This window comes from Qipengyuania sp. SM2507 (assembly GCF_053714505.1).
Window position 1 is genome coordinate 803112 of sequence record NZ_CM132307.1, and the last position, 448464, is coordinate 1251575.

At 65.3% G+C, this 448464-nt stretch carries 445 protein-coding genes, 12 tRNA genes, 1 other RNA gene and 1 other annotated feature (2 of these 459 running past the window's edge); of the genes, 254 read left to right on the plus strand and 204 right to left on the minus strand.

From position 1 onward, the window contains the following. Together rpsP and rimM are read left to right on the plus strand one after the other, a co-directional pair. Positions 1-528, plus strand: the 3' portion of a protein-coding gene (gene rpsP, locus ACWIKC_RS03820) for a 30S ribosomal protein S16 (protein ID WP_454598801.1). It extends 15 nt beyond the left edge of the window; the window shows 528 of its 543 coding nt (coding positions 16-543); its start codon lies beyond the left edge, outside the window; it ends in the stop codon at positions 526-528. Between the two features lie 32 nt (positions 529-560). Continuing rightward, entirely contained in the window at positions 561-1049 is a 489-nt protein-coding gene (gene rimM / locus ACWIKC_RS03825) for a ribosome maturation factor RimM (RefSeq protein WP_454598802.1), read from the plus strand. Positions 1050-1054: 5 nt separating this feature from the next. Here rimM and ACWIKC_RS03830 read toward each other — a convergent pair whose 3' ends face one another. Then, on the minus strand, positions 1055-1975 hold the full coding sequence (locus ACWIKC_RS03830; RefSeq protein WP_454598803.1) for an NAD(P)/FAD-dependent oxidoreductase: 921 nt from the start codon (positions 1973-1975) through the stop codon (positions 1055-1057). 209 nt (positions 1976-2184) lie between these two features. On the opposite strand from ACWIKC_RS03830, the gene trmD reads away from it, so the two are divergent. From trmD to ACWIKC_RS03890, 12 genes are all read left to right on the plus strand, one after another. Then, complete coding sequence (gene trmD, locus ACWIKC_RS03835) at positions 2185-2919, plus strand: tRNA (guanosine(37)-N1)-methyltransferase TrmD (RefSeq protein WP_454598804.1); 735 nt, start codon at positions 2185-2187, stop codon at positions 2917-2919. Between the two features lie 12 nt (positions 2920-2931). Then, a complete protein-coding gene (gene rplS, locus ACWIKC_RS03840) occupies positions 2932-3300 on the plus strand; it encodes a 50S ribosomal protein L19 (protein ID WP_454598805.1) in 369 nt (122 codons plus the stop codon). A 179-nt stretch (positions 3301-3479) separates the two neighbouring features. Beyond that, positions 3480-5711 (plus strand): DPP IV N-terminal domain-containing protein, encoded by a 2232-nt coding sequence (locus ACWIKC_RS03845; RefSeq protein ID WP_454598806.1) that lies wholly within the window; start codon positions 3480-3482, stop codon positions 5709-5711. A 70-nt stretch (positions 5712-5781) separates the two neighbouring features. After that, positions 5782-6807, plus strand: coding sequence for an aspartate-semialdehyde dehydrogenase (locus ACWIKC_RS03850; RefSeq protein ID WP_454598807.1), 1026 nt, complete (start codon positions 5782-5784; stop codon positions 6805-6807). A gap of 7 nt (positions 6808-6814) precedes the next feature. Beyond that, on the plus strand, positions 6815-7405 hold the full coding sequence (locus ACWIKC_RS03855) for an aspartate-semialdehyde dehydrogenase (protein ID WP_454598808.1): 591 nt from the start codon (positions 6815-6817) through the stop codon (positions 7403-7405). A 19-nt stretch (positions 7406-7424) separates the two neighbouring features. Continuing rightward, on the plus strand, positions 7425-8072 hold the full coding sequence (locus ACWIKC_RS03860; RefSeq protein WP_454598809.1) for a DsbA family protein: 648 nt from the start codon (positions 7425-7427) through the stop codon (positions 8070-8072). Then, a complete protein-coding gene (locus ACWIKC_RS03865; protein WP_454598810.1) occupies positions 8069-8842 on the plus strand; it encodes an alpha/beta fold hydrolase in 774 nt (257 codons plus the stop codon). The genes ACWIKC_RS03860 and ACWIKC_RS03865 overlap by 4 nt, the downstream gene beginning before the upstream one ends. Positions 8843-8933: 91 nt before the next feature. Continuing rightward, positions 8934-9950, plus strand: coding sequence for a YncE family protein (locus ACWIKC_RS03870; protein WP_454598811.1), 1017 nt, complete (start codon positions 8934-8936; stop codon positions 9948-9950). Beyond that, positions 9947-10411 (plus strand): ATP-dependent zinc protease family protein, encoded by a 465-nt coding sequence (locus tag ACWIKC_RS03875; RefSeq protein ID WP_454598812.1) that lies wholly within the window; start codon positions 9947-9949, stop codon positions 10409-10411. The genes ACWIKC_RS03870 and ACWIKC_RS03875 overlap by 4 nt, the downstream gene beginning before the upstream one ends. Positions 10412-10421: 10 nt before the next feature. Continuing rightward, positions 10422-11327, plus strand: a complete 906-nt coding sequence (gene rimK / locus ACWIKC_RS03880) for a 30S ribosomal protein S6--L-glutamate ligase (protein WP_454598813.1) — start codon at positions 10422-10424, stop codon at positions 11325-11327. Between the two features lie 24 nt (positions 11328-11351). Beyond that, the gene (locus tag ACWIKC_RS03885) at positions 11352-11855 is read left to right on the plus strand and encodes a YbjN domain-containing protein (protein ID WP_454598814.1); all 504 of its coding nucleotides are present in this window, start codon (positions 11352-11354) and stop codon (positions 11853-11855) included. A gap of 113 nt (positions 11856-11968) precedes the next feature. After that, positions 11969-12190: a hypothetical protein gene (locus ACWIKC_RS03890; protein ID WP_454598815.1), complete on the plus strand. Its 222-nt coding sequence runs from the start codon at positions 11969-11971 to the stop codon at positions 12188-12190. A 28-nt stretch (positions 12191-12218) separates the two neighbouring features. Here the strand turns inward: ACWIKC_RS03890 and ACWIKC_RS03895 are convergent, their stop codons facing one another. From ACWIKC_RS03895 to rpsF, 4 genes are all read right to left on the minus strand, one after another. Further along, complete coding sequence (locus ACWIKC_RS03895) at positions 12219-13658, minus strand: AMP nucleosidase (RefSeq protein WP_454598816.1); 1440 nt, start codon at positions 13656-13658, stop codon at positions 12219-12221. Positions 13659-13777: 119 nt separating this feature from the next. Beyond that, positions 13778-14446: a 50S ribosomal protein L9 gene (gene rplI / locus ACWIKC_RS03900; RefSeq protein WP_454598817.1), complete on the minus strand. Its 669-nt coding sequence runs from the start codon at positions 14444-14446 to the stop codon at positions 13778-13780. A gap of 11 nt (positions 14447-14457) precedes the next feature. Then, positions 14458-14682 (minus strand): 30S ribosomal protein S18, encoded by a 225-nt coding sequence (rpsR, locus tag ACWIKC_RS03905; protein ID WP_305929720.1) that lies wholly within the window; start codon positions 14680-14682, stop codon positions 14458-14460. Next, entirely contained in the window at positions 14682-15047 is a 366-nt protein-coding gene (rpsF, locus tag ACWIKC_RS03910) for a 30S ribosomal protein S6 (RefSeq protein WP_454598818.1), read from the minus strand. Before rpsF ends, rpsR begins: the two co-directional genes overlap by 1 nt. A gap of 192 nt (positions 15048-15239) precedes the next feature. Here rpsF and ACWIKC_RS03915 point away from each other — a divergent pair, with 192 nt between their 5' ends. Together ACWIKC_RS03915 and ACWIKC_RS03920 are read left to right on the plus strand one after the other, a co-directional pair. Continuing rightward, positions 15240-16190, plus strand: a complete 951-nt coding sequence (locus tag ACWIKC_RS03915; RefSeq protein ID WP_454598819.1) for a DUF808 domain-containing protein — start codon at positions 15240-15242, stop codon at positions 16188-16190. A gap of 136 nt (positions 16191-16326) precedes the next feature. Then, positions 16327-18051, plus strand: a complete 1725-nt coding sequence (locus tag ACWIKC_RS03920; protein ID WP_454598820.1) for a diguanylate cyclase — start codon at positions 16327-16329, stop codon at positions 18049-18051. 10 nt (positions 18052-18061) lie between these two features. Here ACWIKC_RS03920 and ACWIKC_RS03925 read toward each other — a convergent pair whose 3' ends face one another. Beyond that, complete coding sequence (locus ACWIKC_RS03925; protein WP_454598821.1) at positions 18062-19489, minus strand: glutamate ligase domain-containing protein; 1428 nt, start codon at positions 19487-19489, stop codon at positions 18062-18064. A 67-nt stretch (positions 19490-19556) separates the two neighbouring features. Here ACWIKC_RS03925 and ACWIKC_RS03930 point away from each other — a divergent pair, with 67 nt between their 5' ends. The 5 genes from ACWIKC_RS03930 to ACWIKC_RS03950 all read left to right on the plus strand — a co-directional run bounded on the left by ACWIKC_RS03930 (position 19557) and on the right by ACWIKC_RS03950 (position 24334). Next, complete coding sequence (locus ACWIKC_RS03930; RefSeq protein WP_454598822.1) at positions 19557-20384, plus strand: LD-carboxypeptidase; 828 nt, start codon at positions 19557-19559, stop codon at positions 20382-20384. A gap of 27 nt (positions 20385-20411) precedes the next feature. Then, positions 20412-21362 carry an ACP S-malonyltransferase gene (fabD, locus tag ACWIKC_RS03935; protein ID WP_454598823.1) on the plus strand — a complete coding sequence of 317 codons (951 nt, stop codon included), beginning with the start codon at positions 20412-20414 and terminating at the stop codon, positions 21360-21362. Then, positions 21362-22114, plus strand: coding sequence for a 3-oxoacyl-ACP reductase FabG (gene fabG / locus ACWIKC_RS03940; RefSeq protein WP_454598824.1), 753 nt, complete (start codon positions 21362-21364; stop codon positions 22112-22114). Before fabD ends, fabG begins: the two co-directional genes overlap by 1 nt. A gap of 207 nt (positions 22115-22321) precedes the next feature. Further along, positions 22322-23449, plus strand: a complete 1128-nt coding sequence (gene dnaN / locus ACWIKC_RS03945) for a DNA polymerase III subunit beta (protein WP_454598825.1) — start codon at positions 22322-22324, stop codon at positions 23447-23449. A 3-nt stretch (positions 23450-23452) separates the two neighbouring features. Then, entirely contained in the window at positions 23453-24334 is an 882-nt protein-coding gene (locus tag ACWIKC_RS03950; RefSeq protein ID WP_454598826.1) for a DUF5677 domain-containing protein, read from the plus strand. Positions 24335-24371: 37 nt separating this feature from the next. Here the strand turns inward: ACWIKC_RS03950 and ACWIKC_RS03955 are convergent, their stop codons facing one another. The 7 genes from ACWIKC_RS03955 to ACWIKC_RS03985 form a co-directional block, all read right to left on the minus strand. Beyond that, positions 24372-25349, minus strand: coding sequence for an acyltransferase family protein (locus tag ACWIKC_RS03955; RefSeq protein ID WP_454598827.1), 978 nt, complete (start codon positions 25347-25349; stop codon positions 24372-24374). A gap of 112 nt (positions 25350-25461) precedes the next feature. Then, positions 25462-26475: a zinc-dependent alcohol dehydrogenase family protein gene (locus tag ACWIKC_RS03960; RefSeq protein ID WP_454598828.1), complete on the minus strand. Its 1014-nt coding sequence runs from the start codon at positions 26473-26475 to the stop codon at positions 25462-25464. Beyond that, a complete protein-coding gene (locus ACWIKC_RS03965) occupies positions 26472-28223 on the minus strand; it encodes an N-acyl-D-amino-acid deacylase family protein (protein WP_454598829.1) in 1752 nt (583 codons plus the stop codon). Before ACWIKC_RS03965 ends, ACWIKC_RS03960 begins: the two co-directional genes overlap by 4 nt. 74 nt (positions 28224-28297) lie before the next feature. Then, positions 28298-29239 carry an MFS transporter gene (locus tag ACWIKC_RS03970; RefSeq protein ID WP_454598830.1) on the minus strand — a complete coding sequence of 314 codons (942 nt, stop codon included), beginning with the start codon at positions 29237-29239 and terminating at the stop codon, positions 28298-28300. Further along, complete coding sequence (locus ACWIKC_RS03975) at positions 29218-29817, minus strand: hypothetical protein (protein WP_454598831.1); 600 nt, start codon at positions 29815-29817, stop codon at positions 29218-29220. Before ACWIKC_RS03975 ends, ACWIKC_RS03970 begins: the two co-directional genes overlap by 22 nt. 46 nt (positions 29818-29863) lie before the next feature. Further along, positions 29864-30724, minus strand: a complete 861-nt coding sequence (locus ACWIKC_RS03980; protein WP_454598832.1) for an alpha/beta fold hydrolase — start codon at positions 30722-30724, stop codon at positions 29864-29866. 43 nt (positions 30725-30767) lie between these two features. Then, positions 30768-32075 carry an FAD-dependent oxidoreductase gene (locus ACWIKC_RS03985; RefSeq protein WP_454598833.1) on the minus strand — a complete coding sequence of 436 codons (1308 nt, stop codon included), beginning with the start codon at positions 32073-32075 and terminating at the stop codon, positions 30768-30770. 227 nt (positions 32076-32302) lie between these two features. On the opposite strand from ACWIKC_RS03985, the gene ACWIKC_RS03990 reads away from it, so the two are divergent. The 3 genes from ACWIKC_RS03990 to lepA all read left to right on the plus strand — a co-directional run bounded on the left by ACWIKC_RS03990 (position 32303) and on the right by lepA (position 38712). After that, a complete protein-coding gene (locus tag ACWIKC_RS03990; protein WP_454598834.1) occupies positions 32303-34477 on the plus strand; it encodes an EAL domain-containing protein in 2175 nt (724 codons plus the stop codon). A gap of 143 nt (positions 34478-34620) precedes the next feature. Next, entirely contained in the window at positions 34621-36837 is a 2217-nt protein-coding gene (locus tag ACWIKC_RS03995) for a putative bifunctional diguanylate cyclase/phosphodiesterase (RefSeq protein WP_454598835.1), read from the plus strand. A 57-nt stretch (positions 36838-36894) separates the two neighbouring features. Next, entirely contained in the window at positions 36895-38712 is a 1818-nt protein-coding gene (gene lepA / locus ACWIKC_RS04000) for a translation elongation factor 4 (RefSeq protein WP_454598836.1), read from the plus strand. Between the two features lie 82 nt (positions 38713-38794). Here lepA and ACWIKC_RS04005 read toward each other — a convergent pair whose 3' ends face one another. Then, positions 38795-39025 (minus strand): hypothetical protein, encoded by a 231-nt coding sequence (locus ACWIKC_RS04005; RefSeq protein ID WP_454598837.1) that lies wholly within the window; start codon positions 39023-39025, stop codon positions 38795-38797. 111 nt (positions 39026-39136) lie between these two features. Between ACWIKC_RS04005 and ACWIKC_RS04010 the strand changes: the two genes are divergently transcribed. Both ACWIKC_RS04010 and ACWIKC_RS04015 read left to right on the plus strand, forming a co-directional pair. Next, the gene (locus ACWIKC_RS04010; RefSeq protein ID WP_454598838.1) at positions 39137-40897 is read left to right on the plus strand and encodes a helix-turn-helix domain-containing protein; all 1761 of its coding nucleotides are present in this window, start codon (positions 39137-39139) and stop codon (positions 40895-40897) included. Beyond that, a complete protein-coding gene (locus tag ACWIKC_RS04015; RefSeq protein WP_454598839.1) occupies positions 40894-41763 on the plus strand; it encodes an HNH endonuclease in 870 nt (289 codons plus the stop codon). Before ACWIKC_RS04010 ends, ACWIKC_RS04015 begins: the two co-directional genes overlap by 4 nt. A gap of 150 nt (positions 41764-41913) precedes the next feature. Here ACWIKC_RS04015 and ACWIKC_RS04020 read toward each other — a convergent pair whose 3' ends face one another. The 3 genes from ACWIKC_RS04020 to ACWIKC_RS04030 form a co-directional block, all read right to left on the minus strand. Further along, complete coding sequence (locus tag ACWIKC_RS04020) at positions 41914-42795, minus strand: hypothetical protein (protein ID WP_454598840.1); 882 nt, start codon at positions 42793-42795, stop codon at positions 41914-41916. A gap of 270 nt (positions 42796-43065) precedes the next feature. Beyond that, positions 43066-44331 (minus strand): glutamate-5-semialdehyde dehydrogenase, encoded by a 1266-nt coding sequence (locus ACWIKC_RS04025; RefSeq protein WP_454598841.1) that lies wholly within the window; start codon positions 44329-44331, stop codon positions 43066-43068. A 46-nt stretch (positions 44332-44377) separates the two neighbouring features. After that, on the minus strand, positions 44378-45145 hold the full coding sequence (locus tag ACWIKC_RS04030) for a pyrroline-5-carboxylate reductase family protein (protein WP_454598842.1): 768 nt from the start codon (positions 45143-45145) through the stop codon (positions 44378-44380). 233 nt (positions 45146-45378) lie between these two features. On the opposite strand from ACWIKC_RS04030, the gene proB reads away from it, so the two are divergent. Next, positions 45379-46521: a glutamate 5-kinase gene (gene proB, locus ACWIKC_RS04035; RefSeq protein ID WP_454598843.1), complete on the plus strand. Its 1143-nt coding sequence runs from the start codon at positions 45379-45381 to the stop codon at positions 46519-46521. Between the two features lie 99 nt (positions 46522-46620). Continuing rightward, positions 46621-47406, plus strand: a complete 786-nt coding sequence (locus ACWIKC_RS04040) for an outer membrane protein assembly factor BamD (protein ID WP_454598844.1) — start codon at positions 46621-46623, stop codon at positions 47404-47406. Positions 47407-48003: 597 nt separating this feature from the next. Here the strand turns inward: ACWIKC_RS04040 and ACWIKC_RS04045 are convergent. Both ACWIKC_RS04045 and ACWIKC_RS04050 read right to left on the minus strand, forming a co-directional pair. Beyond that, positions 48004-49194: an NAD(P)/FAD-dependent oxidoreductase gene (locus tag ACWIKC_RS04045; protein WP_454598845.1), complete on the minus strand. Its 1191-nt coding sequence runs from the start codon at positions 49192-49194 to the stop codon at positions 48004-48006. Between the two features lie 7 nt (positions 49195-49201). Continuing rightward, positions 49202-50497: an APC family permease gene (locus ACWIKC_RS04050; RefSeq protein ID WP_454598846.1), complete on the minus strand. Its 1296-nt coding sequence runs from the start codon at positions 50495-50497 to the stop codon at positions 49202-49204. Between the two features lie 180 nt (positions 50498-50677). Here ACWIKC_RS04050 and uvrC point away from each other — a divergent pair, with 180 nt between their 5' ends. From uvrC to ACWIKC_RS04065, 3 genes are all read left to right on the plus strand, one after another. Beyond that, complete coding sequence (gene uvrC, locus ACWIKC_RS04055) at positions 50678-52687, plus strand: excinuclease ABC subunit UvrC (protein WP_454598847.1); 2010 nt, start codon at positions 50678-50680, stop codon at positions 52685-52687. 286 nt (positions 52688-52973) lie between these two features. Continuing rightward, complete coding sequence (locus tag ACWIKC_RS04060; RefSeq protein ID WP_454598848.1) at positions 52974-53606, plus strand: hypothetical protein; 633 nt, start codon at positions 52974-52976, stop codon at positions 53604-53606. Positions 53607-53805: 199 nt separating this feature from the next. Then, the gene (locus ACWIKC_RS04065; RefSeq protein ID WP_454598849.1) at positions 53806-54069 is read left to right on the plus strand and encodes a hypothetical protein; all 264 of its coding nucleotides are present in this window, start codon (positions 53806-53808) and stop codon (positions 54067-54069) included. 211 nt (positions 54070-54280) lie between these two features. Here ACWIKC_RS04065 and ACWIKC_RS04070 read toward each other — a convergent pair whose 3' ends face one another. From ACWIKC_RS04070 to hisG, 9 genes are all read right to left on the minus strand, one after another. Then, positions 54281-55015 carry an EcsC family protein gene (locus ACWIKC_RS04070; RefSeq protein WP_454598850.1) on the minus strand — a complete coding sequence of 245 codons (735 nt, stop codon included), beginning with the start codon at positions 55013-55015 and terminating at the stop codon, positions 54281-54283. Between the two features lie 98 nt (positions 55016-55113). Further along, positions 55114-56043, minus strand: a complete 930-nt coding sequence (locus tag ACWIKC_RS04075; RefSeq protein WP_454598851.1) for an acyl-CoA thioesterase — start codon at positions 56041-56043, stop codon at positions 55114-55116. Between the two features lie 32 nt (positions 56044-56075). Next, positions 56076-56975 (minus strand): transcriptional regulator, encoded by a 900-nt coding sequence (locus ACWIKC_RS04080; protein WP_454598852.1) that lies wholly within the window; start codon positions 56973-56975, stop codon positions 56076-56078. Then, the gene (locus tag ACWIKC_RS04085) at positions 56968-58140 is read right to left on the minus strand and encodes a GNAT family N-acetyltransferase (protein ID WP_454598853.1); all 1173 of its coding nucleotides are present in this window, start codon (positions 58138-58140) and stop codon (positions 56968-56970) included. Before ACWIKC_RS04085 ends, ACWIKC_RS04080 begins: the two co-directional genes overlap by 8 nt. Before the next feature lie 156 nt (positions 58141-58296). Further along, complete coding sequence (locus ACWIKC_RS04090; RefSeq protein WP_454598854.1) at positions 58297-60453, minus strand: sodium-translocating pyrophosphatase; 2157 nt, start codon at positions 60451-60453, stop codon at positions 58297-58299. Between the two features lie 123 nt (positions 60454-60576). Beyond that, positions 60577-61419, minus strand: coding sequence for a thiamine-phosphate kinase (gene thiL / locus ACWIKC_RS04095; protein ID WP_454599435.1), 843 nt, complete (start codon positions 61417-61419; stop codon positions 60577-60579). Positions 61420-61442: 23 nt separating this feature from the next. Next, complete coding sequence (gene nusB / locus ACWIKC_RS04100; protein WP_454598855.1) at positions 61443-61895, minus strand: transcription antitermination factor NusB; 453 nt, start codon at positions 61893-61895, stop codon at positions 61443-61445. Next, positions 61892-63181, minus strand: a complete 1290-nt coding sequence (gene hisD / locus ACWIKC_RS04105) for a histidinol dehydrogenase (RefSeq protein WP_454598856.1) — start codon at positions 63179-63181, stop codon at positions 61892-61894. Before hisD ends, nusB begins: the two co-directional genes overlap by 4 nt. Further along, positions 63181-63837, minus strand: coding sequence for an ATP phosphoribosyltransferase (gene hisG / locus ACWIKC_RS04110; RefSeq protein ID WP_454598857.1), 657 nt, complete (start codon positions 63835-63837; stop codon positions 63181-63183). Before hisG ends, hisD begins: the two co-directional genes overlap by 1 nt. Positions 63838-63872: 35 nt before the next feature. On the opposite strand from hisG, the gene ACWIKC_RS04115 reads away from it, so the two are divergent. Further along, positions 63873-64964, plus strand: a complete 1092-nt coding sequence (locus ACWIKC_RS04115; RefSeq protein ID WP_454598858.1) for a DUF2332 domain-containing protein — start codon at positions 63873-63875, stop codon at positions 64962-64964. Here the strand turns inward: ACWIKC_RS04115 and ACWIKC_RS04120 are convergent. The 5 genes from ACWIKC_RS04120 to ACWIKC_RS04140 form a co-directional block, all read right to left on the minus strand. Further along, the gene (locus ACWIKC_RS04120; RefSeq protein ID WP_454598859.1) at positions 64961-65857 is read right to left on the minus strand and encodes an alpha/beta fold hydrolase; all 897 of its coding nucleotides are present in this window, start codon (positions 65855-65857) and stop codon (positions 64961-64963) included. The genes ACWIKC_RS04115 and ACWIKC_RS04120 overlap by 4 nt on opposite strands. Continuing rightward, positions 65857-66672 (minus strand): SDR family NAD(P)-dependent oxidoreductase, encoded by an 816-nt coding sequence (locus ACWIKC_RS04125; RefSeq protein ID WP_454598860.1) that lies wholly within the window; start codon positions 66670-66672, stop codon positions 65857-65859. The genes ACWIKC_RS04120 and ACWIKC_RS04125 overlap by 1 nt, the downstream gene beginning before the upstream one ends. 69 nt (positions 66673-66741) lie before the next feature. Next, complete coding sequence (locus ACWIKC_RS04130) at positions 66742-67626, minus strand: pirin family protein (RefSeq protein WP_454598861.1); 885 nt, start codon at positions 67624-67626, stop codon at positions 66742-66744. After that, complete coding sequence (locus ACWIKC_RS04135) at positions 67623-68351, minus strand: glutathione S-transferase (protein WP_454598862.1); 729 nt, start codon at positions 68349-68351, stop codon at positions 67623-67625. Before ACWIKC_RS04135 ends, ACWIKC_RS04130 begins: the two co-directional genes overlap by 4 nt. After that, positions 68348-68620 (minus strand): BolA family protein, encoded by a 273-nt coding sequence (locus ACWIKC_RS04140; RefSeq protein ID WP_454598863.1) that lies wholly within the window; start codon positions 68618-68620, stop codon positions 68348-68350. The genes ACWIKC_RS04135 and ACWIKC_RS04140 overlap by 4 nt, the downstream gene beginning before the upstream one ends. Positions 68621-68677: 57 nt before the next feature. Here ACWIKC_RS04140 and ACWIKC_RS04145 point away from each other — a divergent pair, with 57 nt between their 5' ends. After that, a complete protein-coding gene (locus tag ACWIKC_RS04145) occupies positions 68678-69271 on the plus strand; it encodes a J domain-containing protein (protein ID WP_454598864.1) in 594 nt (197 codons plus the stop codon). A gap of 79 nt (positions 69272-69350) precedes the next feature. On the opposite strand, the gene ACWIKC_RS04150 is transcribed toward ACWIKC_RS04145, so the two are convergent. Next, entirely contained in the window at positions 69351-70199 is an 849-nt protein-coding gene (locus ACWIKC_RS04150; protein ID WP_454598865.1) for an oxygenase MpaB family protein, read from the minus strand. A 51-nt stretch (positions 70200-70250) separates the two neighbouring features. Here ACWIKC_RS04150 and cobS point away from each other — a divergent pair, with 51 nt between their 5' ends. After that, positions 70251-71243: a cobaltochelatase subunit CobS gene (gene cobS, locus ACWIKC_RS04155; protein ID WP_454598866.1), complete on the plus strand. Its 993-nt coding sequence runs from the start codon at positions 70251-70253 to the stop codon at positions 71241-71243. Positions 71244-71293: 50 nt separating this feature from the next. Beyond that, positions 71294-73522: a transglycosylase domain-containing protein gene (locus ACWIKC_RS04160; RefSeq protein ID WP_454598867.1), complete on the plus strand. Its 2229-nt coding sequence runs from the start codon at positions 71294-71296 to the stop codon at positions 73520-73522. On the opposite strand, the gene ACWIKC_RS04165 is transcribed toward ACWIKC_RS04160, so the two are convergent. From ACWIKC_RS04165 to pyrE, 9 genes are read right to left on the minus strand one after another with little or no spacing between them, the layout of a single operon-like run. Continuing rightward, positions 73523-73942 carry a PaaI family thioesterase gene (locus ACWIKC_RS04165; protein ID WP_454598868.1) on the minus strand — a complete coding sequence of 140 codons (420 nt, stop codon included), beginning with the start codon at positions 73940-73942 and terminating at the stop codon, positions 73523-73525. Further along, positions 73935-74393 (minus strand): PaaI family thioesterase, encoded by a 459-nt coding sequence (locus ACWIKC_RS04170; protein WP_454598869.1) that lies wholly within the window; start codon positions 74391-74393, stop codon positions 73935-73937. Before ACWIKC_RS04170 ends, ACWIKC_RS04165 begins: the two co-directional genes overlap by 8 nt. Before the next feature lie 47 nt (positions 74394-74440). Beyond that, positions 74441-74917, minus strand: a complete 477-nt coding sequence (gene ruvX / locus ACWIKC_RS04175) for a Holliday junction resolvase RuvX (protein WP_454598870.1) — start codon at positions 74915-74917, stop codon at positions 74441-74443. Then, positions 74896-76134 carry a DUF3089 domain-containing protein gene (locus ACWIKC_RS04180; protein ID WP_454598871.1) on the minus strand — a complete coding sequence of 413 codons (1239 nt, stop codon included), beginning with the start codon at positions 76132-76134 and terminating at the stop codon, positions 74896-74898. Before ACWIKC_RS04180 ends, ruvX begins: the two co-directional genes overlap by 22 nt. Then, positions 76124-77299 carry an AI-2E family transporter gene (locus ACWIKC_RS04185; RefSeq protein ID WP_454598872.1) on the minus strand — a complete coding sequence of 392 codons (1176 nt, stop codon included), beginning with the start codon at positions 77297-77299 and terminating at the stop codon, positions 76124-76126. The genes ACWIKC_RS04180 and ACWIKC_RS04185 overlap by 11 nt, the downstream gene beginning before the upstream one ends. Positions 77300-77303: 4 nt before the next feature. Then, the gene (gene lepB / locus ACWIKC_RS04190; protein ID WP_454598873.1) at positions 77304-78200 is read right to left on the minus strand and encodes a signal peptidase I; all 897 of its coding nucleotides are present in this window, start codon (positions 78198-78200) and stop codon (positions 77304-77306) included. Continuing rightward, positions 78197-78598, minus strand: a complete 402-nt coding sequence (acpS, locus tag ACWIKC_RS04195; RefSeq protein WP_454598874.1) for a holo-ACP synthase — start codon at positions 78596-78598, stop codon at positions 78197-78199. The genes lepB and acpS overlap by 4 nt, the downstream gene beginning before the upstream one ends. Beyond that, on the minus strand, positions 78595-79353 hold the full coding sequence (locus ACWIKC_RS04200) for a pyridoxine 5'-phosphate synthase (protein WP_454598875.1): 759 nt from the start codon (positions 79351-79353) through the stop codon (positions 78595-78597). The genes acpS and ACWIKC_RS04200 overlap by 4 nt, the downstream gene beginning before the upstream one ends. Beyond that, complete coding sequence (gene pyrE / locus ACWIKC_RS04205; protein WP_454598876.1) at positions 79350-79931, minus strand: orotate phosphoribosyltransferase; 582 nt, start codon at positions 79929-79931, stop codon at positions 79350-79352. Before pyrE ends, ACWIKC_RS04200 begins: the two co-directional genes overlap by 4 nt. A gap of 198 nt (positions 79932-80129) precedes the next feature. Here pyrE and coxB point away from each other — a divergent pair, with 198 nt between their 5' ends. From coxB to ACWIKC_RS04285, 16 genes are all read left to right on the plus strand, one after another. Next, a complete protein-coding gene (coxB, locus tag ACWIKC_RS04210; RefSeq protein ID WP_454598877.1) occupies positions 80130-81245 on the plus strand; it encodes a cytochrome c oxidase subunit II in 1116 nt (371 codons plus the stop codon). Between the two features lie 33 nt (positions 81246-81278). After that, complete coding sequence (ctaD, locus tag ACWIKC_RS04215; RefSeq protein WP_454598878.1) at positions 81279-83000, plus strand: cytochrome c oxidase subunit I; 1722 nt, start codon at positions 81279-81281, stop codon at positions 82998-83000. Between the two features lie 106 nt (positions 83001-83106). After that, positions 83107-84078, plus strand: coding sequence for an alpha/beta fold hydrolase (locus ACWIKC_RS04220; RefSeq protein ID WP_454598879.1), 972 nt, complete (start codon positions 83107-83109; stop codon positions 84076-84078). Between the two features lie 45 nt (positions 84079-84123). Continuing rightward, entirely contained in the window at positions 84124-85041 is a 918-nt protein-coding gene (locus tag ACWIKC_RS04225) for a heme o synthase (protein WP_454598880.1), read from the plus strand. After that, positions 85038-85163, plus strand: a complete 126-nt coding sequence (locus tag ACWIKC_RS04230; RefSeq protein ID WP_454598881.1) for a hypothetical protein — start codon at positions 85038-85040, stop codon at positions 85161-85163. The genes ACWIKC_RS04225 and ACWIKC_RS04230 overlap by 4 nt, the downstream gene beginning before the upstream one ends. A 1-nt stretch (position 85164) precedes the next feature. Further along, positions 85165-85737 (plus strand): cytochrome c oxidase assembly protein, encoded by a 573-nt coding sequence (locus tag ACWIKC_RS04235; protein ID WP_454598882.1) that lies wholly within the window; start codon positions 85165-85167, stop codon positions 85735-85737. A gap of 67 nt (positions 85738-85804) precedes the next feature. Next, on the plus strand, positions 85805-86626 hold the full coding sequence (locus ACWIKC_RS04240; RefSeq protein ID WP_454598883.1) for a cytochrome c oxidase subunit 3: 822 nt from the start codon (positions 85805-85807) through the stop codon (positions 86624-86626). Next, the gene (locus ACWIKC_RS04245) at positions 86626-87012 is read left to right on the plus strand and encodes a DUF983 domain-containing protein (RefSeq protein ID WP_454598884.1); all 387 of its coding nucleotides are present in this window, start codon (positions 86626-86628) and stop codon (positions 87010-87012) included. Before ACWIKC_RS04240 ends, ACWIKC_RS04245 begins: the two co-directional genes overlap by 1 nt. Further along, on the plus strand, positions 87009-87638 hold the full coding sequence (locus tag ACWIKC_RS04250; protein ID WP_454598885.1) for an SURF1 family protein: 630 nt from the start codon (positions 87009-87011) through the stop codon (positions 87636-87638). The genes ACWIKC_RS04245 and ACWIKC_RS04250 overlap by 4 nt, the downstream gene beginning before the upstream one ends. 49 nt (positions 87639-87687) lie before the next feature. Continuing rightward, positions 87688-89088 carry a threonine synthase gene (gene thrC / locus ACWIKC_RS04255; RefSeq protein WP_454598886.1) on the plus strand — a complete coding sequence of 467 codons (1401 nt, stop codon included), beginning with the start codon at positions 87688-87690 and terminating at the stop codon, positions 89086-89088. Beyond that, a complete protein-coding gene (locus tag ACWIKC_RS04260) occupies positions 89088-89978 on the plus strand; it encodes a class I SAM-dependent methyltransferase (protein WP_454598887.1) in 891 nt (296 codons plus the stop codon). Before thrC ends, ACWIKC_RS04260 begins: the two co-directional genes overlap by 1 nt. Positions 89979-89986: 8 nt before the next feature. Further along, positions 89987-90361 (plus strand): dihydroneopterin aldolase, encoded by a 375-nt coding sequence (locus ACWIKC_RS04265; RefSeq protein WP_454598888.1) that lies wholly within the window; start codon positions 89987-89989, stop codon positions 90359-90361. Further along, a complete protein-coding gene (locus tag ACWIKC_RS04270) occupies positions 90358-90696 on the plus strand; it encodes a Rossmann fold domain-containing protein (RefSeq protein ID WP_454598889.1) in 339 nt (112 codons plus the stop codon). The genes ACWIKC_RS04265 and ACWIKC_RS04270 overlap by 4 nt, the downstream gene beginning before the upstream one ends. After that, positions 90693-91694, plus strand: a complete 1002-nt coding sequence (gene moaA, locus ACWIKC_RS04275; RefSeq protein ID WP_454598890.1) for a GTP 3',8-cyclase MoaA — start codon at positions 90693-90695, stop codon at positions 91692-91694. The genes ACWIKC_RS04270 and moaA overlap by 4 nt, the downstream gene beginning before the upstream one ends. Further along, positions 91694-91936 carry a MoaD/ThiS family protein gene (locus tag ACWIKC_RS04280; RefSeq protein WP_454598891.1) on the plus strand — a complete coding sequence of 81 codons (243 nt, stop codon included), beginning with the start codon at positions 91694-91696 and terminating at the stop codon, positions 91934-91936. Before moaA ends, ACWIKC_RS04280 begins: the two co-directional genes overlap by 1 nt. Next, a complete protein-coding gene (locus ACWIKC_RS04285; protein WP_454598892.1) occupies positions 91929-92405 on the plus strand; it encodes a molybdenum cofactor biosynthesis protein MoaE in 477 nt (158 codons plus the stop codon). The genes ACWIKC_RS04280 and ACWIKC_RS04285 overlap by 8 nt, the downstream gene beginning before the upstream one ends. A 74-nt stretch (positions 92406-92479) precedes the next feature. On the opposite strand, the gene ACWIKC_RS04290 is transcribed toward ACWIKC_RS04285, so the two are convergent. Further along, on the minus strand, positions 92480-92980 hold the full coding sequence (locus tag ACWIKC_RS04290; protein WP_454598893.1) for a hypothetical protein: 501 nt from the start codon (positions 92978-92980) through the stop codon (positions 92480-92482). Positions 92981-93203: 223 nt separating this feature from the next. Here ACWIKC_RS04290 and rplU point away from each other — a divergent pair, with 223 nt between their 5' ends. The 3 genes from rplU to ACWIKC_RS04305 all read left to right on the plus strand — a co-directional run bounded on the left by rplU (position 93204) and on the right by ACWIKC_RS04305 (position 94792). Continuing rightward, the gene (gene rplU / locus ACWIKC_RS04295) at positions 93204-93737 is read left to right on the plus strand and encodes a 50S ribosomal protein L21 (RefSeq protein ID WP_454598894.1); all 534 of its coding nucleotides are present in this window, start codon (positions 93204-93206) and stop codon (positions 93735-93737) included. 12 nt (positions 93738-93749) lie between these two features. Next, positions 93750-94019, plus strand: a complete 270-nt coding sequence (rpmA, locus tag ACWIKC_RS04300) for a 50S ribosomal protein L27 (RefSeq protein ID WP_067613000.1) — start codon at positions 93750-93752, stop codon at positions 94017-94019. Positions 94020-94237: 218 nt separating this feature from the next. Next, the gene (locus ACWIKC_RS04305) at positions 94238-94792 is read left to right on the plus strand and encodes a GNAT family N-acetyltransferase (protein WP_454598895.1); all 555 of its coding nucleotides are present in this window, start codon (positions 94238-94240) and stop codon (positions 94790-94792) included. 13 nt (positions 94793-94805) lie between these two features. On the opposite strand, the gene ACWIKC_RS04310 is transcribed toward ACWIKC_RS04305, so the two are convergent. Beyond that, complete coding sequence (locus tag ACWIKC_RS04310) at positions 94806-95699, minus strand: metal-dependent hydrolase (RefSeq protein ID WP_454598896.1); 894 nt, start codon at positions 95697-95699, stop codon at positions 94806-94808. An 88-nt stretch (positions 95700-95787) separates the two neighbouring features. After that, positions 95788-96753 carry a metal-dependent hydrolase gene (locus ACWIKC_RS04315; RefSeq protein ID WP_454598897.1) on the minus strand — a complete coding sequence of 322 codons (966 nt, stop codon included), beginning with the start codon at positions 96751-96753 and terminating at the stop codon, positions 95788-95790. 32 nt (positions 96754-96785) lie between these two features. On the opposite strand from ACWIKC_RS04315, the gene ACWIKC_RS04320 reads away from it, so the two are divergent. After that, positions 96786-97385, plus strand: a complete 600-nt coding sequence (locus ACWIKC_RS04320; RefSeq protein ID WP_454598898.1) for a TetR/AcrR family transcriptional regulator — start codon at positions 96786-96788, stop codon at positions 97383-97385. Here ACWIKC_RS04320 and ygfZ read toward each other — a convergent pair. Continuing rightward, complete coding sequence (gene ygfZ, locus ACWIKC_RS04325) at positions 97369-98109, minus strand: CAF17-like 4Fe-4S cluster assembly/insertion protein YgfZ (protein WP_454598899.1); 741 nt, start codon at positions 98107-98109, stop codon at positions 97369-97371. The genes ACWIKC_RS04320 and ygfZ overlap by 17 nt on opposite strands. A gap of 39 nt (positions 98110-98148) precedes the next feature. Here ygfZ and pyrC point away from each other — a divergent pair, with 39 nt between their 5' ends. Beyond that, the gene (gene pyrC, locus ACWIKC_RS04330) at positions 98149-99219 is read left to right on the plus strand and encodes a dihydroorotase (RefSeq protein ID WP_454598900.1); all 1071 of its coding nucleotides are present in this window, start codon (positions 98149-98151) and stop codon (positions 99217-99219) included. Here the strand turns inward: pyrC and rarD are convergent. Continuing rightward, entirely contained in the window at positions 99216-100124 is a 909-nt protein-coding gene (gene rarD, locus ACWIKC_RS04335) for an EamA family transporter RarD (protein ID WP_454598901.1), read from the minus strand. The two genes, pyrC and rarD, sit on opposite strands and share 4 nt — an antisense overlap. 181 nt (positions 100125-100305) lie before the next feature. On the opposite strand from rarD, the gene ACWIKC_RS04340 reads away from it, so the two are divergent. Further along, positions 100306-100842 (plus strand): glycine zipper 2TM domain-containing protein, encoded by a 537-nt coding sequence (locus tag ACWIKC_RS04340; protein WP_454598902.1) that lies wholly within the window; start codon positions 100306-100308, stop codon positions 100840-100842. Positions 100843-101052: 210 nt separating this feature from the next. Then, positions 101053-101766: a hypothetical protein gene (locus tag ACWIKC_RS04345; RefSeq protein WP_454598903.1), complete on the plus strand. Its 714-nt coding sequence runs from the start codon at positions 101053-101055 to the stop codon at positions 101764-101766. A 13-nt stretch (positions 101767-101779) separates the two neighbouring features. Here ACWIKC_RS04345 and astD read toward each other — a convergent pair whose 3' ends face one another. After that, complete coding sequence (astD, locus tag ACWIKC_RS04350; protein ID WP_454598904.1) at positions 101780-103192, minus strand: succinylglutamate-semialdehyde dehydrogenase; 1413 nt, start codon at positions 103190-103192, stop codon at positions 101780-101782. A 126-nt stretch (positions 103193-103318) separates the two neighbouring features. Further along, on the minus strand, positions 103319-104725 hold the full coding sequence (locus ACWIKC_RS04355; protein WP_454598905.1) for a protein adenylyltransferase SelO family protein: 1407 nt from the start codon (positions 104723-104725) through the stop codon (positions 103319-103321). An 89-nt stretch (positions 104726-104814) separates the two neighbouring features. On the opposite strand from ACWIKC_RS04355, the gene ACWIKC_RS04360 reads away from it, so the two are divergent. The 5 genes from ACWIKC_RS04360 (at position 104815) to ACWIKC_RS04380 (ending at position 110622) form a co-directional block, all read left to right on the plus strand. Continuing rightward, a complete protein-coding gene (locus tag ACWIKC_RS04360; protein ID WP_454598906.1) occupies positions 104815-105699 on the plus strand; it encodes an alpha/beta fold hydrolase in 885 nt (294 codons plus the stop codon). Continuing rightward, positions 105696-106856, plus strand: a complete 1161-nt coding sequence (locus tag ACWIKC_RS04365; RefSeq protein ID WP_454598907.1) for a glycosyltransferase family 4 protein — start codon at positions 105696-105698, stop codon at positions 106854-106856. The genes ACWIKC_RS04360 and ACWIKC_RS04365 overlap by 4 nt, the downstream gene beginning before the upstream one ends. Positions 106857-107012: 156 nt before the next feature. Beyond that, positions 107013-107831, plus strand: coding sequence for a tetratricopeptide repeat protein (locus ACWIKC_RS04370; protein ID WP_454598908.1), 819 nt, complete (start codon positions 107013-107015; stop codon positions 107829-107831). 34 nt (positions 107832-107865) lie between these two features. Continuing rightward, positions 107866-109203 (plus strand): outer membrane protein assembly factor BamB family protein, encoded by a 1338-nt coding sequence (locus tag ACWIKC_RS04375; RefSeq protein WP_454598909.1) that lies wholly within the window; start codon positions 107866-107868, stop codon positions 109201-109203. A 54-nt stretch (positions 109204-109257) separates the two neighbouring features. Next, on the plus strand, positions 109258-110622 hold the full coding sequence (locus tag ACWIKC_RS04380) for a methyltransferase family protein (RefSeq protein WP_454598910.1): 1365 nt from the start codon (positions 109258-109260) through the stop codon (positions 110620-110622). Here the strand turns inward: ACWIKC_RS04380 and ACWIKC_RS04385 are convergent, their stop codons facing one another. From ACWIKC_RS04385 to ACWIKC_RS04395, 3 genes are read right to left on the minus strand one after another with little or no spacing between them, the layout of a single operon-like run. Then, positions 110623-110925, minus strand: coding sequence for a putative quinol monooxygenase (locus ACWIKC_RS04385; protein ID WP_454598911.1), 303 nt, complete (start codon positions 110923-110925; stop codon positions 110623-110625). An 18-nt stretch (positions 110926-110943) separates the two neighbouring features. Continuing rightward, the gene (locus tag ACWIKC_RS04390; RefSeq protein WP_454598912.1) at positions 110944-112314 is read right to left on the minus strand and encodes a glutamate--cysteine ligase; all 1371 of its coding nucleotides are present in this window, start codon (positions 112312-112314) and stop codon (positions 110944-110946) included. 41 nt (positions 112315-112355) lie between these two features. Beyond that, positions 112356-113135 (minus strand): 16S rRNA (uracil(1498)-N(3))-methyltransferase, encoded by a 780-nt coding sequence (locus ACWIKC_RS04395; protein ID WP_454598913.1) that lies wholly within the window; start codon positions 113133-113135, stop codon positions 112356-112358. Positions 113136-113256: 121 nt separating this feature from the next. Here ACWIKC_RS04395 and ubiA point away from each other — a divergent pair, with 121 nt between their 5' ends. The 3 genes from ubiA to ACWIKC_RS04410 are packed head-to-tail and all read left to right on the plus strand — an operon-like array spanning position 113257 to position 115165. Beyond that, complete coding sequence (ubiA, locus tag ACWIKC_RS04400) at positions 113257-114159, plus strand: 4-hydroxybenzoate octaprenyltransferase (protein ID WP_454598914.1); 903 nt, start codon at positions 113257-113259, stop codon at positions 114157-114159. Positions 114160-114168: 9 nt separating this feature from the next. Further along, a complete protein-coding gene (locus tag ACWIKC_RS04405; protein ID WP_454598915.1) occupies positions 114169-114789 on the plus strand; it encodes an SOS response-associated peptidase in 621 nt (206 codons plus the stop codon). A gap of 46 nt (positions 114790-114835) precedes the next feature. Beyond that, positions 114836-115165, plus strand: coding sequence for an ArsR/SmtB family transcription factor (locus ACWIKC_RS04410; protein WP_454598916.1), 330 nt, complete (start codon positions 114836-114838; stop codon positions 115163-115165). Here the strand turns inward: ACWIKC_RS04410 and ACWIKC_RS04415 are convergent. Next, complete coding sequence (locus ACWIKC_RS04415; RefSeq protein ID WP_454598917.1) at positions 115120-115527, minus strand: VOC family protein; 408 nt, start codon at positions 115525-115527, stop codon at positions 115120-115122. The two genes, ACWIKC_RS04410 and ACWIKC_RS04415, sit on opposite strands and share 46 nt — an antisense overlap. 116 nt (positions 115528-115643) lie before the next feature. Here ACWIKC_RS04415 and soxR point away from each other — a divergent pair, with 116 nt between their 5' ends. Next, complete coding sequence (gene soxR / locus ACWIKC_RS04420) at positions 115644-116081, plus strand: redox-sensitive transcriptional activator SoxR (protein ID WP_454598918.1); 438 nt, start codon at positions 115644-115646, stop codon at positions 116079-116081. Positions 116082-116088: 7 nt separating this feature from the next. On the opposite strand, the gene ACWIKC_RS04425 is transcribed toward soxR, so the two are convergent. Genes ACWIKC_RS04425 through ACWIKC_RS04435 form a run of 3 tightly spaced genes read right to left on the minus strand, consistent with a single transcriptional unit; the run spans position 116089 to position 121256 of the window. Further along, entirely contained in the window at positions 116089-116628 is a 540-nt protein-coding gene (locus ACWIKC_RS04425; RefSeq protein ID WP_454598919.1) for a SixA phosphatase family protein, read from the minus strand. Beyond that, positions 116625-119387, minus strand: coding sequence for an ATP-dependent DNA helicase (locus ACWIKC_RS04430; RefSeq protein WP_454598920.1), 2763 nt, complete (start codon positions 119385-119387; stop codon positions 116625-116627). Before ACWIKC_RS04430 ends, ACWIKC_RS04425 begins: the two co-directional genes overlap by 4 nt. Positions 119388-119447: 60 nt before the next feature. Next, positions 119448-121256 carry an SLC13 family permease gene (locus ACWIKC_RS04435; protein ID WP_454598921.1) on the minus strand — a complete coding sequence of 603 codons (1809 nt, stop codon included), beginning with the start codon at positions 121254-121256 and terminating at the stop codon, positions 119448-119450. A gap of 103 nt (positions 121257-121359) precedes the next feature. On the opposite strand from ACWIKC_RS04435, the gene ACWIKC_RS04440 reads away from it, so the two are divergent. Then, positions 121360-123009, plus strand: coding sequence for a lysine--tRNA ligase (locus ACWIKC_RS04440; RefSeq protein ID WP_454598922.1), 1650 nt, complete (start codon positions 121360-121362; stop codon positions 123007-123009). A gap of 4 nt (positions 123010-123013) precedes the next feature. Here the strand turns inward: ACWIKC_RS04440 and ACWIKC_RS04445 are convergent, their stop codons facing one another. Next, positions 123014-123682 carry a 2OG-Fe(II) oxygenase gene (locus ACWIKC_RS04445; RefSeq protein WP_454598923.1) on the minus strand — a complete coding sequence of 223 codons (669 nt, stop codon included), beginning with the start codon at positions 123680-123682 and terminating at the stop codon, positions 123014-123016. A 98-nt stretch (positions 123683-123780) separates the two neighbouring features. Between ACWIKC_RS04445 and ACWIKC_RS04450 the strand changes: the two genes are divergently transcribed. Continuing rightward, positions 123781-124356: a cytochrome b gene (locus tag ACWIKC_RS04450; protein WP_454598924.1), complete on the plus strand. Its 576-nt coding sequence runs from the start codon at positions 123781-123783 to the stop codon at positions 124354-124356. A gap of 91 nt (positions 124357-124447) precedes the next feature. Here ACWIKC_RS04450 and ACWIKC_RS04455 read toward each other — a convergent pair whose 3' ends face one another. Beyond that, positions 124448-125497: an RcnB family protein gene (locus tag ACWIKC_RS04455; RefSeq protein WP_454598925.1), complete on the minus strand. Its 1050-nt coding sequence runs from the start codon at positions 125495-125497 to the stop codon at positions 124448-124450. A 173-nt stretch (positions 125498-125670) separates the two neighbouring features. Then, positions 125671-127344 (minus strand): energy-dependent translational throttle protein EttA, encoded by a 1674-nt coding sequence (ettA, locus tag ACWIKC_RS04460; protein WP_454598926.1) that lies wholly within the window; start codon positions 127342-127344, stop codon positions 125671-125673. A gap of 151 nt (positions 127345-127495) precedes the next feature. On the opposite strand from ettA, the gene ACWIKC_RS04465 reads away from it, so the two are divergent. Then, positions 127496-128881 carry a M20/M25/M40 family metallo-hydrolase gene (locus ACWIKC_RS04465; RefSeq protein ID WP_454598927.1) on the plus strand — a complete coding sequence of 462 codons (1386 nt, stop codon included), beginning with the start codon at positions 127496-127498 and terminating at the stop codon, positions 128879-128881. A gap of 9 nt (positions 128882-128890) precedes the next feature. Here ACWIKC_RS04465 and ACWIKC_RS04470 read toward each other — a convergent pair whose 3' ends face one another. The 9 genes from ACWIKC_RS04470 to ACWIKC_RS04510 form a co-directional block, all read right to left on the minus strand. Next, a complete protein-coding gene (locus ACWIKC_RS04470; RefSeq protein WP_454598928.1) occupies positions 128891-130228 on the minus strand; it encodes an MATE family efflux transporter in 1338 nt (445 codons plus the stop codon). 69 nt (positions 130229-130297) lie between these two features. Next, positions 130298-131623 (minus strand): ABC1 kinase family protein, encoded by a 1326-nt coding sequence (locus ACWIKC_RS04475; RefSeq protein ID WP_454598929.1) that lies wholly within the window; start codon positions 131621-131623, stop codon positions 130298-130300. Positions 131624-131627: 4 nt separating this feature from the next. Next, on the minus strand, positions 131628-132122 hold the full coding sequence (locus ACWIKC_RS04480; protein WP_454598930.1) for a DUF427 domain-containing protein: 495 nt from the start codon (positions 132120-132122) through the stop codon (positions 131628-131630). A 25-nt stretch (positions 132123-132147) separates the two neighbouring features. Further along, positions 132148-132603: a c-type cytochrome gene (locus ACWIKC_RS04485; protein ID WP_454598931.1), complete on the minus strand. Its 456-nt coding sequence runs from the start codon at positions 132601-132603 to the stop codon at positions 132148-132150. Positions 132604-132803: 200 nt separating this feature from the next. After that, positions 132804-134138, minus strand: coding sequence for an acetyl-CoA hydrolase/transferase family protein (locus tag ACWIKC_RS04490; RefSeq protein WP_454598932.1), 1335 nt, complete (start codon positions 134136-134138; stop codon positions 132804-132806). 64 nt (positions 134139-134202) lie between these two features. After that, positions 134203-134279 (minus strand) — tRNA-Pro (locus ACWIKC_RS04495). Between the two features lie 44 nt (positions 134280-134323). Beyond that, positions 134324-134396 (minus strand) — tRNA-Ile (locus tag ACWIKC_RS04500). An 80-nt stretch (positions 134397-134476) separates the two neighbouring features. Next, positions 134477-135475, minus strand: a complete 999-nt coding sequence (locus ACWIKC_RS04505; protein ID WP_454598933.1) for a polysaccharide deacetylase family protein — start codon at positions 135473-135475, stop codon at positions 134477-134479. A 56-nt stretch (positions 135476-135531) separates the two neighbouring features. Further along, on the minus strand, positions 135532-137238 hold the full coding sequence (locus ACWIKC_RS04510) for a histidine kinase dimerization/phospho-acceptor domain-containing protein (RefSeq protein ID WP_454598934.1): 1707 nt from the start codon (positions 137236-137238) through the stop codon (positions 135532-135534). A gap of 257 nt (positions 137239-137495) precedes the next feature. Between ACWIKC_RS04510 and ACWIKC_RS04515 the strand changes: the two genes are divergently transcribed. Further along, on the plus strand, positions 137496-137960 hold the full coding sequence (locus ACWIKC_RS04515; RefSeq protein ID WP_454598935.1) for an Lrp/AsnC family transcriptional regulator: 465 nt from the start codon (positions 137496-137498) through the stop codon (positions 137958-137960). A gap of 64 nt (positions 137961-138024) precedes the next feature. Here the strand turns inward: ACWIKC_RS04515 and accC are convergent, their stop codons facing one another. From accC to ACWIKC_RS04570, 11 genes are all read right to left on the minus strand, one after another. After that, complete coding sequence (accC, locus tag ACWIKC_RS04520; RefSeq protein ID WP_454598936.1) at positions 138025-139374, minus strand: acetyl-CoA carboxylase biotin carboxylase subunit; 1350 nt, start codon at positions 139372-139374, stop codon at positions 138025-138027. A gap of 8 nt (positions 139375-139382) precedes the next feature. Then, on the minus strand, positions 139383-139835 hold the full coding sequence (accB, locus tag ACWIKC_RS04525) for an acetyl-CoA carboxylase biotin carboxyl carrier protein (protein ID WP_454598937.1): 453 nt from the start codon (positions 139833-139835) through the stop codon (positions 139383-139385). Positions 139836-139969: 134 nt separating this feature from the next. Further along, on the minus strand, positions 139970-140440 hold the full coding sequence (gene aroQ / locus ACWIKC_RS04530; protein WP_454598938.1) for a type II 3-dehydroquinate dehydratase: 471 nt from the start codon (positions 140438-140440) through the stop codon (positions 139970-139972). A 683-nt stretch (positions 140441-141123) separates the two neighbouring features. Then, positions 141124-141537, minus strand: a complete 414-nt coding sequence (locus ACWIKC_RS04535) for a holin family protein (protein WP_454598939.1) — start codon at positions 141535-141537, stop codon at positions 141124-141126. Positions 141538-141617: 80 nt separating this feature from the next. Then, entirely contained in the window at positions 141618-142685 is a 1068-nt protein-coding gene (gene arsB / locus ACWIKC_RS04540; protein ID WP_454598940.1) for an ACR3 family arsenite efflux transporter, read from the minus strand. After that, positions 142682-143056, minus strand: a complete 375-nt coding sequence (locus ACWIKC_RS04545; protein WP_454598941.1) for an ArsR/SmtB family transcription factor — start codon at positions 143054-143056, stop codon at positions 142682-142684. The genes arsB and ACWIKC_RS04545 overlap by 4 nt, the downstream gene beginning before the upstream one ends. Before the next feature lie 100 nt (positions 143057-143156). Further along, on the minus strand, positions 143157-143999 hold the full coding sequence (locus ACWIKC_RS04550) for a universal stress protein (protein WP_454599436.1): 843 nt from the start codon (positions 143997-143999) through the stop codon (positions 143157-143159). 24 nt (positions 144000-144023) lie between these two features. Continuing rightward, entirely contained in the window at positions 144024-145508 is a 1485-nt protein-coding gene (locus tag ACWIKC_RS04555; protein WP_454598942.1) for a SulP family inorganic anion transporter, read from the minus strand. Between the two features lie 93 nt (positions 145509-145601). Beyond that, positions 145602-145655 (minus strand) — a sequence feature (sul1 is cis-regulatory element that is thought to sense ions involved in sulfur or methionine metabolism; They are found in Alphaproteobacteria). Positions 145656-145740: 85 nt separating this feature from the next. Beyond that, on the minus strand, positions 145741-147939 hold the full coding sequence (locus ACWIKC_RS04560; protein ID WP_454598943.1) for a spermidine synthase: 2199 nt from the start codon (positions 147937-147939) through the stop codon (positions 145741-145743). Between the two features lie 172 nt (positions 147940-148111). Continuing rightward, positions 148112-148345 carry a universal stress protein gene (locus tag ACWIKC_RS04565; RefSeq protein ID WP_454599437.1) on the minus strand — a complete coding sequence of 78 codons (234 nt, stop codon included), beginning with the start codon at positions 148343-148345 and terminating at the stop codon, positions 148112-148114. Then, positions 148255-148680, minus strand: a complete 426-nt coding sequence (locus ACWIKC_RS04570) for a YidH family protein (RefSeq protein ID WP_454598944.1) — start codon at positions 148678-148680, stop codon at positions 148255-148257. The genes ACWIKC_RS04565 and ACWIKC_RS04570 overlap by 91 nt, the downstream gene beginning before the upstream one ends. 132 nt (positions 148681-148812) lie before the next feature. On the opposite strand from ACWIKC_RS04570, the gene ACWIKC_RS04575 reads away from it, so the two are divergent. Next, positions 148813-149031: a helix-turn-helix domain-containing protein gene (locus ACWIKC_RS04575; protein WP_454598945.1), complete on the plus strand. Its 219-nt coding sequence runs from the start codon at positions 148813-148815 to the stop codon at positions 149029-149031. A gap of 152 nt (positions 149032-149183) precedes the next feature. Next, complete coding sequence (gene asd / locus ACWIKC_RS04580) at positions 149184-150047, plus strand: archaetidylserine decarboxylase (RefSeq protein ID WP_454598946.1); 864 nt, start codon at positions 149184-149186, stop codon at positions 150045-150047. A 132-nt stretch (positions 150048-150179) separates the two neighbouring features. On the opposite strand, the gene ACWIKC_RS04585 is transcribed toward asd, so the two are convergent. From ACWIKC_RS04585 to ACWIKC_RS04595, 3 genes are all read right to left on the minus strand, one after another. After that, the gene (locus ACWIKC_RS04585; protein ID WP_454598947.1) at positions 150180-150689 is read right to left on the minus strand and encodes a phosphoglycerate mutase family protein; all 510 of its coding nucleotides are present in this window, start codon (positions 150687-150689) and stop codon (positions 150180-150182) included. A gap of 39 nt (positions 150690-150728) precedes the next feature. Continuing rightward, positions 150729-152519, minus strand: a complete 1791-nt coding sequence (locus tag ACWIKC_RS04590; RefSeq protein ID WP_454598948.1) for a bifunctional metallophosphatase/5'-nucleotidase — start codon at positions 152517-152519, stop codon at positions 150729-150731. A gap of 335 nt (positions 152520-152854) precedes the next feature. Then, on the minus strand, positions 152855-154957 hold the full coding sequence (locus ACWIKC_RS04595) for a TonB-dependent receptor (protein ID WP_454598949.1): 2103 nt from the start codon (positions 154955-154957) through the stop codon (positions 152855-152857). A 258-nt stretch (positions 154958-155215) separates the two neighbouring features. Here ACWIKC_RS04595 and ACWIKC_RS04600 point away from each other — a divergent pair, with 258 nt between their 5' ends. The 5 genes from ACWIKC_RS04600 to ACWIKC_RS04620 all read left to right on the plus strand — a co-directional run bounded on the left by ACWIKC_RS04600 (position 155216) and on the right by ACWIKC_RS04620 (position 161155). Continuing rightward, positions 155216-156244: an extracellular solute-binding protein gene (locus ACWIKC_RS04600; RefSeq protein ID WP_454598950.1), complete on the plus strand. Its 1029-nt coding sequence runs from the start codon at positions 155216-155218 to the stop codon at positions 156242-156244. Positions 156245-156348: 104 nt separating this feature from the next. Then, on the plus strand, positions 156349-157830 hold the full coding sequence (locus tag ACWIKC_RS04605; RefSeq protein WP_454598951.1) for an ABC transporter permease: 1482 nt from the start codon (positions 156349-156351) through the stop codon (positions 157828-157830). 11 nt (positions 157831-157841) lie between these two features. After that, on the plus strand, positions 157842-158882 hold the full coding sequence (locus ACWIKC_RS04610) for an ABC transporter ATP-binding protein (protein WP_454598952.1): 1041 nt from the start codon (positions 157842-157844) through the stop codon (positions 158880-158882). A gap of 527 nt (positions 158883-159409) precedes the next feature. After that, positions 159410-160027: a flavin reductase family protein gene (locus ACWIKC_RS04615; protein ID WP_454598953.1), complete on the plus strand. Its 618-nt coding sequence runs from the start codon at positions 159410-159412 to the stop codon at positions 160025-160027. 135 nt (positions 160028-160162) lie between these two features. Further along, positions 160163-161155 carry an aldo/keto reductase gene (locus tag ACWIKC_RS04620; protein WP_454598954.1) on the plus strand — a complete coding sequence of 331 codons (993 nt, stop codon included), beginning with the start codon at positions 160163-160165 and terminating at the stop codon, positions 161153-161155. 412 nt (positions 161156-161567) lie between these two features. On the opposite strand, the gene ACWIKC_RS04625 is transcribed toward ACWIKC_RS04620, so the two are convergent. The 4 genes from ACWIKC_RS04625 to ACWIKC_RS04640 form a co-directional block, all read right to left on the minus strand. Then, positions 161568-162428, minus strand: a complete 861-nt coding sequence (locus tag ACWIKC_RS04625; RefSeq protein ID WP_454598955.1) for an alpha/beta fold hydrolase — start codon at positions 162426-162428, stop codon at positions 161568-161570. Between the two features lie 21 nt (positions 162429-162449). Next, entirely contained in the window at positions 162450-164135 is a 1686-nt protein-coding gene (locus tag ACWIKC_RS04630) for a PHA/PHB synthase family protein (protein WP_454598956.1), read from the minus strand. A 289-nt stretch (positions 164136-164424) separates the two neighbouring features. Next, positions 164425-166416, minus strand: coding sequence for a prolyl oligopeptidase family serine peptidase (locus ACWIKC_RS04635; RefSeq protein WP_454598957.1), 1992 nt, complete (start codon positions 166414-166416; stop codon positions 164425-164427). Between the two features lie 695 nt (positions 166417-167111). Beyond that, positions 167112-167188 (minus strand) — tRNA-Pro (locus tag ACWIKC_RS04640). Positions 167189-167390: 202 nt separating this feature from the next. Between ACWIKC_RS04640 and yajC the strand changes: the two genes are divergently transcribed. The 3 genes from yajC to secF are packed head-to-tail and all read left to right on the plus strand — an operon-like array spanning position 167391 to position 170329. After that, a complete protein-coding gene (yajC, locus tag ACWIKC_RS04645) occupies positions 167391-167717 on the plus strand; it encodes a preprotein translocase subunit YajC (RefSeq protein ID WP_454598958.1) in 327 nt (108 codons plus the stop codon). Between the two features lie 19 nt (positions 167718-167736). Continuing rightward, a complete protein-coding gene (gene secD, locus ACWIKC_RS04650; protein ID WP_454598959.1) occupies positions 167737-169335 on the plus strand; it encodes a protein translocase subunit SecD in 1599 nt (532 codons plus the stop codon). 13 nt (positions 169336-169348) lie between these two features. Continuing rightward, the gene (gene secF / locus ACWIKC_RS04655) at positions 169349-170329 is read left to right on the plus strand and encodes a protein translocase subunit SecF (RefSeq protein WP_454598960.1); all 981 of its coding nucleotides are present in this window, start codon (positions 169349-169351) and stop codon (positions 170327-170329) included. 29 nt (positions 170330-170358) lie between these two features. On the opposite strand, the gene ACWIKC_RS04660 is transcribed toward secF, so the two are convergent. Beyond that, a complete protein-coding gene (locus tag ACWIKC_RS04660) occupies positions 170359-171546 on the minus strand; it encodes a glycosyltransferase (RefSeq protein WP_454598961.1) in 1188 nt (395 codons plus the stop codon). Continuing rightward, a complete protein-coding gene (locus ACWIKC_RS04665) occupies positions 171546-172118 on the minus strand; it encodes a helix-turn-helix transcriptional regulator (RefSeq protein ID WP_454598962.1) in 573 nt (190 codons plus the stop codon). Before ACWIKC_RS04665 ends, ACWIKC_RS04660 begins: the two co-directional genes overlap by 1 nt. A 92-nt stretch (positions 172119-172210) precedes the next feature. Between ACWIKC_RS04665 and ACWIKC_RS04670 the strand changes: the two genes are divergently transcribed. After that, positions 172211-172687, plus strand: a complete 477-nt coding sequence (locus ACWIKC_RS04670; RefSeq protein ID WP_454598963.1) for a DUF6456 domain-containing protein — start codon at positions 172211-172213, stop codon at positions 172685-172687. A gap of 20 nt (positions 172688-172707) precedes the next feature. Here ACWIKC_RS04670 and ACWIKC_RS04675 read toward each other — a convergent pair whose 3' ends face one another. Together ACWIKC_RS04675 and ACWIKC_RS04680 are read right to left on the minus strand one after the other, a co-directional pair. Then, entirely contained in the window at positions 172708-173298 is a 591-nt protein-coding gene (locus tag ACWIKC_RS04675) for a uracil-DNA glycosylase family protein (RefSeq protein ID WP_454598964.1), read from the minus strand. Further along, positions 173295-175100 carry an ABC-F family ATP-binding cassette domain-containing protein gene (locus tag ACWIKC_RS04680; RefSeq protein WP_454598965.1) on the minus strand — a complete coding sequence of 602 codons (1806 nt, stop codon included), beginning with the start codon at positions 175098-175100 and terminating at the stop codon, positions 173295-173297. Before ACWIKC_RS04680 ends, ACWIKC_RS04675 begins: the two co-directional genes overlap by 4 nt. 183 nt (positions 175101-175283) lie before the next feature. On the opposite strand from ACWIKC_RS04680, the gene ACWIKC_RS04685 reads away from it, so the two are divergent. The 4 genes from ACWIKC_RS04685 (at position 175284) to ACWIKC_RS04700 (ending at position 178602) form a co-directional block, all read left to right on the plus strand. Further along, on the plus strand, positions 175284-176015 hold the full coding sequence (locus ACWIKC_RS04685; RefSeq protein ID WP_454598966.1) for an SIMPL domain-containing protein: 732 nt from the start codon (positions 175284-175286) through the stop codon (positions 176013-176015). A gap of 70 nt (positions 176016-176085) precedes the next feature. Next, the gene (locus tag ACWIKC_RS04690; RefSeq protein ID WP_454598967.1) at positions 176086-176385 is read left to right on the plus strand and encodes a PepSY domain-containing protein; all 300 of its coding nucleotides are present in this window, start codon (positions 176086-176088) and stop codon (positions 176383-176385) included. A 107-nt stretch (positions 176386-176492) separates the two neighbouring features. Next, a complete protein-coding gene (locus ACWIKC_RS04695) occupies positions 176493-177170 on the plus strand; it encodes a response regulator transcription factor (protein ID WP_067613224.1) in 678 nt (225 codons plus the stop codon). Then, positions 177121-178602, plus strand: a complete 1482-nt coding sequence (locus ACWIKC_RS04700; RefSeq protein ID WP_454598968.1) for a sensor histidine kinase — start codon at positions 177121-177123, stop codon at positions 178600-178602. Before ACWIKC_RS04695 ends, ACWIKC_RS04700 begins: the two co-directional genes overlap by 50 nt. 153 nt (positions 178603-178755) lie before the next feature. Here ACWIKC_RS04700 and ACWIKC_RS04705 read toward each other — a convergent pair whose 3' ends face one another. Both ACWIKC_RS04705 and ACWIKC_RS04710 read right to left on the minus strand, forming a co-directional pair. Continuing rightward, positions 178756-178887, minus strand: coding sequence for a hypothetical protein (locus tag ACWIKC_RS04705; RefSeq protein WP_454598969.1), 132 nt, complete (start codon positions 178885-178887; stop codon positions 178756-178758). A 227-nt stretch (positions 178888-179114) separates the two neighbouring features. Then, the gene (locus ACWIKC_RS04710) at positions 179115-179450 is read right to left on the minus strand and encodes a chorismate mutase (protein ID WP_454598970.1); all 336 of its coding nucleotides are present in this window, start codon (positions 179448-179450) and stop codon (positions 179115-179117) included. Between the two features lie 67 nt (positions 179451-179517). Here ACWIKC_RS04710 and ACWIKC_RS04715 point away from each other — a divergent pair, with 67 nt between their 5' ends. The 7 genes from ACWIKC_RS04715 to ACWIKC_RS04745 all read left to right on the plus strand — a co-directional run bounded on the left by ACWIKC_RS04715 (position 179518) and on the right by ACWIKC_RS04745 (position 186714). Further along, the gene (locus tag ACWIKC_RS04715; RefSeq protein ID WP_454599438.1) at positions 179518-180537 is read left to right on the plus strand and encodes a polyprenyl synthetase family protein; all 1020 of its coding nucleotides are present in this window, start codon (positions 179518-179520) and stop codon (positions 180535-180537) included. Positions 180538-180670: 133 nt separating this feature from the next. Then, a complete protein-coding gene (hrpB, locus tag ACWIKC_RS04720) occupies positions 180671-183163 on the plus strand; it encodes an ATP-dependent helicase HrpB (RefSeq protein WP_454598971.1) in 2493 nt (830 codons plus the stop codon). A gap of 15 nt (positions 183164-183178) precedes the next feature. After that, on the plus strand, positions 183179-183457 hold the full coding sequence (locus ACWIKC_RS04725) for an ETC complex I subunit (protein ID WP_454598972.1): 279 nt from the start codon (positions 183179-183181) through the stop codon (positions 183455-183457). A 69-nt stretch (positions 183458-183526) separates the two neighbouring features. Next, an RNA gene (ffs, locus tag ACWIKC_RS04730) (signal recognition particle sRNA small type) lies at positions 183527-183621 on the plus strand. A 61-nt stretch (positions 183622-183682) separates the two neighbouring features. Continuing rightward, positions 183683-185518, plus strand: coding sequence for a DNA polymerase III subunit gamma/tau (locus ACWIKC_RS04735; protein ID WP_454598973.1), 1836 nt, complete (start codon positions 183683-183685; stop codon positions 185516-185518). Further along, on the plus strand, positions 185515-185856 hold the full coding sequence (locus tag ACWIKC_RS04740; protein ID WP_454598974.1) for a YbaB/EbfC family nucleoid-associated protein: 342 nt from the start codon (positions 185515-185517) through the stop codon (positions 185854-185856). The genes ACWIKC_RS04735 and ACWIKC_RS04740 overlap by 4 nt, the downstream gene beginning before the upstream one ends. Before the next feature lie 63 nt (positions 185857-185919). Continuing rightward, complete coding sequence (locus ACWIKC_RS04745; RefSeq protein WP_454598975.1) at positions 185920-186714, plus strand: class II aldolase/adducin family protein; 795 nt, start codon at positions 185920-185922, stop codon at positions 186712-186714. Positions 186715-186857: 143 nt separating this feature from the next. Here the strand turns inward: ACWIKC_RS04745 and ACWIKC_RS04750 are convergent, their stop codons facing one another. The 3 genes from ACWIKC_RS04750 to ACWIKC_RS04760 form a co-directional block, all read right to left on the minus strand. After that, positions 186858-187097, minus strand: coding sequence for a hypothetical protein (locus ACWIKC_RS04750; protein ID WP_454598976.1), 240 nt, complete (start codon positions 187095-187097; stop codon positions 186858-186860). A 149-nt stretch (positions 187098-187246) separates the two neighbouring features. Next, positions 187247-187582: a hypothetical protein gene (locus ACWIKC_RS04755; RefSeq protein WP_454598977.1), complete on the minus strand. Its 336-nt coding sequence runs from the start codon at positions 187580-187582 to the stop codon at positions 187247-187249. Positions 187583-187771: 189 nt separating this feature from the next. Then, entirely contained in the window at positions 187772-189523 is a 1752-nt protein-coding gene (locus ACWIKC_RS04760) for a hypothetical protein (RefSeq protein WP_454598978.1), read from the minus strand. Between the two features lie 618 nt (positions 189524-190141). Here ACWIKC_RS04760 and lon point away from each other — a divergent pair. Together lon and ACWIKC_RS04770 are read left to right on the plus strand one after the other, a co-directional pair. Continuing rightward, positions 190142-192535, plus strand: coding sequence for an endopeptidase La (lon, locus tag ACWIKC_RS04765; RefSeq protein WP_454598979.1), 2394 nt, complete (start codon positions 190142-190144; stop codon positions 192533-192535). A gap of 250 nt (positions 192536-192785) precedes the next feature. After that, positions 192786-193058, plus strand: a complete 273-nt coding sequence (locus ACWIKC_RS04770; RefSeq protein ID WP_454598980.1) for an HU family DNA-binding protein — start codon at positions 192786-192788, stop codon at positions 193056-193058. Positions 193059-193155: 97 nt separating this feature from the next. Here ACWIKC_RS04770 and ACWIKC_RS04775 read toward each other — a convergent pair whose 3' ends face one another. Both ACWIKC_RS04775 and rlmB read right to left on the minus strand, forming a co-directional pair. Beyond that, complete coding sequence (locus ACWIKC_RS04775) at positions 193156-193899, minus strand: hypothetical protein (RefSeq protein WP_454598981.1); 744 nt, start codon at positions 193897-193899, stop codon at positions 193156-193158. Positions 193900-194009: 110 nt separating this feature from the next. Beyond that, the gene (rlmB, locus tag ACWIKC_RS04780; RefSeq protein ID WP_454598982.1) at positions 194010-194816 is read right to left on the minus strand and encodes a 23S rRNA (guanosine(2251)-2'-O)-methyltransferase RlmB; all 807 of its coding nucleotides are present in this window, start codon (positions 194814-194816) and stop codon (positions 194010-194012) included. Positions 194817-194961: 145 nt separating this feature from the next. On the opposite strand from rlmB, the gene ACWIKC_RS04785 reads away from it, so the two are divergent. From ACWIKC_RS04785 to ACWIKC_RS04800, 4 genes are all read left to right on the plus strand, one after another. Then, positions 194962-195047 (plus strand) — tRNA-Tyr (locus ACWIKC_RS04785). Positions 195048-195129: 82 nt separating this feature from the next. Further along, positions 195130-196272 (plus strand): beta-ketoacyl-ACP synthase III, encoded by a 1143-nt coding sequence (locus tag ACWIKC_RS04790; RefSeq protein WP_454598983.1) that lies wholly within the window; start codon positions 195130-195132, stop codon positions 196270-196272. Positions 196273-196320: 48 nt separating this feature from the next. Next, positions 196321-197073, plus strand: a complete 753-nt coding sequence (locus tag ACWIKC_RS04795) for a phosphatidylserine decarboxylase (protein ID WP_454598984.1) — start codon at positions 196321-196323, stop codon at positions 197071-197073. Further along, on the plus strand, positions 197070-197900 hold the full coding sequence (locus ACWIKC_RS04800) for a CDP-alcohol phosphatidyltransferase family protein (RefSeq protein ID WP_454598985.1): 831 nt from the start codon (positions 197070-197072) through the stop codon (positions 197898-197900). The genes ACWIKC_RS04795 and ACWIKC_RS04800 overlap by 4 nt, the downstream gene beginning before the upstream one ends. On the opposite strand, the gene ACWIKC_RS04805 is transcribed toward ACWIKC_RS04800, so the two are convergent. Then, positions 197866-198105 carry a hypothetical protein gene (locus ACWIKC_RS04805; RefSeq protein WP_454598986.1) on the minus strand — a complete coding sequence of 80 codons (240 nt, stop codon included), beginning with the start codon at positions 198103-198105 and terminating at the stop codon, positions 197866-197868. The genes ACWIKC_RS04800 and ACWIKC_RS04805 overlap by 35 nt on opposite strands. 356 nt (positions 198106-198461) lie before the next feature. Between ACWIKC_RS04805 and rpsB the strand changes: the two genes are divergently transcribed. The 12 genes from rpsB (at position 198462) to rpmE (ending at position 210157) form a co-directional block, all read left to right on the plus strand. Beyond that, positions 198462-199211 carry a 30S ribosomal protein S2 gene (gene rpsB, locus ACWIKC_RS04810; RefSeq protein ID WP_454598987.1) on the plus strand — a complete coding sequence of 250 codons (750 nt, stop codon included), beginning with the start codon at positions 198462-198464 and terminating at the stop codon, positions 199209-199211. A gap of 103 nt (positions 199212-199314) precedes the next feature. After that, the gene (gene tsf, locus ACWIKC_RS04815; protein WP_454598988.1) at positions 199315-200241 is read left to right on the plus strand and encodes a translation elongation factor Ts; all 927 of its coding nucleotides are present in this window, start codon (positions 199315-199317) and stop codon (positions 200239-200241) included. Between the two features lie 287 nt (positions 200242-200528). Further along, positions 200529-201248, plus strand: coding sequence for a UMP kinase (gene pyrH, locus ACWIKC_RS04820; RefSeq protein ID WP_454598989.1), 720 nt, complete (start codon positions 200529-200531; stop codon positions 201246-201248). Positions 201249-201333: 85 nt separating this feature from the next. Beyond that, positions 201334-201891: a ribosome recycling factor gene (frr, locus tag ACWIKC_RS04825; RefSeq protein ID WP_454598990.1), complete on the plus strand. Its 558-nt coding sequence runs from the start codon at positions 201334-201336 to the stop codon at positions 201889-201891. Positions 201892-201928: 37 nt separating this feature from the next. Further along, positions 201929-202660, plus strand: a complete 732-nt coding sequence (gene uppS, locus ACWIKC_RS04830) for a polyprenyl diphosphate synthase (RefSeq protein WP_454598991.1) — start codon at positions 201929-201931, stop codon at positions 202658-202660. Then, a complete protein-coding gene (locus ACWIKC_RS04835; RefSeq protein ID WP_454598992.1) occupies positions 202626-203441 on the plus strand; it encodes a phosphatidate cytidylyltransferase in 816 nt (271 codons plus the stop codon). The genes uppS and ACWIKC_RS04835 overlap by 35 nt, the downstream gene beginning before the upstream one ends. After that, positions 203438-204595: a 1-deoxy-D-xylulose-5-phosphate reductoisomerase gene (locus ACWIKC_RS04840; RefSeq protein WP_454598993.1), complete on the plus strand. Its 1158-nt coding sequence runs from the start codon at positions 203438-203440 to the stop codon at positions 204593-204595. The genes ACWIKC_RS04835 and ACWIKC_RS04840 overlap by 4 nt, the downstream gene beginning before the upstream one ends. Positions 204596-204620: 25 nt before the next feature. After that, the gene (rseP, locus tag ACWIKC_RS04845; RefSeq protein ID WP_454599439.1) at positions 204621-205724 is read left to right on the plus strand and encodes an RIP metalloprotease RseP; all 1104 of its coding nucleotides are present in this window, start codon (positions 204621-204623) and stop codon (positions 205722-205724) included. Between the two features lie 226 nt (positions 205725-205950). Next, positions 205951-208620, plus strand: a complete 2670-nt coding sequence (gene bamA / locus ACWIKC_RS04850; RefSeq protein WP_454599440.1) for an outer membrane protein assembly factor BamA — start codon at positions 205951-205953, stop codon at positions 208618-208620. After that, a complete protein-coding gene (locus ACWIKC_RS04855; RefSeq protein ID WP_454598994.1) occupies positions 208620-209297 on the plus strand; it encodes an OmpH family outer membrane protein in 678 nt (225 codons plus the stop codon). Before bamA ends, ACWIKC_RS04855 begins: the two co-directional genes overlap by 1 nt. A 31-nt stretch (positions 209298-209328) precedes the next feature. Further along, positions 209329-209838 carry a 3-hydroxyacyl-ACP dehydratase FabZ gene (gene fabZ, locus ACWIKC_RS04860; protein ID WP_454598995.1) on the plus strand — a complete coding sequence of 170 codons (510 nt, stop codon included), beginning with the start codon at positions 209329-209331 and terminating at the stop codon, positions 209836-209838. 94 nt (positions 209839-209932) lie between these two features. Beyond that, entirely contained in the window at positions 209933-210157 is a 225-nt protein-coding gene (gene rpmE, locus ACWIKC_RS04865; protein ID WP_454598996.1) for a 50S ribosomal protein L31, read from the plus strand. 137 nt (positions 210158-210294) lie between these two features. Here the strand turns inward: rpmE and ACWIKC_RS04870 are convergent, their stop codons facing one another. Next, positions 210295-210927 carry a prolyl hydroxylase family protein gene (locus tag ACWIKC_RS04870; RefSeq protein WP_454598997.1) on the minus strand — a complete coding sequence of 211 codons (633 nt, stop codon included), beginning with the start codon at positions 210925-210927 and terminating at the stop codon, positions 210295-210297. Positions 210928-211150: 223 nt separating this feature from the next. On the opposite strand from ACWIKC_RS04870, the gene ACWIKC_RS04875 reads away from it, so the two are divergent. The 10 genes from ACWIKC_RS04875 (at position 211151) to ACWIKC_RS04920 (ending at position 219412) form a co-directional block, all read left to right on the plus strand. After that, positions 211151-211227, plus strand: a tRNA-His gene (locus ACWIKC_RS04875). Between the two features lie 90 nt (positions 211228-211317). Then, positions 211318-212382, plus strand: coding sequence for a Leu/Phe/Val dehydrogenase (locus ACWIKC_RS04880; RefSeq protein WP_454598998.1), 1065 nt, complete (start codon positions 211318-211320; stop codon positions 212380-212382). A 49-nt stretch (positions 212383-212431) separates the two neighbouring features. Further along, complete coding sequence (gene ccmC / locus ACWIKC_RS04885) at positions 212432-213151, plus strand: heme ABC transporter permease CcmC (protein ID WP_454598999.1); 720 nt, start codon at positions 212432-212434, stop codon at positions 213149-213151. A 1-nt stretch (position 213152) separates the two neighbouring features. Then, a complete protein-coding gene (locus ACWIKC_RS04890; RefSeq protein ID WP_454599000.1) occupies positions 213153-213308 on the plus strand; it encodes a hypothetical protein in 156 nt (51 codons plus the stop codon). After that, positions 213305-213775 (plus strand): cytochrome c maturation protein CcmE, encoded by a 471-nt coding sequence (gene ccmE, locus ACWIKC_RS04895; protein WP_454599001.1) that lies wholly within the window; start codon positions 213305-213307, stop codon positions 213773-213775. Before ACWIKC_RS04890 ends, ccmE begins: the two co-directional genes overlap by 4 nt. Next, positions 213772-215736, plus strand: coding sequence for a heme lyase CcmF/NrfE family subunit (locus tag ACWIKC_RS04900; RefSeq protein WP_454599002.1), 1965 nt, complete (start codon positions 213772-213774; stop codon positions 215734-215736). The genes ccmE and ACWIKC_RS04900 overlap by 4 nt, the downstream gene beginning before the upstream one ends. Next, on the plus strand, positions 215733-216263 hold the full coding sequence (locus tag ACWIKC_RS04905) for a DsbE family thiol:disulfide interchange protein (RefSeq protein WP_454599003.1): 531 nt from the start codon (positions 215733-215735) through the stop codon (positions 216261-216263). Before ACWIKC_RS04900 ends, ACWIKC_RS04905 begins: the two co-directional genes overlap by 4 nt. Then, on the plus strand, positions 216260-216700 hold the full coding sequence (locus ACWIKC_RS04910) for a cytochrome c-type biogenesis protein (protein ID WP_454599004.1): 441 nt from the start codon (positions 216260-216262) through the stop codon (positions 216698-216700). The genes ACWIKC_RS04905 and ACWIKC_RS04910 overlap by 4 nt, the downstream gene beginning before the upstream one ends. Continuing rightward, positions 216697-217341 carry a tetratricopeptide repeat protein gene (locus tag ACWIKC_RS04915; protein ID WP_454599005.1) on the plus strand — a complete coding sequence of 215 codons (645 nt, stop codon included), beginning with the start codon at positions 216697-216699 and terminating at the stop codon, positions 217339-217341. The genes ACWIKC_RS04910 and ACWIKC_RS04915 overlap by 4 nt, the downstream gene beginning before the upstream one ends. A gap of 121 nt (positions 217342-217462) precedes the next feature. After that, complete coding sequence (locus ACWIKC_RS04920) at positions 217463-219412, plus strand: potassium transporter Kup (RefSeq protein WP_454599006.1); 1950 nt, start codon at positions 217463-217465, stop codon at positions 219410-219412. 15 nt (positions 219413-219427) lie between these two features. On the opposite strand, the gene ACWIKC_RS04925 is transcribed toward ACWIKC_RS04920, so the two are convergent. Genes ACWIKC_RS04925 through ACWIKC_RS04945 form a run of 5 tightly spaced genes read right to left on the minus strand, consistent with a single transcriptional unit; the run spans position 219428 to position 224715 of the window. After that, positions 219428-220087, minus strand: a complete 660-nt coding sequence (locus ACWIKC_RS04925) for an inner membrane-spanning protein YciB (RefSeq protein ID WP_454599007.1) — start codon at positions 220085-220087, stop codon at positions 219428-219430. After that, positions 220087-221010 (minus strand): signal recognition particle-docking protein FtsY, encoded by a 924-nt coding sequence (gene ftsY / locus ACWIKC_RS04930; protein ID WP_454599008.1) that lies wholly within the window; start codon positions 221008-221010, stop codon positions 220087-220089. The genes ACWIKC_RS04925 and ftsY overlap by 1 nt, the downstream gene beginning before the upstream one ends. After that, positions 221007-222179 carry a MiaB/RimO family radical SAM methylthiotransferase gene (locus tag ACWIKC_RS04935; protein ID WP_454599009.1) on the minus strand — a complete coding sequence of 391 codons (1173 nt, stop codon included), beginning with the start codon at positions 222177-222179 and terminating at the stop codon, positions 221007-221009. The genes ftsY and ACWIKC_RS04935 overlap by 4 nt, the downstream gene beginning before the upstream one ends. Beyond that, positions 222176-223000, minus strand: a complete 825-nt coding sequence (gene dapF / locus ACWIKC_RS04940) for a diaminopimelate epimerase (protein WP_454599441.1) — start codon at positions 222998-223000, stop codon at positions 222176-222178. The genes ACWIKC_RS04935 and dapF overlap by 4 nt, the downstream gene beginning before the upstream one ends. Before the next feature lie 50 nt (positions 223001-223050). Continuing rightward, entirely contained in the window at positions 223051-224715 is a 1665-nt protein-coding gene (locus ACWIKC_RS04945) for a putative bifunctional diguanylate cyclase/phosphodiesterase (RefSeq protein WP_454599010.1), read from the minus strand. Between the two features lie 195 nt (positions 224716-224910). On the opposite strand from ACWIKC_RS04945, the gene ACWIKC_RS04950 reads away from it, so the two are divergent. Then, complete coding sequence (locus ACWIKC_RS04950; protein WP_454599011.1) at positions 224911-225321, plus strand: EVE domain-containing protein; 411 nt, start codon at positions 224911-224913, stop codon at positions 225319-225321. Here ACWIKC_RS04950 and ACWIKC_RS04955 read toward each other — a convergent pair. After that, a complete protein-coding gene (locus ACWIKC_RS04955; RefSeq protein ID WP_454599012.1) occupies positions 225301-227004 on the minus strand; it encodes a thiamine pyrophosphate-binding protein in 1704 nt (567 codons plus the stop codon). The two genes, ACWIKC_RS04950 and ACWIKC_RS04955, sit on opposite strands and share 21 nt — an antisense overlap. Before the next feature lie 146 nt (positions 227005-227150). Here ACWIKC_RS04955 and ACWIKC_RS04960 point away from each other — a divergent pair, with 146 nt between their 5' ends. Beyond that, on the plus strand, positions 227151-227342 hold the full coding sequence (locus tag ACWIKC_RS04960) for a hypothetical protein (protein ID WP_454599013.1): 192 nt from the start codon (positions 227151-227153) through the stop codon (positions 227340-227342). Here ACWIKC_RS04960 and ACWIKC_RS04965 read toward each other — a convergent pair. Next, positions 227339-228652: an MFS transporter gene (locus tag ACWIKC_RS04965; protein WP_454599014.1), complete on the minus strand. Its 1314-nt coding sequence runs from the start codon at positions 228650-228652 to the stop codon at positions 227339-227341. The genes ACWIKC_RS04960 and ACWIKC_RS04965 overlap by 4 nt on opposite strands. Before the next feature lie 116 nt (positions 228653-228768). Here ACWIKC_RS04965 and pgsA point away from each other — a divergent pair, with 116 nt between their 5' ends. Continuing rightward, positions 228769-229362 carry a CDP-diacylglycerol--glycerol-3-phosphate 3-phosphatidyltransferase gene (gene pgsA / locus ACWIKC_RS04970; RefSeq protein ID WP_454599015.1) on the plus strand — a complete coding sequence of 198 codons (594 nt, stop codon included), beginning with the start codon at positions 228769-228771 and terminating at the stop codon, positions 229360-229362. Between the two features lie 18 nt (positions 229363-229380). On the opposite strand, the gene ACWIKC_RS04975 is transcribed toward pgsA, so the two are convergent. Both ACWIKC_RS04975 and rnd read right to left on the minus strand, forming a co-directional pair. Further along, on the minus strand, positions 229381-230277 hold the full coding sequence (locus ACWIKC_RS04975) for a LysR substrate-binding domain-containing protein (protein WP_454599016.1): 897 nt from the start codon (positions 230275-230277) through the stop codon (positions 229381-229383). Beyond that, positions 230274-231572, minus strand: coding sequence for a ribonuclease D (gene rnd, locus ACWIKC_RS04980; protein ID WP_454599017.1), 1299 nt, complete (start codon positions 231570-231572; stop codon positions 230274-230276). The genes ACWIKC_RS04975 and rnd overlap by 4 nt, the downstream gene beginning before the upstream one ends. A 166-nt stretch (positions 231573-231738) precedes the next feature. On the opposite strand from rnd, the gene aspS reads away from it, so the two are divergent. From aspS to ACWIKC_RS05015, 7 genes are all read left to right on the plus strand, one after another. Then, a complete protein-coding gene (gene aspS, locus ACWIKC_RS04985; protein WP_454599442.1) occupies positions 231739-233556 on the plus strand; it encodes an aspartate--tRNA ligase in 1818 nt (605 codons plus the stop codon). Positions 233557-233713: 157 nt separating this feature from the next. Further along, positions 233714-233950 (plus strand): acyl carrier protein, encoded by a 237-nt coding sequence (locus tag ACWIKC_RS04990; protein WP_057883643.1) that lies wholly within the window; start codon positions 233714-233716, stop codon positions 233948-233950. A gap of 98 nt (positions 233951-234048) precedes the next feature. Continuing rightward, positions 234049-235308, plus strand: a complete 1260-nt coding sequence (gene fabF / locus ACWIKC_RS04995) for a beta-ketoacyl-ACP synthase II (protein WP_454599018.1) — start codon at positions 234049-234051, stop codon at positions 235306-235308. A 1-nt stretch (position 235309) separates the two neighbouring features. Then, a complete protein-coding gene (mltG, locus tag ACWIKC_RS05000; protein ID WP_454599019.1) occupies positions 235310-236281 on the plus strand; it encodes an endolytic transglycosylase MltG in 972 nt (323 codons plus the stop codon). A 9-nt stretch (positions 236282-236290) separates the two neighbouring features. Continuing rightward, positions 236291-236800 (plus strand): 2'-5' RNA ligase family protein, encoded by a 510-nt coding sequence (locus tag ACWIKC_RS05005; RefSeq protein ID WP_454599020.1) that lies wholly within the window; start codon positions 236291-236293, stop codon positions 236798-236800. 91 nt (positions 236801-236891) lie between these two features. After that, positions 236892-236968, plus strand: a tRNA-Met gene (locus ACWIKC_RS05010). Between the two features lie 282 nt (positions 236969-237250). Then, positions 237251-237664: a hypothetical protein gene (locus tag ACWIKC_RS05015; RefSeq protein WP_454599021.1), complete on the plus strand. Its 414-nt coding sequence runs from the start codon at positions 237251-237253 to the stop codon at positions 237662-237664. A 218-nt stretch (positions 237665-237882) separates the two neighbouring features. On the opposite strand, the gene ACWIKC_RS05020 is transcribed toward ACWIKC_RS05015, so the two are convergent. Further along, positions 237883-238209 (minus strand): PilZ domain-containing protein, encoded by a 327-nt coding sequence (locus ACWIKC_RS05020; RefSeq protein ID WP_454599443.1) that lies wholly within the window; start codon positions 238207-238209, stop codon positions 237883-237885. 206 nt (positions 238210-238415) lie between these two features. Next, a complete protein-coding gene (locus ACWIKC_RS05025; RefSeq protein ID WP_454599022.1) occupies positions 238416-239681 on the minus strand; it encodes an HD-GYP domain-containing protein in 1266 nt (421 codons plus the stop codon). Between the two features lie 290 nt (positions 239682-239971). On the opposite strand from ACWIKC_RS05025, the gene otsB reads away from it, so the two are divergent. From otsB to ACWIKC_RS05040, 3 genes are read left to right on the plus strand one after another with little or no spacing between them, the layout of a single operon-like run. Next, positions 239972-240715 (plus strand): trehalose-phosphatase, encoded by a 744-nt coding sequence (otsB, locus tag ACWIKC_RS05030; RefSeq protein ID WP_454599023.1) that lies wholly within the window; start codon positions 239972-239974, stop codon positions 240713-240715. 5 nt (positions 240716-240720) lie between these two features. Beyond that, positions 240721-242517, plus strand: coding sequence for a glycoside hydrolase family 15 protein (locus tag ACWIKC_RS05035; RefSeq protein ID WP_454599024.1), 1797 nt, complete (start codon positions 240721-240723; stop codon positions 242515-242517). Then, positions 242514-243902 (plus strand): alpha,alpha-trehalose-phosphate synthase (UDP-forming), encoded by a 1389-nt coding sequence (locus ACWIKC_RS05040; protein WP_454599444.1) that lies wholly within the window; start codon positions 242514-242516, stop codon positions 243900-243902. Before ACWIKC_RS05035 ends, ACWIKC_RS05040 begins: the two co-directional genes overlap by 4 nt. 59 nt (positions 243903-243961) lie before the next feature. Here ACWIKC_RS05040 and ACWIKC_RS05045 read toward each other — a convergent pair whose 3' ends face one another. Next, positions 243962-247024, minus strand: coding sequence for a TonB-dependent receptor domain-containing protein (locus ACWIKC_RS05045; protein ID WP_454599025.1), 3063 nt, complete (start codon positions 247022-247024; stop codon positions 243962-243964). Positions 247025-247596: 572 nt separating this feature from the next. Between ACWIKC_RS05045 and ACWIKC_RS05050 the strand changes: the two genes are divergently transcribed. The 5 genes from ACWIKC_RS05050 (at position 247597) to ACWIKC_RS05070 (ending at position 254200) form a co-directional block, all read left to right on the plus strand. Beyond that, entirely contained in the window at positions 247597-248943 is a 1347-nt protein-coding gene (locus tag ACWIKC_RS05050; protein ID WP_454599026.1) for an acyl-CoA dehydrogenase family protein, read from the plus strand. Beyond that, positions 248940-250442 (plus strand): MFS transporter, encoded by a 1503-nt coding sequence (locus tag ACWIKC_RS05055; protein ID WP_454599027.1) that lies wholly within the window; start codon positions 248940-248942, stop codon positions 250440-250442. Before ACWIKC_RS05050 ends, ACWIKC_RS05055 begins: the two co-directional genes overlap by 4 nt. 145 nt (positions 250443-250587) lie before the next feature. Then, on the plus strand, positions 250588-251796 hold the full coding sequence (locus ACWIKC_RS05060; protein ID WP_454599028.1) for an acyl-CoA dehydrogenase family protein: 1209 nt from the start codon (positions 250588-250590) through the stop codon (positions 251794-251796). A gap of 18 nt (positions 251797-251814) precedes the next feature. Then, positions 251815-252885 (plus strand): acyl-CoA dehydrogenase family protein, encoded by a 1071-nt coding sequence (locus tag ACWIKC_RS05065; RefSeq protein WP_454599029.1) that lies wholly within the window; start codon positions 251815-251817, stop codon positions 252883-252885. A 4-nt stretch (positions 252886-252889) separates the two neighbouring features. After that, on the plus strand, positions 252890-254200 hold the full coding sequence (locus ACWIKC_RS05070; RefSeq protein WP_454599030.1) for an MFS transporter: 1311 nt from the start codon (positions 252890-252892) through the stop codon (positions 254198-254200). Here the strand turns inward: ACWIKC_RS05070 and ACWIKC_RS05075 are convergent, their stop codons facing one another. Further along, a complete protein-coding gene (locus tag ACWIKC_RS05075) occupies positions 254201-255442 on the minus strand; it encodes a TetR/AcrR family transcriptional regulator (RefSeq protein ID WP_454599031.1) in 1242 nt (413 codons plus the stop codon). Positions 255443-255510: 68 nt separating this feature from the next. Further along, positions 255511-257256 (minus strand): class I adenylate-forming enzyme family protein, encoded by a 1746-nt coding sequence (locus ACWIKC_RS05080; RefSeq protein WP_454599032.1) that lies wholly within the window; start codon positions 257254-257256, stop codon positions 255511-255513. A 244-nt stretch (positions 257257-257500) separates the two neighbouring features. On the opposite strand from ACWIKC_RS05080, the gene ACWIKC_RS05085 reads away from it, so the two are divergent. From ACWIKC_RS05085 to ACWIKC_RS05110, 6 genes are all read left to right on the plus strand, one after another. Further along, positions 257501-258733: a serine hydrolase domain-containing protein gene (locus tag ACWIKC_RS05085; protein WP_454599033.1), complete on the plus strand. Its 1233-nt coding sequence runs from the start codon at positions 257501-257503 to the stop codon at positions 258731-258733. A gap of 12 nt (positions 258734-258745) precedes the next feature. Next, a complete protein-coding gene (locus ACWIKC_RS05090; protein ID WP_454599034.1) occupies positions 258746-260782 on the plus strand; it encodes a 3-hydroxyacyl-CoA dehydrogenase NAD-binding domain-containing protein in 2037 nt (678 codons plus the stop codon). Positions 260783-260909: 127 nt separating this feature from the next. Continuing rightward, on the plus strand, positions 260910-261761 hold the full coding sequence (locus ACWIKC_RS05095; RefSeq protein WP_454599035.1) for an acyl-CoA thioesterase: 852 nt from the start codon (positions 260910-260912) through the stop codon (positions 261759-261761). Between the two features lie 14 nt (positions 261762-261775). After that, positions 261776-262540: an SDR family NAD(P)-dependent oxidoreductase gene (locus tag ACWIKC_RS05100; protein ID WP_454599036.1), complete on the plus strand. Its 765-nt coding sequence runs from the start codon at positions 261776-261778 to the stop codon at positions 262538-262540. After that, on the plus strand, positions 262537-263361 hold the full coding sequence (locus ACWIKC_RS05105) for an SDR family NAD(P)-dependent oxidoreductase (protein ID WP_454599037.1): 825 nt from the start codon (positions 262537-262539) through the stop codon (positions 263359-263361). Before ACWIKC_RS05100 ends, ACWIKC_RS05105 begins: the two co-directional genes overlap by 4 nt. A gap of 13 nt (positions 263362-263374) precedes the next feature. After that, entirely contained in the window at positions 263375-263752 is a 378-nt protein-coding gene (locus ACWIKC_RS05110; RefSeq protein ID WP_454599038.1) for a VOC family protein, read from the plus strand. On the opposite strand, the gene ACWIKC_RS05115 is transcribed toward ACWIKC_RS05110, so the two are convergent. From ACWIKC_RS05115 to yghU, 3 genes are all read right to left on the minus strand, one after another. Then, on the minus strand, positions 263749-263871 hold the full coding sequence (locus tag ACWIKC_RS05115) for a hypothetical protein (protein ID WP_454599039.1): 123 nt from the start codon (positions 263869-263871) through the stop codon (positions 263749-263751). The two genes, ACWIKC_RS05110 and ACWIKC_RS05115, sit on opposite strands and share 4 nt — an antisense overlap. A 284-nt stretch (positions 263872-264155) precedes the next feature. Beyond that, positions 264156-264230, minus strand: a tRNA-Gln gene (locus ACWIKC_RS05120). Positions 264231-264346: 116 nt separating this feature from the next. Continuing rightward, positions 264347-265198 carry a glutathione-dependent disulfide-bond oxidoreductase gene (gene yghU / locus ACWIKC_RS05125; protein ID WP_454599040.1) on the minus strand — a complete coding sequence of 284 codons (852 nt, stop codon included), beginning with the start codon at positions 265196-265198 and terminating at the stop codon, positions 264347-264349. Between the two features lie 95 nt (positions 265199-265293). Here yghU and ACWIKC_RS05130 point away from each other — a divergent pair, with 95 nt between their 5' ends. From ACWIKC_RS05130 to ACWIKC_RS05150, 5 genes are read left to right on the plus strand one after another with little or no spacing between them, the layout of a single operon-like run. Then, entirely contained in the window at positions 265294-266295 is a 1002-nt protein-coding gene (locus ACWIKC_RS05130; protein WP_454599041.1) for a DNA topoisomerase IB, read from the plus strand. Positions 266296-266347: 52 nt separating this feature from the next. After that, entirely contained in the window at positions 266348-268402 is a 2055-nt protein-coding gene (locus ACWIKC_RS05135) for an NAD(+) synthase (protein WP_454599042.1), read from the plus strand. Positions 268403-268456: 54 nt separating this feature from the next. Further along, positions 268457-269494, plus strand: coding sequence for a type III polyketide synthase (locus tag ACWIKC_RS05140; RefSeq protein ID WP_454599043.1), 1038 nt, complete (start codon positions 268457-268459; stop codon positions 269492-269494). Between the two features lie 35 nt (positions 269495-269529). After that, positions 269530-270186 (plus strand): methyltransferase domain-containing protein, encoded by a 657-nt coding sequence (locus ACWIKC_RS05145; RefSeq protein WP_454599445.1) that lies wholly within the window; start codon positions 269530-269532, stop codon positions 270184-270186. After that, a complete protein-coding gene (locus tag ACWIKC_RS05150) occupies positions 270186-271274 on the plus strand; it encodes an NAD(P)/FAD-dependent oxidoreductase (protein ID WP_454599044.1) in 1089 nt (362 codons plus the stop codon). Before ACWIKC_RS05145 ends, ACWIKC_RS05150 begins: the two co-directional genes overlap by 1 nt. A gap of 8 nt (positions 271275-271282) precedes the next feature. On the opposite strand, the gene ACWIKC_RS05155 is transcribed toward ACWIKC_RS05150, so the two are convergent. Together ACWIKC_RS05155 and ACWIKC_RS05160 are read right to left on the minus strand one after the other, a co-directional pair. Beyond that, positions 271283-272362 carry a branched-chain amino acid aminotransferase gene (locus ACWIKC_RS05155; RefSeq protein ID WP_454599045.1) on the minus strand — a complete coding sequence of 360 codons (1080 nt, stop codon included), beginning with the start codon at positions 272360-272362 and terminating at the stop codon, positions 271283-271285. A gap of 483 nt (positions 272363-272845) precedes the next feature. Beyond that, the gene (locus ACWIKC_RS05160; RefSeq protein ID WP_454599046.1) at positions 272846-273394 is read right to left on the minus strand and encodes a hypothetical protein; all 549 of its coding nucleotides are present in this window, start codon (positions 273392-273394) and stop codon (positions 272846-272848) included. 51 nt (positions 273395-273445) lie between these two features. Between ACWIKC_RS05160 and ACWIKC_RS05165 the strand changes: the two genes are divergently transcribed. The 11 genes from ACWIKC_RS05165 (at position 273446) to ACWIKC_RS05215 (ending at position 284441) form a co-directional block, all read left to right on the plus strand. Continuing rightward, complete coding sequence (locus ACWIKC_RS05165; RefSeq protein WP_454599047.1) at positions 273446-274186, plus strand: TlyA family RNA methyltransferase; 741 nt, start codon at positions 273446-273448, stop codon at positions 274184-274186. A gap of 87 nt (positions 274187-274273) precedes the next feature. Beyond that, complete coding sequence (locus ACWIKC_RS05170; protein ID WP_454599048.1) at positions 274274-275806, plus strand: acyl-CoA carboxylase subunit beta; 1533 nt, start codon at positions 274274-274276, stop codon at positions 275804-275806. Between the two features lie 267 nt (positions 275807-276073). Beyond that, positions 276074-276523: a methylmalonyl-CoA epimerase gene (mce, locus tag ACWIKC_RS05175; RefSeq protein ID WP_454599049.1), complete on the plus strand. Its 450-nt coding sequence runs from the start codon at positions 276074-276076 to the stop codon at positions 276521-276523. Positions 276524-276546: 23 nt separating this feature from the next. After that, the gene (locus ACWIKC_RS05180) at positions 276547-277158 is read left to right on the plus strand and encodes a glutathione S-transferase family protein (protein ID WP_454599050.1); all 612 of its coding nucleotides are present in this window, start codon (positions 276547-276549) and stop codon (positions 277156-277158) included. Between the two features lie 35 nt (positions 277159-277193). Continuing rightward, positions 277194-279362 carry a methylmalonyl-CoA mutase gene (gene scpA / locus ACWIKC_RS05185; protein WP_454599051.1) on the plus strand — a complete coding sequence of 723 codons (2169 nt, stop codon included), beginning with the start codon at positions 277194-277196 and terminating at the stop codon, positions 279360-279362. A 132-nt stretch (positions 279363-279494) separates the two neighbouring features. Continuing rightward, positions 279495-279719: a hypothetical protein gene (locus ACWIKC_RS05190; protein WP_454599052.1), complete on the plus strand. Its 225-nt coding sequence runs from the start codon at positions 279495-279497 to the stop codon at positions 279717-279719. Further along, positions 279716-280732: a biotin synthase BioB gene (bioB, locus tag ACWIKC_RS05195; protein WP_454599053.1), complete on the plus strand. Its 1017-nt coding sequence runs from the start codon at positions 279716-279718 to the stop codon at positions 280730-280732. Before ACWIKC_RS05190 ends, bioB begins: the two co-directional genes overlap by 4 nt. Positions 280733-280751: 19 nt before the next feature. Continuing rightward, the gene (locus ACWIKC_RS05200; RefSeq protein ID WP_454599054.1) at positions 280752-281552 is read left to right on the plus strand and encodes a heme-dependent oxidative N-demethylase family protein; all 801 of its coding nucleotides are present in this window, start codon (positions 280752-280754) and stop codon (positions 281550-281552) included. A gap of 40 nt (positions 281553-281592) precedes the next feature. Beyond that, positions 281593-282030: a lysozyme inhibitor LprI family protein gene (locus ACWIKC_RS05205; protein ID WP_454599055.1), complete on the plus strand. Its 438-nt coding sequence runs from the start codon at positions 281593-281595 to the stop codon at positions 282028-282030. Between the two features lie 2 nt (positions 282031-282032). After that, positions 282033-284054, plus strand: a complete 2022-nt coding sequence (locus tag ACWIKC_RS05210) for an ATP-binding protein (RefSeq protein ID WP_454599056.1) — start codon at positions 282033-282035, stop codon at positions 284052-284054. A gap of 15 nt (positions 284055-284069) precedes the next feature. Continuing rightward, the gene (locus ACWIKC_RS05215) at positions 284070-284441 is read left to right on the plus strand and encodes a tRNA-binding protein (protein WP_454599057.1); all 372 of its coding nucleotides are present in this window, start codon (positions 284070-284072) and stop codon (positions 284439-284441) included. Positions 284442-284444: 3 nt separating this feature from the next. Here the strand turns inward: ACWIKC_RS05215 and aroB are convergent, their stop codons facing one another. Together aroB and ACWIKC_RS05225 are read right to left on the minus strand one after the other, a co-directional pair. Beyond that, positions 284445-285554 (minus strand): 3-dehydroquinate synthase, encoded by a 1110-nt coding sequence (gene aroB, locus ACWIKC_RS05220; RefSeq protein ID WP_454599058.1) that lies wholly within the window; start codon positions 285552-285554, stop codon positions 284445-284447. Further along, positions 285545-286114, minus strand: a complete 570-nt coding sequence (locus ACWIKC_RS05225; RefSeq protein ID WP_454599059.1) for a shikimate kinase — start codon at positions 286112-286114, stop codon at positions 285545-285547. The genes aroB and ACWIKC_RS05225 overlap by 10 nt, the downstream gene beginning before the upstream one ends. A 72-nt stretch (positions 286115-286186) precedes the next feature. On the opposite strand from ACWIKC_RS05225, the gene ACWIKC_RS05230 reads away from it, so the two are divergent. The 5 genes from ACWIKC_RS05230 to ACWIKC_RS05250 all read left to right on the plus strand — a co-directional run bounded on the left by ACWIKC_RS05230 (position 286187) and on the right by ACWIKC_RS05250 (position 291627). Continuing rightward, a complete protein-coding gene (locus ACWIKC_RS05230) occupies positions 286187-286321 on the plus strand; it encodes a hypothetical protein (RefSeq protein ID WP_454599060.1) in 135 nt (44 codons plus the stop codon). Beyond that, positions 286318-288177 carry a hypothetical protein gene (locus ACWIKC_RS05235; protein WP_454599061.1) on the plus strand — a complete coding sequence of 620 codons (1860 nt, stop codon included), beginning with the start codon at positions 286318-286320 and terminating at the stop codon, positions 288175-288177. Before ACWIKC_RS05230 ends, ACWIKC_RS05235 begins: the two co-directional genes overlap by 4 nt. Positions 288178-288196: 19 nt before the next feature. After that, entirely contained in the window at positions 288197-289084 is an 888-nt protein-coding gene (locus tag ACWIKC_RS05240; RefSeq protein ID WP_454599062.1) for a tyrosine recombinase, read from the plus strand. A 10-nt stretch (positions 289085-289094) separates the two neighbouring features. Continuing rightward, complete coding sequence (locus tag ACWIKC_RS05245) at positions 289095-290039, plus strand: acetyl-CoA carboxylase carboxyltransferase subunit alpha (RefSeq protein WP_454599063.1); 945 nt, start codon at positions 289095-289097, stop codon at positions 290037-290039. Between the two features lie 118 nt (positions 290040-290157). After that, complete coding sequence (locus ACWIKC_RS05250) at positions 290158-291627, plus strand: M48 family metalloprotease (protein WP_454599064.1); 1470 nt, start codon at positions 290158-290160, stop codon at positions 291625-291627. A gap of 91 nt (positions 291628-291718) precedes the next feature. Here the strand turns inward: ACWIKC_RS05250 and ACWIKC_RS05255 are convergent, their stop codons facing one another. Both ACWIKC_RS05255 and ACWIKC_RS05260 read right to left on the minus strand, forming a co-directional pair. Beyond that, positions 291719-291910, minus strand: a complete 192-nt coding sequence (locus tag ACWIKC_RS05255; protein WP_454599065.1) for a Flp family type IVb pilin — start codon at positions 291908-291910, stop codon at positions 291719-291721. 123 nt (positions 291911-292033) lie between these two features. Further along, positions 292034-292213 carry a Flp family type IVb pilin gene (locus ACWIKC_RS05260; RefSeq protein WP_454599066.1) on the minus strand — a complete coding sequence of 60 codons (180 nt, stop codon included), beginning with the start codon at positions 292211-292213 and terminating at the stop codon, positions 292034-292036. A gap of 110 nt (positions 292214-292323) precedes the next feature. Between ACWIKC_RS05260 and ACWIKC_RS05265 the strand changes: the two genes are divergently transcribed. Beyond that, positions 292324-292740, plus strand: coding sequence for a (deoxy)nucleoside triphosphate pyrophosphohydrolase (locus ACWIKC_RS05265; RefSeq protein ID WP_454599446.1), 417 nt, complete (start codon positions 292324-292326; stop codon positions 292738-292740). Between the two features lie 95 nt (positions 292741-292835). Further along, a tRNA-Arg gene (locus ACWIKC_RS05270) sits at positions 292836-292912 on the plus strand. Between the two features lie 98 nt (positions 292913-293010). Here the strand turns inward: ACWIKC_RS05270 and ACWIKC_RS05275 are convergent. Then, positions 293011-293403, minus strand: a complete 393-nt coding sequence (locus tag ACWIKC_RS05275; RefSeq protein WP_454599067.1) for a metallopeptidase family protein — start codon at positions 293401-293403, stop codon at positions 293011-293013. 106 nt (positions 293404-293509) lie between these two features. On the opposite strand from ACWIKC_RS05275, the gene ACWIKC_RS05280 reads away from it, so the two are divergent. From ACWIKC_RS05280 to ACWIKC_RS05295, 4 genes are all read left to right on the plus strand, one after another. Continuing rightward, positions 293510-294001: a hemerythrin domain-containing protein gene (locus ACWIKC_RS05280; RefSeq protein ID WP_454599068.1), complete on the plus strand. Its 492-nt coding sequence runs from the start codon at positions 293510-293512 to the stop codon at positions 293999-294001. Positions 294002-294023: 22 nt separating this feature from the next. Next, positions 294024-295559: a phospholipase D-like domain-containing protein gene (locus tag ACWIKC_RS05285; protein ID WP_454599069.1), complete on the plus strand. Its 1536-nt coding sequence runs from the start codon at positions 294024-294026 to the stop codon at positions 295557-295559. After that, on the plus strand, positions 295556-296164 hold the full coding sequence (folE, locus tag ACWIKC_RS05290; RefSeq protein WP_454599070.1) for a GTP cyclohydrolase I FolE: 609 nt from the start codon (positions 295556-295558) through the stop codon (positions 296162-296164). Before ACWIKC_RS05285 ends, folE begins: the two co-directional genes overlap by 4 nt. Before the next feature lie 104 nt (positions 296165-296268). Beyond that, entirely contained in the window at positions 296269-296718 is a 450-nt protein-coding gene (locus ACWIKC_RS05295) for a PA2169 family four-helix-bundle protein (protein ID WP_454599071.1), read from the plus strand. A 66-nt stretch (positions 296719-296784) separates the two neighbouring features. On the opposite strand, the gene ACWIKC_RS05300 is transcribed toward ACWIKC_RS05295, so the two are convergent. Beyond that, complete coding sequence (locus tag ACWIKC_RS05300; protein WP_454599072.1) at positions 296785-297264, minus strand: redoxin family protein; 480 nt, start codon at positions 297262-297264, stop codon at positions 296785-296787. Positions 297265-297484: 220 nt separating this feature from the next. Between ACWIKC_RS05300 and ahcY the strand changes: the two genes are divergently transcribed. The 8 genes from ahcY to trxA all read left to right on the plus strand — a co-directional run bounded on the left by ahcY (position 297485) and on the right by trxA (position 310378). Next, entirely contained in the window at positions 297485-298894 is a 1410-nt protein-coding gene (ahcY, locus tag ACWIKC_RS05305; RefSeq protein WP_454599073.1) for an adenosylhomocysteinase, read from the plus strand. A 141-nt stretch (positions 298895-299035) separates the two neighbouring features. Beyond that, positions 299036-301378: a PAS-domain containing protein gene (locus ACWIKC_RS05310; RefSeq protein ID WP_454599074.1), complete on the plus strand. Its 2343-nt coding sequence runs from the start codon at positions 299036-299038 to the stop codon at positions 301376-301378. Beyond that, complete coding sequence (gene tsaE, locus ACWIKC_RS05315; RefSeq protein ID WP_454599075.1) at positions 301375-301812, plus strand: tRNA (adenosine(37)-N6)-threonylcarbamoyltransferase complex ATPase subunit type 1 TsaE; 438 nt, start codon at positions 301375-301377, stop codon at positions 301810-301812. Before ACWIKC_RS05310 ends, tsaE begins: the two co-directional genes overlap by 4 nt. After that, a complete protein-coding gene (locus ACWIKC_RS05320; RefSeq protein WP_454599076.1) occupies positions 301809-302783 on the plus strand; it encodes an aminoglycoside phosphotransferase family protein in 975 nt (324 codons plus the stop codon). The genes tsaE and ACWIKC_RS05320 overlap by 4 nt, the downstream gene beginning before the upstream one ends. Next, a complete protein-coding gene (locus tag ACWIKC_RS05325; protein WP_454599077.1) occupies positions 302780-303502 on the plus strand; it encodes a nucleotidyltransferase family protein in 723 nt (240 codons plus the stop codon). Before ACWIKC_RS05320 ends, ACWIKC_RS05325 begins: the two co-directional genes overlap by 4 nt. After that, entirely contained in the window at positions 303495-306515 is a 3021-nt protein-coding gene (gene addB / locus ACWIKC_RS05330; protein WP_454599078.1) for a double-strand break repair protein AddB, read from the plus strand. The genes ACWIKC_RS05325 and addB overlap by 8 nt, the downstream gene beginning before the upstream one ends. Further along, entirely contained in the window at positions 306512-310000 is a 3489-nt protein-coding gene (addA, locus tag ACWIKC_RS05335) for a double-strand break repair helicase AddA (RefSeq protein WP_454599079.1), read from the plus strand. Before addB ends, addA begins: the two co-directional genes overlap by 4 nt. Before the next feature lie 57 nt (positions 310001-310057). Then, entirely contained in the window at positions 310058-310378 is a 321-nt protein-coding gene (gene trxA / locus ACWIKC_RS05340; protein ID WP_454599080.1) for a thioredoxin, read from the plus strand. Here the strand turns inward: trxA and ACWIKC_RS05345 are convergent. Further along, the gene (locus tag ACWIKC_RS05345; RefSeq protein WP_454599081.1) at positions 310375-311175 is read right to left on the minus strand and encodes an inositol monophosphatase family protein; all 801 of its coding nucleotides are present in this window, start codon (positions 311173-311175) and stop codon (positions 310375-310377) included. The two genes, trxA and ACWIKC_RS05345, sit on opposite strands and share 4 nt — an antisense overlap. Beyond that, on the minus strand, positions 311172-312398 hold the full coding sequence (gene argJ, locus ACWIKC_RS05350) for a bifunctional glutamate N-acetyltransferase/amino-acid acetyltransferase ArgJ (RefSeq protein WP_454599082.1): 1227 nt from the start codon (positions 312396-312398) through the stop codon (positions 311172-311174). Before argJ ends, ACWIKC_RS05345 begins: the two co-directional genes overlap by 4 nt. 86 nt (positions 312399-312484) lie before the next feature. On the opposite strand from argJ, the gene ACWIKC_RS05355 reads away from it, so the two are divergent. The 3 genes from ACWIKC_RS05355 (at position 312485) to ACWIKC_RS05365 (ending at position 316394) form a co-directional block, all read left to right on the plus strand. Then, positions 312485-312757: a hypothetical protein gene (locus ACWIKC_RS05355; RefSeq protein WP_454599083.1), complete on the plus strand. Its 273-nt coding sequence runs from the start codon at positions 312485-312487 to the stop codon at positions 312755-312757. A gap of 104 nt (positions 312758-312861) precedes the next feature. Then, entirely contained in the window at positions 312862-315621 is a 2760-nt protein-coding gene (secA, locus tag ACWIKC_RS05360) for a preprotein translocase subunit SecA (RefSeq protein WP_454599084.1), read from the plus strand. 32 nt (positions 315622-315653) lie between these two features. Further along, on the plus strand, positions 315654-316394 hold the full coding sequence (locus ACWIKC_RS05365) for a TSUP family transporter (RefSeq protein ID WP_454599085.1): 741 nt from the start codon (positions 315654-315656) through the stop codon (positions 316392-316394). A 247-nt stretch (positions 316395-316641) separates the two neighbouring features. Here ACWIKC_RS05365 and ACWIKC_RS05370 read toward each other — a convergent pair whose 3' ends face one another. From ACWIKC_RS05370 to ACWIKC_RS05440, 15 genes are all read right to left on the minus strand, one after another. Next, positions 316642-316854: a hypothetical protein gene (locus ACWIKC_RS05370; protein WP_454599086.1), complete on the minus strand. Its 213-nt coding sequence runs from the start codon at positions 316852-316854 to the stop codon at positions 316642-316644. A 964-nt stretch (positions 316855-317818) separates the two neighbouring features. Next, on the minus strand, positions 317819-318004 hold the full coding sequence (locus ACWIKC_RS05375) for a helix-turn-helix transcriptional regulator (RefSeq protein WP_454599087.1): 186 nt from the start codon (positions 318002-318004) through the stop codon (positions 317819-317821). A gap of 172 nt (positions 318005-318176) precedes the next feature. Beyond that, positions 318177-318785: a J domain-containing protein gene (locus tag ACWIKC_RS05380; protein WP_454599088.1), complete on the minus strand. Its 609-nt coding sequence runs from the start codon at positions 318783-318785 to the stop codon at positions 318177-318179. Between the two features lie 297 nt (positions 318786-319082). Next, complete coding sequence (locus tag ACWIKC_RS05385; protein ID WP_454599089.1) at positions 319083-320285, minus strand: hypothetical protein; 1203 nt, start codon at positions 320283-320285, stop codon at positions 319083-319085. Beyond that, positions 320285-320689 carry a hypothetical protein gene (locus ACWIKC_RS05390; protein WP_454599090.1) on the minus strand — a complete coding sequence of 135 codons (405 nt, stop codon included), beginning with the start codon at positions 320687-320689 and terminating at the stop codon, positions 320285-320287. Before ACWIKC_RS05390 ends, ACWIKC_RS05385 begins: the two co-directional genes overlap by 1 nt. Further along, entirely contained in the window at positions 320689-320925 is a 237-nt protein-coding gene (locus ACWIKC_RS05395; protein ID WP_454599091.1) for a DUF2312 domain-containing protein, read from the minus strand. Before ACWIKC_RS05395 ends, ACWIKC_RS05390 begins: the two co-directional genes overlap by 1 nt. 209 nt (positions 320926-321134) lie before the next feature. Then, on the minus strand, positions 321135-322559 hold the full coding sequence (locus tag ACWIKC_RS05400) for a ParB/RepB/Spo0J family partition protein (protein WP_454599092.1): 1425 nt from the start codon (positions 322557-322559) through the stop codon (positions 321135-321137). Beyond that, positions 322556-322786: a hypothetical protein gene (locus tag ACWIKC_RS05405; RefSeq protein ID WP_454599093.1), complete on the minus strand. Its 231-nt coding sequence runs from the start codon at positions 322784-322786 to the stop codon at positions 322556-322558. The genes ACWIKC_RS05400 and ACWIKC_RS05405 overlap by 4 nt, the downstream gene beginning before the upstream one ends. After that, on the minus strand, positions 322787-322987 hold the full coding sequence (locus ACWIKC_RS05410; RefSeq protein WP_454599094.1) for a hypothetical protein: 201 nt from the start codon (positions 322985-322987) through the stop codon (positions 322787-322789). It lies immediately after the preceding gene. Continuing rightward, entirely contained in the window at positions 322987-323319 is a 333-nt protein-coding gene (locus ACWIKC_RS05415) for a hypothetical protein (RefSeq protein ID WP_454599095.1), read from the minus strand. Before ACWIKC_RS05415 ends, ACWIKC_RS05410 begins: the two co-directional genes overlap by 1 nt. Then, on the minus strand, positions 323319-323444 hold the full coding sequence (locus ACWIKC_RS05420) for a hypothetical protein (RefSeq protein ID WP_454599096.1): 126 nt from the start codon (positions 323442-323444) through the stop codon (positions 323319-323321). The genes ACWIKC_RS05415 and ACWIKC_RS05420 overlap by 1 nt, the downstream gene beginning before the upstream one ends. Next, positions 323441-323803, minus strand: coding sequence for a hypothetical protein (locus tag ACWIKC_RS05425; RefSeq protein WP_454599097.1), 363 nt, complete (start codon positions 323801-323803; stop codon positions 323441-323443). Before ACWIKC_RS05425 ends, ACWIKC_RS05420 begins: the two co-directional genes overlap by 4 nt. Positions 323804-323967: 164 nt before the next feature. Continuing rightward, complete coding sequence (locus ACWIKC_RS05430) at positions 323968-324483, minus strand: hypothetical protein (protein WP_454599098.1); 516 nt, start codon at positions 324481-324483, stop codon at positions 323968-323970. Next, positions 324480-324701, minus strand: a complete 222-nt coding sequence (locus ACWIKC_RS05435; protein WP_454599099.1) for a hypothetical protein — start codon at positions 324699-324701, stop codon at positions 324480-324482. The genes ACWIKC_RS05430 and ACWIKC_RS05435 overlap by 4 nt, the downstream gene beginning before the upstream one ends. After that, positions 324698-325009: a YdaS family helix-turn-helix protein gene (locus tag ACWIKC_RS05440; RefSeq protein WP_454599100.1), complete on the minus strand. Its 312-nt coding sequence runs from the start codon at positions 325007-325009 to the stop codon at positions 324698-324700. Before ACWIKC_RS05440 ends, ACWIKC_RS05435 begins: the two co-directional genes overlap by 4 nt. 83 nt (positions 325010-325092) lie before the next feature. Here ACWIKC_RS05440 and ACWIKC_RS05445 point away from each other — a divergent pair, with 83 nt between their 5' ends. Genes ACWIKC_RS05445 through ACWIKC_RS05455 form a run of 3 tightly spaced genes read left to right on the plus strand, consistent with a single transcriptional unit; the run spans position 325093 to position 326653 of the window. Beyond that, positions 325093-325734, plus strand: a complete 642-nt coding sequence (locus ACWIKC_RS05445; protein WP_454599101.1) for an XRE family transcriptional regulator — start codon at positions 325093-325095, stop codon at positions 325732-325734. Positions 325735-325756: 22 nt separating this feature from the next. Further along, the gene (locus tag ACWIKC_RS05450; protein WP_454599102.1) at positions 325757-326164 is read left to right on the plus strand and encodes a hypothetical protein; all 408 of its coding nucleotides are present in this window, start codon (positions 325757-325759) and stop codon (positions 326162-326164) included. Positions 326165-326212: 48 nt separating this feature from the next. Then, positions 326213-326653, plus strand: a complete 441-nt coding sequence (locus ACWIKC_RS05455) for an HIRAN domain-containing protein (protein WP_454599103.1) — start codon at positions 326213-326215, stop codon at positions 326651-326653. A 30-nt stretch (positions 326654-326683) separates the two neighbouring features. Here the strand turns inward: ACWIKC_RS05455 and ACWIKC_RS05460 are convergent, their stop codons facing one another. After that, positions 326684-326869 carry a hypothetical protein gene (locus ACWIKC_RS05460; protein WP_454599104.1) on the minus strand — a complete coding sequence of 62 codons (186 nt, stop codon included), beginning with the start codon at positions 326867-326869 and terminating at the stop codon, positions 326684-326686. Between the two features lie 367 nt (positions 326870-327236). On the opposite strand from ACWIKC_RS05460, the gene ACWIKC_RS05465 reads away from it, so the two are divergent. From ACWIKC_RS05465 to ACWIKC_RS05605, 29 genes are all read left to right on the plus strand, one after another. Continuing rightward, on the plus strand, positions 327237-327632 hold the full coding sequence (locus ACWIKC_RS05465; RefSeq protein ID WP_454599105.1) for a hypothetical protein: 396 nt from the start codon (positions 327237-327239) through the stop codon (positions 327630-327632). Positions 327633-327699: 67 nt separating this feature from the next. After that, positions 327700-328239: a hypothetical protein gene (locus tag ACWIKC_RS05470; RefSeq protein WP_454599106.1), complete on the plus strand. Its 540-nt coding sequence runs from the start codon at positions 327700-327702 to the stop codon at positions 328237-328239. Positions 328240-328601: 362 nt separating this feature from the next. Next, on the plus strand, positions 328602-328781 hold the full coding sequence (locus tag ACWIKC_RS05475; protein ID WP_454599107.1) for a hypothetical protein: 180 nt from the start codon (positions 328602-328604) through the stop codon (positions 328779-328781). Then, entirely contained in the window at positions 328778-328969 is a 192-nt protein-coding gene (locus ACWIKC_RS05480; protein WP_454599108.1) for a hypothetical protein, read from the plus strand. The genes ACWIKC_RS05475 and ACWIKC_RS05480 overlap by 4 nt, the downstream gene beginning before the upstream one ends. Then, positions 328966-329322 carry a hypothetical protein gene (locus tag ACWIKC_RS05485; protein WP_454599109.1) on the plus strand — a complete coding sequence of 119 codons (357 nt, stop codon included), beginning with the start codon at positions 328966-328968 and terminating at the stop codon, positions 329320-329322. The genes ACWIKC_RS05480 and ACWIKC_RS05485 overlap by 4 nt, the downstream gene beginning before the upstream one ends. A 1-nt stretch (position 329323) precedes the next feature. After that, complete coding sequence (locus ACWIKC_RS05490) at positions 329324-329842, plus strand: host-nuclease inhibitor Gam family protein (protein ID WP_454599110.1); 519 nt, start codon at positions 329324-329326, stop codon at positions 329840-329842. 131 nt (positions 329843-329973) lie between these two features. Next, positions 329974-330216 (plus strand): HNH endonuclease signature motif containing protein, encoded by a 243-nt coding sequence (locus ACWIKC_RS05495; RefSeq protein WP_454599111.1) that lies wholly within the window; start codon positions 329974-329976, stop codon positions 330214-330216. Between the two features lie 116 nt (positions 330217-330332). Continuing rightward, positions 330333-330824: a P27 family phage terminase small subunit gene (locus ACWIKC_RS05500; protein ID WP_454599112.1), complete on the plus strand. Its 492-nt coding sequence runs from the start codon at positions 330333-330335 to the stop codon at positions 330822-330824. 52 nt (positions 330825-330876) lie between these two features. Then, positions 330877-332649, plus strand: coding sequence for a terminase large subunit (locus tag ACWIKC_RS05505; RefSeq protein ID WP_454599113.1), 1773 nt, complete (start codon positions 330877-330879; stop codon positions 332647-332649). A gap of 20 nt (positions 332650-332669) precedes the next feature. Further along, a complete protein-coding gene (locus ACWIKC_RS05510) occupies positions 332670-333932 on the plus strand; it encodes a phage portal protein (protein ID WP_454599114.1) in 1263 nt (420 codons plus the stop codon). Beyond that, positions 333907-334527 (plus strand): HK97 family phage prohead protease, encoded by a 621-nt coding sequence (locus ACWIKC_RS05515; RefSeq protein WP_454599115.1) that lies wholly within the window; start codon positions 333907-333909, stop codon positions 334525-334527. The genes ACWIKC_RS05510 and ACWIKC_RS05515 overlap by 26 nt, the downstream gene beginning before the upstream one ends. 79 nt (positions 334528-334606) lie before the next feature. Next, on the plus strand, positions 334607-335866 hold the full coding sequence (locus ACWIKC_RS05520; protein ID WP_454599116.1) for a phage major capsid protein: 1260 nt from the start codon (positions 334607-334609) through the stop codon (positions 335864-335866). A gap of 101 nt (positions 335867-335967) precedes the next feature. Beyond that, positions 335968-336327, plus strand: coding sequence for a hypothetical protein (locus tag ACWIKC_RS05525; RefSeq protein ID WP_454599117.1), 360 nt, complete (start codon positions 335968-335970; stop codon positions 336325-336327). A 3-nt stretch (positions 336328-336330) separates the two neighbouring features. Further along, positions 336331-336909 carry a head-tail connector protein gene (locus ACWIKC_RS05530; protein ID WP_454599118.1) on the plus strand — a complete coding sequence of 193 codons (579 nt, stop codon included), beginning with the start codon at positions 336331-336333 and terminating at the stop codon, positions 336907-336909. A 2-nt stretch (positions 336910-336911) separates the two neighbouring features. Beyond that, positions 336912-337262, plus strand: coding sequence for a phage head completion protein (locus ACWIKC_RS05535; RefSeq protein ID WP_454599119.1), 351 nt, complete (start codon positions 336912-336914; stop codon positions 337260-337262). 2 nt (positions 337263-337264) lie between these two features. After that, positions 337265-337750: an HK97-gp10 family putative phage morphogenesis protein gene (locus tag ACWIKC_RS05540; RefSeq protein ID WP_454599120.1), complete on the plus strand. Its 486-nt coding sequence runs from the start codon at positions 337265-337267 to the stop codon at positions 337748-337750. Next, a complete protein-coding gene (locus ACWIKC_RS05545; protein WP_454599121.1) occupies positions 337747-338160 on the plus strand; it encodes a hypothetical protein in 414 nt (137 codons plus the stop codon). Before ACWIKC_RS05540 ends, ACWIKC_RS05545 begins: the two co-directional genes overlap by 4 nt. Positions 338161-338169: 9 nt before the next feature. Then, on the plus strand, positions 338170-338616 hold the full coding sequence (locus tag ACWIKC_RS05550; protein WP_454599122.1) for a hypothetical protein: 447 nt from the start codon (positions 338170-338172) through the stop codon (positions 338614-338616). Beyond that, a complete protein-coding gene (locus ACWIKC_RS05555) occupies positions 338613-339080 on the plus strand; it encodes a hypothetical protein (protein WP_454599123.1) in 468 nt (155 codons plus the stop codon). The genes ACWIKC_RS05550 and ACWIKC_RS05555 overlap by 4 nt, the downstream gene beginning before the upstream one ends. 80 nt (positions 339081-339160) lie before the next feature. Continuing rightward, positions 339161-339445 carry a hypothetical protein gene (locus tag ACWIKC_RS05560; protein ID WP_454599124.1) on the plus strand — a complete coding sequence of 95 codons (285 nt, stop codon included), beginning with the start codon at positions 339161-339163 and terminating at the stop codon, positions 339443-339445. After that, positions 339399-342242, plus strand: coding sequence for a phage tail tape measure protein (locus tag ACWIKC_RS05565; protein WP_454599125.1), 2844 nt, complete (start codon positions 339399-339401; stop codon positions 342240-342242). The genes ACWIKC_RS05560 and ACWIKC_RS05565 overlap by 47 nt, the downstream gene beginning before the upstream one ends. Beyond that, complete coding sequence (locus ACWIKC_RS05570) at positions 342242-342829, plus strand: hypothetical protein (RefSeq protein ID WP_454599126.1); 588 nt, start codon at positions 342242-342244, stop codon at positions 342827-342829. Before ACWIKC_RS05565 ends, ACWIKC_RS05570 begins: the two co-directional genes overlap by 1 nt. Then, positions 342826-343503 (plus strand): hypothetical protein, encoded by a 678-nt coding sequence (locus ACWIKC_RS05575; RefSeq protein ID WP_454599127.1) that lies wholly within the window; start codon positions 342826-342828, stop codon positions 343501-343503. Before ACWIKC_RS05570 ends, ACWIKC_RS05575 begins: the two co-directional genes overlap by 4 nt. Continuing rightward, positions 343503-343901 carry a DUF6950 family protein gene (locus ACWIKC_RS05580; protein ID WP_454599128.1) on the plus strand — a complete coding sequence of 133 codons (399 nt, stop codon included), beginning with the start codon at positions 343503-343505 and terminating at the stop codon, positions 343899-343901. Before ACWIKC_RS05575 ends, ACWIKC_RS05580 begins: the two co-directional genes overlap by 1 nt. Then, positions 343894-348237: a hypothetical protein gene (locus ACWIKC_RS05585; RefSeq protein ID WP_454599129.1), complete on the plus strand. Its 4344-nt coding sequence runs from the start codon at positions 343894-343896 to the stop codon at positions 348235-348237. The genes ACWIKC_RS05580 and ACWIKC_RS05585 overlap by 8 nt, the downstream gene beginning before the upstream one ends. 9 nt (positions 348238-348246) lie before the next feature. Further along, entirely contained in the window at positions 348247-349893 is a 1647-nt protein-coding gene (locus ACWIKC_RS05590; protein WP_454599130.1) for a hypothetical protein, read from the plus strand. Positions 349894-350001: 108 nt separating this feature from the next. Next, positions 350002-350235 carry a hypothetical protein gene (locus ACWIKC_RS05595; RefSeq protein ID WP_454599131.1) on the plus strand — a complete coding sequence of 78 codons (234 nt, stop codon included), beginning with the start codon at positions 350002-350004 and terminating at the stop codon, positions 350233-350235. Beyond that, on the plus strand, positions 350228-350704 hold the full coding sequence (locus tag ACWIKC_RS05600) for a lysozyme (protein ID WP_454599132.1): 477 nt from the start codon (positions 350228-350230) through the stop codon (positions 350702-350704). Before ACWIKC_RS05595 ends, ACWIKC_RS05600 begins: the two co-directional genes overlap by 8 nt. Next, positions 350701-351324 carry a hypothetical protein gene (locus ACWIKC_RS05605; protein ID WP_454599133.1) on the plus strand — a complete coding sequence of 208 codons (624 nt, stop codon included), beginning with the start codon at positions 350701-350703 and terminating at the stop codon, positions 351322-351324. Before ACWIKC_RS05600 ends, ACWIKC_RS05605 begins: the two co-directional genes overlap by 4 nt. Positions 351325-351429: 105 nt before the next feature. On the opposite strand, the gene ACWIKC_RS05610 is transcribed toward ACWIKC_RS05605, so the two are convergent. Then, positions 351430-351690, minus strand: coding sequence for a hypothetical protein (locus ACWIKC_RS05610; protein WP_454599134.1), 261 nt, complete (start codon positions 351688-351690; stop codon positions 351430-351432). Between the two features lie 125 nt (positions 351691-351815). Next, positions 351816-352157 (minus strand): hypothetical protein, encoded by a 342-nt coding sequence (locus ACWIKC_RS05615; RefSeq protein WP_454599135.1) that lies wholly within the window; start codon positions 352155-352157, stop codon positions 351816-351818. A 50-nt stretch (positions 352158-352207) separates the two neighbouring features. On the opposite strand from ACWIKC_RS05615, the gene ACWIKC_RS05620 reads away from it, so the two are divergent. Further along, positions 352208-353389, plus strand: a complete 1182-nt coding sequence (locus tag ACWIKC_RS05620; RefSeq protein WP_454599136.1) for a tyrosine-type recombinase/integrase — start codon at positions 352208-352210, stop codon at positions 353387-353389. Positions 353390-353580: 191 nt separating this feature from the next. On the opposite strand, the gene ACWIKC_RS05625 is transcribed toward ACWIKC_RS05620, so the two are convergent. The 4 genes from ACWIKC_RS05625 to ACWIKC_RS05640 all read right to left on the minus strand — a co-directional run bounded on the left by ACWIKC_RS05625 (position 353581) and on the right by ACWIKC_RS05640 (position 356728). Beyond that, entirely contained in the window at positions 353581-354348 is a 768-nt protein-coding gene (locus ACWIKC_RS05625; RefSeq protein ID WP_454599137.1) for a hypothetical protein, read from the minus strand. A 28-nt stretch (positions 354349-354376) separates the two neighbouring features. Continuing rightward, a complete protein-coding gene (locus ACWIKC_RS05630; protein WP_454599138.1) occupies positions 354377-355630 on the minus strand; it encodes a tyrosine-type recombinase/integrase in 1254 nt (417 codons plus the stop codon). A gap of 158 nt (positions 355631-355788) precedes the next feature. After that, positions 355789-355863: transfer RNA gene (locus ACWIKC_RS05635), tRNA-Asn, on the minus strand. Positions 355864-355948: 85 nt separating this feature from the next. Beyond that, positions 355949-356728 (minus strand): NAD kinase, encoded by a 780-nt coding sequence (locus ACWIKC_RS05640; RefSeq protein ID WP_454599139.1) that lies wholly within the window; start codon positions 356726-356728, stop codon positions 355949-355951. A gap of 162 nt (positions 356729-356890) precedes the next feature. Between ACWIKC_RS05640 and ACWIKC_RS05645 the strand changes: the two genes are divergently transcribed. Next, on the plus strand, positions 356891-358210 hold the full coding sequence (locus ACWIKC_RS05645) for an EAL domain-containing protein (RefSeq protein ID WP_454599140.1): 1320 nt from the start codon (positions 356891-356893) through the stop codon (positions 358208-358210). Here ACWIKC_RS05645 and mfd read toward each other — a convergent pair. After that, positions 358207-361695 carry a transcription-repair coupling factor gene (gene mfd, locus ACWIKC_RS05650; RefSeq protein WP_454599447.1) on the minus strand — a complete coding sequence of 1163 codons (3489 nt, stop codon included), beginning with the start codon at positions 361693-361695 and terminating at the stop codon, positions 358207-358209. The two genes, ACWIKC_RS05645 and mfd, sit on opposite strands and share 4 nt — an antisense overlap. Positions 361696-361732: 37 nt before the next feature. Next, the gene (locus tag ACWIKC_RS05655) at positions 361733-362011 is read right to left on the minus strand and encodes an FAD assembly factor SdhE (RefSeq protein WP_454599141.1); all 279 of its coding nucleotides are present in this window, start codon (positions 362009-362011) and stop codon (positions 361733-361735) included. Positions 362012-362130: 119 nt separating this feature from the next. Here ACWIKC_RS05655 and recG point away from each other — a divergent pair, with 119 nt between their 5' ends. Next, the gene (gene recG / locus ACWIKC_RS05660) at positions 362131-364191 is read left to right on the plus strand and encodes an ATP-dependent DNA helicase RecG (protein ID WP_454599448.1); all 2061 of its coding nucleotides are present in this window, start codon (positions 362131-362133) and stop codon (positions 364189-364191) included. Here recG and ACWIKC_RS05665 read toward each other — a convergent pair. Further along, the gene (locus ACWIKC_RS05665) at positions 364188-364664 is read right to left on the minus strand and encodes a low molecular weight protein-tyrosine-phosphatase (protein ID WP_454599142.1); all 477 of its coding nucleotides are present in this window, start codon (positions 364662-364664) and stop codon (positions 364188-364190) included. The two genes, recG and ACWIKC_RS05665, sit on opposite strands and share 4 nt — an antisense overlap. A 66-nt stretch (positions 364665-364730) precedes the next feature. Between ACWIKC_RS05665 and ACWIKC_RS05670 the strand changes: the two genes are divergently transcribed. Next, complete coding sequence (locus ACWIKC_RS05670) at positions 364731-366488, plus strand: DUF885 domain-containing protein (RefSeq protein WP_454599143.1); 1758 nt, start codon at positions 364731-364733, stop codon at positions 366486-366488. A gap of 268 nt (positions 366489-366756) precedes the next feature. Further along, the gene (locus ACWIKC_RS05675) at positions 366757-367275 is read left to right on the plus strand and encodes a c-type cytochrome (RefSeq protein ID WP_454599144.1); all 519 of its coding nucleotides are present in this window, start codon (positions 366757-366759) and stop codon (positions 367273-367275) included. Positions 367276-367371: 96 nt separating this feature from the next. Here ACWIKC_RS05675 and hemA read toward each other — a convergent pair whose 3' ends face one another. Genes hemA through bchF form a run of 14 tightly spaced genes read right to left on the minus strand, consistent with a single transcriptional unit; the run spans position 367372 to position 382687 of the window. Then, on the minus strand, positions 367372-368592 hold the full coding sequence (hemA, locus tag ACWIKC_RS05680) for a 5-aminolevulinate synthase (RefSeq protein ID WP_454599145.1): 1221 nt from the start codon (positions 368590-368592) through the stop codon (positions 367372-367374). Positions 368593-368633: 41 nt separating this feature from the next. Next, the gene (puhE, locus tag ACWIKC_RS05685) at positions 368634-369419 is read right to left on the minus strand and encodes a putative photosynthetic complex assembly protein PuhE (RefSeq protein WP_454599146.1); all 786 of its coding nucleotides are present in this window, start codon (positions 369417-369419) and stop codon (positions 368634-368636) included. Further along, on the minus strand, positions 369413-370504 hold the full coding sequence (gene acsF / locus ACWIKC_RS05690) for a magnesium-protoporphyrin IX monomethyl ester (oxidative) cyclase (RefSeq protein ID WP_454599147.1): 1092 nt from the start codon (positions 370502-370504) through the stop codon (positions 369413-369415). The genes puhE and acsF overlap by 7 nt, the downstream gene beginning before the upstream one ends. Next, positions 370501-370788, minus strand: coding sequence for a hypothetical protein (locus ACWIKC_RS05695; RefSeq protein ID WP_454599148.1), 288 nt, complete (start codon positions 370786-370788; stop codon positions 370501-370503). The genes acsF and ACWIKC_RS05695 overlap by 4 nt, the downstream gene beginning before the upstream one ends. Beyond that, the gene (puhC, locus tag ACWIKC_RS05700) at positions 370785-371270 is read right to left on the minus strand and encodes a photosynthetic complex assembly protein PuhC (protein WP_454599149.1); all 486 of its coding nucleotides are present in this window, start codon (positions 371268-371270) and stop codon (positions 370785-370787) included. The genes ACWIKC_RS05695 and puhC overlap by 4 nt, the downstream gene beginning before the upstream one ends. Then, positions 371267-371908: a photosynthetic complex putative assembly protein PuhB gene (puhB, locus tag ACWIKC_RS05705; RefSeq protein WP_454599150.1), complete on the minus strand. Its 642-nt coding sequence runs from the start codon at positions 371906-371908 to the stop codon at positions 371267-371269. Before puhB ends, puhC begins: the two co-directional genes overlap by 4 nt. Beyond that, the gene (gene puhA / locus ACWIKC_RS05710; RefSeq protein ID WP_454599151.1) at positions 371899-372660 is read right to left on the minus strand and encodes a photosynthetic reaction center subunit H; all 762 of its coding nucleotides are present in this window, start codon (positions 372658-372660) and stop codon (positions 371899-371901) included. Before puhA ends, puhB begins: the two co-directional genes overlap by 10 nt. A 22-nt stretch (positions 372661-372682) precedes the next feature. Continuing rightward, positions 372683-374098 (minus strand): BCD family MFS transporter, encoded by a 1416-nt coding sequence (locus ACWIKC_RS05715; RefSeq protein ID WP_454599152.1) that lies wholly within the window; start codon positions 374096-374098, stop codon positions 372683-372685. Next, entirely contained in the window at positions 374098-374829 is a 732-nt protein-coding gene (gene bchM, locus ACWIKC_RS05720; protein WP_454599153.1) for a magnesium protoporphyrin IX methyltransferase, read from the minus strand. The genes ACWIKC_RS05715 and bchM overlap by 1 nt, the downstream gene beginning before the upstream one ends. After that, positions 374826-375722, minus strand: a complete 897-nt coding sequence (bchL, locus tag ACWIKC_RS05725; protein WP_454599154.1) for a ferredoxin:protochlorophyllide reductase (ATP-dependent) iron-sulfur ATP-binding protein — start codon at positions 375720-375722, stop codon at positions 374826-374828. Before bchL ends, bchM begins: the two co-directional genes overlap by 4 nt. A gap of 10 nt (positions 375723-375732) precedes the next feature. Then, positions 375733-379317: a magnesium chelatase subunit H gene (locus tag ACWIKC_RS05730; protein WP_454599155.1), complete on the minus strand. Its 3585-nt coding sequence runs from the start codon at positions 379315-379317 to the stop codon at positions 375733-375735. Next, entirely contained in the window at positions 379307-380857 is a 1551-nt protein-coding gene (gene bchB, locus ACWIKC_RS05735; RefSeq protein ID WP_454599156.1) for a ferredoxin:protochlorophyllide reductase (ATP-dependent) subunit B, read from the minus strand. Before bchB ends, ACWIKC_RS05730 begins: the two co-directional genes overlap by 11 nt. A 4-nt stretch (positions 380858-380861) precedes the next feature. Next, the gene (locus ACWIKC_RS05740; protein WP_454599157.1) at positions 380862-382142 is read right to left on the minus strand and encodes a ferredoxin:protochlorophyllide reductase (ATP-dependent) subunit N; all 1281 of its coding nucleotides are present in this window, start codon (positions 382140-382142) and stop codon (positions 380862-380864) included. Then, entirely contained in the window at positions 382139-382687 is a 549-nt protein-coding gene (gene bchF, locus ACWIKC_RS05745) for a 2-vinyl bacteriochlorophyllide hydratase (RefSeq protein ID WP_454599158.1), read from the minus strand. Before bchF ends, ACWIKC_RS05740 begins: the two co-directional genes overlap by 4 nt. A gap of 407 nt (positions 382688-383094) precedes the next feature. Between bchF and ACWIKC_RS05750 the strand changes: the two genes are divergently transcribed. The 7 genes from ACWIKC_RS05750 (at position 383095) to ACWIKC_RS05780 (ending at position 389512) form a co-directional block, all read left to right on the plus strand. Continuing rightward, positions 383095-383853, plus strand: a complete 759-nt coding sequence (locus ACWIKC_RS05750) for a cobalamin B12-binding domain-containing protein (protein ID WP_454599159.1) — start codon at positions 383095-383097, stop codon at positions 383851-383853. Positions 383854-383868: 15 nt separating this feature from the next. After that, a complete protein-coding gene (gene ppsR / locus ACWIKC_RS05755; protein WP_454599160.1) occupies positions 383869-385290 on the plus strand; it encodes a transcriptional regulator PpsR in 1422 nt (473 codons plus the stop codon). 69 nt (positions 385291-385359) lie between these two features. Then, on the plus strand, positions 385360-386265 hold the full coding sequence (gene chlG, locus ACWIKC_RS05760) for a chlorophyll synthase ChlG (RefSeq protein ID WP_454599161.1): 906 nt from the start codon (positions 385360-385362) through the stop codon (positions 386263-386265). Next, on the plus strand, positions 386262-387575 hold the full coding sequence (locus ACWIKC_RS05765; protein WP_454599162.1) for a BCD family MFS transporter: 1314 nt from the start codon (positions 386262-386264) through the stop codon (positions 387573-387575). The genes chlG and ACWIKC_RS05765 overlap by 4 nt, the downstream gene beginning before the upstream one ends. Further along, positions 387572-388768: a geranylgeranyl diphosphate reductase gene (locus ACWIKC_RS05770; RefSeq protein ID WP_454599163.1), complete on the plus strand. Its 1197-nt coding sequence runs from the start codon at positions 387572-387574 to the stop codon at positions 388766-388768. Before ACWIKC_RS05765 ends, ACWIKC_RS05770 begins: the two co-directional genes overlap by 4 nt. Then, positions 388765-389247: a TspO/MBR family protein gene (locus ACWIKC_RS05775; RefSeq protein ID WP_454599164.1), complete on the plus strand. Its 483-nt coding sequence runs from the start codon at positions 388765-388767 to the stop codon at positions 389245-389247. Before ACWIKC_RS05770 ends, ACWIKC_RS05775 begins: the two co-directional genes overlap by 4 nt. Beyond that, on the plus strand, positions 389231-389512 hold the full coding sequence (locus ACWIKC_RS05780) for a hypothetical protein (protein WP_454599165.1): 282 nt from the start codon (positions 389231-389233) through the stop codon (positions 389510-389512). The genes ACWIKC_RS05775 and ACWIKC_RS05780 overlap by 17 nt, the downstream gene beginning before the upstream one ends. Before the next feature lie 33 nt (positions 389513-389545). Here the strand turns inward: ACWIKC_RS05780 and pufC are convergent, their stop codons facing one another. The 10 genes from pufC to ACWIKC_RS05830 form a co-directional block, all read right to left on the minus strand. After that, positions 389546-390613 (minus strand): photosynthetic reaction center cytochrome PufC, encoded by a 1068-nt coding sequence (pufC, locus tag ACWIKC_RS05785; RefSeq protein WP_454599166.1) that lies wholly within the window; start codon positions 390611-390613, stop codon positions 389546-389548. Continuing rightward, entirely contained in the window at positions 390610-391584 is a 975-nt protein-coding gene (gene pufM, locus ACWIKC_RS05790) for a photosynthetic reaction center subunit M (protein WP_454599167.1), read from the minus strand. The genes pufC and pufM overlap by 4 nt, the downstream gene beginning before the upstream one ends. A 14-nt stretch (positions 391585-391598) precedes the next feature. Continuing rightward, the gene (gene pufL, locus ACWIKC_RS05795; RefSeq protein ID WP_454599168.1) at positions 391599-392423 is read right to left on the minus strand and encodes a photosynthetic reaction center subunit L; all 825 of its coding nucleotides are present in this window, start codon (positions 392421-392423) and stop codon (positions 391599-391601) included. A 127-nt stretch (positions 392424-392550) separates the two neighbouring features. Continuing rightward, a complete protein-coding gene (gene pufA / locus ACWIKC_RS05800) occupies positions 392551-392733 on the minus strand; it encodes a light-harvesting antenna LH1, alpha subunit (protein ID WP_454599169.1) in 183 nt (60 codons plus the stop codon). A 67-nt stretch (positions 392734-392800) separates the two neighbouring features. Next, entirely contained in the window at positions 392801-392956 is a 156-nt protein-coding gene (gene pufB / locus ACWIKC_RS05805) for a light-harvesting antenna LH1, beta subunit (RefSeq protein WP_454599170.1), read from the minus strand. A gap of 114 nt (positions 392957-393070) precedes the next feature. Further along, positions 393071-394516 (minus strand): chlorophyllide a reductase subunit Z, encoded by a 1446-nt coding sequence (bchZ, locus tag ACWIKC_RS05810; RefSeq protein WP_454599171.1) that lies wholly within the window; start codon positions 394514-394516, stop codon positions 393071-393073. Continuing rightward, complete coding sequence (bchY, locus tag ACWIKC_RS05815; RefSeq protein WP_454599172.1) at positions 394513-396072, minus strand: chlorophyllide a reductase subunit Y; 1560 nt, start codon at positions 396070-396072, stop codon at positions 394513-394515. The genes bchZ and bchY overlap by 4 nt, the downstream gene beginning before the upstream one ends. A gap of 3 nt (positions 396073-396075) precedes the next feature. After that, positions 396076-397062: a chlorophyllide a reductase iron protein subunit X gene (locus ACWIKC_RS05820; RefSeq protein WP_454599173.1), complete on the minus strand. Its 987-nt coding sequence runs from the start codon at positions 397060-397062 to the stop codon at positions 396076-396078. Then, complete coding sequence (bchC, locus tag ACWIKC_RS05825; RefSeq protein ID WP_454599174.1) at positions 397059-397994, minus strand: chlorophyll synthesis pathway protein BchC; 936 nt, start codon at positions 397992-397994, stop codon at positions 397059-397061. Before bchC ends, ACWIKC_RS05820 begins: the two co-directional genes overlap by 4 nt. Positions 397995-398112: 118 nt before the next feature. Continuing rightward, entirely contained in the window at positions 398113-399261 is a 1149-nt protein-coding gene (locus ACWIKC_RS05830; protein WP_454599175.1) for a methyltransferase, read from the minus strand. Positions 399262-399322: 61 nt separating this feature from the next. Here ACWIKC_RS05830 and crtD point away from each other — a divergent pair, with 61 nt between their 5' ends. Both crtD and ACWIKC_RS05840 read left to right on the plus strand, forming a co-directional pair. Continuing rightward, positions 399323-400882 carry a 1-hydroxycarotenoid 3,4-desaturase CrtD gene (gene crtD, locus ACWIKC_RS05835; RefSeq protein WP_454599176.1) on the plus strand — a complete coding sequence of 520 codons (1560 nt, stop codon included), beginning with the start codon at positions 399323-399325 and terminating at the stop codon, positions 400880-400882. A 14-nt stretch (positions 400883-400896) separates the two neighbouring features. Then, the gene (locus ACWIKC_RS05840) at positions 400897-401718 is read left to right on the plus strand and encodes a hydroxyneurosporene dehydrogenase (RefSeq protein WP_454599177.1); all 822 of its coding nucleotides are present in this window, start codon (positions 400897-400899) and stop codon (positions 401716-401718) included. On the opposite strand, the gene ACWIKC_RS05845 is transcribed toward ACWIKC_RS05840, so the two are convergent. The 13 genes from ACWIKC_RS05845 to ACWIKC_RS05905 all read right to left on the minus strand — a co-directional run bounded on the left by ACWIKC_RS05845 (position 401668) and on the right by ACWIKC_RS05905 (position 414608). Further along, positions 401668-401859, minus strand: coding sequence for a hypothetical protein (locus ACWIKC_RS05845; protein WP_454599178.1), 192 nt, complete (start codon positions 401857-401859; stop codon positions 401668-401670). The two genes, ACWIKC_RS05840 and ACWIKC_RS05845, sit on opposite strands and share 51 nt — an antisense overlap. Positions 401860-401861: 2 nt before the next feature. After that, positions 401862-402755: an alpha/beta fold hydrolase BchO gene (gene bchO, locus ACWIKC_RS05850; RefSeq protein ID WP_454599179.1), complete on the minus strand. Its 894-nt coding sequence runs from the start codon at positions 402753-402755 to the stop codon at positions 401862-401864. Next, positions 402752-404491: a magnesium chelatase subunit D gene (locus ACWIKC_RS05855; RefSeq protein WP_454599180.1), complete on the minus strand. Its 1740-nt coding sequence runs from the start codon at positions 404489-404491 to the stop codon at positions 402752-402754. The genes bchO and ACWIKC_RS05855 overlap by 4 nt, the downstream gene beginning before the upstream one ends. Further along, entirely contained in the window at positions 404488-405489 is a 1002-nt protein-coding gene (gene bchI / locus ACWIKC_RS05860; protein ID WP_454599181.1) for a magnesium chelatase ATPase subunit I, read from the minus strand. Before bchI ends, ACWIKC_RS05855 begins: the two co-directional genes overlap by 4 nt. 50 nt (positions 405490-405539) lie before the next feature. After that, the gene (locus tag ACWIKC_RS05865; protein WP_454599182.1) at positions 405540-406811 is read right to left on the minus strand and encodes a DUF3422 domain-containing protein; all 1272 of its coding nucleotides are present in this window, start codon (positions 406809-406811) and stop codon (positions 405540-405542) included. Positions 406812-407182: 371 nt separating this feature from the next. Beyond that, positions 407183-407803: an SAM-dependent methyltransferase gene (locus tag ACWIKC_RS05870; RefSeq protein ID WP_454599183.1), complete on the minus strand. Its 621-nt coding sequence runs from the start codon at positions 407801-407803 to the stop codon at positions 407183-407185. Next, a complete protein-coding gene (locus tag ACWIKC_RS05875) occupies positions 407796-409148 on the minus strand; it encodes an MBL fold metallo-hydrolase (protein ID WP_454599184.1) in 1353 nt (450 codons plus the stop codon). Before ACWIKC_RS05875 ends, ACWIKC_RS05870 begins: the two co-directional genes overlap by 8 nt. Before the next feature lie 176 nt (positions 409149-409324). Next, positions 409325-411148: a SulP family inorganic anion transporter gene (locus ACWIKC_RS05880; RefSeq protein WP_454599185.1), complete on the minus strand. Its 1824-nt coding sequence runs from the start codon at positions 411146-411148 to the stop codon at positions 409325-409327. After that, positions 411148-412308: an NAD(P)/FAD-dependent oxidoreductase gene (locus ACWIKC_RS05885; protein ID WP_454599186.1), complete on the minus strand. Its 1161-nt coding sequence runs from the start codon at positions 412306-412308 to the stop codon at positions 411148-411150. Before ACWIKC_RS05885 ends, ACWIKC_RS05880 begins: the two co-directional genes overlap by 1 nt. A gap of 95 nt (positions 412309-412403) precedes the next feature. Then, on the minus strand, positions 412404-412817 hold the full coding sequence (locus tag ACWIKC_RS05890) for a TIGR01244 family sulfur transferase (RefSeq protein ID WP_454599449.1): 414 nt from the start codon (positions 412815-412817) through the stop codon (positions 412404-412406). Further along, entirely contained in the window at positions 412817-413224 is a 408-nt protein-coding gene (locus ACWIKC_RS05895; RefSeq protein WP_454599187.1) for a DUF6691 family protein, read from the minus strand. The genes ACWIKC_RS05890 and ACWIKC_RS05895 overlap by 1 nt, the downstream gene beginning before the upstream one ends. 8 nt (positions 413225-413232) lie before the next feature. Beyond that, positions 413233-413682, minus strand: coding sequence for a YeeE/YedE family protein (locus ACWIKC_RS05900; RefSeq protein ID WP_454599188.1), 450 nt, complete (start codon positions 413680-413682; stop codon positions 413233-413235). After that, the gene (locus tag ACWIKC_RS05905; protein ID WP_454599450.1) at positions 413679-414608 is read right to left on the minus strand and encodes an MBL fold metallo-hydrolase; all 930 of its coding nucleotides are present in this window, start codon (positions 414606-414608) and stop codon (positions 413679-413681) included. Before ACWIKC_RS05905 ends, ACWIKC_RS05900 begins: the two co-directional genes overlap by 4 nt. A 76-nt stretch (positions 414609-414684) precedes the next feature. On the opposite strand from ACWIKC_RS05905, the gene ACWIKC_RS05910 reads away from it, so the two are divergent. The 4 genes from ACWIKC_RS05910 (at position 414685) to ACWIKC_RS05925 (ending at position 416752) form a co-directional block, all read left to right on the plus strand. Beyond that, positions 414685-415356 carry a peroxiredoxin gene (locus ACWIKC_RS05910; protein ID WP_454599189.1) on the plus strand — a complete coding sequence of 224 codons (672 nt, stop codon included), beginning with the start codon at positions 414685-414687 and terminating at the stop codon, positions 415354-415356. Continuing rightward, positions 415353-415691, plus strand: a complete 339-nt coding sequence (locus tag ACWIKC_RS05915; protein ID WP_454599190.1) for an ArsR/SmtB family transcription factor — start codon at positions 415353-415355, stop codon at positions 415689-415691. Before ACWIKC_RS05910 ends, ACWIKC_RS05915 begins: the two co-directional genes overlap by 4 nt. Positions 415692-415964: 273 nt before the next feature. Beyond that, a complete protein-coding gene (locus tag ACWIKC_RS05920) occupies positions 415965-416501 on the plus strand; it encodes a DsrE family protein (RefSeq protein ID WP_454599191.1) in 537 nt (178 codons plus the stop codon). A gap of 86 nt (positions 416502-416587) precedes the next feature. Next, complete coding sequence (locus ACWIKC_RS05925) at positions 416588-416752, plus strand: hypothetical protein (protein ID WP_454599192.1); 165 nt, start codon at positions 416588-416590, stop codon at positions 416750-416752. Positions 416753-416842: 90 nt separating this feature from the next. Here ACWIKC_RS05925 and ACWIKC_RS05930 read toward each other — a convergent pair whose 3' ends face one another. Beyond that, complete coding sequence (locus ACWIKC_RS05930; RefSeq protein ID WP_454599193.1) at positions 416843-417544, minus strand: VIT1/CCC1 transporter family protein; 702 nt, start codon at positions 417542-417544, stop codon at positions 416843-416845. A gap of 34 nt (positions 417545-417578) precedes the next feature. After that, positions 417579-418130: a cytochrome b gene (locus tag ACWIKC_RS05935; protein ID WP_454599194.1), complete on the minus strand. Its 552-nt coding sequence runs from the start codon at positions 418128-418130 to the stop codon at positions 417579-417581. A 346-nt stretch (positions 418131-418476) separates the two neighbouring features. Here ACWIKC_RS05935 and ACWIKC_RS05940 point away from each other — a divergent pair, with 346 nt between their 5' ends. Continuing rightward, positions 418477-418899: a universal stress protein gene (locus ACWIKC_RS05940; protein WP_454599195.1), complete on the plus strand. Its 423-nt coding sequence runs from the start codon at positions 418477-418479 to the stop codon at positions 418897-418899. Between the two features lie 5 nt (positions 418900-418904). Continuing rightward, the gene (locus ACWIKC_RS05945; RefSeq protein ID WP_454599196.1) at positions 418905-419660 is read left to right on the plus strand and encodes a VIT1/CCC1 transporter family protein; all 756 of its coding nucleotides are present in this window, start codon (positions 418905-418907) and stop codon (positions 419658-419660) included. A gap of 43 nt (positions 419661-419703) precedes the next feature. On the opposite strand, the gene ACWIKC_RS05950 is transcribed toward ACWIKC_RS05945, so the two are convergent. Both ACWIKC_RS05950 and ACWIKC_RS05955 read right to left on the minus strand, forming a co-directional pair. Next, entirely contained in the window at positions 419704-420954 is a 1251-nt protein-coding gene (locus tag ACWIKC_RS05950) for a class I SAM-dependent methyltransferase (RefSeq protein ID WP_454599197.1), read from the minus strand. Positions 420955-421624: 670 nt separating this feature from the next. Next, positions 421625-421701, minus strand: a tRNA-Pro gene (locus ACWIKC_RS05955). Between the two features lie 150 nt (positions 421702-421851). On the opposite strand from ACWIKC_RS05955, the gene thyA reads away from it, so the two are divergent. The 4 genes from thyA to ACWIKC_RS05975 all read left to right on the plus strand — a co-directional run bounded on the left by thyA (position 421852) and on the right by ACWIKC_RS05975 (position 426571). Then, complete coding sequence (gene thyA / locus ACWIKC_RS05960; protein ID WP_454599198.1) at positions 421852-422769, plus strand: thymidylate synthase; 918 nt, start codon at positions 421852-421854, stop codon at positions 422767-422769. Positions 422770-422864: 95 nt separating this feature from the next. Beyond that, positions 422865-424166, plus strand: coding sequence for a thiamine pyrophosphate-dependent enzyme (locus ACWIKC_RS05965; protein ID WP_454599199.1), 1302 nt, complete (start codon positions 422865-422867; stop codon positions 424164-424166). After that, entirely contained in the window at positions 424163-425230 is a 1068-nt protein-coding gene (locus tag ACWIKC_RS05970) for an alpha-ketoacid dehydrogenase subunit beta (RefSeq protein ID WP_454599200.1), read from the plus strand. The genes ACWIKC_RS05965 and ACWIKC_RS05970 overlap by 4 nt, the downstream gene beginning before the upstream one ends. A 6-nt stretch (positions 425231-425236) precedes the next feature. Next, positions 425237-426571, plus strand: coding sequence for a dihydrolipoamide acetyltransferase family protein (locus ACWIKC_RS05975; protein WP_454599201.1), 1335 nt, complete (start codon positions 425237-425239; stop codon positions 426569-426571). Positions 426572-426588: 17 nt separating this feature from the next. Here ACWIKC_RS05975 and ACWIKC_RS05980 read toward each other — a convergent pair whose 3' ends face one another. After that, on the minus strand, positions 426589-427011 hold the full coding sequence (locus tag ACWIKC_RS05980; RefSeq protein WP_454599202.1) for a hypothetical protein: 423 nt from the start codon (positions 427009-427011) through the stop codon (positions 426589-426591). A gap of 226 nt (positions 427012-427237) precedes the next feature. Between ACWIKC_RS05980 and ACWIKC_RS05985 the strand changes: the two genes are divergently transcribed. Beyond that, positions 427238-427314, plus strand: a tRNA-Asp gene (locus tag ACWIKC_RS05985). Between the two features lie 17 nt (positions 427315-427331). Here ACWIKC_RS05985 and ACWIKC_RS05990 read toward each other — a convergent pair. The 5 genes from ACWIKC_RS05990 to ACWIKC_RS06010 all read right to left on the minus strand — a co-directional run bounded on the left by ACWIKC_RS05990 (position 427332) and on the right by ACWIKC_RS06010 (position 429871). After that, entirely contained in the window at positions 427332-428120 is a 789-nt protein-coding gene (locus ACWIKC_RS05990) for an Fpg/Nei family DNA glycosylase (RefSeq protein WP_454599203.1), read from the minus strand. Between the two features lie 46 nt (positions 428121-428166). After that, positions 428167-428382 (minus strand): DUF2842 domain-containing protein, encoded by a 216-nt coding sequence (locus ACWIKC_RS05995; RefSeq protein ID WP_454599204.1) that lies wholly within the window; start codon positions 428380-428382, stop codon positions 428167-428169. Next, positions 428382-428900, minus strand: a complete 519-nt coding sequence (locus ACWIKC_RS06000) for a 5-formyltetrahydrofolate cyclo-ligase (protein WP_454599205.1) — start codon at positions 428898-428900, stop codon at positions 428382-428384. Before ACWIKC_RS06000 ends, ACWIKC_RS05995 begins: the two co-directional genes overlap by 1 nt. 282 nt (positions 428901-429182) lie before the next feature. After that, positions 429183-429491: a cell division protein ZapA gene (locus tag ACWIKC_RS06005; protein WP_454599206.1), complete on the minus strand. Its 309-nt coding sequence runs from the start codon at positions 429489-429491 to the stop codon at positions 429183-429185. Next, entirely contained in the window at positions 429488-429871 is a 384-nt protein-coding gene (locus ACWIKC_RS06010) for a hypothetical protein (RefSeq protein WP_454599207.1), read from the minus strand. The genes ACWIKC_RS06005 and ACWIKC_RS06010 overlap by 4 nt, the downstream gene beginning before the upstream one ends. Here ACWIKC_RS06010 and tkt point away from each other — a divergent pair. Genes tkt through ACWIKC_RS06025 form a run of 3 tightly spaced genes read left to right on the plus strand, consistent with a single transcriptional unit; the run spans position 429870 to position 434132 of the window. Next, positions 429870-431849: a transketolase gene (gene tkt / locus ACWIKC_RS06015; RefSeq protein ID WP_454599208.1), complete on the plus strand. Its 1980-nt coding sequence runs from the start codon at positions 429870-429872 to the stop codon at positions 431847-431849. The two genes, ACWIKC_RS06010 and tkt, sit on opposite strands and share 2 nt — an antisense overlap. Positions 431850-431864: 15 nt before the next feature. Then, the gene (gap, locus tag ACWIKC_RS06020) at positions 431865-432872 is read left to right on the plus strand and encodes a type I glyceraldehyde-3-phosphate dehydrogenase (protein WP_454599209.1); all 1008 of its coding nucleotides are present in this window, start codon (positions 431865-431867) and stop codon (positions 432870-432872) included. 60 nt (positions 432873-432932) lie between these two features. Continuing rightward, a complete protein-coding gene (locus ACWIKC_RS06025) occupies positions 432933-434132 on the plus strand; it encodes a phosphoglycerate kinase (protein ID WP_454599210.1) in 1200 nt (399 codons plus the stop codon). Positions 434133-434159: 27 nt separating this feature from the next. Here ACWIKC_RS06025 and ACWIKC_RS06030 read toward each other — a convergent pair whose 3' ends face one another. Further along, positions 434160-434918 carry a flavodoxin family protein gene (locus tag ACWIKC_RS06030; RefSeq protein WP_454599211.1) on the minus strand — a complete coding sequence of 253 codons (759 nt, stop codon included), beginning with the start codon at positions 434916-434918 and terminating at the stop codon, positions 434160-434162. Between the two features lie 128 nt (positions 434919-435046). On the opposite strand from ACWIKC_RS06030, the gene ACWIKC_RS06035 reads away from it, so the two are divergent. Next, complete coding sequence (locus ACWIKC_RS06035) at positions 435047-435949, plus strand: fructose bisphosphate aldolase (RefSeq protein WP_454599212.1); 903 nt, start codon at positions 435047-435049, stop codon at positions 435947-435949. 18 nt (positions 435950-435967) lie between these two features. On the opposite strand, the gene ACWIKC_RS06040 is transcribed toward ACWIKC_RS06035, so the two are convergent. Continuing rightward, complete coding sequence (locus ACWIKC_RS06040) at positions 435968-436375, minus strand: hypothetical protein (RefSeq protein WP_454599213.1); 408 nt, start codon at positions 436373-436375, stop codon at positions 435968-435970. Positions 436376-436473: 98 nt separating this feature from the next. On the opposite strand from ACWIKC_RS06040, the gene thiE reads away from it, so the two are divergent. Further along, complete coding sequence (gene thiE, locus ACWIKC_RS06045) at positions 436474-437121, plus strand: thiamine phosphate synthase (RefSeq protein WP_454599214.1); 648 nt, start codon at positions 436474-436476, stop codon at positions 437119-437121. Between the two features lie 63 nt (positions 437122-437184). After that, on the plus strand, positions 437185-437859 hold the full coding sequence (locus ACWIKC_RS06050; RefSeq protein ID WP_454599215.1) for a M23 family metallopeptidase: 675 nt from the start codon (positions 437185-437187) through the stop codon (positions 437857-437859). Positions 437860-437871: 12 nt separating this feature from the next. On the opposite strand, the gene ACWIKC_RS06055 is transcribed toward ACWIKC_RS06050, so the two are convergent. After that, positions 437872-438249, minus strand: a complete 378-nt coding sequence (locus ACWIKC_RS06055; RefSeq protein ID WP_454599216.1) for an elongation factor P — start codon at positions 438247-438249, stop codon at positions 437872-437874. A 138-nt stretch (positions 438250-438387) separates the two neighbouring features. Between ACWIKC_RS06055 and efp the strand changes: the two genes are divergently transcribed. The 5 genes from efp to ACWIKC_RS06080 all read left to right on the plus strand — a co-directional run bounded on the left by efp (position 438388) and on the right by ACWIKC_RS06080 (position 443388). Next, the gene (gene efp, locus ACWIKC_RS06060) at positions 438388-438951 is read left to right on the plus strand and encodes an elongation factor P (protein WP_454599217.1); all 564 of its coding nucleotides are present in this window, start codon (positions 438388-438390) and stop codon (positions 438949-438951) included. 67 nt (positions 438952-439018) lie between these two features. Then, a complete protein-coding gene (locus ACWIKC_RS06065) occupies positions 439019-439837 on the plus strand; it encodes an inositol monophosphatase family protein (RefSeq protein WP_454599218.1) in 819 nt (272 codons plus the stop codon). Positions 439838-439907: 70 nt separating this feature from the next. Further along, a tRNA-Leu gene (locus tag ACWIKC_RS06070) sits at positions 439908-439992 on the plus strand. Positions 439993-440110: 118 nt separating this feature from the next. Continuing rightward, positions 440111-441913 carry an SLC13 family permease gene (locus ACWIKC_RS06075; RefSeq protein WP_454599219.1) on the plus strand — a complete coding sequence of 601 codons (1803 nt, stop codon included), beginning with the start codon at positions 440111-440113 and terminating at the stop codon, positions 441911-441913. A gap of 137 nt (positions 441914-442050) precedes the next feature. After that, the gene (locus ACWIKC_RS06080) at positions 442051-443388 is read left to right on the plus strand and encodes an amidohydrolase (protein WP_454599220.1); all 1338 of its coding nucleotides are present in this window, start codon (positions 442051-442053) and stop codon (positions 443386-443388) included. 84 nt (positions 443389-443472) lie between these two features. Here the strand turns inward: ACWIKC_RS06080 and ACWIKC_RS06085 are convergent, their stop codons facing one another. Together ACWIKC_RS06085 and ACWIKC_RS06090 are read right to left on the minus strand one after the other, a co-directional pair. After that, positions 443473-443664 carry a hypothetical protein gene (locus ACWIKC_RS06085; protein ID WP_454599221.1) on the minus strand — a complete coding sequence of 64 codons (192 nt, stop codon included), beginning with the start codon at positions 443662-443664 and terminating at the stop codon, positions 443473-443475. Positions 443665-443689: 25 nt separating this feature from the next. Continuing rightward, positions 443690-445288: an isocitrate lyase gene (locus tag ACWIKC_RS06090; protein ID WP_454599222.1), complete on the minus strand. Its 1599-nt coding sequence runs from the start codon at positions 445286-445288 to the stop codon at positions 443690-443692. 137 nt (positions 445289-445425) lie between these two features. Here ACWIKC_RS06090 and ACWIKC_RS06095 point away from each other — a divergent pair, with 137 nt between their 5' ends. From ACWIKC_RS06095 to ACWIKC_RS06105, 3 genes are all read left to right on the plus strand, one after another. After that, the gene (locus ACWIKC_RS06095) at positions 445426-446820 is read left to right on the plus strand and encodes a helix-turn-helix domain-containing protein (protein ID WP_454599223.1); all 1395 of its coding nucleotides are present in this window, start codon (positions 445426-445428) and stop codon (positions 446818-446820) included. A gap of 67 nt (positions 446821-446887) precedes the next feature. Continuing rightward, positions 446888-447181: a hypothetical protein gene (locus ACWIKC_RS06100; RefSeq protein ID WP_454599224.1), complete on the plus strand. Its 294-nt coding sequence runs from the start codon at positions 446888-446890 to the stop codon at positions 447179-447181. Positions 447182-447372: 191 nt separating this feature from the next. Continuing rightward, positions 447373-448464, plus strand: the 5' portion of a protein-coding gene (locus ACWIKC_RS06105) for a TIGR03013 family XrtA/PEP-CTERM system glycosyltransferase (protein WP_454599225.1). It continues 294 nt past the right edge of the window; only the first 1092 of its 1386 coding nucleotides appear in the window; its start codon is at positions 447373-447375; the stop codon falls past the right edge of the window.

Here is a 448464-nt window from a genome sequence, read left to right on the forward strand (position 1 = left end):
CGTCTCAGCCGTGGCGGCGCCAAGAAGCGCCCCTATTATCGCATCGTCGCAGCCGACAACCGTTCGCCGCGCGACGGCAAATATCTCGAGCAGATCGGCGTCTATAACCCGCTGCTCGCCAAGGACGATCCCGCCCGCGTAAAGATCGACGAAGACCGTGCGCGTCACTGGCTCGAAGTCGGTGCGCAGCCGTCCGACCGTGTCGCCCGCTTCCTCGACGCCGCCGGCGTCCGCGAGCGTGCGGCGCGCAACAACCCGAACAAGGCCAAGCCGGGCGAGAAGGCGACCGAGCGCGCCGAAGAGCGTGCGACCAAGGAAACCGAGCGCAAGGAAGCCGAAGAGGCAGCCAAGGCCGAAGCCGCAGCGGCTCCCGCCGAGGAACCCAAGGCTGAAGAGGCTCCCGCCGAGGAAGCCAAGGCTGACGAAGCACCTGCCGAGGAGGCCAAGGCCGAGGAAGCTCCCGCCGAGGAAGCCAAGGCCGACGACGCCGCTACCGAAGACAAGAGCGAGGACAAGGCGGAGGGCTGAGCCCCCCGTCTGTCTTCTCCTCTGACCGCGTCATGACCGACAAGCCCGTCACCCTTGCAGCCGTTACCGGCGCGCATGGCGTGGCGGGCGAAGTCCGTCTGAAACTGTTCGGCGATGGCTGGGAAAGCCTCAAGCCGCACAAGGCCTTCAACGGTGGCGTGCTGACGCTCGGCAAGGTCCGCAGCGACGGCAAGGGCGGGGCGGTCGCCCGCTTCGCCGAGGTCGCCGACCGCAACGCCGCCGAGGCGCTGCGCGGCACCACGCTCACCGTCCCGCGCGCGAGCCTGCCCGCGCTCGAGGACGGCGAGTTCTACTTCTCCGACTTGCTCGATCTGGCGGTGGTCACCGATGCCGGTGAAGACGTCGGACGGGTCAAGGCGGTCGAGAATTTCGGCGCCACCGATGTCATCGAGATCGAGAAGCCCGATGGTAAGACTGTCATGGTCCCGCTGACCCTCGAGGCGGTGCCCGAGTGGGATTCCGAGCGACTGATCGTCGCCGCGGGCTTCGTCGAGGAGTAAGCCGGTCAGCGGCGCAAGGGACGCTGCTCGGCGAGGAAATTGCGGATCGCGGTGGCGGCGACGCCTGCCTGGCCCATCGCGTGGCTGATCTGGTCGAGCCCGACCACCACATCGCCCGCGGCGAACAGGCCGGGCACGCTGGTCTCGAGATGGTCGTCGACCTGGATGCACCCCTCTTCGGTGACATCCGCGCCGCACGCGACCGCCAGCCCCGACCGGATATCCGTCCCCAGCGCCGGGTAGATGCTGTCGAAGCGCATCCAGCCATCGCCGGTCTCGACGCCGATCCCGCCCTGGTCGAGCGCGAATTTGCTGCAGGGGCCGGCGACGCGGGCGATCCCCGCTTCGTCGAGCTTGGCGCTGCATTCGTCGGACAGGTCGTGGTCGCCATGCGGGGAGATCAGAGTCAGATCGGCGGTGTAACCGCGCAGGAACTGCGCCTCGGCGGTGCCGTGACTGCCGGTGCCCAGCACCGCGACGCGGCTGTCGGTGACCTCGTAGCCGTCGCATACCGGACAGTAGCGGATCAGCCCGCCCGCCAGTGCCTCGTCGTGGAAATCGTCGGCCATCCCCTCGGGGCGGCGGTTGACCACGCCGGTGGCGAGGAGGACCGAACGCGCCTCGAAGGTTTCATCGTCGCAGCGCACGGTGAAATGGCCCTCGGACTGCGACAGTTCGGTCACCCGCCTGGGCTCCCGCATGGCGCCATACTTTGCTGCCTGTTCGTACATCCGGTCGAGCAAGGCCTGTCCGCTGATGCCGTCGGGAAAGCCTGCATGATTGTGTGTGGTCGGGATCCAGCCGGCGCGGCTTGTGCCGCAATCGAACAGCCGGATCGAAAGGTGATAGCGCGCCAGATAGATCGCCGCGGTCAGCCCCGCCGGGCCCGCGCCTACGATGATGCAATCGTCGATTTCGTTGCTCATTATGCGGTGAATCCGCGGCATGGCAACGCGGCGCCCGTCGAAGAGGACTGGTCGCCGCTAAAGGCACGGGAAGGGACATCCAACGAGAATTCGAGCGACCGTACCTCGACTCCGGCGCCCGCTTCTTTCGCTGTTGCGGTGGTCGGTTTACCCATGATGCCCTACATGACCTGAAAATTTTGGAATGACGAAGTAACAGATAGGATCAAATGAGTTTTGCCGCCACCATCCTGACGCTCTACCCCGAGATGTTTCCCGGGCCGCTCGGAGTATCCCTCGCCGGGCGCGCGCTCGAGCGGGGGGACTGGTCGTGCGAGGCGCTCCAGATCCGCGATTTCGCCACCGACAAGCACCGTACCGTGGACGATACCCCGGCGGGCGGCGGCGCGGGGATGGTGCTCAAATGCGATGTGCTCGCGGCTGCGGTCGATCATGCGGTCGAGCAGCGCCCCGCAGTCCCCATTCTTGCGATGACGCCTCGTGGTGCGCCGATCAGCCAGGCGCGGATTCGTACCATTGCGGAAGGGCCCGGCGTCACGTTGCTGTGCGGGCGGTTCGAGGGCTTCGACGAGCGTCTGTTCGAGGCCCGACCGGCAATCGAGCAGGTCAGCCTGGGAGATCTGGTGCTCTCGGGCGGAGAGCCTGCCGCGCTGGCCATACTCGATGCTTGCATTCGGCTGCTTCCCGGCGTAATGGGCGCGCCTTCCAGCGGGGCCGAAGAGTCGTTCGAGAACGGCCTGCTCGAGTACCCGCAATACACCCGACCTCAGCAATGGGAAGGGCGCACGATCCCCGAAGTGCTGCGATCGGGGGATCATGCGAAGATCGCGGCGTGGCGCCAGTCACGCAGCGAACACGATACACGGTTACGCAGGCCGGACCTTTGGGAATGCCGCAGTGGCGTTCGGGACCAGCCTGCCTCTGGCGCGCGGCATAAAGACTAAGGACTTAGGTCGATGAACCTGATTCAGACGCTCGAGGCGGAAGCCATCGAGAACCTCGGCAAGGAAATCCCCGAATTTCGCGCGGGCGACACCGTTCGCGTCGGCGTGAAGGTCGTCGAAGGCACGCGCGAGCGTGTGCAGAACTTCGAAGGCGTCGTGATCGCGCGCTCGAACCGCGGCATGGGATCGAACTTCACCGTGCGCAAGATGAGCTTCGGCGAAGGCGTGGAACGCGTCTTCCCGCTCTATTCGCCTATCGTCGATTCGATCACCGTGGTTCGCCGCGGCATCGTGCGTCGCGCCAAGCTCTATTACCTGCGCGGCCGCACCGGCAAGCGCGCCCGTATCGCCGAACGCCGCGACAACGCGCCCAAGGCATAAGGCTTACGCCACCGCAATACGAAAGGCGCTCCGGTCTCGGCCGGGGCGCCTTTTTGCGTTGCACACGGTTTTGCGCCATTGCGGGGGCGATTGAAGCCCTTCATGGATAGGCTCTCGATTTATCGCGCGGTCCCCTGTGGATCGCTCGCCGCAACGAAGTTTGGGGGTTGATCCTTGCAATGCGCCTTTCGCTGTTTTCCGCCGCCGCCCTGTGCCTCGCCGCTCCCGCATTCGCGGATGATCACGCGATGACCGAGGCGCCCGAGCTGACATTCGAACGCGTTTTCGCAAGCCCCGGCCTCGACGGTCCCAGCCCGCGGCAGGCTAAGCTCTCGCCCGACGGGCGTTTCCTGACGCTGCTGCGCAACCGCGAGAGCGATCGCGAGCGCTACGATCTGTGGGGCTACGACCGCACCAGCGGCGAATGGCGGATGCTGGTCGACAGCGAGGCGCTGGGGACGGGGCGCGAATTGTCCGAGGACGAGAAGATGCAGCGCGAGCGCGCCCGCGTCGGCAGCCTCAAGGGCATCATCGACTATCAATGGGCGAGCGACGGTTCGGGCGTGCTGGTCCCGCTCGATGGCGATCTCTACCTCGCGCGGCTTGACGGCACCACGGTCCGCCTGACCGATACCGAGGAAAGCGAGCTCAACCCGGCGCTGAGCCAGACCGGGGCCTATGTCTCCTTCGTGCGCGACCGGCGCCTGTGGGTCGGCGCGGTCGGCGGCGAGGCCGCACCGGTTACTCCGCAGGAGGACAACGAGAACGTGCGCTGGGGCGAGGCCGAATTCGTCGCGCAGGAAGAAATGGGGCGGCTCACCGGCTATTGGTGGAGCCCGCAGGACAAGCGCATCGCGGTCGAGCGCTTCGACGAGAGCGCGGTCGGCGTGGTCACCCGCGCGGCGATCGGCGCCACGGGCACGCGGGTCTACGACCAGCGCTATCCGGTCGCGGGCAGCGCCAACGCCTTGGTCGAACTCTTCGTCATGGACCCCGATGGCGGCAACCGTGTGAAGGTCGATCTCGGCGCCGAGACCGACATCTATATCCCGCGCGTCGACTGGGCTCCCGACGGCAGCGCGCTCTACGTCCAGCGCCAGAACCGCGAACAGACCGTGCTCGACATGCTGCGCGTCGATGCGGCGACCGGCGCGAGCGAGGTGGTGTTCACCGAGCGGGCAGCGGTCGCGGACTATTGGATCAACCTCTCCGACGATTACAAATGGCTCGACGACGGCTCGCTGATCTGGTGGTCCGAACGCGACGGGTTCGGTCATCTCTACCGCTATATCGATGGAGCGTGGACCCAGCTTACCCAAGGCGACTGGATGGTCACCAGGCTCGTCGGGGTCGATCAGGCTTCGGGCCGGGTCTATTTCCAGGGCACGATGGACGATGTGCTGGCGCAGCAGGTCTACAGCTTTGATCTCGACAATCCTTCTGCGATCACCCGGCTGACCGATCCCGGCTTCGTCAATTCGGCGAGCATGGATGGCAAGGCACAGACACTGCTGGTCAGCCGCTCGAAACCCGACCAGCCGACCCAGAGCTATATCGCCGACACCAGCGGCCAGCGGCTGACCTGGATCGAGGAGAACGCGCTCGGAACCGAGCATCCCTACGCGCCGCACCTCGCCAGCCATCGCGCGCCCGAATTCGGCACGATTCTGGCCGAGGACGGGACCGAGCTGCACTGGAAGATGATCCGCCCGGAAATGGATCCGGGCAAGCGCTATCCGGTCTATTACTACCACTACAGCGGCCCCGGCCCGCAAGTGGTCCAGCGCAACTGGAGCGCGCCGCTCGAGCAGGCGATCGTCGACAAGGGCTATATCTGGTTCGCGCTCGACAATCGCGGTTCGGCCAATCGCGGGGTCGCCTTCGAACAGCCGATCTATCGCGGCATGGGCGGGGTCGAGGTGCGCGACCAGAAGGCGGGGGCCGAGTTCCTCAAGACGCTCGATTTCGTCGATCCCGACAAGATCGCGATCGATGGCTGGTCCTATGGCGGATATATGACGCTCAAACAGCTGCAGGCCGATCCGGGGCTTTACGCTGCGGGCATAGCGGGCGCGCCGGTGACCCGCTGGGAACTCTACGACACCCATTACACCGAGCGCTACATGGGCACGCCGCAGGCGGATGGGGAAGCCTATACCGCCGCTTCGGGCATCCCCGACGCGGTGAAGATCGTCGATCCGCTGCTTGTGATCCACGGCATGGCCGACGACAATGTGGTGTTCGAGAACGCGACCGAGGTCATCGCCGCGATGCAGGAGGCCAATGTGCCGTTCCAGATGATGCTCTACCCCGGCTATACCCACCGGGTCTCGGGCGAGCAGATCTCGCCGCATCGCTACAACACGGTGTTCCGCTTCCTCGAGCACCACGGAGTGACGCCGCCCGAGTAAGCTCCGGCTTATGGTTGTGAATGGCGCGGGCATCGCTATGTCCGCGCTGCAGAGCTTCAGGAGACAGCATTTGGGTTATCGTGTGGCAGTCGTCGGAGCGACCGGGAGCGTCGGACGCGAGATGATGCAGGTGCTTTCCGAGCGCGAATTCCCCGTCGACGAGATCGCGGCGGTTGCCTCGAGCCGCAGCCACAACCTCGAGGTCGAATACGGCGACACCGGCAAGATGCTGAAATGCCGCAATATCGAGCATTTCGACTGGGCCGGCTGGGACATCGCTTTGTTCGCCGCGGGCAGCGGGCCAGCCAAGGAATACGCCCCGAAGGCGGCGGCCGCGGGCTGCGTGGTGATCGACAATTCCTCGCTCTACCGGATGGACCCCGACGTCCCCCTGATCGTGCCAGAGGTGAACCCGCAAGCGATCCACGGCTATTCCAAGCGCAACATCATCGCCAACCCCAATTGCTCGACCGCGCAGCTGGTGGTGGCCTTGAAGCCGCTCCACGATGTCGCGCGGATCAAGCGCGTGGTGGTGGCGACCTACCAGTCGGTTTCGGGCGCGGGCAAGGCGGGGATGGACGAACTGTTCCAGCAGAGCCGCGCGATCTTCGTCGGCGACCCGGTAGAGAACGTGGCCTTTACCAAGCAGATTGCCTTCAACGTCATCCCGCATATCGACAGCTTCCTCGACGACGGTTCGACCAAGGAAGAATGGAAGATGGTGGTCGAGACCAAGAAGATCCTCGATCCCAAGATCAAGCTCACCGCGACCTGCGTGCGGGTGCCGGTGTTCGTCGGCCATTCGGAATCGGTCAACATCGAGTTCGAAGAGGAAATGACCGCTGAGCAGGCGCAGGATATCCTGCGCGAGGCGCCCGGCATCATGCTGATCGACAAGCGCGAGGACGGCGGATACGTCACCCCGGTCGAGGCCGCGGGCGACAGCGCGACCTATATCAGCCGTGTGCGCGAGGACCCGACGGTCGAATTCGGGATCAATCTGTGGTGCGTGTCGGACAATCTGCGCAAGGGCGCCGCATTGAACGCGGTGCAGATCGCCGAACTGCTCGGTCGCGAGTGTCTCAAGAAGGGGTAACAGGGCGATGACCATGCGTTGGACGATGATCGGAATGGCGGCGCTGGCGCTCGCCGCTTGCAGCGAGAGCGATCCCGAGCCGACGGGCGAGAGTGCGGAATTCACGCTGCAGGAAACCCCCAACCTCCCCGCCGACCCGGATGGGGTCGTGCGCCTGCGCGGCGATGGCCTCGAGGTCACCGGCCCGCTGGGCACCATGCTGACCTTCGGCAGCCCGCGCGCGACGGTCGAAGCGGAACTGGCGAAGGCGCTGGGCGAAGCGCGCGACGCCGGAACCAACACCGAATGCGGCGCCGGGCCCATCGCCTTCACCGAATACCCCGGAAGGCTGGCGCTCAACTTCCAGCAAGGAAAGCTGGTCGGCTGGTCGCTGCGCGATGGCGAGGGCGATAGCGCGGATATCGCCACCGCCGAGGGGATCGCGCTCGACAGCAGCGAAGCCGAGCTCGCCGCCGCCTATGAGGTCGAAATGATCGAAGACAGCACTTTGGGCGAGGAGTTCACCACGCCCGCGGGCATCTTCGGTTTTCTCACCGGCGAGGGCGCGCAAAAGGAAGTGGAATCGCTCCACGCGGGCACGAATTGCTTCTTCCGCTGAGTTGCGCGAGAACGGCGCGATGACCCTGACCGCCGATCTCTATTTCAGCTTCCGCTCGCCCTACAGCTACCTTTCGGTGGGCCGCTACCGCGCCATGACCGAGGCTTACGATCTCGAGATCGCGCTGCGCCCGGTCTGGCCGCTCGCTATCCGCCAGCCTGACTTCTTCGAGCGCAACCATGCCAATTGGCTGGGCTACACGATGCGCGACATGATGCGCGTGGCGCAATTCCATTCCATTCCTTTCGGACCCCCACGCCCCGATCCGATCGTCCAGGACAAGACCACCCGGCGGATCGCCGAGGACCAGCCGCATATCCGCCGGATCACGAGGCTCGGTCAGGCGGCGGCGCGGCGCGGGAAGGGCCTTGAATTCGCGCATGAGGCCGGACGGCTGATCTGGGGCGGCGCGGTCGGCTGGAACGAGGATGACCATCTCGCCGGCGCCGCGACCCGCGCCGGGCTCGACCTCTCCGAACTCGACGCCGAGGCGGAACGCGATGCGCAGGCGCTCGATGCCGAGATCGCCGCCAATCAGGACGCGCTCGAGTCAGCCGGCCACTGGGGCGTGCCGACGCTGGTGTTCGAGGGCGAACCCTTCTTCGGCCAGGACCGCATCGCCATGGCGCGCTGGCGGATGGAACAGCGGGGGCTGGCTCAGCGATGACCACCGAACACTTTAACAGTTTCGATGGCACCGAACTTGCCCTGCACCGGGTGGGCGAGGGGCGGCCGCTGGTGCTGCTCCACGGCCTGTTCTCCAGCGCGCAGATGAACTGGATCAAATGGGGCCACGACCGCAGAATCGCGGAGCTTGGCTACGAAGTGCTGATGCTCGACTTTCGCGTCCATGGCGAAAGCGCGGCGCCGCGCGAGCCCGAGGCCTATCCGGCCAATGTTCTGGTGCGCGATGTCGCGGCGCTGGTCGCGCATCTCGGGCTGGAGCAATACGATCTGGGCGGCTTCTCGCTTGGCGCGCGGACCTCGCTGCACGGCGTGGCGAGCGGGGCACTCGCGCCGCAGCGGCTGATCGTTGGCGGGATGGGGACCGCGGGGCTGGGCGAGTGGCAGAAGCGCGCGGCGCATTTCAGGCGCGTGATCGACGAGTTCGACAGCATCGGGCGCGACGATCCGGCTTATTTCTCGGTGCAGTTCCTGAAATCGCAAGGGGTCGACCGGGTGGCCGCGCGGCTGCTGCTCGACACCATGCCCGATCTCGATCTGGCGAAACTCGCCAATGTCTCGATGCGGACGCTGGTGGTGTGTGGCGACGAGGATCGCGACAATGGCTCGGCGGAGGAACTTGCTGCGCTGCTTCCCGACGCGGAATATGTCGAGGTGCCCGGCACGCATATGGGCAGCGTGACCAAGCCCGATCTCGGCCGTGCGATGGCCGAATGGCTTGGCCCGGCGGAGGACGCCGCGCGCCGCTTGTGAGCGACGCGCCCTGCAGTTAGACAGAGCGCCTATCGCAGTCAGACGCGGCAGTATTGCCGAATCAGGGCCAAATCAGGGGAGCATCTCGACCGTGCGTATCATCTCGACCCTTGCCGTCGCGCTGGGCCTCGCTGCCTGCGCGCCTGCGACCCAGCCGCTTGCGGGTGGCTCTCAGGCTGCCGAATCGGCACCTCGCGGCGGCACGCTGTTCGTCGCAAACAAGTTCGGCAACACGCTCTCCAAGATCGATCTCGGCAGTGGCGAGCGGGTGCTGGATGTCCCGAGCTGCGCCAATCCGCACGAGCTGGCGACCTCGCCCGATGGCGCGCATGTCGCGCTCGCCTGCTATGGCGGCACCAGCGTCGATATCTTCCGCACCGATGACCTGGCGCGGGTGAAGCGCGTCGAGCTGGGCGAGAACGCTCGCCCGCACGGGATCGTGTGGCATGCCAACGGCGCGCTCTACGCCACCGCCGAAGGGCGCAAATCGGTGTTCTGGATCCGCGACCCGCTGGGCCGGGCCGAGACCTTCGAATACGGCACCGGCAAGGAGGGCAGCCACATGCTCGCCATCTCCCCCGATGCGCGCCACGCCTGGACGGTGGATATGGGCTCGAAGACCGTCACGCTGGTCGATCTGCTCACCCGCCGCGCTCCGCAATCGGTCGAGGTCGGGGTCGAACCCGAAGGGATCGCGCTCGCCCCCGATGGCGAGACGCTGTGGGTAAGCGCGCGCGGCTCGGACAAGGCATTCGCGCTCGATCCGATGAACCTGGAAATCCGCAGCGCGCTCGACACCGGCGCCTTCCCGCTGCGGCTGGCGATCCGGCCGCAGGGCGATGTCGCGGTCACCTCCGACCTCGCCGATGGCGGGCTGACGGTGATCGATCTGGAACGCGCGCAGCCGATCCGCTCTATCGTTGTGAGCGGACGCGAAGGCGCGCAGGAGCGGATGCAGGTCACGGTGATCTGGTCGCAGGACGGCGAGCGGATCTATGTCGCCGAGACCGGCGACGACACCATCGCCGAGGTCGATTACGCGAGCGGGCGCGTGCTGCGGCGGCTGAGCGCCGGCGACGGGGGCGACGGGCTCGCGGTCCTGCCGTGACGCAAAAGCGCAAGCCTCTCCCGGTGATCGGCTGGCGCGAGCTGGTGGCGCTGCCCGAGCTCGGCCTGACGGCGATCCCCGCCAAGATCGACACCGGCGCGCGCACCTCTTCGCTCCACGGCACGATCCTCGAACGCTTCGAGCGCGACGGCGAGGCCTATGTTCGTTTTGCCGTGGATTATGCGCAGCAGCATGTCCGGCAGATATGCGAAGCGGTGCATGTCGACTGGCGCGGGATCACCAGTTCGAATGGCGAGACCCAGCGGCGGATGATCATCAAGACCCCGATCCGGATCGGCGATGTCGAATTTCGCGCCGAGATCAGCCTCGCCGATCGGTCGGACATGAAATTCCCTATGCTGATCGGACGCTCCGCACTACGGCGCCATTTCCTCGTCGATTCAGGTTATTCCTGGCTGCAGACCCATGGTCGCGATGTCGTCGTAGGCCACAAACCGTGAGGTTTTCCCGATGAAGATTGCCATGCTCGCACGCAATGCGAACCTCTATTCGCACAGGCGGCTCAAGGAAGCGGCGGAGGAGCGCGGGCACCAGCTCGACATTCTCAACACGTTGCGCTGCACGGTGCATATCGCCAGCCACCGCCCCGAAGTGTTCTACAATGGCGAGCCCGCCGAAAGCTACGACGCGGTGATTCCGCGCATCGGCGCCTCGATCACCCAATACGGGCTGTCGATCCTGCGTCAGTTCGAGATGCGCGGCACCTGGTCGCTCAACGAGAGCGTCGCGATCGGTCGCAGTCGCGACAAGCTGCGCAGCATGCAGATCCTCGCCAAGTACGGACTGGGCCTGCCGCTAACCGCCTATGCCAATGATCCCAAACAGGCCGAGGAGATCATCAAGGCGGTCAAGGGTCCCCCGGTGGTGATCAAGCTGCTCGAAGGGACGCAAGGCATCGGCGTGGTGCTCGCCGAGACCATGTCCTCCGCCAAATCGGTTATCGAGGCCTTCCGCGGCGCCAATGTGAACATTCTGGTGCAGGAATTCATCAAGGAAGCCGGGGGCACCGACATTCGCGCTCTGGTGGTCGGCGGCAAGGTGGTCGCCTCGATGAAGCGCACCGGCGCGCCCGACGATTTCCGCAGCAATCTCCACCGCGGCGGCAGCGCGCAGCTGATCAAGATCACCCCCGCCGAACGCTCGACCGCGGTCAGCGCAGCGCGCCGCATGGGCCTCAACGTCTGCGGCGTGGACATGCTGCGCTCCAACCACGGCCCGGTGATCATGGAGGTGAACTCCTCGCCCGGGCTCGAAGGCATCGAAAAGGCGACCGAAAAGGATATCGCCGGGCAGATCATCGATTTCATGGTTTCGCATGCCCAGGCGGGAAAGACGAAGACCAAGGGGGCGGGGTAAAAGTCCGAAAGGGAGGACGGGGGAATGATGGGAAGAATTGCCCGGGCGGCGCTGCCGCTCGCTTTGGCAGGCACCGCGGCGGGGGCGCTGGCACAGGACACCGTACCGGCGCAGGACCTCATGGTCTCTGCCAAGGACCCGCAAGGTCTCGTGGACCTGCTCGAGATCGCGGGATACGGTCCCGAACTCTCGAGCGACGGTTACGGCGATCCGCTGATCACCGTCACGCTCGACGACTGGGGCGCGGATCTGGTGTTCTACGGATGCGACGCGGAAGAGCACAATGAATGCGAATCGCTCCAGCTATCGGCGGGCTTCGAGACCGAGACCCCTCTAACACCTGAAAAGCTGCTGGATATTTCGAAGCGCTTCCGCTTCGCGAGTGTCTCGCTGGCCGAGGACAAGACGATCCATATCCGGTGGGATATAATGACCGGTGAAGGGATCCCCGCCAAGGTGCTGCTGCGCGGGTTGCGGCTCTACACCGACACGCTCGACAGCGCGGCGCAGATCATTTTCCCCGATTGAGCGGGAATACTGCGGACGCAGCGTCGCGCCGCTGATCCTCCGAAACGAAGCCAGTTCGCCTTGCTGCCTTATGAGGAAGTGGCAGGTCTCGCTCTTTGTGGAAGGAGGCGACGATGGGCGATTTCTCGGTCGGGTTCAAAAAACAGGTTTCTGCAACCATGCTTGCCGACCTAGCGGGCTCGGTGCCGCTGTCGGTGACGGGGCACAAGGGCCGGACCTATGCGGTCGAGGCACCTTTCGACACCGACAAGGCCTCGCTCAAGAGCCTCCACCAGGCGATCGAGCGGGTCACCGGCAAGGACAGCATCGAGACGCTCGAAGCGCAGGACGAATAGGACCCTGCGCGAGGGCTTCGCCCAGCGCCTAGCGGAACGGCGGCTCGTTGAAGGCGCGCAGCTTGCGGCTGTGCAGCCGCGGCCCTTCCTCGCGCAGGCGGCGGCAGGCGGTCACCCCGATCTGGAGATGCGCTGCGATCGCCTGTTCGTAGAACTTGTTCGCCTGGCCGGGCAGCTTGATCTCGCCATGCAGCGGCTTGTCGCTGACGCACAGCAGCGTGCCGTAGGGCACCCGGAAGCGATAGCCCTGCGCGGCGATGGTGGCGCTTTCCATGTCGATCCCGACCGCGCGGCTGAGCGACAGTCGCCGCGCCGAGCTGGTGTAGCGCAGTTCCCAGTTACGATCGTCGGTGGTGACCACGGTGCCGGTGCGCATGCGTCGCTTGAGATCCGAGCCGTGCTCGCCCGAAACCTCCTCCGCGGCGCCGGCCAGCGCCTGCTGGACCTCGGCGATGGCGGGGAGGGGGATTTCGGGCGGCAGCACCGGATCGAGCACGTGGTCGTCGCGCAGATAGGCGTGGGCGAGCACGTAGTCGCCGATCTTCTGGCTTGGGCGCAGGCCACCGCAATGGCCGATCATCAGCCAGGCTTCGGGACGCAGCACCGCGAGGTGGTCGCAGATCGTCTTGGCGTTGGAGGGGCCCACCCCGATGTTGACCAGCGTGACCCCGCCGCGGCCTTCGCCGACCAGGTGATAGGCGGGCATCTGGTGGCGCCGCCAGGCGGTGTCGGACAATTGCGCGCTGGCATTGGCGGTCTGCTCGGACAGCCGCAGCCCGCCGGCACCCGCAAGCTCGGTGTAGCCGCCCATGCCCAGCTGTGCGCCCGCCCAGTCGACGAATTCGTCGACATAGCGGTGGTAATTGGTGAAGAGGATGAAGCGCTGGAAATCCTCCGGCCGGGTGCCGGTGTAATGCGCCAGCCGCGCCAGGCTGAAATCGGTGCGCAGCCCGTCGAACAGCGACAGCGGGATGGGATCGTCCGGGCTCTCAAGCTCGATCCCGTCGGCCAGTTCGTCGCCGATATCGGCGAGATCGGTCGAGGGGAAATACCGCGCGACCTCGTTGGGATCGACCCCGGCCAGCTCGGCTCCGGCCTGGCCATCGAGGACATAGGGGAAGGGCATTTCCTGCTGCGATGAACCTACCTCGACCTCGATCTCGTAATTGGACGAGATCAGCTGGAGCTGCTCGGTCAGATAGTCGCGGAACAGCGCGGGCCGGGTGATGGTGGTGGTGTAGAGCCCGGGCGCGTTGAGCCGTCCGAATGCACGGCTGCGATCTGCCGGCTGGTCGCCGCCGCGAAATCGCAGCCGCAGCTCCGGGTAGGTATAGGATCCGTCCTTGCGCCGCTCGGGCGCGGGCAGTGTGCGGTCGCGCCCGAATGCCATGACATCGCTGCGCAGCCGCTCCACCGCCGCATCGTAGACGGACTGCAGCTTGTCGAGGATCTGGTCGATCGATTCCATATTCGGCCCCTTTGCCCGGCTCTTGTTCTGTTGGCGTGACTGCTAGCCGATCGCGCGTCTTACAAAAAGGGCGCGGAGACCGAAGCCGCCGCGCCCATTTGGTGTCGATGAGAGTGCGATCAGCTGTCGTCGGCGTCCGGGTCGGTCGCTTCGATCAGGGCTTCGCGCTCGCTCATGTCGTCATCCGTGCTGACGCCGTCTTCGAGCATGTCGGACGGAATTTCGCCCGGCTCGAGGTTGGGATCGGTGCGGTTGGCGTCGGCCATCTTCTCGATCTCGGCCTGGTCGTCTTCAAATGCCTGAGCGAGGACGTCGACGCCCTGGCTCTGCAATTCGGCCTCGTCGTCCGAACGGGCGACATTGGCCTTGACCGTGATGTGGACCTCGGGGTGGAGGGCCACGGTCACTTCGTGCATGCCGAGCATCTTGATCGGGCTGCCCAGAATGACCTGCTTCTTGTCGACTTCGTGGCCCTGGGCCTCGAGCCCGGCGACGATGTCGCGGACGTTGACCGAACCATAAAGCTGACCGGCGTTAGACGAAGCGCGGATCAGGACGACCTCGGCACCAGCGATCTTCTCGCCAGCGGCCTGGGCTTCGGTCCGACGGTCGGCATTCTCGGTTTCGAGACGCTCGCGGTTGGCTTCGAAGACCTTCTTGTTCGCGCCATTGGCGCGCAGGGCCTTCTTCTGCGGGAGCAGGAAGTTACGCGCAAAGCCGTCCTTGACGGTGACGACATCGCCAATCCCGCCGAGGCTGCCGATACGTTCGAGGAGTATGATATCCATGTCTGTTCTCCTCAGCGCACGATGTAGGGCAGAAGGCCGATCTGGCGGGCGCGCTTGATCGCCTTGGCCAGCTCGCGCTGCTTTTTGCCGCTGACGGCGGTGATACGGCTGGGGACGATCTTGCCGCGCTCGGACATGAAGCCCTGCAGCAGACGCACGTCCTTATAGTCGATTACGGGCGCGCCCTTTCCCGAGAACGGGCAGGACTTGCGGCGGCGGAAAAACGGACGGGCCATCAGTTGCGCTCCTCGCGGTCGCTGCGACGCTTCTTGTCGCGCTCGTTCTTGCGCATCATCACGCTGGGGCCTTCCTCGTGCTCGTCGACGCGGATGGTCAGATAGCGGATGATATCTTCGTTGATGCGCGTCTGGCGCTCGAGCTCGTGCACGACGGCGCCGGGGCCCTCGATGTTGAGCATGACGAAATGCGCCTTGCGATTGCGGTCGATCTTGTAGGCGAGGTTCTTGAGGCCCCAGGTCTCCGTCTTGGTGACCCGGCCTTCATTCTTCTCGACGATTTCGGTTGCTGTGGCGGCCAGCTGGTCGACCTGACTCTGGGAGAGGTCCTGACGCGCCAAGAATACATGCTCGTACAGAGCCATGCCTTGGTCCTTTCACTAATGCCGATCGCTGGCTTGTCCGCAGCGGTTCTGCGGGGCCCCTCCGGCTTTCTTCGAATCCCTGCACACGCGGGGAAGCGAGGCACATAACGCGGCGGCGGCAGAAAGCAAGGCTTGTCGGGGCGCGGCGGGCAGGGCAGGGGTCCAGCGTTAGCACACGACAAAGGATTTTCGATGCCCGCTGGACTGGTCGCCCTGCTCGACGACGTTTCGATAATCGCCCGCGCGGCGGCCGCGTCGATCGACGATATCGGTGTCGCGGCGAGCAAGGCCGGAACCAAGACCGCGGGCGTGGTGATCGACGACGCGGCGGTCACGCCCTCCTATGTAACCGGGTTCAAGCCGGCGCGCGAATTGCCGATCATCTGGAAGATCACGAAGGGCAGCCTCAAGAACAAGCTGCTGATCCTGCTGCCGGGCGCGCTCCTCCTCAGCTTCTTCCTACCATCGGCGATCATATTCATCCTGCTCGCCGGCGGCGCCTATCTTTCCTACGAGGGCGCGGAAAAGGTGATGGAGAAGCTGGGCGGTGCCAAACATGGCAAGACGATCGAGGACCCGATCGAGGACCCGGCCAAGTTCGAGAAGCAGCGCGTCGCGGGTGCCATCCGCACCGATCTGATCCTCTCGGCGGAAATCATGGCGATCACGCTCAACGAGGTCGCCGCCGAGGATTTCGTCACCCGCGCCGGGGTGCTCGCGGTGGTCGGGGTCGCGGTGACCGTTTTCGTCTATGGCGCGGTCGCGCTGCTGGTGAAGGTGGACGACCTCGGCCTGCAACTGACCGAGAAACCATCGCAAGCGGCGCGGCGCTTCGGTCGGTTCCTGCTGAAAGCGATGCCGGTGCTGCTCACCGGACTGTCCCTCATCGGGACCGTCGCGATGCTCTGGGTCGGCGGCGGGATCATCCTTCACGGCATGCACGAGCTTGGCCTGCACGCCCTTTCCGACTGGGCACATGACGCGCAAGTGGCAGTCGAGGCGGCTACGGGTAATCTGGCGGGACTCTTTGGCTGGGCGACCTACGCCGCGCTGTCCGCGCTGGTCGGGCTGGTGCTGGGCGTGATTATCGCACTCGTGCTGCATAAGGTGCTCAAGGTCGGAAACGAAGCGGGCGCTCACTAGTTCGACCGCGCAGGAGCCAAGGAATCGCGGAAACCTCTGGTCATTCGGTTTCCCGATTTGGTACACTTACGACAGGAGGGGAGACGTTTGGCAGCAGCGCTGCCGGGCACGGCTCTCGAAGAGGATGGGAGAGCCGGTGGGGCTTTATCGAGTTCTGGCAATGGTGGTGTGCGCGTTCGGCCTGCTCTGGGCCGGGCCGCTGGCTGCGCAGGCGCTTCCGCTCAAATCGCTGACCTGCACCGCCGGGGCTGAATCCGCGCGCGCCGCTCTCGACCTCCCGCGCGGACAATTGCAATGCAGCGGCAGCCGCTTCGGCCATCGTGATCGCTTCGTCAGAACATCCGTGGAGTTGCCGGATCGCGTCCTGCCCGGAGGCAGCAACGGCATGGTGTGGCAGACCGAGGCCTCGGATTTCACCTCCATGCTGGTCCGCTTCACCTATGCCGATGGGACCCAGCGGCTGATCGATGTCGATCGCCAGATGGCCGCGCGCAACTGGTTCGCGGGCAACCGCTTCAACGTGCCGGTCCCCGACGAAGCAGCGCGGCTGGTCGCGGTGGATACGGTGGTGGAGCGGCCCTATTCGGCGGCCACCAGCGCCAAGGCGCGGATCCTCACGCAGGCCCGCAGCGCCGAAATGCATTATCTGCGCTCGCTTGCCTATGTGCTGGTCATCGGCCTGCTGGTCCTGCCGCTAATCTATGATCTTCTGTTCTACCGCATCCTGCGCCAGCGCTTCGTGCTCTGGCATCTGGGCATGGTGGGGGCGATGACCTGCTACACGCTGCTCCAGTCGGGTCTCATTTTCGAACTCGTCCCCGATCTCGAGCTGGGACTGCGGTGGCGGGCGACCGCGCTGGCCTTCGTGCTCGCGCTTTCGAGCGCGGTGATGGTGGTGCGCGGGCTGATCGAGGACCGGTTGCTGAGCCGGGGTATGAACGCGGCGCTGATCGTCGCGGCGCTGATACCCATCCTGGTCAAGATCGTCGCGTTGCTGGGCGGAGAGGCGCTGCGAATCACGGTCAACGCCTGGCTGATGGCCAGCCTGATACCCAGCGCGGCGATCGTCGCGATAGCGGTGGCGGTGGCGCTCGCGCGCGGCAGTCGCGGCGCACGCTGGGCGGCGATGGGCCTGTCGGTGCTGATGGCGGTCGGATCGCTGCGGCTGCTGGTGGGGCTGGGGCTGCTGGAGTTCGGTTTCGCGCTCGAGGATTCCGTCTTCGTGGCGATGGTCGTGCTCGCCATCTTCACCTCGCTCGGCGTGGGCGACCGCTTTCTGGCGCTGCGCGACGATCGCGACCAGGCGCGCACTCAGGCGATCCGGCTGGGGCAGATGGCCAACACCGACGGGCTCACCGGCCTCGCCAACCGCCGCGCTTTCGACATGGTCGCGCGTCTGAAGGCCGGGCAGGGGCTGCTGCTCGCCGATATCGACCGTTTCAAGGCGGTAAACGACGAGCACGGGCATCAGGTCGGCGACGCGGTTCTGTGCCGGGTCGCCGCGATCCTGCGCGACGAGCTCAACGAGCAGCCCGGGGCGCGGGTCTATCGGCTGGGCGGGGAGGAATTCGCGGTCGTGGCCGACACGGCGGACGGCCAACAGCTGATGCAGCTCGCCGAAAAGCTGAGGTTGACCCTGATCAGGGTCGATGGTCCGGAATTTCCGGTCGATCTGCCCGCGGTAACGGTCAGCATCGGCGCCGTGCTGGGGCATGGGCAGTTGATGCACCAGGCCTTCGCCGATGCGGATGCCGCGCTCTACCGCGCGAAGGACAGCGGCCGCGATTGCAGCGTCCTGTACAACGCCGGGACGGCCAAGAGCGACAGCGGACGGTTCTACGACACGATGGACCCGGCCTAGCGGGCCGCGCTCACGCCAGCCTCTGGTAAAGCTCCCGCGCGAAACCCGAGAGCGTATCGTCGCGGGCGCCCATCACCACGATCCGGTCGCCCGGGCGCGCCATCGCCGCCAGTCGCTCGCCGACATCGGCGCGCTGCGGGATATGTTCCGCAGCGCCGCCAGCCTGCTCGATCAGCCGGACGATCCGCTCGCTGCCCTGGCTGCGATCCACCGTGCCGCCGAAATAGACCGGGTCGCTCAGGATCACGCAGTCGTCCGCGTCGAGCAACTGCGCAAAGGTCTCGGCCAACTCGTCGCCCATTTGCCGCAAGGGCCCGTAGCCATGCGGCTGGAAGAATGCGAGCACGCGGCCCGTGTGCGCCTTGAGCGTGCGCAGCGTCGCCGCGCATTTTTCCGGATTGTGGCCGAAATCGTCGATTACGGTTATGCCGCTGGAGGACATGCCGATCAGCTCGAAGCGGCGCGACAGCCCGTCGAAGCCCGCCAAGGCCTCGACCGCGGCGGCGACCGGAACCCCCGCTGCCGCCGCCCCTGCGATCGCGGCAAGCGCGTTGGAGAGATTGTGCCGCCCCGGCAGAGCCAGCCGCAGCGGATGTTCGCCGCCATCGTGGCGGTCCACCACCAGCGCTGCCTGGCGCATCGGTCCTTCGGCGATCGAGCCGGGCACAACGCCGATCTGCGCCTTATCCTGATCGATCCCGAAGGTGATCGCCTCGCGGGCATGGGGCAGCAGCGCGAGTGCCTCGGCGTCGTCGGCGTTGACCACCGCGATCCGGCTGCGCGCCAGATAGTCACCGAACAGCTGCCGCAGTTCGTCCATGCTCTTGTGGTCGAGGCTGACGTTGAGCAGCACGCCGACGGCGGGGCGGTAGAGTGCGATCGAGCCGTCGCTCTCGTCGACCTCGCTGACATAGAGGCTCTGCCCGCCCACCACCGCGCTGGCGAAGGGACGCTCGGGGGAGACGAAATTGGTCATCACCGCGCCGTTCATGATGGTCGGTTCGCGCCCCGTGGCGTGGAGTATCCAGCCGAGCATCCCCGTGACGGTCGACTTGCCGCTGGTACCCGCGACCGCCAGCCCGGCGCCGCTGGTGTTGAACAGGATCGAATTGAGCTCGGCGCGGGTGAGGCGCAGGCAATCGAGGTCCTTCGCGCGGGCGATCTCGGGCACGCTGTCCTCCACCGCCGCCGAGGCCACCACGATCTGGTCGCGCGAGACCACGCCGCTGCCGTCCTGAGGGTGGAGCACAAAGCCCTGCCGCTCGAGCGCAGCGAATTTCTCGGGCGAATGACCCTGGTCGAAACTGCGGTCCGAGCCGGCCACCACGGCGCCGCGACCGCGAAGGATCTGCGCCAGCGGCAGCATCCCCGATCCGCCGATTCCGACGAAGAAAAAGGGGCGGGCCAGCAGTTCGTCGGGGGTGGGAAAATCGCTCATCCTGCGATCCGCTATTGAGTTGTGCCGGCAATGACAAGCAGTGACAAGCGCGCTAGAGCGGTGCGCGATGAGACGCATCGCCATCTGCGCCCCCGCCACCCCGATCAAGCGCAAGCTCGCCACGCGGGTCGCGACGCTGGCGGCTGCGGACTATCCCGGGCTCGAGCTCAGCTTCCATGAGCAATGCTTCGCCAGCGAGGGGCATTTCGCCGGGTCAGACGCGGTGCGGCTCGCCGCATTGCTCGAATGCGCCAATGATCCTGGCTTCGACGCGGTCTGGTTCGCCAAGGGCGGCTACGGTTCGAACCGGATCGCCCGCGATGCGCTCGGGGGGATGAACGAGCACGCGGCACACAAGAGCTATCTTGGCTATTCGGATTGCGGGACGCTGCTGGGCGCGCTTTATCGCGCCGGCATCGGCCAGCCGGTCCATGCGCCCATGCCCGTCGATCTCAAGCGCGAGGGAGGAGATGCCGCCGTGCGCCGCACGCTCGGCTGGCTGGCGGGCGATTCTTCGGGGCAGGAAGGTAGCATCGGCAGCGAGCCAGCGGTCGCCTTCAACCTGATGACCCTGGCCATGCTGGTCGGGACCGAGTTCATGCCCCCGCTCGCGGGCCATGTGGTTATGATCGAGGAAGTCGCGGAGCATCTCTATGCCATCGACCGGATGATGTTCCATGTGACCCAGCACCTTCACGGGATCGCGGGGATCAGGCTGGGCGAGGTCTCCAAGGTGCCTGAAAACGATCGCGCCTTCGGTGCCGATGCGGTGGCCATCGTGCAGGATTGGTGCCACCGCTCGGGCATTCCATATCTGGGCCGTGCGCGGATCGGGCACAGCGCGGAGAACCGCATCGTCCCCTTCGGCCTTGTCGAACCGGTGCTCGCCGCATAGGGGCCTTGCCCCCAGAGGAGAACCGGCATGAAAGCATTCATTTTTCCCGGCCAGGGGAGCCAGAAGGTCGGCATGGGAGTCGATCTCGCCGAAGCCAGCGCCCACGCGCGCGAAGTCTTCGAAGAGGTCGACGACGCGCTGGCCCAGAAGCTCTCCGCCATCATGCGCGAGGGCCCCGAAGACCAGCTGGTGCTAACCGCCAACGCCCAGCCCGCGATCATGGCCAACGCCATCGCGACGCTGCGTGTGCTCGAGCGAGAATTCGGCGTCGCGCTGGCCGAGACCGCAGCTTGCGTCGCGGGGCATTCGCTGGGCGAATACACCGCGCTCTGCGCGATCAACTCCTTCACGCTGGGGGATACCGCTCGCCTGCTCAAGCTGCGCGGCCAGGCGATGCAGGAGGCGGTGCCTGTCGGTATCGGCGCGATGGCCGCGCTGCTCGGCGCCGATATCGACAAGGCCACCGCGCTCGCCGAGGCCGCCGCCGCCTTCAATGACTTGGGCGAGGTCTGCGAGATCGCCAATGACAACGATCCAACGCAGGTCGTCATCTCCGGCCATGTCGATGCGATCGATCGCGCGATTGCGCTTGCGAAGGAGCACGGCATCAAGCGCGGGATCAAGCTGCCGGTTTCGGCGCCGTTCCACTGCTCGCTGATGCAGCCCGCCGCCGAGCGGATGGCGCAGGCGCTCGAACGCACCCCGCCGCAGGGCTTCGCCGTGCCGCTCTATGCCAATGTCACCGCCGCGCGTGTCACCGACCCGCAGGAGGAACGCGATCTGCTGGTCCGCCAGGTCACCGGGCGGGTCCGCTGGCGCGAAAGCGTGCTTGCCATGCGCGCCGACGGGGTAGAACATTTCGTCGAAGTGGGTGGGAAGGTGCTGGGCCCGATGGTCGGGCGGATCGACGGCGATGCGCAGGTCACCAGCCTGGTGACGATGGCCGACCTCGAAGCTTTTGCAAAGGAGTGCTCGTGATGTTCTCGCTCGAAGGAAAAACCGCCCTCGTCACCGGTGCCAGCGGCGGGATCGGCTCGTCGATCGCCTATGCGCTGGCGCGACAGGGCGCACGGCTGGCGCTGTCGGGTTCGAACGGCGGCAAGCTGCGCAGTTTTCGCGAGCAATTGATGGATGAGGTCGGCGGCGATCACGTCGAGATCACCTGCAACCTTTCCGACACCAAGCAGGTCGAGGAGCTGGTCCCCGCTACGATCGACACGCTCGGCAAGATCGACATCCTCGTCAACAACGCCGGCATCACTCGCGACAATCTGGCGATGCGGATGAAGGACGAGGAGTGGGACGATGTCATCCGGATCAATCTCGAGGCCGCCTTCCGGCTGATGCGCGCCGCCGCGCGGCCGATGATGAAGGCCCGCCATGGCCGGATCGTCTCGATCACCAGCGTGGTCGGCACTACCGGCAATCCCGGGCAGATGAACTACGCCGCCGCCAAAGCCGGGCTCACGGGCATGTCCAAGAGCCTGGCGCAGGAGCTCGCCAGTCGGGGGGTGACCGTCAATTGCGTCGCTCCGGGCTTCATCCGCACCGCGATGACCGGCGAACTGCCCGAAGCGCAGAAGGACGCGCTCAATGCGCGCATCCCGATGGGCCGGATGGGCGAGGGCGAGGATATCGGCGCGGCGGTGGCTTATCTTGCCAGCGACGAGGCGAGCTATGTTACCGGGCAGACCCTCCATGTGAACGGCGGGATGGCGATGCTGGGGTGAGGCTGCGAGCGATTGCGGCCGTCCGGCGATGACGCGAATGCGTCGCGCGGGCCGGTTTCGCTCGCTTTATCCCCAAGGAATCCCGCGCACTACAGGTTGAACCTTGCCCGGTGTGGCAGCCCCGCTAAGGTCTCGCTGACATATTCCGGCGCTGGTGGGGCGATTCCGGCCTGTCCTGCGCCCTTCAGAGGGACGATAGTCGATACCATGAAGGCCACCATCGAACGCGCGACGCTGCTGCGCTGCCTCTCCCACGTCCAATCGGTCGTGGAGCGGCGCAACACTATCCCGATCCTCTCCAACGTGCTCATCGAAGCGGGCACCGACAGTTCGCTCAAGGTGATGGCGACCGATCTGGACCTGCAGGTGGTCGAGCATATGGCCGCCGCAAGTGTCGACGAGCCCGGCGCGATCACGGTTTCGGCGCATCTGCTGTTCGACATCGCGCGCAAGCTTCCCGAAGGCAGCCAGGTCAGCCTGGAAACCGCGGAAAACCGCATGGACGTCAAGGCCGGGCGCAGCCGATTCAAGCTGCCGACGCTGCCGCGGGACGATTTCCCGATGATCGTCGAAGGCGATCTGCCGACAAGTTTTGCGCTGCCCGCCAAGACGCTGGCCGAGCTGATCGACCGCACCCGCTTCGCGATCTCGACCGAGGAGACGCGCTACTATCTGAACGGCATCTTCCTCCACGTCTCGGACGAAGACCAGCCGGTGCTCAAAGCCGCCGCCACCGACGGCCACCGCCTCGCGCGCTTCACCCTGCCGCGTCCCGAGGGCGCCGAGGGCATGCCCGACGTGATCGTGCCGCGCAAAGCCGTCGCCGAACTGCGCAAGCTGCTCGAGGAGGCGATGGATGGCGAAGTCCAGATCGATCTTTCGGCAAGCAAGATCCGCTTCACCTTCGGCGGGACCGGCGGAGTGGTGCTGACCAGCAAGCTCATCGACGGCACCTTCCCCGATTACAGCCGGGTGATCCCGACCGGCAACGACAAGCTGCTCAGGGTCGATCCGCGCAGCTTCTTCCAGGGCGTCGACCGCGTCGCGACCATCGCCACCGAGAAGACCCGCGCGGTCAAGATGGGGCTGGAGAAAGACAAGGTGACGCTCACCGTCACCAGCCCCGACAACGGCACCGCCGCCGAGGAACTGTCGGCGGAATATTCCTCCGAGCCCTTCGAAATCGGGTTCAACGCCGGTTATCTGAAAGACATCCTCAGCCAGATCGACAGCGATACGGTGGAACTCCACCTCGCCGATGCCGGTGCGCCGACGCTGATCCGCAAGAGCGAGGACGCGCCTGCGCTGTACGTGCTGATGCCGATGCGGGTGTGATCTTTGTTTCCCGAAATCGAGAAAGTCGAGGTCGATGAAGGGCTGCTTCGGGAAACAGTATCGGAAGGGGAGTTTGTTGGGGTGGGCGTCGGCCTCCTTGTCGAAGCGGCATCCTATCTGACAATTGCATGCAGCATCTATCACGACGAGAGAGGATGGAACCTCGAGCAAGCAATAGTTGGCGGAAATGGAGTAAGACTGGTTAAGCTGGTTCAAGGATATCTTGATCAAACTTGTCAGCATCGGCGTGAGCTTTCAGAAATAATCGCACGCCTAATATTCGAAACGGCTACCAATGTTGTCTTTCTAGTCCGGCATGGGGACGAGGGCACGTTTCGCTCGTATATCGATTATTCGCTAAGATACGAACGACGGCTGAAACAAAAGATCGACGCGAATATCTCCAAGCGCGGCGATGCGCCCCTTCCGATTGAGCGTAGGATGCTTGAGTCCATCGAGCGTCTTGCTCACGCGTCAAACGTCGACCTGTCTCAACCTCCCCTGAACAAACGAAACTGGGCTGATCGAGACCTATTCCAGAAAGCCGATGCGATTGGCTGGGGTGAGGCATACCTCGGCATTTTCGCTGGTATGTCGACGGCTGTTCATGGGAATTGGGGCGACATTGCTTCGCACCATCTCGAGCGGTTCGATGGATCAGGTTTCTACAAGCCTTGTATGGACTGGTCTACTCCACGACCTCAAGGGCTCCTTTCCCTGTCAAGAATTGTGATCGTAGTGTCAGAAGAACTGTTCGCTTATTTTGGTGATGTGGCGCTACGAACCCATTTCGCACCGATGCTTGAAAACATCCTGGATCGCATAGGTATAGTGACGGGGCTACACGAGCAATTCCTTGGGAACACCAACGTCACACCTAACTAGATTTCCACGGAGATCTTGCCGAGGTGCTTGTTGGCGATCAGGTGGCGGAAGGCGTCGGCGAGGTCGCGGGCCTCCGCAGCAGCAATCGCTTGAGCGCCCCGCGCGCCGGCACGTCGACACTGCGGTCGAGCCACAGCGCCACGAAGGGCAGCGCCACCAGCATGGCGGTCGCGAAGCCCATCCCCGACGCCCAGGCCAGCAGCGGCAGGTGGATGCAATAGAGCGGGTAGGACAGATCGCCGAGGAAGCCGGCGGCGCGGGTATGCGGAACTTCCCAGCATGTCGCCAGCCAGGTCAGCGCGGGCATCACGAACAGGATCGCCAGCAGACCCGGCCAATTGGCCTGCGTAACCAGCGCGCAGATCGCGACGAAGACCACCGGCAGCGCCCAGGCGAGCGCAGTCGTTCGACGCGGCGGTCTCGCTTTGCGCCAATGGTACACCGCCACGCCGATCCCGAAGGCGAAGCCCAGTCGCGCAAAGCCGGGCAGGATCACGCCCCACTCGGCGCCGAAACTCAGCAGCTTGTCGGGTCCCGCCGCGTAGAACACCAGAATGGCCGCGCTGGCGAGGATCATGGCAGCAAGTCCCCGTGCGCCCATTCGTCCCCATACCAGCGCGAAGACCGCATAGGCCGCCATCTCGAGCAGCAGCGACCAGTAGGGCGGGTTGGCCGGATAGAGCATGGCAGGGGAGAGCGGATTGGGCAGCAGGAACAGCATCCCCGCATGTCCGCCGTGGAGCGCGATCCCCAGCGCACCACCCAACGCCAGCATCGGCCACAGCCGCGCGATACGCAGCCGCATGAATGTCCCGAAGCCCATCCCGTCGGTCAGTCGCCCGGCGTAGGAATGCGCGATGACGAAGCCGCTCAGTGCGAAAAACAGATCCACCGCGAGATAGCCGCCGGGCATCGCCAGCCGAGCGTCGGTGTCGAGATGGAACAGCATCACCGCGATCGCCGCCACGCCGCGTAGCGCGTCGATTGTGGCAAAGCGGCCAGCGTTTGCCGCCAAGCCTCCGACAGGGCGCTGGGCAGAGGCGGGGGACTCGGTGGATAGGGCCGGGCGCTCGAACATCGCGTCCGTGTTAGCGCAGGATCCTTAAAACCGGCTTAGAGTGTCGTTGCTAGCCGATATCCACCGCGATCTTGCCGAAATGGCGGTTCGCTTCCTGGTGGCGGAAGGCCTCGGCGAGGTTCTCCAAGGCGAAGGTATCGCTGATCACCGGACGGATGCCATTGGCCTCGATCGCGGCGATCATGTCCTGCTGCATCGCGCGGCTGCCCACCGTCAGGCCCTGAACCTTGAGGTTCTTGGAAAACAGCAATGCGGTCTGGACCGGCCCGGCGAACCCCGCCAGTACACCGATCAGCGCGACATGCCCGCCGATCTTCGAGGCCAGCATCGACTGGTCGAGCGTGCCTGCGCCGCCGATCTCTACGACGCAATCGACCCCGCGCCCGCCGGTCAGCTCCAGCGCCTTGGGCCCCCATGCCTCGACCTCCTTGTAATTGATCAGATGGTCCGCCCCAAGTTCCTTCACCCGCTCGAGCTTTGCGTCGGATGAACTGGTGGCGATCACCTTCGCGCCTGCTGCCTTGGCGAATTGCAGGGCAAAGATCGACACGCCTCCGGTGCCCTGGACGAGCACCGTGTCGCCCGGTTTGAGCGCATAATCGACGAACAGCGCGCGCCAGGCGGTCAGGCCGGCGCAGGTCAGCGTCGCCGCTTCGGCATGCGAAAAGCCCGCGGGGGCGCGGGTGAACCACGCAGTTGGCGCGGTCACGTGTTCGCGCGCATAGCCATCGACCCCGTCGCCAGGCACGCGGGTAAAGGCAGTCTTGGGCGGCGCGCCATCGAGCCAGTCGGGGAAGAAGGTGCTGACCACTTTGTCACCCACCGAAAATTCGGTCACGCCATCACCGATTGCGGCCACCTCGCCCGCCCCGTCGGACATCGGGATGCGGCCTTGCGTGGCGGGGATCATGCCCTTGACCACGGCGTAATCGTGGTAGTTCAGCGAGCTGGCCTTGAGCGCCACGGTGATTTCGCCGGGGCCGGGGACCGGGGCGTCATCGACATCGACATATTCGAGCGCCTCGAGCGTGGAGGGCGTCGCGCCGGTGCGGATGGCCTTCATTCCGCGGCCTCCGCCAGTTCGACCCGCTGCGGGCCGCGGATCAGCCCGCCGGGCGCGGCACCGGTCCATTCGCCTTCGCGGAAGGTGACTGCACCATTCTTGATGGTGGCCACATAGCCTTCGGCCTTCTGCAGCAAGCGCTTGCCACCCGCGGGCAGGTCGAAGGCAAGCCACGGCTTGCCCAGCTTCAGTCGCTCGAAATCGATGATGTTGAGATCGGCGAGATAGCCCGGCGCGATTACGCCGCGATCTTCGAGTCCGTAGAGCCGAGCGGTGTCGGCGCATTGGCGCTTGATCGCGTTCTCGAGCCCGATAGTGCCGCGCGCGCGATCGCGCACCCAATGCTGGAGCATGAAGGTGGGGGAGGCGGCGTCGCAGATCGTGCCGCAATGCGCGCCGCCGTCGGAGAGCGAATTGACCGTGTCGTCATCCTGCTGGAGCGTCTCGAGGAAATCGAGATTGCCATCGGCGTAGTTGAGGATCGGCAGGTAGATGAAGCCCTTGCCCTCGTCGCTGCACAGCAGGTCGTAGGCGTATTCCTCGCCCGCTTTACCTGCCGCTACCGCGCGCGCGGCAATGCTCTCGTCGGACTGGGGCTCGTAGTCGAAATCCGGGTCCATCTGGTATTGCATCGCCCATCCGCCGCAGACCACCATGACCAGCGGCAGGATGTCCTGATTGACCTGCGACAGGTCGTTTTCCTCCGCCAGCAGCCGCGCCTTGAATTCCGGGTCGAGCAGCTTCGCGCGCTGTTCCTCCCAGGGCAGTTCCTCGATCGCCTGGAAGCTGGGGCGGAAGCGGAAGGGGTGGACCGTGCCCTGCCAGGCCATCACGATGCCATTGCCGCGCAAGGCGATCTGCGCGACGATGTTCGCGCCATTGTCGTTCTCCGCGCGCATCGCGGCGATCTGCTCGTCGAGCGGCATTTCCTTGGCGATCGATTGCAGCGCGGCGAAGGTGACGGGGAGGCCGGTCTCGCGGCTCATCTTGCCCATCCAGCCGAATTCGTCCCATTCGCGCTTCATGTCGCTGGCCATTTCGAACACACCGTGTCCGGCGCGGCCCATCGCGCGGCCGATTGCGATCAGCTCCTCCGCGGTGGCGGTGGTACCGGGGACGACCTCGCCGTCGATATCGCGGTGGATCACCGTGCGGCTGGTCGAAAAGCCCAGCGCTCCGGCGCGCACGCCTTCCTCGACGATCTGCGCCATCTTCGCGATGTCATCGGCGGTGGGGACCGCGCCGGGCCGCTCGCGCTCGCCCAGGACATAGGCGCGGACCGCGCCATGCGGGACATGGGTGGCAACATCGACGGTGCGGGGCAGTTCCTCGAGCGCGTCGAGATACTCGGGGAAGGTCTCCCACTTCCAGGTCATGCCTTCGGCCAGAGCGGTGCCGGGGATGTCCTCGACCCCTTCCATCAGCCCGATCAGCCATTCGTGCTGGTCGGGTCGCGCGGGGGCGAAGCCGACGCCGCAATTGCCCATCACCACGGTGGTGACACCGTGCCAGCTCGAGGGCGCCATTTCCTGGTCCCAGGTCGCCTGGCCGTCGTAATGCGTGTGGATGTCGACGAAGCCGGGGGTGACCAGATGCCCCTGCGCATCGATTTCCTCGGCAGCGTCGCCAGTGACCGTGCCGACCTGCGCGATCAGGCCGTCCCTGATGGCGATGTCTCCGGTAAAGCGGCTGTCTCCGGTGCCATCGACGATGGTGCCGTTGCGAATGATCAGGTCGAATGCGGGCATATTGTGCTCCTCTCTCCGCCGAGGAAGGTTCCACATTGCAACCGATGAGTCCAGAAATTGTCGTTTGGGCCGTGCTAGGCCGTGCGACCACTGCGCTCGGGCATGTGCACGAACAGCAGTGTGGTCAGCCCGATCAGGAACAGGATCACGATCGAGGCCATGCCGATGCGCTGGTCGGTGAACCAGAGCGTGAAATACTGGACCAGCAGCGGCCCCATCCACACCGTGATCGTCCCGGCGATGGCGTAGAGCCCGAAGAACTCGCCGCTGCGCCCGGGCGGGGCCAGCGTGACCAGCATCGACCGGCTCGAGGAGAGGCTCGCGGTGGCGGCGATTGCCACCACGCTGATGAGCGAGAGATAGACGATGTCGGACAAGGTCTGGAACGCCAGCCCGTCCCAGACGGTGTAGTTCTCGACCAGGCCGAACGCGAGGCTGTCGCGGGTGATGCTCAACTGCACCGTCATCGCCAGCATCATCGCGACGATCTCGACCACCAGTGCGCGCTTTACCCCGATCCTGGTGTCTAACCAGCCCCCGAACAGCCCTCCGCAGAAGGCGCAGGCCGAGGCGAATATCGCGTAGCAGAGCATCTCGAGGAAGCCCCAGCCCAGGAACAGCGCGACATAGACCGCACCCAGCGCGAGCAGCGCCGCCATCGCATCGGCATAGAACATCCGTGCGACCAGGAATTTCATCAGTTCGCGGTATTGGGCCGCCTCGCGCAACGTCCGCAGTACGCTCAGGGCGCCGTCAACCAGCGCCTTGCGCCAGCTGGCACCGGGCACGCCGGGATCTCTGGCGTGGCGGAAGAAATAAATCGAGAACACCGCCAGCCACACGCCGCAGATCGGCCCGGCGAGGCGCATGTGTTCGAATTCGGCGAGGTCGATCCCGAACAGCGGCGCGGCGAAGGGCCAGGCCGTCAAGGCGGGGAGGACGAACAGCACCACCAGCGCAACGAAGATCAACGTCGCCGCGAGATTGCCTAGCCCTAGGCCAAGCCCCGAAACCATCGACAACCGGTCCGGTCGCCCCGAAACGCTGAGCATCGCGTTGTCGTCACCTCGGAATAGGTGAAAGCGACATAGGCGATCACAAGCAGCGCCATGATCGCCGGGATCGGAAGGCCCTGACCGCCGGGCATGGCGAACCACAACAGGCTCGAGCTTACAGCGATCGTCGTAAGTGCGACCGCGAGCACCGGTTTGAGCCGTCCGCCGCGATCCAGCGCGGCGCCAAGGAAGGGCGCGGTCAGCGCGGCGATCATGCCGGCCCATTTGGTGACCGAGGCGATCGTCGCCTGTCCCTGGGCATTGGCGGTCGCCAGCGCGGTCTCGGGGTCGAGATCGTCCAGCGCACCGCTAGCCAGCAGGTCCGCGCCGATGATGTCGCGCGCGAAATAGGGCGCGAAGACATAGATGACGATGAGGATGTAATAGGGATTGCGCGCCCATTCGAACACTGCCCAGGCGAAGCCGGTCCGGTCCAGCGCGCCGCCTTCGCCATGGGCGGGGCGGGAGCCTGATGTAGTGGTGGGAGGGAACTGACTCGATATCGGCCTGACAAGCGGATCGGGTTGCGCTGACTCCATCGAACTCCCTACATTTGTTGCCGGCGTTGAACCGCCGGATCTCGCGTCATGCCGCGCGTTTCCGCTCCGCTTCGGTGTCCGGAGCGTCGAGGAAGTCGCGCAGGCAGGCTACGCTTTCATCGGCATGCGTCAACAGGAACAGGTGCCCACCGCCCGCGAACATTTCCAGCCGCAAATTGCGGATCGCGGCGGCCAGGATCGTGCCGTTGATCGGCGGGACGATGTTGTCGTCCTCCCCCATCATGATCAGCACTTCCTTGTTCAGGAAGGGCAGCGCCGGGAGGCTGGTCCAGCCCAGCATCGCGAGCAGTTGGAAGAAATAGCCGCGCGGGGAAGGCGGCTTGAGCCTGCCGATATGATCGGCCTTGCTGCCCTCGCGCTTCGCCATTCCGCCGTAGAGCGCCATGAAATGCTCATTCATGAATTCGGGATCGGTGTAGCGGCGCGGATCGACCATCTTGCCCAATGCGGTGGGCTTGCCGGGAACCATCAACATGCCCGCCGTGGTCGCGACCAGAACGACGCGGCGGGTGCGCTTGGGATGCTGGAGCGCAAATTGCTGCGCGATCGCGCCGCCCCAGCTGATCCCCATCACATCGACCGCGTCGAGCCCGAGGTGGTCGAGAATCCGCGTCGCGGTCCAGCTGATGGTGAAGGGGTTGTAAGGCACCGAAGGGTCGGGGCTTTCGCCCGTTCCCGGCATGTCGAACATCACGAAGCCGCGATCGGTCAGCCGCTCGGCGAGCGGCGAGACCGCCTCGATATTCGCGCCAATGCCGTTGAAGAACAGGATCGGGGGGTGATCGGACGGCTCGTCGAGCCGCCAATGCGCAACGCGCAATGTGCGACCGCCCGCCTCGACCATCTCGATGGTGGCGGTCATGGCCTTGTGCTGGGATCGGCTCACGCGGGGTTCCTGTGCTGCGGGTTCATGCGGCCTCATCGGCCAATCAGTCCCGCGCGGCAATCATGCTGGCGATATCGACGAATTTTTCGCGCGGGGCGCCCTCGCGCGCGGCGGCGATCTCGGCCTCCTCGATCTTCTTCCAGTCGCTGAAGGAGACCACGTCCAGCCCGCGCGCCTCGGCCAGCTCGTCGAAGCCCTTGCGGCCGCGCTTGTCGCTGCCGTCACCGATATCCTCGGCGACCAGATCGATCACCGCATAGCCATCGGGGCGGTTGGTCCCGATCGTGCCCGATGGGCCGCGCTTTGCCCAGCCGACGCAATAGAGGCCGGGAGCGATGCGGCCATCCTCGTTGGAGAAGTGGCCGCCGCGCTCGTCGAAGGGCACATCGGGGATGGGGGTGGTGCGATAGCCGATGCAGCTCACCACCAGACCGGCGGGCAGCTCGTATGTCTCTCCGGTGTCGATCGGGCGCCCGCCCATAACCGCGGTGCGCTCGACCCGGACCATACTGACCCTGCCGTCCTCGCCGAGCAGAGCCTTGGGGCTGGCGTAGAAATCGAAGTGGATGCCGACCGGCTTGCCCGCGCGCTCGCTGTCCGGGATCGCCGCGAAGCTGCGAAGATGCGCGACCGATTTGCGCAGGCCCGGGTCGAGCAAGGCGTCTTCGTCGATCGGCGGCAGATCGACGGGGTCGACGCGGGGGCTGGCGCGATCGAGCTGGCCCAGCTCGCCCAGTTCCTTGGGGGTCATCATGATGTTGTGCGGTCCGCGGCGACCCAGAATGGTGATGGTCTCGATCCCGCTCGCCATCAGCATATCGAGCGCATGCGCGACCAGGTCGGAAGCGGCGAATTCGCGCTCGGTCTTGGCGAGGATGCGTGCCACGTCGAGCGCGACATTGCCCATTCCGATGACCACCGCATGCTTGCCGGAGAGATCGGGATCGAGGCCTGCGAATTGCGGATGGCCATTGTACCAGCCCACGAAGCTTGCGCTGCCGAAGACATTGGCAAGGTCTTCGCCCTCCAGCCCGAGCGCGCGATCCTCGGGTGCGCCCGTCGCGAGGATCACACCATCGTAAAGCGCCTGCAACTCGGCCACGCTTACGTGTTCGCCGATGGTGACATTGCCGACGAAGCGCACGTGATCGCTCAGCGCGGTTTTCTCGTAGCGGCGCGCCACACCCTTGATCGACTGGTGGTCGGGCGCTACGCCGGTGCGGATCAGGCCGAAGGGCACCGGCAACCGGTCGAAGATATCGACCCTGACCGCGTCTCCCCAGCGTTTCTGGGCCGCTTCCGCCGTGTAATAGCCAGCGGGTCCGGAACCGATGATCGCAATATGGCGCATGTTCGACCCTCCGCTCGCGAACATGGCCCGAGGGCTCGCCGCTGGCAAGCGCAACGGCTCACTGCGGATGGTTATGCATTCGTCAAGAATTTGCGCTTAGGGCGGAACCTCAAGAACAACGGTTCGCGACCGGCAGCATGCAAATCAGGAGGCCTTGGCAGATGGCCATGGGCGGTTTTTTCTCGCGTGTTTCACGCAATGCAGGAGCGAACGACGGGGCGGGCCCGATGCAGCAGGTCGTTCCCATCGCGAGCGATGATGCCGTGCGCCGGCTCGAACTGCTCGACACTTTCGAAAAGGCCGGGCTCGGCTGGTTCTGGGCGACCGATGCCAATGGCCGGCTGACCTATCTGACCCGCTCGGCCTGCGAAGCGCATGACTGGGCACCCGATGATATCATCGGCACGCCGTTGACCGAGCTTTTCACCACCGATTCCGATGGCGCCGACCAGCGCGAGGGGCGGCCCCTTGCCTTCCTGCTGAGCGCGCGCAATTCGATTTCCGAACTGCCGGTATCGGTCAAGAAAGCAACCGAGACCACCTTCTGGGAGATCGCCGGCAAGCCGCAGTACGACGATGCGGGCGAATTCACCGGTTACCGCGGTAGTGCGAAGAACATCACCTCCAGCCGCGAGAAGCAGCGCGATGCCGAGCGGATGGCGCAATTCGATTCGTTGACCGGCCTGTCCAATCGCCGCCGGATGGAGACGCGGCTGGACAAGACGCTCAAATCCTATCGCAATTCCAAGCAGTGCTGCGCGCTGATGATGCTCGACCTCGACCGCTTCAAGCAGGTCAACGACACGCTGGGTCATCCGGCGGGCGACGAATTGCTCAAGCAGTTCGCGGCACGGCTGCAGCAGATGGTCGGCCACATGGGCGATATCGGCCGGGTCGGGGGCGACGAGTTCCAGATCATGCTTCCCGATATCGACGATCGCGGGGTGCTAGGCGATCTCAGCGGCCAGCTCATCCAGATGCTGTCGCAGCCCTATTCGATCAACGGGTTGCGCGCGATTATCGGCGTTTCGATCGGCGTGGCGATTGCACCCTATGATGGCCTCGATTCCGAGGAAATCGTCAAGGCAGCCGATCTGGCGCTCTACAGCGCCAAAGGCAGCGGGCGCGGCAAATACCGTTTCTATTCGAGCGATCTGAAGGACGGCGCCAATCACCGGCGCCAGGTCGAGGAGGATTTGCGCGACGCGCTCGTCAAGGACGAGATGGCGATGCATTATCAGCCGATCATCGACGTCCGGACCAACAAGGTGTCGTGCTTTGAGGCGCTGATGCGCTGGGACCACCCCGACAAGGGGAATATCCCGCCAGCCGAGTTCATCCCGGTTGCCGAGGAGATCAACGAGATCAAGGCTCTGGGCGACTGGGCGCTGGAGCGGGTGTGCCGCGATGCCGCAGCCTGGCCGGTGCCGCTGCGCGTCGCGGTCAACGTCTCGGCGATCCAGTTCGTCCATGACGATTTTTCTGCCATCGTCGCCCGGGTGCTCAAATCGACCGGTCTCGATCCCAACCGGCTCGAGCTGGAAATCACCGAGTCGGTCTTTTTGGGCGATACGGGCCGAACCCAGCGGATGTTCGAGGAGCTCAAGGCGATCGGCGTCAGGCTGGCGCTCGACGATTTCGGCACCGGCTATTCCTCACTCAGCTACCTGCGCACCGCCCCTTTCGACAAGATCAAGATCGACCAGAGCTTCGTGCGCGGGGCGACCGAAAGCGGCAACAACAACCGTGCGATCATGAGCGCGATCGTCGGCCTTGCCGAGGCGCTCGACATGCAGACCGTGGCCGAGGGGGTCGAGACCAAGGACGAACTCGAGCTGGTCAAGGAGCGCGGGGCGAGCCACGTCCAGGGCTATATCTTCTCCGCCGCGATGCCCAATGACGAGGTCGTCGCGCGGCTCGAAAACAATTCGCTCGAATACGAGGCGCGCGGGCCGGAGAAATACCGCGCCGATCGCCGCACCGTCTTCCGCCGCATCGGGGTTGTCATCGAGGATTACCGCTACCGCGCGGTGATGCGCAATCTGTCCAAGACCGGCGCCATGATCGAGGGTCTGGCGGAGGTCCCGCTCGGTACCCAATGCGTGATTGATCTGGGTGGCGGGCAATTGGCGGTCGCGGTCGTGCGCCGCTCGCGCGGCTCGGTCCAGGGGGTCGAGTTCGAGACCCCGCTCATCAGCGATGGTGCGGACGGCTGGTGCACCCGCCACCGCGTTTCACCTTACGAGATCGAGGCAGCAGGCCGACCGCTTACCGCTCTGCCGCAGGATGCCTACACCATGCTGTTCGGCGAACAGCAGGCGGACAATCCGCGTGCGCGCAAATTCGTCGAGGTCGAGGTCGGTCCGCCGCGGGCGATAACCGGCACGCGTCACGCAGCCTGATCGAGCGGCTTGAACAAGGGGGAGCCCTTATCGAAAAGCTAACCATTGACGCTTACTTTCGGGAAGGTTCGCTAAAGGCCTGAAGGCCGGATCGTAGAAACCCCGCGAGCGTCCGAGTTACACCGCAGGAAGGCTGACGGACCATGGGGTCGATGCCCTTTTCCGAATTGTTCAAAGCACGGAAGAGCGCCGCCCCGTCGCCCGTCGAGACGGCGGTCGAAAGCGTGGTCGATCCCGTGGCAAGCGATCTTGTCGATCACGAGAAGCTTGCGCTCGTCGAGCAGCTCGAAGCCAGCGGGGCCAGCCTGTTCTGGTCCACCGATGCGCAAGGCCGCATCGCTTATCTCAGCCCATCGATACCGGCGCTGTTCGGGATCGCTGTCGAAGAGTTGGTGGGCGATCCCCTGCAGGCGCATTTCGTGCCCGCGGATGGCGAAGCCGACGGGCGCTCGCTCGGGCTCAAGCTCGCCACGCGCAAATCCTTTTCCAACCTCACCGTGGGATCGGTCCGGGAGTCGGTCGATGTGGTGCTGCGCCTGTCGGGCAGGCCGCATTACGACGCCGAGGGCGAATTCCTCGGCTTCCGCGGAACCGGCTTCGACATCACCGAGGAATTCCGCAGCGAGGAAGAGGCGGCGCGGCTGGCCAAGTTCGACTCGCTGACCGGGCTGGCGAACCGCCACCGCATGGAACAGCGGATCGACTCCACCCTGGCCGCCTTCCGCGTCGCCAAGCGTCAGGCGGCGATCCTGATGCTCGACCTCGATCGCTTCAAGCAGGTCAACGACACGCTCGGTCATGCGGCGGGCGACCAGCTGCTCCAGCAGGTTGCCGAGCGGCTCCACGCGGTGATCGCCGGGCGCGGCGAGATCGGCCGGCTGGGGGGTGACGAATTCCAGCTGCTGATCCCCGACATGGACGATCGCGGCGAGCTGGGCGAACTGGCCAAGAAAATCATCGCGATGATCTCGCAACCCTATTCGGTCGAGGAAGGGCGCTGCACCATCGGCTGTTCGGTTGGGATCGCGATCGCCCCCTATGACGGGGTCGAGCGCGATGAACTGACCCGCGCCGCGGATCTGGCGCTCTACGCCTCGAAGAACGGCGGGCGGGGGCAGTTCCGCTTCTACGCCGCCGATCTCGAACACGAAGCCAATCTGCGCAAGCGGATGGAAGAGGATCTGGCGCAGGCGCTGGAGAGCGGGCGTTTCTCGCTCGAATACCAGCCGCAGGTCGCACTGGCGGACAACCGCGTCACTGGTCTCGAAGCGCAATATTGCTGGCAGGACGAGGAACGCGGGCGGGTAGCTCCCGAAACTTTCCTCCCTGTCGCCGAGGGCAGCCGGTTGATCGTCCCGATCGGCGAATGGGCGTTGCGCAAGGCCTGCGAGGATGCGCTCGGCTGGCCCGCCAGCCTGCAGGTGGCGGTCAATATCTCGCCGGTCCAGTTCTTCGCCAACGGTTTCGCGGCAATGGTCGCCGAAGTGCTCGAGCAGACCGGGCTCGATCCGGCGCGGCTCGAACTGGAACTGCGCGAATCGATCCTGCAGGGCGATGCCTGCGCAGTCGACACCGCGCTGTCGGCGTTGTTCAAGCTCGGGGTGCGGCTGACGCTCGACGAGTTCGGCACCGGTTTCACCTCGCTCGGCTATCTGCGCCGCGCGCCCTTCACGGCGGTCAAGATCGGTTCCGGCTTCTTCGAGACCTCGGTGCGGCATGAGCGTGGCGATATGGGCATGGTCCGCGCGATCGTCGCGCTGGCCGAGGCGCTGGGGATGGAGACCCATGCAGCCGGGGTCCATGCGCTCGGCCTGCTCGACGAACTGAAGACGCTCGGAATTGCCGGGGCGCAGGGCTTCGTGTTCTCCGAAGCGCTTGCCGCGCCGCAGGTGCTGGAGGAAATCGCCCGCGGCGAATGGCGCCTCGCACCCACCGACAGCGGCAGCCAGCGCGCCAGCAGGCGGACCGTGTTCCGAAAGGTCGGGGTGATCCACGAGGATCATTACTACGATGTCACGCTGCGCAATCTGTCGCGCACCGGTGCGATGATCCAGGGACTGTGCGATGTCCCGGCAGGGACGCTGTTCGTGCTCGACTTCGGGCAGGGCCAGCTTGCGGTCTGCACTGTGACCCGGACGATGGACGACACCCAGGGTGTGGAGTTCGAGCAGGAACTGGTCGACGATGGCGCGGGCGGGCTGTGCACGCGGGCGCGGGTCAGCCCCTACGAACTGGCCGCTGCGGGTGCGCCCCTGCAGGCGCTGCCCCCGGGCAAGTCGAGCATCGGCGAAGCACCGCGCAGCTACCCCCGGTTCAAGCTGGCGAGCGAAGCCCCGGCACAACCTCTCCGCAAGGACTGACCGCCCCGCCAATCTGCCGCTTGGCGCGGGGTGCCAGCGCGGCTATGCGCGGGGGCGATGACCGACCTTTCCAAGATCCGCAATTTTTCCATCATCGCGCATATCGATCATGGCAAGTCCACGCTGGCGGACCGCCTGATCCAGCATTGCGGCGGGCTCACCCTGCGCGAGATGAGCGAGCAAGTCCTTGATAACATGGACATCGAGCGCGAGCGCGGGATCACCATCAAGGCCCAGACGGTCAACCTTCGCTACACCGCCGAGGATGGCGAGACCTACCACCTCAACCTCATGGACACGCCGGGCCATGTCGACTTCGCCTACGAGGTCAGCCGCTCCCTCGCCGCGTGCGAGGGCGCGCTGCTGGTGGTCGACGCCGCGCAAGGGGTCGAGGCGCAGACGCTCGCCAACGTCTACCAGTCGATCGAGCACGACCACGAGATCGTCCCCGTCATCAACAAGATCGATCTGCCCGCCGCCGATCCCGACAAGGTCAAGGCCGAGATCGAGGACATCATCGGCCTCCCCGCGGACGAGGCGGTGCTCACCAGCGCCAAGTCCGGCATCGGCATCGCCGAGGTGCTCGAGGCGGTGGTCAAGCGCATCCCGCCCCCCATCGGCGACCGCGAGGCACCGCTGAAAGCCATGCTGGTCGACAGCTGGTACGACCCCTATCTGGGCGTGGTCATCCTCGTCCGGGTGATCGACGGCGTGCTGAAAAAGGGCCTCAACGTCCGCTTCATGCAGGGCGGCACGCAGCACCTGATCGACCGCGTCGGCGCCTTCACCCCCAAGCGCGTCGAACTGCCCGAGCTGGGCCCCGGCGAGATCGGCTTCATCACCGCGCAGATCAAGGAGGTCGAGCAGGCCCGCGTCGGCGACACCATCACCACGGTCAAGGGCGGCGCGACCAAGGCGCTGACGGGCTACAAGGAAGTCCAGCCGGTGGTGTTCTGCGGGCTGTTCCCGGTCGACGCCGCCGAGTTCGAGAAGCTGCGCGAGAGCATCGGCAAGCTCAGGCTCAACGACGCCAGCTTCTCCTACGAGATGGAAAGCTCCGCCGCGCTGGGCTTCGGCTTCCGCTGCGGGTTCCTGGGCCTCCTGCACCTCGAGATCATCCAGGAGCGGCTGACCCGCGAATACGATCTCGACCTCATCACCACCGCGCCAAGCGTGGTCTATCGCATCCAGCTCGGCCACACCAAGAACGAGGACGCCAAGGTCATCGAGCTGCACAACCCGGCCGATTACCCCGACCCCAGCCGGATCGAGATGATCGAGGAGCCGTGGATCAAGGCGGTGATCTACGCGCCCGACGACTATCTCGGCTCGATCCTCAAACTGTGCCAGGACCGCCGCGGGATCCAGACCGATCTCACCTATGTGGCCGGGCGCGCGCAGGTGACCTACGAGCTACCGCTCAACGAAGTGGTGTTCGACTTCTACGACCGCCTCAAAAGCATCAGCCGCGGCTATGCCAGCTTCGACTACGAGCAGATCGACCTGCGCGAAGGCGATCTCGTCAAGATGAGCATCCTCGTGAACAACGAGCCGGTCGATGCGCTCAGCCTGATCGTCCACCGCGCGGTCGCCGAGGAGCGCGGCCGCGGGATGTGCGAGCGCCTCAAGGACCTGATCCCGCGGCACCTGTTCAAGATCCCGATCCAGGCCGCGATCGGCGGCAAGGTGATCGCCCGCGAAACCATCGCCGCGCTGCGCAAGGACGTGACCGCCAAATGCTACGGCGGCGACATCAGCCGCAAGAAGAAGCTGCTCGACAAGCAGAAGAAGGGCAAGGCCCGGATGCGCGAGTATGGGAATGTGAGCATACCGCAGGAGGCGTTTATCGCGGCGCTGCGGATGGGCGAAGAGTGACCTCATTCTGAGGATGCGGGAGCGCCGCAGGCGGCCTGTCCTCGCGTAGGCGGGAGGAAGGTGAGGATTCCGCAGGAGGCGTTTATCGCGGCGTTGCGGATGGGTAGGAGTAGGACAGCGCATCTTTGCTGGTTGCGCATTTTTCCCGTTTCGATTTGATATTACGGACGAAGGTCAAAATCGAGACCCAGAGGCGAAAAACCTGGATGCTAAGCACAACTCCGTCAGCCATTTCAGGCACGTAAAGTGCAATAAGCGAACCAGCAAGTCTCGCCGCTATAAAGACCATCTGCAATTTGAGATCGAAAGACATTTACCCTATCCTCTAGCTTGTCACGCCAATCCGTGACCCGCTGATAGTCTCAAATCTCGCGATGCAGGTTCGGCGGAATCAATGCGGAAAAAATGCGGAAGGTATGTGGTTTTGGCGGAAACGAGCTTTGGACAGTCGCTTGGAGACCTTATCCGAAGAAAGCGGAAGGCGGCTGGCCTTACGCAACTTCAACTGTCCGAAGATGCCTACGAGACCCCAAGTAAAGTCAGGCGAATAAGCGAACTAGAGACCGGTAAGGTACCGAACCCCCATTCTGCGACTGTCGATCCCATTATCCTAACCCTGAAAATTTCGGACGAGGAACTGGAGAGATGCGCAGGCTCATTCGATCAATCGCGCCCGAGTGACCTCAATGACGCATTCCATAACGCAAGAAATCTGATTGAAGCGCTTGCTCGGCAGTTTGAACACGATAATCCTGATGCTGAACTTGGCGAACTCGATTCCTTTCTTCGAACAAAATCGAAGGAGTGGCGCGAACTCAAATCCAAGATCAAATCACTTGAAAGCGACGATGCTAAGGTAGATGCTGCCAAGCAAAAGGCCGAAGAAGCTCTTAGCAATGGGGAATTTGACGATGTTGATCGTTACCTCCAAGAAGCGGAAGAATTTCATCAACAATCTAAAACGATTGATGCAATTCGAAAGCAGTCGGAGATACGGATCGCTCGAGGCGATGCATTATTACTCAAGGGTGATGCAGATTCCGCGCTCGCGGCCTTCGAGAAGGCAGCTGATTTCTTCGCTCCGTTTGACGCAAACCTTCAAGCTTTGTCGCTGGGAACCACGGCCTGGCGGATCTACGAGGTTTCGCTTAGAAGTGTACCCGGAAGATTTGACGTTTCTGCAAGCCTCCTGCGCAGATTGTTGAAGCTTGAAATTGTAGCTTCGGATCCTTTGGAGAAGTCAAAGACTGCTTATCGTCTCGGACTTGTTTTAAGAAATCTTGCCGATCGGACGGAGACTGGGCGTTCGAAAGAAATCATTTATGAAGCTACTTCTTTTGCTCGTGACGCACTGGCTGGGGCTAAAGCGGTCGGAGATCCTTTCCAGCAAGTGAGTAGCGCCGTAAATTTGGCGAACTGCTTAATGGCTGTCGGTCGAAATAATAAGGATGTAGAGCCTATAGAAGAGGCAATTAGAGTTCTTCAAGAATTTAAAAAAATCTGTGCTGAAGATGATAATGCTTCGCAACTTTTGCAACACGTGGCGAATAGTCTAGGTAGCTCTCTGCTTTATAAGGCTGGATTGGTAAATGCTGAGGATATTTACGATCAAGCGATGCATAATTTCATGTTGGCAGTGTCGGCAAGCGAAGAAAATTTAGACATCGAGGTTTGGGGTGGTGCAAAAGCGAATGTTGCGCGGCTTTTGAGGCGGAAAGCTCAGATGCGCTCCGAAGACGCATACGAGAGCTCATTCCTCCGTATCCGTGCTATTTCTGAATATCAGGCTGCGTTGGAAACTTACCCGGAGACTATTTTCTCAGATAGATTTGCGGACATTCAGTTTGAGATTGCAGGATTGTTCTTTCACCATGCTCAGAGTTGCGACGATCGATTGACTGAGTTGTATTTTATGAGAAGTCTCAACGCCTATGCGGCTGCAGGATATATTCACACTCGCGATGTTAATCCGCGGCGGTGGGCAGAGATCAATTTATATACGGCATCAGTTTTCGCGGTTCATGCGGAAAAATTCGACCATGCTCGTGAGCCTGATATTGAAGAGGCATTAGTGCGATATCGCGAAGCAGGCGAAGTATTCAAAATGATCGGCGCATCAGAATTTTTGCAGGTTTGTGAAGAGGCGATTGCTCGACTGCACGAGTTACGCGAAGGTAAGTTATGACCTTCGGCGTTTTTATGCACAAGGATGGGTCGATCTACGACGACATCCCCGAAGTGCATTACCAGTTTCCCAAGAGCTATCTCAGCCGCGCCAAGCAGATGGTCGGCGACTGGATCGTCTATCGCGAGCCGGTGAAGCTGCCGCAGTCCAAGGGCTTCTTCGCAGTGGCGAAGGTTGAGCGGATCATTCCCGATCCCGACATATCGGACCGCTACCGCGCGCTGATCGAAGAGGGCAGTTATCTGCCGTTCTCGCCGACCGTTCCGCACAAAGTCGATGGCCAGCCGGTCGAGCGCGATCTGGCCAATGCACAGGCTGCGGTGCGCCCGCTCTCCAACTCCGATTTCGCGCGGATCATCGCTCTGGGCCTGCCCAAGGACGACACGCTGCCGCGCACGGGCGATCCCGCACCACTGAACCTTGTGCAGGACAATCCGCAAATGCCGTTCGAGGTCGAGCGGCCCATGGTGCAGACGCTGCTCAACCGTCCGTTCCGCGACCGGGCCTTCCGGCGCGCGGTGCTGCAGGCCTATGACGGGCGCTGCGCGGTGACGGGGTGGAAGCTTGTCAACGGCGGTGGTCGGCTGGAGGCCGAGGCGGCGCATATCCGCCCGGTCGAGCGCGGCGGGCCCGACAGCATCCGCAACGGGCTCGCGCTGTCGGGCACCGCGCATTGGATGTTCGACCGGGGGTTGATCGGGCTGACGGACGATCTCGACATCATGGTGTCGCGGCAGGTCAATGATCCGGCGAGCATCGAGGCGATCATCAACCCGACGCGCAAGGCCGTGGCGCCAAGCCGCGCAGCGGAGCGCCCGCATCCGGCGTTCCTCGCGTGGCATCGGGAGCATTGCTTCAAGCTCTAGCGCTTGTGGCTTGAGTTTTTGTTTGCGCCCTCAGGCGCCGGGCGCGGGCCATCCGGCCCGCTTGGCTTTCCTCGCATAGGCTCGGGCGGCCGTCGGCCTTGCGGTCCGCTGCGCGGCCCGGACTTGCGCTCGCCAGTTCGGCAGCGCGCCTTACTCCCACCCATCATCCTTGAGCCCATGCCGGCGCGCTCCGGCATCCTGCTCGGGCTCCGCCTCCTGCTCGCCCCAGCCGGGCGGGGGGAGGCGGATCGCTTCGGTCCCGTCTGCCGCCGCGCGCGCGGCGCCGCCGCCGTAGTCGGGGTGTTCGGGGTCGGTCCACGGGTCGTAGCCCGCCGCGCTGTCTTCCGCCATGATCCGGTTGTGCTCGTCGAGCGCGGCGCGGGCGCGCGGGCTCATGCGGCGCATCCGATTGGTGTGCATGGTGTCGATCCAGGCGTCGATCCGCTCGTAGCTCTCCTTCTCCTCCTCGGCGGCGCGCGTGGCGCTCTCGGCCTCCCAGGCCTTGCGCCACTCCCGGTGCCACTGCTTCTTGAGCCGCGCGAGTTCCATCGCGTCGAGCCCGCTCAGCCCCTTCGCGCGGCCCTCGCTGAAACGTTCAGGCGCGCGGTTGCGCAGGAGGAACATCAGCAACCGGTCGTTGTGGACCACGCGCGTGCCGACCAGCTTGCCATAGGAATAGACCGGGACCTCGACCCCGTTGAGCGCGCGCTCCATCGCCACGTCCTCGATCCGCTGGACCCCGAGATCGAGCGCGGCTTGCCAGGCGGCGCGGAACTCGCGCGCCTCCGGGTGGCGGCGCAGCAGGTAGGCGCCGTGATCGGCGCGTGCCACCGCGCGGCAGGCGCTCGCCACGCTGCCGGTGTCGGCCAGCGCCTCGATAAAGGCGCACTGCACCGCGGGCGTCCAGCCGTTTGAGCGCTGCTTGAGCCGCGGGACCGGCGCGAAAGCGGGCAGCGTGCCGCGGGGCGAGTGCGGGGTTTGCGGGGCGGGGGCGGGTGGCGCGGCGGGCGCGGGCGAGTCGGGGTCGGTCATCCACGAGGATGAAGCAGATTTGCGGCGTGTAGGAAAATGCGGGGTTTTTTGTTTTAGCCTCAAGCGCCGACGCCGACATCCGTCGGCTTGGCTATCCTCGCATAAGCTCGGGCGGGCGGTCGCCCTTGCGACGCCAGCGGCGTCGTCCCTGCGCTAGTCGGTTGGCTTGGTGGCGGAGCACGGGCCCTCGGGCCCGCAAGCGCGACCGCGCGCCCGCAGGCCCGTCAGGGCCGAGGATATCGCGAGCGCGGATGCGCTTGCGGAAGCAAACTACGCTCTCGTTTGCCCGTCCCCGTGCACCAGGTATTTGAAGCTCGTCAGCTGTTCCAGCCCGACCGGGCCGCGGGCGTGCATCTTGCCGGTGGCGATGCCGATCTCGGCGCCCATGCCGAACTCGCCGCCGTCAGAGAACTGGGTCGAGGCGTTGTGCATCACCACCGCGCTGTCGATCGCGGTCATGAAGCGGCGCGCGGCGTCGGCATCCTCGGTGAGGATGGCGTCGGTGTGGTGCGAGCTGTGCGTATCGACCCAGGCGATGCCCTCCTCGAGGCCATCGACCACCTTCACGGATGCGATCGGGCCGAGATATTCGGTGTCCCAATCCTCCTCGCTTGCCAGGTTCAGCCGGTCATCGAGCGCGACCGCTTCGGCATCGCCGCGCAATTCGCATTCGCCTGCCATCGCCTCGGCGAGCTTGGGGACGACCTCGCCCGCCACCGCGCGGTCGACCACGACGCTCTCGGTCGCGCCGCAGACGCCGGTGCGGCGCAGCTTGGCGTTGCGGATGATCGCCACCGCCTTGTCGATGTCGGCCGCGGCGTGGACATAGCTGTGGCAATTGCCGTCGAGGTGCAGCAGCGTGGGCACGCTGGCCTGGTCGCGGACCAGCTCGACCAGCCCGCGCCCGCCGCGCGGGATCACCAGGTCGACGAATTCATCGGCCTGGAGCAGCGCGGCGACCGCGGCGCGGTCGGTGGTCTGGACGGTCTGGACCGCATCCGCGGGGAGCCCGGCGGCCTTGAGCCCGGCCTGCATGCAGGCGACGATCTCGCGCGTCGAATACCGGCTCTCGCTGCCGCCGCGCAGGATCACCGCATTGCCCGATTTCAGGCACAGCGCGCTGGCATCGGCGCCGACATTGGGGCGCGATTCGTAGATCATCCCGATCACCCCGATCGGCACCGCGACGCGCTCGATCTTGAGCCCGTTGGGGCGATCGAACTGCGCCAGCAGGCGGCCCACCGGGTCGGGCAGCTCGGCGATTTCCTCGAGCGCGCTCGCCATGCCCTCGACGCGGTCCTCGGTAAGCTTGAGCCGGTCGATGAAGCTGGCGTCCTTCTTGCCTTCGACGCTGGCGACATCCTTGGCGTTGGCCGCGAGCAGCGCGGGCATCGCCGCGCGCAGGGCCTTGGCGGCTTCGGTCAAAGCTGTGTTCTTGGCCTCGGTGCTGGCGGTCAGCAGCTGGCGTGCGGCGGCGCGGGCGCGGCTTCCGAGCTCGTGGATGTGGAGTTGCGGGTCGAGTGTCTGGTCGTTCATCTTGGGTTTCCTTGCAGGAGGAGGGAAGGGAGCGGGAGCGGCCTGGTCAGCGCAGCTCGACCGCCCGGTTGTAGGCCGCGGCGAGCGTGTCGCGCATCCGGGCCGAAATGAGATCGTCGCCATTGAGCGCGTCGAGCCCGGCGGCGGTGGTGCCGGCCTTGCTGGTGACCGAATTGCGCAGGGTCTCGAGGTCGGGCGCGCCATGCGCCTCGGCCATGGCGACCGCGCCGCCCATCGTGCCCAGCACCATGGCGCGCGCTTCGCCTTCCGAAAAGCCCATCTCCATCGCCGCGGCGACATAGGCGCGGGCGATCTCGAAGACATAGCCCGGGCCCGAGCCCGCGACCGCGGTGACCCTGTCGAGCTTGTCTTCGCTGTCGACGGTGACGGTGGCGCCCGCGCGGCGCATCATCGCCTCGGCATGGGTCAGCGGATCGGTTTCGGCGGCGCGATCGGCGTAGAGCCCGCTGACCCCGCGACCGACCGCGGCGGGAAGGTTGGGCATGACCCGCACCACCGGCGCGCCGCCCATGGCCTGCGCGATCCGTTCGGCGGCTGTGCCCGCGGCGATCGAGAGGACGTAGCCGCCCGGCTCGAGATGCTCGCGATAGGGCGGGATCAGGTCGTCGATCATCTGCGGCTTGATCGCGACGACGATGACATCGAAGCGCTCGTCGCCCAGCGCGGCGCGATCGGCAAGCAGGCGCGCGCCATCTGGCGCACTCGTCAGGCCGGGATCGACGATGGTGAAGTTTTCGCCGCCGGTCATCCAATGGTCGAGCAAGGCGCCGCCCATCTTGCCACAACCGATCATGAGTATTTTCGAGAAAGTAATAAGTCGCTCCTTGCGATAATTGCGCGATATTTGTCGATCTTCAAATCTATTTGATCGAGCGAAGGGCCCAATAGGGAAAGAATGTTTTCCGGCGAATTCAAACAATTGATACGGTGCGATAGTCGAAGAGTTTTCAACCTTGCGGGTTGTGCGCTGCACCATCGCTATCTATGTGGAAATCCCATTGCTTTCAACCCGGCGGAATTTCTACTGTGACGACCAAACGCAGCGTAGTCGTAAAAATCGGTTCGGCCCTGCTGGCCAACCAGGACCTGCTCACCCCGCGGTTCGGCTTCCTCCAGCGGCTGCTCGAGGATGTGGCCCGGCTGCGCTCGGAGGGCATCAACGTCATCATCTGCTCCTCCGGTTCGGTGGCGCTGGGCTTGCGCGTTGTAGGGGAAACGCCCGAGAGCGCCGGTTTATCCGACAAACAGGCGGCGGCCGCCTGCGGGATGCCGGTTCTGCTCAACGCCTACCGTACGGTGGGCCATGAATACGCGATGGAAATTGCGCAGGTGCTGCTGACGCTGGGCGATTTCGAGGACCATCGCCGCTTCCTCAACACCCGCAACACGGTCCACCGGCTGCTGAAAGCCGGGGTGATGCCGATCGTCAACGAGAACGATTCGATCACCACCGAGCAGATCCGGGTGGGCGACAACGACCGGCTGGCGGCCAAGGTCGCGCAGATGATCGGCGCCCGGGATCTGATCATCCTCACCGGGGTCGACGGGCTCTACGACCGCAATCCCGACGATCCCGAGGCGCAATTCGTGCCCGAGGTCGCGGATGTCTCGAAATACATGGCTGCGACCAAGGGCAAGAGCACGCTGGGCACCGGCGGCATGGAGACCAAGCTGCTGGCCGCCAATATGGCGCAGGAAGCGGGCTGCACCACCTGGATCGCGCAGGGCGATGCCGACCGCCCGCTCAGCACCGTGCTTTCGGGCGAGCGCCGCGCCACCAAGGTCCTGCCGCATCCCAATCCGATGTCGGGCTGGGACAGCTGGATCGCCAACCGGCTGCAGATGGCCGGCAGCCTGTCGGTCAGCAAGGCGGTAGCCAAGGCGCTCACCAGCGGCGATCGCCCGATCTGCCGCTCGGACGTGGTCTCGATGGATGGCGATTTCGCGCGCGGCGACGTGCTGCATATCTACGACGGCACCGGGATCGAGCGCGCGCGCGGCCTGAGCGATTATTCCTCCGAGGAATTGCGCGTGCTGATCAACAATCCCGATACCGATGAAGAGCAATTGCTCGGCTATCGCACCAAGGGCGAGATCATCCGCAGCAACAATCTGGTGCTGCTGGAAAACCGCCACCTGCTGTGGGATGCGCCCGAAGGCGTGAACTGAGGCCCGGACGCCGGGCCGGCATGGCAGGCGGGCATTAAGCGCTGCCGACCCCATACCTTCACTTGGCGTTCAGCGCGGCGCTGGCTATAGGCCTGTCCCATGACCACAAAGCCGATCCTCGCCGCCGCGCTCGCCGGTGCCACCCTGCTCACCGGCGCCTGCGCCTCCACCGGGGGCGCCGAAGCGGATACCGCCTATGTGGCGCGCGATGTCGAATCGCTCTATTCGGTGGCCAAGCAGCGGCTCGACCGCAACCAGCCGACGCTGGCCGCGGCGCTGTTCGACGAGGTCGAACGCCAGCATCCCTATTCGCCCTGGGCCCGCCGCGCGCAGCTGATGAGTGCGTTCAGCTATTACGTCGCCGCCGATTACAACAAGGCGATCCAGTCGGCGCAACGTTTCCTGACGATCCATCCGGGCAACAAGGACGCGCCCTATGCCTATTACCTGATCGCGCTCAGCTATTACGAGCAGATCAGCGACGTCCAGCGCGACCAGAAGATCACCGAGCAGGCGCGCACCGCGCTGACCGAGATCAACCGCCGTTTCCCGCAGAGCGAATACGCCGCCGATGCGCGGTTGAAGCTCGACCTGGTCGAAGACCACCTCGCGGGCAAGGAAATGGAGATCGGCCGCTACTACCAGCGCAGCGGCCGCTGGATCGCGGCGCAGATGCGCTTCCAGAACGTGGTCGACACCTACCAGACCACCAGCCACGCACCCGAAGCGCTCTACCGCCTGACCGAGAGCAGCCTCGCGCTGGGGATCCCGGAAGAAGCGGTAAAATACGCCGCGGTGCTGGGCTCCAACTACCCCGGCAACGAATGGTACGAGCGCGCCTACGAACTGGTGCAGGACCATGCCGCGGGCGTGACCCCGAGCTGATTTTGCGGGGGCGTTCGCGCCGTTCCCCCCCACACAGGCTTCTTCGCCCCGCGCTCGACCTCCCTTCGTCATTGCGAGCCGCCGCAGGCGGCGCGGCAATCCATTGACCGACGGTTTCGGCTTGGCGCTACCGGAGTTACCACCCGCGACGCCACGCCATGGATTGCCGCGTCGCTACGCTCCTCGCAATGACGAGAGCGGGATCTTGGGGCCATATTCGTCGTTCGGCAAAAGCTGGGAACTTACGCGGCGGGCACATCAGATGGTATCGTCAGCTTATCCGGTACCGCTGCCCGAAGCTGCCTTTCGGCTTACGACCCATTTGCAGACATTCAGGACATATGCCAAAGCCGCGTTATGAAGGCTTGGCAATCTTGGTCCTTATTCGGGTTAGCGTGTGGTGTAATCGCATATTTTGTAACCGACGAGTGGGGCGCGAGAGCGGTTACCTATATCTTTCTTTTCTCTGTCCCAGTTGTTTGGGTTGCGAGGAAGATGCGCAGGCTAGATTGACCGCTTCCCACCCCAGTCCCGGACGTTCCGGTCCGACTTGCGCCGCCCTGAAAGCGGACCGTGGAATCTTCTTCCCCTTTCCCGCTATCCCCCCACCGCATCCCCCGCGGCGACGCCGCTCGCCCAGGCCCATTGGAAATTGTAGCCGCCCAGCCAGCCGGTGACATCGACCGCCTCGCCGATCGCGTAGAGCCCGGGGTGTTTCTTCACCGCCATCGTTTGCGAGGAGAGTTCGCCAGTGGCGATGCCGCCGCTGGTCACCTCGGCCTTGGCGAAGCCTTCGCTGCCGTTGGGGTGGAAGCTCCAGCGCCCCAGGCTTGCCTCCGCCTCGCGCAGGGCGGCGTCGGGGGCGTTGCCCAATTCGCTGGCGATTCCGATCCGCTCGGCGAGGATATCGGCGAGGCGGTGCGGCAGCGCGTCGCGCAGGAGGGCGCGTAAGCCGAGGCGCGGGGTCACGCGCTTGGCGGCGAGCAGCCAGCCGGGCTCGTGCTCGGGGAGGAAATCCACCGTCACCGGATCGCCGGGCTTCCAGTAGGACGAGACCTGCAGGATCACCGGGCCCGAGAGCCCGCGATGGGTGAACAGCGCCGCTTCGCTGAAGGCCTGCTTGCCGGCGGTCGCGGTCACCGGCGCGGCGACGCCCGAGATCTCGCGGAACAGCACGTCGTCGCCGCCCAGCGTCAGCGGGACCAGCGCGGGGCGCGGCTCGATGAGCTTGAGCCCGAACTGGCGCGCGAGCTCGTAGGCGAAGCCGGTCGCACCCATCTTGGGGATCGATGGCCCGCCGGTGGCGATGACGAGGTTTTGTGCGCGATAGGTGCCGCCTTCCGTGCGGACGGTGTAGCCGTCCTGCGCGGCGACCTCGACTACCTCCTCGCCGCAGCGCAGCGTGACCCCGCCGCCGCTCTCGCGCGCGCGGTCGCACTCCGCCAGCAGCATCGCGACGATCTGCTTGGCCGAACCGTCGCAGAACAATTGCCCGAGCGTCTTCTCGTGCCAGGCGATGCCATGGCTCTCGACCAGGTCGAGGAAATCGCGCGCAGTGTAGCGCGCCAGCGCGGATTTGGCGAAATGGGGATTGGCCGAGATGTAGTTCGCCGGTCCCGCACCCAGATTGGTGAAATTGCAGCGCCCGCCGCCCGAGATCAGGATCTTCTTGCCCGGCGCCTCGGCGCGTTCGAGCAGCAGCACCTTGAGGCCGCGCTGCCCGGAGCGCGCGGCGCACATCAGCCCGGCGGCCCCGGCCCCGAGGATGATGGCGTCGTAATCGGTCATCTGGCGCTCAGAGCGGCGCCGCTTGCGGCGGACGCTCCTGCCGGGCGAGGAAATAGAGCAGCGTTCCTGCCACCACCAGCGCGCCGAACACCGCCCAGCTCTGCGCATCGGCATGGGTCGCAACCCACAGCGTGCTCACCACGGTAAGCGCGCAAACGACTGTCCGGACCGGACGGATCCGCCCCTCGCGATGCTCGAGCACCGGCAGCGCGAAGGCGGCGATCAGATAGGTCAGCAGCCGCGTCAGCGTGCCCGCCAGCGCCAGCACCATGAAGCCCTCCCACAGCCCGAAGGCGATGCTCGCCGCGCCGTAGAACAGGATCGAATTGACGGGCGTGCCCAGCCTGGGCGAGACCGCCATGAACCAGCGCGGCAGCATTCCCCTTTCGGCCATGCCATAGGTCATCCGCGGCAGGCTGATCCCGCCGGCAAAATTGTTGGCGCCGATGCTGAAGGCCGCGGCGATGACGATGGCAATCGCGCCCACCGGCCCCATCGCGTCGAGTGCGGCGACCGCCAGCGGGTTGTCCGCGCCTTCGCCGACCACCGGGGCGATCGCGATATAGGCCCAGATCACCAGCATGTAGAGCAGCGTCACCGCCCCCAGCATCGCGACCAGCGCCAGCGGCACGTCGCGTTTGGGGTTCTTCATCTCGCCCGCGGGGAGGACGACATATTCGAAACCGATGAAGGCGTAATAGGTCAGCAGGACGATACTTTCGGCGGCGGAGAATTCGGGCAGCACCAGCCCCATGCTCGGCTCGCCCGCAAACAGGCCTGCGCCGATCAGCGCGAACAGCGGCAGCAGCTTGACCGCGGTCAGCGCGCCCAGCGTCGCCACCGAGCTCTTGAGGCTGAACAGGTTCACCACGGTGATGAAGCCGATGAAACCCGCCACCACCAGCGGGCGCAGCAGCGGGCCGTCGAGCGCGGGGAACAGCGTGGCGAGATAGGAGACCATCACATGCGTGTTGGCCGCCACGGTGACGATGGCGCTGGCATAGCGCGCCCAGCCGGCCTGGAAGCCGACGAAGCGCCCGAAGGCGGCCTCGCCATAGAGGATCGGCCCGCCGCTGTGATCGAACCGGGCCGAAAGCCAGGCGAACACCAGCACCAGCGGCAGGAACAGCAGCCCGCCCAGCAGCATCATCCACGGCGCGAAATCGCCGACCGCGAGGAACAGCGTCGCGGGCAGCGCAAAGATGCCGGCGCCGATCATCCCGTTGACGGGCAGCAGCGCGGTGCCGAACAGGCCCATGGTTCGGGGTGGCGCGGTTCTGGTGTCCATCGCTTCGGATTGCATCGCTTCGATCCCCTTGCGGCCCCGGGGCGGCCCCGGGCAGCGGCGCGCCTATGCCGTGAGCCCGTCCGCGTCATCAAAGCAGAAACCGGACGCTGCCAACAAGCAGAAGTTTGCTTGCGGGTTTCGCCCCACATCGCGCCAGAGGTTCACATTCGCGGCCCTTGCGCATAATTGGAGGCCATGGCTCGCACTCCCGCCGGAACCCCGCACGATCCGAGAGGCCAGGAGCGCTTCCACGAGGGGCGCGCTACGAGCACGCTCGCGGGCGCGCAGCCCGATCTCGCGGCAGGCGTCGCCGCGATCCGCGAGACGGTGCAGACGCTCAAGCCCAAGCCCGGGGTATACCGGATGCTCGATGCCCGCGGCGAGGTGCTCTATGTCGGCAAGGCGCGCAGCCTCAAGGCGCGGGTCGCCAATTACACGCAGGTCAAGAACCTCACCAACAGGCTCCAGCGGATGGTCGGCCAGACCCGTGCGATGGAGATCGTCACCACCAATTCCGAAGCCGAGGCGCTGCTGCTCGAGGCGCAGTTCATCAAGCGCTTCCGCCCGCCGTTCAACGTGCTGCTGCGCGACGACAAGAGCTTCCCCTTCATCCTGCTGCGCGCCGATCACGCCTTTCCGCGGATCAGCAAGCACCGCGGCGCGCGCCGCGCCAAGGGCAATTACTACGGTCCTTTCGCCAGCGCCGGCAGCGTCAACAAGACGATCAACGCGCTGCAGAAGCTGTTCCTGCTCAGGAGCTGCACCGACAGCTTCTTCGCCAATCGCGACCGGCCCTGCCTGCTCTACCAGATCAAGCGCTGCTCGGCGCCGTGCACCGGGCGGATCGACGAGGCAGGCTATGCCGAGCTGGTGGGCGAGGCCAAGGATTTCCTCGCGGGCAAATCCAGCGCGGTGCAGGGCAAGATCGAGCAGCAGATGGCAAAGGCCGCCGAGGCGCTCGATTTCGAGACCGCCGCAATCCTGCGCGACCGCTTGCGCGCCGCCACGTTCATCCAGGGCAGCCAGGCGGTCAACGCCGCCGGGGTGGGGGATGCCGATGTCTTCGCGCTGGCCGCGAAGGGCGGGCAGATCGGGGTCCAGGCCTTCTTCATCCGTGGTGGGCAGAACTGGGGGCACAAGGCCTTCTTCCCCAAGAACACCGGCGATATCGACAATGACGACGTGCTCGCCGACGTGCTGCTGCAATTCTACGAGGAAGTGCCTCCGCCGCGCATGATCCTGATCGATCGCGTGCTCCCCGAACAGGAACTGATCGCCGAGGCGCTGGCGGCCAAGGCGGGGCACGCGGTGGCGATCTCAATCCCGCAGCGCGGCGACCGGCGGCGGCTGATGGAACAGGCCAGCCGCAACGCCACCGAAGCGCTCGACCGGCGGCTGGCCGAAACCGGCACCAAGGCGACGCTCAACCGCGCGCTGGCCGAATTCCTCGAGCTGGAGGAACCGCCCGCCCGCATCGAGGTCTACGACAACAGCCATATCCAGGGCACCAAGGCGGTGGGCGCGATGGTGGTCGCGGGGCCCGATGGCTTCGAGAACAGCCAGTACCGCAAGTTCAACATCAGGAACGCGGCGGGGAACGACGATTTCGCGATGATGCGCGAGGTGATGCAGCGCCGCTTCCGCCGGCTGGCGGAGGGCGAGGAAGCGGCGGAGTCAGAAAACGGGGAGGACGTTGAAGCCGCGCCAGCGCGCAAGCCCGCGCCCAAGCCCTCCCGGGGTCACGAGGCGGTCTGGCCCGATCTGGTGCTGATCGACGGCGGCAAGGGACAGATGAGCGCGGTGCGCGACACGCTGGCCGAGATGGGGATCGAGGACGTCCCGCTGGTGGCGATCGCGAAAGGCCCCGACCATGGCCGCGAGGGGCGCGAGGTGTTTCACTTCCCCGATGGCCGCGAGAAGACGCTGCCGGTCAATTCGCCGCTGCTGTTCCACCTCCAGCGGCTGCGCGACGAAGTCCACCGCTACGCCATCGGCGCGCACCGCGCCAAGCGCAGCCGCGCGATCACCGCCAGCCCGCTCGACGAGATCCCCGGCATCGGCCCGGCCCGCAAACGCGCGCTGCTGCTGCACTTCGGCACTGCGGGGAAGGTGAGGGCGGCCGCGCTGACCGACCTCACCCGCGTGCCGGGCATCAGCGCCGCAGTGGCGCGGCAAGTGTACGACTTCTACCACGCGGGGGGGTGAGGGGGCACCATAGTCCCTTCCCTTCGGCGGAGGGATAAGGTGGTCAGTGCGCCGGGGCGATGGTTTGACCACACTCACAGCGTTTGGGTAATTTCCAGACTGGGTGCCTGGCTGAACGTCGGCTTTGGGGAGGGAGCTGATCAGGCGATATTGTCGGCTTATGGGGTGGGAAGCAGTCATTGTTCGGTCTCAATTCGCGTTGCGCACTAACTCATATTTTGGGGTGGCTCTGGACCTACCGGCGCGTATTACAAATAGCTCTGGCGATTGAATATGGCCGTGTTCCTTGAGAGAAGGGTTTGAACAGTTGTTATTCGACCGCCAAATCAGTTTAACGTTGTCCGCTATAATGGGTATGACGGCGCTTGCTCTAAGCAGCTGCAGTCCACCGACTGCCGACGATCGATCTGCAGAGCATGGCAATGACATCGGCGTTTGCTTGACCCGGATATTGGTAGATGAAGGCTCAAGCAACGCAGCGGTATCATATGTATCGAACTCCGGAGCTTACATCCTCAGGATTTTCTCAGGAGAATATTACCCCACCAATGAAGCGGTCCAGATCAGGAAAGAGATCAGGGTCATTGCTGCTCAGCTATCGGTTGAATTCCTCGATGACTTGGTGGAGCGCCCTCCGCAGGGGCCCGACGATTACGATCGAATATATGAACTTTTTGGCAACCCAGAGTATTCTCGCTTGAAGTCGCTCACGCGCGGAAGTGCAATCCGTTTCGAGACGGATTCACTCGGCATGGTCGAGAGCGTTTATCCCGACACAACGAACTCCTTAGTCCGCTCGGGAAACTGGCTTTTTGTCGCGTCGATTTACCAAGGCTCGGAAAGCGAGATTCCGATGGCACAGATCAATGAGGCTTTACGAATAATAGCGGAGGCGACGACTGAGGCAAAATGTCCCTGATGTCTGCAATTGGGTCGTTTGCCGACAGTCAGCTTTTTGCGCAGAATCGTAGAAAGCAGCCAGTCCGCATCTGGGCGCTTCCCTTCGAGCCGCGAACGTCTGAAATCGGGGTGGAAAGCGGACATTGTGTAGACTAGCATGCCCCGTCGCTATGCGGGGTAGATAGGATATGAGGCGCGACCGTCGGCTTCTCATTGCAATGCTGCTTTTCTTGGTCGCACTTGTCGCGGGCATAATCCAAGCTTGGATCGTTAACCTCTACATCTTCGCGGCGGTTATGGGGCAGCAATATTGGAATCAGTTCACCGATTTTTTCGGAGTCGAGCCAGTGGTCGGGCAAAACCAGGCCTGCTTCGACTACTGCGCGCCCTCATTACCCTTCGCCGCAGGTTGGGTTGGAATCGCGGCATTTGTCGCGGGCTGGATCATGATCGCGCATGCATGGTGGAAGCCGACGCGCTAAGAGCATACCCGCAACATCCGCAAGTGGGTCGTTTTCAGACTGGCAGCTATAAGGGTCCGCTCTCATCGAGCAAACTAGCCACTGCACGCGCAAGTTGTGGTGCCAATCGGCACACGCCATCCCGCCTGATAATAGGATCGGCTGCACTCATTGGGTGCTGACCTTTGCCCCGCAATCCGCGCATTTCCGCCATCGCGGCGTGTCGCAAGTGTCAGCCGACGCTCTGCCCGGCTTCCTTCAGCCGCCGCGCCAGGAAGGCGAAGCGGGCGGCCTTGCCGACGTCGTTCTGGAACGAGGAATTGACGATCCCGCCCACCACCGAGCCCGCGATCGGCACCAGCATCCCGGCGCGGCTGCGCATCGTCGCAAAAGCAAGCGCGCGCGAGATGCGCTCGACCGCCTGGTCGACCACCGGGGTGATGTGTTCCTGCCCGGCGTGGATCAGATCGCCATCGCCACCGATGCCCGCCTCGAGCGCGGCGATCCGCTCGGCGCGCACTTCGGGATCGTCGAGCGCGGCGAGTTCGAGGATCTGCAGCCGGAACAGCTTCTCCGACGGGCCCTCGCCGGCAAAGCCATAGGCGCGGCCGGTGTCGCGGATGGTGCGCAAGGCGATGGCGATGGTGGCGGGGATGTCGGCGCTCATCGAAATCGCGCCGCCGAGCCCGGCGGCGGCCCCGGTCGAGGCACTGATGGCGCGCGCGGTGCGGACCAGACCCTTCGCGGCGTCATGCGCGGCCTGGAGGTCGTGCGGGTCGTGGGTGAACTTTGCCAGCTCCTTCATGCCAACCGCGCGGTCGAGCCCCTTGAGCACCGCCTCGACCAGCGCTTTGGGCACCACGCTGGCGAGCGCCTTGCCGAAGGGGTGCGTCAGCCGCTCGATCCCGCGCCCCAGCATGGAGGGTTTGCTTTGTTTGTACTTCAGCTGGTTGCGCTGCCAATCCATGCTCGGGTCCTTGTCTGTGCGGGCGAAAATGCTGCGTCGGTAGGATAGCGGCATAAGCGCCAAGCCGTTCCCGGGCAATTGGCTGCGCGGGCGGCGGCTCAGGCGGGGCAGGGCGAACGCTTGCGGCGGCGAACCACGCCCTCCTGCGCGACGCTGGCGACCAGCCGGCCCTCGCGGTCGAAGATCCGTCCGCGGTTGAAGCCGCGACCCGCGCCGCTCCACGGGCTGTCGGTGGCGTAGAGCAGCCATTCGTCGGCGCGCGCGGGGCGGTGGAACCAGATCGCGTGGTCGAGGCTGGCGCCGTTCAATTCGCCGCGCGCCCAGCTGAGGCCATGGGGCAGCGCGGAGGTACCGAGCAGCGTGTAGTCGCTGGCATAGGCGATGACCGCGCGGTGGATCGCCGGGTCGTCGCCGAGCGCGGGGAGCGGCGCGACGGTGCGGAACCAGCTGTGCGCCTGCGGTGCGCGCGGTTCGCTGTTCATCCAGTGCAGGCTGTCGCTGGTGCGCATCTCGATCGGTCGCGGGCGCAGCATCAGCGCGCGCTGCAGTTCGGAGACATGGTCGAGCTTGGCGATGAACTCGCGCCGCAGCTCGGTGTCGGGTGTCAGCTCCTCGGGCGGGGTGACCTGCGGCATCGCGTATTCGTCGTGGCTCAGCCCGTCCTCGGGCTGCTGGAAACTGGCGGTGAGGTTGAGGATCGGGCGGCCCTGCTGGCGCGCTACCACGCGGCGGTTGGCAAAGCTGCGCCCGTCGAAATCGCGCGCGGTCTCGTAATCGATGTCGACGCCTTCCTCGCCGCCGCGGAGGAAATAGGCGTGGAGCGAGTGGGCGCCCATGCCCTCGGGCGCGGTCGCCTGCGCGGCCTGCAGCGCCTGGCCGATGACCTGCCCGCCGAACACGCGGCCGACCCCGCCGGGCTGCGGCTGGCCGAGGAAGTGGTCTTCGCCCTCGCGCGCCACGGTGAGCAGCTTGACGAGCCCCGCTACGAGCTTGGCGGGGGTGGAATCATCGGGGATCGGTTCGGTCATGGCGGGCGCTTTGCGGATCGCCCGCCGCAGCGTCAATCCACCGCACCGAGTTTCCGCAGCACCCGATAGGCGTTGGCCTTGCTGCGATTGGTGCGCGGCCAGCGCCCGGGAGCGGCGGGACGCAGCCCCAGCCCGCGCAGCACGCGGTTGAGCCCGCGCGCATCGGCCTCGGCGAAGCTCCAGTCGCTGCGCCAGGTGATCGACAGCGAGATCGAGCTGTCGGGCCCGTTGCGAACGAAATGCGGCGCCATCACCGGTACGAACACCGCCTCGCCCGGACCGATGGCGAAGGCTCGACCGCCTTCGGCCAGATCCTCCTGCCAGCGCAATTCGCGCGCGCCGCCCGAATGATAGGTCTCGTGCACCTCGTCGGGCGCGAAGCGGGCATCGCCGGCGGGGAATTGGGTCATCACCTTCGAACCCTTCACCTGCAGCAGGATGTTGTGCTCGGGGTCGAAATGATAGGGCGTGACGGCGTTGGGCGAGGAGATGAAGACGAACCCCTGCGGGCGGAGCATGGCGCCGGTCCTGGCCTCGATCTGGCTGCGCAATTCGCCCAGCAGCCCCAGCAGCAGCGCCTCGTAGGCCGGGTCCTGCTCGATATTCTTGAGCACCGCCCAGCTGTTGGCCGAGGCGATGCTGCGGATGGTGTCCTCGATCGACAGTCCGGTGGCAGCGGGCTTGCCATCGACGCCGATCGGCAGGTCGCCGCGATTGTACTCGATCGCAGTCTCGGGAAGGCGACCCGCCAGCCGGGCGAGGCTATCGAGCTCGAGCAGTGGATGCACGCCCAGCGCGTGGGACAGGACATGCGGCTGCTCGGGATAGAGCTCACCGAACCGCTCGCGCGTCGCGGCGTCGAAGATGGGCGCGGTGTCGTCGGCCACCGCTGGCGCGGGCGCGGCAGTGGTGGCTGTGGCGATGCTATCCATGATGGTCCCTTTCGCAAGGTTCGGCGCTGCGCTCGAGCTGGCTCATCAGCCGGAAGGCAGTGCGCTTGAGCGGTCCGCCGAGCGCGATATTGAGCGTCAGGATGGTGCGCTTCTCGTGCCAGATCCGCTCGATCATCGGATGGTTCGCCGCCGCGCAACTGTCGCACCAGGCGATGTCGGCGCGGTCGAGCAGCGCGAGGTTCTCCTGCTGGAGCAGCACCCCGGGCGAGAATTTGGCGTAACGCTCGTCGAACGCGGTCTTGAAGGAGAAGCTTCCGGGCGCGGCGATAAAGGTCGCGAGCATCGCGATGGGTGCCCCGTCGAGGTTGAGCGCCAGCCGCTCGAGCCGGCCCGCCGCCGCACCGCCCTGCAGCGCCGCGCGGAAATAGTCCGCGACCGGCGCATGGCTGGCGAGCGATGATCCTTCCTCGCCCTTCCACCCGGCGTTTTCGAGCGCGAGGAACCGGTCGATCCAGCGATCGAGACCTTCGGCGCTCGAGAGACGCTCGAATTGCACCTCCCCCAGTTCGCCCAGCCGTTTGGCCTGACGGCGCAATTCCTTGCGTTTCTTGGCGCTCATCGCGGCTTCGAAATAGGCGCTCGAGCCAAGCGGGGAAAAGAGCAGCGCGCGCTCCTCGCGCCCGACGACCGTCGAGGAGCGGCGGGCCTTGCCAAGAATGCGGAGCAGTGCCTGCGTCACCGGGCTGTCCTCGGGCAGGCAGTTCAGGTGGAGAAAGAGTTCGAAACCGGCGCGATCGTCCATGGCCTCGAGCGCGGCGCGCCAGAACGCGTCCTCGCACCCGCGCCGGACCAGCGGGATTCCGCAAAAGGCGTTGTCGTGCAACCAGCCGGTCAGGTGGCGGATCGGGCGGTCGTAATAGCTTCTGGCCCGCGCGACCGGCAGCAGGCCGACCAGTGTGCCGCCCTCGCGATAGGTGAGCAGCGCGACATCGCCGCGCCGCGCGAGATGCGCGAGAGCGGGGCGCAGGTTCCATTCCTCGTAGAAGGGATTGGGCGCGGCGGCATCGGCGGCCAGCGCCTGCCATTCCGCGACGAATGCGGTGGTGAGCGCGGCGGGGTCGTCGAGCCACGCGATGGTCGTGTCGGCCCCGGTCGCGTCCTGGCGATCAAGAGCGATAGCCGCTCCGGGCTCGTCGGATGCCATGCTGGCCACGCCTCAACCCTCGCTAAAAACGCGACAATACGTGTCGCGGGCGGTGTCTTAGCAATGGTGCGCTTAAAAAGCCCTAAAGCCCCGTAAAAAGCGAACCCCGCCCGGATCGCTCCGGACGGGGTCCTGATTTCGCAAAGATCGCCTCGGTCAGACCGTGCCACCGGCCAGTGCCGCAAGCAGCAGCAGCGCGACGATATTGGTGATCTTGATCATCGGGTTCACCGCCGGGCCGGCGGTATCCTTGTAGGGATCGCCGACCGTATCGCCGGTCACTGCGGCCTTGTGGGCTTCGGAGCCCTTGCCGCCGTGATTGCCGTCCTCGATGTATTTCTTGGCGTTGTCCCAGGCGCCGCCACCCGCGGTCATCGACAGCGCGACGAACAGCCCGCTGACGATCACGCCGAGCAGCAGAGCACCGAGCGCGGCGAAGCCGTTCTCCTGCCCCGCGATCGCGGTGATGACGAAATAGACCACGATCGGGGCCAGCACCGGCAGCAGCGAGGGGATGATCATCTCCTTGATCGCCGCCTTGGTGACCAGATCGACCGTGCGGGCATAGTCGGGCTTGGAAGTGCCCGCCATGATGCCCGGGTTCTCGCGGAACTGGTCGCGGACATCCTTGACCACATCGCCCGCCGCGCGGCCCACCGCAGTCATGCCCATCGCCCCGAACAGGTAGGGCAGCAGCGCGCCGAGCAGCAGCCCGACGATGACATAGGGGTTCTCGAGGCTGAAATCGACGTCCGCCGCCGGGAAGAACTCGGCGAGGTCGGCGGTGTAGGCGGCGAACAGCACCAGCGCGGCGAGGCCGGCCGATCCGATCGCATAACCTTTGGTCACCGCCTTGGTGGTGTTGCCCACCGCGTCGAGCGCATCGGTCTTCTCGCGCACGCTGTCGTCGAGGCCCGCCATTTCGGCGATGCCGCCGGCGTTGTCGGTGACGGGGCCATAGGCGTCGAGTGCGACCACCATGCCCGCGAGCGCCAGCATCGAGGTGGCGGCATAGGCGATCCCCATCAGTCCCGCGAACTGGTAGGCGCCGATGATCCCGGCGACGATCGCCAGCGTCGGCAGCGCGGTCGATTCAAGGCTGATCGCCAGACCCTGGATCACATTGGTGCCGTGGCCCGTCTCCGAAGCCTTGGCGATCGAGCGCACCGGGCGGAAATTGGTCCCGGTGTAATACTCGGTAATCCAGATGATCACCCCGGTCAGCAGCAGACCGATCATCGCCGACCAGAACAGGTCCCAGCCGGTGAAGGGAGCGATCGACGATGTGCCTTCTTCGGCAAGCGGCGCGCCCGGATCGATCGCAGCGAGGTTTTCGCCGCCGATGACCATGTTGAGATCGCCCAGCGCGAATTGCATCGCCAGCCAGATCGCCGGGATCGACAGCACCGCGGTGACGAGGAAGCCCTTGTACATGGCGCCCATGATGTTGGTGCCGCCACCGAGGCGGACGAAATAGGTGCCGATGATGCTGGTGACGATGCAGACCCCGCCGATCAGCAGTGGCAGCGCCATCATCGGGACCAGCATGTCGCCCAGATTGCTGAGCAGCAGCGCGGTGAGCACCATGGTGGCGCCAACGGTGACGACATAGGTCTCGAACAGATCGGCGGCCATGCCGGCGCAATCGCCGACGTTGTCGCCGACGTTGTCGGCGATGACCGCGGGGTTGCGCGGATCGTCCTCGGGGATGCCCGCCTCGACCTTGCCGACCAGATCGGCGCCGACATCGGCGGCCTTGGTGAAGATGCCACCGCCAAGGCGCGCGAAGATCGAGATCAGCGAAGCGCCGAAGGCGAGACCGACGAGTCCGTCGATCACTTCGCGGCTGTCGGCGGCATGGCCGGCAATTTCGACGAGGTAATAGAAAAACACCGCGATCGCGAGCAGCGCCAGCCCGGCGACCAGCATGCCGGTGATGGCACCGGCGCGGAAGGCGAGGGTGAGACCCTGCTGCAACCCGCTCTGCGCCGCGGCTGCGGTGCGGACGTTGGAGCGCACCGAGATGTTCATCCCGATGAAGCCCGCCACGCCTGAAAGGATTGCGCCGATGATAAAGCCGACTACCGGAATGATGCCGAGGAACACGCCGACGAGAATGGCAACGACGATTCCGACGATGGCGATGGTGGTGTACTGGCGCTTGAGATAGGCCTGCGCGCCTTCCTGGATGGCGCCGGCGATTTCCTGCATTCGCTCATTGCCCGCGCCCGCGCGCAGCACCTGGCGGCTGGTGACGAAGCCATAAATAATGGCCAGCAGTCCCAACCCGATCGATATAAGAACAAGGTTCACTAAAATTTCCCTCCCCGCTTATGTTTATGCGCTCCCTCGCGAGTGTGTGGGCGCATGATGGGGCAGGGTATATAGCGGCATGTGAGCGTGACAAGCCCGAAGCCTGAGTATGCCCGGTCGGGCTCAGCCGTGGGTGTAGCCGAGCCCGTCTTCGGGGGAGAGGGGGCGGCCGTCGAGCCGCAACGGGCCGTGATCCAGCGGCGCGACGGTGCCGATCCGGCTGGCCGCGACGGGCAGGGTGGCATTGGCGGGCGCGGTGAAGAGCAGCTGGTAGTCGTCGCCCCAGCGCAGGCACTCGTTGCGGCGAGTCTCGTCCACTACGGGGACCGCCGCGCTGTCGAGTTCCAGCGTGACCCCGCTGGCGGTTCCGAGCCGCCAGGCGTCGAGCAGCAGGCCGTCGGAGACATCCATCATCGCGCTGACCAGCGGGGCGAGCGCGCGGCCCTCGGCGAGCAGCGGGGTGGGGCGCAGATAGACTGCGGTGTCGGCCTCGCCGCCGCCGGTGAGTGCATCGTGTCCGAGCATCGCCGCGCCGAGTGTGCCGGTCACGAACACGCCGTCGCCCACCTGCGCGCCGCTGCGCGATGGGACCGGCACATGCGTCGCACGCCCCAACGCGGTGACGCCCCAGCTGCGCTGCGGACCGCCCTTGACCGTGTCGCCGCCGAGCAGCGGGACGTCATAGGCGTCCAGCACTTCGCGCAGACCCTCGATGAAACGCGCATCGCCCTCGCCGAGCATATGGCCGAGCAGGATCCCGACCGGCTCCGCACCCTTGGCGGCGAGGTCGGAGAGGTTCACCGCGACCAGCTTCCAGGCGATATCCGCGGCGTCCTGACCGGGCAGGACATGCACCCCCTCGACCAGCACGTCATGCGTCAGCACCAGCGTTTCCCCGCCGAACGCGAGCACCGCGGCATCATCCGCCAGCCCGCGCGCCGCCGGATTGGCGGCCAGCGCGCGCAGGGCGGCGATGAAATCGGTTTCGGTCAGCTGCGGACTTCCTTGGCCACGGCGTCGAGGATGCCGTTTACGAATTTCGCCTCGCGGTCGTCGAAGAACGCCTTGGCGACATCGACATATTCGCTGATCGCGCTGCCTACGGGCACATCGGGGCGGGCGATAAGCTCGTAGGTGCCGCAGCGCAGCACCTGGAGCATGGTCTTGTCGAGCCGCGCCAGCGTCCAGCCCGACGCCAGCTTGGCGATCAGCGCCTCGTCGATTTCCGCACGGCGGGCATCGACCCCGGCGACCAGATCGTCGAAGAAATCGACCTCGGCGTCGGCGTATTCCTCGCCTTCGACCTCGTGGCCGAGGCGGTGCATGTGAAATTCGTGGAGCAGCCGCGCGAGCGGGGTCTTTTCCATCTGCATCTGGTAGAGCGCCTGGACGGCGGCGAGACGCGCGGCCGAACGGGCCTGACTGCGGGCGGGTTTGTTCATTTCAATCTCAATTCGATGGAGCGCGCATGCGCGGGCAGGCCCTCGGCTTCGGCCAGCGCGACCGCGGCGGGGCCGATCGCCGCCAGCGCGGAAGCTCCGGCGTCGATGAAGCTGGTGCGCTTCATGAAGTCGAGCACCGACAGCCCGCTGGCAAAACGCGCGCGGCGTCCGGTGGGGAGGACATGATTGGGGCCGGCGATATAGTCGCCGACCGCCTCGGGGGTGGTCCGCCCGAAGAAGACGCTGCCCGCGTGGCGCAGTCCGTCGAACAGCACCTGCGGATCGGCGACCGCGAGTTCGACATGCTCGGCGGCAAGCCGGTCGGCGAGCGGCAAGGCCTGTTCGATTTCATCGACCACGATGATCACGCCATGCGTGTCCCAGCTCGCGCGCGCCACCTTGGCGGTGGGCAGGTTCATCAGCTGGAGATCGACCGCATCCTCGACCATCCGCGCGAAACCCAGATCGTCGGTGATCAGGATCGACTGGCTGGTCGGGTCGTGCTCCGCCTGGCTGAGCAGATCGGCGGCGATCCATTCGGGATCATTGTCGGCATCGGCGATGACGAGGATTTCGCTGGGCCCGGCGACCATGTCGATCCCGACCACGCCAAAAAGCTGGCGCTTGGCTTCGGCGACCCAGGCGTTGCCCGGGCCGGTGACGACATCGACCTTGGCGATCCTTTTGGTGCCATAGGCGAGCGCGGCGACGGCCTGCGCCCCGCCGACGCGCCATATCTCGTCGATCCCGGCGATATGTGCGGCTGCCAGCACCAGCGCATTGGTCTCGCCCTTGGGGGTGGGGGTGGTAACCGCGAGCCGTTTGACCCCGGCCACCTTGGCGGGGATCGCGTTCATCAGCAGCGAGGAAGGGTAGGAGGCGCGCCCGCCGGGGACGTAGAGCCCCGCCGCATCGACCGGCAACCAGCGCGCGCCCAGTCGCATCCCGATGTCATCGGTGCGGTCGCTGTCCTGGGGCAGCTGGTGCTCGTGATAGGCACGGATGCGGTCGGCGGCGAGCTGGAGCGCGTCGCGCAGCACCGGGTCCAGCGCGTCATAGGCGGCGCGGCATTGCTCGGGCGAAATCCGCCAGTCGTCGTCATTGGTGAGGCGGTGGTTGTCGAAGCGCGCGGTGTATTCGACCAGCGCATCGTCGCCGCGCTCGCGCACTTCGTTGAGCATGTTGGTGACATCGCGACCGACATCGGCATCGCTGTCGCGGCGGTTGCGGACGATCTTTGTGAAGGCCTGCTCGAAATCATCGGCATTGGCATCGAGGAATCGCATTACGCGGCCTTTCGGGCGGAAGCATCGGCACGGAAGGCCTCGACCAGCGCGCCGACGCGCGGATCGGTCTTGAGCGCGGCGCGGTTGACGATCAGCCGGGCGGAGATGTCCATGATGCGACTGGTCTCGACCAGTCCGTTCTGCTTGAGCGTGCGCCCGGTGGAAACCAGGTCGACGATCCGCCCCGCCAGGCCCAGCACCGGGGCGATCTCCATCGCGCCGTTGAGCTTGACGCATTCGGCCTGGATCCCCTGGCGCTCGAAATGCCGCCGGGTGATGTTGGGATATTTGGTCGCCACCCGCAGATGGCTGGCGCTGCAGATATTGTCCGCAGCCCGCTCGGGCTCGGCGACCGCGAGGTGGCAATGGCCGATGTCGAGATCGACCGGCGCGTAAAGGTCGTCGTAATCGAACTCCTCGATCACGTCCGAGCCGACGATCCCGGCCTGTGCCGCGCCATGCGCGACGAAGGTGGCGACATCGAAGGCGCGCACCCGGATCAGCCGCATGTCCTCGCGCGTGGTGCCGAAGGTCAGCGAGCGGTTGGCCTTGTCGTGGAAAGCATCCTCGGGCACCACGCCGGCGCGCGCCATCACGGGCAGCGCCTCGTCGAGAATGCGCCCCTTGGGCACGGCGAAGGTCAGCAGGTCGGGCATGGTCGCGCAGATAGGCAGCGGCAAGGGAAAGGGCAATGGCGATGAAAGAGGCCGATTACGTGGTGATCGATCCGCAGGCGCGGGGTCCGGACGCGGTCGCGCGCGCCTTCGCCAACCAGGTCGCCTATTGCCGCGACAACCAGGCACCGATCACCGCCAGCGCGTGCGAGGGCTTGCGTGCGCTGCTCGGCGACGAGCGGGGCGGGGCGGTGATGCGGCGGGTGCGCAAATGGGCGGGGCCGCCGCTGGCGGATGCGCTGCCGCTGCGCATCGCGGGCGGGCTGCATGCGCTGCAGCTTGCAGGAGCCGAGCCCGCTCTGCGACCGATTTACGAGGGGCTGGGGCCAACCGATGCCGCCGAGCGGATTGCCGATACGCTGGAGCGGCACGAGGCCTTCCTGCTGCCGTGGCTAGACGGCCCGCCGCAGACCAATGAGGCGGGGCGTTCCTGGGGCTTTGCCGCGGCGATGCTGTGGCTCGCGAGCAAGGGCCTGCCGCCGCGTTTCGCGCTCTACGAACTGGGATCGAGCGCGGGGATCAATCTGATGATGGATCGCTACCGCTTCGATCTGGGTGGCGTGACGGCTGGGCCGGAGAATGCCGAGTTGCAACTCGTGCCCGAATGGCGCGGCGCGCCGCCGCCGCCGGGAAGCTTCGAAATCGTCGGAGCGAGGGGCTGCGATGTCGCGCCGGTGGATTTGACCGACCCCGATCAGGCCTTGCGGCTGAAGGCCTATATCTGGCCCGATTTCACCACCCGCTTCGCGCGGATGGATGCCGCGGTCGCGCTGGCTGCCGCAGCGCCGCCGCAGATCGCCAGATGCGGCGCGGCGGATTTCCTCGAGGAGGCCTTGGCGGAGCCGGAGCTGGGAGGGACCACGCGCATCGTGATGCATTCGGTGGTCTGGCAATATGTCCAGCCCGAGGAGCGCGAGCGGATCGAGGCGATGATGACCGAGGCCGGCGCGCGCGCCAAGCAGGAGGCACCGCTCGCCTGGGTCTCGCTCGAGGCCGACCGCGATACCCACCGCCACGAGCTCTCCGTCCGCTACTGGCCGGGCGGAGAGGATTGGCGCATGCTCGGCACCGCGCATCCGCACGGCAACTGGGTCGAGTGGACCGGCTAGGCCGTCCGGCCCAGGAACTCGTCCATCGCCGCATTGACCGGCCCGGGCGCTTCCCAGGGGACGAAATGGCCGCAATCGGGCACTTCGACGACGGTGAGGTCCTTCACCACCTCGTCCAGTCCCTCGAGATTTTCCGGCGGCAGCGCGAGATCGTCCAGCGCCCAGATCACCAGCGTCGGGATGGTTAGCGGCGGCAGCGGTGGCGGGGTCCAGCCCTCGGGCAGCGTGTAGGGCGCATCGGGAGCGGGGATGTCGATCGGGCTGGCGCGATACCAGTTGAGCATCGCGAAGGCGGCATCGCGGTCCTGCCAGTCCTCGAGCAATCGCGCGCGTTCGGCGGGTTCCATCTTGTCGGGCGCATCCCAGCGGATTTCCTGCAGCAGCAGGCCGCCAAGGCCATGCTCGCGGACCAGCGCGTCGTTGGCGGTGTCGCGAAACCCGCGCATATACTGGCTCGCGGCGCGCTGGACCGGGTTGGTGTAGAGCAGCCGCTGGAAGATCGCCGGATGCGGCGCATTGGCGATCACGGCGCGGGTCACCCGCCCGTTCATCTGCCCCATCAGCGCCACGCCCCATGCGATTGCGCCGCCCCAGTCGTGACCGATCACGGTGAAGCGCTCGACCCCCAGCGCATCGGCGAGCAGGAAGATGTCGCCCACCAGTTTGTCGGGGGTGTAGTCCGAAACCTCCGCAGGCTTGGACGAGCCGCGATAGCCGCGCTGGTCGGGCGCGATGCAGCGGAATTTCTTCGAGAAATGCGCGACCTGGTGGCGCCAGGTGCGGTGGCTTTCGGGGAAGCCGTGGAGGAAGATCAGGACCGGCGCATCGCGCGGGCCTTCGTCGACCACATCGAGCTCGATCCCGTTGGCGAGGGTAACGCGTTTCTGGTCCATCACGATTCCTCCTTCTGGAGTTTGTGCATGTAGCCCTTGGCGACCATCTGCGCGATCTGGTCGAACAGCTGGTCGGGGGTGCGGCGCAGCTCGCCCATCGCCTCCTCCATCCCTTGCGCGACGATGATCTCGCGCTGGTTCAGCTCCACCGCATCGACGATCCGCTTGGCCGCATCGGCGGGCGCGATGCCCTCGTCGATCGCCTTGTCGCTGTGGCCGCGCTTGCTGCCGTCGCCGGTCAGCGCGTTGCGGCTGACATCGGTGGCGACCGATCCGGGGCAGACCACATGGACCTCGATCCCGCTCTGCGACAGTTCGGCGCGCAGCGCGTCGGCATAGCCGACCAGCCCGAATTTGGCGGCGCAATAGGCGGTCCTCAGCGGCACCCCGACCTTGCCCGCGACCGAGGAGATGAACAGCAGCTTCCCGCTGCCGCGCTGCACCAGATGCGGCAGCAGCGCCTGCGTCGCGGCGATCTGCGCGGTGAGGTCGATATCGATGATGTCGCGATAGACCTGCATCGCGGTGTCGACCGCCGGGCTGCGCTGCGAAATCCCGGCGTTGGCGACGAAGATGTCGACCCCTGCGCCTTCAGTGGCGCGCGCGGTCGCCTCGTGCATCGCGTCCTCGTCGCGAACATCGAAGGGTAGCACGAGCGCCTCGGTCTCGAGCGAGGCAGCGACCTCGTCCAGCCGCGCCTCGTCGCGCCCCGACAGAATCACCCGTGCGCCCCGGCTTGCCCACTCGCGCGCCAGCGCCGCGCCGATGCCCGATGAAGCGCCGGTGATCCAGACGGTCTTGCCTTCGAAACCCATGATACTCTCCTGATAATTGTGTTGTGGCCGTGTTGCCCGGTCGCCTTTGGGCGTTTTTGGAGCCGGTGCCTACGGGTAGGTGACGGTCTTGGGCGGACCATCGGGCAGCGGAATGCGCTCGTCCAGATCGCCCGGAACCGCGGGAAAGCGCCGTTCGCGCCAGTCGTCCTTGGCCTGTTCGATGCGGTCGCGGCTCGAGCTGACGAAGTTCCACCAGACATGACGCTTGGTCGCAAAAGCCTCGCCCCCGAGCAGGATTACGCGCCCGCCCCGGTCCGAGCTCAGGGTCATGCTGCGCCCGGGTTCGAGCACGGTGAGCGTGTAAAGATCGAGCGCCGTGCCATCGATGCTCGCCGCGCCACCGACCAGCATCAGCGCGCGCTCGTCGGCGCTCACCTCGATCGGGATAGAGCTCTGCGATTCCAGCATAATCTCGGCATAGATGGTCTGCGCATAGGTGGTGACCGGCGCGCGCTCACCCCACAATTCGCCCATCACCACGGTGGCTTTCGCGCCGCCATCCGCGATCATCGGCAGGTCGAGCACCGCCTCGAAGGCAGGCTCGATCTCCTCGCGCCCGTCGGGCAATGCCAGCCAGGTCTGCATTCCGTAAAGCCGCGGCCCCGCTTCGCGGTCCGCCTCCGGAGAACGCTCCGAATGGACGATCCCGCGCCCCGCGGTCATCAGATTGACCTGGCCGGGACGGATGGTCGAGTGGCTGCCGAGGCTGTCGCGATGGTCGATCGCGCCCTCGAACAGCCAGGTCACGGTGGCCAGATTGATATGCGGGTGCGGCCGCACATCCATCCCGCTGCCGATGTCGAGCTGCGCCGGGCCGAACTGATCGACGAAGATGAAGGGCCCGACCATGCTGCGCTCCCTCGCGGGCAGCGCCCGGCGGACCTTGAACTGGCCGAGATCGTGGGTGGTGGGGACGATGGTCTGGGTAATCATGCGGAGTCCAGTTCGGGATAGTGGCGGAAGATGCCGTCCTCGTTGAAGGGGATGCGGCGCTCCGATTTCACATAGGCAACGATGCCGGGCAGTTCGGCGACGGCATCGCGGCAAGCGCGTATCCCCGGGTAGTCGCCCTCGATCTGCGCCATCCGGTTAGGGAAGGCGTAGCGGAGCCCTTCGACCAGCTGGAACAGCGATGTGTCCACATGGCCGAAGCGGTCGGCGCGGAAGAACGGGCCGGAGTTCACGCCGAGCGCGGATTCGAAATGGTCGAAATATTTCGGAATCCGCTCTTCGCGAAAGCCTTTTGCCGCGGTGGCGGCGGCTTCCTTCTGATCCTCGTAATACAACCCGCCGCCCGTCGGATGATGGGTGTCATGCGCCTCGGCGACCACATCGGTAATCGTCAGCTGGAGCTGGATCAGATGGAGGTCGGTCTGCGGGTCACCGCTTCCCAGATCATGGCGATCGGTCAGCCAGGCGAGGACATGCGCCACCTGCGCGATGGCGAATTCATCGTCTCCATCTTTGTCGACCAGATAGGGCGGCGCATAGGGCGCGAAACTGCCGCTCTTTTCGCGGGCTTCCATATCCTCGACCAGCGCCTGCGCATCGGCCTGCCGCGCCCGGTCGCGATAGGGAATGTCCGCGGCTTCCATGAACAAGCGGACGAATTCGCCTCGCCCCTGAATGCCGGGCCAGTACCACAGGTCGTAGCTCACGGCGTCGGCGCCGAAGCCTGGATCGCCAGCGCGTGGACCCGCTCGCCGGGGATGTCGCCAAGCGCGCGATTGACCATCCGCTGGCGCTCGAGCCGGCTCTTGTCGGCGAAGGCCGGCGCCTCGATGACCACGGTGAAATGCGATTCGCCGCTGCCGTCGTCGCCCGAATGGCCACTGTGCTTGGCGCTGTCGTTGATCACCTCGAGCCGCGTCGGGGTGAATGCCTCGGTGAGGAGGCGTTCCATTTCCTGCTGAACGGTTCCGGCCATGGGTTTTCTCCTTTTCGGGGGTTTCCTAACGCGAATGGCGTCCCCATCCTAATGCGAATGCGCCAGACAAGATTTCATGGCCGCTATGAAGCGGAGGGGCGGATGTGCGACCATCCCGCCTGCGACGCGTCGGGCGAATTTCGTGCTCCGGCGCGCGACGGGCACGGGCTCGACGGGCCCGGGCACTGGCGCTGGATGTGCCTCGATCACGTCCGCGAATTCAACGCCGGCTACGACTGGTTCGAAGGCATGAGCGTGGAGGAAATCCTCGATGCGCAGGGCGTGGCCGCGGGCTGGCGCACCGAAAGCGCGACCTTTCGGCCGACCGCCGGTGTCGACGGGATGCCGCGCTGGGCCGATTTCGACGATCCGCTCGACGCGATCGGCGCGCGTGCAGGCGGGATCCGCAGCCGCGTGCGGCGCGAGGCCGAGATGGCGATGGATGGCCGCTTCAGCCGCGAAGAGGCGGAGGCGCTGGAAGAAATGGGGCTTGGCCTCGACGCCGACCGTACCCGCCTGCGGCGGCGGTATTCCGAGCTGGTGCGGCGCTACCACCCTGACCGCAATGGCGGCGACCGCAAGTTCGAGGCGCGGCTGGGGCGGGTGGTGGAGGCTTATCAGCTGCTGCGAAAAAGCTCGGCGATGGGGTGATGCGAACCGATTGGCGCGCGATTATTTAAAGCTCGACTGAGCTTGAGGTTTGATTGGGCGCCTGCCAGTTTACTACGCCTCAATTCTGGCGGAACGCCCAGCGCAGCGTCTTCCCCATCCCCCAGGTCGCGGCGCGGGCGGGGAGTGCGATCAGGCCCGGTCGGTCGAGGCCGAGCATCGAGCGACCGAAGGGTGGCAGCAGCGCGACCGCCTCGGACCCCAGAATGCTTTGCACCGCGGGCGGCGCACCCTCGGGTCGCTGGTTGAGCACCAGTTCGGCGATCTCGCGCGCCTGCGGCGAAGCGGCGAGATCGTGCCGCAACTCGCGAAAGATCGCGTCCGCCTCGTTGCGGTCGAGCGGCACCGGATCGGCCCCCAGCGCTTTGGCGATCACCGCGAACTGGCGGTAATATTCGTCCTTGGCGTGATTGGGCATGTCGGGCCGGACATGGCGGACATAGGCAGCGAGGAAGCTGGTCGCCTCGGCGACATGGACCCATGCCAGAGTGCGCGGGTCGCGCGCCGAATAGGGCGTCCCATCGGGCAACGTGCCACCGACTTGGGCGTGGATGCGGTTGACCCGCTCGATCGCGCGCATGGCATCGTCGCGGTGGCCGAAGGTGGTGGTGGCGATGAAGCGCGCGGTCCGGCGCAGCCGCCCGTGCATGTCGCTGCGAAAGTTGGAATGGTCGAGCACGCCCTGCAGCGCATGCGGGTGGAGCATCTGCAGCAACAGGCTGCGAATGCCGCCCACCATCATGCCCACCACATCGGCGTGGACCAGCCGGATCGGCGAATCGCGCTCGAACAGCGCCTCGTCGCTGGGCGGGACCGATTGCTCGCCGCCCTCGACATCGTTGAACACCGCACGCACGCTGCCGATCAGGCGTTGGCGGAGTTTCTCGGATAGGTCGGCTTGCGGCATCATCAGCCAATATAGGGTTGGCTCGGCGAGGATAAATGCCTAACCCGCCAGCCGATGAACGACATGACCGAAAAGAGCTTCGACGCCTCCTCCAAAACCGTGCTGGCCGCGCCCGACACCGAGGTCGACGTGCGCGAGGTCTTCGGGATCGATATCGACTGGAAGGTGCCGGCCTTTTCCAAGCCTGACGAGCGGACGCCCGATCTCGACGAGGCCTACGTCTTCGACGCCGACACCACGCTGGCGATCCTCGCGGGCTTTGCGCATGATCGCAGAGTGATGGTGCAGGGCTATCACGGCACCGGCAAGTCGACCCATATCGAACAGGTCGCGGCGCGGCTCAACTGGCCGTGCATCCGCATCAATCTCGATGCCCATATCAGCCGTATCGACCTGATCGGTCGCGACGCCATCGTGCTGCGCGACGGTCTGCAGGTCACCGAATTCCGCGAAGGCCTGCTGCCTTGGGCGCTCCAGCACCCGGTGGCGCTGGTGTTCGACGAATACGATGCCGGCCGCCCCGATGTGATGTTCGTGATCCAGCGCGTTCTGGAGCAGCAGGGCAAGCTGACGCTGCTCGACCAGAACCGGGTGATCCGCCCTGATCCGCATTTCCGTCTCTTCGCCACCGCCAACACGGTCGGGCTGGGCGACACCAGCGGGCTCTATCACGGCACGCAGGCGATCAACCAGGGTCAGATGGACCGCTGGAACATCGTCATCGGGCTCAACTATCTGCCCGCCGAGACCGAGCAGGCGATCGTCGCCGCCAAGAACCCCGATGCCGATCCCAAGCTGATCGCCGACATGGTCAAGGTCGCCGATCTGACGCGGCAGGGCTTCATCAACGGCGATATCTCGACGGTGATGAGCCCGCGCACGGTCATCACCTGGGCGCAGAACAATGCGATCTTCAAGAATGTCGGCTTTTCCTTCCGGCTCTCCTTCCTCAACAAATGCGACGAGGAAGAGCGGATGCTGGTCGCCGAATATTACCAGCGCGTCTTCGGCGAGGATTTGCCCGAGAGCGTGGTCGGCAAAAACTGAGGCCGGCGGGTCTGGTCCCGCCTGTGTTGTTCTGTTAACACAGCAATTGCATGGGCTTGTTCGACCCCTTCCGGCGCAAGCCACCTGAGCCCGAACCGGCTCCGCATCGCGGCTATTATTCGCTGCACGACGGGCTGGGCGAGGAACCCGATTACGACGAATGGGATGCGCGGCTTGATGCGGTCGACCGGCAGCTTGTCGGGGAGCATCGCCTGCCACGCGACCCCGACACCCGGTTCTGGCAGCGCGATTACTGGCTTGGCCGACGCAAACGCTGGTGGGCGGGACGGATCATCGCGGCGCTGTTGGCGCTGTTCGTCCTCCTGGTCGCCTGGCTGGCGATCACCGCACCGCTCAACAAGTCGCTCCAGCCGATTGCCCCGCCAATGGTCACGCTGCTGGCCGCCGACGGCACGCCGATCGCCCGCAATGGCGCGGTCACCGACGAGCCGGTGGTGGTCGCCGAGTTGCCGCCGCATGTGGTCGAGGCGTTCATGGCCATCGAGGACCGGCGCTTCTACGACCATTGGGGCGTCGATCCGCGCGGGGTGGCACGCGCGGTGTTTATGGGGGTCGGCGGCGGCTCGACCATCACCCAGCAGCTGGCGAAATTCACCTTTCTGACCCCCGAGCAGACGCTGACGCGCAAGGCGCGCGAAATGCTGATCGCTTTCTGGCTGGAAAGCTGGCTGACCAAGGACGAAATCCTCGCGCGCTATCTGTCGAACGCCTATTTTGGCGACAATGTTTACGGCCTTCGCGCCGCAAGCCTGCATTTCTTCTACCGGCGTCCCGAGAACCTGACTGTCAGTCAGGCGGCCATGCTGGCGGGGCTGGTCCAGGCGCCCTCGCGCTTCAACCCGGTCAAGCATTACGACCGCGCGGAACGGCGCCGGCAGATGGTGGTCGAGGCGATGGTCGCGGCTGGGTATCTGAGCGAGGCCGAGGCGCGCAGCCTGCGCCCGCCCGCGCTCGACGTGCGTATGAAGAGCGACCTGCCCACGGGGACCTACTTTGCCGACTGGGCGCTGCCCGAGGCGCGCGAGCGGACCAGTGCCGGCTACGCCCGCCAGACGCTCACCACCACGCTCGACAGCCGGTTGCAGTCGATCGCGCGGGTGGTCACCGGGCGTCCGGAGCTGGGCGGGGCGCAGGTCGCGCTGGTCGCCATGCGCCCCAATGGCGAGGTCGTGGCGATGATCGGCGGCACGGATTACGGCAAATCGACCTTCAACCGCGTGACCCAGGCCAAGCGCCAGCCCGGATCGACCTTCAAGCTGTTCGTCTATCTCGCCGCGCTCCGCGCCGGCTGGGACCCCGACGATCGGATCGCCAACACCGCGATCGAGCAGGGGAGCTATCGCCCGAAGAATTCGCGCGAACGCTATTCGGACAGCCTGACGCTGCGCGAAGCTTTCGCCCAGTCGAGCAATGTCGCCGCGGTGCGCCTGTTCGGCGAAGTGGGGGATGAGGCGGTGATCGAAACCGCGCGCGATCTCGGCGTGTCGTCGGCACTGGCCGAGGGTGATCCCAGCCTCGCGCTCGGAACCTCGACCATGAGCCTGATCGAACTCACCGCCGCCTATGCCGGGGTCGCGGCCAATCGCTATCCGGTCGAACCCCACGCCTTCGCCCGCGCCGAGCCAAGCTGGTGGGAGCGGTTGTGGGATGGCAGCGACACGCTCTCGGGCCGGGTTCTCAGCGACATGGAGGACATGCTGCGCCACGCGATCAACCAGGGCACGGGCCGCGCGGCGATGCTGCCGGGGCCCAATTTCGGCAAGACAGGCACCACGCAGGACAACCGCGATGCGCTGTTCGTGGGTTATGCCAACGATCTGGTGGTCGGGGTGTGGATCGGCAATGACGACAATTCGCCGCTCGATGGGATCAGCGGCGGCGGCCTGCCCGCGCAGATATGGAAGGATTTCATGCGCCAGGCAGGTGGTGCGGCCGCACCGCGGGCCAACCCGACCCAGCGCGCCGATCCCGGCGGCCCCGTCGAGCCGCAGGACGTGCCCAATCTGGATGATATCCCGCTGGAAGACGGATCGCGCCTCCGGTTCGAGGATGGCGAGATGATCTATTCGACCGATGTCGAAGGCGTCGATCTCGACCTGCGGATGGGCCAGGACGGGGTGCGCGTCGATTCGCAGCGGTTCGAGGAGGTGCGCCGCCGCGCCGAGGAGGCGACGCGCCAGCGGATCGAGCAGGAGGAGGCGCGCATGCGCGAACGCTATGAAGCCGAGCGTCAGCGGCTGGAAGAACAGAACCGTTAGCTAGGCTGGCGGGTTCGCATCCACCATCAGGATGTTCATCACCGCGCTGGCGATCGGCCGCGCTTCGTCGTCCTGCCATGCCTCGACGCTGATATTGGCGGTACGGCGGCCGAGCTTGACGATCCGGGCCCTGGCGAAGCTGGGCCGGGTCTTGCCGCTGCGCAGGAACTGGACGGTGATGTTGATCGGCTTCATCTGCGCCTCGCGCTCGCCCCGCGCCAGCTCGGTCCGCAGCGCGCCATAGCCGGCGGTTTCGAGCAGGCCGCTGATCGCCCCTCCGTGGAGCGCGCCGGGGCGACCCTGTACCGCGTCGGAGAATTCGACCCGCAGTACAGGTGTATCGCCGTCCCACCGGTCGAGCGCGATGCCGAGCGAGCGGGCGTAGGGCGTGACGACCTCGATATCGCGATGATCAGCCACCTGGCAGCTCCACGTTGCGTGCATCGATCGACATGAAGACCGCCTGCATATGCGCCACCGGATCATCGGCGTCGCCATCATGCGCGATCCCGCGCACGAAGGCGGCCGAGCGGGTCAGGCGATAGCATTGCGCGCGGCCGAAGACGCTGGATCGCCCCCGGGCGGGGCGGGTGTAGTCGACGCGCAGGTCGAGCGTGGCGATGGCGCGGAACTGGCCCATTCGAGTCCAGATCGCCAGCCCGCTCGCCATGTCCATCAGGCTGATGATCGGGCCCGAAGCGAGCACCTCGCGCCCGTCCTCGCCCAACAAATCCTCGCGCCAGGGCAATTCGAGCTCGGCCCAGTCCTCGCCGTGGTCGCGATAGGCGAGACCCAGCCAGCCATTGTGCGACCGGGCCGTCAGGAACGGCGTCGCCTGCGCGGGATCGAAACGGGTTTGCTGATCGGCCATTGCCGCTCGCCCTGCCGCGCGGGCGGACCGATTACAATGGCAAAACCTTAATTGGTGAGCGTGTCGATCGCGCCCTGGAGGATGATCGCGGCGGCATGGCTGTCGATCCGCTCGGCGCGCTTGGCACGGCTCATGTCCTGGCCGATCATCGCCGCCTCGGCGCTGGCGGTGGACCAGCGCTCGTCCCACAGCAGTACCGGGAGCGCCAGCGCGGCGGAGAGATTGCGGGCATAGGCGCGGCTGGCCTGCGCGCGCGGACCCTCGCCCCCGTCCATATTGCGCGGCAGGCCGATCACCAGCCCCTTGATGGAGCGCTGCTGGACGAGCTCGCGCAGCTTGCCGCAATCTGCGGTGAACTTGCCGCGGGGCAGGGTTTTCCCTGCGGTGGCAAAGCGCCAGCCCGCATCGCAGGTCGCCAGCCCGATCGTACGGGTGCCAAGGTCCAGTCCGAGCAACACGCCGCCATCGGGCAGCTGCTCGTCGAACGCGGCTGCGCTGTCGGTTACGAGCCCGCCGCTGTCCATGCCCGTACGCGCTCCAGCACGTCCTTCTGCACATTCGCCCAGAACAGCGGGATGTCGTAGACGTGGTAATTGTTACCCGGCAGGACGCCTTCGCCCAGCTCGGGCGGATCGCCGATCAACAGCAGGCCCGAGGCATCGCAGCGCGCCGGAATCGCTCCGGGAACGAGCTCGCCGCGGGAAAGACCCTCGTCGGGAACCAGCGTGCCCAGATTGCTGCTGGCCGGCGCGCTGCCATTGGTGCCGCCGGTGAGCGGATTGACGCACAGAATCGGCCCGTCGCCGCGCGGCTCGCCATCCAAACCGGGGGTGGACCCGTAACGGCGCATCAGGAAATCGGGATCGTTGTCATCGGCAAAGCTCGACCAGCTCAGAATGCAGCCGACCTGTCCCGGCGCGGCGCAGGCGGGGAAGGGCAGCGCGGGCAGATCGTGCTCGACCGAGATCGGCCAGCCCGGGGCGTAGACGGCAGCGATGCGGCTCTCCAGATCGGTCCCGGCGACCTCTTCCATCAGCAGCCGCAGGATATGCAGCGCCCCCTGGCTGTGGCCAGCCAGAACGATCGGCTTTGCCGGATCGACGCTCTCGACGAAATAGCGGAAGGCGTCGCGGACATCGCGATAGGCCGCGTCGATCGCCAGTTTCGCGGCGGGCTTGTCGGTCAGGAAAGCGCCGACCGAAGCCTGGCGGTATTTCGGCGCCCAGATCTCGTCGGCGGCGTTGAAGGGGCTCGCAAGCCCGCGCAGGAAAATGCGCGCGCGCTGGTTGGTGGGAGCATCGGTGAGGCTGGCGTTCCAGTCGCCGCCGGCCTGGATATAGCTGGTCGGGGGAACGAAGAAGACTGCGAAATCGGGTGTTGCGGCTGCTTCGACCGGAGCGGCGCGGCGACTGCTTTCCGGTGCGAGCGCGACGGGACCTTCGCCCAGCGTACGCTCGGCGGCAGGGGCTTCGGGGGAAGGCTCCCGGGTCGCCGGATCCTCGGGAGGGTCTGCGATTGCGGGCTGATAGCGCGCCGGATCGTCGGTGCCGATGCCGGGGCGCGAATACCACATCCCCGGGTCCTGATAGGCGTTTGCGGCAAGCGCTTCCTGTTCGACGAATTCGCCGCGCGGGACAAAGGCGATTTCGGTCGCCTCGCGTGACCAGATCGACAGCGCAATCCCGCCCAGGATCACGGCAACAATAACAAATGCGACGAAATAGAGAAACTTACGCGCCATTCGTTTCCGCCTTTCGAGCGTGGTTTTGGTCGCTGTCTTCCGCGTCGGCAGTTTCGGCGCGACGTTCCAGCGCGACCTTGATCATCGCCAGCAAGGGATCGGCAAGGAACAGACCGATGATCCCGAACAGGATCCCCATCACCAGCTGCGCCGCCAGCACCAGCGCAGGTGCCAGGTCGACCGTCTTGCGGGCGATCATCGGCACGACGACATAGCCGTCGAAATTCTGGACGAAGAGATAAACGAAGATTGTGTAAACCCCCATCTCGACGCCTCCGGAGAAGCCCACCATCACCATCAGCAGGCCCGAGAGAAGCGCGCCCAGATTGGGAACGAAGGCAAGCAGTCCGGTCAGTATAGCCAGCAGCGCCGCCATCGGCACCACGCCGATCCCGAACAGCGGTCCGACGAAGGCCAGCATGACATAGGTGAACACCCCTTCGACGACCATTCCGAGCAGCCGACCGGCCATCAGCCGCCGCAGGGTCTGGGCCATGCGCTTGGCGGTGACGTAGAAGGACGCGCGATGGGCGCGCGGCAGGGTCCAGGCGACGCCGCGCTCGTAAAGCTGCGGCTCGAGCGCAACATAGACCCCGATGATGGCGATCAGCACCACGGTCGTCAGTCCGCCCAGCAATCCACCCAGTGCGCGGGTGAGCGTGCCGATCCCGCTGGTGATGCTGCCGGCGTAATTCTGTAGCTGGCTCTGGCTTACCTGGAACCCCTGCGCCCGCGCCCAGTCGATGACCTCGCTGACCTGGCGTTCGACGATCTCGGGGAACAGCGCCGCCTCGCGCGAGATCGTCGATCCGGCGAAATAGCCGAGCCAGGCCAGGAAGGCGATGCTCAGCACGAGCACCATCGCCACGCGCAAATAGCGCGGGATCGGCAGGATCCGCCCCAGCAGACGCGCGCCGCCGTCGATCATCGCTGCAAACACGAGCGCGCCAAAAATCACCAGAAGCGAGCGGGAGATGTAGATCGCCAAAATGAACCCGCCGACGACCAGCGTCCATATGATGGCTCGCCTGACTTCGAACTGCAGTCGCGGATCGGACACGCGCGACGGGCTGTTTCCCAGATCCTCCCGCGCCAGTTCGGTAGGCGAGGCGAGGCGGCTGTCGTGTTCGCCCTGTCCGCTTGCGGTGTCGGAGGGGCCGCTCATCGCGCTACTTGGCCCGTTCGGCGAGCGGCGGACGCAGTGTCGACCAGGCGCGATCGCCGCGCATCGAGCTGAACCAACTGACGGGGTTGAGCCCGGTAGTCCCGTCGAGCGAGAAAGTGATGAACTCCGCGCGGCCGCCGATGTTTTCCAGCGGTACCGGTCCGCCCAGGCCCTGCGCGAAAATCTCGGCGCGGCTGTCGGCCGAATGGTCGCGGTTGTCGCCCATCACGAAGACATGGCCCTCGGGAATGGTGATCTCGGCGTAATTGTCGAGATACTGATCCTGATGATCGATGATCAGATAGCTCGCGCCATTGGGCAAGGTCTCGCGCCGCACTGGGATTTCGTAGACCGATTCCCCATTGGCCTCGCGCATCAGATAGGGCGCGAAATCGGCCATGCAGGGATCGCCATTGCAAAGGTGCTGGTCGTATTCGGCGGGAATGCGCAGCGCCGGCTCGACTTCCTGCCGCACCGCTTCGCCGTTGAGGATGATCCGTCCGTCGCGCACCGCGATCCGGTCGCCCGGCAGCGCGACCACGCGCTTGATGTAATCCTCGTCGCGGGTCGGATGCACCGGGATGACGACATCGCCATATTCGGGCGTGTCGCCAAGCAGGCGCCAGTCGCCGCGCGGAGCGAGGTGGAAGCTGATCGAGGACCAGTTCCAGCCATAGGGGTACTTGCTCACCACCAGCCGGTCGCCCACGAACAGGTTGGGCAGCATCGAGGTGCTGGGGATGTAGAAGGGCTTGGCGACGAAGCTGTGGAAGGCGAACACCGCCAGCAGCATCAGCGCCAGCCCGCGCAGTTCGGCGAGCCAGTTGACGCCCTCACCGTTGGCATCGGCGGATGCTTTTTTCGCAGAAGGTTCGGTCGCGGCGATGGTGTCGGAACTCATTTACGCAGGGCCTCGATGACAACCAGGGCCTGCGCCCATGGGTGATCGTCGGTGAGGGTGAGATGAATATGCGCCTCATGGCCGGGCGGGACCATTTCCGCAAGCCGCTTCGCCGCCCCGCCGGTCAGCGCGAGCGTGGGCGCGCCCGAGGGGGCGTTGACCACCCCGATGTCCTTCATGAACACGCCGCGCCGGAAGCCCGTGCCGACCGCCTTGGAGAAGGCCTCCTTGGCGGCGAATCGCTTGGCGTAGGTGCCGGCGATCGAGAACGGGCGACGGCGGGCCTTGGCGCGCTCGGTCTCGGTGAAGACGCGATTCTCGAACCGCTCGCCAAAACGATCGAGAGACGACTGGATTCGCTCGATATTGCAGAGGTCCGAACCCAGTCCGATGATCACCGCGCTTCGTCCATCAACTCGCGCATCTGGCGGACCGCCTGCTCGAGCCCGACGAACACCGCCTCGCCGATGAGGTAATGTCCGATGTTGAGTTCGGCGATCTGCGGGATGGCGGCGATCGGCTGGACGTTGTCGTAGGTAAGGCCGTGGCCCGCGTGCGGCTCGATCCCGTTATTTGCGGCCAGCGCGGCCATGTCGGCGATGCGGCGCAACTCGCGCGCGCGGTCCTCGCCGGTGGCGTGGGCGTATTCGCCGGTGTGGAACTCCACCACGGGCACCCCGAGCCTCAGCGCCGCTTCGAGCTGGCGCTCCTCAGCCTCGATGAACAGGCTGACGCGGATGCCATGGTCGAGCAGCCGTGCCACGATCGGCGCGAGACGGTTGTCCAGTCCCGCCGCATCGAGTCCGCCCTCGGTGGTGCGTTCCTCGCGCTTCTCGGGCACGATGCAGGCGGCGTGCGGCATATGCGAGAGCGCGATGGCGAGCATCTCCTCGGTCGCCGCCATCTCGAGATTCAGCGGCAGACCGGTCGCCTCCTGGATCCGCCTGAGGTCGCCGTCGCGGATATGGCGACGGTCTTCGCGCAGATGCGCGGTGATCCCGTCACCGCCGACCGCGGCGACGATCTGCGCCGCGCGCACCGGGTCGGGATGATCGCCGCCGCGCGCATTGCGGATGGTGGCGACGTGATCGATGTTGACGCCGAGGCGCAGCGGAACCGATCGCGACAGTTCGGTGCGAAGTGGCTCGCTCATACCTTGCGGCTTCCGGGCTTGGTGATCTGGATCGCTGCCAGTTCCTCGGGCAGTTCGTTTTCGGCATAGGTGGGAAAGGCGATGTCGAGCAGTGCGAAAAAGGGCACTCCCAGATCGACTTCGCCGTTCGAGCGATCGACCAGCGCGACTTCGGCGATCACCTCACCGCCTTCTTCTCCCACAGCCGCGATCGCTTCGCGGCTCGACAGGCCGGTGGTGACCACATCCTCGACCATCAGCACCCTCTGTCCCGGCTCTATCCGGAATCCCCGGCGCAGGTGGAACTTGCCCTCGGGTCGTTCGAGAAAAATCGCATCCTTCTCGAGACAGCGTCCGACTTCATGACCGATGATCAGCCCGCCCATCGCCGGGCTGACCACCAGATCGACCTGCGAGCGGATGTCGCGGGGCAGTTTCTGGCACAGTCCCCGCGCCAAACGCGCGGCGCGATCGGGGTTCATCAACACCCGTGCGCATTGCAGGTAATGCCCCGAATGACGCCCCGAGGAGAGCAGGAAATGCCCTTCGAGGAGGGCTTCGCTGCTGCGGAAATCGGCGATGATGTGTTCGTCGTTCATGTCAGCGCGAGCACAAAGCGATTTGGCGGCGGTTGCGCAAGAGGCAAACGACCTTGCGCATTTTTTGCCCCCTTGTGCTTGAGGCGCAGGGAAAGCCTGCCTATAGGCCACTCAACTCGGCCCCCAAGGTGACGTGTGTCATACCCCGGGCCGGTATCAGCGGCGGTCAGTCCGCCCGTGCCAGTGAAACGGGACATTATGTCGAGCATTCAATCTCTTGCCGCCCATCGCGGGACCTTCCGGATCTTCGCAGCCCTGCTTGCTGCGCTTGTGCTGACCTTCGGCTGGCAGGCCGCGAGCGCGCAATCGACCCTCGAACGCGGTGATCTCGTCGCCCCGGCGCCGGCGGTAACGCCGCCCGCCGCGCTGGAACAGGTCGATCCGGCGGTTGCTGCCGATGTTGCCGATCCCGAAGCGGTCGCGGCCGGTGCCGATGCCTACACGCCGATGGCGCCGGTCGAGGGCAAGGGCATGCCGGTCGATGGCCTGATCGATATCCAGCCGCAATTTTCCGAGAATGGTCGGACGGCCTATGGACTGCACGTCGGCCTCGTTTGGATGATGGGGCTGATCAGCCTCTTCGTGCTGGGCCTGCTTCTCTATGTGGTGGTGCGCTTCAACCGCAAGGCCAACCCGGTCCCGTCGAAGACCACGCACAACACGCTCATCGAAGTCGTCTGGACCGTGGTGCCGGTGCTCATCCTGGTCGCCATCGCGATCCCTTCGATCGGCCTGCTTGCCAAGCAGTACGAAGTGCCCGGGGAAGACGCGATCACCATCAAGGCGACCGGCTACCAGTGGTACTGGGGCTACACCTATCCCGACAATGGCGAGTTCGAGATTATCTCGAACATGCTCGACGAGGAAGAGGCCGTCGCACGTGGCGAGCCCGCGCAGCTGGCGGTCGACAACCGCATGGTCGTGCCTGCCGGCGTCCCGATCCGCCTGCAGGTCACCGGCGCCGATGTCATCCACAGCTTCGCCATCCCCTCGCTGTGGTTCAAGATCGATGCCGTTCCCGGTCGCCTGAACGAGCGTCTGCTCGAGATCGAAGAGCCCGGCGTCTATTATGGCCAATGTTCGGAACTGTGCGGTGCACGCCACGGCTATATGCCGATCGCGATCGAAGCGCTGCCCATGGACCAGTGGCGCGCATGGGTCCGCGCGCAGGGCGGCACCTTTGCCGAGGACGAGGCGGCTGCTGCAGTTGCCGGCGAAGCCTCGGCCGCACCGCTGCAGGCGCCTGAAAGCGCCGCACCGGGTGCTCCTGGTGCCGGTGCTCCGCCGACCCAAGACACGTCGCCGACCACGTAAACCGAATTCCAGCGAACGAAGAGACCACCCATCATGGCCACCACAGCCGACGCATTCCAGGCCCATGCCGACGATCACGCGCATGACCATGCCGATCACAAGCCGGGCTTCTTCGCCCGCTGGTTCATGTCGACCAATCACAAGGACATCGGCACGCTCTACCTGATTTTCGCGATCTTCGCAGGTATCATCGGTGGCGCGATCTCGGGCATCATGCGGATGGAGCTGGCCGAGCCCGGCATCCAGTATCTGACCTGGTGGGCCGAGTTCATGGGCGGCACCGCGGATTTCGACACCGCGCTGCATATGTGGAACGTCTTCATTACCGCGCACGGTCTGATCATGGTGTTCTTCATGGTCATGCCGGCGATGATCGGCGGCTTCGGCAACTGGTTCGTCCCGCTGATGATCGGCGCGCCCGACATGGCCTTCCCGCGGATGAACAACGTCTCGTTCTGGCTGACCGTTGCCGGCTTCTGCAGCCTGATCTTCTCTTTGTTCGTTCCGGGCGGTACCGGTCCGGGCGCGGGCACGGGCTGGACATTCTACGCTCCGCTTTCGAGCACGGGTAGCCAGGGGCCGGCGGTCGATTTCGCGATCTTCTCGCTCCACCTGGCGGGTGCAGGCTCGATCCTGGGTGCGACCAATTTCATCACCACCATCTTCAACATGCGTGCCCCGGGCATGACCCTGCACAAGATGCCGCTGTTCGTGTGGTCGGTGCTGGTAACCGCCTTCCTGCTGCTGCTGGCGCTGCCGGTGCTCGCCGCGGCGATCACCATGCTGCTCACCGACCGTAATTTCGGCACCACTTTCTTCGATCCCGCCGGCGGCGGCGATCCGGTGCTCTACCAGCATCTGTTCTGGTTCTTCGGCCACCCCGAGGTCTACATCATGATCCTGCCGGGCTTCGGCATGGTCAGCCAGGTCATCGCGACCTTCAGCCGCAAGCCGGTGTTCGGCTATCTCGGCATGGCCTACGCAATGGTCGCGATCGGCGTGGTCGGCTTCGTGGTCTGGGCGCACCACATGTACACCGTGGGCCTCGACGTGAACACGAAGATGTATTTCACCGCTGCCACCATGGTCATCGCAGTGCCGACGGGCGTGAAGATCTTCAGCTGGATCGCGACGATGTGGGGTGGCTCGATCGAGTTCAAGAGCCCGCTGGTCTGGGCTCTTGGCTTCATCTTCCTGTTCACCGTCGGCGGTGTGACCGGGGTGTACCTCGCCAATGGCGGCATCGACGACGTGGTCCACGACACCTATTTCGTGGTCGCGCACTTCCACTATGTGTTGTCGATGGGCGCGGTGTTCTCGATCTTCGCCGGTTTCTACTACTGGTTCCCGAAGATGAGCGGCCGGATGCACTCCGAACTGCTCGCGCATCTCCACTTCTGGGGCTTCTTCATCGGCGTGAACGTGATCTTCTTCCCGCAGCATTTCCTGGGTCTGCAGGGCATGCCGCGCCGCTATCCGGACTACACCCCGGCATACCAGTTCTGGAACGAGATCAGCTCCTACGGCTATCACATCATGGCTGCCTCGATGCTGCTGTTCTTCGCCAACATGATCTACGCCTTCACCGCGGGCAAAAAGGCTCCGGCCAACCCCTGGGGCGAAGGCGCGACGACGCTGGAATGGACGCTGTCCAGCCCGCCGCCGTTCCACCAGTTCGAGACGCTGCCGGTGATCGAGGATCACCACGATTACCACGATCACCGTCAGGTCGATCCAAAGGAGACGACCGCCTAGGGGATCGGACAACCGAACACGCGAGCGGCCGGTCCCCCAGGGGCCGGCCGTTTGGGTTTGTGATAGGGGTTCGAAGCTAATCGAACCTGCCCGAGGAGAGAAGCCCATGTCCGCGACCAGCCCCGAAATGCGAATGATCGATGTTGGGGAGCTATCGCTGCGCTGCGCGATCGCGGGCGAGGGACCGCTGGTCGTCTTCGTCCATGGCTTTCCCGAGAGCTGGTACAGCTGGCGCCACCAGATTGCCCCTGTCGCTGAAGCGGGTTTCACCGCCTGCGCCATCGACGTGCGCGGCTATGGCGGCTCGGACAAGCCCGAAGCGGTGGATGCCTATGCGATGGAGCGGATCGTCGGCGATCTGGTCGGGCTGCGGCGGGCGCTTTCGCCCGAGGCCCCTGCGGTGCTGGTGGGGCACGATTGGGGCGCGCCGATCGTGTGGAACTCGGCGCTGACGCAGCCGGAGCATTTCCGCGCTGTCGCCGGCCTGTCGGTGCCCTTCGGCGGTGTCCCTAAGCGACCCTTCACCGAGGTCTTCCACGAGCATTTCACCGCAAAGGGACGGTTCTTCTATCAGGAATATTTCCAGCAGCCGGGCGTCGCGGAAGCCGAGGCCGAGGCGGACCCGCGCGATTTCGTCCAGCGGATGATGTATTCGATTTCGGGCGATGTGCCGCCGGGCAATTATTGGGACAAGCCGCTCGGAGCCAGTTTCCTCGAAGGCCTGCCCGATCCCCAGCCGGTCGACTGGCTGAGCGAGGCCGATCTGGATTTCTACGAGGCAGAGTTCCGCGCCTCGGGATTTCGCGGCCCGCTCAACCGCTATCGAAACCACGAGCGCGACTACGAATGGCTCAGGCAATTCGCCGGGCGGCTGATCGAACAGCCCGCGCTGTTCGTCGGTGGCAGCCGCGATCCGGCCAGCTTCCTGTTCGGCGCGATCGAGGATCCGGTGGCGTTCACCCGCATGTTCGCGCCCAATGCCGAAGGCACGGTGCTTGAGGGTTGCGGCCACTGGACCCAGCAGGAAAAGCCGGGCGAAGTGAACCGCCTCTTGCTCGACTGGCTCCGTCACCTCTAACGCTCTTTCGCGCATGGCCTTGCGCGTCTATAGGTCCCTCTCACCATGACCCAGACTGTACCCCTTGTCCTGCCCGCCGATTGGCGCGACTTCTTCGCTTTGACCAAACCGCGGGTTATGAGCCTGGTGATCTTCACCGGGCTGTGCGGGCTGCTGGCCGCGCCCGGGTCGATCCACCCGGTGCTCGGCTTCACCGCGATTCTGTGCATTGCGCTGGGCGCCGGCGGGGCGGCGGCGCTCAACCAGTGGTGGGAAGCCGATCTCGACGCCGGGATGAAGCGCACCGCCAAACGCCCGCTGCCCTCAGGCCGCTTGCGCCACGACGATGCGCGCGACTTCGGCATCGCGCTCTCGGTCGCTTCGGTGCTGGTGATGGGGCTGGCGATCGGCTGGCTCGCGGCGGCGATCCTCGCCTTCTCGATCCTCTACTACGCGGTGATCTACACCATCTGGCTCAAACCCCGCACCCCGCAGAACATCGTTATCGGCGGTGGCGCGGGCGCATTTCCCCCGCTGATCGGCTGGGTCGCGGTGACCGGCGAGATTACGATGATGCCGGTGCTGCTGTTCGCGATCATCTTCTTCTGGACCCCGCCGCATTTCTGGGCGCTCGCGTTGTTCGTGAAGTCGGACTACGCCAAGGTCGGCATCCCGATGATGCCCGTCGCCCGCGGCGAGACCAGCACGCGGCGCCAGATCCTGGCCTACTCGGTGTTGCTCGTGCCGATCGCCGCCGCGCCGTGGTTCATCGGCGGGACCGGGATGGTCTACGGACTTGCGGCGCTCGCATTGTCGCTTGCCTTCCTTGCGCTTTCGCTCCCCGTCGCTTTCCGGCAAACCGGCAGCGACGATGCAATGAAGCCCGAGAAACGGCTGTTCGCCTTCAGCATCCTCTACCTCTTCGCGCTGTTCGCGGTGCTGGTTGTGGACCGGGTGCTGGTCGTCAATGGAGTGACCGCATGACGCCCGAAGAAGAAACCGAATTCAAGCGCCGGCAGCGCAGCCGCAATCTCGTGATGGGCGGGTTCCTGCTGTTTTTCGTGGTGCTGTTCTACGCGATCACGATCGTGCGGATGGGCGACTGACATGACCACGGCGAGCCTAGATAATCGCAACGCGCGGACCGCTTTCTTCGCATTTCTGGGCGCGGCGGCGATGCTCGGCATGGGGTATGCCGCGGTCCCGCTCTACGACCTGTTCTGCCGCGTCACCGGCTTTGGCGGGACGACGCAACGCGCAACCGAATCCGACGCCGCGCTGGCCGCGCAGATGGCGCAGAGCGCGGGCGGACGCGAGATGTCGATCCGCTTCGACGCCAGCACCGCCAGCGATATGCCGTGGACTTTCCGCCCCGAGCAGCCGACCGACCGGGTCCAGATTGGCCAGCGCGACCTGGCTTTCTATACTGCGCGCAACAACAGCGACGTGCCCATCACCGGCACCGCGACTTTCAATGTCGAACCCGAGCAGACCGGGCGCTATTTCAACAAGATCCAGTGTTTCTGTTTCACCGAACAGGTGCTCCAGCCGGGTGAGGAAATCCGCATGCCGGTGCTCTATTATGTCGACCCCGCCATCCTCACCGACGAGAACGCCAAGGATGTCGAGCAGATCACGCTGAGCTACACTTTCCACCGCGCCGATACCCGAGCAGAGTAAGACACTGGACCCGAGGCGCGACGCGCTTTAAGGGCACCGGCATCCGATCCACAGGACCGAAAGACCCATGGCTGGCACCGTAAACCACGACTATCACATCCTCGAACCCGATATCTGGCCGCTGATCGGCTCGCTGTCGGCTTTGACCTTCACCACCGGCATGGTGCTTTTCATGCACGAGATGGGGGCCGCGCATCTGGTGCTCGGTCTCGGCATTGCCGGTCTGATCGCGACTTTCTTCAGCTGGTTCTCGAACATCGTGAAGGAAGCCGAGCGCGGAGATCACACCCCGGTGGTCCAGCTGCACATGCGCTACGGCATGATCCTGTTCATCGCCTCGGAAGTGATGTTCTTCGTGGGCTGGTTCTGGAGCTGGTTCGATTTCGCGCTGTTCCCCAGCGAACTTTCCGATGTGATCGGCGGCGTCTGGCCACCCGAAGCGATCGAGGCGGTGATCGATCCCTTCTCGCTGCCGCTGCTCAACACGCTGATCCTGCTGTGTTCGGGCACCACGGTGACCTGGGCCCACCATTCTCTGATCCACGGTGACCGTGAGGGCCTCAAGAAGGGGCTTTGGGCGACGATCATCCTTGGCGCTGTGTTCTCCGCGATTCAGGCCTATGAATATGCTGTCGCGCCGTTCGAGTTCGGCGGCAACACCTACAGCTCGGCCTTCTACATGGCGACGGGCTTCCACGGCTTCCACGTTCTGATCGGGACGATCTTCCTGATCGTCTGCCTGCGCCGCACCTATCTGGGGCACTTCACCCCGCGCCAGCATTTCGGCTTCGAGGCCGCTGCCTGGTACTGGCACTTCGTCGACGTGGTGTGGTTGTTCCTCTTCATCACCGTCTACGTCTGGGGCGGCTGGGGCGCCGCAGTCCACTGATGCAGCCCGGTTCGCCGGAATCAGAGACAGGGCGGCCTTCCCTTGCGGAGGTCGCCCTTTTCGGTTGCTGTCCGCGCTGCGGCGAGCGCACCCTGTTCGACGGCGTGGTCAAGTTCGCGCCGCGCTGCAGCGCCTGCCAACTCGATTACGACCGCTTCAACGTCGGCGACGGTCCGGCCGCTTTTCTCACGCTGGTGATTGGCGCGCTCATCACCGGTCTGGCAATCTGGCTCGATGCGTCGGTCCGGCCGCCGTTCTGGGTCCATATCCTGCTGTGGGTGCCGATCACGATCGGCGCCGTACTGGCGGGTCTGCGGGTATCTAAGGCGCTGCTGATGATCGCCGAGTATCGCAACAAGGCCGGTGAGGCCGGGCGGAGCGAATGACCGACCGGACTGTCACGCGATTCCCCATTTTTTCCACCGTGATCGTGCTGGCTGCGGTCGTGACGATGATCGCGCTCGGTTTCTGGCAATTGGGCCGGATGGACGAGAAGGAAGCGCTGATCGCGCGCTACGCTTCTGCGGGCGAGCAACCTGAAGTGGCCTGGCCGACTTCGGCGCAATACGAGGCGGCGCTGTTTCGCCGCAGCACGGTGACCTGCTCGCAGGTCACCGGCTTCGACAGCATCGCGGGCACTTCGAGCCGCGGCGAGAAGGGCTGGGCGCAAATCGCGCGCTGCACGCTCGACGACGGAGCCAGCGCGGATGTCGCCATGGGCTGGTCGCGCATTCCCGAACCGCCCGCCTGGGATGGCGGCACGGTTACCGGCCTCGTCGCACCCTATGGCGAATCGGTCCGGCTGGTTACGATCAAGCCGGTCGCCGGCCTGCAGCCTCTGGCCGCGCCCGATCCGGGCGATCTCCCCAACAACCACCTTGCCTATGCCGGCCAGTGGTTCCTGTTCGCGCTCACCGCGCTGGTCATCTACGGTCTCGTCCTGCGCCAAAAGCTGGGCCTGAAGGCGGGCCGAAAGACCGGGCGCGGGAACGTCGGGACTTCGCCGCGCTAAAGCGCCACTTGCTTGCCCGCCGCCGGGTCGCAAGCTAGGCGCAGCTGCGATGGACTACATCTCGACCAGAGGCTGCGCCCCGACGCTCGATTTCGCAGGCGTGACGCTGGCCGGGCTAGCAAGCGACGGTGGGCTTTACCTGCCCGCCAGCTGGCCGCGCTTTTCGCATGACGAGATCGCGGCGATGCGCGGGCTGCCCTATGCGCAGCTTGCAGCGAATGTGATGCAGCCTTTCGTCGGCGACAGCCTCGCGCCGGAGCGGCTGCGCGAATTGTGCGAGCAGGCCTATGCTCGTTTCGCGCATGCTGCGGTGACCCCGCTTGTCCAGCTCGACGAGCGCAATTGGCTGCTCGAACTGTTCCACGGCCCGACGCTGGCGTTCAAGGATGTCGCGCTCCAGCTGCTCGGCCTGCTGTTCGAGGAATTCCTCGCGCGCGAGCAGGGCACGCTGACCATCGTCGGCGCGACCAGCGGCGACACCGGCAGCGCCGCGATCGATGCGGTCGCCGGGCGCGACAAGGTCGAGATCTTCATGCTCCACCCCAAGGGGCGGGTGAGCGATGTCCAGCGGCGGCAGATGACTACGGTGCGCGCGCCCAATGTGCACAACATCGCCATCGACGGCAGTTTCGACGATGCTCAGGCTATGGTGAAGCGGCTGTTCGCCGACGAGGCGATGACGGCGAAGCACCGTTTGGGTGCGGTCAATTCGATCAACTGGGCGCGGCTGATGGCGCAGGTGGTCTATTATTTCGCCGCGGCGCTGCAATTGGGCGCGCCCGAGCGGCAGGTTGCCTTCAGCGTGCCCACGGGCAATTTCGGCGATGTCTTCGCCGGCCATGTCGCGGCGCGGATGGGGCTGCCGATCGCCCGGCTGGCGGTGGCGACCAATGTCAACGACATCCTCCACCGCGCACTGACCAGCGGCGACTATTCGGCGGGCGAGGTCACCGCCACCGCCGCGCCGAGTATGGATATCCAGGTCAGCTCCAATTTCGAGCGGTTGCTGTTCGATATCGGCGGGCGCGATGGAGTGGCGCTGGCCGAGCAGATGCTCGGGTTCGAGAGCTCGCGCGCGATGCGGCTTACCAATGCCCAACGCGAAGGCGCCGTTTCGCTCTTCACCAGCGCGCGCGCCGACCAGAGCGATATGGCGCGGGCGATGCGCTGGGCCTGGGATGAGGCCGGCCAGGTGGTCGATCCGCACACCGCCATCGGCCTCCACGCGGCCCGCGCCCTCGACCTGCCGGGCGAGGTGCCCGTGGTGACGCTGGCGACCGCGCATCCGGCGAAATTCCGCGATGCGGTCGAACGGGTTGTGGGGCAGCGCCCGACACTACCGCTGCGGGTGGGCGATCTGTTCGCGCGTGAGGAGAGGCTCACCGATCTCCCTGGCGAATATGACGCGGTGCGTGATTTCATCCTCGCGCATGCGAGCCCGCGCGGCTGATGGCCGAACTTCACAGAAATCCGGTGCTGATGGTGGGCGAGGGCTGGGACGCCTATCGCCTGCTCGACAGCGGCGAGGGTCGCAAGTTCGAGGCCTACGGCCCCTGGCGCTTCATCCGCCCCGAACCCCAGGCGATGTGGTCGCCCCGGTTAGAGAAATGGGACGCGCATGGCGAATTCGTCCCCGGTTCGGACGAGGATGGCGGCGGGCGCTGGCAGTTTTCCGCGCCCGTGCCCGAGGAAGGCTGGCCGCTGGAATATGGCGAGGCGCGCTTCACCGCGCAGTGCACGCCGTTCCGGCATCTCGGCTTCTTCCCCGACATGGCGCCGGTGTGGGACTGGATGGGCGCGCAACTGGGCGCCTGCGAGGACGCCGAGACGCTCAACCTGTTCGGCTACACCGGGGTCGGGTCGCTGGCGCTAAGCCGCTACGGGCGTGTCACCCATGTCGATGCGAGCAAGAAATCGGTGGCGCAGGCGCGCGAGAACGCCGCGCTCTCCGGGATGGAGGATCGCCCGATCCGCTGGCTGGTCGATGACGCCGAGAAATTCACCGCGCGCGAGGTGCGGCGCGAGCGGCGCTACGACGGCATCATTCTCGATCCGCCAAAGTTCGGGCGCGGCCCCGGCAACGAGACCTGGCGGCTCGAGCAGGGGTTGCCCGGCCTGGTCGGCGACTGCCGCAAGCTGCTTGATGCCGAGAGCCGCTTCCTATTCCTCACCGTCTATGCGGTGCGGATGAGCAGCCTCGCGCTCGCCGGTCTGCTCGACGAAGCCTTCGCCGGGCTTCCCGGCGTGATCGAGCATGGTGATCTCGCGGTCAGCGAACAAGGCGAGGGCGCGCGCCTCCTCCCCACCGCGATCTTCGCGCGCTGGTCCAATCCGGGCTAGGAGGGCGCATGAACGATTCGCTGCATCTGGAAGTCGCCGATTTCGAGCACGATGTCCTCACCGGCATCTATTCGGAGGAAACCGGCAAGCCGCAGCCACTGCGCTTCGCGATCACCGCGCGGCTGAAGCCGCTGGCACGCTACGAGCCCGACACCTCGCTCGATGCTTCGAAGAACTACATGGACCTCAAATTCGCCGCGTCGCAGGCGCTGCCCGAAGGCGTGCATTTCAAGCTTATCGAGGCGGTTGCAGACCATATCTGCGAAACGCTCTTCCTTCAGGATGCGCGGGTCGAGGCGGTTACCGTCAAGATCGTCAAGCTCGCCATCGCCGAAGCCGGCGAGCGGATCGGCATCACGCTTCACCGCGAGCGCCGCGGATGAAGCGGATCGCGGTGGACGATCTGCCGCCCGAGCCGCTGGCCGCTGCCGGGCTGTTCCACCAGCACTGGCTCCCGCATGTCGCAGGCGCGCTCGAGAGCGGCGCGGATGTCATGGTCACGCTTGCCCCCGCCGGTCACAGCCATCGCGAATGGCGGCTGGCGATCGCTGCAGGTCTGGCGCGCGCGCATGCGCCGCAGCGGATCAATCTGGTAGCAGGCGAAGGCGCGGCGCTCGATGGCTTTGAAACCTATCTCGCCGATGCGCCGGGGATCACAGGGCAATATTTCGAGAGCGACGGGACCGGTGCGGGCGATCCGTTCGTAGAGGCATCATGAGTTCCAGACCACTTGTCGACGCCTTTCAGCGTCGTATCACCTACCTGCGCCTGTCGGTGACCGATCGTTGCGATCTGCGTTGCACCTATTGCATGCCCGAAATGATGCGCTTTCTTCCGAAAAAAGAGGTGCTCAGCCTCGAAGAATTGCACCGGCTCGCACTCGGCTTCATGGCCCGCGGTGTGCGCAAGATCCGCCTGACTGGGGGAGAACCGCTGGTCCGCCGCGACATGATCGATCTCGTGCGCGCGCTAGGCCGCCACGTCGGCGAAGGGCTCGACGAGATCACGCTGACCACCAACGGCACCCAGCTGGCGCGCCATGCCGAAGACCTTGCCCGCGCCGGGGTTCGGCGGGTCAATGTCTCGCTCGATACGATCGATCGGGCGCGCTTTGCGCAGCTGACCCGCCGCGATACGCTGGCGCAGGTGCTCGAAGGGATCGCTGCGGCGAAGGCTGCGGGCCTCGCGGTCAAGCTCAACACCGTGGCGCTCAAGGGTGTGAACGAGGCCGAACTGCCCGATCTGATCGCCTGGGCGCATGGCGCGGGGCACGCCATCACGCTGATCGAGACCATGCCGCTGGGCGAAGTGGATGGCGAGCGAATCGACAGCTATCTTCCGCTGGACTCGGTCCGTGCGCAGCTCGAGGCACGCTGGACCCTGACGTCCTCCGATCACCGCACCGGCGGACCGGCGCGCTATTTCGACATCGCAGAGACCGGCGGGCGGCTGGGGCTGATCACTCCGCTGACGCAGAACTTCTGCGCCGGCTGCAACCGGATGCGGGTTACCGCGACGGGCCAGCTCTATCCCTGCCTCGGCGGCGGGGAGGCGGTCGATCTCCGCGCCGCTCTGCGTTCCGACCCCGGACCGCACGCGCTCGATGCCGCGCTCGACCGGGCGCTGGCGGTGAAACCCGAGCGCCATGATTTCGCGATCCGCACCCGCGGCGAGGCACCGGCTCTGGCACGCCACATGTCGGTAACCGGCGGCTGATGGCGGTCCGGATCGTCTTTCTCGGCCCCTTGCGCGATCTGGCGGGGATGGCCCAGCGCGAGGCTCCGGCGCCGCTCGACTGGTCCGCGCTGCTCGCGGTGGTCGGACCGCAAGTGGCCGACCAATTGCGCGAGGAGCGGGTTCATCTGGCCTGCGCAGGCAAGGTGCTCACCGACAAGACCGCGCTGCTGGCTCGGGATGGCGAGGAAGTGGCTTTGCTTCCCCCGGTCAGCGGTGGCTAGGCTCATCCTGTCCGGCCCGGTCGATGCCCGTCTGCTCGAGCGCGGACTGTCCGTCGGCGAAGCGCTGGCGGCATTCAACGCCGCGCATCCGCAGGCTGGCGGTGTCGCAAGCTTTCTGGGCAAGGTCCGTCCCGGGTCTGACGAATCGCCCGTGAAGGCGCTCGAACTCACCCATTACGAACCGCTCACCCTTCCGGGTATTTCGCGATTGGCCGAGCAGGCGCGGGCGCGATTCGCGCTCGACGGGGTGCTGGTCTGGCACCGGGTCGGGGTGCTGGTGCCGGGCGAGGGGATCGTGCTGGTCGCGGCGGCGGCACCGCACCGGCGCGGCGCGCTGGAGGCGGTCGATTTCCTGATGGATCATCTCAAATCCGCGACCTGGCTGTGGAAGCGCGAGCAGCGCGGCGATGGCTGGCACTGGATCGAGCCGCGTGGAGACGACCACGCAGCGCTGGCGCGCTGGCAATAATTATTCCCGTTAGATCATGATAAAGAGCACCGCAAAGGCGGTGCGGTCGCGGGCCGGGCATTCGGCGCAGGCGCTCATGGCGCCACACGCGCGCGAAGTTCCGCCAAGGTGGCGTCTTCCTCCTCGACCAGTGCGATCACCGAATCCCTCGCTGCATCGATCTGCACCCGGTCCTCGGCGGCGACCGATGCGGCGATATGGAGAATGTCGAGATCGGCCAGTGCGATAGCGGTGTCGCTGCGGATCGATTCGAGGTCGGACAGCGCGACCTGTGAGGCGCCCCAGGCATTGCTGCCGATGGCGGCGCGGCCCGCGCTAGCCACCGTCCGACGCGCGGCGGGGGCGCTGGCGCTGAATCGTTGGTGGGCGCTGCGAGCTGCCTCGACCAGCATGGTCAGGCGCGCATCCAGGCTGCCTTCGTAATTCACCGGCACTTCGGGTACATTGATCGGCTCGACCGCGACCGGCTCGAACTGCCCCTGCGCGCGCTCGACATCGCGGATCGCCAGCGAGGGATAGTCGTCGCCGGTACTGGCGCAGGCGGACAGCGCGAGGGCGCTCAGAGCGGGCAGCAAGAGGCGGGCTGGGCAAGACATCGTGGGTCTGATAGCATGGGTCTGCCGTCGCGCCACCGCATTGGCGAGCGACCCGGTGAATTTTCGCCGGTCGAGCGTTGACTTCGGGGGGGCATTACCTTAACGGCACCCATCTTTCCGGGCCTCGCCATCTGGCGGGTCGACGGGCGCGCCGTGACTTCGCAAGAACGCGGCAAAGCATTTTGAATGAGAGAAAAGCACCATGTTCGCAGTCGTGCGCACGGGCGGCAAGCAATACCGGGTTGCCGCCGGAGACAAGATCGCAGTTGAGAAGCTCGCAGGCGAAGCCGGCGACACCGTGACGCTGGGCGATGTCCTGCTCGCGGGCGAAGGCGATGATTTCGCCGAAGCCGGCAAGGTGATCGTTTCGGCTGAAATCATCGCGCAGGCGAAGAGCGAGAAGATCGTCGTCTTCAAGAAGCGCCGCCGTCACAATTACCGCCGCAAGTCCGGTCATCGCCAGCAGATGACGCTGCTGCGCATCATGCAGGTCGGCGACACCAAGGCCGAGGCCAAGCCGGCTGCGGCTAAGGCTGACGCTGCGCCCAAGACCACCGACGCACCGGCGAGCGAGACCAAGACCGAAGCGAAGAAGGCCGCTCCCAAGAAGGAAGCCGCACCCGCCAAGTCTGGTGCGGAAGCCGCTCCCAAGAAAGCCGACGCCGAGAAGAAGCCTGCTGCAAAGAAGGCTCCTGCCAAGAAGGCCGCGGCCGCCAAGTCCGAAGACAAGAAGTAAGGATACCCGACGATGGCACATAAAAAAGCAGGTGGTTCGTCCCGCAACGGTCGCGACTCCGCAGGTCGCCGCCTCGGCGTCAAGAAGTTCGGCAGCCAGGCAGTGGTTGCCGGCAACATTATCGTGCGCCAGCGCGGCACCAAGTTCTACCCGGCAGTCAATGTCGGAATGGGCAAGGACCACACGCTGTTCGCGCTCAACGATGGCATCGTGCGATTCCACTCGGGCAAGCTCGGCCGCAAATATGTATCGGTCGACCTGCAGGCGGAAGCCGCCGAATAACCGGACGGTTCGATAACGGGATCGTCCACCAGGATGGTCCCGGCCGGGTCAAATTCCGGCACACTTAGAGGGAGACGGCGCCATCCTGATTTCAGGGGGCCCGTCTCCCTCTTGTCGTTTCTCCCTAGAAAAGCCGCGGATTAAACGGTCTGCGGAAGCGAAACTGTCATGCGCCTTCCCTAGCGGAAACGCGCAAGGACACACCGGGGAGAAGTCCGATGTTCCATCGCAGCCAGAGGGTTATGCTGCGTCCGATCTGGCCCGAAGACGCGCCGGAGATCTACGCAGCCATCAATGACGAGGGCGTGGTCCGCAACCTGGCCCGTGCGCCGTGGCCCTATACGCTTGAGGATGCACGCGAGTTCGCGCTGAGCGGCGCTGCTCCGGGAACAGCTCGGTTTCTTGTCACCTTGCCGGACTTGCCCAGTGCACCGATCGTCGGCTGTGTCGGGCTCGACCCCGCGACCGACGGTGGATACGAGCTGGGCTACTGGATCGCGCGCAAATTCTGGGGTCGCGGTCTGGCGACCGAAGCGGCGCGCGCGGCGCTCGCCGTGGCGCGTGCGATCGGCTGGAGCCGCGTGAGCGCGGCGCATTTCGTCGACAATCACGCCTCTGGGCGGGTGCTGCTCAAGGTCGGGTTCAAGCCCACCGGTGAGACCGCGGAGCGATTCAGTCGCGGACGCGGGCACGATGCACGGGTGGCGTGCTTCGCGATCGATCTCGATCAGGAAGCCGACGCCGCCGGGGTCGATCTTCTCGACGCAGCCTAGCGCCGGTGGGGCCTTACTCCGCCGGCATCAGCGCGGCTTCGAACTCGCCCTCGTATTTGCCGATCAGTGCGCGATCGTCGTGATCCCAGGGATGGAAGCCGGGGCGGAAATAGCTCAGCCAGGCGGGGAAAATTCGCCGCAGCACGCCCGGCGTGACAGTGAGATATTTCAGCAGTCCCCAGCGCGCCTTCCAGCCGGTGATGCCGTCCTGTGCCAAGAGGTCGATCGAGTCGATCCAGCGGTTGGTGAGGAAGCGACGGGTGACGATCAGCATCACCACCGAACGGCGCATCCAGCGGCGGAACGGGGTCCAGTCGCGGGTTGCGTGCTCGAACGTGTCATAGGCGACGCCCTTGTGCTCGATTTCCTCGACCGCGTGCCAGCGCCACATGGCGCGCACTTCGGGGTCCGAATCCTCGAAATGGCTCGGATTGGCGAGGAATTCATGCGCCATCATCGCGGTGTAGTGCTCGAGCGCCATGGTCACCAGCAGGTTGGCGATTGGCGGGCGGCCCTTGGTCAGCGCCAGCAATTGTTCGACGCGTTTGTCGATCTTGGCGATGTCGTAGCCGGCATCCTCGGCGAGCCGGTTGAAGGCGATATGCTCGCGGGTGTGGTTGATTTCCTGGCGGACGAAGGCGCGGATCTCGCCGTCGAGCTTGGGATCAGCGCCGGCGCGATGCGCCTTCACCGCTTCGATGAAGAACGCCTCGCCGCGCGGGAAGGTGGCCGAGAGCGCGTTGTGCCAGGCGGTGCCGAAAGCGTCGCCCGCCCACCAGCGCCGCGGCGTGGATTCGCGGTTGAAGCGCTCGTCGCGGATGGTGATCTCGAGGCCCTCGGGAGTCGGCGCGGGGCGCATGCTCCTGGATTTGGAGGAAGCGGCATCGAACTGGGTAGGTGCGTTCATGGAACGGCTCCGTCGCTTGAGTGACAGCGAGAGAACTAGCCCTTACTTACATTAATGTCAATAAAGCCTCGTGGTCCTGGCTGGCGGCCTACTCGGCCGGCATCAACGCGTCGGAATAGGGACTGTCGTGGAGCCCGATCAGCGCCCGGTCGTCGTGCTGCCAGGGGTGGAAGCCCGGCTTGAGGATGGCCGCCCATTCGAAGAACATCCGCCGCATCATCCCGGGCTTCCACCACAGGAAGGCGCGCAGCTTGCGCTGTGCGGTGCGGCGGTCGAACCCGTCCTGCATCATCAGGCCGATCGCATCGCGCACCCGATTGCCGAAATATTTGCGCGTGATCAGCACCGCGATCAGCGAGCGGACCTTCCAGCGCTTCCACGCGCTCCAGTCGCGCGTCGCGTGGAGCCAGACGTCGTAGACGAGCCCCTTGTGCTCGATCTCCTCGGTGGCGTGCCAGCGCCAGAGATCGGCGGCAACCGGGTCAGCGCCCGCGAGATAATCGGGATGCGCCAGCAGGTGGCGACTGATGATCGCGGCAAAATGCTCGAGCGCGATGGTGATCGCGAGGTTGAATTCGGGCGGACGGCCCGCGGTCAGCGCGAGCATCTCGTGGATGCCGCGATCGATGCTTTCGACATCGTAGCCGTGATCCTGGACCAGCCGGTTGAACGCTACATGCTCGCGCGTGTGGTTGATCTCCTGCCGGGTGAAGGCCTTGACCTCGGCGGCGAGCCGGGGCGGGAGATCGGCGCGGAAGGCCTTGAGAGTATCGATGAAGAAGGCTTCGCCGCGCGGCAGGCTGGCGCTGACCGAATTGTACCATGCGGTGGCAACGGGGTCGTTGGTATGCCACCAGCGCGCGGTCTTGTGTTGCCGGTCGAAGCGCTGGTCGCGGACGATCAGCGCGTGCTGTTCCGGCGTGGCACTGCGGGTGGCGATTTGCAGCCTGTCCTGCGTTCCGTCGTTGGACAGCGCGCCGTCAGGCCGCTTGTCGTCCGAACGACTGCGTTCTAGGCCCGGATCGGGATCGAGGGAGCTATCTCGGTTTACCATGATGGTTAAGAATCTATTAGGGATACGAATCCATGGCAAGCCGTAAACGCCTAAGCCCCGAAGAGTCGCGGTTAGCCGCGCTTGAGGCGGCTCGCACGCTGCTGATCGAGACGGGTCCGCAATCGATCACCCTGAAGGCGGTGGGTGCGCGCATTGGGCGCACCCATGCCAATTTGCTCCACCATTTCGGATCGGCCGCCGGGCTGCAGAAGGCGCTCGCCGGGCATCTCGCGGCCAATGTCTGCGATGCCATTGCTGAGGCAGTCATGGCGAGCCGGGCGGGGCAGGGCTCGCCGCGGCAGGTGGTCGATCTCACCTTCGATGCCTTCGACAAGGAAGGCGCTGGCGCGCTGGCAAGCTGGATGATCCTCACCGGCAACGAGGATGCGCTGACCCCGATCGTCGAGACCATCCACGAGCTGGTCGACGAAATCGCTCCCGATGAAGCGCAATCGCACGAGGAGATCATGCGCGTCCACGAGGAGACGCTGGCGCTGGTGCTGATGGCGATGGGCGATGCGCTGATCGGCGCCGCGCTGGCGCGTTCGCTCGGCCTGTCCAAAACCGCGGCGCGCGACCGCGCCGAACAGATGCTGCTGAGTTCGGTCCCCGGGCTCAGTCAGCCGGAATGACCGCCGACCGCTGCCAATCTGGCAGCGTGGCGGGGTCGAGATCGGCAACCCGCAGGTGATCCACCGCATAGCCCAGCGCGGGATAGGCGGCGCGGCGGCGCTTCTCCTCCGACCGATCGAGCGGAACCACCACCAGCCGGCGGTTGACCTTCTGGCGCCAGTTCATCCGCGCCGTGTTTTCCTGGCCGATGTAGCAGCCCTTGTCGAATGCGACTCCGTTGAGCTCGACTGCATTTGTTTCGAGCCACAATGTATCGCCCAGCTCGGAGCGACCCTCGGGCACTCCCAGCGACAGGCGATGGGCGAGCCAGTCGGCATCGGCTGCCTTATCCTCCTCGCTCACCGGGGAAAGCCAGCGCTGGCCTAGATCGGCGAGCCGCGGATCGGGGACCGCGCCATCGCCCAGATGCGCTTCCCAATGGACCGCGACTGCGGTGTCCACGTCGATCGCGATCTTGCGGCGCAGGCGATAGAGCGAAAGGCGCTTGGCGAGTTCGTCGGCGGCGTCCTTCTCGCAATCGATCAACAATTGGCCGTTGCCCGCGGGCCAGACGATGAAATCGAACAGCGCCTTGCCTTGCGGGGAGAGCAGCCCGCCATAGGCTGGCAATCTTCCCATGACATTGTTGGTGACCAGTCCCTGGAGGAAGCTTGCGACATCCTCCTCATCCGATTGCGGGGTGAGCCGGATCACGGCACGGTCGAACAGGCGGGTTGAGGGCATGGGTGACAGATAGGGCGGTGCGCGCCATAGGCAAACCCCATGACGGATACCTCCCTTCCTTCTTCCTCGGCCGCGCCCGATTCCCTCACCATTCGCCGGCCCGACGACTGGCACCTCCATTTCCGCGATGGCGCGACGATGCGCGCCGTCGTCCCGCACACTGCGCGCCAGTTCGCCCGCGCGATCGTGATGCCCAACCTTTCGCCCCCGGTGACAACAACCGCGATGGCGGCGGCATATCGCGAGCGGATCCTGGAGGCGGTTCCGGCAGGGCTCGACTTCACACCGCTGATGACCGCCTATCTCACCGACGACACCGATCCCGAGGATCTGGCACGCGGATTCGGTTCAGGCGTGCTCACCGCAGCCAAGCTCTATCCGGCCGGCGCGACCACCAATTCGGCGAGCGGGGTGACCGATATCCGCCGCCTCGATGCGGTACTCGAGCGGATGGCGGCAATCGGTATGCCGCTGTGCATCCATGGCGAAGTGACCGACGCCGATATCGATATCTTCGATCGCGAGGCGGTGTTCATCGACCGCGTGCTTGCCCCGCTTGTCGCGCGGATGCCTGACTTGAAGGTGATCTTCGAGCATATCACCACCGGACAGGCGGTGGATTTCGTCGAAGCCGCCGGTCCGCAGGTCGCCGCGACGATCACCCCGCAGCATCTCCATATCAACCGCAATGCGATCCTCGTGGGCGGCATTCGTCCGCATATGTTCTGCCTGCCGGTGGCCAAGCGCGAGGCGCACCGGCTGGCGCTGCGCCGCGCTGCGACTTCAGGCTCGGCCAAATTTTTCCTCGGCACCGACAGCGCGCCGCATCACCGCCAAGACAAGGAATCCGCCTGCGGCTGCGCGGGCATCTTCAACGCGCCCTTCGCGCTCGAGAGCTATCTTGCGGTGTTCGACGAGGAAAATGCAATCGACCGCTTCGAGGCCTTCGTCTCGCTCAACGGACCGCGCTTCTACGGGCTACCGGTGAACGAGGAGCGGGTGACCCTCGAGCGCGTCCCGAGCCCGGTTCCCGACGAGGTCGACGGGGGCGAGGCCGCGATCGTCCCCTTCCACGCGGGCGAGACCTTGGGCTGGCGGCTGGTCGTCTAGACGGGGCCGGGCGGCTTGGGCGCCCTGCTGCGGCGCCACATGTCCCAGCCGAAGATCGCCGCCGCGGCCCAAATGAAGCCGAAGCAGGCGGCCTGCGCCGGCTTGAGCGGTTCCTCGAACACGGTGAGTCCCAAAACGAAGACGATGCTGGGTGCGAGGAACTGGATGAAGCCGAGCGTCGAATAGGGCATCCGCTTGGCGGCAACCGCGAACATCAGCAGCGGGATAGCGGTCAGCACTCCACCCAGCACGATTGCGCCGCTCAATTGCGGGCTGACCGCGAACGACGAGCCCGATTGCACCGCATACCAGCCCGCCACCCCGATCGAGGGGACCAGCAGCAGGCCCGATTCGATGGTCAATCCGGGGAGCGACCCCACCGGCACCTGCTTTCGCACCATTCCGTAGACGCCGAAACTGAACGCCAGCGTCAGGCTGATCCACAGCATGGTCAGCGCGCCCTCGGCCAGCAGCGCCACCCCCAACGCCGCCAGCCCCACCGCGGCCCATTGCGCGCGGTTGAGCTTCTCGCCCAGCAGCAGCGTGCCCAGCAGCACATTGACCAGCGGGTTGATGTAATAGCCAAGGCTCGCGGCATAAACATGGTTGTTCTGGATCGCCCAGACATAGACCACCCAGTTCACCGCGATCAGCGAGGCGCTCAGCAGCAGCCAGCGCAGGCTCTTCGAATCGGCGATGGCGGCGCGCAGTTGCGGCCCCTGACGGCGCACCCAGACGATCAGCAGGCAGATCGGCAGCGTCCAGATGATCCGCCAGGCGACGAATTCGAACGGCGGCACGACCTTCACCAGCAGCAGGTAGAGCGGCAGGAATCCCCAGATCACATAGGCGCCGATCGCGGCGGGCAACCCGGAGGGCCGCGACTCGTTCTCTGACTGGTTCATTCGCGGCGGCTAGGGCCGCCCGCGCGGGGCCGCAAGCCGCATGTTGCGGGAGGGCCCGCTCAATTCGTCGGAAAAAATCGCGACCTGACAGGTTGGTTGCATGCTGTTCATATTCGCAACCTTATTGCTGAACACATCGAGCGGCATCACTGACCGCTCGCTGGAAGCAAAGGACTGTCACATGGCCAAATCATTCACTCTCGCCGGAGTGGCTCTCGCTGCCACCGGCCTCGCACTTTCCGCTCCCGCCGCAGCCGCGCCTGCCACCCATTTCTCGGCTACGGGCACGTCCACCACCCAGAATTTTTCCGGTGCGAGCGCCTATGGCGACCTGACCTTCGATCACCGACCCGAGCGCCGTGATCGCTACGATAGACGAGACCGGTATGACCGGGACGATGATGATCGTTACGATCGCCGTGACCGCCGCGACCGCTATCAGGGCCGGGGCCGTGCGCCGGCCTATTACGACCAATACCCCGCCAATTATGGCCAGCCGGTCCGCCGCGACACGCGCATCTGGCGCGGCAATGACGGGCGCTACTATTGCCGCAAGGACAATGGCACGACCGGTCTGCTGATCGGTGCCGGCGTCGGTGCGCTGATCGGCAACGAGGTTGCCGGACGCGGCGATCGCACGCTTGGCGCCATCCTCGGTGCGGCGGGCGGTGCCCTGCTCGGCCGCGAGATCGATCGCTCCAGCACCCGCTGCGGCTAAATCGTCACCCAGTTTCGTCCGGGCCCACCCCGGTCGAAACGCGGTTCCACCGGGCCGCGGAAGGCGCCGTAGCTCTCATTCCGAGAGCTGCGGCGTCTTCATGATTGCCGTGCATCCGTCCCGCAATGGCGCAAGGGATGCCGGGCATCTGGTCAAGCCTGCCAGCGCTGGAGTATGGATCGCCCCGAATTATCAGCCGGAGTTGTCCCGATGCGCTTTACCCTTGCCACACTCGCCCTGCCGCTTGCCCTGCTGGCCGCCTGCAGCGACGAACCCGAGGATACCGAGGCGACCGGCGATCTCGATCCGGCGAGCGAGCAGGCGCTCAACGGCGATCTGATGACCGACCCCGACCTTGCCGGAAGCAATCAAGGTAACGCTGCGCTCTCCGGGTCGGGCGATCGTTCGCTGCCCAATATCAACCGCACGCCCGAGGCGATCTCGGCGGCGCGCACCCGCGCGGCGGAACTCGTCGGCGGGGCGGATGCACTGCGCCCCGTACCGGCGCCGCGCGATCTGGGCGCGGCTCAAACGGTGACCCCGGCTATGCAGAAGGCGGCGCAGGCGGCGGTTACCCCGGGTGGGACCAATTGCGAATCGCGGGTCGAATACACCACCGCCTGGGCCGCCAAGCTGCCCGGGACATTCCCGGTCTATCCGCGCGGCAACACGCAGGAAGCAGCGGGTACGGACGAAGGCGGCTGTGCGCTGCGCGTGGTGTCTTTCCTGACCCCGGTGCCGCTCGCCGACGTGCTGGCTTTTTACCACACCCGCGCGCTCGCCAATGGTTATTCGGCCGAGCACGTGAAAGCCGGTGGCGACAATATCCTCAGCGGGACCAGCGGCGAGAATGCCTTCGTGGTTTACGGTCGTCGGCTGCCATCGGGCGTGACCGAGATCGATCTCGTCACCAGCACGCCCTAAGGGCCGCCGGGCTTCATTCCTTGAGCCCGACACCCAGGCTGGCGCGCGGTTGCTGCATCTCGGTGCTGGTGACCGGATAGGCGCAGTAATCCGCGGCATAGAAGGCCGCCGGGCGATGATTGCCCGACAGGCCGACTCCGCCGAAGGGCGCAGCCGAGGATGCGCCATTGGTCGGCCGGTTCCAGTTGATGATCCCGGCGCGGATCTCGTTCCAGAACATCTCGAAGTCCTGCGGCGTGCCGCCGACCAGCGAGGCCGAGAGGCCATAGCGCGTCATGTTGGCTTCGGTGATCGCCTCGTTGAGATCGGGCACGCGAACCACCTGCAGCAGCGGACCGAACAGCTCGACATCGGGGCGTTCGTGCATGTCGGTCACGTCGAGAATCCCGGGGGTGAGGAACGGCTTGTCCTCCTCGGGGCGCTTCATGTGCAGGATCGGCTTGGCGCCGCGGCTCATCAGCGCGACGAAGCTTTCGGTGAGCAGGTCTGCGGTCTGGTTGTCGATCACCGGCCCCATGAAGGGCTGCGGATCGGCGAAAGGTTCGCCGACGATCAACCGCTCTGCCAGCGCCTTCACGCGCGGGACGATCTCGTCATACATCGAATCGGTCACGATCAGTCGCCGCGCGGCGGTGCAGCGCTGGCCGGCAGTGGTGAAGGCGGACTGGATGATGGTGACGGCAACATCGTCGAACTTGGGGGTGTCGGTGACGACGATGGCGTTGTTACCGCCCATCTCCAGCGCGACGATCTTGCCCGGTTCGGTCGCGAGCTTGCGGTTGATCGCGACGCCCGCGCGCGCCGAGCCGGTGAACAGCACCCCGTCGACCAGCCAATGCGCGACCAGCTCCTTGCCTTCCTCGGGCCCGCCGATCAGCAATTGCACCACTTCCTCGGGGAACCCGGCGGCGTGGAAGCATTTCACGAGGAATTCGCCCACCGCGGGGGTCTTCTCGCTCGGCTTGAAGATGATGCAATTGCCCGCGATCAGAGCGGGCACGATATGGCCGTTGGGCAGATGGGCGGGGAAATTATACGGGCCCAGCACCGCCATCACGCCATGTGGCTTGTGGCGCACGGCGGCATTGCCCTGCAGCGCGCTGTTGAGCTTCTTCTGGCCGGTTCGCTCCGCATAGGCGGTGATGGAAATCTCGACCTTGCCAATGACCGCCTCCACCTCGGTGCGGGCTTCCCACAAGGGTTTACCGGTTTCGCGCGCGATCAGCGCCGCGAAAGGCTCGGTCTGCTTGCGCACTTCATTGGCGAAGCGGCGGACCAGTTCGATCCGCTGGCCGAGCGACTGATGGGCCCAGTCTCGCAAGGCCGCGCGCGCGCGTTCGACGCAAGCATCGACACTGCCGATATCGCCGCGCCACAATTCTTCGCCCGTCGCGGGCTGGTAGGAGATGATCTGCCTGTCGGACACTGTTCTCGAAACCTCGTGATGTCGTATTTCTACAATTGCTCTGGCATTATACCCTCAACGCACCAGAAACGTTAATGGGGGAGGCAACCGATAGCCAAGCGCTAGTGAGTAGAAATCCTCTGTGGGTCAAATCGCCGGATGGCCTGAGGGTGGCGGAGGAGCGCCATGGGCTTCGCCCATTCTCCGGATAGCCGCGATCTTATCCTCCAGCGGCTGCCAGTCGTCCTGCCGCTCGATCGCCGACCACAGCGCTTCTACCTCGTCGACCAGCATAGTCTGAGGCGCGGGATCGTTCCAATAGGGATGCGAGTCGGTATCGCTGGCCTCGTAGGTTGCCAATGCCTCCGCGAGAGGCCCTCGAGCCTCGCGTCCACCGCGGTGGCGGTGGAAGAAAATGTCGGGTGCCTCGTCGCTCTCGACCAGGAGTTTTTCGCAGGCGGCAACCAGCGCCGTATCTTTTTCGACGCCGCGGCTTGCTACGCCCAGCCGCCAACACCAGCGCCGTCCCACGGCCGCCATATAGAGGTCGCCGAAGCGCTCGAGCGCGGCGATCAGCGGCGGGGCATCGACAAGCAGCCGCAGCGACACCGCCAACTGTCCGCAATTCCAGTGCAGCGCCTCGGGCTGGCGTCCGAAGGCATAGAGGCCCGAATGGTCGAAATAGGCGGCGGTGAATGACGGATCCCAGCGCGGCAGGAACCGCCACGGGCCGTAGTCGAAACTCTCGCCCGAGATGTTCATATTGTCGGTGTTGAGCACGCCATGGACGAAGCCCGCGACCATCCAGCTCGCGGCCAGATCGGCCATGCGCTCGACCACCTGATGCATCAGCCGCACCGCGGGCTCGTCGCGTCCCGGCGCGTCGGCGGGCGGGGGAGGGCCGGGGAATTGCCCCAGGCAATAATCGACCAGTGCCGCCATGTGGCCCTGCTCCTCCAGCGCGAGCAGCCGCTGGAAGCTGCCGATGCGGATATGGCCGTGGTTCAGCCGGACCATGGCTGCCGAGCGGGTCGGCGAAGGTTCGTCATGCCGTTGCAGTTTCTCACCGGTCTCGATCACCGAGAAGGTGCGCGACGTATAGACGCCCAGCGCTTCGAGCATTTCGGTGGCGAGGATTTCGCGCACCGCGCCTTTGAGCGTCAGCCGCCCGTCGCCCGCGCGGCTCCATGGCGTCTGGCCGGATCCCTTGGTCCCCAGATCCATCAACCGCCCTGCGGCATCGCGCAACTGGGCGAAGAGGAATCCGCGCCCGTCGCCGATCTCGGGATTGTACACGCGGAACTGGTGCCCGTGGTAGCGCAGCGCGAGCGGTTGCGGGAGATTGTCGGGGAGCGGCGCGAAGCGTCCGAAATGCTGCAGCCATTGCGGCTCGTCCAGACCGTCCAGTCCCACCTCGGCCGCCGCGCGGTCGTTGCGGAACCGCAACACGGTTTCCGGGAAATCGGCGGGGACGACAGGATCGCCCAGCCACTCGGCCAGCGCGGCGATCGGCGTATCGGCGCGATAGCTCGCTGCTTGCGGTTCTTCGCGCATGCAGCAATAGTGGGCGCTAGGGCGACCGGGCGCAAGGCCGGGTGCCGCAACTCACGCCTCAGGCAGCGAAACGGACGACAATTCCTCCCATGGACAAGCCCTATTCCGAGAAGAGCTGGCAAAGCCCCGACGGGTTGACGCTGCATTTCCGCGATTACCCCAGCCAGGTGCCGGGTACCGAGGGTCGTCCGCCGGTGCTGTGCCTGCACGGGCTGACGCGCAACGGCCGCGATTTCGCACATCTGGCAGAGCATCTGTCCGCGGCGGGCTGGCGGGTCCTGACCCCCGATATGCGCGGGCGCGGCAACAGCGATTACGCCACCGACAGCGCGACCTACACGGTGCCGACCTATGTCGCCGACGTCTTGGCCCTGCTGGAGCAGGAGGGCATCGCGCGCTTTGTCGCCATCGGCACCTCGATGGGCGGGCTGATGACGATGATGTTGGCGACGCTCGCGCCCGAGCGCATCGCCGGGGTCGTGCTCAACGATATAGGACCGGTGATTGAGAGCGAAGGGCTCGACAAGATCAAGACCTATATCGGTCAGGGGCGCAGCTTCTCGACCTGGATGCACGCCGCCCGCGCGCTTGAAGAGGTGCATGGCCAGTCGCATCCCACCTTCGACACCGAGGACTGGCTGGCCATGGCCAAGCGCGGGATGACGCTGTGCAGCAATGGCCGGATCGCCTTCGATTACGACATGAAGATCGCCGACCCGATCCTCGATGCCGAGAGCGATGCGGCGGCGGTGCCGCCCGATCTGTGGCCCGCCTACGAAGCGCTGGCGGGGCGACCGGTGCTGCTGGTGCGGGGCGGTGATTCGACATTGTTTTCGACCGACACCTTTGCCGAGATGAAACGTCGAATTCCACAAGCGACAACGCTAGTCGTCCCCGACACCGGCCACGCCCCGACGCTCGACGAACCCGAGACCCGGGCGGCGATCGACGCGCTGCTGGCCGAGATCGCATGAGTGCCAAGCCGGCGGCGGCAAAGCCGCATGTCCTGCACCTGCATTCCACCTTTGCCCCGGGCGGCAAGGAGCTGCGCACGGTCCAGCTGATCAACGGCTTCGGCCCGGCTCTGCGCCACACGATCGTCTCCGCCGAGCCCGAGGAGACCGGCGCCGCCGCGCGGATCGATCGGGGCATCGCGGTGACGCTGCAACCCGAATTCCCCTCGCTCAAGGGCCTGCCGATGCCGGGCCGGCTCAACAGGCTGGCGCGCGCCATGCGCGGCTACGATCTGGTCCTGACCTACAATTGGGGCGCGATGGATGCGGTGATGGCGCATACGCTGTTCTCCGAGGCCTACGACCTGCCGCCGCTGATCCATCACGAGGATGGTTTCGACGAGGAAGAGCTGGTCCGGCGCAAGCGGCGTCGCACCTGGTACCGCCGGATCGCGCTGGGGAAAGCGGCGGGGCTGGTGGTGCCCTCCGAACAGCTCGAGGAGATCGCGCTGGTCGACTGGCAGCAGCCGCTCGGCCGGGTGAAGCGGATCGCCAATGGCATCGATACCAAGGCCTTCGCCAAGAAGCCTGACAAGGATGCCATCCGCCGCCTGCTCAAGCGACCGGGCGAGAACTGGGTCGGAACGCTCGCCGGCTTGCGCAAGGTCAAGAACCTGCCGCGGCTGGTCCGCGCCTTCGCGCCGCTGCCCGAGAACTGGCATCTGGTGATCTGCGGCGAGGGTCCCGAACGCGCTGCGATCGAGGCGGAGGCCGACCGGCTGGGGATCAACCACCGGGTCCATTTGCCCGGCGCAGTGGCCGAACCCGCCAGGGTCGTCGGCCTGTTCGACATCTTCGCGCTGTCGAGCGACAGCGAGCAATTCCCGCTTTCCGTGGTCGAGGCGATGGCTGCCGGGCGGCCGGTGGTTGCGCCGCAGGTCGGCGACATCGCCGAGATGGTCTCGGATGCCAACCGCAACTATCTCGCCGCCACCCCCGACGACGAGGCACTCGAGACCGAGCTGGTCACGCTCTCGATCGACAAGCGGCTGCGCGAGGAGATTGGTGCCGCCAACCGCGAGAAGGCCCGGGTGGAATTCGACGAGGCGAAGATGCTGGCCGCCTATCGCCGCCTCTATTCCAGTGCCATGCGGGCAGCGGGCAAGGACGGGTTCTGAACCGTCGTGGCTGCGTTGGCGGGTGCAATCTCTTTCAGCCAAGGTTCACGCCGACGGGGACAGGAGCGCCGGAGCGGGCCGAAACCATTGCCCTAACTGGGCGCGCGTCCTAAGGACGCCGCCGAACGATTGACTTGAACGGGAACTCAGCCGCTCGTGGCCCTACCTCCAAAAACCACCACAGAAACCCACCAGGAAAAGCTCCAGCGCCGCAAGGACGCCGAGGAAACTGCGCTGATGCGCGAAGTCGACGATGCGGTGCGGCAGGGCGATCTGGCGAATTTCGGCGAACGCTACGGCAAGCCGCTGGGCGCGCTGGTGGTGCTTCTGATCGCCGCGCTGGCCGCCTATCTGCTGTGGTGGCAACCGAGCCAGCGCGCAGCGGCCGAGGCGCGCTCCGAAACGCTGGTTTCCGCGCTCGACAATGTCGAGGCCGGCAATCTCCAGACCGCCTATGACGCGCTCGAGGAACTGGCCGGCGACGGCAGCGATGCCGCGGCGGCCAACGCCCAGATGCTACGCGGCGGCATCGCCGCCCAGCAGGGCCGGACCGAGGATGCTGTCGCCATCTTCGACACGCTGGCCAACGACACCGGCGCACCCGAGGAATTGCGCAATCTGGCGCTGATCCGCAAGGTCGCCACCGGGTTCGACACGATGGACAAGGCTGCGGTCGTGGCAGCGCTCCAGCCGCTGGCAGTGCCCGGCGAACCTTTCTTCGGCAGCGCGGGCGAACTGGTCGCGATGGCCTATCTCGAGCAGGGCAAGCGCAAGGAGGCGGGTGCGCTGTTCGCCGAGATCGCCAAAGCGGAGGACGTGCCCGAAAGCCTGCGCTCGCGCTCGCGCCAGATGGCCGGAGTGCTCGGGGTCGATGCGATCGAGGATGTCGACGCGCTGCTCGAAGCGCAGGGAGTGGGTCAGGAACCGGCTGCGAACGGCCAGGCTGCTCCGCCTACGGCGCAGCCCGCACCATGATTGAGAAAGCGAAAACCACGCGATGATCCACAGCATGACCAAAGCCACGATCCGCGCCGGCGTTGCCGCGATGCTCGTCACCGGACTGTCCGCCTGCAGCGGCGGTCTTTTCGGCGGTTCGGACGATAAGACCACCCCGAGCCTGGGCGATCGTACGCCGATCCTGTCGCGGATCGAGACCGGAGCCGAGATCGATCCCGCGCTTGCGAGCGTTTCGGTGGTTCTGCCTCCGGCACAGGTCAACAGCGAATGGGCCCAGGGCGGCGGCACCGCGAGCAAGAACCAAGGCCATGTCGCACTGGCCGCGCAACCCAGCCCGGTCTGGACCGCCACGGTCGCCGGCTCGAGCAACCGCCGCCGGCTTGGCGCCGCGCCAGTGGTTGGGGGAGGGCGGCTCTATGTCGTCGACACCTCGGGCAATGTCTCTGCCTTCGACACGCAAACCGGCGCGTCGGTCTGGAGGCGCGATTCGGCGCTTGCCAACAATCTCCAGGACGTCGCCTTCGGTGGCGGGGTCAGTTACTTCAATGGTCGCCTCTACGGCACCAATGGCGCGGGCGAAGTTCTCGCGATGGATGCCGCCACCGGCAACGAGCTGTGGAAGGTGCGGCCTGCGGGCCCGCTGCGCGGGGCGCCCACGCTCGCCTTCGATTCGGTCTTCGTGATGACGCAGGATAACCAGATCTTCGCGCTCGACGCCCAGACCGGCAAGCTCCAGTGGCAGGAATCGGCCTCCGCCACTCAGGCGGGTGTCTTCGGCGTCGCGGCTCCGGCGGCGGGGCAGGGCACGGTCATCGCCGGCTACAGCTCGGGCGAGCTGGTCGCCTATCGTTACGAAAACGGGCGCACACTGTGGGCCGACGCACTGGCGCGGACAAGCATCTCGACCTCGGTCGGCTCGCTGACCGATATCGACGCCGATCCGATCATCGACAATGGCCGCGTCTATGCGCTGGGCCAGGGCGGCCGGATGGCGGCTTATGAACTGGTCACCGGACAGCGGATCTGGGAACTCAACCTCGCGGGTATTTCGACCCCCGCGATTTCGGGCGAGTGGATCTTCACCCTCACCGACGATGCCCGTCTGCTCGCGATCGCCCGCTCGACCGGCAAGGTGCGCTGGCTCACCCAATTGCCGGAATTCCGCGACATGGAAGACCGCAAAGGCCCGATCTACTGGCAGGGCCCCGTGCTCGCCGGCGGCAATCTCTGGACCGTCAATTCCGAAGGCCAGATTTACCGGATCGGCGCGGGCGAGGGCTCGGCTACGCTGTTCCACGAGCTGAAACAGCCCGTCACGCTGCCGCCGATCGTCGCCAACAACACGCTCTACGTGATAGACGATAGCGGCCGGATCACCGCCTTCCGCTGAGAAAGCGCGAATTTTGCGTCGCGTTAACCATTGTCCCGCTATGAAACGGGGGACATGACCGCGCTTTCGACACCACAGGTTCCGGCGACGCGCCCGGTCAGCGATGTTTCGCCCATGGTCGGTGTGCTCGGCGTGGTCAGTCTGCTTGGCTGGTTCGCGTTCTGTCGCCACTGGCCTGAAATCAGCGCTGCTTTCGATCTGCCCGGCCCGCGCGAACGGATGGACGGCGCCTATGCGGTTCTGACCGGGCTGGTGGTGGCCTGCCTGCCGATGGTGGCGTGGTCGCTGCTGGTCGACAAGGTCCACCGACGTCCCTCCACCGGGATAGACTGGTCGCTCGCCCGCACCCGCAAACCCGATCTCGCGCGCTGTGTCACCAAGATCGCCGGGCTCTGGACCACCTGGGCGATCATCGCCGGGCTCTATTGCGTCTCGCGCTGGTATTGGACCGGCAGTTACGAATTCGCGATGTCGGTGCTCACGGTCAGCATCATCCCGCTGGCACTGCTCTCGATCCCCTACGTCGTCTGGCTCGACCGCGTGCTGGTGGAGCCGCGCGACCATGCCTGGCATTTCGGCGCGCTGCTGAGCGGGCGCGGCGAATGGGATCTCGAGGAGGTCAAGAAGCACTGGCGCGCCTGGCTGATCAAGGGCTTCTTCGCCGCCTTCATGATCTCGATCCTGCCTCCCGGTTTCGTCGGGATCGTCAACGCCGATTTCGGCGCGATTGCCGACGATCCGGTGCGGCTGGGCGTGACGCTCCTGCAGCTGATGTTCGTGATCGACGTCCAGATCGGCACGATCGGCTATATCGTCACCATGCGCCCGCTCGATGCGCATATCCGCAGCGGCAATCCCTTTCTGGCGGGCTGGCTGGCGGCGCTGATCTGCTATCCGCCCTTCGTCTGGGGGATCATCGGCAACGGTCTGGTGCTCAATTACGAGACCAATACCCGCGACTGGGCCTATTGGTTCGCAGGCAGCGAGACATTGCTGTGGGTCTGGGCGGCGTGGCTGGTGTTCCTCACCGCGATGTACGCCTGGGCGACCTTCGCCTTTGGCTTGCGCTTTTCCAACCTGACCTATCGCGGGGTGATCACCCACGGCCCCTACCGCTTCACCCGCCACCCGGCCTATGTCTCGAAGAACCTGTTCTGGTGGTGTTCGGTGATGCCCTTTCTGGTCACCACCGGATCGCCGGTCGATGCGATCCGCAACGTCTTCTGCCTGCTGTGCGTGAATGGAATCTATTATTGGCGCGCGCGCACCGAGGAAGCACATCTGCTGCTTGAAGACCCCAAATACCGGGAATACCATGCCTGGATGGGCGAACACGGCCTGATCACCGCCCCGCTGACCCGGTTATCGCGCGCGATTCTGGGTCTCCGGTTCACCCCCAGGACGCAACCAGCGGAATAATCACCCCAGCGGCAGGCCGTCGTCGGTCTCGAAGATGCGCAGATCGCGTTCCGTGGCCGGATTGGCGGCCATGGCGCGCTTGAACTGCGCCATGTGCGGCGAGGCCGAATGCGCGTCGAGCGCCGCGCGGTCGCGCCAGCGTTCGACCAGATAGAGCACATCGGGGTCGGTCAGATCCTGCGCGAAGCCGTATTCGATGCAACCATCCTCGGCGCGCGAGGCGCGGACCATGGCGACGATCGCCTCGCGCCCCTTGGAGAGCGTCTCGGGAGCCAGTTTGAGGGTGCCATTGATCTGGATCATCGCGCCGTTCTTTCGTTGTCAGAAGCTTTGTTTGTAGACCTGGCTCACATCGCCGTTCCAAGACCCGTGATAGAGATCGAGCAGGCGCTGCGCCGGGACCTTGCCGCTCGCGACGATCTCGTCGAGGGTCTCGAGGAAACCGGTCTCGTTGTCGCCCGAAGTGTTGAGCCGCGCGCGCGCCGAAAGACCGCTGCGCGCGATCGCGAGCACTTCCTTTGCAAGGTCCTGCAGCCGCCCGCCGCCGGGCAGCGCCGCGTCGAGCGCCTGTTTGGGCACCGCATTGCGCAAGGTCTCGCGTTCCTCGACGCTCCAGTCCTTGACCAGGTCCCAGGCCGCATCGAGCGCGGATTGCTCGTAGAGCAGCCCGACCCAGAAGGCCGGCAGCGCGCAGATGCGGTTCCACGGGCCGCCATCGGCACCGCGCATCTCGAGGAAGCTCTTGAGCCGGACCTCGGGAAAGGCGGTCGAGAGGTGATCCCACCAGTCCGCCTCGCGTGGCAGTTCGCCCGGCAGCGCGGGCAGTTCGCCCTTGAGGAAGTCGCGAAAGCTCATCCCCGCCGCGTCGATATATTTGCCGTCGCGGAAGACGAAATACATCGGCACGTCGAGCATGTAGTCGACCCAGCGCTCGTAGCCGAAATCCTCATCGAACACGAAGGGGAGCATCCCGGTGCGCTGCGGGTCGGTGTCCGACCAGATATGGCTGCGATAGGAGAGGTAGCCGTTGGGCTTGCCCTCGGTGAAAGGCGAATTGGCGAATAGCGCGGTGGCCAGCGGCTGGAGCGCGAGCCCGGTGCGGAACTTCTTCGCCATGTCGGCTTCGGAGGAATAGTCGAGATTGACCTGGATGGTGCAGGTGCGCAGCATCATGTCGAGCCCCATCGTGCCGACCCGCGGCATGTGGCGCATCATGATCTCGTAGCGGCCCTTGGGCATCACCGGCAACTCGGCGCGGGTCTTGTCGGGCCACATCCCCAGACCGAGGAAACCGACCCCGCAGCGTTCGCCGATGGCCTTGACCTGTTCGAGATGGCGTCCGGTTTCGGCGCAGGTTTCGTGGAGGTTTTCCAGCGGCGCGCCCGAGAGTTCGAGCTGGCCGGCGGGTTCGAGGCTGACGGCACCGTCCACGCCGCGCATCGCGATGACCTTGCCGTTCTCCTCGACCGGCTCCCAGCCGAATTCCTGCATGCTCAGCAGGATGTCGCGGATGCCGCCATCTTCGTCATAGGAGGGAGCGCGGTGATCCGATCGGTGGAAGACGAGCTTTTCATGCTCGGTGCCGATCCGCCAGTCGGCTTTCGGCTTCTCGCCATTGGCCAGCGGCGCGACCAGCTGGTCGCGGCTTTCGATGATGGGATCTTCGTCTTCGGAAGCCTTGCGGGTACTCATGAGTCGCGCGTTAGGCAGTCCCCCTGCGACGCGCCAGCCCTTTATTCGCCCCGGTTCGGATGATTGTCCCGATCACTCCAATCGCCCGCCTGCGCCATCCAGATCGCCAGCGAGGCCAGCGAGGCGGTCTCGGCGCGCAGGATACGGGGGCCAAGCGAGACGGGGACGGCCTGCGGGAGCGCGCGGATCGCGGTGCGCTCCTGGTCGTCGAAACCGCCTTCGGGGCCGATCAGGAACCCGGCGCAGGCGGACGCGGTGTTGCCGATCGCTTCGGCTAGCGGCGTGCCGCCGTTTTCGTCGGCGAAATAGAGCGTGCGGGTTTCGGGCCAGGCCGCGAGCAGCGCCTCGAGCTTTGCCGGCGCCTCGAGCTCGGGGAGCGCGGTGCGCGCGCATTGCTCGGCGGCCTCGGTGACGATGGCGCGCGCGCGCTCGGGGTTGAGCTTGTCGGCGACGCAGCGGCGGGTCACCACCGGGGCGATTCGTGCGACACCGAGCTCGGTCGCCTTCTCCAGAACCTCGTCGAAGCGGTCCTTCTTGATCAGCGCCGGGCACAGCCAGACATCGGGGACCGCCTCGCGCTGCCGAAGCAGGTCGACGGCTTCGAGCGTTACGCTGCGCTTGCCCGCCTCGACCACGCGCGCGGCCCATTCACCGGTTACATCGTCGCACAGCACCACCGCATCGCCCGCGCCCACGCGCATGACCCGCGAGAGGTAATGCGCCTGCGGCCCCTCGATCGTGACTGGCGCGCCGGGGTGCAGCGGATCGGCGACGAACAGGCGCGGCGCGCTCTTCGGGGGCCAGGCGGGGGTTGCGGGCATGTCGTTTCCTCTAACGTCATTCCCGCGAAAGCGGGAATCCCGCTGCTTTTCAACCGTCGCGCCGAAGAAAGCGGGGCCCCCGCCTTCGCGGGGCCGAGCAAATTGGCTACGGCATTGCGCTATGAGCGAAAACATCGTCCCCGACAGCGAGCATCGCGGGCTGGTCGCGCGGCTGCCGCAAGTGCCGCGTGATCTCGCGCAGCTGGCGCGTTTCGACCGGCCGATCGGCTGGTGGCTACTGTTCTGGCCGTGCGTCTGGGGCGTCTGGCTGGCTGGCGCGGGCTGGCAACTGGTGTTGCTGGCCTGGCTGCTGCTTGGCGCGATCGCAATGCGTGGGGCGGGCTGCGTCTACAATGACATCGTCGATGCCGATCTCGACCGGCAGGTGGCACGCACCGCCGCGCGCCCGGTGGCGAGCGGGCGGGTGTCCAGGAAGGTCGCCTGGCTTTGGCTGCTGTCGCTGTGCGCGGTCGGGCTGTTGGTGCTGCTCCAACTTGGTTCGCTCGCTCAGGTCGTCGCGCTGGCGAGCCTCGCCATGGTCGCCGCCTATCCCTTCATGAAGCGGATCACCTGGTGGCCGCAGGCCTGGCTCGGGCTGGTGTTCAGCTGGGGATTGCTGGTCGGCTGGACGCAGTTGCGCGCGGACAATTGGGATGCGCTCGCGGCGTTCTATGGCGGCGCGGTGCTGTGGGTGGTGGGCTACGACACGATCTACGCTCTGCAGGACCGCGAGGACGACGCGCTGGTGGGTATCCGCTCGAGCGCGCTGCGGCTGGGCGCGAGCGTCAAGCCGGGGGTGGCGCTGTTCTACGCCGGGGCGGTGGCGCTGTGGGCGCTCGGCTTCTGGCTGCTGCGCGCGGATTGGCTGGCGCTGCTGGCGCTGCTGCCCGCCGCCGGGCATCTGGCGTGGCAGGTGGTGACGCTCGATCCGCAGGACCCCGCCAATCCGCTTGAGCGCTTCCGCTCGAACCGCTGGGCCGGGGCGGTGGTCGCGGCGGCCTGCTTCGTCGTCGGGAATGCGTGAGGCCGGGCGATGTGCAATCTCTACCGGATGACCAAGAACAAGGCCGAGGTCGCAGCATGGTTCGATGCCGTCGACTCGCTCGGTGGCGCCAATTTCGTCGACGAGGTCTTTCCCGGCTATCCCGGTCTGGTGGTGGCGGAGGGAAATTTGCGCAGCATGGTCTGGGGCTTCCCGCTGCAGCGCAAGGGCAAGACAGGCCAGCCGCTCAAGCCCAAGCCGGTCAACAACGCGCGCACCGACAAGCTCGACGGCTTCTTCTGGCGCCAGTCTTTCGAACAGCGGCGCTGCCTGATCCCGCTAACCGCCTGGGCCGAGGCGGAAGGGCCTGCGGGCGGAAAGACCCGCAGCTGGATGAACGTGCCAGGCGAGGAGCTCTTCGCGGTGGCGGGAATCTGGCGCCCGAGCGACGAATGGGGGGCGGTCTATTCGATGGTCATGACGGATTCCGAAGGGCCCGCCGCAGCGGTTCATTCGCGGATGCCGGTGCTGCTGGCGCGCGATGACTACGCGTTGTGGACCGCGGGAGCGCCCGAGGAGGCAAGGGCGCTGTGCACCGCTTGGAGGGGCGACCTCGCGATCGACCGGACCGGCGAGCCCTGGTCAGGCCGTGGACAAGTCGCGCTGCTGTAACCCGCGCCGCTTGAGCGAATCGCGTTGTGCTGCCTAGCCTGACGTCATGACGGACACCTTCACCGCGCTTTCCGACCCCACCCGCCGCAAGCTGCTCGACCGGCTGAGCGAGGCGGGCGGGCTGACGCTGGGGCAATTGGGTGAGGGCCTGCCGATGACGCGGCAGGCGGTGGCCAAGCATCTCGCCGTGCTCGAGGCCGCCGAACTGGTCGCCAGCCACCGCGACGGGCGCTGCAAGCGGCACTATCTCAACCCGATGCCGCTGGCCAAACTGGCGCGGCGCTGGCTGGGGCAATTCGAGACGGTGCCGCTTGGCGCGCTGGCCGGCTATCAGGTCCCGGTCGCGGGGTCTCGTGTGGAAGCTTCGGCTTCGTAACTCACGATCTCGAATTCGATCCCGTCCCAGTCGAAGATATAGAACCGCCGCCCGGGTTCGTAATCGTCATGGCCGAAGGGCTCGAGCCCATGCGCCTTCACCACCTCTTCGGCCGCATCGAGATCGTCGACCACGAAGGCGATATGGTTGAGCGGCTGGCCCTTGGTGTATTCGCCGCGCACATGCTCACCGGTGTAGAGCGCGAGGTAGCAGTCCTTGTTGCCGACATGGACGGATCGACCGTGTTTGAGCGAAGGACCGCGCCAGCGTTCCTCCCAACCGAGCATGGCGATGAGCAGCGCGGCGCTCCGGTCGGGGTCGGTGACCGAGATATTGGCGTGTTCGAGATAACCCATGGGCATCGGCATTCTCCCTGGATGCGAGCCGCACCGTGCGGCCACTTCGGAAACGATGCCCATACCGATACGACCTCAAGCTAACTTGAGGTCAAGCTTTAAATGCGCTAGTGCCGAAATCCATGAACGCAACCGACCTCCTTTCGATCGGCCAGCTGGCGCGCCGCACCGGCCTCTCGGTCTCAGCGATCCGTTTCTACGAGGACAAGGGTCTGATCGAGCCGCTGCGAACCGCGGGCAACCAGCGCCGCTTCCTGCGCAGCGACATCCGCCGGCTGAGCTTCATCCTGATCGTCCAGCGTCTGGGGCTCTCGCTCGAGGAAATCGGCGAACATCTGCGCGCTCTGCCCAAGGGGCGGACTCCAAGCAGTTTCGACTGGTGGAAAATCAGCGAGGCGATCCGCGGCGGTCTCGACCGGCGGATCGCGCAATTGCAGGCGGTGCGCGACAATCTCGACGGTTGCATCGGCTGCGGCTGTCTCAGCCTCAAGACCTGCAAGCTCTATAATCCCGATGACGTTGCGGCGCAGGGTGGCCCCGGGCCGCGTATCCTGCGTTAGCCGGGGGTCAGTCCTCGGAGCCGAGCTCGGGCCCAAGCTCTGGATCGAGGTCGCGCGGACGGGTGAAATGCACCAGCGTGCCGCAGCCCTCTCGGATATCCGCCCAATCCTCGATTTCGAGCTCGAACACCGCGAAACTGGCGGTGGGAAACTTGGCCTTGGCTTCGTCGAACAGGTCGTTCTCATTGCCTGGTGCGACCAGCTGGAGGATCATATCTGCGAGGCCCGGATTGTGGCCCGCGAGCAGCAATGCATCGCCATCGCCACCAGATTCGCGGATCACCTCGCAGATCGTCTCGGTAGTGGCGAGATAGAGCCTTCGGTCCCATTGCGGTTCGAGTTCGGGCAGCGCTTCGGCGAGCGTCATCTTCACCCGCTCGGCGGGGCTCGCGACCAGCCGGTCCCATCCGGTCCCCTGCGCGCGGATATGCTTGCCCATCAGCCGCGCCCCGCGTTTGCCGCGCGCGTTGAGCCCGCGATCGAAATCGCGTTTGTCCGAATCCGACCAGTCGGACTTGGCGTGGCGGATGAGCCCGAGAGTCTTCACTGCGTGTCCGCCTGTTCCTGTGCCGCGCCGATATCGGCTTGCGCTCCAACACCTTGCGCGACCCGCTGTAAAGCCTCTTCGAGTGTCAGCCGTATGACCGGCGCGCCGGGGGGGAAGGCCGACAGCAGCCTGGTGGGGAATGCTGCGGAGAGCACCACGAAATGCCCCGAATCCTCGCGGCTGCGGATCAACCGCCCGAAGGCTTGCGCGAGGCGGGAGCGGATGATCCTGTCGTCGAAACCCTTGGCGCCGCCCGGTTCGCCCGCCGCCGCGGCGCGGCGCGCGCGGTGGAGGATGGTCGGGCGCGGCCAGGGCGTGCTTTCCATCACCACGCAGCGCAAGGACCGGCCCGGGACATCGACCCCGTCGCGCAGGGCATCGGTGCCCAGCAGGCTGGCGCGCGGATCGTCGCGGAAGATATCGGTCAGCGTGCCGGTGTCGATCGGGTCGACATGCTGCGCATACAGCGGCAGGCCTGCGCGGGCGAGCCGGTCGGCGATCCGGCCATGGACCGCGCGCATCCGCCGGATCGCGGTGAACAGCCCCAGCACCCCGCCATCCGATGCCTCGATCAGCCGCGAATAGGCGCCCGCCAGCGCCGCGATGTCGCCGCGCTTGATATCGGTGACGATCAGCACCTCGGCGCGGCTGGCATAGTCGAACGGGCTGTCGGACTGCGCGGTTTGCGGCACGAGATCGAGATGCGGCGCCCCGCTGCGCGCGATCGCTCCGGGCCAGTCGGGACCGCTTTCGTCGCGATCGGTCAGCGTGGCACTGGTCAGCATCACCCCGTGCGCCGGTTCGAGCACCACCTTTGCAAAGGGTTTCATCGGGTCGAGCCAGTGGCGGTGGATGCCCACGTCGAACTCGCGCGCATCGCTGCGATCGACTGCCAGCCAGTCGACGAAATCGGGGTCCGCCGGGCCGCCGAGCCGTGCAAGCAGCGCTTCCCAGGCGGCGAGCAGGTCGATCCGCCAGGCGAGCGAATGGCGCGCGCCCTCGATCCGCGCGCGGCCCTGGCCGTCCAGCCAGTCGGGTGCGTCCTCGAGCACCGCCTCCAGCCGTCCGCCCAGCTTGAGCAAGGGCTGGCGGATCGCGGCGAGCGCCTGCGCCGCCACTCCCGCCGCCTCGACCAGTTCGCCGGGCAGTTGCGCGGTTTCGGTCTCGATGCCGTAGCCCGCCTCCTGACCGCTTTCGTCGCGCGCATAGGTGGTGGTGCGGACCTGCGCGAGCAGCGCCTCGACTGGCCCTGCGGGCATGGCCTCGGCCAGCCGCCCGAGCCACCCTTCGGATGGCAGCGCCTGCGCCGCCTCGACCGCGGCCTCGATCGCCTCGCCTCCGGCCTCGTCGTAGCTCGCGACATCTGCCAGTCGCGCCGCCAGCCCGCGCCGCCGCCCGCGGCTGGTTCGTTCCGGGCCGACGATCCAGCGGCGCAGCTCGATCGCCTCGTTCCCGGTCAGCCCGGCAGCAAAGATCGAATCGGCGGCGTCGAAGACATGATGGCCCTCGTCGAATACTATCCGCGTCGGTCGGCCCGAGATATCGCGCCCGCGCGCGGCGTTGACCATCACCAGCGCATGGTTGGCGATCACCAGATCGGCTTGCGCCGCGGCGCGCGCGCTGCGCTCGATGAAGCATTTGCGGTAATGCGGGCAGCCGGCATAGATGCATTCGCCGCGCTGGTCGGTCAGCGCCGCGATCCCGCGCTTGCGGAACAGCGTGCCAAGCCATCCGGGTAGATCGCCACCGATCACGTCGCCATCGCTGCTGTAGGCGGCCCAGCGCGCCACGAGCTGCGCCAGCACTGCGGGGCGACCGCTGAAGCCGCCCTGAAGCGCATCCTCGAGATTGAGCAGGCACAGGTAATTTTCGCGCCCCTTGCGCACCACCACCGGCGGCGATCCGTCGGGGCGGGCTCCGGGCCAGGCGCGGGAGCTTTCCTGGCGCAATTGGCGCTGGAGGTTCTTGGTATAGGTCGAGACCCACACCGTCCCGCCCGAACGCTCGGCCCAGAGCGAGGCGGGGGCGAGATAGCCCAGCGTCTTGCCGATCCCGGTCCCGGCCTGCGCCAGCAGGACATGCGGGCGCTTGTTCTTGTCGCGCGGGGCGAAGATGCTCCCGGCGCCGCGCGAGAACTGGCGCTGCCCCTCGCGCCGCTCCGCGCCTTCGCCGGTCAGCCGCTCGAGCTGGCCCTCGACCTCGAGCTCGTCGAGAAGGACCTGCTGCGGCTGCGGGCGTTCGGGCGCTTCCTCCCATTCGGGCAGCCGCGCGAACAGCCATTTCTCGGCGCGTTCGGGCTGGCGGATATGGGGGGCAAGCACCTGCGCCCAGGGCCAGCGCAGCCGCGCCAGCGACTGGAGCGAGGACCATGCCCCCTCGCGCTCGGCCCAGTCCGCGCTTTCGCACATCTCGACCAGCGCGGCGCCCGCGCGCTGGAGCAGCAGCGGCACCGCATCGTCGCTGGTGGGTTCCTCGAGTCCCAGCGCATGGGCGATCCCCTTGGGGGTCGGCACGCAGAATTTGGCTGGATGGACGAAGGCGAACAGCTCGAGCAGGTCGAGCCCCGAGAGGTCGGGATAACCCAGCCGGCTCGCAACCAGCGGCGCGTTGAGAACCAGCAGCGGGGTATCCGCCGCCGCCATCACCGCCTCGCCCTTCGAACAGCCGCGTGTGGCGCCGCCCGCAACCTGCGGCGCATCGCGCAGCCAGGTCCCGGCATGGCTGGCATGCAGCGCGGGAAGGGGGAGGGTATTCGCCATGGGCGCAAACGCTATGGAAATGGCAGAACGAAAAGTAAACACGCCCAGCCCGGATTGGGCTCAGAAGAACAGGATGATCCCCAAGCACGAGGCGATGCCCACGATGATGTTCATCGGCACCCCGATCTTGACGAAATCGATGAAGCGGTAATTCGCCGCGCCATAGGCGAGCGTGTTGGTCTGGTAGCCGATCGGCGTGGCGAAGCTGGCGCTGGCGCCGAACATCACCGCCACGATCAAGGGACGCGGATCGATGCCCAGGGTGCCTGCCAGCGCGATGACGATCGGCGTCATGATCACCGCGATGGCATTGTTGGTCACTGCCTCGGTGAGGACGCTGGTGATCGCATATACTCCGAACAGCAGCAGAATCGGCGAGGCACCGCGCAGCAACGGTTCGATTTCGGCGACCAGAAGTTCGACGGTGCCCGCGTTCTGCAGCCCGATCCCGAAGGCGATCATCGCGAAGATCAGCACCAGCGTGTTGCCATCGATCGAGCGCCAGGCCTCTTCGGGTTCGATGCAGCGCGACACCAGAACCAGCGCCACACCCACCAGCGCGAGCGCGACGATCGGCAGATCGAACAACGCCGCGCCGAGCACCACCAGCGCGAGGGTGCCAATGGCGATGGGGGCCTTGGTGCGGCGAAAAGCGGCGGTCTCCGCGACCTCGACATCGGTCAGGTCGATATTAGACTGAAGCGACTGGATGGAATCGCCGCTCCCTGCGATCAGTAGCCGATCGCCCGCGCGCACTCTGGCGCTGGACAGGTCGGGTCCGGCGAGATGCCGTGGTCGGGCGAGGCCCAGAACGCGGACCCGAAGCTTGGAGAGCAACGGTATTTCTGCCAGCCGACGCCCGATGATCGGATGGGTCGAGGACACCACCGCCTCGATCAGCTTGAGGTCGCGCGGGCGGTCCTTCCCCGAGGTCGCGACCCCGCCGCCCACGCCGGTCAGCCCGACGCGGAAATCGATCGCCTCGGCCAGCGACGTCAGTTCGGCAGGGCTCGCAGCGACGATCAGCCGGTCGCCGCCCGCCAGGACGAGCGCCCCGACATTGCTGCGGATTGTGTCCGCCCCGCGCATCACCCCGACGATCCGCACCCCCGGTCGCCGGGAAAGCGCGGTCCGGCCGACTTCCTGCCCGACGAGCGCGCTCTCGCGGTTGAGTTCGAGCGTCGAGAGATAGGCTTCGCTCTCCGTGAGCGCCTCGCCGGCTTCCTCTTCGCGGTTTGGCAACAGCAGCGGGCCCAGGATCACCAGCGTAAGGAACCCGGCGGTGGCGGTGACAAGCCCGACACCGGTGATCTCGAAAATGCCGAAAGCAGCCTGACCCTGTTCGCGCGCAACCCCGTCGACGAGGAGATTGGTCGAGGTTCCGATAAGGGTCATCGTGCCGCCGAGGATCGAAATGTAGGACAACGGGATCATGAACCTGGTCGCCGTCAGCTTCATCACCCGGGCCAGCCGCTTCATGATCGGGATCATCACGATCACCACCGGGGTGTTGTTCATGAAGGCCGAGGCGACGAAAGTACCGGCACCGATTTCGGCGATAGCGAGCCGGGGCTTGCGCAGGGTCCGCCGGATGATGATGCCCGAGATTTCCTCCAGCGCACCGGTGCGCAGCAAGGCTCCGCTGAGGACGAACATCGCCCCGATGGTGATCGGTGCGTTGTTGCTGAAGGCCGAGATGATATCGTCGGGCGGCAGGAAACCCAGCACCATCATCAGGATCGCGCCCGCCACCGCCACGGTGACCGGCGGGCGGCGCTCGATCGCGAAAGCGACGAACAGAGCGATGAGAAGGAGCAGCCCGACGAGCGGCGCCGCGCCCGGCGCGACAGCAAAGAAAAGTGGTTCCACGCGCCGGTCCGATCGTTCGGTGCGGCCGCGAATGGCTGGCCGATGCGATATTATGGGGCGTGTCCGCTTGCAATCCTAGCGGGAAAACGCAATTCGCCCCGTCATGAGCGAACCCACATTGATCGAAGCCGCCCGCGTATCCAAGGCCTGGCCGTTCCAGGAGGCGCAGCGGCTGCTCAAGCGCTATCCCGCAGGCACCAAGCCGGACGGCTCTCCGGTGCTGTTCGAGACCGGCTACGGTCCCTCGGGCTTGCCGCATATCGGCACCTTCCAGGAAGTGTTGCGGACCACGCTGGTGCGCCGCGCCTTCGAGGCGATGATCGGTGCCAAGCCGGAAGACGGCAAGACGCGGCTGGTGGCCTTTTCGGACGACATGGATGGCCTGCGCAAGGTGCCCGACAACGTCCCAAATAGGGCGCTGCTCGAAGCGAACCTGCACAAGCCGCTGAGCCGCATCCCCGACCCTTTCGGTGCCGACGAAGGCGGCGGCCACGCCAGCTTCGCGGATCACAACAACACGCGGCTGCGCGAATTCCTCGATCGTTTCGGTTTCGATTACGAGTTCGTCGCTTCGAGCGAGAGCTACAATTCCGGCGCTTTCGACGATGCGCTGCGCAACGTCCTGCGCCGCAATCAGGCGATCCTCGACATCATGCTCCCGACCTTGCGCGAAGAACGGCGGCAGACCTATTCGCCGGTGCTGCCGATCAGCCCGACGAGCGGGAAGGTGCTGCAGGTCCCGGTGGAAATCGTCGATGCCGAGGCCGGGACTATCCGCTTCACAGATGAGGACGGCAGCGTGATCGAGCAATCCGCGCTCGGTGGCCGCGCCAAGCTCCAGTGGAAGGTCGACTGGGCGATGCGCTGGGTCGCGCTGGGCGTGGATTACGAAATGTATGGCAAGGATCTGACCGACAGCGGCGTGCAATCGGGCAAGATTGCGCAGGTGCTCGGTGGCCGCAAGCCCGAGGGGCTGATCTACGAGCTGTTCCTCGACGCCAATGGCGAGAAGATTTCCAAGTCCAAGGGCAACGGCCTGACGATCGAGGAATGGCTGACCTTTGGCAGCGAGGAGAGCCTCGGCTTCTACATCTTCCCCAATCCCAAGAGCGCCAAGCAATTGCACGTCGATGTGATCCCGCGCGCGGTCGACGATTACTGGCAGTTCCGCGAACGGATTGCCGAACAACAGCTGGACAAGCAGCTGGGCAATCCGGCGTGGCACCTGCTGCGCGTCAATGGTGGCTGGAAGGATTCCGAAGCCCCGGGCGCGGGCGAAAGCCTCCCGGTGACCTATGGTCTGCTGCTCAACCTCGTCGGCGTGCTGGGCGCGCAGGCGGACCGCGAGCAGGTGTGGTCCTATCTGGGTAATTACATCGCCGATCCCGATCCGGCCAGGCACCCCGAACTCGACACGCTTGTCGGGACCGCGCTGGCCTACAATCGCGACTTCATCGCCCCGACGCTGGTCAAGCGCACACCCGAGGCCAACGAGGCCGCGGCGCTGCAGGCGCTCGACGAAGAACTGGCGAAGTGCGGTCCGGAGGCGACCGCCGAGGAGATCCAGACGCTGGTCTACGAGATCGGCAAGGACGAGCGCTATGGGTTCGACAGCCTGCGCGACTGGTTCCGGGCGCTCTACGAGACTTTGCTGGGCTCGGCGCAGGGGCCGCGCATGGGCAGCTTCATCGCGCTCTACGGTATCGCCAACAGCCGCGCGCTGATCGCCGAAGCGCTGGCGCGCAAAGCCTAGGAGCTCAGGTCCATTTGCGCGTCCGGTACCATTTGGTCAGGACGTATTTCTCGCCGCTGATCACCGGGGTGCCGGCGTGGAGCGTGGCCTCGTTGGGGGTGCCGTCGGGCAGCGCATTGTTCCAGATCAGCAGCACGCCCGGTTTGGGCTCGATCGAGGCGCCGATCTCGCTGAAATGCGTGTGGCCGCCCTCGGCCACCGAATTGAGGAATGCCATCGCGGTCCAGCTGCGCTGGCCGCCGCGCTTGCGCTCGCCGGCCCAGTATTTCTCGCCGGTGTAGAACCAGTCGTTGTGCGGCTTGAACTCCTGCCCCGGCAGATAGCGTTGCCCCTGGATCGTTTCGCCGCATTTGGAATTGATCCCGAGCAGGTCGTCGATCCGCCGCGAGATTCCCAGGACGAAGGGATCGTGGGCATCGAAATTGCCCGAATAGGAGGTGCGAAAGCCGCTGGCATAGGCTTCCTCGTGCAGCGAGCTTGGCCGGGCGACGACATCTATCATCCGCACGAAACGCTGGCATTCCGCCGCCGAGAGGAAATTGCCGACCGCGAAAATCTCGGCCTTGTCGGTTGGCACCTGGTAGATTTCGGGATCGCCGGTCAGCCGCTTGCGCACGGTCTCGCCGATCCGTTTCAACGCGTCCTGGTCGGGAATGATCTGTTTGGTCGCCATGCAGGCTAATTAGCAAGTGGGCCGCTGGCTGCAAGGGACCGTCTTGCGCCATTGCCAATGCACGTTAAACCTCACGCAATCCGAGGAGGACCGGGATCATGAGCTTGTCAGACACCGCCACCTACACAGGCACCGCCCGCCGCTATTCGACCGGGGCGATGATTTTCCACTGGCTGATTGCGATCGCGGTGATCGTAAACTGGCGCATCGCCGAAGCCGCCGAAAATGCCACCCGCGCCGATGCCATGCAATATTTCGCCAATCACAAGGCGATCGGAATCCTGATCCTGCTGCTGACGCTGGGCCGGCTGGTCTGGCGCTGGACCCATCCCGTGCCGCCGTTCCCATCCGATCTGGCGCGCTGGGAAAAGGTGCTGGCGCGCAGCGTGCACATCGTCTTCTATGTGCTGCTGATCGGCCTGCCGCTCGGCGGCTGGCTCGCCAATTCCTTCAGTGGCCGCACGGTCGAGATGTTCGGCGCCTTCACCATCCCGGCGCTGCCGGTGGGCGAGAACGAGGATCTGGGCGACACGATCTTCGACGCGCATGCGCTGGGCGGGCAGATCTTCGTCTATTTGATCGGCCTCCATATTCTCGGCGCGCTCAAGCACACTTTCTTCGATCGCAACGGCGGTATTTTCCGGATGCTGCCTTTCGGGAAGATCCCGGGCTGAGCGCAATAAAAAACCCCCGCCGATCGCTCGGCGGGGGTCTCGGTGGCCTGCCGACCCGATCGGGTCATGGCAGGCAGGCTTAATAGCGGGATTACCAGAAGAAATCGTAAATCACGTCGACGACTTCGCCCGAGTAGATATCCACCAGCAGCACATCGTCGTAATAGCGGACCCAGCGATAGGGGCCGTAGACCTCGGGCAGGCGATAGCGCCACGGATCGTTGATCTGGTAGCGCGAACCGAAGAACACGCTGCCAAGGCTGATCCCGATGCTCAACCGGCTGTAGCGGTGGTTGCGGTAGGGCGAATAATAACGCCCCGGCCGGAACAGGCTGCGGTTGGATGCGCGATAGCCCTGCCAGTTGTAGCGCTGGCTGCGGCGCCAGTCCTGACGGTCCCAGCGGCGGTAGTCGTGCCAGCGGCGCCCGTCATGATAGCGTGCCTGGCGGCTGGAATGCGCAGAGTCGCGTTGTCCGTCGCGGTAGGCCCGGCGGGTGTCGCGGCGGTCTTCGCGCCGATCGACCCGGCGACCGTCGCGATAACCTTCGCGCTCGCCGGCCCTGTAAGCCTGGCGGGTATCGCGGCGGTCCTGCCGCGTATCGCGGCGGTCCTGCCGCGTGTCGCGGCGGTCCTGCCGCGTATCGGCCTGTCGACCGGCGCGATACGCCGCGCGGGTATCCCTACCCCTCACGGCTTGCTGGCTATCCTGCTGTTGACGGGCCTGCTGCCGTGCCGCCTGCTGCTGGCTGCGCGCGAGAGCAGCATCGCTCGGCGCGGCACGACCCGAGTCGTTGCGGCCGACGGTGCCGCGGCGAAAGTCTTCGCGCGGACTCTGGCTACGCGCCTGAGAACGTGCAGCCTCGCGGGCCTCGCGCATATCCGCCCGAGCAGGCTGGCGTTCGGGAGCGGCGCGTTGCACGCGTTCGGGCCGCGCCGCCTGCCGCGCTTCGCGGATTTGCTGGCGCGCCTCGCGGCGCTCCCCGCGCTGGGGCCGATCGCCACGAGGCTGGTCGCGGTCCTGCGCGATTGCAGCCGCGGCTACGGTTTCACTGGCCTCGGCAGGTTCGGGCGACGCTGCGAACAGCATGGCCAGGGATAGTGCGCCGAACGCGGAGCCCTTGAGAAGATCTGTCAGTATCATGGAGCGTGTCTCCGTCCCTGTTGCCGCTCCACCAGCCGCGGCGTGTTGAATTCAGATGTCAGTAGCGCCCTTGTAGCACGAAGGACTGACCGCTGACTGAACCGCAGTGACTGCCTTCTGTTAATGTTGAGGGTTGGTAATATGAATATCGAGACGGAGTGCCCAAGCTGCAATCAGCGCGTAAGTTTCTTGTAGGCCAGCCTTGTGGGCCGATCCGCTGCGTCACCCAGTCGGCGGCGCTTGTCTTCCTCGTAGGCCTCGAAATTGCCTTCGAACCATTCGACATGGCTGTTCCCCTCGAAGGCGAGGATATGTGTCGCCAGCCGGTCGAGGAAGAAGCGATCGTGCGAGATCACCACCGCGCAGCCGGCGAAGTTCTCGATCGCGTCTTCCAGCGCACCCAGCGTTTCGACATCGAGATCGTTGGTCGGTTCGTCCAACAGCAGCACATTGCCGCCTTGCTTGAGCATCTTGGCCATGTGGACCCGGTTGCGTTCGCCGCCCGAGAGCTTGCCGACGTTCTTCTGCTGGTCGCCGCCCTTGAAGTTGAACGCGCCGACATAGGCGCGGGTTGAGGCGTCGTGGCCGTTGACCTTCATGTAGTCGTGGCCGTCGGAGATTTCCTCCCAGACGTTGTTCTTGGGATTGAGGTCGCCGCGGCTCTGGTCGACGAAACCGAGGTGGACGGTCTCGCCGATCTCGACGGTACCGCTGTCGGGGGTTTCCTTGCCCGTGAGGATCTTGAACAGCGTGGACTTGCCCGCACCATTGGGGCCGATCACGCCGACGATGCCGCCCGGAGGCAGCATGAAGGAGAGGTTTTCGAACAACAGCTTGTCGCCGTAGGCCTTGGTGATGTTCTTGGCCTCGATCACCTTGCTGCCGAGCCGTTCGGGCACCTGGATCACGATCTGCGCCTTGCCAGGCTTGCGCTGGCTTTGCGCTTCCTGGAGCTCTTCGAACTTGCGGATACGCGCCTTGCTCTTGGTCTGCCGAGCGGCGGGGGTCTGGCGGATCCACTGAAGCTCTTCCTTGAGCGCCTTGGAACGTCCGGATTCCTCGCGGTCTTCCTGGTCGAGGCGCTTGGCCTTCTTTTCCAGATAGGTCGAGTAATTGCCTTCGTAGGGAAAGTACGACCCGCGATCGAGCTCGAGGATCCACTCCACCACATTGTCGAGGAAGTAGCGGTCATGGGTGATCATCAGCACCGCGCCGGCGTATTCCTTGAGGTGGTTTTCCAGCCATTCGACGCTTTCGGCATCGAGGTGGTTGGTCGGCTCGTCGAGCAGCAGGATATCGGGCTTCTGGATCAGCAGCCGGGTCAGCGCCACGCGGCGCTTCTCGCCGCCCGAAAGCGTTTCCACGCTCATGTCGCCGGGCGGGCAGCGCAGGGCCTCCATCGCGATCTCGAGCTGGTTGTCGAGCGTCCAGCCATCGACCGCGTCGATCTTGGTCTGGAGTTCACTCATCTCGTCGCCGAGCTTCTCGAAGTCTGCGTCGGGTTCGGCCATTTCGGCCGAGATTGCGTTGAAGCGCTCGACCAGATCGGCGGTTTCCTTCGCGCCTTGCTTGACGTTCTCGAGCACAGTCTTGGTCGGGTCGAGCTCGGGCTCCTGCTCGAGATAGCCGACGGTGACGTTCTCGCCCGGCCAAGCCTCGCCGCTGATGTCGGTGTCGATCCCGGCCATGATCTTGATCAGCGTGGATTTGCCCGCGCCGTTGGGGCCGACGATACCGATCTTGGCGCCGCGATAGAACTGCAGATTGATGTTGGCGAGCACCGGCTTGGGGGCACCGGGGAAGGTCTTGGTCATGTCCTTCATGACATAGGCGTATTGCGCGGCCATCGGGCGGGTCCTTCGGGTAACGAGAATAGGGGAAATTTCAGCACGCGAGATAGGCGCTGGCGGCCCTGCGGGCAAGCCGGGGGTCGAAACGCGGGGGTCGCGGGCACAATAGGCCTTGGCATCGGCCAAGGGAATGCTAGCAGTCGCGGCCATGAGAACCCTCCTGATTGCGCTCGCCGCCGCTTCCGCCCTCCCGTCCATCGCCATGGCCCAGACCATGGGAACCGCCGAATCGCCCGCGCTGGGCCAGGCTGAAGAGGCGCTCGAAAGCGACACCGTCGCCTGGGACTTCGTCGAGGGCATCACCACCGAGGTCGGCCCGCGCATGCCCGGCACCGAAGCCGAGGCGCGGGCGCGCGACTGGGCGATGACCTGGCTGCGCGCCGAGGGCTTCGCCAATGTCGCCAACGAACCCTTCATGATGCAGACCTGGGTGCGCGGCGAGGAAACCGCGCGCATCACCGCGCCCTTCGTCCAGCCGATGCACATCGCCGCGCTGGGCAACAGCGGCACCACCGGTCCGGACGGACTGACCGCCGAAGTCGTCTATTTCCCCAGCTATGCCGACCTTGTCGCCGCACCCGCAGGCAGCCTGGCGGGCAAGATCGCCTTCATCAGCCACGACATGCGGCCCACGCAGGATGGCTCGGGCTATGGCTTCGCCGGCCCGGCACGCTGGACCGGCCCGGCGCTCGCCGCGAGCAAGGGCGCTGCCGCCACCGTGATCCGCTCGATCGGGACCGACAACCAGCGCGTCAGCCACACCGGCAACACCACGTTTCCCGAAGGCGTGACCCCGATTCCTTCGGGCGCGCTGTCCAATCCCGACTCCGACAATCTTGAGCGCGTGTTCGCGCGCGCCGAAGGTCGCCCGGTAACGATGGAACTGCTGATGACCCCGCGCTTCATCGGTGAGACCGAGAGCGGCAATGTCGTGGGCGAAATCACCGGGCGCGAACCCTCGCTCCCGCCGGTGCTGCTCGCCTGCCATCTCGACAGCTGGGACAATGGCACCGGCGCCTTCGACGATGGCGCTGGCTGCGGCATCATCGCCGCGGCGGCCAAGCATGTCGCCGAATACGGCCAGCCGCTGCGCACCATCCGCGTCCTGTTTGCCGGGGCGGAAGAAACCGGTCTGTGGGGCTCGCGCGCCTATGCTGCGGCGCATGCCGAGGAGCCGGTCTTTGTCGGTCTCGAAAGCGATTTCGGTGCGGACCGCGTCTGGCGGCTGGAGACCAATTTCACCGCCAGCGACCCCGACCTCTATCGTCATCTGGCGCAGGCCGTGGCCCGCTTCGGGGTCGGACCCTCGACCAATGTCGCCACGGGTGGTGCCGACCTCAATCTGGTCCGCGAACAGGGCGGGCCGCTGATCGATTTGCAGCAGGACGGCACGCGTTACTTCGACCTCCACCACACCGAGAACGACACGCTCGACAAGATCGATCCGGTGCAATTGCGCCAGAACGTCGCGGTGTGGACCGCGGTGGTGGGTGTGCTCGCCAACCACCGTCCGGCGATCATGCAAGGCGAATAGGCGAGCCGGTCAGGCGGGGAAGCTACGCGCGGTCAACCGTCTGACCTGCACCGCCTGGAACAGGGCCCGCGCCGCGAGGAATACGGCGAAAGACAGCCACAGGCCGTCATTGCCCAGCGGCCAGGTCAGCCACAGCAAAACGGCGTAAAGCGCTGACGCGCCGATCATCGAGCCGAGCAGCGCGCGCGTCCAGCTCGCGCCGACGAACACGCCATCGTAAACGAAGGCGGCAAACCCCGCGACCGGGATCACCGCCAGCCAGATCGCGTGTTGCCGCCCCATTTGCGCGATCTCGGGGGTGGCGGCGAAACTGTCGATCACCGGCCCTGCGAACAGCGCGAACAGCGCCGACAGCACCAGCGCCACGCCAAGCCCGCGCCACAGCAGCGCGCCGATATAGCGAGTGAAGCCCTCGCGATCGCGCGCGCCGAGCCGCTCGCCATTGAGCACCTGTGCGGCGTTCTCGAACCCGTCGAGCAGGAGCGCGGTGACCACGAAGAGCTGGTAGAAGATGCCGTTGGCCGCGAGCGAAACCACGCCGCGCTCGGCGCTCAGCCGGGTGAGCGCCGCCAGCGCCACCATCAGCACGAGCGTGCGCAGGAACAGGTCGCGATTGACCGAGAGGAAAGGGCGCAGCTCGGCCCAGCGCAGATTTCCGCGCTCCAGCAGCGCGCTCCGCAGCGTCTTGCCCGAGGCCCCGGCGAGGATGAATACGGCGACGGCCGCCAGCTTGGCCACTTCGGCGATGAAGCTCGACCAGCCGATGCCGGCGATGCCCCAGTCGAGACCCAGCGCCAGCCAGGCGCCCAATGCGAGGTTGAGCAGGTTGTAACCCACCTCGAACGCCAGCACCGCGCGCATTTGCCGCCGCCCGACGAGGAAACCTACCAGCGCGAAATTGGCCATCACCGCGGGCGCGCTCCAATAGCGGATTTCGGCATAGACACGCGCAGCGCCCAGCACCTCGCCCTCGGCGCCAAGCACCGCCAACAGCGCGGGCAGCAGCAACGGCTTGGCCGCCAGCAGCGCGCACGCGATCGCCAGCCCCACCGCCAATCCGCGCATCAGAACTGCGGCCTGTTCCTGCGCCCCCCGACGCGTGCCCGCCTGCGCCACGAGCCCGGTGGTCCCGGTCTTGAGGAAGTTCATCACCACGAACAGCATCGCGAACAGTCGCGCGCCGATATCGACCGCGCCCTGCGTCGGCGCATCGGCCAGCCGCCCGACGATCCACATATCGCCCACGCCGATCATTGCCGTCGCAACATTGGTCGCCATCGCCGGCAGCGCGATCGCCCAGATGGCGCGGTATTCGAGCGGTGTTGCGGGGGTGCCGGGCTTGGCCATTCAGATAATTTCCCCCGCCGTCAGCATCCTTGCGCGCCTATCGCCCGGCGCACAACTCGGCGCAACGCTTCAGTCGAGAAACCGCTCGGTCAGCGAGCGGACATCCACGCGCGCCTTGAGCCGGGCGGCGAGCAGCGCGGTGCCGCTGATCTTGCGCTGGGCGAAGAGGATGTCGGTCGGGGGCAGGTGCCAGCTGGCCTTGTCGGCGGCAATTTCCATGCCTTCATCGCGCAGCGCTCCGACGAAGCGACGATCGCCGAAATCGAACGGGCCCGGGCGGTTGAGCTCGCCCGCGATTACCTCGATCATCCGGTCGACCCGGCCGCCGTGGCGGGCAATCGCCGCCTCGCCGACGAAGCCCGCCGCGACCGCCGCCTCGCGGATGGCCACGCGGTCGTCCGAGAGCCCGGCCTCCAGCAGCCCGCGATAGCCGGCCACGGTCGCCGGATCGATCGGGCGCGCGGCACCGAAATCGAGCAGCACCAGCCGCCCGGTGTCGGGCTGGTAGCGGTAATTGGCGAAATTGGGATCGGTCTGCATCACCCCGAATTCGAACAGTTCGCGCAGCACCAAAGTGATCAGCCGGCGTATCAATTCATCGCGGGTTTCCTGCGGTGCGGTCTCGAGCGATTCGATCGGCTGGCCGGGGAGAAAGGTCATCGCCAGCACCCGGTCGGTGGTGAATTCGCGGTCGAGCTCGGGCACCACGACATCGGGCGTATCGGCGAGCAATTCGCCGAACAGCGTCATCTGCGCGCCCTCACGCTCGTAATCGGCTTCCTCGGCTAGCTGGCGCTTGGCCTCGGCGAGCAGCGGGGCGATGTCGATTTCGCGCGGCATCAGGCCCGACATGCGCAGCAGCGTCGCGACATTGTCGACATCGGCATCGATGCTTTCGCGTACGCCGGGATATTGCACCTTGATCGCCAGTTCGCGCCCGTCGTGGGTCAGCGCGCGATGGACCTGGCCGATCGAGGCGGCGGCTATCGGGCGCGGCTCGAACCGCGCAAAGCGGCTGCGCCAGTCCTTGCCCCAATGCTGCGCGAGGACGCGGTTGAGCTGGGCGGGGGGCATGTGGTGGGCGTTCTCGCGCAGCCGACCCATGATCTGCGACAGTTCGGCGGGGAGCATGTCGCCCGCGTCGAGCGAGATCATCTGCCCCAGCTTCATTGCCGCACCGCGCAAGTGCGACAGGCGCTCGACGGCGCCGTTGATGTTGCCAGGGGTGAGCAGCATGTCGCGCATCCGCGGACGTTCGCCCTCTGCCAGCCGCCGCGCGCCTTCGGCCAGCATCCCGCCCGCGACTCCGCCGGCCAGCCGTCCGAAATGGCCCAGCCGCGACAGCCGTCCGCGCGGGACCCGGCGCCCGTTTCCCTTGTAGGATTCGTCGCTCAAGCGATCACCAGAAGCGGCTACCGGGCACGCCCTTGAACGGCCCGGCGAGCTTGCTCGTGATCCAGCCGCCGTAGAATTCGCCCGGCTGCGGCGTCACCGTCTCGCCGTCGACGCTGCAGCGATCGAACGGTGCGGCATAGAACGCGACATGATCGCGCAACATTGCGAACGGGGCGGTCGGGCTGGGGTAGCTCCAGCCGACTTTCGGGATCACGACGTCGCCGATCACCACATCCCAATAGGCCGCAGCGCCCTTCCACTCGCAGAAGGAACTGCCCGCGGCGCGGCGCAGCACGCCGGGGGCGATATCCGCAGGGGGGATGTAATAGCTGGGCGGGTGGCTGGTCTCGAGCGTGCGGATGGCTGCTTTGGTGCTGGCGACGATCGTGCCCGCATGCTCGATGATGATGCGCGCGCTCGTAGCTTCGGCAATCGCGGGCCGTGGATAAGCCCAGACGCTTTCCTGCCCGGGGCCCGCTGGATCAGGGCGCGGCTTCACGCTTGCCGGCTCGACGATGCGCCGATCACCGTGCTGCCGTGGTCCTGCCGTTGAGCGATCCGCCCGAGGCGGCAGGCGTGGACGCATCCGGAGCCAGACCGATCGCGGGTTCGTAATCCTCGCTGCGCAGCGTGAGCATATAGGCGACCAGATCGTCGATCCGCTCTGCCGGAATTTCGAAATACATTTCGCGCGGATAATCGTGCGAGGTGTTCAGCCACTGAGTGAGCGATTCCCTGGTTACGCCGGGCGCGTTCGCGACGGCTTCGAAGCTCGGTGCGGTCGGCACAGGAGATGTCTGCAACCGCTCCACCGCATGGCAATCGGCGCAGCGGTCCTGTGCGAAGTTCAGCCCGCGCAATTCGGGCGTTTTGCCCTCCGCCGCAGCCGTTCCGACGGTGCCGATGGCTTCGCCACCCGCCGGGGTCATCTCGCAGGCGCTGAGAAGCACGGCGAGGACGAGGATGGCGGCTGTCTTCATGGGGGGAGCATAGGACCCTAACAGGCAAAATGACAACCCAATCGGACTGCGATCCTAACGCGCAGATCTGCGAAGGAGCGTCGGGAACTCAGCGCCTGCGCTGCTTCCAGGAGGGCCGAGGAGCGGTTTCCGGTGCGGCGGAAGGCCAACACCGGCCCTTTTACCCTGGCTCGGAGCACTGGCGAAGGCATGCGCTTTTCTTAGGTCATCGTACCGCTCGCCAGCGCGTCGGCAAGTTCGTCCTGGAACTTGGGATGCGCGATTCCGATCAGCGCTTCGCCGCGCTCGGCAAGCGATTTTCCCTTCAGATCCACCATGCCGTATTCGGTCACGACGATCTGCGTGTCGTTGCGCGGGACGGTCACGGGGCCGTCGAGCCGGGGCACGATCCGCGAGACAGTGCCTTCCTTGGCTGTCGAGTGGCAGACGATGATCGACTTGCCCCCGCGCGATGCTGCAGCACCGCGGACGAAATCGAGCTGGCCGCCCGAGCCGCTGTACTGTCGCCCGAGCAGATGCTCGGAGTTGCACGCGCCGCCGAGATCGATCTGCAGCGTCGCATTGACCGAAACGACCCGGTCGTTCTTGGCGATGTGGCGCGGGTCGTTGACCACCTGCACCGGGGCGCTGTGGATCGCCGGATTGTCGTCGAGAAAGTCGTAGAAGGCCGCATCGCCCATCGCGAAAGTGAAGACGCTGCGTCCCGGATAGGTGGTCTTGCAACGGTTGTTCACCGCGCCTGAGCGGATCAGGTCGGCCAGCCCCGGGGTCAGCAATTCGGTGTGGATGCCGAGATTCTTGTGCCCGCCAAGCATCGCGCAGACCGCATTGGGCAGCGTGCCGATCCCCATCTGGAGGCAGGACCCGTCCTCGATCAGCGCTGCGACCGTCCGGGCAATCGCCTCGTCCTCGGGGGTGCTCTCGGGGAAAGCGAGTTCGGCCAGCGGCGTCTCGTGCTCGACGATGGCATCGACCTCGGAGATGTGCAGCAGCGAATCCCCGAAGACCCGCGGCATGTTGGGATTGACCTCGACCACCAGTCGCCCGGCGGAACGCGCGACCGTGCTGGCGTAATCGTTGCCCGTCCCGAAGGTGAACCAGCCGTGCCGGTCCATCGGAGAAACCGCCGTGACGAACGTGTCGACCGCGACATCCTCGGAGAGCAGTTTCGAGGATTCGCTGAAGGCTACCGGGACGAACTCGATCGCGCTGCGGCCATCCTCGGCGGCGCGCCGGATAAGGTCGCGCTCGATCCGGGTCAGGAACATGCAATGCGGGCGCACCCGGTCGAGCAGATCGTAGCGCAGGATGGTCCGCGCGGCGTGCTCCATCGAATGGAAATACCACAGGTTCAAGCGCTCGAGCCCGCCACCCTCCACCCGCCGGGCGAGCGCGGTCAGCAAGGCCGGCGGCTGGGCGATGGCCATTGCCATGGCGACATTGTCGTCCGAGCGGATCTCGGCCACGGCGGCGTCGGGTGTGGTCAGCTTGGAGCGATAGAGCGCTGCGGGATCCATCGGCCAGCGATAGGGCATGCGGGGGGAGGGCGATAGCCCGGGCATAGAGGTGAGCGGGTGGTTGCCGGCATTCCAGAAAGATTGGTCGGGGAGACAGGATTCGAACCTGCGACCCTCTGCTCCCAAAGCAGATGCGCTACCAGGCTGCGCTACTCCCCGACTGAGGCCTTTTAAGCCTCGCTCCACCCGTCCGCCCCATCCGGTGGGCCCGGCAGGATTCGAACCCGCGACCTAGCCGTTATGAGCGGCCAGCTCTAACCGCTGAGCTACAGGCCCCAAGCATGCCGGATGGGCATATCCCGGATGAGCGGGCTGGCGGTTATACCGCAGCGCCGCGCAGAGCAAGCAAAAGGCGTTCAGACTTCCACGCTGGCGATGATTTCGGCCACCGTCGTCGGGCGTACGCTGCGCAGTTCGAGATAGGCGTAGATCGCGCGCAGCCAGTCGTAGAGCGCGTCGAGCTCGTCCTCGTTGCGGACATAGGGCGTCTTGCCCACCATCAGCGAGGGGCTGTGGAAACTGAGCACCAGCAGCGGAAGGCCGTCGTCGAGCGCGATGTCGATTCCGCGCAGCGCCTCTTCGCGGGTCACGCCCTCGGGGGTCAGCGCGATCTTCTCGAGCAGCGCCAGCCGCGACAGCAGGCCGTTGACCAGTGGAAAGGCCGAGGCGCGGGGATGGAGCCATTGCCCCTGCTTGCGCAACAGGCCCCAGAACACCGTCGTCAGCGGCAGCTCGAGCAGCTGGCGCTCGGCATCGACCCAATAGGGTTCGAGCGGATGGCGCGAATAATCGACGCCATGCCCGGCGCTGTAATCGAAGCGCGAGCGCACCGATGAGTCGATCGGGACGCCGGCCTCCTTGAGCAGCTCTGCGGTGTGCGGCCCAAGCCCGTAGCGCCCGGCGCGATAGATCTGCGGATGACAACCGAAATTCTTCTCGATCGCATCGCGCAGCCGCAAGAATTTGTCGCGTTCGAGATCGGCGGGAAGGTTGCCGGCGAAGCTGTTGTAAGGATTGACTTCCTCGCTGTGCGGCGGATTGACCCAGGGGTGGAGCTGGATGCCGATCTCGGCGGTGCCGCGCCGCACCGCATCGCCGAGGATTTCCTGCGCGCGCGGCGATTGCGCGATCGGCCAGTCGATCAGATAGACCGGGGGCACACCCAGGCCTTCGGCGAACTGCTGAAACTGTTCGAGCGCGCGGAATTGTTCGAGCCTATATTCGAAGGCGTTGAAATCGCCGTCCCAGTCGAACTCTTCCTCGGTGTCGACGGTCAGCAGCGAGCGTTGACCGAAGCCGGGTTCGAAACGCGTGCGCGCCTGAGCGGCTGGCGGGGCGAGCAGTGAATCTGGCAATGCGTCGCGCTCCCCCTCCAGGCGTCCCCACACCCCATCAAGCCCGGGGCGCTGCTTCATCCTGTGGCGCTGTCCGGGGCATCCACCCGGCTAGGTGGCGCCACGGCGCCGGTCAAGAGCGGCAGGGTCAGCACCAGCGCATCGCCATCGCGCGCCAGCTCGCCACCCGCCGCGCGCGCTTCCGCTCGCGCCAGCCGCAGTGAGAAGCCCGCACCGAAGATGCCGGGGCTGAGCGCACCGCCGCTGGGCCGGTTCTGGGTGGCGAAGAGATCGCTCGATGCCGCCAGGGTCGCAGGCAGCGCGCAGCGCAGCGACAGCTGGCCGTCGTCCTGCCCTAGCTCGAGCACGATCCGCTCGCCCGCACCGGTGGTCGCGGCGATGGTCGCAAGCAGCCGCCAGGCGAGCATTTCGGCGTCCTGCTTTTCGAGCGGGATCGCGGCGCTGGACAGCGTCCAGTCGCATTCGAGCCGCGCCACGCGCGACGACAGCACGGTCTGCAGCTGCTCGATCTGCTTGCGCAGGATGGCGGCGAAATCGCTGCTACCCGGTTCGAGATCGAGCACCCCGCCTTCGAGCCGCACCAGCCGGTCGAGTTCGTCGAATCCCGCCAGCATCCGCGCGCTGTCGCCGGCGATCGCCGCTGCAAGCGCGCGGTACTCATGCGGGGTAGCACCGAACAATTGCTGCTGGATCACCTCGGCGAAACCCTGGATCGCGTTCACCGGGGTGCGCAATTCGTGGAGCAGCTGGCGGATGCGGTCGGCCTCGCTCTCGGCCTGGTCCTGCGCGCTGGTATCGGCGGGACGGCGGAAGCGCCCGACGTAACCGTAGAAGCGCCCGTCGGTGCGGGTAAAGCGCGGGGTGGCATCGACCAGCCAAGTGCCCGCGATCCGCTCGGCGCCGGCCAGCTCGACCGGCGCCTCGCGCAGCGGCTGGCGGTTGAAGAAAGCACTGGCGAAGGCACTTTGCGGCCCGAGCGCGGAGCGATCCTGACCGCGCACCAGATCGGTGCCGACCACCATCGTCGCGATCGCCGGGTCGGCCCATTCGATCTTGCCGTCGACATCGGTGGCGAAGGTGAACAGCTCGCTGCGCCGCCGCGACCCGTCGCGAGGCTCGCGGTCGAGCGGCAATTGCGGAGCGGATTCGCGGTCGACGGCGGTTGTGCCGGTCTCGCGCGCCTTGTTGAAGGCCTCGATCCGGCGGACCAGCGCGGCGATCCCGCTGTCGTCTCTGGAGCCGGTGCTATCGGCGCTCGTGTCGTTGGCGGGTGCGGCCTGCGCCAACGGCGGTTCGACGGGCTCGGGCGTCGCGACCCGCTCGGGCAGCGGCAGGCCGCGATCGCTGACGCCCAAACGATCGAGAATGGCGACGGCGCGCGGAGGAAGATCGCGGCGATTGCGCAGGAAACCGCGGGCGCGGATCGGCAGCTCGGGAATAACCTCTGCCCATTCCGCCTCGCCCAGCCGCGCCTGCGACAGTGCGGCGGCGGCGACATCGGGTTCCGCTTCTGCAAGCCATTCGACCAGCCGCGCATTGCGGATCCGCACTCCGTCGCTCTCGACGATCCGTGCTCGCTCGCGGAAAGGGATCAGCGCCGCCAGCGCGTCTAGCCGCAGATAGGCAGCCGCCTCGAGGCTCGCGTCGCGCCCGCCCGCAGGATCGCCCAGCAGGTCGAGCAGCTGGCGAAACTGTGTCTGCGCGGCCCGTTCTCCGGTCGCCCGATGGCGCAGAACGGTGGCAAGGCGGTCGTCGAAATGCATGCTTCTCCGGGTATGCGAAGGGATCGACGCCATCCTAGGCGGCCGTGTTCGACAGGCTTGTCGGCTACCCGGATGCCCTCTCACCTATGCCTTCATATCTGTGTAACGAACAGGCTGAACACAAAGTTGCGCCCACGTTGCAAAGCGGGACAATTGCTGGCAAGAACAACATTATTAGCAGAACGCGCATCGTCGCGGCACAACCTTTCGCACTTGCAGCGAAACTAGCCGCGGCGGCCGTATTGGGGGCTCGTAGAATGGCAAACCTCGACACTATCGATCGTCGCCTGCTGGCGGAATTGCAGGACGACGGGCGAATGACCAATGTCGAGCTTGCCCATCGCGTCGGCCTCACCGCACCACCCTGTCTGCGACGCGTTCGCGCGCTCGAGGAACTGGGCGTGATTCGCGGCTATCACGCCGATCTCGATCCGGCCAAGCTGGGGTTCTCGATCACCGTCTTCGCGATGGTCAGCCTGCGCAGCCAGGCCGAGGGCGATCTGCGCGAATTCGAAGCGGCGATGGCCGATCTGCCCGAGGTGCGCGAAGTCCACATGCTCAACGGCGAGATCGACTTTATCCTCAAGATCGTGAGCGAAGATCTGCAGCGGTTCCAGGAATTTCTGACCAGCAAGCTGACGCCGGCGCCCAATGTCGCCAGCGTCAAGACCTCGCTGACGATCCGCACCAGCAAAAACCTGCCAGGCGTGCCGCTGGGCTGAAGACCCGCGCCGTAAGTGCTGCGTGAGCGCCGCATGGCGCCCGCGCAGCCGGTCTGACTTTGGGTCAGACCTCGCGTTCCTTGAGCCAGTCCTCGAGCCATTTGATCGAATAGTCGCCGCTCAGAATATCGTCCTGCCCGAGCAACGCCTGATGCAGCGGGATGCTGGTCTTGACGCCCTCGATCACCATCTCGTCGAGCGCACGGCGCAGCCGCATGATGCATTTTTCGCGGCTGCGGCCATAGACGATCAGCTTGGCGATCATGCTGTCGTAATAGGGGGGGACCCGATAGCCGGCGTAGAGCCCGCTATCGACCCGGACATGCATCCCGCCCGCAGCGTGGTAATAGGTCACATCGCCGGGGCTGGGGGCGAAGGTGAAGGGATCCTCGGCGTTGATCCGGCACTCGATCGCGTGGCCCTTGAACTCGACCTCGTCCTGGGTGATCGCCAGCGGCTTGCCCTCGGCGATGCGGATCTGCTCGCGCACCAGGTCGATTCCGGTGATCATCTCGGTGACCGGGTGCTCGACCTGAAGCCGCGTGTTCATCTCGATGAAGTAGAACTCGCCGTCTTCCCACAGGAATTCGATCGTGCCGGCGCCGCGATAGCCCATGTCGGCCATCGCCTTGGCGCAGATGTTGCCCATGCGGTTGCGGTCCTCCTCACCCAGCACGGGGGAGGGGGCTTCCTCGAGCACCTTCTGGTGGCGGCGCTGGAGCGAGCAATCGCGCTCGCCCAGATGGATCGCCTTGCCCTGGCCGTCGCCGAGGATCTGGAATTCGATATGGCGCGGATTGCCGAGATATTTCTCGATATAGACGGTGGCGTCGCCGAAGGCGGATTTGGCTTCGTTGCCGGCCTGTCGCATCAGCGTCTCGAGCGTGTCCTCGCTCTCGCAGACCTTCATCCCGCGCCCGCCGCCGCCCGAGGCGGCCTTGATGATCACGGGGTAGCCGATCTCCTGCGCAATCTCGCGCGCCTCGTCGAAATCGCTGACCGCGCCCGCCGAGCCCGGGACCAGCGGCAGGCCGAGAGCGCCCGCGGTGCGCTTGGCCTCGACCTTGTCGCCCATGGTGCGGATATGCTCGGGCTTGGGGCCGATCCAGGCAATGTCGTGCGCCTCGACGATCTCGGCGAATTTGGCGTTTTCGCTCAGGAATCCGTAGCCGGGATGGATCGCATCGGCGTGCGAAATCTCGGCCGCCGAGATGATGTTGGCGATGTTGAGATAGCTCTCGCTAGCTGGAGCGGGTCCGATGCAGACCGCGTGATCGGCGAGCCGGACATGCATGGCATCGGCGTCGGCGGTGGAATGCACCGCCACCGTCTCGATGCCCATTTCATGCGCCGCGCGGTGGATGCGCAGGGCGATTTCGCCGCGATTGGCGATCAGGATGCGGGTAATGTCCATGGGAATGCTCAGCCGATGACGACCAGCGGCTGATCGAATTCGACCGGCTGGGCGTTCTCGACGAGGATGGCCTTGACCGTGCCCGAGGCATCGGCGGCGATCGGGTTCATCACCTTCATGGCTTCGATGATCAGCAGCGTGTCGCCCGCTTCGACCGTGTCGCCGACCTTGATGAAATCGGCGGCGCCGGGTTCGGGCGCCATATAGACCGTGCCGACCATGGGCGATTTCATTGCATTGGCGTGATCGGCGACAGGAGCGGGCACGTCGGATCCCGGCGCCAGCGATGGCGGTGCGGCGGCGGGAGCGGCGACAAACTGCGGCGCTGCGGCGACCGGCGCGGCGCTGATGGTCCGCGCGACGCGGATCTTGCGATCGTCGTCCTCGACCTCGATCTCGGTCAGTCCGGACTCTGCGAGCAGCTCGGCCAGTTCGCGCACCAGATCCATATCGACATTCATACCGGGTTTTTCCCCGGAGCCGCTCTTTCGTTCCGCCATGGTCTTCCTTGTTTGTTATTTGCGCGACTTATGCGCGTGAGGCGTGCGTGTGGCAAGGGGGGCACATGGTCACAAACCCACCTCGTGGTCACGCTCTACAGCGCCGCGGCGCGCTCCAGCGCGACGACATAGGATTGCGCGCCGAGGCCCTGCACGGTGTCCGCCGCCGACATGCCGACATAGGAGCGATGGCGGAACTCCTCGCGCTGCGAGGGGTCCGACAAATGCACTTCGATCACCGGCAGCGCGATGCTGCGGATCGCATCGAGCAGCGCGATCGAGGTGTGGGTGTAGGCCCCGGCGTTGAGCAGCACCGCCGCAAAACCCTCTCCCTCGGCCTGCTGCAGCCAGTCGAGCAGCACGCCCTCGTGGTTCGACTGGCGGCATTCGACCTGGAGCCCGAGTTCGTGGCCACGCGCCGCGAGCAGCGCCGCGATATCTGCCAGCGTGGCGTGCCCGTAGATGTCGGGCTCGCGCTGGCCGAGGAGGTTGAGATTGGGTCCGTTGAGGACGAGAATCCGGCGGGTTTGTGTCGCGGAGGGCGTTGTGGGGGGGGTGGCAGGCATGGGGCTAGGATTAGCCGCAGGAGCGCCTGTTTGTCGACGGTCTCGCTTCGCTACTTGCTGCCCCGCCTTCCCCCATCCCCTTGGGGAGGAGCCGGGGGTGGGGGTGCGGCGCCAGTGGCGTCAGGCGCCAAACACCCCTACCCGACCTCTGCCTGAAGGGGGAGGAGAAGGAAAGGCCTGAGACAACCCAATTGCGGTCGTTCGGTTAAAATGCGATGCTTCAGCGCAATGACCTATTTGGATACAACGTCGCGCAAGCGCGGTTGCATTGGTCTCATTATATTTGGCGTTCTTCTCTTAGCACTGCCCGCTGGCTGGCTGGCTGGGCGTCCATACACATCGACCGCTCCTCGCTTGTTTGACTCGCAAGCATGGAAGGAAGCTGACCCCACAGGTTGGCCCGCCGATGATACGAGGTGCGCCATGATTGCCGACCTTCGACTGCGAGTCGGAATCGAAGGCAAATCGCGCGACGACCTGCTGGGGCTACTGGGCAAGCCGGAGAAATGGCGGTCCGCGCCGGCGGAGGAGTATTGGCCCTTGTGCCCTAGCTTTCTGGACACTTGGGTGCTGACTGTGCGGTGGAAAGATGAGCGCGTTATTGATGCAGTCGTCCACGATACCTAGCGTCTTCTTTCCTACCAATACCAGTTTATCCCGCGGTCACGGAAAATCGCCACCCCCTACCGATCCACGCCCTTGACCTTGCCCCATTGCCGCGCGGCGGTGTAGCCGAGGTAGCCGGTGCCGAAGAGCGCGTAGAGCGGTTCGGGGAGGCCGGCGAGATAGGCGTTCATACCGGCGGCGATATCCTGCGCGGTGGCAGGCGAGAAGGCGGCGAGCACCCCCATCGGCAGCGCCCACAGCAGCAGCACGTACATCACATAGAGGAACGACGGGCGCGCGCGGCTGGTCCAAGGGTCCTGAGAGCCCGCCTCCGCGACGATCGCCGCGAGCCGCGCCTCGATGGTGCGCAATTCCTGCGTGCCTTCGAGATGGAGCAGCTCGAGCTTGGCGCTGGCGCGCGCTTCCTTGTCGGGGATGAGCTTGTCGAGCAGCGAGGCGAGCGGACCGATCAGCGTTTCGACGATTGCCATGCGGGTTCTCCTTCCGAGTCGCCGGAAGAATGAACCAAATGGGTTTGTGTAGGAAAGTAAAATTTGCCGTATGGGCGAAACTAGTTCGCAGGAAAGCGATTGCTGGTGCGGTTCGCATATGCGACCAGCGAGAGCATCACCGGCACCTCCACCAACACCCCTACTACCGTCGCCAGCGCCGCGCCGCTCGACAGGCCGAACAGTCCGATTGCCACCGCCACCGCCAGTTCGAAGAAATTGGACGTGCCGATCATAGCGCAGGGTGCGGCGATATTGTGCGGCACCTTCCACGCCCAGGCGGCGGCATAGGCCAACGCGAATATCCCGTAGGATTGGATCACGATCGGGATCGCGATCAGCACGATCAGCAGCGGATTGCCGACGATGATCTCGGCCTGGAACGCGAACAGCAGCACCACCGTCGCTAGCAGGCCGATGATCGACCAGGGCTTGAGCCGCGCGGTGAAACCGTCAACTGCGCTCTCGTCGCCGCAATGGCTCGCGACCACGCGGCCCCGGACGAACGCTCCCGCGACCAGCGGCACCACGACATAGAGTCCGACCGAAAGCAGTAGCGTCTCCCACGGCACCACGATGTCGGTAACGCCGAGCAGCAGCGCCACGATCGGCGCGAAGGCGACGATCATGATCAGATCGTTCACCGAGACCTGCACCAGCGTATAGGCCGGATCGCCCTTGGTCAGCTGCGACCAGACAAAGACCATCGCAGTGCAGGGCGCGGCGCCGAGCAGGATCAGCCCGGCGATATACTGGTCGGCTTCGCCCTCCGTCATCAGCCCGGAATAGATGTAATCGAAGAACAGCACCGCCAGCGCGGCCATGGTGAACGGCTTGATCAGCCAGTTGACCACCAGCGTGATCACCAGCCCCTTGGGCTTGCGGCCGATATCTCTGATGCTGGAAAAATCGACCCCGACCATCATCGGGAAAATCATCGCCCAGATCAGCACCGCGACGACGAGATTGACCGAGGCGTATTCGAACCCCGCGATCACCCCGACCAGAGCGGGCGCGATCAGCCCCAGCGCGATCCCGGCGAGGATGGCGCCCAGCACCCAGATGGAGAGATAGCGTTCGAATGCGCCGAGAGGGGAGGCGGCTGGCTCTGGCTGGGCGAGCGTGTTCACTCTACGAGCCCCCTCCGATCGCCGGTGCTTCCCCGCGGGCAGGCTACAAGCTCGGGCAGGTCGGCGCACAGCCGCGGGTCGCCCCGGCAGCAATCCTCCATCAGGAAGCCCATCAACCGCCGCATCCCGTCGAAATGCGCGCGGTAGCGGATCACGCGGCTCTCGCGCTGCGAGAGTGCGAGTTCGGCGCGTTCGAGATTGGCGAGATGATACGACATGGTCGAGGAGGGCACGCCACAGGCCTGCGCGATTTCGCCCGCCATCATGCCCGCGGGGCCAGCCTGGACGAGCATGCGAAACACCGTCAGCCGCGTCTCATGCGCCAGCGCAGCCAGCGCATCCACGGCCCAGATTTGCTCGGTTTCCGGCATGTTCGCTCCCGTGTGTCGGGACGCGAAATAGCGCGACACGTGGATGCGTCAATCGATAGTTCGAAAACAGTCGAATTATCGAGCCTATATCATGCTCGGCTCAGCGGACCATCAGCACCGGAGCCTTGACCGTGCGGACCATCTCGGTGGTCGTGCTGCCAAGGATCATCCGCCGGATCGGCGAATGGCCATAAGCGCCCATCAGGAGCAGCGCGCCTTCGGTCGCGGCGACGACGCCCGGGATCACCTGCTCGGCCTTGCCGCGCTCCATGATGGCGGTGACCGAATGTTCGGGCGCGAAAGTGGCCTCCGCCTTGGCCAGCTTGGCGCGATCGGCCTCGCTGCCGGCTTCGGCCATCACGATGGTGACGGGCAGGCCGGCGAACAGCGGCGAATTGGCAAGCCGCTCGAGCGCGCGATCGGCCGCAGGGCTGGCGTCATAGGCGAAGACGATGTGCTGCGGCTCGGTGTATTCGCGCGAGGCTACCAGCACCGGCTTGGCGCTTGCGCGCACCACTCGCTCGATCATCGAACCGATATGGTCGCCCGCCGATTCATGCGCCACGCCGCGCTTGCCCAGCACCAGGACGCGCGCGGTATCCTCGCGTTCGAGGATGGTTTCGACCACCCCGCCGTGGCGGTGCAGCGCGGTGACTCGCGCGACACCGGCTTCGCGCAGCATTTGTTCGCCCGCGGTCAGCAGCACGCGGCCTTTCTCGATTTCGATCCGGCTGCTGTCCTGCGACAGGCGGACCAGCTCTTCCATCAGATCGCTTTTGACCCCGAGCCCGATCGCGCCCGACAGATCCTTGCGCGCGGTTACCGGGTCCTGGTGCTGCACCACATGGAGCAGTTCGACCGGGAGCGACAGCCGGGTCGCCGCCCATGCGGCATGACGGCATACGCTGGTGGCGTAGGTCGAGGCGTCGATCGCCGCGAGCACGTGTTCCAAGGTTCTCTCTCCCACTCAGTGCGCGCCCAGCTGCTCATCGGCGCCGGGCTTGTCGTGAATTGCATAGCGATCGATCATCGCCGCGCTGGCATCGTTGAGGCCCAGCACTTCGACCTCGGTCCCCTCGCGGCGGAACTTGAAGATCGCCTTGTCGAGCGTGCCGACCGCCGAAATGTCCCAGAAATGCGCTTGTGTCACGTCGATCACGACGCGGTCGAGCACTTCCTTGTAGTCGAACGCGGAGACGAAGCTGTCGGAGGAGGCGAAGAACACCTGCCCGCCGATACGGTAAGTCCGCGTGCGGCCATCCTCGGACAGATCGGTCTCGACGGTGAACATCCGCTTGACCTTGCTGGCGAAGAACAGTCCCGAGAGGATCACGCCCGCCAGCACGCCCTGCGCCAGATCGTGGGTCCAGACCACGATCACGACGGTAACGAGCATGACCACTGAGGACTGCCAGGGGTGGATGCGGATGTCCTTGATCGAACGCCAGGAGAAAGTGCCGATCGAGACCATGATCATCACCGCGACCAGCGCGGCCATCGGGATGATCGCCACCAGCGAGCCGAGCACCAGCAGCAGGAACAGCAGGAACACGCCCGAGACCATGGTCGAAAGCCGCGTCTCGCCGCCCGATTTCACATTGATGACCGACTGGCCGATCATCGCGCAACCGCCCATGCCGCCAAGGAAGCCGGTGAAGAAATTGGCGATGCCCTGACCCTTCATCTCGCGCTGCTTGTCCGAACCGGTGTCGGTCAGATCGTCGACGATCTGTGCGGTCAGCATCGATTCGAGCAGGCCGACCGCGGCCATCGTCGCCGAATAGGGCAGAATGATCTGCAGCGTCTCGAGCGTGAAAGGCACGTCGGGGATCAGCCAGGCGGGGAGCGAGGAGGGGAGTTCGCCCATATCGCCCACCGTGCGGACGTCGAAGCCCGAGTAATAGACCACCGCCGTCAGCACCGCGATCGCCACCAGCGGCGAAGGGATCGCCCTGGTCAGCATCGGCATCAGGTAGATGATCGCGAGGCCCGCGGCGACCAGCGCATAGGTCAGCATCGGCACGCCGGTCAGCTCGGGCAATTGCGCCATGAAGATCAGGATCGCCAGCGCGTTGACGAAGCCGGTGATTACCGAGCGCGAGACATATTGCATCAGCAGATGCAGCCGCAGATAGCCCGCGATCAGCTGGATCACGCCCATCAGCACGGTCGCGGCGAAGAGATATTCGACGCCGTAATCGCGCACCAGCGGCACGACGATGACCGCCACCGCGGCAGTCGCGGCGGAGATCATCCCCGGCCGGCCACCGACCAGCGCGATGATCACCGCGATTGAGAAGGAGGCGTAGAGGCCGACGCGCGGATCGACCCCGGCGATGATCGAGAAACCGATCGCCTCGGGGATCAGCGCGAGCGCGACCACGATCCCGGCGAGAATGTCGCGGCGGGGATTGGAAAGCCATTCGCGCCTGAGCGCAGCGATATCGAACATGGGAATGTTTGCCTGACCCACACGACCGGCGTGGCGCAATGGTGCGATGCGAAAGCATCAACCATGATGTGCGTTTTGAACTGCCGGTCTGAACATTGTCCCGGGGATAGGCGCCGGGCCGAGCCACCCGGCAGCGCCGGGTCCGATGGATTTGCGTGCCTCTATGCCAGAATCCGGAATGCTGCAAGTGCGAAGGCGCGTGCGGGCCTTCGCAGGGTGCCCGGACTCGCTCCTACCAGCGGATCAGCGGCAGGATGGACGCATTGTTGTCGGTCCAGGCCCGGCGGGCAGGGCGGGGCAGCGGTTCCCAGGCGAAATCCTCATCGCCTTCTAGCCGCGCGAGCGCCTGCTCGTCGCGCGCCAGCGCTATCCACACCGATGGCGTCAAACCTTCGGCAAGATCCTCGTCGTCGAAGCGCAACCGCCCCTGCCAGCCTTGCGCCTCTGCGAGCGCCGAGACCATCGGTGCCAGATCGATAAAACGGTTGGAGATATGCACCAGCAGCAATCCGTCGCGATTCAGCGCGCGGCCATAGGTGGCGAAGGCTTCCTCGGTCATCAGGTGCAGCGGGATCGAGTCCGAGGAAAAGGCGTCGATCGCCAGGAGGTCGAAGCGGCCGGGGCGTTCCTTGGCGAGCTCGAGCCGCGCGTCGCCGATCATCATCCGCGCATCGGGCGTGCAGTCGGAAAGGAAGCTGAAGCTCCCGTCTCGCGAATAGGTCACGATCTGCGGGTCGATCTCGAAGAAGGCCCAGCGCTGCCCCGGCTGGCGATAGCAGGCGAGCGTTCCCGTACCCAGACCGACAATCCCGATCTCGGCATCCGCGGCGGCGGCGTTGAGCGCGATGCCGATCCCTGCGGAATCGCCGTAATAGCTGGTGGGATCGCGGCGCCGTTCGGGGTCGAGCCATTGCCGTCCGTGATTGGTGGTCCCGTGATTGAGCTGGCGGAACTGCCCGTCCTCGGTCTCGACCACGCTATAGACCCCGAAATAGGTCCGCGCGCGCTCGCCCTGCGCGGTGAGCGCCAGCGTCGAGAGGCCGCCGTGGCCGAGCATCAGCAGGCTTGCGACCGCGACGAAGGCCCAGCGTACGCCCACCAGCGCTACGCCGATGAGCGTCAGCACCGCGATCAGCGCGAGGATGGTCTCGCCATCGCCTGCCAAAGTGGCGCGGTGCAGCCACCAGGCGAGCAGCGCGGCGAACACGACCAGCGCGGTGGCGATCGCCTTGCCCACGGCATGTTCCCGCAGGAATGCGCGCAGCCTTTCGATCACGAGCGTCTGCGGCGTCAGTGCTGCGCCTGCCAGCAGGAGGATGGCGTGCTCGTAGATCCAGTCGAACAGCACCGGGGCAAGTAGCGCGGTGAAACCGCCGCCCAGCGCTCCGCCGGCGGCGACGATGAGGTAGAAATAGGTCAGCTGTGAAGGGGCGGGGCGCAGCGCGTAGAGCCTGCCGTGGAGCGCGACCGCGAGCACGAACAAGAGCCCGACCATCGCCAACGCGATCGCCGGGTTGGCCTGTCCGCCCGAAACCAGCGCGAAGCTGCCGCCTGCGAGCAGCAGCACCGGTGCCATCCGTGTCAGGATCCGCGTCCAGTGCCCGGCCTCGGAAAACGCCACCGAGAAGCTGAGCAGGTACAGCCCCAGCGGGATTACCCACAGCAGCGGCATCGCCATGATGTCGGTGGTCAGCAACGTGGTGGTCGAGAGCATCAGCCCCGAAGGTACCGCCGCGAGCGCCAGCCACAGCAGCACCACGCGCATTGCAGGTCGCTCGGAGCGCGCCTTCGCAACCGGTTCCGCTGCCGCATCGCCAGTCTTCCAGCGCTGCGCCACGGCGAGCAAGGAAAGCAGGATCAGCACGCCATAGCCCAGCGACCACAGCTCGCTCTGCGCGCTGAGCGACAGTCGCGGCTCGAGCCACAGCGGATAGGCCAGGAGGCCGGTGAAGCTGCCCAGGTTCGACGCTGCATAGAGCGGATAGGGATTGCCCGCGCCCGGAGCCGCGGCGAACCATCGCTGGATCAGCGAGGCCTGCGCCGCCACCAGCAGGAACACCGGGCCGACCGTCAGCGCCAGCAGTGCCGGGACCCACAGCACTTCCCATCCGGCACCGGGGCGCGCGATATCGGCCAGCGAAATCGGCAGCACGATCGCGGCCAGCAGCAGCAGCGCGATATGGACCATTGCCTGCCGCCGCAGGGTCAGCCGACCGAGCCAATGGGCATAGCCATAGCCCCCCAGCAGCAGCAGCTGGAACACCAGCATCGCGCTGTTCCAGACATTTGGCGCACCGCCGAGCTGCGGCAGCGCGAGGCGCGCCACCAGCGGCTGGATCAGGAACAGCAGGAAGCTGCCCGCGAAGATTACGAGCGCGAACAGCGCACGGCGGGGCGGTTGGGGCGTGGTCGCTGGCATGGGCAGGTTCATCGCATCTCAACTGGTTGACGCTCGCGGATGCGGAACCATGCTGGCACGCGCGCCGCCGGGTATCCCAGTGCCCAGGTCGGGACAAGCCGATTCCCCGAACAGGGAGACCTCGCCGGCGCACGGCCCCGACCATCGAGCGCCAATATATCGCAAGACGAGCCGCTCGCAGCGATCAGGTCTTGTAGTCTCGCACCAGCAGGACATCGCAAGGAGCATCGCGCATGATCGCATGGGCGTTCGAACCAAGGATCAGGCGACCGATATTCTTCCGGTGCGCGGCAACGACGATCCATCGGATTGCTGTCGAGACACCGCCTAGCCGCTCTGGCCGATCGTCCCGTCGTTGAGAACCCAGATGCCTGCGATCAGCGCCACGCCTCCGGCGATGATGGACCAGCTCATCCAGCGGATATTCGGCGCTCTTGGACGATCGACCTCGTGACTGGAGAGACGGGCGAAGGTCTTGCTGGCGCGCGTTTCGGCGGTGAACGCAATGGAAATGCCCAGCACTATGAACAGCGAGGCGATCGCCTGCGCCAGCCAGGGCGGTTTGAAATCCCCGAACACCACGTGGAAGGCGATGCCGACACCGATCGCAGCGAAGGCGGTGCGCAACCAACCGGCAAAGGTGCGCTCGGTCGCCTGGACGGTGCGATCTTCGGCCAGATCGGTGCGAAACTCGGCCCATTCCGTGCTCTTGTCGGGATCGCTCTTGCTGTCGGCTTCGTCATCCTGTGCCATGGCGGCAGGGTAAGCACATCGGGGCGCAAGACAAGAGCGCAGCCCTGGGGCGGGCGCGCATTGGGTTGTCGCTCTTCAGACGCTTCTGGCGTGCTTGGCTTGACCCAGCGGGATCTCGCAGATGCAACGGGTATGACATCCGTTCACGTCAACCGGACCATCAAGACGCTGCGCAAGGCCGGGCTGATCGAGCTCGGCCATGGCTCGCTGACCATCCCGGATGTATCGGCACTTGCCCGGGCTGGCGGTTTCGACGACAGCTATCTGTATCTTCGCCGGGGGTCGCACTTGAGAACCATAGATGCGGGGAACTACCTCTCCGCGCCGGCCCGACCCGAGCCAGTTCCGTAACCGCGTCGGCCTTATGATCCTGAACGAGGGTAAGACCGGGTAAGGTGGTGGCCTATCGAGCGCAGGCCAGTCGGGCCTCGATCGTACGCTGGGGCGGGAGTTCGCGTGCCACCCCATTGCCGCTATCGTCACCGCGATGACGCTGCCAACAAGTGAGGTTTGCCATTTTTGATCGACTGAAAGTCCTGCCCCAATATCTGCTGCCGAAGCAGGCGCTGACCAACCTGGCCGGACGCATTGCCGGAGCCCGGGCGGGAGCGACGACGACAAGACTGATCCGCTGGTTTGTGGGCAAATACGGTGTCGACATGAGCGAGGCCGGGAATCCGGACATCGCAAGTTATCGAACCTTCAACGAGTTCTTCACGCGCGCGCTGAAAGCCGGGGTGCGCCCGATCGCCGACGCCGATTTCGTCTGTCCGGTCGATGGCACGATCAGCCAGCTCGGGGCCATCGACGATCATCACATGCTGCAAGCCAAGGGGCACCGGTTTACCACGACCGAGCTGGTCGGCGGCGACGCTGCGCTGGCGGCGCGGTTCCGTCACGGCAGCTTTGCCAATCTGTACCTGTCGCCGAGGGATTATCACCGCCTGCACATGCCCTGCGAGGGCAAGCTAACCCGAATGATCCATGTGCCCGGCGCGCTCTTCTCGGTGAACCCCGTGACCGCGCGCGGCGTGCCCAACCTCTTCGCCCGCAACGAGCGCGTGGTCTGCGTATTCGAATCTCCCAAGCACGGTCCCTTCGTGATGGTGTTGGTCGGCGCGACCATCGTCGGCAGCATGGCGACCGTGTGGCACGGGGTGGTCAACCCGAAGCGAAGCGGCAAGCCGGCCGAGTGGATCTATCCCGACAGGGATATCGTACTCGCGCAAGGCGAGGAGATGGGCAGGTTCCTGCTCGGTTCGACGGTCGTCATGCTGTTCGGCCGCGACGTCATAGCATTCAATCGCGACTGGAAGTCCGAAGGGCCTGTGCGTCTGGGCGAACGGATGGGCAATTGCCCAGTTTGAGGCCGGTTCGGTTGCTAGCGCCAGCAATTCTGCTGGCCCTTACGGCGGTAGATATCGCAATTGGCAAATAGCCGGGGTGGAGTGGTCCATTCGTTCGTTCGGGTTGGGCAATCCTCTGCCGCAACCAATAGGTCAACGGACTTCGATAGCTCGGACGCCGCCTTTGGCATCTATAATGAACACCGTCCCGTAATCCTGTTCCGTCAGTGGGGCTGGCGGCGCTCCGCCGAAGCGCGCGATCAGGTCGTGAACGGTGTTGCTGTGGCCGACTACCAGGACCGATCCTTGGGCCGCGGCGACCAGTGCAACCAGTTGTCGAGGGTTCCGGGGATCATATGGGGTGACGGGAACGCGGGTCAGCTTCGAGAGCGGAGCGGCGGTTTCCATCGCCCGGCGTGTGGGAGTGGCGAAGATTGCCGAGATGCCTTCGTCCGCGAGCATGCGAGCAAGGCTTTGTGCCGCGGCTGCACCTTCACCGCTGAGCGACGGGTCTTCGCCTTGCGCCTTCTGCATATGTCTGGTGACGAAGATCGTCTTCCCGGCGCCAGAAGCCACGGACTTCGGGGGAGGGGCAGCAGCCGGCGCCGCGCAGGCTCCGAGCGTGAAGGCCGCAAGCAGCACCAGTCCCAGCCATTTTTGCATATGCTCAACTCCGTTGTGGTGATGCGAAATCGTCGACCCTCAGCGCGGAGTCTCGTCCCGGAACCGATTGGCGGCCGGGGGGATCAGGCCCGGATTGGCAAGGATGTAGGCTTCCAGCGCGTCCACATCCTGCGGTCCGCCAAGCTGGTCCACGCCATCACGCAGGATCGTGAAATTGTCGCCGCCGCTGGCAAGAAAGCTGTTGGTCGTCACCCGGTAGAGCTCATCCTCCCGCAACGGCTCGCCGTTCACACGCGGATCGATGATCCGCTCGCCCCGAGGGCGGCTGAGATCGAAGCCGTAGGTGAAGCCGGCCGAGGGCAAGAGGATGTTGGGCTGGCCCACCGAATTGGACCCGCTCGCGAACTGCTGTTCCAGGAGCTCCACGATCTGACGACCGGTGAAGGTCTTGACCACCAGCGTGTTGCCAAAGGGCTGGGCGGCGAACAACTGGCCGTAGCTGACCGCGCCGCCCTCTGCCGGCACGATCTCGGCGCGCACACCGCCTGAATTCATGAAGGCGATCTGCGCGCCACCCTGGGCAGGATCGCTGGTGGCAGCGAGCTGGGCATCGGCGATCAGATTGCCGAGCACCTGCTCGCCGGTGTGGGTGCGGCTGGTCGGGGCAGGGCCGCCGAGGCTTCCGATGACGCGCGCGGCGCGCGGTTCGGCGGCCGCCCGATAGCGTTCCACCAGCGCTGCGACGAGAGGATCCGCGCGGTAGCGCGGCACTGCATCCGTAACCTCGATCGTCCCGGCCGAATTGGTAAAGCCTTCGCCCTGAACGATGAGGTTCTGCGCGCTGCGTGAAACCACACCCTTCACCGGGTCGACGGTCAGCCGAATCTCGGTCAGCAGAGTGCCGAACTGGCCGCCGCTGGTCACCAGGAACGAGCGCTGCGGGTCGAGCTGCGCGAAGTCGCAGATATAGGCGTTGTGGGTGTGGCCGGAGACGACCACGTCGACCTCGGGCGAGAGCCGCTTCAGCACCGGCATGAGGTCTCCGCTGAGGCCCTCGCAAGACTTCGCGTTATAGCCGTAATTGGAGTTCAGCCCCTCGTGAACCAGAACCACGATCGCGTCGGCACCCTCGGCTTTCAGGCGCGGCACCAGCGCGTTCACCGTGTCGGCCTCGTCGCGAAAATCGAGGCCTGCAATACCGTCGGGTGTCACCACGGTCGGCGTGCCTTCCAGCGTCATGCCGATTACCGCGATCTCTACCTGCGCATTCCCGCTGCCGAAGCTGCGGATGGCGTAGGACGGGAACAGCGTGCCGCCGCTTTCGGTGACGACATTGGCCGCGAGGAAACCGAATTCGGCACCGCCGAATTGCGTGTCGACGGCGCAGGGATCGCGCGGCGTGTGTTTCTCGCAGCCGCCCTGGTCGAGGCGAAGCAGCTCGGCCCTGCCACGGTCGAACTCGTGATTGCCCACGGCATTGAAATCCAGGCCGATGAGGTTGAACGCGTGAATGGTGGGCTCGTCCAGAAACAGGCTGGAAATCAGCGGCGAGGCGCCGACCAGGTCTCCGGCCGACACCACCAGGCTGTTGGGACTGCGCTCGCGTGCCTCCTCGATCGCCGATGCGAGGTAGGCGGCGCCGCCCGCGGGGACCTGAAGCTCGTCACCCGCCGGGCTTGCATGGGTTATGGCCCGCCGCGGCGGCTGCAGATTGCCGTGGAAGTCGTTGAACGCGATCAGCGCAACCTCGACCGGCCGCGAAACGGGCTGCGCATCGGCGGCAGACGGGGCCCCGACCGGTATCGAACCCTGGGCACAGCCGGTCAGCGCACTCGCAACCAACAGCAACGGCAAAGCGATGCGGCGCATCGGCACACTCCCAAAGACAAACGCGAAGCGGCTGGTGCCATAGCGTTCGCGCCCTGTCACCTCTCCGCCCAGAGCAAGCGACCGCCCAAGGCGCTTTGCGCTGGGATGGATCTTGCACGAAAGCATTGGCCCCGGTCCAGGTCTTGGTCCCGGTGCCGATGGGGATCTCTGTTCAGCCGCTGCTTCGCCCCACCAGCCCAGCTGGTCGTAGCTTCGGGGGAAATAGCCGTCCCACGCTTCGCCATCGACGGCCTCGAGATAGTCGCCCGCAAAAGGCTATGGCAACGCCGCGGCAACGCGAGCATCGCAGCGTCTCCATACGCCGTACGCTGTCCTCAGATCTCCACCAGTACGCCGAACCGGGCACTGAAAGGCTCGGCTGGCTGGATGTTGTTGTTGCCGTGCGCGCTAGGGAAATAGGTCTCGTCGAACAGGTTTTCGATGTTCACCTGAACGCTGAGCCGATCGGTAATAGTGTAATAGGCCGCAGCATCGACGCGCCAGTAGCCGGGCAGCTCGACGGTGTTCGAAAAGCTTGCGAACTGGTCGCTCTGGTGAATTACGCCCAAGCCGAATCCGAGCTGTTCGGTGACATCGAAACGGTTCCAAACGGCAATCTGGTGACGCGGCAGTTGTTGCAACCGGGCGTCCTCCGGCCCGAAATCCGAAGCCGTGCGCAGCTCGCCATCGAGATAGGTGTAGCCGAGATTCGCCTGCCAGAAATCGGTGATCGAGCCGACGGCACCGATCTCGAACCCTTCGACGCGGCTTTCCCCGGTCTGTACGATCAGACCGGTATTGTTGGGATCGGGCGCGGTCGTGTTGGTGCGGTCGAGCCGGAAGACGGCCGCGGTCACGAGCACCTTATCCAGGGGCGCCCATTTGACGCCGACCTCGTAATTGGTGAATTTTTCTGGCTCGAATTGCGCATCGCCGGGCGAAATGATCAGAAACTGATCGCCTGCCTGGGGAAGGAAGCTCTCGGTGTAGCTGGCATAAAGCGAAAGCCGATCGGTTGGCTTGACGATGACACCTGCGCGCGGGCTGATGCGTTCGTCTATCCGGTCTCCGGGAACGCCGGAGATCAAGTTCACCGTATCGAGATCGAACCGGTCCCAGCGCACCCCCGCCACCAGCTCGAGATGCTCGCCGATTTCGAGCTGCTCCTGCAGATAGAAAGACAATGTCTCGAGCGTGCTGTCGCGCGAGCGTGACACGGGGGCCAGCGTAAAGGCAGGGACCGCGATCCGCTCGCCCAAGGGGGTGGAAATTTTTTGCTCGCCATTGTCGCCAAAGACGACCGTGCGGCGCGAGTTCTGTGTGTCCTGGCGGCTCGCTTCGAGCCCCAGCAACAAGGTCGAAGCGAACCCTTCGCCTTCCGCTTCCCAGACGAGATTGGCTTGCCCGACCAGGTTTTCTCGCGTGGTGGCGTCCTCGTAGCCTTCGAGCGTCACTGTCGAACCGTTGGTCCCGGTCGGCAGGATATTGGCGTATATCTTGTCGTAATTGCCATACTGCACGGTTGCGTTGGCCGTAACCCCATCGCCGAATTCATGGTCGAGCCGAACCCGCCCGATATGCACCTCTGCCTGGCCCTTGTTGAAGTCGGGATCGCCGAAGAAGGTCTGATCGAAGCCGCGCAGCGGACCGCCTTGAAACGAAGGTACGCCGCGATCGACGACCCGCCGATCGTCGTCGTAGGAATAGGTCGCGGTCAATCGCGTCGCCGTGCCGAGGTCGACCGTCACAGTGGGCGAGAAGCCAATAAAGCGGCCTTCGTAAAAGTCGCGATGATTGTCGAACTCTTCATAGGTGCCGTTGAGCCGTACCGCGATCGTGTCGGAGAGCGGCTGATTGACATCGGCCAGCAATGCGAAGGCACCGAAGGTATCGACCGACGCGTGTCCGGCAGCGAAGATGTCGTTGGTCTGCGCGGTTTTCGAGACCCGGTTGATGGCGCCGCCACCAGCCCCGCGACCGAAGATCAAGGCGTTGGCGCCCTTGAGCACTTCGACCCGTTCGATATTGTAGAGCGGACGGTAATATTGCGCGTCGTCGCGCAATCCATCGAGATAGAAGTCGGCAGTGGTTTCTTGACCACGAATGAAGACTTCGTCGCGGTGGCCCTCGCCGGTTTCGAGGCTCACTCCGGGAACGTATCGTAAAGCTTCGTTCAACTGTCGGATCGACTGGTCCTCAAGCTGATCCTCGGTGATGAAGCTGATGCCCTGGGGCACATCGATCAGCGGGGTCGGCGTCTTCGTCGCGGTCGAACCATCGTCGGTGCCGTAACCGTCGCGTTCTCCGGTCACGACGATCTCACTCGGCAGATAGTCGCGTTGGGACTGCATCTCATCGCCAGAATTGTCTGCAAACGCAGGTGCAGGCAGTCCAGCGACGGTAGCGAGCAGAGCGATGCGAAACGTGCGGTGAGCCATGTATGTTCTCTTTTTTGCGAATCATTCTTAGTGAGCGGGCTGCTATTGCGACCACTTCGCATTTGCAAGGAAAATTCCCTAGCCGTCCTGCCGCTCCCGCCACAAATGACTATGCAAATCATTCGCAACCATTTTTTTGCGACTGGTTCGCAAACTTGCCTTGGCAATCATCTGCAGCTATCGCGCCAAGCTGATGAGGCTTCAGCATCGGCTGGAGACACGGCTTTTTTCTCACATTGAGGAGCACCCAGAATGCGCATGAAACAATTGATTTTGGCGCTGGCAGGCATGGCCACACTCGCGGGCTGCTCCGGTGGCACCGAGAACGAGGCATCGGAAGTCGTCAATCTCTACTCGGCTCGCCATTACGACAGCGACCAGGTGCTCTACGACCGCTTTACCGAGGAAACGGGGATTGCGATCAATCTGATGGAAGGGAGCGCCGACGAACTGGTGGCGCGGATGACCAGCGAGGGCGAGAACAGCCCCGCCGACCTGTTCATCGCCGCCGACGCCGGGGCGCTGTGGCGCGCCCAGCAGGCAGGACTGTTCCAGCCGGTCACCTCCGCCACGCTCGACGACCGCATCCCTGCCAATCTGCGCGAGCCGGCAGGCAATTGGTACGGTTTCATGCGCCGCGCGCGCGTTGTCGCCTATGATCCGGCGCGGGTGCAGCCCGAAGAGATCGACGATTACGCCAAGCTTGCGACCCCGCGCTTCCGCGGCAAGATCTGCGTGCGCTCCTCCGACAGCGTCTACAATCTGTCGCTGGTCGGCGCGCTGATCGAGGCCTGGGGCGAGGAACGCGCCGAACAATGGGTCCGCGGCGTGGTCGCGAATATGGCGCGCCAGCCCGAGGGCGGCGACCGCGACCAGATCCGTGCCGTCGGCGCGGGCGTGTGCGAAGTGGCCCTGACCAACAGCTATTACTACATCCGCATGGCCAGCGGCGACGATGCCGCCGACCGGGCCGTGACCGACAAGGTCGCACTCGGCTTCCCCAGCCTCGACGGGCAGGGCGCGCATGTGAACATCTCGGGCGGCGGCGTCGCCCGCAACGCGCCCAACCGCGACAACGCCGTGAAGCTGCTGGAATTCTTCGCCTCGGCCGATACGCAGCGGCATATCGCGGCCAACAACAATGAATTCCCCGCCTCCCCCAACGTCCCGGCACCTGCTCCGGTCGATGCCTACGCCGATTTCACCGCGCATCCGATGAGCGTGGCGGCCTTTGCGGCACGGCAGCCGCAGGCGCAATCGCTGATGAGCGCGGCGGGCTGGCGCTGACGACAACCGCGTTCCCGAACGTCTGGCATCCCCGTTGGCCCTCGCCGCTGGCGGGTCTCGCGGGGCTGGCCGGGCTGATTGTCCTGCTGCCGCTGGCGGGGGTGGTGCTGGCTGCGCTGGGGACCGACAGCGCGGACATCGCCCGCCGCGACATCGCGCGCTATGCGCTCACATCGGCCTGGCTGGCGCTGCTGGTTGGGATATTCATCGCCGTGTCGGGCACCGTGGCAGCCTGGCTGGTAGCGATGCATCGCTTTCCCGGCCGCGGGGTGTTCGCCTGGGCGCTGGCGCTGCCGCTGGCGGTCCCCGCCTTCGCGCTGGCTTACAGCTATGCCGACCTGTTCGACGTGGCCGGACCGCTGCGCATGGCTTTGCGCCTGAATTTCGGCTTCGACCTCCCTTTCTCGATGCGCAGCACGGGGGGCGCGGTCTTCATCCTCTCGGCGGCATTCTATCCTTACGTCTATCTCGCGATGCGCGCCGCTTTCATCAACCAGTCGGTTAATGTGTTGGAAGCCGCGGCGATGCTGGGCTGCAACGGACGACAGGCGCTATGGCGCGTCGCGCTGCCGATGGCGCGCCCCGCGCTGGCCGCGGGGGTCGCGCTGGGAATGATGGAAGTGCTGGCCGATTATGGCGCAGTCCGGTTCCTCAGCGTCCAGACGCTGACCACCGGTATCGTCCGTGCCTGGTCGGTCTATGGCTCGACCGTCAGTGCCGCGCGCTTCGCCCTGCCGCTGCTTGGCGCCGCCGCGCTGCTGCTGTGGCTCGAACGCGCGGGGCGCAAAGGCCGCACGCATGAGACCGGGCGCGGTCGCTGGCGCCAGTTCGAACCGCAGGCGATGTCCCGGCTCGGCGGCTGGCTGGCGAGTGCCTATTGCCTCCTCCTGCTCACCGCCGGACTGCTGTTGCCGGTCGGCTGGCTGGTGTTGAACCTCGGCGCGAGTGCGCCCGACTGGGACCGGCTGGCGGGCGCGATGCAGAACAGCCTCGGGCTGGCGCTGGCGGGCGCAGTCCTCACCGTCCTGCTCGCAACGATGCTGGCGCTGGGGACGCGGCGGCTGCCGCTCGCGGCGAGGCTCGCCAGTCTGGGCTACGCCACGCCCGGCGCGGTGATGGCGATCGGCCTGCTGGCTCCTGCCGGAGTGATCTGGTCGCTCAATCCCGGTTCGGGCACCGCCATCGCCATCGTCCTGCTGCTGCTGGCCTATTCCGCCCGCCTGATGGCCGCCGCGCTCGAGCCCATCGACGCCGGGCTGGCCCGGGTCACGCCCTCGATGATCCACGCCGCCCGCACCATGGGGCGGACCGAGACCTCGGCGGCGCTGGCGGTCGACCTGCCGGTGGCGCGCGGCGCCATGCTGACCGCTGGGCTGATCGTCTTCGTCGACATCCTGAAGGAGCTGCCCGCCACGCTCATCCTGCGTCCGTTCAATTTCGACACGCTCGCGGTGATCGCCAACAATTACGCCATCGACGAGCGGCTCAATCAGGCCGGGCCACCTTCGCTGCTGATCCTGGTGCTGTCGCTGCCGACGGTGATCTGGCTGACGCACCGAATTGCCTTGGCGCGGCCCGGCACCTAGACACCCGCCCCGTGGACACCGAACCAATCCTGACTCTGCGCAAGGTGACGCGCCGCTATGGCCCGCGCGCAATCGTGAGCGGAGCCGGCTTCGCGTTGCACGAGGGGCGGATCGCCTGCCTGCTCGGTCCCTCGGGCTGCGGCAAGAGCACCATCCTGCGGCTGATTGCCGGGCTCGAGCCGGTCGATGAAGGCGAGATACGCATCCACGCGGACACCGTCTCCGCGCCGGGCCGCACAATCGCGCCGGAGGAACGCGGGGTTGGGCTGGTATTCCAGGACAACGCGTTGTTTCCGCATCTCAACGTCAGCGACAATGTCGGCTTCGGGGTGCGGCACCTCAAGCCTGCCGCCCGCGAGGAACTGGTACGCGGGCTGCTTGTCCGCTTTCAAATCGACCATCTGGCCAAGGCCTGGCCGCACACGCTTTCGGGCGGCGAGCAGCAGCGGGTAGCGATCGCGCGGGCGCTGGCGCGCGAACCGGTTCTGCTCTTGCTCGACGAACCTTTTTCCGGCCTCGACGGGCATCTGCGCAGCCAGATCAGGCGCTCGCTGATCGAGGACCTGCGCGAGGTCGGTGCCGCCGTGCTGGTGGTGACCCACGATCCCGAGGAGGCGATGACGATCGCCGACGATCTGATCCTGATGGCGGATGGGCTAATCCTGCAGACGGGAACCCCGGAGGATTGCTACGACAACCCCGTGTCCTCGGTCGCTGCGCAATTGTTGGGAGAGGCGATCCTCTTGCCAGTCAGGGTGTCGAGCGCCGTGGCCGACAGTCCCTTCGGCCCTGTACCTGCGCCGGGAATGCCCGACGGTGCCGCCATCTTGATGGTACGCCCCGGGGGTTTGCGCGTCTCTGCCAAGGGGACTGCTGCGACCGTTATATCGTCGCGCCGCTTTGGAAGCGAAATAGTGGCGACAGTCGCGTTCGGCGCTACCGAGTTCACGATCCGCGCGCCTGCAACGGACTGGCCCGAGGGGCAGACGATCCACTTGACCGTCGACCTTGCAGCCGTTCGCATTCTCAAGGGCAGCGCCGTCTCGAGCTGATCCAAGTCCGGCAGTCTCGGGTGCAGAGTCCCGAGCCAGGAGCTGTCTCTTGGAGCGCTGGCGGCAATTTTGCGCAGCGCTTGCGCCAAGGTATTGGAACCACTGGTCCGGATGACAGAATTCCCAACCGGGAAAATTGCATTCCGACAATCTAGCTAAAAACCGCTGATCCCCACTGTTTCTGTTGCTTCACCACCTTGTGACTCGGTTGTGGGACACAGTAGAAAGCACAACCGGATAGTGCGTGGTTAGGGCAAAGCGGCAGGCATTTTGCTCGCGACATACCCAAAGCAGTCGGTCCGCAATTGGGGCCGGTAGCGGAAATTCGGCTTTAAGGGCCCAACTAGTCGAAAGCCGACCTTTGGGATGCGGCTTAATCGTAAACGCCTAGGATCACCGCCTAGCTTCCTTCTCGGCAGGGCCTTGACCACTTCGCGCATGACGATGGGACCATCTGAACGCGAACGATCGGATCGAATTAAGGATACGCCCTTGAATCGGCTTGTCGGCCAAACATATTGCCTGGGATGACCGAGTTTCACTTCTACGAGCCCACCGAAGGGCACCGGCTGCCACACGATCCCCTTAATGCGATCGTCGCGCCGCGGCCAATTGGGTGGGTGTCTACCGTAAGCGCTGATGGCGTGCGCAATCTGGCACCATACAGCTTCTTCAATCTGATCAACTATCGCCCGCCGCTTGTCGCTTTTTCATCTATGGGCTGGAAGGATTCGGTCGCCAATGTGAAGGCAACGGGCGACTTCGTCTGGAACCTGGCTACCATGGCCCAGGCCGAACAGATGAACACCAGCTCGGCGAGTGTGGAAGCCGACGTCGACGAGTTTGATCTGGCAGGTCTGGACGCATTGCCATCTTCACTCGTCAAACCCGATCGCGTGGCGGGCAGCCCGGTCCATTTCGAGTGTCGCTTGACCCAACTCGTCCAGCTTGAGACCAAGGAAGGTCTCGAGCTGGATCAGTGGCTCGTAATTGGCGAGGTTGTCGGCATTCACATAGACACGGCAATGCTCGAGGATGGAGTCTACCAGACCGCGCGACCGCATCCGATTACACGCGGCGGCGGTCCGGCGGACTATTTTGAAATCACCGAGGACCGGCTATTCAGGATGAGGCGGCCCGATTGACCAGAAGCCTTGTCGCCGCTTGCTCGGTGCGCCGTGTTTTGAGCCGGAGTGTCGAGGGCGCCAGTTAAACCGGTCGCCTTGTTTACGCGTTTAGCAGCGCATACGACGAACGCCATTTCCGAGGAGTGATTGAGCATGAAGTATCGCAAGCTGGGCGACAGCCTCGAGGTCTCTGCAATCGGCATCGGCTGCATGCCGATGATCCGGGGTGGCAATATCAGCTACGGTCCGGCTGATGATGACGTATCGACGCGCACAATCCACGAGGCGATCGACCTTGGCATCACGTTTTTCGATACTGCAGAGATGTACGGGCCATTCAGCAACGAGGAGCTGGTCGGAGCCGCCATCAAGGACCGCCGCGACGGCCTCGTCATCGCTACGAAGTTCGCGATGAGCTGGGACGGGGACAAGCCCGTAGGCCTAGACGGCAGCCCCGAAAATGCGCGCCGCGCCTGCGAGGGATCGCTAAAGCGACTCGGCATCGACACGATCGACTTGTTCTACCAACATCGCGTAGATCCCGATGTCCCGATCGAGGAGACGATCGGCGGAATGGCGGAGCTCGTGAAGGAGGGGAAGGTTCGCTTCCTCGGCCTGTCCGAAGCCGCTGCGGACACGGTTCGCCGCGCCGCCAAAGTCCACCCGATTGCAGCGCTACAAAGCGAATACTCGATCTGGGAACGCGATGTTGAGGGCGATATCCTCGCAGCCTGCCGCGAGAACGGCATCGGCTTCGTGCCGTACAGCCCGCTCGGCCGGGGATTCCTCGCTGGAGGCATCCGCTCCCTGGACGAACTCCCCGCTGACGACTGGCGCCGCAACGATCCGCGCTACTCACCCGAGAACATGCCTAGGAACCTCGCCATCGTCGATGCGATTGCAGAAGTGGCCACCCTTCACGGCGTCTCCAATGCGCAAGTCGCGCTCGCCTGGCTGCTTGCCCAAGGCGAAGACATCGTCCCGATTCCAGGCGTCAAGCGTAGCGAGACCATGCGCGATAGCGCCGGCGCGCCAGACCTTGCGCTAAGCGAGAGCGACCTTGCCGCGATCGATGCAGCGGCGCCAAGTGGCCGGACAGTGGGCCCGCGCTACGCTGCCGCAGGCATGGCTCGTGTAAAACTCTGAGCTCGATGTACAGGGTCGGTCAGGACGGATCTCCAGCGCGTCCGCGACTGGGCCGGGAGGAGACTGTCGGCTCTCGATCAAAATCTGGTCGAAGCTTACGGTCGCCATGCATATAGCGCCAAAAGCTGGTTTCCATCGGAAAGCAATGACCCGCCCATGGTTAATTAGTAGTGTCGAGACGGAGTGGCGGGCCTTGGGTAAAGCATATCGGCTTCGGAACAGCTTTTGGCTGAAGAACCAGGGCCAGAACTTCGTCTGCTTTCGGGACCTACCAGGGCGCGCTCAAATGACCGAGATTGGGGCGCTTAGCGGAACTTCCGCAACTGGGCCGTTAGCTGCCAGTCCGGTTTGGCAGAGCAAAACGACCATACCTGCAGTTTGGCTTATGGCCCAACCGCAGCCATACCATGTTCTACGCCGCGCGTTTCAGCTCCGCTTCGGTATCCGGAGCGTCGAGGAAGTCGCGAAGGCAGGCCACGCTCTCTTCGGCATGGGTCAACAGGAACAGATGGCCGCCACCGTCGAACACTTCGAGCCGCGAATTGCGGATCGCAGCAGCGAGAATCTTGCCGTTGATCAGCGGGACGATGTTGTCGTCCGCGCCCATCATGATCAGTACCTCCTTGCTCAGGAAAGGCAGTGCCGGCAGGCTGCTCCAACCCAGCATAGCGAGCAGTTGGTAGACATAGCCACGCGGGGAAGGCGGCTTGAGCCGATCGATATGATCGGCCTTGATGCCCGAACGCTTGGTCAGTCCACCATAAAGCGCCATGAAATGCTCGTTCATGAATTCGGGATCTGTGTAGCGCCGCGGATCAATCATCTTGCGCAGCGCGACTGGCTTGCCGGGGATCATCAGCATACCTGCGGTGGTTGCGGCCAGCACGACACGACGGGTGCGCTTGGGGTGCTGGAGCGCAAAATGCTGCGCGATCGCGCCGCCCCAACTGATTCCCATCACGTCGACCTCGTCCAGCCCGAGCCGGTCGAGGATCCGCGTCGCGGTCCAGCTGATGGTGGCGGGGTTGTAGGGCACGGACGGTTCAGGACTTTCACCCGTTCCGGGCATGTCGAACATCACGAAGCCGCGATCGGTCAGCTGTTCGGCAAGCGGAGAGACCGCCTCGATATTCGCGCCGATACCGTTGAAGAACAGGATCGGCGGGTGATCGGATGGCTCGTCAAGCCGCCAATGCGCCACGCGCAGGGTGCGACCGCCGGCCTCGATCATTTCGATGGTGGCAGTGAGGGATTCGTCCTTTGGTAGGGTCACGCGGGTGTTCCTGTTCGATCGTCAGCAAGCTTCCATAACGTAGAGACCGGGCGCGGGGTCCAGCGGCGGTGAGGATTTGTTGCCCAGTTCGGTGGGTGCCTTCTGTTTCGAGCCAGAACGGTTCTGCAACCATTCGATCCATAGCGGCCACCAGCTCCCGGCAACTTCCTCGCAAGCTCCGAGCCAGTCCTCCGCGGTCGCGGGAAGTGGGTCATCGGATTTCTGGACGAAATATTTGGCCTTCGGATTACCCGGCGGGTTGAGGATCGCCTGCATATGGCCCGACTGGCTCAGCACATAGGTCACGTCCTGCGAACCGAACAGCCGGGTCGAGCGATAGGTCGCCTTCCACGGGGTGATATGGTCGGTCACCCCGCCGAGGATGAACAGGTCGCTGGTCACCCTGGAGAGATCGACCTTGTGGTCGAGCATCTCGACCTCGCCGGGCCGCGTGAAGGCGAGCGTTTCGTAAATGGTGAGGAAATCGCCCATCAGGCTGGCCGACAGATTGGTAGCATCGGCATTCCAGAACAGCACATCGAAAGCGGGCGGGTCCTGGCCGAGCAGGTAATTGTTGATGACGTAGTTCCAGATCAGGTCATTGGGCCTCAGCCAGGCGAAGCCGCGCGCCAGATCGTCGCCCTTGATGATGCCCTTCTTCTCCGCGCGGCGGCGCGCCAGCGCGAGCCCGTTGTGCGAAATCAGGCTGCCTGCCTCTATGTCGTTCTGCTTGGGATGCAGCACGCAGACCATCAGCGTCAGCGCGCCAAGCAGGGTGTCGCCATCGGCAGCCAGCTTGCTGGAGAGCATCGCGGCGGTCTGTCCGCCCGAGCAGCCGGCGGAGACATTGACCTTGCGGGAGCCCGTGATCGCAGCGACCGTTTCCATCGCTACGCGGCAGGAGCCGACATAATCGGTCATGTCCCACGCGCCCTGTTCCTTGGTGGGGTTCTTCCAGCTGATGACGAAAGTCTGGATGCCGTGCTCGAGCTGGTATTTGACCACCGACTTCTCGGGTGAAAGGTCGTTGATATACATCTTATTGATCTGCGGCGGGATGGTCAGTTGCGGTATTGCGTATACCTCACCGGTGGTGGGCGCATATTGGATGAGCTCCATCATCTCGGTGCGCAGCACGACGCTGCCCTTCGAGGTGGCGATATTGCGCCCCAATTCGAACGGCTTCTTGTCGACCTGGCTGACCATGCCTCGATTGTGGACCACATCGGTATAGGCGTTCTTGAGCCCCTTCATCAGGCTCAGGCCCCCGGAATCTATCGCCATCTTCTGCGCCGCAGGATTGCCCGCGAGCGTGTTGGTCGGGGCGAGGGTATCAATAATGATGGCCGAGATGAAGCGAGCCCGATCGCGTTCGAGATCGTCTAGCTCGAGTTCCTCCAGCCAGTTTGCCATGCCTTTCTGGACCGCGAGGTAATATTGCATCCCGGCGCGCATGAAGGGGTTGAACTGCCAAGCCGAGTCCTGAAAACGTTTATCCTTCGGATGGGGCGCCAAGGTGCTTTTGCCGGTCACGATCTTGACCATATCTTCGCCCACCGCCTGCCCGTGGCGCATCAGTCGTTGCGGGTCCGTGGCGGTTTCGCGCAGCAGCAGCGCGACTGCACCGAGTATATCCTCTCGGGTTAGCCCGACTAGTGGACCCAATGCGCTGGTATGCTGGGCTGCTTCGTCTTCTAGCGTGGCCATTGGGGTAAACCCTCCATCTGGTTATCAACAACTTTTGGCCACTAGATGGCACAAGACTGTTCTTAAGCAGGAGCATGGCGAGAGCGTTGAGCGCTGGCAAGTGCGGGGGCTGGAGCCGCCGTTTGTTTCGTCAACCAACCAGTAATACGAGCGCCGACAGAGCCTCGGCGAGACGGTACATCCGGGTCGCCGCTGCCCTCAGAGGATAGAACCACCTCCATCGCTTCCGGCGCCGACCCAGGCGTCCTAGCTCGGTCTCGACGGATATCGGCTCGCTTCGAAAGAATGCCTATTCCTCGTCGTAACCGCCGCCTTCATCCATCAACTGCTGCATGAGATAGACATTCTGCAGGGCAAGCAGCTTGGCGCGCTGGTCGTTGTCCACCCCGCCTGAGTGGCCCCCGGTCATGTCCTCGTAATAGTAATAGGCCTGCCCCATCTGGTTCATCCGCGCCGCAGCCTTGCGGCCATGCGCGGGATGCGTCCGGTCGTCCGCCGTGCTGGTGATGTAGAAGGGCGTGGGGAAATCGGTTTGCGCTGTCAGCTTCTGATAGGGCGAATAGGGCTCGATCCAGCTGCGCTGCTCGGCAATTCGGGGATCGCCATATTCGCCGATCCACGACGCGCCGCGGCCGATCTCGTGATAGCGCAGCATGTCGAACAGCGGAATCTGCACGATCGCGGCGTTGAAGAGATCGGGACGCTGGGTGAAGGCGGTGCCGACCAGGAGTCCGCCCTGACTACCGCCCTGGATCCCCAGATGCTCGGGGCTGGTGATGCCGCGCGCGACAAGATCGTCGGCGATAGCGATGAAATCGTCCCAAGTGCGCTGCTTGTTCTCGCGGATCGCACCCTGATGCCACTCGGGCCCGAACTCGCCGCCGCCGCGCATATTGCCCAGCACATAGGCGCCGCCGCGCTCCAGCCAAAGCTTGCCGGTGGTGCCGAGATAGCCGGGCAGACGCGGAACCTGGAAGCCACCGTAGCCCGAGAGCAGTGTCGCGGTGGTTCCATCCATTGTCATCCCCTCGGGCTTGACGAGGAAATAGGGGATGCGTGTGCCGTCCTTGCTCGTCGCCTCGAACTGTTCGACCTCCATTCCGACCGCATCGAAACGAGCCGGACTGGTCTTGAGGACCTCCGGCGCCGAGCTTCCGTCCGAATAATAGAGCGTGCTGGGAGTGAGGAAATCGGTGACCGAATACATGATCTGGTCGCTATCGTCAGCGGAGGCGGCAACGCCTACGGTGGCGTTGTCAGGCAGCGCGACGCGCTGGCTCACCCATTGACCGTTCTCGTAGTCGAATTTGAGCACTTGCCCGCGCACATTGTCGAGCAGATTGACGAACATCGAATTGGCGGTGATTGAAGCGCCCCGCTTGGTCTGGCGCTCGCCCGGCGCCCAAACCAATTTTTTGGCTACGCCATTGGGATCCGCTCTCCACGCTTCCAGATCCGCCGCCACGATGGAATCGGAGGGGAAGGTAGTGCTGCCTGTCGTCCACGGCACGTCGGTGCTGAACAGGATATGCCCGTCGACGATGCCGAACAGGCCGGATTTCTCCGGCATGTCGAGCCGCACCCATTCCTCGCCGCGCTGGAGATAATAGGCGCGCTCGTGGAACGAGAGCCCGCGATAGGCAGCGCGCGCCTGAACCGTGCCACTGGCGTCGCGCAGCAGTATGGCGCCGGCCGAAACATCCGAAGCCTCGCCCCGGAACACTTCGGGCGCATCCGTCAGCGGTGTGCCGCGAGTCCATTGCCGGGTGGTGAATGGATAAAGGCTTTCGGTCAGCGTCCCTTCGCCGAAGTCGCGGCTGACGAGCAGCGTGTTCTCGTCGATCCAGCTGGTACCGCCCTGGCTTTCGGTGAGGAAAAAACCGCCGTCCACGAAGCTGCGGGTTTCCATGTCGAATTCGCGCAACTCGTTGGCGTCCTTGCCGCCGTCGGACAGCCCGACCATGCAGCGCCGCCCCTGGGGTGGCAGGCAGCTCATGCCGGTGTACACCCACTCTCGGCCTTCCTCACGCGCCAGCCGGTCGATATCGAGTATTGTTTCCCACTGCGGGCTGTCGGTGCGGTAGCTCTCGAGCGTCGTCAGGCGCAGCAGGCCTTTGGGATTGCGCGCGTCCTGCCAGAAATTCACCAGGCCGAAGGGTGTGAAGCTGACGTAGGGGATGCGGTCCTCGCTATCGAGGATAGCGAGCGCTTCGGCCTTGAGAGCGGCAAAACGTGGATCGGCTCCAAGCGTCTGGTCGACCCGGGTGTTTTCCGATCGCACCCAGGATAAGGCAGGAACGCTGCGCGCCTCTTCGAGCCAAATGAAGGGGTCGTTCTCTCCCTCAAAAGGCGCGGAAGGTGTAGCATCATCGGTCATCGTAGTCGGGGTTTCCTGCGCAAAGGCGGGCTGCGCGGCTAAGGCAAGAGCTAGACCAATCGTGGCCCGCGAACTGATGCTCATGATGATTTCCATCCCTTCCGAAACAATATGGCGAGACCGTGCCTTGGCCTGCTGGGCCACGCAAGAGAAACCCGGGAATGGAAGCCGCCATTCGGCTTACGACCTAAATCGCGAGCACGAGAAGGACCCTCCTCCCTCCTGAAAACTGTTTTTGCGGCTCACGCGCTTCGGCGAGAAAGACTTGAATGCAAATGCGCCGCCGAAGCCCCCCTCCCAACAATCACCAACCCCCAGACAATTCCGGTCGGGCCAGAAGGCCACGCCCCGGTTCAATGGGAGCGGAATCACGAGAAACATCGGAAGGCTCGGCAGCACGAAGCAGAAGGTCGCGGCGGAATGTTCGGCCATGCGAACCGTTTGCCCGGTTTCGCGCCACAGCCAGATCATGCCCAGAACCGGGAGCAGGGGGCGTGAAGCGATGAGCGCTCCCAGACCGGGCGCACGTCAACCGGCGCAATTCGCGCGACCTTGCTGACGATGACAATAATCAGGCCCGAGAGCGCGGCCTAATCCACTGGTCGGGACGACAGGATTCGAACCTGCGACCCCCACACCCCCAGTGTGGTGCGCTACCAGACTGCGCTACGTCCCGGATCCAGTGGAAGGCGGCCCTATAGGCACCCCTTTCGTGCATGGCAAGCCGCTCCGCGCGCCATTGCGTTGCCCTGTTGCAGCATTGCTGCTAGGCGGCGGCCACTTCGCGAGGGGGCGGGGCGCGCGGCTTGATTTTCGCCAGCGTTCCACCACCTGCGAATCATCCGCTAGACACCATTACCGACAGGCTGATTCTGATCATGTTCGACCTTCTTGCCGCAGCGACCGGCGCCGCCGACGCTCCGCCCGCATGGCTCACCTGGGCGCCGATCGTCGGCATGATCCTGATCTTCTGGTTCCTGATCATCCGCCCGCAGATGAAGCAGCACAAGGCGCACCAGGCCAAGGTCGCCGGTCTCAAGCGCGGCGATCAGGTGATCACCGCAGGCGGGCTGGTTGCCAAGGTCGTCAAGGTCGAGGACCACTACGCCGAACTGGAACTGGCCAAGGGCATCAAGGTGCGCGCGGTCAAATCCACCATCGGCGACGTGATCGCGCCCGAAACCGCCCCCCCGGCGAACGACTGAGCGAAGGGCGCATTCGAAAATGCTCGACTTCCCCACCTGGAAGAAGACGTGGCTGTGGCTGATCGCCGCGGTTGCGATCTTTGCGGCGTTGCCCTCGTTGTTCGCAGCGGCGGATTTGCGCTGGCCCGATGCACTGCCCAGTCCCACGGTCAATCTCGGGCTCGATCTCGCTGGCGGTAGCCACATCCTGCTCGAAGCCGAGCCTACGCAGGTCGCCGCGCAGCGCTTGCAGAGCATGGAAGAGGGCGTCCGCACCGTGCTGCAGGATGCCGAGCCGCGCATCCGCATCGGCGACGTCTCGACCGCCGACGGGCGGATGAGCTTCATGATCGACGATGCCGGCGATGTCGACCGGGCGCGCGAACTGCTGCTGCCGCTGGTAAACGGCCCAGGCATGGTGCGCGAGTGGGATCTGACCGTGGTCGACGAGACCCGGATGATCCTCACCCCCACCGAGGCCGGGACCGAACAGGCCGTCACCGATGCAATGGACAGCGCCACCGAAGTGGTCCGCCGCCGTATCGATGCGCTGGGCACGCGCGAGCCGACCATCATCCGCCAGGGCGACACCCGCATCGTGGTCCAGGTCCCCGGGCTCGACGATCCCGACCAGCTCAAGGAACTGCTCGGCCAGACCGCCAAGCTCGAATTCAAGATGGTCGACGAAACCGCGCTGCCGACCGATGTCGCGCAAGGCATCGCTCCTCCGGGTAGCCAGATATTCCCTTACGCCGAAGGCACGCCGCAGGAAGGCTCTTCGGTCGCGGTCCGGCGGCTGGGCGGCATTCGCGGCGACAGCCTGACCGGTTCGCAGCAGAGCTTCGACCCGCAGACCAACGAACCGGTGGTTACCATCCAGTTCGACCAGCAGGGCGGGGCGCGCTTCGCCAAGCTCAGCACCGAAAACGTCGGCAAGCTGTTCGCCATCATCCTCGATGGCGAGGTGCTCTCTACGCCGTCGTTCAACGAACCGATCCTGGGCGGCAGCGCGCAGATTTCGGGCAGTTTCACCACCGAAAGCGCCAACAACCTCTCGATCTCGCTGCGCTCGGGCGCGTTGCCGGTCGATCTGGCGGTGATCGAGGAGCGCACCGTCGGCCCCGATCTCGGCGCGGATTCGATCCGTCGCGGCATGCTTGCGATGATGATCGGTTCGCTCGCCGTGGTCGTGCTGATGATCGTCACCTATGGCCGCTTCGGCGTCTATGCTGCGGTGGCTCTGGTCATCAACGTGCTGATGCTGTTGGGGATCATGGCCTGGCTCAACACCACGCTGACCCTGCCGGGCATCGCCGGTTTCGTGCTGACGATCGGCGCGGCGGTCGATGCCAATGTGCTGATCAACGAACGCATCCGCGAGGAGCGCAAACGCGGACGGCGCGTCGTTGCCGCAGTGGAGAACGGCTACAAGGAAGCCAGCCGCGCGATCTATGACGCCAATGTCACCAATTTGATCGCCGGCGTTCTGCTGTTCCTGTTCGGCTCCGGCCCGATCCGCGGCTTCGCGATCGTTCTGGTGGTCGGATTGTTCACCAGCGTTTTCACCGCCGTCACCCTGACCCGCATGTGGGTCGCCGGGTGGCTGCGCAAGAACCGTCCCAGCGATATTACGCTGTGAGGGGAGAGAGACCATGAAACTGCTCAAGCTCGTCCCCGACGACACCAACATCAAGTTCCTCAAATTGCGCGTCCCCTTCTTCGTGGTCAGCATCGCGCTGATCATCGCGAGTTGGGCGCTGGTCGCGGTGAACGGCCTCAACTACGGCGTCGATTTCGCCGGCGGCCAGGAAATCCGCGTCACCTTCGTCGGCGAGGCGGAGGCTCCGGTGGCGGATATCCGCGAGACCGTGGCTGCGCTGCCCACGGTCGACAATCCGGTGATCCAGCGCTTTGGCGAACCCAACCAGGTCTCGATCCGCGTCGTGCTGCCCCCCGAGGCGGAAGGCGACAAGGAATTTGCCGATCGGATGACGCAGGAAATCACCGATGCGCTCGAGACCGATCACCCGAACCTGCGCATCGATGGCGTGGATTCTGTCTCGGGCAAAGTCTCGGGCGAATTCCGCAACGACGCCGCCTTCGCGCTGATCGCGGCGATGCTGGCGGTGGCGCTGTACATCTGGATCCGCTTCGAATGGCAGTTCGGGGTCGGTGCACTGTTCGCGCTGTTCCACGACGTCTCGCTGACGCTGGGGATGTTCGCGCTGTTCCAGCTCGAATTCAGCCTTCAGATCATCGCCGCGATCCTCGCGATCATCGGCTATTCGCTCAACGACACGATCGTGGTCTACGACCGGATTCGCGAGAATCTGAAGAAATACCGCAAGATGCCGATGCCCGAGCTGCTCGACCTGTCGGTCAACGAGACGCTGGCACGCACCGTGATGACCAGTCTGACCCTGCTGATCGCGTTGCTGCCGCTGCTGTTTATCGGTCCGGCCAGCCTGTTCGGCCTGGTCGCGGCGATCACGCTGGGACTGTTCGTCGGCACCTACAGTTCGGTCTATATGTCCGCGCCGCTGCTGGTGTGGCTGGGTGTCAATTCGAGCAGCTTCGTCCCCGAGGAAAGCGCCACCGACAAGCAGGACCGGGCGGCGCGCGGCGAGGTCTGAGATGCTGAACGGCTAAACCCTTTACGGGGCTAGCCGGCGGTTCCCGACAGGCGATCGTAATGTGCCGCGAGCGCGCGGGCGTTGCGGCTCCAGCCGAAGCGCTCGACCGTCGCGGCCACCGCCTGACGGTCGCGCGGCTCCGCGAGCACCCGTTCAATCCCGTCTCGCACCGCTTGCGTCTCGCGCGCGACCAGCACGCCTGCGAGCGGATCGGTCACCAGCTCGCGCGCGCCGCCGACATCGGTGATTACCAGCGGCGTGCCGCAGGCCAGCGCTTCGACCCAGGCATTGGCGAGCCCTTCGCTCGCCGAGGGCAGCACCATCGCATCGCAGGCCGATAGTACCAGCGGCAGCATGTCGTGGTCGAGCAGGCCGAGGAAATGGACCCGACCGGCGACCCCCAGTTCCACCGCCAGCGCGCGCAGCATGGTCTCGTCCTCGCCCTTGCCGACCAGCAGCAGCCGCGCGTCGGGCAGGCCGGACAGCGCGCGGATCACCAGTTCCTGGCCCTTCCGCGGGATCAGCGCACCGACGCTCACCAGCAGCGGTTCCTCGAAGGCCAGCGGGAGGTTCAGCTCTTGCGCCAGGCGCGGGCGCAGGCGGGTGTGGTCGAGCGGACGAAAGCGGTCGCGGTCGAGCCCGGTGTAGTGAATCGCAATGTTTTCGCGCGGCAGGCCCAGTGCCTTCATGTCGGCGGCGAGCGCCTCGCACACCGCCAGCATTCCCGTCGCGGCCTTGCCCGCCTCGAGCATGGCGGCGCGCGCATAGGGTTTGGTGCCCCAGTAGTGGATATCCGCGCCGCGCGCCTTGATCGACAGCGGCAGGCCGAGCGCCTTGGCAACGCGCATTGCCGCGGGTCCGTCGGGATAGAAGAATTGCGCATCGACGAGGTCGAAGGGCGTCTCGCTGTGCAGCCGCTTCGCCAGCGGTAGCACCGCACGCGCGATGGCGCCGGGGTTGAAGCGACCGCCGCCACCGGGAAGCAGCCGGAAGGTCGGGCGATGGATCGGCACGCCGCGTTCGATGCCGTCAAGCGCGGCCTCGGCCCTCGCGCGGTATTGCCCCAACGCCAGGGGCGGGACGCCGATCGGATTGATCACCGTCACGTCCCACTCGGTCTCGCGCTGCAGCGCCTCGAGCGAGCGGGCGACGAAGGTACCGAAGCGGGGCTGGGCCTTATTGGGATAGAGCGTCGAGAGCGAGAGCACGCGCGGCATCAGAGCCGCCGCACCAGCATTTCGGCCACCGCGATCCAGGCGGGGTCGCTGACCACTTCCTGCTTCTGCCCGTGCCCGGGGGGGAGCACGCCGACGAGCTTGCCCTGCCGGTCGATCAGCCGCCCGAAGGCGAAGCGGCCGCCCTTGCGCGGCACCAGCACATCGCGATTGATCGCGCGGCCGGCTGCCTCGGGGGCGAGCTGGCGCAGCCACAGCTGGTCGCCGGGGCGGTATTCGCCATGCGGATAGGCGATCTCGAGCACCACCAGCGGCGCCTCGCCGCCGAGATCGGTGGCGAGCAGGGCATCGCGCGGTTGGGGCAGTGCCTCTGCGCCGTCTGCGGCCAGTATCGCGACGGTCTGCGGATGGGTGGACCGGTCCGAGCGGACCAGCATCTCGGGCTCGACGCCCAGCGCAGCGGCGATCCGCTCCATCCATTTGAGCGACAGATTGCGCATTCCGGTCTCGAGCCGCCCGACCGTCTGCGGCGTGGTCGGCGGGACGCAGGCCTCGGCGAGATCGGCGAGCGTCCAGCCCTTCTGCTTGCGGATGTCGCGGATGCGGTTGATCATCGGAGGCGTCCTGTAACCTATCTGGTTTTTCCGCTTTCCTACAGGAACCGGAACAATGCAAGGGCCTCACCTCGCAACCGGAGGCGCCCTGCATGAAACAACAATTGGTCGAACGCGAACTCACCGCTGAAGGCCCGCGCCGCTCCGGCGGACCGCCATCGCGGCGCCGCCGCTCGGTGACGGTCAACCTCGCCGAATCGCCGCTGAGCTGGCTCTATGCGCGCGGCTATCTCGACGACCGCCAGTTCGCGGCCGGCGAGCGGCTGCGCGCCGATTACGAACGCGCGCAGCTTGGCGCTCGGGTGACGATGCGCTGGGACCCGGTCCGCGCGCGCACCACCGGCGATACCGGGCTGACCGGTGCCGAACGCCAGCTCGCCGCCAAGACGCGCTTCCAAGGCGCGCTGGCGCAGGCGGGCGGGGGCTTGCAGGACGTGCTGTGGCGGGTGATCTGCGCCGGCGAGACCATCCCTGCTGCGGAAAAGGCGCTCGAATGGCCCACTCGCAGCGGCAAGCTGGTGCTTCGCCTGGCGCTCGACCGCGTCGCCGATTTCTACCGCCTGCCGTGATGCTGGGGGGATGAGTTTCATCAACTTGCGCCGCGTTCCGCCATTACTCCCGCCACCGCCGCGCGCAGTTCGGGCAGCACCTCGGCCTCGAACCAAGGATGCTGGCGCATCCAGATCGTGCTGCGCCATGCGGGGTGGGGCAGGGGAAAGCTGCCCGGCAGGAAGGCGCGAAAATTCCGCACCCGCTCGGTCATCGACCAATTGCGCTGCTCGGGCAGATAATGCGCCTGTGCATGCATGCCGACCAGCAGTGTCAGCCGTTTCGCGGGAAGGACCTCAAGCACCCGCTCGTGCCATTGGCGCGCGCATTCGCGGCGCGGCGGCTTGTCGCCCCCGCTCGCCTTGCCGGGATAGCAAAAGCCCATCGGCACCAGCGCCACCCGCGCAGGATCATACATCTGCTGCTTGCTCAGCCCGGTCCATTCGCGCAGCCGGTCGCCGCTGGCATCGTCCCATGGGATGCCGCTTTCGTGGACCCTGGAACCCGGCGCCTGACCGATGATGAGCAACCGCGCAGTTGCGGAAAAGCCGACCACCGGGCGCACCCCGTGCGGCAGGTGTGGCGCGCAAAGCCGGCAGCCGGCAATTTCGCGCCGCAGCGCCTCGCTCACCCCTCGACCTGTTCGGCGAGGCTCAGCCAGCGCTCTTCCGCCGCATCCTTCTCGGCGCGCGCGTTCTCGATACCCTTGAGGATATTGGCGAATTTCTGCGGATCGGCGGTGAACAGCTCGGGATCGGCGAGAATCGCCTCGCCCTTGGTTATCGCCGCTTCCAGTTCCTCGATCCGCGCGGGCAGCAGTTCGTAATCGCGCTGGTCCTTGTAGGTCAGCTTGTCCGATTTCGGCGCTGGCGGAGCCTTGGCGGCGGGCTTGCTGGTCGAACCCGCATCGCCCTTCTTGTTTGCCATCGGCTCGCGGCGCTTGCGCTGCCAGTCCTCGTAGCCGCCCGCGACCACATCGACCTGACCGGTGCCGTCGAGCCCGAGCGTCAGCGTCACCGTGCGATCGAGGAAATCGCGATCATGGCTCACCAGCAGCACGGTTCCCTCGTAATCGGCGATGACCTCCTGCAGCAGGTCGAGCGTCTCGAGATCGAGGTCGTTGGTGGGCTCGTCGAGCACCAGCAGATTGCTGGCCTTGGCGAATTCGCGCGCCAACAGCAGCCGCGACCGCTCGCCGCCCGAGAGGATGCCGACCCTGGTGTCGACCATCTTGGGGTCGAACAGGAAGTCCTTGAGATAGCCTTGCACATGTTTGCGCACGCCGCGGACGTCGATCCAGTCGCCGCCTTCGGCCAGCACCTCGCGCACCGTCTTGTCGGGCGCCATCAGGCTGCGCTGCTGGTCGATCATCACCCCGGTGAGATTCTTGGCGATCTCCACGGTGCCGCTGTCGGGCTCGAGCTCGCCGGTCAGCATCTTGAGCAGCGTGGTCTTCCCGGCGCCGTTGGAGCCGACGATACCGATCCGGTCGCCGCGCTGGATCCGCAGGCTGAACGGCTTGATGATCGCGCGCCCGTCGTAGCTCTTGGCGATATTGTCGGCGGTGATGACCGATTTGGACTTGAACTCGGTCTCGGTCGCCAGCTTGAGCTTGGCGGTGCCGGCGCCCGAGATCATGTTGGCGCGGGTGGCGCGCATCTGGTGGAGCTTCTCGAGCCGCCCCTGGTTGCGCTTGCGCCGCGCGGTCACGCCGCGTTCGAGCCAGTGCGCCTCGAGCTTGAGCTTGGCGTCGAGCCGGTCGGCGTTGCGCGCTTCCTCGGCATAGACCTGTTCTTCCCAGGCCTCGTAGCCGCCGAAGCCGATTTCCTTGCGCCGCAACCCGCCGCGGTCGAGCCACAGAGTCGCGCGGGTCAGCCGCTTGAGGAAGGTGCGGTCGTGGCTGATCACCACGAAGGCGCCGGTGTAGCGGTCGAGATAGTCCTCGAGCCAGTCGATGGCCGCGAGATCGAGATGGTTGGTCGGCTCGTCGAGCAGCAGCAGGTCCGGGTCCTGCGCCAGCGCGCGGGCGATCGCGGCGCGGCGCCGCTCGCCGCCGCTGGCGCCCTTGGTCGCGGTCGTCATGTCGATCCCGAGCTGGTCGGCGATGGAGTCGATCTCGTGCTCGGCGGGGGCGTTCTCGCCAGCGAGGGCCCAATCCATCAGCGTCGCATGACCGGCGACCGCCGGATCCTGTTCGAGCACCACGATGCGCGTGCCCGGCTTGACCTTGCGCAGGCCGCGATCGGCCTCGATCTTGTCCTCGATCAGCCGGAACAGCGTGGTCTTGCCCGCACCGTTGCGGCCGATCAGCGCGATCCGGTCGCGCGGCCCGATATGGAGGTCGAGCCCGCCGGTCTCGGGCGCGCCGAACAGCCAGCGTCCGCCCTGTTGAAGACCGAGGCCTTCCCAGCTGAGGATCGGAGGTTGTGCCATGGGACGCGCGAGGTAGGCGAGCCATGCCGGTGCGACAAGTCCAAACTCCCGGTTCCTCGGGCCGCGGAGGGCCACGTTCATCTCCGGTGCACGGGCATCGGGAGATTGCGGTGCGGAACAAGTCGCTGCCGCCGCGCTTGAATGGTTCGAGGCAGGCGAGGCTTGCCGACAAGGAGGACACCCATGCTTCGATATGCAATTTCCCTGGCCGCCCTCCCGTTTGCCGCGACGACGGCCATCGCGGTCCCGGCCAGCGCCGCCGAAATCCAGATCGCCAGCCAGGGCCCGGTGGTCGAGCTTTCGGTCAGCGAAGTGGTCCGCAGCGCGCCCGATGTCGCGCAGGTCGGCGCCGGGGTGATGACCCGCGCCGCCACCGCGCGCGAGGCGCTGACGCAGAATTCGCAGGCGATGGACCGGATCATCGCCCGGCTGCGCCAGCTCGGCATTGCGCGCGACGATATCCAGACCAGCAATTTCAACGTCAGCCCGCAATACGACTACAACCAGGCCACCGGCGAGCAGGTCTTTCGCGGCTACAACGTCAACAACCAGGTCCAGGTGAAATTGCGCGACCTGCCGCGCGCCGGCGAAATCCTCGACGCGCTGGTGAGCGCGGGCGCCAACAACGTCCAGGGGCCCAATTTCATGCTCGAGGACGATGTCGCGGCCAAGGCAGAAGCGCGCGCGCAGGCTTTTGCGCGCGGCCAGCGCATGGCCCAGGATTATGCCCGTATGGCGGGCTATTCGGGCGTAAGGCTGCTCGAGATCTCGGAGAGCGTGCAGAACTATGGTCCGATGCCGCAGCCGATGATGGCGCGGGCTGCCATGGATTCGAGCGAATCCGCCCCGCCGATCGAGCCCGGCCAGGTCGGCACCGGAGTGAACATCACGGTGAAATACGAGATGACGCGCTAGACAGTGCCATTTGGGGGCGAGGAGACATTCAGTCCTTGTTCAATGGCTTGGGCTCAATAATCCAACCATTATGAAACATCTCCTCGTCTCCCTTGCCGCTGCCGGTCTGACCCTGTCGGCTCATGCGCCCGCTCTCGCCCAGCAGAATTCCGACCAGGGTGAGGCGCGCAAGGAAATGCGCGCGGGCAACGTCCTTTCGCTGCGCGAAATAGAGGCGCGCATCCTCCCGACCATGCGCGATGCCGAGTATCTCGGCCCCGCCTATGATTCGACCGCCATGGCGTATCGGTTGAAGTTCATCCGCGATGGCCGGGTGACGTTCATCGATGTCGATGCGCGCACCGGAAGGGTCATTCGGCGCAGTCACTAGAGCGTCGCCAGAAACTTGCGCCAACTTGACGCGTTAATGTAGATGAACGACATCTCCGACGCGCTCCGATACCGGGGCGCCGATGCGCGAACAGGGATAGAAAATTTATGCGGCTCCTGATTGTCGAGGACGAGCCGACCCTCGGCCAGCAACTCAAATCGACGCTCGAACAGAATGGCTACGCGGTCGATCTGGCTACAGATGGCGAAGATGGCCATTTCATGGGCTCGACCGAGGATTACGACGCGGTGATCCTCGATCTTGGCCTGCCCGAGATCGACGGGCTGTCGGTGCTGGGCATGTGGCGCAAGGAAGGGCGAACCTTCCCCGTGCTGGTTCTGACCGCACGCGACAGCTGGTCGGACAAGGTTGCCGGGCTCGATGCCGGTGCCGACGATTATCTCGCCAAGCCGTTCCAGACCGAAGAGCTGATCGCCCGGCTGCGCGCGCTGATCCGCCGCGCCTCGGGCAACACTTCGAGCGAGCTGACCGCAGGCGATGTCCGGCTGGACACGCGTTCGGGCCGGGTCACGCTCAAGGGCGAGCCGGTCAAGCTGACCGCGCAGGAATACAAGCTGCTCAGCTATCTGATCCATCACAAGGGCAAGGTGGTCAGCCGCACCGAGTTGATCGAGCACATCTACGATCAGGATTTCGACCGCGATTCCAACACGATCGAGGTCTTCGTTACCCGCATCCGCAAGAAGCTGGGTGCCGAAGTTATCACAACGATCCGTGGCCTTGGCTACTCACTCGACGATCCCGACGACGCCCCCCGCGCGTAACCCCGATCACGCGGGCGCTTCAACTGCCGAACCGGCGGGGGAAGGGCGCAGCGCTGTGACTCTCGGCGGCACCGCAGGCGGCAAGCGCAGTCTTGCCAGCCGCATGATGGCGATCGCGGCCGGGTGGATACTTGTCCTGCTGCTCGCCGGCGGTTTTGCGCTCGACCGGACGCTGACCAGCCTGGTCGAACGCAATTTCGACGACCAGCTCGAATATGTCATGAACGCGCTCGTCTCTTCGGCGGAGATCGATCCTTTCGGCGACGTGCGCTTCTACCGCCGGCTGGGCGACCAGCGCTTCCTCGAACCCAACAGCGGCGTCTATTGGCAGATCCGCGGCGAGGGGCACGAGGACTATCCCAGCCGCAGCCTGTGGGATCGCAGCCTCGAAGTGCGCGCCAGCGACCCCGGCCACGAACTCGTCATATACAATTCCGAACAATTCCCCGCCGAACCGCTGCGCGTCGCCGAGCGCTCGGTCTATCTGCCCGACAGCGACACCCGCTGGTGGTTCACCGTGGCCGCCAGCCGCGAGGAACTGGACGCGCAAATCGGTGAAATCCGCTCGATCCTGGTGTGGAGCTTCGCGCTGCTGGGGCTTGGGCTGTTCGCCATGGCGGTGCTGCAGAACTGGGTCGGGCTGGGCCCTTTGCGTCGGGTGCGCGCGGCGATCCAGAACATGCGCAGCACCGGGGTCAACCGGATCGACGAGCCGCTGCCGCTCGAGGTCCAGCCGCTGGTCGAGGAGCTCAACGGTCTGCTCGCCCATTCCGCCAGACAGGCCGAGGAAGCGCGCACCCATGCAGGCAATCTCGCGCATGCGCTCAAGACCCCGCTCACCGTGCTGACCAATGCCGCCACTGCGCGGGCGGAGGATCTCGCCGACACCACGATCCGCGAGGCGCGCACCATGCAGCGCCATGTCGATCACCACCTTGCTCGGGCGAGGGCAGTGGGGCGCCGGGCGGTCGGGCTGGCGCGTACGCCGGTGTGGGAGAGCGCCGAGGCGGTACGGCGCGCGGTCGAGCGGCTCTATCCCGGCACCCGCTTCGACATCGACGGCAATCGCGATGCGCATGTCGCCATCGAGCGGCAGGATCTCGACGAGATCCTCGGCAATCTGATCGAGAACGCGGCGAAATACGGCGGTGGCAGCGTCTTTGCGACCATCGACGCGGAGCCTGACGAGACACTGTGCGTGATCTGGGTCGAGGATGACGGCGCAGGGATTCCCGAGGCCGACCGCATCAGCATCTTCGATCGCGGCGCGCGGCTCGACACCGACAAGCCCGGAACGGGGCTGGGCCTGGCGATCGTGCGCGATGTCGCCGAGATTTACGGCGGCGAGGTCGAACTGGGCGAAAGCGAGGATCTGGGCGGCCTGCTGGTGCGGCTCAGCCTGCCGCGCGCGAATGTCCCCATGGCGAAATGATCTTTCCGGGGTGGCGGTCCGGGGTGGCGGTGCAATCCCGGCGTCATCCCTGGCGGACCGCCCGCGCCAAACGAACCCGGCCCAAACAAACCCCGGCCAAACGAAAACGGGGCCGGAAAACCGACCCCGTTCCGAATTCGTGTTGTGCAGCGATCAGGGGCTGACGGGCTCGTCCGAACCGCCCACGCCGATACCGATGGCCAGCGCGAGGATCGCGAAGATCACGCCAACGGTTGCACCGTTACCGCCACCGATTTCGCTCTCGCCTTCGACCGGTGCGCTCACGCGCTCGGCAGCGAATGCCGCCGGAGAGATTGCGAGACTCAAGGCCGATGCGGCCAAAGCTACTTTACCAAACTTCATAACTGACTCCCCTTTAAATGGCGTATCTCGGCCGCTTTAGATATTTGCCGCCGCGGACTCAAGGACATTGGCGCAGAAAAGCCGCAATCTGTCGCAATCGGGTCAGAATTGCTGTATTTTGGTCACTACCGCGGGCGCAATTGTTATTTTTACTCCGCCCGATCGCCATCGCGGGCCTTCTCGTGGTGGCGGATAACCTCCTCGATCACGAAGCGGATGAACTTCTCGCTGAACTCCGGGTCGAGATCGGATTCCTCCGCCAACCTGCGCAACCGGGCGATCTGTTCCTTTTCGCGCGCGGGGTCGGCGGGAGGCAGCGTCGCGGTGGCCTTGTAGGCGCCGACCGCCTGGGTGATGCGGAACCGTTCGGCGAGGATATGGACCAGCGCCGCGTCGATATTGTCGATGCTCTTGCGGAAGCCCGCCAGTACGCTGTCCTCGGCGGGGGCCGCCGCCTCGCCCTGCTCGGGTGTCCCATCGTTCATGGGTGCGAGGCTAGCAGCAAATCCCGGCTTGCCAAGCGCGCGCGCGCAGAGCATGGCGCGCAGCGCAATGAGCGCCGATATCGTCCCCATCTCGCGCAAGCAATCGCCTGCCCCCTCGCTCGACCCCATGCTGGCGCTGACCGCGCCGGGCATGAACGCGGTCAATGCGGTCATTCTCGACCGGATGCAGAGCGAAATCCCGCTGATCCCGGCGCTCGCCGGCCACCTGATTTCGGGTGGCGGCAAGCGGCTGCGCCCGATGCTGACGCTCGCGGGCGCCGAGCTGGTCGGCTATCAGGGTTCGCGGCATTACAAGCTCGCCGCCTCGGTCGAATTCATCCACACCGCCACGCTGCTCCACGACGATGTCGTCGACGGCAGCGAGATGCGCCGGGGCAAGACCGCCGCCAACATCATCTTCGGCAATCCAGCGACCGTGCTGGTGGGCGATTTCCTGTTCAGCCGCAGCTTCGAACTGATGACCGAGGACGGCAGCCTCAGGGTGCTCAAAATCCTCTCGGGCGCCAGCGCGATCATCGCCGAAGGCGAGGTCGACCAGCTCACCGCGCAGCGCAAGATCGGCACCAGCGAGGAGCGCTACCTCCAGATCATCCGCGCCAAGACCGCGGCATTGTTCGCCGCCGCCAGCCGGATCGCCGCTGTGGTTGCCGAATGCAGCGAGGACCAGGAACGCGCGCTCGACGAATACGGCCGCAATCTGGGCGTCGCCTTCCAGCTGGTCGACGACGCGATCGATTATGATTCCGACGCCGCGGCGATGGGCAAGGATCGCGGCGACGACTTCCGCGAAGGCAAGATGACGCTCCCGGTGATTCTCGCCTATGCCCGCGGCAGCGAGGAGGAGCGCAGCTTCTGGCGCGACGCGATCTCGGGGATCAAGAGCAGCGATGCCGATCTCGACCACGCCTGCGCGCTGATCGCCCAGCATGGCGCGGTCGACGACACTCGCGCGCGCGCGCGCCACTTCGCCGACCGCGCGATCGACGCGCTCTCGATCTTCCCCGACGGCAAAGCGCGCCAGGCGATGACCGAAGCGGCGCGCTTTGCGGTGGCGCGCGGTTACTGAAACACTTGTCACCCTGAACCCGGTTGTGCTTTGCACAGCTTCGCTTCCGGGGTCTATCCATCCTCACAGACCCTCGGTCCAAGGAGGACGAATGGATGCTGAACCCAAGTTCAGCATGACAAAGGGTGATTGATTGAGCGCCGACCTCCCCATCCAAGCGGTCCTGCCCGAACTGCTCGCGAGTTTGCGTGAGCAGTCCGCCGCAGTGCTGGTCGCACCGCCCGGTGCGGGCAAAACCACTGCGGTGGCGCCCGCGCTGCTGGGCGAACTTTGGTGCAGCGGGCAGATCATCCTCACCTCGCCGCGGCGGGTCGCGGCGCGCGCGGCGGCGGAGCGGATGGCGCAGATGCTGGGCGAGAGCCCGGGCGAAACCGTAGGCTACCTCACAAGGCTCGACAGCAAGACCTCTGCGCGGACCCGCATTCTGGTCATGACCGAGGCGATCTTCGTCAACCGCCTGCTCGACGATCCCGAGCTCAAGGGCGTTTCGGCGGTGCTGTTCGACGAGGCGCACGAGCGCCATCTCGACAGCGATCTGGGTCTCGCGCTGGCGCTCGAGAGCCGCGAGGTGCTGCGCGAGGATCTGCGCGTGCTGGTGATGTCGGCGACAATCGACGGCGCGCGTTTTGCGCAGCTGCTGGGCGAGGGCGCGCGCACCATCGCCAGCGAAGGGCGCGCCTATCCCTTGCGGATCGCATGGCACGGCTCCTCGCCACAAATGCGGGTCGAGGATGCGATGGCGCAGGCGGTGCTAACCGCTTGGCGCGAAGAGCAGGGCGATATCCTAGCCTTCCTCCCCGGGGTGGGCGAGATAGAGCGCACCCGCGAACGGCTCGAGGCGCGGCTGCCCGATGTGCCCATCCTGCCGCTGCACGGCCAGGTCGAGCCCGGGATGCAGCGCGCCGCAATCCGCCGCGATTCCCAAGGACGCCGGCGGGTCGTGCTCGCCAGCGCCATCGCCGAAACCTCGATCACGCTCGAGGGTGTATCGGTGGTGGTCGATTCCGGGCTGTCGCGGCGCGCCGAATACGACCGCGCTGCGGGCACCACCCATCTGGTCACCCACCGCGCCAGTCAGGCTGCGGCGACCCAGCGCGCCGGGCGCGCGGCGCGGCAGGGACCGGGCGTCGCCTATCGCTTGTGGGAGGAGGGTGGTCACAAGGGCCGCCCGCGCTTCGATCCGCCCGAGATCGAAACCGCGGATCTCGCGCCGCTGGTGCTCAAGACCGCGCTGTGGGGCAGCGGCGATCCCGCCGCGCTGCCCTGGCTCGACCCGCCCCCCGAAGCCTCGCTCGGCGCCGCGCGGCAGAAACTGCAGGGGCTGGGCGCGCTCGATGCGGAGGGGCGGATAACCGAGCGCGGAAAGATGCTCGCCGCGCTCGCACTCGACCCGGCACACGCCGCGATGGTGCTGTTCGGCGCCGAGCATGGCGCGGCGCGGGAGGCGGCGCGGATCGCGGTGCTGCTGCAGGAGCGCAATCTGGGCGGCCGCGGCGAGGATCTGGCGGGCCGCCTCCAGCGCTGGACCGCCGACCGCTCCCCGCGCGCCGAGGCGAGCCGCAAGCTGGCGGACCGCTGGGCGGAGCGGGCGCTTGTGCTTTGCAAGCAGGGCGCGCGTGCTTCGACAGGCTCGGCGCGAACGGATGTAGTGGGGCGGACGGATCCCGAAGCCGTTCCCCCCGCCATCCTCCTCGCCGCCGGAATGCCCGACAACATCGCCCGCCGCCGCGATGCTTCGGGCGAGCAATGGCTGGCGGCGGGCGGGCGCGGGTTCGTGCTCGATTCGGCCAGCCCGCTGGCGCGGCAGGACTGGCTGGCGATCGGCGACGCACAGGGGCAGGCCAAGGGCGCGCGGATCACCGCCGCGCTACCCCTGGCGGAGGCCGATCTGGTGCGCTGGCTGCCCGAGCGGATCGAGCGCCGCCAGGTGCTCGACTGGAACCGTGGAGAAGCGCGGGTCGAGGCGCGGGTGGAACGAAGGATCGGGGCGATCACGCTCGCCACCGGCTCCGACCCCGCTCCGGATATGCACGCGATTGCGGATATCCTTGTGGAAAAGGCTGTCGAGAAGCTGGGGGAACTGCTGCCGCCCGCGCTGCTGGCGCGCGCGCGCCACGCGGGCATCGACGCGCTTTCGCCTGACAGCCTTGCGAAAAGCGCCGACCAATGGCTCGCACCGCTGCTCGCTGGGCGCCGGGATCTCGATGTCTCGCGCTCCAGACTGGCCGAAGCCGCGCTGGCGCTGCTCGACTGGGACACGCGCCAGCGGCTCGACCGGCTTGCGCCGCGCAGCTTCACCTCGCCTGCGGGGAGCACACATGCGATCGACTACGCCGGGGACGATGCGCCGAGTGCCGAGGTGCGGGTGCAGGCGCTGTTCGGGCTCGAGCGGCACCCGATGATCGGCCCGAAAGACGGCGGCTCGCCGCTGCTGCTCAAGCTCACCAGCCCCGCCGGGCGCCCGCTGCAGGCGACGCGCGACCTCCCGGGGTTCTGGCGCGGCAGCTGGGCCGAGGTGCGCAAGGAGATGAAGGGTCGCTACCCCAAACACCGCTGGCCGGAGGAGCCCTGGACCGAAGCGCCGAGCCTCAAGACCAAGAATGCCTTTTCCAAAGCGCCGCGCTGAATTAGAGGCTTCGCCATGGCAGCACGAATCTATCAACGTCCGAAGAATGCGATGCAGTCGGGCAAGGCGCGGGTCGACGAGTGGGTGCTCGAATTCGAGCAGAGCGAAGCGCGCCACGCCGATCCGCTGATGGGCTGGACCGGCAGCGGCGACACGCAGGCGCAAGTGCAGCTCAACTTCGCGTCGAAGGACGAAGCCAAGGCCTATGCCGCCAAGCACGGCATCCAGGCGCGGGTCCACACGACCCCGCCGCGCGGACTCAAGCTGCAGGCCTACGCCGACAATTTCAACTAGGGTTGCGCCGTCAGCGCATTGCGGTGACGAAATGCTTGAAAGCCCCCCGCTTCCCCGCCATATGGCGCTCCGGGAGTCGGGTGGACGTTTGCGTTCGCTCACCGGGTCAGGTCCGGAAGGAAGCAGCCCAGGTGAATTGCGACGGGTCGCTCGGCTCCTTTATCACCCCCTAGGCATCGCAAACGCCAGCATGACAAATGCGCGCGCACGCCCTAGCTAGGGCGGATGGGTGATTCACCGGACAATACAGACGGCCTGCCGTGGGAAACCGAACCCGCAGAAGAGACGCCGAGCGCCGCCGAGCTCGAGCAGGCGGGGCAGGAAGCGCTGTTCGGCGCGCCGGACCCTGCGCCCAAACCAGCCCCTGCTGAAAAGCCGGTGGCCAAGCCCGTATCTGCTCCCGAATCAGCCGCAAAGCCCGCTCCCGCCGCAGCCCCCGGCGCCCCGGCGCAGCCCTATCGCGTGCTGGCCCGCAAATACCGCCCGCAGACCTTTTCCGAGCTGATCGGGCAGGAGCCCATGGTCCGCACGCTGGCCAACGCCATCGCGCGCGACCGGCTGGCGCATGCCTTTTTGATGACCGGGGTGCGCGGGGTCGGAAAGACCTCGACCGCGCGGCTGATCGCCAAGGCGCTCAACTGCATCGGCCCCGATGGCGAGGGCGGCCCGACCATCGATCCCTGCGGCGTCTGCGAACCCTGCGTCGCCATCGCCGAGGGGCGCCATATCGACGTCATCGAGATGGACGCCGCCAGCCACACCGGGGTGGACGACGTCCGCGAGATCATCGAGGCAGTGCGCTATTCCGCGGTCAGCGCGCGCTACAAGATCTACATCATCGACGAGGTCCACATGCTCTCGCGCAACGCTTTCAACGCGTTGCTCAAGACGCTTGAGGAGCCGCCCGCGCATGTGAAATTCCTGTTCGCCACCACCGAGGTGGAGAAGCTCCCCGTCACCGTGCTCAGCCGGACGCAGCGCTTCGACCTGCGCCGAATCCCCGCCGAGATGCTGCAGGAGCATTTCGCGCTGATCTGCACCAAGGAAGGCGTCGAGGCGGATGCCGAGGCGCTGTCGATCATCGCCAATGCCGCCGAGGGTTCGGTGCGCGACGGGCTCTCGATCCTCGACCAGGCGATCGCGCATGCCGATATGGACAGCGCGGGAAGGGTCACCGCCGAGCGGGTCCGCTCGATGCTCGGGCTCGCCGACAAGAGCGCGCAGCGCCGGCTGCTGGCGCATCTGCTCGCCGGGGAGGGCAAAGAGCTGCTCGCCGGGATCGACGAGCAATATGCGCTCGGGGTCGAGCCGCTGGCGATGCTGCGCTCGCTGATGGACATCGTCCACCGCGTCACCGTGGCGCAGGTCTCGGGGGGCGAGGTCGATGCGCTCTCCGCCGAGGAACGCGCGCAGCTCGGCGAATGGGCCGCCGCCATCCCGCCCGCGCAGCTCCACCGATTGTGGCAGTTGTTGCTCAAGGGCTATGATGAGGTCCGCCAGGCGCCCGACCCGCTGGTCTCGGCGCGGATGGCGCTGCTGCGCGCGCTGCACGCGCAGGAACTGCCCGACCCGGGCCGGCTGGCGCGGCTGATCGAGGATGCCGCGACCCGCGCGCCCGCAGCCCCCTCGCCGGAAGGCACCCCCGCCGCCGATGCGCCCGGCGTCAACGCCGTCAAATGGGAAGACCTCGTCGCCAAGGTGGAGGCCGGCGGGCAACATCTCGCCGCGGGGATCATGCGGTTGCAGATTCGCCCGATCGCGGTCGAGGAAGGACTGCTTCGTTATTCGCGCAACCCGCTCTACCGCGACGATATCGGCCCAACCCTGCGCGAGGCGCTCGCCGCGATCACCGGCACCCGCTGGCTGCTGGAAGAAATACCGGACGGCAAGGGCGCCCCCTCGATTGCGGAACGCGAAGAAGCCGCGCAGCAAAACGCGGAAACCGAAGCCCGCGCCCATCCATTGGTACAGGCCGCCTTCGCCGCCTTCCCGGGTGCCGAAATCATCGCCGACCGCGACAAACCCCCGGTCGGCTTGCAGGAATGGAGACACAAAGCATGAAGTCGATGGAAGAAATGCTCGCCGCCGCGCAGAAAGCGGCCGAGACCATCCAGACCCAGATGGGCGAGGCGCAGGCCAAGCTCGATACGATCGAGGTCGAGGGCAGCGCCGGCGGCGGCCTGGTCAAGGTCCGTGCCACCGCGCGCGGCCGCATCCTCGGGGTCGCGATCGACGACAGCCTGATGAAGCTGGAAGAAAAGCAGATGGTCGAGGATCTCGTCACCGCTGCCTTCAACGACGCGCGCGACAAGGCCGACCGCCGCGCCGCCACCGAGATGGAAGGCATCCAGTCGGGCATGGGCCTGCCCCCGGGCTTCAACCTGCCGGGCATGGGATAGGGTTACGGCCCGCGCCATTTCTGTGTTACCGGTGGCAAAACACAACCAATCGGAGAGGCAGTCATGGCAACCGTGATGAACGACAATTCCACCGGCTCGGATGCGGATATCCGCGCGCAGGTCAGCGACGAGGAATGGGCGGTCCGCGTCGATCTCGCCGCGGCCTATCGGCTGGTCGCGCTGTACGGCTGGGACGATCTGATCTTCACCCATCTCTCCGCCCGAGTGCCGGGACCCGAGCATCATTTCCTGATCAATCCCTACGACATGATGTTCGAGGAAATCACCGCCTCCAGCCTGGTCAAGATCGATGTCGACGGCCAGCCGGTGATTCCCACCTCGCACCCGGTCAACCCGGCGGGCTTCACCATTCATTCGGCGCTGCATATGAATTGCGAGGATGCGCATGCGGTGATGCATCTGCACACGCCCGCGGGCCAGGCGGTGAGCGCGATGTCCTCGGGCCTGCTCGAGCACACCCAGACCGCGATGATCGCGCGCAGCGACATCGCCTATCACGAGTATGAAGGCATCGCGACCGACCTCGAGGAGCGCGAGCGGCTGGTCGCGGACATGGGCGACAAGCACGTCATGATCCTGCGCAACCACGGCACGCTGGCGATCGGCAAGAGCGTGGGCGAATGCTTCCTGCGGCTCTATTTCCTCGAACGCGCCTGCGACGCGCAGGTCAAGATGCTCTCCGCCGGGCGCGACGGCCTGCACAACCCGCCGCAGGGCACGCCCGAAAAGGTCAAGTCGCAGACCGCGCCCGCCGGCATCGGCGCCATCGCCAACGCGCTCGCCTGGCCGGCGCTGCTGCGCAAGCTCGACCGGACGGATGCTGGGTTTCGGGAGTAAAGGCGAGGCGTCGCCGCTGAGTTCGAGCGGACTGAGCCGGTGCAACCGCACACCCAGTACTACGCGCTAACGGGCGGCAGCTTCCGGGGCAGGCAGTGCGGGGGTTGTAAGACCTAATATGGGTGGGAAGCTGCCGCTAGCCGTTATTCTTCCATTACATTCAATGAGGTCGTCGCGTAGCGAAGAACATAGGGCTTCTCGCTTGGTTTGGCGGTCGGATAGCTAGAACCGAAGAAAGCCACGTAGCAGTCATAGGCGTCAATGTCGGCATCATGCCAGCAGTGGACGACGACACCGTATTCGGAGACACCTTTGTCCTGCCCATCTAAGCGGACCTTCGTGCCGCGAGCGATGAAACCGCGAGGCTGCTGGCTGATTTTCATTTCAGCATCGTAGCGCAATCTCGAATGGCAGCAATTGGGTCGTGAGCGGACAGGCAGCTTTTTCCCGATCGGCTGTGCAAGCCGCCTGTCCGCTAATGGCAAAACCTGAGACGGGTGCGAACGTCCGAAACTGGGGTGGGAACCCGACGCTAACGCTGAGACCGGAATAGCTTGCGCTGGGCTTCGTTTACGAACCGCTCGTCCCAGTCTACCTCCCGTCGCGACCCCGGCAGAAACTCGCGCCTGTCATCGGCATCAAAGAGAAGAGTTCCGTGAATACCCATCGCATCGCGCTTTAGAACTGGACGCTGCCAAAGCGCGTCAAGAACGCGGCCAGCTTCGTCCTCTCCCACCCGTTCGACCAGATCGGCTGCAATCTCCATTTCGCTTCCATCTGGGAAGATCATCGCGAACTCATCTTCGGTGGCTTGGAAGATACTGAAGGTAGCGTTTGCCGCTCCATCGACGATTTGGATGTTCTTCATGGCTATCTTTTGACGTGGAGCGAACGAGTCCGCAACTGGGTCGTGTGCTGCCGGTCGGCTTCTGGGGCAAGATTTGCCGCTCAGCCTTCCTGGCCGAGCGGCAAATCTCATCGTCCGATCCGAAGACGGGGAAGGGGCTGCTGGATCGATGAGAACGAGGTTCGATCGCATCGGCAGCGTCCCTCTTCCCTAGAACCCGAAGGCGAACCCGACTTGCGCCGTAACGCTGTCGTCGCCGGTATTGCCGGCGACGCCCGCGCCGAGGGCGAAACTGTCGCTCACTCGCCCTGTGATACTGGCGGCGAAGCCCTGTTCCCCGCCGTGGGTGGCGATATTGCCGCCGATCGTGAACGCCTTGTCCGGCAGCGCGATCGCGCTACCCAGTGCGGTCGCCGCCGCCACGCCGCCGCGCATGGCCCGGTCGAGATCGCCGAATTGCGAATTCAGATCGGCGAACTGCCCTTCGAGCGCACCGATCCGGCCGCCAAGGCCGGCGACATCGGTGGTGAGCGCATCGAACTGCGCATCGCTGACCGCGGAGATCGGCGCCGCCATGACGCGCAGGGAGGCCGTCCTGGTGGTGCTGGCGTTGAAGGCGGTGCGGCCGAGCGTGCCGTTTTCATCGGCGGTGACAAGGAAGATCGTGCCGCTCTGTTTGGCTGTTGCGGTTTCGAGGCTGGCGATCTCCACCGTGTCGGACGCTGCGCCGATCGCCACCTGATTGGCAGCACTGGTGGTGGCGCCTGCCCCGATTGCGGTGGAACCGTTGAAATCGGCTGTCGCGCCCGTGCCGAGCGCCGTGGCGTTGTCGGCGCGGGCGAGAGCCACCCGGCCCATTGCCGTCGCGTTCTCGCCGGTCGCCTGTGCGCCATTGCCCACCGCCGTCGCCTGCAGCGCGGCCGCGAAGCTGGTGTAGCCGAGCGCGGTCGAGAATTCGCCGCGGGCGGTAGCGAAGGCCCCGAAGGACAGCGCGCCGATCCCTTCGGAGCTTGCGCCCGAGCCGAATGCGGCGGCTTGAAGTCCGTTGGCGGAGGTGGCCTGGCCCACCGCGGTCGAGTTTAAGCCGCTGGCCGAACTGTTCGCTCCGACCGCGGTGTTGAGGCCGCCATCGGCTACGGCATTGGCGCCAAACGCGATCGCAGAATCTCCGTTGGTCCTTGTATCGGCGCCAAAGGCGATTGCGGCGATGCCGGTCGCCTGAGCCCCCATATTGCCATCATCACCGCCGTCGCTGCCAATGGCGATGCTGAGATTCGAGAACGTGCGCGACTGCTGGCCGAGGCTGATCGCACGGTCCCCCGTTGATCGTGCAAAACGACCGACCGCGATCGACCCGCCGGAATCGCTGCGCGCGCCCAGACCAAGAGCAACCGAATCCGTGCCGGCGCCGATGGACTCGCGCCCGATCGCGACCGTTCCTGCCCCATTCGCCAGAGCGCCCGCACCCTCAGCGACAGCGTTCCCGCCAATGGCATCGGCGGACTGGCCGATCGCGATTGCGCCCGAGTCTGCGGTATGGGCTTGGCGGCCCATGGCGATCGAATTCTCGCCTTCCGCGTTTGCCGCGCTGCCGAATACGAGCGTCTGCGCGGCGCCGCTTGCATTGTCGCCCACCACCAGCGCGGCACGGGCGGCGGTTGCGTTCTTGCCGATGGCAACGGCATCGACGCCGGTGGTCGTGGCATTGAAACCGACGACTGTGCCACCCCTCAGGGCGAGCGCATCGGCACCCACCGCCACGGCACTGCTCCCCTCGGTCGTCGCATTTCGCCCGCAGGCGAGAGATGTATTTTCGCCGTTGCTCTCGGCACCGGCGGTGCTGTCTATGGTATCGTTGTCATCGGTGTCGAGGCCGCAGTCCTCGGCCTGCACCGGACCTGTGGTGAGGGCAAGGCATGCGGCGAACGCAATGGCGGCGGTGGTCGTGAAGAGGGTACGCATGGGTCGGCTCCTGTGTGAATGGTGGAGCCTCCATGGCGCGCTATCGTTTGAGCCGCCGTTGTAGGGTGCGTGGTAACGCACCCGATCCGCGTTCTATTTCGAGGGTCGTGTCGGGTTGTGCAGTGGGTCGCGGGCGTGTTGCCGCGCCCCCGACAAACCGTTTTCCTACAGGCGGTGAATTTGCCACCACGCGCCGATGACCGCCCGCGCTTCCTTTCGTCATGCCGCACCGCTTTGCCGCCGCATGGGGCCGTGCACTCGGGATCAAGGTTTTCAGCCATTGCGCCGCAAGGTGACGCAATCCGCGTTCGGCCGCTCGCGCAAGACGACACTTTGCACCGCCAGTGCGCTACGCCCCGCCGCCAAGGTGACACTTTTCGGCCCCAGGGCGACACTTCGTCCCCGCAAGGTGACGCTTTCGCCGCCGAAAGCCACGCTCAACTCCGCGACCATGTCACATGTGTCAACCGGCCCGCCTCCCGTTCACGTCCACAGCTTTGGCGGTGAACGGGATTGCAGCGGGCGGGGCGGGTTCCCATATCCTGGGTCACACGAGGCGCGGGTTTCGCTGCGCCCGATCCACGGCCCGACCCACGGCCCGATCCATGGAATGACAACATGACCCAGCAATTTCCCCTTCTCCCCTTGCGCGACATCGTCGTCTTCCCCGGCATGGTGGTGCCGCTGTTCGTCGGCCGCGACAAATCGGTTGCCGCGCTCGAGGCGGCGATGGATGGGTCCAAGGACATCTTCCTGCTCGCCCAGCTCGACCCGGGCTGCGACGATCCCGACCGCGACGATCTCTACGACGTCGGCGTGGTGGCGCGGGTGCTGCAATTGCTCAAGCTGCCCGACGGCACGGTGCGGGTGATGGTCGAGGGCGCCGCGCGCGCCACCTGCCAGCGCTTCACCGAGCAGGACGATTACGTGATGGCCGAGGTCGAACTGCACGAGGAACAGACCGTCGCGGGCAGCGAGGTCGTCGCGATGATGCGCCAGGTGGTCGAGCAGTTCGCCGAATACGCCAAGCTCAACAAGAAGCTGGGCGAGGGTGCGGGCGATGAGCTCGCCGAGATCGACGATGCCGGCGAGCTCGCCGATACCATCGCCGCCGCAGTGGCGGCGCGGGTCTCGGACAAGCAGGCGCTGCTCGCCGAGGCCGACCCGCACAAGCGGCTCGAAATGGTGATGTCCTTCATGGAGGGAGAGCTCTCGGTGCTCCAGGTCGAGCGCAAGATCCGCGGCCGCGTGAAGCGGCAGATGGAAAAGACCCAGCGCGAATATTATCTCAACGAGCAGTTGAAGGCGATCCAGAACGAGCTCGGCGGCGACGGCGAGGATGGCGACGGCATCGCCGAACTCACCGAGACCATCGCCAAGACCAAGCTCAGCAAGGAAGCGCGCGCCAAGGCCGAGAGCGAACTCAAGAAGCTGCGCGGGATGCAGCCGATGAGCGCCGAGGCGACCGTCATCCGCAACTATCTCGACGTCCTGCTCGGCCTGCCCTGGGGCAAGAAGAGCCGACTCAAGAAGGATATCGGCAAGGCGCAGGAAGTGCTCGACGCCGACCACTACGGGCTGGAGAAGGTCAAGGACCGGATCGTCGAATATCTCGCGGTTCAGGCGCGGACCAACACGCTCAAGGGTCCGATCCTGTGCCTCGTCGGCCCTCCCGGCGTCGGCAAGACCAGCCTCGGCAAGTCGATCGCCCGCGCGACCGGACGCGAGTTCATCCGCCAGTCGCTGGGCGGGGTGCGCGACGAGGCCGAGATCCGCGGTCACCGCCGGACCTACATCGGCTCGCTGCCGGGCAAGATCGTCACCAATCTCAAGAAGGCGGGCAAGTCGAACCCGCTGTTCCTGCTCGACGAGATCGACAAGCTCGGCCAGGATTTCCGCGGCGATCCCGCCAGCGCGCTGCTCGAGGTGCTCGACCCCGAGCAGAACAGCAAGTTCCAGGATCACTATCTCGAGCTCGACATCGACCTGTCGGACGTGATGTTCGTCTGCACCGCCAACAGCCTTAACCTGCCGCAGCCGCTGCTCGACCGGATGGAGATCATCCGCCTCGAGGGCTACACCGAGGACGAGAAGGTCGAGATCGCGCTGGGTCACCTGCTCGACAAGCAGGTCAAGCAGCACGGGCTGACCAAGGACGAGTTCACGCTGACCGAGGAGGCTCTGCGCGATCTCATCCGTTACTACACCCGCGAGGCCGGGGTCCGCACGCTCGAGCGCGAGATCGCCAAGCTGTGCCGCAAGTCGCTGCGCAAGATCCTCGAAGGGACCACCGCCAGCGTCACCATCACGCCCGAAAATCTCGCCGACTTCTCCGGCGTGCGCAAGTTTAAGCACGGGATGTCGGAGGAAGAACCGCAGATCGGCGCGGTTACCGGGCTAGCCTGGACCGAGGTTGGCGGCGAATTGCTGACCATCGAGAGCGTCACCACGCCTGGCAAGGGCGAGGTCAAGACCACCGGCAAGCTGGGCGAGGTGATGAACGAAAGCGTCGCCGCGGCCTTCAGCTTCGTCAAGGCGCGCGCGCCTGCCTATGGCATCAAGCCGAGCATCTTCCAGCGCAAGAATATCCATATCCACCTGCCCGAGGGCGCGGTGCCCAAGGATGGGCCCAGCGCGGGCATCGGCATGGTCACCTCGATCGTCTCGACCCTGAGCGGTATCCCGGTGCGGCCCGAGGTCGCGATGACCGGCGAGGTGACCTTGCGAGGACGGGTGCTTCCGATCGGCGGCTTGAAGGAGAAGCTGCTCGCTGCGCTGCGTGGCGGGATCGAGACCGTGCTGATCCCCGAGGAGAATGTGAAGGACCTCGCCGAGATCCCCGCCAAGGTGAAGGACGGGCTCAAGATCATCCCCGTCTCTCATGTCGACCAGGTGCTCGAACACGCGCTGACCTCGGTCCCCGCCGAGATCGAATGGACCGAGGCTGACGACCTCGCCAGCCAGCCGCTGACGGTGGGCAGTGCCAATTCTCCGGTGCGAACCGCGCATTGAGCGCGGCAATGCTGCAATGCCGCGACTCGAATTCCCGGGTCCGGCGCGAAATGGCTCGATACGGGGTAGCGGGGCGGATCCCGGCGTGGTTAAGCCAGCAATCACGCTGATTTCAGGCTTTTAGGCGCACATCATGCCCCTTTCGGGCGGATTTGCCTTTGACAGTTCCGCGTCGAGTCGTTCAACTGCCCGGCATTCGGAGACATGATTCACCGAGAAGAATTCAACACCAAGTGGGGGTTCCCTTAAGATGAACAAGAACGACCTGATCAGCGCAGTTGCCGATTCCAGCGGCCTGTCGAAGAGCGATGCCTCCAGCGCCGTCGAAGGCGTGTTCGACGCCATCACCAAATCGTTGTCGGGCGGCGACGATGTGCGCCTCGTCGGCTTCGGCACTTTCTCGGTGGCCAAGCGCAAGGCCTCGACCGGTCGCAACCCGCGCACCGGCGAGCCGATGACGATCAAGGCGTCGAACCAGCCCAAGTTCAAGGCCGGCAAGGGCCTCAAGGACGCGGTCAACTAAGTCGCGCGAATTGGCTGCCGGTCAAAGGCCGGACCAAAGGGTCGCCCTCGCAAGGGGCGGCCCTTTTTCGTGGCGCTCCATTGCGCCTCGCGGTTCGCTAGTTCGCCAGTTGCAGCAGCGCCATCGGCGCGACCGCGGTGCCGGGCGAGATGTCCCAGACCAGCATTTGCCCCCGCGCTGAGTCTTGCGGGCCTTCGTCGGTATTGTTGGCGAGGATGGTCGCGTTGGTAGTCAGGCGAAAAGTACCCTCGATCGGGCGGAGGGGCGGCTTCTGCGTAGCCTCCACCCCGTCTGTGTCCTCGGTTTCTTTGCCCCGGCCAAACGCGCCTGCCATTCCCATCATCATTGCGGCAAACGGATTGCCGCCGCCCGGAGCCGCGAAGCCCGGCGCTTCGATCCGCACGCGTTGCCCGTCGCGCAACCGTGCCTGTACGAAGGAACTGGGGAAGGGCAGTCCCTCGATCGTGGGGAAATCAAAATCATGCCCCAGCCGGCTTTCGATCGAGAAACTGACCTCGAACACGCCATCATCGCGATACTCGACGCTGTTCCAGCCAGCCTGCCGTTCCAGGCTGTCGGCCAGGGCAGCCGCGGCCTCGGGGTCCGACGGGTTCATCCCGCCCAGAATCGACCGAAGCATCTCGCGCTCGCCCGCTTGCTCCTCGTTTCTCCGGGCGATTTCTTCCGAGGTGCAGTCGCGCACCTCCATCGTCTCATCGTCCACGCACGGCTTCTCGGCAGCATCGCTATCCGCCTGCTCGGCCATTTCGTTGAGATCCTCCAGCCCCGCCATAACGATCTCCCCATCATAGGTGAAAGCGAACCGGCCATCGTCGCGCACGTGCATTGTGGCAGCGAAGGTCCCGGGCTGCAGGAAGCATCCTGACAGCAGGGCGCATCCTGCTAGGAGGCCGGCGGTGGCACCGAGTCGGCTGGCTGAAATGGCATGTCTCACTGGTTTTGCCCCGTTGTTCGCGTCGCCACCGCATATAGCGCAATTGCCGCGGCGTTCGAAACGTTGAGGCTCTCCATGGCATCGCCGATCGGCAGCCGCGCCAGCGCGTCGCAATGGCCGGCGACATTGTGGCGAATCCCGGCGCCTTCCGCGCCCAGCACCAGCGCGACCGGGCCCGCGGGCAGCGCCTGCGCCAGCGTCACCTCGGCTTCGCCCGCAAGGCCGATCCGCCAGTATCCCGCCGCGGCCATATCCTCGAGCGCGCGCGCCAGATTGACCACCCGCACCCAGGGGACCACTTCGAGCGCACCCGACGCGGCCTTGCCGATCACCCCGCCCTCGGGCGGGGCATGGCGGTCCTGCGTCACGATCGCGGCGGCACCGAAAGCGGCCGCCGAACGCAGGATGGCGCCGACATTGTGTGGATCGGTGACCTGGTCGAGCACCAGCAAGGGCCGGTCGGGCTCGGCCTTGAGCACCTGGTCGAGAAAGACATCGTCGAGCGCCGCGCAGTCGAGCACCAGACCCTGGTGCGGCGCATCGCGCGCCACCAGCCGGTCGAGATCGGGCATGCCGGCGTATTCGATGGTGAAGTCTTCGGGCAATTCGCCGTCCAGCTGCTCGAGCGCCTCACGCGTCGCCCACAGCTTGTGGTGGCGTCGCTCGGGGTTCTTGAGCGCGGCCTCGACCGCGTGATGGCCCCACAGGCGGACCTGTCCGGTGCTCGCGCGCCCGCTTCCGCGCCCGCCCTGCATGCGTCCCGCGCGTCCGCGCAGCGCCTTCTTGCGCTCCGTCTTGGCCATATGGCTGCTCCCTTGTGGCAATAGCCGCGCCTCCTGCCAGTGCGGCCATTGACAGGCAAGCGCCGCTTCTCCAAAGGGGCGCCTCTCGGCCAGCGGGGTCGCCTCAGACCCTCCGCGTTTTCATCGCGAAACTGGCAAGCCAAGTGGACAGGTGGCCGAGTGGTTAAAGGCAGCAGACTGTAAATCTGCCCGCGCAAGCGTACGCTGGTTCGAATCCAGCCCTGTCCACCACTTGCCTCTTTCGTCGATCCCTCACAGTGCCAAGCCGACGCGGTCTTGCCGTAGCGGCTGCGCGGGATTACGCGTTCCAGCCATGAGAGCAGATATCGTGCCGACCGGTCGCCCCGTCATCTCCGCCACCGGTTTGTTCACCCCCGAGGAGAGCATCACCAACGAGGAGTTGGTCGACAGCTTCAATCGCTACGTCGAGCGCTACAATGCCGAGCACGCCTCGGCGATTGCGGTTGGCGAGCTTGAAGCCCTGCAGCCGAGCTCGGTGGAGTTCATCGAGAAGGCGAGCGGGATCAAGTCCCGGCACGTGATGACCAAGACGCCGGTGCTCGACCCCGCAATCATGGCGCCGCGTCTCGACGAGCGCGGTGACGACGAGCTCTCCATCCTCGCGGAAATCGGCGTGAAAGCGGCGCGCGATGCGCTGGAACGAGCCGGGCGCGAGCCGGGCGATGTCGATGCGGTGCTGTGCGCGGCATCCAACATGCAGCGGCCCTATCCGGCGATGGCGATCGAGATCCAGCAGGCGCTGGGCATCGACGGCTTCGCCTTCGACATGAACGTCGCCTGCTCCTCCGCGACCTTCGGAATCCAGACTGCCGCCGACTATATCCGCGCAGGCAATGCCCGCAGCGTTCTGGTCGTCAGCCCCGAGATAACCAGCGGCCATCTCAACTGGCGCGACCGCGACAGCCATTTCATCTTCGGCGATGTGGCGACCGCGGTGCTGGTGGAGGATGCGGCGATGGCGCCGGAGCACCATTGGGACATTCTCGGCACCCGGCTCAAGACGGTCTTCTCCAACAACATCCGCAACAATTTCGGCTATCTCAACCGCGCACATCCCGAGACTGCGGATGCGCCCGACAAGCTGTTCGTCCAGGAAGGCCGCAAGGTGTTCAAGGAAGTCGTCCCGATGGTCGCGCAGATGATCGTCGACGAGGCCGAGCGGCTGGCGATTGATCCACAGGAGTTGCGACGGCTTTGGCTGCACCAGGCCAATGCGGGAATGAACCGGTTGATCGCGCAGCGCGTGCTGGGTCACGAAGCGAACGAGGACGAAAGCCCGACGGTGCTCGACACCTATGGCAACACCTCGAGCGCCGGGTCGATCATCGCCTTCCACCTGCACAGCGAGGATCTGCAAGCCGGTGACACCGGGCTGATCTGCAGTTTCGGTGCAGGTTATTCCGCAGGAACGGTTTTCCTCCGCAAGGTGGGGTAGGGCGCCCGCGCGCTTGCGGCTGGGCAGCGCGTACCCTAGACGATGCCGATGGCAGGCGAACTCCTCGACAATCAGGGCCGCGGCGATGTCGCCTGGTCCCTCCCCTCCATTCATCCCGAGGGTCGCAAATACGGGCTGATCGCACTTGCTGTCAGCCTGGTGTTCCTGCTGCTGTTCGACTGGGAAATCATCGGCTGGCCGCTGCTGGCGCTCTCCGCCGGCGTTTTCGCCTTCTTCCGCGATCCGGAGCGGGTGGTCCCGCACGAGGAGTCGCTGATCGTCTCCCCGGCGGATGGCCTCGTCTCGCTGATTGCGCAGGTCGAACCGCCCGAGGAGCTCAAGATCGACGACGGCAGTGGCATCGAAGGGCTGCCAGACGGGCTGGTGACGCGGGTCTCGATCTTCATGAGCGTGTTCGATGTCCACATCAATCGCGCGCCGATCGCCGGTGTGATCCGGCGTCTGGTCTATCTGCCCGGCAAGTTCCTGAACGCCGATCTCGACAAGGCGAGCGAGGAAAACGAGCGCCAGCATATCCTGATCGAACGCGCCGACGGGACGCAGATCGGCTTCACCCAGATCGCCGGCCTGGTGGCGCGGCGGATTGTTCCCTTCGTGAAGCCCGGCGACACCGTGGGCGCGGGGCAGCGCGTCGGCCTGATCCGCTTCGGCAGCAGGGTCGATGTCTATCTCCCCGCGGGTACCGATTCCAAGGTGCTGCTCGGGCAGCGATGCATCGCCGGCGAGACCGTTCTGGGCGAAATAGGCATTCGGAAACTAATCGAAGGGGTGAGCCAGTGAGTGCCGATCCACGCGGGGAGCGGCCGCGGCTTGGTCCCAAGGCCACCGAGGACGAACCGTTCGAAGCAGGTCAGACACGCCCGCGCGGGCTTACGCTACGGGCGCTGCTCCCCAATGCGATCACCGCCGCCGCGCTGTGTGCAGGGCTCACCGGCATCCGCTTCGCCATTTCCGGGCAATGGAGCCTGGCGGTCTTCGCGATTATACTTGCGGGGCTGCTCGACGGGCTCGACGGGCGGATCGCCCGGATGCTCAACGCGCAATCGCGTTTCGGCGCAGAGCTCGACAGCCTGGCGGATTCGCTTTCCTTCGGGACCGCGCCGGCGATCATCATCTATCTGTGGTCGCTTCAGGATATGTCGCGGCTTGGCTGGTTCGCGGCGCTGGCTTTCGCGATCTGTTGCGCGCTGCGGCTCGCACGCTTCAATGCGCAGATCGACACCGACGAGCAACCGCACAAATCGGCCGGTTTCCTCACCGGTATACCCGCGCCGGTAGCGGCAGGACTGGCTTTCCTGCCGTTCTATTTCTGGATGGCGACGGGCCAGGAGTTCTTCCGCGATCCGCTGCTGGTCGGTCCGTGGCTGGCGATCATCGCGGTGCTGATGATCTCCAACCTGGCGACGATGAGCTGGGCGTCGCTGCGTCCGCGCCGGACGATCCGGCTGGAACTGCTGGCATTCTCGGGCCTGCTGTTTGCAGCACTGCTGCTCGAACCCTGGTGGACGCTGGTGGCGATCTGTCTCGGCTATTTGGCTGCGCTTCCCTACGGCTGGATGCGTTACGCGAAGATCAGGCGGCAGCGCGCAGCGCGACCCGCTGGGTAAGCTTGTGCGATCCGAGCGGGCGTGAATGATCGGCGTTGCGACGAAGCACGCCGGCGGGCGTTTGCTTGGAAGTGCGATCGCTATCGGCCAGCTGGCGTTTCAGCGCACCGAAAGCAGACCACCAGCGCAATCCGCTATCCGCCAGTACCGCGAGGCTGGCGATCGCCAGCAGGACCAGGAGCGCAATCAGAACAAGAGCAAACATCGACCGTCTTTCCTATCTCGGTGCAGTCCCCCAACCCGGTTGACAGGGTGTGGATAGACAGTGGAAAACCTTCATCGCCCGATATTCGTTCCAGCGACCGGCCCATGTTCTCTATTTGTTCTGACGCGTCAAGCGAATTTGCGGCGGCAGGGCTTTCGCCCGCGACGAATTGACGGTGGATTTGCGGGGCGATCCGCGTTAGGGGCCTGCCGTCCACCAAGGATTCGGCCATTTCCGGCCCGGATCCCGGCGGACAAATCCACATGGCAGGCGCTTCATACCGGTGCCCGATAGCGGGAATGCTCCGCATCTCGGGTTCCAGCCTGCCAGAGGCCAAACCGGAAAGGAATTTACTTATGGCGGCTCCTACCGTCACGATGCAGCAATTGATCGAGGCTGGCGCCCACTTTGGCCACCAGACCCACCGCTGGAACCCCCGCATGAAGCCGTATATCTTCGGCGCGCGCAACGGCATCCACATCATCGACCTTTCGCAGACCGTGCCGCTGTTCGCGCGTGCGCTCGACTTCGTCGCACAGTCCGCGCGTTCGGGTGGCAAGGTTCTGTTCGTCGGCACCAAGCGCCAGGCGCAGGATGCCATCGCCGAAGCGGCGCGGGCATCGGGCCAGCATTTCGTCAACCACCGCTGGCTGGGCGGCATGCTCACCAACTGGAAGACGATCTCGGGTTCTATCAAGCGTCTCAAGACGCTCGAGGAACAGCTTTCGGGCGACACTTCGGGTCTCACCAAGAAGGAAGTCCTCCAGCTGACGCGCGAGCGCGACAAGCTCGAACTCTCGCTCGGCGGCATCCGCGACATGGGCGGTATTCCCGACGTGATGTTCGTGATCGACGCCAACAAGGAAGACCTGGCGATCAAGGAAGCCAACGTCCTTGGCATCCCGGTGATCGCGGTGCTCGACACCAACACCGATCCCACCGGCATCGCCTTCCCGATCCCGGGCAATGACGACGCCAGCCGCGCGGTTCGCCTCTATTGCGACGCGATCGGCGAAGCGGCCCGTTCGGGCAAGGGCGAGGGCGTGATCGACAGCGGCCAGGATTTCGGCGCGATGGAAAATCCCCCCGAAGAAGCCGCGGCCTGATCAGCCTGCGCGGGTGCGTCATGCGCCCGTCAAAACTCCAGTCTAGGCGCCGGTCCGAGCAATCTCGGTCCGGCGCCGCACATCATTCAAGAAGGATCCCACCATGGCGAATTTCACCACCGCCGACATCAAGGCGCTGCGCGAGCGCACCGGCGCGGGCATGATGGATGCCAAGAAGGCGCTCGTCGAATGCGACGGCGACCTCGAAGGCGCGGTCGACGCGCTGCGCGCCAAGGGCCTTGCCACCGCGCAGAAGAAGTCCAGCCGCACCGCGGCCGAGGGCCTGGTCGGCGTCGCCGTCGAAGGCACCAAGGGCGTTGCAGTCGAAGTCAATTCCGAGACCGACTTCGTCGCCAAGAACGACCGGTTCCAGGATTTCGTCCGCAAGGTCACCGAGACCGCGCTCAAGGCCTCGGGCGATGACGTCGAGACGCTCAAGGGCCTCGACTATCCCGATGGCGGGACCGTGAGCGACAAGCTCACCGACAATGTCGCCACGATCGGCGAGAACCAGCAGATCCGCCGGATGAAGACCGTATCGGTCTCCAAGGGCATGGTCGTGCCCTATATGCACAATGCGGTTGCCCCCAACCTCGGCAAGATCGGCGTGCTGGTCGCGCTCGAGAGCGAAGCGGGCGCCGATGTGCTCGAACCGCTCGGCAAGCAGCTGGCGATGCACATCGCGGCGGCTTTCCCGCAGGCGCTCAACGCCGAGGGTCTCGACGCAGAGACGATCGAGCGCGAGCGCAAGATCGCGGCCGAAAAGGCAGCCGAGAGCGGCAAGCCGGCCGAGGTCCAGGACAAGATGGTCGAGGGCGCAATCAAGAAGTTCGCCAAGGAAAACGCGCTGCTGAGCCAGGTTTTCGTGATGGACAACAAGACCGCGATTTCCGATGTCGTTGCCAAGGCGGGCAAGGATGCCGGCCATGCGATCGAGCTGAAGGACTATGTCCGCTTCCAGCTCGGCGAGGGCATCGAGAAGGAAGAGAGCGATTTCGCCGCGGAAGTGGCGGCTGCCGTCAAGGGCTGAGCTCGCAACCAACTCCTACAATTCGCGGCCGCCGGATTTCGATTCGGCGGCCGTTTTTGTGCGTATTTTCCGAGTCGCGGGGAGTTGGTTGATGAAACACATTCGGGGGGAGGGTTTGCAGGCGCTCCCGGGGCCGAATCGCGCGCACAATGACCCGGGGCGAGGCTAGCGCGCGTTTTGCGTGTAGGAAATCCCGCTTTGGCGCTTCTCGCCTTTCCCCTTTGCGCCTCCGCCGCGAGGGGGCTAAGGAGCCGCAACCCTCGGATTTATCGGACAGCTGTCGCCCCATGACCATGCCCCCCATCAAACGCGTCCTGCTCAAACTGTCGGGCGAAGTGTTGATGGGCGATCAGCAGTTCGGCATCGACCCTTCCTTCGTGATGGAGCTGGCGAAGGAAGTGAAATCCGCGCAGGCGGGCGGGCTCGAAATCTGCCTCGTCATCGGCGGCGGCAACATCTTCCGCGGGATGGCGGGCGCGGCGCAGGGGATGGACCGCGCGCAGGCCGATTACATGGGCATGCTGGCGACCGTGATGAACGCGCTGGCGATGCAGAGCGCGCTCGAGCAATTGGGCGTCCCCACGAGGGTCCAGTCGGCGATCGAGATGGACAAGGTCTGCGAACCGGTGATCCGCCGCCGCGCCGAACGCCATCTGGAAAAGGGTCGCATCGTGATCTTCGCCGCGGGCGTGGGCGCACCCTATTTCACCACCGACAGCGGCGCCGCCTTGCGCGCGGCGGAAATGCGCTGCGACGCGCTGCTCAAGGGCACCAGCGTCGACGGGGTCTATGATTCCGACCCCAAGAAGAACCCCGATGCAAAGCGTTACGACACGGTCACTTACGACCGCGTGCTCGCAGACAATCTCAAGGTCATGGATGCCAGCGCGGTCGCGCTGTGCCGCGACAACGGCATCCCGATCGTGGTCTTTTCGATCCGCGAGAAGGGCAATCTGGCGCGCGTGCTGGCGGGCGAGGGCGTCCAGACCATCGTCGGCAATCCATAGCCGCCGGCGAGACACAGCGCGCCGCCTCCGATAGACCCCAGCGACCCAGACTTACGAACCGACCAACAGACCGAGGATTCCGACCATGGCCAAATACGACAAAAGCGATATCGAGCGCCGCATGGCGGGCGCGGTGGAGAGCCTCAAGGGCGATCTTTCGGGCCTGCGCACCGGCCGCGCCAATGTCGCGCTGCTCGATCCGGTGACGGTCGATGTCTACGGCTCGATCATGCCGCTCAACCAGGTGGCGACGGTCAACGCCCCCGAGCCGCGGATGCTCGCGGTCCAGGTCTGGGACAAGGCCAACACCACCGCGGTGGAAAAGGGTATCGCCCGCGCCAATCTGGGTTTGAACCCGATGACCGACGGCCAGACCATCCGCCTGCCGCTCCCCGATCTGACCGAAGAGCGCCGCAAGGAACTGGCCAAGCTCGCCGGGCAATATTCCGAGAACGCCAAGATCGCCATCCGCAACGTGCGCCGCGACGCGATGGAAGCGCTCAAGGAAGACGAGAAGAAGAAGGAAATCTCCGAAGACGACCGAAAGCGGCTCGAGGACGAGGTCCAGAAGCTGACCGACAAGCATGTCGCCGAGGCCGATTCTGTCGCCGAGGCGAAGGAGAAGGAAATCCTCACTCAGTGAGAACCGATCCGTCCCATCCGGCCCAGGGCCTGCCCCAATGACCGAGTCCGCGGCCAAGCCAGCGGCCGGGCCAGTGATCGGGCCTGCGAGTGCCGATCCCGGTCGCGCGCGCCATGTCGCGATCATCATGGATGGCAATGGCCGCTGGGCCAAGCGGCGGCACCTGCCGCGAGCGATCGGCCACCAGCGCGGGGTCGAGGCGGTGCGCCGGCTGGTCCGCGAGGTCGAGCCGCTGGGGCTCGATTGCCTGACCCTCTATGCCTTCAGCAGCGAGAACTGGAAGCGCCCCGAGGACGAGATCGACCATCTGATGGGGCTCCTGCGCAAGTTCATCATGTCCGACCTGCCGGATTTCGTCGCCAATGATGTTCGGCTGAAAATCGTCGGCGATTACAAGGCTCTGGCGCCCGATATTGTCACCATGCTCGAGGATGCGCTGGAGCAGACAGCCAAGGGTTCGCGGATTCTCGCGGTGGCGCTCAACTATGGCTCGCAGCAGGAAATCGTGCGCGCCGCATCGCTCGCTGCCGAGGAGGGCGATATCACCGAGGCGAGCATCGCGCGCCATCTCTACACCGCCGACCTGCCTCCGCTCGACCTGCTGATCCGCACCAGCGGCGAGGTGCGATTGTCCAATTTCCTGCTGTGGCAGGCGGCCTATGCCGAGATGATCTTCACCGATGTGCTGTGGCCGGACTACACACCCGCGCATCTCGCCGAGGCGCTGGCGCAATATGCCGAACGGGAGCGACGCTTTGGCGGATGCTGAGCCGACCCTGCTGGACGAACCGCAAGACGCGCTCGAATCAGGTCCGGCGCGCAAGCGCGATCGGGTGCGCGCGCGGATGAGGCGCTATGTCGATGTCCCGGTCTCGATCCGGACCTCCGACCTGCCGGTGCGCGCGGCTTCCGCGCTGGTGATGATCGCGCTGGCCGCGGCGGCGGTCTGGGCCGGGGGGCCGTGGCTCGCCGGGTTCATCGCTGCGGTGGCATTGGCGACCTACGTCGAGTTCGCGCTGCTGGGGCACCGCGCGTTTTCCAGCTGGACCGGGCGCGTGGTCGCGCTGCTGTTCGGGGTCGCCTATATCGGCTTTGCCGGACTGTTCCTGGCGCAGATGCCGGTGTTCCTGATGGTCGGAGTGATCGGGACGGTGATCTTCGTCGACACTTTCGCCTATTTCTTCGGCCGGACCATCGGCGGCCCCAAGATCGCTCCCGCGATCAGCCCGTCCAAGACCTGGGCCGGGCTGCTGGGCGGCGTGGTCGGCGCCAGCCTCTGGCTGGCCGGCTTCGTCTGGGTGCTCGCGGGCCGGGGCTCGTTCGACATGGTCGGCTACGACATTGCCGAACTGGCGCAGATCGTCGGCATCGGTACGGTGCTGGCGGTCGCGGCGCAGGCGGGCGATTTCTTCGAAAGCTGGCTCAAGCGGCGCGCTGGGCGCAAGGATTCCTCCAATCTCATTCCCGGCCATGGCGGGGTGTTCGACCGCACCGACGGGCTTATCCCGGTCGTGTTGCTGGCCGGGCTGATCCTGGCGCCCGCGGCATGACTCGCTCGCTCACCATCCTCGGCGCGACCGGATCGGTCGGCGCCTCGACGCTCGATCTCATTCGCCGCAACCGCGCCGACTGGCGGGTGGTGGCGCTGACCGCCAATTGCAACGTGGCCGAGCTCGCGAGCCTGGCGCGCGAATTTGGCGCCGAGATCGCGGTGGTGGCGGACGAGAGCTGCCTGGCGGATCTGCGCGACGCGCTGGCGGGGAGCGGGATCGAGGCGGCCGCCGGGCGCAATGCGCTGTGCGAGGTCGCTTCGCGTCCTGTCGACATGACCGTCGCGGCGATCGTCGGCTGCGCCGGTCTCGCGCCGGTGATGGCGGCGATCGAGCAGGGCGGCACGGTGGCGCTGGCCAACAAGGAAGCTTTGGTCTCGGCGGGCGCGGTGATGACCGCCGCGGTCGAGCGCCACGGCGCCACGCTGCTGCCGGTGGACTCGGAACACAATGCGATTTTCCAGTGCCTTGCCGGAAACGATCTGACCGAAGTGTCGAAGATCACGCTCACCGCCAGCGGCGGCCCCTTGCGGACTTGGACGCTGGCGCAGCTCGAGGCGGCGACCCCAGCCCAGGCGGTGGCGCATCCCAATTGGGACATGGGCGCCAAGATCAGCGTCGATTCGGCGACCATGATGAACAAGGGGCTCGAATTGATCGAGGCCCATCACCTGTTCCCGATCGGGCTCGAGAAATTGGGGATCGTGGTCCATCCGCAAAGCGTGATCCATTCGATGGTCGAATTCCGCGATCGCTCGACGCTGGCGCAGCTCGGGCCCTCCGACATGCGGGTGCCGATCGCCTCTTGCCTCGCCTGGCCGGCGCGGATGGAATCGCCCTGCGAACCGCTCGATCTCGCCGCGATAGGTCAGCTGACTTTCGAGGCACCCGACGAAACCCGTTTTCCCGCCACAAGACTGGCGCGGCAGGCTGCCGAAGCGGGTGGGGCCAGCCCTGCGGTGCTCAACGCCGCCAACGAAGTGGCGGTCGAAGCCTTTCTCGCCGGTAAGATTGGGTTCACCCGGATCGCCCTATTGGTCGAGCAGGTGCTGGAAAGCGGAAACCTGCCGCCCGCACCGCACGCGCTCGACGAAGTCCTCATGGTCGACCAGGCGGCCCGTGCCACCGCCATTGCTTTTCTGGAGTCTGCCTGACTTGGACGCTTCGATCCCCTTCTGGATGTATCTCATCGGTTTCCCGCTGCTACTGGGCCCGCTGATCACCCTGCACGAGTTGGGCCACTACTTGGTCGGACGCTGGTTCGGGGTCGAGGCCGAGGCCTTTTCGGTCGGCTTCGGCAAGGAGATCGCCGGCTGGACCGACAGCCGCGGGACGCGCTGGAAGCTCTCGGCGCTGCCGCTGGGGGGCTATGTCCAGTTCAAGGGCGACATGAACCCCGCGAGCGTTCCCGAGGCACACGCGGCCGATGACCACAGCCGCGGCGGCTTCCATCAGGCTTCGCTGTGGAAGCGCGCCCTCATCGTCTTCGCAGGTCCAGCAACCAATGTGCTGATTGCGCTGGTTATTTTCGCCGGTTTCTTCGCCTTCTATGGCCAGCCGGTCGCCGCCGATCCCGAGCGCCAGCTGACCATCGAGGCCTTTCCCGAGCAATCGCCGGCGCGCGAGGCCGGGCTGGAAGTGGGCGATCGCATCCTCGCCATCGAAGGCAAGGCGGTGGAGGATTTTGCCGCCGTGCAGGACGCGGTGATGCTCTATCCCGGGCGCACGCTCGCCTTCACCGTCGCGCGCGACGGCACCGAGCGCAGCTATCCGGTGCGGGTGCGCGCCGAGGAAATGACGGACCGCTTCGGCAACAGCTCGAAGATCGGGCTGGTCGGGATTCAATCCGCGGGCTCTGACTATGTCTACGAGCGCGCCGGACCGATCGCGGCGATCGGGCTGGCGGTCGATCACTCGATCGGGGTGATGGACATGATGCTGACCGGGATCGCGCAGATCTTCACCGGCGAACGCTCGGTCCAGGAGCTGGGCGGGCCGGTCAAGATTGCCAAATATTCGGGCGAGCAGCTCAGCATGGGGGCGATCACCTTCGTCAATTTCGTCGCGCTGATCTCGCTTAACTTGGCATTCATCAACCTGCTGCCAATTCCCGCCCTCGACGGCGGGCACCTGGCTTTCTATGCGGCGGAAGCGATCCGCCGGAAGCCGGTCGGTCAACGCAGTCAGGAATTGGCGTATCGCACCGGCATGGCCCTCGTGCTCATGTTGATGATATTCGTCACGATCAACGATCTGGTGAGCCTTCCCGTTTTCGGGAATTAGCCGGGGGAAAGGAAGCGTCGGCCGTCCGTTGCGCCGCCTGCAGTGCTTGATTGCATGGGGCGCATCGGGCAAAGGGCAGCGAGCCTGCCCGGATCAGCGGTGTCGCCCTTCCGGGAGATGGCGCATTGTTCGGGTCCGACGATTTTATGGGACGGGTATCTCCTTGTCGAACAACACTTATACGACCTCCGCTGTAGTATCGAAGCGCGCCTGGCGGCTTCCCGCCATGCTGATGGCAGGGACGATCCTCGCGGGTCTGCCGGTCGCGGCGATGGCGCAGGATACACCTGCCGAGCCGGAAGCCATGCAACCGCCGGCTTCCGGCGCGGCGCAAACTGCCACTCCGGCCGTTCTCCAGCAGGGCGAGATCGTCCAGACGATTTCGGTCGCGGGCGCGCAGCGGCTCGAGGCGCAGACCATCCTGTCCTATATCCGGCTGCGTCCGGGCGAGGAGTGGAACCAGGTCGTGGGCGACCAGGTGCTCAAGGATATCTACGCCACGGAACTGTTCGCGACGGCGGATGTCCGCTTCGAGCGCGGCGATGTGTTGATCACCGTTGTCGAGAACCCGGTCATCAACCGCATCATCCTGGAAGGCAACGACCGGATCAAGAACGACAAGATCGTCCCCGAGATCAAGCTCGCGCCGCGGCAGATCTTCACCCGCTCCAAGGTGCGCGCCGATGTCGCGCGGATCATCGAGCTCTACAAGCGCCAGGGCCGCTTCGCCGCCACGGTCGAACCGCAGATGGTCCAGCTGGCGCAGAACCGCGTCGATGTCATCTTCGAGATCGACGAGGGTCCCAAGTCCAAGGTCCGCCAGATCAACATCATCGGCAACGAGGCGTTCTCGGACGGCGACCTGCGCGGTGAGATGATCACCAAGCAGGCGCGGCTGACCAGCTTCCTCAGCTCCAACACCAGCTACGATCCCGACCGGCTGGCCTTCGACCAGCAAAAGCTGCGCCAGTTCTACCTGACGCAGGGCTATGCCGATTTCCGCGTCGTCTCCGCGGTCGCCGAGCTGACCCCCGACCAGCGCGATTTCATCATCACCTATGTCGTCGAGGAAGGCGAGCGCTACAAATTCGGCGATGTGAAAGTCGACAGCCAGCTGCGCGATTTCGACAGCGCCTCGATGACCGGTCGCCTGCCGATGCAGAGCGGCGACTGGTACGATGCCAAATCGGTCGAAGATACGGTCGAACAGCTCACCGATCTGGCCGGTACCTTCGGCTATGCCTTCGCCGACGTCGCGCCGCAGTTCAACCGCAGCAAGGAAAACCTCACGATGGACGTGACCTTCGTCCTGCGCGAGGCGCCGCGCGTTTATGTCGAGCGGATCGACGTCAACGGCAACACGCTGACTCAGGACAAGGTCGTGCGCCGCGAATTCCGCGTGGCGGAGGGCGACGCGTTCAACTCGTTGCAGGTCAAGCGTTCGGCGGCGCGGATCAATTCGCTGGGCTATTTCCAGGAGAATTTCGAGATCGCGCAGGTCGAGGGCAGCGCGCCCGACCGCATTATCCTCGAGGCCAATGTCGAGGAGCAGGCGACCGGCGAGCTACAGCTCTCGGCCGGCTTCTCCTCGCTCGAAAGCTTCATCCTGCAAGGCTCGATCCGGCAGCGCAATTTCCGCGGCCGCGGCCAGACGGTCGGGCTCAGCCTCAATTATTCGCGTTTCTCGCGCTCGGCGCAGGCGAGCTTCTCCGAGCCCTATGTGTTCGACCGGAACATTTCCGCGGGCTTCGATGTCTACCGCAAGGACTACAGCAATTTCGGTTTCAACCGGACCAACAACAGCACCTTCGAACAGTCGACCACCGGCTTCTCGCTGCGTGCCGGCGTGCCGCTGAGCGAATATGCCTCGCTGGTTGGCAGCTACACGCTCAATTACGACGACGTCTCGATCGACGAAGACCGGTTCTTCAGCGATTTCGACGGGGACGGGATCAACAGCTGCGAACCGCTGCTGGCGGGCCGGTTCCTGTGCGACGCCATCGGCGAGCGCACGAGCTCGATTCTCGGGCTGACGCTTTCGGTCGATTCCACCGACAGCCGCCTGCGTCCGTCCCGGGGCCGCAGTCTCGCGCTCACCACCCAATACGCCGGTCTGGGCGGTTCGGTGAATTACCTGCGGGTCAACGGCAAGGTGGCACAATACTACCCGCTTCCTGCCGGGTTCATCTTCTCGCTGACCGCCGAAGGCGGGGCAATTCGCAGCTTCGAGGACCGTGGCATTCCGGGAACCGACAATGTTCGTCTGACCGATCGCTTCTTCCTCGGCGAGCCGCAGATTCGCGGGTTCGACATTCGCGGGGTCGGCCCGCGCGTCCTGCGGCGTCCGATCCGCGATACCGATGGCGATGGTGTGGGCGAAGTCACTACCGATCAGAATCAGATCCAGGACGATGCGATCGGCGGGACGGCCTATTATCTCGGTCGCGCGGAGATCGAGATCCCGCTGGGAACCGGCGCGCGCGAGCTTGGCCTGCGCCCCTCGGTGTTCCTCGACGTGGGCGGATTGTTCAACATCACCGACCCGATCCTGCTGCAGAACCCGTTCGGCAACGAGTTCTTCAACCCGCTGCGCGATGCCAGCGGCAATCCGGTCTATCTCAACCCGGGCGATCCGGACGTGACCACCGACGACGTCATTGTGGCGATTCCCGTCGGTGATCCGATCCCGACCGGCTTCGTCGCCCAGGGCAACATCATTCCGGCGTTCGAGGAAGTCTTCCTCGGCGACAGCCCCAGCCCGCGTATTTCGGTGGGTATCGGGGTCAACTGGAATTCCCCCTTCGGTCCGTTCAGGATCGATCTCGCCCATGTGCTTAAGAAGCAGCCTGGCGACGACACCAAACTCTTTTCCTTCAATGTAGGAACGCAATTCTAATGAAATTCTTTGCCAGAACGCTCGCTTCGGCGAGCCTCGCCGCCGCCGTTTTCGCCGCTGCTCCGGCCAGCGCGCAGGTCCAGGGCAATATCGGCGTGGTCAACACCCCGCTCGCCATCGCCCAGACCAATGCACTGCGCACCGCCTTCCAGCAGGTCGGCACCACCTATCAAACGCAGATCACCACCATCCAGCAGCGCCAGCAGCAGATCGAGACGCTGTTGACCCAGCTCGACACCAACAGCGACGGCGGGCTCGACGAGGCGGAGCAGGCTGCGGCGCAGTCCACCACTCAGTGGCAGCAGATCCAGCAGATCGAGCAGGAAGTCGGCCAGCTCACCAATCAGATCGACCTCGCGCGCGTTTATGCGCTCGAGCAGATCCTGCGCCAGTACAGCCCGACGCTCCAGCAGGTCGTGACGCAGAACCAGGTGCAGATCGTGGTCGCGCCCGATTCGGTCATCTACGCGGTGCCCGCGGCCGACATGACTGCCAAGGTCGTGGCCGCTCTCAACACTGCCGTTCCCAGCGTTCAGACCACGCCGCCCGCCAACTGGCAGCCTTCGCGCCAGTCGGTTTCGGTTTATCAGCAGGTCCAGCAGATATTCGCGATCGCGCAGCAGCAGGCACAGGCGCAACAGCCTCAGCAGCCGACCCAGCAGCCGAACGGTCGCTGATAGCGAACGACACGCGTAAAGAGTGGCAGAAATGAGCGATAGCGGCAGCGCCCCGGACGCCGGATCCGAGGGGTCCCCAGAGACTACCGAAGTCAAGAGCCTCGATATCAGGGGGGTGCTCAAGGCGCTGCCGCATCGCTATCCGCTGCTGCTGGTCGACCGCGTCCGCGCGATCGAGCACGGCGAGCGGATCCATGCGGTCAAGGCGGTCTCCTTCAACGAGGAGTTTTTCCAGGGCCATTTTCCCGGCGCGCCGATCATGCCCGGCGTACTGCAGATCGAGGCGATGGCGCAGGCCGCGGCGATCCTCGGGATCGAGACGCTCGGTCTCGCCGGGTCGGGCAAGCTGGTCTATTTCATGGGGATCGAGAACGCCAAGTTCCGCGCCCCCGTGACGCCTGGCTGCCTGCTCGAGATGGAAGTCGAGTTCACCCAGAAGCGCAGCCGGGTGTACAAGTTCAAGGGCAAGGCGAGCGTCGAGGGCAAGACCACCTGCGAGGTCGAATTCACCGCGATGATCGCCGACCCGCCGAAAGACTGAGCTTGCATTCAGCGTCCAACGCTTTATTGGGCGCGCCTTCCCGACACACAGCGGGGCCGGGCGGAACCGGTCCTCACGCTTGGAGATACGAGCCATGAAGGCCGAAACCCATCCCGAATACCACACCATCAACGTCAAGATGACCGATGGTACCGAATTCCAGACGCGCTCCACCTGGGGCAAGGAGGGTGACACGCTCTCGCTCGATATCGACCCCACCAGCCACCCGGCCTGGACCGGCGGCAAGCAGCAGCTTCAGGAAGGTGGCCGCGTTGCCGCCTTCAACAAGCGCTTCGGCGGGCTCAGCCTCAAGAAATAACCCCCGGCTTCTCCGCATTGCGGAGGCAGGGTTCACCAGTTGCGGCCGCAAGGTCGTGAGGGAGGGCGGTCCGACGGGGCCGCCCTTTCCGTATCTGGCCTTTCCGTATCTGCGCTCGTCTGCGGCGAGCCCGCCGCTCAGACGTAGGGTCGCTCGCGGTACCATTTGGTGATCACGTATTTGCGGCCCTTGCGCACTTTCATCCCGTGATGGAGCGTGTTGGGGTTGGGGCGCAGATCCAGGCGGCGGTTGTTCCAGCACACCAGCTTGCCCGCCTCGGGGGTGAAGCTCTTGCCGATGGTCTTGAAGCGGGTCGCACCGCCGGCATCGACATCGTTGAGATAGACCATGAAGGTCCAGGTCCGCTGCCCTGCGACCGCGCAATAGGTTTGATAATCCTGTCCCTCGGGATTGAACCAGTCGCAATGGGGTTTGAACTCCTGCCCGACATCGTAGCGCTGGCCCTGCACTGGTTCGCCATGCACCGGATCGATCCCCGACAGCGCCAGCAGCCGCTCTTCCAGCGCCAGCACCGCAGGGTGGCCGGGTGGCAGATCGCAGGTCTCGCTGGTGCGAAAATAGCGATCGCCCATATCGTCGGCGATGGTCGAGGGGCGACGGTTGGTCTCGATCATCGCGATCAGTTCGGCGCGGAGTTCGGGAGCGATGAAATTGCGCAGCTGGAACAACTCGAGCTTGTCGGTCGGGACGCGCTGCACGCCCTTGTGCTCGAGCAGTTGCGCCGCCGAGGATTCGCCTGGTGAATTCATTTGTACGACCCATATCGATCATGGCCGCCGGAACAAGCCGAGGGAAAGGGGGCGGGCAAGATAATTACGCGAGGCGAGGTCCGGACGCCTTTTTTCCTTCCCATCCCGGCTGCCTTATGCAACAGGCACGCGCCGCGACCCCAAGCGGCTTGACGCTGGGGTTTTGCGCAGTAACAGGCCCCGCATCACGGGTCCGGCATATGGCCGGCCCCGGGGGCATGTGGCGATCGTAGCTCAGTTGGTTAGAGCGCCGGTTTGTGGTACCGGAGGTCGCGGGTTCAAGACCCGTCGATCGCCCCATTTTCCCCCCATCCGCGAGTCCGGTCGGGCCGCGATTTCGAGACGACGGCCCGCGGGCCGCGCTTTATTCTGGACGGGATCGATAGCGATATGACGGCATTCTGGACCGAAGCGGATTACGACGATCACGAGCTGGTCCAGCTGGTTCGCGATCCCAAGTCCGGTCTGACCGCGATCATAGCGCTCCATTCCACCCACCTCGGCCCCGGCGCCGGCGGAACGCGGTTCTGGCACTATCCCGACCCCAAGGATGCCATCCGCGACGCGCTGCGGCTGAGTCGCGGGATGAGCTACAAGAACGCCATGGCCGGCCTGCCGATGGGCGGCGGCAAGGCCGTGATCCTCGCGGACGAGGCCAAGACGAAGACCCCCGAAATGCTCGCGGCCTTCGCCGATGCGGTCGAGGCGCTCAATGGCCAATATGTCACCGCCGAGGATGTCGGCATTTCCGAAGCCGATATGGCGCTGGTGGCCAAGCGGACGCAATATGTCTCGGGCCTGCCCAATGACGATGCGGATGCGGCGGGCGGCGATCCCGGACCCTTTACCGCGATGGGAATCTATCACGGCATCAGGGCGGCGGTGCGCCACAAGCTGGGCAAGGACAGCGTCGAGGGCGTCCATATCGCGATCCAGGGCACCGGCAGCGTCGGCGGCGGCGTCGCGCGGCTGCTCGCCAAGGATGGCGCGCAGCTTACCCTGTCGGACATCCATCACGACCGGGTCGAGGAACTCGCGCGCGAGCTCGATGCCGAGACCTGCGCCAGCGATGCGATCATGGGCATCACCTGCGACGTGTTCAGCCCCAATGCGCTTGGCGCGGTGCTCGACGACGAGGGTATCGCCCGGCTCGATTGCGCGGTGGTCGCGGGCGGGGCCAACAACCAGCTCGCCCGCGCGGGTCATGGCCAGCTGCTGGCCGAGCGCGGCATTCTCTACGCCCCCGACTACGTCATCAACGCCGGCGGCATCATCAGCGTCACTCTGGAATATCTCAGCCGCCGCGAAGGCAAGGACTGCGACATCAACGAGGTCCGCAAGCGGCTCGCGCAGATCCCCGGCCGGCTCGAGGAAATCTGGCAGGAAAGCGACGCCAGCGGCGTCTCCTCCGACCAGGTCGCCGACCGGATGGCGCAAAAGCTGATCGGGCGCTGATCCGGGCTCTTGCATGGCGCGAGCGAGCCTGCCAGAACGGTGATATCCGATGCATGGCTTCGCCAATCCCAAGCGCTTCCTGTCGCTGGCCCGCTGGCTGACCCCTTTACTGCTGGTGGGCGGGCTGGTGCTCGCAAGCGGTGCGCTGCTGTGGGGGTTCTTCGTCGTTCCGCCCGACCGGCTGATGGGCGAAACGGTCCGCATCCTGTTCCTCCATGTCCCCACCGCCTGGCTGGGAATGGGCGGCTGGTCGGCGATCGCGCTGTCCAGCCTGGTCTACCTCGTCTGGCGGCACCCACTCGCCAATCTAGCCGCGCGCGGGGCGGCGGTTCCGGGGCTGGTGTTCACCGCATTGTGCCTGGTCACCGGCTCGATCTGGGGTCGCCCGACCTGGGGCACCTGGTGGGTGTGGGACGGGCGGCTGACCAGCATGCTGGTGCTGCTGTTCCTCTACCTCGCCTATATCGCGCTGGCGCAGGCCGCCGAGCGCGAAGGGGTGAGCCCGCGCATCCCGGCGATCTTCGGGCTGCTCGGCGCGGTCAACATCCCGATCATCAACCGCTCGGTGGTGTGGTGGAATTCGCTCCACCAGCCACCCAGCATCACCGCGGGGGGCAGCAGCATCGACGCTGAGTTCCTGGTTCCACTGCTGGTTGCGGTGCTCGGCTTCTCGCTGCTGTTCGGCGCGATCGTGCTGATGCGGATGCGCGCGCTGCTGGCCGATGCGCAGGCCGATGCGCGGCTGCGGCGTAAAGCGATGGAGGCCTGAGATGATGCGCGAAGCACTCGACCAATGGGATTTCGTCCTCGCCGCCTATGCGGTGGGGGTGATCGGGATCGTCGCGATGACTGGCTGGAGCTGGCTGGCGATGCGCCGCGCCGAGCGCCGCCGCGACCTTTCGCGAGGCAGGGCGCGCGGCCAATGAGCGCGCTCAAGCCCAAGCACCAGCGGCTCGTGCTGGTGGTGGTCGCGCTGATCGCGCTGGTCGCGGCAGGGCTGCTCGCGGCCTATGCGCTGCGCAGCCAGGCGAGCTATTTCTACCTCCCCGAACAGATGCGCGACGACCCGCCCTCGATCGGCCAGGCGGTGCGGCTCGGCGGCATGGTCGAGCAAGGGTCGCTGGCGACCGATCCCGACGGCTTCACGTTGCGCTTCATGGTCACCGGCAATGACGGCGCGCGGGTGCCGGTGCAATTTGCCGGGATCGCACCCGATTTGTTCGTCGAGGGCTCGGGTGTGGTCGCCGAAGGTCGGCTGGGGCCCGACGGAACCTTCGTCGCCGACAATCTGCTCGCTAAGCACGACGAGAATTACGTCCCCCGCGAGCTCGAGGGCATGGACGGGTTCGAGGCAGCCGAGATGGCCGAAGAAACGACGGTCGGGCTCGAATGATCGCAGAACTCGGACTGGCTGCCTTGTGGCTCGCCGCGGCGCTGGCGGGACTGCAGACGATCGCCGGATTTCTGGCGGTGCGTGCGAACAAGCCCACCGAGCTCGGCGCGCTGATCCGCCCCGCAGCGGTGGTGCAGGGCGTCTTCGCGGGCCTGTCGTTCTGCGCGCTGCTCTATGTTTTCGCGATCACCGATCTGTCGGTGAAGCTGGTCGCGAGCAATTCGCATGCGCTCAAACCGATGGTATTCAAGCTCTCGGGTGCCTGGGGCAATCACGAGGGCTCGATGCTGTTGTGGGTCACGGTGATGGCGCTGGCGGGCGGGTTGATCGCGGTGGTCGAGCGGCGGCTGCCGGACCGGACCATGCAGGCGACGCTCGCCGCGCAGGGCTTCGTGGCGCTGGGCTTCTACGCCTTCCTGCTGCTCAGCTCGAACCCGTTCGAGCGGCTGCCCGTGCCCGCCACCGAAGGGATGGGGCTCAACCCGCTGCTGCAGGACATCGGCCTCGCCTTCCACCCGCCGACGCTTTATTTCGGCTATGTCGGCCTCTCGATCGCCTTCAGCTTTGCGGTCGGCGCGCTGCTTACCCGGCAGGTGAACCCGGATTTCGCCCGCGCGATGCGGCCCTGGGTGCTGGGCGCCTGGGTGTTTCTCACCATCGGTATCACCGCCGGATCCTACTGGGCCTATTACGAGCTGGGCTGGGGCGGCTGGTGGTTCTGGGACCCGGTCGAGAACGCCTCGCTGATGCCCTGGCTCGCCGCCACCGCGCTGCTGCATTCCGCCAGCGTGCTCGCCGCGCGCGACGCGCTGCGCGTCTGGACCATCATGCTCGGCGTGGTCGCCTTCTCGATGAGCATGCTGGGGACCTTCCTGGTGCGCTCGGGCATCCTCACCAGCGTCCATTCCTTCGCGGTCGATCCCGAGCGCGGCACATTCATCCTGCTGCTGCTCGCGCTCTATATCGGCGGCGCACTGCTGCTGTTCGCGCTGCGCGCCAGCACCATTTCCGAAGGCAAGCGCTTCGCCATCGCCAGCCGCGAGGGCGCGCTGGTGGTCAACAATGTCATGCTCAGCGCGATTCTCGCCATCGTCCTGCTCGGCACGCTCTATCCGCTGCTGACCGAAGCCTTCGACGTCCGCGTTTCAGTCGGGCCACCCTATTTCAACCCGGTCGGGGCGATCTTCGTCGTCCCGATGCTGCTGGTGATGGCGGTCGGGCCGCTGCTGCGCTGGCGCCAGGACCGGTTTACCCGCATCTCGCGCGAAATGACGGTGCTGGCGACGATCCTCGTGGCGGCGCTGGTTGTGGTCGCGCTGCTGGGCGACGTGGCGCTGCTGCCGCTGCTTGGCCTCGCGCTGGCGGCAATGCTGGCGTTTGCGAGCTTCCTGCCGCTGCGCGGACGCAAGCTGACCCGCATTCCCATCGCAACCTGGGGCATGGTCGTCGCGCATTTCGGGATCGCCGTGGCGTTGTTCGGCATGGCCAGCGAAAGCGCCTTCACCGAGGAGCGGCTCGCTGCGCTGGAGCCGGGCGGCACGACGCAGGTCGGCGATTGGGCGATCACGCTCGATGCCGTGGTCCCCGTCGCCGGGCCCAACTGGACTGCGATCGAAGGACAACTCAGCGCTCGGATCGACGATGGCGAACCGATAGAGATGCGCCCGCAATCGCGGACCTTCTGGGCGCCGCCGCAGCAAACCGCCGAGAGCGTGCTCGCCACCCGCTGGAACGGACAGCTTTATGCGGTGATGGGAGATGCCGCGGGTGACGGTCGCTGGCAGGTCCGGTTGTGGTGGAAACCCTTCGTCACCTTCATCTGGTACGGCGGCCTGCTGGTCGCGCTGGGCGGGGTGCTGGCAATCATCGGCCGCGTCATGGACGATCTGAGGCGTCGCAGCGTACGCCGTCGCGCCGCCGCGCGCCGCGAGGACGCGGTGTCCCTGGAGAGCACAACATGAGCGGCTGGCGGCTTTGGGTGCCGCTGATGCTGTTCGCGGGCTTTATCGGCGTGGCGGGCTACCAGCTGTCGCAGCCCAAGAACGAATTCATCGAGAGCCGCATGGTCGGCCGCGAACTCCCCTATTTCGACCTGCGCCCGGCCACCACCGACCGGCCCGGGATCGCCAGCGCGCAATTCAGCGACGGCCAGCCGCGCCTGCTCAATATCTGGGCGAGCTGGTGCGTACCCTGTGTCGCCGAAGCGCCCTATCTCGAACAGCTGAAGGAGCAGGGCGCGGCGATCGTCGGCGTCGCCATTCGCGACCGGCCCGAGGATGTCTCACGCTTCCTCGAACGCCATGGCAATCCCTATACGGCGATCGGCTCGGACGACCTGTCCGAAGTGCAGTTCGCGATCGGGTCTTCGGGCGTGCCCGAAACCTTCGTGATCGATGGCCAGGGGCGGATCACCCACCAGCATATCGGCGATATCCGCGAAAGCGATGTGCCCGTCCTGCTCGAAAAGCTGCGGGAAGCGGGCGCATGACCGCTCATGGCCTGTTCTCCACTGCCTCGCTGCGCCGGTCCCTGATGGCGCTTCTGATTCTGTGCCTTGGCGCGCCTCTGATGGCGCAGCAATCGCTCCCGCCCGCGCCCTATGCCAATCGCCAGCTCGACGACCCGGCGCAGGAAGCCGTGGCGCAGGAGCTGATGGCAAGCCTGCGCTGTCTGGAATGCCAGTCGCAGGCGATCAACGACAGCAATTCGCCCATGGCGGGCGACATGCGTCACCAGGTCCGCATCCGGATCGCTGCGGGCGAGGATCCCGAGGCGATCCGCGCCTGGCTGATGGATCGCTATGGCGATTATGTCAGCTATACGCCCCAGGTCAGCGCCACCACCTGGCCGCTGTTCGTCGTCCCGCTGCTGCTGCTGCTGGTGGCGGGCGCGATCTTCTGGCGCCGATTCGGGAAGCGCGCATGATCTGGTTGCCGATCCTTGCACTTGCGGTTTTGGGGTTTCTCGCCGCCGCCTTCCTGTTCGGTCTGTTGCGCAGCGGCTGGACACTGTTTGGCGCGGCGCTGCTGTTCGGGCTGACGGGCTATGCGCTGCAGGGTTCGCCGGATCAGCCTGCGGCCCCGAGCGCCGGTGTGGAGCGGGTGGCCGAAACCGGCGAACTCATGGTTCAGGCGCGGCGCGAATTCTACGATCCAGAGACGATGCCCTCGCGCTACGTCGTAAGCTCCGACGCCTTCGCGCGCCGCGGGCAATACGAGGATGCGGCCAATTTCCTCCGCAATGCTGTGGCCGACAACCCGCAGGACGACGAAGCCTGGGTCGCGCTGGGCAATGTGCTGGTCGAACACGCGGAAGGCCAGCTTAGCGCCGCCGCGCTGTTCGCCTATGCCCGCGCCGAGGAACTGGCGGGGGACAATCCCGCGCCGGGCTATTTCGTCGGACTGGCGATGCTGCGCGCGGGCGAGTTCGCGCAAGGGCGCCGGATGTGGGCGGAAATTCTGGCCGAGGCGCCTGTGGATGCGCCCTGGCGACCGGGCGTGGCCGAGCGGCTGGAGCGGCTCGACGCACTGCTTTTCGGTGGCGGGATGCCCCCGGCCACCCGCTAGGTCGGGGGCGGGACCGCATGTTGCGGGTGCGAAATCTTCCTGCTAAGCGCCGCGACCTTGCGGTTCGGCACTGCTGCCGCGCGCGAAGGATCAGCCACATGAGAGCAGGGACGCCGCACCGATGAGCGAAAGCCAGGTGCCCCAGAAGCATCCGTCTGCCGAGAGCAATGGCGGAACTGCAGGAACAAACGGTGTCGGCAAGAAGGCGACCAAGGGCGCGCTTGCCGTCGGCGCGATCGGCATCGTCTTCGGGGATATCGGTACCAGCCCGCTCTATGCTTTCCGCGAGACCTTTGCCGGGGCGCATCCGCTGGCGCTCGACACCATGCATATCCTCGGCGTGGTGAGCCTGATATTCTGGTCGATGACGCTGGTGGTTTCGCTGCAATACGTCACCATCCTGATGCGCGCCGACAACAAGGGACAGGGCGGCAGCCTTGCGCTGGTGGCGCTGATCTCGCGCCATATCAGCGGCTCGAAGCATGGCTGGCTGGCGGTGCTGCTGGGGGTCTTCGCGACCTCGCTGTTCTATGGCGACAGCATGATCACGCCCGCGATCTCGGTGCTGTCGGCGGTGGAAGGGCTGACCGTGGTCAATCCCGACATGGAGGAACTGGTCATCCCCATCGCGCTGGCGCTGCTGATCGCGCTGTTCGTGATCCAGAAGCGAGGCACCGCCAAGGTCGGGGCGCTGTTCGCGCCGGTTATGATCGTCTATTTCGTCGTCCTGGCCGGGTTGGGGATCAACCAGATCCTCCAGCATCCCGAAGTCCTGTGGGCGCTCAACCCCTATTACGCGTTCAATTTCTTCATTATCGACGGCTGGCTGGCGTTCCTCGCGCTGGGCTCGGTGGTGCTGGCGGTGACGGGTTCGGAAGCGCTCTATTCGGACATGGGCCACTTTGGCCGCGGCCCGATGCGATTGTCGTGGTTCGGTTTCGTGATGCCCTGCCTGCTGCTCAATTATTTCGGCCAGGGCGCGATGGTCATGAGCCTCCCGCCCGAATTGGCGAGCGAGGCGATCCAGAATCCGTTCTTCTTCCTCGCGAGCGAGCAATACCGCCTGCCGCTGGTGCTGCTCGCCACGGTTGCGACCTTCATCGCCAGCCAGGCCGTGATTTCGGGTGCCTTCTCGATCACCCACCAGGCGATGCAGCTGGGCTTCATCCCGCGGCTCTCGATCCGCCACACCAGCGAGACCGAGGCGGGCCAGATCTACATCCCGGTGGTCAACTGGGCCTTGATGGTCGCGGTGATCATCCTGGTGCTGACCTTCCAGAATTCCTCCAACCTCGCCGCCGCCTATGGCATCGCGGTGACCGGTGCGGTGACGATCGACACGTTGCTGATGGGTGTGCTGTTCGTCGGGGTGTGGAAGTGGAAATGGTGGTACGCCGCGCCGGTGGTGGCGGTGTTCCTGATCGTCGATGGCGCCTATTTCGCCGCCAACCTCACCAAGGTGGCCGATGGCGGCTGGTTCCCGCTTGTGGTCGGCCTGTTCGCCTTCACCCTGCTCACCACCTGGGCACGTGGCCGCAAGCTGATGCGCGACCGCATGACCGAGGTTGCGCTGCCGATCGAGATCTTCGCCAAATCGGCCAAGAACAGCACCACCCGCGTGCCCGGCACTGCGATCTTCATGGCCAGCCAGACTGCGGGCGTGCCCTCGGCGCTCCTGCACAACATCAAGCACAACAAGGTGCTCCACGAGCGGGTGGTGATCCTCACCGTTGAAATCGCCGACGAACCCTATGTCGACGAGACCGCGCGCTGTGAGATGCACGATCTGGGCGACGGTTTCTATCGCGCGGTGCTGCACTACGGCTTCATGGAAGAGACCGACGTGCCCAAGGGGCTCAAGAGCATGTCGCGCTGCGGCGGCGAGTTCGACATGATGAACACCAGCTTCTTCCTCAGCCGGCAGACGCTGATCGCCAGCGAGAAGCCGGGGATGCCGATCTGGCGCGAGAAGATCTTCGCCTGGATGCTGCGCAATTCGGCCACTGCGATGGAGTTCTTCCGCCTGCCGACCAACCGCGTGGTCGAGCTGGGGAGCCAGGTGGAGATCTGAGGCGCGGGGCTGGGTTCACTCCCCGGTCGGAGGCTGGTCCTTGAACACTTCGTCGCGGTCTTCCAGCGCCAGCCCGTGCTTGAGCAGCATCGGGATCTGGCTGAAGGTGAACAGGAAGGTCAGCGGCATGAAGACCCAGATCTTCGCCCAGAGCCAGCTTTCGAAGCTCAATTGCGCGCGCAGCACTTCGTTGAGGACCGCCAGTACGAGGAAGAACACGCCCCAATTACGCGACAGCTTGAGCCAGCCCTGCTGGTCGACGCCTTCGAAGGCTGCCTCGAGAAGGGTCTGCAACAGCGCGCGCCCGCGGGCATAGCCGACCAGCAGCGTCACCCCGAAAAAGGCGTAGATCGCGGTCGGTTTGACCTGGATGAAGTCCGGGTCCTGCAGCCAGATGGTCAGCGTACCGAAGCCGACGATCAGCGCGGTCGAGAGCATCAGCATCGGCGAGATCTTGCCGAATTTCCATTTCGAGAACGCCAGCGCGACCACCGCCGCGACCATGAAGGCAATGGTGCCGTAGATCACCGCCGCGATCTCGCCCAGCGGGCCGGGCTCGTCGGGCGCGTAGAACTTGTAGACGCCGAGAAACACCAGCAGCGGCCCGTAATCGACGAGGATGTTGAGCCAGCCGGTCTTGGGCTTGGGTTCGCTGGTTGGTTTGGTCTCGCCCATCACGCGACCCCCGCGATCACGCGCGCGACCAGATCGGGGTCGAAGGGGCGCAGATCGTCGATTGTCTCGCCGACCCCGATGGCGTGGATCGGCAGTCCGTATTGCTCGGCGGCCGCGACCAGCACGCCGCCGCGCGCGGTGCCGTCGAGCTTGGTCATCACCAGCCCGGTGACCCCCGCCATTTCGCGAAACACGTCGATCTGGTTCAAGGCGTTCTGTCCGTTCGTGGCATCGAGCACCAGCAGCACATTGTGCGGCGCTTCGGGGTTGAGGCGGCCGAGAACCTTCCGGATCTTGGTCAATTCGTCCATCAATTCGCGTTTGTTCTGCAGCCGCCCGGCGGTGTCGACGATCAGCACATCGGTGCCGCGATCGGTAGCCGACTTGACCGCGTCGAAGACGATGCTCGCCGGGTCACCACCCTCTGGGCCGCGCACCAGGGGGACGCCGACCCGCTCGGCCCAGGTTGCGAGCTGGCCGATGGCAGCGGCGCGGAAGGTGTCCCCGGCCGCCAGCATCACCGAATAATCGTCTTCCTGGAACAGATGCGCCAGCTTGGCGATGGTTGTGGTCTTGCCGCTGCCGTTGACGCCGATCACCAGCACCACCTGCGGGCGCGGGAAGGCGGTGATCTCGAGCGGGATCGCCACCGGGCGCAGGATCGCCGCGATTTCCTCGGCGACCGCTTCTTTCAGCTGTTCCTGCGAAATCTCCAGCCCGAAGCGCTTCTCCCGCAACTTCTCGCGGATCCGAGCGGCCGCGGAGGGACCGAGATCGGACATGATCAGCGCATCCTCGACCTGGTCGAGCGTCGCGTCGTCGAGCCGCGCGGTGCCGACCGCCTCGGTGAGGTTTTCCGCGAGCCGCTGCTGCGTCTTGCGGAAACCGCCGAACAGCCGCTCGCTCCAGCTCGTCTCGCTCATGTCAGCAGGCCGTCCTTGATGGTCTTGGGGGTGATCTCGACAATCGAGCCCGCGCGCGCCCCGGCGGGCAGCGCAACGCGGGCGAAGCCCGGCGTGTAGCCGGTCCCGTCGCGTTCGGCGAGGATGCTGGCAGGTTTGTCGACCAGAGTTGCCAGCCACTGCGCTCGCTGCTTCGCCACCGCTGCTCGCAGCTCGGCGGCGCGCTGCTTGATCAGCGGACGGGCCACCTGCGGCATTCGCGCGGCGGGGGTCCCGGGGCGGGGCGAATAAGGGAAGATATGGCCGTGGACGATCTGCAGGTCGTGGATAATCGACTGATTGGCGGCGTGGTGATCGGCGCTCTCGGTGGGGAAACCGGCGATCAGGTCCGCGCCAACGGCGAGATCGGCGCGGCGCTTGCGCAGCCGCTCAACCAGATCCACTGCGTCGCCGCGCAAATGGCGGCGCTTCATCCGCTTGAGGATCAGGTCGTGGCCGTGCTGCAGCGAGAGGTGGAGATGCGGCATCAGCCGTTGCTCGCTGGCGAACAGCTCGAACAGCAGCGGATCGATCTCGATCCCGTCGAGCGAGGACATCCGCAGCCGCTGCAATTGCGGAAAGCGTTCGAGGATCGCCTGGACCAGCGTGCCCAGAGCTGGGCGGTCGGGCAGGTCGTGCCCCCAGCTGGTGACATCGACCCCGGTCAGCACCACCTCGGCGGCACCTATCGCGCAGTGTCGTTCGACCTCGGCGCAGACCTGACCCACACTCAGCGAGCGGCTGGGTCCGCGGCCCTGCGGGATGACGCAGAAGGTGCAGGCGTGGTCGCAGCCGTTCTGGACCGCGATGAAAGCGCGGGTGTGAAGGCTCGCGACCGGGGCGGGGCGCGCAGGCACGTTCCAGGCGCGCGGATCGAGCTTGTCGGCGTTGGCGATCAAACCATCGACTTCTGGCATGGCGGCAAGCTGCTCGCGTTCGATGTCTGCGGCGCAGCCGGTCACCAGCAGCCGCGCATCGGGATGCGCCCGGCGCGCCCTGCGGATCGCCTGGCGGGTCTGGCGCACCGCTTCCATCGTAACCGCGCAGCTGTTGACCACGACCAGATCGTTGGCGCCGCCCAGCATGGCGCGGATATCTTCGCTTTCGGACAGGTTGAGCCGGCAGCCGAGCGAAATCACCTCGGCGCTCACGCGTAATCGTCCCACTCGAAAGAACCGCGATAGGCTTCGGTCGCGGGGCCGGTCATCACGATGCTGGCGCCCACAGCCGGATTGGTGTCCGCCCATTCGATCGTCAGCGGACCGCCGGGGAGCACGACCGTGACCCGGTTGTCGACCAGTCCGCGCCGCATCGCGACCACCGCGGTGGCGCAGGCGCCGGTACCGCAGGCGCGGGTCAGGCCTGCGCCGCGCTCCCACACCCTGAGGCGAATGCGGTCCCGGCTTTCCACGGTGGCGCAATTGACGTTGACGCGCTCGGGGAAGAGCGGATCGCTCTCGATCGTCGGACCGAGCTGCTCGAGCGCGATGGCGTCGCAATCCGCGACGAAGCAGACGACGTGCGGATTGCCGACATTGACCGCGGCGGGGTCGGTCATGTCCTCCCAGCCGACGGGCATGGACAGCGTGTCCATCGGATAGGCGAGCGGGATCGCGTCCCAGTCGAAGCGCGGGCGGCCCATATCGACCCGCGCGCCATCGCCATCGGGTTCCACGCTGATAATTCCGCCGGCGGTTTCGACCCGCGCCGCGCTGCCGTGGAGCAGCGCCACCGCGCGCGCGGCATTGCCGCAGGCGCCCACTTCGCCGCCGTCGCTGTTGAAGATTCGCATGCGGAAATCGGCGTTCGAACTGGGCTCGAGCAGCACCAGCTGGTCGCAGCCGATTCCTTCGCGCCGGTCCGCCAGCGCCGCGGCGGTGCGCGCGGTCATCGCCGGCAGGGCATTGGCGCGCGCATCGAGCACGACGAAATCATTGCCGAGGCCGTGCATCTTGATGAAGGGAACGCGCATGTCTGCGCGCATCTATGCCGCCGGGCGGCGAATTTCCACCCCGGGGCGAGTCAGACCGCGCGATTGCCGACGATCGGCCGGGCCAGTTGATCGGCGGCATTGGTCTCGGCTCCCGAAAGCAGTCCGCTGTCTTGGAGCCGGGTCAGCACCTGGTCGGCGGGTTCGGGGCGGCCGTAATGGTAACCCTGGCCCTTGAGCCCGCCCATCTTGCGCAGCAAATCGAGAATGACCTCGTTCTCGATCCCCTCCGCTGTGATCGGCATCTTGAGCCCATTGCCCATCGAGATGATGGCATCGACCAATTGGGAGCCCGCCTCGCCGGTGTTGAGTTCGCGGATGAAGCTGCGGTCGATCTTGAGGCGGTCGAAGGGCAGCGAACGCAATTGCGACAGGCTGGCATAGCCAGTGCCGAAATCGTCGAGGCTGACGCGGACACCCTGGTTGCGCAGACTGGTTATCATGCTGCGCACCAACCCGACATTGTCGTGCAGCGCGCTCTCGGTGATCTCGATATCCAGACGCGAGGGCGGGAAATTGTGCTGCAGCAGAAGCTTGATCAGCTTTTGCGCAAACCACGGATCGCGCATCTGCACCGGCGAGATATTGACCGACAGCGTCAGCTTGGGGTTCCAGCGCTTGGCGTCTTCGAAAGCCTGCTTCATCAGGTTCTCGGACATTTCCGCGACCACGCCGATTTCCTCGGCGATGGGGATGAAGATATCGGGCCCGACCACGCCCATTTCTGGCGAGAGCCAGCGCGCGAGCATTTCGAAGCCCACGAGTTCGCCGGTCTCGAGATCGATCTGCTGTTCGTAGAAGGGGACGAATTCGCCCTTCGCGATGCCCTTGCGGATGCCGCTTTCCAGCTCGTTGCGGAACCGCAATTCCTGTTCCATCGCCGGTTCGAACCAGAAGAAGCGGTTCTTGCCCTGTTTCTTGGCCTGATACATCGCGATATCGGCCTTGTGGATCAGCCGGGTCGAGATCTCGGCATCCACCGGCCTGACGAGATTGACGCTGCTGGCGATGCCCACCGACATGGTGATCTCGATTACGGTGTCGTTGACCGCGATCGGCTGGGCGACGCGCTCGATGAGGAGCGAGGCGAGATGCTCGATCTTGTCGGGCATGACCGGATCATAGACAACCGCAGCGGCGAATTCGTCGCCGCCCAGCCGCGCGAGCAGGGCATCGGCGGGCAGGATGTCGCCCATCCGCTCCGAAGTCTCTGTGAGGACGGCATCGCCGACATTGTGACCGTTGAGGTCGTTGACCTGTTTGAAATTGTCGAGATCGACCAGGATCACCGCCAGCGCCCGGCCTTCGCTTTGGGCCTCGGCGAGCAGCTCGGCCATGGCCGGAGCGATGCTGCGGCGGTTGTAGCAGCCGGTAAGCGGGTCGATTTCAGCGAGCCGCCGGGCTTCCTCTTCCGAGCGGCGGCGATCGCCCAGTTCGGCATGCATCGACTTGTAGCGGTTCCAGCCCAGCAGGATCAGGGCGATGTTGAGCAGGAGCGCATTGGTCAGCAGCAGATCGGGCTGTTCGGCCAGCCCGCGCCACGCGCTGACCAATTGGGGCATGACCGTTCCACCGGTGCCAATGAAAAGGATGATCGCAGCGGCGGCGATGCCGAACGCGACGACGTCCCTTTCCCGGCGGCCGGACTGGGAGAATTTATCGGTCACCGCCTGGCGGAATGACGTTGGTTCAGTCAAGTTTCGCCCCCTTCATGCTGAGCGACCGAGGAACCTATGCCCGAAGAGGCTGAAGAACCGGTTAAGCGTGCCGGCTGCGGGCACCATGCGCGCCCGAAAAACCTCCGGATTGGCGGTGGCGGAGCGCGCGGGGATTGCCTATCGCCGCCGCAACCGAAACGCGACGAGACCCCACGAGATAAGGACCCTGCCCCCATGCCCCGCTACTGGCTGATGAAATCCGAACCGTTCAAATATGGCTGGGACGATCTCGTCGCCGAAGGCGAGGGCACATGGGACGGAGTGCGCAACCATCAGGCCAAGAACAATCTCGCGGCGATGGCGGTGGGGGACCAGGCGTTCTTCTATCACTCGCGCGAAGGGCTCGAAATCGTCGGGATCTGCGAGATCAGCGTGGCGGGCATCACCGATCCGACCGGTCCCGAAGGCAAATGGGCCGCGGTCAAGGTCAAGCCCAAGACCAAGCTGCCGCATCCCGTGACGCTCAAGCAGATCAAGGCCGAGCCCAAGCTCGCCGAGTGCCAGCTGGTGCGCTATTCTCGGCTGTCGGTCGCCGAGATCGCGCCCGACGAATGGTCGGTGATCCTAAGTATGGCCGGTATCTGATGACGGGGCGGCACGAGCGCGCAAGCCGCTGACACTGGCGCCGCTGGCGGCGAGCTGTTCGATCTCGATGCGACAATGGATGAGGCGCAGCCCGCTGCGCCCCTTCGCGGCGACCAGCGCGTCCTTGAACTGCTGCGTGGTCTCGGCGCGCGCCGACCAGCCACCGAAGGCCTCTGCCAGCGCGGCGAAGTCGGGATTGACGAGTTCGGTGGCGGATATCCGCGCGGGGAACTCGCGCTCCTGATGCATGCGGATTGTGCCGTAGGCGCCGTTGTCGACCACGATCACAATCATGTCGCAGCCGTGCTGGACCGCAGTCGCCAGCTCCTGCCCGTTCATCAGGAAATCGCCATCGCCCGCGAGTGCGACGACCATGCGGTCGGGAAAGCGGCTCGAGGCGGCGACCGCGGCGGGAACGCCGTAGCCCATCGCCCCGGCAGTCGGGGCGAGCTGGCTGGGGAAGCCCTCGTAGCGCCAGTAGCGGTGCCACCAGCCCGAAAAATTGCCCGCGCCGTTGCAGATGACCGTATCCGCGGGGAGCGTGTCGCGCATGAACTGGACGCAGGCCCCCATGTCGAGCGCGTGCTCGGTCGGGTGGGCTGTGGCCCATTGCAGCCACTCGGCATGCGCCTGCGCCCCGGCGTCGAAATCGATCGGCGCGTCATCATCCCACAAAGCGGCGGATTCGGCGAATTCGCCCATGTCGGCGCAGATCGCGAGATCGGTCTGGTAGACCCGCGACAACTCCTCGGGGTCGGGGTGGATATGGACCAGTGTGCGGTCCGGACCCGTCAGCGCGGGCACGGTGTAGCCATCGGTGGTCGCCTCGCCGAGCCGGGCGCCGACCGCGATGACGAGGTCGGCATCCCGTACTCGCTCCACCAGCTTCGGATTGGGACCATAGCCGAGATTGCCGGCATAGACCGGGCTCGACGGGCTGATCGCATCCTGGCGGCGGAAGGCTGTCGCGACCGGAAGGCCGAGCCGTTCGGCGAAAAGCTGGAAATGCGCGCGCGCCTTGGCGCTCCAGCCCGCCCCGCCGATGATGGCGATGGGCGCGGCGGCATCGGCGATCAGCGCCATCATCGCCTGCATCGCGTCGGGGCAGGGCGCCTGCGCGGGGCGGGCGACGAAGGGGCGTGGTACGGCATCGACCGCTTGCCCGAGCATGTCCTCGGGCAGTGCCAGCACCACCGGACCCGGCCGCCCTGCAATCGCGGTGGCATAGGCGCGGGCGACATATTCGGGAATGCGCGCAGCATCGTCGATCCGCGCGGCCCATTTGCAGATCGGGCCGAAGAAGGCGGCGAAATCCATCTCCTGAAAGCCCTCGCGGTCGCGCATCGAGGAAGCGACATCGCCGACGAACAGGATCATTGGCTGCGAATCCTGCATCGCGACATGGACCCCGATGCTGGCGTTGGTGGCGCCGGGCCCGCGGGTGACAAAGCACACGCCCGGGCGGCCGGTCATGGTCCCGTCGGCGCAGGCCATGAAGGCGGCGCCGCCTTCCTGCCGACAGGTCACCACATCGACCCGGGTCTCGCCATGCAGCGCGTCGAGCACGGGCAGGAAGCTTTCGCCCGGCACGGTGAAAATGCGATCGCAGCCTTGTTCGATAAGGCAGTCGACCAGCAGGCGGGCGGCACCCGGCGTCGTGCCGGCGGGGGATGTCTGAATCATTGGTCGGGGTTAACCGGACGCGCGCGCGCAGGCAATCGACAGGAATCACCCCGGGTGCGGCGCATTGCTGCCCGATGCTGTGCCAGAACGGAGCAATTTGCATTTTGGGGGGAGCGTTATGGTTACCGAAAGGTTAACACCATGCCATGAGAAGATCCCTTGTCCTCACCGATGAAACTGCCCGCCACCCCTTTCGGGCCAGCCTTCCGCCGCACGTGCGCCAGATCGAGGAGAGCGACCCGCGGCCGCAATCCTGGCGGCTGACCGCTAGCGATGTCCGCGGCGTGGCGACGACCTATTTCGCCACCTTCGCCGCGACGCTCGCCTTCCTGGTCTAGGCTCCCGCCTCTGCGGCGAGTTCGATCCGGTAAAGCCGGCGCCCGAGCCAGGCCGAAATCAGACACATCGCCGCGCTCAAAAGCACCTGCTCGATCACCGCCATGCCCAGCGCGGTCAGGCCCATCGCCAGCAGCGATCCGCCGACCATGGCGAAGGAATTGACGATATTGTTCGCCGCGATGGTGCGCGAGGCCTGCTCGGGCGCCACCCTTGTGGTGAGAAAGGCGTAGAGCGGGACGACGAACATGCCGCCCGCAATCGCGATCCCGAGCAGGCTGAGCAGCAGCAGCGACGCCATCGGCTGGACCACGAATTCGCCGATCGTCAGCAGGCCACTCGAAACATCGCCGTTCCAGTTGCGTGCGATGAGGTAGAAGCCGATCACGAACACCCCCATCACGATCACCGATACGGGCGCGTATTTGGCCGAAACCTCGTTCCTGAGCAGCGTGTTGATGCTCACCGACCCGATCGCGACCCCGATCGAGAACATCACCAGGAACAGGCTGGCGACTTCCTTGCTCGCCATCAGCACGTTCTTGGCCAGCGGCGGGAACTGGATGAACAGCACCGCGCCGATGGTCCAGAAGAAGCTGATCGCGAGGATTGCATACCACACCTGCCGGTCGTGCATGCAGCCGGATATCAGGCGGATCGAGCTGCGCCACACATTCCAGTCGATCGGTTCGACCTTGCCCATCGGCGGCGCGTCGGGGATCTTGCGGCTCACCAGATAGCCGATCACCGCGGTCACCAGGATGCCCGCAGCGGCGTATTCGACCGGGATGACCCCGGCCAGGATCGTGCCCGCAAGGATCGCCACATAGGTGCCCGCCTCGACCAGGCCGGTGCCGGCCAGAACCTCTCGTCTGCGCAAATGCTGCGGCAGGATCGCGTATTTGATCGGGCCGAGGAAGGTCGACTGGACGCCGGCGAGGAACAGCGCGAACAACATCAGTGGAATCGCGAAGACATCGACCGCGATACCGCGCCAGGCGAGGAACAGTCCGGTGGCGCCCAGCGTCATGATGCCGAATTCGCACAATTTGACGATCCGGATGATCCGCGCCTTGTCGCGCATGTCGGCCAGCTGCCCGGCGATCGCGGAGAATACGACGAAGGGAATGATGAACAGCGCCGAAGCGATGCCCGAGAACATCGATTCGCTCTCTTCGGAATTGTAGACGCTGTAGACCACGAACAGCACCATCGCGGTCTTGTAGAGATTGTCGTTGAAGGCGTTGAGCAATTGCGTGCAGAACAGCGGCAGGAAGCGTCTTCGCGACAGCAATCTGGTCGTGGTGGTCATATCCGCGCGCGTGTCCTTGGTTAAGACAGGTCGCTCGCCCCTAGAGCACCGCCGGGCGCTGACAAAGGATAAAGCAGCGCTTTTGCCCGGCCCAATCCCGCGCTAGGGGGTGGACGATGCTGACGCTGCCCAATCTTCTGACCCTGTCGCGCATCGTCGCGGTACCATTGCTTGCCTTCCTGCTGTGGTGGCCCGACTGGCAGCTGGGCTATGCCCTCGCCTTCGCGCTCTACTGCCTGATGGGGATCACCGATTACTTCGACGGCTATCTGGCGCGCTCGAGCGGTGCGGTCAGCCGGCTGGGCATCTTCCTCGACCCGATCGCCGACAAGATCATGATCGCCGCGGTGATTCTCGTGCTGACCGCGCAAGGTTGGCTGCGCGGACCGCTGGTGGGCGATTTCCATGTCATCGCGGGGCTGATAATCCTGGTGCGCGAGATCGCGGTGTCGGGCCTGCGCGAATTTCTCGGCGGGTTGCAGGTCTCGATGCCGGTCAGCCGGCTGGCGAAGTGGAAGACCACCTTCCAGATGGTCTCGCTCGGCGCGCTGATCCTGGCCGGTGCGCTTCCGAACTGGAATTTCATCGCTGCCGAGACGCTGTTCAACGTGCCGCATACGGTGGGGATCTGGACGCTATGGGCGGCCGCGATCCTGACGCTGATCACCGGCTGGGACTATCTGCGGGTCGGCCTCAAGCACATGGACTGAATGCCGGGACTGGACTGATCAGCCAGCGCGCAATTCTTCTGCGAGCAGTTCGAAATCGCTGCGGCGCGGCGAGTTCTTCCGCCAGACCAGCGCGATTTCTCGCTTGGCATCGATAGCCTCAAGCGGGCGCGCGACGACCCGGGTTCCGTTCAATATCCCCGCATCGATCGCCATCTGCGGCAGCATGGTGACCCCAAGGCCGTTGTCGACCATCTGCACCAAAGTGTGGAGGCTGGTGGCGATCATGGAAGCCGAGGCGCGCAGGCCCGGCCGGTCGCAGGCCGCCAGCGCGTGATCGCGCAGGCAATGGCCATCTTCCAGCAACAGCAGCCGCCCTTCCTCGAGCATGCTCGTCGGAATCTCGGCGGGCGGGTCGCGCGGGTCGTCATGCGGCAGCGCCACATGCAGGATGTCGTCGGTGATATGCGCCTTCTCGACCTCGCCTGTGGCGAAGGGCAGCGCCAGCAGCACGCAATCCGCGCGACCATGCTGGAGCGATTCGACCGCGTCGGCGCTGGTTTCCTCGCGCAGCATCAGTTTGAGATCGGGGCGTTCGCGCCGCAACCGCGGGAGGATGCGAGGGAGCATGAAGGGCGCAATCGTGGGGATCACGCTCATGCGCAACTGGCCGGCGAGCGGCTTGCCCGCCGCCTTGACCAGATCGGAGAGTTCCTCCGCTTCGCGCAGGATGCGATGCGCCTTCTCGGTCACTTCCTGACCCAGCGCGGTGAAGCGTACGACGCGGCGGCTGCGCTCGACCAGTGTCACGCCGAGCAGCGATTCCAGCTCGCGGATACCCGCGCTGAGCGTGGATTGCGAAACGAAGCTCGCTTCGGCGGCGCGCCCGAAATGCCCATGCTCATACAGCGCAACCAGATATTGCAGCTGCTTGATGGTGGGCAGATAGGTGCTCATCCGGCCGCCTGCTTGGCGTCGCGATCGTCCTCGCCGTCGCCGTCTTCATCGATGAAATCGTCGTTGTCGCGCAGGTCCTCGTCGGACAGATCGTCATCGTCATCGAGCGCGTCGGCTTCCCGCTGTGCGGATTTCTCCATATGCGTCATGTGCAGCTTGCCGCGCTTGACTGCGAAGGCGGTGCGGCCCTCGACCAGTTCGAGCGCGTCCTTGCCAAAGACTTCGTAGCGCCAGCCCTGGAGGATCGGCAGGTCGCGCACCCCTGCGGCCAGCGCTTCCATCTCCTCGGTGCGCGTGAGCAGGCGCGAGGCGACATCGATCTCGCGGGCGCGGATCTTGAGCAGCAGCTTGAGCAGGTCTGCGACCAGCGCGCCTTCCTTGCCCAGCGGCGCGCCGCGTTTCATCTTGAGCGGCAGTTCTTCCTTGGGCAACGGCTCGGCCTGTTCGAGGACCTTCATCATCCGCTTGCCGATATCGTTGTCGCGCCAGGCGTTGGAGAGCCCGCGGACCTTGGCGAGATCGCCCTGGCTCTTGGGCGGGTGGCCGGCGATATCGGACAGCGTCTCGTCGCGCACGATCCGGCCGCGCGGGATATTCTTGTGCTGCGCCTCGCCCTCGCGCCAGGCGGCGAGCGCCTTCAACCGGCCGAGCACCGCGGGGTTGCGACCCTGCTGGCGGATGCGCTTCCACGCCTCGCCCGGCTCGTTGACGTAATTGGCGGGGTCGGAGAGCTTGTCCATCTCGGCATCGAGCCAGCCGCCGCGCCCGGTCTTGATCAGCTTCTTGAGCATCCGCGGGAAGATGGTCGAGAGATGGGTGACATCGCCGATGGCGTATTCGATCTGGCGGTCGGACAGCGGGCGGCGGCTCCAGTCGGTGAAGCGCGCGCCCTTGTCGACCGTGAAGCCCAGCCAGCTTTCGACCAGATTGGCATAACCGATCTGCTCGGACTGGCTGATCGCCATGCTCGCGATCTGGGTGTCGAAGATGGGATGCGGAGTCTTGCCGGTGAAGTTGTGGACGATCTCGACGTCCTGCCCCCCGGCGTGGAAGACCTTGAGCACGTCCTCATTGTCGCACATCAGATCCCACAGCGGCTTGAGGTCGATCCCGTCGGCCAGCGGGTCGATCGCCGCGGCCTCTTCCTGATTGGCGATCTGCACCAGGCACAGCTCGGGCCAATAGGTGTTCTCGCGCATGAATTCGGTGTCGACGGTGACGAAATCGCTCTTCGCCAGACGCTCGCACAGTTCGGCGAGCGCGTCGGTGGTGGTGATCAGTTCGTGGATTTTCATCGTTCATTTCTTCTCTGTGGGCGGAGTACCGCCCCCGGCCGACCGCTCGCCTTGACAAAGCTTTGGTCATGCCCTGTTAGCGCGCGCGTTTCCTGCTAAGGAGCGCGCCACGCCCAATCGATGGACGCCTCTAGCGCCTTACATCCCAAATGTGAAAGACTTCCAGATGCACGCCTATCGTACCCACACCTGCGCCGCGCTGACGAAGGACGATGTCGGCGACACCGTCCGCCTGTCGGGCTGGGTGCACAAGAAGCGCGACCATGGCGGGGTGCTGTTCGTCGATCTGCGCGATCACTACGGGATGACGCAGCTCGTCGCCGACGAGGACAGCGAAGCGCTGGCGCTGCTCGACGGACTCAAGCTGGAATCGGTGGTCACCATCGACGGCACGGTCAAGGCGCGCAGCGAGGGAACGGTCAATCCGAACCTCCCCACCGGCGCGATCGAGGTCTATGCGCGTTCGGCAACCGTACAGAGCCGCGCCGGCGAACTGCCGCTGCCGGTTGCGGGCGAGCAGGAATACCCCGAGGACATCCGCCTCAAATACCGCTTCATCGACCTGCGCCGCGAGCGGGTCCACGCCAACATCATGCTACGCAACCGGGTCATCACCAGCCTGCGCGGGCGGATGATCGACCAGGGCTTTTCCGAGTTCCAGACGCCGATCCTTGGCGCGTCGAGCCCCGAGGGCGCGCGCGATTATCTCGTCCCGAGCCGCCTGCATCCCGGACGTTTCTATGCGCTCCCGCAGGCGCCGCAGATGTTCAAGCAGCTGCTGATGGTCTCTGGCTTCGACCGCTATTTCCAGATCGCGCCCTGCTTCCGCGACGAAGATCTGCGCGCCGATCGTGCGCCCGAATTCTACCAGCTCGATTTCGAGATGAGCTTCGTCACCCAGGAGGACGTCTTCCAGACGATCGAGCCGGTGCTGGCTGGCGTGTTCGAAGAGTTTTCGGGCGACAAGAGCGTCACCCCCGCAGGCGAATTCCCGCGCATCCCCTATGCCGAGGCGCTGCTCAAATACGGCACCGACAAGCCCGATTTGCGCAACCCGCTGATCATTTCGGACGTGACCGACCATTTTCAGAAATCGGGCTTCGGCCTGTTCGAAAAGATCGTCGGCGGCGGCGGGCGCGTCCGGGTGATCCCGGCGCCCGCGACGCAGGACAAGAGCCGCAAGTTCTTCGACGACATGAACGACTGGGCGCGGCGCGAAGGCTTTGCCGGGCTGGGCTATGTCACCCGCAAGGGCGGCGAGTTCGGCGGACCGATCGCCAAGAACCACGGGCCCGAGAACATGCAGAAGCTCTACGACGAGCTGGGGCTGGGCGAGAATGACGGACTGTTTTTCTCCGCCGGCAAGGAGAAGGACGCCGCCAAGCTGGCCGGCGCCGCGCGCACCCGCGTCGCCGAGGAGCTGGGGCTGATCGAGGAGAATTGCTTCAAATTCTGCTGGATCGTCGATTTCCCGATGTTCGAATATGACGAGGACGCCAAGCGCGTCGATTTTAGCCACAACCCCTTCTCGATGCCTCAGGGCGAGATGGAGGCGCTGGAAAGCCAGGACCCGCTCGATATCCTCGCCTGGCAATACGACATCGTGTGCAACGGCTACGAATTGAGCTCGGGCGCGATTCGGAATCATCGACCCGACATCATGTACAAGGCGTTCGAGATCGCCGGATACTCCAAGGAAGAAGTCGATGCGAACTTCTCGGGCATGATCGAGGCGTTCAAGCTCGGCGCCCCGCCGCATGGCGGTTCGGCTCCGGGGATCGACCGCATCGTGATGCTGCTCGCCGACGAACCCAATATCCGCGAGGTGATCGCCTTCCCGATGAACCAGCGCGCTCAGGACCTGATGATGGGCGCGCCCTCGGTGGTCAGCGCCAAGCAGCTGCGCGAGCTCAGCATCCGCACCATCGAGCCGCCGCAGGTGGACGACGCCAAGAAAGTCCGCACCGACAATATCGGCGACTGAACCGGCGGGGAGCGTTCGGCGGGGCAAAAATCTCCTCCATCCGGCATGGCCGCTACGGCAGCCGCGTCCGGATGGGCCACGCCAGCCTCTTGCGCTCCCTCGCCGCGTTCATTAGGGCGACAGACAAATCGGTAACCCCAAGCCAAGAGAGAATATTATGAGCGATACGGCCGACCGCGTGCAGAAGATTGTCGTCGAGCATCTCGGCGTCGAGGCCGACAAGGTCACCCAGGAAGCCAGCTTCATCGACGATCTGGGTGCAGACAGCCTCGACATCGTCGAGCTGGTCATGGCGTTCGAGGAAGAGTTCGGCGTTGAAATCCCCGACGATGCGGCCGAGAAGATCGCCACCGTCGGCGACGCCACCAAGTACATCGAAGAGCACAAGGGCTGATCGGGCCCATCTGCTCAACCCGCCGCCAGTGAGCGAGCGGGACCGGACAGGCCCGACCCGGTAGCGGGCCGGGCCTGTTGCATTTTTCGGAGACACACATGCGTCGAGTGGTCGTTACAGGGCTTGGTCTGGTCACTCCCTTGGGGAGCGATGTGGAAACGGTCTGGAAGAACATTCTTGCGGGCGAAAGCGGCGCAGGGCCGATCACCCACTTCGATGCGTCGGACTACAAGTGCAAGATCGCCTGCGAGGTGAAGCCCAAGGACCACGCCTGGGGCTTCGATCCCGATCGCCGTGTCGACCCCAAGATCCAGCGCCAGGTCGATCCCTTCATCATCTTCGGCATCGACGCCGCCGGGCAGGCGCTCGAAGACGCCGGTCTCACCGACATGTCGGAAGAAGAAAAGTTGCGGACCGGCTGCTCGATCGGCTCGGGTATCGGCGGACTGCCGGGGATCGAGAAGGAATCGGTCAATCTGCACGAGCGCGGCCCGGGCCGGGTCAGCCCGCATTTCGTCCACGGACGCCTGATCAACCTCATCACTGGCCAGGTGCAGATCAAATACGGCTTCATGGGCCCCAATCATGCGGTGGTCACCGCCTGTTCGACCGGCGCGCATTCGATCGGCGATGCCGCGCGGATGATCCGCGACGACGATGCCGACGTGATGCTGGCGGGCGGCGCGGAAGGCACCATCAACCCGCTGGGCATCGCCGGTTTCGCGCAGGCGCGTGCGCTCAACATGAGCATGAACGACCGCCCGACCGAAGCCAGCCGCCCCTATGACCGCGACCGCGACGGTTTCGTCATGGGCGAGGGTGCGGGCGTGGTCGTGCTCGAGGAATACGAGCGCGCCAAGGCGCGCGGCGCCAAGATCTATGGCGAAGTGACCGGCTACGGCCTGTCGGGCGATGCCTATCACGTCACCGCTCCGCACCCCGAGGGCAAGGGCGCCGAACTGGCGATGCGGATGGCGCTCAAGAAGGCCGGGCTCGACACGAGCGACATCGATTACATCAACGCCCACGGCACCTCGACCATGGCGGACACGATCGAACTGGCCGCCGCGATGCGCGTCTTCGGCAAGGATCTGGGCGGTGCCTCGATGTCGAGCACCAAATCGGCGATCGGCCATCTGCTCGGCGGCGCTGGCGCGGTCGAGGCCATCTTCTGCCTGCTGGCGATCCGCGACCAGGTCGTCCCGCCCACGCTCAACCTCCACAACCCGGACGAGGGCACCGAGGGCGTCGATCTGGTGCCGCTGGTGGCAAGGAAGCGCGATGTCCGCGCGGTGCTCAACAACAGCTTCGGTTTCGGTGGCACCAACGCCAGCCTGATCATGCAAAAGGTCGACTGACATGAAACGCATCGGCTGCATCGCCGCGGCCGGGCTCGCTCTCCTCGTCGCGCTCGCCGCGATCTGGTTCGCGAGCGGCTGGTATTCCAGCGCCGAACTCGAGGAGGACACCGCTTTCATCGTTCCCTCGGGTGCGACGCTGACTTCGGTCGCCTACAAGATGGAGGAAGACGGCGTGATCGCCGCGGCGGATTCCTTCCTGCTGCGCGCCAAGATCCTGGGCTCTTCCGACCCGGTCCAGGCGGGCGAGTTCCTGCTCCCCGCCAGCGCCAGCCAGGCCGGGCTGCTCGATATCCTCCAGCACTCACAGCCGATCCGGCGGATGATCACCATCCCAGAGGGCACCCCGTCGATCATCGTCCACGAGCGGCTGATGGCCGAGCCGCTGCTTCAGGGCGAGATCCCGGTCCCGGTCGAGGGCTCGGTGCTGCCCGACAGCTATGATTTCGAACGCGGCGAAGAACGCGCTGCGGTGCTCGCACGGATGCAGGCGGCGATGCAGAACTATCTCGCCGAGGCCTGGCCGCGCCGCAAACCCGATATAGCGGTGGACAATGTCCGCGATGCGGTGACCCTCGCCTCGATCGTCGAGAAGGAAACCGGGGTCGCGCGCGAACGGCGGATGGTCGCCGGGCTCTATTCCAACCGGATCAGGGACGGGATGATGCTCCAGGCCGATCCGACGATCATCTATCCGATCACGCGCGGCAAACCGCTCGGCCGGCGCATCCGCCAGTCGGAGATTGCCGATATCAACGACTACAACACCTATTCGATGACCGGCCTGCCCAAGGGGCCGATCACCAATCCCGGGCGCGAGGCAATCGCTGCGGTGCTCGACCCCGAGGCCACCGATGCACGCTATATGGTCGCCGACGGCACCGGGGGGCACGCCTTCGCCGAGACGCTCGCCGAGCACAATCGCAACGTCGAGAAATGGTTCGCGCTGCGGCGTCAGCGCGGGGAAATGTAGAACTAGGCGGTGGCGGACGGGGCACTCATCCTGACGGCGGAACTGCCGCCCGAACTGCATCGCTGGGCCACCGATCTGCGCACCGCGCATTTCCCGCCCGGGCGCAACCATCTCGAAGCGCATGTCACGCTGTTCCACGCCATCCCTCCGCAATGCGAGGACGAGCTGCGCCGCCTGCTGGCGCGCGAGGTGGGGAGCATCGCGCCGATCCGTGCGCGTCTGGAGGGCCTGATGCCGCTGGGCAGCGGCACCGCGCTCAAGCTGTCGAGCCCTGGCATCCTCGATCTGCGCGACGCCGTGGCCGAACATCTTCACGGACTTCTGACCGCGCAGGACCAGCACCGCCCGCGGTTGCATGTGACGATCCAGAACAAGGTCGCGCCCAAAGAGGCCAAGGCGCTGCAGGCGCGGCTGGCCGGCACCATCGAGCCGCGCGAATTCGCGTTTCCGGGGCTGGCGCTGCACCGCTATCTGGGCGGTCCGTGGGAGTTCGTGCGGCGCTTCGCCTTTCGCGGTTGACCGCATCGCGACCCCGCCCTAAACGCGCCGCCTGTTCCCGCGCATGCGGGAAGCTGCCACAAGGGTTTCGGCCCCCGCGCAGCGCCCATGGGGCGGAGTAGCTCAGCTGGTTAGAGCAGCGGAATCATAATCCGCGTGTCGGGGGTTCGAGTCCCTCCTCCGCTACCACTTTTCGAAACACCGCCATTGCGCAGGATCGGGTTTGACCTGGCCGCCACCCATGCCGGGACCAGGCCACTCTCACGGATCATTCTGCGTTGTCCTCCAGTAAAGTGGAAGGCCCGCATCAATATTTGCGATGCCACAAGCATTTTGCGACGTTGCGAGAGCTACGCAATCCTCGGTCCCAAGAAAATATTGGCAGATTTCCAGCTTCATTATACTGTCAAGCAGGGTTCGCGAGTCGCGAAGGCGAGGCGTTTGCTTTCGTGACAGGATTGGGGATGTTCAATGAAGCGGATCATGCTTTTCGCCGCGCTGGCGGCCGTTGCCGCCTGTTCTGAGGCCGATACACAGACCGAACCTACCGAGGACGTTGCAATGCCCGAGGCGCAGGCGCTTCCCGAAACGCAAGCGCTTGCCGCCGACGGCCAGCCCGCGGCCGGCAATTACAAGGTCACGACTTCGGAAGGCGTGGTCATCATGGAAGAGTTGCGTGCGGATGGCACCTATGTCGGGATGGTCGATGGGGAAGTCGTAGAGACGGGCACATGGGTGCAGAAGTCGCCCGAACAGTATTGCTACACCGAGGACAAAGAAGGTGCGACGGAGCAATGCAACACCGAAGGAGTCGATGAGAACGGCGTCTGGACCTCCAAGGATCCCGAGGGCAATGTTGCGACTGTCGAACGCATCCAAACCTGATACCAGTCTGCAGCGGGCGGGGCGGGTCATGCGGTCCGTCGGCCCGCTGCAGAAAGGGGTCGTTTTTCGGCAATTGGATCCCGTTTAAGCCATCATCGCACTAGGTTCGCCGGCGACGAGGACCCAACCATGGGCGCCCATTTGATGGTCCCGCAAAAGACGTCGACTGGATGGTAAGACATGGGCCGCCCCTCGGGACTGCCAGTCGCGACCCGCTTCTAACTGCAGTTCAAGTAAGTTCCGGCCCCCAGGTTGGGAAGACGCCGACCGAACCGATCGCGAACGAACGACTCACCCTTGATCTCAACGCTCTCGTCTTGAGTGAAGAGCGTAACGGTCTCTACGCTGATATTCTGGTCAAAACGAACGCCAAACAAGTCTGCTTCGCGCCAAACGACCTGTCCGCCGATCGTCGTGTTCTCGGAGAAGTCAATGAGTACGGCCACGCCCGGCGCTATCTGGCGACTATCGCTCAGGGCCTTGCACCCTGAGACCGAGAGATCCAGTATCCTAGCCTTGATCGGACTCGCTGGATCGTGCGCCACAACCTCCCTGTTCGTTATCGAACGGTTGTTTCTTCTGCGCTCCAAGGCGGCTCTCCGGGTTATGAATAATCGGAATTATCATACCGGTTTTAGCATGCGACGGATTGGCCGCCTTGGAGAGAAACGACAAATTTGGATGGAGCAAGGTTCAGCGTAGCAAATCATCGCACCGGGAAGTTTCCGATCGCGGTTGGCCGGGAGGCCGGTCAAGCCACTTGGCTTTGGACCATCGGGCTCAACAATCGCCCCACGATCGCGTCATGCTCGCCGAGGTCCCATTCCACCGGATCGGCCAGGCCGACGATCCCGTCTGTCGCGAGGCTGTCGTCGATGGTCACTTCTTCGGGCGCGATCCAGTTTGCTTCGCGAATGGCATAAAAGGCGAGAACCCGCGTCTGCTGGTTCGGGCGGGTCGGTTCCAGCACTAGGGCGAGGCGGTTGCTGCGCAGGCGCACGATCAAGTTTGGAGCAAATACGCCGAGGCTCTGCATGAAGGTGAACAGCAACTCGCGATCGAAATGGCCATCCCAACTCCACATCGCGGCAAGCGCCTGCGTGGGCGTCGAGGCATCCTTGTAGACGCGGCTGGAGGTCAGAGCGTCGTACACGTCGCAAATGGCGCCAAGCCGCGCCACCGTCGAAATGCCATCGTGGGAAAGGCCGAAAGGATAGCCGGTGCCATCCATTTTTTCGTGATGGTGGCGGCAAACGTCGAGCGCGGCATCGGGAACTTCGGCGGACTGGGACAAAATCCCGTAACCGTATTCGGAGTGATTGCGAATCTCGCGAAATTCCTCGTCTGTCAACGGACCCTGCTTGTCCAGGATGCTGTCCGGGATTTCCATTTTCCCCACGTCGTGGAGCAATCCTGCCAACCCGTAGTCGCGGATTTCCTCCGCTTTTCTTCCCATGTGGATCGCGACGTTGACCATCAATGTGCAGACGGCAACCGAATGGAGATAGGTATATTCGTTCTTCTTCTTGAGGCGAAGGACGCTGAGCAAAGCGCGCGGATTATGGTCGATGCTGTGCAGGATATCGTCGACGATCGGCGCGACTTCCTCGACCCGTATCGCACGCCCCAGCCGTACCTCCGCGAACGCCTTGCGCACGATTTTCTTCGACTTCGTGAGTAGCGCCGATGCTTCCTTCCGGTCCGACCGCTCGCGAGCGCGTTCTATTTCAGCCCATCCACGCGAGGGACGACGCGCGACAAAGGCCGGGGCTCGCGGGCGTTGCTTTGCCCGAACCGTCGGCGCACGGGGCTTTTCCGGAGCGGTCGTTTCCAGACCGATTCCCAGGGCGTCGTCGATAACGACATAATCGAGCCCCGAATGTCGGACCCGTTCGACCTCGCGCGCGCTCCTGAGAACAAAATGGGCGCGCCAGAACGGGTGGGCGAACCATGAGCCGCTGAAGCTTTTCACATACATGCCGACCTGTGCATGTTCTGGGCGAATCTGATGTTCCATTCCGCTCCCTGCACGGCGTTGAGCAAACAACGCATCGACGACCTAGCCCGAATCTCTTGATAAGTGTTGAAGCTCGTCGGCGGAGGGGAGTTATTCGCCCGCGTCGACATCAGGGGTGGTTCGTGGTCGTCGAACAGGCGACGGCAGTTGCGCTGGGATCGCAAACCTCAGGTCAGGTCGAGATCCCACCTACCCTCTGCGCACCACTCTTCCGACCGATCGACAGCCTCCACGCCTGTGTCCGAGTTCGGGGTTTGACCTGCCAGCATCAAGCCCTATTGCCGCGCGCCATGGGCCGAATTGTTCCGCTTCTTGCGCCACCATCTCTCGCAGACCTGCTTGCCGAGGGGCCGGTGGCGGTGTTTCTCGATTTCGATGGCACGCTGGTGGCAATTGCGGCGCGTCCCGATGCGATCGAGGTGCCGGAAGGACTGGGGCCTAGGGTTGAGCGTCTTGCCGAACGGCTGGACGGGCGCTTCGCACTGGTCAGCGGCCGCGCGCTGGCGGATCTGGAATCGCATGTCGGCCCTCTCGCGGTGGCGCGGGCGGGCTCGCACGGGGCCGACCGGCGCTGGCCCGATGGCTCCGTCCTGGGCGGCGTTCCCCGTGGGCTCGATGCCGGGACCATCGCCGAGGTCGAGGCCTATGCTCGGGCCCACGAACTGATCTTCGAGACCAAATCGCATGGCTGCGCGCTGCATTATCGCGCCCACCCCGAAGCCGGCGAAGGCGCCGATGCGTTCATGCGTACCATCGCCGCCCGCGAGGGCCTGGCGATCAAGACCGGCAAATGCGTCGTAGAGCTGGTGCATCAGGGCGCGGACAAGGGCGGGGCGGTGCGCGCCTTCATGGCGCAGCAGCCATTCGTCGGCGCGCAACCGGTGTTCATAGGCGACGACGTCACCGACGAGGATGGCTTTGCCGCCTGCGTGGAACTGGGCGGATTCGGCATCCTTGTTGGCGATCAACGCGAAACACACGCACAATTCCGGCTTTCGGACGTTGACGCAGTGCACAATTGGCTGGAGTTGTAGGACCCTTGGAAACGCCCAATCTCGAACTCTGGCCGATCGGCAATTGCCAGGTCAGCGCGCTCGTCGACAGCGAGGGATCCTTCGCCTGGGGCTGCGTGCCGCGCGTGGATGGCGATCCGGTGTTCTGCTCGCTGCTCAATGGCGACCAGCGCGAGGATGGCGTCTGGCGGTTCGAAATCGAGGGGCAGGTTTCCGCGACGCAGCATTACCGCCGCAACACCCCGATCCTGGTCACGCGGCTCGAGTCCGAAGACGGTAGCGCGGTCGAGATTCACGATTTCTGCCCGCGCTTCGAACGGTCGGGGCGGATGTATCGTCCGGTGGCCTTCACTCGCATCCTGCGCCCGGTGGCGGGCACGCCGCGGCTGCGGATGGTGCTCACGCCGATGAAGAATTACGGCGGCACGCGCGCCGAGACAACCAATGGCACCAATCACATCCGCTATCTGGTCGAACCGCAGGCGCTGCGGCTGAGCACCGATGCCCCGGTCGGCTATGTGCTCGAGGACCGCACTTTCCGGCTCGAGCACGACATTCATTTCTTCCTCGGCCCCGACGAGCCCTTCGTCGGCAATCTGCGCTCCGAAGTGCGCCAGATGGAAGCGCTGACCGAGAAATACTGGACCCACTGGACCCGAGGCTTGCACATTCCGCTCGAATGGCAGGACGAGGTGATCCGCTGCGCCATCGCGCTCAAGCTGTGCCAGCACGAGGAAACCGGCGCGATCGTCGCTGCGCTGACCACCTCGGTTCCCGAGGCGCCCAACAGCGAGCGCAATTGGGACTACCGTTTCTGCTGGATCCGCGATTCCTACTACACGGTGCAGGCGCTCAACCGGCTCGGCGCGCTCGACGTGCTGGAGAAATATCTCGCCTATCTGCGCAACATCATCGACGGCGCGAAGGGCGGACACATCCAGCCGCTTTACTCGGTGATGGGCCAGAGCGAGCTCAACGAAGGGCAGGAAACCGCGCTCGCGGGCTATCGCGGGATGGGCCCGGTGCGGCGCGGCAATGCCGCCTTCAAGCAGGTGCAACACGATTGCTACGGCCAGATCGTCCTGCCGACGGTGCAGGGCTTCTTCGACCGCCGCCTGCTGCGAATGGCCGACGAGCGCGATTTCGAGAGCCTCGAACAGGTCGGCGAGATGGCCTGGGCGATGCACGACCAGCCCGACGCCGGCCTATGGGAATTCCGCACCCGTCAGGAAGTGCACACCTATTCTGCGGTGATGTGCTGGGCGGCCTGCGATCGGCTCGCCAATGTCGCCGACCGGCTCGGGCGCGAGGATCGCTGCCGGTTCTGGCGCCAGCGCGCCGATGCCATCCGCGCCAAGATCGAAAGCGAGGCTTGGGTCGAGAATGGCGAAGAGGGCGGCCACTACGGCGCCAGCTTCGAGAGCGACTATCTCGACGCCAGCCTGCTGCAGATGGTCGAATTGCGCTTCCTCTCGCCTGACAACGAGCGGTTCCTGTCGACCTTCGCTGCGGTCGAGCGCGATCTGCGGCGCGGCGATCACATGCTGCGCTATGCTGCGGAGGACGATTTCGGCGCGCCCGAGACCGCTTTCAATGTTTGCACCTTCTGGCTGATCGAGGCGCTCCATCTGGTCGGACGCGATGCCGAGGCGCGGGTGCTGTTCGAAACGATGCTCAGCCACACTACCCGCTCGGGACTGCTCAGCGAGGACCTCGATTACGATACGGGCGAGCTGTGGGGGAACTTCCCCCAGACCTACTCGCTCGTAGGGGTAATCAATTGCGCCGGTCTGTTGTCCAAACCGTGGAGTGAAGTCCGATAGGCAAACTCATCGTCATCTCGAACCGGGTTGCGGTACCCAAGGCGCGTGGCGCCGCCGGTGCGCAGGGCGGACTCGCCGGCGCGCTCAATTCCGCTCTGCGCGATCACAAGGGTATCTGGTTCGGCTGGTCGGGCGAAGAGAGCGACGACGAGGACGGCAATATCGCGATGCAGCGCCACGATGGCGTGACCACCGCGACGATCGACCTGTCGCACCGCGATATCGACGAATATTACAACGGCTATGCCAATGCCACGCTGTGGCCGCTGTTCCACTTCCGCCTCGACCTGACCGAATACGAACGCGAAACCGGCAAGGGCTACGAGCGGGTCAACGAACGCTTCGCCGAAAGCGTCACCCCGCTGATCGAGGAAGACGACCTCGTATGGGTCCACGACTACCATCTGATCCCGCTGGGCGAGCGGCTGCGGTCGCGCGGGCTGAAGAACCGGATCGGCTTCTTCCTGCACATCCCCTGGCCGCCGACGCGGCTGTTCGTGTCATTGCCCTATCACGAGCGCCTCGTGCGCACGATGTTGCAATATGATCTCGTGGGCTTCCAGACTGTCGACTGGCGCGAAAGCTTCCTGCATTACTGCGCCGAGGAGCTGGGTGCCGTGGTCGACGAGGAGACCGGCGCGGTGACGCTCGATGGCTGGACGACCTATGCCCGGGCCTATCCGATCGGGATCGACTGGGACGATTTCCAGGCGCAAGGCGAGACCGGCGCCGCGCGCCAGGCGGGGCAGCGACTGCTTTCCTCGACCCGCCGCCGGACCGCGATGATCGGGGTCGACCGGCTCGACTATTCCAAGGGCCTGCCCGAACGGCTCGACGGGATCGGGCGCTTCTTCGACCAATTTCCCGAACGCGTGCGCGACCTCGTCTTCATCCAGATCGCGCCGCCAAGCCGCGAGGATGTCGATAGCTACAAGCAGATCCGCGCCGAACTCGAGCAGAAGGCGGGTCAGATCAACGGCGCGCGCTCGGAAGTGGATGTGGTCCCGATCCGCTACGTCAACCGCGGTTACAGCCATGCCGAACTGTTCGGCTTCTTCCGTGCGGCCAAGATCGGGCTGGTGACGCCCTTGCGCGACGGGATGAACCTGGTGGCGAAGGAATATGTCGCCGCACAGGACCCGCTCGACCCCGGAGTGCTGATCCTCTCGCAATTCGCCGGCGCGGCGCTGCAGATGCCCGAATCCTTGATCGTCAATCCGCACAGCCCCGACGATCTGGCCTATGCCATCCGCACGGCGCTCGACATGCCATTGGCCGAACGCCAGCGCCGCTACGAGGCGACAATCGACACCGTGCGCGACGACAACGTCAAGCAATGGACCGAGGATTTTGTCAGGGATCTGGCGAGCACCGGCACCGGTTGAACGCCAAAGGCCCAGCGCTTCTCAGCACCGGGCCCATGTCGTTTTGCCACCCAGAAGGATCAGAACCGGACTTTCGCACCCAGGCGGAATGTCCGGCCGAGCGGGTTGCCGATAAACGGATTGTACCCCAGCTCGAACCGCGCTTCGGGCGGATCTTCGTCGAAGATGTTTTCGACCGAGCCCTGCAACTGCACCTCGGCAGACCCCAATGCCAGATCATACAGCAGCGTGAAATCATGCTGCTGCAGTGAGGGAATGTCGCGGCCGAAATCGGTTTCGGTCGTCCGATCGCCAAAGCTGGTTCCAACGGTCGCCACGAAGCATGGTGCGTTCTCGGGGCAGCGATCGTCCGTCACCCCGCTCGCATAGCGGAACACGTAGCGCGCATTCAGATTGCCGAGGTTGAGGTTGGCGAAGGCATTGCCTTTCAACTCGGAAATCGTGCCCGGAGCGCGGTCGAAATTCGCAAAGCCCACGGCGTCGTAGGCATCGGAGATCTGAACCCCTCCTACGACTTGCGGATCGACATCGTAGTTCAAGGTCCAGGTTGCCGCCCCACCGATGGTGAAAGCGCTTTCGCCGAAGAAGAACGTGTAGTCGGCCGAGAAGTCGAAACCGTTCGTTTTTACCGGTGCGCTGTTGACGATGAAGGTCTGGACGCGCGCGAGATCGGCGCCCCTCGTGACCCCTTGAGTGCAGTTGGTCGCGAAGGTCAGGCGGTTTGCAAGCGGATTGCTGCAATCGGCGAGACCGCCGCGCTGCGGGATGACCGCGGTGGCAATCGCGTTCTCGTCTTCCAGGGCAATGGCATCCTCGAAATCGTAGCTCCAGTAGTCGACCGAGGCGTTGAAATTGCGGCTCTGGATGACCGCGCCGATATTGTAGGTAAAGGCGCTTTCCGGTTGCAGAGCAGGGTCGCCCGTAATGTCCACGGAGAGAAACCCGCCGTTGGCAGCGTCGATCGCCTGAAGCGCGGTAACCGTTGTGGGCGAGACGTTGCTCGGCAACGGACCGCGAAAGGTCGTCGAGGCCGAACCGCGCAGCACCAGCCATGGCGTCGCCTCGAAGCGAAAGCTTCCTTTGGGATCGAGCGTCGAACCCGTCTGGCCACCATAGTCTTCGTAGCGCAGGGCCAGATTGACCTCGAGCGCGTCCAACACAGGTATCTGGACTTCGCCGAACACGGCATAGACATCGTTGAACAACTCGATGTCGCGTGACTGTCCGAGGAAAGCGAAGGGACCGGTCCGCACAGCGCAGGAGGTGTCGCCCGGGATCCGACACGGATTGCGCTGGGGATCGTTCAGGAACAGGCCCTCGTCATTGCGACCCTCGGTATCGAAATTGGTCGAACGATATTGGGCGCCGACCCCGAACTGGACGGGTCCGGCCCCCAGATCCAGCCCACCCAGGGCCCCGGAAACGAGTGCATCGATTACGAGGTTCTGCTCCTGCTGGAAGGTGCCCGTGTTGCCGAACAGAAACCGGATCAATTCCGGATCATTGGCATTCGCCTGGCCCGCGGCGCCAGTAAAGCCGGGATTGGTCTGGCCGGTAATCTGGTTGATTGCGATCGCATTCGAGAAGGGGTTGAAGAACTGGCAGCCACCTTGGCCGGGCGTGCCGGTGGCGACATTGCAGTTCGGACCGCCCAGGCCATCGAGCGCGTTCTGCAGCCGCACCGGGAGATAGTCCGGAATCAGCGACTCCGAACTCGACTGAATATAAGTGCCCTGCAGCGATGCTATCAGCTCGGGATTGAGATCGAACTCGAAACCGGCCGAAACGCGCCAGCTGTTGTTCTTGCTGAAGCTTTCGTTGCCGAAGGGCGAATCCGCCAGCGGATTGCCGCCCAGCGCAAAGGGGCGATAGAGCAGGATCGCCGCGCCGTATGGAGCAGGGATGGCAGTCGTTGCCGGGAACCCGGTCTGAGCCACGAAATTTGCGAAACCGGGATTGGTGCTGGGCACGAAATAGTTGAACTGCGTACCGGGACCCGCGGGGCCCGTGGTCGATGGGTAGGAAGGCGAGAGGGCGGTGCGCGTGACGCTTCGGGCCCAGAGGACATCGGCGTTGAACCGTGCGGAGTTCGAAAGGTCGACATTCAACTGACCGAAAGCCTGGTAGAAGTCCTGCTCCTCCACGAGATTGTTGTAGTCGGTGAACTGGTAAGCGCACAGCGGCGTGGTGCCGCCCGAAAACAGCTGAGTGCCGCCCAGATCGGTACAACCGGCATCCTGGAAAGGAGTGCCGGCGACCACCGTCGGGCGCCTTGCGGCGGCCGGGTTGTTCCGGATCGGACCTGTCGTACGGATGGCGGGGAAATACGTCGCCGGGTTGCTCACCAGCGAATAGCCGGCGGGATTGGTCTCGTAAGAAAGGTTGGCGTAATCGCGATCAATCGCCGCGAGCGGCGAGCGGTGACGATATCCGAAGCCGAGCAGGATGTTCACGTCCTCGCCCAGATCCCTGCCTGCCAGAATGCTGCCGGTGTAATCGCCATCGCTGTCTTGGATGAAGCGATAGTCGCCTTGCATTTCGATCCCGTCGAAATTCTTCCGGGTGATAAAGTTGGCAACGCCCGCGACAGCATCGGAACCGTAAGTCACGGCCGCGCCGTCTTTCAGCAGTTCGATACGCTCGAGCGCGAACAGCGGGAGCAAGTTCGTATCGACCACCCCGTCACCGGGCGACACGATCGTGCGGTGACCGTTGAGAAGCACCAGAGTCCGGGTTGCGCCAAGGTTGCGCAGGTTGAGCGAGCCGACGCCGCCAAGCCCCTGCGCGGCCGCGGAGAACTGGTTGGAATCGCCCAGGACCGAACCGACTGCAGGGATATCCTTGATGAAGTCGAGCGGGGACGTGACGCCTTCCGCCGCCAACTGCTGGGTCGAGAACACATCGACGGGCAAGGCGCTGTCCTCGGGCGTGCCGCGAATGAGCGAACCGGTCACCACGATGGTCCGCTGGTCCGCATCGCTGACCGGATCCGGTTCATCGATGATGGGGCGATCCTGGTTTTCGGCGGTCTCCTGGCCAAGGGCTACCGATGGCGTGAGCGAGGCGATCCCCGCAGCGAGCGCCCACACCGCCGAGGTGTGGCCGAACTTGTTTCGTGTCATATCCCTCTCCTCCGCCGGCTGCCCTTTTGTGGTGCATACCGAGTCTTTAAATGACGCTTCTTGGGTCCGTATGTCAAGCGGCGGAGCGCGGTCATTCATCTGTGCTCGGGTTCGGGCAATCCGCCCCTGGCTTGCTTGCCTGCTGTTGATGAGCGGTCCGGTCCGGTTCAGTTTCCGTAGCGAATAGCAACTTAATCGCGCTGGCTGATTGGTCATTCGACGGGTGATCGAAGCCGGATCGTGAGGCTGCGAGGCTGGCGCAGGCGGCCGAAATTCGTAACATACCAGCTATTCATTTTTCAGGGGGCGTGCGGTGAAATCGGAAGTTTCTTTCGAGCTGACCGATTGCCATGCGCGATGCTTGGCTTGCGCCCGGGCTTCGGATTCAGGCTCGGAACGAGTTGCGCACAGGTGCGAGCGACGGGCTGATTTTGCGTTTCCGATCAACGAAAGCCCGTACGCTGGACGGAGGGCCCGGAACGTGGATCGGTTTGCCTCCTGGGAAGGTGCGCACCTTCGGCGTGGCGCCGAAGCGGAAGAGGCGGAGTCTTGCTTAACTCTAAAGATTGGGTATGGATGATTCGACCAGCCTGCAAAAGGCGGCGAAGTGGGAAGGATCAGGCGTGGCGTGGGATTTCGAAACCGATCCCGAGTTTCAGGCGAAGCTCGACTGGATGGATGATTTCGTCCGCGCCAAGGTCGAGCCGCTCGGCATGCTGGGCATCCACCCCTATGACGTGAAAAACCCGCGCAGAAACGAATTGGTCCGTCCTTTGCAAGAGGAGGTCAGGGCCAAGGGGCTGTGGGCCTGTCATCTCGGACCCGAACTCGGCGGACAGGGCTTCGGTCAGGTCAAGCTCGGCCTGATGAACGAAATTCTCGGCGGTGCGAGTTTCGCGCCGATCGTCTTCGGCTGCCAGGCGCCCGACACCGGCAATGCCGAGATCATCGCGCATTACGGAACTCCCGAGCAGAAGGAACGGTATCTTCAGCCCTTGCTGGCCAACCAGATCGTCTCGGCCTTTTCGATGACCGAACCGCAGGGCGGCTCCGACCCCACAAATTTTATCACCCATGCCGAGCTCGACGGGAACCACTGGAAGATCAACGGCGAAAAGTGGTTCTCCACCAATGGGAAATGGGCTGATTTCCTGATCGTAATGGCGGTGACCGATCCCGACGCGACGCGCCACGAGCGGATGAGCATGTTCATCGTGCCGATCGATACGCCCGGGGTCGATATCCTGCGCAATGTTGGTGTCTACGGGCAGGAGAACGGCTCGGAGAGCTATATCCGCTATACCGATGTCCGGGTGCCGGCGGACCATCTGCTCGGCGAGCAGGGCGGCGCCTTTGCGATTTCGCAGACTCGTCTGGGTGGCGGACGGATCCACCATGCCATGCGGACGGTCGGCAATTGCCGCCGCCTGCTGGATGCAATGAGCCGCCGCGCGGTCAGCCGCAAGACCCGGACCGGCACGATCGCCGACTACCAGGCCGTGCAGATGCAGATTGCCGACAGCTATATCGAGCTGGAGCAATTCAAGCTGTTCGTGCTCAAGACCGCCTGGATGATCGACAAGCACCAGAATTATCGCAAGGTTCGCAAGGACATCGCGGCGATCAAGGCGCTGATGCCGAAGGTCTATCACGACATCGCGCATCGCTGCATCCACATCCACGGATCGCTCGGCGTGTCGAATGAAATGCCCTTCGTCGGTAGCCTGATCGGCTCGATGGTGATGGGGATCGCCGACGGTCCGACGGAGGTGCACAAGGTCACGGTCGCGAAGCAGCACCTGCGCCAGTATCGCGACGTCGCGGACCCGATGTTCCCCGATTACTCGCTGCTCGATCGCCGCGCCAGAGCCCGCGAAATGTACGATCCGGTCGAGGAAATCGTGGAGGCTGCCGAGTGAGCGAGGGGACGTTGAACACCCCCGCCGCCATGCCGCCCATCACCCGGCCGCAGCGCTTGAGCTATGGTTTCGGTGCGGTTGCCAACGGCATCAAGAACGCGGCGTTTTCGACCTATCTGCTGCTGTTTTACAATCAGGTGCTCGGCGTGCCCGCCTCGATCGTGTCGACGGCGATCGCGCTGACGCTGCTGGTGGATGCGGTGGCCGATCCGTTTATCGGGCGCTGGTCCGACATGACCCGGTCGCGCATCGGCCGTCGGCATCCCTTCATCCTGGGGTCGGCGCTGCCAACCGCCTTCTTCTTCATTCTCGCCTGGTTTCCGCCCGACGGACTGACCGATATGCAGATGGGGGTGTGGATCTTCGCTATCGCGTCGCTGACGCGGACGTCGATCAGTGCCTTCGAGATCCCGTCGAGCGCGATGAACCCGGAACTGACCGAGGATTATGCCGCGCGAACCAAACTGTTCGGCCTGCGCTACTGGTTCGGATATGCGGGCACCTTCGGCTTCACCGCATTCAGTCTCGCCGTGTTCTTCGTCGCGACACCGGAGATATCGCGGGGTCAGCTCAATCCCGAGGGTTATGTGAAATTCGCCTATCTCGGTGGTGCCCTGATCTTCACCGCGATCATGGTCTGCGGATTGGGGACCTTGAAGCGCGTGCCTTACCTGCGCCAGCGCGACGTGCTGGGGGAAGGCGCCGTGCCGGATTCGCATCTGCGCGAGATGGGGAAAGCGTTTCGCAATCGCGGCTTCCTCGCCATATTCGGTTTCGGCGTGTTCAAATACACCGCGATCGGGCTCTACGCAGCGACCACGCTGTATTTCGGCACCTATGTATTCAAGCTGCAGGCCGACCAACTGGCACTGCTCACGCTGGACAGCCTGGTCGCTGCGACCATCGCCGCGCCGCTGGCGCCGAGGTTCTCCGCATGGCTCGGCAAGCGCAACACTTCGATGCTGATGGCCCTGATGGGTATTACGCTAGGCCTGTCGCCGCTGGTCCTGACGCTGCTTGGCGCCTTTTTCCCGGAGGGCGATCCGATGTTGCTGCCGACGCTGTTCCTTATCGGAGCGGTCTATGGCGCCATGATCGCTATTTCGCTGATCAACACCTCGTCAATGCTGGCCGACGTCGTCGAGGACCACGCGGTGCGGACCGGCCAGCACACCGCCGGGGTCTTTTTCGCAGCCTCCAGCTTCATGCAGCAATGTTCGACCGGTCTGGGCATACTGGTTGCCGGCATCGTTCTGGAACTGTCCGACTTTCCGGCCAACCTCGATCCCGATCTGGTCACGGAGGCGATGCAGCACAGCCTGCTGATCCATTACATTCCCGCTTCTTTCGGGTTGTGGACGATCGGGTCACTTTTCCTGCTGTTCTATCCGATCACCGAGGCGAGCCATCGCGACAACATCGACCGCTTGCGGGCGCGCGAGGCAGAAGCGCGAGAACAGACGATCCGCGACGGCGCTTTCGGCTCGCCGGCTCGCTGAGGACGCGAGCGTGCCAGCTTTCACCGTAAAACGCGAACGCAGGGACGTGCGCAATCTGGACGAAACAGCGCATCTGCCACAATGAAGGTGTCATGGGTTTTCAATCAAGCGGCCCAGCGGCCGGTAATTTAGAGGAGAAGCAGGCATGGCTACCCAGCCACAGATCGACAGCCATAGCGGGGAGGAGGCGTTCCGCGAGGAAGTGCGCCACTTCCTGGCCGAGAATTTCCCGGCCGAACTCAAGGGCAAGAGCAATGCCCTGTCTTCCGTCGAAGGGCCGGATCACGAGACTCCGGCGCAAGAAAGCTGGCGCAAAGCGGTGGGCGAGCGCGGTTGGGGAACCCCGACCTGGCCCAAGGAGTATGGCGGCGGCGGGCTTTCGCGCAAGCAGGCAGCTATCCTCAGCGAGGAAATGGCTAAGGTCGGCGCTTTCAATCCCATTGGCGGTATGGGCGTAATGATGTTCGGCCCCACGCTGCTCGAATATGGCAGCGAGGAGCAGAAGCACGAGCACATCCCACCGATCTGTCGCGGCGAAATCCGCTGGTGCCAGGGATACAGCGAACCCAACGCCGGGTCCGATCTGGCGAACCTGCAGACCACGGCCGAGGACAAGGGCGACCATTACCTCGTCAACGGGCAGAAGACCTGGACCAGCGGCGGGCAATGGGCGGACAAGTGCTTCTGTCTCGTGCGCACCGACCGCAGCGACAAGCACAAGGGCATCAGCTTCCTGCTGATCGACATGGATGCGCCGGGCGTGGAAGTTCGGCCGATCCAGATGATCAGCGGCATGAGCCCGTTCTGCGAAACCTTCTTCACCGACGTGAAGGTGCCCAAGGGCAATCTGGTCGGCAAGGAAGGCGAGGGCTGGACCATCGGCAAACGCCTGCTGCAGCACGAGCGGACCAATCTGTCGGGCGGCGGCGCCATGGCCCGGCTGATGGGCGCGAGCCTGGCCGATATTGCCAAGAAATATGTCGAGACCGACGCCGATGGCGAGCTTGCCGACAAGGTCCTGCGCGACCGGATCGCCGATTTCGAGATTCGCTGGGGGGCTTTCCTGCTGACCGCGCGACGTGCCACCGAAGAGAGCAAGGCGGGCGGCGTGTCCGAAATCAGCTCGGTGCTCAAGAAGCTGGGTACCAAGCTGGGCCAGGAACGCGCCGAACTCATGATCGAGATCATGGGCCTGCGGGGGCTGGGTTGGGAAGGCGAGGGCTTTTCCGAGGCCGAGCTGGGGGGCGTGCGCGCATGGCTCTTCGGCAAGGCCACAACGATCTACGGCGGTTCGACCGAGATCCAGAACAACATCATCGCCAAGCGTGTGCTTGGCATGCTCGACCACCAGTAAGAAAGAGAGAGCAGGAATATGGCGGTTCTCAACGAAGAACAGGAAATGCTGCGCGATATGGCGCGCGAGTGGACGACCAATGAAAGTCCGGTCGGCGAATTTCGCAAGGTGCGGGCCGGCGGCGCGGAGGAAGCGTTCGACCGCAAAGCTTACGCCACCATGGCCGAAATGGGCTGGGTCGGCGTGGTCATACCCGAGGAACATGGCGGTTCGGACTTCGGCTGGCTCTCGGCCGGACTGGTGGTAGAGGAACTGGGCAAGACACTGACGGCCAGCCCGTTGGTGGCCAGCACCATCGCCGCGGCAGCCATCCTGCTGGGTGGCAGCGAGGAGCAGCGGGCCAAATGGCTACCGGGGCTCGCCAGCGGGGAAATCATCGGCACGCTCGCGATCGACGAAGGCCCCCGGCACGATCCGGCGAAGCTCGCAACCACGGTGTCGGGCGGGAAGCTGTCGGGCACCAAGGCTTTCGTCCATGAAGCCCACGGTGCGGACCTGTTCGTGGTCGCGGTGAAGGACGGCTTGTACCTGGTTGAAAAGGGTGAGGACGTTTCGTTGTCGACCCGCAAGCTGACCGACCAGCGCAGCCACGCCGACGTCACATTCGACGGCGCTGCGGCGGACAGGCTGGCTGGCGGCGGCGACAGCCTGCTCGACGATGTCCTCGACCGTGCGCGGATCCTCACCGCCTGCGAAATGCTCGGTATGGCGCAGGCAGTGTTCGATGCCACGCTGGATTACCTCAAGCAGCGCGTGCAGTTTAACCAGGTGCTGGCGACCTTCCAGGCGCTGCAGCACCGCATGGCCGATCTGTTCGGCGATCTGGCGATGATGCGTTCGGCGGTCGAAGGCGGCCTGCAGGCGCTCGACAGCGGGTTCGGCGTGGCGCGCGCCGCCACTATCGCCAAGGCGGAAGCCAATCGGGTGTTGCACACCGTCAGTCGCGAAGGCGTCCAGCTGCACGGCGGCATGGGCATGACCGACGAATATGATGTCGGTTTCTATCTCAAGCGCGCCCGCGTGCTGGAAGCCAGCTTCGGCAGCACCGCCTTCCTCAAGAACCGCTTCGCGACCATCGGCGGCTATTGAGTAGTTGGAGCCGTTCGGGGATCCCGAAGGGCTGAGCACACCGGCCAGCGCGCAAGCCCGCGCGCTGGCCGATCATGCGCGTTTCGTCGACGCGAACCTCAAGCGCAATTTTCGCGCGAACTTCATCCATGGCGTGCTGGGGATGACGGGTTTCCGCCTGATCTATGCCCCCACCATCATTCCGGCCTATCTGATCCTGCTCACCGGCAGCACTGCGGCGGTAGGGCTCGGCGCGGCGCTGCTGCAATTGGGCGCGACCATCAGCCCGATTGCCAGCGGATCGCGGATCGAGCACCGCAGCCACATCCTGCCCTACGCCATTCGCGTGGGTTCGATGATGCGGTTGATGATCCTGGGGCTGGCGCTGGCGGCCTGGTTCCTGACCGGCAATGCGCTGTTGGTCGCGACTTTCGCGTGCTTCCTTCTGCTTGGCTTCTTCACCGGGGCGCAGCGGGTCGCCTTTCAGATGCTGATGAGCAAGCTCATCCCGATCCGCCAGCGCGGACGGTTGCAGGGCTATCGCAATTTCGCCGGTGGCCTGATCGCGGCGGTGCTCGCCTATGTGGCGGGGAACTACTTCATCGCCGATGCATGGCTGGGTAATGGCTATGCGACGACATTCCTGTTCGCCTTCCTGCTGACAAGTGCGGGGCTGGTCGTTCTCAAGACCATGGTCCAGGAACCCGCGGCGCCGGTATCGCGCCCGCAAATGCCGATGTTCGAGCGGATCCGGCAATTTCCGGAGCTGCTGGAGGATCGCAGTTTCGCCAATTTCCTCTGGGTCCAGAGTTTTGCCACCTTCGCTCGGGTCGGCGCGCCGTTCTGGACGGTCTATGCCGGAGCGGTGCTGGGGCTCGACGGTGCGCTGATCGGCGGGCTCAGCTTCGTCTTCCTAGGCTCCGATACGGTCTCGAACGTGATCTGGGGGCCGATGGGCGACCGCTACGGGTTCAAGCGGGTCTATGTCGGGGCGCTTGCCTGCACCATCGCGGGTGTGCTGTGCCTGGTTTTCGGCAGCAGCGCCCCGCCGATCTACGCCGCCTTCGCCCTGCTGGGCGTGGGGGGATCGGGCTGGATGCTCGCCTCGACCACCATGGTGCTCGAATTCGGCCAGCAGCAGGACACGCCGATGCGGCTTGCCTTCGTAACGACGGTAGAAGGGGCGATCGCTGCGGTCGGACCGGTGCTGGCCGGCGTGCTGGTCGCATTCCACGGCTTCACGCCGCTGTTCGCGATCGTGCTTGGAGCGGTGACGCTGTCGCTGGCGGTGTTGATCCTGCGGGTACGCGAACCGCGCGAATTCGACCGCGCCTGATCAGGCAGGAACCGCGACCGGAGCGAGCAATCCGCTGGTCAGGGTCGTGGCATAGGTTTCGATCGCGCTGGCAGGAGCGCCGAACCGCCCGGCCCACTTGCGAGCTTCATTGGCTCCGTTGAGCGTCGACATAATCACCTGGCTAGCGATCAGCGGATCTATTGGCCGCACAGATTCATCGGCAATCCCGTCGATCAGCAGGCCTGCGAAGCGCCGCGCGAGGCGGTTGGACCGGGTTACGACATCGACCTTCCGCTCGCTGTCCAGCGCTTGCAGCGCCGTGGTTCGGAGCAGCGGCATCGTGTCGAAGAACTGCAGATCGAGCAGTTCGGCCAATGCGCCGCTCAGCCGCGTCCAGTAATCGCCGTCGCTGTGCTGTCCCGCCATCTGTACTGCAGAAAGGCGATCGTAGCTGCGTTGAAAGCAGGCGAGGACCAGTTCGTCCTTGCCATCGTGGTGGTGATAGAAGCTGCCCTTGGTTACGTTGAGAACCTCGGCGATCCGGTTGACCGAGGCGCCGCGATAGCCGCGCTCGTTGATCATCACGGTGGCGGCGCGCAGGAATTCGTCGTTCTGGCTGGGCAGACCCCTGTTGTCCGAGCGCCAGCCGCCATCGGCGAGCGCGACCGGTTGCCAGCGGCCCGGCCGACTTGGCATGCCATGCGCGAGAATGTCGAACAATCGCTCCTCGACGCGGGCGAAATCGAGGTAGGAATACCGCAGCGACCAGACTGGCCACCACATCATCGCCTCGAGCAGCACATAGGTGCGCGCCGAATAGACCGTTCGCTCATAGTCGGACTTCGGCTCGCCGAAAAAGGCCCGGACTGTGTCGACCATCTGCCGATAGCGCATGAGGAGCGGGTGTCGGGTGTCCTGGTCCAGCGTGCGGATTTCCGAAAGCGAAGTTATCAGGCCGCGCTCCCCCCGCCTGATCCGCCCGCGCAGCGCGACATGCAGGGCGATGTACTTGCGCAGGCGCGAAGCCGGATCGGCCTGCGCCAGCGCCTCGCTCGCCATGTCCTCGAGGCGCCCGAGCGTCTCTTCGTAAACGGCGACCGCGAGCTTGTCCTTGCGCGGGAAGTAATAGGTTATGCTGGTCGCGTTGAGCCCGATGGCGCGCGCCACGCCCGACAGCGTGGTGGCCTGGAGGCCGACCTCGTTGATCGAGCGCGATGCCGCATGGATAATCGCCTGACGCTTCTCCCCGAAGCGTGTCGTCTCCCTGCCAGTCTCCGCCATCACACCCCCAATTTCGCCAGCATTACATCAGCATCTGTAAGACTGCCAAGCGTCAAGCGGAAGCAATCTCAGAACAACGCCAGCAGGTCCTTCTTCAGGATCTTGCCATTGGCGTTGCGCGGCAGCGTGTCGGAGGAAAAGACGATCCGGACCGGCACCTTGAACTTCGCCAGACGCTCGGCGACCCATTGCTGGAGCTCCGCCTCGTCGGCGCTGGTGCCTGGGGCGAGATGGACGACGGCGGCCGGTTGCTCGCCCAAATGCTGGTGCGGCAGGCCGATCAGCGCGGCATCGGTGACCGCCGGGTGATCGTAGAGCGCATTCTCCACCTCGGAGGAATAGATGTTCTCGCCGCCGCGGATGATCATGTCCTTCGCGCGGTCGGCGATATAGCAGAAGCCTTCCTCGTCGAGGCGCGCGAGGTCGCCCGTCCTGACCCAGCCGTCGATAAAGGTTTCCGCCGTCGCGTCTGGATTGCGCCAGTATCCCTTCACCACCATCGGGCCTCTGGCCCACAATTCGCCGATTTCGCCGATCTCCATCTCGCGGGTGCCGTCCTCGCTCATGATCTTGAGATCGGCGACCGCGACCGGCGGCCCGCAACTGTCGGGGCGGTTGAGATAGTCCTCGCTCGAATGGCCGGTGACCGTGGCCATGGTCTCGGTCATGCCCCAGCCATTGCCAGGCAGCGCGCCGAAGACTTCGCGGATCTTGCGTACGAGCTCGGGTGCCGAAGGAGCGCCCCCGTAGCCGATCGCCTCGAGGCTTGAGAGGTCGTAATTCTTGCGTTCGGGATGCTCGATCAATTGCCAGGCGATGGTGGGCACCCCGCCGGTGGAATGGACCTTCTCGCGCTCGATGATCTGGAACGCCTCGACAGGATCCCAGCGATGCATGAAAATCAGCGTGTTTCCCGCTGCGATATTGCCCATCAGCCCGGCCGAACAGGCGGTGACGTGAAACAGCGGTATGACAGTCAGCCCGGTCTTGGGGGTGGGCTCGGGCAGCTGTTCGCCGCGACGCAACACCGCGCAGGCAGCGTTGAAACCGCTGGAGAGAACGTTGCTGCACAGGTTGCGGTGCGTGCCCAGCGCGCCCTTGGGCTTGCCGGTGGTGCCGCTGGTGTAGAAAATCGTCGCATCGTCGTCGGGCGCGATGTCGACATCCGGCAGGTTCGCCGGGGGAAGGTCGGAATAGGCCGGCGGAATGCCGATGATCGCTTCGAGCCGTTTTGCTCCGTCCGGCTCCGCTTTGCAGCGTGAGACAAACACCGTTTCGAGCTCGGGGCACTCGCCCAGATGGGGAACGATACGATCCCACCGTTCCTCGTCGCAGACCAGCAGGCTGGTGCCGGAATCGGCCAGTCCATAGGCCAGCTCGGGCCCGGTCCACCAGGCGTTGAGCGGTACGCAGATGGCACCGATGGTTGTCGCCGCGAAAAACACCACCGGCCATTCCGGCAGGTTGCGCATCGCCAGCGCAACCCGGTCGCCCTTTTTGATCCCGCAGGCCTGGAACTCATGCGCCAGCGTTGCGACCGCACGGAACCATGCGTCATAGGTGACGCGCTCGCCCTCATAGATGGTGAACTCGCGCTCCCCATGCGTCTGGCCATACAGGGCAATGGCGCGCAAATTGGGTGGCGCGTTCTTCCACACTCGCGTCGGCACACCGCCGATGTCGATGTTTTCCATCTCGAAGCGCTGGCCGGGAGCGGTCAGCAAGGCCGTGCATTCGGCTCGGCTGCGCGCGGGCCAGCCTGGCGGCGGCGCCCAACCGATTGCCTCTGCGAGATTGTCTGCCTTGGTCGCCATGATCACAATACCCCGCACACGCCGGTGAATCCGATTACTGCGTTGTGCATTGATTCCTCTCCTCAGCGTGCCTCATGGACACGATTCCATCGGGGAGGTTTAGCCAGGTGCGCTGCCCGTATGCAAGGCAGAAACCGAGCCTGTCTAAAATCAGGGTATGAGGGTTCAAACACTGGCGAAAACGGCTATCGTCACCGCCAGAACAAAAGGTATGGCCTCGACCGGAAGGCAAAGGAGCAGGGTGATGGAGATGGGTAAGCCGGGAGATATGGGGTTCGACGCGGGGCGGTTGGCGCGAATCGATGCGTTTCTCAAGGAGGGCTATCTCGACACCGGGCGGCTCAAGAACACGCAAATCCTTGTCGCGCGGGATGGGCAGCCGGTACATTACGGCCACGGCGGCATCTTGCGCGACGACGGGACAGCGATGCGCGAGGATGCGCTGTTCCGGATTGCCAGCATGACCAAGCCGGTCACCTCGATTGCCTTCATGCAGTTGGTCGAACAGTGCAAGGTGGCGCTGGACGATCCGGTATCGCGCGTCTTGCCCGAGTTCGCGGAATTGGGCGCCTATGACGGCGGCGGCGGGGCGCTGCCCTTCGCGCCGATGAAGCGGGGCAGGCCGATGCGCTTCGTCGATCTGATGAACCATATGTCGGGCCTCACCTATGGCTTCCAGAACCGCAGCAGCGTGGATGCCGCCTATCGCGAGGCCAGGCTGGACGTGTCGCGCAACACGATCGGTTCGGACGAATACATCGCCACGCTCGCGCGCATCCCGCTCGAATTCGAGCCGGGCGCACAATGGAACTATTCGGTTGCGACCGATGTGCTGGGCGTCTGCGTCGAACGCCTGTCGGGTATGCCTTTGGGCGACTATTTCGCGCAGCACATTTTCGAACCGCTCGGCATGACCGACACCGGCTTTCACGTTCCGGTCCAGAAGGCAGACCGGCTGGCAGATGCCTATGGCTATCGCCCCGGCAAGCCGCCGCGCCTGATCGACAAGGGTGCGGAGAGCCGCCTGGTCGAACCCGCGACATTCCATTCGGGCGGCGGGGGCCTGATCGGCACGATTACCGACTACCACCGCTTTTGCGCGATGTTGCTGGGTCGCGGCGCGCTCGATGGTGTGCGGATCGTCAGCCCCAAGACCCTCGATCTGATGACCGCCAACCACTTGCCGGGCGGAGCGGATCTGACCCAGATGAGCCAGAGCCTGTTCAGCGAGGCGAACAATGCCGGCACCGGGTTCGGGCTGGGCTTCGCGATGGTCGTCGATCCTGCAAAGACGCTGATGCCCTCCAGCCAGGGCGAGTACTACTGGGGCGGGGCCTATTCGACCGCCTTCTTCGTCGATCCGGTGGAGCGGATCACCATGGTCTTCATGACGCAGCTCTATCCGTCCTCGACCTACCCCATCCGTCGCCAGCTCAAGACCCTGATCTATTCGGCGCTCACCGACAGCTACGCATAAAGGAGAAAAACCATGCCATCCCCGATCTCGACCGAGAAGCAGGGCGACGTCCTCGTCGTCACTTCCGACAATCCGCCCGTGAACGCGCTCGGCCATGGCGTGCGACTGGGTCTGCAAGACGCCATCGCGCAAGGCGCCGCCGACGATGAAATCAAGGCGATCGTGATCCGCTGCGACGGGCGGACTTTCTTTGCGGGCGCGGACATCACCGAATTCGGCAAGCCGCCGCAGGGGCCCAGCCTGCCCGAGGTCTGCGACGCGATCGAGGCGAGCGACAAGCCGGTCGTCGCAGCGATCCACGGCACGGCGCTAGGAGGCGGCTGCGAGATTGCGCTGGCCTGCCACTACCGCGTCGCGGTGCCGAGCGCCAAGCTCGGCCTGCCCGAGGTCAAGCTTGGCCTGATCCCGGGCGCGGCCGGAACGCAACGCCTGCCCCGGCTGGTTGGAGCCGAGGCGGCGCTGCCGATGGTGGTCATCGGCAATCCAATTTCTGCCAGCAAAGCCAAGGAGATTGGTCTGGTCGATGCCTTGGTGGACGAAAAAGATCTGGGCGGTGAGGCAGTCACATTCGCGAAGTCGAAGATCGGCCAACCCGTGCCGCGCACGTCTGAAATGGACAACAATCGCGACGGGGTGGCGAATCCCGACATCTTCGACGAATTCCGCGCAAAAAACGGTCGCAGGCTGCACGGCTTCGACGCCCCCAATGCGGGGATCGAGGCGGTAAAGGCGGCGGGCGCACTCTCCTTTGCCGAGGGCGTGAAAAAGGAACGCGCCCTTTTTTCCAAGCTGATGACGGGTACGCAATCGGCCGCGATGCGCCACTATTTCTTCGCCGAGCGCGCCGCCAACAAGATCGACGGTCTTGCCTCCGATACCAGGCCAATCCCGATCGGGAAGGTCGGCATCATCGGTGCGGGCACGATGGGCGGCGGGATCGCGATGAACTTCCTGTCGGCAGGCATCCCGGTGACCATCCTCGAGATGAAGCAGGATGCGCTCGAACGCGGCACTTCCACGATGCGCAAGAATTACGAGAACACCGCCAAGCGCGGTCGGATGACGGAAGCGCAGGTCGAGAGCGCGATGGGGCTGCTGACCCCCACGCTCGACTATGGTGATCTCGCGGATTGCGATCTGGTGATCGAAGCCGTCTACGAAAGTATGGATGTGAAGAAGGAGGTGTTCCGCACGCTCGACGAAACCGTCAAAGAGGGCGCGATCCTGGCGTCCAACACCAGCTATCTCGATATCGACGAGATCGCGACCGCCACCAAACGGCCGGGCTATGTGGTGGGGCTGCACTTCTTTTCGCCTGCCAACGTGATGAAACTGCTCGAAGTGGTGCGCGGCGAGAAAACGCGAGACGATGTGCTGGCCACGGCGATGAAACTGTCCAAGGCCATCGGCAAGGTAGCCGCCGTGTCGGGTGTATGCCCGGGTTTCATCGGCAACCGGATGCTCTCCAAGCGCCAGGAGCAGGCCAACCAACTGATCATGGAAGGCGCCAATTACTGGGATGTGGACGATGTCCTGCTCGAGTTCGGCTTTCCCATGGGGCCGTTCCAGATGGGCGATCTGGCCGGCATCGACATCGGCTGGCATCGCGACCCCTCCAAGGTCACCACTATTCGCGAAGCCCTCTGCGCCGTCGGCCGCTTCGGCCAGAAAGCGGGCAAGGGCTTCTACGATTACGACGAGGCCCGCCAGCGCACGCCGTCGGACGAGGTCAAGGCGATCATTGCCGATTTCGCCGAGAAGACCGGCACGCCGCAGCGCGACATCTCCAAGGAGGAAATCAAGGAGCGGCTGCTCTATCCGATGGTCAACGAGGGCGCGAAGATCCTCGATGAGGGCATGGCCCAGCGCGCGAGCGATATCGATGTCGTCTGGATCAACGGCTATGGCTGGCCGCTCTACACCGGCGGTCCGATGTTCTGGGCCGATACGATTGGGCTCGATACGGTCGTCGCCGGGCTCGAGAAGCACGATCTGCCGGTGAGCGACTATCTGCGCAGCAGGGCCGAGGCGGGCAAGACCTTCAACTGAGCGGCTTGGCGATGCGAAGAGCGGGCGATCGGGGAGATCGTCCGCTCTTCACAAGCCGGTGCGGCACCAACCCGGTGCTGTAATATTCAGGGGGCCGACAATCGAAAATCTTGAAACGATACTGACCGTGGCGCGCGCGGGAGAAGGGCAGTGGGCCGGGGCTGCAGGCCCGGCGATGGGGCCGCGATTATTCGGCGGGCAGGCCATCGCGCAGGGGCTGATGGCGGCTTGCGGCGAAGAGGAGGGCGCGCGGCTGCCGCATTCGCTTCACGCCTATTTCCTCAAGCCGGGATCGCGCGAGGATCCGGTCGACTACCGGGTCAACACGCTGTCGCAAGGACGCAGTTTCGCGACTCGCCGGGTCGAGGCGATGCAGGCGGATACGGTGATCTGCTCGATGATCGCCTCTTTCCATGTTGCCGAGCCCGGTTTCGAGCATCAGATCGAGGCGCCGTTTGCGCTCGACATCGACGCCGCGCTCGAGAGCCTGGTGCGCTGGAACGCCCAAAATGAGAGGGCAGCCAATTCCTCCTTGATCGAACGGCTGCAGAAACGGCCGATCGAGATTGTACCGCTCGACCCCGGGGCCTTGTTCGGGGCAAAACCGCGCCAGCCGCGCACCGGGGTGTGGATGCGCATGCGCCGGCCGACCGGTGCCGGACCTGCCATGCAACGCGCATTGCTCGCCTATGCGTCGGACATGATGTTCCTGCGCAATGCGATGCTCCCGCACGCGATCAGGCCGGCCAGCGATACAGTGCAGGCGACCTCGCTCGACCATGCGATCTGGTTTCACGAGACGCCCGATTTCGACCGCTGGCACCTGTTCGCCACCGAGAGCCCCTGGGCCGGCCATGCGCGAGGATTGAACCGCGGGTTCTTTTTCTCCGAAGAGGGTAAGCTGGTGGCTACCGCCAGCCAGGAAAGCCTGATGCGACCCAAAGGCGAAGCGATCGACCGCCTAGAGAAACACATTTGAGAGGAGAACGAACAATGTCCCTATTCGACCTGACCGGAAAAGTCGCGATCGTCACCGGATCGAGCCGCGGCATCGGCAAGGCCATCGCCGAGGAGCTCGCCGCCCATGGCGCGCAAGTGGTCATATCAAGCCGCAAGCAGGAGGCCTGCGAGGAGGTCGCCGCCGCGATCAATGCCGAGCACGGCTCCGGGAGCGCGGTCGCCATCGCGGCGAGCATATCCGACAAGGAGCAGCTGCAGGATTTGTTCACCCGCACCAAGGAGCAGCTCGGTCCGGTCGATATCCTCGTCTGCAACGCCGCGTCCAACCCCTATTACGGCTCGATGGACGGCATCGAGGACGAGCAGTTCCGCAAGGTTCTCGACAACAACATCCTCTCCAACCACTGGCTTATGCAACTGGCCTTGCCCGACATGCGCGAAAAGGGTGACGGCGCCATCGTTGTGATCAGCTCGATCGGGGGCCTGCGCGGATCGGCCACCATCGGGGCCTACAACGTCTCCAAGGCCGCCGATTTCCAGCTGGTGCGCAATTACGCGGTCGAGAACGGCCAGCACGGCGTGCGCATCAACGCCATCGCTCCCGGCCTGGTGAAGACCGATTTTGCCCGCGCCCTGTGGGAGAACCCCAAGGCGCTAGAACGGACCGAGGCAGCGCTGCCAATGCGGCGGATCGGCGAGCCGCGCGACATCGCCGGGGCCGCCGTCTATCTGTCGTCGCCCGCGGCCAAATGGACCACCGGCCAGATGGTCGTGGTCGATGGCGGAGCGACCATATGAGCGCGCCAACCAGCGGACGGCTGTCCGCCAAGGTTGCAATCATCACCGGGGCAGGATCGGGGATCGGTCGCGCAAGCGCGCTGCTGTTCGCCAACGAAGGCGCGAAACTGGTGTTGTTCGACCGGACCGAAGAGGTTCACCGGACCGCTGATGCTGTCGAAGAGGCGGGCGGGCATGCGGTCGCCATCGTCGGTGATGCGGGCGAGGAAGCCGATGTCGCGGCGGCGGTCGCCAAGGCGCAAGAGGCCCATGGCAGGCTCGATATCTTTTTCGCCAACGCCGGGATCACCGGCGGCGTGCGCGGCGGGTTCTTCGATGCGACGCCGGAGATTTGGGAAGAGGTCCTGCGGGTCAATCTGATCGGCCCCTTCCTCGCGATCAAACACGCCGCACCGGCGATCCGCGATGCAGGTGGAGGCGCGATCCTGTGCACCGCCTCAGTCGCGGGCCTGCGCTCGGGCGCTGGTCCGGCGCAATATTCTGCCAGCAAGGCGGGTGTCATCAATCTGGTGCAGACCGCCGCGCAGCAGCTTGCCGGGACCGGAGTGCGGGTCAACGCCGTCCTGCCCGGCCTGACAGAGACCGGCATGACCCAGCCGATGTTCGACGGTGCCCGCGCGGCGGGCAAGGAGCACAAGATCGGACAGCTCAACCCGCTGCTGCGCGGCGGGCAGCCCGAAGAAATCGCCGAAGCTGCGCTGTTCCTCGTCAGCGACGCCGCCAGCTACGTCAACGGCCAGGCGCTGGCCGTCGATGGCGGCCTGTCGTCCTCGCACCCCACCGCTCGCCCGCCGGGCGACGCCAACCGTCCCACCTCCTGAAGGAGCCTTCGCCATGAGCGCACCACGCCTGAATTTCTTCAAGATCACCGTTGCCGATGCCGAGGAAGCCGCCGGTTTCTACGTCGAGGCGTTGGGGATGACCCGCAGGGACGTGATCGACACGCCCGGCTTTCGCGAGATCATGCTGACCTGCGGCGATGCGCCCTTTACGCTGGTGCTCTTCGAGTGGAAGGACGGCCGCGCGATCGAACATGGCACAAACTATGGTCCGCTGGGTTTCCTGACCCGCGACCTCGAGGCGACGCTGGCGATGCTGGTCGAGAACGGCGCTAAGCCCAAGGGCGCGGTAGCCGAGTTCGGCAGCATGCGGATCGCCTTCGCGACGACGCCGCATGGCCATGAAATCGAACTGATGCAGCGCGCCGGCTAACCGGTCAGCTCTCCCCTCACTTCGGTATTGCCGAACTGCTCGACGCGGATGGGCAGCGCGGCGTCCAGCAGCGGCAGCCCAGCGCGCGTATTCTTGGGAGCGGAAGCCGAATGGTTCATCTGGGTAGCCCGGTGGACACAGCCCAGACAACATCCCTCGCGCGTGATTCCTCCGCCGAGTCTAGACCGCGTCGACACCATAAGAAGAGGTTCGGTACTGGCCGGGGTCCGGAAGGCTGGAATCGTAACCAGCGAACGCGAAACCGGGCCAACAGCCGAAGTCATCGCTCGGATGGTGGATGGAATCGGATGCTGGAAAGCGGAGCTCAAACCCGCGGGAGGGCGCCAAATCATCTAAATCGCGCTTAAGGCGCTCATTTTCAGGTTGTTGCAGCATAGTAAGCTGGCTGGGGTGGCAGGGATCGAACCTGCGAATGCCGATACCAAAAACCGGTGCCTTACCACTTGGCTACACCCCAGCACGTGCGCGCCCCTATAACGGCTTGGGCGACGATGAAAAGGGCTGACAGTCTTGCGACCCGTGATCGGGAGAGGCAGCCGGGCGCGAGGCTGGCTCGCGCCCGGGCCGCTCCGGCTAGAGAGCCTTGCCTTCGAAGTCCGCAGCCGAATGGCGCTCGCGCATTTGCTCGTCCTCTTCGCCCCAGGTCCTGTTGACGATCCGGCCGCGCTTGACCGCCGGGCGTTCGGCGATGGCCTTCACCCAGCGTTCGACATGCTCGTATTCGTGGATCGAGAGGAATTTGCGCGCTTCGCCGTAGATGCCGCCGAAGACGAAGGGCGCGATCCAGGGGAACGTCGCGATATCGGCCACGGTGTAATCGTCGCCGCCGAGATATCGCGTGTTCGCGAGCCGCTGGTTTGCGACGTCGAACAACCGCTTGGTTTCCATCGCATAGCGGTTGATGGGATATTCGTATTTCTCCGGCGCATAGGCGTAGAAATGACCGAAACCGCCACCGATGAAAGGCGCGCTCCCGACCTGCCAGAACAGCCAGCTGAGCACTTCGGCACGGGTGTGGTCGGTGGGCAGGAAGGCGCCGAATTTCTCGGCGAGATGCATCAGGATTGCGCCGCTTTCGAACACCCGGACCGGCTGCGCGCCGCTGCGGTCGAGCAGGGTGGGAATCTTGGAATTGGGGTTGAGGTCGACGAAACCCGAACCGAACTGCGCGCCATCGCCGATATCGATCGTCCAGGCGTCGTATTCCGCGCCCGAATGCCCGGCCTCGAGCAGTTCCTCGAGCATGATCGTCGCCTTCACCCCATTGGGCGTCGCGAGCGAATAGAGCTGGAAATCGTGATTGCCGAGCGGAAGTTCCTTGTCCTCGCGCGCACCCGCGGTCGGGCGGTTGATGTTGGCGAATTTCCCGCCGTTCTCGGCATCGTGCGACCAGATTTCGGGCGGCGTGTAGGCAGTGTCGGGCAAAGCGTGTCTCCTCGCGTGTCTGCAGCACAGGTGGGGCGCGAAAGTCCGGCAGGCAAGCGGAACCGGATCGCTGTTCGGGCGGTTTGGCCTTCACCATGACGAAGCTCATCTATGTCGACGACGATCTGCCCGGGATCACCCGCAAGCGCTCCGGGCGCGGCTGGGCCTATTACGACCCTGACGGCGGGTTGATCGGGGATCGGCTGGAAAAGCGGCGATTGAACTCGGTAGCGCTGCCACCCGCCTACATCGACGCCTGGTTCTGCCCAGCGCCCAACGGCCATATCCTCGCCACGGGTTACGACGCCAAGAGTCGCAAGCAATATCGCTACCACCCCGATTTCCGCGCCAGGCAGGAAAGCGAGAAATACGATGGCTGCATCACATTCGGCAAACTGCTGCCGCTGGTGCGTCGCCGGGTCGAAGAGGATTTGCGCGCCCGTGCGCTGACGCGCGAGCGCGCGGTGGCGAGCGTCGTGCGGCTACTCGATCTGGGCGCGGTGCGGATCGGCAACGAAGGGTATGCGGCGCGTAACAAGAGTTACGGCGCGACGACCCTGCGCCAGCGCCATGCCGAGGTAACCGGTCACACGCTGCGCCTGCGGTTCAAGGGCAAGGGCGGCAAGTTGCGCGAGATGACGCTGACCGACAGCAGCCTGGCACGCGTCGTGCGCAAGATGCAGGATCTGCCCGGACAGCACGTCTTCCAGTATGTCGACGACGACGGCGATCTTCACGCGGTCGGCTCGACCGACGTGAATTCCTATCTGCGCGAGACCATGGGCGAGGATTTTACCGCCAAGAATTTCCGCACCTGGCATGCCAGCGTGCTCGGCTTCAGCCTGCTGGCCGGAAGCAAGGATGTGCTTACGATCAAGGCCGTGCTGGAGGAAGTCGCCGCGCATCTGGGCAACACCCCGGCGGTGACGCGCAAGAGCTACGTCCACCCCGCGGTCATCGATCTGATCGGCAAGCAGGCGGAGTGGCGCGAGAGTCTGAGCCTGCCGCGCAGCACCAAATGGCTAAGCCGCGAGGAGCGCGGGCTGCTCGCTCTGTTGCAGGACGGACCGCGCGCCGCCAAACTGCTCGCCGCCTGAACCGCCGTCTGGTCGATTGCGCGCGCGGGTGTCTGCCGATACGGATGTCGGCATGACTCAGACCCACCGCTTCTTCGACATGCACACCCACGGCTTCGTGCGCATGGCGACCAGTACTCCCAAGGTGCGCACCGCCGATGTCGCCTACAACGCCGAAGGGATCATCAGCGAGGCGCGCAGGGCCGCCGAGCATCATGTCGATCTCCTGCTCTATCCCGAATTGTGCCTGTCCGCCTACGCGAACGACGATCTCCATTTGCAGCTTGCCTTGCTCGACGCGGTGGAGGTCCATCTGGAGCGGATCGTCGAGGCGAGCCGCGACTTTCCCACCGTGCTGGCGATCGGCGCACCGCTACGGCGTAACGGGCGGATCTACAATTGCGCCATCGCCATCGCGCGCGGGACGATCCTCGGCGTGGTGCCCAAGAGCTATCTGCCCAATTACCGCGAGTATTACGAGAAACGCTGGTTCGCCCATGGCCGCGACTGCGTCGATCTCGCTATCCCGATCAACGGCGCTGAAGTGCCGTTCGGGATCGACCTGATCTTCGCGCATGAGAGCATCCCGGGCTTCACCTTCGGGATGGAAATCTGCGAGGATTTCTGGAGCCCGGTCCAGCCCGGTACGCAGGCGGCGCTCGCGGGTGCGACCATCCTCCTCAACCTGTCCGCTTCCAACATCACCATCGGCAAGTCGGACGAACGTCATATGCTCAGCCGCGCCAGTTCGGCGCGCTCGGTTTGCGCCTATGCCTATTCGGCCAGCGGCCATGGCGAAAGCACCACCGATCTGGCCTGGGACGGGCAGGGGATGATCTACGAGCTTGGCGATCTGCTGGTCGAGAGCGTCCGCTTCGACCGCGAACCCGAACTGTGCATCGCCGATATCGATTGCCAGCGCATCCTCAACGACCGAATGCGGATGCAGACCTTCAACGATGCCGCCGAGGCTTCGGGGCGGCCCGAGGACCGCTTCCGGACCGTGGTGTTCGATCACGAACCGAAAGGCGGCGATGTGGGCCTCAACCGCCCGGTACGGCGTTTTCCCTTCGTTCCCAATCGCCAGCATAAGCTCGAGGAAGATTGTTACGAGGCCTTCAACATCCAGGTGGCCGCGCTGATCCGCCGGATCGAGGCCACCAACCCGAAGTCGCTCGTCATCGGCGTGTCAGGGGGGCTCGACAGCACCCATGCGCTGATCGTCGCCGCCAAGGCCTGCGACAGCCTCGGCCTCCCGCGCTCGACCATTCGCGGCTACACGCTTCCTGGCTTCGGAACATCGGACGCCACCAAGTCCAACGCCTGGAGGCTGATGGACGCCTTGCAAATCACTGCCGAGGAGATCGACATCAAGCCGACCGCGCGGCTGATGCTGGAGAACATCGGCCATGCATTTGCCGATGGCGAACCGGTCTATGATGTGACCTTCGAAAATGTGCAGGCGGGCTTGCGCACCGATTACCTGTTCCGGCTGGCGGGGCAGCATGGCGGCTGGGTGATCGGGACCGGCGACCTGAGCGAACTGGCGCTGGGCTGGTGCACCTATGGCGTGGGCGACCACATGAGCCATTACAGCGTCAATGCCGGCGTGCCCAAGACGCTGATCCAATATCTCATCCGCTGGACAACCACGACGCACCAGTTCGACGAGACCTGCGATGGTGTGCTGCTGGATATTCTCGAGACCGATATCTCGCCCGAGCTCGTCCCCGCCGGCGACGACGGGAAGATCCAGAACACCGAAGATGTCGTGGGGCCCTACGAGCTCAACGACTTTTTCCTCCATCACATCGCGCGCTGGGGGCACAAGCCCAGCCATGTCGCCTTTCTGGCCTGGCACGCCTGGAAGGATGCGCAGCGCGGAGACTGGCCCGAGCATTTCCACGACGAGCGCAAGAACGAATACGACCTCGCGACCATCGCCGATTGGCTGGAGAAATTTCTCAAGCGCTTCTTCCAGTTCAGCCAGTTCAAGCGCAGTGCGCTGCCCAATGGGCCAAAGGTCAGCGCGGGCGGGGCGCTCAGCCCGCGCGGCGACTGGCGCGCACCGAGCGATGCGGTGGCGGACCTGTGGCTGGAGGAGTTGCGGGATAATCTGCCGAACTAGGAAACCAGCGCAGCGCGCGACCGTTGAAGGGAACAAGCAAGGATGTCTTCCCGAATGACCGCGTGTATCAATGCCATCGCAACCGCTGTGCCCGATTGCGATTTCGAACAGGACTATCGCCATTGGGCGATGCGCCAGCTCGAGGGTCGCCGCGAGGCGAGGCTCTACGCGCGGATGGCGGAACGCTCGGGGATCGAGCATCGCTGGTCGGTGCTCGACGAGGAGGACGCCAAGCTCGACGAGGGCGTAGGTTTCTATGCGGCCGAACCACCCAGCACTGCAGAACGAATGGCGATCTATGCCAAAGAGGCACCCGAGCTCGCACTGGCGGCGATCGGGAAGTTGGGAGAACTCGGCACGATCACGCATATCGTCGTTGCAAGTTGCACCGGCTTCGTGGCGCCGGGGATCGACCAGATCATCGCGCGGCGGCTCGGGCTGGCCGGCTCGGTCGAGCGGGTGCTGGTGGGTTTCATGGGCTGCTACGCCGCGGTCACTGCGCTGCGCACCGCGCGCCATATCGTCCGCAGCGAGCCGGATGCCCGCGTGCTGGTGGTGACGGTCGAGCTCTCCAGCCTGCACCACCAGGACCATGACGAGATCGAGCCGCTGCTGGCCGGCGCGCAATTCGGCGATGGCGCCGCGGCTGCGATCGTCAGCGGCGAAGGTCCCGGGCTAGAACTGGGCCAGGGCCTCTCCGCCACGCTCGAAGACAGCGACGGGCTGATCACCTGGCATATCGGCGACACCGGCTTCCACATGCATCTCTCGGGCGAGGTCCCCGGTCGCATCCGCGACGCGCTGCTGGCCCCCGAGGTCCGCGCGCGGATCGCGGGCGACGCCTTGCCCGAGGCCTTCGCGGTCCATGCCGGCGGGCGCTCGATCCTCGATGCAGTCGAGAGCGGGCTCGGGCTCACCCCGACTGCGCTCGACCATTCGCGCGCGGTGCTGCGCGATTTCGGCAATATGTCCTCTTCGACGCTGATGTTCGTGCTCGAACGAACTTTGCGCGATGCGCCGCGCGACGGAGTGGCGCTGGCCTTCGGGCCGGGGCTCGCGATGGAGGGGTTCCGCTTCGGCTGGAGCGATTGACGCGCGTGCTCGATGACCGCCTTATCGCCGATGAAATGATGGACGAGCCCGGCATGGACCTGGCTACCTATCGTGCCGTCTTGCAGGATCTCGCCAAGGTCAACCGCACCACCATGGCGCATGCCCCGACGCTGGCCTACCTCGGTCGTGCGCTGGCGGGTCGTGGTTCCTTTCGCCTTCTCGATGTCGGCTTCGGTGATGGCGACATGCTGCGTGCAATCACCGCCTGGGCAAAGCGCAACGGCAAGACCGCCTATCTGGTCGGGGTCGACCTCAACCCCAAGAGCAAGATCGTGGCGCGCGAAAGTACCCCCTGCGAGCTGCCGATCGAATATTGGACCGGCGATTATGCCGAGGTGATCGCGCGCGATTTCGACGTCGTCGTCTCCAGCCTGGTCGCGCATCACATGACGCATGACGAGCTGATCGCCTTCCTGATCGCGATGGATACGCACGCGAAGAGCGGCTGGTTCATCAACGATCTGCACCGCCACGGCTTTGCCTATTTCGGCTATCCGCTGCTTGCGCAGCTGGCTGGCTGGCATCCGATCGTGCGCCACGATGGCCATATGTCGATCGCACGCTCCTATCGCCCGGCGGAGTGGAAACCGATCCTCGCCGAGGCCGGAATTACGGATGCGCGGGTGCACCGCGTCTTCCCCTTCCGTCTCTGCGTTGAAAAGCGCCTGTGATGGGGCAGGCAACCGCTCCGATCATTCTTGGGGCAGGGCCCGCGGGATGCGCCGCCGCGATTACACTTGCCCGGAGCGGGGCGGAACCCATCCTGATCGACCGCGACGGTGTGGTGGGCGATGCGCTGTGTGGCGGCTTCATGAGCTGGCGCACCGCCGCCACGACGCGCAGCCTCGGCATCGACCTCGCGCAGCTCGGCGCGCAGCGGATCACCGCGCTTCGGCTGTTCGCCGGTGACAATTTCGCGGAAAACGCGCTGCCCGAGCCCGCCTACGGGCTCTCGCGTCACGCCTTCGACACCGCGCTGCGCGACACAGCGGTGCAATCGGGGGCGCAGCTCGAAATCGACGCGATCCGCACGCTCGCGCCGGGCTGTGCCAGCGGCGAGGCCCGCGACTACCGCTCCGATTCGCTGTTCCTCGCCAGCGGCAAACATGATCTGCGCGGCGCAACCCGCCCGCGCGGTGCGCGCGATCCCGCGCTCGGGCTGCGATTGCGGATCGCACCCGACCCGCAGCTTACCGCGCTGATCGGCGAGAGCATCGAGCTGCACCTGTTCGCGGGCGGCTATGCGGGGATCGTGCTGCAGGAGGATGGAAGCGCCAATGTCTGTCTCGCGCTGCGTAAATCCCTGCTCGCCCGCGCAGGCAACGATCCCACGCAATTGCTCGAGATGCTCGCCGGGGGATCCGCAACCTTTGCTGCGCGGCTGAGCTTCGCGCGTGCGAACCCACGGATCGATACGATCGCTTCGGTTCCCTATGGCTGGATCGCGCAGGACACCGCGCCCGGGCTGTTCCGGCTGGGTGATCAGGCTGCGGTGATTCCCAGCCTTGCAGGCGAGGGGATGAGCATCGCCATCGCCAGCGGGATCGCTGCGGCGCAGGCCTGGCAGCAAGGCGGCAGCGAAGCGGCGCCAGCCTATCAGCAAGCCTTCGCCCGCCGCGCGCGGCGCCCTGTGCGGGTTGCGGAAGCGATTTGGCAGTTGGGCGAACGCGAGATGGGCGGCAGGGCGCTGACTCAGGTTGCCCGCAGCTTGGCCCCGGCAGCACGGCTTGCGATGCGACTCAGCCGGATCGCCGCCTAAAACCCTAATTAGAGCTTCGTCACCCAGCCGCGGTCGTCGGCGACGGTTCCGCGCTGGATTCCGACCAACCGATCGCGAAGTTTGTTGGTCAGCTGGCCGGGGCCACCCGAGCCGATGGTGAATTCACCATCCGGGCCTGCGACCGTGCCCACCGGCGTGACCACCGCCGCGGTGCCGCAGGCCATGGTCTCGATCAGGCGGCCGGTGCCGGCGTCGATCCGCCACTGGTCGATGCTGTAGGGTTCCTCGCGGACGGTCAGGCCTTCTTCGCGCAGCAGCGCGATCAGGCTGTCGCGGGTGATTCCGGGCAGGATCGTGCCGGTCAGCGGCGGGGTGATGACGCTGCCATCGTCGAAGACGAAGAACAGGTTCATGCCGCCCAGCTCCTCGATCCATTTCTTGTCCACTGCATCGAGGAACACCACCTGGTCGCAGCCCTGCGCTGTGGCCTCGGCCTGGGGGACGAGGCTGGCGGCGTAATTGCCCCCGGTCTTGGCCGCACCGGTGCCGCCGGGTGCGGCACGGGTGTAGTTGCGGCTGACCCAGATTTTGACCGCAGGGGCACCCGATTTGAAATAGCCGCCCACCGGGCTGGCGATAACCATATATTTGTATTGCCGCGCGGGCCTCACGCCGAGAAAAGCCTCGCTGGCGAACATAAAGGGCCGCAGATAGAGCGCGCCGCCATCGATCTCGGGATACCAGTCGCGGTCCTTGAGCACGAGTTGGCGGACCGATTCGAGGAACAGCTCCTCGGGCAGATCGGGCATCGCCATCCGCCGCGCCGAATCGTTGAAGCGGCGCGCATTGGCCTCGGGACGGAACAGCGCGAGGCTGCCGTCCTCGTGGCGATAGGCTTTCATGCCCTCGAAAATTTCCTGCGCGTAATGCAGCACCGCCGCCGCCGGATCGAGCGTGATCGGCTGTCGCGGGCCGATCCGCGCCGCGAACCATCCGCCCTTGTCGGCATCATAGTCGATCTCGACCATGTGATCGGTGAAGAGCTTGCCGAAACCGGGGTCGGCGAGCGCCTGCTGGCGGGTCGCACCGGGCACGGGCGCGGGATGGGCGATCTGTTCGAACTGCATGTCGAGCGGGTAATCCGCGCAAGGGCGCAGAGCAAGCCGTGTCGCGATACCAACTGTCCACCAGCACGCGGATAGCCAAAAAGAGCGTGAAAACGAAACTATATTACAGGGGTGAACAACATATTACGCCAACATGTGAAGGGCAGCCCCGGCCCGGCGCAAGCGCTCGGGAAGGAACTGCCCTTCGCATGGTCAGCGGCGGGAAGCGCCGCTTCACGGAGCCTCTAAGGGTAGGTTTTACCGATAGTGCTCCGCGCGGAAACTTGCCGACCTCTCTGCTGAACCATGAGACATCGGATCACCTCCTTTCGCGCTGTTTGAGCCAAAGTACCCCGTCTCCGGGGACAAGACCGCGTTTCGCCGCTGATCTTGAGTCGCAATCTGTTACCTGCGCGTGGTTAAAACAAGTCTTGTATAAAAGTTTTCCCACGTCAGTATCGCTCGTTCCGATTCACCCGATCCGCACCGGCGTTTCATTGCAGATCAGCGACAGTCCTCGATCACGCGGGTGACTTCGGCCCATGCCGGAATATAGAGCGTCTGTGTGCCTTGCGCCTCGATCGCGAAGCGGCCTTTGGTGAGTGCCATCGCATCGAGAATCGGATCGCGCGCGGGGATGGCCACCGTCACCGAGGAAACCTGCCCCGCGACGGGCTGCGCGGTGACCACGCGTTCGGCCGTTTCGGTGCGAATCCGCAGAGGTACCGGCTGGGTCGACGCCGACTCGCGCGTCAATATAATCTCGCGCCGCGTGCTATCACAGCGCATCGCGAAACCCGCGCCTGCACCCGGCGTGCCGAATTGCGCCAGCGAGCCGCCGGCCTGCGCCCGATAGCTCCAGTCGCCTGCGCTGCGCGGGGCATCCATCCAGTTGGAGTAGGTCGGTTGCGGCGAGGGATCCGGCGTGGGTGCGGGACGAACCTGAACCGGTGCGGGTGCCGGCGTCGGTTCGGGGCGCGGTGCCGGAACGCAGGCGGCGATAGCGAAGGTGAGACCCAGGGCGGCGGCCACATGGCTGTAGATCGGTTTCATATGCCCTCAATGCGCGCTAGGCCGCTTGTTTCCAATGGATCATCGCAAGCCATGAGCAAGAAACGCCGGATCGATCAGCTTCTCGTCGAGCGCGGGCTGGTGGAAAGCCGCACCCGCGCGCAGGCCCTGGTGATGGCCGGGCTGGTCTTTTCCAACGAAGCCAAGCTCGCCAAGCCGGGCCAGCAATTGCCCGAGGACGCGCCCTTGGAGGTGCGCGGGCGCGACCATCCCTGGGTCAGCCGCGGGGGGATCAAGCTGGCGCATGCGCTTGCCCATTTCGATCTCGATCCCGCTGGCGCCACCGCGATGGATGTCGGCAGCTCGACCGGGGGCTTCACCGATGTGCTGCTGCACCATGGCGCGAGCCATGTCTTCGCGGTCGATAGTGGCACCAACCAGTTGGCGTGGAAGCTGCGCCAGGATCCGCGCGTCACTGTTCTCGAACAGACCAGCGCGCGTATCCTGACGCCTGTGCTGATCGACCGGCCCTGCGACTGGGTGGTCTGCGATGCGAGCTTCATTTCGCTCGCAAAAGTGCTCGAGCGCCCGCTCGAACTCGCCGCGCCGCATTGCCGACTGGTGGCGCTGATCAAGCCACAGTTCGAGGTGGGCCGCGAAGAAGTCGGCAAGGGCGGGGTGGTGCGCGATTCGGCGCTGCACGCTCGGGTCTGCGACGAGGTGCAGGCCTGGGTCGCGGGGCTGGGCTTCGCGGTTCAGGGCGTGGTCGAAAGCCCGATCACCGGGCCGGAGGGCAATGTCGAGTTCCTGATTTCCGCGCAGCGGGGCGAGTGAGCGCGCGCTGGCAATGAAGGTGCGCGGTATTGTGCGAAGCCGCTGCGCTGGCTAACCGCTGGGCGCAGCATTCTTCAGGGGAATTCGATGTCCGCCAATATCGCCGAAATGGAACGTCGCCGCGACGCCGCGCATCTTGGGGGCGGCCAGAAGCGGATCGACGCGCAGCACGCCAAGGGCAAGCTGACAGCGCGCGAACGGCTCGAGGTGCTGCTCGACGAGGACAGTTTCGAGGAAGTCGACACCTATGTCGAACACGACTGCACCGATTTCGGGATGCAGGACCAGAAGATCCCCGGCGATGGTGTGGTCACCGGATCGGGTACGATCAACGGCCGCCTGGTGTTCGTTTTCTCACAGGATTTCACCGTCTTCGGTGGCTCTCTTTCCAAACGCCATGCAGAGAAGATCTGCAAGGTGATGGATATGGCGCTGAAAGTCGGCGCGCCGGTAATCGGGATCAACGACAGCGGCGGTGCGCGCATCCAGGAAGGCGTGGCGAGCCTCGGCGGCTATGCCGAAGTGTTCCAGCGCAACGTGCTCGCCAGCGGCGTCGTGCCGCAAATCAGCCTGATCATGGGGCCCTGCGCGGGCGGGGCGGTCTATTCGCCGGCGATGACCGATTTCATCTTCATGGTGAAAGACAGCTCCTACATGTTCGTAACCGGGCCCGAGGTGGTCAAGACGGTGACCAACGAGGTGGTGACGCAGGAGGAACTGGGCGGTGCGATCACGCACACCACCAAGACCAGCGTCGCCGATCTCGCCTTCGAGAACGATATCGAGACGCTGCTCGCGACGCGCGATTTCTTCGACTTCATGCCGCTTTCCAACCGGCTCGAGGTGCCCGAGCGCCCCACCGCCGATGCCTGGGACCGCGAGGAGACCAGCCTCGACACGCTGATCCCCGACAACGCCAACCAGCCCTACGACATGCACGAAGTCATCGCCAAGGTGCTGGATGAGGGCGATTTCTTCGAGATTCAGCCGGCCCATGCGGGCAATATCCTGTGCGGGTTCGGGCGGATCGAGGGGCGCACGGTGGGCGTGGTCGCGAACCAGCCGATGGTGCTCGCGGGTGTGCTCGACATCAATTCATCCAAGAAGGCCGCGCGCTTCGTGCGCTTCTGCGATGCCTTCGACATCCCGATCCTGACCTTCGTCGATGTCCCCGGCTTCCTCCCGGGCACCGCGCAGGAGCACAATGGCATCATCAAGCACGGCGCCAAGCTGCTGTTCGCCTATGCCGAGGCGACCGTGCCCAAGATCACCGTCATCACCCGCAAGGCCTATGGCGGCGCCTATGACGTCATGGCGTCGAAACACCTGCGCGGCGATTTCAACTACGCCTGGCCGACCGCCGAGATCGCGGTGATGGGCGCCAAGGGCGCGGTCGAGATCATCTTCCGCCAGGATCGCGACAATCCGGAAAAGATCGCCGAGAAAACGAAGGAATACGAAGACCGCTTCGCCAACCCCTTCGTGGCGGCCTCACGCGGCTATATCGACGAGGTCATCCACCCCCGCGCCACCCGCCGCCGGATCGCGCTCGGCCTGCGCAAGCTGCGCGGCAAGGTGCTCGAGAACCCGTGGAAAAAGCACGACAATATCCCGCTGTGATCGGCGCTAAACTCTTTCTTACTGCGGTATTCGCTTTGATTGGCCTCTGGCTTTGGGGGATGGGAAAGCGGTGGTCGGCGGACGATGAAATTCCGAAAGAGTGGGTGGAATCGGCAGACCCGCAGCCCGTAGGTCGCGACGACCCGCACTTTGATACCCGCACTTTGATAAGGTTATAGTTTGGCAAAAGATCATGGCATTCTTGGCGTGGTTCTTTAGCGGACTGTGCTTTGTATCGATTGGCTTTGAATTAACAGGAAACCTCTGATGAAACTCGGCCGGCTCAACCATATCGGCGTCGCGACGCCCTCGATCGAAGAATCGATCCGCTATTACCGAGATGTTATGGGGGCGACCTCGTTTCACGAGCCCTTCGATCTCGAAGAGCAGGGTGTGAAGGTCTGCTTCGTCGACACTCCCGGCGAAAACGGAACCCACGGCACGCAGATCGAGCTGATCGAGCCGCTCGGCGACGACAGCCCGATTGCCAAGTTCATCCAGCAAAATCCGGCCGGCGCCCAGCACCATGTCTGCTATGAAGTCGAGGATATCGAGGATGCCCGCAAATGGTTCGAGGAGCTGGGCAAGCGCATCCTAGGCCCCACGCGTATCGGCGCGCATGGCACGCCGATCTTCTTCCTCCATCCCAAGGACATGATGGGGCAGCTGACCGAGATCATGGAAAGCCCCAAGGACAATTCGCACTGGTCGAACTGACGGGCGTGGCAGAGAGGACACCCATGCTATTCTACGACAGCCCCAACCCGGCCCCCAATCCGCGCCGCGTGCGTATCTTCGCGGCGGAGAAGGGCATCGACCTGCCATCGCAGGAGGTCTCGATCCCGCAGCGCCAGCAGAAGGCGCCCGAGTATCTCGCGAAGAACCCGCGTGGGCAGACGCCGATCCTCGAACTGGACGACGGCACGGTCATCGCGGAGAGCGTCGCGATCATGCGCTATCTCGAGGCGCTGCATCCCGATCCGCCTCTGTTCGGCACCACCGCGCTGGAGGTCGCCGAAATCGAGATGTGGAACCGCCGGGTCGAGATGATCCTGATGCTACCGGTCGGTGCGGTGTGGGTGCATACGCATCGCTTCACCGCAGCGCTGCCGGGTCGCAATACCGAATGGGGCGAAGCCAATCGACCCCGTGCGGAAGAGGCTATGCGGTTCTTCGATACCTCGCTCGACGGGCGCGATTTTCTTGCGGGCAGCGGTTTTTCGGCTGCCGATATTCTTCTGCTGACGACGCTCGACTTCGCGCAATTCGTCGGATTGGAAATGCCGGAAGAATGCGCCAACCTTCGGGCATGGCACGCGCGCGTATCCGCACGACCCAGCGCCTCCGCCTGATTGGCAAGCGCGTGTCGGGGCGCTAGGACGCCGCCATGACCGACACACCCACCTATGCCGACTGGAAGACCCTCGCCGACAAAGAGGTCAAGGGCCGCGACCTGACCTGGCACACGCCCGAGGGTATCGCGATCAAGCCGCTCTACACTTCGGCCGATGTCGGGGCTGAAGGCGCTGCGCTCGATCCCGGTGTCCCCGGCATCGCACCCTATACCCGCGGGCCCTACGCGAGCATGTACACCGGGCGCCCGTGGACGATCCGGCAATATGCGGGCTTCTCCACCGCCGAGGAATCCAACGCCTTCTACCGCCGCAATCTCGCCGCCGGGCAGAAGGGCCTGTCGGTCGCCTTCGATCTCGCGACCCATCGCGGCTATGATTCCGATCATCCGCGCGTGCGCGGCGATGTCGGCAAGGCAGGGGTCGCGATCGACACCGTGCGCGACATGGAGATCCTGTTCGATTCCATTCCGCTCGACGAGATGAGCGTGTCGATGACGATGAACGGCGCGGTGATCCCGATCATGGCCTTCTACATCGTCGCGGGCGAGCGCCAGGGCGTGCCGCAGGCCAAGCTTTCGGGGACCATCCAGAACGACATCCTCAAGGAGTTCATGGTCCGCAACACCTATATCTACCCGCCCGAGCCGAGCATGCGGATCGTCTCGGACATCATCGCATATACCTCGGCCAACATGCCGAAATTCAACAGTATTTCGATCTCGGGCTATCACATGCACGAGGCCGGGGCGACCGCGGTGCAGGAGCTGGCCTTCACCATCGCCGACGGCAAGGAATACGCCAAGCGCGCGATGGAGACCGGGCTCGACATCGACGCCTTCGCGCCGCGGCTGTCGTTCTTCTGGGGCATCGGCATGAACTTCTTCATGGAGATCGCCAAGATGCGCGCCGCGCGCGCGCTGTGGCACGAAGTGATGGAAGGCCTCGGCGCGCAATCCGAAAAGTCCAAGATGCTGCGCACGCATTGCCAGACCAGCGGGGTCAGCCTGCAGGAGCAGGACCCCTACAACAACGTCATCCGCACCACGATCGAGGCGATGGCGGCGGTGCTGGGGGGCACGCAGTCGCTCCACACCAATGCGCTCGACGAGGCGATCGCGCTGCCGACCGATTTCTCCGCCCGGATCGCGCGCAACACCCAGCTGGTGATCCAGGAGGAAAGCGGCATTACCAATGTCGCCGATCCGCTGGGCGGCAGCTATTACATCGAGAGCCTGACCGCGGCGTTGCTCGAGGAGGCCAGAGCGCTTCTCGACGAGGTCGAACAGGCCGGCGGGATGACCCGCTATGTCGCCAGCGGCAAGCCCAAGGCGGCGATCGAACGCGCCGCCGCGGTCAAGCAGGCGAGCGTCGATCGCGGCGAAACCGTGGTGGTCGGGGTCAACAAATATCGACGCGACAAGGAAGACGAGATCGACACCCTCGATATCGACAACAACGCGGTGCGGACCAGCCAGGTCGCGCGGCTCGAGAAGGTCCGCGCGACCCGGGACGACATGGGCTGCAGGGCGGCGCTCGATGCGCTGGCGCGCGGTGCGGCGCAGCGCGAGGGCAATCTGCTCGAGCTGGCCGTCGAGGCTGCGCGCCACGATGCGACGCTGGGCGAGATCAGCCAGGCGATGGAAGACGCCTATGGCCGCTACGACACGCGCCCGGTTCCGGTGCGCGGGGTGTACACCGAGGCCTATGCCGATGACGACCGCTACGCCCAGGTGATGGAAGGCGTGAAGGCGGTCGAGCGGCGGCTTGGCCACGCGCCGCGTATGATGGTCGCCAAGATGGGCCAGGACGGCCACGATCGCGGCGCCAATGTGATCGCCAGCGCCTTTGCCGACATGGGTTTCGAAGTGGTCTCCGGGCCGCTGTTCCAGACGCCGAAGGAAACGCTCGCGATGGCGCTGGAAGCCGAAGTCGACGCGATCGGCGCGAGCAGCCTCGCGGCGGGGCACAAGACGCTGATTCCCGAGCTGATCGACCTGCTGAAAGACGCAGGTCGGTCGGACATCAAGGTGATCGTCGGCGGCGTGATCCCGCAGAAGGATTACGAATTCCTGCGCGAGGCCGGGGTGCAGGGCATCTATGGCCCGGGCAGCAACGTCGTTGAATGCGCGGCGGATGTGCTGCGGCTGCTTGGGCACAATATGCCACCGGCCGGCGAGGATCTGGACGAGGCGGCGGAATAGCATGCCTTTCCAAACCCGTCATTGCGAGCGCAGCGAAGCAATCCAGCTTCTGCAGTTTCCGCGTGAAGCAATATCGGAAGCTGGATTGTCGCGTCGCTTTCGGCTCCTCGCAATGACGAGGGAGGCCGTGGAGTGAATGGGCGAACCTTTTTGGTTGCGCTGCTCTTTAGTTTCGCATCGGGATTATACTGGTGGTTCGTCGGTCAATTGCTGCCGTTCGTTGTACCCATGATGCTCAACGACACAGGCATGCTTTTGCGATCCTTGGTCATCACCCTCTTGGCGCTAGCCACATACATGCTCGCTTCGATGTCTTTCTTCGGATGGCTCGCGCGGCAGAATAAGGAAATCAAGTGACCCAAATCCGATCCGACTGGACCCGCGACGAAATCGCCGTGCTGTTCGATCTGCCCTTCACCGAACTGCTGTTCCAGGCCGCGACCGTCCATCGCGAATTCCATCCGCCAGAGCAGGTCCAGCTGTGTACGCTGCTCAGCATCAAGACCGGCGGCTGCCCCGAGGATTGCGGCTATTGCTCGCAGTCGGTCAAAGCGGACTCCGGGGTCGAGGCGACCAAGCTGATGGATGTGCAAGCCGTGCTGCAATCCGCGGCGCAGGCCAAGGATCACGGCAGCCAGCGCTTCTGCATGGGTGCCGCCTGGCGCAACCCCAAGGATCGCGACATGCCCGCGATCGTCGAGATCGTGAAGGGCGTGCGCGCCATGGGGCTCGAAACCTGCATGACGCTGGGAATGCTGACGCCCGGACAGGCCGAGATGCTCAACGATGCAGGACTCGATTACTACAACCACAATGTCGACACCGGGCCCGAATATTACGAGCGGGTGATCACCACGCGCAATTATCAGGACCGGCTCGATACGCTGCAACACGTGCGCGAGGCGGGGATCAACGTGTGTTCGGGCGGGATCGTCGGGATGGGCGAAACGCGCGGCGACCGGGTCGGCTTCGTCCATACGCTCGCCACGCTGCCGCAGCACCCCGAGAGCGTGCCGGTCAACGCGCTGGTCCCGGTCAAGGGCACGGTCTTGGGCGACATGCTCGCCGACACCCCACTGGCCAAGATCGACGATATCGAATTCGTCCGCACCGTCGCGGTGGCGCGGATCTGTATGCCGCTGAGCATGGTGCGGCTTTCGGCCGGGCGCGAGTCGATGTCCGAGGCCACGCAGGCGCTGTGCTTCATGGCGGGCGCCAACTCGATCTTCACCGGCGACAAGTTGCTGACCGCCGCCAACGCCGGCGACGCCAGCGATGCCGCGCTGTTCGCCAAGCTGGGGCTGACCCCGCTGCAGGGCGAGGAGCCGATGCGCGCGGAGCGGATGGCCGAGGTGGAACCGGCGGAGTGATTTCGTCGCTCGGAGTATTGTGATACTCGGCTTCTCCGTCGACGAACTGCTGCCCAAAGCGCGCGGCGGCGGTCAGCTCAGGATGGGGCTCACCAAGCTCGACGAGAGTGAGTGGTTGCAGCCGGACCCTGATCGCACCGCGCGGGCAGAGGGGTTTGAGGCGTTTCCCGAAGGGGTGCAGCTTGCCCCCGACGCCGCAGCGCCCGGCGCCGAGCTGGCGGCGATGCTCGGACTGGCGGGCGGTTTGCCTCAAGCCGCAGCCGCGCATCACGAGGATATGTGCCTACTGACCCGGCGAGCGGGCGAGCAGGTCTATCGCCTCGTCGGAGCCGCCGTGGCCTGGCCCTCGGACTGGCGGCCCGCGGAGAAACTGGGACTGCCGCTGACCGCGCTGCATGCGCCGATCCAGGGCTATGCCCAACAGCTCGCGAGCGGGGTCGATCATTTCATCGACCGGCTCGAGGCGGGGAACATCTTCGGGCGCTGCAACTGGTTCATCGCGCCCACCGATGAAAAGCGATGGGTCGCCGGACCGGCCGAGCAGGCCTTCGCGCATGTCGGGCCCAAGAATGCAGGCGAGGAACTGTTCGTGCGCTCCGAGCGCCAGACGCTGCGCCGGCTTCCCGAAACCCGGGCGATTCTCTTCGCCATCGGGGTCTATCTCGAACCGCTCGGCGCGCTGTCGGATGCCAATGTCGCGATGCTGGCGCGCGCGGTGCGCTCGCTGGTCGAAGGCGAAGGCGACCGCCGCGGTGCGGGGGCTTACGCGGCGGCACTGATCGGCTATGCGAGCCGCCGAGGCTTGGAGACGGAGATATGATGCGCGCTGGAGTTGATTGCGGCATGTGCGGGTGGGTGGCGTGATCGCGCTTGCTCTGACATCTGCGCTCGCGCTCGCGTTGCAGGCCGCGAATGCGCCCCCCGAGGGCCGGGATTGCGCCGAGCCCATGACCCAGACCGCGATGACCATCTGCGCCACGCAGGATTATGCCCGCGCCGATGCTCAGCTAAACCAGGTCTGGCGCGAGCTGCGCGCGGTGGCCAAGGCCGCCGACGAGTATCCTCGGACCGACGGCCAGCCCGGCCATTGGGAAACGCTGCTCGAAGCGCAGCGCGCCTGGCTCGCCTATCGCGACGCGCATTGCCGCCTCGTGGGCTACGATGCGCGGGGCGGCTCTCTGGAGCCAATGCTCGTATCCGCCTGCAAGGCCGAATTGACCCGCGCGCGCACTCAGCGCATGCGGGCATTGCTTACCAACCAGCTGTCCGGCGAAAACAGAGCCGGGACGGAGAAATAGACTTGTTCAAGAAAATCCTCATCGCCAACCGGGGCGAGATCGCCTGCCGCGTGATCAAGACCGCCCGCCGCATGGGCATCGCCACGGTGGCTGTCTATTCCGATGCCGATGCGCGCGCGCCCTTCGTCCGCATGGCCGACGAGGCGGTGCGGATCGGCCCGGCGCCAGCCTCCGAGAGCTATCTGCTCGCGGACAAGATCATTGAGGTCTGCCAGCAGACCGGCGCCGAGGCGGTGCATCCCGGCTATGGTTTCCTGTCCGAGCGCGCGAGCTTCGTCGAGGCGCTCGACGCTGCCGGGATCGCATTCATCGGTCCGCCCGCCAGCGCGATCGCGGCGATGGGCGACAAGATCGAGAGCAAGAAGTTGGCGCGCGCCGCCGGGGTCAACACCGTGCCCGGCTCCGAAGGCGCGATCGCCGACACCGCCGAGGCGCTCGAATGGGCCAACCGCATCGGCTATCCGGTGATGATGAAGGCCAGCGCGGGTGGCGGCGGCAAGGGGATGCGGCTCGCCTGGAACGACAAGGATGTCGAGGAAGGCTTCGAGGCGACCCAGCGCGAAGGGCTCAACAGCTTCGGCGACGAGCGGGTATTCATCGAGAAATTCATCGAGGACCCGCGCCATATCGAGATCCAGATCCTCGGCGACAAGCATGGCACCATTCTTTATCTCAACGAGCGCGAATGCTCGATCCAGCGCCGCCACCAGAAGGTGGTCGAGGAAGCGCCCTCGCCTTTCGTGACGCCGAAGATGCGCAAAGCGATGGGCGAGCAGAGCGTCGCGCTGGCCCGCGCGGTCGATTATCATTCGGCGGGCACGGTCGAGCTGATCGTCAGCGGCGCCGACGCCACCGGCGAGAGCTTCTATTTTCTCGAGATGAACACGCGCCTGCAGGTCGAGCATCCGGTGACCGAGGCGATCACCGGGATCGATCTGGTCGAGCAGATGATCCGCGTCGCCGGGGGCGAGAAACTGGCGATGACGCAGGACGATATCGGGATCGAGGGCTGGGCGATCGAGAACCGCGTCTATGCCGAGGACCCCTATCGCGGCTTCCTGCCTTCGATTGGCCGGTTGGTTCACTACCAGCCGCCGGTCGAACCCTGGACCGACGACGGCGCCGCTAACGGCCGCCGCGGCGTGGACGGCGTGCGCGTCGACGACGGGGTGTTCGAGGGCGGCGAGGTGTCGATATTCTACGACCCGATGATCGCCAAGCTGGTGACCTGGGGTGAGACCCGCGACATCGCCGCCGATCTGCAGGTGCGGGCGCTCGATGCCTTCCGCATCGAGGGGCTGGGGCACAATGTCGATTTCCTCAGCGCGATCATGCAGCACCCGCGCTTCCGCGCAGGCGAGCTCACCACCGGCTTCATCGCCGAGGAATATCCCGATGGCTTCGAGGGCGCAGCGACTTCCGACGAACTCAAGCGCGGGCTCGCCGCGGTCGGTGGGATCATCGCCACCGCCGACGCCGATCGCGCGGGCCGGATCGACCAGCAGCTCAACGGTTCTCCCTATGCGCCGGGCGAATGGACAGTGCGGATCGGCGGCACCGATTATGCGGTCGAGCTCGAAGAAAATGCGATCACCGTCGATGGCAAGCCGGTGGCGCTGGAGATGGAATACACGCCGGGTGAGCGCGTGGTTGAAGTCGAGCTCGAAGGAGAGCTGCTGACGCTGCAGCTCGCACCGACTCGCGGCGGCTATGCGGTGACCACGCGCGGGGCGAAGCACGGGTTGCGCATCCTCCAGACCCGCGTCGCGCATCTCGCCGATCACATGATCGAAAAAATCCCGCCGGACCTCTCCAAGCTGCTGATCTGCCCGATGCCGGGCCTGCTGGTGAAGCTCCATGTTGGCGAGGGAGATAAAGTCCAGCCGGGCCAGCCGCTCGCCACGGTCGAGGCAATGAAAATGGAGAACATCCTCCGCGCCGAAAAGGAAGCGACCGTCGCCAAGATCAACGCCGCCGAGGGCGACAGCCTGGCGGTGGACGAAGTGATCCTCGAGCTGGAATGACCGGGCAGGCGCGGCATGCATCTCCACCACGCGCCTGACCAGCCCGCCGCGCCCACCATCGGTTTTGAGCGCTTTCTAGAGGTCGATATCCGCGTCGGGACGATTCGCTCCGCCGAAGCCTTCCTCGAGGCGCGCAAGCCGTCCTATCGGCTGGTGATCGATTTCGGGGAAGCGGTCGGAACGAAGAAAAGCTGCGCGCAGATCGCTGCCAATTATGTGCTGGAAGAACTGCCGGGGCGGCAGGTCGCAGCGGTGGTCAATTTCCCGCCGCGCCAGATCGGGCCGGCGATGTCCGAAGTTCTGGTGCTCGGCTTTGCCGATGCGGCGGGCGAGGTCGTGCTTTTCGCCCCCGATACGCCCGTCCCGAACGGATCGCGGTTGTTCTAGGCCTCAGTGCGCGCGCAGCTGTTCGTCGAGGAACAATGCGATGTCCGCCAGCGCTACTTCGCGATCGAGGTAGGCTTCCCCGATCCCGCGCAGCAGGACAAAGGGCAGGGTGCCCGCATCCATCTTCTTGTCGTGCAACATGTGCTCCACCAGCCGCGCGCCGTCGCAATCAAGCGCCAGCGCCGCGATTTCGGCGGGCAGGCCCGCGGCATCGACTGCAGAGGTAATCCGTTCGGCGTCGTCCAGCGACAACCGCCCCAGCCGTGCCGAATAGCGCGCCGCAAGCACCATACCGAGTGCCACCGCCTCGCCATGCAGCAGAAGCTCGGAGAACCCAGCCTGGGCCTCGAGCGCATGGCCGAAGGTGTGCCCCAGATTGAGCAGCGCGCGCGCGCCGGAAGTCTCGCGCTCGTCCTCGGCGACAATTCGCGCCTTGGCGGCAATGCTGGTGGCGATCGCGTGTTCGAGCGGTTTCTCGTCCGGTGCCAGAACCTTGGCGCCGTTTTCTGTCAGCCAGTCGAAGAAGCCGGCATCGCCCAGCACGCCATATTTGAGCACCTCGGCATAGCCGGCACGCAATTCGCGCGGCGGCAGCGTGGCGAGCGTGGCGAGATCGGCAAGCACCAGCGCGGGCTGGTGGAAGGCACCGACGAGGTTCTTGCCCGCCGCGCTGTTGATCGCTGTCTTGCCCCCCACCGAACTGTCGACCTGTGCGAGCAGGGTGGTGGGCAACTGGATGAAGCCGCAGCCGCGCTTGAGGATCGCGCAGGCGAAACCGGTGAGATCGCCGACGACGCCCCCGCCGAGTGCGAGGACATGGTCGCCCCGCTCGATGCCCTGCGCCAGCAGCCAGTCGGTCAGTCGTTCGAGTTCCGACCAGGATTTCGAACTCTCGCCCGGTGCAACATCGTACCACAGCGCGGTTTTGCCGCTCGCCACCAGCGCCTCTTCGATCGTTTTGCCCCAGTGTCGGCGAGCGTTGGCGTCGGCGACTATCGGGACGGCTGATTTGCGCAGCAAGGGTCCGGCGAGCTCGGGGAGCCGCGCCAGCAAGCCCGATCCGACATGCACTCCGTAGGAACGACCGGCGAGATCGACGGGGATCACAGCCATGATTCGATCGCTTCGAGAATGCGCAGCGCGGTGGCGTTGTGCGGCCCATCGTCTGTCACGACATGGCAATCGGCCTGAGCATAGGAATCGCCGCGACGTTCTTTCAGGTCGAGCAGAATGGCATGCGGATCGCCGCTGCGCAGCAGCGGGCGCGAATCGCGTCGTGCGGTGCGTTCGACCAGCGTCTCGATATCGCAGTCGAGCCAGACCGAAATCGCCTTGTCGCGGATCAGCGCGCGGGTCTCCGGATCGACGAAGGCGCCGCCGCCGGTGGCGATCACGCCATGCGTCTCGCCCATCAGTCGCGCGATAACCCGCCGTTCGCCATCGCGGAAATAGGGTTCGCCAAACTCCTCGAAGATCTCCGCGACCGAGCGATCCGCCGCGCGTTCGATCTCTTCGTCGACATCGACAAAATCGACTCCGATCAGATTGGCGAGCCGCCGCCCGACGGTGGATTTGCCAACTCCCATCAGCCCGACGAGCACGATCGGGCGGTCGATCCGCCTTGCGATCTGCGCAATATCCTGCGGGGTAAGCCTTGGTGCCGTCTGGGTCATTGCTGGATGGCCTAGAGATGGGCTATCGGGCAGGCAAGCATGGCACATATTGCACGGACTAAAGCACAGATAATGAAGGGACAGCGTATCGGCATGATCGCCGCGTTCATCCTCCTGTCGATCCTCTTCCTCGCCTGGTACGATGGCGGCGAAGAAGCGATGCGTCCGATCGAGCAGGCCGTCCCGCTGCCCGAGGGTACACGATGACGCGCGGCTGGCTGGCCGGCGGCGTTGCGGTGATGGCGCTGGGTTCGACGCTCGCGCTGGCGCAGGGGCAACCCGCCGACCTCCTTCCGCCCGGTTTCGACACGCCCGCGCCGACACCGTCTCCAGCCCCGGCCCCAACTCCCACCCCGCGGCCTACAGCCGCTCCCGCGCCGTCGCCCGGGGCCGCTCCCGCGCCGGTGGCGCAGCCGGGCGAGGTGGTGCAGCCGCTTCCATCCACTCCTTCGAATAGCTCTTCCGCCGCGGCTCTCGATGACCTGCCGACGCTGCGCGAGCTGGAAAACATGTCGACCGACGAGCTCGACGAACTGCTCGGCTTGAAGCCCAAATTCGACATTCCCCCCGCCGCGCGCCGTTCGACCGAGCGCGTCGGCATCATCGGACCGCAGGAAGGCGGGATGCCGGTGGGGTCGCTCGCCAACCAGCCCGCCGCGCTGGTGCGCGCGGTGCTCGCGGGGACCGACGGGCAACTGGTTTCGCGTTGGGGGCATATCCTGCTGCGCCGCGCGCTCGCGAGCCGGCTCGCCGCGCCCGCCGGGATGGACCCGGTCGAATTCGCCGCGCTGCGCGCCGGGCTGCTCAACCGCATGGGCGAACACACCGCCGCGCGGACGCTGGTGCAGGATGTCGACACCGCGAATTACGACAGCAATCTCACCAGCGCGGCGCTCGACGCCTATATCGGGACCGCCGATATAGTCGGCGCCTGCCCCGCGGTGCGGCTGTCGCGCGAAAATCGCGAAGGCGGCGAGTGGCGGATGCTGCAGGCGATCTGCAACGCCTATGCCGGTGAGGAAACCCGCGCGGGCAATGATCTGCGGCGGTTGATGAATTCGGGCGCGGTGCCGCGGATCGATTCGCTGCTGGCGCAGCGGTTCGCCGGCGCGGCGGGCACCGGGCGTCGCGCGGTCAATATCGAGTGGAACGATGTTGAGAGCATCACCCCGTGGCGCTTCGCGCTCGCCAATGCGCTGGGCGAGGAGATCCCCGAGGAGCTTTCCGGAACGCTGTCGCCCGCCTTGCGACGCCAGACCGCGACCGCGCCGATGCTGCCGCTGGCGCAGCGCATCGATGGCGCGGGCATGGCGGCCGAAGCGGGGATCCTCTCCTCCGAGGCCATGATAGATCTTTATTCGCAGATCTATGCGCTCGACGATGGCGAGAGCGAAGCGCGCACCACGGCCGTGCGGCTGCGCAACGCCTATGTCGATGCCGATCCCGCCGCGCGGCTGAATGCCCTGCGCGAAATTTGGGGCGACGCGCGCGGTGAGACCTTCGGACCCTTTGTGCTAACCGCGTATGCCGCGGCGCGGCTGACTCCCGACGAAGCCTTCGCAGAGGATGCGGCGGCGCTGATCTCCTCCATGCTCGCCGCCGGGCTCGACCGCGACGCGCAGCGCTGGAGCCCCGTGGTGGATAACGGTAGTCTTGCCTGGGGCATCCTCGCGGTCGCCATGCCGGGCGCTTCCGCCAGCGTCAGCGGGGGCGATCTTTCGAGCTTCCTCGACAACGACACCAGCGCCGGACAACTCAAGTCGCGGCTGCTGCTCGCCGGACTTGCCGGGCTGGGCAGGATCGATCCGGCCGACGCGGGCAATTATGGCGGCGATCTGCGGATCAATCTCGAACGCCGGAGCGTCTGGACCAATCGAATCGCGCAAGCCGCGCAGGCCGACAACCAGGCGCTGGTCGCCATGCTGGCGGGGCTGGGGATGCAGGGCGCCGGCTGGGAGCGGATGACCGCACTGCATCTCTATCACATCGTGCGCGCGCTCGATGCGGTGGGGATGAATGCCGAAGCGCGGATGATAGCGGCCGAGGCGGTCGCCCGCGCCTGAACGGGCGGGCGCAGCGGCAATGAGCGCCATCGCCGATTTTCTCGCCATGCTCGCCGCCGAGCGCGGCGCGGCTCGCAACACGCTCGACGCCTATCGCCGCGACCTCGAGCAAGCCGAGGGGCTGGTGGGCGATCTGGCGGATGCGCAACCCGCCGACCTCGCCAAGCTGGGCCAGGCCTGGTCCGACCTTGCGCCCTCCTCGCTGGCGCGCAAGGCCTCGGCGCTGCGGCAGTTCTACGGTTTTCTCGCCGAGGAGGGGCACCGCAGCGACGACCCCAGCCATGCACTCCCGCGCCCCGTCGCGCGACGACCGCTGCCCAAGATACTTTCTCATGCGCAGGTCGAAGCGCTGTTCGCGCGCGCCGAGCTCGAGACTGCTGGCGACGCGCCGCTGGCGGTCCGGCAGTTGGCGCTGCTCGAAATGCTCTACGGGTCGGGGCTGCGCGCCACCGAGCTGGTTTCGCTGCCGTTATCGGCGGTGCCGCGCGATGCACCCTTTCTCACCGTCACGGGCAAGGGTGGCGCGGCGCGGATGGTCCCGATGAGCGGACGGGCGAAGACCGCGCTGAGCCGCTGGCTCGCGCTGCGACCGGAAGGACCAAAGGCGGGGGCGAAATACCTTTTTCCCTCGCGGACCGGACATATCAGCCGGGTGCGTCTATTCCAGATACTCAAGCAGCTCGCCTTGCGCGCCGATCTCGACCCCACCAAGCTCAGCCCGCATGTGCTGCGCCACGCCTTCGCTACCCATCTTCTCGAGGGCGGGGCCGATCTGCGCGCGCTGCAGCTGCTGCTCGGCCATGCCGATATCGCCACCACCCAGATCTACACCCATGTCGATGCCGCGCGGCTGGTGAGACTGGTCAACGAACGCCACCCGCTTGCACGAGGCCGCAACAGCGACTAGCCCGCCAGCGATGATTTCCTACCTCGAATTCGAAAAGCCGGTCGCCGAACTGGAGACTCAGATCGCCGAGCTGCGCGCCGCCGCCGATGGCGACGACGTCGATATCGACACCGAGCTCCAGCGGCTCGAGGCCAAGAGCGCGGAACTGCTGCGGACGACCTACAAGTCGCTCACGCCGTGGCAGAAGACGCAGGTGGCCCGCCACCCCTCGCGCCCGCACTTCCGCGATTATGTCGAATATGCCTTCGAGGAATTCGTGCCCCTCAGCGGCGACCGCAACTTCGGTGACGATTCCGCAATTCTCGGCGGCTTTGCCAAGCTCGACGGGCGCAAGATCATGCTGATCGGCCACGAGAAGGGCAACGACACCGCCAGCCGGATCAAGCACAATTTCGGCATGGGCAAGCCCGAAGGTTACCGCAAGGCGATCCGGCTGATGGAACTGGCGGGCCGTTTCGGCCTCCCGGTGGTGACGCTGGTCGATACCTCGGGTGCCTTCCCCGGCATCGAAGCCGAGGAGCGTGGCCAGGCCGAAGCCATCGCCCGCGCGACCGAGGCCTGCATCGCGCTGCCGGTGCCGATGATCGCCGCGATCGTCGGCGAGGGCGGTTCGGGCGGCGCTGTGGCGCTGGCCAGCGCCGAGCGGGTGCTGATGTTCCAGCACGCTGTCTATTCAGTGATCTCGCCCGAAGGCTGCGCCTCGATCCTGTGGCGGACCGCGGAAAAGGCTCCCGATGCCGCCGAAGCGATGAAGGTCACCGCGCAGCATCTCGAGGCATTGGGCGTTATCGACCGGATCGTGCCCGAACCCGTCGGTGGCGCGCATCGCGATCCGCGCGCAGCGGCCGAAGCGCTTGGCGCGGCGCTGGCGGAGGAGCTCGACACGCTCGGTACCAAGCCCGAGGCGGAACTGCGAAGGATGCGCGAAGAACGTTTTCTTTCGATGGCGGGTTAACCGAACCCGAACCGGCGCGAAATTCTGTCGGGAACCAACCACAGCACCACAGGATTTTGACTCCCGTAATCCGATGCGCGGGCGAATCTGCTCACGTACGAGTTTTGGGGAGAGACTTATGTCCACCATGAAGGCGCTTGCCGCCAGTTCCACCGCCGCGCTCGCGCTTGCCCTGAGCGGCTGCGCCACCGGCAATATTCCCGGCGCTTCAGCTCCGATCACCCAGAGCGAAGCGCAGATCGGTGCGGAAGCGCATCCGCAGCTGCTCGCCGAATTCGGTGGTGCGATGACGGGCCCGCAGGCGCAATATGTCCAGCAGGTCGGCCAGAACATCGCGGTCCAGTCGGGGCTCGGCAATGCACGCGAATCCTTCACCGTTTCGATGCTCAACAGCCCGGTCAACAACGCTTTCGCGGTCCCCGGGGGCTTCGTCTACACAACCCGGCAGCTGGTCACGCTGATGGACAATGAGGCGGAGCTGGCGGCGGTTCTGGGCCACGAGGTCGGGCACGTCGCCGCGCGCCATTCGCAGCGACGCCAAGCCAATCAACAGCGCAACACGCTGCTCGGCGCGGGCGCTGCGATCCTCTCGGGTATCCTGCTGGGCAACAGCGGGATCGGCCAGCAGATCGGGCAGGCCGCGATGCAGGGCTCGCAATTGCTGACGCTGAGCTTCTCGCGCAGCCAGGAACTCGAAGCCGATGCGCTGGGGATCCGCTATCTCAACCAGGCCGGATACGATCCCAGTGCGATGGGCACGGTGCTCGCAAGCCTCGCTGCGCAGAACTCGCTCGATGCGCGGCTGCAGGGTCGTGACAACGCGAGCCTGCCCGAATGGGCTTCGACCCATCCCGATCCCGCCAGCCGCGTCCAGGAAGCCCTGACCATGGCGCAAGGGGCCACCGGGGTCACCAATCGCGACACCTTCCTGACCCGCATCGACGGGCTGCTCTATGGCGACGATCCGGAGCAGGGGGTGATCGAGGGCCGCCAGTTCATCCACCCCGACATGCGGCTGTCGTTCACCGCACCGCAGGGCTATTACATGATCAACGGCACCCGTGCCGTCAGCATCAACGGCCAGAGCGGGCAGGCCCAGCTGACGCTGGCGCCCTACAGCGGCAATCTCGAGAATTACGTGGCCAGCGTGTTCACTGGGCTGGGCGGCAACCAGCAGCAACTGCGCCCGCAATCGATCCAGCGGACCACGATCAACGGTCTACCCGCCGCTTACGGCACCGCCCGGGTCAACAGCGGGCAGGGCCAGGTCGATGTGGTGGTCTTCGCCTATGAATTCGCGCGGGATCGCGCCTATCACTTCCAGGCGATCACCCAGCCGGGCGGCGCCAGCGCGTTCAACCCGATGTTCAATTCGATGCGGCGCATCAGCGCAGCCGAGGCAGCCAATGTCGTCCCGCGCCATCTCGAGGTGGCGACGGTGCGCAGCGGCGACACGATTCGTACGCTAGCCAACCGGATGGCCTACACCGATGGCCAGCTCGAACGGTTCCTGGTGCTCAACTCGCTCGACGCCAACGACACGCTTCGAATCGGCCAGAAGGTCAAACTGGTGGTTCGCGGACGCTGATTGCCAGGGGTCGCGTCTGTATTCGGCGCAAACAAAAAAGGCGGCGGGATCGCTCCCGCCGCCTTTCGTTTGGCATTTATGCCGGAAGCGATTAGCCGCCGGTCGTGGTGGTGCTGGTGGTGCCGGCCATTTCGGTCGAAACCTTGTTGAACGTGGTCGACAGATTGCCGCCGAGGCTCTGCATCGCGGTGATGGCCGCAACGGCGATCAGCGCGGCGATGAGGCCGTATTCGATGGCGGTCGCGCCCTCTTCGTTCTGACGGATTTTCTTGATGAACTTCATTGGTCGTCTCCTGGTTTGGTCTTCGGTACCCGACCCCTCCCGGAATTTTGAACCAGGAGCGGCATCTTGCTGTTTCGGCTTCACAGGTTGAGAAATTGCTAACGCAACCCGAAAGACCGGTCGTTACCCACCGCCTGAGCCGGTTATGGTCTCAGAAACCATCGTCCAGAACGAGATCGCGGTGATCCCGAAAGTCTGGACGGCTCCGACCATTGCCAGGAAGATCAGGGCAAGTATCAGCCCGTATTCGACGGCGGTGGCACCATCGGTCTGTTGACCGAGATATTGCAGGAACTTGCGCATTCCGGTGTTTCCCCACTCGCAACCACGGTAGCTGACAGCGGCCGGTCTAGGTGCATGGCGTTAAGAAAGGGTTGAGGCGGGCGATGAAAGTGGAAGAAAATCCGACATGGATGGCGGTGGTGGCGGTCGCGCTGGTCGACGATTGCGGCCGCTGGCTGATGCACAAGCGGCCCGCCGGAAAACATCATGCCGGGCTGTGGGAGTTTCCCGGTGGCAAGGTCGAACATGGCGAAAACCCTGCAACTGCGCTGGTTCGCGAGATTTCCGAGGAGTTGGGTTTGACGCTATCGCCCAAGCATCTCGAGCCTTCCGGCTTCGCACAGGACAGGGGGGAAGGAGGCAAACTCCCGATTGTCATTCTGCTTTACACTTGCCGGGAATGGTCGGGGCAACCGCAGGCTCTCGAAGGAGGCGAAATCGCCTGGTTCACGCCGCAGGGCGCTGCTGCGCTGGACAAGCCGCCCCTCGACCACGCGCTGGTTGCGCAGCTTTCCGTGCTGGTGGGGGCTCAGGAAAAGCACCACTAGGGGCTGCTTCCGGTTAAGCGTGGAATAAATCCCGAACCGAGCCCCGATGGGGATTGCCAAGCACAAAGCACCTGCCTATGTGCCGCCCCTCAAGTGCGCCCGTAGCTCAGCTGGATAGAGTACCTGACTACGAATCAGGTGGCCGGAGGTTCGAATCCTTCCGGGCGCACCACTAAAGGCCATCTCTCCGGCGGAGGGGTGGCCTTTAGTGGTTCTGGCGTCGGCAAGTGATGCGTCGGCAATCCAAACTCTGTGATGGGCGGGTTGGCCTTAGGCTTCGTCTTCGAGCCGATGCATGTCCTCGTCCGAAAAGCCGAAATGGTGCCCAGCCTCGTGAATCACCACATGCCGGACGAGCTCTTCCAACCCGACCCCGGTCTCTTGCATCTCGGCCAGCAGCGGTTGGCGGAACAGCCAGATCCGTGGCGGTAATTCGCCGCTTTCCCAGATCGAGGCTTCGGACACGGGCCGTCCTTCGTAGAGCCCGCTCAAATGCCATTTGTCGTCGAGATCGACCGAGGCGAGCTGTTCGGGCGTGGCGAAATCGACCACCCGCATGACCGCACGGTCGAGTTCATTGCGGAACTGTTCGGGGAGCGTGCGGAGCACCTGCTCGGCGAGGCGCTGCATCTGTTCTTTGCTGGGTGCGAAGGCTTCGGTCATTCGATCCGGGATATGGCCATCGTCGCCAAGGTGTGCAACCGGTGGAACAAGGCCGCTGCTGGCCTGTTTGACAGTCGCATTCGCAAAATTATCGAAGGATACAAAGATGTCCCAGAACGACGAAATCTTCGCGCGGCTCAAGCAGGATCACGACAGGCATCGTGAGTTGCTCGATCGCTTGCTGCAGACCCATGGCGACACCGAGGAGCGCAAATCGCTGTTCGAAGAGCTGACCAAGGAATTGAAGGGTCACGCCTCCGCCGAGGAGCAGGCGCTCTATTCGACGATGATGCGCAAACCGCCGACGACCGACGAGACCCGCCATTCGGTGGCCGAGCATCACGAGATCGAGGAAGCGCTTAACGATCTCGCCGCCACCGACATGTCGAGCAGTGCATGGCTGCAGAAGTTCAAGGACCTCGACCACGATTATCGCCATCACATCGACGAGGAAGAGGAAGAGCACTTCCCCGATTTCGCGAAGCATCTCAACGACACGGATCGCGAGCACATGCGCAGCGTCTTCGAACGTCGTAAGCAGGAAGAGAAGGCCGAGGCCGAGCTGACCCCGGAAAAAAAGGAAGACGCCAAGGAATAGCGCTGGTCGACGGAGGGACAGCGTGAGCGAAGAACCGGTAGACCCCAAGCGCGTCACCCGGCTCGACAAGGGCGTCGAGCCGGGTGTCTGGCGTTATGCCAGGGCGGAACGCGCGACGGTCATTATCGATGCAGCGGACTATTTTGCCGCGATGCAGGCAGCGATGCTGAAAGCGCGCTACCGGATTTTCCTGGTGGGGTGGGATTTTGACACGCGAATCCATCTGGCCGACGGACGCCGTTGGTGGCAGCGGGCTTACAAGGACGAACACCCCTCGCGTCTCGGCAGCTTCATCGCCTGGCTCAGTCGCAACCGGCCGACGATGGAAATCCGCATCCTCAAATGGAGCTTCGGCGTCTTCAAATTCGCGATGCGCGGTTCGATGTGGGCAGACCTGCTCCGCTGGGCTCCGCATCGACGGATCGATTTCAAATTCGACAGCGCGCATCCAGTCGGCTGCAGCCATCATCAGAAAATTGCAGTGCTCGACAACAGGCTGGCGGTCTGTGGCGGCATCGACATGACAGTCAATCGCTGGGACACGCGCGAGCACAAGGAGGTCGACGAGCGCCGGACCACTCCGCGCGGTGCAAAATATGGGCCCTGGCACGATGCTTCGATGATGATGGAAGGCGAAGTCGCCGAAGCCTTGAGCGAACTGGGGCGCGATCGCTGGATCAAGGCGGGTGGCGTGCCGCTGTTGCCGCTTCAGCCTCGCGAGGAATCGCTGTGGCCCGAGGGATTGACGGCCGGGTTCGAGGATGTCGAAATCGGCATCGCCCGGACCTGCTCCGCCTATCGTGATTGGGACGAGGTGACGGAGATCGCCGAATTGTTCGTCGCTCATATCAAGGGTGCCAAGCGTCACATCTATGCCGAGAGCCAGTATTTTGCCTCGCGCGTTGTGTCGGAGGCGATAATGGCGCGACTGACCGAGCCCGATCCGCCCGAGATCGTGATCGTCCATCCGGAACACGCCGATGGCTGGCTCGAACAGCAGGCGATGGATCATGCGCGCGCCGAGCTTGTCCGGTGCATCGAGGCTGCACCAAATGGTGATCGCTTCACGATCTGGTGCCCTTACTCGGGAGAGACGCCGATCTACGTCCACGCCAAGATCATGATCGTCGACGACCAGATCCTGCGGATCGGTTCGGCCAATCTCAACAATCGCTCGCTGGGGCTCGACAGCGAATGCGACGTCTTCATCGACTCAAGTCGCGAGGGCAACGGCCACGCCGCCGAGGAGATCGCGCGGCTCAGGCTTTCATTGCTGGCAGAGCATTGCGGGCTCGAAGAAGAGGCGATGCCCGAACTTTTGGAAAAGCACGGTTCCATGGCTGGGCTGATCGAGGCCAGCGACAGTGGCGAGCGCAAGCTGAAACGCTATGTTCCGCCCGAGCTTGAAGATTTGCAGGAAAAGCTTGCCGGTTCACAACTGCTCGATCCCGAAGCGCCCGAGACGATGTTCGAGCCCTTTGCCGAAGGCGGACTTTTTCGTAAGGGCAGCCGGCTTGGCCGAATTCGCGCCAGGCTCAGCAGAAAGAAAAAGACATGAGCAGCCTGGTCGGACCCGACGAAGACGATCCGCGCGGCAAGCCGCCCGTCCCCGAGGAAATCCAGGAAGCGATACGGACGCTGATCCGCTGGACCGGCGACGATCCCTCTCGCGAAGGTTTGCTGGACACCCCCAGCCGGGTGGCGCGCGCCTGGAAGGAATATTGCCAGGGCTACGAGGAAGATCCGGCTTACCATCTGCAGCGGGTGTTCGAGGAAGTCGGCGGTTACAACGAGATCGTCCTGCTCAAGGACGTACCGTTCCAGAGCCATTGCGAACACCATATGGCGCCCATCATCGGCAAGGCAGCGATCGCCTATATGCCCAACGACCGCGTCGTTGGCATTTCCAAGCTGGCGCGCGTGCTTCACGGGTTCGCCCGGCGGTTGCAGGTCCAGGAGCGCCTGACAGCGGAAGTGGCGGACTGCATCTGGACCCATCTTCAGCCCAAGGGGGTCGCGGTCGTGATCGAAGCCTCGCACAGTTGCATGACCGCGCGCGGCGTGCGCACGCCCGGCGTCGCCATGACCACCAGCCGCATGATGGGGACCTTTCTCAAAGATCCGCGCAGTCGCGAGGAAGTGCTCAAATTGATGGGCTACTAAGCCGGTCGTCCTACGCTTGGCGCCGACTGGCGCAGCGCAGGAACGACCGCGTTCCGGGAGGATTGATTGGGTAACGACTGCCCTTTCAATCCAAGGAACGAACTATGGCCCACGCCCACGAAAACGACATCAAGGTCCTCAACAGCCTCATTGCGACGACGCTCGACAGCATGAAGGGCTATCGCGACGCCTGCGAAGACACCAATGGCACACACAGCAAGCTGTTTCTGTCGATGGCCGATGAACGTAGCCGCGTCGCTTCCGACCTGCAGGCGCATGTCCGCTCGCACGGCGGCGAGCCCGAGGATCACAGCACGACTGCTGGCGCGCTGCACCGCGGGTTCATGAACCTCAAGGATGCGGTAACCGGTAGCGACGACAAAACCGTGATCAACGAAGTCGAGCGCGGCGAGGACTATATCAAGGACAAATACGAGACCGCGCTCAAGGACGAAGATTTGTCGCCCGATTGCCGCGCGGTGGTCGAGCTTGCCTATCAATCGGTGCGCAAAGGCCACGACAAGGTCAGCGCGATAAAGCACGCGACTGCCTGAGCGCGCCGCATATGAATCAAAAGGGGCGCCATTGCGGCGCCCCTTTTTCGTTGTCGTCTGTGTGTCCTAGAGCTGCTTGAGCATATGCTCGGCGCTCGAGACCGAGAAATCACCCGGCTGCTCGACATTGAGCTCCGTCACCACGCCATCGTCGACGATCATCGAATAGCGCTGGGCGCGCTGGCCCATGCCGAAGCCCGATCCGTCCATGGTGAGTCCGACGGCTTGCGCGAAATCGCCATTGCCATCGGCCAGCATGGTGACATCGTCCGACCCGGCGGCGTCCTTCCAGGCACCCATCACGAAGGCATCGTTGACCGCGGTGCAGGCGATCTCGTCGACGCCCTTGGCGCGCAGCTCGTCCGCCTTCTCGACATAGCCTGGCAGGTGTTTGGCCGAACAGGTCGGGGTGAAGGCGCCGGGCACCGAAAACAGCGCTACCTTGCGACCGGCGAAGAATTTGCCGGCCTCGACCTGCTCGGGTCCGTTCTGGGTTGCCTTGACCAGCTTCACATCGGGCAGTTTGTCGCCCACCGAAATCGTCATGATCGCGTCTCCTGTTGGAATGAATATCCGTCCGAAGGGGGCTTAACCCAGCGCCAGTTCCGTGCAACCGGTTTTCAGGCACGGGCCTGCCGGGTCACGAGCGTCTCTCGCCCGGTTGCCCTGCGCAAGGGGAGGGGTTAGAGGCAGCCCCAAATCCGCGCTGTTGCTTTCCCTATGCGCGGCGCGCTGCTTTACCCCGACAACAGACTAAGGACCGCCCGTGACCGACTTCACCGATTACGTCATCAAGGACATTGCGCTCGCCGATTACGGTCGCGCGGAGATCAACATCGCCGAAACCGAAATGCCCGGCCTGATGGCCACGCGCGAGGAATATGGTGCGGACAAGCCGCTCAAGGGTGCGCGGATCACCGGCTCGCTGCACATGACGATCCAGACCGCCGTGCTGATCGAGACGCTGGTCGAACTGGGTGCCGAAGTGCGCTGGGCGACCTGCAACATCTATTCGACCCAGGACCACGCCGCCGCCGCGATCGCTGCGCAGGATATCCCGGTCTTTGCCATCAAGGGCGAGAGCCTGGCGGATTACTGGGACTATGTCGGCAAGATTTTCGACTGGTCGACCGAGGACGATCAGGACCGCACCACCAACCTGATCCTCGACGATGGCGGCGATGCGACCATGTTCGCACTGTGGGGCGCGCGGATCGAGGCGGGCGAGACCATGCCCGAGCCGCAGAACGCCGAAGAGATCGAAATGCAGCGCGCGCTCAAGGATTTCCTCAAGCGCAAGCCGGGCTATTTGACCAAGAGCGTCAAGGCGATCAAGGGCGTCTCGGAAGAGACCACCACCGGGGTCCACCGCCTCTATCACCTCGCCAAGCAGGACAAGCTGCCGTTCCCGGCGATCAATGTGAACGACAGCGTGACCAAGTCGAAATTCGACAACCTTTATGGCTGCCGCGAAAGCCTCGTCGATGCGATCCGCCGCGCCACTGATGTGATGCTCTCGGGCAAGGTTGCCTGCGTCGCCGGCTATGGCGATGTCGGGAAGGGCTCGGCACAGAGCCTGCGCAATGGCGGCGCACGCGTGCTCGTGACCGAGATCGACCCGATATGCGCGTTGCAGGCGGCGATGGAAGGTTTCGAAGTGACGACGATGGAGGATGCGGTGACCCGCGCCGACATATTCTGCACCACCACCGGCAATGAAGACGTCATCACCGCCGAGCACATGAAGGCGATGAAGCCGATGGCGATCGTCTGCAACATCGGCCATTTCGACAGCGAGATCCAGATCTCGGCGCTCGACAATTACGAATGGACCGAGCTCAAGCCGGGCACCGATCTGGTCAAGTTCCCCGACGGCAAGGAGATCATCATTCTCGCCAAGGGCCGCTTGGTGAACCTCGCCTGCGCCACCGGCCATCCCAGCTTCGTGATGAGCTGTTCCTTCACCAACCAGGTGCTGGCGCAGATCGAGCTGTGGCAGAACGAGGACAAATACGAGAACGACGTCTATGTCCTTCCCAAGCATCTCGACGAGAAGGTCGCCGCGCTGCATCTCGACAAGCTCGGGGTCAAGCTCACCAAGCTCAGCAAGGTCCAGGCCGATTATATCGGCGTGCCGGTCGAAGGGCCGTTCAAGCCCGAGCATTACCGCTACTGAGGCAAGAGGGTCCGGGGCGCGCCACGGCAGCGCTCCCGGAGCGGTTTTAATTGCGACATCGTGCGGAGAGCCCTGACGCAACCGGGGTAGCCAGACCCTAACCAATTGCATCGCTGCCGAACTGCGCATAGCTGGACGGCGATGGTTTCCTCACCCTTCCTGCTGACGATGATCGGTCTCCTGCTCGCGCTGTGGACCGTCGCGGCGGGCTGGATCATGATCCGCGCCAGCACGCGGGTGCAGGCCGCCGAGGGAACCAAGCGCGCTGGGCGGCGCCTGTCGCGGATGATCGAGGAATCGCCTGCGATCCCTCTGCTGGTGCGCGCCGATGGAAGGATCGAGGCGCCCGACCGGCTTGCCGGCTGGCTCGGCCTCGCTGCGGTGCCGCAATATCTCAGCGAGCTTTCGCCTTCGGGGCCCGGAGGGCTGGAGGAAGACCAGCTCGAACAGCTGACCACCCATGTCCGGCGCACGCAGAAGACCGCAGCGCCGTTCCAGATGACGATCAAGCCCAAGGGCTCGCAGCGGGCGCTGGCGCTGCGCGGATCGCTTGCCGACCCCAATGTTTCGCCCAGCGGGGCGGCGCTGGTCTGGGTGTTCGATTTCACCGAGAGCGAGGAGGAACTCGGGGCTTTGCGCGAGGAGACGGCGCGAGCGCGCGAGGATTTCGGCGCGCTGGTCGGTCTCATCGAGGCGGCGCCCATGCCGATGTGGTTTCGCAGCCCGCAAATGCAGCTGCGGCTGGTCAATACTGCCTATGTCGCGGCGGTCGGCGCGCAGAGCCCAGACGAGGTCGTTGCCAAGCAAATCGAGTTGATCGAGAAGGTCGACGGAGTCAGCGCTGCCGAGGTCGCGAGCCAGGCGGGCGAGCGCCGCAAGCCGATAGAGCGCATCGTCAGCGCCACCATCAGGGGCGCACGCCGGACGATGCGCGTGACCGACCTGCCGTTGATCGGCGAGGGAATCGCCGGATATGCGGTCGATATCGAAGAGATGGAGGAGCAGGCGCGCGAATTCCGTGCTTTCCGCGAGGCGCAGCGCTCGATGCTCGACCAGCTGTCGATCGGCGTGGCGCAATTCGATTCCCGCCGCCGGATGACCTTCGCCAACCAGCCGTTCCACCGCGTTTTCGCGCTCCCGCCGGGCATCGTCAACGACCGGACCGGATTCGAGCAGATGCTGATGGTCGCGCGCGAGAACGGGCGCATCCCCGAAGTCCGCGATTTCCCCGCCTGGCGCGCCGAGCTGGCCGAATGGTTTCTGTCCGACGAAACGCAAGACGAGGCCTGGCCGCTGCCCGATTCCACCCATCTGCGCATCGTCGCCCAGCCCATGCCCGATGGCGGGCTGGTGATGATCGCCGAAGACCGCACCGAGCAGCTCGCTCTCTCGGCAACGCGCGACACGCTGCTGCGCACGCGGACCGCGACCTTCGACAATCTGTTCGAGGCGCTGGCGGTGTTCGCACCCGACGGCCATCTCGAGTTGTGGAACCGCAGCTTCACCGGGGTCTGGGGTCTCGATCCCGAGGCGCTCGACGGGCACCCGATGGCGGAGGATCTGCTCGAGGCGATCACCCAGCAGCTCGCCGACCCCAAGCAGATCGGCACGATCAACCTCGTGATCCGCTCGGCCACGCTTGATCGCAAGAAGAAGCAGGGCAACGTCCAGCTCAACGACGGACGGACGCTGGAGTTTGCCGGTGTGCCGCTGCCAGATGGCAATGGCCTGTTCACCGTTCTCGATGTCACCGCGTCGCGCCAGGCCGAGGAGGCCCTGCGCGAACGCAACCGCGCGCTCGAGGAGGCCGATGCGGTCATGACGCGCTTCCTCGCCAATATGAGCTATGAATTCCGCACCCCGCTGACCTCGATCGGCGGCTTTGCCGAATTGCTCACCAGCGGCGTCGCCGGCGAGCTCACCCCGCAGGCGCGCGACTATGCCGAGGCGATCTCGCTTTCGGTCGGCAAGCTGACCGAGCAGGTCGAAAACGTGCTCGACTTGTCTCAGAGCGAGGCCGGACTGATGCCTCTGTCCAAGCAGAAGCTGGAACTGCTGCCGCTGGTCACGCAGGTGGTGCGCAAGCGCGAAGGGGCGATCGTCGATGCCGGGCTGACGCTCGATCTGCGCGGCGATCCGGGCAAGAAAGTCGAGGCCGACCCCCAGCAGGTGCGCCGCGCAATCGCTCATCTGCTCGACAATGCCATCGCCGCAACCCCGCGCGATGGCAAGATTTCGGTCGAGCTGCGGCAGGCCAAGGGAATCACGAAGATCACCATAGCGGACAATGGCTGCGGCATGACCCAGCACGAGTTGGCCCGCGCGCTCGAAGGCATTCGGCCGACGCAGGACGGCAAGGGGATCGAGCGGCGCCAGGGTCTGGGCATCCCGCTCGCGCGACACTTGATCGAGGCGCATGGCGGCACGCTCGAGATCCACACCCGCAAGGGCGTGGGCACCAGCGCGACGATCACCCTGCCATGATCGTTGACCTGCCCGATCTCGCGGCGATGGAAAGCCTCGGCCAGCGGATCGCCGCGAGGCTGCGCGCGGGCGATGTCGTGGCGCTGTCGGGCGAGCTGGGGGCGGGCAAGACCACGCTGGCGCGTGCGGTGCTGGCGGCGCTGGGGCATCGCGGCGAGGTGCCGTCGCCGACCTTCACAATCGTCGAGACCTACGACGCGCTCGCCCCGCCGCTGGTCCATGCCGATTTCTACCGCCTCGACAATCCGCGCGAGGCGGAGGAGATCGGGCTGGAGGATTATCGCGAGGGTGCGGCGTTGCTGGCCGAGTGGCCCGAGCGCGCCGGGGGCTTCGCACATGAGCCCGGCTGCCTCGCGGTGACCCTGGAAAAGGTGGGCGAGGGGCGGCGCGCCATTGTGGAAGGCGGTGGAGCTTGGCAAGGCCGCATGCCATGAATGAATTTCCCGACGGGCTTGAGTCCTTTATCGAACACGCCGGCTGGGGCGGGGCGACGATCGCACCGCTGCCTGGCGATGCCTCGTTCCGGCGCTATTTCCGGCTTCATCGCGACGGCGAGACGGCGATGCTGATGCATGCCCCGCCGCCCGAGGAGGACCCGCGGCCGTTTCTCTATGTGGCGCGGTGGCTCGACGAGCACGGTATGCGCGCGCCGCGCATCCTTGCCGAACGCGCGCACGAAGGCTGGGTGCTTACCGAGGATTTCGGCGAGCAGCGGATGCGCGAATGGCTCGACGAATACCCCGAGCAGGAGCAGTCGATCTACGCTGCGGCGGTGGACTCGCTGGTCGAATTGCACCGCAAGCCGCCCGGCGGTTTCGAGCCCTACGACCTGGCGGTCTATCAGCGCGAGGCGGGTCTGCTCACCGAATGGTATTGCCCCGCGGCCGGTCTCTCGGTGGACGAGGCGGGTTATGCCGCTGCCTGGCGCGCGGTGCTCGAACCGCTGCTCGCCCGCCAGCAACCCGGCGTGACCGTGCTACGCGACTATCACGCCGAGAACATCATGCTGCCACCCGATGGCACGCAGGGGCTGATCGATTTCCAGGACGCGCTGGTCGGCCACCGGGCTTATGATCTGGTTTCGCTGCTGCAGGATGCGCGGCGCGAGGTTTCGGTCGAGCTCGAACGCGCGATGCTCCACCGCTATTGCGCCGCCGTGGAGGCGGACGCCGAGTTCGAGGCCGATTACGCGCTGCTCGGCGCGCAGCGCAATGCCAAGATCGTCGGGATCTTCACCCGCCTCGCCAAGCGCGACGGCAAGCCGCGTTATCTCGATCTGATCCCGCGGGTGTGGAGCGCGATGGAGCGCGACCTGCGGCACCCCGCGCTGGCCCCCGTCGCACGCTGGTTCGACGCCAATATCCCGCAGGAGCTGCGCGACAGCGGTGGGGGAACGATCGCGTGACAAGACTGGTATCCGATACCGCCATGGTCATGGCCGCGGGGCTTGGCAAGCGGATGCGACCGCTGACCGCCAGCCAGCCCAAGCCGCTGGTGCGGGTCGCGGGCAAGGCGCTGATCGACTACACTTTCGACCGGCTTGCGGAGGCCGGGATCGCGCGGGCGGTGGTGAACGTCCATTATCTCGCCGATGCGCTCGAAGCGCATGTGCGGGATCGCAGGTCGCCCGAGGTGGTGATCTCGGACGAGCGCGAGGCGCTGCTCGAAACCGGCGGTGGGCTGGTCAAGGCGCGCGACGCCGGGCTGCTCCCCGATCCGGTGTTCTGCTCCAACGCCGACAGCATCTGGCTCGATGGCCCGCGCAACGCCTTTGCTGATCTCTCGGCGGTCTGGGATGCCGAGCGGATGGATGCGCTGCTGCTGCTGGTCCCGCACAACCAGACCCACAATTTCACTGGGCCGGGCGATTTCTACATGGATGGCGGCGGGCGGCTGACCCGCAAGCTTCCCTCGCGGATCGCGCCCTTCATCTTTACCGGCATCCAGCTGCTCTCGCACCGCCTGCTGCGCGACCCGCCCGAGGGCAAGTTCTCGACCAATGTCCTGTGGGATCGCGCGATCGGGGAAGGGCGGCTCTATGGCGCCGCCTTCACCGGGCGCTGGATCGAGGTCGGGCGGCCCGAGCATTGCAAGACCGCCGCCACGGTGCTCCGGGGTGGCTGAAGCGCACCATCCGCGGATTTACTCGATTGCCGCGCACCGCGGCTTTGCCGATGCGCTGGTAGCAGGGCTGGTGCCGCGTTACCGGGATCCGGAATTCGGGCTGGCGCGGCTGACGCTGCTGCTGCCCAGCTCGCGGGCGCAGCGGATCGTCACCGAGGCCTTTATCCGCCACGCCGGCGAGGAAGACCGCGCCGGGTTGCTGATGCCCCGGATGGCGGTGGTCGGCGATCTCGATCTCGACGAGGCGTTGGGAACGCTCTTCGACCCGCTCGGCGCACCCGATATTCCGCGCGCCATCGACCCGACCCGCCGCTGGCTGGCGCTGGCGCAGCTGATCGGCGAGGAAATGGGCAGCGACGCGCCCAAGGGGGCGACGCTGCTGCGGCTTGCGCGCGAGACCGGTGCGACCATGGACCGGCTGCTGGTCGAGGATATCGGCCCCGAGGAACTGGTGGGCGAGAATGTGCTGGGGCTGGTCGGGGATCTTTCGGCGCACTGGCAGGCCTCGCTGCGGACTTTCGCGCGGGTCCAGGCGCGTTGGCTGGCGTGGCTTGGCGAGGAGGGAGCGGTGGATAGTGCGGCGCGGCGCAACCGTCTGTTCGAACACGCCGCGCGTCGCTGGCGCGAGACGCCGCCCGAAACCCCGATCGTCGCAGCCGGTGTGACCAGCGCGGCGCCCGCGCTGGCGGATCTGTTGCGTGTGGTCAGCGAATTGCCCGAGGGCGCGGTGGTGCTGCCCGACCTCGACCTCTCGCTGCCCGATGCGGTTTGGGATGAACTGGGCCGTGCCGGGGCGGCGCCCGAGCAGGGCGCGGAGCCTTTTGCCCGCAACGACGCGGTGGCGCATCCGCAATACCACCTCAAGCTGCTGCTCAACCGCATGGGCGTCGCGCGCGAGGAGGTGCAGCAATGGCACCGCAAGGGGCTGGCCGCCGCACCGCCCGAGCGCAGCCATGCGATCTCCAACCTGTTCCTGCCGCCAATGGCGAGCCGCGAATGGGTCGATCTGCCCGCCGAGAAGCGCCGGCTGTCCAATGTCCGCATCATGCAGGCCGTCAATCCCGAGGAGGAGGCGCAGGCCATCGCGCTGCTGGTGCGCGAGGCGCTGGAGACGCCGGAGAAGCGGATCGCGGTGATTACCCCGGATCGCGCGCTGGCGCGGCGCGTGGTCCATCATCTGGCGCGCTGGGAGATCGTCGCGGATGACTCCGCCGGTCGCCCGTTGTCGCACACCGCCGCAGGGCGGCTGCTGTTGCTGCTGGCGGAGGTCACCGCCAATGGCGCGGCGCCGGTCGCGTTGATGGCGCTGGCGATGCACCCGCTGGTTCATGGCGGGATGGACCGGCGCGAATGGCTGGCGCAGGCGCGGATTGTCGAGCGCGAATTGCGCGGGCCCCGGCCACGCGAGGGGCTCGAGCCGCTCGACGATCTGGTGGCAAAACTGGCGAAGCAAGCCCCGGGGCTGGTCGATTGGTGGACGGCACTGCGCTCGGCGCTGGAGCCGCTGGTCGAAGGTGCGGGCCCGCAGCCACTGGCCGATCTGCTCGACACGCTGGCCAGCGCGGGCGAGGCGCTGTGCGGCGAGAGCCTGTGGGCGCGCGAGGACGGACGCGCGCTGGCGCGCTTCGTCGAGGAATTGCGCTTCCATGCGCGTGCGGCGGAAACGCAGGTCGAGGCTGCCGATCTCGACATCGTCCTGCGCGATGCGATGGACGATGTTGCGGTGCGCCCGCCCTATGGCGGCCACCCGCGCGTGGCGATCTACGGCCTGCTCGAATCGCGGATGAGCCGCGCCGAACTGGTGATCTGCGCCGGATTGAACGAGGGCGTTTGGCCGCCGCGCGGCGGGGTCGATGCGCTGCTCGCCCCAACCGTGCTGCGCGCGCTGGGCGTTCCTGGAGCCGAGTTCCGCAGCGGGCTGTCGGCGCATGATCTCGCCGGAGCGCTGGGGGCACCCGAGGTCGTGCTCAGCCGCGCCGCGCGCGACGAGGCGGGCCCGGCGATTCCTTCGCGCTTCCTGCTGCGAGTCCAGGCGCTGCTGGGTGAATTGCTCCCGCGCCATCAGGAGACCCGCGCGATCGAACTGGCGCGCGCGATGGCACGGCCGCATTCACTGCCGGTGCCTTATCCACGGCCCAAACCCATGCCCAGCGCGACACAGCGCGACGTGCCGATCGCGGTCACCGCGCTCGACCGGTTACGCGGCGATCCCTACCAGTTCTACGCTGGTTCGATCCTTGGGCTGCGGACGCTCGACGCGCTCGAGGCCGCACCCTCGCCGGCGTGGCAGGGCGAGGTCGCGCATGCCATCCTCGAACGCTGGCACGAAGCGCGCGAGACCGATCCGGGCGCGACGCTGGCGCCGATCATGGACGCAGTCATGGTCGAGAAGAACGCCCATCCGCTGATGCGCGGGCTATGGCAGCCGCGGCTGCTCGCCGCGTTAGAATGGGTCGAGGAAAGCGTTACAAGCTACGAGGATCGCGTCGTTGCCGCCTGGGAGCGCAAGGGCGACATGCTGGTCGAGGGGGTCAAGCTGCACGGTCGCGCCGACCGGATCGACCGGATGGCCGACGGTACGCTCGCCATCGTCGACTACAAGACCGGCTCGCCGCCCTCTGCCAGCATGGTGGAGCAGGGCTTCGCGCTCCAGCTCGGCCTGCTTGGCATGATCGCGCGCGCGGGCGGGTTCGGCACTGTCTCGGGGCAGCCTAGTGCCTTCGAATATTGGTCGCTGGGCAAGGCGAAGGACGAGGATAACCGCTTCGGCTTCGGCTATGTCGAAACTCCACTCAAGCTGGGGAACAAGCGCAGCGGGCTGGCGCCCGAAGATTTTCTCCCGGAGACCGAACGCTATCTCAAGGGTGCCATCGCCGACTGGATCAAGGGCGAGCAGCCCTTTACCGCCAAATTCAACCCCGATTACGCCGGCTATTCGGATTACGACCAGCTGATGCGGCTCGAAGAATGGCTGCCGCGGCTTGCCGACGATGATGAGGAGGAGGGCGCATGAGCGGCGCGGTCTATCCGCTCGCCGGGGCGCAGCGTGACGCGGTCGATCCGCGCGAGAGCGTCTGGCTGTCGGCATCGGCAGGAACGGGCAAGACGCAGGTGCTTTCGGCGCGGGTGCTGCGGCTGTTGCTGCAGGAGGGCGTCGAGCCATCCGATATCCTGTGCCTGACTTTTACCAAGGCCGGAGCCGCGGAAATGGCGGTCCGCGTCAATGAAGTGCTCGCGCGCTGGGTGCGGCTGCCCGATGCGAGGCTGGCCGAGGAACTAACGCATCTCGGCGCGCCGGTCGATGCCGCGACCCGCTCGCACGCGCGTTCGCTCTTCGCCAGCGTGCTCGACAGCCCCGGCGGGGGCCTGCGGATCGACACCATCCACGCCTTCGCCCAGTATCTGCTTGCCGCCTTTCCCGAGGAAGCCCGCATCGCCCCCGGCTCCCGGCCGATGGAGGACCGCGAGCGCGAATTGCTCAGCGAGGAAGTGCTCGGCGACCTGCTGACGGGTGCGGAAGCAAACCAGGACCGCCGCACGCTCGACGCCATCGCCGAGATGAGCCGCCGCAAGGGCCCCGACGGGGTACGCCGCTGGCTGATGCGCTGCGCCGGGGCGATCCAGCTGTGGTCTGGCCCGTCGGGCTGGCAGGCACCGATGCACGCGCGGGTCTGCGGCCTGCTCGGCATACCCGCCGATGCTGATGAGCATTGGGTGGCGCAGGCCTGCGCCGACGAGAGCTTCCCCGTCGCCCTTTTGCGCGCCTGCCGCGAGGGCAACGCGCAATGGGGGACCAAGACTGGGGTGGTTTGCGTCGAATTCGTCGACAGCTGGCTGGCGGCGTTGCCGATCGAGCGGGTGACGATGCTCGATGGTTTCTATGGCACGCTGCTGACCAAGACGGGCGAGCCCAAGAGCCTCAAGAACCTCGAGAAGCTCGACCCGGATTATGGATCCAAGGTTGCGGAAGTTGTGGAGGCGATCGCGCAGGTCGCCGAGCGGCGCACGCTGGTCGAGCTGGCCGCTTTCCTCGCTCCGCAGCTCGAGGTCGGGCGCCAATTCGCGCTGATGTGGGACGATGCCAAGGCGCGTGAGGGGCTGGTCGATTTCGATGACCAGATCCGCCGCGCCGCCGCGCTGCTCGCCGACAGCACGATGGGCGACTGGATCCGCTACAAGCTCGACCGCCGCTTCGACCACATATTGATCGACGAGGCGCAGGACACGAACGCCGACCAATGGGCGATCATCTTCGCGCTGACCGACGATTTCTTCTCGGGGCTGGCCGCGCAGGGCGACGCGATCCGCACGATCTTCACTGTGGGCGATTACAAGCAGGCGATTTTCGGTTTCCAGGGCACCAGTCCGGAGAATTTCGCCGCCGCGCAGCGCCGCGTCGCCGAGGACATGGCGCGGCTGGGGCAGGGCGCGGACAGTATGCCCGACGCTCCCGAACCGCGGCAGTTGCGCGATCTCGATCTGGGCCAGTCGTTCCGCACCGCCGATCCGGTGCTGCAGTTCGTCGACATGACCATCGCCGCGATCGGTCCGGCGTCATTCGGGTTGAAGCGCCCGCCCGAACCGCATGTCGGGCAGGACCGCCCCGGGCTCGTCACGCTGTGGAACAAGGTGGTGGATATCCGCGGCGGGGATGAGGATGGAGCCGAAGGCTGGCTCGCGCGGCATGACCGGCGGATGGCCGATCGCATCGCGCAGCAAATCCGCGCCTGGATGGATCCCGGGGGCCCCGGCTTCCCGCTGGTCAAGGGAGAGAAGCCCGGCCAGGCCCGGCGCGCGACCGCTGGCGATGTCATGATCCTGGTCCGCAAGCGGCGCGAGCTGGCTTCGCTGATCGTCGCGCGGCTCTACACCCACGGCGTGCCGGTGGCGGGGGTGGACCGGCTGCGGCTCGGCGCGCCGCTGGCGGTCAAGGATCTGATGGCAGCGCTGCGCTTCGCCGCGCAGCCGCTCGATGATCTCAACCTCGCCAACCTGCTCGTCTCGCCGCTCGGCGGTTGGACGCAGGATGAACTGCTCCATCATGGCTATCGGCCCAGGCAGCAGCGGTTGTGGGAGCATCTGCGCCAGTCGGACGAGCCGCTGGTGGCGCGCACCGTCGCAGCTTTACGCGAAATCCTCCGCCGCGCCGATTTCGACAGTCCGCAGGCGCTGCTGCACTGGCTGCTGGTCGGCCCCTTCGACGGACGTCGCAGGCTGGTGGCGCGGCTCGGCGCCGAGGCCAACGATCCGATCGACGAACTGCTCAACGCCGCCAACGCCTATGCGAGCGCGCACACCGTCAGCCTCCAAGGCTTCATCCGCTGGTTCGATGCGGGCGACGGCGAGTTGAAGCGCGAGGCGGGTGCCAATCGGGATCAGGTGCGGGTGATGACCGTCCACGGCTCCAAGGGGCTGCAGGCGCCGATCGTGATCCTCGCCGACGCGGCGATTGGCCCTGACGGGCCGGGTGAATTGGCGCTGCTCGATCCCGCGGACAAACGGAACATCGTGCCGCTGCCGGGTCTCTCGGCCGAGCAGCGCGTCGGCCCGATCGCCGCTGCGCACGAGGTCGCGGCGCGGATCGAGATGGAGGAGCACTGGCGGCTGCTCTACGTCGCAATGACCCGCGCCGAGGAGGCGCTGTTCATCGGCGGCTCGCTGGGCCCGCGCGAGGCCAAGCGCGGCACCCCGCACGAGGACAGCTGGTACGCGCGGCTCGAGCCGCTGTTCGAGAGCGATCCGGTCGAGGATACGATCTGGGGTGCACGGCGCGAATGGGGGGCGACGAGCACGATCGTGCCGCGACAGCCGGAGAATGCCGCACAGGCAGCGCCCGATCTCCCCGCCTGGACCGCAAAGCAGCCCCCGGCTGAGGCTCGGCCGCCGCGCCCGCTCTCGCCATCGGGGCTGGGCGAGCCCGAAGGCAGCGATCCGCCGCTTCCGCCCGAGCATTCGGTCATCGCGGCGCAGCGCGGTGTGCTGATTCACGCGCTGCTCGAGCGGCTGCCCGAAGTGCCGCCAGCGGAGCGCGCGGCGAGGGCCGAGCAATGGCTCGCGCGCCAGGCGCCCGAACTGGCCGAAGCAGAACGCAGCGAGATGATCGACCGCGCGTTCGCGGTGCTCGACAGCGACGAATTTCGGGACATCTTCACTCGGGATGCGCTTGCCGAAGTCCCACTCGCGGCGGTAGTCGGCGGACAGGTGGTGGTGGGTGTGGCCGACCGCTTACTGGTGACGCCGGAGCGCGTGACGGTGGTCGATTTCAAGACCGCGCGCCGTCCTCCCGCCTCGCTGGAGCAGGTGCCGGACCATACGCTGCGCCAGATGGCCGCCTATGTCGCGGCGCTGGAAGCGATCTATCCCGGGCGCAGCGTGCGCGCCGGGCTGCTCTACACCCAGACCCCGCAGCTGATCGCGCTTCCCGCCGATCTCCTCGCTGCCCACAAAGCCCGGTTTTCCGATCTGCAGGAAAGCTTTGCCGCACCGCCCGTTGAGTAAGCGCAGTCTGGCCCTACATGGGGCCCAATAGGGGCCGATCCCCACAGGAGAATTATCATGCCGACCGTCGCCGTTACCGATGCGAGTTTCCAGACCGACGTCCTTGAATCCGACAAGCCCGTTCTGGTCGATTTCTGGGCCGAGTGGTGCGGGCCCTGCAAGATGATCGCGCCCGCGCTCGAGGAATTGAGCGAGGAAATGGGCGACCAGGTCACCATCGCCAAGATGGATATCATGGAGAACACCGGCGTGCCCGGGCAGATGGGGGTCCAGTCGATCCCCTATCTGGTGCTGTTCAAGGACGGCAAGCCCGCCGCGCAGATGCGCGGCGCGGCACCCAAGAGCCAGCTCAAGGGTTGGCTCGAAGGCGAACTCTAGGCCATTCTGGCGTAGAGCGCGGCGAGGTCGTCCCACAGGGAAGGGCTCGCCGCGCCGATGAGCCCGCTGCGTTCGGGTTCGTCCACGCGATAGGGCGATCCGTCGGGCCGCGCGACCTTGCCGCCTGACTCATTGAGCCAAAGCACCCCGGCGGCATGGTCCCATGCCAGGGTGCGTTCGAACAGCGAGACATCGTTCTGGCCAAGCGCGAGCCGCGGATATTGCTCGGCGGCGCAGCGTGGCGTGTCGACCAGGCGGTAATGCGGCGCGATATGCTCTCGCACCCCCTCGCGCTGCGCCGGATCGAGAAAGATGGTCGATATCGCTGCAACCGGCCGGGTCTCGCCGGTCGTGCGGGCTGTGATCCGTTCGCCATCCAAGAAGGCGCCTTGGCCCAGATGTACTGCGCAGAAGCGCGCTGAGAGACAGTCGTAGATCCATCCCGACTGGCAGATCCCGCCAGCGCAGCGCGCCAGCAGGATCCCGAAGGGCGCGCGGCCCTGCGCAAAATTATGCGTCCCGTCGATCGGATCGACGATCCAGCAATCCCCGGCCAGTCCGTCGAGCACCGCAGGGTCGGCGTGCGCCGCTTCCTCGCCGACGATGGCAATCGTTGCGTCGATGGCGGCGAGACCGTCGCTCAGCATCACCTCGGCTTCGCGATCGGCAATGGTCACCAAATCGTCCTCGGCCTTCTCGATAATCTGCGCGCTCGCCAGGTTGCGATAGCGCGGCAGGATCACCGTTTCCGTGACGCGCCGCATCAGCGCATGGATGTCGCGGTCGAGCGGACTCATGAGCGATAATCGGCGTTGATGTCGATATAGCCATGGGTCAAATCGCAGGTCCACACGGTCGCTCGACCGTCGCCCAAACCCAGTTCGACCTCGATCGTGATCTCCTCGCCTGCGAGGTGGCGGGCGACCGGTGCCTCGTCGTAATCGGCCAGCGGCTGGCCCTCGCGCGCGGCCCAGACCCCGCCGAAGCCGATCGCCAACCGGTCGCGTTCGGCTGGCTCGCCGGCCTTGCCCACAGCCATGACCACGCGGCCCCAGTTCGCATCGCCGCCAGCGATTGCGGTCTTGACCAGCGGCGAATTGGCGATCGAGAGGCCGATCCGGCGCGCGCTGTCGTCACTCTGCGCGCCCGACACGCTCACCGCGATGAATTTGCGCGCGCCCTCGCCGTCGCGGACCACCAGCTGCGCCAGTTCGAGGCAGATCGATTGCAACGCGGCATAGACCGCGTCGGCGCCGGCATCGTCCCACGAACGGATTTCCGGGTGGTCGGCCTTGCCGGTCGCGAAGGTCAAAACCGTGTCGCTGGTCGAGGTGTCGCCATCGACAGTGATACAGGAGAAGGTCTTACCATTGGCCTTGGCGAGCATGTCCTGCAGCAGCTCCGGCGCGATGCGGGCATCGGTGAAGACATAGCCAAGCATCGTCGCCATGTCGGGCGCGATCATGCCGCTGCCCTTGACGATCCCGGCGAACTCCACGCGCGTCTTGCCCACCATCGCGCTGGCGGCGGCACCCTTGGTGAAGGTGTCGGTGGTGCCGATCGCCGTCGCGGCCTCCTCCCATGAACAGGGCTGGGCCTGCAGCGCCGCCGCGACGCCTGCGCGCGCGATGTCTCGGGGTAGCGGCACACCGATGACCCCGGTCGAGGAGACGAACACCTGCTCGGACGTACAACCGAGCCCCTCGGCGACTTGCGCCACGATCTGCTCGACAGCCTCGCGCCCGCGATAGCCGGTGAAGGCGTTGGAATTGCCCGCATTGACCACCAGCGCGCGGGCCACCCCCTGGTGAAGCTGCTCGCGGCCCATTTCGACTTCGCTCGAGGCACAGGCACTCTTGGTGAATACGCCCGCCACAGCGGTCCCCTCGGCGAGTTCGACCAGCGTCAGATCGGCGCGATCCCAAGCCTTGTAGCCTGCGCGCACGGTGCGCAGCGTGACACCGGCGATGGCGGGCAGTTCGGGGAAAGGCCGGGCGAGCGGGGAGCGGGTGAGGTCCATCCCCGCCCCTTAGGAAGGAAGCGCCGGCGGGTAAACGCGCTTCGGGGGTGGACGCGCTTCATTGGAAAACCTATTTATATGGCACGATGCTACGCCGTCTCCTCACCTGTCTCGCCATCGCGACCGGTCTTGTCGCGGTTTCCGCGCCTGCGCAGGCGTCGGTGATCGGCGCGCTGGAGGCCCAGGTCGAGCAGTCCCAAAGGGCCTGCGAGAAGGACCGCAGCGAGGAATGCGCCTGCATCGAACGCCAGCGCCAGCAGCGCGCCCGTGGCGAAAAGCCCGCGCCCTGCCGCACCGCGACCCCGCTCCGGATATACATTCCGACCGTCCACTTCGGCGCCGATCGCGCGTACGAATAGACACACCCGGGGGCCCGGTCCCTCGGCTTCATTCCCTGTTTTCGGCCCGGCAGCCATAAGGCGGTCGGGCATCTTTCCATAAATTCCATCGCGAGATCGCGCCCATGCTCAAATCCCTTTCCAAAGCCGTCTTCGGCTCGTCCAACGAACGCTACGTCCGCTCGATGCGCAAGACGGTCGACCAGATCAACGCGCTCGAAGAGCAGATCCAGGCGCTGTCCGACGAGGAGCTGACCGCGCAGACCGACAAGTTTCGCGAGCAGCTTGCATCCGGCAAGACGCTCGACCAGATCCTCCCCGAGGCCTTTGCAACGGTGCGCGAGGCCTCGGTGCGCGTGCTCGGCATGCGCCATTTCGACGTTCAGATGATCGGCGGCATCGTGCTCCACCGTGGCGAGATCTCCGAGATGCGCACCGGCGAGGGCAAGACGCTGGTCGCCACGCTCGCGACCTATCTCAACGCGATCGAGGGCAAGGGCGTCCATGTCATCACGGTCAACGACTACCTCGCCGGCCGCGATGCCGAGTGGATGGGGCAGCTCTATCGCTTCCTCGGCCTCACCGTCGGGGTGATCGTCCCCAATATCGACGAGTTCCAGCGCCGTGACGCCTACAATGCCGATGTCACCTACGGCACCAACAACGAGTTCGGTTTCGACTATCTGCGCGACAATATGAAGCACGAGCGCGGCCAGATGGTCCAGCGCCCCTTCAACTACGCGATCCTCGACGAGGTCGATTCGATCCTCGTCGACGAAGCCCGCACCCCGCTGATCATCTCCGGTCCGACCGAGGACAAGTCCGACCTTTACGTTTCGATCGACGCGATCGTGAAGGATCTTGACCCCGAATGGTACGAGGCCGACGAGAAGTCCAAGAACATCACCTGGACCGAGGATGGCACCGACGCGATCGAGGCCAAGCTCTCCGAGGCAGGCCTGCTCGAGACCGAGAACCTCTACGACGTCGAGAACACGCTGGTGATCCACCATCTCGACCAGGCATTGCGCGCCAACATCATGTTCAAACGCGACACCGATTACATCGTCAAGGACGAGAAGATCGTCATCATCGACGAGTTCACTGGGCGGATGATGGAAGGCCGCCGCTGGTCCAACGGGTTGCACCAGGCGGTGGAGGCCAAGGAAGGCGTCAAGATCGAGCCCGAGAACCAGACGCTCGCATCGATCACCTTCCAGAACTATTTCCGCATGTATCCCAAGCTTTCGGGCATGACCGGCACCGCCGCCACCGAGGCGGCCGAATTCTGGGACATCTACAAGCTCAACGTCGCCGAAATTCCGACACACAAGCCGGTCGCCCGGATCGACGAGGACGACCAGTTCTACAAGAACACGATGGACAAGTTTCAGGCCATCGCCAAGGCGATTCGAGAGAAGAACGACCTCGGCCAGCCGGTACTGGTGGGTACCGTCTCGATCGAGAAATCCGAACTGCTCAGCCAGTTCCTCGACAAGGAGGGCGTCGAGCACGCCATCCTCAACGCCCGCATGCATGAAAAGGAAGCGCGCATTGTCGCGCAGGCCGGGCGTACCGGCTCTGTGACCATCGCCACCAACATGGCCGGTCGCGGCACCGACATCCAGCTGGGCGGCAATTTTGAATTTCGCGTCGAAGACGAGCTCGGCGACATGCCCGAAGGGCTCGAGCGCGACGAGGCCGTGGCGCGGATCAAGCAGGAGATCGAGGACGAGAAGCAGCGCGTGATCGAGGCGGGCGGCCTGTTCGTGCTCGGCACCGAACGCCACGAAAGCCGCCGGATCGACAACCAGCTGCGCGGTCGCTCGGGTCGCCAGGGCGATCCCGGGCTGTCGCGCTTTTATCTCTGCCTCGAAGACGATCTGCTGCGCATCTTCGGCCCCGACACGCTGTTCTCCAAGATGATGAACTCCAATCTGGAAGACGGCGAGGCGATCGGCTCCAAATGGCTCTCCAAGGCCATCGAGACCGCGCAGAAGAAGGTCGAGGGCCGCAATTACGAAGTGCGCAAGAACGTCGTCCAGTACGATGACGTGATGAATGACCAGCGCAAGGTCATCTACGAGCAGCGCGCGGAGATCATGGACAGCGAGACGGTGGACGAGGTGGTCCTCGACATGCGCTACGACACGATCAACGCGCTGGTCGAGGAAGCCTGCCCGCCCGGCTCCTATCCCGAGCAGTGGAAGATCGACGGTCTCAAGACGCGGCTCGACGAAGTGCTCGGCCTGAACCTGCCGCTCGATGCCTGGCTGGAGGAAGACACGCTCGAGCCCGAGATCATCGAGGAACGGATCCGCGCCGAGGTCGATGGGCAGATGGATGCGAAGATGACCCGCGTCGACAAGTCGATGTGGCGCTCCATCGAGAAAAGCGTGCTGCTCCAGACGCTCGATCATCACTGGAAGGAACACCTCGCTACGCTCGACGCACTGCGCCAGGTCGTCGGCCTGCGCGCCCATGCGCAGAAGCAGCCGATCAACGAATACAAGCAGGAGGCGTTCGGCCTGTTCGAACGGTTGCTCGAAACGCTGCGCGAGGATGTCACAGCCAAGCTCATGAAGCTCGACGTGCGCGAGCCCCAGCCGATGCCGCAGGGGAGCCTTCCCGACCTGCCCGATTTCCTCACCGGGCATATCGACCCGCTTACCGGGCTCGACAATTCCAACGATGGCGACGGGTCGAGCCGCCAGGCGGGTCTGTTCGGTTCGCTGGCGGGCAGTTCGCGTGCGGCGGTCGGACTCGGCGGCTCCGATACTTCCAATCCCTATGCGGGTATGGAAGTCAGCCGAAACGCGCCGTGCCCCTGTGGTTCGGGCAACAAGTACAAGCATTGCCACGGGGCGATGTCGGCTCGGGCCTGACGCGCTCGTCGCGAGCGCGATAGGGCGGCGACATGCTCTGGCTGGCCGCCGCCTTCCTCGCGACCGCGCTTCTCTATGCCTCCGTCGGCTTCGGCGGCGGTTCGACCTATAATGCGCTGCTGGCGCTGGCCGGGACCGATTACCGCATCCTCCCGCTGATCGCGCTGTCGTGCAATATCGTGGTCGTTGCGGGCAGCAGCATCCGTTACGCGCATGCCGGGATCACGCCGTGGCGCGGCGCTCTGGCGCTGACGGCGCTTGCGGCGCCCGCAGCGCTGCTGGGCGGGCTGACGCCGATCGGCGAGCGCGGGTTCCTGCTGCTGCTGGGCGCGAGCCTGGTGCTGACCAGCCTCACCTTGCTGATCCCGGCGCGCGATACGCAGGCAGGCGAGCCGACCTCGCTGGCGCGCTTCGTCCCTTTTGCGGCTGTACCGTTGGGCTACCTTGCCGGACTGGTCGGGATCGGCGGGGGAATCTTCCTCGCGCCGCTGCTCCACCTCGTCCGCTGGCGCGACGCGCGCGCCATCGCCGCCACCGCGAGCCTGTTCATCCTGGTGAACTCGCTGTTCGGGCTGGTGGGACAATTGCTCAAGGGCGGGGCAGGACGGCTCGAAGCGGCTATCGCCTTCGGCTTGCCGCTGCTGCTGGCGGTAGCGATCGGCGGACAGATCGGGAGCCTGCTCGCGGTCCGGCTGCTGCCGAAGGACTGGATCCGCTGGCTGACCGCAGCGCTCACCTTTTGGGTGGGCCTGCGCCTGTTACTGGGCATGTAATTGAGAGTGCCGGTAGTGAGCCCCACGAGACGAATTGAAGCCCCCGCTCGGAACCAGTTTCGCCCTTGACGTGTGTTCTTGCCCTGTTCCATCTTGCGGATGGCTCGCAACAAACTCGATTCGGCTAGTGACTTGGCCCGCAGGGGCTACAACCTCCGCATCCGGTGCCTAGGGTGCGAACGGGTTATTGCCATAAAAAAGGGGCAGAGAGTTGCCTCTCCGCCCCCGCCTTTATTAGCGCGTAAGCTTACGGGCTGACGGCTTCGTCATCGTCTTCAGTGATGAGGATGATTGCGCCGAGAAGGGCAAGCCCAGCGACGACCGCGAAAAGGAGTGTCGAACCTCCGCCCATTTCGCTTTCATTAGCGACCGGAGCCGAAAAACGCTCGGCAGCGGCAACCGGCGCAGCGATCATCGCAGCGACGGCGGCGGCCCCAAAAACTGTTGCAATCTTCTTCATGTCGGAACTCCAAGTATGGATTCAAATATGACGGGTTTTAACGGTCGCGACCCGCATCACTCGGCCCCATCTCGGCCTTCGCGACTTGTTACAGTTGTAGCATGGCAAGATCGTGAAGAAACTGTGTTTCTTCGAAAAGACCCTCAGCAGCGACGAATGCGCAGCCAGACTTGCGGCCATGGGGGCGCGCATATCAGCCCGGTCGAGAGTGAATTTTAGGTGAGCGCTTATTCTTCTTCGTCGAGCAAGTGCGCCATCGGATGCGGGGGCGCATCTTCTCGCGGCTCTATGGATTGCATCCAAGCATTCCAATCAATGGCCACCCGATCTCGGAGGAACTGTTCTAGCCGATTAAAGTGAGCTCGATAGTAGGTGCATTCTACCGCCATGAGGTCGAGCCCCCGTTCCGAACGGAGATTTCGCTAGTGATGGGCTAGGAATCGATGGGCGAGTAGATTCCTTGCTTCAACAGCTTCGTCCATCATTTGACGATACGGCCCTTCAATGTCGAACGCCGGGTGAACTCTGCGAAACTCTATCGAAACCTGTTTGAACGTCCCTTCCAGCACGTTCTTGATAAGCTTTCGGGAGCGCGCCCTCTTATTTTCGGGCTCGAACCAGCCGTTAGAAGCGCCGAGGCTTTGTGGTGAAATATTGCCAGGCGCATAACCTGCTCGACGCCCAAGGCAGCTGCCATGGCGTGGCCATACGCGTCCCAAACACGCGACTGGTCAGGATCTCCGGTGAAGGTCGATAACTCTGGCGGAATGTCCAGCCCGCGCCCCTGTTACCTATGCGTTACCTTAGAACGCGCCAGGTACCGGCTAAGTACCTGAAATAATGGCTCCCCGAGTTGGACAGTAGCTGCATTGATTTGGTCCCCGAATCCTAGGCTTTGTGGTGGTGGTAAGTTGCGGCGATGCCCCCATCGATGCCCCCTTCGGCATGCTTCGAAGCGGTAGGATCAGGCGAAGGCGGGCTCGCGCGTGGCCTTCCATTCCTCGATCTCGGAGGCGCGCCAGGCGACGGCTCGACGGCCGAGTCGCACGGGCTTGGGGAAGGTCCCTTCGGCCATGTATTCGTAGATGGCGGACTTCTTGAGCCCGACCTCCTGTTCGACCTCAGGGCGGCGGAGAAGGCGGTCACTCATGATTGCTCCCGGGGCGGTACGAGCCCCTGATACTCGAGATCGGAATGTTGGCAGACGGACTGGCGGCAGGCGGCGCAGGCGACCGGATGGCCTTCGCGGCGCGCGATTTCGGCCCGCCAGGATCCAGGCGGACTGTCGTCGATCCGGGAGGGGCTGGGCGTACTCTCGTCGCTCACCGCTTCTTGCCCTCGGCGCGGGCCCAGTTGATTCGCTGCGCCTCGGTTTCGCAGCCGCCGCGATCGGGATGGGCAGAGCGCATCTTTTCGCGGAACGCGGCATCGATCTCGGGGTCGCTCGCGCTGGGGGAAACGCCGAGCACCTGAAACCATTGCTCAGGCGCCGGCAGCGCGACGTGGCCGGCGAAGGCCTGCTTCATGTCGGCGACGCCCCAGCGTTCCTGTCCGCGGAGCGCCTCGATGTGCGCGGCGATCGCGGCGATGTTGTCCTCGATCCGGTCGAAGCGATCGCAGGCGAGCGCATGGGGCTCGCCGTCCAGTTCGAAGAAGAACGACACCGCCTGGTCGGCCGGCCGGCCCTGATTGCGCCGGGGGCGCCCGTCGGCACGCAACGCGAAGTTCGTCGACAGGGTGAGCTCGGTCGCCCGCCAGGGCTGGCCGGCCTTGGTGATCGCCCTGACCTGATCGGCGAGACGGGCAACGGCCTGTTCGAACGAGACCTGAGAGCCGGCGGTGCGCCAGAGCGCCTGCTTGGCGCCGCCTTCCTTCCTGCGACCGACCGGCCAGTCGACCGGCGTGGCGAATTCGATGCGCGGCTCATCCATCGGACAGATCCCTTGCTTGGTTGGCAGGTTCGGTGAGGGCGCGGCGAGCTTGCCACTCCTCGAAGGCGCGAGCGTGATCCGGGCAGAGATCCTTCTCGAGCGCCGGCGAGACCGTGCAGTTCGAACAAAGTGGCGCGTCACAGGTCTTCGCTCGCTTCCGGCGATGCCTTTCGCTGTCGCGTAGGATCCAGTCGCAGAACAGCGTGGCAGGCGCGCCACATGCGCAGCGTTGGCGGCGGACCGATCGGCCGCAAACGATGGCGAATCCTCCGCCGGGTATGGTGACGCGCTCGCAGGTCATGCTCGGGCTCCGGACTGAATCGGCTCGAGGTGCGGGCGGGCCATGGTGCGAGCGATTCCGATCTCGCCGCGGCGAACGCGGGCGAGCTGCTCCTCGAAGGTGCGCGGGCGTTGATTTTCGGCAGCGATCGCGTCGCGCTTCTCGCGGCGCCATTGCGCCTTGGCTTCGTCGAAAGGGCTCTCGCGGAGCAGGGCGCGGAAAGCGTAGATCTCCTTGGCGCCGGTCGGCGGCCAAGTGCGATCGCGCGCGGCCGAGCCGCGGCGTGACAGGTTGCGATCGGGCGTCGGCAGGCTCGCGCCCCTAGCTTCGAGCTCGGCCGCGAGTTGGTTGCGCATCAGGTAGGCGGTGCATGCGCCAATCACGAGCTGGCGCGCCGCGCGCGCGACGGGCACTCCGCTCAGCAACATATCGCGCAGAGCCTGGCGCTGCTCCGGAGTCACGAAGCGCGAGCTTTCCTTCTGTTCGTGCCTCGTGCCGCTCTCGTCGCAGCCGGGAAGCGTCTTGCCTTGGCGCTTGAGGCGGCGGACGAGACGGCCGCGGATCCGCGTGCAGCTGGTCTTCGAGGCGCCTGTCCGTTCGGCTACCTTGAGGGTGCCGAAGCCCTCTAGGAACAGATCCTCGACCGCCTTCGTCTGGGCGCGAGTAAGCTTGGTGCCGGAATAGGCAGCGCCTCCGCCGGGTAGCGGGAGCGGAGCCTTACCGCGGTCTTTCAGCTCGCGCTGATACCGGCGGCGCTGCTCTGCGACGCAGCTGGCCGACACGCCCAGGCGCAGCTGGATGTCCACGCCCTTGAGACCCTTCTTCAGCGCGTAGCGCAACCGCTCGAGCCCGGCAGCGGTTATACGCCCGTTCTCGTCGCGCTCGGCCGGAGTGAAGCCCTTGCGCGGGCAGAGGGCGATCAGGACCGCATTGCAGGCGCTGGACTCCGCCACGCCGAACTTCGCGCCAATGCGGGCGAAGGACCAGTCTTTGTCCTCGCGCAGGCGGATGGCCTCCTTGAGCTCGTTTCCCTGCAGCTTGGGCTTTGGTGCACCGGTCGACTTCTCGCAGGCAATGCCAAGCTTGAAGGCCTTCTGGTGAATCGCGCGCCACGAACGACCGGGCAGATGCTCGACGCATTCGATCCCCTGGCGCGGGTAGAATTCTCGAAGCGCTGCGATCTCCTGTTTCGACCAGGGAGGGGTGCGGGGGCGGGGCATCAGTATTCCCAGTCCCCATGCTCTCGGCAGCCCTCACAGAAGTCGGCCTCGAACGAGTTGACCGTGAACACGGTGCATTGATCGCGCAGGATCCGGCCGGCCACATTGCGGACGAGCGAGGTGGCGTAGATCGGATCGACGTCGGGCTCGAAAGACAGGCCGCAGCCTTCGCAGGCGCGCGAACCTGCCTTGACCGCCACCACCGAATGCCAGTCGATCTGCCGTGCTTCGGCGACGCTTCGGATCTCAAGGCGATCGTCGACGATCTCCACCGCGCCTTCGTAGAGCCGGCGGCATTCGAAGACGTCGGGACGCTGCTCGAAGCCGTGGCTGTCGAGAAACGTCTGCAGCGGCCACGCGAGACCTTCGGCGCGGATCATCGGGGAGGGGGCGAGACAGGTCATCACCCCATCCCCAGCGCGGCTTTGTAGGTTTCGAGGATGGTCTCCTGTTCGGAGCGATCATCGGGCTTCATTTTGCGAAGACCGACTATCTGACGCATGATCTTGGGGTCGTAGCCGACGGCTTTCGCCTCGGCGTAGACATCGCGGATATCGTCCCCGATCCCCTTTTTCTCTTCCTCGAGCCGTTCGATGCGTTCGATCAGCAAGCGCAGCCTGTCGTCGGTGGCCTCAGCCATGGTAGAGTTCCTTCGTACGGGGGGTCATTTCGAGAGCCGCCGCCTGGCGAACTTCGAATTGTATTTTTTCTCGCGGGTGTATCGTTCGAGCCAGACCCACGTCCCGTTGCTCAGCCGTTTGGGCAGCCAGGCAAAGAAGTTGCCTTCTCCGCGCCGTCCGCGCAGGTGGCGATGAAGCCGAGCGAGTGGGCGGGGACTGCGCAGTCGCATCAGGCGTCCTCCCGAGCGTCTTCGGCCATGGCGGCGGCGGGATCGGCGCTGCCTTCGCTCTCCTCCGCCTCGGCAAGAGCCGCTTCTTCCGCGAGCTCCTGCTGCTCGAGCTCGTAACGGCGCTCGGCTTCGGCCATCTGCTCTTCGAGATCTTCGATGGGCACCTTGACCAGCAGAGCGACGATTACGCTGCCCTCGCCGTCCTCCTCGTAGGCGCTGATCCAACTGCGCTGGACAGGCCAGAAGGCGCGACCTTCGAGCGGGGTGCCGGCGACCTTGGGTGCTGCCAGGCGGGCGGCGCGATAGCGGAGCTCCGCCTGGCGACGGTTCTCGACGCGTTCCGCCTCGAGCTCGGCCTGGCTGAGACCCGGAGCGGATGCGCCGTCTGATTCAGGGGTCTTGAAGTACGCATGATGGGCATCGAGCTCGAGCTCTGCATCGTCGCTGATGCGGTAGAGGGCGTGGCTCTCGGCACGCTGCTCGGCCGGCGTGTCAGCCGGGTTCGATACCCAGCGGCAGGCGTAGCCAGCAGGCGGTTTAGGCGTCTGCCAACTGTGACCGGTGACGGGGCCGAGCAACGCGTCGAGCCAGCCCGAGGACTGCGCCAGCTTCTGGGCCTCGATCGCGCCCTTTTCCGCCGCGAGCTTCTCGACCAGCGCCGGGTTGAGGATGATGTCGCGCTCGCCGTCATCGAAGAACAGGTCGGTCGCGATCTCGCCGCCGGCTTCGCGGTAGGCGTCGAGGCCGATGTAGCGGACGAGCTTGTGATCGATCTGGTAGATGCGGCCCTTGAGGGCATCCTTGATCTCGCGCGGATCGTGCTTGCCGTATGTGCCGGATCTCTTCTCATGGGCCTTGAAGACCTTGAGCTGCTCGGACTGCTCGGGGTGCGAGGCGTAGGCGGTGGCCGCGGCGATCGTTATCCGGTTCTCGCGCAGCGCGTCGAGAATGTCGGGGGCGAGGGCGGCCAGGGCGAGGCGCTGGGCGACGTAGCGCTCTGTAACGCCGAAGCGACGGGCGCAGTTCGATATGCGCTCGGCCGGGCTCGCCATGCCGTTGGCCTCGTAGCCGTCGACGATCGTCGCGAAGGCCTCGACCTCGTCGGCCGGGTTCATCGCGATCTTCTGCAGGTTTTCGGCCAGGCTGGATTCGGTGGCGGCGTCGGGCGCGATCACCTTGACCGGGACCGGCCAGTTCTTCGGCAAATCCTTGCGCGAGGCAAGCAGCTGCAGGGCGCGCAGGCGGCGGCCGCCTGCGTCGACTTCGTAGAGTTGGCCCTGGGTGGCGCGCGAAACGACCAGGTTCTGCAGCAGGCCCTTCGACTTGATGCTTTCGGCGAGGCCGGCGATGTCTTCATCGCCGTTGGTCTTGCGCACGTTGCGCGGGCTCAGGACGAGCTTGTTCAGAGGAACGGTATCGGTCATGGCATTGGTCCTTCCGTTGTCGGTTCAGTCGGTGACGGGAGCGCTCCGCCGGCCTGGATCGCCGGCGGGGCACCTTCGGCGGAGCGCAGCGCGCTCGCGGCCAAAGCAGAGAGGGCGCCAATCGCGCCGGCAGCCAGCAGCACGGCGAGCGTAACCAGGACGGCCGCGAGGAAGCCAAGGAGCCCCTCGCGGTTCGGATCCTCATCGTGCAGCGGCTCGCGCATCATTCAGTCTTCCTCGGACGCGGCGAGGAAGCTGTCGCAAGTGTCGGCGATCAGATCGGCGAAAGCGTCGCGGCTGGTGAGCTCGCGATCCTCGACCTGCATCGTCAGCAGCTCGGCCAACTCGCGGTGCTCGCGAAAGGTCAGAGCGGCGATCGCTTCGAACACGGCATCGAGGCCGGCGGCATCCTTGGTCTGTCTGGGCATCAGGGGATCTCCATTCGGGTTTCATGGAAGGCTGCGCCGGAGGCCTCGGCGTAGGCTCGCAGTCCTTCTTCGATTCTCTCGCAGTCCGCCTTGAGCAGGCTGTTCGCGATGCCGAGCGCGGTGGTGGTGATCCTCGGATCGCTCGCGCGATCGAGCGTTTCGAAGAAAGTGCGGCGGGCGCTCTCGACCGCATGGCAGGCGATATCGACGGCCTCGTCGACGGCTGACGGCGGCATGGTCGAACCCGAAGCAAGCCGGGTCTCGTTGAGATAGGCGCGCAGTTGCCGGCGGGGTGGCTCGGGGAATTCCATTGAGGACAGGTTGAGGGGCATCAGCGCGCTCCCGCTGCGTCGACCGCGATCGCGAAGACGACGTTGTCGAGGACGAGCAGGGCGATCGCCGCGAGGGCAAGCGCGCCGGTTTGCGCAACGAGGGTGTGGCAGCGATCGAGCGTCATGCGCTGGCCCATTCGTCGAAACTGGCATCCGCGGTGGCGGAGGCCAGCGAGAGGAACACGCTCAGGCTGAAGCCGAAGACGCGGTGATCGTGGAGCGAGCGGGCGAGGCGATAGTAATTGCCGGGCCGATCGTCCTCGAGCAGCTGGAGATCGTTGCGCGCGTGGCAGCGTTCGTTCTGCGCGCCCGCGATCTTCGCGGCGCATTCCTCGATCGAGAGACCGGCGCGCTCGCGGCAACGGCGCATATAGGCACCCGCGGTCTCGCGGTCGGAAGATCGGGCGGAGCGCAGGACGGCGCGGCGCGCGGCCATCGGCGCGGCGAGGGGATCGGCGCGGGTGATCTGGGGCGGCATGATCATGGGGGCATTCACGGGCAGTCTCCGGGCAAAGGGAGAGCGCCTCCGGAAGCGCGATTTCGCGAAACCGAATGACGCCCGAGGCGGATTGAGAAAAAGGGGGCGGGCCGGGGTCTGTGACCCGCCCCCGAGGTTCGCCGCCGGGATCGCAGCGGCAGCGGGTCAGATCAGGGTGGTGGCTGGGGACGGACCGCAGGATCCGCTTCGAGGAAGGTGCGGGAGTCGACCTCGTGATCGCCGACCAGCATGGCCAGGGTTTGCTTGATCACCTCGAAGGCCTCGGTCAGTTCGGCGCGCGCCTCGGCGCGCTGGCGCGGGCTGGCGCCGGGCTGCGAGGCGATCACCAGCGCGCTGCCGGCCTCGCCGCATTCCTTGATCACTTCGGCGGCGCGCAGGCCAAGTGCCATGCGGTCGGCGTGGCGCACCAGCTCAAGCTGCTCGCGCTGGTGCGCGAAGGCTTCGAGGAAGGGCGAGCCGTCGCCGCCGGATTCGGCAAAGAGCAGGTCGAGATCCACCGCGACATCGATAGGCACGTTCTCGGCGGTGTCGGGATCGCCCCAGTTGCGGACCGTGCGGGGTTTGCGGGTGCAGCGGAGCGCCAGCGCGTCGTAGCCGCCAGGTACCTGGCCGGCGATGCGCGCGAGGGCGGCGTCGAAGGAGAGGGGGGCGCGGTGTTTGGTCATCGCTGTTCGGGCCCCACGATGTCGCCGGTGCGCGGGAACCGCGCTTCGGGCCGCGTGGCGCGGCCACGCCGGGTCGGCCACGCGCTGTCCGGCGCAGCGCTGTGGTTGTCGGCAAAGGGAAAGCCGCCGGGGAAGCCGCCCTGCAAAAGCCGGTCCGAGCGCAAGTGACGCGGGTCGCGGGTTTCCGCATAATCGGCGGCGATGATGGAGCCGATCATGCCAGCACCTCGCCAACCGAATTGCGGGGCGGAGCCGCGGACCCGCCGGCAGGCGGGGGAGGGTCACCTGCCGACGGTTGCGCGGGCGGCTCCTCGCGCGGGTAAAGATCGGGGCGGAGATCGTGGCGGGAAATGCCGGTCTCGGCCTCCACCTTCAGAACTTGCTCAGCCGGGAGGCTCCGCTTCTCGTTTACCCACTTCCAGACAGCGGTGTGGGACACGGAGCAGAGACGGGCCATGGCCGCTTGTGAACCTGTCACAGCGATCGCTCGACCGAGAGCTTCAACGGGGAGAGACGAATCATCCATGGTTGCGAGGTATCAACTACAGTTGCGCACGTCAACACCTATGCTTGACTTTCCTTTCGCAACTAGAGTTGCGAGAGTGAGATGTGATCGACAACCAGCACCTTCGCGACGCTCTCGCTAAGAGCGGAAAGACGCAGGCCGATCTCGCGCGGGCTATTGGAGTTTCACCTCAGGCCATCAGCAAGATGGTGAGCGGAAATACCGCCGAAACTCCCAAGCTTCACTTGATCGCGCGGTTCCTTGAGGTCGCACCCGATTATCTGACCGGCGAGACCGACGATCCCTTCGCCAACGCTCCACTGGCGGCGCCGCCGCGCGCGGACATGGTCCAGGTCGCGATGCTGGATCTCGCCTATGGGATGGGCGAGACCTTCCTGGAGGACCATCCGGATGTCCGGCAGGAGGAATTCCCGCTGGCCTTCATCCGTCACTTCACCAAATCGCGGGTGACCGATCTGATGATCGCCGAAGGGGTGGGCGACAGCATGGCGCCGACGATCGGGCCGAACGACCTGGTGCTGATCGACCGGGCGGCGGTCAATCTGAACATCGACGACAGGATCTGGGCCTGCGCGATCGGCCAGATGGGGATGATCAAGCGGCTGCGCGGTAGCGGCGACGGGGTCACCATCCTGTCGGACAATCCGAATGTGCCGGACAACCACGCGGCCGATGGCGAGCTGCATATCATCGGCCGGGTCGTGGGGACGTTCGGGCGGTTGTGAGCCAGAAACGAGGATATTGACGATGGCCATACCGCTCCCAATCCTCCTCGCCGCCGCGGCGAAGGTCGCCAAGGATGAGCGCACTCATCGGGTCGCGAAGTATCTGTTCGAGAGCGGTAAGGATGCGCTGAAGTCGCGTGGCAAGACCAAGGCGGAGCCGGTGGCCACTTTGCCGCCTCCGGTCGTGGAGAAGCCTACGAAGGGCTGGCGTGCTGGACTGAACCGCAAGGTCCGGTTCCGCTCCGGCGCGACAGGCGATCTGATCCGATTCCGGTTCACCGACGAGCACGGCCTGACCACCCAGCGGATGGTCGGCAACTGGCGGAGCGACGGCAAATCCCTGTCGGGCTTCTGCCTCAACATGAAGCGGGAGTGCGAATTTCCGCTATCCGGAATTGCCGAGTGGGAAGAGGTGCCGGTCGAAACCTGAAAACGAGCTGGCGAATAAGCGCCGGCATTGCCGGCGACAGGGGGAAAGATGGAAATCATCATTTTGGTTCTGGTGATCATCGCCGTGGTCTACTTCCTCTCGCGGGATCGAAGCAGTCCGGGAAAGGATGCGGTGGTGGCGACGAAAGCTGCAGGCAAAGGGCCGAAAACCTATTTTTCGCCGATCGTCGGCGAGAGCAACTACCAGCGGGTAATCAAGCGACTCGATATCGGCGACGATGTCGAGATCGTGCGGGAGCGGGACAATCCCTATGATGCTGACGCGCTCTGCGTCCGAACTCTGGAAGACGAGACCATAGGCTATATTGCCCGCGATAGCTGGCTGCGAGCGGCGCTGGGCAGCGAGGGCAAGGGTTGCCAAGCCTGGATCGATCATATTGGAGTGGCCGAAGGCCGAACAAAAGGTGTGCGCCTTGGCTTGGTGCTCACGAAGGAGCCTCTCGAAGAGCGGGACTATGTCGGGAAATGACGGTCGCGGTCAGATGCACCGCCCCTGCAGCTATTCGACCCGCCCCGCTAGATAGAAGAAACCCGCCAAGCCTGCGAGGCCGATCGCGGCGGCTAGCCACGCGAACAGAGGATCTATCCGAACCAGACCCATCATCCCGATGACCACCGCGACGGTGATCAGCACATGCCAGAGCCAGCTGCGAGAGCTCTTGGGGGATTTGCGAGGTTGACCCATGGTCCCTCCGGAATCGCACGGTCTTCGACCCGATGCAATAACGGTCAGCGCGATCGAGAGGCGCTCTGTCGACTATCCATTGGCGGCGGCAGACCCGCTCAGGCGATATTGATGACGGGGGTATTCACGGCCGAAAGCGGGGTATCGGGCCCAAGGCCCCTCCGCGAGCCCGCGGAGCGCGCGGCTTTGCGGGACCGCGGCTGAGGGCGTATCAGCGCCAATCAGGGCTCACAGTCACTTGCGAGCAAGGTGATTCCCGCTATGTTCTGCTCCAGCGGGAGGCGACGGATCGGGTATGGATCGGGCGCCACAGGGAAATACGACCAGTAACGATGCGACAGCACCGCCCGATCGGTTGAGCCCCGATATGGCGAGCTTTCGGCTGCTCGTGCTCGGTTTCGTCCGCGATTACATCGATCGTCTCGGTGAGAGCCCCAGCTATGGCGAGATCGCGGCGCGGCTGAATTCGAACCGATCGCGCGTTCGGCGGGCAGTAAAGAGCCTCGCGGCGGACGAGCTGCTGCTGCGCTCTCCAGGGGCGCGCGGACTCGCGCTGCCCTCGTTGCGCGATGCGGCGATCCGTCAGCTGCGGGATCTCGGCTTCACGGTCGATACCGACTTCAGCTCGATCCGGCCGCCGGGCGGGCCTGTCACAAATCCGCCCCTGCTCCCGCCGGCCGAGCTCACCTATCCCAAGCGCAGCACAGATGGAGACGATGATGGCGGGTCGGGCGCAGCGGGAAATCGAACGGGCGGAGCGTGAGCGGCGAGGGGCCATCGAGGCGAGTTTTCGCGCGCGCCACCCCGATATCGCGCGGCAGGAGCGCGCCATGCGAAAAGAGCGCGTGGAGCGCGAGCGGCGCTATGCGCAGCGAGACAAGCTGAAAGACGGGGGAACGCCCGAGACGAAGGCCAAGGCTGCGCAGGTGCGACAGGGCTCTCTGGCGCGCCTTTACGAGCGCGGTCACATCACAATCGAGCAGCTGGCAGCCTCGCAGGATATCCGGACGGTGGCCGAGCGGATCGGCGCCGACGTGGCGATCGGCACGGTGAGCCTGGAGACGCGGGTGGACCAGAGCCGCGCGATCGACGGGACATTCTTCGAGAGGCTGGGCGCGGTGCGCGCCGAGGTGGCCTATACGCGGTGGCGCGAGGAGATCGGGCGATCGCGAAAGGGTGCGGGCCCGGTGCTAGCGATGGTGGTGCACGATCAATCCTGCCGGGCCGTCGCGACGCACTGGAATATGCGCGACGCCACTGTGCGGGCGCTGCTGAGCTCCGCGCTCGATCGCTGGGGCGACATTATGGGCGAGACCTGCAGCTCGATCGAGGAGGCCGATCTGCTGGCGATGCAGGCGGGGCTGATTTGAGCTGCGGCTATTGCGGCTCCCTACAACATCCGACGGCGTTTTGCCCGAAAACCGCCGGCGGGCAAAGTGCCCGCGCTCGCCTGCGCTGCTCCTATTGCGGTAGCGCAAAGCACAATCGGAACGCCTGCCCGAAGGCGTGGCCAGGGCCGAACCAGGTCACTTTGCGCGATTAATTGTGCCGTGTCACAAATTGGACCCTACCGATTGGTCACCGAATCGGACTAATTCGACCCCGCGACAGATGCGTCTTCAGTCGACGGACCCCCCGGAAGGCCCGCTCCCACACCAGGTGAGCGGGCCTTTTGCGTGCTGGGCTGCACTCCATAGCAATGCGGGAGATCCTGCGATGATCGGACCCTATCTTGTCTGAGCCGAAGAAGAGCCTCGAGATGGCTCTGTTCGAGCAGAGCTCGGCGCTGGACGGCGTACAGGCCGAGGTCAGTCTCGGTATCCGCAACCAGCGCCACTTCGACGAGCTGGAGGAGCGGGTCGATACGATCTGCACCGCCGCACGCGCCGCGTTCCGGAGCGCACGGCCATGAGCGCCGGCGTCATCGCGGCCGAACCTATCGATCTCGATGCGTTGAAGGCTGTGGCGGAAGCCGATGGCGACAGCGCCGTCGTGGAGCGAGCCTGGCTGGCGCGGGTGCATGAAGAACTCAGCACGCTGCGCGCCATCCAAGAGCGGGTCGGCCAATGCTTCGGCCTCGCCGAGGGACAGCGGCTTTGAGCGCTATCCTGAGCCTGCTGGGCCGCGAAGCATGCGCCAGCGCGCGTAACCATGGCGCAGTGCGGGCTCAGACCCTCGCCTTGGCTGAGGGACGGGCGCAGCTTCTGGCGCATAACGAGCGGGCATGGGCGAGCGGCACCTACTCCGGTGCGCGCCATTCGCTCGAGCTGAAATTCGAGGGGGCCGATGCGGTCGCCGCCGGCGAGCGATTCGTTGCGGCGCTGGCGGATCACCCGTTCGCCATTCCCAATCACCTGGTGGTCGAGGCCAAGGTGCCTTCGTGCGAGACGCGATGCGCGCCCGAGACGCGGATGATCGCCACCGCCGAGCTGCTGCTCGTGGAGGACAACTGACATGGCAATCCGCAAACCCAACTCGGTGAAGTCGGCCGAGCGACTGTGCGAACTCTATGCCGAGAACGCCAGCCAGATCGAAGTGATCGACGCGGTGCGTGCATCGGCGATCGCCGATGCCAATGCCGTCGCCGATCGCGCGCTGGTACCGCTGGTCAAGGAGCGCGACGCCATCGCCGAGAAGCTCGAGCCCTGGTGGAACGTGGCGAAAGCCGAACTGACTGCCGGCAAGCGCAAGAGCATCGAGCTGGGCGGATGCAAGATCGGCACGCGCACGGGTAAGGAATCACTCGGGATCGCCGGCAAGGTCGACGAGATCGTCAAGAAGCTGCAGGCGCGGCGCTGGGCCCATGGCCTGCTGCGCACAGTCACCTCGCTCGACAAGGCCGCGGCGCTGAAGGCGCTGGATGGCAAGCGAGGCGACGACCTGGCCGCGCTCGGGCTCTCGGCCGTACCGGGTGACGAGACCTTCGTGCTCGAGCGGGTGAAGCAGAACGGCACGATCGCAGACGCAGGTTAGGCTGAGCGATGCCAGGCCGCGCACCGGTCTTCCGTCCTTCGGGGTGGAAGGAGCGCAAGCCCTGGCAGCGACCCGACAGCTGGACCGATCCTCGCAAGCGAGGGCGAGCAGGGCAGCGAGAGCGCGCTGAGGTGCTGCTCGAGGAGCCGTTCTGCAGGATCTGCCTTGAAGGCGGGAAGCACGTCAGAGCGACCGTCGTCGATCACATCGTGCCGCTGGAATGGTCTCGCTGCGACGAGCGATGGAACAAGCAGGCTCTGTGCCGACCTTGCCACGACGCGAAGTCGCTGGCCGAGCGGCTCGAAGGCCGGCCGGGCGACGTTGCGCAGCGGATCGCGAGACTCAAGGCCGAGTGGCTGAGCGCGGCGGGATAAGGGGGGGAGGGTCAATCTCTCAGACCCTTCGCGCCGGACACCGCCGCTTTAGCCAAATTCTTACGCGGTCGATTTCAAAACATAAAAACATGGGCGTTTGAACGCCGGGAGGCGGCATGGCCAAGGGTGGTGCGCGGCCGAACTCGGGACGGCGGCGCAAGTCGCTCGATCTGAAGAAGCTTGAGGGAACGCTCCGTCATGACCGCGACGGCGGCGGTGACCTGCCGGCGGTGCCGGGCTCGCTGATCTGCCCGGCCCATCTTACGGATCTCGCACAGCTCTATTTCGGATCGATCGCGCAGATCCTCGAGGCGCAGGGACGCGCCAGTCCGCACTATTCCGAACACGTCGCGCTACTCGCCCAACGGCTCGAGCAGATCGAAATGTACCAGGCGGCGCTCGCCTGTGAAGGCCATACCTACGAGAGCCGGACCTCGACGGGCGGCGTGATGATCAGGAAGCGGCCGGAAGTGCAGATGCTGTCCGATGCGATGCGCCACGCGCAGTCGCTGCTGGGCGAGATGATGCTCAACCCGTCGGCGGCAATGCGGCTCGCGGATGGCGAGAAGCCAGACGATGACGGCCTTGCGGCTTTCTTCAGGAGCTAGGAGACCGGGATGATCGACTTTCGCGCATGCTCGGGATCTTCCAAAGCCTGATGTGTCGGAGCGTGACTATGTCGCGATCGCGAAGGGATATGCCCGCGACGTAAACAGAGGCAAGATCCCGGCGGGCAAAACCGTCCGTCTGCAGTGCGCGCGGTTCCTCGACGAAATCGGCCAGCAGAAGCGCAAGGACTTTCCGTTCAAACTCGATGCCAAGAAGGCGGCGCGGGTTTGCCAGTTCATAGAATTCCTCCCGCATACGAAGGGCAAGTGGGCCCGCGAGAAGCGGACCCTGATCCTCGAGCCGTGGCAGATCTGGATCATGGTGGTCACCTTCGGGTGGCTGCACAAGGCAGGCGAGCAAAAGGGGCTGCGCCGGTTTCGAGTGCTGTTCATCGTGGTGCCGCGCAAGAACGGCAAATCGGTGATCGCGGCCGGCATCGGCCTGTACATGCTGAGCGCCGACGGCGAGCACGGCGCGGAAGTCTATTCGGGCGCGACCAACGAGAAGCAGGCGAAGGAAGTCTTCACTCCGGCGCGCACCATGATGGTGCGCAAGCCGAAGCTGGCGAAGCTCGCGGGCGTTAGCGTGCTGGCCAACGGGCTGGTGCGCTACGGCGACGGATCCAAGTTCGAGACGATCATCGGGGACCCGGGCGACGGACAGAGCCCGAGCTGCTCGATCCACGACGAATATCACGAGCATGCCGACGATCGGCAGGTCGACACAATGCTGACCGGGATGGGCGCGCGCGACCAGCCCCTGCAGCTGATCATCACGACGGCCGGCGATAACCTAGCGGGGCCTTGTTACGCCGGCGTGCAAGAGCAGCGGGAGCGGGTTGCCGGCATCGGCCACAATGGCGGTCCGCCGCTGGATGATGAGACCTTCTTCGTCGAATACACGATCGACGAAGAGGACGACTGGAAGAGCGAGGAATCGCTTCGCAAGGCCAACCCCAACTACGGGATTTCGGTCGGCAGGGAATTCCTGCTGGCGCGGCAGCGCGACGCGATCTCGACCCCGCGCAAGGCCGGGGTCTTCAAGACCAAGCACCTCAACCTCTGGGTTGCGGCGAAGATGGCGTTCTTCGACATCGAGGCGTGGAGAAAATGCGCGGCGGGCTGGATCCCGCAAGGCTCAGCCCAGGCGCTGCAGCTCGAGCAGCTGCGCGGACGTCGCTGCATCCTGTCACTGGATCTCGCGACGAAGATCGATCTTGCCGCGCTGGAGTATCTGTTCCCGCCGATCGGACCGAAGGCGACCGCAGAGGATCCGTTCATCCGGATCGGGCGATCGTTCCTGCCCGGCGACACGGTCGAAAAGGTCGCGGCATACCAGGGCTGGGATGCGGCGGGGCTGCTGGATGTCACCGAGGGAGCGGTGACCGACTATTCATTCGTCGAGGAGGCGCTGCGCGAGGCGGCGGTGCTCTTCGATGTCGAGGCCTGTGCCTACGACCCCTGGCAGGCCGAGCAGCTGGCGCAGCGGATGCTCGCTGAAGGCCTGCCAATGATCGAGTACCGGATGACGGTGCAGAACATGTCGAGCCCGATGAAGGATCTCGATGCGCATGTGCGCGCCGGCACGATCGTCCACGGCGGCTGCCCGGTGATGGAATGGCAGATCAACAATGTGGTCGCGCAGGCCGATGCGAAAGACAACGTCTACCCGCGCAAGCCGCGCGACGAAGCGAAGATCGATAACCCGGTGGCGCTGATCATGGCGATGGGTGTCGCGATGAAGGAGGAGGACGAAGTGGAAGAGACCTCCCCCTGGGACAATCCTGAATTCTCTCTGGTGCCCGCAGACGAGACCGCGAACTGATGGGCATGTGGAGCCGCGCGATGAGCGCGATGGGACTTTCTACCGAAGACCGGTCGATCGAGAACCCCGCCATCCCAATCAGCGACACCGAAGCAATGCTCGGCATGATGGGTGTGCTGGAGCGCAACGGCGCCCTGCCGGCCGTGTCGATCGAGACCGCGCTGCAGGTGCCGACCGTCTTCGCGATCGCGAATTTCCTGCCGCGCACGCTGGCCGCGCTCCCGCTGCACACTTTCGAAGCCGGCGCGAACGGCGCGCGCGTGGACGATGCCGTCAGCCAGCTGCTGTCCTTCGCCCCTAATGAAGAGGAAACGAGCTTCAGCTGGCGGGTCTACCACTGGCACCAGGTGTTCACCGGTGGCCGGGGCCTGAGCTGGATCGAGCGCGCCGGCGAGCGACCGGTCGCGATCTGGCCGATGGATCCGGCGAACACCGAGATCATCCGGCGCGACGGCAGGAAACTCTACCGGTTCGGCGGGCGCGAATACGCCGCGCGCGACGTGATCGACACGCCCTTCCTGCTGAAGCGCGACCGTCTCGGCAGCTACAGCCCGATCGCCAAATGCAACAAGGCGATCAGCCTCGCGATCGCGATGGGGGATTTCGCAGGAGGCTTCTTTGCCGGGGGCGGGGTTCCGCCGCTCGCGCTGCAGGGACCGCTGCCCGAAGGGCGCGAAAGCTTCCAGCGCGCGCAGCAACAGATCCAGAAAGCAATCGACCTGGCGCGGCGCGAGGGGCGGCCGTTCTTCGGTCTGCCGCCCGGGCATGAGCTGAAGTCGATCGGTTCCGATCCTGACAAGGGACAGATGACCGAGGCGCGGCTGTTCCAGATCCAGGAGATGGCGCGGGTCTGGCAGATCCCCCCGACATTCGTGGGCGATCTTTCGAGCGGCACCTTCAGCAATACCGAGCAGCAGGACCTGCAGCTTGTCAAGCATGTCATCACCCAATGGTGCACCGCCTTCGAAGGCGAGCTCACACTCAAGCTCTATGGCTGGCGCAGCCCGGCAAAGCTGGTGAAGCACAATGTCGACGGGCTGCAGCGCGGCGCGTTCAAGGATCGCACCGAGGCGCTGGCGCGCGCGATCCTGACCGGGCAGCTGATGCCGGACGAAGCACGCGCGCTCGAGAACCGCGCGCCCGCCGATGGCGGCGACCGTCTTTATGTCCAGCAGGCGACCGTGCCGCTGGTCGACGCCGGCAAGAACCCGGCGCCCAAACCGACCCAGAACGATCCAACCGAGAAGGACGCCGCGAATGACGATGCCGGCACCCAAGACTGACGGCCGCGAACGCCGCTCCTTTAGCAAGGGCCTCGAGCTCCGCGCGGAAGGCGATGGCGAAAGCGGCACCACCACCAAGGGCTACGCCTGCCTGTTCAACAACGTCGCCGATATCGGCGGCTACTGGCAGGAGCGCTTTGCGCCCGGAGCGTTCGGCAAGTCGCTGGGCGAGCGCGACGTGGTGGCGCTGCACAGCCATGACGACGGACGGCCGATGGGTCGGATGAGCCGCGACACGCTGCGGATCGCCGAAGACGACAAGGGACTGCGGTTCGAGAACGATCTGCCCGACACGCAGGACGGCCGCGATCTCGCGACCTCGATCGACCGCGGCGACATCGAGGGGATGAGCTTCCGCTTCCGGTCGCTGAAGGAAGAGTGGGACGAGACGCAGGATCCGCCGATGCGGACCGTGATCGAGGCCGAGCTCTACGAGATTACCTATACCGCCTTTCCCGCCTATCCCGACACCGAGGTCGGGATGCGCAGCCTGGAGCATGCGCGCAGGGAGCAGCGAAACCACAACAAATCGGCGGCGCTTTCGCGCATCTCGATGCGCCAGGCACAGGCCGAGCGGAACCCCAGATCCCGGTGAAACCGGAGGCGACGAAGGCCCCGCGCTTATCGTCCTACCGCCCGCCTCGCGCGGGCTTTTTTGTAGCTAGGAAAATCAGATGATCCTGACCCAGTACTACGAGCAGCGCGGCCAGCTGGTCGCCGAGGCTCGCCAAATCCTCGACGGCATCGAGGGCGAAGCCGACGAAACCAAGCTCACCGAGGCCGAACAGCGCCACGACACGGTGATGAAGAAGGTGGACGATCTCGACAAGAAGATCGCCCGCGAAGAGCGCGTCGCCCAGGCCGAGCAGGCCGAACAAGAGCGCCGGAGCCGCCTGCGCCCCAATTCCGACGGCAGCGCACCCGGTGTCGACGGCGGGGATCAGCCCAGCGCCGAGCAGCGCAATTCGGAATATCGCTCCGCTTTCGCACGCTTCGTCTGCGGCGCCGAGCTGTCGGCGGAGGATCGCTCGGTCCTGCGCACGATGGAGCAGCGCATCCAGACGGTCGGCACGCCCGCCGATGGCGGCTACACCGTCCCGACGACGCTGATGAACGAGATCGTCCGGGCGATGGCGGACTGGGGGCCCATGTTCGACGAGGACGTGGCCCGGAACTTCACCACGACCAGCGGCAATCCGATGACGATCCCGACGATCGACGATACCGCTTCCACTCCGGGCGCGCACGCCGAGGGCGGCGAGGTCACCGACGACGGCGGGAAGGACATCACCATCGGTGAGAAGGTGCTCAATGCCTTCGCCTACGACACCGAGTGGATCCGCTGGTCGTTCGAGCTCGACGACGATTCGATCTTCGTGATGGAGCAGCTGCTCGGTTCGCTGCTCGGCGAGCGACTCGCCCGCAACGGCAACAGGCAGCTGACCGTCGGCGCCGGCGGCGCGGCGCCCAACGGTATCGTGACCGCTTCGAGCCTCGGCGTCACTGCCGCGGCGACGGCGGCGCTGGCAGCGGACGAGCTGATCACCTTCCAGCATTCGGTAAACGCGGCCTATCGTCGCAGCCCGAAGTGCCGCTGGCAGTTCGCCGACACCACGCTGGCGGCGATCCGCAAGCTGAAGGACGGCCAGGGCAACTATCTGTGGCAGATGGGCGATGTCCGCGTCGAGCAGCCCGACATGCTGCTGGGCAAGCCGTATTCGATCAATGACGACGTGCCGGCGATCGCCGCCGGCGCCAAGCCGGTGATCTTCGGCGATCACAGCAAGTACTTCGTGCGCAAGGTCGGATCCGTCCGCACCATCGTGGCGCGCGAGCGCTTCGCTCCCGATCTCGGGATCCTCGGCGTGCACCGCTTCGACGGCGAGCTCGTCGACACGGCCGCGGTGAAGCATCTGCGCATGGCTGCCGCCTAACACCGAACAGATCCGGGCGGGGCTTGGGCCCCGTCCGGCTTTTCGGTGAGCGCCGCGCGATCCCCCAGCGCGGCGTTCACCGAAGAGAACAGGAGTTTCCCATGAAGCTGATCATGAAAACGAGCATGCAGGGTCCGAAGATCGGGCTTTCGCCGGGCGACGACCACGAATGCGGCGATGCGGAAGCCATCCGCCTGATCGATGCCGGGTTCGCCGCGGCCGAAGATCCGGACGAAGAAGCCGAGGTTCGCGAGCGGATGGAAGATCCCGCCGCAGCCGAGAAGGCCGCAGCCGAGAAGGCCGCAGCCGAGAAGGCCGCAGCCGAGAAGGCCGCAGCCGAGAAGGCCGCAGCCGAGAAGGCCGCAGCCGAGAAGGCCGCAGCCGAGAAGGCTCAGCAGGGCGGAGCCGATCAGTCCGGCAAGAGTGCGTCAACCGCCAAGAAGGCGGGTGCGAAGAAGTAAGCGATGGCCTGGTCTGCGCCCGTCACGATCGCCGAGCCGGCGAGCGAACCCGTCACGCTGGAGGAAGCGAAGGAATTCCTCTCGATTGCGGCGGACGAGACTGAGTTCGACGCGCTGATCGAGGCCTTCATCGGTGCGGCGCGGGAACAGATCGAGGCAGTGAGCGGCACGCGTCTGGTCGAACAGAGTGTCGAGCTGCGGGCGGACCATTGGAGCGACCTGCTACAGCTGCCGATCGGGCCGGCGAGTGCGATCGAGGCGGTGAGCTATGTCGACGGGGACGGCGTCCTCCAGGCGGTCGATGCAGGATCCTACGAGATGGGCGGGGCAGGCCTGTCGCAGATGATAGTCACCACGGCCGGCAGTAGCTGGCCGAGTGGTGCCCGCCGCGCTGAGGGTGCAATCCGCGTCGAGCTGACGGTGGGCTATGCAAAGCTGCCCCGGCCGCTGTGGACAGCGATGCTCCTGATGGTGGGCGACCTGTTCGCGTTCCGCGAGACGGCGGTGACCGGGACGGTGGCCGCGAAGATCCCGGTGAGCACAACCGTCGAGTCGATGCTGACCAATCACCGGATCTGGTGACGATGCGGGCCGGGACACTGAACCGCACGGTCGAACTGCTGAAGCGCGGGCCGGCAACCGACAACGGGATCGAGATGATGCCGGGCAATTTCATCGTCGCGGGGGCGCGCCTGGCATCGGTGAAGCCGGAGCAGCGCGCCGAGACGACGCATGCGCTGGGGCTGACGGGGCAGAAGGTCCTGCGGATCTGGCTGCGCTACGACAGTCTGACGCGGACGGTGAGTGCGAAGTGGGGCCTGCGGTTCGAGGGCCAAACCTACGAGCTGGCGGCGGAGCCGATCGAGATCGGTCGGCGCGAAGGCGTCGAGCTGATCGCGGTGGCGAGCGATCTGACTGTTGCCGGAGGCACCTGATCATGAAGGCGACCTTCAAGTTCACAGGCGGGAAAGACATCGAGGCCGCTTTGAAGGCACTTGGCGATCCGAGAGCGATCAGGCGTGCTGCATTGTTCGGACTGAGGAAAGCTGCCGAACCCATGCGAGATAAGGCCAAGAGCCTAGCTCCCCGTGACGTGGGCAACCTCGAGGAGTCGATCAAGATCGGCTCGGCGAAGCGCAAGCGGGGAGGCGACGGCGACGAAGCCAGAGTGATCATCGGGATCGATCGCACTGTTCAACCCGCTCGCGACGTTCCGCGGGCGGACGGCAACGGGACCTACCGCGATCCCGGGGTGGCCGGCGTTGCTCCGATCAAGGAGTTCGGCGCACCGGAGATCAGCCAGCCCGCCGAACCCTTCATGCGCCCGGCGTTCGATTCCGAGAAGGAGCGGACGCCCGCCCGAGTTGCGGACCATCTCTGGCCGGCGATCGAACGCGCGGCGAAGCGCAAGGGCAAGACGTGAGTTTCGAAGCGGCGTTGCGGGTGCGGCTGCAAGACGATCCTGCGACTGAAGAGCTTCTCGGCGTGCATCCCGATGATGAAGCAAAGTCGATCGACTGGACGGTTCGCCGTCAAGGTGCGCCGCTGCCAGCGATCGTGCTCGAGACGATCAGCGATCCGCGGCCGCAGACGCACGACGGGTTCGACGGAATACGGCCGACGCGGGTGCAAGTGAGCTGCCTGGCTGCGGACAAGACCACGGCGGTGGCGCTGCGCGAGGCAGCGATCGCGGCAATGGTACCGGCCGGAACATTCGCAGGCGTGCAGTTCGACCGGGCCCGGGTGGACGCGGTGCGCGACCTCGGCCGGCAGACGGACACCGGTTTCATCCACCGCGAAGCAATCGACTTCATTTTCTGGCACAAGGCATAGGAGACCATCATGCCCCTTTCCGAAGTAACCACGGGCGACCAGTCCGAGCTCTATATCGATATCGGCGCAGGCCCGGTAAAGGTCGCCGAGATCGACGACATCCCCGAACTGCCGACCAGCTCGGAGCGCGAGCTCTACGAGACCACCAGCATGGATTCGGTCGAGTTCAAGGAGTGGAAGAAGCAGCGGCTGAAGGACGGCACGCCGATCACGATCACGGGCAATTACGTGATCGGTTCGGATTCGGACACGACGTTGCAGACGGCCGACGACGACGAGGAAGCGCTGCCCTACCGCATCGTGCTGGTGCAGGGCGACGACATCTTCCACTGCGAAGGCACCGGACTGTTCTACGGCTTCAAGCGGATGAACCCGAAGGACAGCAAGCGCACCTTCGAGATCACGCTGAAACCGGTCGACGCCGCCGCGATCGATCCCGCACCGGTCGCGCCGTGAGCAAGATCGACAGTCAGAGCTTCGAGGCGCGCGGTCAGAAATGGACCGTGCGCTTCGACTTCAACGCGATCTGCGAGATCGAGGAGCGCACCGGCAAGAAGTTCATGGTGCATGCCGCGCCGTTCCTCGCGCTGGTCGATCTCGATGCGCTGGGCAAGCATGCCAGCGACGATGCCGGGATGGTGGCGATCGCTCAGCGGGTCGACTTCGCCAATCTGCGGCAGCTGCTGTGCTGGGCGCTGGAGGGCGAGCATCCCGAGATCGACCGGCGCACGGCGGGCGAGCTGATCCAGGCGGTCGGATTGCCCAAAGCGGTGGGCGTGGTGGCCATGGCGATCGCCAAGGCGATCCCGACGGGAGAGGAGGCCAAGCCAGGCGGCGCGGCAAACCCTCCGAAGCCGCGCAAAACGCGAACGAAGGCGCCGGCCAGGACGAGAGCAACGAAGGCCGCCATGGCTGGCTGAAGCTGCTGTCGGTCTGGGCGGAGGCTGGGCAGGACCCGGCGCTGTTCTGGACGCAGACCCCCGCGAGCTTCGCGGCGATCATGGGCGGAGTCCGCCGCAGGCTCGAGCGCGAGGACCGGCAGGCCCTCGCCATGGAGCATAGCGGCGCGATCTTCGCCGCTCTCACGCAAAGCAAGACCGGGCTGAAACCGCTCGTGCATTATCTGCGCAGCGAACCGCGCGAGCCGTCGGTCAAGCGGATGATGCAGACACTGGAGGATGCGCGTTCGCGCGGCGCCCCGATGACGATCACCCGGATATCGAGAAAGGAATTGGGCAATGGCGACCATGCTCGGCTCGCTGCTGATCAGCCTCGGCCTCGATAGCGGCCAGTTCCGCAGCGGCATGTCCGCCGCGGAGAAGGAGGTGGTCAAATTCCAGCGCAGCATGAACAAGACCGCGCAGGCACTGCAGGATCTGGGCGCGAGGATGACGCTGGGGATCACCGCTCCGCTGGTGGCTTTCGGCGGCTTCGCGGTGAAGGCCGCGTCCGATGCGGAAGAGCTGCAGAGCGCGTTCGACCAAACCTTCGGTGCGCTGTCGAAGCAGATGACCGAATGGGCCGAGACCACGGGCGATGCGATGGGCCGATCGACGCAGGAGATCCAGCAGGCAGCGAACACGTTCGGGATCTTCTTCAACCAAGCGGCGCCGACGAAGCAGGCGGCGGCCGAGCTGTCGAAGGAGTTCTCAGTCCTCGCGCAGGACCTTTCGAGCTTCTTCAATGTCGATCCGACCGAGGCGATGCAGAAGCTGCGATCCGGCCTGTCCGGCGAGAGCGAGCCGCTGCGCGACTTCGGCGTGTTCCTCAACGAGGCGGCGGTGAAAGCCAAGGCGTTCGAGATTGGAATCGCGGCCGCGGGATCGGAGCTGACCGAGCAGCAGAAGATCATGGCGCGGGCGGCGCTGATCATGGATGCGACAGCGACGGCGCAGGGCGATGTCGCACGCACCGCAGACGGCACTGCCAATCGCGTCCGGGCTGCGAAGGCGGCGTTCGAGGAGCTGCAGGTGGCGATCGGGGAGAAGCTGATCCCCGCGGTGCGCCCGCTGGTCGAAGGTCTGACGAACATGTTGAGCGCATTCACGGCTTTGCCCGATGGCGCGCAGACCTCGATCATCGCATTTGCAGGCGTGGCCGCAGTGGCGGGGCCACTGCTTTTCTTGGTCGGGACGCTGGGATCCAGCATGGTAACCCTGGGCGGAGCTTTCGTCGCTACCGGTACTGCGGCAGCCGGCGCTACTCCGCGCATTCTCCTTTTGCGCGGCGCGCTGACAGGATTGCTCAAAGTGGGCGGGGCCATCGCCCTGGCTCTGGCGGCAGTCGCAGCCGCAGCCTGGGTGGTGTCCCGCGATACGCTCAGCGCGGCGGAATCGACGAAGAAGCTGGCCGACAGGGCGGACGAGGCAGAAGCCGAAGCCGATCGGCTTGAAGGAAAGCTGGCTCAGGCCGCCGGTGCCGCAGACGAATTCGGCGGGCGGATGGACGACGCGGAAGGTAAGGTCCGGAAGCTGCAGAACGCCATGGCCGATTCGATCGGAACCGCCCTTCGTTTCATCAAGGTCCTCGCCCAGGCCGACATCTTCAAGCTTTCCTCGCGGAACCTCGAGATCGATCTCGAGAAGCAAAGCCTCGAGAATGCTGCACGCGGACCCGAAATAAACCAGACCCGATCCGGGTTGGCGATGAACCAGGCCGGGCGGGGTGCACGGGTTCGGTTCAATACCGATGCCAGGCTCGCCGAACTCCAGCGCGAGCGCGATGCGAACGACCGGCAAATGCTCGCGCGCCTCAAGGCACTGCGCGATGGGGTCGACCTCGATGCGACTGAAGGTGATCCCGGCGAAACTGGCGCCACGGGCGGCCCCACCAAGCCAGGGCCCAAACCCAAGACCCCCAAGTCGGACGCTCGAGATCCCGCCGACATAGCCGCGGACTTCGCCGACGAGCAGGTGCGGCTCGAGATGGAAGCGCTGCAGGCGAAGCAGAGGCTTGCGACCGGTTCGGAAGAACGCGCCGAGCTACAGTACGACATGCTCGAGATCGAGCGGGCGCAGCGCCTCGCGGAGGTCGAGACCAGCGACTTCTCAGCCCAGCAGAAGGATGCGCTGCGCGCGCAGGTGGAGGAACTCTACGGCGTTGCCGCCGCAGTCGACGAGCAGGGCGTAATCGTCGCCAATGCCAATCGCGGGCTGATCGCTCGGCAGATCGAGCAGGACCGAACCTACGAGCTGGAGCAGCGGCTCGCCGATGCGATGCAGGTACAGTTCGAACTGCGGCGCGATCATCTGCAACTCGACCTTCAGATGGCCGATACGCAGGCCGAGCGCAGACGCCTGGCGCTGGAGATCCTCGCGCTCGAGCAAGCCTATCGCCGCAACCAGCTCGAGATGGTTCTCGCTTCGGAGATATCGACGCAGGCGGAGAAGGACCGGGCTCAAGCCATTCTCGCTAGCCTCGGTGCGCTTGAGCGTAAGGAAACCGCAGCGGCTGACAAGGCCAATCGAACCGAGGTCGAGAGCTATCGCGACTATGTAAACATGTCGGCCGGGCAGATCAACGAGGCGATCGACGGGATCAAGATCGACGGCCTGGAAGCGCTCAACCAAGGGCTGGTCGATGCGATGACCGGTGTCAAATCGCTCGGCGAGGTCTTCAAGAACGTTGCCAGCCAGATCATCTCCGATCTGCTTCGCATCGCCATTCGCAAAGCGGTGATCGCGCCGCTTGCAGACGCGCTGTTCGGCGGTGGTGGAAGTAGTCCGCTCAATCTGCTTTCCGGCACTCCTTTCGATCTCGATGGCGCGCGGGCGATGGGCGGACCGGTGCTGGCCGGTGGGACCTATCTGGTGGGCGAGCGCGGGCCCGAATTGTTCCGGCCGCACTCGAGCGGCAGCATCGTGCCCAACCACAAGCTGAGCCAGATGGGCGGCGGGCCGGGGGGCGGCGGCGAGCTGAGCATTCGGCTTGGGGCCGGCCTCGAGGCCGAGTGGCTGCGCAAGAGCGCGGGGCAGGCGGTGCAGATCGTGCAGGCGGTCGCCCCGGGAATGCTGAGCACGGCTTCATCGAAGGCGCGGCGCGATGCTGCGCGGCCTGTGATGCCAGGCGGAGCGACCGGCTGATGATCGTCCCTTACCCCAGTCCGAGCCGTCACCTCGAGGTCGGTCTGCGCCCCATGGTGTCCGCATTCGTCAACCGCTCCGAGCTGACCAAAGCGCGGCAGGCGGTGGATGCCGGCTATGCCTGGTGGGAAGCGGTGATATCCGTCGCCAACATGCGCGAGGTCGACGCGCGGGGTTGGCAGGTGTTCTTCGGACGCATCCGCGGACCCGTGCACAGCTTCCGGGTGCCTATCAGGGCAGTCTGGCAACATACGGGCAGCTTCACGGTGCGCGCGAATGGCGCGGGCACTGGTTATTCGCTGGTGACCGATGGCTGGCCGCCCAGCTCCATGCCGCTGCTGGCTGCCGACTATGTGACGGTCGGCGATCAGCTGATGCGCCTCGATGAGGACGTGGTCACCAACGAGAGCGGACAAGCCACGTTGAAGTTCCACGCGCCGCTGCGCCGGATCGTCGCGGATAACACGTTGGTCGAGACCAAGAACCCCTGGCTGCTGGCCTCGCTGCCGGAGAATTCGCCCATGCTCACCGTAAATCTGGAGCGGATCCAGGCCGGGTTTACGTTCGATTGCGCGGAGGCCTATTGATGGACGCCGCCACCCTCGAAGCGCTCGGGCAAGAGATCGTCTACGTCCAGTGGTTCGCGTGGATCGATATTGACGGTGACCCGGTGCGTGCGGTGTCGGGGGTGCGGGATATCGCGATCGCTCCGGGCGAGACCGGCGATCCGGATCTTGACGGGTTCACTTTCGAGGCGATCCCGAGCGATCTCGTCGACGTCAGCGACGTCGGACACAGCGAGGAGGGCTCGGAGACGGTTACTGCGCGGCTCTCGGGTCTGCCGATCGACGATGGCGGGCTGCTCGATATCGTTGGGCAGAAAGCGAAGTGGCGCAAGAAAGAGGCGCGGCTGTGGTTCCGGCTGCTCGAGCCGGTCGATAATCCACCAACGCAGTTCGCACCACGGCCGATCCAGCGGTACTACAGCGGCTATCTGGTCAATCTGGCGGTCGATACCGACGAGAGCGACCAAATCCTCGTTGCCAGCATCGAGAATTACCAAGCGGCGCTGACCGAAGGCTCCGGCCTGACCTATCTGCACCAAAGCGAGTTCGATCCGGGCGATCGAAGTGCCGAACAGACGCTGGCCGCGGCGAACGGCATGCAGAAGGCGGGCGTGCGCGGCGGTAACGGCGGCGGTGGTGGCGGCGGGAACCGTGGCGGCGCACCGAGTCGCAGCCTGCAGAAGAACCTCTACTGATGCGCCGGCTTCCAGACTGGGAAAACCGGCTCGCGGAGACCGTGGCCGAATGGAGTGCGCGGCCGTTCCGCTGGGATCGCGACTGCGGACGCTGGTTGGCGGCCTGCGTGATCGCGCAAACGGGCGAGGATCCTCTGGCAGGGTTGCGCGGGCAATATTCCACCAAGCGCGATGCGCTGCGGCTGCTGGCCGACAAGCCGATGGCGGAGCGACTCGATGCAATGTTCCCGCGCGTTCACCCGGCCTTTGCCCGTCGCGGCGATATCGCGCTGACGCAGGAAAGCTGCCTCGGCTGCGTGCTGGGCGGCGAGGCGCTGTTCTACTTCGCCGCCGGCGGAATGACGATGGTTCCGCGAGCAGACTGGACCGGCGTCTGGGGAGTTGGCCGCGATGGGTAAAGTCGTCAAAGGCGTCCTCAAGGTCGTCGCGATCGGCGCAACGATCGCCGGAGCGCTGGTCACCGGTGGCGTCTCGCTTGGCATCTCGGCAGCTCTCCTCTCGGGGATCGGCGCTGCAGCCACGCTCGGCGTCTCGTTGCTCACCAAGAAAGGCACCGTTCCGCAGTCGACGACGCAGCTCGGAAGGCTGCAAGCGCGGCTCGACACGCAAGCCCCGCGCAAGATCGTGCTCGGCACCACCGCGATGCCCGCCGATATCCGCTATTACGAGGGCAGCGGCACCGACGACGAGTTCATCGACTACATCATCGTCGTGGCCGCGCATCGGGTGCGCTCGATCACACAGATATGGTTCGAGGACGAGCTGGCGTGGTCGGCGGCAGCCGGTGTGCAGGGCCAGTACGTCGGCTATCTGACGGCGGTAGACACGCGGCTCGAGGGTACGGCAGCCAACACCATCGCGATCAACGGCGGGACGCGGTGGGGTTCCGACGACCGGCTGACCGGCTGCGCCTACCTGCGCCTGCGGATCAAGCGGACCGGCAACAGCGACGAGGAACAGTCTCCCCTCGCTTCGGGGCTCCCCGGGCGCGTCACCATCATCGGCGAAGGCATGCCGATGTACGATCCGCGCTTCGACAGCACGGTCGGCGGCGTCGGCCCGATGCGGATCGCCGATCAGGACAGCTGGGGCGAGAGTTCCGGCAACCTGATCATCCAGGCGCTCAATGTGCTGCTGGGCTGGCGGATCAACGGCGAGCTGTCGGTCGGCGCCGGTCTGCCGCCCAAGTATCTCGACATCGAGAGCGTGATCACCGCGGCGAATATCTGCGACGAGGACATTGCGCTATCCACTGGCGGGACGCAGGCACGCTATCGCGGGGCCGGCGCCTTCTCGACCGACGATGCGCCGATGAACATCGTCGGCGCTCTACTGGCGGGCTGTGCGGGCGATCTGCTCGACAGCGAGGGGCGGCTGTCGTTCCTGATCAAGACCAATTCGCTCGCCACGCCGGCGGTGACATTCGACGACAACGACGTGGTGAGCGGCGCGCGGTGGGATCCGATGGGCGGGCAGACCGATCTGCCGAACATCATCTCCGGTTCGTTCACCGATCCCAGCACCAATTCGCTGTACCAGATGGTGCCCTATCCCTCGGTCAAGCTGCCGAGCGAGGACGGGATCGAGCGATCGGCACCGCTCGATCTGGCGGTGGTCGAGAATGCGGCGCGCGGGCAGCGCCTGGCGAAGCAGACCCTGCAGCGGATGCAGTACCCCGGCACCTTCACCGCCGAATACAACATGAAGGGCATGGCGGCGAAGGTCGGGCGGATCGTTTGGCAGACCTATTCCCCGCGTGGGTGGCTCAACAAGCCGTTCCGGGTGGTCAGCCAGCGGCCGAGCCGCTCGGGACGGATCGCGCTGGTGCTGCGCGAGGAGCACGCCAGCATCTATGCCTGGGCGTCGGAGGACAGCGCCGCGGTGCAGTCCGCCGAGCCGGTGCGGTTCGACCCGCGCAATGCCGGACCGATCCTGCTGGCGCGGAAGGCGTCGAAAACTGCGGACTGGCCAACGGTTGCGGACCCGGATGGTACCAAGCCCGAAAACAATGCCACCGAGGGCGCGACGATCCCCACGCCGGGCAGCCCGGTGCCGGGGAATGTTCGCGACGAAACCGGGGAGGTATGGAACCCGGGCGAGCTGCTCAATTCGCAGATGGAGATCACGCCGTTCGGTCGGCTGCATTATCGCCCCTTCCCCGCCGCCGAGCCCGTGGGCTTGGGCGAGATCACCCTGCCCGATCTGGGTGCGGCGAGCGAAGGCGCGGTGGCGCAGAGCAATGACGCGATCGACCGGCTTTCGCAGAGCTATATCACGCTGCTTTCCGAAGCCTCGCGCACCCGCGAGACGTTCCGAGATGCAGGGTTCTTCGTCGATCCCGCGAGCGGCACGGTCAAGATCAGCGCGATCGAGCAGACCGGCGATCAACTGAGCCAGGTATCGATCCGGCTCAACGCGGCCGAGGGAAGCATCAACCTTAAGGCGAGCACGAATTACGTCGACGAGCAGATCGCAATGGCGGTGCTCGACCCGACCCAGATTGCCGACCTCGAGGCGGTGTTCCTGCGCCTGGGCAGCGCCGAGGTGGATATCGACGCACTGCAGGGTGCGATCGCGCTGAAAGCATCGGTGACGGAGCTCTCGGGCGTCGAGGGTCGGGTTACGACAGCCGAGCAGGCTATAGATGCCCAGAACGGCGTGATTGCCTCGAAGGCGGACACCGCCACCGTTACCGCGCTCGATAGCCGGGTTGCCAGCGCGGAGCAGACGATCACCGCGTTGGGCGATGTGGCAAGCATCGAGCAGTCGATCAGCACGGTGCGCCTGCTGGGCGATCGGGTCGACGCGGGTGCCGAGGCTGACCTTCTCGCTATCCTCACCGCCGACGAGAACCACCGCGAGGCTGTAGCCGGGATCGCGGCGGCGCGCACCGAGATCACAACCAAGATCAACGCGGACCTCTCGCTCGAGGCATCGCAGCGGACCGAGCTGGGTGTGCGGGTCGGCGCGGCCGAGGGGGCGATCGTCAGCGAAAGCCTGACCCGCGCGTCGATGGATTCGGTTCTGGCGCAGAGCATCGATGCGCTCGTGGTCAGTCTCAATGACGAGGCGGGAGAGCGCCAGGCTGCGGTGCATGCCGAGCAGCAGGCCCGGATCGACGGCGACGGAGCGCTGGCGCAGGACATCTCCGCGCTGACCGCGAGCGTGAACGACGGGTTTCAGGCCAGCGCTGCTGCCCTCACTGCCGAGGGTCAGGCACGAGCGGACGCGGATGGGAGCCTGTTCGCCGGACAGGCCGAGCAGGCGACGGTGAGCCGGGGCCTTACTGGCGATGCGGCCGCCGCCGCCGAAGGCAACTTGCTCGCCCTTCTGGAAAACGACCGCACCCGCCGAACCAGCAATGCCGAGATTGCCGCCGCCAGGCGGGAAATCACCTCGCGCATTACGGCCGAGGGTGAAGCGTTCGCGGCGCAGACCCTCGCACTCGTCGCGCAGATCGGGGCCGCCCGCGCGGACATCATGCAGGAATCCACCGCGCGAGCCACCGCCGATCAGGCGATGGCACTGCAGATCAGCGAATTGACGGCGGAAGTGGAAGGCAATCAGGGCGCGATCACGCAGGAGAGCGCAGCACGTTCCACGGCTGACGAAGCTCTTGCGCAGCAGATCACCACGCTAACCGCGACCACCGATGCCAACGCCGACGCAATCGTGCAGGAGGCGCAGGATCGCATCGCCGCGATCAATGCCGAGGCTACGGCGCGTGGTCAGGCACTCACCGACGAAGAGCAGGCGCGCATAGCGGCGATCGACGCGGAAACGCAGGCGCGGATAGACGCGCTCGCTGCCGAGCGGACCTACACCAACGCCACGGTGCAGAGCGAAGCGCAGGCCCGGATCGATGCGGACGGCGCGATCGCCGGGACGGTGCAGACCGTCAGCACGCGCGTCGACACTGCCGAGGCGTCGATCACGCAGTTCAGCGAGAGCATCGACGGGCTTGAGGCGCGGGTTGGTGTCCGCCTCGATGTAAATGGGAGGGTCACAGGCTGGGCCGCGAACAACGATGGCGAGACCGGTGATTTCGTCATCGTGACCGACCGCTTTGCGCTCGTGGACCCCGATGGCGGCGACCGAACCGAATATGCGGACGGTGTCTGGCGCATCTATGCCGGCGCATTCATGAAGGTCACGGGATCGGGTTTCGGCACGACCGGCCAGTTCATCGAATGGTACGGCCCGATCCGGCCGATTGCAGAGTGCAACGAGGCCGACGCGATCTCCTATCAGCGCCGCGACGGGTCAGCCTATTTCGGCGGCACGCTGTCTGCCGGCGTCACGAAGAACGCGGTCAAGACCAGCAGCCTCGCGAGCAACGCTTCGATCTCGACCGGCCCCATCGGTTCGAACGGAGGGTCGCGCGTCGTCGTGCTCAGCTACAGCTGGTCCTCGCGGGCCGCGATGATCGGCTCCTGTCCGGTTCCTGCTACTCCGACCGCCACGGTCAAACTCTATCGTGGCGAGACCGAAATCGGGACGCTCGCGTTGAGCGGCACCGTCGCCTGCGAACCTGCGCTCGGGCCCGGCGAACCGGGGTTCTGGCAGGAAAGTATCTCCGGATCGATCACCATCACCGACAACACCGGCGGGCTCGAGGTCGAGTACTCTGCGGCCCTTACGGCGCGGGCTCTGACATCGCCGGGGGAAGGCGTGGATCCATCGCAGGCGGCCGAGCGGTCGCAAACCATCAGCATCACGCAAACCGAAGAATAGGAGGCCATCATGGCTTGGTACAAAGCAGGGACCGTCACCGTTACCAATGGCAGCGCGACCGTTACCGGAGCGGGCACCGCGTTCGTCGCGAATGCCAAGATCGGCGAGGGCTTCGAAGGGCCGGACGGCCGCACCTATGAGATCGCCGACGTGCCGTCGAACACGGTCCTGACCCTCGCCCGGACCTACACCGGAGCGACCGCTGCGGGACAAAATTACGGGATCCTGCCGACGCAATCGCTGATGGGAGATGTCGTGGTGCGGCTCGACAGCCTGCTCGCGAGCTTTTCCGACGTGCGAGATGGCATCGGAGCGGGTCTGTTTCCGGATGGATCGCTCGCCGCTCCAGCTATGCGATTTGCAGTCGACCAGGACACAGGCCTGCGCCTGGCGGGATCCAATTCCCTGGCGGTGGTCGCTGGCGGTGCCGATCGTCTCTCGGTCAGCGATTCTCGCCTCCAGGCTTCTGTTCGCTTCAGTTTCGTTCAACAGGACAATGTCGGTGTAACCAGCCCGGCTTTGGGGGCTTTGCCCGGCGCACCTGCCGGCACGGGCGTCACGGCCGCATTCAGCATCGCCAATTCCTACGGCCTCCTGATCGGGACCTATGGCTTCAGCGGCGATACCTGGTTGCAATCGCAGCGGATTGACGGCGTGGCTACTGCCTACAATTTGAACCTGCAGCCTGCCGGCGGAAATCTTCTGGTCGGAACGGTCACCAGCTCCGATTCTTCGCATCGAATGGTGAAACCCTCGAGCGAAAGTAAGATCCTTGGCCTCGGCGAGCCGGCGGCCGACGTTCATCACTTCTACGGCGCTTTCGGTGCGGCAGGTTCCGCCGCAGCGGCGGCATATCGCGTCAACGCCAACGGAACGACGGGCCGCTCTATCAACGCCGGCGGCACGATCAACGCCAGCGGCGCCGACTATGCGGAGTATGTTCGTAAGGCGGATGGGTGCGGCGATATCGCCAAGGGTGATGTTTGCGGCATCGATCGCGAGGGCTTGCTGACAAAGAGCTGGCCCGATGCGGTCCGTTACGTGGTGAAGTCGACCGATCCCAATCTGGTCGGGGGCGACAGCTGGGGCCACTGTGTTGGTGCACGACCCGCGACGCCTTCGCCCCTCGGGGCCGAGCCGTCTGCGCCTGTAGCTCCCGCCCCGTTCACCGACGCAGCGCCCGAGCAAGCCGAGGATGAAAGCGAAGGCAATTTCGCGGTACGCCAATATCTCTGGCAAGAAGCAAAGGATGCCGCCGACGCCGAGATGGCGCAGTACACCCAGGCCCTAGCTGCATTTCCGTCTGCCTTGGCACAATGGCAAGCTGCCAAGACGCAGCACGAAGCTGCAATGGCCACCCATGCCGCCGATTTGGCCGCTTGGGAGGAGGCCTTCGAAGCCGAACGCCAGACCGTCGATCGCATCGCCTTTTGTGGACAGGCGCCCGTGAACGTGGATTCCGAGACCCTTGCCGCCTGCGAAAATGCGCTGGACGACGGCGAGGCGGTCTACCTGGTCGCAGTCGCCAATGGCGGTGGGATCGGCGCGCAGGCGGTGCCCGAGGCGGACATGACCCTGCCACTCTACATGCGCCGCCTGGGCGCGGTGTGGCGGATCGAGGACGGGCGCCCGGTGATCGACGTGCAGCACGGCTGAAATACAGCGCCTTAGCTGAAGATCGGCGGGCGCCTGAAGGCGCTCCCCAAAGCAGACTCATCGACAATCAAAATAGCGCCGGGCTTCTGGCGAGGACGGAGTAGTACCATGCACGACACGCATCGAATGATCGCAGAACGAGGTAGCGAGTACCTCTCGGCGGTCGGCAAGGCCGCACCGCCGATCGCGGTAAGCACCGCAGCCGGCGCCGGCATGTCGCTGCAGGATTGGGTCCTGATCGCGACGCTGGTCTACACGCTGATGCAGACAGCCTATCTCGCCTACAAGTTCGTTCGCGACCACCGTCGCGACCGCAAGGCGCGGGGTGCGAGCGATGTCTGACAAGATCAAGGCGGCCGGACTGGTCGGCTCGGTCGTGGCGATGCTCGGCCTGGCCGTGGCGACGATCGCGCCTTGGGAGGGCAAGAGGAACGATCCCTATCGCGATCCGATCGGCATTCTCACCGTCTGTTACGGAGAGACCCGGGTTGAGATGCGGCGCTACACCGATGCCGAATGCACAGCGATGCTCGAGGAGGCGGCTGCCGGCTTCGCCGAGGGAGTACGGGTCCGCAACCCCGAGATCATCGAGTTCCCGTACCAATGGGCGGCGCATACAAGCTTCGCCTACAACGTGGGCCTCGGCGCCTACAATCGCTCGAGCGTGGCGCGGTTGTTCGCGAAGGGCCAGCAAAGGGCGGCCTGCAATTTTCTCGGCCGCTATGTCTATGCCGGCGGTACGCGGCTGCGCGGGCTCGTGCGGCGGCGCGCTGCAGAGACTGCGCTGTGCCTTAGGGACGCGGCGGTATGATCCCGTTCGAGTGGCAGGCGCGCGCCGGCGCGGTCGCTGCGAAGGTCGGCTTCTCCGGCCTGGTGATGGCGGCAGCCCTGGCGTTCGGCGCGGTGCAGACCGCCCGTCTCGAGGGGCTGGAGATCTGGCCGCTCTCGATCGAGGGCTGGATCGCCAAGGCGTATCGGTTCGAGACCGAGCGCGACGACGAGCGCAGCGCACATCGGAAGACCAGGGGCGATTACCGCGCGGCACAGCTCGCGGCAGCGAAGATGGAAGCGGACCGCCTCGAGCGGGTCGTCCAGCAGCAAGAGGATATCACCGATGCGATCGAAGTGGATTATCACGCTCGGCTTGCCGATGCTCGCGCTCGCGCTGAGCGCTTGCGGCAAGAACTACGCAGTCGAGCCGGCGCTGCCCGTCCGGGCGGAGCTGTCTCATTGTCCGGCGTTCCCGGTACCGCCAGCGGATCTGATGCATCGGCCGGAGATCATCGACTTCCTGCCGGCGGCAGCTTCCGCCGCGGCCCGGCCGAGCAGCTCGAGCGCGATCTCGTCGCCACCCAGCAGGCCATCCAGCTCGATGCGCTGATCGATTGGGTGGAGCAGCAGGCCACGGTGGATCCGAACCGTCCGGAGTGATCGACGGGCCGACCCGGTGGTCAGAACCAATAGGCGAACGCACTCCAGAAGCCGAAGCCTGCCAGCACCATGACCACAGCGAACTCTACCTTTAGGAGCCAGCGCTTACCCATCGACCGGCTTTGCCATATCGAGCCGCGGAACCTCGACCATGTCGTCATAGCCGACCACGTTCATCAACCCGGGCCGCGCCGCATTCCAGATCCATGGATCTTCGGTCCAGCGGCCCTTCAGGATCGTGACGCTGCCAGAGCGTAGCTGCACACGGATATCGTCTTCCAGCCCTTCCGGTCGGCCGGAGCCATCATGCGGGACGAAGCCTTCGCGCAGCGGCGGGGGGATAGTTGATCGGCCTTTGTAGCGCATCGATGTTCCTGGGCCGGTTAAAGCGGGGGTATCGGCGGGGGTATGAGCAAATTGCAGAAAGCGCAAAGAGCTAGGAAAACTGCGGCTTTCCGCGTCGACCACGGCGGAGGGATTATCCGCCGCGATCAGCCTCTAAAATTGTCCAGCAGGCCTTTCCTCGCAATTTGCTTCGAGGGCGGCATCACTACGCTACGTTGGTCTTCGGGGATCTCCTCATAGGCTTTTGCGAGCGCTTCACGAGCGTCGGTTACCGCCTTGATCTCCTCCCGGACTTGGTCGGCGCTGGGCCATTCATCCGCCCTCAGCGGCCCTTCTTCCTTCGTTTTCATCTGAGCGAACAGATGCACCTGTTCGGTTGAATTCAACCACGAAGCCGATTCCGCCAAGCGAGACGAGAAGTTGTTCCAACGCTCCTTCGCATCTTTGAATGCTGAAGTGGCATGTTTGTAGTTCGCAAGCTCACTCATTCTTTCTCTCCTCCAACTTATCTTCCTCACCTCGTATAGCGAGTTTTCCCATGCTCACCACCGCCGCGGCGCAAGCTGCCGGCGCGCAGCTGCGCGCCTACAAGATTCACGACCAGGGCGGGATGCATCTCCTCGTGCGGCCGACGGGCTCGAAGAGCTGGCAGCAGAAGTACCGCTGGCGCGGCCGAGAGAAGCTGCTCACCTTCGGCCAGTTCCCCGAGGTCAGCATTGCCCGCGCTCGGATCCTGCAGGCGCAGGCGAAAGAGCAGCTCGAGCAGGGACTGGATCCCGCGCGGACCAAGGCCGCGGCGGACACGTTCGGCCAGCTGGCACGGCAGTGGCACCGCCATCATCGCGCCAGCTGGTCGGACACTCACGCGGCGGACGTCCTGGACAGCATCGAGCGCGATGTCCTGCCGGAGCTGGGCGAGCGTCCGGTCGACACGATCGAGCCGCGCGACCTGCTGGCGATCGTCCGCCGGGTCGAAGCGCGCGGCTGCCTGGAGAGCGCCGGCCGGTTGCGCCAGCGGCTCTCGGCGATCTTCGGCTTCGCGATCGCCGAAGGCCTTGCGAGTTCCGATCCGGCCGCCCAGCTCGGGCGGGCCATGGCGAAAGGAAAGCTCTCGGTACCGCATCCGGCACTGACCGAGCTCGAGGACTGCCGCGCGCTGCTCACCGCCTGTGAAGGATCCGACGCGCGGCCGATATCGGTCTTCGCCTCGCGCTTCCTCGCGCTCACCGCGGTCCGGCTCAACGCCGTTCGCGGCATGGTTTGGGCGGAGGTCGACTTCGCGGCGCGCACCTGGACGGTGCCGGCGGCGCGGATGAAGCTGTCGAAGGCGAAGAAGGCCGAGGAGAGGTTCGATCATATCGTACCGCTCAGCGACCAGGCGCTGTTCGTGCTGCGCGGCGCGCGGCCGGACCAGGACGTTTCCCCTACCGCGCTGGTCTTTCCGGGGAGATCGGCGACCGCGCCGATAGGGGAGGGGACGCTTCGGGATCTCTACGCCCGGGCCGGGTACGCCGGCCGCCACGTTCCCCATGGCTGGCGTTCGAGCTTCTCGACCATCCTCAACGAGGAGCTGGGCGAAGAATGGCGCCGCGACATCGATCGTGCCTTGGCGCATTCGCCGAAGGACAAGGTCGAGGCCGCATATAATCGCGCGCAGCTGCTCGATCGCCGCCGGGAACTGTTCGATCGGTGGGGCGCGATGCTCGAAATTCAGCCCTGAACGGCGCTTTCGCGCGTCCGGCGTAGCCGACTGGCGCTTGGCACGACCCTTGCGCTTGGCCCCTCGCCAAGCATGGGCGGCGGCGCAGCCGCCGACCTCCGGCAGTCCGGAAGGTGGTTGGTTTCCTGTTTCGAGCCTCAGATCATCCCGGGGCCCATCAATAATCAACGGGTGAGACCGCTAAAGCGGGCTCACTCCTTCTGATACTTGATGCTGGAGGGGGGATTCAGGCTAGGTGTTGAACTCGCACCTTGTGCATCATCGCCGGTAAGCATGGCGAGATAGGATGCCTGGGCGAGGGGGTTGCCGGGATAGAGCGCGACGGCCGTCTCCAACGGTCCCTTGGCGCCCTGGAGCGCGACAGCGAGGTTCTCGCGGCGCTGGCGCACATTCGACGCCCTGCGCTCCGCAATGCCCTTGAACAGCGGCCTGCGGCGCGACTGGTCGGGCTCGAAGTCCTTCCCCTTGCGTCGCATGATCTCCTTGAGCCGCTTCATGCATCGCTCCGGCAGGCGCGACAGGTCGAAGAAGTAGGCGTTCGAGGTCTGCCGGATCTGCGGCCCTTCGCCCCCGGCGTTGTCCGTGGGCACCGTGCGCCGGATCCAGTCGATGAACCCAGCGGACCAGAGCCGCTTGAGCGCGCTGACGACCGTCGCCCGAGCGAAGCGGGTGTGCTTCATGATGGTATCGAGGCTGGGCTCGCAGATTCCTGTCTTGAAATCCGTACAGCGTTTGAGGATCGCGGCCAGGACACGGTGGCAGTTCGCGGTGAGGCGATGCGCTTCACCCTTCTGCTTCACCATGTCCGCCCATTCCTCGAGCACCTTGAGATATGCGTCGACGAAGGCGATCCCGCCATCGATCGGGCGGAAGACCTGCGCCCGCTTGTCGTTCACGTCGAAGCTGTCTCGCCGAACAGGCTGAAGTGTGCGGCGCTGGTCGAGTGCGGCGTGCATCATGCTGCACCTCCCGCGCTCGAGCGGAACGTCAGTGCTTGCGCAGGCCTTCCACCAGCGTCTCTGGCTCCGGGAGATCGGCGACCAAGAGGTCGGCCCATTCCTGCGCGAGTTCGCGCCGGCGCCGCATGTAGGCCGCGCGGTTGTAGACCGCCTCGACCCCGGCCGGCCGGTGAGCCAGCATCAGATCGATGATAGCCCGATCGCCCGGTCGATCGAGATCCGCTGCCCGCTCGTTCATGATCGTGGCAAAGCTCGAGCGCCAGCCGTGCGGAACATGCCGGCCGCCGAAGCCAGGGACGCGCTTGTAGTTCGTGCTCAGCGCGTTCTCGCTGATCGGCCGGTGCGAGTAGCGCGTCGAGGGGAAGAGGTATTTGCGATTGCCGGCGAAGGCGATCGCCGCCTTCGCGGTGGCCACCGCCTGGCGCGACAGCGGCACGATGAACTCGAAGGCATCCTGCTCGCTCTCCGCGAGCTCGAGCTTCATCTTGGACGCCGGGATCCGCCAGAGCGGCTCCTTGCCGTCGAGCCCCTCGAACTCCTTGCGCTCCGCGAACCGGATGTTGCCCGGCCGCACAGCCGTCAACGCCAGCAGGCGCGAGGCGAGCTTGGTCGCCGGCTGGCAGGGCTCTGCCTCGATCGCGCGCAGGAAATCGCGGCAATCGCGCAGGGCGAGCAGGGCAGGGTAGCGCCGGCGGGGCACCGGCCTGAGCGCACGCGTCAGCGAGGCGGCTGGGTTCGTCTCCGCCCAGTCGAGCGCGATCGCGCTCTCGAAGATCGCGGATGCATACTGGCGCAGCCGATGAGCGATCTCGACCGCACCGCGCTGCTGCACCCGGTCGAGTTCCGCGATGAGATCGCGTGGCGCAATCTCCCGCAGCGGCCGCGACCGCAGCTTCGGCAACAGATCCGCCTCGAGGCGGTCCTTCACCGTCTTGGCGTGCTTCGGCTTCCAGCCCTCCTGCTGCAGGGAGAGCCAGCGGGTGGCCGCTTCGCCGAAGGTTATCGCCTGATCGGGTGCCGCGGCCTTCGCCGCGGGGCTGCCGGGGTCGATCCCCTGGCGCAGCAGCTTGCGCGCTGCGTCCTTCGCATCGCGTGCCTCGCCCAGCCGAACTTCCGGATACAGGCCGAGCGCGAGCTGCTTTTCCTTGCCCTCGAAGCGGTACTTCAGGCGCCAGCTCTTGGTGCCCGAGGGGAGGATAAGTAAATGCAGACCCTGCTGATCGGACAGCTTTACCGGTTTCGCGCCCGGCTGTGCTGCCTTGCACTGTTTGTCCGTCAGCACCCGATGCCCCCAACCCGATTCGGCGGTGCCCCCAAAATGCCCCCAGCGAGTGCCGGAAAGTGGCGGAACCTAGCGGAATTCGCTGGAGGGTGGATGCTTTGAAAACCGTGCATTTGCAAGGGTTTCCGGACCTTTTTGGACCGCTGCGGAACAGCGGTTGGCTCCCCGAGTTGGATTCGAACCAACGACCAAGTGATTAACAGTCACCTACTCTACCGCTGAGCTATCGGGGAGCAGCCAGGTCGGCAGGGGCGCGCTATATGGGGGCTCGCCGGGTTTGGCAAGCGGGCGCGGCGCGATTTTTCGCGGCTTTCGCGATCAGACCAGAAACTGTTCCGCGACGATGCGTTCGTCGAGCGCATGACCGGGGTCGAACAGCAATTGCAGCTCCTGCTCGCGGGCGATGTGGAGCGAGACCTCTGCGATATCCCTGACCTCCTTCTGGTCGGCCACGACCGAGACCGGGCGCTTGTCGGATTCGAGCACCCGGAAGCGGATCGTGCTGCGGTCGGGCAGGAGCGCACCGCGCCAGCGACGCGGGCGGAAGGGGCTGATCGGGGTGAGCGCCAGGAGGTTGGAATCGAGCGGCAGGATCGGACCGTTGGCCGAAAGGTTGTAGGCGGTCGATCCGGCGGGGGTCGCCACCAGCACGCCGTCGCAGACCAGTTCCTTGATCCGCACCTTGTCGTCCACCGAGACCTCGATCTTGGCGGTCTGGCGGGTTTCGCGCAGCAACGAGACCTCGTTGATGGCGCAGAATTCCTGCGTGCTTCCGTCCTGCCTGACCGCTTCCATGCACAACGGGGCGACCGCCACGCTGCGCGCGCGCTCGATCCGGCGGAGCAGCTTTTCGGGTGAGCGGTTGTGATTCATCAGGAAACCGACCGTGCCGAGGTTCACTCCGTAGACTGGCTTGATGATCCCGCAATCGAGCATCGCGTGGAGCGTCTGCAGCATGGCGCCGTCGCCGCCGATCACCACCGCCGCCTCGGCTTGCTCAAGCGGGACCCAGTCGGCCAGAACGCGATACATCGGTGCGACCTCGTGCGCGCGCTCGGTGTCCGAGACGATCAGGGCCAGCTTTTCGAAATTGGGCATCGAACTTTCCCGTGGTGATCGCTTGGGGTGAACGTCTTGGTTGGATCGCGCTCCCGTGTCGCGGAGGCGTGCAGATGCGCGAGTGTGTATGGACGGGCGTCCCATTTGGCAACGTGGGGAAACTTCTGGCGTATTTCTCCAATCCAACGGATATGGGGGCTCATGGCCAGCCTTGCCTCAGCGACTGACGACGATACGCGTGACCGGCTGACCGGGCTTGCAACGCTTACGCATGCTCGCAACACTCTCGACCGCTGGCACCGCGAATGGCCCTCGGGTGGGACCGAATGCCCGATCCATGTCATGCTGATTTCGGTCGGACGGATCGACCGCGTGAACGTCGCATTCGGCGAGACCGCGGGCGATGGCGCGCTGATCGAGATTGCCCAGCGAATCCGCCATTTCGCCGCCGACGAGCTTGAAAGCGGCGTGTGGGTCGCCGCGCGCAGCTCTGGCGATACCTTCCTCCTGGCATTGCGCGAGGAATGCAATCGCGAGCGCTGGCAATGGCTTGCCGAGGCGCTTGCCGATGCCATCGCCATGCCGATCAGCGATCCCGACACAGCGCACAGCCTGCGCCTCTGGCCACGCGTCGCGCTCATCCGCGCGGTCGAGGGCGACACCTCCGCATCCCTCCTCGACACCCTGTCCGAAGCATCCGCGCGGATCCGGTCGCTGCAGGGCCACCGCGTGGTCTGGACCAGCGGCGAGCTGGCCAAGGACGGCCGTTCGAGCCAGCAGCTCGAGGCCGACCTGCTGGCGGCGATCGATCACGACGAGATTTCGATCCGTTTCCAGCCGCAATATGCTCTCGAAAACGACCGGTTGATCGGCGCCGAGGCGCTTGCGCGCTGGGACCATCCCCTCCTCGGCCGGGTCGGCGCGGCAACGCTGTTCACCATCGCCGAACGCGCGGATCACACCGCGCAGCTCTCACGCCATATAGCCCGCAAGGCGCTGGAGGCAGCGCGCGCCTGGCCCGAAGGTGTCAGGCTTTCGATCAACGTCACCCCCGCCGATCTCGCCGCGGGCAGCTTCGCGCGCGAATTCCTCGCGCTGGTGAAGGCCAACGGGATCGACCCGCATATGCTGACGCTCGAGATCACCGAGCAGGTCTTGCTCGCCGATCTGAAGCAGGTGAGCGGGGTCCTTGACGAGCTCAAATCCACCGGGATCAGCCTTTCGCTCGACGATTTCGGCGCCGGCTTCTGCAATTTCAGGTATTTGAAGGTGCTTCCGATAGATCATCTCAAGCTCGACCGTTCGATGATCGACGGGGTGCTCGAGGATGAGCGCGATCTTGCGGTCTTCCGCGCCATCGTGGCCATGGCCAAGGCGCTCGACCTCAAGGTCGTCGTCGAGGGGGTCGAGACCGAAGCCCAGCGCGCGCTGATCGCGCGCGAGGGCTGCGAGGTCTATCAGGGGTTCCTGCGCGCCGAGCCGATGCCAGCCGAGGAATTCCTCGCGCTCGCTACGGGCTAGGCTGCCTTTTTCGCCTTCCGCGCCTTGCGCGCGATCCCGCCGAGACCCTTGGTCAGCTGGTAGAGCCCGTTCAAGCGGTTCTCCGGCGAATTCCAAGCTCGATTGATGACCAGCTTCATGTCGGGGCGCAGCTTGGCCGTGCCTTTCAAGCGATCGACATAGGCGAGCAGGCCCATCGGATCGGGGAAATCGTCCTGGTGGAAAGTGACCAGCGTGCCGGCATTGCCGACATCGATTTTGGCGATATTCGCCTCGATCGCCTGGTGCTTGATCTCGATCAGCCGGACCAGATTGGCGGTGGCCGCGGGCAAGTCGCCGAAGCGGTCGATCATCTCGGCGGCCAACGCCTCGATCTCGCTCTTGTCGCGCGCATCGTTGAGGCGCCGGTAGAGTGCCATGCGCACGGCGAGATCGGGGACGTAATCCTCGGGTATCATGATCGGCGCATCGACGGTGATCTGCGGGCTCACGCTCTCGGGTTTCGCGTCCAGCCCTGCTTCGCCGGCCTTGGCGGCCAGGATCGCATCCTCGAGCATCGACTGGTAGAGTTCGAAACCGACCTCGCGGATGTGGCCCGACTGTTCGTCGCCAAGCAGATTGCCCGCGCCGCGGATGTCGAGGTCGTGGCTGGCGAGCTGGAACCCGGCGCCGAGACTGTCGAGATCGCCCAGCACCTTGAGCCGCTTCTCGCCCACTTCGGAGAGCTGCGTGTCCTTGGCATAGGTCAGGTACGCATAGGCGCGCAATTTCGCGCGGCCCACGCGTCCGCGCAGCTGGTAGAGCTGGGCGAGGCCGAAGATGTCCGCGCGGTGGATGATGATCGTGTTGGCGCTTGGGATATCGAGCCCGCTCTCGACGATGGTGGTCGCCAGCAGCACGTCGTATTGGCGGTCGTAGAAGGAGCTCATCCGCTCTTCGACCTCGTTCGGGGCCATCTGGCCGTGCGCGGTGACCGCCTTGATCTCGGGCACCGCCTCGCGCAGCCACTTCTCGAGCTCGGGCATGTCGGCGATGCGCGGCACGATGATGAAGCTCTGCCCGCCGCGATGGTGCTCGCGCAGCAGCGCCTCGCGCATCACGATCTCGTCCCATTCCATCACATAGGTCCGTACCGCCAGGCGATCGACCGGCGGGGTCTGGATGGTCGACAGTTCGCGCAAACCGCTCATTGCCATCTGCAGCGTGCGCGGGATGGGGGTGGCAGTCAGGGTGAGCATGTGTACGTCGGCGCGCAGTTGCTTGAGCTTTTCCTTGTGCGTAACCCCGAAGCGCTGCTCCTCGTCGACCACGACGAGCCCGAGATCCTTGAAAGCGGTGCTCTTCGACAGGATCGCATGGGTGCCGACGACGATGTCGAGCGCGCCGCTCGCCAACCGCTCGCGGGTCTCTTTCATCTCCTTGGCCGGGACCAGCCGGCTGAGACGCCCGATCTCTATCGGGAAGCCTGCGAAGCGCTCGGAGAAGCCCTGATAGTGCTGGCGCGCGAGCAGGGTGGTGGGCGCAATCACCGCCACCTGCTGCCCGTTCATTGCGGCGACGAAGGCAGCACGCAGCGCCACTTCGGTCTTGCCGAAGCCGACATCGCCGCAGACCAGCCGGTCCATCGGGTGGCCGCTTTCCAGATCGCGCAGCACATCCTCGATGGCGCGTTCCTGATCCTCGGTCTCTTCCCATGGGAAGCGGTCGAGGAACTGGTTGAAAGGCCCTGATTCGACTTCGAAAACCGGTGCCTTGCGCAGCGCGCGCGCGGCGGCGGTCCGGAGCAGTTCGTGCGCGATTTCGCGGATGCGTTCCTTGAGCTGCGAGCGCCGCTTCTGCCACGCCTCGCCGCCGAGCCGGTCGAGCATGACCGCCTCCTCGGACGAGCCGTAGCGGCTGAGCACGTCGATGTTCTCGACCGGAATGAACAGCTTGTCGCCACCGCGATAGGCCAGCATCACGCAATCGTGCTTGCTCTTGCCGACCGCGATCGCTTCGAGCCCGAGATACTTCCCGATGCCATGCTCGGTGTGGACGACAAGGTCGCCGACCGAGAGCGCCTGCAGTTCGGCGAGGAATGCGTCGGAACTCTTGCGCTTCTTGCGCCGCCGCACCAGCCGGTCGCCGAGGATGTCCTGCTCGGTCAGGACCTCGAGCTCGTCATTGGCGAAGCTGGTGTCGAGCGGCACGATCATCGCCGCGGGCACGCCCTTGGCCGAGAGCCCGAGCGCCTCCTGCCAGCTATTAGCCAGCTGGATTGTGATTCCAGCCTCCTCGAGAATGGAGACCATCCGCGCGCGGCTGCCCTTGGAATAGGTCGCCAGCAGCGGCCTACGGCCGGCCTTGGCCACCGTCTTCAGATGATCGGCCAGCAGGGGATAGACGTTTTCGCCGCGCGCGCGATCGGGGCCGAAATCGCGGCCCGAACGGAAACCGAAATCGATTACCTTGGCGCTTTCGGGCTCGTCGAAGCCGGTGCTGCGGTGGACCGGGTGGGCATCGAGCGCGCGGGTCAGCTCGTCCTTGTCGAGATAGAGCGATGCGGGTTCGACCGGGCGGTAGCTGCCCCTGGCCTGGCCGATGACCTGCGTGCGCGCGGCGTAGTAATCGGCGATATCGCCCAGCCGCTCCTCGGCCGCTGTCATCGCCGCGCCGTCTATGACGACGATGTCGCGGTCGTCGAGATGGTCGAACAGCGTCGCCATCCGCTCCTCGAACAGCGGCAGCCAGTGTTCCATACCGGCGAGACGGCGCCCCTCGCTGACCGCCTCGTAGAGCGGGTCCTGCGTCGCATCGGCGCCGAACAATTCGCGGTAGCGCCCGCGGAAGCGCTTGATGCTCGCGTCGTCGAGCAACGCCTCGCTGGCGGGCAGCAGCAGGTGCGACTCGATACGCGAAGTCGTCATCTGCGTATTGGGATCGAACAGCCGCAGGCTTTCCAGCTCGTCGCCGAAGAAATCGAGCCGCAGGCCTTCATCGAGCCCGGAGGGGAAGACATCGACGATCGAGCCGCGGATCGCGTATTCGCCCTTGTCCGCCACCGTGTCGGTGCGGCTGTAGCCCTGCCGCTGGAGCAGTCGTGCGAGGCTGTCGCGCCCGATCTCGCTCCCGATCGCGAATTCGCGCACGCCTTCGCGGATGCGGAACGGGGTCAGGACGCGCTGGAGCGCGGCGTTGATGGTGGTGACCAGCAATTGTGCGCCGGACTTGCCGGTCTGTAACCGATGCAGCGCGGCGAGCCGCTTGGCGCTGACCGTCAGCGCGGGGCTGGAGCGATCGTAGGGCAGCGCGTCCCAGGCGGGAAATTCGATCACCTCGAGTTCGGGCGCGAAATAATGGGCCGCATCGCTGACTGCGCGCATGGCGGTGTCGTCGGGCGCGATGAAGACGGCGCGACCTGCACCGGCGCGTGCCAGATCGGCCATCACCAGCGGCTGGCTGCCGCGCGCGACCTGAGTCAGTGTCAGCGGCGCGGTGGCTTTGAGAATACGGGAGAGGTCGGGCATGGTGCTGGTCAGCGTGGGATGGTCGCCGGCGCTACCGTCAGCGGGGAATTTCGACATAGTCGAGCAGCATCATGCGCTCGATCAAGTCGCCCTGGAAACGCGGCGGGATGGGCTGGGTGCCCAGCGCCCAGGCCATTACATCGACATCGTCTTGATCTAGGAGCGCCTCGAACCAGACCAGCTCCTCGGCTTCCCATTGCTCGTGGTAGCGATCGAAGAAACCGCCGAACATGTAATCCGCTTCGCGCGTACCGCGGTGCCAGGCGCGGAAACGGGCGCGCTGGATGCGGCCTTGAAAGGTGAGAGCTTCGGACATGGCGCGCGCCTATCCTGCGCGCCCTGCCAGCGCAAGCGGGGATCGCTGTCCACAGGCGGTGCGGGAGTGCGCGCGATCGCGGCTTTCGCAAGACCCGCCACTGCGGCTAGACGATGGCGATGCGCCCCGATGTCCTCAACCCGCTGTTCGCCGAGACCGAGACGCTCGACGGTGTCGGGCCCAAGCTGAAGAAGCCGCTGGACCGGCTCGGGCTCACCCGGGTGCGCGACCTCATCTATCACCTGCCCGAACGCTTCGTTACCCGCCGCGCGGTGGGCACGATCGACGAGGCGGGCGAGGGTGAGCATATCGTGGTCAAGCTTCTGGTGATCGAGCACCGCGGTGGCCGCAGTCCGCGCGCGCCATACCGCGTGCTGGCGCAGGACAGCGCGGGCAATGTGCTGTCGCTGACCTATTTCGGGCGCGCGTCCTACACGGCCAAGAAGCAGCTCCCCGTGGGCGAGAACCGCTGGGTGGCGGGCAAGCTCGAACGCTATGGCGACATGATGCAGATGGTCCACCCCGATCATGTGCTCGAGGAGGGCGGCGACACGCTGCAGCGATTGTGCGAGCCGGTCTATCGGCTATCCGAAGGGCTGACCCAGCCAAAGGTCGCCGGGCTGGTCGAACAGGCGCTGGCACGCGCGCCGGAGCTGCCCGAATGGTGCGAGCCGGGGCAGGTTACGCGCGAGGGCTGGCCCGAGTGGCGCGAAGCACTGCGGCGGGCGCATGGGGGCGAGGACGCGGCGGCGCGCGACCGGCTCGCCTATGACGAGCTGCTAGCCAACGCTCTTGCGCTGATGCTGGTCCGCGCGGACAACCGCCAGCGCAAGGGACAGCCGCTCAAGGGCGACGGAAGCTTGCGCGATCGGCTGGCGTTGCCGTTTCCGCTGACCGGGGCGCAGACCCGCTCGATCGCCGAGATCGAGGGCGATCTGGTGCAGGACACCCCGATGCTGCGGCTGCTCCAGGGCGATGTCGGTGCGGGTAAGACGGTGGTGGCGCTGGCCGGGATGCTGATCGCGGTGGAGGCGGAGGCGCAGGCGGCGCTGCTCGCCCCCACCGAAATCCTCGCACGGCAACACTACGAGAGCCTGCGCCGGCTTGCCGAACCCACCGGAGCGCGGGTCGCGCTGCTAACCGGGCGCGACAAGGGCAAGGCGCGCGAATCCACGTTGATAGGACTGCTCGACGGCAGCGTGGATATCGTCATCGGGACGCATGCGATCTTCCAGGACAAGGTCGCCTATCGCAACCTCGCGATGGTGGTGATCGACGAGCAGCACCGCTTCGGGGTCGGCCAGCGGTTGATGCTGGCGAGCAAGGGCCGCACCGCGCCGCATGTCCTCGCGATGACGGCCACGCCGATCCCGCGCACGCTGACGCTGGCGCAATATGGCGAGCTCGATGTCAGCAAGCTCGACGAATTGCCTCCCGGGCGGCAGGCGATCGAAACAAGGGTGGTTTCGCTGTCGCGTCTCGACGAGGTCGCCGCGGGGGTCGAGCGCCATCTGACCAGTGGGCAGCAGGCCTATTGGGTCTGCCCGATGGTGCGTGAGAACGAGAACGACGACACCGCGGCGGCGGAGGCGCGCTACGCTGCGTTGAAGGAGCGCTTTGGCAAGGATGTGGTGCTTGTCCACGGCCAGCTCGCGCCGGAGATCAAGGACGCGGCGATGGAGCGCTTCGCCCGCGGCGACGCCAAACTGCTGGTCGCGACCACAGTGATCGAAGTCGGGGTCGATGTTCCCAACGCGACGCTGATGGTGATCGAACAGGCCGAGCGCTTCGGTCTGGCGCAGCTCCACCAGCTGCGCGGGCGGGTAGGGCGCGGCAGCGAGAAATCGACCTGCCTGCTGCTGCGCGGCGACCAATTGTCCGAAACCGCGCGCGACCGGCTGGCGCTGATGCGCGAGACGCAGGACGGTTTTCGCCTCGCGGAGGAGGATTTGCGGCTGCGCGGCGGGGGCGAATTGCTGGGAACGCGGCAATCGGGCGACAGCGCGTTTCAGATCGCCGAGCTCGAGCAGATTACCCGCCTGCTTCCAACCGCGCATGACGATGCACGGCTGCTGATGGAACGCGACGGCGGGCTGGAGGGCAAGCGCGGCGCGGCGGCGCGGGTGCTGCTTTACCTGTTCGAACGCGACTTCGGGGTGAAGACTCTGCGCGGCGGCTAGTCGTGCTGTTCCGACAGCAGAACCGCGATGAGGGCTTCGGCTGCGGCATCGACTTCCTTCCACGTGGCGGCGAAGTCGGCCTCGCTCCCATGGTAGGGATCGGCGACCGCGCGACCGCTGGTTTCTGGGACAACATCGAGCAGCAGACCGATATTCGCTGTCGAATCCGCCGGTGCCATGGCGCGGACATCGGCGAGATTGTCCTTGTCCATCACCAGAATATGGTCGAATTTTGCGAAATCCTCGAGCGCCAGCTGCCGCCCGCGATAGGCGCTGATGTCGATCCCCTGGCGCTTGGCCTCGGAGATGGCGCGAGGATCGGGCGCTTGGCCGACATGGTAGTTTGCGGTGCCGACACTGGCGATTTCGACATCGACATTTGCGAGCGCTGCACGGCGGCGCAGTGCCGCCTCGGCCAAGGGCGAGCGGCAGATATTGCCGAGGCAGACGAAGAGGATCGACGGGGTGATCATGAAGTACCCCTACTGGACCCGGGCGGCGGGTCGCAATAGGAAGCTCCCCGACAGGGAGAACCGACCATGAAATACCTCGCCGCCGCCTTCGCCTTTGCCAGCGTGGCGCTCGCCCCGATTGCCCACGCCGCCCCCGCCGACGATTACCGCGATTTGCGCGACGATGTCTGGGAGTGGACGCTCGACAATTCGCCGCTGACCGCGACGCAGGTCGGCGACCGCCGCGGCGACGGCAAGCTCGGCGATATGTCGCTGGCGCGCTACGAGGCCTCGATCGCCGAGACCCGCGCTTTCCTGGCGCGGCTGGAAGCGATCGACGAGAGCACTCTGCCCGAGGATTTGCGGATCGATCACGCGATTCTCAAGCGCGGCTTCGAGGACGAGCTGGCGGGCGCCGAGTTCGACCACGACCGCTTCGTCGTCTTCACCAATCGCGGCGGCTGGTTCGCCTATTTCGGTTCGCTGCCCTATGGCTCGCCGTTGTTCACGCTGGCCGACTACCAGAGCTATGTCGGCCGGCTCGAAAGCTTCGCTGCGGTCAACCAGCAGGGTATCGCCCGCAGCCGCGAAGCGGTCGCGCGAGGGCTGACGCAGGCCTGCGAACCGATGCAGGGGCTCGAGGCGCGGATCGAGACCATGATCGTCGAGAATCCGGTCGAGTCCCCGCTGTGGCTGCCGTTCAAGGAGCGCCCCTCGACCATTTCCGAGGCACAATGGACGCAATTGCAGGCCCGCGCCCGCACTGCGCTCGAAACCAGCGTGATGCCGGCCTATCGCGATTTCCGCGACTTCTATGTCGAGGAATACGCTCCCGAATGCCGCACCGGCATGCCCGGGGTGCTCGCCACCCCGCGCGGCGAGGAATACTACGCCTATCGGGTCAAGAGCTTCACCACCACCGACATGACCCCCGACCAGATCCACCAGCTCGGCCTGTCTGAAGTGGCGCGGATCCGGGCGGATATGGCAACGGTGGCCGAGGATGCCGGGTTCGAGAGCCGCGAGGCATTTATCGAGCACCTGCGCACCGACCCGCAATATTATCCCGAGACCCCCGAAGAACTGCTCGAGGCGGCGGGCGCTCTGGCCAAGCAGATTGACGGCTGGATGCCCAAGCTGTTCGGCACGCTGCCGCGCCAGCCCTACACGGTGCTGCCGATCCCCGCGGCGCAGGCTCCGGGCAACACCACAGCCTATTATGAAAGCGGCAGCCTCGCGACCGGGCAGCCGGGCATCTACCGGGTCAACACCACCGAGCTCGACCAGCGCCCGCTGTGGGAACTGCCCGCGCTGGGTGTCCACGAGGCGGTCCCCGGGCATCACCACCAGATCGCGCTGCAGCAGGAACTCGATATCCACCCGCTGCGCCAGCACGGCACCTTCTTCACCGCCTTCGTCGAAGGCTGGGGGCTCTATTCCGAGCGGCTCGGGATCGAAATGGGGCTCTACGACACCCCCGCCAAGGAGATGGGTCGGCTGAGCTACGAGATGTGGCGCGCGAGCCGGCTGGTGGTTGACACCGGCATCCATTCGAAGGGCTGGAGCAAGCAGCGCGCGGTCGATTTCATGCTCGACAACACCGCGCTGAGCCCGGGCAATATCGACGCCGAGGTCAATCGCTACATCACCTGGCCGGGCCAGGCGCTGGCTTACAAAATCGGCGAGCTGAAAATCCGCGAACTGCGCAACCGCGCTGAAACCGCGCTTGGTAGCGACTTCAGCCTGCGCGATTTCCACGATGCCGTTCTGGAGAACGGCGCGGTCCCGCTCGATGTGCTCGATGCGCATATCGACCGCTGGATCGCGGAGCAGCAGGCGGTCTGAATCGGCGGCTATCCGGGGACCGGCGCTGTCGGCGTCGTGTCCCCGGATTATCGGCAAGCATCGACCCGCGCCCACCGGCCTTTTTCGCTTTGGCATCGCGAACAAATAGGTTCTATACTAAGCGGCGAATAGCGCGCGACCCGGTGCCATCGTGTAACGACGTCCCGGGGGCACAAGTCCGCCCGCCGCGCGTTGTTTGGAAACTGAGGGGGCCCATAGCTGCGACTGGTGCGGCGTAAGGGTTGCCCGAGTTGGGAAAGGGTAATCTATGACGAGGACTGCCAAACATTTCGGCAAATATCTGGGAATGGCCGCATCGATCGCGCTGCTGAGTGCCTGCGGCGGCACCGACGAACCGGTGGAAACCGACGCTGCAGCCGCCGATCCGGCCGCCGCGGTTGTCGCGCCCGAACCTGCGGCGGAAGCTCCGGCGGCCGACAATGTGGAAACGGTGGACGGGACCACGCTGGCTTCCTTCACTCCCGATGTCGCGCATGGCGAGGAGGTCTTCATCAAGTGCAGTTCGTGCCACGTTCTGGAAGCGGGCGTGAACCGCATCGGCCCATCGCTCGCCGGGATCGTTGGCCGACCGGCTGGGACGGTGGATGGCTACACCTACAGCGAAGCCAATGCCAACAGCGGGATCACCTGGAGCAAGGAGAAGCTGTTCCAGTATCTCGAGAACCCGCAGCGGGTTATTCCGGGCACCAAGATGGCCTTCGCCGGCCTGCCTGCTGGTCAGGACCGGGCCGATATCATTGCCTATCTGGAAGCCGGCGGGCAGTAAGCATCGCCTGAATGAGCAAAAGGGCGCGGACCCAGTGGTCCGCGCCCTTTTTCATGTCCGCGCCAGATCCGCGACAGATAGGCTGCAGCTAGCCGTTCAAGCAGCCATAGCCCCGCGTGCCAGCTCGCATTGCGACCAGATGTCGCTTAGCGCCTCGATCAGCCGGTCGATATCGCCATCCGAATGGACCGGCGAAGGGGTGAGCCGCAGCCGCTCGGTGCCGCGCGGAACGGTCGGATAGTTGATCGGCTGCACATAGATACCGTGATTGTCCATCAGCCAGTCGCTGATCATCTTGCACTTGTGCGCATCGCCGACCATCACCGGGATGATGTGGCTGGGGTTGGGCAGATGCGGGATGCCCAGCATGTCGAGCTTGCGCCGCACCGTCTCCACCCGATCGCGCTGCAATTCGCGCTCGGCGGAACTGGTTTTGAGATGCTTGATGCTGGCGCAGGCGCCCGCTGCCACCGCAGGCGGCAGCGCGGTGCTGAAGATGAAGCCGCTGGCGAAGGTACGGACGAAATCGACCAGGTCGCGCGAGGCCGCGATATAGCCGCCCATTACGCCGAAGGCCTTGCCCAGCGTACCCTCGATCACGGTGATGCGATCCATCAGCCCTTCGCGTTCGGCAACCCCGCCGCCGCGCGGACCGTAGAGCCCGACCGCATGGACCTCGTCGATATAGGTCATCGCGCCGTGCTTCTCGCAGACGTCGAGGATCTCGGCGATGGGCGCCATGTCGCCATCCATCGAATAGACGCTCTCGAAGGCGACCAGCTTGGGAACCTCCGGGCCGAAATCGGACAGCTTGCGGTCGAGATCCTCGGGATCATTGTGCGCCCAGATCTTGTAGGGCGCGCGGCTGTGGCGGATGCCCTCGATCATCGAGGCGTGGTTGAGCGCGTCGGAGAACACCACACAGTTGGGGATTCGTCCCGCCAGCGTGCCGAGACCGGCCCAGTTCGAGACATAGCCGCTGGTGAACAGCAGCGCGTCTTCCTTGCCGTGCAGATCGGCCAGCTCGCGTTCGAGCAGGACATGGTGGTGGTTGGTGCCCGAGATGTTGCGCGTGCCACCGGCACCCGCGCCGCATTCATCGAGCACGCGGTGCATGGCATCGATCACCACCGGATGCTGGCCCATGCCGAGATAGTCGTTCGAGCACCACACGGTGACGTCCTGCGTGGTGTCGTCGACATAGCGGGTCGCGTGGGGGAAGGCGCCGCGATGCCGCTCGATTTCGGTGAAGACCCGGTAGCGGCCTTCCTCGCGGACCGCATCTAGTTCTCCCTTGAAATAGGCCTGGAAATCCATCGTCGGCATCCCTCTCTGTACTTGCTTCTCTTGTTCTATAGTCATGATTGCGTTTCTCCGCCACGCCGGCCCGGCAGCGCCCAGGCCCACAGCGCGCCGTCACGAAACGGCAGCGCAAGAAACAGGTGTTCGAGCGCACCCAGCGCGGCGAGCGCGAACAGCAGGCTCGCGCCCGCGGCCTCGGGACCCGAAGGCGCGGCCAGCGCGACGCTGCCCAGCCATCCCGCCAGCGCCAGGCTGCCGATGATCGAGAGCGCCAGCAGCGGCGTGAAGCGGCGCGGCCCGAAATAGCTCTTGAGATAGGCCAGATGCGGCGGGAGAATCTCGGTGCTCATATTGGGCACGCCGAGAAAGATGTTGAGCTTGGTACTCAGCCGCATGGCGAGCAGCAGCGCGAAGACCATTGCCCCGATCTGGTTGGGCGCGTTCCAGGTGAGCGAGACCAGCAGCAGCGCAGTCAGCGCCAGCGCGATCTCGTGCCAGGCCATGGCAGCGCTGGCGTGGGCGAAGCGTTCCCAGCCCTTCGCGTCTTCGGGGCAGGCGTCGCGCCGCGGCCCGGCTGCCGCGCCGGTGAGGAAGCCGATCTCGTGCCAGGCCCAGATCAGCATCGCGCCGGCAAAAGCGCTGTAGATGCCCTCCAGCGAGAGCTGGTGCATCGTTGCGATGACCAGCAGCAACCCGGCGATGCCCGCGATCCCGGCAAACAGCAGGCTGCGTGGAAAGGTTTCGCGCTCGCGATTGTCTAGCCAGGCGACCAGCCCGGTGGCGAAGAACCACATCGCGATGGTCGCCACGAGCGGGACGATATGGCCGCTCCAGCTCACCATGCTGGCTGCAGCCGCACCGTAGCGGGGAGGGTGTTGCTCCGCGTGCGTTGGAAATAGAGCCCGGCGAAATTGACCGCGACTCCCATACCGCCACGCAGCTTTTGCCAGGCACCGGTTAGGCCACCGCGTTCCTTGCCATTCTCGATCCGCCGCGTGGCCAGCAGCAATCGCTCCATCCGCGCGCGGAAGGCGGGATCGTCGGTCGCCAGTTCGACCGGGAAGACCTGGCGGCTGATCTGGTTGCAGATCGAATAGACGTCGTAGTCGTATTGCGTCGGGTCGACCCCCAATGCCTCGTGGAACACTGGCCGGGCGTGGTCGCGGACATACATGGTCGCGTAGACGGAGAGCAGGAAGAACCGCACCCACAGCTTGTTCATTCCCGTCAGCAGTTTGGGGTCGGCGCGCATCAGCATGGCGAAGGCCTCGCCATGGCGGAACTCGTCGTTGCACCATTCTTCGAACCACGAAAAAATCGGATGGAACTGCTTGTCGGGATTGCGCGCCAGATGGCGGAAGATGGTGATGTAGCGCGCATAGCCGATCTTCTCCGAGAGATAGACTGCGTAGAAGATGAATTTCGGCTTGAAGAAGGTGTATTTCTTGGTCCGGGTCAGGAAGCCCAGATCGATCCCGACCCCTGCATCCTTCAACGTGTCGTTGAGGAAACCGGCGTGGCGGCTCTCGTCGCGCGCGAGCAGCTTGAAGAGGTGCTTCACATCGGGGTTCTTGGTCCGCTTGGCGATCTCGGCATAGAGGATGCAGCCGGAGAATTCGGCGGTGAGCGAGCTGACGAGGAAGTCGATGAATTCGGCGCGCAGCGCGGGCTCGAGATTCTCGATCACCCCGTCGAAACTGGCGTCGCGCTTGAAATGGCGCTTGTTGGGATCGCTCTCCATCTCGGCGATCAGCGCATCCCATTCGCCGCGCACTAAACTGACGTCGATCGCGTCGAGCGCGGCAAAATCGGTGGTGTAGAAGCGCGGGCTGAGCACCGTGTCCTCGACCGCCATCGCCATGGTATCCGGGGCCATGGTGTCGGGCGGCGTAACGGGCGCGGCGGCCATCTGGCTGTGGGCGTTCATTTCACTCTCCCGGGATTGAAGCTGACTTCGTAGAGTTCGCGCATGTCGAAATAGGCCGCCGCCCGCGTCCAGGCGCGCAGCAGCGGGCCGGCGCGGGTTACGGTGGCGGTGCGATCGACCGCGATGCTCTCGCCGAAGCGGATTTGGATCGGCGCACCATGGACGCGGACGCGGTCGCCGGGATGGATGGCGATGCCCTCGTCGAGCTCGACATGGGCGTGGAAATGCTCCTCGCTTTGCTCGACCTCGATCCGGCAGGGAGTGGTGAAGCTGCGCGCGCTCATGTGACGTCGCCGCCTTCGAGCAGCACAGCGAAGGCGGCGCGGTTGTCGGGCCCGAAGGCGCCAATCTCTACCGAGCGGCCGGTGGCCTCGTCGACTAGCGACATCGATCCGTCCTGCCACAGCGTGAGGGTGAAGGGCGGCTGCGAACCGACGTCGTGCATCCGGCGCTCGCGCGCGAGCCCGCGCAGCACGCCGCGGATGAAACCGCCCTGTTCGCTTCCCGCCTCGATCAGCCCGACCCGCGCACCGCTGCCCGCTTCGGTAATCAGTACGGACCCGTCGGCACCATCGGCGAAGAGAAGCGAGCGCTGCTCGAGTGGCGCGACTGCGGCCTCGGCTCGCTCGGCACTGGGGACCGCCGAGCGCTCGAGCCAGCCGATCTGGACCGCCGCAGTCATTAGCAGCGAGAAGCCCACCAGCACCCCGGCGGCGATGAGAGCCGGGCGCGGGACGGTGTTCTCATGCGAATGGGTGTGGCTCATGCGGTGGCCTTTCGCGCGGCGACGGGTGTCGGTGAGGCTGCTTGGGTCGCGGGCCTGGCCGCTTTTGCGCCGCGCTCGACCTCCACGATCGCGTCGCAGGCGTGGGTCAGGATATCGGCGACGTTCTGTGCCTCGGGCAGCGCGCGCAGCATCGGTTGCGCGCGCGAGAAGCGGAGGGGGCGGGCGTGCGGCCAGAGCATGGCGTAGCCGATCCGGTGCGGGCCGCTGGGCACCAGCACGAGATCGCCGAAGCCGCCGGTATGCGCGCGCAGCTCCGCCGATCCGATCAGCGCCAGCGGCAGGTTGATGCAGGTGTTGAGCGCCACCCCGATCCGCAGCACCACGCGGCGGTTGGTGATGGTGTAAACCGTGGTCCGCGCGACCAACAAGGCGAACACAGCTAGCAGGCCGATCACCAGGCCCGCCGAGACCAGCGAGGCCACCAGTCCGAACAGGCTCCCGCTAGCCAGGGCAAGTGCCGCGAACAGTGCGAAATAGCCCGCCACCCAGCCGGGATGGAGCGCGGTACGGCACAGCACGCGCCAGTCGGGGGCGCCCTGCCAGAGGATTTCCTCGCCCGGTGGAAGGTCGCCGGGCAGACCCCGGATCGGTTCATGCTCGTATTCGATCACAGCCACGGCTCCTGTCGGTCCTGATTTGCGTAGAGATAGCCTCCACCGAAATAGCCGATCACGCGCTCTTCCTCGTAGCGGGTGATCTCAACCGGGGAGGCGGGAACGGGTGCGTGGGCGAAGTCTGCGGCGTTGATCGCATCGATCGACACATGCTGGCGCGAGACCGTCGCCATCGCCATCGGCGCGAGCACCGTGCCCGCGCCGGTGTCGATCGCAAGGTAGCGGATCATGTGCTCGGCGCGGTCGACCCACAGGTCGGTCACCGTGCCCGCGTTCTCGCCATCGGCGGCGATGACAGGGAGCCCGCGCGGATCGGTGCTGGCGGGGGCGACGGTGATATGGTCGTCGATCGAAATCGGCACGATCCGGGGTTTTCCGTGAGCGTCGATATCAGGTAATTTGTCACGTTCGGCATAGGCAGCAGGTCCGATCCCGTCGGCCAGCGGATTGCCGGTCGGCGAATAGGGTGCGCCGCCGAAATTCTCGAGCCGCCGCGCGGCGATTTTGACCGGTTCGCGACCTTGGGTGGGCGCGGTCACCGTGCCGCGACCGAAGGGCAGGCGGAAGCTCTTGGTCTCGGCGGTGTGGAGCGGGCCCCCGGCGGTTTCAACCGCCCCGGTAAGCTCGTCCTCGAGCGGATAGCCCTCGCGTCGGTCCTCGCGTCGCAGCCAGAAGACGAGGGCGATGAAGAACAGCACGAAGGCCAGGAAGGCGATCTCCGCGACGTCGACGGTTCCGACAATATTTCCGCTCATTGCTCGTTCCTTTCCCTCAGGATCAGGTTGGAAACTCGGTCAACCCGAACCGGGCGTGCGCCTGTCCCGGCGCGTGGTTGCGATCGCGTCCGACCAGCGGGCCGATCACCGCGAGGGTGAGCAGCAGCAGGGCGATTTCGATGATGTAGACGGTGGCGTAGCCGGAAGCCCGGTCGGTCAGGCCATCGGCCGCCGCGAAGCCCGCGATCACATCGCGCAGTATGCCGCCAAAGGCGATGGCAAAGCCGGCACAAGAGGCCTGGACAGCGCCCCAGGCACCCAGCGCGAGACCGCTGGTGCCGCCCCGGGCCAGTGCCATCGCCGCAACCAGCGTGCCGACCGAGAACATGCCCACCCCGAAGCCGATGCCGCCAGCGCCCAGCGCGAGCATTGCGGGCAGTGCGAGCGGGGCGGCGAAAAGCACCAGCATGAAGGCGCCGATCCCCGTTACAACGCCGAAGCCGGCGATGCGCAGCGGATCCGCGCCCCGGTCAAGCCGGCGCGCGGTCAGCGCGAAGCCTCCCAAAGCCCCAAGCGCCCAGGCCCCGGTCAGCGCAGTGGTCGCGCCCACGGAAAGGCCGAGTACTTCGCCGCCATAGGGTTCGAGCAGCGCGTCCTGCATCGCGAAGGCGCCCGCGCCCAGCCCGATGGCGAGCAGCAGGCGGCGCGCATTGCGCTTGGCGGTGAATTCGCGCCAGACTTCGGCGAAGGGGACCCGCTCGGTAAGCGGCGCGGCGACCGCGGCGCGGCGCGGCTCCTGCTTCCACAGCGCGATTATATTGAGCAGCAACGCCAGCACTGCGGCGCCCTGGATCACGCCGACCAGCAAGGTAGGCGTGAAATTGGCCAGCCGCGTGCCGATCGCCAGCGCGGAGATCATCATTCCGACGAGCAGCATGACATAGAGCAGTGCCACCGCGCGCGGGCGCTTGTCTTCGGGGGCGAGATCGGTGGCCAGCGCGAGGCCGGCGGTCTGGGTGGTGTGCATGCCGGCCCCGGCGAGCAGGAAGGCCAGCGCGCTCGCACCAAGGCCAACCGCGAAGGTCTCGGGCCGCCCGATCAGCAGCAGCGCGAAGGGCATGATCGCCAGCCCGCCGAACTGCATCATCGTGCCCAGCCAGATGAAAGGAACCCGCCGCCAGCCGAGCACCGAGCGATGCGTGTCGGAGCGATGGCCGATCGCGGCGCGGAAAGGCGCCACCAGCAGCGGCAGCGCGATCAGCGAGGCTACCAGCCAGGCGGGCATCTGCAGTTCGACGATCATCACCCGGTTGAGCGTGCCGTTAAGCAGCACCATCGTCATGCCGACGCTCACCTGGAAAAGCGCCAGCCGCAACAGGCGCCCCAGCGGCAGTTCGGTGCTCGCGGCATCGGCGAACGGCAGCCAGGTCGTGGCGACCCGGCTCCAATTCGTCGAAAGGCGGGCGAGGCGGTTCATCAGCGGCGCACCAGCTCGATCGCCTGCGAGGTGTAGAAGCCGCTCGAGATGCGTTCGCTGCGGCCCACCCGCCAGCTGTGCAGCCCGGCGAGTTGGCGGCGCAGGCGTTGCTCGTTGATCGGGACGATCGCGGGCGAGCGGTTGCCACGCGGGAATAGCTTGCCTGCGGTGTGCATCGCGCCGAGCAGCGGGGTGTGCGGGGCGAAGGTGAACAGCATCGAGCCGTGGCAACGACGGCCGAGCAGCCGCAACGTGTCGACGAGGTCTTCGAGGCGATAATGGATTAGCGAATCCATCGCCACGACATGGTCGAAATCGCCCAAAGAGGATTCGAGCATGTCACCTACGCTCCAGTCGATCCGCCCATGGCCGAGGAAGGAGGGCTCGCGCTTGCGGGCGATCTCGACCAGCCCGCCGGCGATATCGATTGCGGTGATGTGTCCGCCGCGGCAGGCGGCATCGACGCTCAGCGCCCCGGTGCCGCAGCCCGCATCGAGCAGGCGCTTGCGACGCAGATCGTCGGGCAGCCAGTCGAGCAGCGTGGCGCGCATCCGCTCGCGCCCGGCGCGCACGGTGGCGCGGATGCCGCCGACCTTGGCGTCGGAGGTGAGGTCGATCCAAGCCTTGCGCGCGGTGCCGTCGAAATAGGCGGCAAGCTTGTCGCGCTGAGCGTCGTAGCGGGACGGGCTGGCGACCGTTGCGGGGGAGGGTGCGAGTTGCGTGGCCATCATTCGAAACCCAGGAAGTCGAAGATGTCGCGGTCCTTCATCGGGCGCGCCTCGATCGGGTCGACACCCGCGTACAGCAGAGCGGCAAGCCGCATATATTCATCCTGAGCGGCGCGGACCTCGGGGCTGTCGTCCATCTCGAACAGCGTGCATTTCTTCAGCCGGCTGCGGCGGATGGCGTCGAGATCCTTGAAATGGGCGAGCCGCTTCATCCCGATGGCCTCGCCGAAGCGGTCGATCTCGTCGGTTTCGGCGGAGCGATTGGCGATCACCCCGGCGAGCCGCACGTCGTAATTCTTGGCCTTTGCGCCGATCGCCGCGACGATACGGTTCATCGCGAAGATCGAGTCGAAATCATTGGCGGCGACTACCAGCGCGCGGTCGGCATGCTGCAGCGGCGCGGCGAAGCCGCCGCAGACGACATCGCCGAGCACGTCGAAGATCACCACATCGGTCTCTTCGAGCAGGTGATGCTGCTTCAGCAATTTGACGGTCTGCCCGACGACATAGCCGCCGCAGCCCGTGCCCGCGGGAGGGCCGCCCGCCTCGACGCACATCACCCCGTTGTAGCCTTCGAACATATAGTCCTCGGGGCGCAGTTCCTCGGCGTGGAATTCGACCGTCTCAAGTACGTCGATCACGGTCGGCATCAGCTTTTTGGTGAGCGTGAAGGTGCTGTCGTGCTTGGGGTCGCAGCCGATCTGCAGCACCCGCTGGCCGAGCTTGGAGAATGCCGCGGAGAGGTTGGACGAGGTGGTGGATTTGCCGATCCCGCCCTTGCCATAGACGGCGAACACCTTGGCGCTGCCGATCCGGTCGCTCGGGTCGAGCTGGACCTGCACCGAACCATCGCCATCGGGCGGGCTGAATTTCGCTTGGGGGTCGATCAGGTTCATCGGATTTCCTTTATTCGGCTGCGATCACGCCTTCGAGGCGGTCTTCGAGTTCGTCGCTTGCTTCGCGCAGCGCTTCGAGCGTTGCTTCGTCGGGTTCCCAGAGCTTGCGTTCGCAGGCTTCGAGCAGGCGATTGGCCACCCGCGCCGAGCTCTTCGGATTGAGCGCGGCGAGCCGGTCGCGCATTTCGGGGTCGAGCACGAAGGTCTCGCTGATCCGCTGATAGACCCAGGGCGCGACCTGGCCGGTGGTGGCCGACCAGCCCATGGTGTTGGTGACATGGCCTTCGATCTGGCGGACGCCTTCGTAGCCGTGGCGCAGCATGCCCTCGAACCATTTGGGGTTGAGCGTGCGGGTGCGGGTTTCCAGATCGATCTGTTCTGCCAGCGTGCGGACGCGGGCGGGGCCCTGCGTCGCGTCGAGGATATAGACCGGCGCATCCTTGCCGCGAGCCCTCGCGACCGAGCGGCTGACGCCTCCGAGCCCATCGACGTACTGGTCCAGATCGGTGATCCCGACCTCTACGCTTTCGAGGTTCTGATAGGTGAATTCGACTTCGGCCAGCGCGCTGCGGAGCATGGCGCGCTGCTGCACCGGCGGGCCGTTGACGCCATAGGCATAGCCCTTCTGGACTTCGAAGGAATTGGCGAGCTCGTCGGGATCGGCCCAGACGCCGCCCTCGATCAGCAGGTTGACGTTGGCACCGTAGGCGCCCTCGGCGTTGGAGAAGACCCGCAGCGCCGCGGTTTCGAGATCGCAGCCATGCGCCTCGCTATGCGCCAGGCTGTGCTTGCGGACGAAATTGAGCTCGAGCGGCTCGTCGGCCTGCGCCGCCAGCAGCGAAGCCTCGGCTAGCATCCGCGTCTGCATCGGCAGCAGGTCGCGGAAGATGCCCGAAAGCGTCATCACCACATCAACGCGCGGGCGACCGAGTTCGGCGAGCGGGATCAGTTCGGCGCCTGCCAAACGCCCGTAGCTGTCGAGCCGCGGGCGCGCGCCGATCAGCGTCAGCGCCTGCGCGATCTGGACGCCTTCGCTCTTCATGTTGTCGGTGCCCCACAGCACCATCGCGAGGCTGTGGGGGAAGGGCTGGCCGCTGGCGACATGGCGCGCGATCAACCCCTCGGCCTGCGTTCGCCCCAGTTCGCAGGCGAACCGGCTGGGGATACGGAAGGGGTCGAAGCCGTGGATGTTGCGCCCGGTCGGAAGGACCGCGGGGTTGGCGAGGATATCGCCGCCCGGCGCAGGGCTGACGTAGCAACCGTCGAGCGCATGGACCAGCGCGCCGATTTCGTCGCAGGAGTCGAAGGCGGCATCGAGTGCGGCGGTGTCGGCGTCGGGGTCGGCTTTGGCCATCGCCTCGATCAGTTCGGCGCGTTCCTCGCCGGCAGGCCCCTGGCCGAGGACGTGGAGCCCGTGCGGGATGAGCGTGCGCTCGAGCTCGTAAAGCTGCTCGGTCAGGTCGCCGATTTCGGTCGGCGCGATGTCGAGCGTGGCGCATTGTTCATGGATCAGTGCGGTCAGCGCGTCGCGCTCCTCGCCCTCGGGAAGGAGCCGCCAGCGTTCGACGCTGACCTTCAATTCGGCGAAGCCGCGGTAGAGACCGGCCTTGGTCAGCGAAGGAGTGAGATAGCTCACCAGCGTCGCGCCCGAGCGGCGCTTGGCAAGGATGCCCTCGGACGGGTTGTTCGACGCGTACAGATAGTAATTGGGCAGATCGCCAAGCAGCCGCTCGGGCCAGCAATCGCCCGACAGGCCCGACTGCTTGCCAGGCATGAATTCGAGCGCCCCATGGGTGCCGAAATGGAGGACGGCATCGGCACCGAAATCCTCGCGCAGCCAGCGATAGAAGGCCGAGAAGGCGTGGGTCGGGGCGAAATCGCCGTCGAACAGCAGCCGCATCGGGTCGCCCTCGTAGCCGAAGGTCGGCTGGATGCCGATGAAGACATTGCCCAGCTGCAGCCCGAGCACGTGGATATGCGAGCCGTCGCTCTGGACCTTGCCCGGCGCGGGGCCCCATTGTGCCTCGATTGCCGCCAGATGCGGCTCGCGGCGGACGTGATCGTCGGCTGGGATGCGCGCCGCGACATTGGCCTCGGAGCCATAGCGTTCGGCATTGCCCGTCAGCACCGCCTCGCGCAGTGCATCGACGCTTTCGGGCACGTCGAGCGTGTAGCCGTCGAGCGCCAGCCGTTTGAGCGTGGCATGGAGAGATTCCCACACTGCAAGGAAGGCTGCGGTGCCGGTCGCGCCGGCGTTGGGCGGGAAGTTGAACAGCGCGATCGCAAGCTTGCGTTCGGCGCGGTCGGCACGGCGCAGCGCGACCAGGCGTCCGACCTTGGCGGCAAGCGCCTCGGCGCGTTCGGGGCAGCTGTGCATCGCGCGCACCGCGCCGGTAGCCTCGAAGGTGCAGCGGCGCGCGCAGCCCACGCAAGGCTCGCCCGAGGCGTTGGAGCGACCGCCGAACACGGTCGGCAGGATCGCCCCGTCGAGCTCGGGGATGGCGACCATCATTGTGGCTTCGAGCGGCAGCAGGCCCTGCCGCCGCGCGCCCCATTCCTCGAGCGACTGGAACTCCAGGGGATGGGCGGCGATATAGGGCACGTCGAGCAGCGCGAGCGCCGCGACGGCAGCCTCGGAGTCGTTATAGGCCGGTCCGCCAACAAGCGAGAAACCGGTGAGGTTCACGATCGCGTCGACCTGTACCCGCCCGTCTTTGACGAAGAATTTCTCGATCGCCGGGCGCGCGTCGAGTCCACTGGCGAAGACCGGTAGGACCTTGAGCCCCTGCGCCTCCAGCGCGACGATCGCGCCGTCGTAATGGCCGGTATCCTTGCCGAGCAGGTAGGAGCGCAGCAGGATCAACCCGACGGTGCCGTTGGGACCGGGCTTGCGCGGAAGCAGCCGCAGGCTCTCGGAAATCTTCTGCTCGGTTCGCGGGTGATAGACGCCGATTTCGGGGTATTCGACCGGTTCCGCGGCCGGGGTCATCCCGCGCCGGGTCAGCCGTTCGCCCGCCGCGTAGCGATCGACCAGCTTGCGGACCATCGCCACCACATTGGCTTCCGACCCGGCGAGCCAATATTGCAGGGTGAGGAAATAGGCGCGCACATCCTGCGCGGTACCGGGGATGAAGCGCAGGATCTTGGGCAGGCGGCGCAGCATCTTCATCTGCCCCGCGCCCGAGCTCGCTCCCTGCTTGTTCGAGCCGCGCAGCTTCTTGAGCAGCGCCAGCGGCCCGCGCGATGGCGCATCCATGCGGTAATTGCCCAGCCGCGTCATCCGGACGACTTCGCCTGCCGACATCATGCACAGCATAGCGTCGCAGCTCTCGCGGCGCGCCTCGAGCGTGGGCAGGATCGCGCGGACATGGTCGTCGAGAAACAGCATGGTGGCGATGACGATATCCGCTTCCGCCACCGCCCGCTTCGCGCGGTCGAGCGCGCCGGCATCGCGGTCCCAGTCCGCCGCCGCGTGGAGTGTGAGGTGGATATTGTCGCGGCTCAGTTCGGCATCGGCCATCTCGGCCGCGGCCTTGAGGTGGTTGTCGAGCGTCACGATAACGACACGAACCTGGGGGCGTGAGTTAGCGGGCATGATGGGCCTTTGCATCGTAGAGCGTGGCTAGATCGATGGCGTCTCGGCCCTGCTCGGCGGCATAGAGTTCCGTGTTGCGGCGGGCCTTGCCGCGTACGAAGAAGGGGATTTTCTTGAGCTCGCGCTCGGCCTCGGCGGTCCACAGCGAACCGGGCTCGGCATCATTGGCGACGATCGACTCGGGGGCAGGGGAGGAGGCCGGCGAGTGGGAGGGCGCCTGCGTGTGCAGATGCGAAGCGCCCGCGCCGTCGGAGAATTCGAAGTCCTCGCGGAACATGGTCAGCAGGTGCTCTTCCAGACCCATCACCAGCGGATGGACCCAGCTGTCGAAGATCACATTGGCGCCCTCGAACCCCATCTGAGGCGAATGGCGCGCGGGGAAATCCTGGACGTGGACCGGAGCCGAGATTACAGCACAGGGCAGGCCCAGTCGCTTGGCGATGTGCCTTTCCATTTGTGTGCCGAGCACCAGTTCGGGCGAGGCTGCGGCGATGGCTTCCTCGACCGCAAGATGGTCGTCGGTAATCAGCGGCTCGACGCCGTAGAGCGCCGCAGCTTCGCGCAGTTCGCGGGCGAATTCGCGGTTGTAGCAGCCCAGCCCGCAGACCTCGAAGCCGAGTTCCTCCTGCGCGATCCGCGCGGCGGCGACGGCATGGGTGGCATCGCCGAAGACGAACACCCTCTTGCCGGTAAGATAGGTCGAATCGACCGAGCGGCTCCACCACGGCATCCGCGATGAATTATCGCCCAGCGCCGCGGCGGGGTCAGTACCCGCGAGCGCGGCGACCTCGGCGATGAATTCGCGCGTCGCGCCCACGCCGATCGGCACGCTGCGCACCGCGGGCTGGGCGAAGGTTTTTTCCAGCCACCGAGCCGCCTCGCTACCGATCTCGGGGTAGAGCACGACATTGAAATCCGCCGCGCCGATGCGGGCGATGTCGGCGGGCGAGGCGCCCAGCGGGGCGACGCAATTCACCTCGACGCCCAGCGCCTCGAGCAGCTTGCGGACCTCGACCAGATCGTCGCGGTGGCGGAAGCCCAGCGCTGCCGGGCCGAGGATATTGGCGAGCTTGCGCGTCTCTCCGCGAGGACGGATGGCCTGGTCGGCTAGGCGGCGCACCACCTGGTAGAAGGTCTCCGCTGCACCCCAGTTCTCTTTGCGCTGGTAGCTGGGGAGTTCGAGCGGGATGACCGGGCAATCGAGCTGCATCGCCTCGGAGAGACCAGCCGGGTCGTCCTGGATCAGCTCGGCTGTGCAGGAAGCGCCGACCATGATTGCCTGCGGATTGAAACGGGCGATCGCATCACGCGCCGCGTCCTGGAACAACTGCGCGGTGTCCTTACCCAGATCGCGGGCCTGGAAGGTGGTGTAGGTCACCGGCGGGCGTTTGCCGCGCCGCTCGATCATGGTGAACAGCAGGTCGGCATAGGTGTCTCCCTGCGGCGCATGGAGAATGTAATGCATCCCTTCCATCGCGGTCGCGACGCGCATCGCGCCGACATGCGGGGGGCCTTCGTAGGTCCAGACGGAGAGCTGCATCGCGCTAGACCTTCAGCATGTCGCGCCGCCGCAGCGGTCGGGCGAAGAGCTCGGCGAGATCGCCCGCCTGCTCGAAGCCATGGATGGGTGAGAATACCAGTTCGATCGACCATTTGGTCGCGAAGCCCTCGGCCTCGAGCGGGTTGGCGAGGCCAAGCCCGCAGACGGTGAGGTCGGGCTTGTCGGTGCGCAGCCGGTCGAGCTGGCGGTCGACGTCCTGCCCTTCGCTCAGCCGCACCGTATCGGGCAGCAGCGCCAGCTCCCTGGCGTTGTGCTCGCGGTGCAGATAGGGCGTTCCGACCTCGACCGGGACCATGCCCAGCTCGTTCGAAAGGAACCGCGCCAGCGGAACTTCGAGCTGCGAATCGGGGAGGAAGCTGATCCGCTTGCCTTCCAGCCGCTCGCGGCTGTGCTGGATCGCGCGCTTGGCCCGCTCGCGCCCCGGGGCGACCACGCGGTTGAAATGCATCTCGTCTACGTCGAATGCCTGCGCTGCGGCGTGCAGCCAGTCGGTCGTGCCTTCGGCGCCGAAGGGAAACAGCGCATCGAGCCGCTGCGCGCCACGGTCGACCAGCGCCAGCGCGGTTTCCGTGAGGAAGGGCTGGGCGAGCAGGAAGCGCGTATCGGGACCCACTGCGGGCAAATCGGCGAGATTGCGCGCGGGCAAAACCCCGACCCGCTCGATCCCGAGCTCGGCGAACAGCCGCAGGAACTGGTCCTCGACGATGTCGGGCAGCGCGCCGACCAGCAGCAACTGGGTGGGCGAGCCGAATTCGAGCGCGGGCATCTCGGGTACCAGCGAGGCGAGGCAGGCGTCCTCGCCCTCGGTGAAGGTTGTCTCGATCCCGCTGCCCGAATAGTTGAGGATACGGACCCGTGGCGTATGCTTGGCGCCGAGCCGCTGCGCGGCCTTGGCAAGGTCGAGCTTGATGACCTCGGACGGGCAGGAGCCGACAAGGAACAGCGTGCGGATTTCCGGGCGCCGCTCGAGCAGGCGGTCGACCACCCGGTTGAGCTCGTCCTGGCAATCGACCATCCCGGCGAGGTCGCGTTCCTCGATGATCGCGGTGGCGAAACGCGGTTCGGCGAAAATCATCACCCCCGCGGCGGATTGCAGCAGATGCGCACAGGTGCGCGAGCCGACGACGAGGAAGAATGCATCCTGCATCTTGCGGTGCAGCCAGACGATACCGGTGAGCCCGCAGAAAACCTCACGCTGGCCGCGTTCACGCAGCACCGGGGCGCGGCTGGCGCCGCTCGTGATCGAGGACGCCGCCGCGGTCATGCCGTTGTCGCCGTGAGACTATTGGCTTCGAGCCGGGCGGCCCTCAGCTTTAGCAGGAATTGCCCGGCGTTGACGACGTAGGAGGCATAGCCCGCCAGCGCGACCAGCATCCGCTGTTCCACCGTGCCGAGCCCGCCGAACAGCATCACCAGATAGGCAGTGTGCAGCGCCAGCACGAGCATCGAAAAGACATCTTCCCAGAAAAACGCCTCGGCGAAGAGCCAGCGGCCGAAGACTACCTTTTCCCAGATCGAGCCGGTGATCATGATGGTGTAGAGCAGCAGCGTCTTGACTACGATCGAGGCATCGGCTGCACCGGCTCCTGCACCCGTCGCGAGGTAGCGCAACAGCAGCGCAAGGCTGATCAGGAACACGAGGAATTGCAGCGGGGCGAGCAGGCCCTGGACCAGCGTCCAGCGCGATGCGTCACGCCGTTTCCGCTCTGCGTCGGTGTAGAGCGCCTTGGGCCTCTTTCCCGCTCCGGAGCCTGGGCCCGCTCCGGAGCCTGTGGCGCCGATCGCGGGATATGTTCGATCCCCTACCATCTCGAGCGTTTTTCCTCCGCTGGATTGAAAGCAGGTTAAGCTTCCCTGCCAGCAGGTGTCAATCTATCTTGACGACAATTTCAGTTTACAACCTTTCATCCACCTTCGATCCAATTTAGCGGTTTGCTTTGCACTCGCCTTGTGTTTACGCTCGCACTGTCCGGGCATTGAGACTCGATAGGGCCAACCGTTCCGGACTCGACGCGATCCGCGCCGGTTCCAGGCTGGGAGAGTCCTGGATGGCTAGGGGTAAGGAACGCAGCGTGCCTGCGCTGCACATGGGGCAATCCGGACCGAATTCTGGACCGCGAAGTCAACTTCGCCGACCGGTTTTGGACAGTTCAGGGTACCCTCCGAGAAGTACGATATCGCTTGGCGGTCTGGTCGAGGCCGAGATCATTCCAAGATTGCTGCTGGCCCATGGCGATGCCCATCACCATGCCCAAGATATAGCCGGTCGCGAGCTCGAATCCGGCCCTCCTGGAGGTGGGTTCGAAGCCGGCGAGGCGGAGCGGTTTTCTATTCGCCCGCTCGAACTCGAAGCGGACGAATTGCTCGCCGAGGTCGAGATATTCCTCAACCGGGGGGTCAGCGTGGAATCGATCATGGTCGATCTGCTCGCGCCATCCGCACGCCGTCTTGGCGAAATGTGGGAAGACGACGAATGCGATTTCGTCGATGTCACCATGGGTCTGTGGCGGCTGCAGGAAGTGATGCGCGAAATCGCGCTGCGCTCGCCCAGCCTGGTGCGCTTCTTCTCCGCAGCGCCCTCGGTGCTGTTTACCCCCATGCCGGGCGACAACCACAGTTTCGGTGCGTTGATGGTTGAGGAGATCTTTGCCCGGTCGGGTTGGCAGAGCGAGGTTCTTTTCAAACCCGAGCGGAAGGAATTGCTGGCGATTGTTGCTGAACGGAGCCTCGATCTGGTGGGATTGACCCTCAGTTGCGAAAGTCCTACCGGCACCGTCGCCGAGCTTATCTCGGTAATTCGTGCCGTGTCTCCCAATGCGGAGACACGGGTCATCATCGGCGGCCCCATGGTCAATGCGGAACCAGGCCTCGTGGCTTTGGTTGGTGCGGACGGGACGGCATCCGATGCCCGATCGGCGCTGGCACTCGCCCAGCGGCTGGTAACCTCGACGAGATTTTCGCTTGGTTGCGTCTGAAGTCCGGAGAAGCTCTTGCTTACTCGCAAGCACAGTATTGAAGGCAGGGCCCCCTTCGACGATTCCGGGGACACATTCGGCGCGCTCGATTCCGAGACCGCTATGCGGCTTGCGATGGTCGCTGGCGATATCACGCTGATTATCGACGACAGCGGCAAAATTCTCGATACCTCCGCCAACAGCGAGGCCTTCCCGGGCGTTTCCGAATGGACCGGACGCAACTGGCTCGACACGGTGAGCGAGGACAGCAAACACAAGGTCATGGAAATGCTGACCGGCGCCCGCCGGCAACAGACCCAGCACTGGCGGCAGGTCAATCATATCGGCCAGGATGGCGAAATGCCTGTCAGATATGTGGTCGTCCCGATCGGCGAGGGCGGTCGCCACATCGCGCTGGGGCGCGACGTTCGCGAATCGGTGGTGATCCAGCAGCGGCTGCTCCAGGCGCAGCAGGCTCTCGAGCGCGATTATCTGCGGATGCGCCGGATCGAATCGCGCTATCGACTCCTGTTCGATCTGTCCTCCGAACCCGTCCTGATCGTGGCCGCCGACGGCCATCGCATCAAGGAGGCCAACGCTGCGGCGCACCGCGTGCTCGGCGCCAAACCGGGCAGCCTCGAGGGGGTCAAGCTGCTCGGGTTGTTCGATCGTGCCGATCGCGAGCGGCTCATCGGTTATCTCGGCTCGGCGCTGACCGCAGGTTCGGTTTCGCCCGTTACCGCGCAGGTGGCCGAAGGCGGCGCGGAAGTTAGCGTCTCGGCCACCGGTTTTCGCCAGCACGGCGGCCAGTTCCTGATGATGCGGCTGGCTTTGGACAATCAGCCGCACGCGCCTGAAAGCAGCGCCTCGCTCGCAGTACTCGAGGGCATGCCCGACGCCTTCGTCCTCGCCGATGGCGCTCGCGGCATCGTCGCTGCGAATCTAGCCTTCGTCGAACTGGTCGGCGCGGCCAGCATCGACCAGATTCGCGGGCGCTCGCTGGGCGAATTCATCGGCCGCCCGGGTATCGATCTCGAGCTGATCGAGGCGCAGCTTGCGAAACACGGTTTTGCCCGCAATGTCGCGACCGTGGTTGGGGCTGGCGACAGCTCGAAGGGCGAGGCGGTCGAACTCTCGGCCGTCCAGACCGGCGAGAGCTCGCCGCACACCGGCTTCGTGATTCGCACGATCGGCCGCCGGATGCGCAACCTGCCTCCTTCGACGGAGGATCTGCCGCGTTCGGTCGAGCAATTGTCCGAACTGGTCGGGCAGATGTCGCTCAAGGATATCGTCCGCGAAAGCACCGATCTGATCGAGCGGCTGTGCATCGAGGCGGCGCTGTCCTACACCTCGGACAACCGCGCTTCGGCGGCCGAAATTCTCGGGCTGAGCAGGCAGAGCCTGTACTCGAAACTCCACCGCTACGGGCTGGGAAATCTGGTCAGCGAGACCGAGTAACGAGCGCTTCCACCGGATAAGTGTCAAAAACATTTGACGCGATAGGGCGTCAGGCATAGCCTTCGATCCATGGCGCGATCTGCTGTCTCGACCGATCAGGCGGCACTTCCCGCACCCCGCGACATCGTCGAACTTCTCAAGCCGATCACCTGGTTTCCGCCAATGTGGGCCTTCATGTGCGGGGTGGTTTCGTCCGGCCTGCCGCTAGACGGGCGCTGGCTGTTCCTGATCGCGGGAATCGCGCTGACCGGTCCGCTGGTTTGCGGGACCAGCCAGGCGGTCAACGACTGGTTCGACCGCCATGTCGACGCCATCAACGAACCCGACCGGCCGATCCCCTCGGGGCGGATTGCAGGCAATTGGGGCTTGCGAATCGCGATCGCCGGGACGCTGCTGTCGCTGCTCGTCGCCTGGGCGGTTGGTCCCTGGGTTCTGGCGGCGACCACGCTCGGGCTGATCTGCGCCTGGATTTACAGCGCGCCGCCGCTTCGCCTCAAGGCAAGCGGCTGGACCGGACCTGCGGTGGTCGCGTTGACCTATGAGGGGCTCACCTGGTTCACCGGTGCCAGCGTGATGGCGGGCGCGCTGCCGCGGGGTGAAATCCTGCTCATCCTCGTGCTCTACAGTGTGGGCGCGCATGGCATCATGACACTAAACGATTTCAAGGCGGTGGAGGGCGACACCCAGACCGGGATCCGCTCGCTCCCGGTGACGCTCGGCGTGGTGCCGGCGGCGCGGTTCGCCTGCGCGGTTATGGTGCTGGCGCAGGCGGCGGTGATCGCGCTGCTGTTTCACTGGCAGATGACCATTTCTGCGATCGCGGTGAGTGTCCTGCTGGTGGCGCAGCTGGCGCTGATGCCGAGGCTCATCTCCGACCCCGCGACTCGCGCGCCCTGGTATGCTGCGCGCGGCGTGACGCTCTATGTTCTTGGGATGCTAGCCGCCGCGCTTGGTCTCGGAGGGCATCTGGGATGATCGCGGCGTGCGGATTCGGTTGGGTCGCAATTGTCCGCCTGGGTGCGGTACAGGCCTCGATCGGAGCCATCGTGATGCTCGCGACCTCGCTGCTCAACCGGCTGATGGTGGTCGAATACGGGCTCGCCGCGGCGATCCCCGCCGGGCTGGTTGCCTGGCACTACGCGGTCCAGTTGCTGCGCCCGGTCTGGGGGCAGGGTTCGGACCTCGGGCGCCAGCGCACGCCGTGGATCCTCGGCGGTATGGCGATGCTGGGGGTGGGCGCCCTCGCGGCGGTCAACGCGACTGTATTGCTTTCGAGTGCGCCCCTAGGCGGAATGCTGCTGGCAGTGCTCGCCTTCACCATGATCGGCGGCGGTGTCGGCGCGGCGGGGACATCGATGCTGGCGCTGCTGGCATCCGGAGTCGCTCCCGAGCGGCGCGCAGCCGCCGCGGCGACAACCTGGATCATGATGGTGGCGGGCATCGTGATCTCCGCGAGTGCTGCGGGCGCGCTGCTCGACCCCTATTCGCCCGCGCGCCTCGCGCTGGTGGCGAGCGGGGTGGTCGGCGCGGCGCTGCTGGTCACCGCGCTGGCGGTGTTCCGGCTCGAGCGCCAGGCGATGCCGGCGGCGCCCTCGCACACCGAGCCCGTTCCCCAGTTTCGTGAGGCCATTGCCGAGATACTGACCGAGCGCACCGCGCGCGCCTTCACCCTGTTCATCTTCGTCTCGATGCTCGCCTATTCGATGCAGGATCTGATCCTCGAACCCTTCGCCGGGTTGGTCTTCGATATGACCCCCGGCGAATCGACCAGCCTCGCCGGGATGCAGCATGGCGGCGTGCTGATCGGGATGGTGGTCGCCGGGGTCGGCGGGAGCGGCTTTGCGGGGCGGATGCCCGGCGAATTGCGCAGCTGGATTGCCATCGGCTGCCTCGGATCGGCGCTGGCGCTCGCGGCGCTGGCGATCGGGGCGCAGGCGGGGCCAGGCTGGCCGCTCACCGCCAATGTTTTTGCGCTGGGTTTCTTCAACGGACTGTTCGCGGTGGCCGCGATCGGCGCGATGATGGGGCTAGCGGGCGCGGGTCGGCGGACGCGCGAGGGCGTGCGCATGGGCGTGTGGGGCGCATCGCAGGCGATCGCTTTCGGGCTCGGCGGGCTGGTGGGCGCACTTGGGGTCGATGTCGCGCGCAATGCGCAGGGTCAGGACGCCGCCGCCTTCCAGCTGATCTTCGCTATCGAGGCTGCGTTGTTTGTGCTCGCCGCTGCCCTCGCGCTGCGCGTTGCTGCGCAGAAATCGCCGCGTTTTTCGGGAGTTGTGCCGACATGATCGAGGAATTCTACGACGCCGTGGTTGTGGGCGGCGGGCCGGCGGGGGCCACCGCGGCCTGCGATCTGGCGACTGCCGGGCACACAGTCCTGCTGCTCGATCGCGGTGGGCGGATCAAGCCCTGCGGAGGAGCGGTTCCGCCCCGACTGCTCGAGGATTTCGCGATTCCCGAGAGCCTGCTGGTGGCGCGCGCGCGTTCGGCGCGAATGATCGCGCCATCGGCTCGCGCGGTCGACATGCCGGTGGGCGAGATCGGCTTTGTCGGAATGGTCGATCGCGATCAGTTCGACGAATGGCTGCGCGTGCGCGCCTCCGATGCCGGGGCGACGCGCCGCAAAGGCACGTTCGAATCGATCGAGCGCGACGACAAGGCGGGTCCGCAGGTTACCTATCGCGAGACTCGCGACGGTCCCTTGCGCACAATCCGCACGCGGGTGGTGATCGGCGCCGATGGCGCGCGCTCGGCGGTCGCCAAGCAGGAAATCGCCGGCGCCGAGCGAATGCCCTGCGTCTTCGCCTATCATGAGATCATCCGCTCGCCTGAACACTCCAGCGACGGTTTCGACGCCAACCGTTGCGACGTCTTCTATCAGGGCAAGCTCTCGCCCGATTTCTACGCCTGGGTGTTCCCGCATGGCGAAACCGCCAGCATCGGGGTGGGGAGCGCCAACAAGGGCTTCTCCTTGCGCGGTGCGGTCAAGACCATGCGCGGCGATCTGGGCCTCACCGAATGCGAGACCGTTCGCTCCGAGGGCGCGCCGATCCCGCTCAAACCGCTCAAGCGCTGGGACAATGGCCGCGATGTCATCGTCACCGGCGACGCCGCCGGCGTGGTCGCGCCCGCCTCGGGGGAAGGGATTTATTACGCCATGACCAGCGGACGACTCGTCGCAGAAGCGGCAGGGGCCTTCATCGCCAGCGGGGCCCCGGCCACGCTGCGCCGCGCCCGCCGCGCCTTCATGCGCGAGCACGGCAAGGTGTTCTGGGTCCTCGGGATGATGCAGTATTTCTGGTATTCGAGCGACAAGCGCCGCGAACGCTTCGTCGATATGTGCGCCGACCCGGACGTGCAGGAATTGACCTGGCAGGCCTATATGAACAAGCGGCTCGTCCGCGCCAAACCGCTGGCGCATCTGAAGATATTCCTCAAGGACACCGCGCATCTTCTGGGGCTGAGGCCGGCTGCGCAATGAGCCGCAGCTGGATTATGCCGATCGCCATCGCCGGGCTGGCAGCGGTCGTGGTCGCGATGATTGGGGGGACGATCACCCATCTGGGGCCCTGGTACGAAGGCCTCGCCAAGCCTGACTGGACCCCCCCGCGCCCGGTTTTCCCGATAGCCTGGACCACCATCCTGGCGCTGGCGGCGATCGCCGCAGTCAGCGCCTGGCGCGCGGCCCCCACCGACAAGATTTCCGACACGATCGTCGGGCTGTTCGCGCTCAACGGCTTTCTCAACCTGCTGTGGAGCCTGCTGTTCTTCCGGATGCAGCGACCCGACTGGGCTTTCATCGAGGTGATCGGGCTGTGGCTCTCGATCCTGGCGCTGGTGGTCTATTGCGGGCGTCACTCGAAACTCGCCGGGGCGCTGCTGCTGCCCTATCTGGTCTGGGTAACCATCGCCGCGGCGCTCAACTGGCAGATCGTCCAGCTCAATGGACCCTTTGGCTGAACAGCGGGTGATGGAGCAGTTCTTCGCCAGCGGTCATGCGGTCGACTTCGTGCTCGCCGTGCTGGCGGTTGAACTTATCGTCTTGTTGCGGCGCGGATGGTCGCCGGTCGATGCGCTGGCCATGTTGGTCCCCGCAGCCCTGATGCTGCTCGGTCTGCGCGCGGCGCTGACTGGTGCGGACTGGCCCTGGATCGCACTGCCGCTGGCGCTGTCGCTTCCGGTCCATCTGCTCGATCTGGCCCGCCGCAAGGCGCGCCAGGCCTGAGAACTTCGCGTTGAGAGCTTTGCGACGGGCCGCCTATTCGGCGGCGGCCCCGATGTTTTCTCTGGCTACGCGAGCATCGGCCTGCCGCACCGCAGCCGAGAACATCGTCGGCATCAGAGCAGGGTAATCCCACGCCATCTTGGCACCGCCCAGCGGCTTGTTCTGGCCCCTATGACAGGTGGTGCAGTTCACCTTGAAGGGATCGCCCATGGCGCCCTTGCGGTTGGCTGGGAAGACATCGGCGAGCGGCGTGATGTAGCCGAAATTGATCTGGCGGACCATGTCGAGCCCGTAATAGGCGGTCTCGCGGAACGGGTTGCTGTTTTCCCACGACTGGAACGACTGCGCATTGTGGCAATAGGTGCAATTGACCCCGAGCGCCTGCGAGATGTGCATCATGATCGCATAGGTTTGCTCGGTCTCCATCGTACTGGTGGTGTTCGCCGGGCTCGGGAAGGTGCCTTCGGAAATGACCCGCGCCGTCTGTGGCAAGGGCCCGCCCAGTAGGTAGCGCGCCACCGCCGCATTGGGCAGCGAGGAATAGGCCGAATTCGATACCGGATCGTTCTGGCCGTTCTTGTTGCGAACGATGCCCTGATGCGCGGCGTCCTCGGGAAGTGTCCAATACTCGTTGGGCACCGGCTGCCCGCGATGGCAGGTCCAGCAGGTCACCCCGGTGTTGCCGACGTGGTTGGTCCAGTCCTGGTTGAGCTCGCGCGTCATCTCGAGCATCCGGCGTGAGACCGCCTTGGTGTATTTCACTTCAGACGCCATGTTCGCCGGATCGTGGCAATAGGCGCAGCCTTCCTCGGGCGCCACCCAGGCGGTGATCGCGGCCATGGTGTAATTGAACTGGTCGACCGAGACATCGCCGAGGACTTCGACATTCTCATAGACCTCGCTCGCTCGCGGTCCGGCGGTGCCGGGCGGATCATAGGGCGGGGCGGGGACTTCGTCCTTCACCTCGGAGGCCTTGACCATGATGGTGTTCATGCCGGTCCCGCGATAGCCGTTCTGGTAGGATTCCTTGGGGCCCAGTTCGCAGGCGACCAGCGCCAGCATCGAGATTCCGGCGAGCGTCACGGTTACGAAAGGTTTCATTCTCCGACACTCCTGATGCCCGCGGGATCGACGACCCCGGTATCGGGGTAGGCAGGCGCGAACTGGTGTTGCTGCGCCCAGAGGTACCAATTGTCGACAACCGTCCCGGTCAGCAGGATGCCGATCCCGCCGGTCAGCGTGGTCAGCACCGCGAACCACCAGGCCCAGCGATGGATCGATTCCATCGTCGCGTTGAAGCCCATGGTCCAGCGCCAGAACAGCGCCGCGCGTTCCGAGGCGGTGCCGCGATCGGTGATCTGCTCGATCTCGCGCTCGCCGCCGTAGCGCCCGACCGCGAGGATGGTCGCCCCGTGCATCGCGAACAGCAGCGTCGAGCCGTAGAGGAAGGCGATCGAGAGCGCGTGGAACGGGTTGTAGAACAGATTGCCGTAGCGGATCGAGAAGGCCGCGGTCCAGTCGAGATGCGGGAAGATACCGAACGGCACCGCTTCGGCCCAGGAGCCCATGAAGGCCGGACGGATGAAGCCGAGCACCAGATAGAGCCAGATCGCCGCGAGGAAGGCCCAGGCGACATGTGTCCCCATTCCCAGTGCGCGCGCCCGGCGGTAGGTCCGCACCCACCACAGCATGATCGAGGTGGTCAGGAAGAAGCCGGCCATGATCCACCAGCCGCCCTCGGCCAGCGGGACGAACGGATCGAAGCCATATTCGGGTCCGGGAGGCTCAAGCGCCAGCCACGGGAGCTGGCGGACGAACTGGATCGGGTCCCAGCCGACCGAGGCAAGCATGTTGAGCCCGATGATCTCGAAGGCGAGGAAGCCGCAGATGAGCGCGGCGACCCCGGTCCAGCCAAGATAGACCGGGCCGATCTGCGCCTGGCCGACGAGTCCCAGCCAGTGGTTGAAGGTGGTAGCGCGGATGCGCGGTTCTTCGCCGACCGGCAGCGGGACGCCCATTTCGGGGGCGCTGCGCAGCTGTACCTGGGTGAAGATGTTCTGATAGCGGGCCATGGTTGCGTTCCCCCTCAGGACCAGATCGGCAGATTGAGCCACCAGGTCCACCATTCCGGCCAACCCTTGGTCCACAGCGGGCCGGAGATGATGATGCAAATGGCGCTCCAGAAGCCGGCGTTGAGCGCCAGCAGCAGGCCGAGCCGGTGGATCCCCAGCGTGCCGATCGAATAGCCGATCAAATCGCGGAAGAAGGTGTCTTCATATTCGGGGCTCTTCACATCCTCGCCCTTGGCGGGATTGACCGCCGAGAGCACCAGCGAGCCGTGCAGCGCAAGCGCGAAGGTGGTGGTGAAGAAGAACGACACCGCCAGCATATGTGCCGGATTGTAGTGGAAATGGAGGTATTGGTAGCCAGTGTTGGAAACCCAGTCCAAATGGCTGAATATCCCGTAGGGAAAGCCGAAATGCCAGCCGCCCAGCATCACCGGGCGGATCACCACCAGCGAAACATAGGCGAAGATCGCGAAGCCAAAGGCGATTGGGACGTGATAGGCCATCCCCAGCTTGCGGCAGATTTCCACCTGCCTCAGCGCCCACGAGCCGAAGGAGATGATCGCGCAGACCGTGATCACCTGCCAGAACCCGCCTTCGCTCAACGGTGCGAAACCGAGCCCGTGGACCAGATCCGGTGGTTCGATCGAGATCAGCCAGGGGTTCCAGGTCGGTCCCTGCGAGGCAGCGTAGAAGATGAGCGCGGTGCCCAGCGAGGCAAAGATCGCGGTGACCACTCCGAAGAAGCCGACGTAGAAGGGGCCGACCCAGAAATCGAACAGATCCCCGCCGATCAGCGTCCCCCCGCGCACGCGATATTTCCGCTCGAAACTCAGGAGCGCCATAGCCCTATCCTCCACCGCCGCAGTGCGGCGGCCATCATGTTGACCGACATCGAACCCCGGGCCCTGTGCCCGTCTGTGCGCTCTCGAGGCGGCGACGTTGCGCCGCCGCCTCTCGCACAGGCCGTCGTCAGGTTGCCGGAGGCGCGGCGGTCGCCATCGCGGCGCCCTGCGCCGAGTTGGGGCCGTCGAGCCAGTTGAAGGTATCGGTGCTGAGCAGGATGAAGTGAATCACCAGCGCCAGCACGAAGAGGAAGACGAACAGGGCGACGAGTGCCCTGCGCGGATCGAAAATAAGCCAAATTCTCCACATGGTCCTGTTTCCTTGTGCAAGATTGTCAGGTCCCGCGACGGGCTGCGCCGCGGAGTGCGCTATCGGTTCAGAGCCACGGCCTCCACATCCACACGAGGATGTGCGCGATCACGGCCACGGCGGTGAAACCGAGGAAGCCGCCCATGAACAGCTTGTGGAATTCCTTCGCTTCCTCGGGTGTGAGGTAGGTCCTCAGCCCGAGACGATCTTCGGGATCAGTCATAGCCCTGTCTCCAGTTCTGCTTGGTGTGCGAGAGGCGAAATACCTCCGGTGTCCGCGCAGGGGTCCCCACGAGGATGGCTTGGCCCGGCATGCGGGCGATCTGAATGCGGCGGCTCACGCGGGCTGCCCTTCGAGCAGCGCGTCGGCCAGGCGGTCCTGAGTCACTCGGGTCTCGCCGGCGCGACGCGTGGCGCGCTCGGCGGCATCGCGGTAGCGCTTGGCGGCGGAAATGCGGACCAGCACCGGCTGCGCCTCGATGAGGTTGTCGAGCCGGGCCTTGGCGTCGTCGTCCCACTGCAGCTCGGGCTGCAGCCGCGCCGGCGTCGGGTCGACCTCGTCGAGCTGGGTGGCGAGCGGGAGGATGTGAAACAGCGCATCGAACAGCGCGTTGCACAATTCCTGCATCAGATAGGTCGCGCCCGAATAGCCCATGAAGGGCGTCCCGGTGTGGCGGCGGATCGCCGCGCCGGGAAAGCTGGCGGGGATGTAGATTCCGCGCCCGCCGGCCTCGGCCATGTACATCCGCTCGTTGTAGCTGCCGAACACCACCAGTGGCGGCGCGGAATGGATCGCGGCGCGCACCGCGGCGTTGTCGGGCTTGACCCCGGCGCTGCGCGAGAAGGCGAAGCTGCAGGGCAGGCCCATGTCGTCCTCGAGGAATTTGCGGATCCCGCGGGCGTAGGTCTCGTTGGCGACGATGCCGAAGCTGGCGGTGCCGAAGAAATCCTGCGTGACCGAGCGCCACAGGTCCCACAGCGGCTTGATCGTCGTGTGCTTTTCGCGGGTGATGAAGGGCTCGGGATCGAGCCCCAGTTCCTCCCCCAGCGCGCGCAGGAACAGCGTGGTGCTGTCGAGCCCGACCGGAGCCTGGAAATAGGGCCGCTCGAGCAGTTCGCACAGATTGCGACCGAACTCGCGATAGAGGCAGACGTTGGCCTGCGCATCTGCGAGCCGGCGGACATCGGCGAGATGGCTGCCGAGCGGGAAGGCCATGTTGACGTCCGCACCGATGCCCTCGATCAGCCGACGGATCTCGGCCAGATCGCTCGCCATGTTGAACATGCCATAGGCGGGGCCGATGATGTTGACCTTGGGCTTCGCCCCGTCCTTCACCGGCTTGGCGGCAGGCATCTTCTTGGGGCCGAATTCGGTCCACAACCAGCTCAGCGCGCGGTCGGCGCATTGCCACTGGTCCTCGTCGATGGTGCGCGGGAGGAAGCGCTTGATGTTGGTGCCCTCGGGGGTCACCCCGCCGCCGATCATCTCGGCGATCGAACCGGTGACTACGACCGCGGGCAATTCGGGATCGAGCGTCTTCCAGGCGCGCTTCATCGCGCCTTCGGTGCCGGTCTTGCCGAGCTCTTCCTCGCCGAGCCCGGTGACCACGATCGGCAATTCGTGCGGCGGGAGCCCGTCGGTGTAATGCAACACCGAGGTGACGGGCAGGTTCTCGCAGCCCACCGGGCCGTCGATGATCACCTGCAGCCCCTTAACGGCGGTGAAGACATAGACCGCGCCCCAATAGCCGCCGGCCCTGTCGTGATCGAGGACGAGGGTCATGTCCCCACCGCCTCGGCCGCCTTGCGCGCCGCCTCGTTCAATGCGGCGTATTTCTTCTTGAACAGCGGCCGGTCCTGCGGGGTGTCTTCCCAGATCCCTGCGCCGTGCTCGGTGCCGACGCCTTCGAAGAAGGCGCTCATCCGGTCCATCCGGTCCTTGTTGGCCATCGCGGTGTTGACCACCTGCGCCAGGCTGCCCGCACCCGCGGGCCCCATCAGCGGACGGGCGGAAATGAGGTTGGTGAAATAGAGCGAAGGGATGGCGCGCTGCTTGGCGTGCTGCACCACCGGGGTTGTGCCGATCGCGAGATCGGGCCCGAATTCCTCGACCGCGGCAATGTCCTGTTCGAGGCTGGCGCGGTACTGGATCCGCACGCCCCTGGCTTCCAGCCATTCGCGGTCGGGATCGGACCAGCGCGTCCGGGGGCAGGCGGTGCCGACATAGGGCACATCCGCGCCGCTTTCGACCAGCAGCCGCGCCACCAGCAGTTCCGAACCCTCGTATCCCGAGACGGTGATCCGCCCCGCGACCGGACTGGCCGCCAGCGCACCGCGGATCGCGGCGACGAAGCGGTCCTTGGTGGCATCCACCTTGTCGCGCGCGATGCCGCAGGTCTCGCCGATCGCCTCGAGCCAGGCGGCGGTGCCATCCGCACCCACCGGTGCGGAGCCGATCACCGGGCGCCCGGCATGTTCGAACTCGCGCACGCTGGCGGTGTAGAAAGGGTGGATCGCCGCCACGACTGCGCAATCGAGCGCGCCATAGAGCTCGCGCCATTCTCGCGTCGGAACCACTGGACCGGCAGCCAGCCCGAGTGGCTCTAGCATCTGTCCGATGCCGACCGGATCGGCGGGGAACATCTCGCCCAGCAGCGTCACCGTGGGCCGGTCTGAGCGGATCTTCGGCGCGGCGACGGGGCCCGCCTCCACTTCTTTGCGCGCATAGGCGAGCATGGCGCCGGCCAGCACGTCCTTGGCCTCGGCATGGGTCGGGATCCCGAAGCCGGGAACATCGATGCCGATGATCCGAACGCCGTTGATCTCGTCCTTGAGCAGCCGCAGCGGGACGCCGCTGGCAGTGGGGACGCACAGATTGGTGACGATGATGGTGTCGTATTTTTCCGGATCGGCGAGACCCTCGACCGCTTCCTTGATGTCCTCGAACAATTTGCCTGTAACCAGGGTCTCGGAACTGAAGGGGACATAGCCGACGGTGCGCCGCGCACCGTAGAAATGCGAGGTGAAGGTCAGGCCGTAGACGCAGCAGGCCGAGCCCGAGAGCACGGTGGCGGTGCGCCGCATCCGCAATCCGACCCGCAGCGAGCCGAAGGCGGGGCACATGCTCTGCGGCTGGTCGTGCGGGCCCTGCGAGGGCTCGACAGGATAATCCGCCGCATAGCGGTCGAGTATCTCGCCCTTGCCCGCGGCGCGGGCCGCTTCGCGCATCGTCTCCGCACCGCCATGGCAGCCACTGCCGGAATTGGCCGCTTCGCCTTCGGCCGGCGCAAGATCGAGCCGGTCGGGTCGTCGCTCCGTGGGGGCTGCCAGCGTGTTCATTGCTCAGACCTCGTCATAAACCACCTCGAGCGAGGGCCGGATTTCGTAACTGCCGCCGCGCATGTCGGCCTGCGTCGCGGGGACCAGCTGGACATTGCCGCCGGTCTCCTCGGGCGAAAACAGCCCGAGCAGCCCGTCCTGGTCGAGCGGGTTGGGCTGGAGCGGCGGCGCGCCGTCGATATTGGTCGCGAGCTCTTCGAACAGGCTGCCCCATTCGCTGCCGGGGCGACCGATGATCTGGTAATTGGCCGATTTGCGGCGGATATCCTCGTTCGCCGGGATCGCAGTGAGGACCGGAATGCCGACCGCATCGGCAAAGGCCTGCGCCTCGCCGGTGCCGTCGTCCTTGTTGATCAGGATTCCCGCAACGCCGACATTGCCGCCCATCTTGCGGAAATATTCGACCGCCTTGCAGACATTGTTGGCGACGTAGAGCGACTGCATGTCGTTCGAGCCGACGACGATGACCTTCTGGCACATGTCGCGCGCGATCGGCAGGCCGAAGCCGCCGCAGACCACATCGCCGAGGAAATCGAGCAGCACGTAGTCGAAGCCCCAGTCGTGGAAGCCGAGCTTCTCGAGCAGTTCGAACCCGTGGATGATCCCGCGTCCGCCGCAACCGCGTCCGACTTCGGGCCCGCCCAGCTCCATCGCGAACACTCCGTCGCGCTGGAAGCAAACATCCTCGATGCGGACTTCCTCGCCTGCGAGTTTCTTGGCCGAACTGGTCTCGATGATGGTCGGGCAGCTCTTGCCGCCGAACAGCAGGCTGGTGGTGTCGCTCTTGGGGTCGCAGCCGATCAGCAGTACGCGCTTGCCCTGTTGCGCCATCATGTAGGAGAGGTTGGAGAGCGCGAAGCTCTTGCCCGAGCCGCCCTTGCCGTAGATCGCGATGATCTGCGTTTCCTTGGTCACCTCGCCGGTGTGCACGGGGTCGGGCTCGATCCCCGCTTCTTCGCGCAGCGCCATGTCTTGCTCGAACATCGTCATGCGCATTCGCTCCAGTCGAGAACCATTTTTAAGCATTCCGGATCGGTCAGCGCGGTGGGATAGGCCTTCCTGGCCTCCTCTGCCGGGCGGACATCCGAGATCAGCCCACCAAGATCGAGCGCGCCCGTCTCGATCAGCGCGCCGGTCGCCGCGAGATCCTCGGGCTGCCATTCGGCCGCGACCCGCAGCCGCGCTTCGGCGCGGAACGCGGGGGCGAAGGCGAAACTGAGCCGGCTGGCATAGAAGCCGGCGAGCACGATCTCGCCGCCCTTGGCGAGCTTGCCGATCAGCGTGTCGAGCCCGTCGGCATATCCGCTGACGTCGTAGATCGCACGGTAATCGCGGCGCGTGTCGTCCTTGGGGGCGATAACCTCATAACCCTGCGCACCTTCGCGGCGGCAGGCCTGGTTGTCCCACACCACGGGGGCCGGGGCGCCGGTGGCGATGGTGAGCCGCGCGAGCAGCCGTCCGAGAACGCCGTGACCGACGATCAGGTCTGGCGGGTCGCCCGCGGCGAGTGCGTGGCGCGCGGTGGCGGCAAGTGCGAACAACACGCCATCGACCCCGAGCAATTCGGATATGGAGAAGGCGCGGGCGGAGGGGACGACCAGCCGCTGCGCGGTGCCGCCGAACAATCCGCGCGCCTCGGTGTAGCAATTGGCGCCGGGGACGAAGACCCAGTCTCCGATCCTGCCAGTGACATCGGCCCCGGCATCGACCACTCGGCCGACCGATTCATAGCCCGGCACCAGCGGATAGCCCATTCCGGGGAAGCGCGGCATCTCGCCGGTCCACAACAGCTTCTCGGTGCCGCTGCTGATCCCGCTCCATTGGGTTTCGATGACGACGTCGGATGGGCCGGGATCGTTCAGGGCCAGCGTCCGCAGCGCCAGGCGCCGAGGTGCGTCCACAATTACAGCCAATGCATCCATCCCTCAGGTCCATCCTTTGCTGGTTGGTTAACCTGGCACCGGAGCAAGAATTGCTTCGCTGCAGTGTCACCTTAGACGAACAGCAATGAGTGTCAATCTAGAGTGACATATGAGAATGTCAGGCTGTGGCGACAATCAACGAAGTTATCACCGGAAGATCGGTGGCGACCTGCCGCCAGCCGCGGAAACCCGCGCGCTCGAGCATATCGCCGATCTCCTCCGCTCGCCTTGGGCGGCCCGTGCGCATGGCCCATAGATAAAACCCGAAATAGGCGTCGCCCATCTTCTGGGCACCGCGAGTCCCCGCCATCGGTTCGGCGATGACCAGCACCGCTCCCGGCTCCAGCGACTCGCGGATCTTGGATAGCAGGGTCATTGCAGGTGCATCGTCATGGTCGTGCAGGATCCTGACCAGCGAGACGCAGTCGTATCCGGTCGGGATCGGGTCGCGGAAGAAGTCGCCGGGGTGCAGGGCGGGGCCTTCGCCGCTCGCCGACGCGAGTTCGCCCGAGTGACGCCGGATAACATCGGGCAGGTCGAAAATCCCCAGTTTCACAGCCGGGTGCGCCGCCGCCACCGCCCTGGCGAACGCGCCATAGCCGCCGCCGACATCGAGCAACGAGCGGTGCCTGTCGAAGCGATAGGCGGCCAAAACCTGCTCCGCGACCATCGTCTGCGAACTCGCCATCAACCGGCTATAGGCATCGGTATTGCAATCGTCGCGAGACTGCGGATCGGGCTCGCCGGCATAGGTCCAGAAGTCCGAAAGCGCGGTCGCTCCCGCGCGATTGCGCCTCAGCGCAGCGAGCGGATCGGCGAGGTCGGCATAGAGCAGGCGATGGTGCCGGATCATCGCCAGGACCCCCGCGTTGCCTCGCAATGCCGCTCCCTGCTGCCCGAGCATCCACTGCCCCGGCGCGATCTCCTCCGCCAGATCGATCGCCGCGGAAGCCCGCAACAGCAGCGCCGCCGCCTCGGCGCTCAGCCCGCAGATCTCGGCCACCTCCGCCACCCCCACCGGCCCTTCGGCCAGCAGTTCGATCAACCCGCTCTCCACCGCCGCCGAAAGCGTCTGGCTGTAGGTGAAACCGGCGACGAGATCGAACAGGCCCGCGGCCTTGCGCCGCGCGATCGGGCGGGTCAGCGGATTGCCCGCCGCCCAGCGCTGGAATGCTGGATTACCGATGATCCCGTTTCGCCAGCCAATCCAGCCGCGCTTCCACCGGGCGATGATGGAACCCGGTGGCGAAGGCGGGTTGGACTGCATTGTCAAAAACATTGGACAGATGCTCTGTAAAGGTCAATTCTAATCGCCGAGGAGGCGGGGATTGGCGTCACGCGTGGTGATCATCGGAGCGGGGATGGGCGGGCTTGCCTGCGCCGTCCGCCTCGCGGCGAGCGGACACGATGTCACCGTCATCGAGAAGGAGAGCCATGTCGGCGGCAAGGCGCGCCGGATCATGGTCGACGGCATGCCGATCGATGCGGGGCCGACGGTCTTCACGCTGCGCGACGTGTTCGACGATCTCTTCGAAAGCGCAGGCCGTTCGCTCGACGATTATGTCTCCGTCCGCTCTGCCGAAGTGCTCGCGCGCCACGCCTGGGATGCAACCGGCCACCTCGATCTCTACGCCGATCCGGCGCGCAGCGAGCAAGCGATCGGCGATTTTGCCGGTGCCGAGGCCGCGCGCGGCTATCGCGCCTTCCGCACCGAGGCTGCACGGATCTACGGCATTCTCGAACACAGCATGCTTCGGGCTGACAAGGTCTCCTGGCCGCTGCCGCTGATGCGCCGCATCGGCCTCGCGCGGATCGGCGACCTGCTCGCGATCCGCCCCTACGAGAGCCTGTGGAAGGTGCTGGGCGAGCATTTCGCAGACCCTCGGTTAAGACAACTGTTCGCGCGCTATTCGACCTATTGCGGGTCTTCGCCTTTCGCCACACCTGCGACACTGATGCTGATCGCGCATGTCGAGGCGCAGGGTGTCTGGCTGATCGATGGCGGGATGAGTGCGCTTGCCGACGGGCTGCGGCGCGTGGCCGAGGAACACGGCGCGCGGTTTCGAACCCGCACTGAAGTCGTCGATGTCGAACTCGACAATGGCAAGGCGTGCGGAGTGTTGGTCGAATCCGGCGAATTCATCCCTGCGGATGCGGTGGTTGCCAATTGCGACCCCTCCGCGCTGGCGAGCGGCAGGCTCGGGCAACGGGCCTCCCACGCGGTCGCCCCGATGAGCCCGCGCAACCGCTCGCTCTCGGCGCTGGTCTGGCTCGCCCATGCGCGCGGCGACGGCTTGCCGCTGTCGCGCCACAACGTCTTTTTCTCGCCCGATTATGCGCGCGAATTCAGTGACATCAGGGGCGGCGCAGTGCCCGGCGACCCCAGCGTCTACGTCTGCGCGCTCGATCGCGAGGCGGGCTCCGGCGCCGCGCCCGATGGGCGCGAGCGGTTCCAGATCATCGTCAACGCGCCGGCCAATGGCGACACATTCGACTACACTACACAGGAGAAAGAGCGATGCACTCGGGCCATGAGGCGAACCCTGGAGCGCTGCAACTTGCGGCTGGACGACCCGCTGCCCCACAAGCTCCTGACACCGAACGACTTCGAGAGATTTTCGCCCTCGACGGGGGGAGCGATCTATGGACGGGCCTCGCACGGCTGGGCGGCGTCCTTCCTCCGGCAGGGTACGCGGACGCGGATCCCTGGGCTCTATTGCGCGGGTGGAAGCACCCACCCGGGGGCCGGGGTGCCGATGGCCGCCTTGTCCGGGCGCCTCGCAGCGCAACAGGTGGCGCAGGACCTCGCTTCGATGCGCCGGTTCCACCCGGTGGCTACGCCTGGTGGTATGTCGATGCGCTCAGCGACGACGGGCGGCACGGGCTGACGATCATCGCCTTTTTGGGCAGCGTTTTCTCGCCCTACTACAAGCGGAGCGGCCGGGGCGCTCCGACGAACCACAGCGCGCTCAACGTCGCGCTTTATGGCCCCGGTGCGCGCTGGACCATGACCGAGCGCGGGCAGGATGCGGTGGTGCAGGAGGCGCAAACGCTGGCGATCGGGCCGAGCTCGCTGCGCTGGACCGGCGAGGCGCTCGAGATAGACATCGTCGAACGCGACAAGCGGCTCGGAATCCCGTGGCAGCGCGCCGTCCGTGGGAAAATTCGCGTGATTCCCGAGGCGCTCAATGAGACTGCCTTCGCGCTCGACCCGGCCGGTCGGCACAGCTGGCACTGCCTCGCGCCACGCGCGCGGATCGAGGTGGAAATGGACAAGCCCGGCCTGCGCTGGAGCGGCAGCGCCTATCTCGATTCCAACTCCGGCAGCGAATCGCTGGAGGAAGGATTCCGCGTCTGGCACTGGTCGCGTGCCCATACCCGTTCCGGGTCGGTGGTCAGCTACGAGGGCATCCGCCGCGACGGTTCGCCGTTCGCCAGCGCACTGCGCTTCGAGGCCGACGGCACGCCGCACAAGGCCGAGTTGCCGCCGGTCGCGCCGCTGGCCAATACGTTGTGGCAGATGGAGCGCCAGACCCGCGCCGATGGCGGGCATGCCAGCGTGCTCAAGACCTGGGAGGATGCGCCCTTCTATGCACGCTCGACGCTGGCATCGCGGCTCTATGGCGAACCGGTGACCGCTGTGCAGGAAAGCCTCGACCTCGACCGCTTCGCCTCACCGATCGTCCAGTTCATGCTCCCCTACCGGATGCCGCGCCGCGTCTGATTCGCGTTCTTTTTGCGCCAATTCCTTGGCTTCCTTGTCGCGCGCAATCTCGCGATTGACCGACCACAGCTGGTAGAAACCGAAACCCAGCGCCACCGCAGCGGTGAAAAGGATTTCGATCCAGCCGAAGTTTTCCGCCATGCTCAGGCCCCCTCGCCAGCCAGTATCGCATGACGCGCGGCGAAGCCGTGGATCATAGCCGTCGCTTCTTGTGGTCGCTCCTCATGCGCCAGGTGGCCGAGACCTCCGAGCACTTCCAGTTCGCACCGCGGCAACGCCGCGCAAGCCTGCCGGACCGAGGATAGCGGGACCGCACGGTCCTGATCGCCATGCGCCAGCAGCACCGGCACATCGATCGCGGGCAGCGCGGTCTCGAACGCCGCAAGGTCCCAATTCGCCATCATCGCCAGCGCGCCGCGACAATGGTCGCTGTCGCCTAGCAGCACCTCGTAGCAGCGCAGTCCATCGGCATCGATCCGCGAGGCGGTAGCACGGGTGAGGAAGCGCGCGGTCTCGCCCGACCCGCGCGCCATCCGGGCGAAGATCGAGGGTACCAGCGGATTGACGAACAGCAGCTTGGCCATCGCCGGAAACAGCCGTGCAGCGAGGCCGGGGAAGGGCATCAGCGCCGGGCTTAACCCGACCACCGGCGCGCGTATCCCGTCCTGCGCCAACCGCAACGCGATGGCGGCGCCAGCGGAATGGCCGACAAGCAGCGAAGGCTCGATCCCTAGGCTCTCAAGCAGGCTCCTGATAGCGGCGGCAATGCGGGGCAGGGTTGGTCCGCCGGCAATCCGTCCCCGCGTAAATCCGTGACCGGGCAGGTCCGGCGCGACCACGGTGAATTCCTTGCCCAATAGAGGCAGCATTCCCCGCCAGCTATGGGTTGCACCACCGGTGCCGTGAAGCAGCAGGACTACCGGGCCATTCCCCGCCTGCTGGACGTGCCAGCGCAGCCCACCAGTCTCGACGAAGCGGCTGGTCTCGCGATGCGGCCAGTCGCGGCCTTCTACCTCCCATCGCAGCGAACCGCTCATGGTGTCATCCGCTCGGGACGGGCCGCTTCCACCGCGCGCTGCAATCCCGCGGCATCGGCCAGCGGCAGCGGCAAATAGCGTCCCCGCAGATCAAGCGCGAGCGTTTCGGCCTCGGGCCTCGGGCGCTGGGCGATATCGACGACCAAGGCGGCATGGCCATCGCCCGCCAGCCCCTTTGCGGCCGATGCGGCGTCTTCGCGTGCGCGTGGCCGGCCCGGGGTGCCATCGGCTGCGATATTGGCGCTTCCGTCGGTCAGGAAAACCACGAAGGGCGTGGTCCCGCGCGCTGCTATGCTGGCAGCCAGCCTGCGCGCGGCGATGATGCCGGCGGCGAGAGGGGTGCCGCCGCCGCCGGGCAGATCGGCCAGCGCCCGCCGTGCGCGGGTCAGCGAGCGGGTCGGGGGCAGCAGCAATTCCGCGCCGCCACCACGAAACGCGATCAGCGCAACTTCGCTGCGCGTGACATAGGCTTGCGCCAGCATCAGCTCGACTGCGCCCTTGGCCTCGGCCAGCCGCGCCATCGCGGCAGAGCCCGAGGCATCGACGCAGAAGATTGTCACCGCCAGCGAGCGCTCCTCGAAGCGGCGGATCCGCAGGTCGGATTTACGGATGACCAACCGACGAGTGTCGCCATCGGGAAGTTCCCTGCGACGCAGTGGCTGCCAGGGAACCGCCGCGCGCAGCGTGTCGATCAGCGCCAGCCTTGTACCACCGCCGGGCATTCCCGGGCGTGCACCGAGCGGACGGCCGCGCAGCTTGGACTTAGCGCGCTGGCCGCCGCCGCTCCCATGACCTTTGCGCTGCGTCGCTCCCGCCGCCAGCCGCGCGAGCAGATCGGGGGGGATCGCCGCCAGCGCCGCCTCGAGCACGCTGTCCTCGGGCGGGGTGGCATCGGCATTGCTGTCGCCATCGGAGTCGGACTCGCGATCAGGGGGCGGTGGCTCGTCGCGAGCCTGGTCGCTCCGCTCTTCTTCGGTTGGCGGGAGCCTGGTAGCGCGCGGCGCCAGCACGAGACGGGCCGCAAGTCGAAGATCGGCATCATCAAGGGTCGTCCGCTGCTGCAGCGCGGCATGTGCGCGCGCCGCAGCGAGCGCGAACAGCAACGCGCGCACCGAATTCACTCCAAGAACGGTGGCGGCCCCTGCGAGCGCTGTCAGAGAATCCCCGTCGCCGGACTCGACCGCCTCGATCGGAAGTGGCCGAGGTCGGTGAACCTCCGCGATATCGAGCGAACGCAGCGGCGACAGATCGACCTGAAACGCTACCCGATCGAGAAGCGCGGCGGGCGGACCTTCGTCGTCCGTGGCGCCATCGTCGAACAGCACCAGCCCGAAACCGGCCCCACTGCCAACATCCATCGCCTGCGCCAACCGCCCTGCCAGATCGGGCCGTAACCGTTCGGCCATCGGCACCAGCACGACCCCACCGGCGACCTCTTCGAGCAGTCCGGTTTGGCGAATGCTGCGTCCGAGCGCGAGGCTTGCCCCCATGTCGATCCCGCCGAGCAGCCGCTCGTCGTCGATACGCGCGGGCAGGCGGCGCAAGGCAGTGCCCGCAGGAAGCAGCGCAAGGAGGTGCTCGATCAGCAGACTGCGCGCTGGTCCTGCCGCGCGCAGGCACAATCCGCCCAATAGCTGCGGCGCGAGGGAGAAGAGGCGAAGCGTTAGCAGCGCGTCGGCGAGGGGGTTGCCGAGTGTATCGGCGCCGGTATCCTGCACGGATCCGGCCTGTTTCATCCGAACAATTCGCCCATCGCGCGCTCGATCCGCACAGTCGAACCTGTTTCGTCGAGCACGTCGCGGCGCAGGCGATGGCGCAGCGCCATGGGTGCTACGCCGAGCAGATGCTCGCGCCGGACCGCATCTGCGCCGTGGAGCGCGGCGAGCGCGCGGGCGGCGCGCATCAGCGTCAGCTCACCTCGTAGACCGTCGGCACCGACCGCGCGGCACAGCTCGGCCATGTCGGTCATCACCGCGTCGTGGACGGTCAGGCTCGCCAATTTCTTCTGCCCGCGCGCGATCTGGCGCAGCACCTTGCCATCCTCGGCCTGCCATTCGGCAGCGAATGCCTCGGAGTCTGCGTCCCTGGCGGCGCAGCGGCGCATGATCTCGACCCGCTGTTCGATCGCATCGGGGGTGCGCACCTCGACCGAAAGGCCGAAGCGATCGAGCAGCTGTGGCCGCAATTCTCCCTCCTCGGGATTGCCGCTGCCGATCAGCACGAATTGCGCGCGGTGGCGGACCGAGAGTCCCTCGCGCTCGACCAGGTTCTCGCCCGACGCCGCTACATCGAGCAGCAGGTCGACGAGGTGATCCTCGAGCAGGTTGATCTCGTCGATGTAGAGAAAGCCGCGATGCGCCTTGGCCAGCAACCCGGGTTCGAATGCCTTCTCTCCCGAGCGCAGCGCGCGTTCGAGATCGAGCGCACCGATGACTCGGTCTTCGGTCGCGCCCAGCGGCATGTCCACGAAGGGAACCGCCGCCTTGCGACTGCGCCCCGAGCTGCATTGGTCGGGACAGGTGCCGCGTTCCTCGGGCCGGCAGTGGAAGCGGCAGTCCTCGACCATGGTCATCGGCGGCAGCAGCGCGGCCAGCGCACGGGCGGCGGTGGACTTGCCGGTCCCGCGGTCGCCGAACACCATTACCCCCCCGATTGCGGGATCGACCGCGGCGACCAATAGCGCCAGTTTCATCTCGTCCTGCGCGACGATTGCCGAAAAGGGGAATTTTGCCATGTGTCAGGCAGTGTGGACAAGGTCGAGCGTCAGGACAAGAGCCAAAACGGCTATTTCGCGGTGCTCGAAAGCGCCCGCCGCTTGAGCAGTCGCATGATCAGCCAGACCCCGAGCACGACGGGGATCACCAACCAGCCGACGATCGTATCGACCGAAAACAGCAGCCTCTCCGGCGGCAGTCCTTCGAAGAAGAACCGCACGAGCCCGAGCAGATAATAACTCAGCGCCACCACCGAAAGTCCCTCGACCAATTGTTGCAGCCGCACCTGCATCGCTATGCTGCGCTCCATCGAATGGAGCAGATCGGCATTCTGGTTCTCGATCCTGGTATCGATCCGCGCGCGCAGCAGCGAGGACAGCTGTTCGGCGCGCACCGCGAGTTCGCGCACGCGCTCGGTGGTCGCGGTGCAGGTGTTCATCGCGGGGCGGAAACGCCGCTGGGTGAAATCGTCGAGCGAGGCGAAGCCGGGGACCGGCTCAGCCTTGAGCTGGAGCAGCCGCGCCTCGACCAGCTGGGCATAGGCCTTGGTCGCATCCATGCGGAAGCCGATCGCGGTCGAAATGCCGGCGAGATCGAGCGACAGGTCGGACAGCGCCTCCATCAACACGTCGTCGCGCTCGTCGCTATTGGCGACCCGGTCGGCCAGATCGCGCAATCGCCGCTCCGCCTCGTCGAGCCGCGGCCAGCATTCGCGTGCGACCGGCAGGCCCAGCAGCGCGCGGTTGCGGTAATTGCCGAGCTCCTGAAGCCGCTGAACCGCGCGAGTCAGATCGCCGGTTTCCGCGCCATTCGCGGCGACCACCAGACGCCCGAAGCCGTCCTCGCGAAGGCGGAAATCTGACCAGATCCGTATCGATCCGTCGATTCTGCCCGAGACCAGCTCGTCGCGTTTGAGGTCCATCCGTTCGAGCAGTTGCTCCGCATCGGCATCGCTTTCGGCTATCCAGATCCGCGTCGAGCGCACAATCTTGCCGGGCAATTGCCGCGCCCATTCGAGCGCCGCGCGCAGCTCCCCATCAGATTCTGGATCCAGATAGGCTTCGGATGCAGCGCCCGGGACCAGCAGGGTCAGGCTGCTACCTTCACTGTGCTGCTCCCAGGAAAAGCGGATTCTTTCGGTCAGGCTACCCGAGCGGTGCGAGGGGTTCTCCACCGGGTGGATCTCGGCGGCATGAGCCTCGATCGCCGCGAGTTCGGTGGTACCCGCGGCCTCGTCGACCATCAGCACCCATTGCACGATCAGGCAGGGAACCGGGATCGCTGGCCAGCGGCGCAGATGCATCTCCGCAACGGCCCTTTTTCTCAGCTCATGGTCGTCCATTCGCAGCCTCGCCCCCGATTGCGTTGCGGGTCCCTCCGGACGGTGACGCGAACGCCTCCCCGATGACAGGTTTTATGGCGCGATTATGCAGAGCGCACAATGGACGGTTGCGGGGAAGCAAGCCGGGCAACAAAGCGATCATTCCCCCTTCGGTCAGCATCGAGGAAGCATCGTCGCTGTTTCCCAAGGGTTGGGACGAACTGCGCCCCTACTTGCGCCTGACGGATGTCAGTTGAACAAGTTGACCGATGATCCAGCCACCGGGGTTCGTGAAGCCGATAGCGGGTTTCGCCTGGGCCAAGGATAGGAGACGGTGGAGAAGGCGGTGACGGCGTACCCACTGCAGTCGAATTGGAATTAGGCTAAATCCGCTACGATGGGCGTTGGGCAATTAGGTCGATCAGCGCCGACATGCCGCTGTGCCCGCAACCTTCGCTGATCTCGCTGTCGTGGCTTTCGAGGAGCTCGATGTCCCATAGATCGAAAGCTGCGCGCAGCATGGCCTCGGTATACATGCTATCGGCAAGGGGAGGGCCGCCGGTGCCGTATGCGAGCTGTTCTGGCCGATAGCCCTGCATGAGCAGAATACCGCCCGGTTTGAAGCAGCGCGCAAAATTTTCGAAAAGCGTTGCCCGCTGAGATGGGTCGGCGAATTGGATGAAGATCGCCACAATGGCGTCGAACTTCGCGATCGGCCAGCCCCAAGTTCCCACATCGATCTGCCTGAAATCGACTTCGACACCTCGCTCGGCAGCCAGGCGCCGCGCCTTTGCAAGTCCGCGCTCCGAGATGTCGGTCGCTACCACGTCGAAACCCTGTTCGGCGAGGAAGACGCTGTTGCGGCCTTCGCCATCGGCGACGGCAAGAACCTGCGAACCGGCGGGGATGCGATGCGCCTCGCGGCTAAGAAAGGCATTGGGCGCGGTGCCGAAGACGTAGTCCTCGGCTCGATAGCGATTGTCCCAGAAGTGCGCCTGATCGTGCTCAGCCATGAGTGGCTTCCCAGGCGCCCATCGATCCCAGGTAGATATCGATGTGCTCGAAGCCGCGGCTAGCAAGCCAACCGGCGGCCACGGTCGCGCGCATCCCGCTGGCACACATCAGCGTGTAGCGGCGCGATTTGTCGAGCTCCTGCCACCGGGTGTTGAGTTCGCCGACATAGATATGCTCGGACCCCGGGATGGCGCCTTGGGCCCGCTCGTCGGCGTCGCGCACATCGAGCAGGGTCCAGTCTGCCGAACCGCTCGCGAGGCGCGCGGCAACCTCCGGCGTACCGACCATCGGAGCCATCTCCATTGCCGTCCCTTGCGCCGCTGCGGGAACGACACCGACGTAGCCGCCGATAATGTTGTCGAGCGCGATACGAATCAGATGCTCGCTCGCCTGTTCCAGCTGCGACTGGTTCGAGGCGATAAAGGCCACGCTGTCCCCCTCACCGATAAACCAGCCGGCAAAGCTCGGTATCATGTCGACGGGAAGGCTCATCGAGCCCGGGAGATGCCCTGAGGCGTAGGCCATGGGTTCGCGGATATCGACAAGGTGGGTTGCGTGGCTTTCGTGCAATTGCGTCAGGCTCAGATTGCGCGGCCGTGCGATGCGGGGCGCCTTTGTTCCGCCTTCAAGATTGAGTCGTTCCATCAAGCGGAAATACGGCGGCTGATAGTGATTTTCTGCCACCTTGAAGTCGATGAAGGCGTCCCGGCTTGCAAACTGGAGGCGCGGATTGTTGATGCGCTCGTGACCCACGGTCGAGAATTCGCGTTCGGCCATGCCCGAGCCGCAGACCGACCCTGCGCCATGCGCGGGATAGATGATGGTCTGGTCGCCAAGGGCCAGGAGCTTGTGCAGGGAATCCCACAGCAGGCCGGCGACCTCGCGCTTGCGATCGGGGTAGAAGTCGGTGCGGCCGACATCGCCGACGAACAAGGCGTCGCCTGTAAAGACGCCTACCGGACCCTTCGAGTATTCGCGATCATGGAGCACGTAGGCCAGGTGGTCGTCGGTGTGGCCCGGCGTTTCCAATGCCTCGATGACGAGTTGACCGATGTCGAACCGATCGCCCTCGCTGGCGGTGTCGGCGTAGACAACTTCAGCCCCCGGATTGGGGCCATGAAGAACTTTCGCTCCGGTCCATTCCGCCAGGATGGGGGCGCCCGAAACCAGGTCTTCGTTGCGGTGGGTTTCGAATATGTGGGTGATAGAAAGGCCTTCGGCTCGCGCCTTCTCGATATAAATCTCGCAATCGCGCCGAGGATCGATGACCGCTGCCTTTCCTCCCGAACCGATCAGGTAGGACAGATGAGACAGTCCCGGGGTCTTGATCTTCTCGAGCAACATGGCGGCATTTCCTTCGAACTGTGGTTTTCCTGCAGTCAGTGAAGTGGATGAGGGGGAGGGGCGTTCCCGCGTCCCCCTTATCGGTCAATTCACCTTGGTTGCGCGCAGACCTGCAATCCGCCTCGCATCGCCCGCTTAATGCGCTTCCATCACAGGGTGGTCGAGAATAGCGGCCATCAGATCATGCCTCTGGGCATGTCGGCAGGCGGCACCGCTTCGGATACGCCATTCATCGACAGCTCGTGAAACGCCCGGTTTTGCGAGAGGAACACCCGGCCGTTGAGTTCTTCGACGAAGGGCGTGCGCAACAGGCGATCCATAACGGGCCCCTTGACCTCCGACAGGTGCAGGCCGATCCCCGCATCGCCCAGCCGGTGATTGATCGCCTCGAGGCTATCGAGGCCCGATGCGTCGATTTCGTTCACGGCGCTGCACATCAGAATCACATGCCGCACCTCGGGCTGCTCGGCCACACGCTCGAGGACGTATTCCTCCAGCCAGCGCGCGTTGAGGTAGGTCAGGCTCTCGTCGATGCGGATCGACAGCACATGGGGAACGGTGAATACCGTGTGCCGCTCGACATTGCGGAAGTGCTCGGTCTCCGGGACCCGTCCAACGATCGCCGCGTGCGGGCGGCTGGCGCGCCAAAGATAGAGCAGCAGGCCGACTGCGACCCCCGCGATGACGCCCATCTCCACGCCGACGAGAAGCGTCACGACGATGGTTGCCATATGCGCTGCGAAATCCGCCTTGGAATAGCGCCACAGCAGTCGGGGTGTCTTGAGATCGACCAGGCTCAGCACGGCGACGATAATCGTCGCTGCGAGCGTGGCGATGGGCAAGGAAAACAGCAGCGGCGTAAGGAACAGAGTCGCCAGCGCAATGCCCACGGCGGTGTAGGCCCCCGCCGCAGGCGTTTGCGCGCCGGCATCGAAATTGACAGCCGATCGCGCAAAGCCGCCGGTGACCGGGTAGCCGCCCGAGAAAGCACTGGCGATATTGGACGCGCCAAGTCCGATCAGTTCCTGGTCCGGCGCGATCCGCTGGCGGCGCTTGGCGGCGAGGGTCTGCGCGACGGAAACGCTCTCGACGAAGCCGATGATCGAGATGAGCAGCGCGGGTACCCAAAGCTGCTCGATCAACGCCAGGTCGGTCGAGGGCAGCGCGAAGGGCGGTAGTCCTTGCGGGATCGCCCCGACGAGGTTCACGCCTCTCGATCCGAGATCGAAGATGATTGCCGCCAGGATGGTTGCGGCCACGGCAATCACGGGTCCGGCCTTGGCACCGATGTCGGCGAGGCGGGGGGGGAGGCCAAGGCGCACGAGCACCGGCTTGAGGCCCTTGCGCACCCAGAACAGAAACGCTGTTGCCGGGATGCCGACGGCCAGGGTCCAGAGATTGATCCCCCCGATCGAAGCCGCAAGCGAGCCGATCATCTCGGGCCAGTTGTCCCCGCCCGCGGAAATGCCCAGGATATGCTTAAGCTGGCTGGTCGCGATCAACAGTCCGCTTGCGGTGATGAAACCGCTGATGACCGGGTGCGAAAGCAGGTTAGCGAGGAAGCCGAGGCGCAACAGGCCAAGAATTGCGAGCATGACGCCGGACAGAGCCGCCAGCGTCATGGCGGCTTCCAGGTACAATTCCGTACCCTGCGCGGCCACTGCACCCGCCGCGCTGGCTGTCATCAGCGAGAGGACCGCGACCGGCCCGACCGCCAGCGTCCGGCTGGTGCCGAAGATGGCATAGGCGATGAGCGGCAGGATCGAGGCGTAGAGCCCGACCACCGGCGGCAAGCCAGCCAGCAAGGCATAGGCAAGACTTTGCGGGATCAGCATGATCGTGACGATCACCGCGGCGACGAGATCACTCGTCAGGATCGAAGAATTGTAGCCCCGGCTCCAATCGAGGATCGGGAAATATTGCGCCAGGACGCTGCCGCGCGCGCCCTGTCCGGGTGCCGAGGCGCCCGTCGTTCCTTGCTCGGGGTCGCTTGCCGGCATCAGGCGGCGGTCTTGACTTGTGGTTTTACCATCCACTCATGCCCCTTGAGCATCCCGTTCCAGTAAACCCACGGCAAGATTTCCGACTTGAGCAGCCACGACAGCTTGCTGGGCCGCGTCCCGTCGATCAACCATTCGGGGAAACTGGGCAGCAGCTTGCCGTCGTAGCCGAACTCGGCAAGGATTACCTTGCCGCGCTCCACAGTCAAAGGGCACGACCCGTAGCCGTCATAGTCGCAGCACGGCGGCTTGCCGTCGAGAACCGCCAGCGCATTGACCGCGACGATGGGCGCCTGCTTGCGCACTGCGGCGGCGGTCTTCGCATTCGGCATCGATCCGGCATCGCCCATACCGAAGACGTTCGGATAGCGGACGTGCTGCATGCTGAATTTGTCGACATCGACGTAGCCGCTTTCCGCGTTGGCAAGCGCACTTTCGGCGACGAATTGCGGTGCGACCTGGGGCGGGACGACGTGAAGCATGTCGAATTCGACAGTCTCCTCGCCGCGCTCGGTCTTGAACACCGCCGACTTGGCCGCGCCGTTCACTGACACCAGCGTCTGGCCCAGCTTCAGCTCGATGCCGTATTTCTCGACATATTCCATCAGCGCGGGGAGGTATTCCTTCACCCCGAACAGGACGCCCCCGGCGTTGCGAAACTCGACGTCGATATCGTCCAGCACGCCGCGGTCCAGCCAGGCATCGCACGATAGATACATCGCTTTTTGCGGCGCGCCTGCGCATTTGATCGGCATCGGCGGCTGGCTGAAGATCGCACGCCCCCCTTTGAGCGATTGCACCAGCTTCCAGGTGTAGGGGGCAAGATCGTAGCGATAATTGGACGTCACCCCGTTCTTGCCGAGCGTCGCCTCCAGGCCTGCGATCTTCTCCCACGCCAGCCGGATCCCCGGAGCAACGATGAGGAGCTTGTAATCCAGCATGCTGCCATCCGCGAGCGTCAGCCGGTTCTGTTCGGGTTGGAAGGTTGCCGCCGCCTGGCGGATCCAGCGGGCCTGTTTGGGCATGACGCTCGCCATGGGGCGCCGGGTCACCGGAGTTTCGAACACCCCGGCACCGACCATTGTCCAGCCCGGCTGATAGTAGTGATACTCTGCCGGTTCCACTATGGCGATATCGAGGGAAGGGCGACGATTCAGCATCGAAGCGGCAGTCGCAATGCCTGCGGCCCCGCCGCCTACGATAACGACATCGTGCGACAATGATCGGGTCATGGCAATCTCTCCGATTTGTCTGTCTATTCGCTCATTCGATCGCGCAGGCCCGATAGATCGTACCCGGCCTCGCGCGCGCGGACGACGCGTTCATCGACCGAGAGGTGTTCGGGATTGGCCAGGGCGTCCAGCGTGATCGAGCGGGTGCCGGTGCGGCAGTAGGCCAGTACCTTGCCGGCCGCTTCTTCGCGGACCTTGCGAAAAACGGATACGGCATCGCCGGGAAATTCCCCGCCCGACACCGGAATGAAATGAAATTCGATGCCCGCTTCCTGCGCGGCATCGCGCATCAGCTCAGCACTCGGTTGATCGGGGTCCTCCAGGTCGGGCCGGTTGCAGATTATCGAGCTGAATCCCTGATTGGAGAGATGCTGCATCTCCTCGGGTGCTATTTGCGGCGCGACCGCAAAGGTTTTGGATACATGTTTGACGACCATCAACTCTGCCTTTCGATCAACTGGACAAGGCCCATGCCCGCCAGCATTGCCACTACGAAAATTGCTGCGGCGTTCGGTTCGATCACCAGTGCGGCGATCCCGGGTCCGGGGCACAGCCCGGCAATTCCCCAGCCGATGCCGAACAAGGCGGAGCCGCCGATCAGGCGCGGCGTCAGGTCGGAGCGATCGGGGAGGAAGAACTTCTCGGCAAAGAGCGGTTGATCCATTCGTGCTACGAACCGCCAGGCTATCGCCATCACGATCACAGCGGCGCCCATAACGAAGGCGAGGGTGGGATCCCAGCTGCCGAATATATCGAGAAAGCCACGCACCCGGGCAGGGTCGGTCATCCCTCCCAGTGCCAGTCCGGCGCCGAAAATCGTGCCGGAGACGAGGGGCCAGAACATGCGCTCGTTCATCGCAGCAACTCCAGGCCCATGGCATTCATGGCTGCGACGGTGGCTATCCCCGCTGCCATGAAGGTGATCGTCGCGACCAGCGAGCGGGCCGATAGACGACTGACGCCGCAAACGCCGTGTCCGCTGGTGCAACCGCTGCCGAGCCGCGTCCCGATGCCGACCAGCAGTCCGGCGATCACAAGCGGAACGGGCCCGGCAAAACTCGCTTCAAGGCCTCCCGTCATGATAGTGACAAGGAGCGCACCCAGCGGCAGGCCGATCACGAATGCCCAAGCACCAATGCGGGATATTCCGCTTCCGCCCAACCCGACCGCCTTGGCGGCCAGGCCGGAGACCCCGGCAATCCGGCCGGAACCGAGCAACATGATTGCTGCAGCGAGGCCTATCAGGACGCCTCCCGCCAAACCGGCGAGTGGCGCGGCGTCTGGAAATCCGGGCAGGCTCATACCGCGTTGACCGGAATTTTGATGTAGCTGACGCCATTGTCTTCAGGATCGGGCAAGCGTCCTCCACGGATGTTCACCTGCACCGAGGGCATGATCAGATTGGGCATGGCGAGGGTCTTGTCGCGGCTGGTTCGCATCTCGACGAACTCGTCCTCGGTCACGCCGTCCTTGACGTGAACATTGCTTTCGCGCTGCTGCCCGACCGTCGTTTCCCACGCGTAATCGTCGCGCCCCGGGGCCTTGTAATCGTGACACAGAAACAAGCGGGTTTCGTCCGGAAGCGAGAGCAGCCGACGGATCGAGCGGAACAGTTGATGCGCGTCCCCGCCCGGAAAATCGGCCCGGGCGGTGCCGAAATCGGGCATGAAGATGGTATCGCCGACGAAAGCGGCATCGCCGATGACGAAGGCCATGTCGGCCGGAGTATGGCCGGGGACGTGCAGGGCGATGCTTTCGAGTTCGCCAAGGCGGAACGTCTCACCATCATCGAACAGCTTGTCGAACTGGGATCCGTCGCGCTCGAAATCGGTGCCGGCGTTGAACAGCTTTCCGAACACTTCCTGGACGCGGATGATGCCGCGCCCGATGGCGAGCTTTCCGCCGAGCTTTTCCTGCAGGTAGGGCGCTGCCGAAATATGATCGGCATGTGCATGGGTCTCGATCAGCCACATCACTTTCAGATTATTCGAAGTGATATATTCGATAATCCGGTCGGCCGAGCCATTCGAGGTGCGCCCCGATGCCGCTTCGAAATCGAGAACCGAATCGATTATGGCGGCTTCGTTCGTTTTGGGGTCGTGCGCGACGTAGGAAATCGTATTGGTCGCTTCGTCGAAAAAGCCCGCAATCGACGGGCGAAGGCATCTCTCGTTGCGCGCCCGATCGATCTGGGCCGAAGCCTGGGCTAGCGGTTGGTCTTCCTGCATGTCGCGGTCCTTAATTCGATTACATAAAATGATTATATGTATTGCAATCCCGATGTCAAGTGATATGCGGGTGGACATGGACTCGAATTCAATTAACGGTTTTGCCCAAAAGACGGCGCCCTGCGCTGGTTTGCGCATCGGGGATACCGCTCCCGATTTCGCTGCCCGAAGCACCACCGGCGATGTCCGGCTGTCGGAATATCGCGGCCGTTGGCTGGTCCTTTTTTCCCACCCGGCCGACTTCACCCCGGTATGCACGACCGAGTTCGTTGCGCTCGCCCGCGAAGCCGATGAGTTCGAGCGGCGGGGCTGCGGGTTGATGGCCCTTTCGGTCGACAGCCTGTTTTCCCATTTCGCATGGCTCCGCATGATCCGCGACCGGTTCGATGTCGAAGTCCGGTTTCCGATCCTGGAAGATCCGACCCTTGTGATCGCTAGGGCCTATGGGATGGTTGGGCCCGAGGATCACGACAGTTCCGCGGTCCGCACGACATTCTTCATCGATCCCGAGGGAAAGATCCGGGCGATGGCATGCTATCCCGCGAACGTCGGACGATCAATACCGGAAATGCTGCGGACGCTCGATGCGCTTCAGGCGGTCGACGAAGGACCCGTGCTCGCCCCTGCAAATTGGCTGCCGGGGCAGAATTTGTTGCGCCAGCCCACTGCGAAACTGGACGATGTCTTCGCCGCGAAGGACCAGTCGGACTGGTTCCTCCGCGAGGTAAAGGGACGACCGCGGACATGAGCGAGGAGGATACCGTCGAGGCGCTGAAAGCCGCCGCCCATCCGGTCCGGTTTCGCATCCTGCGAGCCCTCTCCGGGATAGAACGCAATGTCGGCGAGATCGATGCGGTTGCGCGGATCGGACAGCCGACGCTTTCGCAGCAACTTGCGGTGTTGCGCAACGCCGGCCTGGTCCAGACCCGCAAGGAAGCCAAGCTCGTCTTCTATCGGCTGGACGAAGAGAAACTCGCCGAACTGTCGGCTACACTGGGCGGACTGGTTGGCCTGGTAGCCGAGCGAGGTTCCTTGGCGCGGCCGCCTGCTTCCGGGGTGGCAAATTTCGCCCGACTGACCTGATGGACATGACCCTCGCAACGAGCGGACGATAAACGCGTCGGCTTTCCGATGTGGGGGGGGGGGGGGGCGAGCGTTTGCCACCCCAGGGACGCGTCTCTCGGGCGAAATTTCGCCCTCTGCTGCAAGACTTGCCCGTTGAAGCGCAAAACCAATCCTAGTTGAGCCATTCATCAAAAAGGAAAGTCCGGATCGATCGCCGTCTCACCCTTCCAGTCAACCGAACTGCGAAACATGCGATCAGTCTCACTCCCTTCCCCACATTAGGATCGATCGATGCAGATGTTCAGAAGCGGTGCCATTCTCGTTGCATTGTTGGCGAGCCCGACGTTGGCCCAGACCCAGCCTCGGCTCGTGCCCGGTTTTGGAACCTATTTCGACATTCCCGAACCGTTCGAAAAACTTGATCCGCAGCTGCGCTATAAGGTGGTGTTCGATGTGGCGCAGCCCGCGCGCAAACCGGACGAAGTGCACCAGGGGCTGGAACGGGTAGCGCGCATGGTCAATCTTCTGGATCGCCACGGTGGCACGGTGCATCCTGGAGATATCGTTGTGACATTGCACGGACCCGCCGCGAAGACCGCACTGACGGCGGCGGCCTTTGCCGAGCGATTCGATGGAGAAACCAACCCGAACGTCGAACTGATCCGGCAACTGACCCTGGCTGGGGTGAGCGTTCGGCTATGCGGGCAATCCATGGCTGCCAACGGGTTCGCGCACGACGAGGTGCACCCGGATGTGCAGATTGACATCTCGGCGATCACGACGCTCGCGACCCTGCAATTGCAAGGCTACGCAGTCATTCAGGACTGAAGCGTCAAAACCGAAGCGCTCACGCCAGCGCCGCCCCGCATCTGCCCCGCAGATCCCAAGGCTTTTGCTCCAGGCTTCAAGATATCATGGGCGACGAAGATTATGTCTATGAAGAGGAAACCGGTGAGTGGATGCTCACGGCGAAACTGGCCGACGCGGATAATGCGCGACGCAATTTTGCAGACCAGGACAGCTATTATGGCCAGGTGGTCTACGGTGTCGTTTTGGGAACCGGCGCGCGAAGCCAGTGACTTGCCTGGTTTGTCGCGAAGGAGAAGATGGCCTTTCGAGCTTCGAAATGGATTCCTTTCTGTGCCCCCTGCGCTGCCAATTCGGAGCGGCTACACAACCGTTCCGGCGATCCTTCCGATCGCTGCGGTCAGCGCCATTGCGAGCGCGCCCCAGAAGGTGACGCGCAGGATCGAGCGACCGATCGGCGCTTTTCCGGCGACCGCACCCAAGGCCCCCAGGCTGACGAGCAATGCGAGCGAGGAGGCCACTGTGATCGCCACGAGCAGGTCCATCGGTGCCAGCGCGGTCACCGCCAGCGGAAGTGCCGCACCGACCGCGAAGGTCGATGCCGAGGCCAGTGCCGCTTGCAAGGGTTTCGCCGAAGCGGTTTCGGTCAGCCCGAGTTCGTCGCGGGCATGCGCGCCCAGGGCGTCGCTTGCGGTCAATTGGTCGGCGACTGCGGCGGCGGTTTCATGGTCGAGGCCGCGGGCCCGGTAGATCGCGATCAATTCCTCCCGCTCCGCCTCCGGCTGCTCGGCCAGCTCGATGGTTTCGCGGGCCAAGTCTGCGCGTTCGGTGTCGGCCTGCGAGCTCACCGAAACGAACTCGCCGGCCGCCATCGACATCGCACCGGCGACCAGCCCGGCAACACCCGCCAGCAGGATCGCGCTGCGCGGGGCACCGGCAGCGGCAACCCCGAGCACCAGGCTGGCGGTCGAGACGATCCCGTCATTGGCACCAAGGACCGCAGCGCGCAGCCAGCCGATGCGCGAGACAGCATGGCGTTCCGGGTGGGTCAGGCTGCGCGGCATGAGAGGTCGTTCCTGGACATGGATGGAGACGGCCTCATTGTACACTTTGCCTCCAGGGCAGCATACGTCGCAGCGTATCGTCCTTCCAGAAATAGTGGTGCACCAATCCGGCGGCGGCGTGCAGCCCGATCAGCCAGTAGCCGACCGTCCCGGCAGTAGCGTGGATCTCCTGCAGCCATTCGGCCAGCGGCTTGTCCGGCGATATCAGCGGCGGCAATTCGAGTCCCCAAAAGGGGATCGTCGCGCCCTTCGCGCTGAGGATGGTCCAGCCCGCCAGCGGCATGGCGATCATCAGGCCGTAGAGCGCGAGGTGGACGCCCCGTGCCGCCACCATCTGCCAAATAGAGGGTTTTGGCATGATCGGCGGCGTGGTGGCGAGGAGGCGCATTACGGCCCTCGCCAGGACCAGCACCAGCACCGTCAGGCCGAGCATGAAGTGCCAGGCCTTGAAGCCCTCGCGGATGTCGCTGCCTTTGGGGAAATATTCGCGTAGCTCGATCGCGGCATAGACCGCAGCCAGCAGAATGAGCATCGCCCAGTGCATTGCGATCAGGGCGGTCGGGTAGCGCGGCGCGGTCTGTTGCATTTCGCAGGTCCTTCACGGCATGCCAGCCCTGGGGCGGGGGCCGGATCAAAAAGCCGTGTGCTACCAAGCTGTCGTCAGCCTGACATTTCGAGGCGAGGTGCGAAACCATCCTCCGCTCATATGGCACTGTCAAGTTCACGACAGGTTGATGGCGCTTTGACGGGCAATGATCATCCCGCGGCAACTTCCCGATAATTACGATGAAATTGTATTAGACACCCCCCGACCCGTGTGTTGCTGCCAAGGTATCTTCGAGAATTTATTGCATGCAGACGATGAAGAAGCTGTGCAGTGTCGAAATCGCGCTTAACACTCGTTTCGTAGCGACCCCATTGGGAGGTGTCCGATGTATTCCAGCATTCTCGTTCCGGTCGATCTGGACGAGCCCAGTTCCTGGGAGAAATCCGTCCCCGTCGGCCTGGCGCTCGCGAGCGCGTTCGACGCGCGGATTACGCTCGCCACCGTGGTGCCGGACAATGTCGCTGTCCGCGAAGCGCAATGGACCGCGATTGGCTATCGCCGTTTGCTGGATGTCGCCGCCGCACGCCTCGGTTCGCTCGCCGATGAGCTGGGAGGCGAAGTTCGACTGGAGCGGCGGGTGGGTTCCGGCCCGATCGCAAAAGGCATTCTCGGACTGGGCGAAGACGTCGATGCCGATTTGATCGTCCTCGCGTCGCACCGCCCCGAAATGAAGGACTGGCTGATCGGTGCCAATGCGTCCCGGGTTGTCCGGCACGCCGCTTGCTCGGTCATGGTCGTGAGGGACTGACAGCGATGGCCTTCAGCCGGCGCCGCGATCTTCGGGAGGAGCATCGCAAGGTTCGAATCCGCGACCGCCTCGATTCGCCGCGCGGCGAGAGTCCGCTCGGCGATTTCATTCTCGGCGGCGTGGATGGGGTGGTGACGACATTCGCGGTCGTCGCGGGCAGCGCCGGCGGGGGCCTCGCCGCGACTACCGTGATCATCCTGGGGCTGGCCAATCTCGTTGCCGACGGCTTCAGCATGGGTGTCAGCAATTTTCTCGGGACGCGAAGCCGACAGCTGGAGGTGGCGCAGGCCCGTGCCGATGAGAACTGGCAGATCGAGAATTATCCCACAGGAGAGGAGCAGGAAATACGCGAGATTTTCGCGCGCAAGGGGCTGGACCCCGAGACCCTGGACCGGGTCGTCGAGACCATTATCGATGACCGCAGCGTCTGGCTCGACACGATGATGGCGGAAGAACTCAAGCTCAGCGAAGTCTCCGCGCGTCCCCTGCGGGCTGCGCTTTTTACCTGTCTGGCGTTCGGCATCTGCGGCTTCGTGCCCTTGCTCCCCTTCGTCCTGGGCGTCGGAGATTTCGATCTTACGTTCGCGACCAGCAGCGGGTTCGCCGCAGCGACCTTCTTCGCGCTCGGTCTCGGGAAAGGCGCGATCCTCGGCGCAGCACCGCTCCGCGCTGCCCTGCAGACATTGCTTCTTGGCAGTGCCGCCGCGATCCTGGCCTACGGCGTTGGTTTGGGCCTCCGCAGCATGTTCGGAGTGAACTGAAGCCACCTGAGCCAAGCGCAGGATTCGGACAGCGCCTGAATGTTCACGCCGACTGAGTGAGCGTCGCTTCGGCCTGCGTCATATAAGTCCGGGTCAGCGGGAGTACGCGGCGGTCCCGGCAGTACTGGATCTGGTAATTGCACATGCCGCCGTTTTCGAAGCTCGACGTCGCACCCGACAGGTAGAACGTCCACATCCGGAAAAAGCGTTCGTCATACATCGCGACGATCTCGTCGCGATGCGCCAGGCAGTTGGCGTACCAAGCCCGCAGGGTCTTCGCGTAATGCAGTCGCAGCATTTCGGTATCGCTGGCGATGAGACGGAATTTTTCGCTGGCAGCGATCGTTTCGGACAGGGCGGGAATATAGCCGCCGGGAAAAATGTATTTGCGCGTGAAGGCATCCGTCGTTCCGGGCGAACCGATCCGCCCGATCGTGTGCAGCAGCATCACGCCGTCATCGGCAATCAGGTTGGCGCAGGCTTCGAAAAAGGTCTCGAACTGCGGCCGTCCGACATGCTCGAACATCCCCACCGAAACGATCCGATCGAACCGATCGCCGCGCTCGGGCAAGTCCCGGTAATCGACCAGCTCGAACGAGACCCGGTCCGCGACACCCGCGTCTCTGGCGCGTTCCTCGGCCAGAGCGAGCTGTTCGCGGGATAGCGTGATCCCGGTCACCCTGATGTCGAACTTGCGCGCCAGATAGATCGCCATACCGCCCCAGCCGCAGCCGATATCGAGCACGGTCTGGCCCTCGCGCAAGTCGAGCTTGGCCGCAATATGCGCCAGTTTCGCTTCCTGCGACTGCGCCAGAGTCTCGACACCGTCGTCCCAATAGCCGCAGCTGTACTGCATATGCTCGCTGTCCAGCATCAGGCGGTACAGGTCGTTGCCGATGTCGTAGTGATGCGAGACGTTGCGCTGCGATCTCAGTGTGTCGTTGATCGCCTCGCGGGCGAAAGCGATCCTGTTGCCCAAGCGCCGGCGCAGACTTGGTTGACCGATGGATCCCCCGCGATCCCAGGGCGCATTGGAGCGCAGCAACTCCACCAGTTCCATGATCCCGCCCTGCTGCAAGGTCAGCCGGCCTTCCATATAGGCTTCGGCGGCGCCCAGCCGCGGATCGAGCAGGATATCGCGCGGGACGGACTTGTCGGTGAAGGTCAGGGCAACATCGGGAAAGCCGATCGCCGGTTCACCGAAAACGCTTTGGGTGCCATCGGCGAAGGTAACCTCGAGAATGCCCCGCTTCACAATCGAGGCGAGATAGCGGCTGACCAGAATCTTGCTCATCGTGCCCCTTTATGGTCGAGAATTCTCGACTCGGCCATACTCAACACAACGCTACGCCGAGCAGCGAAAGTATCGCGTGCACGAAACACCCGCCATTGATGCAAAATCAGTTTATGGTCCTGGGGCGTTCGGGATGGGCCAGAAACGATCGAGGTTCATCACCTTGGCCGAGGCTACGACGAAGTCCTGCACGAACAGGTCCTTCGCATCTTCCGAAGCATGATGAAGATCACAAATCTGCGCTCACCAAGGACAGCGCACGCTGAATGGGTGCGGTCTGGAAGTCGAACATGATCCGCGCGGCGGCGGTCGAACAGGCGAGCGAAGGAGGCCTTATCTGTTCGGCCGGCGGAGACGCTCGCGCGCATCCTCCCATCAGCAGAAGGGTTCCATACCGCCCATGCAACTAGCCAACCCGATCAAGGACATAACAGCGTAGGCGATCAGGGAACTGCATTCGCAGGGTTCGCGGGTCATCATGGCGACTGGCGACAACGAACGCAGAGCCCAAGCGATAGTATCTTCCATCGCGCCGAACGGTGAGGGGAATTTTCGACATTGCAGGAGGATCCCGAACTGGGTCGGTGAACCGGTATGTGACACGCTATGGGTCACCCCGTTCCACCTGATGAGTGGGAGCGGTTTCTTTTTCAGAGCCTTACAGCAAAAATGGTCGGGGAGAGAGGATTCGAACCTCCGGCCCCTGCCTCCCGAAGACAGTGCTCTACCAGGCTGAGCTACTCCCCGACCGGATCGGCCCCGCGAAAAAATCGTCTTCGCGGGTCGAGGCAAGGCGCGCCCTATAGGTGTGGACGGTTGGCGGTGCAAGCGGGCATTTGCCGCTTATCCGCGCTAGGGAGGCGTCCACAGCCATTCGCCTGCAGGAACCCCGACGCCGTGCACCCCGAACAGCAATATCTCGATCTCATGCGCCGCATCTGGGAGCAGGGCAGCGAACGGCTCGACCGCACCGGGGTCGGCACGCGCTCGGTGATGGGCGCCATGCTGCGCTACGATCTGGCCGATGGCGCGATGCCCTTGGTGACGACCAAGCGGGTCTACTGGAAGACCGCGACACGCGAATTGCTGTGGTTCCTGACCGGCGAGACCAATATCCGGCCGCTGGTGCTCCAGGGGGTCAAGATCTGGAACGACTGGCCGCACGCGCGCTATGTCCAGGAAAGCGGCGAGCAGATCCCGCTCGACGACTTTGTCCAGCGGATCGCCGATGACGAGCAATTCGCCGTGCGCTGGGGCGATCTGGGGCCAGTCTATGGCAAGCAATGGGTCGATTGGCCGACCTATCGCTATCGCCCCGACGGGCTCTATGAAAAAGGGCCGGGGATCAACCAGGTTGCGCTGCTGGTCGAATCGCTCCGCGACAATCCAGGCAGCCGGCGGCACATTCTCGAGGGCTGGAACGTCGCCGAGCTCGACCGGATGGCGCTGCCGCCTTGCCACAAGACCTATCAGTACCACGTGGCCCACGGGCGCTTGAACAGCGTGCTTTATCAGCGCAGCTGCGACGTGGCGTTGGGCATGCCGTTCAACCTGTGGTCGGCGGCGCTGCTCCAGCGGATGCTCGCGCAGCAGTGTGGGCTTGAGCCGGGGGAGCTGGTGTGGATGGGCGGGGACACGCATCTTTATCTCAACCACGCCGACCTGATCGCCGAACAGCTGGGTCGAGAACCCCAGGGCCGCCCGCGGCTCGAGCTGCTGCGGCAGCCGCCGACGATCTTCGATTATCGCATTGAGGATTTCGCGGTTCACAACTACACGCCGCACGGGCCGTTGAAGGCTCCCGTAGCGGTGTGAACCGGTCGCCTTGACCCAACCGCATTGTTGAAATATTATGACGCAATCACGCAAGATTGCTTGCAACCGCGTTCGTCGCAAAGGGAGAGCGCCACATGGCCGATAGGCCCGACAGCGCAGCCGGCCAGGGTTCGAACAAGCCCTCGCTTTCGCTGCATGTCCCTGAACCCCACTACCGTCCCGGCGATGCCGTGGACTTCAGCCATGTCGATGCCGGAGAGGCCGGCCGCGAGCCGCGCCCCGACGAGGCCTGCGACCCGGCCGACATGCGCGATCTCGCCTATGGCCTGATCCGCGTGCTCGGCGACGACGACCGCGCACATGGGCCTTGGGACCCCAAGCTCGACGCCGACACGCTGCGGGCCATGCTCAAGAACATGGCGGTCACCCGCGCCTTCGACGAGCGGATGTTCCGCGGTCAGCGGCAGGGCAAGACCAGCTTCTACATGAAGTGCACCGGCGAGGAGGCGACCAGCATCTCCGCCTCGATGGCGCTGGCGAGCGACGACATGGTCTTCCCCAGCTATCGCCAGCAGGGCATCCTGTTGTCGCGCGGTTATCCGATGATCGAGATGATCAACCAGATCTATTCGAACCGCGGCGACAAGCTCAAGGGCCGCCAGCTGCCGATCATGTATTCCAGCCGCGAGCACAGCTTCTTCACCATCAGCGGCAATCTCGCGACCCAGACCCCGCAGGCGGTGGGCTGGGCGATGGCGAGCGCGATCAAGGGTGATTCGCGGATCGCCGCGACCTGGGTGGGCGAGGGCAGCACCGCCGAGGGCGACTTCCACGCCGCCTGCACCTTTGCCGCGGTCTACAATGCGCCCGTGATCCTCAACGTCGTCAACAACCAGTGGGCGATCTCGAGCTTCTCGGGCTTTGCCGGTGGCGAGCGGACGACCTTTGCCGCGCGCGGGCTGGGGCATGGCATCGCGGCCTTGCGGGTCGACGGCAATGATGCGCTGGCCTGCTACGCCGCCGAGCGCTGGGCCGCCAATCGCGCGCGCGCCAACGCGGGGCCGACGCTGATCGAATTCTTCACCTATCGCGCCGAGGGCCATTCGACCTCGGACGATCCCTCGGGCTATCGCAGCGCGCAGGAACGCGAGGAATGGCCGCTGGGCGATCCGGTGATGCGATTGAAGCGACACCTCATCGCGCTGGGCGAGTGGGACGAGGAACGCCAGGAAGCGATGGATCGCGAGGCTGCCGAGATGGTCCGCGCCACCACCAAGGAAGCCGAGGCCAACGGCATCCTGGGGCACGGCCTGCATCATCCCTTCCGCACCATGTTCGAGGACGTGTTCGAGGAGCTACCCTGGCATCTCAGGGAACAGGCCGAACAGGCGGTCAAGGAACGCGAAATCAAGTTTCCGGAGGGTCTGCCCAAATGAGCGCGACCGAAACCCAAACCGCACCCGAGAGCGAGGTGGAAACCACCACCGAGCGCCGCCTCAACATGATCGAGGCGATCAACGAGGCGCTCGACGTTACCATGGCCCGCGACCCCGATATCGTCATCATGGGCGAGGATGTCGGCTATTTCGGCGGCGTGTTCCGCTGCACCGCGGGGCTGCAGGAGAAATACGGCAAGACCCGCGTGTTCGACACGCCGATTTCCGAATGCGGCATCATCGCCGCGGCGGTGGGGATGGGCGCCTATGGCCTGCGCCCGGTGCCCGAAATTCAGTTCGCCGATTACATCTATCCCGGGCTCGATCAGCTAATCTCCGAGGCGGCGCGGCTGCGCTATCGTTCGGCGGCGGAGTATATTGCCCCGATCACGGTGCGAACGCCGTTCGGCGGCGGGATCTTCGGCGGGCAGACGCACAGCCAGAGCCCCGAGGCGATCTTCGCGCATGTCTCGGGCCTCAAGACCGTCGTCCCCTCTACGCCCTACGACGCCAAGGGCCTGCTGATCGCCGCGATCGAGGACAATGATCCGGTGATCTTCTTCGAACCCAAGCGGATCTACAACGGCCCCTTCAGCGGCTATTACGACAAGCCCGCGCAGCCGTGGAAGAAGCACGACGCGAGCATCGTCCCCGAGGGGCATTACACCATACCTCTGGGCAAGGCGCGCAAGGTTACCGAGGGCGAGGCCCTGACCGTGCTCGCCTATGGCACCATGGTGCATGTGGCCGAGGAAGTGTGCCGCCAGAAGGGCGTCGATGCGGAAATCCTCGATCTGCGCTCGCTGGTTCCGCTCGACATCGAGGCGATCGAGGCTTCGGTCGAGAAGACCGGGCGTTGCATGATCGTCCACGAGGCGACCCGCACCGCCGGTTTCGGCGCCGAGCTTTCGGCGCTGGTGACCGAGCGCTGTTTCTACCATCTCGAAGCCCCGGTTATCCGTGTGACCGGCTTCGACACGCCCTATCCCCACAGTCTTGAATGGGCCTATTTCCCGGGCCCGGTCCGCATTGGCGAGGCCATCGACAAGATCTTGAGCGAGTAAGCGACCATGGCGACATTCACCTTCACAATGCCCGATATCGGCGAAGGCATCGCCGAGGCGGAGATCGTCGCCTGGCACAAGGCGGTCGGCGACCGTGTCGAGGAAGACGAGGAATTCGTCGACATGATGACCGACAAGGCCACCGTGCCGCTGGAAAGCCCCGTCACCGGCACGATCACCGAGATCGCCGGGGAGGAGGGCGAGATGGTCTCGATTGGCGCCATGCTGGTCGTGATCGAGGTCGAGGGCGAAGTGCCCGAGGATGTCGCCGACGAGAGCGGGTCCGTGAGCCCGGCACCCGCGGAGACCTCCAGCGATGCGCCCGGTCCAAAGGACGAGGGTGTCGAGCAGCGGATCGAGACCGAGAACCCCGACGCTTCCGATGCCGACGACGCACATGCGGCCGACCCCAAGCCGGCCGATCTGCCGGCGCCGACTCCGGCACCCACTCCGGCGCCCGAGCCGACCTCGAATGCAAAGGTTCTCGCCTCACCGGCGGTGCGCAAGCGCGCCAAGGAACTCGGCGTCGATCTGGCCGATGTGAAGCCCGCCGAGGATGGCCGTGTCCGTCACGGCGATCTCGACAGCTTCCTGTCCTACAGCGGCGGCTATTCGCCTGCCGGTCGCGCGCGCGAGGACGAGCAGCGCAAGGTCATCGGCATGCGCCGCCGCATCGCCGAGAACATGGCCGCTTCCAAGCGCAACATCCCGCATTTCTCCTATGTCGAGGAAGTCGATGTCACCGATCTGGAAGTGCTGCGCGGACAGCTCAATTCCAACCGCGGAGACCGGCCCAAGCTGACGATGCTGCCAATGCTGATCGCTGCGATCTGCAAGACCATTCCCGACTTCCCGATGATCAACGCCCGCTACGACGATGAGGGCGGGGTCGTGACGCGTCATGGGGCGGTCCATCTCGGCATGGCGGCGCAGACGGATGCCGGGCTGATGGTGCCGGTCATCCGCGACGCGCAGTCGCGCAATCTGTGGCAGCTCGCGAAAGAGATCGTCCGGCTCGCCGAGGCGGCGCGCGATGGCAAGGCGACCAGCGAGGAATTGCAGGGTGGAACTCTCACCGTTACCTCGCTCGGCCCGCTCGGCGGGGTGGCGACCACGCCGGTCATCAACCGCCCCGAGGTCGCGATCATCGGCCCCAACCGCATCATCGAACGGCCGATGTATGTCAGCGACGGGCAGGGCGGCGAGCGGATCGAGAAGCGCAAGCTGATGAACATCTCGATCAGCTGCGACCACCGCGTGGTCGACGGCTACGACGCGGCGAGCTTCGTCCAGGCGCTCAAGCGGCTGCTCGAGGCACCCTCGCTCATCCTGGTGGACTGATCAGGGTGTGAGTGGCTTCAGCGCACGATCGCGCTGAAGCTGCGCATCCCGCTGGTGTCGCGGGCGCCCACGTGCCAGCGCAGATTGGTGACCTCCTCTGGCTGCGCGGCGCGTTGGCCGCGGCGCAAGTCCCTCAGGCGGCCCCAGCGGCGTCCGCCATCGACCGAAACCTCGACCGCGTCGTCGCCGCTGCGCTGGTAGGACAAAGTCTCGGGAATCCGGCTCGCCAGTGTGAACGGCTGCGCCCTCTTATGGTCCTGCCATTGCATCACCAGCACCACCCGGTCGCCGCGCGACAGCGTGCTGGCAGGCTCGAGCGCGACGCCTTCGCCCTGCAAGGTTTCGACGAAGACCGAGCGCTGGATCGACAGCGCCGAACCGGTTGCCGCAGCGGCTGTGCCCAGAAACAATATGCTCGCAACAAGCAGGATCGAACGCATGGATTTGCCCCCCGTAGTGTTCGCTGTCAGCTATGCGCCGACGACCTCAAGATAGGGTTAATCGGCGTTCACCATGTCGCTTCGCAGGCCGGTCCGGAGCAGGCGCTTGCAAAGCTTTTGCAAAGCCCCGTTTTTTCCTCCGGACGGGCATTGACAGGATTGGGGGCCTGCCTTAGTGGCCCGGCTCCCAAGCGGCGCTGGTCGCTCCCAGTCGCTTCTTAGATGCGCGGGTGTAGCTCAGTTGGTTAGAGCGCCGGCCTGTCACGCCGGAGGTCGCGGGTTCAAGTCCCGTCACTCGCGCCACTTGGGAACCTACCTTTTTACGTTTGATGGACCGGACAATAATAGGCCGTCCGGCCACCCACTTTGCGGTGGGTCAGTTCGCCGCCGCAATGGCTGCGCGGGCAGGCACGCATGTCCTTGCGGTTGGGAATCAACCATTCGTCGGGCAGGCGCGAATAGTCGGCTTCGACATCGACACCTTTCGACAATGTCAGGCGCATGGTGTCGAACAGTGTGTCGAGCTTTTCACCGTCGAGATCGCTGCCCTTGCATTCGGGATCGAGACCTGTCTGGAACAGGAGTTCGTCCGACCACAGATTGCCGATCCCGGCGATCCGCTTCTGATCCATCAGTGCTGATTTGATCGCCGCCTTCGATCCGCCGATGAAACCCAGGAAAGCGCTCCGGTCGATCGCCAGCGCATCGGGCCCCAGCTCTTGCGTGGCAATGTAGTCGTCGGGGTCCTCGATGATCTTCACATGACCGAGCTTGCGCGGACAGCGGAAGGCCAGCCGCCGGTCGCCATCGAAGACGATCCGGAACTTGGTGTGGTCGGGCTCGGGGTCGGGCGCATCGAAGGGGATCAGCCAGCCGCTCATACCGAGATGGACAGTGATCCAGGGCCCGGTCTTGCTGCCGAGGAAGATGTTCTTCCCGTGGCGGCGGGTCTCGGTGAACTGGCGACCTTTCAGCCGCCCAAGCTCGTTGTCTCCGGGCAGGTCGATATGGGTGATGTTGTCGCCCAGCTCGGCCGCCACGATCGTGCGGTTGAGGCAGGTGCGTTCGAGCGTCAGGCGCTGGGCTTCGTTTTCGGGCAGTTCCGGCATGATTGGGGAACCACGGCGCGCTGGCCTCGGTTCCCTTTGACGCCTCTCAGCCCCAGCTGCCGGTTTCCATCCAGATCAGGAACCGCCGCAGCGGCAGCAGCCAGACGACCCCGAGGACAAGATAGACCAGCGTCTGCGCGATTGTGTGCCAGCTGCCGATCACCGGCGGCACGAAAGTCGCCACCGCGATCCCGTAAGCGAGCAGCGCGACAAGCAGCGCCAGCACGCCGAAGGGGATCCTGAGCGTCGGTTCCTCGCGCATCAGAACGGACCGTAGAAGCGGGTGGGGGTGACCACTGCGGTCAACGGCATGTCGTGCGCCTCCTGCGGGAGTTCGTCGAGCTTCTGCACATCCCAGGCCAGCCCGATCGCTTTGGTGCCGGGATGCTCCGCCAGCCAGCGGTCGTAGTGACCGCCGCCCTGGCCGATCCGCGCGCCCTTGTCGGTGAAGCCGATCAGCGGCACGAACAGCAGGTCGGGGGCGACGACTTCGGCGATGGGGAGGGGCTGGAACAGGCCGAAGGGCCCGATCTCGCAATCCGTCTCCTCGAAAGGATCGCCGTGGCGGGCGAATTCCATCGGAGAATTGCGTGTCGCGAAGCGCGGGAGAGCGATCGTGTGCCCCGCCTCGAAAAAGAATTTCGCATAGGCGGTGGCGGGAGCTTCGAAGGTGCCCGCCGAATAGAGGCCGATCGTAGCGTCGGCAGGGACGAGCCCGAGCAGCGGGGCGGGCGGGCGGTGGAAGATCAGCCCGAGCATCGCGGCCGGGATGGCCTGCACATGTTCGCGGCGCAAACCGCGCAATCGGGTCCTGAGTTCACTCTTGCCTGCCACGCGGCACCCCTGTCGCCCGGCCGGACCGGGGGTTGGATAATCGGTGACGGAACCACCATGGGTCGTTTGCCATGAAATCCTCTGACGCGTGGACGTCAGGTGGGCGCCGTGTGCACCGGACCCGCAGGACGAACCCGTGATCCGGACAGGGACAGCTCCCTAGGTATTTACTTATAGCCTCAGGGATGTTCATGTGGCTCGTGCCGGGCAGTCCCGCCAATTGGCTATTTAGGCGTTCGGGCGCGCTTGCTCAAGGGCTTCTGCCGTCTTTTCGAGCCGAAGCGCCAGCGCTTCGAGACCCTCGGCGATTTGCGCGCCGTTGTCGGCCCCACCAACCTTCCGCGCATCTTCGAGCTCGTCGGCGAGAAACAGCGCTGCAAACAGCAGGTTCTTGGCTTCCATCGCGGGCAATTGACTGGCGCCATCGCCCAGCTTGGCATCCACCGTGGCGGCGAGCTGGCGGATATGCGCTTCCTGCCCGTCCTCGCAACGCAGGGTGTAATTGCGCCCGCCCACCGTCAGAACGACCTCGCTCATCGCTCGAGCCTTTCGATCAGCTGATCCAGCTCGCCGAGGCTGGCGGTCACCGTATCGCGCAGTGCCGCGTGGCGTTCGGCCAGATCGGTATCCGCTTCGGGGGATTGTGCTGAAGGCGGCGCAGGCGTGCGGGCGCTGCGCTCGATCCTCCCAAGGGCAGCCTCGATCCTGTCGTAGGCAGAAGCGATGCGATCATCCGGCATAATCCGCGAAAGATACCCGAATTCGGCTGTATGGGCAAAGGGTTGGTGCGCCCTGTTGATAAGTGCTCCGAGGGGGCGGCCAGACGGCACCACCCGCCCACCCGGCTTGACCTTGCGGCAAGCCTTCGCGATGGCTTCGCGCGCGTCGAATCGCCCCTTTCCGGAGAATTTCAGCATGAGCCTCGAGACATCGCGCCTGGTCCAGATGGCCAATGCCATCCGGGCCCTTTCGATGGATGCGGTGCAGGCGGCCAATTCCGGGCACCCCGGAATGCCGATGGGCATGGCCGACGTCGCCACCGTGCTGTGGAGCGAATATCTCAAGCACGATCCCGACGCGCCCGACTGGGCCGATCGCGACCGTTTCGTGCTGAGCGCAGGTCACGGTTCGATGCTGATCTACAGCCTGCTACACCTCTCGGGCTATGCCGCGCCCACGATGGAGGACATCCGCAATTTCCGTAAGCTCGGCAGCCCCTGCGCCGGCCATCCGGAGAATTTCCTGCTCGAGGGTGTCGAATGCACCACCGGCCCGCTGGGTCAGGGGTTGGGCATGGCGGTGGGCATGGCGATCGCCGAACGCCATCTCAACGCCCAATTCGGCGACGATCTGGTCGATCACCGCACCTGGGTGGTGGCGGGCGACGGCTGCCTGATGGAAGGTTTGAACCACGAGGCCATCGGGCTGGCGGGCCATCTCAAACTGGGCCGGATGATCGTGCTGTGGGACGACAATAGGATCACCATCGACGGCGCGACCGATCTCTCGACCAGCGAGGATATTGCGGCGCGCTACGAGGCGACCAACTGGCACGTGGTCGCATGCGACGGGCACGACTTCGCCTATATCCGCCGCGCGATCGACGAGGCCCTGGCGGACGAGCGGCCTTCGCTGCTGGCCTGCCGGACGGTGATCGGCAAGGGCGCGCCAGGCAAGCAGGGCACCAGCGCCACCCATGGCGCGCCGCTCGGCGACGAGGAAATCGCCGCCGCGCGCAAGGAACTGGACTGGGAATCCAAGCCGTTCGAATTGCCCGAACAGGTGCGGAGCGACTGGCGCGAGACCGCGACCCGCGGGGCAGAGGCGCATACCGAATGGCTCTCGCGGCTTGCCGCTGCCGACCAACATTCCGAATTCGGTCGCCGCATGGCGGGCGATCTGCCCGAGGGCTTCGACCTTCAGTCCCACATCGACGGGCTTATTGCCGAGCCGCAGAAGGTCGCCACCCGCAAGGCGAGCGAGATGGCTCTGGGCGCCATCAACGAAGCCTTGCCCGAGACGATCGGCGGCAGCGCCGACCTGACCGGCTCGAACAACACCAAGACCGGCGGGATGACCGCCTTCACCGCCGAGGACCGCAGCGGTCGCTACATCTATTACGGCATCCGCGAATTCGGCATGGCCGCGGCGATGAACGGCATGGCGCTGCACGGCGGGGTGATCCCCTATGGCGGCACCTTCCTGGTGTTCACCGACTATTGCCGCGCCGCGATCCGGCTCTCCGCGCTGCAGCAGGCGCGGGTGGTCTATGTCATGACCCACGACAGCATCGGGTTGGGCGAGGACGGACCGACTCACCAGCCGGTGGAGCATGTCCAGTCGCTGCGGATGATCCCCAACCTGCTGGTGATGCGCCCGGCGGATGTGGTCGAGACCGCAGAATGCTGGCAAATCGCGCTCGAACAGCGCGACCGGCCCACCGTCCTCGCGCTCAGCCGCCAGAACCTGCCGCAGCTGCGGATCGACGCCGAGCCGACCCTGCTCAGCGCCAGGGGCGGATACCGTCTGAAGAGCCCTGAGGGCAAACCGCAGGTCACGCTGATTGCCACTGGCTCGGAGCTCCAACTGGCAGTGGAATGCGCCGAGCGGCTTGAGCAGGAAGGCATCGCTGCCGCGGTTGTGTCGATGGTCTGCACCCAGCTGTTCGACGAGCAGCCCGCAGTCTATCGTGCCGAGACCATTCCGGCGGGGTCCTTGCGCGTCTCGATCGAGGCGGGGACCACCTTCGGTTGGGAACGCTATACCGGCGAGGGCGGACTCAACATCGGCCTCGACCGTTTCGGCGCCTCCGCCCCGGCGGAAGACCTGTTCGAAAAATTCGGTTTCACAGCGGATGCCATCGTTCCGCAAATCATGAGCAAACTCAAAGCCTAATCAGGAGTTATTTGCATGACCACCAAGGTTGCCATCAACGGTTTCGGACGCATCGGCCGGCTCGTCGCGCGCGCCATTCTCGAGCGCGACGATCACGATCTCGAACTGGTCTCGATCAACGATCTCGCCGACACCAAGGCCAATGCGCTGCTGTTCCAGTACGACAGCACCCATGGCCGCTTCCCCGGGACGGTCGAGACCGGCGACAAGGCGATCATCGTCAACGGCAAGACCATCCAGGTCACCTCCGAGCGCGAGCCGGGCAATCTGCCGCATGCCGCGCAAGGGATCGACATCGTCCTCGAATGCACCGGCTTTTTCCAGTCGCACGAGGCCGCCGAGCCGCATCTCAAGGCGGGCGCCAAGCGGGTGCTGATCTCGGCTCCGGCCAAGAACGTCTCGGCCACGGTCGTCTACGGCGTGAACCACGAGGTGCTCACCAGCGAGGACGTGATCGTCTCCAACGCCAGCTGCACCACCAATTGCCTCGCGCCGATGGCCAAGGTGCTGCACGAGACCGTCGGGATCGAGCGCGGTTTCATGACCACGATCCATTCCTACACCAACGACCAGCGGATGCTCGACCAGATGCATTCGGACATGCGCCGGGCGCGCGGCGGGGCGCAGAACATGATCCCCACCACCACCGGCGCGGCGCGCGCGGTCGGGCTGGTGTTGCCCGAGCTCAACGGCAAGCTCGACGGCAGCTCGGTGCGGGTGCCGACCCCAAATGTCAGCCTCGTCGATCTGGTCTTCACCCCGACCCGCGACACCAGCGTCGAGGAACTCAACGCCGCATTGAAGGCCGCCGCCGAAGGCCCGATGAAGGGTGTGCTCGATTACACCGACCAGCCGCTGGTCTCGAGCGATTTCAACCACTATCCGGCCAGCTCGACCATCGACAGCCTGGAAACCTCGGTCACCGACGGCAAGCTGGCGCGCGTGGTCAGCTGGTACGACAATGAATGGGGCTTCTCCAACCGCATGATCGACACCGCCGGGGTGATGGCGAAGCTTATCTGATCCGCCGGGCGAGGGGGCCGAGATGCCGGTCCCCTCGTCTCGCCAGCTCAAGGAACACCAATGCCGTCCTTCAAAACACTCGACGATCTGGGCGACCTGACCGGCAAGGTCGCGCTGGTGCGCGTCGATCTCAACCTGCCGATGCAGGACGGTTCGGCCACCGATGTCACCCGCGTCGAAGCCTCGAAGGACACCATTCTCGAACTGGCGGACAAGGGCGCCAAGGTGCTGCTGCTGGCGCATTACGGGCGCCCCAAGGGCGCGCGCAATTCGACCATGAGCGTGAGTTTCGTGCAGGGCGATGTCCAGGCAGTGCTCGGGCGCGAAATCATGTTCATCCCCGAGGTCATGGGGCCGGTGGTCGAACAGTCGATCGGCATCCTGCGCGCCGGCGACATCGGCCTGCTCGAGAACGTCCGCTTCTGGCCGGGCGAGGAAGCCAATGCTCCCGAATTCGCGCGCGGCATCGCGGCGCATGGCGACATCTACGTCAACGACGCCTTCTCGGCCTCGCACCGCGCGCATGCCTCGACCGAGGGGCTGGCGCATTATCTGCCCGCCTACGCCGGTCGCTCGATGGAGCGCGAGCTGAAGGCATTGGACGCCGCGCTGGGCAATCCGCAGACCCCGGTCGCGGCGGTGGTCGGCGGCGCCAAGGTTTCGAGCAAGCTCGACGTGCTGAGCCATCTGGTCGGCAAGGTGCAGCATCTCATCATCGGCGGCGGCATGGCCAACACCTTCCTCGCGGCGCGCGGTGTGGCGGTGGGCAAGAGCCTTGCCGAGCACGATCTGACCGCCACCGCCAACCGCATCATGGACGAGGCCGACCATGCCGGTTGCACCGTCCACCTGCCCTATGACGTCGTGGTCGCGAAGGAATTCGCCGCCAATCCGGCAAGCCTGCGCACCTGCAACGTCCACGAGGTCGCCGAGGACGAGATGATCCTCGATATCGGTCCGCTGGCCGTCGAGGCGCTCGCCGATGTCCTCAAGACCTGCCGCACGCTGGTGTGGAACGGGCCGCTGGGCGCTTTCGAAACCGAACCCTTCGATGCCGCAACCGTCGCGCTGGCCAAGACCGCCGCGGCGCTGACGCAGGACGGCTCGCTGGTTTCGGTCGCGGGCGGGGGCGATACCGTGGCGGCACTCAACCATGCGGGCGTCGCGGCGGATTTCAGCTATGTTTCAACCGCCGGCGGCGCCTTCCTCGAATGGATGGAAGGTCGCGACCTGCCCGGCGTGGCTGCGCTTATCGGCTGAATACTTTCGGCCGAGCGTTGCTCGGGGCTAGCGGTGTTCGGGGTTCGGCGCGTCGAAGCGGCGGCCCTCGCTCCATAGATCGACCGAATTGCCATGGCAGGGAATGCCGCTGGCGTCCTTGAGCATCCGCGCCATGTGCATCAGGTTCCATGTCGCGAAGGTCGTGTTGCGGCGGGTGAAATCATTGTCGAAGCCCACCCGGCTCTCGCCATCCTCGGCCGCATCGCCATAGCTGGGCCCCGGTCCCGCCTCGCCGATCCAGCCGGCGTCGGCCTGCGGCGGGATGGTGTAGCCGATATGCTGCAGCGAATAGAGCACGCCCATCCCGACATGCTTGATGCCGTCCTCGTTGCCGGTGACGATGCAGCCGCCGACCTTGCCGTAAAAGACATATTGCCCCTTGTCGTTCGTCTGCCCGGAATGGCCATAGAGACGCTCGATAAGCCGCTGGCAGACCGAGCTTTTCTCGCCCAGCCAGATGGGCGTGCCGATCACCAGGATATCCGCGGCGCGGACCTTCTCCCAGATCTGTGGCCAGTCGTCGCGCGTCGCGCCCTGCTCGGTCATGTCGGGATAGACCCCCGGGGCGATCTCGTGATCGACCAGCCGGAGCTGCTCCAGTTGCACCTCGTTGCGCACGAGGATCGCCTCGACCACGCCGAGCAGCTTGGCGGTGTGCGAACCCTCGGGCGAGCGCTTGAGCGTGCAATTGATCGTCAGCGCTTTCAAATCCGAGAAATCGGTGGTGTTGGTGTCGCAAAGTCGTTCCTGGGTCTCGTCGAGCATCGCTTTCTCCATGGCTTGCCATGGTAATACGAGCGACTGACGCCGAAGTTGCCCACGTGGCCAGTTGCGGCGACCCCGGGGGCTGGGTATGGCCCGCAGAAAATTGCGCCAACAGCAGGGATTGTCTTATGAATTTCGAAGAAATGCAGGCCCGTATCGCGACCGGCCGCGGCTTTATCGCGGCGCTCGACCAGTCGGGCGGTTCGACCCCCAAGGCGCTCCAGGCTTACGGCGTCGAAGACAGCGAGTGGGACGGCGAAGAGGAGATGTTCGCCAGGATTCACGAAATGCGCTGCCGGATCGTCGATTCGCCGTCCTTCTCCAATGGCAAGGTGCTGGGCGCGATCCTGTTCGAGCGGACGATGGACGGCTGCGGCAAGGACGGTTCGCCGATCCCGGCGCTGCTGGCGCGCCGCGGCGTGGTGCCCTTCCTCAAGGTCGACAAGGGGATGGAAGACGAGGCGAACGGCGTCCAGCTGATGAAGCCGATCCCCGGCCTGAATGAGCTGTGCGCGCGGGCGAAGGAGCTCGGCGTGTTCGGGACCAAGATGCGCTCGGTGATCCACGAGGCGAACCGCGAGGGCGTCGAGGCCATCATCGCGCAGCAGATGGATTTCGGGCTGCAGATCCTGAGCAACGGGTTGATGCCGATCCTTGAGCCCGAGGTCAGCCTCAAGAGCGAGAGCCGCCCGCAGGCCGAAGCGCTGGTGCTGGCCGCTGCGCTCGACCAGCTCGAGCGCGTGCCCGAGGGCCAGCAGGTGATGTGGAAGCTGACCATTCCCAGCGAGCCCGATCTCTACAAGCCGCTGATCGACCATCCCAAGGTGCTGCGCGTGGTCGCGCTGTCGGGCGGCTACAGCCGCGAGCAGGCCTGCCGCGAGCTGGCCAAGAACGACGGCATGATCGCCAGCTTCAGCCGCGCACTGCTTGAGGTTCTCGAAGCCAAGATGGACGACCAGCAGTTCGACCAGGCGCTGGGCAATGCGATCGACGAGATCACCTGCGCCAGCACGGGCGAGACCGCGGCCTGAGAACCCGGGACCGGCGGGCTATTGCCCGGCGGTGAAGGCGAAACGATAGGCGCCGGGCGGGATTTCCTGCCCGGCGTTTTTCGTCGGGTTCGCCGAGGCGAGCAGGAAATCCCGGCTCATCACCCGATAGGGTTCGCCCAGCACCAGCGGGACGGTCTGCTGCCAATGGGTCGAGGTGATCCGCGTCGAGACGACCACTCTTCCTTCCCAGACGCATTGCGTGCCCGCGGCGCAGCGGCTGTCCTCGACCACGGCGAGCGGGGTGACGATCGCATCGCCGACCCAGGCCGACCGGCCCAGGGCGACCGGGGTCCCCTGGCTCGCCGCCTCCTGCCCGACCATCGGCGTGTCGGGGATGATCGCGCAGGCCCCCAAAGCGGGGATGGCGAGCAGCAGGGCGAAGCGGGCGAGGGCGGTTGTGTGCATCGCGCCTGCCTGTGCGCGCGCCGCTGTCCGGCGGCTGAATGGACGGAGCTGTCGCCAGAAGGCGTGACGAAGCCGCGGCGCGGCGCTAACAGCGGCGCATGACCGATATCGGATGCCAGCTTTACCTGATCTCGCCGCTCGAAGTCGGCGGTGCCTTCCCCCAACGGCTCGAACGCGCGATCGAGGCCGGCGGCGGGCTGGTCACCGCCTTCCAGCTGCGGATCAAGGATGTCGACCAGCACGAGGCGGCGCGGCTCGCCCAGCCGCTGCAGGCGCTCTGCGCGGCGCATGACGTCGCCTTCATCGTCAACGACAGCGTGCCGCTGGCCAAAAGGATCGGGGCCGACGGGGTGCATCTGGGGCAGGGCGACGGCGATCCGCGCGAGGCGCGCGGCGAGCTCGGGCTCGAGGCGCAGATCGGCGTGACCTGCCACGCCTCGCGCCATCTGGCGATGGAAGCGGGCGATGCGGGCGCCGACTACGTGGCTCTCGGCGCCTTTTTCGACAGCACCACCAAATCGAGCGAACACCGCGCCGACACCGCAATGCTCGATTGGTGGAGCGGGCTGTTCGAGATTCCCTGCGTGGCGATCGGCGGGATCACGCCCGCCAATTGCCGCCCGTTGATCGAGGCCGGAGCCGATTTCCTCGCGGTCTCGGGCGCGGTCTGGAACGGCGACGAGGCCGCGGCGGTCAAGGCTTTCGCGGCGCAGATCGAGGCGGCGCAGGCCAAGCCGCCCCAATAGGCAGCGCCGTCCTGGCGGTCGATCCCGCTGGAATTCCCCGGCAATCCCGGTCTATGGACTCGCATGAGCTTGATCGACCGCATCCTCACCATCATCATCACCGCGACCCTGACCAGCGCGGTCTGGATCGTCGCGGGCGGCAGCCTGATCGAGAACGCTACCAGCGAGGGCCAGCGCAACACCACGCGCCCTGCCGAGGCGGCACCGAGCCCGTCGCCTGCCGCAGACAGAACGCAGACCGATGCAGCACCCGCCGCACCGCTCGATGGCGAGGCGGACCGCGAAGCCGGTTCGGGCAATAGCGACAATCTGATGATCCCGGTGCTCAATGTCCGCGCTTCGGACCTGAGCGACACCTTCACCCAGTCGCGCGGCGATGGCGCGCGGTTGCACGAGGCGCTCGACATCATGGCGCCGGTCGGCACCACGGTGCGCGCCGCGGGCGCGGGCACGGTGGAGAAGCTGTACCGTTCGCGCGCCGGGGGCAACACGATCTATGTGCGCACCAGCGATGGCACCACGATCCATTATTACGCCCATCTCGACAAATACGCCGAGGGTCTGAAGGAAGGCCAGCGGATCCGTCGCGGGCAGCGGCTCGGCACGGTGGGGAGCAGCGGCAATGCCGAGAGCGACACCCCGCATCTTCATTTCGCGATCCTGCAGACCACGGCGGATGCCGAGTGGTGGGAACCCGCCAATGCGATCAATCCCTATCCGCTGCTGACCGCCGAATAGTCTCCGGCCAAGCTAGCTGCCGACCCGGTTACAGCGCAGCCGGCCCAGCTCGCCATCGGCATTCACCTGCTGCAGCAGGCCCGAGGCCTGGCGGCGCATCCGCATGTCCTTCATCGGGCCGCGGGTGAAGATCACGTCGTGCCCGACCAGCAGATAGGTCCCCATGCCCTTGGCGGTGTCGTAGCGCGAGGCGCTTGCGATGGAAAAATTATAGGCCGGATCGACCACCCAGGCCTGACCCGTCGCATCGCCCGGCAGCCCGCATTCGTAGCGGCCCTGCGGCAGCGTGCCGATCCGGTCCCGCGCACCGGCATGCGCCACGTCCGATCCGAAGAGAGCCCCAAACAGGGCAAAGGCGCAGGCGGCGAGGAAGGCGGTTTTCGGTATCATGGGGTGTGCGTCCACAGTAGCGCGGCGGCGGCCCTAACGCCAGCCACCTTGCTCCGGCCTTGGCGCTCGGCTAAGCGCCGCGGCACAATGCGGTTGCGCGCCCTCGCGCACCGTTCCCCAATCGAAGGCAGAACCCCCATGAAGATCAGCGGTGTGGACATCCGTCCCGGCAATATTCTCGAATATGAGAAGGGCATCTGGAAGGTCGCCAAGATCCAGCACACCCAGCCGGGCAAGGGCGGCGCCTATATGCAGGTCGAGATGAAGAACCTGCAGGATGGCCGCAAGACCAATGTCCGCTTCCGCAGCGCCGATACGATCGAGAAGGTCCGGCTCGAGACCAAGGACTACCAGTTCCTGTTCCAGGATGGCGAGGCGCTGGTGTTCATGGACCAGGAAAATTACGAGCAGATCAATCTCGACACCGATCTGCTGGGCGACGAGCGCCCCTTCCTCGAGGACGGCATGGTCGTCACGCTGGAACTGTGGGAAGACCGCCCGATCTCGGTCCAGCTGCCCGACCAGATCGAGGCCACCATTGTCGAAGCCGATGCGGTGGTGAAGGGTCAGACCGCCTCCTCCAGCTTCAAGCCCGCCGTGCTCGAGAACGGGGTGCGGGTGATGGTCCCGCCGCATATCGAGAGCGGCACGCGCATCGTGGTCGATGTCTATGCACGCAGCTATGTCGGCAAGGCCGGCTGAGCGCGACGCGCACCCCAGGGCGCCGCCAGCGGGCGGGAATGCCCGACGATGAAAGAACAGGAAGACCATGCCAGCCCTATCCGGATTGATCCGCGTCATGGAGCGCGCCGCGCGCAAGGCGGGCAACCGCCTGCGCCGCGACTTCGGCGAAGTCCAGCATCTCCAGGTGAGCCGCAAGGGCCCCGCCGATTTCGTCTCCAAGGCCGACCAGATCGCCGAGCGGACGCTCTATGACGAATTGCTCAGCGCGCGGCCCGACTGGGGCTTCGTGCTCGAGGAAGGCGGCACGATTCCGGGCGATCCCGACAAGCCGCGCTGGATCGTCGATCCGCTCGACGGGACCAGCAACTTCCTCCACGGTATCCCGCATTTCGCGATCTCGATCGCGGTGCAGGAACCCAAGCCCGGCGGCGGCGGGTGGGACGATGTCACCGCTGCGGTGATCTACCAGCCGATCACCGACGAGACCTTCTGGGCCGAAAAGACCCGCGGCGCGTGGCTCCACGACGGACGTCTGCGCGTCTCGGCGCGCTCGCGCCTTTCCGAAGCGCTGGTTGCCACCGGAATCCCCTTTGCCGGGCATGGTGATTTTGGTGAATGGACCAAGATCTTCGCCGCCATCGGACCGCAGGTGGCGGGGATCCGCCGCTATGGCGCGGCCTCGCTCGATCTTGCGTGGGTCGCTGCCGGTCGCTTCGACGGCTTTTGGGAAAGCGGTCTCAACGACTGGGACACCGCTGCGGGTTGCCTCATCGTGCGCGAGGCGGGCGGCTTCGTCTCCGACTTCCGCGGCCGCTCGAACCCGATCCACTCGGCGGAGATCCTGGCGGCGAACGATTCGCTGCATTCGCGGCTGCACAAGCTGCTGGCCGGCTCTCTGAGATAACGCCTCCAGCGGCGCTGCAAGCCGCTTGAAAGCGAAGTCCGGTCCCGCTATCCGCCGCCTTCGCGAGAATGCCCCTGTGGTGGAATTGGTAGACGCGCTCGACTCAAAATCGAGTTCCTAACGGAGTGCCGGTTCGAGTCCGGCCAGGGGCACCACCTCGATTTCGCCTACCTGGTCCTGACGGCTTCCGAGCCGGCGGAAGGGCGCAAATCGCGCACCTGTTCGTCGAATTGACTTGCGTTCACCCGCCAGCTTTGGGAATCGCGGCGCCCTATGATGCCCGGCATACCCAGTCCCCACGCGATCGCGGCGCTCGTCGTCACGGTCGCGATGTTCATCGGTTTTGCGCGCGGGCGGCTGTCGGTCGAGATCGTCTCGCTGCTGACCATCGCGGTGATCGCGGTCGGGCTCTATTTCTTCCCGCTGCCCGACACCGGACCGACCGACGGGCTCCAGCTCGCCTTTGCCGGCTTCGGCCATTACGCGCTGATCACGATCTGCGCGCTGATGATCATGGGACGCGGGCTGGTGGTGACCGGCGCGCTCGAACCCGCCGCGCGCTTTCTCGAGCGGCTGTTCAAGTTCAACCTCCAGGTCGGGCTTCTGGTGTCGCTGGTGCTGGCGATGCTGCTGTCGATGGGCGTCAACGATACGCCGGTGCTGGTGCTGCTGCTGCCGATCTTCGTCACGCTGGCGGCGCGCGGCGCGATGCCTGCCTCCAAGACGCTGATCCCGCTCAACGCGGCGGTGCTGATCGGCGGCATGGCGACCACCATCGGCACCTCGACCAATATCCTGGTGGTCTCGATCGCCAGCGATCTCGGGATGCGCCCCATAGGCGTGTTCGAGTTCACCCCGATCGTGCTGGTCGCGGCGCTGGTGGCGCTGCCCTACCTGTGGCTGGTGATGCCGCGCCTGCTGGGCGACAATTCGGTGGCGCAGAGCGGGCTCAACCGGCGCTTTTCCGCACGGCTGCGGGTGACAGAGGGCAGCCTGCTCAACGGCAAGGAGCTGTCCGAGATCCTCCCGCGCCTGCCCGCCGATATCGAGTTCCACGAAGCCCCGACCGGACTGCTGCGCCCGCAGCAGCGGCTCCGCATGTCGGGACCGCACGAAGCGCTGGAAGAAGCGATGCGCCTTCTCAAGGGCGAGGCCGCTCCCGGCTGGGTGCTCGATCGGATCAGGCGTAAGGGCCAGGAAAGCCGCCAGGATATCGTGGTGGTGGAAATGACCGTGACGGGCGATTCGCGGTTGATCGGTCGCACGCTACCCAGTTCTGGGATTGCGGATCTCTATGGCGTGGCAGTGGTCGGAATCCATCGTCCCGAGCGGTTGATGGGCCCGGATGACAGGTACAGCGAAGGTGGCGATCTGCGCTTCGTCGAGGGCGATGTGCTGCTGGTGATGGGCCTCCCCGACGAGCTGCAGAATTTCGCGAGCAGCGACAGCCTGCTCACGCTCGAAGGCATGCGCGAGCTGCCGCGCCGCTCCAAGGCGGTGCTTTCGGGGGCTATCATGCTGGGCTCTGTCGGGACCGCCTCGATCGGCCTGCTGCCCATCGCCATCGCCGCGCTGGGCGGGGCGATCCTGATGTTCGTCACCGGCTGCGTCAAATTCGACCGGGTGGGTCGCGCGCTCTCGGCCAAGGTCATCGTCCTGATCGCGGCGAGCATCGCGATCGGCCGGATCGTCGACGACAGCGGTGCCGCGCTGTGGCTGGGACAATTGCTGGCCTACGGGCTGCAATATCTCTCCCCGGCGATGGTGCTGGCTTCGATCATGCTGTTCGTGACCGTGCTGACCAATTTCGCCTCCAACGCCACCGCCGCGACGGTGGGCACACCGATTGCCTTCGCCATCGCGGCGCAGCTCGGCCTGCCCGCCGAGCCGCTGATCCTCGCGGTGCTGTTCGGCTGCAATCTGTGTTACGCCACCCCGATCGCCTATCAGACCAACATGCTGATCATGGCCGAAGGATCCTACGAGTTCCGCGACTATATCCGTACCGGCGTACCGCTGGTGATCCTGATGACGGCAACGCTCTCGTTCATGCTCGTGCTGACCTACGACCTGTGAGGACTTTCCTACAGCGCGCCAGTCTGCAACACTGACCGGAATGATGCTAAGCGGTTGTTTTTGTTGATCCTGTTGGATTCGCACAGAAACCGCGGACCGTGTCAACTGTGTCAACACCCCGGGGGAGAAGCGTAACCATGAGAATTTCACTGACGAGCCTGGCCGCCACGATATCGGCCACCGCGCTGGCCTTCGCCGCGCCCGCGCAAGCCGACGAGCTGCGCGACGACCTGATGGCGGACATGCCCGATCTGATGGAGCTCTACCGCGATCTCCACGCCAACCCCGAACTCAGCTTCGAGGAGCACGAGACCGCCGCCAAGCTGGCCAGGCGGATGCGTGACCTCGGCTTCGAGGTGACCGAGGGCGTCGGCCAGACCGGCGTGGTCTCGGTGATGCGCAATGGCGATGGTCCGGTGGTGCTGCTGCGCGCCGATATGGACGGGCTGCCGGTGGTCGAGCAGACCGGGTTGCCCTACGCCTCGACGCAGACCGCCACTCCCGCCAGCGGCGTTACCACCGGGGTGATGCACGCCTGCGGCCACGATACCCACATGGCGGCCTTCATTGGCGCGGCGCAGTTGCTGGCCGAGCGCAAGGATGGCTGGCAAGGCACGCTGGTGATGATCCTCCAGCCCGCCGAGGAACTCGGGCTGGGCGCGCTCGCCATGCTCGAGGACGGGCTCTACACCCGCTTTCCCAAGCCCGATTACGCGATCGCCTTCCACGATGCGGCGCAGTTTCCCGCCGGGATGATCGGCTATTCGCCGGGCTTCGCGCTGGCCAATGTCGACAGCGTCGACATCACCGTGCCCGGTGTCGGCGGACACGGCGCCTATCCGCACACCACCAAGGACCCGGTGGTGCTGGCGAGTTCGATCGTGATGAAGCTGCAGACGCTGGTCAGCCGCGAAAGCTCGCCGCTCGACCCGGCGGTGGTTACCGTCGGGAGCTTCCACGCGGGCGCAAAGCACAACATCATCTCCGACGAAGCCAAGTTGCAGCTCACCGTGCGCAGCTATTCCGACGCCTCGCGCAAGCTGCTGCTCGACGGGATCGCCCGGATTGCGCGCGGCGAAGCGATGGCGGCGGGGATGCCCGAGGACAAGATGCCGGTGGTGACGGTCGAAGATCCCTACACCCCCTCGACCTACAACGATCCCGATTTCACCGAGACCGTGATGACGCATTTCCGTACCCGCTTCGGCGACCAGCGGGTGATGCAGGTCCCCAGCGTGATGGGGGGCGAAGATTTCGGCCAGTTCCGCCGCGCGGCGCCCGATGATGTCGAATCGCTGATCTTCTGGGTCGGTGGGGTGCCGCAGGAGCAGATCGACAAGGCGGCGGCGGGCGAGGGCTCGCTGCCGTCGCTGCATTCGCCCTTCTGGGCGCCCGATGCGGAAAAGGTCATCGCGACCGGGGCGGAAGGTCTCGCCAGCGCGGCGCTGACGCTGATGCCCGCGCAGGGCGGCTGAGCCTGCCTCTCAAACAATGACGGCCGCCGGCGCGCAATAAGCACTCCGGCGGCCGCTTTCTCCTCCCCAGGAGAAAAGGGTCAACTATTCGGCGTCGGGCGCATAGGTCCCCAGTCGGTGGTGCAGCGCGTTGATTTTCGCCAGCTCCTCGCGGTCCTCGGTCTGCCGCGCGTGGCTCGAGAGCGCGGTGCGGAGCAGGCGGAAGTCTGCAGTTGAGAGCAAGGCGCGAGCGCGGCCGGGTTCACGTGCCGGTTCGGGTGTTGTGTCGGTCGTCATGGAAAAATCCTCTCTCCGGCGCGGCTCATGCGGCCGCGAACTGGTTCATGGTATTGTCCTTACCGCCAGCCTTCAATGCCGCTTCGCCGGCAAAATATTCCTTGTGGTCGTCGCCGATGTCCGAGCCGGCCATGTTCTGATGCTTGACGCAGGCGATACCCTCGCGGATTTCGCGGCGCTGCACCTGCTCGACATAGCCCAGCATGCCCTGCTCGCCGAAATAGCGCTTGGCGAGATTATCAGTGCTGAGCGCGGCGGTGTGATAGGTCGGCAACGTGATCAGGTGATGGAAGATGCCCGCGCGCTTGGCGCCGTCGGCCTGGAAGGTACGGATCTTCTCGTCGGCCTCGATGCCGAGTTCGGTCTGATCGTAATCCACGCTCATCAGGCGGGCGCGCTCGTAAGCCGACAGGTCCTTGCCCGCTGCTTCCCAGGCATCATAGACCTGCTGGCGGAAGTTGAGCGTCCAGTTGAAGCTGGGCGAATTGTTGTAGACCAGCTTGGCGTTGGGCACCTCCTCGCGGATGCGATCGACCATGCCGGCGATCTGGTCGACATTGGGCTTCTCGGTCTCGATCCACAGCAAGTCGGCGCCGTTCTGCAGCGCAGTGACGCAGTCGAGCACCACCCGGTCGACGCCGGTGTCCGCGCGGAACTGGTAGAGGTTGGAAGGCAGCCGCTTGGGGCTCATCAGCTTGCCGTCGCGGCTGATGAAGACCTGGCCGTTGGTGACATTGGCGGGATCGACCTCCTCGGCATCGAGGAAGGCGTTGTACTGGTCGCCGAGATCACCGGGCTCCTTGGAATAGGCGATCTGCTTGGTGAGACCTGCGCCGAGCGAATCGGTGCGTGCAACGATGATGCCCTCGGGGATGCCGAGCTCGAGGAAGGCGTAGCGGATCGCCCGGATCTTCTGGAGAAAGTCCTCATGCGGAACGGTGACCTTGCCGTCCTGGTGGCCGCACTGCTTCTCGTCCGAAACCTGGTTCTCGATCTGCAGCGCGCAGGCGCCCGCCTCGATCATCTTCTTGGCGAGCAGATAGGTCGCCTCGGCATTGCCGAAGCCGGCATCGATATCTGCAATGATCGGCACGACATGCGTCTCGTGCCCGTCGATCGCGGTCTTGATCCGCTTGGCTTCGACCTCGTCGCCGCGCTCCTTGGCGGCATCGAGTTCGTGGAACATCATGCCGAGTTCGCGGGCATCGGCCTGCTTGAGGAAGGTGTAGATCTCCTCGATCAGCCCCGAAACGCTGGTCTTCTCGTGCATCGACTGGTCGGGCAGGGGCCCGAAATCGCTGCGCAGCGCAGCGACCATCCAGCCCGAGAGGTAGAGGTAGCGGCGCTTGGTGCTGCCGAAATGCTTCTTGATCGAGATTATCTTCTGCTGCGCGATGAACCCGTGCCAGCAGCCCAGCGACTGGGTATATTGCGCGGGATCGGAATCATAGGCGTCCATATCCGCGCGCATGATCTTCGCGGTGTACTTCGCGATGTCGAGCCCGGTGGGGAACCGGTTCTGAGCCTGCATCCGCGCCGCGCTTTCGGCGTCTATCGCTGCCCAAGGCGCGCCATTCTGCCCGATGGTCTTGGCAAAGTCGTCGACGGTGGCTTGATAGGTCATGTGCATCTCCTGTGAAACTCGTTGCACACAACTTGCGCCTTTGAGTCTGAAATGACAGGGAAACTTACAAACCATCTTGTCAAAAGTGGCGTTACGGCGCTAATGCGTCTGTAATGTTGTAAAGGATATTACACGATTTGGCCGATCCATCCGTCTTTGCCGGACCGGCGCTGCGCCGCATCCGACGCCGCGAGGGCCTGACGCAGGCCGCGACCGCGGCACGCCTTTCCATCTCGCCCAGCTATCTCAACCTGATGGAACGCAACCAGCGCCCCGTCAGCGCGCGGGTGATGATGCGCCTCGTCGAGGAATTCGACTTCGACCCCAGGACCTTGCGCGAGGATGCCACGATCGGCGGTCTCGACGGGCTTGCGCGCCGCTTCGCAGACGAACGCTTCGCCGACCTTGCCATCGACCGCGAGGAGGTGGACGAGTTCCTGTCCTCCGCCCCGCAGGCGGCGGCCGCCTTTGCCCGGCTCTACGACCGGGCAGGGGAAGCCAGCGCGCCCAGCGCCGATTCCATCGTCGCATCGCGGCGCGAGATCGAGCGCTGGCGCAACCATTTCGGCGACCTCGACCACGCGGCGGAGGAATTATCCGATGAAATGCGGCTGTCCCGCGGCGATCTCTCTGTCGCGCTGACCGAGCGGCTGCGCGAACGGCACCAGTTCGCCGTTCGGCTGCTCCCGCGCGAGATCATGCCCGGCGCCGTCCGCCGGCTCGATCTCCATGCGCGCCAGGTACAGCTCTCCGAGATGCTCCCCCCGGAATCGCGCGTGTTCCAGCTGGCCGTGCAACTCGCGCAGCTCGAGCAGCGCGAGGCCATCGACACCATCGCTCAGGGCGCGCGGTTCGACGACGAAGCGGCGCGCGAGCTCTTCCTCCACCACCTGACAGGCTATTTTGCCGCCGCGCTGATCATGCCCTACGGCCGCTTCCTGCGCGCCTGCGACGCCACCGATTACGACTTGCCGGTGCTCCAGCGTCGCTTCGGGGTGAGTTTCGAGCAGCTCGCCCACCGCCTCACCACGCTCCAGCGCGTGGGGCAGCGAGGCCTGCCGTTCTTTATGGTCCGCCTCGACCGCGCGGGCCAGTTTTCCAAGCGTATCGTCGGAGCGAGCGGCGCCGAACTGATCGAGGCCGAGCACAGTTGCCCGCTGTGGATCGCGCACAAGACCTTCGAGCGATCGGGCGACCTGCTCGTCCAGACGGTCAACTCCCAGGGCGACGGGAACACCGCGGATATCTGGTTCACCATCGGTCGCACCGTCGAGGGGACGGGAACGGGAAGCGCGGCACGGTTCGCGGTGTTGCTGGGGCTCGACGCTGCGCTGGCGGGTTCGCTGGCGCAGGCGCGCGGGGTTTCGCTAAGGCCGGAAGATGCGGTGCCGATCGGACCCGGCTGTCGTCGCTGCCATATCGCGGGATGCGAGCAGCGCTCATTGCCGCCGATCGGTCGTAGGCTGCGCTTCGATCCGGTGACGCGCGGGACGACCCCCTTCGACTTCGGCGACCAGAGCGTCACACTTTAGCAACTGGCTGGAACGAAAAGGTTCTTGGCCAGTTTCGCCTCCACTCGATATTCAATCGGAGGGCGCCATGACCGAAGAACGCATTACCGAAACACGCACGCCATCGGGCGATACCCATACCACGCACACTGTCATCACCGACGAGAAGCGCAGCGGCGGTTCGGGCTGGCTGATTGTGTTGATCGTTCTGCTCGCTATCGGCGTGGCGGTGTGGTTTTTCACGCAGCAGAATGAATCCGAGATCGCCAGGGACAATGCCGTGACAGGTGCCGCGAACGAGATCGGCGAAGCGGCCAATCAGGTTGGCGACGCTGCCCAGCAGACCGGCGATGCCGTGACCAATGCGGTGGACGGCGAGTAGCGAGACCCCTCGCTCAGGACCCCTGCGCTCAGGACCTCTTCTGAGGGGCACTCTGCCTGTGTGACGGTGTCGAGATATTTGACGCTCCCCTGAGACCTCTCCCGTTATTCCATCAAATCCTGTAAAATTTACCGACAGTTCACCTGTCGAGGCTATAGCCAGTTTGCAATGAGCGATCGGGCCGGCCACGCATGATCAGACTGTTCAAACACTACATACCCTACGCTGTGATGGTGTTGGGCTTGGTGGACATGCTGCTGTTGCTGCTGGCCGGCGAAGCGGCATGGCAATTCCGTGTCTGGCAAATCGATACCGATGCGGGCCCATTTCTCGGGCGTTTCCCCGAAATCCTCGCCTTTGCTCTGGTGGTCAATCTGGCGATGATTGCGGTGGGCAGCTACGGGCCCGATGCGCTGCGCTCGCTGCGTTTTGCAACCGCGCGGCTGCTGGTCGCGGTGAGTCTGGGTGTGCTGGGGATCTCGCTGCTCGACTTTCTCATCCCGGGCAACATGTTCTGGCGGTCGGTGCTCCTCTACGCGATGATCCTCGCGATCGCGCTGCTGATCCTCAATCGTGTGATCCTCGGGCCGAGGCTGGGGACCTCGACCTTCCGCCGCCGCATTCTCATCCTCGGTGCCGGACCGCGGGCGCAGCGGCTGTGCGATCTCGCGGGCAAATCGGGCAGCAGCTTCGACATAGTCTCCTGCATCGCGATGGGTGAGGGTCCACTCGTGGTTGCCGATGCGGTGCCGCGCGATTCCATCGGTGATCTGGGTCGCTACGTCGAACGTGTCGGCGCCGGCGAAGTCATCGTCGCGCTACAGGAACGGCGCAATTCGCTTCCGTTGAAGGACCTGCTGCGCGTCAAGACCCGCGGGGTTTCCGTCAATGATTTCAGTAGCTTCCTTGAGCGCGAGACCGGCCGTGTCGATCTCGATACGCTCAATCCGAGCTGGCTCATCTTTTCCGACGGCTTTTCGGCAGGCCGGGTCATTTCGGGTGCAGGCAAGCGTGCTTTCGATCTGATCGTAAGCTTGGTGCTCCTCGTGGTGACATTTCCGATCATCGCGTTCTTCGCGCTGCTGGTGAAGCTGGAAAGCAAGGGACCCGCCTTCTTTCGCCAGACCCGTGTCGGGCTCTACGGTCAGCCCTTCGCAGTGATCAAACTGCGCTCGATGGCGCGGGATGCCGAGAAGGATGGTGCGCAATGGGCCAGCAAGAACGACCCGCGCATCACCCGCATCGGCCGGTTCATCCGCAAGGTCCGGATCGACGAACTGCCG

Bases quoted from the DNA above. Each gene is read 5' to 3' on its own strand.
- rimM (WP_454598802.1), top strand. From the start codon at position 561: ATGACCGACAAGCCCGTCACCCTTGCAGCCGTTACCGGCGCGCATGGC.
- ACWIKC_RS03830 (WP_454598803.1), bottom strand. From the start codon at position 1,975: ATGAGCAACGAAATCGACGATTGCATCATCGTAGGCGCGGGCCCGGCG.
- trmD (WP_454598804.1), top strand. From the start codon at position 2,185: ATGAGTTTTGCCGCCACCATCCTGACGCTCTACCCCGAGATGTTTCCC.
- rplS (WP_454598805.1), top strand. From the start codon at position 2,932: ATGAACCTGATTCAGACGCTCGAGGCGGAAGCCATCGAGAACCTCGGC.
- ACWIKC_RS03845 (WP_454598806.1), top strand. From the start codon at position 3,480: ATGCGCCTTTCGCTGTTTTCCGCCGCCGCCCTGTGCCTCGCCGCTCCC.
- ACWIKC_RS03855 (WP_454598808.1), top strand. From the start codon at position 6,815: ATGACCATGCGTTGGACGATGATCGGAATGGCGGCGCTGGCGCTCGCC.
- ACWIKC_RS03860 (WP_454598809.1), top strand. From the start codon at position 7,425: ATGACCCTGACCGCCGATCTCTATTTCAGCTTCCGCTCGCCCTACAGC.
- ACWIKC_RS03865 (WP_454598810.1), top strand. From the start codon at position 8,069: ATGACCACCGAACACTTTAACAGTTTCGATGGCACCGAACTTGCCCTG.
- rimK (WP_454598813.1), top strand. From the start codon at position 10,422: ATGAAGATTGCCATGCTCGCACGCAATGCGAACCTCTATTCGCACAGG.
- ACWIKC_RS03885 (WP_454598814.1), top strand. From the start codon at position 11,352: ATGATGGGAAGAATTGCCCGGGCGGCGCTGCCGCTCGCTTTGGCAGGC.
- ACWIKC_RS03890 (WP_454598815.1), top strand. From the start codon at position 11,969: ATGGGCGATTTCTCGGTCGGGTTCAAAAAACAGGTTTCTGCAACCATG.
- ACWIKC_RS03895 (WP_454598816.1), bottom strand. From the start codon at position 13,658: ATGGAATCGATCGACCAGATCCTCGACAAGCTGCAGTCCGTCTACGAT.
- rplI (WP_454598817.1), bottom strand. From the start codon at position 14,446: ATGGATATCATACTCCTCGAACGTATCGGCAGCCTCGGCGGGATTGGC.
- rpsR (WP_305929720.1), bottom strand. From the start codon at position 14,682: ATGGCCCGTCCGTTTTTCCGCCGCCGCAAGTCCTGCCCGTTCTCGGGA.
- rpsF (WP_454598818.1), bottom strand. From the start codon at position 15,047: ATGGCTCTGTACGAGCATGTATTCTTGGCGCGTCAGGACCTCTCCCAG.
- ACWIKC_RS03915 (WP_454598819.1), top strand. From the start codon at position 15,240: ATGCCCGCTGGACTGGTCGCCCTGCTCGACGACGTTTCGATAATCGCC.
- ACWIKC_RS03925 (WP_454598821.1), bottom strand. From the start codon at position 19,489: ATGAGCGATTTTCCCACCCCCGACGAACTGCTGGCCCGCCCCTTTTTC.
- ACWIKC_RS03930 (WP_454598822.1), top strand. From the start codon at position 19,557: ATGAGACGCATCGCCATCTGCGCCCCCGCCACCCCGATCAAGCGCAAG.
- fabD (WP_454598823.1), top strand. From the start codon at position 20,412: ATGAAAGCATTCATTTTTCCCGGCCAGGGGAGCCAGAAGGTCGGCATG.
- fabG (WP_454598824.1), top strand. From the start codon at position 21,362: ATGTTCTCGCTCGAAGGAAAAACCGCCCTCGTCACCGGTGCCAGCGGC.
- dnaN (WP_454598825.1), top strand. From the start codon at position 22,322: ATGAAGGCCACCATCGAACGCGCGACGCTGCTGCGCTGCCTCTCCCAC.
- ACWIKC_RS03960 (WP_454598828.1), bottom strand. From the start codon at position 26,475: ATGAAGGCCATCCGCACCGGCGCGACGCCCTCCACGCTCGAGGCGCTC.
- ACWIKC_RS03965 (WP_454598829.1), bottom strand. From the start codon at position 28,223: ATGCCCGCATTCGACCTGATCATTCGCAACGGCACCATCGTCGATGGC.
- ACWIKC_RS03970 (WP_454598830.1), bottom strand. From the start codon at position 29,239: ATGGTTTCGGGGCTTGGCCTAGGGCTAGGCAATCTCGCGGCGACGTTG.
- ACWIKC_RS03975 (WP_454598831.1), bottom strand. From the start codon at position 29,817: ATGGAGTCAGCGCAACCCGATCCGCTTGTCAGGCCGATATCGAGTCAG.
- ACWIKC_RS03985 (WP_454598833.1), bottom strand. From the start codon at position 32,075: ATGCGCCATATTGCGATCATCGGTTCCGGACCCGCTGGCTATTACACG.
- ACWIKC_RS03990 (WP_454598834.1), top strand. From the start codon at position 32,303: ATGCAGCAGGTCGTTCCCATCGCGAGCGATGATGCCGTGCGCCGGCTC.
- ACWIKC_RS03995 (WP_454598835.1), top strand. From the start codon at position 34,621: ATGGGGTCGATGCCCTTTTCCGAATTGTTCAAAGCACGGAAGAGCGCC.
- lepA (WP_454598836.1), top strand. From the start codon at position 36,895: ATGACCGACCTTTCCAAGATCCGCAATTTTTCCATCATCGCGCATATC.
- ACWIKC_RS04005 (WP_454598837.1), bottom strand. From the start codon at position 39,025: ATGTCTTTCGATCTCAAATTGCAGATGGTCTTTATAGCGGCGAGACTT.
- ACWIKC_RS04015 (WP_454598839.1), top strand. From the start codon at position 40,894: ATGACCTTCGGCGTTTTTATGCACAAGGATGGGTCGATCTACGACGAC.
- ACWIKC_RS04020 (WP_454598840.1), bottom strand. From the start codon at position 42,795: ATGACCGACCCCGACTCGCCCGCGCCCGCCGCGCCACCCGCCCCCGCC.
- ACWIKC_RS04025 (WP_454598841.1), bottom strand. From the start codon at position 44,331: ATGAACGACCAGACACTCGACCCGCAACTCCACATCCACGAGCTCGGA.
- ACWIKC_RS04030 (WP_454598842.1), bottom strand. From the start codon at position 45,145: ATGATCGGTTGTGGCAAGATGGGCGGCGCCTTGCTCGACCATTGGATG.
- ACWIKC_RS04040 (WP_454598844.1), top strand. From the start codon at position 46,621: ATGACCACAAAGCCGATCCTCGCCGCCGCGCTCGCCGGTGCCACCCTG.
- ACWIKC_RS04045 (WP_454598845.1), bottom strand. From the start codon at position 49,194: ATGACCGATTACGACGCCATCATCCTCGGGGCCGGGGCCGCCGGGCTG.
- ACWIKC_RS04050 (WP_454598846.1), bottom strand. From the start codon at position 50,497: ATGCAATCCGAAGCGATGGACACCAGAACCGCGCCACCCCGAACCATG.
- uvrC (WP_454598847.1), top strand. From the start codon at position 50,678: ATGGCTCGCACTCCCGCCGGAACCCCGCACGATCCGAGAGGCCAGGAG.
- ACWIKC_RS04065 (WP_454598849.1), top strand. From the start codon at position 53,806: ATGCTGCTTTTCTTGGTCGCACTTGTCGCGGGCATAATCCAAGCTTGG.
- ACWIKC_RS04070 (WP_454598850.1), bottom strand. From the start codon at position 55,015: ATGGATTGGCAGCGCAACCAGCTGAAGTACAAACAAAGCAAACCCTCC.
- ACWIKC_RS04075 (WP_454598851.1), bottom strand. From the start codon at position 56,043: ATGACCGAACCGATCCCCGATGATTCCACCCCCGCCAAGCTCGTAGCG.
- ACWIKC_RS04080 (WP_454598852.1), bottom strand. From the start codon at position 56,975: ATGGATAGCATCGCCACAGCCACCACTGCCGCGCCCGCGCCAGCGGTG.
- ACWIKC_RS04085 (WP_454598853.1), bottom strand. From the start codon at position 58,140: ATGGCATCCGACGAGCCCGGAGCGGCTATCGCTCTTGATCGCCAGGAC.
- nusB (WP_454598855.1), bottom strand. From the start codon at position 61,895: ATGAACAAACCCGCCCGCAGTCAGGCCCGTTCGGCCGCGCGTCTCGCC.
- hisD (WP_454598856.1), bottom strand. From the start codon at position 63,181: ATGCGATTCCTCGATGCCAATGCCGATGATTTCGAGCAGGCCTTCACA.
- hisG (WP_454598857.1), bottom strand. From the start codon at position 63,837: ATGCCCGACCTGCTGACCTTCGCCGTGCCCAAGGGGCGCATTCTCGAC.
- ACWIKC_RS04115 (WP_454598858.1), top strand. From the start codon at position 63,873: ATGGCGATGAAAGAGGCCGATTACGTGGTGATCGATCCGCAGGCGCGG.
- ACWIKC_RS04120 (WP_454598859.1), bottom strand. From the start codon at position 65,857: ATGGACCAGAAACGCGTTACCCTCGCCAACGGGATCGAGCTCGATGTG.
- ACWIKC_RS04125 (WP_454598860.1), bottom strand. From the start codon at position 66,672: ATGGGTTTCGAAGGCAAGACCGTCTGGATCACCGGCGCTTCATCGGGC.
- ACWIKC_RS04130 (WP_454598861.1), bottom strand. From the start codon at position 67,626: ATGATTACCCAGACCATCGTCCCCACCACCCACGATCTCGGCCAGTTC.
- ACWIKC_RS04140 (WP_454598863.1), bottom strand. From the start codon at position 68,620: ATGGCCGGAACCGTTCAGCAGGAAATGGAACGCCTCCTCACCGAGGCA.
- ACWIKC_RS04145 (WP_454598864.1), top strand. From the start codon at position 68,678: ATGCGCCAGACAAGATTTCATGGCCGCTATGAAGCGGAGGGGCGGATG.
- ACWIKC_RS04150 (WP_454598865.1), bottom strand. From the start codon at position 70,199: ATGATGCCGCAAGCCGACCTATCCGAGAAACTCCGCCAACGCCTGATC.
- cobS (WP_454598866.1), top strand. From the start codon at position 70,251: ATGAACGACATGACCGAAAAGAGCTTCGACGCCTCCTCCAAAACCGTG.
- ACWIKC_RS04160 (WP_454598867.1), top strand. From the start codon at position 71,294: ATGGGCTTGTTCGACCCCTTCCGGCGCAAGCCACCTGAGCCCGAACCG.
- ACWIKC_RS04170 (WP_454598869.1), bottom strand. From the start codon at position 74,393: ATGGCCGATCAGCAAACCCGTTTCGATCCCGCGCAGGCGACGCCGTTC.
- ruvX (WP_454598870.1), bottom strand. From the start codon at position 74,917: ATGGACAGCGGCGGGCTCGTAACCGACAGCGCAGCCGCGTTCGACGAG.
- ACWIKC_RS04180 (WP_454598871.1), bottom strand. From the start codon at position 76,134: ATGGCGCGTAAGTTTCTCTATTTCGTCGCATTTGTTATTGTTGCCGTG.
- ACWIKC_RS04185 (WP_454598872.1), bottom strand. From the start codon at position 77,299: ATGAGCGGCCCCTCCGACACCGCAAGCGGACAGGGCGAACACGACAGC.
- lepB (WP_454598873.1), bottom strand. From the start codon at position 78,200: ATGAGTTCCGACACCATCGCCGCGACCGAACCTTCTGCGAAAAAAGCA.
- ACWIKC_RS04200 (WP_454598875.1), bottom strand. From the start codon at position 79,353: ATGAGCGAGCCACTTCGCACCGAACTGTCGCGATCGGTTCCGCTGCGC.
- pyrE (WP_454598876.1), bottom strand. From the start codon at position 79,931: ATGAACGACGAACACATCATCGCCGATTTCCGCAGCAGCGAAGCCCTC.
- coxB (WP_454598877.1), top strand. From the start codon at position 80,130: ATGTCGAGCATTCAATCTCTTGCCGCCCATCGCGGGACCTTCCGGATC.
- ctaD (WP_454598878.1), top strand. From the start codon at position 81,279: ATGGCCACCACAGCCGACGCATTCCAGGCCCATGCCGACGATCACGCG.
- ACWIKC_RS04220 (WP_454598879.1), top strand. From the start codon at position 83,107: ATGTCCGCGACCAGCCCCGAAATGCGAATGATCGATGTTGGGGAGCTA.
- ACWIKC_RS04225 (WP_454598880.1), top strand. From the start codon at position 84,124: ATGACCCAGACTGTACCCCTTGTCCTGCCCGCCGATTGGCGCGACTTC.
- ACWIKC_RS04230 (WP_454598881.1), top strand. From the start codon at position 85,038: ATGACGCCCGAAGAAGAAACCGAATTCAAGCGCCGGCAGCGCAGCCGC.
- ACWIKC_RS04235 (WP_454598882.1), top strand. From the start codon at position 85,165: ATGACCACGGCGAGCCTAGATAATCGCAACGCGCGGACCGCTTTCTTC.
- ACWIKC_RS04240 (WP_454598883.1), top strand. From the start codon at position 85,805: ATGGCTGGCACCGTAAACCACGACTATCACATCCTCGAACCCGATATC.
- ACWIKC_RS04245 (WP_454598884.1), top strand. From the start codon at position 86,626: ATGCAGCCCGGTTCGCCGGAATCAGAGACAGGGCGGCCTTCCCTTGCG.
- ACWIKC_RS04250 (WP_454598885.1), top strand. From the start codon at position 87,009: ATGACCGACCGGACTGTCACGCGATTCCCCATTTTTTCCACCGTGATC.
- thrC (WP_454598886.1), top strand. From the start codon at position 87,688: ATGGACTACATCTCGACCAGAGGCTGCGCCCCGACGCTCGATTTCGCA.
- ACWIKC_RS04260 (WP_454598887.1), top strand. From the start codon at position 89,088: ATGGCCGAACTTCACAGAAATCCGGTGCTGATGGTGGGCGAGGGCTGG.
- ACWIKC_RS04265 (WP_454598888.1), top strand. From the start codon at position 89,987: ATGAACGATTCGCTGCATCTGGAAGTCGCCGATTTCGAGCACGATGTC.
- ACWIKC_RS04270 (WP_454598889.1), top strand. From the start codon at position 90,358: ATGAAGCGGATCGCGGTGGACGATCTGCCGCCCGAGCCGCTGGCCGCT.
- moaA (WP_454598890.1), top strand. From the start codon at position 90,693: ATGAGTTCCAGACCACTTGTCGACGCCTTTCAGCGTCGTATCACCTAC.
- ACWIKC_RS04280 (WP_454598891.1), top strand. From the start codon at position 91,694: ATGGCGGTCCGGATCGTCTTTCTCGGCCCCTTGCGCGATCTGGCGGGG.
- rplU (WP_454598894.1), top strand. From the start codon at position 93,204: ATGTTCGCAGTCGTGCGCACGGGCGGCAAGCAATACCGGGTTGCCGCC.
- rpmA (WP_067613000.1), top strand. From the start codon at position 93,750: ATGGCACATAAAAAAGCAGGTGGTTCGTCCCGCAACGGTCGCGACTCC.
- ACWIKC_RS04305 (WP_454598895.1), top strand. From the start codon at position 94,238: ATGTTCCATCGCAGCCAGAGGGTTATGCTGCGTCCGATCTGGCCCGAA.
- ACWIKC_RS04310 (WP_454598896.1), bottom strand. From the start codon at position 95,699: ATGAACGCACCTACCCAGTTCGATGCCGCTTCCTCCAAATCCAGGAGC.
- ACWIKC_RS04315 (WP_454598897.1), bottom strand. From the start codon at position 96,753: ATGGTAAACCGAGATAGCTCCCTCGATCCCGATCCGGGCCTAGAACGC.
- ACWIKC_RS04320 (WP_454598898.1), top strand. From the start codon at position 96,786: ATGGCAAGCCGTAAACGCCTAAGCCCCGAAGAGTCGCGGTTAGCCGCG.
- ygfZ (WP_454598899.1), bottom strand. From the start codon at position 98,109: ATGCCCTCAACCCGCCTGTTCGACCGTGCCGTGATCCGGCTCACCCCG.
- pyrC (WP_454598900.1), top strand. From the start codon at position 98,149: ATGACGGATACCTCCCTTCCTTCTTCCTCGGCCGCGCCCGATTCCCTC.
- rarD (WP_454598901.1), bottom strand. From the start codon at position 100,124: ATGAACCAGTCAGAGAACGAGTCGCGGCCCTCCGGGTTGCCCGCCGCG.
- ACWIKC_RS04340 (WP_454598902.1), top strand. From the start codon at position 100,306: ATGGCCAAATCATTCACTCTCGCCGGAGTGGCTCTCGCTGCCACCGGC.
- ACWIKC_RS04345 (WP_454598903.1), top strand. From the start codon at position 101,053: ATGCGCTTTACCCTTGCCACACTCGCCCTGCCGCTTGCCCTGCTGGCC.
- ACWIKC_RS04355 (WP_454598905.1), bottom strand. From the start codon at position 104,725: ATGCGCGAAGAACCGCAAGCAGCGAGCTATCGCGCCGATACGCCGATC.
- ACWIKC_RS04360 (WP_454598906.1), top strand. From the start codon at position 104,815: ATGGACAAGCCCTATTCCGAGAAGAGCTGGCAAAGCCCCGACGGGTTG.
- ACWIKC_RS04365 (WP_454598907.1), top strand. From the start codon at position 105,696: ATGAGTGCCAAGCCGGCGGCGGCAAAGCCGCATGTCCTGCACCTGCAT.
- ACWIKC_RS04375 (WP_454598909.1), top strand. From the start codon at position 107,866: ATGACCAAAGCCACGATCCGCGCCGGCGTTGCCGCGATGCTCGTCACC.
- ACWIKC_RS04380 (WP_454598910.1), top strand. From the start codon at position 109,258: ATGACCGCGCTTTCGACACCACAGGTTCCGGCGACGCGCCCGGTCAGC.
- ACWIKC_RS04385 (WP_454598911.1), bottom strand. From the start codon at position 110,925: ATGATCCAGATCAATGGCACCCTCAAACTGGCTCCCGAGACGCTCTCC.
- ACWIKC_RS04390 (WP_454598912.1), bottom strand. From the start codon at position 112,314: ATGAGTACCCGCAAGGCTTCCGAAGACGAAGATCCCATCATCGAAAGC.
- ACWIKC_RS04395 (WP_454598913.1), bottom strand. From the start codon at position 113,135: ATGCCCGCAACCCCCGCCTGGCCCCCGAAGAGCGCGCCGCGCCTGTTC.
- ubiA (WP_454598914.1), top strand. From the start codon at position 113,257: ATGAGCGAAAACATCGTCCCCGACAGCGAGCATCGCGGGCTGGTCGCG.
- ACWIKC_RS04405 (WP_454598915.1), top strand. From the start codon at position 114,169: ATGTGCAATCTCTACCGGATGACCAAGAACAAGGCCGAGGTCGCAGCA.
- ACWIKC_RS04410 (WP_454598916.1), top strand. From the start codon at position 114,836: ATGACGGACACCTTCACCGCGCTTTCCGACCCCACCCGCCGCAAGCTG.
- ACWIKC_RS04415 (WP_454598917.1), bottom strand. From the start codon at position 115,527: ATGCCCATGGGTTATCTCGAACACGCCAATATCTCGGTCACCGACCCC.
- soxR (WP_454598918.1), top strand. From the start codon at position 115,644: ATGAACGCAACCGACCTCCTTTCGATCGGCCAGCTGGCGCGCCGCACC.
- ACWIKC_RS04430 (WP_454598920.1), bottom strand. From the start codon at position 119,387: ATGGCGAATACCCTCCCCCTTCCCGCGCTGCATGCCAGCCATGCCGGG.
- ACWIKC_RS04440 (WP_454598922.1), top strand. From the start codon at position 121,360: ATGAGCGAACCCACATTGATCGAAGCCGCCCGCGTATCCAAGGCCTGG.
- ACWIKC_RS04445 (WP_454598923.1), bottom strand. From the start codon at position 123,682: ATGGCGACCAAACAGATCATTCCCGACCAGGACGCGTTGAAACGGATC.
- ACWIKC_RS04450 (WP_454598924.1), top strand. From the start codon at position 123,781: ATGAGCTTGTCAGACACCGCCACCTACACAGGCACCGCCCGCCGCTAT.
- ACWIKC_RS04455 (WP_454598925.1), bottom strand. From the start codon at position 125,497: ATGATACTGACAGATCTTCTCAAGGGCTCCGCGTTCGGCGCACTATCC.
- ettA (WP_454598926.1), bottom strand. From the start codon at position 127,344: ATGGCCGCGCAATACGCCTATGTCATGAAGGACATGACCAAGACCTTC.
- ACWIKC_RS04465 (WP_454598927.1), top strand. From the start codon at position 127,496: ATGAGAACCCTCCTGATTGCGCTCGCCGCCGCTTCCGCCCTCCCGTCC.
- ACWIKC_RS04470 (WP_454598928.1), bottom strand. From the start codon at position 130,228: ATGGCCAAGCCCGGCACCCCCGCAACACCGCTCGAATACCGCGCCATC.
- ACWIKC_RS04485 (WP_454598931.1), bottom strand. From the start codon at position 132,603: ATGAAGACAGCCGCCATCCTCGTCCTCGCCGTGCTTCTCAGCGCCTGC.
- ACWIKC_RS04490 (WP_454598932.1), bottom strand. From the start codon at position 134,138: ATGCCCTATCGCTGGCCGATGGATCCCGCAGCGCTCTATCGCTCCAAG.
- ACWIKC_RS04510 (WP_454598934.1), bottom strand. From the start codon at position 137,238: ATGCATTTCGACGACCGCCTTGCCACCGTTCTGCGCCATCGGGCGACC.
- ACWIKC_RS04515 (WP_454598935.1), top strand. From the start codon at position 137,496: ATGGCAAACCTCGACACTATCGATCGTCGCCTGCTGGCGGAATTGCAG.
- accC (WP_454598936.1), bottom strand. From the start codon at position 139,374: ATGGACATTACCCGCATCCTGATCGCCAATCGCGGCGAAATCGCCCTG.
- accB (WP_454598937.1), bottom strand. From the start codon at position 139,835: ATGAATGTCGATATGGATCTGGTGCGCGAACTGGCCGAGCTGCTCGCA.
- aroQ (WP_454598938.1), bottom strand. From the start codon at position 140,440: ATGCCTGCCACCCCCCCCACAACGCCCTCCGCGACACAAACCCGCCGG.
- ACWIKC_RS04535 (WP_454598939.1), bottom strand. From the start codon at position 141,537: ATGGCAATCGTCGAAACGCTGATCGGTCCGCTCGCCTCGCTGCTCGAC.
- ACWIKC_RS04545 (WP_454598941.1), bottom strand. From the start codon at position 143,056: ATGCCGGAAACCGAGCAAATCTGGGCCGTGGATGCGCTGGCTGCGCTG.
- ACWIKC_RS04555 (WP_454598942.1), bottom strand. From the start codon at position 145,508: ATGTTCGATATCGCTGCGCTCAGGCGCGAATGGCTTTCCAATCCCCGC.
- ACWIKC_RS04560 (WP_454598943.1), bottom strand. From the start codon at position 147,939: ATGAACCTGCCCATGCCAGCGACCACGCCCCAACCGCCCCGCCGTGCG.
- ACWIKC_RS04570 (WP_454598944.1), bottom strand. From the start codon at position 148,680: ATGGCACAGGATGACGAAGCCGACAGCAAGAGCGATCCCGACAAGAGC.
- ACWIKC_RS04575 (WP_454598945.1), top strand. From the start codon at position 148,813: ATGACATCCGTTCACGTCAACCGGACCATCAAGACGCTGCGCAAGGCC.
- ACWIKC_RS04585 (WP_454598947.1), bottom strand. From the start codon at position 150,689: ATGCAAAAATGGCTGGGACTGGTGCTGCTTGCGGCCTTCACGCTCGGA.
- ACWIKC_RS04590 (WP_454598948.1), bottom strand. From the start codon at position 152,519: ATGCGCCGCATCGCTTTGCCGTTGCTGTTGGTTGCGAGTGCGCTGACC.
- ACWIKC_RS04595 (WP_454598949.1), bottom strand. From the start codon at position 154,957: ATGGCTCACCGCACGTTTCGCATCGCTCTGCTCGCTACCGTCGCTGGA.
- ACWIKC_RS04600 (WP_454598950.1), top strand. From the start codon at position 155,216: ATGAAACAATTGATTTTGGCGCTGGCAGGCATGGCCACACTCGCGGGC.
- ACWIKC_RS04615 (WP_454598953.1), top strand. From the start codon at position 159,410: ATGACCGAGTTTCACTTCTACGAGCCCACCGAAGGGCACCGGCTGCCA.
- ACWIKC_RS04620 (WP_454598954.1), top strand. From the start codon at position 160,163: ATGAAGTATCGCAAGCTGGGCGACAGCCTCGAGGTCTCTGCAATCGGC.
- ACWIKC_RS04630 (WP_454598956.1), bottom strand. From the start codon at position 164,135: ATGGCCACGCTAGAAGACGAAGCAGCCCAGCATACCAGCGCATTGGGT.
- yajC (WP_454598958.1), top strand. From the start codon at position 167,391: ATGTTCGACCTTCTTGCCGCAGCGACCGGCGCCGCCGACGCTCCGCCC.
- secD (WP_454598959.1), top strand. From the start codon at position 167,737: ATGCTCGACTTCCCCACCTGGAAGAAGACGTGGCTGTGGCTGATCGCC.
- secF (WP_454598960.1), top strand. From the start codon at position 169,349: ATGAAACTGCTCAAGCTCGTCCCCGACGACACCAACATCAAGTTCCTC.
- ACWIKC_RS04660 (WP_454598961.1), bottom strand. From the start codon at position 171,546: ATGCCGCGCGTGCTCTCGCTCTCGACGCTCTATCCCAATAAGGCCCAG.
- ACWIKC_RS04665 (WP_454598962.1), bottom strand. From the start codon at position 172,118: ATGATCAACCGCATCCGCGACATCCGCAAGCAGAAGGGCTGGACGCTC.
- ACWIKC_RS04670 (WP_454598963.1), top strand. From the start codon at position 172,211: ATGAAACAACAATTGGTCGAACGCGAACTCACCGCTGAAGGCCCGCGC.
- ACWIKC_RS04680 (WP_454598965.1), bottom strand. From the start codon at position 175,100: ATGGCACAACCTCCGATCCTCAGCTGGGAAGGCCTCGGTCTTCAACAG.
- ACWIKC_RS04685 (WP_454598966.1), top strand. From the start codon at position 175,284: ATGCTTCGATATGCAATTTCCCTGGCCGCCCTCCCGTTTGCCGCGACG.
- ACWIKC_RS04690 (WP_454598967.1), top strand. From the start codon at position 176,086: ATGAAACATCTCCTCGTCTCCCTTGCCGCTGCCGGTCTGACCCTGTCG.
- ACWIKC_RS04695 (WP_067613224.1), top strand. From the start codon at position 176,493: ATGCGGCTCCTGATTGTCGAGGACGAGCCGACCCTCGGCCAGCAACTC.
- ACWIKC_RS04710 (WP_454598970.1), bottom strand. From the start codon at position 179,450: ATGAACGATGGGACACCCGAGCAGGGCGAGGCGGCGGCCCCCGCCGAG.
- ACWIKC_RS04715 (WP_454599438.1), top strand. From the start codon at position 179,518: ATGAGCGCCGATATCGTCCCCATCTCGCGCAAGCAATCGCCTGCCCCC.
- ACWIKC_RS04725 (WP_454598972.1), top strand. From the start codon at position 183,179: ATGGCAGCACGAATCTATCAACGTCCGAAGAATGCGATGCAGTCGGGC.
- ACWIKC_RS04735 (WP_454598973.1), top strand. From the start codon at position 183,683: ATGGGTGATTCACCGGACAATACAGACGGCCTGCCGTGGGAAACCGAA.
- ACWIKC_RS04740 (WP_454598974.1), top strand. From the start codon at position 185,515: ATGAAGTCGATGGAAGAAATGCTCGCCGCCGCGCAGAAAGCGGCCGAG.
- ACWIKC_RS04745 (WP_454598975.1), top strand. From the start codon at position 185,920: ATGGCAACCGTGATGAACGACAATTCCACCGGCTCGGATGCGGATATC.
- ACWIKC_RS04750 (WP_454598976.1), bottom strand. From the start codon at position 187,097: ATGAAAATCAGCCAGCAGCCTCGCGGTTTCATCGCTCGCGGCACGAAG.
- ACWIKC_RS04755 (WP_454598977.1), bottom strand. From the start codon at position 187,582: ATGAAGAACATCCAAATCGTCGATGGAGCGGCAAACGCTACCTTCAGT.
- ACWIKC_RS04760 (WP_454598978.1), bottom strand. From the start codon at position 189,523: ATGCGTACCCTCTTCACGACCACCGCCGCCATTGCGTTCGCCGCATGC.
- lon (WP_454598979.1), top strand. From the start codon at position 190,142: ATGACCCAGCAATTTCCCCTTCTCCCCTTGCGCGACATCGTCGTCTTC.
- ACWIKC_RS04770 (WP_454598980.1), top strand. From the start codon at position 192,786: ATGAACAAGAACGACCTGATCAGCGCAGTTGCCGATTCCAGCGGCCTG.
- rlmB (WP_454598982.1), bottom strand. From the start codon at position 194,816: ATGGCCAAGACGGAGCGCAAGAAGGCGCTGCGCGGACGCGCGGGACGC.
- ACWIKC_RS04790 (WP_454598983.1), top strand. From the start codon at position 195,130: ATGAGAGCAGATATCGTGCCGACCGGTCGCCCCGTCATCTCCGCCACC.
- ACWIKC_RS04795 (WP_454598984.1), top strand. From the start codon at position 196,321: ATGGCAGGCGAACTCCTCGACAATCAGGGCCGCGGCGATGTCGCCTGG.
- ACWIKC_RS04805 (WP_454598986.1), bottom strand. From the start codon at position 198,105: ATGTTTGCTCTTGTTCTGATTGCGCTCCTGGTCCTGCTGGCGATCGCC.
- rpsB (WP_454598987.1), top strand. From the start codon at position 198,462: ATGGCGGCTCCTACCGTCACGATGCAGCAATTGATCGAGGCTGGCGCC.
- tsf (WP_454598988.1), top strand. From the start codon at position 199,315: ATGGCGAATTTCACCACCGCCGACATCAAGGCGCTGCGCGAGCGCACC.
- pyrH (WP_454598989.1), top strand. From the start codon at position 200,529: ATGACCATGCCCCCCATCAAACGCGTCCTGCTCAAACTGTCGGGCGAA.
- frr (WP_454598990.1), top strand. From the start codon at position 201,334: ATGGCCAAATACGACAAAAGCGATATCGAGCGCCGCATGGCGGGCGCG.
- uppS (WP_454598991.1), top strand. From the start codon at position 201,929: ATGACCGAGTCCGCGGCCAAGCCAGCGGCCGGGCCAGTGATCGGGCCT.
- ACWIKC_RS04835 (WP_454598992.1), top strand. From the start codon at position 202,626: ATGCCGAACGGGAGCGACGCTTTGGCGGATGCTGAGCCGACCCTGCTG.
- ACWIKC_RS04840 (WP_454598993.1), top strand. From the start codon at position 203,438: ATGACTCGCTCGCTCACCATCCTCGGCGCGACCGGATCGGTCGGCGCC.
- rseP (WP_454599439.1), top strand. From the start codon at position 204,621: ATGTATCTCATCGGTTTCCCGCTGCTACTGGGCCCGCTGATCACCCTG.
- bamA (WP_454599440.1), top strand. From the start codon at position 205,951: ATGCTGATGGCAGGGACGATCCTCGCGGGTCTGCCGGTCGCGGCGATG.
- ACWIKC_RS04855 (WP_454598994.1), top strand. From the start codon at position 208,620: ATGAAATTCTTTGCCAGAACGCTCGCTTCGGCGAGCCTCGCCGCCGCC.
- fabZ (WP_454598995.1), top strand. From the start codon at position 209,329: ATGAGCGATAGCGGCAGCGCCCCGGACGCCGGATCCGAGGGGTCCCCA.
- rpmE (WP_454598996.1), top strand. From the start codon at position 209,933: ATGAAGGCCGAAACCCATCCCGAATACCACACCATCAACGTCAAGATG.
- ACWIKC_RS04870 (WP_454598997.1), bottom strand. From the start codon at position 210,927: ATGAATTCACCAGGCGAATCCTCGGCGGCGCAACTGCTCGAGCACAAG.
- ACWIKC_RS04880 (WP_454598998.1), top strand. From the start codon at position 211,318: ATGACGGCATTCTGGACCGAAGCGGATTACGACGATCACGAGCTGGTC.
- ccmC (WP_454598999.1), top strand. From the start codon at position 212,432: ATGCATGGCTTCGCCAATCCCAAGCGCTTCCTGTCGCTGGCCCGCTGG.
- ACWIKC_RS04890 (WP_454599000.1), top strand. From the start codon at position 213,153: ATGATGCGCGAAGCACTCGACCAATGGGATTTCGTCCTCGCCGCCTAT.
- ccmE (WP_454599001.1), top strand. From the start codon at position 213,305: ATGAGCGCGCTCAAGCCCAAGCACCAGCGGCTCGTGCTGGTGGTGGTC.
- ACWIKC_RS04900 (WP_454599002.1), top strand. From the start codon at position 213,772: ATGATCGCAGAACTCGGACTGGCTGCCTTGTGGCTCGCCGCGGCGCTG.
- ACWIKC_RS04905 (WP_454599003.1), top strand. From the start codon at position 215,733: ATGAGCGGCTGGCGGCTTTGGGTGCCGCTGATGCTGTTCGCGGGCTTT.
- ACWIKC_RS04910 (WP_454599004.1), top strand. From the start codon at position 216,260: ATGACCGCTCATGGCCTGTTCTCCACTGCCTCGCTGCGCCGGTCCCTG.
- ACWIKC_RS04915 (WP_454599005.1), top strand. From the start codon at position 216,697: ATGATCTGGTTGCCGATCCTTGCACTTGCGGTTTTGGGGTTTCTCGCC.
- ACWIKC_RS04920 (WP_454599006.1), top strand. From the start codon at position 217,463: ATGAGCGAAAGCCAGGTGCCCCAGAAGCATCCGTCTGCCGAGAGCAAT.
- ACWIKC_RS04925 (WP_454599007.1), bottom strand. From the start codon at position 220,087: ATGGGCGAGACCAAACCAACCAGCGAACCCAAGCCCAAGACCGGCTGG.
- ftsY (WP_454599008.1), bottom strand. From the start codon at position 221,010: ATGAGCGAGACGAGCTGGAGCGAGCGGCTGTTCGGCGGTTTCCGCAAG.
- dapF (WP_454599441.1), bottom strand. From the start codon at position 223,000: ATGCGCGTTCCCTTCATCAAGATGCACGGCCTCGGCAATGATTTCGTC.
- ACWIKC_RS04950 (WP_454599011.1), top strand. From the start codon at position 224,911: ATGCCCCGCTACTGGCTGATGAAATCCGAACCGTTCAAATATGGCTGG.
- ACWIKC_RS04955 (WP_454599012.1), bottom strand. From the start codon at position 227,004: ATGATTCAGACATCCCCCGCCGGCACGACGCCGGGTGCCGCCCGCCTG.
- ACWIKC_RS04960 (WP_454599013.1), top strand. From the start codon at position 227,151: ATGAGAAGATCCCTTGTCCTCACCGATGAAACTGCCCGCCACCCCTTT.
- ACWIKC_RS04965 (WP_454599014.1), bottom strand. From the start codon at position 228,652: ATGACCACCACGACCAGATTGCTGTCGCGAAGACGCTTCCTGCCGCTG.
- pgsA (WP_454599015.1), top strand. From the start codon at position 228,769: ATGCTGACGCTGCCCAATCTTCTGACCCTGTCGCGCATCGTCGCGGTA.
- ACWIKC_RS04975 (WP_454599016.1), bottom strand. From the start codon at position 230,277: ATGAGCACCTATCTGCCCACCATCAAGCAGCTGCAATATCTGGTTGCG.
- rnd (WP_454599017.1), bottom strand. From the start codon at position 231,572: ATGAAAATCCACGAACTGATCACCACCACCGACGCGCTCGCCGAACTG.
- aspS (WP_454599442.1), top strand. From the start codon at position 231,739: ATGCACGCCTATCGTACCCACACCTGCGCCGCGCTGACGAAGGACGAT.
- ACWIKC_RS04990 (WP_057883643.1), top strand. From the start codon at position 233,714: ATGAGCGATACGGCCGACCGCGTGCAGAAGATTGTCGTCGAGCATCTC.
- fabF (WP_454599018.1), top strand. From the start codon at position 234,049: ATGCGTCGAGTGGTCGTTACAGGGCTTGGTCTGGTCACTCCCTTGGGG.
- mltG (WP_454599019.1), top strand. From the start codon at position 235,310: ATGAAACGCATCGGCTGCATCGCCGCGGCCGGGCTCGCTCTCCTCGTC.
- ACWIKC_RS05015 (WP_454599021.1), top strand. From the start codon at position 237,251: ATGAAGCGGATCATGCTTTTCGCCGCGCTGGCGGCCGTTGCCGCCTGT.
- ACWIKC_RS05025 (WP_454599022.1), bottom strand. From the start codon at position 239,681: ATGGAACATCAGATTCGCCCAGAACATGCACAGGTCGGCATGTATGTG.
- otsB (WP_454599023.1), top strand. From the start codon at position 239,972: ATGGGCCGAATTGTTCCGCTTCTTGCGCCACCATCTCTCGCAGACCTG.
- ACWIKC_RS05045 (WP_454599025.1), bottom strand. From the start codon at position 247,024: ATGACACGAAACAAGTTCGGCCACACCTCGGCGGTGTGGGCGCTCGCT.
- ACWIKC_RS05050 (WP_454599026.1), top strand. From the start codon at position 247,597: ATGGATGATTCGACCAGCCTGCAAAAGGCGGCGAAGTGGGAAGGATCA.
- ACWIKC_RS05060 (WP_454599028.1), top strand. From the start codon at position 250,588: ATGGCTACCCAGCCACAGATCGACAGCCATAGCGGGGAGGAGGCGTTC.
- ACWIKC_RS05065 (WP_454599029.1), top strand. From the start codon at position 251,815: ATGGCGGTTCTCAACGAAGAACAGGAAATGCTGCGCGATATGGCGCGC.
- ACWIKC_RS05075 (WP_454599031.1), bottom strand. From the start codon at position 255,442: ATGGCGGAGACTGGCAGGGAGACGACACGCTTCGGGGAGAAGCGTCAG.
- ACWIKC_RS05080 (WP_454599032.1), bottom strand. From the start codon at position 257,256: ATGGCGACCAAGGCAGACAATCTCGCAGAGGCAATCGGTTGGGCGCCG.
- ACWIKC_RS05085 (WP_454599033.1), top strand. From the start codon at position 257,501: ATGGAGATGGGTAAGCCGGGAGATATGGGGTTCGACGCGGGGCGGTTG.
- ACWIKC_RS05090 (WP_454599034.1), top strand. From the start codon at position 258,746: ATGCCATCCCCGATCTCGACCGAGAAGCAGGGCGACGTCCTCGTCGTC.
- ACWIKC_RS05100 (WP_454599036.1), top strand. From the start codon at position 261,776: ATGTCCCTATTCGACCTGACCGGAAAAGTCGCGATCGTCACCGGATCG.
- ACWIKC_RS05105 (WP_454599037.1), top strand. From the start codon at position 262,537: ATGAGCGCGCCAACCAGCGGACGGCTGTCCGCCAAGGTTGCAATCATC.
- ACWIKC_RS05110 (WP_454599038.1), top strand. From the start codon at position 263,375: ATGAGCGCACCACGCCTGAATTTCTTCAAGATCACCGTTGCCGATGCC.
- ACWIKC_RS05115 (WP_454599039.1), bottom strand. From the start codon at position 263,871: ATGAACCATTCGGCTTCCGCTCCCAAGAATACGCGCGCTGGGCTGCCG.
- ACWIKC_RS05130 (WP_454599041.1), top strand. From the start codon at position 265,294: ATGACGAAGCTCATCTATGTCGACGACGATCTGCCCGGGATCACCCGC.
- ACWIKC_RS05135 (WP_454599042.1), top strand. From the start codon at position 266,348: ATGACTCAGACCCACCGCTTCTTCGACATGCACACCCACGGCTTCGTG.
- ACWIKC_RS05140 (WP_454599043.1), top strand. From the start codon at position 268,457: ATGACCGCGTGTATCAATGCCATCGCAACCGCTGTGCCCGATTGCGAT.
- ACWIKC_RS05145 (WP_454599445.1), top strand. From the start codon at position 269,530: ATGATGGACGAGCCCGGCATGGACCTGGCTACCTATCGTGCCGTCTTG.
- ACWIKC_RS05150 (WP_454599044.1), top strand. From the start codon at position 270,186: ATGGGGCAGGCAACCGCTCCGATCATTCTTGGGGCAGGGCCCGCGGGA.
- ACWIKC_RS05155 (WP_454599045.1), bottom strand. From the start codon at position 272,362: ATGCAGTTCGAACAGATCGCCCATCCCGCGCCCGTGCCCGGTGCGACC.
- ACWIKC_RS05160 (WP_454599046.1), bottom strand. From the start codon at position 273,394: ATGAAACCGATCTACAGCCATGTGGCCGCCGCCCTGGGTCTCACCTTC.
- ACWIKC_RS05165 (WP_454599047.1), top strand. From the start codon at position 273,446: ATGAGCAAGAAACGCCGGATCGATCAGCTTCTCGTCGAGCGCGGGCTG.
- ACWIKC_RS05170 (WP_454599048.1), top strand. From the start codon at position 274,274: ATGTCCGCCAATATCGCCGAAATGGAACGTCGCCGCGACGCCGCGCAT.
- mce (WP_454599049.1), top strand. From the start codon at position 276,074: ATGAAACTCGGCCGGCTCAACCATATCGGCGTCGCGACGCCCTCGATC.
- ACWIKC_RS05180 (WP_454599050.1), top strand. From the start codon at position 276,547: ATGCTATTCTACGACAGCCCCAACCCGGCCCCCAATCCGCGCCGCGTG.
- scpA (WP_454599051.1), top strand. From the start codon at position 277,194: ATGACCGACACACCCACCTATGCCGACTGGAAGACCCTCGCCGACAAA.
- ACWIKC_RS05215 (WP_454599057.1), top strand. From the start codon at position 284,070: ATGCATCTCCACCACGCGCCTGACCAGCCCGCCGCGCCCACCATCGGT.
- aroB (WP_454599058.1), bottom strand. From the start codon at position 285,554: ATGGCTGTGATCCCCGTCGATCTCGCCGGTCGTTCCTACGGAGTGCAT.
- ACWIKC_RS05225 (WP_454599059.1), bottom strand. From the start codon at position 286,114: ATGACCCAGACGGCACCAAGGCTTACCCCGCAGGATATTGCGCAGATC.
- ACWIKC_RS05230 (WP_454599060.1), top strand. From the start codon at position 286,187: ATGAAGGGACAGCGTATCGGCATGATCGCCGCGTTCATCCTCCTGTCG.
- ACWIKC_RS05235 (WP_454599061.1), top strand. From the start codon at position 286,318: ATGACGCGCGGCTGGCTGGCCGGCGGCGTTGCGGTGATGGCGCTGGGT.
- ACWIKC_RS05240 (WP_454599062.1), top strand. From the start codon at position 288,197: ATGAGCGCCATCGCCGATTTTCTCGCCATGCTCGCCGCCGAGCGCGGC.
- ACWIKC_RS05245 (WP_454599063.1), top strand. From the start codon at position 289,095: ATGATTTCCTACCTCGAATTCGAAAAGCCGGTCGCCGAACTGGAGACT.
- ACWIKC_RS05250 (WP_454599064.1), top strand. From the start codon at position 290,158: ATGTCCACCATGAAGGCGCTTGCCGCCAGTTCCACCGCCGCGCTCGCG.
- ACWIKC_RS05255 (WP_454599065.1), bottom strand. From the start codon at position 291,910: ATGAAGTTCATCAAGAAAATCCGTCAGAACGAAGAGGGCGCGACCGCC.
- ACWIKC_RS05260 (WP_454599066.1), bottom strand. From the start codon at position 292,213: ATGCGCAAGTTCCTGCAATATCTCGGTCAACAGACCGATGGTGCCACC.
- ACWIKC_RS05265 (WP_454599446.1), top strand. From the start codon at position 292,324: ATGGCGGTGGTGGCGGTCGCGCTGGTCGACGATTGCGGCCGCTGGCTG.
- ACWIKC_RS05275 (WP_454599067.1), bottom strand. From the start codon at position 293,403: ATGACCGAAGCCTTCGCACCCAGCAAAGAACAGATGCAGCGCCTCGCC.
- ACWIKC_RS05280 (WP_454599068.1), top strand. From the start codon at position 293,510: ATGTCCCAGAACGACGAAATCTTCGCGCGGCTCAAGCAGGATCACGAC.
- folE (WP_454599070.1), top strand. From the start codon at position 295,556: ATGAGCAGCCTGGTCGGACCCGACGAAGACGATCCGCGCGGCAAGCCG.
- ACWIKC_RS05295 (WP_454599071.1), top strand. From the start codon at position 296,269: ATGGCCCACGCCCACGAAAACGACATCAAGGTCCTCAACAGCCTCATT.
- ACWIKC_RS05300 (WP_454599072.1), bottom strand. From the start codon at position 297,264: ATGACGATTTCGGTGGGCGACAAACTGCCCGATGTGAAGCTGGTCAAG.
- ACWIKC_RS05310 (WP_454599074.1), top strand. From the start codon at position 299,036: ATGGTTTCCTCACCCTTCCTGCTGACGATGATCGGTCTCCTGCTCGCG.
- tsaE (WP_454599075.1), top strand. From the start codon at position 301,375: ATGATCGTTGACCTGCCCGATCTCGCGGCGATGGAAAGCCTCGGCCAG.
- ACWIKC_RS05320 (WP_454599076.1), top strand. From the start codon at position 301,809: ATGAATGAATTTCCCGACGGGCTTGAGTCCTTTATCGAACACGCCGGC.
- addA (WP_454599079.1), top strand. From the start codon at position 306,512: ATGAGCGGCGCGGTCTATCCGCTCGCCGGGGCGCAGCGTGACGCGGTC.
- trxA (WP_454599080.1), top strand. From the start codon at position 310,058: ATGCCGACCGTCGCCGTTACCGATGCGAGTTTCCAGACCGACGTCCTT.
- ACWIKC_RS05345 (WP_454599081.1), bottom strand. From the start codon at position 311,175: ATGAGTCCGCTCGACCGCGACATCCATGCGCTGATGCGGCGCGTCACG.
- argJ (WP_454599082.1), bottom strand. From the start codon at position 312,398: ATGGACCTCACCCGCTCCCCGCTCGCCCGGCCTTTCCCCGAACTGCCC.
- ACWIKC_RS05355 (WP_454599083.1), top strand. From the start codon at position 312,485: ATGCTACGCCGTCTCCTCACCTGTCTCGCCATCGCGACCGGTCTTGTC.
- secA (WP_454599084.1), top strand. From the start codon at position 312,862: ATGCTCAAATCCCTTTCCAAAGCCGTCTTCGGCTCGTCCAACGAACGC.
- ACWIKC_RS05365 (WP_454599085.1), top strand. From the start codon at position 315,654: ATGCTCTGGCTGGCCGCCGCCTTCCTCGCGACCGCGCTTCTCTATGCC.
- ACWIKC_RS05370 (WP_454599086.1), bottom strand. From the start codon at position 316,854: ATGAAGAAGATTGCAACAGTTTTTGGGGCCGCCGCCGTCGCTGCGATG.
- ACWIKC_RS05375 (WP_454599087.1), bottom strand. From the start codon at position 318,004: ATGAGTGACCGCCTTCTCCGCCGCCCTGAGGTCGAACAGGAGGTCGGG.
- ACWIKC_RS05380 (WP_454599088.1), bottom strand. From the start codon at position 318,785: ATGGATGAGCCGCGCATCGAATTCGCCACGCCGGTCGACTGGCCGGTC.
- ACWIKC_RS05385 (WP_454599089.1), bottom strand. From the start codon at position 320,285: ATGCCCCGCCCCCGCACCCCTCCCTGGTCGAAACAGGAGATCGCAGCG.
- ACWIKC_RS05390 (WP_454599090.1), bottom strand. From the start codon at position 320,689: ATGACCTGTCTCGCCCCCTCCCCGATGATCCGCGCCGAAGGTCTCGCG.
- ACWIKC_RS05395 (WP_454599091.1), bottom strand. From the start codon at position 320,925: ATGGCTGAGGCCACCGACGACAGGCTGCGCTTGCTGATCGAACGCATC.
- ACWIKC_RS05400 (WP_454599092.1), bottom strand. From the start codon at position 322,559: ATGACCGATACCGTTCCTCTGAACAAGCTCGTCCTGAGCCCGCGCAAC.
- ACWIKC_RS05405 (WP_454599093.1), bottom strand. From the start codon at position 322,786: ATGATGCGCGAGCCGCTGCACGATGAGGATCCGAACCGCGAGGGGCTC.
- ACWIKC_RS05410 (WP_454599094.1), bottom strand. From the start codon at position 322,987: ATGCCCAGACAGACCAAGGATGCCGCCGGCCTCGATGCCGTGTTCGAA.
- ACWIKC_RS05415 (WP_454599095.1), bottom strand. From the start codon at position 323,319: ATGCCCCTCAACCTGTCCTCAATGGAATTCCCCGAGCCACCCCGCCGG.
- ACWIKC_RS05420 (WP_454599096.1), bottom strand. From the start codon at position 323,444: ATGACGCTCGATCGCTGCCACACCCTCGTTGCGCAAACCGGCGCGCTT.
- ACWIKC_RS05425 (WP_454599097.1), bottom strand. From the start codon at position 323,803: ATGATCATGCCGCCCCAGATCACCCGCGCCGATCCCCTCGCCGCGCCG.
- ACWIKC_RS05430 (WP_454599098.1), bottom strand. From the start codon at position 324,483: ATGACCAAACACCGCGCCCCCCTCTCCTTCGACGCCGCCCTCGCGCGC.
- ACWIKC_RS05435 (WP_454599099.1), bottom strand. From the start codon at position 324,701: ATGATCGGCTCCATCATCGCCGCCGATTATGCGGAAACCCGCGACCCG.
- ACWIKC_RS05440 (WP_454599100.1), bottom strand. From the start codon at position 325,009: ATGGATGATTCGTCTCTCCCCGTTGAAGCTCTCGGTCGAGCGATCGCT.
- ACWIKC_RS05450 (WP_454599102.1), top strand. From the start codon at position 325,757: ATGGCCATACCGCTCCCAATCCTCCTCGCCGCCGCGGCGAAGGTCGCC.
- ACWIKC_RS05455 (WP_454599103.1), top strand. From the start codon at position 326,213: ATGGAAATCATCATTTTGGTTCTGGTGATCATCGCCGTGGTCTACTTC.
- ACWIKC_RS05460 (WP_454599104.1), bottom strand. From the start codon at position 326,869: ATGGGTCAACCTCGCAAATCCCCCAAGAGCTCTCGCAGCTGGCTCTGG.
- ACWIKC_RS05465 (WP_454599105.1), top strand. From the start codon at position 327,237: ATGGCGAGCTTTCGGCTGCTCGTGCTCGGTTTCGTCCGCGATTACATC.
- ACWIKC_RS05470 (WP_454599106.1), top strand. From the start codon at position 327,700: ATGCGAAAAGAGCGCGTGGAGCGCGAGCGGCGCTATGCGCAGCGAGAC.
- ACWIKC_RS05480 (WP_454599108.1), top strand. From the start codon at position 328,778: ATGAGCGCCGGCGTCATCGCGGCCGAACCTATCGATCTCGATGCGTTG.
- ACWIKC_RS05490 (WP_454599110.1), top strand. From the start codon at position 329,324: ATGGCAATCCGCAAACCCAACTCGGTGAAGTCGGCCGAGCGACTGTGC.
- ACWIKC_RS05500 (WP_454599112.1), top strand. From the start codon at position 330,333: ATGGCCAAGGGTGGTGCGCGGCCGAACTCGGGACGGCGGCGCAAGTCG.
- ACWIKC_RS05510 (WP_454599114.1), top strand. From the start codon at position 332,670: ATGAGCGCGATGGGACTTTCTACCGAAGACCGGTCGATCGAGAACCCC.
- ACWIKC_RS05515 (WP_454599115.1), top strand. From the start codon at position 333,907: ATGACGATGCCGGCACCCAAGACTGACGGCCGCGAACGCCGCTCCTTT.
- ACWIKC_RS05520 (WP_454599116.1), top strand. From the start codon at position 334,607: ATGATCCTGACCCAGTACTACGAGCAGCGCGGCCAGCTGGTCGCCGAG.
- ACWIKC_RS05525 (WP_454599117.1), top strand. From the start codon at position 335,968: ATGAAGCTGATCATGAAAACGAGCATGCAGGGTCCGAAGATCGGGCTT.
- ACWIKC_RS05530 (WP_454599118.1), top strand. From the start codon at position 336,331: ATGGCCTGGTCTGCGCCCGTCACGATCGCCGAGCCGGCGAGCGAACCC.
- ACWIKC_RS05535 (WP_454599119.1), top strand. From the start codon at position 336,912: ATGCGGGCCGGGACACTGAACCGCACGGTCGAACTGCTGAAGCGCGGG.
- ACWIKC_RS05540 (WP_454599120.1), top strand. From the start codon at position 337,265: ATGAAGGCGACCTTCAAGTTCACAGGCGGGAAAGACATCGAGGCCGCT.
- ACWIKC_RS05550 (WP_454599122.1), top strand. From the start codon at position 338,170: ATGCCCCTTTCCGAAGTAACCACGGGCGACCAGTCCGAGCTCTATATC.
- ACWIKC_RS05560 (WP_454599124.1), top strand. From the start codon at position 339,161: ATGGGCGGAGTCCGCCGCAGGCTCGAGCGCGAGGACCGGCAGGCCCTC.
- ACWIKC_RS05565 (WP_454599125.1), top strand. From the start codon at position 339,399: ATGGCGACCATGCTCGGCTCGCTGCTGATCAGCCTCGGCCTCGATAGC.
- ACWIKC_RS05570 (WP_454599126.1), top strand. From the start codon at position 342,242: ATGATCGTCCCTTACCCCAGTCCGAGCCGTCACCTCGAGGTCGGTCTG.
- ACWIKC_RS05580 (WP_454599128.1), top strand. From the start codon at position 343,503: ATGCGCCGGCTTCCAGACTGGGAAAACCGGCTCGCGGAGACCGTGGCC.
- ACWIKC_RS05585 (WP_454599129.1), top strand. From the start codon at position 343,894: ATGGGTAAAGTCGTCAAAGGCGTCCTCAAGGTCGTCGCGATCGGCGCA.
- ACWIKC_RS05590 (WP_454599130.1), top strand. From the start codon at position 348,247: ATGGCTTGGTACAAAGCAGGGACCGTCACCGTTACCAATGGCAGCGCG.
- ACWIKC_RS05595 (WP_454599131.1), top strand. From the start codon at position 350,002: ATGCACGACACGCATCGAATGATCGCAGAACGAGGTAGCGAGTACCTC.
- ACWIKC_RS05600 (WP_454599132.1), top strand. From the start codon at position 350,228: ATGTCTGACAAGATCAAGGCGGCCGGACTGGTCGGCTCGGTCGTGGCG.
- ACWIKC_RS05605 (WP_454599133.1), top strand. From the start codon at position 350,701: ATGATCCCGTTCGAGTGGCAGGCGCGCGCCGGCGCGGTCGCTGCGAAG.
- ACWIKC_RS05610 (WP_454599134.1), bottom strand. From the start codon at position 351,690: ATGCGCTACAAAGGCCGATCAACTATCCCCCCGCCGCTGCGCGAAGGC.
- ACWIKC_RS05615 (WP_454599135.1), bottom strand. From the start codon at position 352,157: ATGAGTGAGCTTGCGAACTACAAACATGCCACTTCAGCATTCAAAGAT.
- ACWIKC_RS05620 (WP_454599136.1), top strand. From the start codon at position 352,208: ATGCTCACCACCGCCGCGGCGCAAGCTGCCGGCGCGCAGCTGCGCGCC.
- ACWIKC_RS05625 (WP_454599137.1), bottom strand. From the start codon at position 354,348: ATGATGCACGCCGCACTCGACCAGCGCCGCACACTTCAGCCTGTTCGG.
- ACWIKC_RS05640 (WP_454599139.1), bottom strand. From the start codon at position 356,728: ATGCCCAATTTCGAAAAGCTGGCCCTGATCGTCTCGGACACCGAGCGC.
- ACWIKC_RS05645 (WP_454599140.1), top strand. From the start codon at position 356,891: ATGGCCAGCCTTGCCTCAGCGACTGACGACGATACGCGTGACCGGCTG.
- mfd (WP_454599447.1), bottom strand. From the start codon at position 361,695: ATGCCCGACCTCTCCCGTATTCTCAAAGCCACCGCGCCGCTGACACTG.
- ACWIKC_RS05655 (WP_454599141.1), bottom strand. From the start codon at position 362,011: ATGTCCGAAGCTCTCACCTTTCAAGGCCGCATCCAGCGCGCCCGTTTC.
- recG (WP_454599448.1), top strand. From the start codon at position 362,131: ATGCGCCCCGATGTCCTCAACCCGCTGTTCGCCGAGACCGAGACGCTC.
- ACWIKC_RS05665 (WP_454599142.1), bottom strand. From the start codon at position 364,664: ATGATCACCCCGTCGATCCTCTTCGTCTGCCTCGGCAATATCTGCCGC.
- ACWIKC_RS05670 (WP_454599143.1), top strand. From the start codon at position 364,731: ATGAAATACCTCGCCGCCGCCTTCGCCTTTGCCAGCGTGGCGCTCGCC.
- ACWIKC_RS05675 (WP_454599144.1), top strand. From the start codon at position 366,757: ATGACGAGGACTGCCAAACATTTCGGCAAATATCTGGGAATGGCCGCA.
- hemA (WP_454599145.1), bottom strand. From the start codon at position 368,592: ATGGATTTCCAGGCCTATTTCAAGGGAGAACTAGATGCGGTCCGCGAG.
- puhE (WP_454599146.1), bottom strand. From the start codon at position 369,419: ATGGTGAGCTGGAGCGGCCATATCGTCCCGCTCGTGGCGACCATCGCG.
- acsF (WP_454599147.1), bottom strand. From the start codon at position 370,504: ATGAACGCCCACAGCCAGATGGCCGCCGCGCCCGTTACGCCGCCCGAC.
- ACWIKC_RS05695 (WP_454599148.1), bottom strand. From the start codon at position 370,788: ATGAGCGCGCGCAGCTTCACCACTCCCTGCCGGATCGAGGTCGAGCAA.
- puhC (WP_454599149.1), bottom strand. From the start codon at position 371,270: ATGAGCCACACCCATTCGCATGAGAACACCGTCCCGCGCCCGGCTCTC.
- puhA (WP_454599151.1), bottom strand. From the start codon at position 372,660: ATGAGCGGAAATATTGTCGGAACCGTCGACGTCGCGGAGATCGCCTTC.
- ACWIKC_RS05715 (WP_454599152.1), bottom strand. From the start codon at position 374,098: ATGAACCGCCTCGCCCGCCTTTCGACGAATTGGAGCCGGGTCGCCACG.
- bchM (WP_454599153.1), bottom strand. From the start codon at position 374,829: ATGATGGCCACGCAACTCGCACCCTCCCCCGCAACGGTCGCCAGCCCG.
- bchL (WP_454599154.1), bottom strand. From the start codon at position 375,722: ATGAACCTGATCGACCCCCAAGCGAAATTCAGCCCGCCCGATGGCGAT.
- ACWIKC_RS05730 (WP_454599155.1), bottom strand. From the start codon at position 379,317: ATGCCCGCTAACTCACGCCCCCAGGTTCGTGTCGTTATCGTGACGCTC.
- bchB (WP_454599156.1), bottom strand. From the start codon at position 380,857: ATGCAGCTCTCCGTCTGGACCTACGAAGGCCCCCCGCATGTCGGCGCG.
- ACWIKC_RS05740 (WP_454599157.1), bottom strand. From the start codon at position 382,142: ATGACCGCGGCGGCGTCCTCGATCACGAGCGGCGCCAGCCGCGCCCCG.
- bchF (WP_454599158.1), bottom strand. From the start codon at position 382,687: ATGGTAGGGGATCGAACATATCCCGCGATCGGCGCCACAGGCTCCGGA.
- chlG (WP_454599161.1), top strand. From the start codon at position 385,360: ATGGCGCGATCTGCTGTCTCGACCGATCAGGCGGCACTTCCCGCACCC.
- ACWIKC_RS05765 (WP_454599162.1), top strand. From the start codon at position 386,262: ATGATCGCGGCGTGCGGATTCGGTTGGGTCGCAATTGTCCGCCTGGGT.
- ACWIKC_RS05770 (WP_454599163.1), top strand. From the start codon at position 387,572: ATGATCGAGGAATTCTACGACGCCGTGGTTGTGGGCGGCGGGCCGGCG.
- ACWIKC_RS05775 (WP_454599164.1), top strand. From the start codon at position 388,765: ATGAGCCGCAGCTGGATTATGCCGATCGCCATCGCCGGGCTGGCAGCG.
- ACWIKC_RS05780 (WP_454599165.1), top strand. From the start codon at position 389,231: ATGGACCCTTTGGCTGAACAGCGGGTGATGGAGCAGTTCTTCGCCAGC.
- pufC (WP_454599166.1), bottom strand. From the start codon at position 390,613: ATGAAACCTTTCGTAACCGTGACGCTCGCCGGAATCTCGATGCTGGCG.
- pufM (WP_454599167.1), bottom strand. From the start codon at position 391,584: ATGGCCCGCTATCAGAACATCTTCACCCAGGTACAGCTGCGCAGCGCC.
- pufL (WP_454599168.1), bottom strand. From the start codon at position 392,423: ATGGCGCTCCTGAGTTTCGAGCGGAAATATCGCGTGCGCGGGGGGACG.
- pufA (WP_454599169.1), bottom strand. From the start codon at position 392,733: ATGTGGAGAATTTGGCTTATTTTCGATCCGCGCAGGGCACTCGTCGCC.
- pufB (WP_454599170.1), bottom strand. From the start codon at position 392,956: ATGACTGATCCCGAAGATCGTCTCGGGCTGAGGACCTACCTCACACCC.
- bchZ (WP_454599171.1), bottom strand. From the start codon at position 394,516: ATGACCCTCGTCCTCGATCACGACAGGGCCGGCGGCTATTGGGGCGCG.
- bchY (WP_454599172.1), bottom strand. From the start codon at position 396,072: ATGAACACGCTGGCAGCCCCCACGGAGCGACGACCCGACCGGCTCGAT.
- ACWIKC_RS05820 (WP_454599173.1), bottom strand. From the start codon at position 397,062: ATGACGATGTTCGAGCAAGACATGGCGCTGCGCGAAGAAGCGGGGATC.
- bchC (WP_454599174.1), bottom strand. From the start codon at position 397,994: ATGGATGCATTGGCTGTAATTGTGGACGCACCTCGGCGCCTGGCGCTG.
- ACWIKC_RS05830 (WP_454599175.1), bottom strand. From the start codon at position 399,261: ATGCAGTCCAACCCGCCTTCGCCACCGGGTTCCATCATCGCCCGGTGG.
- ACWIKC_RS05845 (WP_454599178.1), bottom strand. From the start codon at position 401,859: ATGGCGGAAAACTTCGGCTGGATCGAAATCCTTTTCACCGCTGCGGTG.
- bchO (WP_454599179.1), bottom strand. From the start codon at position 402,755: ATGAGCGGTTCGCTGCGATGGGAGGTAGAAGGCCGCGACTGGCCGCAT.
- ACWIKC_RS05855 (WP_454599180.1), bottom strand. From the start codon at position 404,491: ATGAAACAGGCCGGATCCGTGCAGGATACCGGCGCCGATACACTCGGC.
- bchI (WP_454599181.1), bottom strand. From the start codon at position 405,489: ATGGCAAAATTCCCCTTTTCGGCAATCGTCGCGCAGGACGAGATGAAA.
- ACWIKC_RS05865 (WP_454599182.1), bottom strand. From the start codon at position 406,811: ATGGACGACCATGAGCTGAGAAAAAGGGCCGTTGCGGAGATGCATCTG.
- ACWIKC_RS05870 (WP_454599183.1), bottom strand. From the start codon at position 407,803: ATGGCTGAGCACGATCAGGCGCACTTCTGGGACAATCGCTATCGAGCC.
- ACWIKC_RS05875 (WP_454599184.1), bottom strand. From the start codon at position 409,148: ATGTTGCTCGAGAAGATCAAGACCCCGGGACTGTCTCATCTGTCCTAC.
- ACWIKC_RS05880 (WP_454599185.1), bottom strand. From the start codon at position 411,148: ATGCCGGCAAGCGACCCCGAGCAAGGAACGACGGGCGCCTCGGCACCC.
- ACWIKC_RS05885 (WP_454599186.1), bottom strand. From the start codon at position 412,308: ATGCTGAATCGTCGCCCTTCCCTCGATATCGCCATAGTGGAACCGGCA.
- ACWIKC_RS05890 (WP_454599449.1), bottom strand. From the start codon at position 412,817: ATGGTCGTCAAACATGTATCCAAAACCTTTGCGGTCGCGCCGCAAATA.
- ACWIKC_RS05895 (WP_454599187.1), bottom strand. From the start codon at position 413,224: ATGTTCTGGCCCCTCGTCTCCGGCACGATTTTCGGCGCCGGACTGGCA.
- ACWIKC_RS05900 (WP_454599188.1), bottom strand. From the start codon at position 413,682: ATGAGCCTGCCCGGATTTCCAGACGCCGCGCCACTCGCCGGTTTGGCG.
- ACWIKC_RS05905 (WP_454599450.1), bottom strand. From the start codon at position 414,608: ATGCAGGAAGACCAACCGCTAGCCCAGGCTTCGGCCCAGATCGATCGG.
- ACWIKC_RS05910 (WP_454599189.1), top strand. From the start codon at position 414,685: ATGGACTCGAATTCAATTAACGGTTTTGCCCAAAAGACGGCGCCCTGC.
- ACWIKC_RS05915 (WP_454599190.1), top strand. From the start codon at position 415,353: ATGAGCGAGGAGGATACCGTCGAGGCGCTGAAAGCCGCCGCCCATCCG.
- ACWIKC_RS05920 (WP_454599191.1), top strand. From the start codon at position 415,965: ATGCAGATGTTCAGAAGCGGTGCCATTCTCGTTGCATTGTTGGCGAGC.
- ACWIKC_RS05925 (WP_454599192.1), top strand. From the start codon at position 416,588: ATGGGCGACGAAGATTATGTCTATGAAGAGGAAACCGGTGAGTGGATG.
- ACWIKC_RS05930 (WP_454599193.1), bottom strand. From the start codon at position 417,544: ATGCCGCGCAGCCTGACCCACCCGGAACGCCATGCTGTCTCGCGCATC.
- ACWIKC_RS05935 (WP_454599194.1), bottom strand. From the start codon at position 418,130: ATGCAACAGACCGCGCCGCGCTACCCGACCGCCCTGATCGCAATGCAC.
- ACWIKC_RS05940 (WP_454599195.1), top strand. From the start codon at position 418,477: ATGTATTCCAGCATTCTCGTTCCGGTCGATCTGGACGAGCCCAGTTCC.
- ACWIKC_RS05945 (WP_454599196.1), top strand. From the start codon at position 418,905: ATGGCCTTCAGCCGGCGCCGCGATCTTCGGGAGGAGCATCGCAAGGTT.
- ACWIKC_RS05950 (WP_454599197.1), bottom strand. From the start codon at position 420,954: ATGAGCAAGATTCTGGTCAGCCGCTATCTCGCCTCGATTGTGAAGCGG.
- ACWIKC_RS05965 (WP_454599199.1), top strand. From the start codon at position 422,865: ATGGCCGATAGGCCCGACAGCGCAGCCGGCCAGGGTTCGAACAAGCCC.
- ACWIKC_RS05970 (WP_454599200.1), top strand. From the start codon at position 424,163: ATGAGCGCGACCGAAACCCAAACCGCACCCGAGAGCGAGGTGGAAACC.
- ACWIKC_RS05975 (WP_454599201.1), top strand. From the start codon at position 425,237: ATGGCGACATTCACCTTCACAATGCCCGATATCGGCGAAGGCATCGCC.
- ACWIKC_RS05980 (WP_454599202.1), bottom strand. From the start codon at position 427,011: ATGCGTTCGATCCTGCTTGTTGCGAGCATATTGTTTCTGGGCACAGCC.
- ACWIKC_RS05990 (WP_454599203.1), bottom strand. From the start codon at position 428,120: ATGCCGGAACTGCCCGAAAACGAAGCCCAGCGCCTGACGCTCGAACGC.
- ACWIKC_RS05995 (WP_454599204.1), bottom strand. From the start codon at position 428,382: ATGCGCGAGGAACCGACGCTCAGGATCCCCTTCGGCGTGCTGGCGCTG.
- ACWIKC_RS06005 (WP_454599206.1), bottom strand. From the start codon at position 429,491: ATGAGCGAGGTCGTTCTGACGGTGGGCGGGCGCAATTACACCCTGCGT.
- tkt (WP_454599208.1), top strand. From the start codon at position 429,870: ATGAGCCTCGAGACATCGCGCCTGGTCCAGATGGCCAATGCCATCCGG.
- ACWIKC_RS06010 (WP_454599207.1), bottom strand. From the start codon at position 429,871: ATGCTGAAATTCTCCGGAAAGGGGCGATTCGACGCGCGCGAAGCCATC.
- gap (WP_454599209.1), top strand. From the start codon at position 431,865: ATGACCACCAAGGTTGCCATCAACGGTTTCGGACGCATCGGCCGGCTC.
- ACWIKC_RS06025 (WP_454599210.1), top strand. From the start codon at position 432,933: ATGCCGTCCTTCAAAACACTCGACGATCTGGGCGACCTGACCGGCAAG.
- ACWIKC_RS06030 (WP_454599211.1), bottom strand. From the start codon at position 434,918: ATGCTCGACGAGACCCAGGAACGACTTTGCGACACCAACACCACCGAT.
- ACWIKC_RS06035 (WP_454599212.1), top strand. From the start codon at position 435,047: ATGAATTTCGAAGAAATGCAGGCCCGTATCGCGACCGGCCGCGGCTTT.
- ACWIKC_RS06040 (WP_454599213.1), bottom strand. From the start codon at position 436,375: ATGCACACAACCGCCCTCGCCCGCTTCGCCCTGCTGCTCGCCATCCCC.
- thiE (WP_454599214.1), top strand. From the start codon at position 436,474: ATGACCGATATCGGATGCCAGCTTTACCTGATCTCGCCGCTCGAAGTC.
- ACWIKC_RS06050 (WP_454599215.1), top strand. From the start codon at position 437,185: ATGAGCTTGATCGACCGCATCCTCACCATCATCATCACCGCGACCCTG.
- ACWIKC_RS06055 (WP_454599216.1), bottom strand. From the start codon at position 438,249: ATGATACCGAAAACCGCCTTCCTCGCCGCCTGCGCCTTTGCCCTGTTT.
- efp (WP_454599217.1), top strand. From the start codon at position 438,388: ATGAAGATCAGCGGTGTGGACATCCGTCCCGGCAATATTCTCGAATAT.
- ACWIKC_RS06065 (WP_454599218.1), top strand. From the start codon at position 439,019: ATGCCAGCCCTATCCGGATTGATCCGCGTCATGGAGCGCGCCGCGCGC.
- ACWIKC_RS06075 (WP_454599219.1), top strand. From the start codon at position 440,111: ATGATGCCCGGCATACCCAGTCCCCACGCGATCGCGGCGCTCGTCGTC.
- ACWIKC_RS06080 (WP_454599220.1), top strand. From the start codon at position 442,051: ATGAGAATTTCACTGACGAGCCTGGCCGCCACGATATCGGCCACCGCG.
- ACWIKC_RS06085 (WP_454599221.1), bottom strand. From the start codon at position 443,664: ATGACGACCGACACAACACCCGAACCGGCACGTGAACCCGGCCGCGCT.
- ACWIKC_RS06090 (WP_454599222.1), bottom strand. From the start codon at position 445,288: ATGACCTATCAAGCCACCGTCGACGACTTTGCCAAGACCATCGGGCAG.
- ACWIKC_RS06100 (WP_454599224.1), top strand. From the start codon at position 446,888: ATGACCGAAGAACGCATTACCGAAACACGCACGCCATCGGGCGATACC.